This is a genomic window from Streptomyces sp. SCSIO 30461, assembly GCF_037023745.1.
Lineage (GTDB): Bacteria > Actinomycetota > Actinomycetes > Streptomycetales > Streptomycetaceae > Streptomyces.
This window is the reverse complement of the sequence record NZ_CP146101.1, coordinates 3,022,747-3,484,119: the sequence shown is the minus strand read 5'-3', so window position 1 is coordinate 3,484,119 and position 461,373 is coordinate 3,022,747. Positions and strand designations below refer to the sequence as shown.

At 70.2% G+C, this 461,373-nt stretch carries 380 protein-coding genes, 3 tRNA genes, 22 pseudogenes and 1 riboswitch (2 of these 406 cut by a window edge); of the genes and pseudogenes, 170 read left to right on the top strand and 235 right to left on the bottom strand.

Features of this window, described 5'->3' with window-relative positions:
- Positions 1 to 137 carry the 5' end (the start) of a carboxylesterase family protein gene (locus V1460_RS15335; RefSeq protein WP_338674274.1) on the bottom strand. The gene continues 1,414 nt to the left of window position 1, outside the view, so only the first 137 of its 1,551 coding nucleotides appear in the window; its start codon is at positions 135 to 137; its stop codon lies beyond the left edge, outside the window.
- Positions 138 to 785: 648 nt separating this feature from the next.
- Between V1460_RS15335 and V1460_RS15330 the strand changes: the two genes are divergently transcribed.
- Positions 786 to 1,217, top strand: a complete 432-nt coding sequence (locus V1460_RS15330) for a hypothetical protein (protein ID WP_338674273.1) — start codon at positions 786 to 788, stop codon at positions 1,215 to 1,217.
- Between the two features lie 121 nt (positions 1,218 to 1,338).
- On the opposite strand, the pseudogene V1460_RS15325 reads toward V1460_RS15330, so the two are convergent.
- A pseudogene (locus tag V1460_RS15325) lies at positions 1,339 to 1,452 on the bottom strand (carbonic anhydrase); the annotation flags it as partial.
- An 11-nt stretch (positions 1,453 to 1,463) separates the two neighbouring features.
- Here V1460_RS15325 and V1460_RS15320 point away from each other — a divergent pair.
- Together V1460_RS15320 and V1460_RS15315 are read left to right on the top strand one after the other, a co-directional pair.
- The gene (locus V1460_RS15320; protein ID WP_338674272.1) at positions 1,464 to 1,691 is read left to right on the top strand and encodes a Sua5/YciO/YrdC/YwlC family protein; all 228 of its coding nucleotides are present in this window, start codon (positions 1,464 to 1,466) and stop codon (positions 1,689 to 1,691) included.
- 588 nt (positions 1,692 to 2,279) lie between these two features.
- Complete coding sequence (locus tag V1460_RS15315; RefSeq protein WP_338674271.1) at positions 2,280 to 2,897, top strand: TetR family transcriptional regulator; 618 nt, start codon at positions 2,280 to 2,282, stop codon at positions 2,895 to 2,897.
- A 650-nt stretch (positions 2,898 to 3,547) separates the two neighbouring features.
- On the opposite strand, the gene V1460_RS15310 is transcribed toward V1460_RS15315, so the two are convergent.
- From V1460_RS15310 to V1460_RS15300, 3 genes are all read right to left on the bottom strand, one after another.
- A complete protein-coding gene (locus tag V1460_RS15310; RefSeq protein WP_338674102.1) occupies positions 3,548 to 5,131 on the bottom strand; it encodes an IS1182 family transposase in 1,584 nt (527 codons plus the stop codon).
- A 159-nt stretch (positions 5,132 to 5,290) separates the two neighbouring features.
- Complete coding sequence (locus tag V1460_RS15305) at positions 5,291 to 5,698, bottom strand: hypothetical protein (RefSeq protein WP_338674270.1); 408 nt, start codon at positions 5,696 to 5,698, stop codon at positions 5,291 to 5,293.
- A 185-nt stretch (positions 5,699 to 5,883) separates the two neighbouring features.
- On the bottom strand, positions 5,884 to 6,753 hold the full coding sequence (locus tag V1460_RS15300) for an SDR family NAD(P)-dependent oxidoreductase (RefSeq protein WP_338674269.1): 870 nt from the start codon (positions 6,751 to 6,753) through the stop codon (positions 5,884 to 5,886).
- Positions 6,754 to 6,962: 209 nt separating this feature from the next.
- Here V1460_RS15300 and V1460_RS15295 point away from each other — a divergent pair, with 209 nt between their 5' ends.
- Positions 6,963 to 7,535: a YbhB/YbcL family Raf kinase inhibitor-like protein gene (locus tag V1460_RS15295; protein ID WP_338674268.1), complete on the top strand. Its 573-nt coding sequence runs from the start codon at positions 6,963 to 6,965 to the stop codon at positions 7,533 to 7,535.
- Between the two features lie 763 nt (positions 7,536 to 8,298).
- Here V1460_RS15295 and V1460_RS15290 read toward each other — a convergent pair.
- Complete coding sequence (locus V1460_RS15290; RefSeq protein ID WP_338674267.1) at positions 8,299 to 9,186, bottom strand: hypothetical protein; 888 nt, start codon at positions 9,184 to 9,186, stop codon at positions 8,299 to 8,301.
- 474 nt (positions 9,187 to 9,660) lie between these two features.
- Positions 9,661 to 10,197 carry an SMI1/KNR4 family protein gene (locus tag V1460_RS15285; protein ID WP_338674266.1) on the bottom strand — a complete coding sequence of 179 codons (537 nt, stop codon included), beginning with the start codon at positions 10,195 to 10,197 and terminating at the stop codon, positions 9,661 to 9,663.
- A gap of 164 nt (positions 10,198 to 10,361) precedes the next feature.
- On the opposite strand from V1460_RS15285, the gene V1460_RS15280 reads away from it, so the two are divergent.
- Positions 10,362 to 10,946: a DinB family protein gene (locus tag V1460_RS15280; RefSeq protein ID WP_338674265.1), complete on the top strand. Its 585-nt coding sequence runs from the start codon at positions 10,362 to 10,364 to the stop codon at positions 10,944 to 10,946.
- Between the two features lie 34 nt (positions 10,947 to 10,980).
- Positions 10,981 to 11,496, top strand: coding sequence for an IS5 family transposase (locus tag V1460_RS15275; protein ID WP_338674264.1), 516 nt, complete (start codon positions 10,981 to 10,983; stop codon positions 11,494 to 11,496).
- Between the two features lie 129 nt (positions 11,497 to 11,625).
- On the opposite strand, the gene V1460_RS15270 is transcribed toward V1460_RS15275, so the two are convergent.
- The gene (locus V1460_RS15270) at positions 11,626 to 12,651 is read right to left on the bottom strand and encodes a serine hydrolase (protein ID WP_338674263.1); all 1,026 of its coding nucleotides are present in this window, start codon (positions 12,649 to 12,651) and stop codon (positions 11,626 to 11,628) included.
- A gap of 158 nt (positions 12,652 to 12,809) precedes the next feature.
- Entirely contained in the window at positions 12,810 to 13,640 is an 831-nt protein-coding gene (locus V1460_RS15265; protein WP_338674262.1) for a hypothetical protein, read from the bottom strand.
- A 603-nt stretch (positions 13,641 to 14,243) separates the two neighbouring features.
- Here V1460_RS15265 and V1460_RS15260 point away from each other — a divergent pair.
- The 10 genes and pseudogenes from V1460_RS15260 to V1460_RS15215 all read left to right on the top strand — a co-directional run.
- Positions 14,244 to 14,583: pseudogene (locus V1460_RS15260) on the top strand (glycosyltransferase family 2 protein); the annotation flags it as partial.
- Between the two features lie 650 nt (positions 14,584 to 15,233).
- On the top strand, positions 15,234 to 15,374 hold the full coding sequence (locus tag V1460_RS15255) for a hypothetical protein (RefSeq protein WP_338678392.1): 141 nt from the start codon (positions 15,234 to 15,236) through the stop codon (positions 15,372 to 15,374).
- 565 nt (positions 15,375 to 15,939) lie between these two features.
- Positions 15,940 to 16,437, top strand: a complete 498-nt coding sequence (locus V1460_RS15250; RefSeq protein WP_338674261.1) for a hypothetical protein — start codon at positions 15,940 to 15,942, stop codon at positions 16,435 to 16,437.
- Between the two features lie 313 nt (positions 16,438 to 16,750).
- On the top strand, positions 16,751 to 17,200 hold the full coding sequence (locus V1460_RS15245) for a hypothetical protein (protein ID WP_338674260.1): 450 nt from the start codon (positions 16,751 to 16,753) through the stop codon (positions 17,198 to 17,200).
- 58 nt (positions 17,201 to 17,258) lie between these two features.
- The gene (locus tag V1460_RS15240) at positions 17,259 to 17,897 is read left to right on the top strand and encodes an SMI1/KNR4 family protein (RefSeq protein WP_338674259.1); all 639 of its coding nucleotides are present in this window, start codon (positions 17,259 to 17,261) and stop codon (positions 17,895 to 17,897) included.
- Between the two features lie 79 nt (positions 17,898 to 17,976).
- Positions 17,977 to 18,220: pseudogene (locus tag V1460_RS15235) on the top strand (NADP-dependent oxidoreductase); the annotation flags it as partial.
- 21 nt (positions 18,221 to 18,241) lie between these two features.
- Positions 18,242 to 18,541, top strand: coding sequence for an isochorismatase family cysteine hydrolase (locus tag V1460_RS15230; RefSeq protein ID WP_338678060.1), 300 nt, complete (start codon positions 18,242 to 18,244; stop codon positions 18,539 to 18,541).
- Between the two features lie 180 nt (positions 18,542 to 18,721).
- The gene (locus V1460_RS15225; protein ID WP_338674258.1) at positions 18,722 to 18,925 is read left to right on the top strand and encodes a hypothetical protein; all 204 of its coding nucleotides are present in this window, start codon (positions 18,722 to 18,724) and stop codon (positions 18,923 to 18,925) included.
- 52 nt (positions 18,926 to 18,977) lie between these two features.
- Positions 18,978 to 19,256 carry a hypothetical protein gene (locus V1460_RS15220; protein ID WP_338674257.1) on the top strand — a complete coding sequence of 93 codons (279 nt, stop codon included), beginning with the start codon at positions 18,978 to 18,980 and terminating at the stop codon, positions 19,254 to 19,256.
- A 27-nt stretch (positions 19,257 to 19,283) separates the two neighbouring features.
- Positions 19,284 to 19,511, top strand: coding sequence for a hypothetical protein (locus V1460_RS15215; protein ID WP_338674256.1), 228 nt, complete (start codon positions 19,284 to 19,286; stop codon positions 19,509 to 19,511).
- Positions 19,512 to 19,559: 48 nt separating this feature from the next.
- On the opposite strand, the gene V1460_RS15210 is transcribed toward V1460_RS15215, so the two are convergent.
- The gene (locus V1460_RS15210; RefSeq protein WP_338674255.1) at positions 19,560 to 20,525 is read right to left on the bottom strand and encodes a pirin family protein; all 966 of its coding nucleotides are present in this window, start codon (positions 20,523 to 20,525) and stop codon (positions 19,560 to 19,562) included.
- Between the two features lie 127 nt (positions 20,526 to 20,652).
- Here V1460_RS15210 and V1460_RS15205 point away from each other — a divergent pair, with 127 nt between their 5' ends.
- Positions 20,653 to 20,964: a tetratricopeptide repeat protein gene (locus V1460_RS15205; RefSeq protein WP_338678059.1), complete on the top strand. Its 312-nt coding sequence runs from the start codon at positions 20,653 to 20,655 to the stop codon at positions 20,962 to 20,964.
- On the opposite strand, the gene V1460_RS15200 is transcribed toward V1460_RS15205, so the two are convergent.
- Positions 20,958 to 21,341, bottom strand: a complete 384-nt coding sequence (locus V1460_RS15200) for a zinc ribbon domain-containing protein (RefSeq protein ID WP_338674254.1) — start codon at positions 21,339 to 21,341, stop codon at positions 20,958 to 20,960. The genes V1460_RS15205 and V1460_RS15200 overlap by 7 nt on opposite strands.
- 132 nt (positions 21,342 to 21,473) lie before the next feature.
- Positions 21,474 to 22,160 carry a TetR family transcriptional regulator gene (locus V1460_RS15195; protein ID WP_338678058.1) on the bottom strand — a complete coding sequence of 229 codons (687 nt, stop codon included), beginning with the start codon at positions 22,158 to 22,160 and terminating at the stop codon, positions 21,474 to 21,476.
- Between the two features lie 210 nt (positions 22,161 to 22,370).
- Between V1460_RS15195 and V1460_RS15190 the strand changes: the two genes are divergently transcribed.
- Together V1460_RS15190 and V1460_RS15185 are read left to right on the top strand one after the other, a co-directional pair.
- Entirely contained in the window at positions 22,371 to 23,156 is a 786-nt protein-coding gene (locus V1460_RS15190) for an electron transfer flavoprotein subunit beta/FixA family protein (RefSeq protein WP_338674253.1), read from the top strand.
- An 85-nt stretch (positions 23,157 to 23,241) separates the two neighbouring features.
- Positions 23,242 to 24,204: an electron transfer flavoprotein subunit alpha/FixB family protein gene (locus V1460_RS15185; protein ID WP_338674252.1), complete on the top strand. Its 963-nt coding sequence runs from the start codon at positions 23,242 to 23,244 to the stop codon at positions 24,202 to 24,204.
- 8 nt (positions 24,205 to 24,212) lie between these two features.
- Here V1460_RS15185 and V1460_RS15180 read toward each other — a convergent pair whose 3' ends face one another.
- From V1460_RS15180 to V1460_RS15170, 3 genes are all read right to left on the bottom strand, one after another.
- On the bottom strand, positions 24,213 to 25,499 hold the full coding sequence (locus tag V1460_RS15180; RefSeq protein ID WP_338674251.1) for a hypothetical protein: 1,287 nt from the start codon (positions 25,497 to 25,499) through the stop codon (positions 24,213 to 24,215).
- Between the two features lie 231 nt (positions 25,500 to 25,730).
- The gene (locus V1460_RS15175; protein ID WP_338674250.1) at positions 25,731 to 27,161 is read right to left on the bottom strand and encodes an NAD(P)/FAD-dependent oxidoreductase; all 1,431 of its coding nucleotides are present in this window, start codon (positions 27,159 to 27,161) and stop codon (positions 25,731 to 25,733) included.
- Positions 27,162 to 27,397: 236 nt separating this feature from the next.
- Positions 27,398 to 28,837: a beta-propeller fold lactonase family protein gene (locus V1460_RS15170; RefSeq protein WP_338674249.1), complete on the bottom strand. Its 1,440-nt coding sequence runs from the start codon at positions 28,835 to 28,837 to the stop codon at positions 27,398 to 27,400.
- A 583-nt stretch (positions 28,838 to 29,420) separates the two neighbouring features.
- On the opposite strand from V1460_RS15170, the gene trxA reads away from it, so the two are divergent.
- The gene (gene trxA, locus V1460_RS15165; protein WP_338674248.1) at positions 29,421 to 29,816 is read left to right on the top strand and encodes a thioredoxin; all 396 of its coding nucleotides are present in this window, start codon (positions 29,421 to 29,423) and stop codon (positions 29,814 to 29,816) included.
- 61 nt (positions 29,817 to 29,877) lie between these two features.
- On the opposite strand, the gene V1460_RS15160 is transcribed toward trxA, so the two are convergent.
- The 5 genes from V1460_RS15160 to V1460_RS15140 form a co-directional block, all read right to left on the bottom strand.
- Complete coding sequence (locus V1460_RS15160; protein WP_338674247.1) at positions 29,878 to 30,159, bottom strand: hypothetical protein; 282 nt, start codon at positions 30,157 to 30,159, stop codon at positions 29,878 to 29,880.
- Between the two features lie 37 nt (positions 30,160 to 30,196).
- Positions 30,197 to 31,237: a LacI family DNA-binding transcriptional regulator gene (locus V1460_RS15155; protein ID WP_338674246.1), complete on the bottom strand. Its 1,041-nt coding sequence runs from the start codon at positions 31,235 to 31,237 to the stop codon at positions 30,197 to 30,199.
- A 205-nt stretch (positions 31,238 to 31,442) separates the two neighbouring features.
- Positions 31,443 to 32,831: an MFS transporter gene (locus V1460_RS15150; protein WP_338674245.1), complete on the bottom strand. Its 1,389-nt coding sequence runs from the start codon at positions 32,829 to 32,831 to the stop codon at positions 31,443 to 31,445.
- On the bottom strand, positions 32,828 to 33,553 hold the full coding sequence (locus V1460_RS15145; protein ID WP_338674244.1) for a helix-turn-helix domain-containing protein: 726 nt from the start codon (positions 33,551 to 33,553) through the stop codon (positions 32,828 to 32,830). Before V1460_RS15145 ends, V1460_RS15150 begins: the two co-directional genes overlap by 4 nt.
- A 101-nt stretch (positions 33,554 to 33,654) precedes the next feature.
- Positions 33,655 to 34,509, bottom strand: coding sequence for a TIGR02452 family protein (locus tag V1460_RS15140; protein WP_338674243.1), 855 nt, complete (start codon positions 34,507 to 34,509; stop codon positions 33,655 to 33,657).
- A 135-nt stretch (positions 34,510 to 34,644) separates the two neighbouring features.
- Between V1460_RS15140 and egtA the strand changes: the two genes are divergently transcribed.
- Genes egtA through egtD form a run of 4 tightly spaced genes read left to right on the top strand, consistent with a single transcriptional unit; the run spans position 34,645 to position 39,003 of the window.
- On the top strand, positions 34,645 to 35,949 hold the full coding sequence (egtA, locus tag V1460_RS15135) for an ergothioneine biosynthesis glutamate--cysteine ligase EgtA (protein WP_338674242.1): 1,305 nt from the start codon (positions 34,645 to 34,647) through the stop codon (positions 35,947 to 35,949).
- Positions 35,946 to 37,262 carry an ergothioneine biosynthesis protein EgtB gene (egtB, locus tag V1460_RS15130; RefSeq protein ID WP_338674241.1) on the top strand — a complete coding sequence of 439 codons (1,317 nt, stop codon included), beginning with the start codon at positions 35,946 to 35,948 and terminating at the stop codon, positions 37,260 to 37,262. The genes egtA and egtB overlap by 4 nt, the downstream gene beginning before the upstream one ends.
- A complete protein-coding gene (egtC, locus tag V1460_RS15125; protein WP_338674240.1) occupies positions 37,262 to 38,044 on the top strand; it encodes an ergothioneine biosynthesis protein EgtC in 783 nt (260 codons plus the stop codon). The genes egtB and egtC overlap by 1 nt, the downstream gene beginning before the upstream one ends.
- Positions 38,041 to 39,003, top strand: a complete 963-nt coding sequence (egtD, locus tag V1460_RS15120) for an L-histidine N(alpha)-methyltransferase (RefSeq protein ID WP_338674239.1) — start codon at positions 38,041 to 38,043, stop codon at positions 39,001 to 39,003. Before egtC ends, egtD begins: the two co-directional genes overlap by 4 nt.
- Here the strand turns inward: egtD and V1460_RS15115 are convergent.
- Entirely contained in the window at positions 38,898 to 39,962 is a 1,065-nt protein-coding gene (locus tag V1460_RS15115; protein ID WP_338674238.1) for a lysophospholipid acyltransferase family protein, read from the bottom strand. The genes egtD and V1460_RS15115 overlap by 106 nt on opposite strands.
- Positions 39,959 to 40,735, bottom strand: a complete 777-nt coding sequence (locus V1460_RS15110; RefSeq protein WP_338674237.1) for a GNAT family N-acyltransferase — start codon at positions 40,733 to 40,735, stop codon at positions 39,959 to 39,961. The genes V1460_RS15115 and V1460_RS15110 overlap by 4 nt, the downstream gene beginning before the upstream one ends.
- Positions 40,736 to 40,985: 250 nt before the next feature.
- On the opposite strand from V1460_RS15110, the gene V1460_RS15105 reads away from it, so the two are divergent.
- Positions 40,986 to 41,195 (top strand): dodecin, encoded by a 210-nt coding sequence (locus V1460_RS15105; RefSeq protein ID WP_338674236.1) that lies wholly within the window; start codon positions 40,986 to 40,988, stop codon positions 41,193 to 41,195.
- A gap of 230 nt (positions 41,196 to 41,425) precedes the next feature.
- Here V1460_RS15105 and V1460_RS15100 read toward each other — a convergent pair whose 3' ends face one another.
- Positions 41,426 to 41,926, bottom strand: coding sequence for a hypothetical protein (locus V1460_RS15100; RefSeq protein WP_338674235.1), 501 nt, complete (start codon positions 41,924 to 41,926; stop codon positions 41,426 to 41,428).
- An 83-nt stretch (positions 41,927 to 42,009) separates the two neighbouring features.
- Positions 42,010 to 42,839 (bottom strand): annotated as a pseudogene (locus V1460_RS15095) (tyrosinase family protein).
- A 249-nt stretch (positions 42,840 to 43,088) separates the two neighbouring features.
- Here V1460_RS15095 and V1460_RS15090 point away from each other — a divergent pair.
- Positions 43,089 to 44,306 carry an MFS transporter gene (locus tag V1460_RS15090; RefSeq protein WP_338674234.1) on the top strand — a complete coding sequence of 406 codons (1,218 nt, stop codon included), beginning with the start codon at positions 43,089 to 43,091 and terminating at the stop codon, positions 44,304 to 44,306.
- A 349-nt stretch (positions 44,307 to 44,655) separates the two neighbouring features.
- Here V1460_RS15090 and V1460_RS15085 read toward each other — a convergent pair whose 3' ends face one another.
- Positions 44,656 to 46,005 carry an IS110 family transposase gene (locus tag V1460_RS15085; protein ID WP_338671540.1) on the bottom strand — a complete coding sequence of 450 codons (1,350 nt, stop codon included), beginning with the start codon at positions 46,003 to 46,005 and terminating at the stop codon, positions 44,656 to 44,658.
- Positions 46,006 to 46,605: 600 nt separating this feature from the next.
- Between V1460_RS15085 and V1460_RS36320 the strand changes: the two genes are divergently transcribed.
- Both V1460_RS36320 and V1460_RS15075 read left to right on the top strand, forming a co-directional pair.
- Complete coding sequence (locus V1460_RS36320) at positions 46,606 to 46,878, top strand: DUF6444 domain-containing protein (RefSeq protein ID WP_407077461.1); 273 nt, start codon at positions 46,606 to 46,608, stop codon at positions 46,876 to 46,878.
- Positions 46,871 to 47,260 (top strand): transposase, encoded by a 390-nt coding sequence (locus tag V1460_RS15075; RefSeq protein ID WP_338674233.1) that lies wholly within the window; start codon positions 46,871 to 46,873, stop codon positions 47,258 to 47,260. Before V1460_RS36320 ends, V1460_RS15075 begins: the two co-directional genes overlap by 8 nt.
- A gap of 183 nt (positions 47,261 to 47,443) precedes the next feature.
- Here the strand turns inward: V1460_RS15075 and V1460_RS15070 are convergent, their stop codons facing one another.
- From V1460_RS15070 to V1460_RS15040, 7 genes are all read right to left on the bottom strand, one after another.
- Entirely contained in the window at positions 47,444 to 48,871 is a 1,428-nt protein-coding gene (locus tag V1460_RS15070) for an aminobutyraldehyde dehydrogenase (protein ID WP_338674232.1), read from the bottom strand.
- Positions 48,864 to 50,186 carry an NAD(P)/FAD-dependent oxidoreductase gene (locus tag V1460_RS15065; RefSeq protein WP_338674231.1) on the bottom strand — a complete coding sequence of 441 codons (1,323 nt, stop codon included), beginning with the start codon at positions 50,184 to 50,186 and terminating at the stop codon, positions 48,864 to 48,866. Before V1460_RS15065 ends, V1460_RS15070 begins: the two co-directional genes overlap by 8 nt.
- Positions 50,187 to 50,225: 39 nt before the next feature.
- On the bottom strand, positions 50,226 to 51,278 hold the full coding sequence (locus V1460_RS15060; RefSeq protein WP_338678057.1) for an ABC transporter ATP-binding protein: 1,053 nt from the start codon (positions 51,276 to 51,278) through the stop codon (positions 50,226 to 50,228).
- A gap of 79 nt (positions 51,279 to 51,357) precedes the next feature.
- A complete protein-coding gene (locus V1460_RS15055; RefSeq protein ID WP_338674230.1) occupies positions 51,358 to 52,263 on the bottom strand; it encodes an ABC transporter permease in 906 nt (301 codons plus the stop codon).
- Complete coding sequence (locus tag V1460_RS15050; RefSeq protein WP_338674229.1) at positions 52,260 to 53,201, bottom strand: ABC transporter permease; 942 nt, start codon at positions 53,199 to 53,201, stop codon at positions 52,260 to 52,262. Before V1460_RS15050 ends, V1460_RS15055 begins: the two co-directional genes overlap by 4 nt.
- 1 nt (position 53,202) lies before the next feature.
- The gene (locus tag V1460_RS15045) at positions 53,203 to 54,390 is read right to left on the bottom strand and encodes a spermidine/putrescine ABC transporter substrate-binding protein (RefSeq protein WP_338674228.1); all 1,188 of its coding nucleotides are present in this window, start codon (positions 54,388 to 54,390) and stop codon (positions 53,203 to 53,205) included.
- 293 nt (positions 54,391 to 54,683) lie between these two features.
- Positions 54,684 to 55,985 (bottom strand): SRPBCC family protein, encoded by a 1,302-nt coding sequence (locus V1460_RS15040; RefSeq protein ID WP_338674227.1) that lies wholly within the window; start codon positions 55,983 to 55,985, stop codon positions 54,684 to 54,686.
- Positions 55,986 to 56,414: 429 nt separating this feature from the next.
- On the opposite strand from V1460_RS15040, the gene V1460_RS15035 reads away from it, so the two are divergent.
- From V1460_RS15035 to V1460_RS15000, 8 genes are all read left to right on the top strand, one after another.
- Entirely contained in the window at positions 56,415 to 56,972 is a 558-nt protein-coding gene (locus V1460_RS15035; protein ID WP_338674226.1) for a hypothetical protein, read from the top strand.
- Positions 56,969 to 58,285, top strand: coding sequence for an NADH-ubiquinone oxidoreductase-F iron-sulfur binding region domain-containing protein (locus V1460_RS15030; RefSeq protein WP_338674225.1), 1,317 nt, complete (start codon positions 56,969 to 56,971; stop codon positions 58,283 to 58,285). Before V1460_RS15035 ends, V1460_RS15030 begins: the two co-directional genes overlap by 4 nt.
- Before the next feature lie 15 nt (positions 58,286 to 58,300).
- A complete protein-coding gene (locus V1460_RS15025) occupies positions 58,301 to 58,492 on the top strand; it encodes a ferredoxin (protein WP_338674224.1) in 192 nt (63 codons plus the stop codon).
- Between the two features lies 1 nt (position 58,493).
- The gene (locus V1460_RS15020; RefSeq protein ID WP_338674223.1) at positions 58,494 to 60,554 is read left to right on the top strand and encodes an acetate--CoA ligase family protein; all 2,061 of its coding nucleotides are present in this window, start codon (positions 58,494 to 58,496) and stop codon (positions 60,552 to 60,554) included.
- Positions 60,555 to 60,652: 98 nt separating this feature from the next.
- The gene (locus V1460_RS15015; RefSeq protein WP_338674222.1) at positions 60,653 to 61,831 is read left to right on the top strand and encodes an acyl-CoA dehydrogenase family protein; all 1,179 of its coding nucleotides are present in this window, start codon (positions 60,653 to 60,655) and stop codon (positions 61,829 to 61,831) included.
- Positions 61,832 to 61,864: 33 nt separating this feature from the next.
- Entirely contained in the window at positions 61,865 to 63,034 is a 1,170-nt protein-coding gene (locus V1460_RS15010; protein ID WP_338674221.1) for an acyl-CoA dehydrogenase family protein, read from the top strand.
- Positions 63,035 to 63,464: 430 nt separating this feature from the next.
- A complete protein-coding gene (locus V1460_RS15005) occupies positions 63,465 to 64,337 on the top strand; it encodes a 3-hydroxybutyryl-CoA dehydrogenase (protein WP_338678056.1) in 873 nt (290 codons plus the stop codon).
- Between the two features lie 118 nt (positions 64,338 to 64,455).
- Positions 64,456 to 65,061, top strand: coding sequence for a TetR/AcrR family transcriptional regulator (locus V1460_RS15000; RefSeq protein WP_338674220.1), 606 nt, complete (start codon positions 64,456 to 64,458; stop codon positions 65,059 to 65,061).
- 368 nt (positions 65,062 to 65,429) lie between these two features.
- Here the strand turns inward: V1460_RS15000 and V1460_RS14995 are convergent, their stop codons facing one another.
- The 4 genes from V1460_RS14995 to V1460_RS14980 form a co-directional block, all read right to left on the bottom strand.
- Positions 65,430 to 66,098 (bottom strand): GPP34 family phosphoprotein, encoded by a 669-nt coding sequence (locus V1460_RS14995; protein WP_338674219.1) that lies wholly within the window; start codon positions 66,096 to 66,098, stop codon positions 65,430 to 65,432.
- A 227-nt stretch (positions 66,099 to 66,325) separates the two neighbouring features.
- On the bottom strand, positions 66,326 to 67,081 hold the full coding sequence (locus V1460_RS14990) for a succinate dehydrogenase/fumarate reductase iron-sulfur subunit (protein WP_338674218.1): 756 nt from the start codon (positions 67,079 to 67,081) through the stop codon (positions 66,326 to 66,328).
- The gene (locus V1460_RS14985) at positions 67,078 to 69,069 is read right to left on the bottom strand and encodes a fumarate reductase/succinate dehydrogenase flavoprotein subunit (RefSeq protein WP_338674217.1); all 1,992 of its coding nucleotides are present in this window, start codon (positions 69,067 to 69,069) and stop codon (positions 67,078 to 67,080) included. The genes V1460_RS14990 and V1460_RS14985 overlap by 4 nt, the downstream gene beginning before the upstream one ends.
- Position 69,070: 1 nt before the next feature.
- Positions 69,071 to 69,775: a succinate dehydrogenase gene (locus tag V1460_RS14980; RefSeq protein ID WP_338674216.1), complete on the bottom strand. Its 705-nt coding sequence runs from the start codon at positions 69,773 to 69,775 to the stop codon at positions 69,071 to 69,073.
- Between the two features lie 96 nt (positions 69,776 to 69,871).
- Between V1460_RS14980 and V1460_RS14975 the strand changes: the two genes are divergently transcribed.
- Positions 69,872 to 70,783 carry a LysR substrate-binding domain-containing protein gene (locus tag V1460_RS14975; RefSeq protein ID WP_338674215.1) on the top strand — a complete coding sequence of 304 codons (912 nt, stop codon included), beginning with the start codon at positions 69,872 to 69,874 and terminating at the stop codon, positions 70,781 to 70,783.
- A gap of 75 nt (positions 70,784 to 70,858) precedes the next feature.
- Here V1460_RS14975 and V1460_RS14970 read toward each other — a convergent pair whose 3' ends face one another.
- From V1460_RS14970 to V1460_RS14960, 3 genes are all read right to left on the bottom strand, one after another.
- Positions 70,859 to 73,075 (bottom strand): EAL domain-containing protein, encoded by a 2,217-nt coding sequence (locus tag V1460_RS14970; RefSeq protein WP_338674214.1) that lies wholly within the window; start codon positions 73,073 to 73,075, stop codon positions 70,859 to 70,861.
- Positions 73,072 to 73,884, bottom strand: a complete 813-nt coding sequence (locus V1460_RS14965) for an SAM-dependent methyltransferase (RefSeq protein WP_338674213.1) — start codon at positions 73,882 to 73,884, stop codon at positions 73,072 to 73,074. The genes V1460_RS14970 and V1460_RS14965 overlap by 4 nt, the downstream gene beginning before the upstream one ends.
- Before the next feature lie 313 nt (positions 73,885 to 74,197).
- Positions 74,198 to 75,157 carry an SCO0930 family lipoprotein gene (locus tag V1460_RS14960; RefSeq protein WP_338674212.1) on the bottom strand — a complete coding sequence of 320 codons (960 nt, stop codon included), beginning with the start codon at positions 75,155 to 75,157 and terminating at the stop codon, positions 74,198 to 74,200.
- 191 nt (positions 75,158 to 75,348) lie between these two features.
- Between V1460_RS14960 and V1460_RS14955 the strand changes: the two genes are divergently transcribed.
- From V1460_RS14955 to V1460_RS14945, 3 genes are all read left to right on the top strand, one after another.
- Positions 75,349 to 75,915, top strand: coding sequence for a hypothetical protein (locus V1460_RS14955; RefSeq protein ID WP_338678391.1), 567 nt, complete (start codon positions 75,349 to 75,351; stop codon positions 75,913 to 75,915).
- Between the two features lie 13 nt (positions 75,916 to 75,928).
- Positions 75,929 to 76,693, top strand: coding sequence for a DUF4239 domain-containing protein (locus tag V1460_RS14950; RefSeq protein WP_338674211.1), 765 nt, complete (start codon positions 75,929 to 75,931; stop codon positions 76,691 to 76,693).
- 219 nt (positions 76,694 to 76,912) lie between these two features.
- Positions 76,913 to 77,473, top strand: coding sequence for a hypothetical protein (locus V1460_RS14945; protein ID WP_338674210.1), 561 nt, complete (start codon positions 76,913 to 76,915; stop codon positions 77,471 to 77,473).
- A 93-nt stretch (positions 77,474 to 77,566) separates the two neighbouring features.
- On the opposite strand, the gene V1460_RS36315 is transcribed toward V1460_RS14945, so the two are convergent.
- Positions 77,567 to 78,799 (bottom strand): hypothetical protein, encoded by a 1,233-nt coding sequence (locus V1460_RS36315; RefSeq protein WP_407077460.1) that lies wholly within the window; start codon positions 78,797 to 78,799, stop codon positions 77,567 to 77,569.
- A 308-nt stretch (positions 78,800 to 79,107) separates the two neighbouring features.
- On the opposite strand from V1460_RS36315, the gene V1460_RS14935 reads away from it, so the two are divergent.
- Positions 79,108 to 79,767, top strand: coding sequence for a class F sortase (locus V1460_RS14935; protein WP_338674209.1), 660 nt, complete (start codon positions 79,108 to 79,110; stop codon positions 79,765 to 79,767).
- Positions 79,768 to 80,095: 328 nt separating this feature from the next.
- On the opposite strand, the gene lysX is transcribed toward V1460_RS14935, so the two are convergent.
- Positions 80,096 to 83,419, bottom strand: a complete 3,324-nt coding sequence (gene lysX, locus V1460_RS14930) for a bifunctional lysylphosphatidylglycerol synthetase/lysine--tRNA ligase LysX (RefSeq protein ID WP_338674208.1) — start codon at positions 83,417 to 83,419, stop codon at positions 80,096 to 80,098.
- A gap of 243 nt (positions 83,420 to 83,662) precedes the next feature.
- Between lysX and V1460_RS14925 the strand changes: the two genes are divergently transcribed.
- Together V1460_RS14925 and V1460_RS14920 are read left to right on the top strand one after the other, a co-directional pair.
- Complete coding sequence (locus V1460_RS14925) at positions 83,663 to 84,205, top strand: sigma-70 family RNA polymerase sigma factor (RefSeq protein ID WP_338674207.1); 543 nt, start codon at positions 83,663 to 83,665, stop codon at positions 84,203 to 84,205.
- A 221-nt stretch (positions 84,206 to 84,426) separates the two neighbouring features.
- On the top strand, positions 84,427 to 84,954 hold the full coding sequence (locus V1460_RS14920; RefSeq protein ID WP_338674206.1) for a hypothetical protein: 528 nt from the start codon (positions 84,427 to 84,429) through the stop codon (positions 84,952 to 84,954).
- Positions 84,955 to 85,102: 148 nt separating this feature from the next.
- On the opposite strand, the gene V1460_RS14915 is transcribed toward V1460_RS14920, so the two are convergent.
- From V1460_RS14915 to V1460_RS14900, 4 genes are all read right to left on the bottom strand, one after another.
- Complete coding sequence (locus tag V1460_RS14915; protein ID WP_338674205.1) at positions 85,103 to 86,320, bottom strand: histidine kinase; 1,218 nt, start codon at positions 86,318 to 86,320, stop codon at positions 85,103 to 85,105.
- On the bottom strand, positions 86,317 to 88,071 hold the full coding sequence (locus V1460_RS14910; protein WP_338674204.1) for a cation acetate symporter: 1,755 nt from the start codon (positions 88,069 to 88,071) through the stop codon (positions 86,317 to 86,319). The genes V1460_RS14915 and V1460_RS14910 overlap by 4 nt, the downstream gene beginning before the upstream one ends.
- Positions 88,072 to 88,093: 22 nt before the next feature.
- Positions 88,094 to 88,501 (bottom strand): hypothetical protein, encoded by a 408-nt coding sequence (locus tag V1460_RS14905; protein WP_338674203.1) that lies wholly within the window; start codon positions 88,499 to 88,501, stop codon positions 88,094 to 88,096.
- A gap of 222 nt (positions 88,502 to 88,723) precedes the next feature.
- Positions 88,724 to 89,509, bottom strand: coding sequence for a LytTR family DNA-binding domain-containing protein (locus V1460_RS14900; RefSeq protein WP_338674202.1), 786 nt, complete (start codon positions 89,507 to 89,509; stop codon positions 88,724 to 88,726).
- A gap of 269 nt (positions 89,510 to 89,778) precedes the next feature.
- Between V1460_RS14900 and V1460_RS14895 the strand changes: the two genes are divergently transcribed.
- Positions 89,779 to 90,465, top strand: coding sequence for a zf-HC2 domain-containing protein (locus tag V1460_RS14895; protein ID WP_338674201.1), 687 nt, complete (start codon positions 89,779 to 89,781; stop codon positions 90,463 to 90,465).
- Positions 90,466 to 90,526: 61 nt separating this feature from the next.
- On the opposite strand, the gene V1460_RS14890 is transcribed toward V1460_RS14895, so the two are convergent.
- From V1460_RS14890 to V1460_RS14875, 4 genes are all read right to left on the bottom strand, one after another.
- The gene (locus V1460_RS14890) at positions 90,527 to 91,390 is read right to left on the bottom strand and encodes a DNA-formamidopyrimidine glycosylase family protein (RefSeq protein ID WP_338674200.1); all 864 of its coding nucleotides are present in this window, start codon (positions 91,388 to 91,390) and stop codon (positions 90,527 to 90,529) included.
- Between the two features lie 84 nt (positions 91,391 to 91,474).
- Positions 91,475 to 92,866, bottom strand: coding sequence for a wax ester/triacylglycerol synthase family O-acyltransferase (locus V1460_RS14885; RefSeq protein WP_338674199.1), 1,392 nt, complete (start codon positions 92,864 to 92,866; stop codon positions 91,475 to 91,477).
- Positions 92,867 to 93,052: 186 nt separating this feature from the next.
- A complete protein-coding gene (locus V1460_RS14880) occupies positions 93,053 to 95,140 on the bottom strand; it encodes a SpoIIE family protein phosphatase (protein WP_338674198.1) in 2,088 nt (695 codons plus the stop codon).
- 71 nt (positions 95,141 to 95,211) lie between these two features.
- The gene (locus V1460_RS14875) at positions 95,212 to 96,717 is read right to left on the bottom strand and encodes a DUF6777 domain-containing protein (RefSeq protein WP_338674197.1); all 1,506 of its coding nucleotides are present in this window, start codon (positions 96,715 to 96,717) and stop codon (positions 95,212 to 95,214) included.
- A gap of 314 nt (positions 96,718 to 97,031) precedes the next feature.
- Here V1460_RS14875 and V1460_RS14870 point away from each other — a divergent pair, with 314 nt between their 5' ends.
- A complete protein-coding gene (locus V1460_RS14870) occupies positions 97,032 to 98,456 on the top strand; it encodes a lipase maturation factor family protein (protein WP_338674196.1) in 1,425 nt (474 codons plus the stop codon).
- A gap of 116 nt (positions 98,457 to 98,572) precedes the next feature.
- Here the strand turns inward: V1460_RS14870 and V1460_RS14865 are convergent, their stop codons facing one another.
- The 3 genes from V1460_RS14865 to V1460_RS14855 all read right to left on the bottom strand — a co-directional run bounded on the left by V1460_RS14865 (position 98,573) and on the right by V1460_RS14855 (position 101,459).
- Positions 98,573 to 98,743 carry a hypothetical protein gene (locus tag V1460_RS14865; protein ID WP_338674195.1) on the bottom strand — a complete coding sequence of 57 codons (171 nt, stop codon included), beginning with the start codon at positions 98,741 to 98,743 and terminating at the stop codon, positions 98,573 to 98,575.
- A gap of 362 nt (positions 98,744 to 99,105) precedes the next feature.
- Positions 99,106 to 100,617, bottom strand: coding sequence for an SDR family NAD(P)-dependent oxidoreductase (locus V1460_RS14860; protein ID WP_338674194.1), 1,512 nt, complete (start codon positions 100,615 to 100,617; stop codon positions 99,106 to 99,108).
- A gap of 104 nt (positions 100,618 to 100,721) precedes the next feature.
- On the bottom strand, positions 100,722 to 101,459 hold the full coding sequence (locus V1460_RS14855) for a (2Fe-2S)-binding protein (RefSeq protein ID WP_338674193.1): 738 nt from the start codon (positions 101,457 to 101,459) through the stop codon (positions 100,722 to 100,724).
- 149 nt (positions 101,460 to 101,608) lie between these two features.
- On the opposite strand from V1460_RS14855, the gene V1460_RS14850 reads away from it, so the two are divergent.
- Positions 101,609 to 102,649, top strand: coding sequence for a DMT family transporter (locus V1460_RS14850; protein WP_338674192.1), 1,041 nt, complete (start codon positions 101,609 to 101,611; stop codon positions 102,647 to 102,649).
- Here the strand turns inward: V1460_RS14850 and V1460_RS14845 are convergent.
- On the bottom strand, positions 102,530 to 103,846 hold the full coding sequence (locus V1460_RS14845) for a transglycosylase family protein (protein WP_338674191.1): 1,317 nt from the start codon (positions 103,844 to 103,846) through the stop codon (positions 102,530 to 102,532). The genes V1460_RS14850 and V1460_RS14845 overlap by 120 nt on opposite strands.
- Positions 103,847 to 104,158: 312 nt before the next feature.
- Between V1460_RS14845 and gndA the strand changes: the two genes are divergently transcribed.
- Positions 104,159 to 105,601 carry an NADP-dependent phosphogluconate dehydrogenase gene (gndA, locus tag V1460_RS14840; RefSeq protein WP_338674190.1) on the top strand — a complete coding sequence of 481 codons (1,443 nt, stop codon included), beginning with the start codon at positions 104,159 to 104,161 and terminating at the stop codon, positions 105,599 to 105,601.
- Between the two features lie 439 nt (positions 105,602 to 106,040).
- Here gndA and panD read toward each other — a convergent pair whose 3' ends face one another.
- The 7 genes and pseudogenes from panD to V1460_RS14805 form a co-directional block, all read right to left on the bottom strand.
- Positions 106,041 to 106,484 (bottom strand): aspartate 1-decarboxylase, encoded by a 444-nt coding sequence (gene panD / locus V1460_RS14835; protein WP_338674189.1) that lies wholly within the window; start codon positions 106,482 to 106,484, stop codon positions 106,041 to 106,043.
- Positions 106,485 to 106,837: 353 nt separating this feature from the next.
- Positions 106,838 to 107,242, bottom strand: coding sequence for a hypothetical protein (locus V1460_RS14830; RefSeq protein ID WP_338674188.1), 405 nt, complete (start codon positions 107,240 to 107,242; stop codon positions 106,838 to 106,840).
- A gap of 27 nt (positions 107,243 to 107,269) precedes the next feature.
- Positions 107,270 to 107,398, bottom strand: coding sequence for a hypothetical protein (locus tag V1460_RS14825; protein WP_338678389.1), 129 nt, complete (start codon positions 107,396 to 107,398; stop codon positions 107,270 to 107,272).
- Positions 107,389 to 108,061, bottom strand: a pseudogene (locus tag V1460_RS14820) (transposase); the annotation flags it as partial. The pseudogene V1460_RS14820 and the gene V1460_RS14825, both read right to left, overlap by 10 nt.
- A gap of 277 nt (positions 108,062 to 108,338) precedes the next feature.
- The gene (locus V1460_RS14815; RefSeq protein WP_338674187.1) at positions 108,339 to 109,352 is read right to left on the bottom strand and encodes an aminotransferase class V-fold PLP-dependent enzyme; all 1,014 of its coding nucleotides are present in this window, start codon (positions 109,350 to 109,352) and stop codon (positions 108,339 to 108,341) included.
- Between the two features lie 384 nt (positions 109,353 to 109,736).
- Positions 109,737 to 110,501 (bottom strand): GH25 family lysozyme, encoded by a 765-nt coding sequence (locus tag V1460_RS14810; protein ID WP_338674186.1) that lies wholly within the window; start codon positions 110,499 to 110,501, stop codon positions 109,737 to 109,739.
- Positions 110,502 to 110,881: 380 nt separating this feature from the next.
- The gene (locus V1460_RS14805) at positions 110,882 to 112,354 is read right to left on the bottom strand and encodes a M1 family aminopeptidase (RefSeq protein ID WP_338674185.1); all 1,473 of its coding nucleotides are present in this window, start codon (positions 112,352 to 112,354) and stop codon (positions 110,882 to 110,884) included.
- Between the two features lie 1,213 nt (positions 112,355 to 113,567).
- Here V1460_RS14805 and V1460_RS36310 point away from each other — a divergent pair.
- Complete coding sequence (locus tag V1460_RS36310; protein WP_407077657.1) at positions 113,568 to 113,705, top strand: hypothetical protein; 138 nt, start codon at positions 113,568 to 113,570, stop codon at positions 113,703 to 113,705.
- Here the strand turns inward: V1460_RS36310 and V1460_RS36305 are convergent.
- The 7 genes and pseudogenes from V1460_RS36305 to V1460_RS14765 form a co-directional block, all read right to left on the bottom strand.
- Positions 113,665 to 114,339 (bottom strand): hypothetical protein, encoded by a 675-nt coding sequence (locus V1460_RS36305; protein WP_407077459.1) that lies wholly within the window; start codon positions 114,337 to 114,339, stop codon positions 113,665 to 113,667. The two genes, V1460_RS36310 and V1460_RS36305, sit on opposite strands and share 41 nt — an antisense overlap.
- 323 nt (positions 114,340 to 114,662) lie before the next feature.
- Complete coding sequence (locus V1460_RS14790; RefSeq protein WP_338674184.1) at positions 114,663 to 115,472, bottom strand: hypothetical protein; 810 nt, start codon at positions 115,470 to 115,472, stop codon at positions 114,663 to 114,665.
- Positions 115,473 to 115,758: 286 nt separating this feature from the next.
- Positions 115,759 to 116,079, bottom strand: a pseudogene (locus V1460_RS14785) (hypothetical protein); the annotation flags it as partial.
- Between the two features lie 257 nt (positions 116,080 to 116,336).
- Entirely contained in the window at positions 116,337 to 117,587 is a 1,251-nt protein-coding gene (locus V1460_RS14780; protein ID WP_338674183.1) for a TIGR02679 family protein, read from the bottom strand.
- A complete protein-coding gene (locus V1460_RS14775) occupies positions 117,584 to 121,741 on the bottom strand; it encodes a TIGR02680 family protein (RefSeq protein ID WP_338674182.1) in 4,158 nt (1,385 codons plus the stop codon). The genes V1460_RS14780 and V1460_RS14775 overlap by 4 nt, the downstream gene beginning before the upstream one ends.
- Complete coding sequence (locus tag V1460_RS14770) at positions 121,738 to 123,084, bottom strand: TIGR02678 family protein (protein ID WP_338674181.1); 1,347 nt, start codon at positions 123,082 to 123,084, stop codon at positions 121,738 to 121,740. The genes V1460_RS14775 and V1460_RS14770 overlap by 4 nt, the downstream gene beginning before the upstream one ends.
- Positions 123,081 to 124,634, bottom strand: coding sequence for a TIGR02677 family protein (locus V1460_RS14765; RefSeq protein WP_338674180.1), 1,554 nt, complete (start codon positions 124,632 to 124,634; stop codon positions 123,081 to 123,083). Before V1460_RS14765 ends, V1460_RS14770 begins: the two co-directional genes overlap by 4 nt.
- Positions 124,635 to 124,839: 205 nt before the next feature.
- Here V1460_RS14765 and V1460_RS14760 point away from each other — a divergent pair.
- Positions 124,840 to 125,040, top strand: a pseudogene (locus V1460_RS14760) (PaaI family thioesterase); the annotation flags it as partial.
- Between the two features lie 29 nt (positions 125,041 to 125,069).
- On the opposite strand, the gene V1460_RS14755 reads toward V1460_RS14760, so the two are convergent.
- A complete protein-coding gene (locus tag V1460_RS14755) occupies positions 125,070 to 125,480 on the bottom strand; it encodes a cupin domain-containing protein (RefSeq protein WP_407077458.1) in 411 nt (136 codons plus the stop codon).
- A 315-nt stretch (positions 125,481 to 125,795) separates the two neighbouring features.
- Here V1460_RS14755 and V1460_RS14750 point away from each other — a divergent pair.
- The 5 genes and pseudogenes from V1460_RS14750 to V1460_RS14730 form a co-directional block, all read left to right on the top strand.
- A pseudogene (locus V1460_RS14750) lies at positions 125,796 to 126,293 on the top strand (IS630 family transposase); the annotation flags it as partial.
- A 6-nt stretch (positions 126,294 to 126,299) separates the two neighbouring features.
- Positions 126,300 to 126,665, top strand: a pseudogene (locus V1460_RS14745) (TetR-like C-terminal domain-containing protein); the annotation flags it as partial.
- A gap of 132 nt (positions 126,666 to 126,797) precedes the next feature.
- Positions 126,798 to 127,220 carry a DUF350 domain-containing protein gene (locus V1460_RS14740; protein ID WP_338678054.1) on the top strand — a complete coding sequence of 141 codons (423 nt, stop codon included), beginning with the start codon at positions 126,798 to 126,800 and terminating at the stop codon, positions 127,218 to 127,220.
- A gap of 191 nt (positions 127,221 to 127,411) precedes the next feature.
- Positions 127,412 to 127,606, top strand: a complete 195-nt coding sequence (locus V1460_RS14735) for a hypothetical protein (protein WP_338674179.1) — start codon at positions 127,412 to 127,414, stop codon at positions 127,604 to 127,606.
- Positions 127,607 to 127,763: 157 nt separating this feature from the next.
- Positions 127,764 to 128,651, top strand: a pseudogene (locus V1460_RS14730) (SigB/SigF/SigG family RNA polymerase sigma factor); the annotation flags it as partial.
- 130 nt (positions 128,652 to 128,781) lie between these two features.
- Here V1460_RS14730 and V1460_RS14725 read toward each other — a convergent pair.
- Positions 128,782 to 129,894, bottom strand: coding sequence for a hypothetical protein (locus V1460_RS14725; protein ID WP_338674178.1), 1,113 nt, complete (start codon positions 129,892 to 129,894; stop codon positions 128,782 to 128,784).
- 169 nt (positions 129,895 to 130,063) lie between these two features.
- Entirely contained in the window at positions 130,064 to 130,489 is a 426-nt protein-coding gene (locus V1460_RS14720; RefSeq protein WP_338674177.1) for a CBS domain-containing protein, read from the bottom strand.
- 207 nt (positions 130,490 to 130,696) lie between these two features.
- Here V1460_RS14720 and V1460_RS14715 point away from each other — a divergent pair, with 207 nt between their 5' ends.
- Positions 130,697 to 130,897, top strand: coding sequence for a DUF6381 family protein (locus V1460_RS14715; RefSeq protein ID WP_338674176.1), 201 nt, complete (start codon positions 130,697 to 130,699; stop codon positions 130,895 to 130,897).
- A gap of 83 nt (positions 130,898 to 130,980) precedes the next feature.
- Positions 130,981 to 133,329, top strand: a complete 2,349-nt coding sequence (locus V1460_RS14710) for a SpoIIE family protein phosphatase (protein WP_338674175.1) — start codon at positions 130,981 to 130,983, stop codon at positions 133,327 to 133,329.
- Positions 133,330 to 133,414: 85 nt separating this feature from the next.
- On the opposite strand, the gene V1460_RS14705 is transcribed toward V1460_RS14710, so the two are convergent.
- The 3 genes from V1460_RS14705 to V1460_RS14695 form a co-directional block, all read right to left on the bottom strand.
- On the bottom strand, positions 133,415 to 136,450 hold the full coding sequence (locus V1460_RS14705; protein WP_338674174.1) for a HAMP domain-containing protein: 3,036 nt from the start codon (positions 136,448 to 136,450) through the stop codon (positions 133,415 to 133,417).
- Positions 136,451 to 136,534: 84 nt separating this feature from the next.
- Positions 136,535 to 137,137 carry an ATP-binding protein gene (locus tag V1460_RS14700; protein ID WP_338674173.1) on the bottom strand — a complete coding sequence of 201 codons (603 nt, stop codon included), beginning with the start codon at positions 137,135 to 137,137 and terminating at the stop codon, positions 136,535 to 136,537.
- Positions 137,138 to 137,149: 12 nt separating this feature from the next.
- Positions 137,150 to 137,590 (bottom strand): STAS domain-containing protein, encoded by a 441-nt coding sequence (locus V1460_RS14695; protein ID WP_338674172.1) that lies wholly within the window; start codon positions 137,588 to 137,590, stop codon positions 137,150 to 137,152.
- A 152-nt stretch (positions 137,591 to 137,742) separates the two neighbouring features.
- On the opposite strand from V1460_RS14695, the gene V1460_RS14690 reads away from it, so the two are divergent.
- Positions 137,743 to 138,186: a hypothetical protein gene (locus V1460_RS14690; RefSeq protein ID WP_338674171.1), complete on the top strand. Its 444-nt coding sequence runs from the start codon at positions 137,743 to 137,745 to the stop codon at positions 138,184 to 138,186.
- A gap of 167 nt (positions 138,187 to 138,353) precedes the next feature.
- Complete coding sequence (locus V1460_RS14685; protein WP_338674170.1) at positions 138,354 to 138,815, top strand: cyclic nucleotide-binding domain-containing protein; 462 nt, start codon at positions 138,354 to 138,356, stop codon at positions 138,813 to 138,815.
- 171 nt (positions 138,816 to 138,986) lie between these two features.
- On the opposite strand, the gene V1460_RS14680 is transcribed toward V1460_RS14685, so the two are convergent.
- The 6 genes from V1460_RS14680 to V1460_RS14655 all read right to left on the bottom strand — a co-directional run bounded on the left by V1460_RS14680 (position 138,987) and on the right by V1460_RS14655 (position 145,658).
- On the bottom strand, positions 138,987 to 139,283 hold the full coding sequence (locus V1460_RS14680; protein ID WP_338674169.1) for a dsRBD fold-containing protein: 297 nt from the start codon (positions 139,281 to 139,283) through the stop codon (positions 138,987 to 138,989).
- 154 nt (positions 139,284 to 139,437) lie between these two features.
- Positions 139,438 to 141,108 (bottom strand): acyl-CoA dehydrogenase family protein, encoded by a 1,671-nt coding sequence (locus V1460_RS14675; RefSeq protein WP_338674168.1) that lies wholly within the window; start codon positions 141,106 to 141,108, stop codon positions 139,438 to 139,440.
- A 36-nt stretch (positions 141,109 to 141,144) separates the two neighbouring features.
- Positions 141,145 to 141,771 (bottom strand): TetR/AcrR family transcriptional regulator, encoded by a 627-nt coding sequence (locus V1460_RS14670; protein WP_338674167.1) that lies wholly within the window; start codon positions 141,769 to 141,771, stop codon positions 141,145 to 141,147.
- Positions 141,772 to 141,973: 202 nt separating this feature from the next.
- Positions 141,974 to 142,300 (bottom strand): hypothetical protein, encoded by a 327-nt coding sequence (locus V1460_RS14665; protein WP_338674166.1) that lies wholly within the window; start codon positions 142,298 to 142,300, stop codon positions 141,974 to 141,976.
- Positions 142,301 to 142,430: 130 nt separating this feature from the next.
- Complete coding sequence (locus V1460_RS14660) at positions 142,431 to 144,242, bottom strand: ABC transporter ATP-binding protein (RefSeq protein WP_407077457.1); 1,812 nt, start codon at positions 144,240 to 144,242, stop codon at positions 142,431 to 142,433.
- A 375-nt stretch (positions 144,243 to 144,617) separates the two neighbouring features.
- Positions 144,618 to 145,658: a hypothetical protein gene (locus V1460_RS14655; RefSeq protein WP_338674164.1), complete on the bottom strand. Its 1,041-nt coding sequence runs from the start codon at positions 145,656 to 145,658 to the stop codon at positions 144,618 to 144,620.
- Between the two features lie 279 nt (positions 145,659 to 145,937).
- Between V1460_RS14655 and V1460_RS14650 the strand changes: the two genes are divergently transcribed.
- Positions 145,938 to 149,171: a BTAD domain-containing putative transcriptional regulator gene (locus V1460_RS14650; RefSeq protein ID WP_338674163.1), complete on the top strand. Its 3,234-nt coding sequence runs from the start codon at positions 145,938 to 145,940 to the stop codon at positions 149,169 to 149,171.
- Between the two features lie 75 nt (positions 149,172 to 149,246).
- Here V1460_RS14650 and V1460_RS14645 read toward each other — a convergent pair whose 3' ends face one another.
- From V1460_RS14645 to V1460_RS14565, 17 genes and pseudogenes are all read right to left on the bottom strand, one after another.
- Positions 149,247 to 149,468 carry a hypothetical protein gene (locus V1460_RS14645; RefSeq protein ID WP_338674162.1) on the bottom strand — a complete coding sequence of 74 codons (222 nt, stop codon included), beginning with the start codon at positions 149,466 to 149,468 and terminating at the stop codon, positions 149,247 to 149,249.
- Between the two features lie 205 nt (positions 149,469 to 149,673).
- Positions 149,674 to 150,543 (bottom strand): annotated as a pseudogene (gene ddaH, locus V1460_RS14640) (dimethylargininase); the annotation flags it as partial.
- A gap of 40 nt (positions 150,544 to 150,583) precedes the next feature.
- The gene (locus V1460_RS14635; RefSeq protein ID WP_338674160.1) at positions 150,584 to 151,888 is read right to left on the bottom strand and encodes an MFS transporter; all 1,305 of its coding nucleotides are present in this window, start codon (positions 151,886 to 151,888) and stop codon (positions 150,584 to 150,586) included.
- A gap of 6 nt (positions 151,889 to 151,894) precedes the next feature.
- On the bottom strand, positions 151,895 to 165,637 hold the full coding sequence (locus V1460_RS14630) for an amino acid adenylation domain-containing protein (protein WP_338674159.1): 13,743 nt from the start codon (positions 165,635 to 165,637) through the stop codon (positions 151,895 to 151,897).
- 37 nt (positions 165,638 to 165,674) lie between these two features.
- The gene (locus V1460_RS14625; protein WP_338674158.1) at positions 165,675 to 166,673 is read right to left on the bottom strand and encodes a TauD/TfdA family dioxygenase; all 999 of its coding nucleotides are present in this window, start codon (positions 166,671 to 166,673) and stop codon (positions 165,675 to 165,677) included.
- 8 nt (positions 166,674 to 166,681) lie between these two features.
- Complete coding sequence (locus tag V1460_RS14620) at positions 166,682 to 166,894, bottom strand: MbtH family protein (RefSeq protein WP_338674157.1); 213 nt, start codon at positions 166,892 to 166,894, stop codon at positions 166,682 to 166,684.
- A gap of 225 nt (positions 166,895 to 167,119) precedes the next feature.
- Complete coding sequence (locus tag V1460_RS14615) at positions 167,120 to 168,301, bottom strand: cytochrome P450 (RefSeq protein ID WP_338674156.1); 1,182 nt, start codon at positions 168,299 to 168,301, stop codon at positions 167,120 to 167,122.
- Positions 168,295 to 169,128, bottom strand: coding sequence for a thioesterase domain-containing protein (locus V1460_RS14610; protein ID WP_338674155.1), 834 nt, complete (start codon positions 169,126 to 169,128; stop codon positions 168,295 to 168,297). Before V1460_RS14610 ends, V1460_RS14615 begins: the two co-directional genes overlap by 7 nt.
- A complete protein-coding gene (locus tag V1460_RS14605) occupies positions 169,125 to 170,990 on the bottom strand; it encodes a non-ribosomal peptide synthetase (RefSeq protein WP_338674154.1) in 1,866 nt (621 codons plus the stop codon). Before V1460_RS14605 ends, V1460_RS14610 begins: the two co-directional genes overlap by 4 nt.
- Before the next feature lie 786 nt (positions 170,991 to 171,776).
- Complete coding sequence (locus V1460_RS14600) at positions 171,777 to 176,405, bottom strand: amino acid adenylation domain-containing protein (protein ID WP_338674153.1); 4,629 nt, start codon at positions 176,403 to 176,405, stop codon at positions 171,777 to 171,779.
- A 70-nt stretch (positions 176,406 to 176,475) separates the two neighbouring features.
- Positions 176,476 to 181,293, bottom strand: coding sequence for an amino acid adenylation domain-containing protein (locus V1460_RS14595; protein ID WP_338674152.1), 4,818 nt, complete (start codon positions 181,291 to 181,293; stop codon positions 176,476 to 176,478).
- A gap of 459 nt (positions 181,294 to 181,752) precedes the next feature.
- Positions 181,753 to 183,027 (bottom strand): glutamate synthase-related protein, encoded by a 1,275-nt coding sequence (locus tag V1460_RS14590; protein WP_338674151.1) that lies wholly within the window; start codon positions 183,025 to 183,027, stop codon positions 181,753 to 181,755.
- Positions 183,024 to 184,025, bottom strand: coding sequence for an asparagine synthetase A (locus V1460_RS14585; RefSeq protein WP_338674150.1), 1,002 nt, complete (start codon positions 184,023 to 184,025; stop codon positions 183,024 to 183,026). The genes V1460_RS14590 and V1460_RS14585 overlap by 4 nt, the downstream gene beginning before the upstream one ends.
- The gene (locus V1460_RS14580; protein WP_338678053.1) at positions 184,022 to 185,425 is read right to left on the bottom strand and encodes a methylaspartate mutase; all 1,404 of its coding nucleotides are present in this window, start codon (positions 185,423 to 185,425) and stop codon (positions 184,022 to 184,024) included. Before V1460_RS14580 ends, V1460_RS14585 begins: the two co-directional genes overlap by 4 nt.
- 80 nt (positions 185,426 to 185,505) lie before the next feature.
- Entirely contained in the window at positions 185,506 to 186,048 is a 543-nt protein-coding gene (locus V1460_RS14575) for a cobalamin-dependent protein (protein WP_338674149.1), read from the bottom strand.
- A 195-nt stretch (positions 186,049 to 186,243) separates the two neighbouring features.
- On the bottom strand, positions 186,244 to 187,497 hold the full coding sequence (locus tag V1460_RS14570; RefSeq protein WP_338674148.1) for a helix-turn-helix domain-containing protein: 1,254 nt from the start codon (positions 187,495 to 187,497) through the stop codon (positions 186,244 to 186,246).
- A 469-nt stretch (positions 187,498 to 187,966) separates the two neighbouring features.
- Positions 187,967 to 188,155: pseudogene (locus tag V1460_RS14565) on the bottom strand (MMPL family transporter); the annotation flags it as partial.
- 299 nt (positions 188,156 to 188,454) lie between these two features.
- Here V1460_RS14565 and V1460_RS14560 point away from each other — a divergent pair.
- Both V1460_RS14560 and V1460_RS14555 read left to right on the top strand, forming a co-directional pair.
- Complete coding sequence (locus V1460_RS14560; RefSeq protein WP_338674147.1) at positions 188,455 to 189,663, top strand: cytochrome P450; 1,209 nt, start codon at positions 188,455 to 188,457, stop codon at positions 189,661 to 189,663.
- Positions 189,664 to 189,700: 37 nt separating this feature from the next.
- Positions 189,701 to 190,477, top strand: coding sequence for a crotonase/enoyl-CoA hydratase family protein (locus V1460_RS14555; protein WP_338674146.1), 777 nt, complete (start codon positions 189,701 to 189,703; stop codon positions 190,475 to 190,477).
- Between the two features lie 247 nt (positions 190,478 to 190,724).
- Here the strand turns inward: V1460_RS14555 and V1460_RS14550 are convergent, their stop codons facing one another.
- Entirely contained in the window at positions 190,725 to 190,991 is a 267-nt protein-coding gene (locus tag V1460_RS14550) for a metal-sensitive transcriptional regulator (RefSeq protein ID WP_338674145.1), read from the bottom strand.
- A 342-nt stretch (positions 190,992 to 191,333) separates the two neighbouring features.
- On the opposite strand from V1460_RS14550, the pseudogene V1460_RS14545 reads away from it, so the two are divergent.
- A pseudogene (locus tag V1460_RS14545) lies at positions 191,334 to 192,368 on the top strand (rhodanese-like domain-containing protein); the annotation flags it as partial.
- Positions 192,369 to 192,502: 134 nt separating this feature from the next.
- Here the strand turns inward: V1460_RS14545 and V1460_RS14540 are convergent.
- On the bottom strand, positions 192,503 to 193,540 hold the full coding sequence (locus V1460_RS14540; protein WP_338674144.1) for an amidohydrolase family protein: 1,038 nt from the start codon (positions 193,538 to 193,540) through the stop codon (positions 192,503 to 192,505).
- 124 nt (positions 193,541 to 193,664) lie between these two features.
- Here V1460_RS14540 and V1460_RS14535 point away from each other — a divergent pair, with 124 nt between their 5' ends.
- On the top strand, positions 193,665 to 194,393 hold the full coding sequence (locus V1460_RS14535; RefSeq protein WP_338674143.1) for a TetR/AcrR family transcriptional regulator: 729 nt from the start codon (positions 193,665 to 193,667) through the stop codon (positions 194,391 to 194,393).
- Between the two features lie 18 nt (positions 194,394 to 194,411).
- On the opposite strand, the gene V1460_RS14530 is transcribed toward V1460_RS14535, so the two are convergent.
- Together V1460_RS14530 and V1460_RS14525 are read right to left on the bottom strand one after the other, a co-directional pair.
- Positions 194,412 to 194,585: a Tn3 family transposase gene (locus V1460_RS14530; protein WP_338674142.1), complete on the bottom strand. Its 174-nt coding sequence runs from the start codon at positions 194,583 to 194,585 to the stop codon at positions 194,412 to 194,414.
- Entirely contained in the window at positions 194,582 to 195,250 is a 669-nt protein-coding gene (locus V1460_RS14525) for a Tn3 family transposase (RefSeq protein WP_338674141.1), read from the bottom strand. Before V1460_RS14525 ends, V1460_RS14530 begins: the two co-directional genes overlap by 4 nt.
- Before the next feature lie 37 nt (positions 195,251 to 195,287).
- On the opposite strand from V1460_RS14525, the gene V1460_RS14520 reads away from it, so the two are divergent.
- Complete coding sequence (locus tag V1460_RS14520; protein ID WP_338674140.1) at positions 195,288 to 195,857, top strand: allene oxide cyclase barrel-like domain-containing protein; 570 nt, start codon at positions 195,288 to 195,290, stop codon at positions 195,855 to 195,857.
- A 701-nt stretch (positions 195,858 to 196,558) separates the two neighbouring features.
- On the opposite strand, the gene V1460_RS14515 is transcribed toward V1460_RS14520, so the two are convergent.
- The gene (locus tag V1460_RS14515) at positions 196,559 to 197,926 is read right to left on the bottom strand and encodes an NAD(P)-binding domain-containing protein (RefSeq protein ID WP_338674139.1); all 1,368 of its coding nucleotides are present in this window, start codon (positions 197,924 to 197,926) and stop codon (positions 196,559 to 196,561) included.
- Positions 197,927 to 198,039: 113 nt separating this feature from the next.
- Here V1460_RS14515 and V1460_RS14510 point away from each other — a divergent pair, with 113 nt between their 5' ends.
- Together V1460_RS14510 and V1460_RS14505 are read left to right on the top strand one after the other, a co-directional pair.
- Entirely contained in the window at positions 198,040 to 198,402 is a 363-nt protein-coding gene (locus tag V1460_RS14510) for a metalloregulator ArsR/SmtB family transcription factor (protein ID WP_338674138.1), read from the top strand.
- Complete coding sequence (locus V1460_RS14505) at positions 198,399 to 198,887, top strand: N-acetyltransferase family protein (protein WP_338674137.1); 489 nt, start codon at positions 198,399 to 198,401, stop codon at positions 198,885 to 198,887. Before V1460_RS14510 ends, V1460_RS14505 begins: the two co-directional genes overlap by 4 nt.
- A 116-nt stretch (positions 198,888 to 199,003) precedes the next feature.
- On the opposite strand, the gene V1460_RS14500 is transcribed toward V1460_RS14505, so the two are convergent.
- Complete coding sequence (locus tag V1460_RS14500; protein ID WP_338674136.1) at positions 199,004 to 199,789, bottom strand: MIP/aquaporin family protein; 786 nt, start codon at positions 199,787 to 199,789, stop codon at positions 199,004 to 199,006.
- A 49-nt stretch (positions 199,790 to 199,838) separates the two neighbouring features.
- Positions 199,839 to 200,153 carry a metalloregulator ArsR/SmtB family transcription factor gene (locus tag V1460_RS14495; RefSeq protein ID WP_338674135.1) on the bottom strand — a complete coding sequence of 105 codons (315 nt, stop codon included), beginning with the start codon at positions 200,151 to 200,153 and terminating at the stop codon, positions 199,839 to 199,841.
- 76 nt (positions 200,154 to 200,229) lie between these two features.
- Here V1460_RS14495 and V1460_RS14490 point away from each other — a divergent pair, with 76 nt between their 5' ends.
- The 3 genes from V1460_RS14490 (at position 200,230) to sbnA (ending at position 202,211) form a co-directional block, all read left to right on the top strand.
- Positions 200,230 to 200,430: a hypothetical protein gene (locus tag V1460_RS14490; protein ID WP_338674134.1), complete on the top strand. Its 201-nt coding sequence runs from the start codon at positions 200,230 to 200,232 to the stop codon at positions 200,428 to 200,430.
- A 44-nt stretch (positions 200,431 to 200,474) separates the two neighbouring features.
- The gene (locus V1460_RS14485) at positions 200,475 to 200,894 is read left to right on the top strand and encodes an arsenate reductase ArsC (RefSeq protein ID WP_338674133.1); all 420 of its coding nucleotides are present in this window, start codon (positions 200,475 to 200,477) and stop codon (positions 200,892 to 200,894) included.
- 330 nt (positions 200,895 to 201,224) lie between these two features.
- On the top strand, positions 201,225 to 202,211 hold the full coding sequence (sbnA, locus tag V1460_RS14480; protein WP_338674132.1) for a 2,3-diaminopropionate biosynthesis protein SbnA: 987 nt from the start codon (positions 201,225 to 201,227) through the stop codon (positions 202,209 to 202,211).
- Positions 202,212 to 202,606: 395 nt separating this feature from the next.
- On the opposite strand, the gene V1460_RS14475 is transcribed toward sbnA, so the two are convergent.
- Both V1460_RS14475 and V1460_RS14470 read right to left on the bottom strand, forming a co-directional pair.
- Positions 202,607 to 202,870 carry a hypothetical protein gene (locus tag V1460_RS14475; protein ID WP_338674131.1) on the bottom strand — a complete coding sequence of 88 codons (264 nt, stop codon included), beginning with the start codon at positions 202,868 to 202,870 and terminating at the stop codon, positions 202,607 to 202,609.
- Positions 202,871 to 202,884: 14 nt separating this feature from the next.
- Positions 202,885 to 206,718: a hypothetical protein gene (locus tag V1460_RS14470; protein ID WP_338674130.1), complete on the bottom strand. Its 3,834-nt coding sequence runs from the start codon at positions 206,716 to 206,718 to the stop codon at positions 202,885 to 202,887.
- Positions 206,719 to 207,449: 731 nt separating this feature from the next.
- Here V1460_RS14470 and V1460_RS14465 point away from each other — a divergent pair.
- Together V1460_RS14465 and V1460_RS14460 are read left to right on the top strand one after the other, a co-directional pair.
- Complete coding sequence (locus tag V1460_RS14465; protein WP_338674129.1) at positions 207,450 to 208,409, top strand: NAD-dependent epimerase/dehydratase family protein; 960 nt, start codon at positions 207,450 to 207,452, stop codon at positions 208,407 to 208,409.
- 8 nt (positions 208,410 to 208,417) lie between these two features.
- The gene (locus tag V1460_RS14460) at positions 208,418 to 208,759 is read left to right on the top strand and encodes a hypothetical protein (RefSeq protein WP_338674128.1); all 342 of its coding nucleotides are present in this window, start codon (positions 208,418 to 208,420) and stop codon (positions 208,757 to 208,759) included.
- 105 nt (positions 208,760 to 208,864) lie between these two features.
- Here the strand turns inward: V1460_RS14460 and V1460_RS14455 are convergent.
- Positions 208,865 to 208,938: transfer RNA gene (locus V1460_RS14455), tRNA-Pro, on the bottom strand.
- A 52-nt stretch (positions 208,939 to 208,990) separates the two neighbouring features.
- Positions 208,991 to 211,645 (bottom strand): AAA family ATPase, encoded by a 2,655-nt coding sequence (locus V1460_RS14450; RefSeq protein ID WP_338674127.1) that lies wholly within the window; start codon positions 211,643 to 211,645, stop codon positions 208,991 to 208,993.
- A gap of 113 nt (positions 211,646 to 211,758) precedes the next feature.
- On the opposite strand from V1460_RS14450, the gene V1460_RS14445 reads away from it, so the two are divergent.
- On the top strand, positions 211,759 to 212,253 hold the full coding sequence (locus tag V1460_RS14445) for a DUF309 domain-containing protein (RefSeq protein WP_338678052.1): 495 nt from the start codon (positions 211,759 to 211,761) through the stop codon (positions 212,251 to 212,253).
- Here V1460_RS14445 and V1460_RS14440 read toward each other — a convergent pair.
- Positions 212,243 to 212,590: pseudogene (locus V1460_RS14440) on the bottom strand (lactate utilization protein C); the annotation flags it as partial. The gene V1460_RS14445 and the pseudogene V1460_RS14440 sit on opposite strands and share 11 nt — an antisense overlap.
- Positions 212,591 to 213,353: 763 nt before the next feature.
- Between V1460_RS14440 and V1460_RS14435 the strand changes: the two are divergent.
- Positions 213,354 to 215,156, top strand: a complete 1,803-nt coding sequence (locus tag V1460_RS14435; protein WP_338674126.1) for a S8 family serine peptidase — start codon at positions 213,354 to 213,356, stop codon at positions 215,154 to 215,156.
- Positions 215,157 to 215,282: 126 nt separating this feature from the next.
- Positions 215,283 to 218,378: an AAA family ATPase gene (locus V1460_RS14430; protein ID WP_407077456.1), complete on the top strand. Its 3,096-nt coding sequence runs from the start codon at positions 215,283 to 215,285 to the stop codon at positions 218,376 to 218,378.
- A gap of 53 nt (positions 218,379 to 218,431) precedes the next feature.
- On the opposite strand, the gene V1460_RS14425 is transcribed toward V1460_RS14430, so the two are convergent.
- Positions 218,432 to 219,289 (bottom strand): SDR family oxidoreductase, encoded by an 858-nt coding sequence (locus V1460_RS14425; RefSeq protein ID WP_338674124.1) that lies wholly within the window; start codon positions 219,287 to 219,289, stop codon positions 218,432 to 218,434.
- A gap of 104 nt (positions 219,290 to 219,393) precedes the next feature.
- On the opposite strand from V1460_RS14425, the gene V1460_RS14420 reads away from it, so the two are divergent.
- From V1460_RS14420 to V1460_RS14390, 7 genes are all read left to right on the top strand, one after another.
- The gene (locus V1460_RS14420; protein ID WP_338674123.1) at positions 219,394 to 219,861 is read left to right on the top strand and encodes a MarR family transcriptional regulator; all 468 of its coding nucleotides are present in this window, start codon (positions 219,394 to 219,396) and stop codon (positions 219,859 to 219,861) included.
- 481 nt (positions 219,862 to 220,342) lie between these two features.
- Positions 220,343 to 227,548, top strand: a complete 7,206-nt coding sequence (locus V1460_RS14415; protein ID WP_338674122.1) for an SDR family NAD(P)-dependent oxidoreductase — start codon at positions 220,343 to 220,345, stop codon at positions 227,546 to 227,548.
- 1 nt (position 227,549) lies between these two features.
- A complete protein-coding gene (locus V1460_RS14410; RefSeq protein ID WP_338674121.1) occupies positions 227,550 to 232,337 on the top strand; it encodes a beta-ketoacyl synthase N-terminal-like domain-containing protein in 4,788 nt (1,595 codons plus the stop codon).
- A complete protein-coding gene (locus V1460_RS14405; protein ID WP_338674120.1) occupies positions 232,334 to 232,657 on the top strand; it encodes a phosphopantetheine-binding protein in 324 nt (107 codons plus the stop codon). Before V1460_RS14410 ends, V1460_RS14405 begins: the two co-directional genes overlap by 4 nt.
- A gap of 3 nt (positions 232,658 to 232,660) precedes the next feature.
- Entirely contained in the window at positions 232,661 to 233,503 is an 843-nt protein-coding gene (locus tag V1460_RS14400; protein ID WP_338674119.1) for an alpha/beta hydrolase, read from the top strand.
- Positions 233,500 to 234,726, top strand: coding sequence for a glycosyltransferase (locus V1460_RS14395; RefSeq protein ID WP_338674118.1), 1,227 nt, complete (start codon positions 233,500 to 233,502; stop codon positions 234,724 to 234,726). The genes V1460_RS14400 and V1460_RS14395 overlap by 4 nt, the downstream gene beginning before the upstream one ends.
- A complete protein-coding gene (locus V1460_RS14390; RefSeq protein ID WP_338674117.1) occupies positions 234,723 to 235,808 on the top strand; it encodes a class I SAM-dependent methyltransferase in 1,086 nt (361 codons plus the stop codon). Before V1460_RS14395 ends, V1460_RS14390 begins: the two co-directional genes overlap by 4 nt.
- Positions 235,809 to 235,960: 152 nt before the next feature.
- On the opposite strand, the gene V1460_RS14385 is transcribed toward V1460_RS14390, so the two are convergent.
- The 5 genes from V1460_RS14385 to V1460_RS14365 form a co-directional block, all read right to left on the bottom strand.
- Positions 235,961 to 236,037 (bottom strand) — tRNA-Pro (locus V1460_RS14385).
- 238 nt (positions 236,038 to 236,275) lie between these two features.
- On the bottom strand, positions 236,276 to 236,515 hold the full coding sequence (locus V1460_RS14380) for a chaplin (RefSeq protein ID WP_338674116.1): 240 nt from the start codon (positions 236,513 to 236,515) through the stop codon (positions 236,276 to 236,278).
- A 22-nt stretch (positions 236,516 to 236,537) separates the two neighbouring features.
- Positions 236,538 to 237,521, bottom strand: a complete 984-nt coding sequence (gene tgmB / locus V1460_RS14375) for an ATP-grasp ribosomal peptide maturase (protein WP_338674115.1) — start codon at positions 237,519 to 237,521, stop codon at positions 236,538 to 236,540.
- 17 nt (positions 237,522 to 237,538) lie between these two features.
- Complete coding sequence (gene tgmA, locus V1460_RS14370) at positions 237,539 to 237,730, bottom strand: putative ATP-grasp-modified RiPP (protein ID WP_338674114.1); 192 nt, start codon at positions 237,728 to 237,730, stop codon at positions 237,539 to 237,541.
- A 506-nt stretch (positions 237,731 to 238,236) separates the two neighbouring features.
- Positions 238,237 to 238,380, bottom strand: a complete 144-nt coding sequence (locus V1460_RS14365; RefSeq protein ID WP_338674113.1) for a hypothetical protein — start codon at positions 238,378 to 238,380, stop codon at positions 238,237 to 238,239.
- On the opposite strand from V1460_RS14365, the gene V1460_RS14360 reads away from it, so the two are divergent.
- A complete protein-coding gene (locus tag V1460_RS14360; RefSeq protein WP_338674112.1) occupies positions 238,379 to 239,575 on the top strand; it encodes an acyl-CoA dehydrogenase family protein in 1,197 nt (398 codons plus the stop codon). The genes V1460_RS14365 and V1460_RS14360 overlap by 2 nt on opposite strands.
- Before the next feature lie 179 nt (positions 239,576 to 239,754).
- Here the strand turns inward: V1460_RS14360 and V1460_RS14355 are convergent, their stop codons facing one another.
- The 6 genes from V1460_RS14355 to V1460_RS14330 form a co-directional block, all read right to left on the bottom strand.
- Positions 239,755 to 240,330, bottom strand: coding sequence for a GAF domain-containing protein (locus V1460_RS14355; protein ID WP_338674111.1), 576 nt, complete (start codon positions 240,328 to 240,330; stop codon positions 239,755 to 239,757).
- On the bottom strand, positions 240,330 to 240,965 hold the full coding sequence (locus V1460_RS14350) for an ATP/GTP-binding protein (RefSeq protein WP_338674110.1): 636 nt from the start codon (positions 240,963 to 240,965) through the stop codon (positions 240,330 to 240,332). The genes V1460_RS14355 and V1460_RS14350 overlap by 1 nt, the downstream gene beginning before the upstream one ends.
- The gene (locus V1460_RS14345; RefSeq protein ID WP_338674109.1) at positions 240,943 to 241,314 is read right to left on the bottom strand and encodes a DUF742 domain-containing protein; all 372 of its coding nucleotides are present in this window, start codon (positions 241,312 to 241,314) and stop codon (positions 240,943 to 240,945) included. The genes V1460_RS14350 and V1460_RS14345 overlap by 23 nt, the downstream gene beginning before the upstream one ends.
- Before the next feature lie 2 nt (positions 241,315 to 241,316).
- A complete protein-coding gene (locus tag V1460_RS14340) occupies positions 241,317 to 241,751 on the bottom strand; it encodes a roadblock/LC7 domain-containing protein (RefSeq protein WP_338674108.1) in 435 nt (144 codons plus the stop codon).
- 7 nt (positions 241,752 to 241,758) lie between these two features.
- On the bottom strand, positions 241,759 to 243,531 hold the full coding sequence (locus V1460_RS14335; protein WP_338674107.1) for an ATP-binding protein: 1,773 nt from the start codon (positions 243,529 to 243,531) through the stop codon (positions 241,759 to 241,761).
- A 603-nt stretch (positions 243,532 to 244,134) separates the two neighbouring features.
- Positions 244,135 to 245,376: an MBL fold metallo-hydrolase gene (locus tag V1460_RS14330; protein WP_338674106.1), complete on the bottom strand. Its 1,242-nt coding sequence runs from the start codon at positions 245,374 to 245,376 to the stop codon at positions 244,135 to 244,137.
- Positions 245,377 to 245,625: 249 nt separating this feature from the next.
- Here V1460_RS14330 and V1460_RS14325 point away from each other — a divergent pair, with 249 nt between their 5' ends.
- From V1460_RS14325 to V1460_RS14315, 3 genes and pseudogenes are all read left to right on the top strand, one after another.
- A complete protein-coding gene (locus V1460_RS14325) occupies positions 245,626 to 246,831 on the top strand; it encodes a Glu/Leu/Phe/Val dehydrogenase dimerization domain-containing protein (protein WP_338674105.1) in 1,206 nt (401 codons plus the stop codon).
- A 55-nt stretch (positions 246,832 to 246,886) separates the two neighbouring features.
- Complete coding sequence (locus tag V1460_RS14320; RefSeq protein ID WP_338674104.1) at positions 246,887 to 247,507, top strand: TetR/AcrR family transcriptional regulator; 621 nt, start codon at positions 246,887 to 246,889, stop codon at positions 247,505 to 247,507.
- Between the two features lie 123 nt (positions 247,508 to 247,630).
- A pseudogene (locus V1460_RS14315) lies at positions 247,631 to 247,750 on the top strand (radical SAM protein); the annotation flags it as partial.
- Positions 247,751 to 247,765: 15 nt separating this feature from the next.
- Here the strand turns inward: V1460_RS14315 and V1460_RS14310 are convergent.
- Complete coding sequence (locus tag V1460_RS14310) at positions 247,766 to 248,557, bottom strand: SGNH/GDSL hydrolase family protein (protein WP_338674103.1); 792 nt, start codon at positions 248,555 to 248,557, stop codon at positions 247,766 to 247,768.
- Positions 248,558 to 248,812: 255 nt separating this feature from the next.
- Here V1460_RS14310 and V1460_RS14305 point away from each other — a divergent pair, with 255 nt between their 5' ends.
- Positions 248,813 to 250,396, top strand: coding sequence for an IS1182 family transposase (locus tag V1460_RS14305; RefSeq protein WP_338674102.1), 1,584 nt, complete (start codon positions 248,813 to 248,815; stop codon positions 250,394 to 250,396).
- Positions 250,397 to 250,606: 210 nt separating this feature from the next.
- Here V1460_RS14305 and V1460_RS14300 read toward each other — a convergent pair whose 3' ends face one another.
- Positions 250,607 to 251,602: a LysM peptidoglycan-binding domain-containing M23 family metallopeptidase gene (locus V1460_RS14300; RefSeq protein ID WP_338674101.1), complete on the bottom strand. Its 996-nt coding sequence runs from the start codon at positions 251,600 to 251,602 to the stop codon at positions 250,607 to 250,609.
- Between the two features lie 4 nt (positions 251,603 to 251,606).
- A riboswitch (cyclic di-AMP (ydaO/yuaA leader) is annotated at positions 251,607 to 251,760 on the bottom strand.
- A gap of 408 nt (positions 251,761 to 252,168) precedes the next feature.
- Between V1460_RS14300 and V1460_RS14295 the strand changes: the two genes are divergently transcribed.
- On the top strand, positions 252,169 to 252,984 hold the full coding sequence (locus V1460_RS14295) for a tyrosine-protein phosphatase (RefSeq protein WP_338674100.1): 816 nt from the start codon (positions 252,169 to 252,171) through the stop codon (positions 252,982 to 252,984).
- A gap of 19 nt (positions 252,985 to 253,003) precedes the next feature.
- On the opposite strand, the gene V1460_RS14290 is transcribed toward V1460_RS14295, so the two are convergent.
- The 17 genes from V1460_RS14290 to V1460_RS14210 form a co-directional block, all read right to left on the bottom strand.
- Positions 253,004 to 253,144, bottom strand: a complete 141-nt coding sequence (locus tag V1460_RS14290; RefSeq protein WP_338674099.1) for a DUF6126 family protein — start codon at positions 253,142 to 253,144, stop codon at positions 253,004 to 253,006.
- Complete coding sequence (locus V1460_RS14285) at positions 253,144 to 253,779, bottom strand: XRE family transcriptional regulator (RefSeq protein ID WP_407077455.1); 636 nt, start codon at positions 253,777 to 253,779, stop codon at positions 253,144 to 253,146. Before V1460_RS14285 ends, V1460_RS14290 begins: the two co-directional genes overlap by 1 nt.
- Before the next feature lie 65 nt (positions 253,780 to 253,844).
- The gene (locus V1460_RS14280; RefSeq protein ID WP_338674098.1) at positions 253,845 to 255,227 is read right to left on the bottom strand and encodes an aspartate aminotransferase family protein; all 1,383 of its coding nucleotides are present in this window, start codon (positions 255,225 to 255,227) and stop codon (positions 253,845 to 253,847) included.
- Between the two features lie 26 nt (positions 255,228 to 255,253).
- Positions 255,254 to 256,273, bottom strand: a complete 1,020-nt coding sequence (gene hpnH, locus V1460_RS14275; protein WP_338674097.1) for an adenosyl-hopene transferase HpnH — start codon at positions 256,271 to 256,273, stop codon at positions 255,254 to 255,256.
- Between the two features lie 5 nt (positions 256,274 to 256,278).
- On the bottom strand, positions 256,279 to 256,911 hold the full coding sequence (locus tag V1460_RS14270; protein WP_338678050.1) for a 1-hydroxy-2-methyl-2-butenyl 4-diphosphate reductase: 633 nt from the start codon (positions 256,909 to 256,911) through the stop codon (positions 256,279 to 256,281).
- Positions 256,912 to 256,976: 65 nt separating this feature from the next.
- Positions 256,977 to 259,067 carry a squalene--hopene cyclase gene (shc, locus tag V1460_RS14265; RefSeq protein ID WP_338674096.1) on the bottom strand — a complete coding sequence of 697 codons (2,091 nt, stop codon included), beginning with the start codon at positions 259,065 to 259,067 and terminating at the stop codon, positions 256,977 to 256,979.
- A gap of 210 nt (positions 259,068 to 259,277) precedes the next feature.
- Positions 259,278 to 260,378, bottom strand: coding sequence for a polyprenyl synthetase family protein (locus V1460_RS14260; RefSeq protein WP_338674095.1), 1,101 nt, complete (start codon positions 260,376 to 260,378; stop codon positions 259,278 to 259,280).
- A complete protein-coding gene (hpnE, locus tag V1460_RS14255) occupies positions 260,375 to 261,766 on the bottom strand; it encodes a hydroxysqualene dehydroxylase HpnE (RefSeq protein WP_338674094.1) in 1,392 nt (463 codons plus the stop codon). Before hpnE ends, V1460_RS14260 begins: the two co-directional genes overlap by 4 nt.
- 295 nt (positions 261,767 to 262,061) lie before the next feature.
- Positions 262,062 to 263,012 (bottom strand): presqualene diphosphate synthase HpnD, encoded by a 951-nt coding sequence (hpnD, locus tag V1460_RS14250; protein ID WP_338674093.1) that lies wholly within the window; start codon positions 263,010 to 263,012, stop codon positions 262,062 to 262,064.
- 8 nt (positions 263,013 to 263,020) lie between these two features.
- Positions 263,021 to 263,980: a squalene synthase HpnC gene (gene hpnC, locus V1460_RS14245; protein ID WP_338674092.1), complete on the bottom strand. Its 960-nt coding sequence runs from the start codon at positions 263,978 to 263,980 to the stop codon at positions 263,021 to 263,023.
- Between the two features lie 407 nt (positions 263,981 to 264,387).
- Positions 264,388 to 265,209 (bottom strand): ABC transporter ATP-binding protein, encoded by an 822-nt coding sequence (locus V1460_RS14240; protein ID WP_338674091.1) that lies wholly within the window; start codon positions 265,207 to 265,209, stop codon positions 264,388 to 264,390.
- Positions 265,196 to 266,125, bottom strand: coding sequence for an ABC transporter permease (locus tag V1460_RS14235; RefSeq protein WP_338674090.1), 930 nt, complete (start codon positions 266,123 to 266,125; stop codon positions 265,196 to 265,198). The genes V1460_RS14240 and V1460_RS14235 overlap by 14 nt, the downstream gene beginning before the upstream one ends.
- A gap of 96 nt (positions 266,126 to 266,221) precedes the next feature.
- Complete coding sequence (locus V1460_RS14230) at positions 266,222 to 267,100, bottom strand: glycosyltransferase (RefSeq protein WP_338678049.1); 879 nt, start codon at positions 267,098 to 267,100, stop codon at positions 266,222 to 266,224.
- A 35-nt stretch (positions 267,101 to 267,135) separates the two neighbouring features.
- The gene (locus tag V1460_RS14225; RefSeq protein ID WP_338674089.1) at positions 267,136 to 267,915 is read right to left on the bottom strand and encodes a CDP-alcohol phosphatidyltransferase family protein; all 780 of its coding nucleotides are present in this window, start codon (positions 267,913 to 267,915) and stop codon (positions 267,136 to 267,138) included.
- Positions 267,893 to 268,957, bottom strand: coding sequence for an iron-containing alcohol dehydrogenase family protein (locus V1460_RS14220; RefSeq protein WP_338674088.1), 1,065 nt, complete (start codon positions 268,955 to 268,957; stop codon positions 267,893 to 267,895). Before V1460_RS14220 ends, V1460_RS14225 begins: the two co-directional genes overlap by 23 nt.
- Positions 268,945 to 269,682 (bottom strand): phosphocholine cytidylyltransferase family protein, encoded by a 738-nt coding sequence (locus V1460_RS14215; RefSeq protein ID WP_338674087.1) that lies wholly within the window; start codon positions 269,680 to 269,682, stop codon positions 268,945 to 268,947. The genes V1460_RS14220 and V1460_RS14215 overlap by 13 nt, the downstream gene beginning before the upstream one ends.
- Positions 269,679 to 271,532: a DUF5941 domain-containing protein gene (locus V1460_RS14210; RefSeq protein WP_338678048.1), complete on the bottom strand. Its 1,854-nt coding sequence runs from the start codon at positions 271,530 to 271,532 to the stop codon at positions 269,679 to 269,681. The genes V1460_RS14215 and V1460_RS14210 overlap by 4 nt, the downstream gene beginning before the upstream one ends.
- A gap of 255 nt (positions 271,533 to 271,787) precedes the next feature.
- Here V1460_RS14210 and galE point away from each other — a divergent pair, with 255 nt between their 5' ends.
- The 4 genes and pseudogenes from galE to idi all read left to right on the top strand — a co-directional run bounded on the left by galE (position 271,788) and on the right by idi (position 275,215).
- Complete coding sequence (galE, locus tag V1460_RS14205; RefSeq protein ID WP_338674086.1) at positions 271,788 to 272,771, top strand: UDP-glucose 4-epimerase GalE; 984 nt, start codon at positions 271,788 to 271,790, stop codon at positions 272,769 to 272,771.
- A 168-nt stretch (positions 272,772 to 272,939) separates the two neighbouring features.
- Positions 272,940 to 273,878: a cation diffusion facilitator family transporter gene (locus V1460_RS14200; protein WP_338674085.1), complete on the top strand. Its 939-nt coding sequence runs from the start codon at positions 272,940 to 272,942 to the stop codon at positions 273,876 to 273,878.
- A gap of 111 nt (positions 273,879 to 273,989) precedes the next feature.
- Positions 273,990 to 274,490: pseudogene (locus V1460_RS14195) on the top strand (GNAT family N-acetyltransferase); the annotation flags it as partial.
- Between the two features lie 131 nt (positions 274,491 to 274,621).
- The gene (gene idi / locus V1460_RS14190) at positions 274,622 to 275,215 is read left to right on the top strand and encodes an isopentenyl-diphosphate Delta-isomerase (RefSeq protein ID WP_338674084.1); all 594 of its coding nucleotides are present in this window, start codon (positions 274,622 to 274,624) and stop codon (positions 275,213 to 275,215) included.
- Here the strand turns inward: idi and V1460_RS14185 are convergent.
- A complete protein-coding gene (locus V1460_RS14185; protein WP_338674083.1) occupies positions 275,190 to 275,675 on the bottom strand; it encodes an ATP-binding protein in 486 nt (161 codons plus the stop codon). The genes idi and V1460_RS14185 overlap by 26 nt on opposite strands.
- Positions 275,676 to 275,894: 219 nt before the next feature.
- Between V1460_RS14185 and V1460_RS14180 the strand changes: the two genes are divergently transcribed.
- Positions 275,895 to 276,668, top strand: a complete 774-nt coding sequence (locus V1460_RS14180) for an enoyl-CoA hydratase/isomerase family protein (protein WP_338674082.1) — start codon at positions 275,895 to 275,897, stop codon at positions 276,666 to 276,668.
- 48 nt (positions 276,669 to 276,716) lie between these two features.
- On the opposite strand, the gene V1460_RS14175 is transcribed toward V1460_RS14180, so the two are convergent.
- The gene (locus tag V1460_RS14175; protein WP_338674081.1) at positions 276,717 to 277,358 is read right to left on the bottom strand and encodes a DJ-1/PfpI family protein; all 642 of its coding nucleotides are present in this window, start codon (positions 277,356 to 277,358) and stop codon (positions 276,717 to 276,719) included.
- Positions 277,359 to 277,491: 133 nt separating this feature from the next.
- Positions 277,492 to 278,526, bottom strand: coding sequence for a GlxA family transcriptional regulator (locus V1460_RS14170; protein WP_338674080.1), 1,035 nt, complete (start codon positions 278,524 to 278,526; stop codon positions 277,492 to 277,494).
- A 145-nt stretch (positions 278,527 to 278,671) separates the two neighbouring features.
- Between V1460_RS14170 and V1460_RS14165 the strand changes: the two genes are divergently transcribed.
- On the top strand, positions 278,672 to 279,535 hold the full coding sequence (locus tag V1460_RS14165) for an SCO6745 family protein (RefSeq protein ID WP_338674079.1): 864 nt from the start codon (positions 278,672 to 278,674) through the stop codon (positions 279,533 to 279,535).
- A 136-nt stretch (positions 279,536 to 279,671) separates the two neighbouring features.
- Complete coding sequence (locus V1460_RS14160) at positions 279,672 to 282,056, top strand: Tex family protein (protein ID WP_338674078.1); 2,385 nt, start codon at positions 279,672 to 279,674, stop codon at positions 282,054 to 282,056.
- Positions 282,057 to 282,158: 102 nt separating this feature from the next.
- On the opposite strand, the gene V1460_RS14155 is transcribed toward V1460_RS14160, so the two are convergent.
- The 4 genes from V1460_RS14155 to V1460_RS14140 form a co-directional block, all read right to left on the bottom strand.
- Positions 282,159 to 282,668 (bottom strand): GNAT family N-acetyltransferase, encoded by a 510-nt coding sequence (locus V1460_RS14155; protein ID WP_338674077.1) that lies wholly within the window; start codon positions 282,666 to 282,668, stop codon positions 282,159 to 282,161.
- Positions 282,669 to 282,841: 173 nt separating this feature from the next.
- Positions 282,842 to 283,297 carry a hypothetical protein gene (locus tag V1460_RS14150; RefSeq protein WP_338674076.1) on the bottom strand — a complete coding sequence of 152 codons (456 nt, stop codon included), beginning with the start codon at positions 283,295 to 283,297 and terminating at the stop codon, positions 282,842 to 282,844.
- Complete coding sequence (locus V1460_RS14145; protein ID WP_338674075.1) at positions 283,297 to 284,934, bottom strand: ABC-F family ATP-binding cassette domain-containing protein; 1,638 nt, start codon at positions 284,932 to 284,934, stop codon at positions 283,297 to 283,299. Before V1460_RS14145 ends, V1460_RS14150 begins: the two co-directional genes overlap by 1 nt.
- 110 nt (positions 284,935 to 285,044) lie before the next feature.
- Positions 285,045 to 286,364: a M14 family metallocarboxypeptidase gene (locus V1460_RS14140; protein ID WP_407077454.1), complete on the bottom strand. Its 1,320-nt coding sequence runs from the start codon at positions 286,362 to 286,364 to the stop codon at positions 285,045 to 285,047.
- A 303-nt stretch (positions 286,365 to 286,667) separates the two neighbouring features.
- Here V1460_RS14140 and V1460_RS14135 point away from each other — a divergent pair, with 303 nt between their 5' ends.
- Positions 286,668 to 288,188 carry a M1 family metallopeptidase gene (locus V1460_RS14135; protein WP_338674074.1) on the top strand — a complete coding sequence of 507 codons (1,521 nt, stop codon included), beginning with the start codon at positions 286,668 to 286,670 and terminating at the stop codon, positions 288,186 to 288,188.
- A 68-nt stretch (positions 288,189 to 288,256) separates the two neighbouring features.
- Here the strand turns inward: V1460_RS14135 and V1460_RS14130 are convergent, their stop codons facing one another.
- Positions 288,257 to 289,144, bottom strand: coding sequence for an oxygenase MpaB family protein (locus V1460_RS14130; protein ID WP_338674073.1), 888 nt, complete (start codon positions 289,142 to 289,144; stop codon positions 288,257 to 288,259).
- 276 nt (positions 289,145 to 289,420) lie between these two features.
- Here V1460_RS14130 and sph point away from each other — a divergent pair, with 276 nt between their 5' ends.
- Entirely contained in the window at positions 289,421 to 290,407 is a 987-nt protein-coding gene (sph, locus tag V1460_RS14125; protein WP_338674072.1) for a sphingomyelin phosphodiesterase, read from the top strand.
- A gap of 105 nt (positions 290,408 to 290,512) precedes the next feature.
- Here the strand turns inward: sph and V1460_RS14120 are convergent, their stop codons facing one another.
- Positions 290,513 to 290,956 (bottom strand): hypothetical protein, encoded by a 444-nt coding sequence (locus V1460_RS14120; protein ID WP_338674071.1) that lies wholly within the window; start codon positions 290,954 to 290,956, stop codon positions 290,513 to 290,515.
- Positions 290,957 to 291,430: 474 nt separating this feature from the next.
- On the opposite strand from V1460_RS14120, the gene V1460_RS14115 reads away from it, so the two are divergent.
- Both V1460_RS14115 and V1460_RS14110 read left to right on the top strand, forming a co-directional pair.
- Positions 291,431 to 292,261: a MerR family transcriptional regulator gene (locus V1460_RS14115; protein ID WP_338674070.1), complete on the top strand. Its 831-nt coding sequence runs from the start codon at positions 291,431 to 291,433 to the stop codon at positions 292,259 to 292,261.
- An 89-nt stretch (positions 292,262 to 292,350) separates the two neighbouring features.
- Entirely contained in the window at positions 292,351 to 292,617 is a 267-nt protein-coding gene (locus V1460_RS14110; RefSeq protein ID WP_338674069.1) for a hypothetical protein, read from the top strand.
- 125 nt (positions 292,618 to 292,742) lie between these two features.
- On the opposite strand, the gene V1460_RS14105 is transcribed toward V1460_RS14110, so the two are convergent.
- From V1460_RS14105 to V1460_RS14085, 5 genes and pseudogenes are all read right to left on the bottom strand, one after another.
- Positions 292,743 to 294,923 carry a 3-hydroxyacyl-CoA dehydrogenase NAD-binding domain-containing protein gene (locus tag V1460_RS14105; protein WP_338674068.1) on the bottom strand — a complete coding sequence of 727 codons (2,181 nt, stop codon included), beginning with the start codon at positions 294,921 to 294,923 and terminating at the stop codon, positions 292,743 to 292,745.
- 52 nt (positions 294,924 to 294,975) lie between these two features.
- The gene (locus V1460_RS14100) at positions 294,976 to 296,190 is read right to left on the bottom strand and encodes an acetyl-CoA C-acetyltransferase (protein ID WP_338674067.1); all 1,215 of its coding nucleotides are present in this window, start codon (positions 296,188 to 296,190) and stop codon (positions 294,976 to 294,978) included.
- A 121-nt stretch (positions 296,191 to 296,311) separates the two neighbouring features.
- Positions 296,312 to 297,454: an acyl-CoA dehydrogenase family protein gene (locus tag V1460_RS14095; protein WP_338674066.1), complete on the bottom strand. Its 1,143-nt coding sequence runs from the start codon at positions 297,452 to 297,454 to the stop codon at positions 296,312 to 296,314.
- A 73-nt stretch (positions 297,455 to 297,527) separates the two neighbouring features.
- The gene (locus V1460_RS14090) at positions 297,528 to 298,682 is read right to left on the bottom strand and encodes a CaiB/BaiF CoA-transferase family protein (protein ID WP_338674065.1); all 1,155 of its coding nucleotides are present in this window, start codon (positions 298,680 to 298,682) and stop codon (positions 297,528 to 297,530) included.
- Positions 298,683 to 298,812: 130 nt separating this feature from the next.
- Positions 298,813 to 299,199: pseudogene (locus V1460_RS14085) on the bottom strand (MmcQ/YjbR family DNA-binding protein).
- 143 nt (positions 299,200 to 299,342) lie between these two features.
- Here V1460_RS14085 and V1460_RS14080 point away from each other — a divergent pair.
- On the top strand, positions 299,343 to 300,533 hold the full coding sequence (locus tag V1460_RS14080; RefSeq protein ID WP_338674064.1) for a saccharopine dehydrogenase NADP-binding domain-containing protein: 1,191 nt from the start codon (positions 299,343 to 299,345) through the stop codon (positions 300,531 to 300,533).
- Positions 300,534 to 300,605: 72 nt separating this feature from the next.
- Complete coding sequence (locus V1460_RS14075) at positions 300,606 to 301,076, top strand: GNAT family N-acetyltransferase (protein ID WP_338674063.1); 471 nt, start codon at positions 300,606 to 300,608, stop codon at positions 301,074 to 301,076.
- Here V1460_RS14075 and V1460_RS14070 read toward each other — a convergent pair.
- The gene (locus tag V1460_RS14070) at positions 301,046 to 301,789 is read right to left on the bottom strand and encodes an endonuclease V (RefSeq protein ID WP_338674062.1); all 744 of its coding nucleotides are present in this window, start codon (positions 301,787 to 301,789) and stop codon (positions 301,046 to 301,048) included. The two genes, V1460_RS14075 and V1460_RS14070, sit on opposite strands and share 31 nt — an antisense overlap.
- A gap of 116 nt (positions 301,790 to 301,905) precedes the next feature.
- Between V1460_RS14070 and V1460_RS14065 the strand changes: the two genes are divergently transcribed.
- Positions 301,906 to 302,211, top strand: coding sequence for a YciI family protein (locus V1460_RS14065; protein ID WP_338674061.1), 306 nt, complete (start codon positions 301,906 to 301,908; stop codon positions 302,209 to 302,211).
- A gap of 268 nt (positions 302,212 to 302,479) precedes the next feature.
- The gene (locus V1460_RS14060; protein ID WP_338672703.1) at positions 302,480 to 304,063 is read left to right on the top strand and encodes an IS1182 family transposase; all 1,584 of its coding nucleotides are present in this window, start codon (positions 302,480 to 302,482) and stop codon (positions 304,061 to 304,063) included.
- A gap of 382 nt (positions 304,064 to 304,445) precedes the next feature.
- Here V1460_RS14060 and V1460_RS14055 read toward each other — a convergent pair whose 3' ends face one another.
- Positions 304,446 to 305,555 (bottom strand): oxidoreductase, encoded by a 1,110-nt coding sequence (locus V1460_RS14055; protein WP_338674060.1) that lies wholly within the window; start codon positions 305,553 to 305,555, stop codon positions 304,446 to 304,448.
- 181 nt (positions 305,556 to 305,736) lie between these two features.
- Between V1460_RS14055 and V1460_RS14050 the strand changes: the two genes are divergently transcribed.
- The 4 genes from V1460_RS14050 (at position 305,737) to V1460_RS14035 (ending at position 310,158) form a co-directional block, all read left to right on the top strand.
- Positions 305,737 to 306,156, top strand: coding sequence for an SsgA family sporulation/cell division regulator (locus tag V1460_RS14050; protein WP_338674059.1), 420 nt, complete (start codon positions 305,737 to 305,739; stop codon positions 306,154 to 306,156).
- A gap of 268 nt (positions 306,157 to 306,424) precedes the next feature.
- Positions 306,425 to 308,065 (top strand): ATP-binding cassette domain-containing protein, encoded by a 1,641-nt coding sequence (locus tag V1460_RS14045; RefSeq protein ID WP_338674058.1) that lies wholly within the window; start codon positions 306,425 to 306,427, stop codon positions 308,063 to 308,065.
- A 154-nt stretch (positions 308,066 to 308,219) separates the two neighbouring features.
- Positions 308,220 to 308,996: a dimethylargininase gene (ddaH, locus tag V1460_RS14040; RefSeq protein WP_338674057.1), complete on the top strand. Its 777-nt coding sequence runs from the start codon at positions 308,220 to 308,222 to the stop codon at positions 308,994 to 308,996.
- A 187-nt stretch (positions 308,997 to 309,183) separates the two neighbouring features.
- The gene (locus tag V1460_RS14035) at positions 309,184 to 310,158 is read left to right on the top strand and encodes an acyl-ACP desaturase (protein WP_338674056.1); all 975 of its coding nucleotides are present in this window, start codon (positions 309,184 to 309,186) and stop codon (positions 310,156 to 310,158) included.
- Between the two features lie 34 nt (positions 310,159 to 310,192).
- Here the strand turns inward: V1460_RS14035 and V1460_RS14030 are convergent, their stop codons facing one another.
- Together V1460_RS14030 and V1460_RS14025 are read right to left on the bottom strand one after the other, a co-directional pair.
- Positions 310,193 to 311,575, bottom strand: coding sequence for an SDR family NAD(P)-dependent oxidoreductase (locus V1460_RS14030; RefSeq protein WP_338674055.1), 1,383 nt, complete (start codon positions 311,573 to 311,575; stop codon positions 310,193 to 310,195).
- A gap of 123 nt (positions 311,576 to 311,698) precedes the next feature.
- Positions 311,699 to 311,986 (bottom strand): WhiB family transcriptional regulator, encoded by a 288-nt coding sequence (locus tag V1460_RS14025; protein ID WP_338674054.1) that lies wholly within the window; start codon positions 311,984 to 311,986, stop codon positions 311,699 to 311,701.
- Positions 311,987 to 312,251: 265 nt separating this feature from the next.
- Here V1460_RS14025 and V1460_RS14020 point away from each other — a divergent pair, with 265 nt between their 5' ends.
- Positions 312,252 to 312,746: a hypothetical protein gene (locus tag V1460_RS14020; RefSeq protein WP_338674053.1), complete on the top strand. Its 495-nt coding sequence runs from the start codon at positions 312,252 to 312,254 to the stop codon at positions 312,744 to 312,746.
- A 127-nt stretch (positions 312,747 to 312,873) separates the two neighbouring features.
- On the opposite strand, the gene ligD is transcribed toward V1460_RS14020, so the two are convergent.
- Complete coding sequence (ligD, locus tag V1460_RS14015) at positions 312,874 to 313,884, bottom strand: non-homologous end-joining DNA ligase (RefSeq protein ID WP_338674052.1); 1,011 nt, start codon at positions 313,882 to 313,884, stop codon at positions 312,874 to 312,876.
- Between the two features lie 61 nt (positions 313,885 to 313,945).
- Here ligD and V1460_RS14010 point away from each other — a divergent pair, with 61 nt between their 5' ends.
- Both V1460_RS14010 and V1460_RS14005 read left to right on the top strand, forming a co-directional pair.
- Positions 313,946 to 315,013 (top strand): ATP-dependent DNA ligase, encoded by a 1,068-nt coding sequence (locus tag V1460_RS14010; RefSeq protein WP_338674051.1) that lies wholly within the window; start codon positions 313,946 to 313,948, stop codon positions 315,011 to 315,013.
- A 193-nt stretch (positions 315,014 to 315,206) separates the two neighbouring features.
- Positions 315,207 to 315,464, top strand: coding sequence for a hypothetical protein (locus tag V1460_RS14005; RefSeq protein ID WP_338674050.1), 258 nt, complete (start codon positions 315,207 to 315,209; stop codon positions 315,462 to 315,464).
- A 21-nt stretch (positions 315,465 to 315,485) separates the two neighbouring features.
- Here the strand turns inward: V1460_RS14005 and V1460_RS14000 are convergent.
- A pseudogene (locus V1460_RS14000) lies at positions 315,486 to 315,624 on the bottom strand (helix-turn-helix domain-containing protein); the annotation flags it as partial.
- Here V1460_RS14000 and V1460_RS13995 point away from each other — a divergent pair.
- Positions 315,580 to 315,942, top strand: a complete 363-nt coding sequence (locus V1460_RS13995) for a hypothetical protein (RefSeq protein ID WP_338678046.1) — start codon at positions 315,580 to 315,582, stop codon at positions 315,940 to 315,942. The pseudogene V1460_RS14000 and the gene V1460_RS13995 sit on opposite strands and share 45 nt — an antisense overlap.
- A 40-nt stretch (positions 315,943 to 315,982) precedes the next feature.
- Here V1460_RS13995 and V1460_RS13990 read toward each other — a convergent pair whose 3' ends face one another.
- Positions 315,983 to 316,426 carry a YchJ family metal-binding protein gene (locus tag V1460_RS13990; RefSeq protein ID WP_338674049.1) on the bottom strand — a complete coding sequence of 148 codons (444 nt, stop codon included), beginning with the start codon at positions 316,424 to 316,426 and terminating at the stop codon, positions 315,983 to 315,985.
- 94 nt (positions 316,427 to 316,520) lie between these two features.
- Between V1460_RS13990 and V1460_RS13985 the strand changes: the two genes are divergently transcribed.
- The 4 genes from V1460_RS13985 to V1460_RS13970 all read left to right on the top strand — a co-directional run bounded on the left by V1460_RS13985 (position 316,521) and on the right by V1460_RS13970 (position 322,462).
- Positions 316,521 to 317,879, top strand: a complete 1,359-nt coding sequence (locus V1460_RS13985; RefSeq protein ID WP_338674048.1) for a 6-phospho-beta-glucosidase — start codon at positions 316,521 to 316,523, stop codon at positions 317,877 to 317,879.
- A gap of 11 nt (positions 317,880 to 317,890) precedes the next feature.
- Positions 317,891 to 321,028 (top strand): glycoside hydrolase family 38 C-terminal domain-containing protein, encoded by a 3,138-nt coding sequence (locus V1460_RS13980; RefSeq protein ID WP_338674047.1) that lies wholly within the window; start codon positions 317,891 to 317,893, stop codon positions 321,026 to 321,028.
- Positions 321,029 to 321,194: 166 nt separating this feature from the next.
- Positions 321,195 to 321,860, top strand: coding sequence for a hypothetical protein (locus V1460_RS13975; RefSeq protein ID WP_338674046.1), 666 nt, complete (start codon positions 321,195 to 321,197; stop codon positions 321,858 to 321,860).
- Between the two features lie 92 nt (positions 321,861 to 321,952).
- Positions 321,953 to 322,462 carry a mycothiol transferase gene (locus tag V1460_RS13970; RefSeq protein ID WP_338674045.1) on the top strand — a complete coding sequence of 170 codons (510 nt, stop codon included), beginning with the start codon at positions 321,953 to 321,955 and terminating at the stop codon, positions 322,460 to 322,462.
- A 76-nt stretch (positions 322,463 to 322,538) separates the two neighbouring features.
- On the opposite strand, the gene V1460_RS13965 is transcribed toward V1460_RS13970, so the two are convergent.
- The 3 genes from V1460_RS13965 to V1460_RS13955 form a co-directional block, all read right to left on the bottom strand.
- The gene (locus V1460_RS13965; RefSeq protein WP_338674044.1) at positions 322,539 to 323,348 is read right to left on the bottom strand and encodes an SAM-dependent methyltransferase; all 810 of its coding nucleotides are present in this window, start codon (positions 323,346 to 323,348) and stop codon (positions 322,539 to 322,541) included.
- A 115-nt stretch (positions 323,349 to 323,463) separates the two neighbouring features.
- The gene (locus V1460_RS13960; RefSeq protein ID WP_338674043.1) at positions 323,464 to 323,700 is read right to left on the bottom strand and encodes a DUF397 domain-containing protein; all 237 of its coding nucleotides are present in this window, start codon (positions 323,698 to 323,700) and stop codon (positions 323,464 to 323,466) included.
- The gene (locus V1460_RS13955; RefSeq protein ID WP_338674042.1) at positions 323,700 to 324,560 is read right to left on the bottom strand and encodes a helix-turn-helix transcriptional regulator; all 861 of its coding nucleotides are present in this window, start codon (positions 324,558 to 324,560) and stop codon (positions 323,700 to 323,702) included. The genes V1460_RS13960 and V1460_RS13955 overlap by 1 nt, the downstream gene beginning before the upstream one ends.
- A gap of 458 nt (positions 324,561 to 325,018) precedes the next feature.
- Here V1460_RS13955 and V1460_RS13950 point away from each other — a divergent pair, with 458 nt between their 5' ends.
- The 5 genes from V1460_RS13950 (at position 325,019) to V1460_RS13930 (ending at position 328,777) form a co-directional block, all read left to right on the top strand.
- Positions 325,019 to 325,366: a hypothetical protein gene (locus V1460_RS13950; protein WP_338678045.1), complete on the top strand. Its 348-nt coding sequence runs from the start codon at positions 325,019 to 325,021 to the stop codon at positions 325,364 to 325,366.
- Positions 325,367 to 325,478: 112 nt separating this feature from the next.
- Positions 325,479 to 326,300: a metallophosphoesterase gene (locus V1460_RS13945; protein ID WP_338674041.1), complete on the top strand. Its 822-nt coding sequence runs from the start codon at positions 325,479 to 325,481 to the stop codon at positions 326,298 to 326,300.
- Between the two features lie 35 nt (positions 326,301 to 326,335).
- On the top strand, positions 326,336 to 326,518 hold the full coding sequence (locus V1460_RS13940) for a hypothetical protein (RefSeq protein WP_338674040.1): 183 nt from the start codon (positions 326,336 to 326,338) through the stop codon (positions 326,516 to 326,518).
- Between the two features lie 10 nt (positions 326,519 to 326,528).
- Entirely contained in the window at positions 326,529 to 327,098 is a 570-nt protein-coding gene (locus V1460_RS13935) for an NUDIX domain-containing protein (RefSeq protein WP_338674039.1), read from the top strand.
- A gap of 11 nt (positions 327,099 to 327,109) precedes the next feature.
- Entirely contained in the window at positions 327,110 to 328,777 is a 1,668-nt protein-coding gene (locus V1460_RS13930; RefSeq protein ID WP_407077453.1) for a sigma-70 family RNA polymerase sigma factor, read from the top strand.
- A 67-nt stretch (positions 328,778 to 328,844) separates the two neighbouring features.
- Here the strand turns inward: V1460_RS13930 and V1460_RS13925 are convergent, their stop codons facing one another.
- Positions 328,845 to 330,050, bottom strand: coding sequence for an alpha/beta hydrolase (locus tag V1460_RS13925; protein WP_338674038.1), 1,206 nt, complete (start codon positions 330,048 to 330,050; stop codon positions 328,845 to 328,847).
- Between the two features lie 497 nt (positions 330,051 to 330,547).
- On the opposite strand from V1460_RS13925, the pseudogene V1460_RS13920 reads away from it, so the two are divergent.
- Positions 330,548 to 332,523, top strand: a pseudogene (locus V1460_RS13920) (ATP-binding cassette domain-containing protein); the annotation flags it as partial.
- Positions 332,524 to 332,787: 264 nt separating this feature from the next.
- Here the strand turns inward: V1460_RS13920 and V1460_RS13915 are convergent.
- The gene (locus V1460_RS13915) at positions 332,788 to 333,327 is read right to left on the bottom strand and encodes an ATP-binding protein (protein WP_338674037.1); all 540 of its coding nucleotides are present in this window, start codon (positions 333,325 to 333,327) and stop codon (positions 332,788 to 332,790) included.
- A gap of 138 nt (positions 333,328 to 333,465) precedes the next feature.
- Here V1460_RS13915 and V1460_RS13910 point away from each other — a divergent pair, with 138 nt between their 5' ends.
- Positions 333,466 to 334,782 carry a VWA domain-containing protein gene (locus tag V1460_RS13910; RefSeq protein ID WP_338674036.1) on the top strand — a complete coding sequence of 439 codons (1,317 nt, stop codon included), beginning with the start codon at positions 333,466 to 333,468 and terminating at the stop codon, positions 334,780 to 334,782.
- Complete coding sequence (locus tag V1460_RS13905) at positions 334,782 to 335,579, top strand: hypothetical protein (protein ID WP_338674035.1); 798 nt, start codon at positions 334,782 to 334,784, stop codon at positions 335,577 to 335,579. Before V1460_RS13910 ends, V1460_RS13905 begins: the two co-directional genes overlap by 1 nt.
- Before the next feature lie 19 nt (positions 335,580 to 335,598).
- Here V1460_RS13905 and V1460_RS13900 read toward each other — a convergent pair whose 3' ends face one another.
- Positions 335,599 to 335,727, bottom strand: coding sequence for a hypothetical protein (locus V1460_RS13900; RefSeq protein ID WP_338674034.1), 129 nt, complete (start codon positions 335,725 to 335,727; stop codon positions 335,599 to 335,601).
- Between the two features lie 238 nt (positions 335,728 to 335,965).
- On the opposite strand from V1460_RS13900, the gene V1460_RS13895 reads away from it, so the two are divergent.
- From V1460_RS13895 to V1460_RS13865, 7 genes are all read left to right on the top strand, one after another.
- On the top strand, positions 335,966 to 336,718 hold the full coding sequence (locus V1460_RS13895) for an SDR family oxidoreductase (RefSeq protein ID WP_338674033.1): 753 nt from the start codon (positions 335,966 to 335,968) through the stop codon (positions 336,716 to 336,718).
- Between the two features lie 561 nt (positions 336,719 to 337,279).
- Positions 337,280 to 337,537 carry a hypothetical protein gene (locus tag V1460_RS13890; protein ID WP_338674032.1) on the top strand — a complete coding sequence of 86 codons (258 nt, stop codon included), beginning with the start codon at positions 337,280 to 337,282 and terminating at the stop codon, positions 337,535 to 337,537.
- Positions 337,512 to 338,042 (top strand): DUF6879 family protein, encoded by a 531-nt coding sequence (locus tag V1460_RS13885; RefSeq protein ID WP_338674031.1) that lies wholly within the window; start codon positions 337,512 to 337,514, stop codon positions 338,040 to 338,042. The genes V1460_RS13890 and V1460_RS13885 overlap by 26 nt, the downstream gene beginning before the upstream one ends.
- 26 nt (positions 338,043 to 338,068) lie before the next feature.
- Complete coding sequence (locus V1460_RS13880; RefSeq protein WP_338674030.1) at positions 338,069 to 338,917, top strand: helix-turn-helix transcriptional regulator; 849 nt, start codon at positions 338,069 to 338,071, stop codon at positions 338,915 to 338,917.
- A 393-nt stretch (positions 338,918 to 339,310) separates the two neighbouring features.
- A complete protein-coding gene (locus V1460_RS13875; protein ID WP_338674029.1) occupies positions 339,311 to 339,535 on the top strand; it encodes a hypothetical protein in 225 nt (74 codons plus the stop codon).
- Between the two features lie 96 nt (positions 339,536 to 339,631).
- Entirely contained in the window at positions 339,632 to 339,856 is a 225-nt protein-coding gene (locus V1460_RS13870; protein ID WP_338674028.1) for a DUF397 domain-containing protein, read from the top strand.
- An 89-nt stretch (positions 339,857 to 339,945) separates the two neighbouring features.
- On the top strand, positions 339,946 to 340,413 hold the full coding sequence (locus tag V1460_RS13865) for a hypothetical protein (RefSeq protein WP_338674027.1): 468 nt from the start codon (positions 339,946 to 339,948) through the stop codon (positions 340,411 to 340,413).
- A 52-nt stretch (positions 340,414 to 340,465) separates the two neighbouring features.
- Here V1460_RS13865 and V1460_RS13860 read toward each other — a convergent pair whose 3' ends face one another.
- The gene (locus V1460_RS13860) at positions 340,466 to 341,629 is read right to left on the bottom strand and encodes a DUF3987 domain-containing protein (protein ID WP_338674026.1); all 1,164 of its coding nucleotides are present in this window, start codon (positions 341,627 to 341,629) and stop codon (positions 340,466 to 340,468) included.
- A 165-nt stretch (positions 341,630 to 341,794) separates the two neighbouring features.
- On the opposite strand from V1460_RS13860, the gene V1460_RS13855 reads away from it, so the two are divergent.
- Genes V1460_RS13855 through V1460_RS13845 form a run of 3 tightly spaced genes read left to right on the top strand, consistent with a single transcriptional unit; the run spans position 341,795 to position 343,639 of the window.
- On the top strand, positions 341,795 to 342,361 hold the full coding sequence (locus V1460_RS13855) for a hypothetical protein (RefSeq protein ID WP_338674025.1): 567 nt from the start codon (positions 341,795 to 341,797) through the stop codon (positions 342,359 to 342,361).
- 5 nt (positions 342,362 to 342,366) lie between these two features.
- Complete coding sequence (locus V1460_RS13850; RefSeq protein WP_338674024.1) at positions 342,367 to 343,320, top strand: hypothetical protein; 954 nt, start codon at positions 342,367 to 342,369, stop codon at positions 343,318 to 343,320.
- Positions 343,321 to 343,324: 4 nt separating this feature from the next.
- Complete coding sequence (locus V1460_RS13845) at positions 343,325 to 343,639, top strand: hypothetical protein (RefSeq protein WP_338674023.1); 315 nt, start codon at positions 343,325 to 343,327, stop codon at positions 343,637 to 343,639.
- An 88-nt stretch (positions 343,640 to 343,727) separates the two neighbouring features.
- On the opposite strand, the gene V1460_RS13840 is transcribed toward V1460_RS13845, so the two are convergent.
- The 3 genes from V1460_RS13840 to V1460_RS13830 all read right to left on the bottom strand — a co-directional run bounded on the left by V1460_RS13840 (position 343,728) and on the right by V1460_RS13830 (position 347,416).
- Positions 343,728 to 343,815 (bottom strand) — tRNA-Leu (locus tag V1460_RS13840).
- Between the two features lie 202 nt (positions 343,816 to 344,017).
- Positions 344,018 to 344,680: an HAD family acid phosphatase gene (locus V1460_RS13835; RefSeq protein WP_338674022.1), complete on the bottom strand. Its 663-nt coding sequence runs from the start codon at positions 344,678 to 344,680 to the stop codon at positions 344,018 to 344,020.
- Between the two features lie 180 nt (positions 344,681 to 344,860).
- Positions 344,861 to 347,416: a SpoIIE family protein phosphatase gene (locus V1460_RS13830; RefSeq protein WP_407077452.1), complete on the bottom strand. Its 2,556-nt coding sequence runs from the start codon at positions 347,414 to 347,416 to the stop codon at positions 344,861 to 344,863.
- Between the two features lie 130 nt (positions 347,417 to 347,546).
- Between V1460_RS13830 and fdhD the strand changes: the two genes are divergently transcribed.
- Positions 347,547 to 348,401 (top strand): formate dehydrogenase accessory sulfurtransferase FdhD, encoded by an 855-nt coding sequence (gene fdhD / locus V1460_RS13825; protein ID WP_338678041.1) that lies wholly within the window; start codon positions 347,547 to 347,549, stop codon positions 348,399 to 348,401.
- Between the two features lie 68 nt (positions 348,402 to 348,469).
- Here the strand turns inward: fdhD and V1460_RS13820 are convergent, their stop codons facing one another.
- On the bottom strand, positions 348,470 to 349,585 hold the full coding sequence (locus tag V1460_RS13820; protein ID WP_338674021.1) for a bile acid:sodium symporter family protein: 1,116 nt from the start codon (positions 349,583 to 349,585) through the stop codon (positions 348,470 to 348,472).
- Between the two features lie 167 nt (positions 349,586 to 349,752).
- Here V1460_RS13820 and V1460_RS13815 point away from each other — a divergent pair, with 167 nt between their 5' ends.
- From V1460_RS13815 to V1460_RS13790, 6 genes are all read left to right on the top strand, one after another.
- Positions 349,753 to 350,637 carry a LysR substrate-binding domain-containing protein gene (locus tag V1460_RS13815; RefSeq protein WP_407077451.1) on the top strand — a complete coding sequence of 295 codons (885 nt, stop codon included), beginning with the start codon at positions 349,753 to 349,755 and terminating at the stop codon, positions 350,635 to 350,637.
- A 279-nt stretch (positions 350,638 to 350,916) separates the two neighbouring features.
- Positions 350,917 to 352,716, top strand: coding sequence for a long-chain fatty acid--CoA ligase (locus V1460_RS13810; RefSeq protein WP_338674020.1), 1,800 nt, complete (start codon positions 350,917 to 350,919; stop codon positions 352,714 to 352,716).
- 114 nt (positions 352,717 to 352,830) lie between these two features.
- Positions 352,831 to 353,667 (top strand): aldo/keto reductase, encoded by an 837-nt coding sequence (locus V1460_RS13805; RefSeq protein ID WP_338674019.1) that lies wholly within the window; start codon positions 352,831 to 352,833, stop codon positions 353,665 to 353,667.
- A 215-nt stretch (positions 353,668 to 353,882) separates the two neighbouring features.
- Complete coding sequence (locus tag V1460_RS13800; protein WP_338674018.1) at positions 353,883 to 354,788, top strand: LysR family transcriptional regulator; 906 nt, start codon at positions 353,883 to 353,885, stop codon at positions 354,786 to 354,788.
- A 91-nt stretch (positions 354,789 to 354,879) separates the two neighbouring features.
- Positions 354,880 to 355,452: a cysteine dioxygenase family protein gene (locus V1460_RS13795; protein ID WP_338674017.1), complete on the top strand. Its 573-nt coding sequence runs from the start codon at positions 354,880 to 354,882 to the stop codon at positions 355,450 to 355,452.
- Positions 355,449 to 356,528: a YeiH family protein gene (locus V1460_RS13790; RefSeq protein ID WP_407077450.1), complete on the top strand. Its 1,080-nt coding sequence runs from the start codon at positions 355,449 to 355,451 to the stop codon at positions 356,526 to 356,528. The genes V1460_RS13795 and V1460_RS13790 overlap by 4 nt, the downstream gene beginning before the upstream one ends.
- On the opposite strand, the gene V1460_RS13785 is transcribed toward V1460_RS13790, so the two are convergent.
- Positions 356,420 to 357,427 (bottom strand): class I SAM-dependent methyltransferase, encoded by a 1,008-nt coding sequence (locus V1460_RS13785; protein WP_338674016.1) that lies wholly within the window; start codon positions 357,425 to 357,427, stop codon positions 356,420 to 356,422. The genes V1460_RS13790 and V1460_RS13785 overlap by 109 nt on opposite strands.
- A 132-nt stretch (positions 357,428 to 357,559) precedes the next feature.
- Positions 357,560 to 357,865: a 4a-hydroxytetrahydrobiopterin dehydratase gene (locus V1460_RS13780; protein WP_338674015.1), complete on the bottom strand. Its 306-nt coding sequence runs from the start codon at positions 357,863 to 357,865 to the stop codon at positions 357,560 to 357,562.
- Positions 357,866 to 357,914: 49 nt separating this feature from the next.
- On the opposite strand from V1460_RS13780, the gene V1460_RS13775 reads away from it, so the two are divergent.
- A complete protein-coding gene (locus tag V1460_RS13775; protein WP_338674014.1) occupies positions 357,915 to 358,751 on the top strand; it encodes a helix-turn-helix transcriptional regulator in 837 nt (278 codons plus the stop codon).
- 97 nt (positions 358,752 to 358,848) lie between these two features.
- Here the strand turns inward: V1460_RS13775 and V1460_RS13770 are convergent, their stop codons facing one another.
- The 4 genes from V1460_RS13770 to V1460_RS13755 form a co-directional block, all read right to left on the bottom strand.
- Complete coding sequence (locus tag V1460_RS13770; RefSeq protein ID WP_338674013.1) at positions 358,849 to 359,016, bottom strand: hypothetical protein; 168 nt, start codon at positions 359,014 to 359,016, stop codon at positions 358,849 to 358,851.
- A gap of 112 nt (positions 359,017 to 359,128) precedes the next feature.
- Complete coding sequence (locus V1460_RS13765; RefSeq protein ID WP_338674012.1) at positions 359,129 to 359,521, bottom strand: hypothetical protein; 393 nt, start codon at positions 359,519 to 359,521, stop codon at positions 359,129 to 359,131.
- A 90-nt stretch (positions 359,522 to 359,611) separates the two neighbouring features.
- Positions 359,612 to 361,759, bottom strand: coding sequence for a phage holin family protein (locus V1460_RS13760; RefSeq protein ID WP_338678038.1), 2,148 nt, complete (start codon positions 361,757 to 361,759; stop codon positions 359,612 to 359,614).
- A 179-nt stretch (positions 361,760 to 361,938) separates the two neighbouring features.
- The gene (locus V1460_RS13755) at positions 361,939 to 362,379 is read right to left on the bottom strand and encodes a hypothetical protein (protein WP_338674011.1); all 441 of its coding nucleotides are present in this window, start codon (positions 362,377 to 362,379) and stop codon (positions 361,939 to 361,941) included.
- Positions 362,380 to 362,618: 239 nt separating this feature from the next.
- Between V1460_RS13755 and V1460_RS13750 the strand changes: the two genes are divergently transcribed.
- Together V1460_RS13750 and V1460_RS13745 are read left to right on the top strand one after the other, a co-directional pair.
- Complete coding sequence (locus V1460_RS13750; protein ID WP_338674010.1) at positions 362,619 to 363,392, top strand: MBL fold metallo-hydrolase; 774 nt, start codon at positions 362,619 to 362,621, stop codon at positions 363,390 to 363,392.
- Between the two features lie 103 nt (positions 363,393 to 363,495).
- Positions 363,496 to 364,146, top strand: coding sequence for a VTT domain-containing protein (locus V1460_RS13745; RefSeq protein ID WP_338674009.1), 651 nt, complete (start codon positions 363,496 to 363,498; stop codon positions 364,144 to 364,146).
- 21 nt (positions 364,147 to 364,167) lie between these two features.
- Here V1460_RS13745 and V1460_RS13740 read toward each other — a convergent pair whose 3' ends face one another.
- The 3 genes from V1460_RS13740 to V1460_RS13730 all read right to left on the bottom strand — a co-directional run bounded on the left by V1460_RS13740 (position 364,168) and on the right by V1460_RS13730 (position 367,454).
- Positions 364,168 to 365,358 carry an MBL fold metallo-hydrolase gene (locus tag V1460_RS13740; protein ID WP_338674008.1) on the bottom strand — a complete coding sequence of 397 codons (1,191 nt, stop codon included), beginning with the start codon at positions 365,356 to 365,358 and terminating at the stop codon, positions 364,168 to 364,170.
- 76 nt (positions 365,359 to 365,434) lie between these two features.
- A complete protein-coding gene (locus V1460_RS13735) occupies positions 365,435 to 366,655 on the bottom strand; it encodes an aminotransferase class I/II-fold pyridoxal phosphate-dependent enzyme (RefSeq protein ID WP_338674007.1) in 1,221 nt (406 codons plus the stop codon).
- Between the two features lie 223 nt (positions 366,656 to 366,878).
- The gene (locus tag V1460_RS13730; protein ID WP_338674006.1) at positions 366,879 to 367,454 is read right to left on the bottom strand and encodes a TIGR03086 family metal-binding protein; all 576 of its coding nucleotides are present in this window, start codon (positions 367,452 to 367,454) and stop codon (positions 366,879 to 366,881) included.
- Positions 367,455 to 367,655: 201 nt separating this feature from the next.
- Here V1460_RS13730 and V1460_RS13725 point away from each other — a divergent pair, with 201 nt between their 5' ends.
- Both V1460_RS13725 and V1460_RS13720 read left to right on the top strand, forming a co-directional pair.
- Positions 367,656 to 368,474, top strand: a complete 819-nt coding sequence (locus V1460_RS13725) for a methyltransferase domain-containing protein (RefSeq protein WP_338674005.1) — start codon at positions 367,656 to 367,658, stop codon at positions 368,472 to 368,474.
- Between the two features lie 59 nt (positions 368,475 to 368,533).
- Complete coding sequence (locus V1460_RS13720) at positions 368,534 to 368,893, top strand: VOC family protein (protein WP_338674004.1); 360 nt, start codon at positions 368,534 to 368,536, stop codon at positions 368,891 to 368,893.
- Positions 368,894 to 369,053: 160 nt separating this feature from the next.
- Here the strand turns inward: V1460_RS13720 and V1460_RS13715 are convergent, their stop codons facing one another.
- Entirely contained in the window at positions 369,054 to 369,320 is a 267-nt protein-coding gene (locus V1460_RS13715; RefSeq protein WP_338674003.1) for a DUF1049 domain-containing protein, read from the bottom strand.
- Between the two features lie 294 nt (positions 369,321 to 369,614).
- Here V1460_RS13715 and V1460_RS13710 point away from each other — a divergent pair, with 294 nt between their 5' ends.
- Both V1460_RS13710 and V1460_RS13705 read left to right on the top strand, forming a co-directional pair.
- Complete coding sequence (locus tag V1460_RS13710) at positions 369,615 to 370,376, top strand: GntR family transcriptional regulator (protein WP_338674002.1); 762 nt, start codon at positions 369,615 to 369,617, stop codon at positions 370,374 to 370,376.
- 324 nt (positions 370,377 to 370,700) lie between these two features.
- Positions 370,701 to 371,816 (top strand): adenosine deaminase, encoded by a 1,116-nt coding sequence (locus tag V1460_RS13705; RefSeq protein ID WP_338674001.1) that lies wholly within the window; start codon positions 370,701 to 370,703, stop codon positions 371,814 to 371,816.
- A 134-nt stretch (positions 371,817 to 371,950) separates the two neighbouring features.
- On the opposite strand, the pseudogene V1460_RS13700 reads toward V1460_RS13705, so the two are convergent.
- The 4 genes and pseudogenes from V1460_RS13700 to V1460_RS13685 form a co-directional block, all read right to left on the bottom strand.
- A pseudogene (locus tag V1460_RS13700) lies at positions 371,951 to 372,188 on the bottom strand (LD-carboxypeptidase); the annotation flags it as partial.
- Positions 372,185 to 374,185, bottom strand: a complete 2,001-nt coding sequence (locus V1460_RS13695; protein ID WP_338674000.1) for a prolyl oligopeptidase family serine peptidase — start codon at positions 374,183 to 374,185, stop codon at positions 372,185 to 372,187. The pseudogene V1460_RS13700 and the gene V1460_RS13695, both read right to left, overlap by 4 nt.
- 11 nt (positions 374,186 to 374,196) lie before the next feature.
- The gene (locus tag V1460_RS13690; protein ID WP_338678037.1) at positions 374,197 to 375,552 is read right to left on the bottom strand and encodes a M20/M25/M40 family metallo-hydrolase; all 1,356 of its coding nucleotides are present in this window, start codon (positions 375,550 to 375,552) and stop codon (positions 374,197 to 374,199) included.
- Between the two features lie 31 nt (positions 375,553 to 375,583).
- On the bottom strand, positions 375,584 to 376,417 hold the full coding sequence (locus tag V1460_RS13685; protein ID WP_338678036.1) for a M55 family metallopeptidase: 834 nt from the start codon (positions 376,415 to 376,417) through the stop codon (positions 375,584 to 375,586).
- Positions 376,418 to 376,907: 490 nt separating this feature from the next.
- Between V1460_RS13685 and V1460_RS13680 the strand changes: the two are divergent.
- Positions 376,908 to 377,233: pseudogene (locus V1460_RS13680) on the top strand (LLM class flavin-dependent oxidoreductase); the annotation flags it as partial.
- Between the two features lie 28 nt (positions 377,234 to 377,261).
- On the opposite strand, the gene V1460_RS13675 reads toward V1460_RS13680, so the two are convergent.
- On the bottom strand, positions 377,262 to 379,772 hold the full coding sequence (locus V1460_RS13675) for an MFS transporter (RefSeq protein ID WP_407077449.1): 2,511 nt from the start codon (positions 379,770 to 379,772) through the stop codon (positions 377,262 to 377,264).
- Between the two features lie 292 nt (positions 379,773 to 380,064).
- The gene (locus V1460_RS13670; RefSeq protein ID WP_338673999.1) at positions 380,065 to 380,508 is read right to left on the bottom strand and encodes an SRPBCC family protein; all 444 of its coding nucleotides are present in this window, start codon (positions 380,506 to 380,508) and stop codon (positions 380,065 to 380,067) included.
- Positions 380,509 to 381,000: 492 nt separating this feature from the next.
- Here V1460_RS13670 and V1460_RS13665 point away from each other — a divergent pair, with 492 nt between their 5' ends.
- Positions 381,001 to 381,411 (top strand): RidA family protein, encoded by a 411-nt coding sequence (locus tag V1460_RS13665; RefSeq protein ID WP_338673998.1) that lies wholly within the window; start codon positions 381,001 to 381,003, stop codon positions 381,409 to 381,411.
- An 11-nt stretch (positions 381,412 to 381,422) separates the two neighbouring features.
- Here V1460_RS13665 and V1460_RS13660 read toward each other — a convergent pair whose 3' ends face one another.
- Complete coding sequence (locus tag V1460_RS13660; protein WP_338673997.1) at positions 381,423 to 382,019, bottom strand: HEAT repeat domain-containing protein; 597 nt, start codon at positions 382,017 to 382,019, stop codon at positions 381,423 to 381,425.
- Between the two features lie 396 nt (positions 382,020 to 382,415).
- On the opposite strand from V1460_RS13660, the gene V1460_RS13655 reads away from it, so the two are divergent.
- From V1460_RS13655 to pssA, 9 genes are all read left to right on the top strand, one after another.
- The gene (locus V1460_RS13655) at positions 382,416 to 384,215 is read left to right on the top strand and encodes a 3-hydroxybutyryl-CoA dehydrogenase (protein WP_338673996.1); all 1,800 of its coding nucleotides are present in this window, start codon (positions 382,416 to 382,418) and stop codon (positions 384,213 to 384,215) included.
- A 103-nt stretch (positions 384,216 to 384,318) separates the two neighbouring features.
- Positions 384,319 to 385,185: a TetR family transcriptional regulator gene (locus V1460_RS13650; RefSeq protein ID WP_338678033.1), complete on the top strand. Its 867-nt coding sequence runs from the start codon at positions 384,319 to 384,321 to the stop codon at positions 385,183 to 385,185.
- Positions 385,186 to 385,657: 472 nt separating this feature from the next.
- Positions 385,658 to 386,995 (top strand): crotonyl-CoA carboxylase/reductase, encoded by a 1,338-nt coding sequence (gene ccrA / locus V1460_RS13645; RefSeq protein WP_338673995.1) that lies wholly within the window; start codon positions 385,658 to 385,660, stop codon positions 386,993 to 386,995.
- A gap of 20 nt (positions 386,996 to 387,015) precedes the next feature.
- On the top strand, positions 387,016 to 389,049 hold the full coding sequence (locus V1460_RS13640; protein WP_338673994.1) for a protein meaA: 2,034 nt from the start codon (positions 387,016 to 387,018) through the stop codon (positions 389,047 to 389,049).
- A complete protein-coding gene (locus V1460_RS13635; RefSeq protein WP_338673993.1) occupies positions 389,046 to 390,065 on the top strand; it encodes a CoA ester lyase in 1,020 nt (339 codons plus the stop codon). Before V1460_RS13640 ends, V1460_RS13635 begins: the two co-directional genes overlap by 4 nt.
- 14 nt (positions 390,066 to 390,079) lie before the next feature.
- On the top strand, positions 390,080 to 390,604 hold the full coding sequence (locus V1460_RS13630; protein ID WP_338673992.1) for a MaoC family dehydratase: 525 nt from the start codon (positions 390,080 to 390,082) through the stop codon (positions 390,602 to 390,604).
- A 2-nt stretch (positions 390,605 to 390,606) separates the two neighbouring features.
- Positions 390,607 to 391,812, top strand: a complete 1,206-nt coding sequence (locus V1460_RS13625; protein ID WP_338673991.1) for an acyl-CoA dehydrogenase family protein — start codon at positions 390,607 to 390,609, stop codon at positions 391,810 to 391,812.
- Positions 391,813 to 391,983: 171 nt separating this feature from the next.
- On the top strand, positions 391,984 to 392,640 hold the full coding sequence (locus V1460_RS13620) for a phosphatidylserine decarboxylase (RefSeq protein ID WP_338673990.1): 657 nt from the start codon (positions 391,984 to 391,986) through the stop codon (positions 392,638 to 392,640).
- Positions 392,627 to 393,511: a CDP-diacylglycerol--serine O-phosphatidyltransferase gene (gene pssA / locus V1460_RS13615; protein ID WP_338673989.1), complete on the top strand. Its 885-nt coding sequence runs from the start codon at positions 392,627 to 392,629 to the stop codon at positions 393,509 to 393,511. Before V1460_RS13620 ends, pssA begins: the two co-directional genes overlap by 14 nt.
- A 153-nt stretch (positions 393,512 to 393,664) precedes the next feature.
- On the opposite strand, the gene V1460_RS13610 is transcribed toward pssA, so the two are convergent.
- The gene (locus V1460_RS13610) at positions 393,665 to 394,231 is read right to left on the bottom strand and encodes an ATP-binding protein (RefSeq protein ID WP_338673988.1); all 567 of its coding nucleotides are present in this window, start codon (positions 394,229 to 394,231) and stop codon (positions 393,665 to 393,667) included.
- Positions 394,232 to 394,396: 165 nt separating this feature from the next.
- Here V1460_RS13610 and V1460_RS13605 point away from each other — a divergent pair, with 165 nt between their 5' ends.
- Positions 394,397 to 394,630, top strand: coding sequence for a DUF397 domain-containing protein (locus V1460_RS13605; protein ID WP_338678032.1), 234 nt, complete (start codon positions 394,397 to 394,399; stop codon positions 394,628 to 394,630).
- A 91-nt stretch (positions 394,631 to 394,721) separates the two neighbouring features.
- Complete coding sequence (locus tag V1460_RS13600) at positions 394,722 to 395,624, top strand: helix-turn-helix transcriptional regulator (protein WP_338673987.1); 903 nt, start codon at positions 394,722 to 394,724, stop codon at positions 395,622 to 395,624.
- An 88-nt stretch (positions 395,625 to 395,712) separates the two neighbouring features.
- On the opposite strand, the gene V1460_RS13595 is transcribed toward V1460_RS13600, so the two are convergent.
- Positions 395,713 to 396,525, bottom strand: a complete 813-nt coding sequence (locus V1460_RS13595) for an SAM-dependent methyltransferase (protein WP_338673986.1) — start codon at positions 396,523 to 396,525, stop codon at positions 395,713 to 395,715.
- Positions 396,526 to 396,855: 330 nt separating this feature from the next.
- Positions 396,856 to 398,004 carry a glycerate kinase gene (locus V1460_RS13590; protein WP_338673985.1) on the bottom strand — a complete coding sequence of 383 codons (1,149 nt, stop codon included), beginning with the start codon at positions 398,002 to 398,004 and terminating at the stop codon, positions 396,856 to 396,858.
- 140 nt (positions 398,005 to 398,144) lie between these two features.
- On the opposite strand from V1460_RS13590, the gene V1460_RS13585 reads away from it, so the two are divergent.
- On the top strand, positions 398,145 to 398,879 hold the full coding sequence (locus V1460_RS13585; protein WP_338673984.1) for a Sir2 family NAD-dependent protein deacetylase: 735 nt from the start codon (positions 398,145 to 398,147) through the stop codon (positions 398,877 to 398,879).
- On the opposite strand, the gene V1460_RS13580 is transcribed toward V1460_RS13585, so the two are convergent.
- The 5 genes from V1460_RS13580 to V1460_RS13560 all read right to left on the bottom strand — a co-directional run bounded on the left by V1460_RS13580 (position 398,853) and on the right by V1460_RS13560 (position 404,032).
- Positions 398,853 to 399,368 (bottom strand): methylated-DNA--[protein]-cysteine S-methyltransferase, encoded by a 516-nt coding sequence (locus tag V1460_RS13580; RefSeq protein WP_338673983.1) that lies wholly within the window; start codon positions 399,366 to 399,368, stop codon positions 398,853 to 398,855. The genes V1460_RS13585 and V1460_RS13580 overlap by 27 nt on opposite strands.
- A gap of 17 nt (positions 399,369 to 399,385) precedes the next feature.
- On the bottom strand, positions 399,386 to 400,864 hold the full coding sequence (locus V1460_RS13575; RefSeq protein WP_338678031.1) for an AlkA N-terminal domain-containing protein: 1,479 nt from the start codon (positions 400,862 to 400,864) through the stop codon (positions 399,386 to 399,388).
- Positions 400,865 to 401,098: 234 nt separating this feature from the next.
- Positions 401,099 to 401,884 (bottom strand): VOC family protein, encoded by a 786-nt coding sequence (locus V1460_RS13570; RefSeq protein WP_338673982.1) that lies wholly within the window; start codon positions 401,882 to 401,884, stop codon positions 401,099 to 401,101.
- A gap of 206 nt (positions 401,885 to 402,090) precedes the next feature.
- Positions 402,091 to 402,609, bottom strand: a complete 519-nt coding sequence (locus V1460_RS13565; protein WP_338673981.1) for an O-acetyl-ADP-ribose deacetylase — start codon at positions 402,607 to 402,609, stop codon at positions 402,091 to 402,093.
- Positions 402,610 to 402,616: 7 nt separating this feature from the next.
- Complete coding sequence (locus V1460_RS13560; RefSeq protein ID WP_338673980.1) at positions 402,617 to 404,032, bottom strand: NAD(P)/FAD-dependent oxidoreductase; 1,416 nt, start codon at positions 404,030 to 404,032, stop codon at positions 402,617 to 402,619.
- An 86-nt stretch (positions 404,033 to 404,118) separates the two neighbouring features.
- On the opposite strand from V1460_RS13560, the gene V1460_RS13555 reads away from it, so the two are divergent.
- Entirely contained in the window at positions 404,119 to 404,922 is an 804-nt protein-coding gene (locus tag V1460_RS13555; RefSeq protein WP_338673979.1) for a nucleotidyltransferase domain-containing protein, read from the top strand.
- 33 nt (positions 404,923 to 404,955) lie between these two features.
- Here V1460_RS13555 and V1460_RS13550 read toward each other — a convergent pair whose 3' ends face one another.
- From V1460_RS13550 to V1460_RS13535, 4 genes are all read right to left on the bottom strand, one after another.
- Positions 404,956 to 405,819 carry an inositol monophosphatase family protein gene (locus V1460_RS13550; protein WP_338673978.1) on the bottom strand — a complete coding sequence of 288 codons (864 nt, stop codon included), beginning with the start codon at positions 405,817 to 405,819 and terminating at the stop codon, positions 404,956 to 404,958.
- Between the two features lie 182 nt (positions 405,820 to 406,001).
- Positions 406,002 to 407,303, bottom strand: coding sequence for a serine hydrolase domain-containing protein (locus V1460_RS13545; protein WP_338673977.1), 1,302 nt, complete (start codon positions 407,301 to 407,303; stop codon positions 406,002 to 406,004).
- Between the two features lie 197 nt (positions 407,304 to 407,500).
- Positions 407,501 to 408,088 carry a TetR family transcriptional regulator gene (locus V1460_RS13540; RefSeq protein ID WP_338673976.1) on the bottom strand — a complete coding sequence of 196 codons (588 nt, stop codon included), beginning with the start codon at positions 408,086 to 408,088 and terminating at the stop codon, positions 407,501 to 407,503.
- A gap of 5 nt (positions 408,089 to 408,093) precedes the next feature.
- Entirely contained in the window at positions 408,094 to 409,521 is a 1,428-nt protein-coding gene (locus tag V1460_RS13535; RefSeq protein ID WP_338673975.1) for an amidase, read from the bottom strand.
- A 56-nt stretch (positions 409,522 to 409,577) separates the two neighbouring features.
- On the opposite strand from V1460_RS13535, the gene V1460_RS13530 reads away from it, so the two are divergent.
- Complete coding sequence (locus V1460_RS13530) at positions 409,578 to 410,375, top strand: SDR family NAD(P)-dependent oxidoreductase (protein ID WP_338673974.1); 798 nt, start codon at positions 409,578 to 409,580, stop codon at positions 410,373 to 410,375.
- Positions 410,376 to 410,403: 28 nt separating this feature from the next.
- On the opposite strand, the gene V1460_RS13525 is transcribed toward V1460_RS13530, so the two are convergent.
- The 12 genes from V1460_RS13525 to ggt form a co-directional block, all read right to left on the bottom strand.
- Positions 410,404 to 411,993: an NCS1 family nucleobase:cation symporter-1 gene (locus tag V1460_RS13525; protein WP_338673973.1), complete on the bottom strand. Its 1,590-nt coding sequence runs from the start codon at positions 411,991 to 411,993 to the stop codon at positions 410,404 to 410,406.
- A gap of 71 nt (positions 411,994 to 412,064) precedes the next feature.
- The gene (locus tag V1460_RS13520) at positions 412,065 to 413,066 is read right to left on the bottom strand and encodes a TIGR03842 family LLM class F420-dependent oxidoreductase (protein ID WP_338673972.1); all 1,002 of its coding nucleotides are present in this window, start codon (positions 413,064 to 413,066) and stop codon (positions 412,065 to 412,067) included.
- Between the two features lie 105 nt (positions 413,067 to 413,171).
- Positions 413,172 to 414,575: a dihydropyrimidinase gene (gene hydA / locus V1460_RS13515; RefSeq protein WP_338673971.1), complete on the bottom strand. Its 1,404-nt coding sequence runs from the start codon at positions 414,573 to 414,575 to the stop codon at positions 413,172 to 413,174.
- A 139-nt stretch (positions 414,576 to 414,714) separates the two neighbouring features.
- Positions 414,715 to 415,995: an aspartate aminotransferase family protein gene (locus V1460_RS13510; RefSeq protein ID WP_338673970.1), complete on the bottom strand. Its 1,281-nt coding sequence runs from the start codon at positions 415,993 to 415,995 to the stop codon at positions 414,715 to 414,717.
- Positions 415,992 to 416,834, bottom strand: coding sequence for a nitrilase-related carbon-nitrogen hydrolase (locus tag V1460_RS13505; RefSeq protein ID WP_338673969.1), 843 nt, complete (start codon positions 416,832 to 416,834; stop codon positions 415,992 to 415,994). The genes V1460_RS13510 and V1460_RS13505 overlap by 4 nt, the downstream gene beginning before the upstream one ends.
- Before the next feature lie 168 nt (positions 416,835 to 417,002).
- Positions 417,003 to 418,529 carry a hypothetical protein gene (locus V1460_RS13500; RefSeq protein WP_338673968.1) on the bottom strand — a complete coding sequence of 509 codons (1,527 nt, stop codon included), beginning with the start codon at positions 418,527 to 418,529 and terminating at the stop codon, positions 417,003 to 417,005.
- Positions 418,530 to 418,618: 89 nt separating this feature from the next.
- Positions 418,619 to 419,008, bottom strand: a complete 390-nt coding sequence (locus V1460_RS13495; RefSeq protein ID WP_338673967.1) for a PPOX class F420-dependent oxidoreductase — start codon at positions 419,006 to 419,008, stop codon at positions 418,619 to 418,621.
- A 277-nt stretch (positions 419,009 to 419,285) separates the two neighbouring features.
- Complete coding sequence (locus V1460_RS13490) at positions 419,286 to 420,524, bottom strand: cytochrome P450 (protein ID WP_338673966.1); 1,239 nt, start codon at positions 420,522 to 420,524, stop codon at positions 419,286 to 419,288.
- 48 nt (positions 420,525 to 420,572) lie between these two features.
- A complete protein-coding gene (locus tag V1460_RS13485) occupies positions 420,573 to 421,961 on the bottom strand; it encodes an FAD-dependent oxidoreductase (RefSeq protein ID WP_338673965.1) in 1,389 nt (462 codons plus the stop codon).
- On the bottom strand, positions 421,951 to 422,193 hold the full coding sequence (locus V1460_RS13480; RefSeq protein WP_338673964.1) for a ferredoxin: 243 nt from the start codon (positions 422,191 to 422,193) through the stop codon (positions 421,951 to 421,953). The genes V1460_RS13485 and V1460_RS13480 overlap by 11 nt, the downstream gene beginning before the upstream one ends.
- A gap of 100 nt (positions 422,194 to 422,293) precedes the next feature.
- Positions 422,294 to 422,935, bottom strand: coding sequence for a hypothetical protein (locus V1460_RS13475; protein ID WP_338673963.1), 642 nt, complete (start codon positions 422,933 to 422,935; stop codon positions 422,294 to 422,296).
- A gap of 159 nt (positions 422,936 to 423,094) precedes the next feature.
- A complete protein-coding gene (gene ggt, locus V1460_RS13470) occupies positions 423,095 to 424,978 on the bottom strand; it encodes a gamma-glutamyltransferase (RefSeq protein ID WP_338673962.1) in 1,884 nt (627 codons plus the stop codon).
- A 106-nt stretch (positions 424,979 to 425,084) separates the two neighbouring features.
- Between ggt and V1460_RS13465 the strand changes: the two genes are divergently transcribed.
- A complete protein-coding gene (locus V1460_RS13465) occupies positions 425,085 to 425,828 on the top strand; it encodes a hypothetical protein (protein WP_338673961.1) in 744 nt (247 codons plus the stop codon).
- Here the strand turns inward: V1460_RS13465 and V1460_RS13460 are convergent.
- Together V1460_RS13460 and V1460_RS13455 are read right to left on the bottom strand one after the other, a co-directional pair.
- Positions 425,800 to 427,038, bottom strand: coding sequence for a cytochrome P450 (locus V1460_RS13460; protein WP_338678030.1), 1,239 nt, complete (start codon positions 427,036 to 427,038; stop codon positions 425,800 to 425,802). The genes V1460_RS13465 and V1460_RS13460 overlap by 29 nt on opposite strands.
- A gap of 101 nt (positions 427,039 to 427,139) precedes the next feature.
- Entirely contained in the window at positions 427,140 to 427,919 is a 780-nt protein-coding gene (locus V1460_RS13455) for an alpha/beta hydrolase (protein ID WP_338673960.1), read from the bottom strand.
- A gap of 296 nt (positions 427,920 to 428,215) precedes the next feature.
- Between V1460_RS13455 and V1460_RS13450 the strand changes: the two genes are divergently transcribed.
- Entirely contained in the window at positions 428,216 to 429,796 is a 1,581-nt protein-coding gene (locus tag V1460_RS13450; protein ID WP_338673959.1) for an alpha/beta fold hydrolase, read from the top strand.
- A gap of 116 nt (positions 429,797 to 429,912) precedes the next feature.
- Here the strand turns inward: V1460_RS13450 and V1460_RS13445 are convergent, their stop codons facing one another.
- The 5 genes from V1460_RS13445 to V1460_RS13425 form a co-directional block, all read right to left on the bottom strand.
- Positions 429,913 to 430,356 (bottom strand): DUF6278 family protein, encoded by a 444-nt coding sequence (locus V1460_RS13445; protein ID WP_338673958.1) that lies wholly within the window; start codon positions 430,354 to 430,356, stop codon positions 429,913 to 429,915.
- Positions 430,357 to 430,414: 58 nt separating this feature from the next.
- Positions 430,415 to 431,194: an exodeoxyribonuclease III gene (locus V1460_RS13440; protein WP_338673957.1), complete on the bottom strand. Its 780-nt coding sequence runs from the start codon at positions 431,192 to 431,194 to the stop codon at positions 430,415 to 430,417.
- 151 nt (positions 431,195 to 431,345) lie between these two features.
- Positions 431,346 to 431,978, bottom strand: coding sequence for an MBL fold metallo-hydrolase (locus V1460_RS13435; protein ID WP_338673956.1), 633 nt, complete (start codon positions 431,976 to 431,978; stop codon positions 431,346 to 431,348).
- A gap of 36 nt (positions 431,979 to 432,014) precedes the next feature.
- Positions 432,015 to 433,313: an alpha/beta fold hydrolase gene (locus V1460_RS13430; protein ID WP_338673955.1), complete on the bottom strand. Its 1,299-nt coding sequence runs from the start codon at positions 433,311 to 433,313 to the stop codon at positions 432,015 to 432,017.
- 361 nt (positions 433,314 to 433,674) lie between these two features.
- Positions 433,675 to 435,117: a hypothetical protein gene (locus tag V1460_RS13425; RefSeq protein WP_338673954.1), complete on the bottom strand. Its 1,443-nt coding sequence runs from the start codon at positions 435,115 to 435,117 to the stop codon at positions 433,675 to 433,677.
- Positions 435,118 to 435,422: 305 nt separating this feature from the next.
- Here V1460_RS13425 and V1460_RS13420 point away from each other — a divergent pair, with 305 nt between their 5' ends.
- Positions 435,423 to 436,433 carry a GlxA family transcriptional regulator gene (locus V1460_RS13420; protein ID WP_407077448.1) on the top strand — a complete coding sequence of 337 codons (1,011 nt, stop codon included), beginning with the start codon at positions 435,423 to 435,425 and terminating at the stop codon, positions 436,431 to 436,433.
- Positions 436,434 to 436,791: 358 nt separating this feature from the next.
- On the opposite strand, the gene V1460_RS13415 is transcribed toward V1460_RS13420, so the two are convergent.
- From V1460_RS13415 to V1460_RS13400, 4 genes are all read right to left on the bottom strand, one after another.
- Positions 436,792 to 437,532: a hypothetical protein gene (locus tag V1460_RS13415; protein ID WP_338673952.1), complete on the bottom strand. Its 741-nt coding sequence runs from the start codon at positions 437,530 to 437,532 to the stop codon at positions 436,792 to 436,794.
- A gap of 378 nt (positions 437,533 to 437,910) precedes the next feature.
- Positions 437,911 to 439,128 carry a DUF1015 domain-containing protein gene (locus V1460_RS13410; protein ID WP_338673951.1) on the bottom strand — a complete coding sequence of 406 codons (1,218 nt, stop codon included), beginning with the start codon at positions 439,126 to 439,128 and terminating at the stop codon, positions 437,911 to 437,913.
- An 82-nt stretch (positions 439,129 to 439,210) separates the two neighbouring features.
- Positions 439,211 to 440,518, bottom strand: coding sequence for an MFS transporter (locus V1460_RS13405; RefSeq protein WP_338673950.1), 1,308 nt, complete (start codon positions 440,516 to 440,518; stop codon positions 439,211 to 439,213).
- Positions 440,515 to 441,705: a PLP-dependent cysteine synthase family protein gene (locus V1460_RS13400; RefSeq protein WP_338673949.1), complete on the bottom strand. Its 1,191-nt coding sequence runs from the start codon at positions 441,703 to 441,705 to the stop codon at positions 440,515 to 440,517. Before V1460_RS13400 ends, V1460_RS13405 begins: the two co-directional genes overlap by 4 nt.
- 1,006 nt (positions 441,706 to 442,711) lie before the next feature.
- Here V1460_RS13400 and V1460_RS13395 point away from each other — a divergent pair.
- Both V1460_RS13395 and V1460_RS13390 read left to right on the top strand, forming a co-directional pair.
- Positions 442,712 to 442,906, top strand: a complete 195-nt coding sequence (locus V1460_RS13395) for a hypothetical protein (RefSeq protein WP_338673948.1) — start codon at positions 442,712 to 442,714, stop codon at positions 442,904 to 442,906.
- A gap of 374 nt (positions 442,907 to 443,280) precedes the next feature.
- Positions 443,281 to 443,583, top strand: coding sequence for a hypothetical protein (locus tag V1460_RS13390; RefSeq protein WP_338673947.1), 303 nt, complete (start codon positions 443,281 to 443,283; stop codon positions 443,581 to 443,583).
- A 409-nt stretch (positions 443,584 to 443,992) separates the two neighbouring features.
- On the opposite strand, the gene V1460_RS13385 is transcribed toward V1460_RS13390, so the two are convergent.
- Positions 443,993 to 444,733 (bottom strand): NIPSNAP family protein, encoded by a 741-nt coding sequence (locus tag V1460_RS13385; RefSeq protein ID WP_338673946.1) that lies wholly within the window; start codon positions 444,731 to 444,733, stop codon positions 443,993 to 443,995.
- 128 nt (positions 444,734 to 444,861) lie between these two features.
- Between V1460_RS13385 and V1460_RS13380 the strand changes: the two genes are divergently transcribed.
- Positions 444,862 to 445,899, top strand: a complete 1,038-nt coding sequence (locus V1460_RS13380; protein WP_338673945.1) for a WYL domain-containing protein — start codon at positions 444,862 to 444,864, stop codon at positions 445,897 to 445,899.
- On the opposite strand, the gene V1460_RS13375 is transcribed toward V1460_RS13380, so the two are convergent.
- From V1460_RS13375 to V1460_RS13355, 5 genes are all read right to left on the bottom strand, one after another.
- On the bottom strand, positions 445,858 to 446,082 hold the full coding sequence (locus V1460_RS13375) for an AQJ64_40280 family protein (RefSeq protein ID WP_338678029.1): 225 nt from the start codon (positions 446,080 to 446,082) through the stop codon (positions 445,858 to 445,860). The two genes, V1460_RS13380 and V1460_RS13375, sit on opposite strands and share 42 nt — an antisense overlap.
- Before the next feature lie 263 nt (positions 446,083 to 446,345).
- Positions 446,346 to 446,795, bottom strand: coding sequence for a hypothetical protein (locus tag V1460_RS13370; protein ID WP_338673944.1), 450 nt, complete (start codon positions 446,793 to 446,795; stop codon positions 446,346 to 446,348).
- A 101-nt stretch (positions 446,796 to 446,896) separates the two neighbouring features.
- Positions 446,897 to 447,499: a hypothetical protein gene (locus V1460_RS13365; protein WP_338673943.1), complete on the bottom strand. Its 603-nt coding sequence runs from the start codon at positions 447,497 to 447,499 to the stop codon at positions 446,897 to 446,899.
- Positions 447,496 to 448,743 carry an ROK family glucokinase gene (locus tag V1460_RS13360; RefSeq protein WP_338673942.1) on the bottom strand — a complete coding sequence of 416 codons (1,248 nt, stop codon included), beginning with the start codon at positions 448,741 to 448,743 and terminating at the stop codon, positions 447,496 to 447,498. The genes V1460_RS13365 and V1460_RS13360 overlap by 4 nt, the downstream gene beginning before the upstream one ends.
- Positions 448,744 to 448,763: 20 nt before the next feature.
- Positions 448,764 to 450,161 carry a DUF2254 domain-containing protein gene (locus V1460_RS13355; RefSeq protein ID WP_338673941.1) on the bottom strand — a complete coding sequence of 466 codons (1,398 nt, stop codon included), beginning with the start codon at positions 450,159 to 450,161 and terminating at the stop codon, positions 448,764 to 448,766.
- Between the two features lie 221 nt (positions 450,162 to 450,382).
- On the opposite strand from V1460_RS13355, the gene V1460_RS13350 reads away from it, so the two are divergent.
- Positions 450,383 to 452,266 carry a glycoside hydrolase family 15 protein gene (locus V1460_RS13350; protein WP_338673940.1) on the top strand — a complete coding sequence of 628 codons (1,884 nt, stop codon included), beginning with the start codon at positions 450,383 to 450,385 and terminating at the stop codon, positions 452,264 to 452,266.
- Between the two features lie 104 nt (positions 452,267 to 452,370).
- Here V1460_RS13350 and V1460_RS13345 read toward each other — a convergent pair.
- Positions 452,371 to 452,790, bottom strand: a pseudogene (locus V1460_RS13345) (MarR family transcriptional regulator); the annotation flags it as partial.
- A 179-nt stretch (positions 452,791 to 452,969) separates the two neighbouring features.
- Here V1460_RS13345 and V1460_RS13340 point away from each other — a divergent pair.
- Positions 452,970 to 454,424 (top strand): MmgE/PrpD family protein, encoded by a 1,455-nt coding sequence (locus tag V1460_RS13340; RefSeq protein ID WP_338673939.1) that lies wholly within the window; start codon positions 452,970 to 452,972, stop codon positions 454,422 to 454,424.
- A 37-nt stretch (positions 454,425 to 454,461) separates the two neighbouring features.
- Here V1460_RS13340 and V1460_RS13335 read toward each other — a convergent pair whose 3' ends face one another.
- The 5 genes from V1460_RS13335 to V1460_RS13315 form a co-directional block, all read right to left on the bottom strand.
- A complete protein-coding gene (locus V1460_RS13335; protein WP_338678028.1) occupies positions 454,462 to 456,219 on the bottom strand; it encodes a cation:proton antiporter in 1,758 nt (585 codons plus the stop codon).
- A gap of 14 nt (positions 456,220 to 456,233) precedes the next feature.
- Positions 456,234 to 457,286, bottom strand: a complete 1,053-nt coding sequence (locus tag V1460_RS13330) for a cytochrome d ubiquinol oxidase subunit II (RefSeq protein WP_338673938.1) — start codon at positions 457,284 to 457,286, stop codon at positions 456,234 to 456,236.
- Entirely contained in the window at positions 457,283 to 458,803 is a 1,521-nt protein-coding gene (locus V1460_RS13325) for a cytochrome ubiquinol oxidase subunit I (RefSeq protein WP_338673937.1), read from the bottom strand. The genes V1460_RS13330 and V1460_RS13325 overlap by 4 nt, the downstream gene beginning before the upstream one ends.
- A gap of 181 nt (positions 458,804 to 458,984) precedes the next feature.
- On the bottom strand, positions 458,985 to 459,821 hold the full coding sequence (locus tag V1460_RS13320; protein WP_338673936.1) for an SDR family oxidoreductase: 837 nt from the start codon (positions 459,819 to 459,821) through the stop codon (positions 458,985 to 458,987).
- Positions 459,822 to 459,968: 147 nt separating this feature from the next.
- Positions 459,969 to 461,373: the 3' portion of a GMC family oxidoreductase gene (locus V1460_RS13315; RefSeq protein WP_338673935.1), read on the bottom strand. 212 nt of this gene lie beyond the right edge of the window; 1,405 of the gene's 1,617 nt are visible here — the last part of the coding sequence; its start codon lies beyond the right edge, outside the window — the gene reads right to left on this strand; it ends in the stop codon at positions 459,969 to 459,971.

The following is a 461,373-nucleotide window of genomic DNA, read 5'->3' as shown; positions in this document are numbered from 1 at the left end:
ACGGGGGCGGCGAACAGGAGGTCACCGGCGGGCGCGGCGGCGTAGGGGATGCCCAGGAAGCGGACACAGCCGTCTCCGGCCAGTCCCGAGACCCTGCCGTAGGCCGTCTCGGCTTCGACCGTATTCTGCTCGGACACTTGACTCCTTGGACCGGGTTTGTGGAACGCCTAGGAGGGCCGGCCGCCCTGCACGGCGACCCTGGACCGGTGGACAGGCCAGGGCATCGCAGATGTACCGGATGCGTCACATGCAGGAACGGTTCATTGCTTAGTGTGATGTTTGGTGTCCTTTCGCCGACTGAGGCCTTGGCCGGACCAGTGCGTTTGGAGGCGTGGGCAGCATCGGTGCCCACGTCACGCATGCGCCATCCGACATCCTCGGCCGGGGATGCGTCCGAGCTTCTTGATGTCGACTGGACCAATCCTCGAGCTCGCCTCGGCCTCGCCTCGGCCTCGATCAGCTCCTGGAGCATGCGCTCCGTCATCGGCATCGACGGCCACAAGAGGACGCATACGCTGGTCGCGGTCGACCTGCTGGGACGCCGGTCGGACGAAGTGACCGTCGCCGCGACTCCGGCTGGTCACGCAAGGGGGATCAAGTGGATCGGCCAGTTCGGGCAGGTCCTGCTCGCCATCGAGGACTGCCGTCACCCTCACCCGCCGGTTCGAGGTCGACCTGCTACTGGCCGGCCACGAGGTAGTGCGGGTGCGCACTCGGCTGATGGCCGGAGCACGCCGGTCGGCACGCGAGCGGGGCAGGTCCGGCCCGATCGACGCCGAGAGACGGTGGCCCGCGTCGCGCTGCGGGAGCCCGGCCTGCCCCGTGCGTCTCTGGCAGGGCCGGCCAGAGATGTGGAGCTCCTGGCCGATCACCGCCGGCGCCTGGCACGGTCGCGCACCGCGGCGGCGAACAAATTGCGCTGGTTCCCGCACGAGATCGACCCGGAGCTTCCCGTCCCGTCCCGTCCCGGGATATCAGGCGAGTTGTGCGTGTTCGACGCGCTCACTGAAGCACTCGTCGATCACGACGGTGTGGTGGCCGAGATCGCCCGCGATCTGGTCGAGGAGTACGGTCGGCTGACCGCGCAGATCAACGCGATGGAGGCCCGGCTGCCCAAGCCGGTCGAGAAGCCGGCGCCGTCACTGCTGGAGATCCCCGGCTGTGGCGTGATCATCGCAGAGCACCGGGACCGCTTCGGCGGGGGCGAGTCGATCTGAAAACGCTCACCGAGTACGACTGCATGATCGCCCCTTCCACCTGCCAGGCCCACCAGAAGCGTCTGGCCGCCCCGTGCGCCCGTACCGTGCGGGACGCGGAACTCAAGGTGCTGATCCGGAACACTTCCGAACCGACCACGTGCCCGGCCGTGCGGACCACGGGCAGATCGCCCAGTCCCCGGTCGAAGTTGATCTCGGCGGCCGGCCGGGAATCGGAGCGACCGAACAGCACCGCGGCGATTCAGGATGCCCGCGACCGCCCGTCTGCTGACTGAACGCCTCTGGCCGGGGCCCCTCACGCTGGTCCTGCGGCGCGGCCCCCGGGGACCTCTCGAAGCGACCGGCGGCCTGAAGACGGCGGCGGTGCGCGTGCCCGACAACCCCGTCGCGCTCGTGCTGCTGTCGGCCTTCGGCCGGCGGTACCGTCGCTTCGTCCGTCAAGTGCTGCGGCTCGGTCAGCCCCACGACAGCTGACCATGTGCGGAGCTCAGCGACGCTGTCGGCTTCGTGCCGGACGGCGGACCCTGCGAGGTCGGTGTCGCGTCCCCCAGCGGCGGCGCCACGGGCGATGCGCCGAGCATCCTTCGACCGGGCGGGGTGACGCGCGAGGGCCTCGAAGCGGTGCGGGGGTGCCCGCTCGCGATCCCCTCGACCGGCCGGGTCCGGGCACCTGTCGCACTCCGCGCCGCGTGCGAGGGCCGTCCTCGTCGGGCCAGAGAGGGCCGTCGCCGAAGTCGAGCCAGGGCAGGAGCCGGGGCACCGGGTGGGCGTCTGTCTGCATGCCTCCTTCGCCGGCACTGCGGTGAAGGAGGCCGCCGAGGTGGCGGTCCCCGGTTCGTCGGCTCGATGTGTAGGCGCCCCATCCGGTCCCTGGGGACCGGCACCGCCACCGCACTGGCCCGAGCCGCCTGGTGGTCCTGCGCTGTGAGTCTCCGACGGCGGGAGAGGTTGAAGGCGAGGGCGCGGCGGGCGCCGACGCTGACGTCGGTGAGGTTCGCCTGTGAGCATTGATTTTACATTCGGCATTGGGCTCGATATATGGGACTGAGTATCGTGGAGTGGATGCCGAACGGAAGGTGGGGACGCCCGGTGAGCGGAGCGCCGCGTACGAACACGAGGGATATCGCCCGGGCGGCCGTGCGTGCCGAGTTGGCGGAGGTCGCCTTCGGCCTGTTCCGGCTGAAGGGCTTCGACAACGTCACGGTGAACGACCTGGCCGCTGCTGCGGGAGTGTCCCGCAGCACGTTCCTGCGCTACTTCGGTACCAAGGAGGACGCGGCGCTCAGTGCGTTCGACGCGCATGGCGAACGGATCGCCGCGGCCCTGCGGGCCTGCCCGGCCGACGAGGACGACTGGAGCGCGCTGCGGTCCGCGATGGACGTGGTGGTCGGACCTTACCGCCAGGATCCGGAGGGGGCGCTGGCGCTGGCCGGCCTCGTCCGGGAAACCCCTGCCCTGTGCGCGCGCCAGTTGGAGCGGCAGCGCACGTGGCACCCGCTGCTGCAGCAGGCCCTCGCCGAGAGGGCGGGTTCCTCCGGGTCCTCGGCGCTCGCGCTGTCGGTGAGAGCTGCCGCGGCGCTGGACTGCCTGAACATCGCCGTCGACCACTGGACCGCGTCGGACGGCAGTCTCGACCTCATCGCGCTGCTCGACGAAGCCTTCGCGGCCCTCTCACCGTGACCGGCATCGCCCGGCCCGGGCCTCACGGACGGCTGGGGTCCGCACCCGCGAGCCGTCGGTGCACCGGCTTCACCGACGCCACGACGCCACGAACTCCCTCGCGGCTGACCGCGACGGCCCTTCGGGTCGTCTGTGCGGCGGGTCCACTGGTGAGTCGGAGGCGGGCTCTCCGCGGTGTGCCGACCGGTTCGGCGATCAGTGAACCTCTCTCGGCAACGTCTCGTGACGGTTTCTGATCTTGGCTTAGGTCGCGCGGCCCTGCTCGAGTCGGAGCAGGACGAGGGCGAGCTAGGGCATGTTGCGAAAGTCCCTCCTGACCCGCGACGCCTGGCACACACGCTCGCTGCGTTGTCGGAGTCATCCACGTACGTCCAGTACGAGGATGATCCTCCGCCTTGCGATCGCACGCACCAGACGCCGCAGGCCCCGCCCTGCGGGCGGACGGAGCTGCTTTCGCAACACGCCCTAGGTGACTGGTGTTAAGCGGGTCGTCCTGGGCGTGCGGTGTCGCCGTTGGGGGTGTCAGGGTCGTGGTTGCTGGCTGGTGGTCGGGCGGCGTGTGGGCGGTTCGTGGCCGTCGTGGGGGCTGTTGAGGGCTTGGCACGGCCGCGTGCGGGTCGTTTGCATGGTCCAGGGCGCCCTCGGGACGGTCAGCCGGCGGCGACCGCCCACTTGTCACTGCCTGTGGACATGATTCCGAGCACGCCGAGCCGCGCGACGTTGACGGCGGCGGCCAGCAAGGAGAAGTCGGCGGCGATCTTGGCCCGGCCCCGCACCCGGGCGCGGCGTCCGCCGTGTCGCCGCCGCATCAGGTGGGCGATCTTGCGTTCGACCTTGGGGCGGGTGGCCCGGTAGGCGGCCAGCCAGACGGGGTCCGCACTGCGAGCCCGGCCCCGGGCCAGGTGTTCTTCGTGAGGGCCGATGGTGATGACGCGTCCGTTCCTGGCGGTAGTGCACTGCGCCGCAAGGGGGCAGGCGGCGCAGGCGGTCTTGAAGCAGGCCGTCCCACCGCCATCAGACTTCGGGCGGATCGCGGCGGTCACCTGGTTCGGGCAGGTGACCTGCCCTGCCTCCAGATCGATGGTGAAGGCGTCCTTGGAGAACCGCCCACCGGGCGCGTTGGCCGCCTGCACCTTGACCATCACCCGGGCGCCCGCGTCGTCCAGCTCGGCCAGCAGCGGCCCGGTCCCGTAAGCGGCGTCGCCGTAGACTTCGGCCCGCGCCTGGTCTGCCTGCTCGGCGGCAGGTGGTTGGAGAACGTCGGCGAGCAGGTCGGCGGCGGGCTCGGCATCGCCGGCGTTGCCCGCCGTGACCTCGGTCGCGGTGATGACCTCGCTGTCGGGTTCCTCGGCCACATGACCCTTGTAACCGTCGAAGGACCGGCGGACGGTCTTGTGGCCGTGCCGGGCCTCGGGATCAACCGTGGAGATGACCCGGTCCGCGGCCACCTTGCGGGCGATCTTGAAGACGCCCCCGTCCTGCTCCAGGTCCTGGCCCAGCACGGTGGCCAGCAACCGCGCGGCCTGGCCCACATCCCCGGGCACGGCCCGGCCGTCCAGCACGGTCAGCAGCGCGAACCCGTCACGGGCCCGCGAATCGATGAGGGCTTCCCGCTCGGCCGCGTCCGTCCAGTCGATGACCGGCTTGTCCGTGCTGGTGTAGGCGTCCCCGCTGGAGATCACCGCCCGCAGCTCGGCCCGCAGCACGTGATCGGCCGCCCGCAGCAGGCCGCGGATGGCCGAACGGATCAGCGTGATGGTGTCCTGCGTGGCCACCGCGTCATAGATCGGTGCCGAGTCCAGCACCCTCCTGCGGCCGACCAGTCCGGCCTGTGCAGCAACCTCTACCGTCCGCTCGAAGATCCGGTTCGGCCGGGCGGAAGCGGCAAGCCTCGCCCGCATGTCGACCAGCACGGTGTGCACGAACCCCGGATGGTCGAAGTCCAGCCCGCCGGCGGCGTACTTCCAGCGCACATCGAACGCGAACCGCTCGACCGCCTCGCGATCGGACAAACCCTCCAGACGCTGCAGGACCATCACGACCGCCACGATCATCGGCGGCACCGACCTGCGGCCGTCCTCGGCGAACAGATCGGCGAACATCTCATCGGGGAACAACGCCCGGCACTCGCGGTGCAGCACCGCGTAGATCGAGTTCGGCGCCAGCCGACCCTCGCAGAAACCCACTGTGGAGGAGAGCAACCCCGGCTGCATCGGAGTCCGGCCCACTGCCATCGCTCAACCTCTCCCCACACCCAGCGACCAACACCCCGCAGCCTGACACAGGACGAAGACCCAGCGCGAGCTCACACGATTAACACCAGTCACCTAGGGCGATCCGGATGATGGCTGCGGGGTCGAGGCTGACTCGACGCGGGGCCTTGAAGGAGACCTTCAGCAGGGCGTTGGCGCGCTCAGCGATGGCGTGGACGCCTCGGATAGCGGCGCTGAACGCCTCTGCTCGGCGAGTTCGCCGCATTCGGGCATCCTGACCGGGTGGCGGAACCCGTTTCCGATGTTCTCGTAGCCGAGGTCGGTCAGGGCGGGGATGCCCGGCGCGGCGGCGAGCCGGCTCAGGGCGTAGACGAGGCCGTGGGTGCGGCGCAGGTGCTCGCTATGCCCGCGCGGCAGCTTCGAGAGGTGCTCGACGGTCGCGCCGCGGGCATCGAGCACGGCCGTGTAGGCGATACTGGCCGATACGTGAAGCCTCTGGTTCGTACCGAACGTGATCTCGGCAGATCCGTTCTTGCCAGGGGGCCTCACTTCTGTCCGATGTGAGGTCATCGTCTCGCCGCCCTGCATGACAGCACGTTCCGCAGCCATTGCGTTGTTGCCGAGAAGACGTCAGTGGTGATCGGCCGGGAAGGGGCCGGCGGCATGCCGAAGGCGGGCGGTTGGACTGTCACCGGGATGTTGGCCGGCCGCCGGCCCGGCGTCCTCGTACGCCAGGCCGGGCTTGAGCGAGTAGTGCGTGCCTCGGACCTCCGTCACCCGAGGGCGGTGGCTGCAAGGCCGGTCAGTTCCGCCGAGCGGTCCCACAGGCGTCGGGCCAGCTCCGGGTCGGTGGCCTGTGCGTTGCGGGGCTCCTCGCGTTCGAGGCGGTCGAAGTAGGCGCCGTTGACGGCGAGGGCGTTCGGCGTGCCGGCCAGGTGCAGCAGCGGCTCGGCGCCCTGCTCGGGCGTGGCCATCATGGCCTTGACCAGGCGCGTGCCCATGAACGCCCGCATCATGGCGTTGTCCCGGGCGACGTCGCTGGCGACGGAGCCGGGGTGGAAGGACGAGGCGGTCACGCCCCTGCCCTGTGATCGGCGGGCGAGTTCTCCGGTGAAGACGACGGTGGCGAGCTTGGCGGCCGCGTACGCCTCCCGCCAGCGGTAGCGGCCGCGCATACGGTCGAGGTCATCCAGATCCAGGTGCCCCTTGCGGTACTCCACGCTGGCGGTGTTCACCACTCGGGAGCCGTTCGGTGCCTCCGCGATGCGGTCCAGCAGCAGGTTCGTCAGCAGGAACGGCGCCAGGTGGTTGACCTGGAAGGTCAGCTCGTGGCCGTCGGCGCTCGCCTTGCGGCTGGTGAAGAATCCCCCCGCGTTGTTGGCCAGGACGTCGATCCGCGGATAACGGGCAAGGAGTTCCCCGGCCAGGCGGCGCACGTCGTCCAGTCGCCCGTAGTCCACCAGGTGGGCCTCGGCGCCGATCTGTGCGGCGACGGCGCTGGTCTTCTGGTGCGATCGGCCGACGACGGCGACCGTCGCCCCGAGTGCGGCGAAGCGCCGTGCCGCCGCGGCGCCGATCCCCGAACTCGCACCGGTGACCACCACCGTGCGACCGGTGAAGTCGGTCCTCTTGCTGTCGTTCATCGTGCACTCCTACGGAACTCTTCGTGCATCGCACCAGCCGATGCAGCCACGACTCGATGTTGAATTTGCGTTTCATGGATGAAACTCGGTGTCACTCTAGATATGATGACTCACGGATGCAAGCGGTGTTCGACCGCAACCCGGGACGCACCCCCGGACCGACCCGCATCCGGCGACACACCCGCACCACCGGCGAAAGGGACGGCGGCATGCTGACTCTGGGAACGCTTCTGAAGAACAAGCGCGCAGGTGAATCGCGCCTGGCCTGGTACCACCCCAACCTGTCCGGCCCGGACACACTGGACCTGCGCAGTGCCGACTTCGCGCACGGTCAAGCGATCCCCGCCGTCCACGCCGGCCGCCGCGCAGGAGGACGGAACCTCTCCCCGGCCCTCACCTGGACCGGCACCCCACAGGAGGCAGCGCAACTCCTCCTGGTCGTCGAGGACCCCGACGCCCCCACCAGCAGACCGTTCGTCCACTGCCTGGCCCTGATCTCCCCAGCACGGCAGGAACTGGCTCCAGGCGCCCTGAGCGCGGACGCCGCGGTCGAAGGCATCCACGTGCTGCGCCCCGGCATGGGCCGTGGCTACCTTGGACCTCAGCCCCCCAAGGGACACGGCGAACACCGATACGCCTTCCAGCTCTTCGCACTGCGTACTGCCATCACCTCGGTCCCGGGCCGGGCGAACCTGGAAGCGTCCCGGCCCCGGGACGTGCTCGACGCGGTGGGCGGCCCGGCTCTCGCGCGCGGCCGCCTCGACGGCATCTACTCCCGCTGAGCACAGCGGCCCAGCACCGACGCGCGGCCCCGGGGGCGCCCACCACCCCATGAGGAGTTCCTCATACGATTCGATTCGCCCGGTTTCGTAGGGACGCCGTCTCCTTGTTCCGGGCGGGTGGCGGGCAGCGCACCTATGCGGCGGTGGCGGCTGATGTGGGCGTGACGGGAGAGACGCTGCGCAGTTGGGTGCGTCAAGGCCGACGAGCCGGCTGGCTACGATGCGGGCGGCGACCGGGGCCCGGAGACGGGCACCGAGGAGTTGGTGCGGCTGCGGACGATGGCGTCCCGCCGGGTGGTGCAGCCGATCAACGGACCGGAACTCGCAGGTCACGCCGGGCGCTTCGACCGGCTGGGGCACTCCCGGCGTCTGACCGGGTACTTTCGCGTGATGCGCTGACGGGGGAGATCGTCGCGAGTCAGGTACCGGAGGGCGGAGCGTGTGATCGCTTGCACCACCTCGCGGGACGCGACCTACGCTGACACTCGTCGCATGAAACCCGGTGTCCACTCCCCGGGATCAACCTCACCTGAGCATTGCTCCCGCAGGGCGGTCCACGTCATGCGTCGCCGATATGTGATCATGTTAACCACCCGCCACCACACGAACGACCGCAAGGTGTTGAGCGTGTGCTCGGCTGAAGAGGGACACGCCGTTTTCCTGCTTGATCCAACTTGAGCCTAGAGACCTCAAGAATCACAGGAGACGGCGTGTTTCCCGTATCAGGGCAGGTCAGGGCACCCACACATCCGGCGGGAGAGCCTCAAAAGCCCTGCTCAGCGGCGGGCGTGACCGGCAGCGGCGTGCTGCGCGCCCGCACGATTCGGCAGTACCGCTCCCCAGTGTCCTGCAGAGTCCACTCATAGCGGAGGCGAGCAGTCATGAGGTCGTCGGCCCGAGTATTGCCGTGCCAGTCGAAGTCCATGCCGATGGTGTACAGGTCGTCCTGAGCAGATACGACATGCAAGTTCTCGACGCTGTGTTGGCTCGTCCCCGTGGCCACAAGCTGGGACGATTCGCGCAGCCATTGGGCCAGCTCCCGTCTGTCGCGGACCTCCCTGAAGGCGAGTACGAGGTCGAGTTCCCCGTCGGGTGCAAGGATCTCATCGAATCCGTAGACACCATGCTCCGGCGCGTCAACCAGGTAGAGGAAGCGATGGACGACGGACAGCGCCCTGTTGGTCGGGTAGGCGTCGATGAACTCGCTGCCCTGGGTGCGCTCCGCCACTTTCATCGCCAGCCGGGTGAACAGAGGCTCGAAATCTACTGAACCGATCAGCTCGCCCTCGTACCTGATTTGCGCGCCCGTAGTTTCACCGGATGCATCGATGCGCTGGTACGTCGCCTGAGCATCCAGCTTCAGCCGGTCGGTGCCCAGTTCAGTGACCGTCACGCTGCTAACGTGGTGGGCGTGGCGCTCGGTGGGGCTATAGGAGTCGACACCATCGCGATAGGCGTCACGAGTTGTAATCGCGCGCCCGTCGGCGGCCTCGATCTCGAAACGGTCAGCGAAGATCTGTAGTTGGCGCTCTACCCGATCGACGAGGCACGACCGCTCGTGAAGTCGCTCGTATAGCTGAAACCAGCGATAGAACTGTGCCTTCGCCGCATGGGTGCGGCGCGACGAGCGGTAGAGATCCAAATTACTCACAAGGTCACTCCTGGGTGTCGATCTTGGGCGCGGTATGTTGGCTGGACCGCTACGCAGCGTAGCGTGGTCGAGCAGTAGTCACGGTAACTGGATAGGTGATCTCGCCGAGCGGTTTGGTCTTGGGCCTTGGTTCGTTGATCATCGGGGCTATGTCTGCTGCCGATCCGTTGCCCACCTATGAGGAACTGGCCTCGTTGCCCTCGATTCGTCAGCCATGACCAGGCGGCCGCTGCGGTAAGGGCCTGGGCGTAGACGGCGACTTCGTCGATCTGCCCCGGAAAGCCAACGGGACAGCCCGTAGGGATCCATATCTTCCCGATGACGGACCCCGCGCTGTCGTCGCGTATCCGGCGCCCGCCGTGTCCGTTGAAGAACGCGACGCAGCAGTAGCAGCAGCGCGGGTGTGCGAGCCTTGCCGTCCAGGATCGGCCCAGGTCAGACGGTGAAAATCCGGCTGGAATACGGACCCGACCCCTACACCCCCCGCCAACTCATGAACTCATGCCGGTCCCCCGCCGACAGCCGTTCGCTGAACGGGTTCACCTCGCCGGTCAGCACCGCCACGCAGAACGACGCCATGCCACCGTCGAACACACTCCAGCGGTTCATCCCGTAGGGCGTCTGCCTCCGAAAAACGGCCACCCGCCAGTCGTCGGGAGCGCCCGCGCGCAGCCAGAACGCGACATCGCCGCTCGCCGAGTCCGCGAAGGGCAGGAGTGGCGGCAGCGGGCCTCCCGGCAAGAGGGCGCCCAACTCTGCACGGTCCCGGTCCGAGAGGGAGGGATCTACCTTGTCCAGGAGATCCCCGTACGCCGAGCCGGGCACCGGTGGCGTGCCGATGGACAGGTACTCGTCGATCTCGCCGCCGCCGTACGACTCCACGAACTCGCGATAGTCGGCCGGGAACGCTAGGCGCGTCGTTCGCTTGGTCCTTTCCCAATCCACAGGGTCGCAGCCAGAGTCGGGCGGCGGCAGCAGCTCGCGCAGGCGGGCAACAGCGGGATGGGACATGCGAGGTTCCCTTCGCGTACCGGGGGAGGCCGCGCTCACGGCTGCCCTGACCAGCTACAAGAAGCTCAGGGCGGTGGCCACGGCCAGGCTTCGGCTCTGCCGGTCGTCGTGGTCCACGTGCGGGATCTTGAGGCCACGAGTAGCCCATGGCAGGCTCATGCCGCATGATCGATGAATTCGCGAAGAACAGCCTGCACGGGAGACTGCGGCGGGACCGCAAGGCGCTGCTCTGGAAACTCGACGGCCTGTCCGAGTACGACGCCCGCCGACCTTTGACAGTGACCGGGACCAACCTCCTCGGCCTGGTCAAACACGTGGCCAGCGTCGAGGCCAGGTACTTCGGCGAGGTCTTCGACCGGCCGTCCCCGGAACCGCTGCCCCGGTGGCAGGACCACGACGGCAGCGATCTATGGGTAGCTGAGGACGAGGCGCGCGATCAGATCATCGAGTCCTACCGGCGCACGTGGGAACACTCAGACGCGACGATCGACGAGCTTGCCCTCGACGCCCCCGGTCACGTGCCGTGGTGGCCGGAGCCTTATCCCAACACGAACCTGTTCGCCATCCTGGTCCACGTCCTCGGCGAGATCAACCGGCATGCCGGGCACGCCGACATCCTTCGTGAAGGCGTCGACGGCCGAACCGGGATGCGCCCCGAACACGAGATGCAGATCGATGAGGGCGCCCGCACCGCCTACCGCGCGAAGATCGAGCAGGCCGCCAGATCGGCCGCAACAGTCAAGGCATAGAAGGCTGTCCCACGTGACTTGATGTTCGAGCGGCATGATGCCCGCCGTGAGTGCTGATCTGTCGAAGCGTCTGGTTCCTGATGAACTCTGGGAGCTGGTTGCCCCGTTACTGCCGCCGTTCGCGGTTCGACCGCAAGGTGGCGGGACCGCTCCGCGTGACGAGCGGGCTGTGTTCACCGCAGTGGTGTACGTGCTGACCAGCGGCTGTGCCTGGCGGCATCTGCCGCCGACGTTCGGCACGTCCTCCGCCACCGCGCATCACCGCTTCAACGTATGGACCGAGGCCGGCCTGTGGCGTCGGCTACATCGGGCGGTGCTGGACGAACTCGGGGCCCGGGCGAGGTGGACTGGATCTCGGCGATCGTCGACGCGGCCTCCGTTCTCGCCGAAAGGGGGATCGCTGACCGGGCCAAACCCGGTCGACCGCGGCAAGAAGGGCAGCAAGCTGCGCGTACTGTCCGATGCCCAGGGCATCCCCCTCGCCGTCGCCGTGTCAGGTGCGAACATGCACGACAGCCTCGCCCTCAAGCCGCTCATCCTCGTTGGGTGACCCGGGGCCACCGGGCGAGCCTGACGATGGACTCGCCCGCTTCGAGGAGGATCGAGGCGTACTCCAGGCCTGCGGTGCCGCCCCTGCCGCCGGGGAGGGGAAGTCCGTGCGCAGGCGCCGGACCGCCGTTCAGCTGTCCGGGGACTCCGCCGTCCGGCGCGGGTAGGACCCGTCACCCACCTCGTCGGCCTCGAAGTCGGGCAGGTACTCCGGCACAGGCCCTCCCGTCGCCTCGTAGTAGTCGTTCAGGTCGCGATGGACGTGCCAGGCGATCCGCTGGATGGTTCCGATGCCGTACGACATCGAAGGGTCCTGGTCGGTGAGGATCGCCATCTGGTACAGCCTCTGTCCGGGTGCCTTGTCCCCGCAGGCGTGGTGGTGCGGCCCCTGGCCGGCCGGCAGGGGAACGGACCGCTCGCGGCTGGTGAAGATGCCCAGGCTGTGGACCCTCCAGGCCTCGGTAACACGCTGGAGCCATCCGTTCTTGACGTGGACGACGACTCCGGGGGGAGCGCCGAAGGGCGTGCCCCAGCGCTGTGCGGGCACCACCTCGTTCATCAGCCGGAGGCCGTAGGCCTGGTTCTTCGGCGAGAGCACCGTGTCGTTGACGGTGTACACGTCGAGTTGCTTCATCTCGTCGTGGGCGGTCACCTGAGTCAGGCCCCACTCACCGATGCCGGGGTTCAGAAACGTGTCGAACATGCCGCAGCGGCGCAGGGTGTACTGGAGGAATGGCATGCCCAGGCTGTCGTAGAGGTTGGCGGCGGCCGTGTTGTCCGACTCCGTGATCATGAGCCGGAGGTTGTACCTCTCCCACGGCGTCAGCGGGCGGCCTTCCTCTTGGGCCCTGAGCAGGGTGGCGGTCATGATGGTGACCTTCACGATGCTGGCCGAGTCGTAGTGCGCGTCGGGCCGAAAAGCGCATCTCAGGCCGGTCCCGGAGTCCCAGACGGCGAAGGACAGGGTGGATTTGCGTCCCTGGACGGCGCGAGCGATGTCCCGGTTGAGGCGGTTGGCCAGTTTCGGGTGCTCGCGTGCCGTGCAGTATCGGAGAACGTGCTTATCGGGAGGGGCTGCGTGGGTTGGTGTGGCGAGCAGCGCGGCTACGGTCGCCAGCAGCGCCGTGGCGGTGCGGGTGAGGCGGGGGGGCGGCATGCCAGTTCATCCTTCGTGGACGCGGGCGCCTCGGCCGCCGAGCGGGCCAGGGCGTGGAAGTGGCTGTCGGAGGGCGTCGGTGCGGCCCCTGAGAGACCCGCCCTTGCGGACCTTGGGTTTGGCCCGGGTCCGGAAAGGGCGGCTGGGTCCGTGGTGCGTCACTTGCCCCCGGTGGCCACTTCACGCCGGTCGGGGCCGAGGGCGAGTGAGTAGGGGGCCCACAGTCGGTTGCCAATCGTGGTCTGGGAGCCCGTGTAGGCATCGACCCGGAAGACCCGGCTCTGGTTGAAGTCCACGATGAAGACGTCGCAGGCCCGGGTGACGGCTACGCCGGTGGGGAACTGCAGGCCGGCGCCCACGGTGCTCTGGGGGCCGCCGTTGGGGGCGACTTTGTGCACCGTACCGTTGTAGGGGTCCGCCACGATCAGGCTGCCGTCCCTGCAAAGGGCCAGTCCCGCGGGATCGGCCAGTCCGTCGACCGGCACGGTCGTGAACTGTCCCCCGTGCGGCGGCACCTTGATGACGCGGTTGTTGTAGGGGTCGTTGACGAACAGCGATCCGTCGGGGGCCGGTGCGATCGCGGTGGGGCTGGTGATCCCCTGGTCGATCACCGTGGTCTGCATGCCGCCGGGGGCGACCTTGACGACGCGCTGATGACCGGTGTCGGCAATGTAGACGTTTCCGTCGTGGTCGACCGCGACCCCGTAGGGGGAGTCGAGGCCCGTGCCGACAGTGGTGCTGGAGCCCCCGTACCTCTTCACCACGCGGTCGTGGCGAGTGTCGGCAATGTAGAGCGTGCCGTGCCGGTCGACCGCCACTCCGTAGGGCAAATCCAGTCCACGACCAGCCACCGTGCGCTGCCTGTCCCCGACCGGGCGGACCTTCACCACTCGGTCGTTAAACGTGTCGGCGATGTAGACAGCGGGGTTGCGTCCGTCGCCCTCCGCGACCGGACCGGCCACCGCGTGTGGAGCGGCCACCAGCCCCATGGCCAGGGACGCTCCGGCAAGCCCGCGGACCAGATGCCCGGACCGGCGCCGGAGAGCCCGACATCGTAGGCGCCGGCTTGTGGAGTCTCGGGAGGACATCATGCGCTACCTGCCTTGGTGTGCGACGGACGACGGTTCCCGGTGCAGGGCGATCCCCGTGCCGGTCGTGAACGGACAATCGCGGAGAGACCTCTGCACACAAGCAGACCGAGTTGCGTCGCGCACCGCACCCGGCATTGCTCTGGGCGGGTGAGACCGCGGCGGCGAACGGTGTTCCTGCGCGGGTCCGTCAAGACCGTCCGGGCCTCACGCGGCGTTACCGACTTCGGCTCGCGAATCGCCCCGCCTAACCCTCGGGCTCCGAACGCGCCAAGACGGCACGACGTCAGCCGGACGCCCCCACCCGATTTTCACTCCGACGGGGTGAGCCCGAAAGGGCTTCGGATTACTAACCCAAACGAGATCGGTCGGAGCAGCCATCCTGGCTGCTCCGACCGATGCTGGGTTCGCTTCGCGGGCAGGTCTGGCACTTCTTCTGTTCAGGACGTGCAGGCGTGGGTTCAATCTGGGGTGACCTCTTTGGCTTCGCCGAGCTCAGCACGTCGCCGCAACGTCGCCTGGCGGCGGCTGCGCGCGTTCGGTGACGTGGACGTGCTCGTGGACCTGGACGACGACGGGCTGCTGATCGAGACAGGCGTGTTCCGGCGGATCGCCGACCTGTACGAGGCGGACACTCGTCTGGGCATCGTCAGTTTCCGAATCGCGGATGAGACCGGCACGACCCAGCGGCGTCACGTGCCCCGCCTGCGAGCCAAGGACCCGATGCGGCGAAGCCTGGTGACGACGTTCCTGGGCGGCGGGCAGGCGCTGTCGATGCCGATGCTGGAGCAGACCGGCGGCTGGCCGGCCGCGTTCTTCTTCACACACGAGGAGACCTCGTTCTCCATCCGGCGGATGGCCGCATACCCGCCGAGCGGGTCACCGGCAAGGCCCCGGCGAGTGCCTGGATCGTCCGGTTTGATCATGTGATGCCGTAGGGGGCGGGGACGCGGGGCGCACGGTGTGGTCTCGTCGTCCGGCCGCCGAGCCTGGGCTGGGGCCCTACGCGGGGACCGGGCACTTCGTGCACAGCACGTGGGAGTCGAGCGAACTGCCCGCCGACTGGCCCCGCAGGCTGAACCGCGCCCGCGCGGTCGTCGTACCGGCCCGCTTCGAAGTTGACGTGTGCCGCCCCAACGGCGTGACCGTTCCCCTCGGAGTGATCCCGAGGGTGTCGACCCCGAGCTGTACCCGTGGACCGGCCGCCCGGTCGGCGAGGGCGTGACGACTTCGATTGTGGGCGCGGTGCTGCCGCGAGCACGTCTCCGAGGCGATCGCCCCCTGGCAACCGGCCTTCGAGGGATACCCGGAGGCGCGACGCGTCACCAGGTCACGCTTCCAGACCGCCCGGGCGTACGGCCTGACCGTCAGTGACCCTCGGATCGGGCCGGTCGACGGTCAGGAGGTGATCCGCGGCGTCCTGCACCGGTACGAACAGGCCGGCGTCCTCCTCGCCCTGGGCAGCGAAGGGTTCGGCTCCCCCTCGTCGAGGGCATGGCCAAGGGCCTGCCCGCCCGCCATGAGGTCCGCGGCGCGTACGCACTGAAGACCTGGCGCCTCCTGCGGAAGCCGCGATGCGGCACCACCCGCGTCACCCACGTCGTTCGAGTAGTCCTCGCCCTGGCTCCGACCTGATCGAACTGAGGTCGGAGAGGGCTCACCCTCGCTTGGCGAGGTGCCTTGCTTCGTGGGACTGATGCTGGCGCAGGAACTCCCGTCATTCCAGGTCGGCGGGTGTCTCTGCTCATTCCTTCGTTCCAGGGCCGACCGTCGCACGGTGGGTGCAGGGTCAGATCCTCCTGTGTTTCTTATGGCTTTCCTGTGCCTTGTGGTCTCTCTGTTGCCTGGGACGGCCGTCCATACGTACGTTCCGGATGACGCCGGCGGCCAAGTACGGCGTGAACGAACCGAAGGGCGACCGAGCGGGGGCTCTCGGCCGCGTGACCGGCCTTCCTGCCACGCGGTCGAGGCGGCCGGCCAGTCCATGCTCCACCTACCGGTGAGGTAACTTCCGATGTATCGAATCCGTGCTGCCGTTCTGTGTCTCCTGTTCTCTTCTTCGGCTGCCGCCTGCACGGCGGGAGCCGATTCACAAGGAGTGGATCAGGCAGACGGATCGGAAACCACCTACCAAATCGAAGTCTGGGCTGACAACTGGATGGCGGTCCATGTCGATGGTTCACCGGTCGGAGAGGACTCGGTGCCGATCACGACCGAACGCTCCTTCAATTCCGAGACGTTCACGTTCACGGCCACGGCTCCGTTCACGGTCGCGATCGAGGCGAAGGACTACAAGGAGACGGATTCGGGACTCGAGTACATCGGTACGGGAAAGCAGCAGATGGGCGACGGCGGCCTGATCGCACAGATCACGAACACCGAGAACGGGGAAGTCGTCGCAGTGACGGACTCCTCCTGGTCCGCCCTGGTCGTGCAACGCGCCCCGCTCAACACCGCGTGCGAGCAGAGCAACGACCCCACCACGTGCGAGTCCGAGACCCTCGACACGCCGGAGAACTGGACGAGTGCCGACTTCGACAGCGCACCGTGGGCGTCGGCAACGGAGTGGACTGCCGACGAGGTCGGGCCGAAAGAGGGATACGCCGACGTCGACTGGGACGCCGGCGCCAAGCTGATCTGGGGTTCCGACCTCAAGGTGGACAACACAATCCTCTTCCGCAAGGAAGTCGGCGAGTGACGTGCCTCCGGCGTGCCCAGGGCTGTTCCAAAGCCCCCTCGCCGCCACACAAGCTCTCGCCGAATTCCACCGCCGCTTCCCGTTGCAGACGCCCCTACGAGGCACCAGTCGCATACGGCTCAGCACGACCATCACCGCCACATCAAGTCGATCGCCGAGCCCGAGCGGCTCGCGGCCGTCGCGCCGGACGACCGTAGTGGTGCGCCGCTTCGGCTTCTTGGTGGTGGCGCCGTTGTTCTTCCCACGGCTGTCTGCGTCGGCCGGCTGAGGAATTTGGTTGCGGCAGATTGTGCGGATGCGGTGACACTCCGGCATGAGTAGAGATGCCGAGGTCATCGTGCTTGCCCGTTGGTCGGACGAGGTCATGGAGCCGCTGACTCAGGACGACCCGGAACGCACGTGGCGAGGCCGCTTCGTCCCAATCGCGGGACACTGGGGCTATGAGTTCGGGTGGGCCCTGGAGTTCGAGAAGATGCGCGCCCGCAAGGACCTGCTCAAGCACCTGGAGTCGCTGCCGTGGCCGCATCCGCACACGGTGCAAGTGCTGCTTCGCGACCAGGACGACGACTGCTTCGGGCTGTGGATGTTCCAGGAGGACCGGCTGGTGGAAGTCACCATCCCGCGCACCGAGCGTTTCCACCAGCTGGCACCGCCCAAAAAAGACTTCGAACCCGACCCGGGCGTGCTGCTGCGCACCGACCAGGACACAGCCCTGCCCGACCAGACCCCGGCAGCACTCCGCGATGCCCGCCCACCCTGGTAGACCCCGAGCCGGACCCACTACGAGGCTTCGGGCTGCCACGGAGTGCGACAATCTGCCCGTGTCTGAGGAGCTGTCGCGCTGGTATCGAGGCCGCCTTGTCGTGGGGCCGTTCAAGTCGTTCGAGGTTGGTGAAGTGGACGGTCTCGAACGGGAGATTGGACTGCCGCTGCCGCCCGCCTATCGATCGTTCCTGGAGGCGGCGGGCGGGGAGAGCCTCACATACTCGGTCCGATTGCCGGCTTGCGCCCCGGAGCCGTTCCAGAGTTTCGACGACCTGCATCAGCTCGGCCGTGACGACGACGGCGAATACGGCTGGGGCACCCTGCTGGGCGAGTACCGACGCAGCCGTGATGGGTGGCTCGCCCAGGAGGTCTCACTGGTCGGCCTTCTCCCGATCGCCCGCAACGGCGGCAGTGACACCCTCTTCCTCGACCTGAACCCGGCCACCCATGGCCAGCTCCATGCCTTCGTGCACGGCGTCCCTCACCCGGGATACCTGCCGAAGGGGGTCTTCACCAGAGTCGCTCACGACTTCGACGCCTACCTCGACAACCTCGTCGTCGATCCGGACCTCGCCGAAGACACCTGGGCCGATGTCGTCGACAGCGACTCCACCGACCCTTGGCGGCGGACTGTCGAGGAATGGCTCGACAAGGAACTGCCGGGCTGGCGTGCTGAGCCCTGGGCGGCGGCCTGATTGCCAGGGCCCCTCCCCACTCGGGCCGGCAGGCCGAGAAAGGCGTGCTCGCAGCGCCGTCCCGGCCTCGCGACCTGGCGCCGAGTACGCGGCCGCACCGGCCCGGAACTTCGCCCGCAAGCCAAAGAGAAATAGACCACGTGCAGGCAGCGGCGCTGCCAGTGGCCGCGCTCACCGCATGGCAGGCCCTGGTGGACACGGCTGACGTCCAGCCCGGCCAGCGGGTGCTCGTCCACGCCGCCGCTGGCGGAGTGGGCCACCTCGCTGTGCAGATCGCCAAGCCCCTCGGGGCGCATGTCATCGGCACCGCCAGGGCGGCCAAACTCGCGCCCGGCGACGGCGACGTGTTCGTGGAGAAGTCCGCGCCGAGCGCCTTCTTCCCGGGCCGCTGCTCGCTCCCCGAACTCCTCGAGGAGAACAACATCGACAGCGTTCTGATCACCGGCACGGTCACCCAGGTGTGCTGCGAGTCCTCGGCCCGCGACGCCTTCACCCGCGGCTACCGGATCGTCATGGTCGCCGACGCCAACGCAACCGGCCGCGACCAGGACCACAACGCCACCCTCGCCACCATCTACCGCAGCTTCGGCGATGTGCGGTCCACGGCGGAGGTACTGACATTGATCAAGGCAACGCAGCCCTGAACGGGTCCGCCAACTCCCTCGGTGACGGACTCGGGGAACCCTCGCCTGCCTGAGACCCGCTCCTCCCTCGTCGCATCTGGTCAGGAGCTAGCTGATCATCCCGCTGACACGGCATCAGTGCCCGCGGCAGGGTGCGGTGATCGGCTCTGCGCGAGGGAGGGGGCTTCCCTGGAAGCGCGGGTGTGGAACGGACTGGTCGGCGTCGCGAAGGAGACGCACACCGCCTCGCTGGGCGAGGAAGTCGTGCCGCGCCCGCTCATGGTGCCGCCTGTGCGCGGCGAGCTGGTCGGGCTGATCTGGGTCCGCCCGCTCAACGTCGGCAAGGACGCGCTCGCCGGGATCGCCGAACCCGCGAACATCGCCGCGGCGCCCCGGTGCGGATGAGGTCGTCCTCGCTTGGGAGCTGCCGATCGTCGGCCCGGCCCCGTGCCTTAACATGGTGCTCGCCACCCCGGATGGGCACGTCCCGCACCGGTTCCCCCACACCGAGCAGCTTCTGTCCCGCAGCCCCGAGGACCGGGCGTCGTTCGCCCCCGGCTGGAGGGCGGCCCCCGCCCCGCAGCCCGGTGGCGAACTGGTCCCGCCGATCCAGGCCGCGGTGAACTTCTCCTTCACTCCCATCGAGCTGGACCACCCCGACCCGTTCGGCGTCACCGTCGTGCTGATGGAAGAGGACGGCTACCGCATCAGCCTGACCGAAGCGTTCGCCCGCTGAGCCCGCGTAGACGAGAGGACCGAAGCCGTGGCCCGCAGTCTTGACGACGATGCGTCCCGCCGGATCAGCGACGCCGATGAACACCTGGGTGCCGAACAGCGGCAGGCCGAAGCCGATGAACACTCCTCGCTGCGTGAGCTGCGGCACAGCGTGAAGCAGACGGAGCGGGTACTGCTCATTCTCGCGGCCCACGTAACGCAGCCGAAGAAGACCACCACGGGCCCCACCTCCCCACAAGCGCGGCGAGCCGCGTGACTCACCCTCAACGCGCGTCGTCCGCTGAAGGGCGCCGCCACCACGTCATCAACGCACCCTCCCTCGCGGTTTCAGCGCCACCGGCGGGAGTTCTGGAGCGGACAACCGATCCCCACCGTAGCTCTCCACGTGACCGAATCGGGTGCTACTCATCCAGTCCTCCCTGGCCTGTGCGATATCCTCATGGGACCTCCCGATGAAGTTCCACCACATCACGATCTCCTCCTCGAACGGCTCGCCGCCCAGGAGCATCAGAGCCGCGTCCGACTCGGCGCGCAGCGGAAGTTCGCGGCGTCCGCAGCCCAGGTACAGCATCGAGCCGGGCAGCACAGGCACTCCGTCGACGTGTGCTTCGCCGGACATGGAGAGGACGGCGTACTCGAAGTCGGGCTCAAGGGGGACGCTGGTCTCGGTGCCACGGGCGAGGGACAGGTCCGCGCCGACGATCGGGGAGTACGTCGTACCGGGAGATGTGATGCCGTCGAGTTCGCCGAGGATGAGTGTCGCGGTGAGACCGGAGGCGGTGACGTGGGGCAGTTCGGGGTGGTGCTCGAAGTGGGGCTCTACACGGCGATGGGAGTCGGGTAGCGCCACCCACAGTTGGGCTCCGTGCAGGAATCGGGCGTGCGGCCGGGGGCTCTCCTCGGAGTGGCTGATCGCGCTGCCGGAGGTCATCAGCCCGAGCTCGCGGGGGCGGATGGTCTGGAGGCTGCCGACGCTGTCGCGGTGCAGCACCTCTCCCTCGTGAAGCCAGCTCACCGTCTGGAGTCCCATGTGCGGGTGGGGCGGGACCTGCATGCCGGGTTCGTCGGCGATGTCGTCGGGGCCGTAGTGGTCCACGAAGCACCAAGCGCCGATCATCCGGCGGCCCAGGTTGGGGAGCAGTCGGCGGACCTCGGTGGATTCGCCGAGCGGGACACGGCGGGGGGCCAGGAGCTCTCGCACCGGCTCGGCGACGACGAAGCCGCGGCCGCCGCAGGGTGACATGGCGGCCTGACGATCTAGGTTGCTCATGGGGACCAACCTAGACCCGCGTGCCACAGGTGACGCCAAGGCGGAATTTTCACCTGGTTCAGCGGGTTGCCAGGGCGTGCACTACTACGAGTTCGGGACACCGTCGGACCGCTGGGACCGCGCCCAGATGTTCTTCGAAGCGAAGGAGTACCTCACCGCGGCCCGCATTCTCGGCGGGCTGGTGGACGAGGCGCCCTTGCACACCGCTGCGCGGCTGCTGCTGGCGCGGGCGTACTACCACTCGGCGCAGCTCGCGAAAGCCGAGAAGGAACTGCGGGCGATCCTGGAGCAGGATCCGGTGGAGCACTACGCCAGGCTGATGCTGGGCCGCGCCCTGGAGCGGCAGGGACGGGCTGGTGAAGCTGCAGCGCATCTGCGGCTGGCGGCTGCCATGTCCGGGGAGGCCTCCGGCCCAGCGGCGCCGGGCGCGGATCAGTAGCGGTCCGCGCGACCGCCCGGCTCGCAGATCTCGAACACCGCTTCCCCGGCTTCCATGTCCCAGCCGGCCGCGGGCCGCACCGGGGCTCCCACCCACACGAGATGCGGGTCGACTCCGATGACCCGGCAGCGGAACATGAAGCCCTCGGGGAAGCGGATCAGGGACTCGTTGCGCGCCACAGCGGTGTTGCGGTGGACGACGCTGGTGCGGACGACGGTGCCGAGTCCCTCGCTCTGCTCGGCGTCCAGGTCGCTTGAGGCGCAGACCGGACAGAGCAGACGCCGGAACGAGGCGGTGCCGCACCAGCGGCATCGCTGGTAGGTGAGTGCGGGCTCCTGGCGCACCGCCGTCGCTGTGCCGGATTCTTGCTTCAACACGTCTCGACTCCCTGCCGTCGGCCGGAATGTGCACCGTCGTCGCATCGGCGCGTGGGCACCGTATGGCACTGAGTGCCGCAGAGTAAAGATACCGAGTGCCTGTTTTTCCGAGCGGACTATCAAAAGCGCTGGTCAGCGGCCATCCAGCGCCTCTTCCATTCTCTGCACCACCCGCCACATCGGAGTGCCCCGACGGGTGACCAGCACAAGCACGTCCCCTTCGCCACGGCTCTCGGCGATGCCATCCCGAGCACCTTCCACACGGCCCTCCCCCCAAACGTCCATCACGAGGCGCAGCGCGTGGTCCATGGCGGTCTCGGCATCCTCCTCTCCCCCCGAACGCAACCAGGACCGCAGCGCGTTGTTGTGCGCGGCGACCACCGCGGCGGCGATCACATCGGCCCGCAGCGCACCATCCGCGGACTCCGCGCAGCGGCGGCGCAGATAACCGGCCATCGTGCGCTCATAGCGGCGGACCACGGAGAGTTCGTAGGTCCTCAGCCCGGGCACTTCCTTGGTGAGCCGGTAGCGCTGCACGGAGAACTCGGGGTCGGCCGCGTACATCCGCAGCACCAGCCTGGCCGCGTCACAGACCCTGGCCACGGGATCGCCCTCGTCCCCGGCCGCGGTGAGGAACGCGGTCACATCGGCAAGACAGCGCTCGTGGTCCGGGAAGACCGCGTCCTCCTTGGAGGGGAAGTAGCGGAAGAACGAGCGCCGCCCGACTCCGGCGCGAGCCACGATGTCGTCGACCGTGGTCTGCTCGTACCCGCGCTCCATGAACAGTTGGAACGCCGCTTCGGCCAGCGCGTCCCGCATGGGGACCTTGCCTTGCGGACCCGTGGCCGGGGCCGGGTTTCCGGCGGTTCCACCGCCTCTTTTGCGCACCTCGGTCATGCGGGGAACCTAACATCGGATCGCCATTTTGGCACTGAGTACCTTTACTGCGGGAACTGAGTGCCATAGGCTCGCCCCCGGCGACCATGCGCCACCAGCGGAACCAGTCAGCCATTCAGTAGGAGAGCCGGCGTGAGCTTGAGGATCGTTGTCTGTGTGAAGTACGTGCCCGATGCCACTGGCGACCGGCACTTCGCGGATGATCTGACCGTTGACCGTGATGATGTGGACGGCCTGCTGTCGGAGTTGGACGAGTACGCGGTCGAGCAGGCGTTGCAGATCACGGAGGGTGTGGACGGTGCGGAGATCACCGTGCTGACCGTGGGTCCTGAGGATGCGAAGGACGCGTTGCGCAAGGCGTTGTCGATGGGTGCGGACAAGGCCGTTCATGTCGAGGATGACGATCTGCACGGCAGTGATGTGATGGGTACGTCGCTGGTGCTGGCGAAGGCGGTCGAGGAGACCGGGTTCGATCTGGTGGTGTGTGGGATGGCGTCGACGGACGGGACGATGGGTGTGTTGCCGGCGGTTCTGGCGGAGCGTCTGGGTGTGCCGCAGGTGACGTTGCTGTCGGAGGTGTCCGTCGAGGGTGGTGTGGTGACGGGTCGTCGTGATGGTGACGCGGCGTCGGAGCGGTTGGAGGCGTCGCTTCCTGCGGTGGTGTCGGTGACGGATCAGTCGGGTGAGGCGCGGTATCCGTCGTTCAAGGGGATCATGGCGGCGAAGAAGAAGCCGGTTCGGTCGTTGGATCTGTCGGATCTGGGTCTGGAGGCCGGGCAGGTGGGTCTGGAGGGTGCGTGGACCGTGGTGGATTCCGCGGCTGAGCGTCCGGCTCGTAGTGCGGGCACGATCGTGAAGGACGAGGGCGAGGGTGGTAGGCGGCTCGCTGAGTTCCTCGCGGGTCAGAAGTTCATCTGAGGGCTGCTGCCCGTCGGGGTCGTTGGTTCGGCCCTTGTTCCGTTGCGTTCGCGCATTCGTCGCATAGCAGGAGAGAAGACGTCCCATGGCTGAAGTTCTCGTCTACGTCGATCACGTGGATGGTGCCGTCCGCAAGCCGACGCTGGAGTTGTTGACGCTGGCTCGCCGGATTGGTGAGCCGGTTGCGCTTGCGTTGGGTTCCGGTGCGGGGGAGACCGTGTCGGTGCTGGCCGAGCATGGTGCGGTTCGGGTGTTGACCGCGGATGCGCCGGAGTTCGGTGCGTATCTGGTGGTGCCGAAGGTGGATGCGTTGCAGGCCGCTGTGGAGGCGGTGTCGCCGGTGGCGGTGTTGGTGCCGTCGTCGGCGGAGGGTAAGGAGGTCGCGGCGCGGCTGGCGGTGCGGATCGGTTCGGGTCTGATCACCGATGCGGTGGATCTGGAGGCGGGTGAGTCGGGTCCGGTGGCCACGCAGTCGGCGTTCGCGGCGTCGTTCACGACGAAGTCGCGTGTGTCGCGGGGTGTTCCGGTGATCACGGTGAAGCCGAATTCGGCTGCGGTGGAGCCGGCTGCGGCCGCGGGTGCGGTCGAGGTGCTCGAGGTGGTCTTCGGTGAGCAGGCGACGGGTACGAAGGTGGTGTCGCGTACGGCGCGGGAGTCGACCGGGCGTCCGGAGCTGACCGAGGCCGCGATCGTGGTGTCCGGTGGGCGTGGTGTCAATGGTGCGGAGAACTTCGCGGTGATCGAGGCGCTGGCGGACTCGCTGGGTGCCGCGGTGGGTGCCTCGCGTGCCGCGGTCGACGCGGGGTGGTACCCGCACTCCAACCAGGTCGGTCAGACGGGTAAGAGTGTGTCGCCGCAGTTGTACATCGCCTCGGGTATCTCCGGCGCGATCCAGCACCGGGCGGGTATGCAGACCTCGAAGACCATCGTGGCGGTGAACAAGGACGCCGAGGCCCCGATCTTCGACCTGGTCGACTACGGCGTCGTCGGCGACCTCTTCGACGTCGTCCCCCAGCTCACCGAGGAGATCAACACCCGCAAGGGCTGATCACGCCGTCATGGGGCGGACGGAGTCCGGGACGGTTCGACCGGTCCCGATCCGTCCGCCCCGGCGTTTCCGGCGCCGTGGTCGCCGCTGTCCTGGGCGAGGAACTCCACCACCGCCATGGCCAGCAGCAACACCAGCGCGATGGCGATGACCACCCATCCTGTGGGATAGCTCCACAGAATGAACACCAGCAGCGCCAGCGCCACCAGTACCCAGGTGATCCAGGACCGGTAGCGCCGCACGAACGGACCGACCGGTCCGGTACGCATGCCCCAGTTGTCGGCGGTCGAACGTACCGCCGCGATGCCCGAGACCCACAGCTGGCGTACGAGGGTGGCGTAGCGGCCGGGACCGCTCAGCCAGGCTGCGAGCGCCACCACCACACCCAGCGCGACGGTCACCCGGACCATGGTGCGCAGATAGCGCGTCAGGGTGTCGTAGATCGTCCCGGCCGCGGGCTGCGAGACGCTGTCGGGCAGTGCGTTGAGATAGACCACGCGGAACACGGTGAGCGCGACGCCGAGAACCACCGCCGCGAAAGCGAGACCCAGCGCGCCCGCCACCAGCGCACGGCGCCGGTGCCTGGACAGCAGCACACCTCCGATGACCAACAGCACCGCGATGACCGGAAGCCAGACACCGGCGATCTGGAGCAGCCGGAAGTAGGTCTTCACCCGGCCGATGTCATCGGAACGGAGCACGGTGAAGTCGGTGTGCACCTCGGGGATCTTCGAGGCGATCGTCAGGCCGTCGTCCACGAGGCGCTGTTTGACCCTGTCGATGACCGGCCCCAGGTCGACGGTGACCGAGTTGTTGTGGATTGTCAGGGTGCTGTCCGAGCTGCCGGTGAGGGCCTTGACCAGAGCCGTGTGGGCGTCGCGGTTTGCGTCGACCCAGATCGTCCTGAAGGTGCCTGAGGCGAGGATCTCCTGGGTCTTGTCCTGGACGAAGCTGCGGACGGCGCCTTCCAGGGATTTGCCGACCCGGCCGATGAGGTTGTCCAGCAGGGGCCGGTCCGCCGGGACGGCTTCCTCCAGCAGGGCGCTCAGATCGATGTGCTCCATCACCACGTTGGTGATGCGGGTCGCCGCCGCTTGCTGGACGTCCGCGTCGGAGGCGAGCGGAGCGACGGTGGCCACGTAGCGGTCGGTGTCACCGATCTCGTCCGCCGTCCATGCGGCGACAACGCCGAACGGTGCGAGCACACAGCCGAGCACGATGAGCAGCGCGGCGAAGAAGGACCTCACGCGGTGCCGGGGAGTCCGCTTCAGCTGCTGGGACTCGAGAACCGCCACGCGCTCACGGAGGCTGTCGAGCGAGTCCGGCTCCGCGGGGCCGGGTTGCGGCTCTCCGCTGTGCGGCTCTCCGCTTCCTGGAACTCCGTTGTCCGGCACGGCAGGACCTCCCGGTACGAATGGGTGGTCTCAGCAGAACCCGGTGCGGGTGTGTGCGCGAGCGCTGCGGTCCATCCGGGTGGGGCGGCCACCCCTGCGCCCGGCGTCCTTCGCGCCGGCGATCCGGTGAGTTCAGCCCCGGTACGTCTCAAGGAGCCTCAGCCAGACCTCGCTGATGGTCGGGTAGGACGGAACGGCGTGCCACAGCCGGTCGATCGGCACCTCCCCCACGACGGCGATCGTCGCCGAGTGCAGCAGTTCGCCCACACCGGGTCCGACGAAGGTGGCGCCGAGCAGGATCTCCCGGTCCAGGTCGACGACCATACGGGCGCGGCCGCGGTAGTCGTCCAGGAAGAGCCCCGCACCGGCGACCGAGCCGAGGTCGAAGTCGACCCCTCTCACCCGGCGGCCGGACGCCTCGGCTTGAGCGAGCGTCGGTCCGACGGATGCCGCCTCGGGGTCGGTGAAGACGACCTGCGGTACGGCGTCGTGGTCGGCGGTCGCCGAGTGCGCGCCCCAGCGGTCGGTTTCGAGCAGCGGTACATGCTGAGCCCGAGCACCGATCGCTGCTCCGGCGATGCGTCCCTGGTACTTCCCCTGATGGGTCAGCAGCGCACGGTGGTTGACATCACCGACGCCGTAGAGCCAGTCGGTGCCCTCGACCCGGCAGGTGTCGTCCACCCGCAGCCAGGAGCCGGGATCGATGCCGACCGTGTCCAGGCCGATGTCCGCGGTGCGGGGAGCGCGCCCGGTCGCGAAGAGGACCTCGTCGGCGTCGATCAGTTCGCCGCCTTCGAGTACGACGGTGACCGGTCCGTCCCCTCCGTCACGCCGGACGGCGGCCACGGACACCCCGGTACGTACAGTGGCACCGGCGTCGCTGAGCGCCTTCACGATGTAGTCGCTGACGAACGGCTCCATGCGGGGCAGCACGCCGTCGCCCCGCACCAGCAGGGTGACCTGGGAGCCGAGTGCCTGCCACGCGGTGGCCATCTCCGTGCCGACCACTCCCCCGCCGACCACCACCAGGCGCCCCGGGGCGGCTTTGGCGCTGGTGGCCTCGCGGCTGGTCCATGCCCTGGCGCCGGCTACCCCGGGCAGATCGGGCAGCACCGCCCTGGTGCCCGTGCTGATGGCGACGGCGTGCCGGGCGGTGAGCACATGGTGCTCGCCCTCGGGTCCTGTGACGACGACCTGCCGGGGGCCGTGCAGCCTGCCGTGGCCGCGGTAGAGGCGGGCTCCGATCGAGTCGAGCCAGGCCACCTGGCCGTCGTCCTTCCAGTGAGAGGTGTAGTGGTCGCGGTGGGCCAGTACCGCCGCGGTGTCCAGCGGGCCCTTGACCGTCTCGCGCGCTCCCGGGACGCGCCTGGCGTCGGCGTGGGTGATCGCGGGCCTCAGCAGTGCCTTGCTCGGCATGCACGCCCAGTACGAGCACTCGCCCCCGAGCAGCTCACTCTCCACCACCGCCGTACTCAGCCCCGCGGCCCTGGTCCGCTCCGCCACGTTCTCACCCGTGGGCCCCCCGCCCAGCACCACCACGTCGTACTCCACGGCTTCCGGCATAGACACCTTCCATGGGTTCCGGGGGGTCCATCAGGGCCTGTTGGAGTCCCGGTCAGGGGCTCATGACCCGCAACTCTACGTGTGGTCTGCGGGACGTGCGTGCGACGCGGGCGGCCCCGGCGTGGTGGCGCCATCACCCGTCGCGGCCTTCCTCCAGACACTTCCGCGTCGCTGGTGCCCCGGCGCCCGGTGTTCCGGGTTGGACGGTGGGCGCCGGGGTTGTCAGGGGCTGCTGGTCACGCTCGGGGTCCGGGTCGGTGGCCGTGGTTGGGCCTGCCATGGCCGGGCTTCCCATAACCGGGCTTGCCGTGGCCGGGCTTGCCGTAGTGCGGGGGCTTGGGTTTGTCGTTGACGGTGGTGGTGTTGGTGGCGGTGCTGGTGGCGGTGGTGCCGCCGCCGGTGACGGTGGCGGTGTTGGTGACCTGCTTCGGCGCGTTGGTGGCGATCTGGACGGTGAGGGTCAGGGCCGGGTAGCTGGCGCCGGGGGCGAGGGCGTCGTCTCGGGTGCAGGACAAGGGGGTCAGCGTGCAGGTCCAACCGGTGCCGGAGAGGCTGATCGGGGTCAGACCGGTGGGGAGGGTGTCGGTGAGGGTGACCGTGGAACCGTCGGTGGGCAGGTCGCCGGTGTTGGTGACGGTCAGGGTGTAGGTGCCCTGCCCGCCCCGCACGAACTTCCCGCCGGTGGTGAGCTTGGTCAGCCGCAGTGCTGCGGGCTCCTGCACCACCGCGATCGCCACCCCGGTCGGGCTGTCGCCGACGGGGACGGTGTCGGCGACGGTGTTGTCGGAGGTCTGGATCACCGACACCGTGCCGTCGAAGGCATTGGTGACGTAGACGTAGGCGCCGTTGGGGGTGACCGCCACCCCGAACGGCGCGCTGCCGACGGTGACAGTGTCGGCGACGGTGTTGTCAGAGGTCTGGATCACCGACACCGTGCCGTCACCTGAATTGGCAACGTAGACGTAGGCACCGTTGGGGGTGACCGCCAGCCCGAACGGCCCGCTGCCGACGGTGACAGTGTCGGCGACGGTGTTGTCAGAGGTCTGGATCACCGACACCGTGCCGTCATTTGAATTGGCGACGTAGACGTAGGCACCGTTGGGGGTGACCGCCACCCCGAACGGCCCGCTGCCGACGGTGACAGTGTCGGCGACGGTGTTGTCAGAGGTCTGGATCACCGACACCGTGCCGTCATTTGAATTGGCGACGTAGACGTAGGCACCGTTGGGGGTGACCGCCACGCCGTTGGGGTTGGTGCCGACGGTGACGGTGTCGGCGACGGTGTTGTCGGAGGTCTGGATCACCGACACCGTGTTGACGCTGTTGTTGGTGACATAGACGTGAGCGCCATCCGGGGTGACCGCCACATCCTGCGGGCCGTCGCCGACGGGGATGGTGGCGACGACCGCGTCGGTGGCCGTATTGATCACCGACACCGTGTCGTCGCCGTTGTTGGCGACGTAGGCGTAGGCGCCGTCCGGGGTGACCGCCACATCCTGCGGGTCGTCGCCGACGGGGATGGTGGCGACGACCGTGTCGGTGGCCGTATTGATCACCGACACCGTGTCGTCGTCGGCGTTGGCGACGTAGGCGTAGGTGCCGGGCGGGACGGCGTGCGCGGGCTGCGCGGACATGACGGGCAGGGCCAGACCGGCCAGCAGGACGATCCCTGCCACCAGAGCACGGACACCGGCCCACCGCCACCACGGCAGCGACCGCTCCGGTGGGTGAGCAGCGGTACCGCCGGGCTCCTCAAGATGTGGGACATGACCTGAAGTCATATATTCCTCCGCAATAGGTGTTCGGAGACGATGCCCGGGCACGGCTCCCGCCTACTGGGACCTGGTACGGCACTTACCTCGGTGCCTGCGGGCACCTGACCGGTGAGACGTTTCCGGCATCGCGTCGCATTCTCGACGCTCACTACCTCACGCCCCGCGCACATACGCGCGTGCGAACAGGTGACACTCACATCCCCTGCGGTGGTGCAGCCGGACCGATTGGGCCGTTGTCGGGGTGGATCTTGTCCGTGCTGTCTTCGGGGAGGCGGCAGCGGGGGAAGGCGATCCATTCGTCGTGCATCTCGACGGGCACGGCGGTGGTACCCGACCACGGCCGACATGCGCTCGGGATTCGTCCGACGGACGAGTCCGGGGCCACGTGTGCGGCGGGGCCACATGGGCAGGCGGAATACCGCCCGCCCGGCACATGGTTGTGCTGGGCGTCCCCCCGACGGACAGCAGGAAGAGGTTGGAAGACATGAGCACCCTTGAGCTCACCAAGGAAAACTTCGATCAGGTCGTGTCAGACAATGAATTCGTCCTGATCGACTTCTGGGCTTCCTGGTGTGGGCCGTGCCGCCAGTTCGCCCCCGTCTACGAACAGGCGTCGGAGCGCCACTCAGATCTTGTGTTCGCGAAGGTGGACACGGAAGCGCAGCCGGAGCTGGCGGCGGCGTTCGAGATCCGCTCGATTCCGACGCTGATGGTCATCAGGGACAAGGTGGCCGTGTTCGCCCAGCCGGGAGCGCTGCCGGAGCCGGTGCTGGAGGATGTGATCGGCCAGGCGAGGGGGCTGGACATGGACGAGGTGCGCAAGTCCATCACGGAAGCACAGGCCCAGGAGACACAGGGCAGCGAGCAGCAGGCGCAGTAGTCACCGCCGGAGCGGGCGGATCCGGGCGGGGCTCCGCCCGGATCCGCCCGCGCTCGCCCGCTCAGGCGGTACCCGTGGTACCCGGATAGTCGGACACGAGCGCGGTCAGGCCGTAGTCCAGTTCCGAGCCGTCCACCAGCAGCGCCTCCACGGTGCGTGTCTCAGGGTCGATGTCGGCCACGACGCCGTGGCCCGAGTAGCGCGGATAGCCGGAGGCGCCGCTCTCGCCCGTGTACTCCACGGTCGCCGAGCGCACCGCGCTGTCCTCCACCGCCGCACCGGAGCGGTTCATCACATGCGACGGCACCAGCAGGACCTGGAAGTGCCGCGGAAGGATACTCATGCCTTGACGCTAGCGACGCGCCGCCCCCAGCGCACGCTCAGGTCGACTCCCGGCTGATCGCCCGTGCGCCGAGCAGATCGTGCCGCTCGGGCGCACCACCGGGATCGCGGACCACCCGGTCGACCAGCTCCGCCAGATGCTGTCCGGTGACCATGTCGATCCGGACCGTGCTGAGCCGCGGCCGCAGCAGCCGCCCCAACAGCAGGTCGTCCGCGCCGATCACCGCGGTTTCGTCGGGTATGCCGATCCCGGCGTCCTGGAGGGCGCGCATCAACAGCATGGCGTACTCGTCGTTGTACGCGTACACACCGTCCAGCCCGAGCTCACGCCAGCGCCCCGCCAGCGCGTCCGCGGCAGACTCGTCGTATCCGAGCGAAAGGGGTGTGACGGTGGCTCCGAGTGGTTCGGCGACCTGGCGCAGACCGGCCAGACGGGGTTCGCGGAAGAGTTCGAGCCCCGGCTCTTCGGGCATGATCATGCCAATCCGTCGCCGGCCCCGCTCCAGCAGGTGTTGCGCGGCCCTTGCTCCCACCTCGCGCTGGTCCATGACCAGCGAGTGGGCTCCGCGCACCTGCTGAGGGCCAAGCGTGATCACCGCCCGCGCTCCCGACCGCTTCAGCACGTCCACACCCTGCGAGGTGAGCGCGACCTCCCCGAGCGACACCACCGCGACCGGCCGGAGTTCGGCCCAGGCTCTGGCGGCGGCGTCGCCGTCCAGGCCGAGGCTGCCGTACTGCACGACGGTGTAGTCCAGGCGCCGCAGCGCCCACTGGAGTTCACCGATGAAGCGCCCGTCGAGCGGGCCGTGCGCCACATGCGCCGTGGGCAGCAGCACGATGCGTGTGTGTCCCGCGCGCAGGCTGCGGGCCGCCGCGTGCGGCACATAGCCCAGCTCCTCGGCCGCCTGGCGCACCCGCCGGCGGGTGGGCTCGCTGATGCGAACCGCCGAGGTGTTGTTGAGTACGTAGGAGACCGTGGCCCGGGAGACGCCGGCCAGCCGCGCGACGTCGGCGCTGGTCGGTACGGCCCTGCTGGCCACGAGGGAGCGTTCTGCCGGATGTCTGGGTGTCTGGGTCATCGCCCTGGGTGTCTGACTCATCGCTCTCGGAATAATTCCAGAGCGGTCAGGCCCGGAAATCGGCGTTTGGCCTGAAGTGTTCGCAGGGCATCGGCGGTCGGCAGCTACGACCGGCCGAGGCGGTTCGGCCGCCCCTCCGGACGCGCCGACCCGCCGCAGCCACGCCCATTCGCCCCGGATCCCACTGCGCGGAGCGACCGAGTGGTCACGCTCCGGCGCCAGCGCGCGTGGTCGACGCTGCCGCATCGGCGTGCGGGCTTTCGGCGCGATCGCGGCGGTAGCCGCTGCCGTCACCGCCACCGGCGGCGCCCACCCCGTCGCCGCGGTCCCGGCGTACCCACAGCAGGGCGCCCGCCACCAGGAGCAGGGCACCCGGCAGCCAGCGGAAGGGGCCCTGCGGCAGGGCTGCGGCGAGCAGTCCGATCACGGCGCCCAGCGCCTGCAACGCGAGGGACTGCACGGACAGTGCGGTCGCCCGGTGCGCGCCGCTGACACGGCCGTGCAGTAGTTCGTTCTCGTTGGGCCCGGCGGCGCCGAGGGCGAGATAGACCAGTGCATAGCCGACCACGAGGAGCACCAGCGCCCGGACTCCGGAGCAGGCGACGGAGACGGTGAGCACCAGCAGGCCCGTCGCCATCGCACCGAGACCGGCGAACACCGCACGGTCGGCGTCGCCTGCCACCCGGGCGAGGAAGGGCGCGAGATGACTACCGACGGCCGTGCAGGCGAACCCGCCGCAGGCCAGGCCCGCGAAGACCGCCGCACCGGATTCGGGAGCGCCGGTCAGCGCGGATGCCCGGCCGGGCATGAGTAGTTCGATGGTGCCCAGTGCGGCGCCGGTCGCACAGGCGGTGAGCAGCAGCCTGCGGACCAGCCGGTCTCTCGCCCCCAGTCGGAGGCCGCCGATCACCGTGGCCGGGACGCCCGCGACGACCCCGCGCAGTGTGGCGGGAGGCCGGGGCGGCTCCGGCAGTCGGGTCAGCACGAAGCCCATGAAGGCGATGACCACGGCTCCCCCGAGCAGCCCCGGCGCGGACAGCGGGAGCACGACCCCGGATGTGGCTTCGGCCAGCCACGCCCCCGGGTCAGGTCCGAGCCCGAGCAGCCAGGGCAGCGCCCCTCCGATCAGGGTGCCGGCGGCAAGCGCCGTCGCGGACGCGGTACCGGCCCGGGCGAGCCCGGTGCGCAGCTCGGCATCCCACCCTGAGTGCGCCTGCACGGTGTCGACGTACCACGCCTCGGCGGGCCCGCTGGACAGGGCACGCCCGGCACCGAGCAGGAGCATCGCCAGGGTGAGCACCCAGGCAGTGGTGCCGACGGCGAACAGCACGAGGGCGGCCAGGTTGAGCACACCCGCCGCCACGAGCACGGGGCGCCGGCCGATGACGTCACTGAGCCCGCCCGTGGGGAGCTCCAGCGCGGCCACGGTCAGCGAGTACACGGCGAAGAGTCCGGCGATGGCGGCGACGCTGAAGCCGCGCTCGGTGGGCAGCAGTACGAGCGCGGGCAGGTAGAGGCCCACGGGCAGCCAGAAGAGGAAGGTGACGACGGTGAAACGGCGGCGGGCGGTACGCGGGTCGAGATACGGGGTCACCGCACCTCCCCGGCTGTGCCCGTGGCATGCTCGTCCGCCCCATCGGAACCGTCGGCCCCGTCGGACGAGGTGGACGGAGCGGATCCGGTCGGCTCGGGGCTTGAGGAGAGAGCCGCGGAAGGGCCGGCAGGAGCGGAGACCTGACCGGCGAGCGGCAGCCCGGCCCAGAACACCGCGACCTGCTCGGCACGCGGATCGCCCTCGTCCCGCTCCGCCAACGCGCGCACCGCACGCTCGAACGACTCCCACAGCTCCGTCAGCGACTCGGGCGTGAGGCGGTACAGCAGATCGGTCATGCCTGCGGGCTCGGCCCATTCCGCCCCCAGGCGCCCGGCCGCCGCGTCGTCGTCGTACTGGGTGAAAGACCTCTCCAGGTGGACCAGTTGGGCCCGGCGGCTCGCGGAGACAAAGGCCCGCGTCTCGTCGGTCGCGGCCATGGCCTCGTTGCTCCAGGACGTCAGCTCGTGGACAGCACGCCAGCGGCGCTCGCGTCCGTCACGGTGGGCGGCCTCGGCGATGAAGGCGTACTTGGCCAGCACACGGAGGTGGTAGCTGGTCGAAGCGGATGACTCGCCGGTGCGGACACCGAGTTCGCTGGCGGTCGCGGGGCCGTACTGCCGCAGCAGCCCCAGCAGCCTGATGCGCAGAGGATGGGTCAGGGCCTTCACGGCCGCCGCGTCGCGCTCGGGATCGAGGACGCGTTCACGCTGTTCACTGGACACGGCAGCAGCGTAGGCCGATCGGAGCACTTTCCCAAATAGTTTTTGCAGAATTTCTTTGGTAAAGCTGGGCGTGGGTTCGGCCCACCGGTGCGCGAACCCCCTCAGGAGGGGGACCGGCCCGCCTCGGGACCCGGGGCACCGGAGAACGCCGCCCTGAACACGCCCAGGGTCCGCTTCCGCTCGGAGCGGTCCAGCACCGCGTACACGATCTCCTCGAAGTGCCCGGAGAACCGCCCGCCGCCGTGAAGCAGTGCGCGGAAGGCTCCCGCCACCTGCCCCGGGTCGTTGCGGAACACCCCGCATCCCCACGCCCCGAGCACCAGCCGCCGGTAGCCCGCTGCCGCGGCCGTCTCCAGCACCCGCTCGGCCCGGGACGCCAGCGCGGCCGGTATGCGGGCGGCGTCGCCGGGCGTACGACTGAGGATGACGCCGGCGTTCGGTGCGGCGGAGCTGAGGAAACCGACCATGTACGGCGTGCCCAGCAACCGGCCGCGTTCGTCGCGGAAGACGGGGACCGCGGGCGAGTGGATCACCCGGTCGGAGTAGAAGGGACTCCGATCCGCGCGATGATGGGAGTAGAAGTCCGGGACCCGCAGCAGCGTGCTGTGGAGCGCGGACGCACGGCAGAGCGCTTCCTCTTGGGCCTGCGCCCCGTTGAGGAAGCCTCCGCCCGGATTTCGGGCCGACGCGAAGCTGAGCACCGCCACCGGGCCCGGCGCCCGCGCGGTGAGGCGACGGGCAGCGTCCAGGCTGCTCTCTCCGGTGACCTCGCATACGCTGGAACGGTCCGTGTCGGGCACCACCGGCACGGGTCCGGGCCCGTACATCCGAGTTCCTTCGACAGCCGCGGACAATTCTCCGCCGATCGTCACCCACTGGCCGCCCGGCGCCCGGTAGCAACCTGCTCCGACGATCTCCTGAGTCTGTTTCGCGATCCCCCGCAGACGTGCACTCATGCCCGGAATCCTCAGTGATCCCCCAGGGCACCGGCAAACCCATTACGGCCCTCTTACCGCGCACGTGATCAGCTTCGCGTGAGCGGTCGGCCGTGCACCCTGGTGGACGAGCCCTTGTGACAGGAGGATTCAATCATGGTCGCACGTGTTGCCGATGATCCGCTGCCCGGCGAGGACGCCGCCGAAGAGCTGCTGCGCTGCATCTGCTTCAAGACCGGCCCGCCCCGGGCCGTCGGGGTCGAGCTCGAATGGCTCGTACACGACCCGCACCGGCCCGACCGGCCCGTTGCGTCATCGCGACTGGAGCAGGCGTACGCGGACGTGCGGGAGCTCCCGCTCCGCGCGGCGCTGACCTTCGAACCCGGTGGGCAGCTCGAGCTCAGCTCGCAGCCCGCCCCGTCGCTGATGGAGTGCCTCGACACCATGGCGGCCGATCTGGACTCCGTGCGCACCGCTTTGCGGGCGTACGGGCTCGCTCTCAGCGGCCACGGCCACGACCCGTGGAATCCCCCGCGCAGACTCCTTCGAGCGCCGCGCTACGACGCGATGGAGAAGTACCTCGACCGGACCGGACCCGCCGGACGCTCGATGATGTGCTCGTCCGCATCCGTGCAGGTGTGTCTGGACGCGGGCTTCGAGGAACCGGGTCCGCTGGGCCTCGGCAGGCGCTGGCAGCTGGCGCACCTCCTGGGCGCGGTCCTGGTGGCCGCGTTCGCCAACTCCCCCGCCGGGAAAGGCCGCCTGACCGGCCTGCGGTCCACCCGGCAGGCCCTGTGGGCGGATCTGGACCCGCGCAGGGTGCTCGCGCCCGAGCCCGGCGCACCGCCCCGCGGAGCGTGGGCGGCACATGTGCTGGACACACCGGTGATGTGCGTCAGGGCTCCCGAAGGACCGTGGGCGGCACCCGATGAACTGACCTTCCGTGAGTGGATTAGGACCGGGAAACCGAGACCGCCTACGCACGAAGACCTCGAATACCACATGACCACGCTGTTTCCCCCCGTGCGCCCGCGCGGCCATCTCGAACTGCGCATGATCGACGCGCAGCCGGGCGAGAACGGCTGGCAGGTCCCGGTCGCGGTCACCACCGCTCTGTTCGACGACCCCGAGGCCGCGGAGATCGCCTACCGAACGGTCAAGCCGCTCGCCGAGATCGCGGGGACCCTGCGCGCGCCGCGCAACCCCCTGTGGACCGCCGCCGCCCGTGCCGGGCTCAGCGACCCCGAACTGCACGGCGCCGCCGTCAGCTGCTTCACCGTGGCGCTGGAGGCACTGCCCAGGCTGGGGGCGTCCCCGGCCGTACAAGAAGCGGTCGCGGTGTTCTTCGACCGCTATGTGCTGCCCGGCCGCTGTCCGGCCGACGACTTCACGTTCCCCGACGACCGGCGCGGAGACGCGCACCGGAACGCCATGCTCCACGACAAGGAGATCCACTCATGAACGAGTCCCCGGTGGCGACCGACGAGGAGTTGCTCAGGCAGCGCGCCCTGGACGCGCTGACCGCCGCCCGGGCCCGCACCGTCCTCCTCACGGGCTGCGTGGACGACCACGAGCTCACCGCACAGCACTCGCCGCTGATGTCGCCGCTGGTCTGGGATCTGGCACATATCGGCAACCAGGAGGAGCAGTGGCTGCTGCGGGCCGTCGCCGGACGCGAGGCGATCCGTCCCGACATCGACCCGGTGTACGACGCCTTCGAGCACCCACGCGCCGTACGGCCCTCACTGCCGCTGCTCTCCCCCGCCGAGTCCCGTGCCTACGCCTCCGACATCCGATGCCGGGTGCTCGACGTCCTGGAAAAGCATCCGCTGCGCGGCGGACCGCTGGTGGACTCCGCTTTCGCCTTCGGCATGATCGCCCAGCACGAACAGCAGCACGACGAGACGATGCTGATCACCCATCAGCTGCGCTCCGGATCCGCCGCGCTGGAAGCACCCGATCCACCCGCCGGCGGAGTGTCCGGGCTTCCGTCCGAAGTGCTGGTCCCCGCAGGCCCGTTCGCCATGGGCACCTCCACGGAGCCCTGGGCGCTGGACAACGAGCGGCCCGCGCACTCACGCGAGCTCCCGTCGTACTACCTCGACACCGTCCCCGTCACCAACGGCGCCTTCGAGGCTTTCATCGACGCGGGCGGCTACACGGACGAGCGGTGGTGGGCGGACGAGGGCTGGGCCCAGATCCGCAAGCACGGCATCGAGGCGCCGCTGTTCTGGCGGCGCGAGGCCGGCCAGTGGCTGCGCCGCAGGTTCGGGGTGACCGAACCCGTGCCGGCCGACGAGCCCGTACTGCACGTCAGCTGGTTCGAGGCGGACGCCTACGCCCGCTGGGCGGGGCGGCGGTTGCCGACGGAGGCGGAGTGGGAGAAGGCGGCACGGCACGATCCCGTGTCCGGGCGATCCCGGCGCTATCCCTGGGGCGACACCGACCCAACGCCCGACCAGGCCAATCTCGGGCAGCGCCATCTGCGTCCCGCCCCCGCAGGCGCGTATCCGGAGGGCGCCTCACCGCTCGGTGTGCGGCAGCTCATCGGCGACGTCTGGGAATGGACGGCCAGCGACTTCCTCCCCTATCCCGGGTTCACGGCGTTCCCGTACCGGGAGTACTCGGAGGTGTTCTTCGGCGGCGACCACAAGGTACTGCGGGGCGGCTCGTTCGCCGTGGACCCGGTGGCCTGCCGCGGTACGTTCCGCAACTGGGACCTGCCGGTGCGCCGGCAGATCTTCGCCGGTTTCCGCACGGCGCGGGACGCCTGATGTGCCGCCATGTCGCCTTCGTCGGAGCCGAGACGGCGATCGGTGAGCTGCTGGTCGCTCCGCCGCACGGGCTGCTGCGGCAGTCCTGGGCGCCGCGCCGCCAGCGGTACGGGACGGTCAACGCGGACGGCTTCGGGGTCGGCTGGTACGCGCCGGGTGACCCGGTGCCGGCCCGCTACCGCCGTGCCGGACCGGTCTGGGGCGACCGGTCCTTCGCCGACCTGGCGCGGGTGGTCCGCACCGGGGCGCTCCTCGCGGCGGTCAGGGACGCCACGGAACCGGGCGCGGACGGGGAGGCCGCGGCGGCGCCTTACGCCTCCGGGCCGTGGCTGTTCAGTCACAACGGTGCTGTCACGGACTGGCCGCGTTCGGTCGCGTCCCAGGCCACGGCGCTGCCGGCGGCCGAGCTCCTCTCGATGGAGGCGCGCTGCGACTCGGCACTGCTGTGGGCGCTGGTGCTGCACCGGCTGCGCGACGGAGACGGGCTGGGCGATTCGCTGGCCTACACCGTGCCGGAGGTCGCGCGGGCGGCTCCGGGATCACGGCTCAATCTGCTGCTCACCGACGGCGTGACGATCGCGGCGACCGCCTGGGGCGACACGCTCTGGTACCTCGCGGAGCCGGGACGCCCCGGGCTCCCTCGATCCCCCAGCGGCCGGGTGGTCGTGGCGTCCGAACCGTATGACGACGATCCCCACTGGCGCGAGGTGCCCGACCGCACCCTGCTGGTCGCCACTCGCACCGATGTCCTGCTGACCCCGCTGAAGGAGCCACCTGCGTGAGCCCGTTCCAGCTGACCCGCACCCTGCCCGACGACGCGGCCGGCGCCGCTCTGCGCGCCGACGTACTGCACGGGCTGACCCACACCCCCAAGGAACTGCCGCCCAAGTGGTTCTACGACGCACGCGGCAGCGAGCTGTTCGAGGAGATCACCCGACTGCCCGAGTACTACCCCACTCGGGCCGAACGGGAGATCCTCGTCGAACGCTCGGCTGAGATCGCGGCGGTGACCGGCGCCCGCACCCTCGTGGAACTGGGCTCCGGATCCTCCGAGAAGACCCGGCATCTGCTGGACGCGCTGACCGGCCTGCGCAGCTACGTGCCCGTCGACGTGAGCGAGAGCGCACTGACAGGTGCGGCGACAGCGCTGCTCGACGAGCATCCGGATCTGGACATCCGGGCGATGACGGCCGACTTCACCCGGGCGCTGGAGCTGCCCGTCACTCCGGGGCCGCGACTGGTGGCCTTCCTCGGCGGCACTATCGGCAACCTCCTGCCGGGTGAACGCCAGGCCTTCCTGCGCGCGGTGCGGGAGATGCTGTCACCCGGGGACGCGCTGCTGCTCGGAACGGACCTGGTGAAGGAGGAGGATGTGCTGGTCGCGGCGTACGACGACGCGGCCGGGGTGACCGCCGAGTTCAACCGGAACGTCCTCGCCGTCATCGACCGCGAGCTCGGGGCCGACTTCGATCCCGACACGTTCGCCCATGTGGCTTTGTGGAACAGGGAGAAGGAGTGGATCGAGATGCGGCTGCGGGCCCGGCAGACACTCAAGGTGACGATCCGGGACCTCGACCTGGTGGTGCCCTTCGAGGCCGGCGAGGAGATACGCACCGAGGTGTCCGCCAAGTTCCGTCAGGAGGGTGTGCGCAACGAACTGGCGCATGCAGGAATGAAGTTGTCGGAGTGGTGGACGGACTCGGCCGGGAGGTTCGCGTTGTCGCTGTCGACGGCGGTGTGACCGGAGCGGCCGACGGCCTCCGCCGCGGCGGAGAAGGAACGGGCCTCGGCGCCGTCGGTGTGACCCGGCCCGGAAACCGTCCCACCGTCCGTCACGGCGGCGTGCGCCGCCCGGGCCAGTGTGCGCCGGTCGGTGTGGCGGCCCGCGGGGATCGGGGGCAGGATCCTGATCTCCGCGGTCAGCCCGCGCGCCGCGGCGACCCTCCACAACGACGCCATGAGCGGGTCGTCTCCCACGAACGCGGCGGCACCGGTGGGCCGGTAGCTGATACGCACCGGCTGTACGGCGACTCGCGCGTCCAGCGCGGACTGGAAGGCGGCGTTGCGGAAGCGCCCATGGGCACGACCGCACCAGGTCGATCCCTCGGGGAACACGACCACGCGCGCCCCGCCCCTGAGTGCGTCCGCCATGGTCGCGACCAGCCGGGGCAGTGCCCGCAGCCGGTCCCGGTCCACGAACAGAGTGCCGCCGAACCGGGCGAGCGGACCCAGCACGGGCCAGCGTCGTACCTCCTTCTTGGCGAGCATCCGCCCGGGGAGCACAGTGGCGACGAGGGGGATGTCCAGCCAGGAGACGTGGTTGGGGACGACGAGCGTGCCGGAGCGCCACGCGGGCGGGCGGGTCCCCGGCGGCGGCTCGGTGGGCGACGCGGAACGGGGTCCTGGGACCAGTCCTGACACGGCCGCGGGTGAACCGCCTGGCCCGCCGTACACGGCCGGGGCGATGACCAGGACCCGTACGCCGAAGGCTCTGAGCACCACCCGGCACCACACACGGACCAGCCGGGACCTGCGGTCCGGGCCGCACGGGATCGCCACCGGCGACACGGCGACGCCCACGAGCACGACGACGACGCCCGCCAGCAGCCGGCCGACCGCCCGGAATCGGCCGACGGTCGGCCAGCGGGGCGTGGCGCAACCGCCCGGCGTGCAGGGCGCGGTGGGCAGCCAGACGCTCATTCCACCGGCGCCAGGGAGAGGAAGTGGCGCAGGTAGCGGGGGTTGGTGCGGCGCAGTGAGAGCAGGACGTAGAGGTCGGCGACGTTGAAGTCGGGGTCGTGGGCCGGGGCGCCGCACACCCAGGCCCCGAGCCTGAGGTAGCCGCGCAGCAGCGGGGGCAGTTCGGTGCGGTCCGGCGACCGGGAGACGCCGTCGGCGCTCCAGAGTTTGTGCGGGGCGACCCAGTACTCATCGGGCGCGATGTGCTTGGCCCTGACGGTGTCCCAGGTACCGGCGGCGAGTGTGCCGCCGTCGGCGAGCGGGATGGAGCAGCAGCCGGACAGCCAGGTGTGTCCGGTGCGGGTCATGTAGCGGGCGAGTCCGGCCCAGATGAGCGCGATGACGGCGCCGCCCCGGTGCGCCGGGTGGACGCAGGAGCGGCCGACCTCGACGAGGTCTTCACGGATGGGAGCGAGCCTGGACAGGTCGAACTCGGTCTCGGCGTAGAGCCGTCCGGCGATCCTCGCCCGCTCGGGCGGTAGCACCCGGTAGGTCCCCACGACTTCGCCGGTCTCCTCGTGACGTACGAGGATGTGGTCGCAGTAGGCGTCGAAGGCGTCGCCGTCCAGCCCGGGCTCCGGGCCGTCGAGCCGGGCTCCGAGCTCTCCGGCGAACACCTGGTGCCGCAGCCGCTGGGCGGCGCGCACCTCCTCCTGGGTGCGTGCGAGGGAGACTGTGTAGCGGGGCTCGGCGGACACGGCCGGGGCGGGGACGACTGCGGGCGAAACGGGCATGGCGGCTCTCCTCTGCCGTATGGATGCGCCGGACAGCGCCTGCGGCAGCCCGGTATCCGATTAATTCCGTGACCGGCTGCATTCGACGTGACGGGGGTGCGGAGCGGGGATGTGCGCCGTCTGAATGCCGGGCGACTCCGGGCAGCCGCGCCCGGCTGTGTCCGATGGCGAGGCCCCGGGGAGCGGGCCGTCACCGACTGGGGCACCGTGGAGGGGAACGTCGCCACGGCGCAATGGAGAGGACAGACCCATGTCCCAGCACACCTATCGGGTCACCGAGATCGTCGGCACCTCGCACGAAGGGGTCGATCAGGCCATCCGCAACGGCATCTCACGGGCCAAACAGACCATCCGGGGCCTCGACTGGTTCGAGGTGACTCAGGTCCGCGGCCACATCGTGGACGGCGAGATCGAGCACTACCAGGTCGGACTGAAGGTCGGATTCCGCCTGGAGGACTGACGGATTCGGACGACCTCCACCCGTTCGGCGCAACGCCGTTGCGGGAGTGGCTTCCCGGTCACCGACCGGGAAGCCACCCCGTGTCGCGGCACCCGCGGCGTACGACGGGGCGAAGCCGTACCCGCGACCGCCGGGAGCGGACGCCGACGGCAGGCCGACGCGGCCTCGTCGCGCGGACGCCGACAGTGGTCGCGGGGCGATTCAGCCGACCCAGCCGATTCGGCAGGGGGTCAGGTGCGGCCCTGGCGCTGCTGGGCGTCCCGCATGACCGCCGACGTGCTCGCCCAGTCCGCCTGCACGGCGGTGAAGCCCGCCCTCCGTGCGGCGTCGCAGACCAGTTCGTCGTCGTCCACGAGCATCCGGATCGCACGGTTTCGTCCGAGGCGCCCCAGAATTTCCAGTTTGGTGGTGCGGGCGGGACGCCGATCGTGGTTGCGGCGCATGAAGATGCGGCCGCTCGGCAGCCCGTGCCGCTCCAGCCACTCGACGGTCGCGGTGCGGCAGCGCTCGGGGCGGCCGGTGAGATAGACGATCTCGCAGTCCGCGGCGTCCTCGGCGATCATGCGCAGGCCCTCCGCGAGCGGGGCGTCTTCGGGAGCGGCGGCGAAGAACCCGTCCCAGTCGCGCGGCCTGCGCTCCAGGAAGTGCTGGCGGTGGCCGGTTTCGGCGAGGGTGCCATCGAGGTCGAACACGGCGAGCGGCCGGGGCTGGTGCTGATTCTGCTGGCTCACCCGCCCAAGGGTAGGCGCAGACGCGGGACCGGGCCCCGGCGGGACGGGCTTCCCGCCGGGGCCTGGTGAGGGTGTGCTGCCGCCTACGCCGCCGGCGCGTCGTAGGTGTAGTGGCGCGTGTGGTCCAGCATGTCCGCGGGGGTCACGTTGTTCCAGGGGCGCATGGTGTCGTGCAGATCGACGACGTCGGGAGTGCCGGCGACCGGGAGGTAGGTCGAGCCGGGGTGGCGAGCCTGCCACTGAGACCAGAGCTTGTCGATGAACGCGTGGTGCATCCAGAACACCGGGTCGTTGGGGGAGACACCGGTGGCCATCTGGCCGCCGACCCAGACATGGACGGGGTTGTGCAGGTTCACCCCGCGCCAGCCCTCCAGGTGGTTGCGGAAGCCGTCGGAAGAGCTGTTCCACGGCGCCATGTCATAGGTGGACATGGCGAGGACGGTGTCCACCTCGGCCTTGGTGGGCAGTTGCCGGCCGCCCGCGCCGAGGCCGCGCCGCAGGAAAGTGCGGCCGTCGACGCGCACGTTGATCGCCCAGGCACCGCGCGCGGCGGAGAACGGGCCGTCCATGACCTGCCCTCCCTGGACCGGCCCGTGCCGCCCATGAAGTCGGCCGCCCATATCGAGGACGCGGCGGTGCGGTCGGCGGTCCAGTCCCAGTAGGGCAGTGCGACGCTGGGGTCGACGGACTGGAGCGCCTGCTCGAACTCGATGAGGAATCTGCGGTGCCAGGGCAGGAACGACGGTGAGCGGTGGCCTACCCGGTCTCCGCTGTCGGTGTCGCTCACGATGAGGGCGTTGTGAGTGGTGACGAAGGTGTCGTAACGGCCGTTGCGCTCGAGCGTGAGGAGCGCGTTGACGAAGCGGCGCTTCTCGTCGGAGTTCAGCTGGGCCTGGTTCATGCGTACGGTCATCGCTGGTGTGCTCCGGATCAGGAAAGGGCGAGCGGAACGAGGGCGGCGCCCCGGAGTTCCACGACGGCGGCGCGGGCCACGGCACGGGGCGTGGGGTGCGGCCGCCACCGGGGCCCTGACCTTCGGTGCCTGCGGGCAGGGCTTTCGCCGCCCCGGTTGCCGCGACGGCCGCAGCGACGCCTGCGGGATCCTTCACGGATGGCCACTTAAAGTGACACGACTTCACACCTGAGCTCAGGAGCGTGTTCCGTGCACTGGAGCCTCCCATCCGCAATGGGTCGCAACTTCCGGCTGCTCTGGTTCTCGGCGGTCGTCTCGAGCCTGGGCGACGGCATGCGCTACGTGGCCCTGCCCCTGCTCGCCTCGCACCTGACGTCGGACCCCCGCAAGATCGCCCTGGTGTTCCTGGTCGGCCAGCTCCCCTGGCCCCTGGTCATGCTGGCCGCCGGAATGACCGCGGACCGCCTCGACCGGCGCCAGATCATGGTCGCGCTGGACTCGGCACGGGTCCTGGTCGCGGGGGGCCTGGCCGTGGCCGTGGGGCTGGCGGACATCACGCTGGCCGTGATCTGCGTCGCCGTCGCGCTGCTGGACCTCGGGCAGCGGTTCTACCTAGGGGCGGCGGCCGGCATCGTCCCGATGACCGTACGACGGCTGGAGCGGGACCGGGCGAACGCCGCGCTGGCCGGGGGGGTGGTGACGGCCCAGATGCTGCTGGGCAATCCCCTGGGCGCGCTCCTGTACGACATGCATCCGGTCCTGCCGTTCGGCTTCGACGCTCTGTCGTTCCTCTGTTCCGCGGTGTTCATTTTCTCTCTCCGCGGGCGCTTCCGGGCCGAGCGCCCGCCCGAGGCCCCCGGCCCGTCACGGCGCATGGTGGTGCGGCAGTTCACCGGCGGACTCCACGCCCTGTGGAAGCAGCGTGTGCTGCGGAGGATCACGCTGCTCAGCGCGCTCTACGACATGGTCGGCATGGCGCAGGTGGCGATCGGCATCCTGTACGCCCGGAAGGAGCTCGGTCTGAGCGACACCGGCTTCGGCCTGCTGGTCGCGGCTTTCGGCTTGGGCGCGCTGGCCGGCTCCGTGTTGGTGGGACGCTGGGTGAACCGGCTGGGCAGAGGGCGCCTGCTCCTCGGGTCGCTGCTCGTCGCAGCGATGGCGTCACTGGGTCTCGGACTGGTCGACGCGTGGCTGCCGGCCGGGCTGTTGGTCATGCTCTACGGTGCGTCGGTGAACGCTTGGCGGGTCGGCACGACCACCGTGCGCCAGAACCTGGTGCCCAACCGTCTGCTGGGCCGGGTGACCATGGCCCAGAAGCTGCTGGTGCGCTGCGGAGCGATCGTGGGCACGGTCCTCGGTGGGCTGGTCGCACACGACTTCGGTCTGCGGGCGGTCTTCCACGTCGGCGCAGTGCTCCTCCTCGTGGGTGTGGTCGTGGGCGGACACCGCCTGGTGGCGCGCGGATAGCCCCCGCTTCACGACCGAAGGTCCCGGGTGAGGGCCGGTACACGCCGGACCAGTGACGCATTTCATGACTACGCGGCACCTACGGGGTCGTCCCGTCCTCCCGCGGGGCGCACGATGGCAGCCGCGCTACCCGCAGTACCCTTCGGACACACGGTGACGAGAACGCCCCGGCACTCGCCGTGCACCGCGTCTGACGCCGCGCGCCACCGGCCGTCAGGGGGACGGTGTAGGTTCCGCGATTCCGTGAGCATTCGCGCGCTCCTGACCGGAAAACTCGGGGGTTCGACGGGCATGGCGATGTGGCCCCTGGGGCTGTGCCGACGGGGTTGAGGGGCGGTGCGGTGGTGTGTCAGGCGCCTGCCGGGGTGAGGGTGACGTCGTGGCCGAGGGCGGTGAGCTGGCGGACGAGGTCGCGGGTCTTGCGGGCGGGATCGAGGTTCTTGGTGTGCCAGTCGGGGCCGAGGTCGCGGTAGCGGGCGGTGGGGTCGTTCAGGAGGTGCCAGACCGTGACCAGGATGGAGCGGGCGACGGCGACCAGTGCTTTGAGGTGGCCTCGGCGTTTGACGATGCGGCGGTAGCGGGCGCCGAGGAAGGTGTCGGTGCGGGCGGCGGAGATGGCGGCTTCGCCGAGTGCTCCGCGCAGCCAGGGGTTGCCTTTGCCGGCGGGTCCGGAGGTGTTCTTCGGGCCGGACTGGAAGGTGCGTGGGGATAGGCGGGCCCAGGAGGCCAGGTGGTCGGCGGTGGGGAACACGCTCATGTCGGTGCCGATCTCGGCGAGGATGACCTGGGCGGTGGCCGGTCCCACCCCGGGGATCTCGTCCAGGCGCTCGACGTCGGTCAGCGGCATCAGCATGCCCTGACCGGGCCGGTCGTCGTCCCTGTCACCGTCCCTGTCGTCGTGGGTCGTGGACAGCTCGGTGAGACGGGTGGTGATGCGGGCGGTGAGCTTGTCGATCTGCATGGTGAGGTAGTCGACGGTGTCCAGCAGCATCCGCAGCATGAACGCGTGGTGTTCCTCGAACCCGCCCGCCAGTGCCTCTTGAAGGGCCTGGGGGCTGGCTTTGATGGTGCCGTGTGCCAGGTCGGCCAGGGCCCTGGGGCTGCGTTCGCCCGCGATCAGCGCCTCGAGCATCGCGCGGCCGGAGACGCCGAAGATGTCGGAGATCACCGAGGACAGCTTGATCTGCGCGTCCTCCAGGAGCTTCTCCGCGCGCTGCTTGTGCCGGGTGCGCTCGTGGGTGAGGACCGCGCGGGAACGGGTCAGGTCCCGCAGCTCCCGCACCGGCTTTGGCGGCACGAACGAGGCTCTGAGCATGCCGCGTTCGGCGAGCTTGGCCAGCCACACCGCATCGAGCCTGTCGGTCTTCGGGCGGCCAGGCACGTTCTTCACGTCACGCGCGTTGACCAGCCAGCATTCAAGCCCCCGCGCCTCCAGGAGAAAGAAGAACGGCTTCCAGTACGTCGAGGTCGCTTCCATGACCACCCGGGTGACGCCCTGGCATATCAGGTGGTCCGCGAGATCCAGGATGGCGCCGCTGGTCGCGGCCACGTGCCACACACGCTGTACTCTCCGGCCGGGCTTGTCCTCGTGCGGCACCCGGGTGCACACCATCCCGGATGCCTTGGCGATATCGATCGCCGCGACCCGCTCCACCAGCTCCGGTCCCTGCTCGCTCTCCTCGGCATCCGTCTCCGCCACGGGCGCGTGCCCCTTCCCCCTCGTTCCGTTCGTACAGGCGGCGCCCGCCCCAAGGGGCCACGGGGAAGACGAAATCTGACCGGCGTGCTCTACGGCAACAAGGCAAGGCCCCGCAGCGGCCCCTGCACCAGACTGACCTACGGGCTTGGTGTCCCAACGAGCAACCGGAGTCGGCGAGCGGGCGCCGCGATCATGTTTTCACGCCGGCAAGGCGTTCCCCGACAGGGACCAGAAGGGCTGACCTGCGACGTCCGCGATGGTGAGCACTGTTGCTGGGGCAGCCTGTCGCCGGATCATGAGCAATCTGGCTTGGGAAGCGCGGACTTCATGGTCGAGTGTCGTGAAGAAGCCGCAGGTCACGAGATCCATTGCGCACCGAACCGCGGAATTGCTCGGACAGTGCTCATGATCACGCGGAATTGCTCGCGGAATCGCGGAACCTACAGACGGCCCCGGAGGCCTCAGCAATCCTGCGACAGTGCGTAGAGTTCCCTGAACCTGCCTGCGTGCAGCGCCACGAGTTTGTCGTAGGGCGACTGGTTTGGTGGTCGCGTCGGCCTGAGTTGATCTTCGGGGCCAGAGTGTTGATCATTGGGAATCGTGTCCGAGACCCAACCTCCCAGCTACGCGAAACCGCTCGCGTTCGTAGGCGAGTTGCGGAGCGAACTGACCCAGGTCCACGCGGAGCTGACGGCGGCGCGAGCCGAGATCGCCGAGCTGAGGACGGAGAACGCCGAACTCAAGCGTCGTCTCGGGATGAACTCGAAGAACTCCTCGAAGCCGCCGTCGAGTGACGGCCTGGCCAAGCCGAAGGGACCAGATCAAGGACATCCGGGCCGCACACGAGCACGCCTCCGGCTTCACCATGGATGAACTCGAGCGTACTGCGGCCCGCTACGAGGAGATCATCGCCGCCGGTCAAGCACTGCACCCGCCCCGAGCGCCCGGGGAGCCCCGCCGCAAGCGGGCGAAGGCCGCGAACCTACTCGACCGCCTCGACACCGAGCGCGACCAGGTACTCCGGTTCGCCTTCGACTGGCGGGTCCCCTTCGACAACAACACCAGTGAGCAGGCCATCCGCATGGCCAAGGTGCAGCAGAAGATCTCCGGCGGTTGGCGCACGATGCCCGGCGCCGAACGCTTCTTCGCCGTGCGCGGCTACCTGTCCACCGCCGCGAAACAGGGGAAAAACCTGATCGACGTGGTCACCCGGCTCTTCGACGGCCGAGGCGCCTGGATCCCCGTTTCAGCCTGACCACCAAACCAGTCACAGTCGATCTTGCTGTGCGAACCGCCACCGGGACAGACGGACGCAAATCCTTCACACAAGATGCCTATTGCGTGAAGGATTTGCGGCTCCGACGGCTGCGGTGTGCCAGGCCTCACAGGCGAAAACTGGCCGGAAACATGCCCATACGCGTTCCCGGAACCGACCGCCTCAGACCATCACATGCTTGACCTGCGTATAGTCCAGCAGGCCCGCCAGCGAGAGATCGCTCCCGTATCCGGAATGCTTCACTCCGCCATGCGGCATCTCCGACACCGTCGTGCCATGGGTGTTCACCCACACAATGCCGGTGTGAAGGGCTCGGGTGGCCCGCATGGCCCGGTCGTGGTCCCTGGTCCACACGCTCGCGGCGAGGCCGAACCGTACGTCGTCCGCAAGGCGCAGGGCTTCCGCCTCTTCCGTGAAGCGCTGCACGGTGACGACCGGTCCGAAGATCTCCTCCTGCACGATCTCGTCACACTGCCTCACCCCGGTGACGACGGTCGGTTCGTGGTAGTGGCCCGGCCGCTCGATACGCGAACCTCCCGCGACCACCTCGGCATGTCCGGGCAGCCGGCTCAGCAGGGCCTGCACGGAGGCGAGTTGCGCCGCGCTGTTGAGGGGGCCGAAGTCCGCCCCCGGCCGTTGTTCCGCCGCATGGGCGGCGAACGCTGCGACAAAGGCGTCGTACACCCGCTCGTGCACCAGATAGCGGCTGGGCGCGGTACAGTCCTGGCCCGCGTTGTAGTAGGCCACGGCGGCGAGTTCGGCGGCGCAGGAGTCTACGTCCACATCCTCGTACACAATCACCGGTGCATTGCCGCCGAGTTCCAGGTGGACGCGCTTGAGGTCGTCGGCAGCCGCCGTCGCTATCTCCCGCCCCGCCCTGACACTGCCCGTGACTGCGACCAGCCGGACCCGCGGATCGGTGACGAGCGCCCGGCCCGTGTCCCGGTCACCGCAGACCACGTTGAGCACCCCCGGCGGCAGCAGCGGGGCGGCGATCCGGGCAAGCAGGGCCGTGGACGACGGGGTGGTGTCGGCCGGTTTCAGCACCACGGTGTTACCGGCAGCCAGCGCCGGTGCGAGCTTCCACACCGCCATCATCAGAGGGTAGTTCCACGGGGTGATCTGCCCGCAGACCCCGACCGGTTCACGACGCAGCATCGAGGTGCGGCCCTGCGAGTACTCGGCCGCCGCCGCTCCCGGCAGAGCGCGGGCGGCTCCGGCGAAGAAGCGCACGGTGTCCACGACCGCGGGCAGTTCGTCGGTGCGGAACAGCTCCGCCGGTTTGCCGGTGTCCGCGACCTCGGCGGACACCAGGTCGTCGGCGCGGGCCTCCAGCGCGTCGGCCATGCGCAGGAGGGCCCGCTGACGGGTCATCGGAGTGGTGGCGGCCCAGCGTTCCAGGGCCTCTTCGGCGGCGGCGCAGGCCGCGCTCACATCGACGGCGGACGAACACGGTGCGCTGCCGCTCACCCTGCCGGTCGCCGGGTCCACGAGGGGCATCGACTCGCCGGATGCGCCGGGCCGGTCCGTTCCGGCGATGTGGTTGCGGACCTGCCGGAGGACCGGCGGAGTACGGGACGCGTCAGCCATGGCGCAACACCTCGTCGGCGGCGGCCCGGCCTGTGCGTACCGCCCCTTCCATGTAGCCCGCCACCCACTGGTCCGATCCGCAGACGTAGAAGGGTGGTTCGTGAGTGCCGTGCAGAGGGCCGACGGCCAGCACATCACCGGGAGTCCACTGGGTGACATACCCCTGGGTCCAGGGGTCGGTGCCCCACAGCCGGATCCAGCTGCCCAGCGGGCGGTACGCCTCGTCGCCGTAGAGCCGGGCGATGTCGCTGAGCAGCTCCGTCCCGCGCAGCGCCTGCGGCATGCCGAGCAGCACCCCGTACCGTTCCGGTGGGATGAGCGCGGAGAGGACACCCTCGTTCTGCGGCCAGGTGCTGCCTAGTACGCCTTCGCTCTCGGACAGGCCGTTCAGTCCGCCGTCGCGCCAGAAGGGTCTGTCGTACGCGGCGGCGAACTTGGCTGCGACGGCATGGCGTTGGCGGTGCAGCGAAGTGATGCGCTCAGTCGACACACCGGTGAAGGACACCGAGCGCAGCGGGCCGACCGGGAGTGCGCTGACAACGGCTCCCGCGGTGAGAGCCTCCCCCGACGCAAGCCGGACGACGCAGTGCCGGCGACCGATGTCGACCGCCTCGACGGGCGCGCCGTACCGGATGCGATCGCCGAGGACGTCGGCCATGCGCAGGGCCACGGTGGCGGAGCCTTCAGCGACTCGCAGTCCCTCCCAGTCCTCGTAGTCGTAGTGTCCTGAGGTCCCGTCGCCGGGCACCGCGGCGTGCTTGCGCAGGGCGGCCAGGAGCGAGGTGCGTTCGTAGGAGCCGTCAGCGAGTGCGAGCTGGCCGATCTCCCACAGACGTACGACAGCGGGGCTCGCCCCTTCCGAGCGCAGCCAGTCCGCAACGGACAGGCGGTCGAGCGCGTTGGCTTCCGGGTGGGTCCAGGGGTCGTCCGGGTCGACCGAGGCCGCGAGCCCGGCGAATGCCGCGCTGACACGCCGGTGCGCGGTGTCGTCTCCCGGACCGAACCAGTGCGGCGGGTCCCCCGCCGAGACGCCCTCGGGTGTGGCGCGGGCCATGGCACCGGGCTCGGCGACATAGCTGGGGACCAGGCTGAGGCCGAGCTCGGCGGCCAGCGCGAGATATGCGGTGTGGGCCCGGCCGACCACCTCACCGCCGAGTTGGACGAGTCGGCCGTCGGGCAGAGCGGTCTGCTCGACCCTCCCGCCGGGCCGGGCGCGTGCCTCGGCGACCAGCACATCGGCTCCGCCTGCGGCCAGGTCCCGTGCGGCGGCCAGACCGGCGAGTCCGGCGCCGAGCACGACGACATCGTGGTTCATGGGGCACTTTCCTTCGGGTGCGGTCGGGAGGCGGGGAGCTCAGTCGAGTACCAGGCAGTGTTCGGGCTTCCAGCCGATCTCGACGGTCTCACCGCCGCTCCAGCGGTCCTCCATGCGGGAGCGGTCGGTGTTCTGCTCCAGCACGGACACCGTGACGCCGGGCGCGAGTTCGATGAGATACGTGGTGGTGGGACCGGAGTAGACGGTCTCGCGGACGACTCCGCTGACCCGGGCCATGTCCGGCAGGAAGTCGGAGAGCCAGATCTTCTCGGGCCGGATGGACAGGCTGACCCTGGTGCCGTCGGCGATTGTGCCGCGGGCGCCCACCGGGAGCGCCGGCCCCTCGTCCATGACGACCTGGCCGGCGCGGTAGGTACCGGGGACCAGGTTGGAGGTACCCATGAAGGAGGCGACGAAGCTGCTGGCGGGGCGTTCGTAGACGTCCTCCGGGGTGCCGCACTGCTCGACGTGGCCCTCGCTCATCACGGCCAGCCGGTCCGACATGGTCAGCGCCTCGTCCTGGTCGTGCGTGACGAAGACGAAGGTGATGCCGATCTCCCGCTGGATCTGCTTGAGTTCCACCTGCATCTGGCGGCGGAGCTTGAGATCGAGCGCCGCGAGCGGCTCGTCGAGCAGCAGCACCTGGGGGCGGTTGACCAGGGCGCGGGCGAGCGCCACACGCTGGCGCTGGCCACCGGAGAGTGTGCGGGGTTTGCGGTCGGCGAGTGCGGACAGTTGGACGCGTTCCAGCATGGTGCCGACCCGTTCGCGGATCTCGCCGCGTGGCACTCCGCTGCGCTTGAGACCGAAGGCCACGTTGTCGGCGACCGAGAGATGGTCGAAGAGGGCGTAGCTCTGGAACACCGTGTTGACGTCACGCTTGTTGGGAGGCAGCCAGGTCACGTCCTCACCGCCGAGGAGGATGGTGCCTTCGGTGGGGTCGGTGAATCCGCCGATCATGCGCAGAGTGGTGGTCTTGCCGCAGCCGGACGGGCCGAGCAGCGAGAAGAACTCACCGGGGGCGAGGTCGAGCGACAGCGAGTGCACCGCAAAGGCGTCGCCGTAGCTCTTGCTGATGTCCTGGAGCCGCACCGCCGGTACGGGCGCCGTGGCCGCGGCGGTGGAGTCCGAGGGGGCCGCGGGGTTGGTGTCAGGGGTGAGCGTCACGGTGTCACTTCCCGGAGAGCAGGTCGAGGCCGCCGCGACGGCCGAAGAGACGCGGGATGAAGAGGGCGAGGACGATCAGGGCGATGGATCCGGCGAGCATCAGGGTGCCGACGGCGTTGATGGTGGGCTGCACACCGAAGCGGATCGCCGAGTAGATGCGCACGGAGAGCGGTTGCGGGTCGACGCCGGTGGTGAAGTAGGCGAGCACGAAGTCGTCGAAGACCAGGGCGAAGATCAGCACCGCCGAGGCCAGGATGCTGGGCAGCAGCGCGGGCAGGGTGACCAGCCGCAGGGCCTGCCAGCGGGTGGCTCCGAGGTCCATCGCGGCCTCTTCCGTCTCCGGGTTGAGTGCGGCGATCCGGGAGCGGAGCACGACCGTGACGTAGGAGATGGAGAAGGTGATCTCGGCGAGCATCACGGTGGTGGTGGACAGAGTGATGCCCATGCCCTTGAAGAGCAGCATCGCCGCGACCCCGGTGACGATCTCCGGAGTGATCAGCGGGATCAGCATGATCAGTCCGGCCAGGGAGCCGAGCCGACTGCGGCTGCGCACCAGGCCGAGCGCCAGTGTCACACCCAGGATGAGCGATCCGGCCATGGCCACCAGCGACACCCGCAGGCTCATGTCGAGCGACTGGAGCAGGGTGTCGTCGCGGAGGAAGGCTCCGTACCAGCGGAGACTGAAGTCCTTGAACACGGTCAGGGACTTCTGGGAGTTGAAGGAGAAGAGGACGACCACGCCGATCGGCAGATAGAGCAGCGCGAAGAACACCGCGGTCACGGCGATGGCGAGACGGGGCTTGCGGTCGGTGCCGCGGCGGGCCCTGCGCGGTGCGGTGCCGCGCCGGGGCTTGCTCCGTGCGCCGGGGTCGTCCTGGTGGGGGGTCCTGCCCGGTACGGTGAGTGTCACTGGGCCGCCTCCGCCTCGTCCTTCTCGTCCTTGCGGGTGCGGCGCAGATAGCCCAGCATCCCGAGGAACAGCACGGCCATCATCAGCATGGTCAGAGCCGAGCCCAGCGGCCAGTTCTGGCCCTGGAAGAACTTGTCCTGGATCAGGTTGCCGATCATGATCTGGTCGGGGCCTCCCATCAACTGGGCACTGACGAAGTCGCCCATGGCGGGCAGGAAGACAAGGACGCAGCCGGCTGCCGCGCCCTGCCGGGTGGCGGGCAGGGTGACGTGGAAGAAGGTTCTCAGCGGTCCCCCGTAGAGATCGCGTCCGGCTTCGATGAGGGAGACATCCATGCGTTCGAGGGCCGCGTAGAGCGGGATGATCATGAAGACGACGAAGCCGTAGACGAGCCCGGCTATCACTCCGGGACCGGTCTGGAGGATCCTGGTGTCGCCGTCGGCGATTCCGATCGAGCGCAGTGCCTTCAGCAGCGGGCCGTCGTCGGAGAGGACCACGGACCAGCCGTACATCCGCACCAGGTAGTTGGCGAAGAACGGTACGACGATGGCGGCGATCAGGAAGTTCTTGAACCGTCCGCCGTGCAGGGCGATCGCGTAGGCCACCGGATAGGCCACGGCCAGGCAGATCACCACGGTGAGCAGGGCGTAGCCGAGGGATCTGAGCATCACCGACCGGTAGGCGGGGTCGCCCAGCGCCGTGATGTTGTCGAGGTTGAAGCCGAAGCGCGGATTGCCGAGCGGGTCCGTGGTACCGAGCGCCAGAGTGGCGACCAGCACGAGCGAGGCCAGCAGGAACGCGGCCATCCAGAGGGTGCCGGGGAGCATCAGCCAGGTCCAGGTCCGGTTGGCCTTGGCGGATGGGCCCCGGCGGGGCTTGGCGGGCCCGGACGGCGGAGTGGAACCGGTGCGCGGGTCGGGAGTGGTGTGGGTGGCCATGTCATCCCGCCTTCACGTGCGTCCAGGCGGCGTCACGCGCCTGCTCGCCCTTCGCGGTGCCGTTGCGGAAGTAGAGGTCGTCCTTGAGGTCATCGGCCGAGACCAGGCACTCGGGGAAGGGTTCCACGAGCGCGGCGTAGGTGTCCTCGGTGCCGCCGACCGGCATCGGGTAGCCGATGTACTCGATGTTCTTCTTCACGTTCTCCGGGCGGAGCATGTAGTCGATGAAGAGCATCGCGGTGCCGGGGTGGCGTGCGTCGGAGGGGATGGCATAGCAGTCCGAGTTGACCGGCGAGCCCTCCTTGGCGATCTCGAAGCCGAGCGCGGATGGGTCTTCGGCCTGGGCGAGCATGGCGGCCATGTCCCCGCTCCATGCCTGGGTCATCACGGCGTTGCCGTTGAGCAGGTTGTTGTAGCTGTCGCTGGAGAAGCCGCGTAGATGCGGGCGCAGGGACCTGAGGGTCTCGGCGATCCTGCCGAGGTCGCCCTCGTCCTCCGTGGCAAGGTCGAGACCGAGCTTGAGGGCGGCGAAGCCCAGCACCTCGTCGCGGTCGTCGAGCACGAACACCCGGCCCTTGGCCTTTGCGCTCCAGAGGTCGTCCCAGGAGCCGCCGAGGTCGTCGCCGATCTTGTCCTTGCGCCAGCCGATCCCCGTCTTGTACACGATCCGTGGGACGGTGTAGTGCGAGCCGGCGTCATACCAGGGGTCGGCGAAGTACGGGTAGTGACCGAATACCGACTCGGCGTTCCTGAGCTTGCTGTGGTCGATCCGGCGCAGCCGGTGGCCGGCGGTCAGCCGCTGGGCCCATTTGGCGCTGGGGAAGATGATGTCGTAACGGTTCCCCGCGTTGAGCTTGGCGACCATGCCTTCCATCGAATCGAAGTTCGACTGGATGACCTTGACGCCGTACTCCTTCTCGAACCCGGCGAATACGGCCGGGTCGACGAAGTCGGCCCAGTTGAAGTAGACGAGATCCCCGTCGACCTTGACGTCGATGGGGGCTTCGGTGTCCCCGTACACGCTGGCGTCGGCCGGGAGGAACCCGCATCCGGAAGCGGTGAGACCGAGACCGAGACCGGCGGTGGCGGCTGCGCCGGTGCGCAGGAGGGAGCGGCGGGAGAGCGGGGCGGGCGATGGGTGCGCGGCGGCTGGGAGCGGGGATGGGGAAGGCGGTGCCTCGGGGGACATCGGTGTCCTCTCCGTGGATCTGCGCGGTGCGAGCACTGCTCAGGGGCGATCGCGGGGCTTGGGCCCTGCCTGCGGGCAGGGGCCCGGGGGCCGCGGGCGGTGTGCGGTGTGCGGTGGGGGATCACCACTGCCGGGGCCGGACAGATGCGGGTGCGGGTGGTACGGCGGAAGCGCCGGACACCCGCAATCGGGAAGGCGGGGCGGGACGGTCGGGGACTGGCGCGGGGTGAGGACGGGGTGACGGGTTGAGGACGGGGTGAGGTGAGGACGGGGTGAGGTGAGGACCGGGCGGGTCAGTGCTCCGCGCCGTCCAGGTCGGCCCGGACGCGCTCCGCGAACCAGCCGACCGCCGACTCACGCCGGGAGAGGGGGCCGGGCTCGAACCCGGGAGTGGTGAGTCCTTTCTGCACTCGGGCGACGAGTTCGGCGTCCTCGTCGTTCGTGATCCACCCGATGTGGATGTTCAGCCGTCGGGCGATACGTGTGCGCAGCCCGGTCCCACGCTTGGTGTAGAACGCGCCGGGTACGGCCACGCGGTCCACAGCCGTGGGTATGGCGGTCCAGGCAAGCACATGGTCGGGGTAGAAGTCGATGAGTGTGTTGGGATAGATCACCGCGTACCGCCAGACCTTGTGGTCCGCTTCGGTGAGCCCCGGCATGGGGGCGGTGATCCGCTGGTAGAGGCGCTCGGCCCAGTTCGACGACGGCTTGTCCCGCAGGGGCGAGGCGAAGAGCGCGTACGACTCGCCGAGCTCGCAGGTGTACCCCTGGTAGTCGAGCAGGCGCATCAGCCCGGGGTGTGCCACGGGTACGTGGTAGCCCTCCAGGTAGTTGTCGACAGCGACCTTCCAGTTGGCATGCTGCACCTCGGCACCGGCCAGGTCATGGATCCGGCTGCGGCCGATGGGCACCAGATCGGCGCCCGCGTAGTGGCCGACGGCCTCGGCGAGGCCCGCGCACTGCTCGGCGAGCGGTACGGCGTCGGGGTCGTGGTTCACGAAGACGAAACCGAGGAATGACTCGACCCGGACCGGAAAGAGACCGAGTCTCGGCTTGTCGAGGCAAGGGATCTGCCTGGCCTCGGGAGCTCCCACAAGGCGTCCGTCGAGCTTGTACGTCCAGCCGTGATACGGGCAGCGGATCGCCTTGCCCTCCGACTCCGGGGCTGTGACCAGGCGTGTTCCCCGGTGGCGGCACACATTGAGGTGGGCGGCGAGGCCGCCGTCCTCGGTTCGGACGACCAGCACCTCGCGCCCACCGGCGGTGGCCGCGAGCCGTGCACCGGGTCCGGGGAGGTCCGACTCATGGCAGACCAGCTGCCAGGACTTGGCAAACACGTGCGCCTGCTCCGCCGCGAGGCTGTCCGGGGCGGTGTAGTAGCGGGCGGAAAGGGCCTGCCCCGGGTCCGGGACGGGTTCCGGTCCGGATCCCCGGCCGGTGGTCGGAGGGCGAGCCTCGCTAGGCCGGTCATCGGGACCGGGCCGGGCGGACGGGCTCGTACCGGGCGCGATGGGCACGCTGGGGGAAGGAGCGGAGGCGGGGGCGGCACCGGTCGGCGATGCGGTCGACTCGGTTGCGGGGGCTTCGGGCTGCATCGGATGACTCCTCACTGCCGCCAAGCGCGGCGATCGGTGTTGAGGCAGGCCCTGGGGCTTGTCGGCGGGCCTGGCGGCGTAGATGCACCGAAAGCGCGCTGACTAACTGGCCAGTCAGATTGCTGGCAGGTTTCCACGGTGTCAAGACTTGTGGACTGACTAATTAATTAGTTAGCGTAGTCGGCATCGCCACCGCCGGCGATCCGGTACACAGCCGCTGCTCCGGACCGAAGGCGGCAGCGCCGGGATCCATCCCGGGACCGAGCTCCCGCACCCGCGTTTCGCCGAATTCCCCCTTCGCCGCACTCCCCCGTCGCACGGCACACCGCCCCTGGACGCCGGCCCTGCGCAGGCGCCCGGTCCGCAGCCCGCGCCGCAGCGACTCCCCTGCTCCCGTACTCCACTCCACCACTCCCACTCGGAGGCACCATGAGTGGTCGCCGGAGTCTCGCCTGGCTCGGATTGACACCCGAACCGGAGCGGGAACTTCCCTCCACCGTCGCAGCACTGCGCTCACTCGCGCCCGACGCGGACACGACAGCGCCTGAACTGACGGCAGCCGAGCGGCACCGCATGGAGCGCCTCATCCTGCACGGCAGCGAGCGCAGCTGGCTGCGCTATCTCGCCGAGGTGACGGAGCTGGTGACCGCGGTCGCAAGCGGCGCACGCCGGGGCGATCCGGCGGCGGCGCTGCTGGCAGGGGAGGTCGTACTGGACCACCACCGAATGCTGATCGGGTTGCCGGGCAGCGGCTACGGCCGCACGTCGAAGGACCGGCGCGCACTGGAAACGGCGGTCCTCGCCCTGCGCGGGACGGCGGCGGACCACGGGACGGCAGCCGCTCACACCGGCACCGACACAACGGGCCCCGGCGCCGCCGTCGACACGGCCGCCAACGACACAACGGACTCCGGCGCCGGCAGCACAACACCGGAGACACAACGACCACCACACGTACAGCAGGGACGACAAGGAGGCCAGGGATGACCGTCATCCGCTCCCTGATGCCCTACCGGGCCGGCACCATCCTCGGCGCGATGCCCCACGCCGTGGAGAGCGGTCAGGCATACGCGGCGGGCGGCGGCCATCGGGGTACGGAATCCCCCGAACGCCTGCTGGACCATGTCGCCGATGCCGGGCTGCGCGGTCGCGGCGGGGCCGCATTCCCCGTCGCCGTGAAGCTGCGGACGGTACGCGACGGCGGGGGGCGCCCCGCAGTCGTCGCGAACGGCGAAGAGGGTGAGCCGGGGTCGGTCAAGGACCGCTGGCTGCTGCGGGCCAGACCCCATCTCGTTCTGGACGGACTCGCCCGGGCAGCCTCGATCACCGGAGCCACCCGGGGCTATGTCTACGTCTCCGACCCCTACGCCGCCGCGCGGGTCCGCCAGGCAATCGCCGAGTGCCCGCCCCGCATACCGACCGAGGTGATCGAGACCGCACACACCTATGTGGCGGGCGAGGAGACCGCGGCGGTACGCCGGATCAACGGCGGGCCCGCCCTGCCCACCGCGAAGCCCCCGCGCCCTTACGAGCGGGGAGTCGGCGACCAGCCGACCCTGGTCTCCAATGTCGAGACCCTCGCCCGGATCGCCCTGATCGCCACGCACCCCGAACGCCGGCACGAGATCGCGGGCAGCACCGTGCTCACCCTGTCATCGCCCCGTGGCGGCGCGCTGCTCACGGAGGCCCCGTACGGGACCACCCTGGCCGCCCTGGCCACCGTCCAGGGCACCGCGAGACCGGTCGGCGCGCTGATGGGCGGACTCTTCGGCGGGCTGATCGGCCCCGAGGCACTCGGGCTGACGCTCGACGGCGCGGAACTCGCCGCCGCGGGTACAGCGCTGGGCTGCGGAGCCGTCCGGTTCCTCGGTCCCGGCAGCTGCCCAGTGGCGACGGCCGCCGACGCCGCCGGGCATCTGCAGGCCGGAAGCGCACGCCAGTGCGGCGTCTGCGTCTCCGGCACCGCGGCGATCGCGGACACCCTGCGGCAGCTGACCGACGGCAGCGCCCCACCGGACACCGAGGAGCGGCTGCGACGCTGGTCGTCCGGGCTGCCCGGGCGCGGCGCCTGCGGGCTGCTCGACGCCGCGGCAGGGACGGCGGGCAGCCTGCTGCGCGCCTTCCCCGGCCTCGTCCGCACACACCTCGGCGCTGGCTGCGCGGACTGCGCCGCGGCCCCGCCCACCGGCGGCCACCGCCTGGTGGTACCCGTCCCCCCGGTCATGGACCACCTCGGGCAGCGGGCCCACTCCTCCCCGGAATCCGGCCCCGAACGGGTTTCCCCGTCGGGCCCTCGCTGAGCTGAAAGGACCACCATGAAACTCCTGCTGGACTCCACCCGCTGCCAGGGCTACGGCCTGTGCCAGGAACACTCCCCCGACCTCGTGGAACTCGACGAGTGGGGCTATGCGGCGGTCATCGCGGTCCCCGTGCCGAGCGGCGGGGAGGACGCGGCCCGCGCCTGCGCCGAATCCTGCCCCAACTCCGCGCTGCGGCTGGAGAAGTGAGATGGCACGCGATCTGACGGCACTGTTCGACCCCGCGTCCGTCGCGGTGGTCGGTGCCAGCGACGACCCGGCCAAGTACGGCCATGCCGTGGCCGCGCAGGCGCTGCGCGCCCCCGGCCGACGCCCCGTCCACCTGGTCAACCGCCGCGGCGGTACGGTGCTCGGCCGGCCGGCCGCGCCCTCGCTCAGCGCGATAGGCGAAGCGGTCGACCTGGCCGTGATCTCGGTACCAGCCGGGGGCTTCGAAGCCGCCGTCGACGAGGCCCTGAGCTGCGGGGCGCGTGCGATCGTCGCCATCACGGCCGGATTCGCCGAGACGGGCGCTGCCGGGCTGGCCCGCCAGCAGTCGATAGCCGATCGGGTACGCGAGGCGGGGGCCGTCCTGGTCGGGCCCAACTGCCTGGGTATCGCCGACAACACGACAGAGCTCTATCTGGCGTCCGACACTTTCACCCCCGGCGGGATCGCGCTGCTGAGCCAGAGCGGCAATCTCGCCCTTGAGCTCCAGCTGCGCTTCGCTCCGCACGCTCTGGGCTTCTCCCGCTTCGTCTCGCTCGGCAACCAGTCGGACGTCACACTCGTCGATCTGGTCGAGGACTGCGCCCGGCACGACGGCACTTCCGCGCTGGCGGTGTACGCGGAGGATTTCGGCGACGGCCGCGCCTTCGCCCGGGCAGCCGCCACGGCCGGCAAACCCGTCGTGCTGCTGACGGCCGGACGCGGCAGGGCGTCGGCCCGCAGCGCCCAGTCCCACACCGGCGCCCTCACCACATCCGCCGACGTGGTGGCCGCGGCCTGCCGCGACGCCGGAGTCGAGCTCGTCGCCACGCCTCGGGAGATGACCGTCGTGCTGGCCGCGCTGCGCTCCGGTGGCCGCGGTTCAGGGCGGCGTACGGCGGTGTTCACCGACGGCGGCGGCCACGGTGTGATCGCCGCAGACGCCGCCGAGTCGGCGGGACTCGACGTCCCCGAGCTGGGCGAGAAGGCTCAGTCCCGGCTGCGGTCGGTGCTGTGGGAGCAGTCGGCCGTGGGAAACCCGGTCGATCTGGCCGGAATGGGCGAGCAGGACCCCCGGTCCTACGCGGAGGCCGTCGGTTCGCTGCTCGACGCCGACGAGGTCGACGCCGTGCTGATGACGGGCTACTTCGGTGGGTACTCCGCCTCCGAAGGCGGGCTCGGCGGCGGGGGTACGGCCTTGGCCGAGGGCGAGATCCGAGCCGCACGGGACATCGTGCTGCGTCGTGTGGAGCGCCCAAAGCCCCTGGTCGTCCAGTCCATGTATCCGCAGGCACCGAGCTGCCGGATTCTCGCGGACGCGGGGGTGCCGGTGTTCTCCGCCACGGAGGACGCGGCTCGTGCGCTCACCGCGCTGACGGTGGGTGAGGGCCCGGAACCGCACGGGGTCCACCCCCTGCCCGCACCCGCGGCACCGCTGGAGGACCCCGGCTACCACGGCGTTCGGGCTCTGCTCACAGCAGCGGGGGTGCCGTTCCCGGCGGCGCGCGAGATCACCGGCGAGGCCGAACTGATCGCAGCAGCAGGTGAGTTCGACGGTCCCTATGTGCTGAAGGCGCTGCATCTGCTGCACAAGTCCGACGCGGGCGGTGTCGTGCTTCGGCTCCCGGACCGGGCGGCGCTGCTGGCCGCGTACCGGGAGATGCACGCCCGGCTCGGCGCGGCCGCGTACTCGGTGGAGGCGATGGCCGATCTCAGTGACGGGGTCGAGCTGATCGTGGGCGTCAACCAGGACCCCCGCTTCGGCCCCGTCGCCATGGTCGGACTCGGCGGGGTGCTCACCGAGACGCTGCACGATGTCGCGTTCTCCCTGGCCCCCGTGCCCGCGCCGCGCGCCGAGCGGCTGCTGCGAGGACTGCGCACGGCGGGGCTCCTCGCGGGAGTACGCGGCCGGCCGGCCGTCGACATGACCGCGGCCGCCGAGGTCATCGCCCTGATCACCGAGGTCGCCGCGGCGCATCCGGAGATCGCCGAGCTGGAGATCAATCCCCTGCTCGTCCGCCCGAGCGGCGTACTGGCTCTGGACGCCCGGGCCGTACTCGCCTGAACGGCCCGCCCGCCGACCTTCCTTCCCCCGTTCCCTCTCTTTGCTCCCCTTCTCACTTTCTCCCCCGTCTCTCCCATCTCTCCCCCGAGGAGGCGTCCATGGACTTCCGCTACACCCCCGAGCAGGCCCGGCTCAAGGAGCGGGCAGCCGAGTACACCCGGTTGCTGATGCGTTACGAGAACCAGTCGGAGGAGGCGGGCGGTCCGCTGCCGGCCGACACCGTCCGGGAGCTGACCCGCGCGGCGATCGACGCCGGTGTGTACGCGATCAACATGCCCGCCGAGTGGGGCGGGGCCGGTCTCTCCCTTCTGGACCAGGTCATCGTGGAAGAGGAGTTCGGCAAGGTCACCAACTGCCTGTGGGACATCCCCTGGCGGCCCGCCAACGTTCTCGCGTACGGCACGGAGGCGCAGCGTGAGAAGTACCTGCTGCCGGTCATCCGGGGGGAGCGGTTCGACGCCTTCGCAGTGACGGAGCCGGGTGCGGGCTCGGACCCCTCGTCAGGTGTGAGCACGGCGACCAGGACCGAGGGAGGCTGGCTGCTCAACGGCGAGAAGTGGTTCGTGACCTGCGGTGACATCGCGGACTTCCTGCTCGTGCAGGCCGATGCCGGTCCGGACCGCGAGGCGACGCTGTTCTTCGTGGACAAGCGGGCCCCTGGCCTGGAGATGACCCGGGTGCCGCACTTCATGCACTCCGCGGTCAACGGGCATCCGGAGTTCGTGCTCACCGACGTGTTCGTGCCCGACGAGGATGTGCTCGGCGGTGTGGGCCGCGGCTATGAGCTGACCAAGGAGTGGTTCACGGACGAACGCCTGATGATCGCCGCCCGCACCGTGGGCGCCGCCGAGCGCGCGCTGGAGCTGGCCCGCGAGTGGGCCGTCGAACGCCGACAGTTCGGCTCCCGGATCGCGGACTTCCAGCTCATCCAGGGCATGCTCGCCGACTGCGCCGTGGACATCGCCGTCAACCGCGCCTACACCCACCAGGTCGCCTGGGAGGCCGATCAGCCGCACACGGACCGCAAGACGCTGCACGCCAAGGCGTCCACGGCGAAGCTGGCCGCCAGCGAGGCCGCCGGGCGCGTCATCGACCGCTGCCTCCAGATCTTCGGAGGCCGCGGCTACGACCGCCACTACCCGGTCGAACGGATGTACCGCGAACTGCGCGTCGACCGCATCTGGGAAGGCACCTCCGAGATCCAGCGCCTGATCATCGCCAACGAGCTCATCAAGCGCGGCACCCAGGCACTCGCACTCCCCCTGTCCGGCTCCTGACCCCCGTTGCCCCACCGATACCCGAGGACTGCCATGGACTTCCGTCTCACCGCCCGTCAGGAAGAGCTGCGGGGCTCCGCCCGCGAACTCACTCAGTTCATCATGAAGTACGAGGTCGACTGCGAGGAGAACAACGGCCTCCCGCCCGCCGCCCACACCGAGATCCGCGACGCGGTACTGGCCAGCGGACTCCAGGCGGTCAACATGCCCACCGAGTGGGGCGGTGCCGGACTCACCATCCTGGAGCAGGCGACCGTCCAGGAGGAGCTGGGGCGCCTCACCGGAGCGTTGTGGGACATGGTGTGGCGGCCGGCCAACGCGCTCCGCTTCTGCACACCCGAGCAGCGGGAGCGCTATCTCGTGCCGGTCATCCGGGGCGCGCGCCGAGACTGCTACGCGGTGACCGAGCCCGAGGCCGGATCCGACCCGCAGAACCTGAAGACGACAGCGACGCGCACCGGCGACGGCTGGTCGATCAACGGCGAGAAGTGGTTCGTCACCGTAGGGGACCACGCCGACTTCATGATCGTGCTGGCGGCGGCCGGGGAGGAGCGCGCGCCGACCCTGTTCCTGGTGGACAAGGACACCCCAGGCATCGAGATGACCAGAGTGCCGCGCTTCATGCACACCTTCGTGTACGAGCACCCCGAGTTCACCTTCAGCGATGTGCGGGTGGGCGATGACGCGGTGCTCGGCGGAATCGGCAACGGCTACGACATCACCCGCTCCTGGTTCACCGAGGAGCGCCTGATGATCGCGGCCCGCACCACAGGCGCGGCCGAGCGCGCGCTGGAGCTCGCGCGCGACTGGGCCGTCGAACGCCGACAGTTCGGCTCCCGGATCGCGGACTTCCAGCTCATCCAGGGCATGCTCGCCGACTGCGCCGTGGACATCGCCGTCAACCGCGCCTACACCCACCAGGTCGCCTGGGAAGTGGACGCGGGGCTGTCCGACCGCAAGACGCTGCACGCCAAGGCAGCCATCGCCAAGCTTTCGGCGAGTGAAGCCGCGGGCCGGGTGATCGACCGCTGTGTGCAGATCTTCGGCGGCCGCGGCTACGACCGCTCCTACCCGGTGGAGCGTCTCTACCGCGAACTGCGCGTCGACCGCATCTGGGAGGGCACCTCCGAGATCCAGCGCCTGATCATCGCGGGTGAGCTGGTCAAGCGCGGCACGGGGGTGCTGCAGTTGCCGACCGAGTGACGGCGGAGGGCGGCCACGGCTGCGGCCGGTGTGGGCTCCGGGCTCCCGGGCCCTGCCCACACCGGTTGGGACGGTGCCGCACCTGTTGGGACGGCGCCCGCACCGGGCGACCGCACGACGAGGCGGACAGTCCCAGCCCAAGGGAGCAAGGGCGAGCTAGGGCGTGTTGCGAAAGTCCCTCCTGACCCGCGACGCCTGGCACGCACGCTCGCTGCGTTGTCGGAGTCATCCAAGTACGTCCAGTACGAGGATGATCCTCCGCCTTGCGATCGCACGCACCAGACGCCGCAGGCCCCGCCCTGCGGGCGGACGGAGCTACTTTCGCAACACACCCTGGACCCCGCACTCCCGAGGGACCGCGACCACGGTCCCCACGAAGACCACGACCACGAACACCAAAGGTGCCGAGAACGGCGCGCAGGAGGAGACCATGGCCGAGACCGGGCAGCCACCCATCGAACGGGTCGGCGTCGTGGGGTGCGGGCTGATGGGGTCCGGGATCGCCGAGGTATGTGCGCGGGCGGGTCTTGACGTCGTGGTGGCCGAGTCGGGTGCCGCCGCCGAATCCGGCCGGGCGCGGATCGCGGAGTCACTGGGGCGCGCCGTGGACAAGGGCAAGCTGTCCGCCGCCGACAGGGACGCGGCACTGGCCCGGATCGCGGTCGTCGACGATGTGAGCCAGCTGGCGGACCGGGACCTGGTCGTGGAGGCCGTCGCCGAGGACGCGGACCTCAAAGTGGAGGTGTTCAGCAGGTTGGACGCGGTGGTGAAGAACCCGGACGCCGTACTGGCGACCAACACCTCGTCCATCCCGGTCATCCGGCTCGCGGCGGCCACCTCGCGGCCACAACAGGTGATCGGCCTCCACTTCTTCAACCCGGTGCCCGTATTGCCGCTGGTCGAGCTGGTGCCGACCCTGCTGACCTCCGACGAGACCGTCCTGCGTGCCGAGGCGTTCACCGAGGGCGTGCTCGGCAAGCGGGTCGTGAGAGCCAGGGACACGTCCGGGTTCATCGTCAACGCGCTGCTGGTGCCCTACCTGCTGGCGGCCGTCCGGATGGCGGAGGCCGCAACCGCCTCCGTCGAGGACATCGACCGTGCGATGACGCTGGGCTGCGCGCATCCGCTGGGCCCGCTCGCGCTGACCGACCTGATCGGTCTCGACACGACCCGGGCGATCGCGGAGTCCATGTACGAGGAGTTCCGGGAGCCGCTCTACGCTCCGCCGCCCCTGCTGTGCCGGATGGTCGAGGCGGGTCTGCTCGGCCGCAAGTCGGGCCGGGGCTTCCACACGTACCGGTAGATCTCGCCTGGCCCGGGACCGCCACCGGCGTGGATACGCGAAGATGGGAGGTGGCGTCGGCGCGGCCCGGCGCAGAGACCGCACCGCAGGACCGACCCCAGGGGGTATCCACGTGGCCATGGCCGAACGCACTCGCGAGACACGTGAGCGGATCCTGTCCGCGGCCTGCGAAGTGATCGCCGAGGTCGGCTTCGAGAAGATCCGCATGCGCATGGTCGCGGAACACGCCGGTGTCTCGACAGCACTGCTGCACTACCACTTCGAGAACCGCGAGAAGCTGTTCACCGAGGCGATGACCCATTCGTTCGCTCATACGAGCACCGAGCTCGAACGGGACGCCGGTTCCGTGCCGGCTTCGGTGATCCTGGCGCGGATCCTGCACAGTCTGCTGCCGACCGACCCGGTGCTCAGGCAGGACTGGCGGCTGTGGCAGGAGCTGTGGGTGCGGGCGCTGCGCGATGACGCCACGCAGAAGTTCGCCGTGGATCTGTACGACCAACTGCACACCTGGGTCGGCACCGCGTTGCGGCGGGGCATCGACTCGGGCGAGTTCTCGCCCTTCGATGTGGACGCGACCGCCACGCTGCTGCTGGTGATGTGCGACGGGTTCGGCATCCGGCTGATGCTGGGCGACCCACGGGTGACACTGGATTCGGCGCAGGCGGCGATCTGGGGGGCGGTGGCGCCCGCCCTCGGCGTCCCCGGGGCGTTCCCGGAGATCTGAGGACGACAGGCACCGCACGGCTACCAGGTCACCGGCAGTTCGACCGGGAAGCGCCCCGTCCTTGGCCGCGGCCGGCGCGCCGATCAGGTCGCTTCCCGGGGTGTGCCGCCGCTCCTTGACCAGCCGGTCGAAGTAGGACCGCAGTGCCGCCTTCGCTCTCGCCTAGATCTGCTGGCCGTCCTCGCCGGTGGAGAGCAGCCGGTACGCGAGGTCCTCTCACCACTCGCGGGAAATCATGCGGAAGCAGGACACGACCGGCCCGGCCATGTCCCACCCATGCGTCCATGTGCGCGCCGCATCGGTCCCGGACACCTCTCGACGCCCTGATTGCCCCTCATCGAGTACAGCGGCAAGCGGCCACCGGTCTGCTACTCGCCGCGCCAGACGTTGTCGAAGGCGGCCTGCTCGATGGCACGCCGCTGCCTCAGGGCCTCCAGTTCCGTCAGCGACCCGTACACGGCGGCGAGCACGGTGTCCACCGCGTCGTCTCCCGTGCTCGGCACATCGGCTCCGGATTCGGGCTCGGCTTGGGCATCCGCATCCGCGTCGGCACCCGCGCCCGCGTGGTCGGCGGTGCCCTCGCGCCGGATACGCACCGCCGTGGCGAGGGCGACCAGCACGGGCTCACCCGACACCCAGCGACCCAGGGCGTCGCGGAGTGCCGGCGAATCGGCGGGCTCGACACGCCGCGAGCGGAAGGTCAACCCTCGGCGGCGCGGCCTGCTGAGCAGACCGTCCGCTTCGAGCGCCGCCAGATAAGCCGTGGAGAGGCCCCGGCCCCTGCGCCACAGCCAGTCGTCCACCGACTCGTACGGTCGCTCGCGAACCACGGACTCCGCGGCCTGGTCCTGCAGGGAGTCGCCGTGGGCGGTAGGGGTGCCGGGCACGATGCGGTCGCCGTCCAGGGCCACCGCCCCGGCACGGATGAGGTCGATCACCTCCGCGCCCGCGACGGCGAGCGAGAAGTCGCCGTGTTCCACGGAGCGGCCGGGCTCCGTGTGCAAGGCGATGATCATCAGGTCCCGTGCTGTGGTCATATGAATCCGATCCGCCCTCAGGGTGCCGTGTCAGCCGGTCTCGGGCACCATCCGGAAGCGTGCGGCGCCCGAGAGCATCCTGTCGTACGCCTCACCTGCCCGGTCCAGCGGAACGACCGCGCGCACCAGTTCCCCGCCGGCCCCGTGCGCCGAGAGTCCGGCGTGCGGGACACAGCACGTCCCGCTGCCGCACCGCCGAGCGGTGCGGCAGCGGCGCTCGGCGCGCCCTACTTCCCCCGCTTGCCCTGCTTGCGCACCGCCCGCAGCCATTCCCTGTTCATCGCCGCGATCGACGGCAGCGGAATCCCCTTGGGACAGGCCGTCGCGCACTCCCCCGTCAGCGTGCAGCCGCCGAAACCCTCCTCGTCCATGGCGGCCACCATGTCGAGCACCCGGCTCTCGCGCTCGGGCGCGCCCTGCGGGAGCACATTGAGGTGGTTGACCTTCGCCGAGGTGAACAGCATCGCCGACCCGTTGGGGCAGGCCGCCACGCACGCTCCGCAACCGATGCACTCGGCGTGTTCGAAGGCGTGGTCGGCGTCGGCCTTCGGAACGGGGGTGGCATGGGCTTCGGGGACGGCGCCGGTGGGCACGGAGACATACCCGCCGGCCTGGATGACCCGGTCGAACGACGAGCGGTCCACCACCAGGTCCTTGACCACCGGGAACGCCGAGGCCCGCCAGGGCTCGATGTCGATGGTGTCGCCGTCCTCGAAGGAGCGCATATGGAGTTGGCAGGTGGTGGTGCGCTCGGGTCCGTGCGCGTCCCCGTTGATGACCAGGGAGCAGGCGCCGCAGATACCCTCGCGGCAGTCGTGGTCGAAGGCGACGGGGTCCTCACCGCGCAGGATGAGTTCCTCGTTGAGGGTGTCGAGCATCTCCAGGAACGACATGGCCGGCGAGATCCCGGCCACCTCGTAGGTGGCCATGGCGCCGGGCGCGTCCGCGTTCCGCTGGCGCCAGACGCGCAGTCTGAGCTTCATGCGTAGCTCCGCTGGGTGGGGTGGACGTACTCGAAGACGAGGTCTTCCCTGTGCAGGACGGGGGGCCTGCCGTCGCCGGTGAACTCCCAGGCGGCGGCATACGAGAACTCGTCGTCCTTGCGTGCCGCCTCAGCGTCCGGGGTCTGGGACTCCTCACGGAAGTGGCCGCCGCACGATTCGGTTCGATGGAGCGCGTCCAGACACATCAATTCCGCGAGCTCCAGGTAGTCGACGATCCGGTTGGCCTTCTCCAACGCCTGGTTGAACGCTCTTCCTCGCTTCGCCGGGGGGACCCCCACGCCACCGGGTACCTTGATACGCCGCCAGAACTCCTCGCGTATCTTCGGGATCCGGGCCAAGGCCTCGCGCAGGCCTGCTTCGGTGCGTGCCATTCCGCAGAACTCCCACATGAGTTGGCCGACTTCGCGGTGGAAGGAGTCGGGGGTGCGGTCGCCGTCGACGGCGAGCAGCAGGCGAAGCCGGTCCTCGGTCTCGGCGAGCACCTCGGCGACCACCGGGTGCGTGGCATCGACCGGGACGCTGTGCGGGTTGCGGGCGAGGTAGTCGTTGATGGTGGACGGCAGCACGAAGTAGCCGTCGGCGAGACCCTGCATCAGAGCGGAGGCGCCGAGGCGGTTGGCGCCGTGGTCGGAGAAGTTGGCCTCGCCGATGGCGAAGAGCCCTGGGATGGTGGTCTGGAGGTCGTAGTCGACCCACAGCCCGCCCATCGTGTAGTGCACGGCCGGGTAGATCCGCATCGGTACCTCGTAGGGGTTCTCCGCAGTGATCCGCTCGTACATGTCGAAGAGGTTGCCGTACTTCTCCTCGACCTTGTCCCGGCCCATTCGGCGGATCGCGTCGGCGAAGTCCAGGTATACGCCCTGACCGCCGGGGCCCACTCCCCGGCCCTCGTCGCAGACGTTCTTGGCGGCGCGTGAGGCGATGTCGCGGGGGACGAGATTGCCGAACGAGGGGTAGATCCGCTCCAGGTAGTAGTCGCGCTCCGACTCGGGGATCTCGTCGGGTCGTCGCCGGTCGCCCTGCGCCTTGGGTACCCAGATGCGCCCGTCGTTGCGCAGCGACTCACTCATCAGGGTCAGCTTGGACTGGTGGTCGCCGGTGCGCGGGATGCACGTGGGGTGGATCTGGGTGAAGCACGGGTTGGCGAAGTACGCACCGCGCCGGTGTGCCCGCCAGACCGCGGTGGCGTTGGAGTTCATGGCGTTGGTGGACAGAAAGAAGACATTGCCGTAGCCGCCGGTGGCGAGCACCACCGCGTCCGCGAAGTAGGTGTCGATACTCCCCGTGACCAGGTCGCGCGCCACGATGCCCCGCGCCCTGCCTTCGATCACGATCAGGTCCAGCATCTCGGTGCGCGGATGCATCTCGACGTTGCCGGCGGCGATCTGCCGGGACAGCGCCTGGTAGGCGCCGAGCAGCAGCTGCTGGCCGGTCTGGCCGCGGGCGTAGAAGGTACGGGACACCTGCACGCCGCCGAACGAGCGCGTGTCGAGGAGCCCTCCGTACTCACGGGCGAACGGGACACCCTGGGCGACGCACTGGTCGATGATCTCGACGGAGATCTGCGCGAGGCGGTGCACATTGGACTCGCGTGCGCGGAAGTCACCGCCCTTGACGGTGTCGTAGAACAGGCGGTGGACGGAGTCGCCGTCGTTGCGGTAGTTCTTGGCGGCGTTGATACCGCCCTGAGCGGCGATGGAATGGGCGCGGCGCGGCGAGTCCTGGTAGCAGAACTGGATCACGTGGTAGCCCTGTTCGGCGAGCGTGGCGCCGGCCGAACCGCCCGCAAGACCGGTACCGACCACGATGACGGTGTGTTTGCGGCGGTTGGCAGGGTTGACCAGTTTCGCTTCGAAGCGGCGGCGGTCCCAGCGTTCGGCGATCGGACCGTCCGGGGCCACGGTGTCGGTGATCGGCTCGCCGGTCGAGTACTCCGTGTACATGCCAGGGTCGTGTTGTTCGTTCATGTCAGTTCACCAGTCCCGTCATGACGGCGACGGGTACCGAGACGAAGCCCGCCGTCAGCACCAGAGCGAGTGCGTCGGCGGCGGTCTTGAGGGCGCGGTCGCGGGACGCCTTGCCGGCGCCGAGGGTCTGGGCGGCGCTCCAGAAGCCGTGCCGGATGTGCAGGCCGAGGGCGAGCATCGCGGTCAGATAGACGGTGTTGCCGTACCAGGTGGAGAAGCTCGCGACGACGTTCTCGTACGGGCGGCCGTGCTGTGCGTTCTCGTTGACGGTCAGCGTGGTCAGGTCCAGCAGATGCCAGACGATGAACAGCCCGAGGATGATCCCGCCCCAGCGCATGGTCCGGGTGGCATAGCTCGCCCGGGGCCGCTTGTGGACGTACTTCGCGGGCCGGGCACGGATGTCGCGCCTGCTGAGCTGGTACGCCGAGACGGCGTGCAGCACGACGGCCGCGAGCAGCACCACACGGACGCCCCACAGCGCCCACTCGTAGTACAGCAGGGGCTCCCCCAGGGTGCGCAGCCAGTGCGCGTACCCGTTGAACTCGTCCCGGCCGAAAAAGATCTTGAGATTGCCGAGCATATGGACGACCAGATACCCGAGCATGATCAGCCCCGTCACGGCCATCACCGTCTTCTTGCCGACGGTCGATCGCCAGAGCGTGCGCGTCATGTACGGGCGGTGGACCGTCCGCGTTGCCTGAGCCATGCGCACGACGCTAAGACCGATGAGCATGAGAGGTCCAAGACATGCTTCCGCTCATCTCCATAGGCAACACCTATCGTGGCGGGTATCGTGACACCGGTGCAGTTCCAGCAGCTGATGTACTTCGTGGCCGTGGCGGAGACCCGGCACTTCACCCGCGCCGCGGAGCGGACACATGTCGCGCAGCCCTCGCTGTCGCAGCAGATCCGGGCGCTCGAGAAGGAGCTGGGCGCCGAGCTGTTCAGCCGGGCCCGCGGCAACATCGCGCTCACCGACGCGGGTGAGGCGCTGCTGCCGCTGGCGCGGCGGATCCTGGCGGACGCGGACACGGCCCGCCATGAGGTGCAGGAGCTGGTGCAGCTGCGCCGCGGACGGGTCAGACTCGGGGCGACGCCGAGCGTGTGCACAGGACTGCTGCCGGATGTGCTGCGGTCCTTCCACGACCGGCACCCGGGCGTCGAGCTGCTGATCGACGAGGGCGGCTCGCACGACCTCGTACGGCAGCTGGCGCGTGGCGCGCTCGACCTGGCACTGGTGGTCATGCCGCTACCGGCCCCGGGACCGTCCCTGACGACGGTGCGGCTGCTGGAGGAGGACCTGGTGGTGGTGAGCTCGCCGCACACGGCTCCCCTGCGTCGGCCCCTGCGGATCTCCGACCTCCAGGGCGTGCCCATGGTGATGTACCGGCACGGCTACGACTTGCGGGAGCTGACCGTCGCGGCCTGCCGGGCCGCGGGCTTCGAGCCGTCGTTCACGGTGGAGGGCGGCGAGATGGACGCGGTGCTCGGGTTCGTTCGGGCCGGGCTCGGGGTGGCGGTGGTGCCGAGCATGGTCGCGGGGCGTTCCGGCCGGGATCTGCACGTGACCCCACTGGCCGCGCCGGGGCTGCGGCGCACCATCGCGCTGGCGCACCGCAGTGACGTGGCTCCGCCTCGCGCCGCGCGGGAGCTCCAGCACATGCTGCTGCGCTCACACGGACGGTCGGGCGGGGAACAGACCGCGGAAGGCTGAGCGACGGGGGCCGCGGTGGGTGTCCCGCACTCCCGGGCTGCCGTGGTACCGACACGTCCGGGCTCGTCCGATCTGTCACACGGCGTCGGCCAGCGACAGCGCGTGCAGCCGGTCCGGCGGGCCCGGGCGTGCGTAATACCAGCCCTGGGCGGTGTCGCAGCCCAGCTCCCGCAACTGCTCGGCCTGCGCACCGGTCTCGACGCCCTCGACGGTGACCGCCAGTTCCAGGCTGTGGGCCAGCGCGACGATGCCCTCCACGATCTTGATGTCGACCGGGTCGGCGGGGTGCTGCTGCATGCCCTGGGTGAAGGATCGGTCCAGCTTGAGGATGCTCACCGGGAGCCGCCGCAGGTTCGCCAGGTTCGAGTAGCCGGTGCCGAAGTCGTCGAGGGCGATGTCGACGCCCATCTCGGCCAGTTGCCGCAGCGGCTTGAGGAGGTCCTCGTCCGCGCCGATCAGTGCCGACTCGGTGACCTCCAGGCACAGGGCGCCTGGTTCCAGACCGGAGCGCTCCAGGATGTCCACGGTGTCCGCGACCAGTCCCGGATGGTGCAGCTGCGCCGGGGAGAGATTCACATTGATTCGCAGCGTCCGGTCGTCATGCCCCGCAGGGCGCTGGTCCTGCCAGAAGCGGGCCTGCCGGGCGGCTTCCTGGAGCACCCAGCGGCCGAGCGGCACGATGAGACCGGTGTGCTCGGCGAGCGGGATGAACCGGTCGGGTCCGAGCACACCGTGCTGCGGGTGGCACCAGCGCACCAGGGCCTCGGCGCCGTGCACACTGCCGTCGCCGAGGCGGACCAGAGGCTGGTACTCGATGAAGAACTCACCGCGTTCCAGCGCCGCGGGCAGCGCCGTGGTCAGCCCATGGCGGGTGATCGCACGGGCATCGGCCTCGGGATCGGCGAACTCGTAGCGGTTGCCGCCGGCGGACTTGGCCCGGTACATGGTGATGTCGGCGCTGCGCAGCACCTCCGCCGGGGTGCGTTCGCCGGCCGCTCCCTCGACGATGCCGATGCTGCCCCGGACCCTGATCTCACGTCCGTCGAGCATGACCGGTGTGGACAGTGCGCCGAGGATCCGGCCGGCCAGTTCACGGGTCTCGTGCTCGGTGTCCCGGCTTGTGTCCCGGATGGTGTCCCGGCCGGAGTCGCTGCCCGTGGTCAGCGCCACGAACTCGTCTCCACCGAGCCGGGCCACCATCTCGCCGGGCGCCGTGGCACAGCTCTGCAAGCGGTCGGCTATCTCCACGAGGAGCCGGTCCCCGGCGGAGTGGCCCAGACTGTCGTTGATGGCCTTGAAGCCGTCCAGGTCGAGGTAGCAGAGCCCGAAACTGTTCCCCTCTCCCGCGGTCAGCGCCTTCTCGAGACGCTCGAAGAACAGGGTGCGGTTGGGCAGTCCGGTGAGCGCGTCGTGCGTTGCCTCGTACCGCAGCCTGAGGTTGAGCAGCCGCCGTTCGGTGGTGTCCTCGATCAGGGCCAGCTGGTACTTGGGCCTGCCCTCCGCGTCCCGCAGCAGCGACACCGTGAGGTTGGTCCACAGCACGGTGCCGTCGTTGCGGTAGAACGGCTTCTCGATCCGGAAGTGTTCGCGCTCGCCGCGTATGAGCTCTTCGTGGAGGTCCCAGACGTTGGGCCGGTCTTCCGGGTGCACCCACTCGTTGACCTTGCGGCCGCGCACATGGTGTTCGAGGCCGCCGAACATCCGGGTGAGGGTGTCGTTGACCTCGAGTACGTTGCCCTCCAGGTCGGCGATGCCGATCCCGATCGCCGCTCCTTCGAACACGGCGCGGAAGCGGGTCTCGGTGGCGTGCAGTGCCTCCATCGCGTCGCTGCGCGCCGCGAGCGCCGAACGGGCGATGGCTTCCTGCTCGCTCAGCGTGCGCTCGCGCAGCGCTTGGGCGTAGCCGGCGGCGATGGCGTGCTGCAGCCGAGCGCAGCGGGCGCGACTGTCCTCGGCGGGCTCCTGGCCGTTGCCGCAGTACAGGACCAGATAGGCATCCACGACGCCGAGTGTGCGGCTGAGCGCGTCCGGGTCGGTGCAGTGGGCGGCGACCAGAGCCGCACCGACCGCGTGTGCGGCGGAGTTGGCGGCGGTGCCGGAGGGACGGGAGTGCAGCGCGTCGCTGAGCCTGCGGGCGAGCGGCAGCAGATGCTGTTCGAATTCGGCCCGGGTCAGCGAGGTGGCCGTGACCGGGAAGATCGCCCGGCTCCAGATGGTCGCGAAGCGCTGGAGTCTGTCCTCGAGGCAGTTCGGCTCAACCGTCGAGCCCGTCGCCTGTGACGGCAGTTTCACGCCTTGCGCCCCACCCCTGCGTAGCCGGAGAAGGCGTATGGGTCCTCCTGCTCGGCCGGGGTGTCGGGGCGCCAGTCGGCCATCGACACCAATCCGGGTTCCACGAGTTCGAAACCGTCGAAGAATCCCGCGATCTCCTCGCGGGTTCTCATGACCAGGGGGTTGCGGATGTCCTTGTAGACGTCCACCGCGGCGCCGACCCGCTCCCGCTCCACCGGGACGCCGTCGTAGGAGGCGTGGGTGACCAGGATCATGCTGCCGGGTGCGAGCGCGTCGCGGAGTCGGGCCACGGCGCGGTGCGGTTCGTCGGAGTCCTCGATGAAATGGAGGACGAACACCAGCAGCAGGGCGACGGGACGGTCCAGGTCGAGCAGGCGGGACACTTCGGGACTGTCCAGGATGTCCTGCGGCTTGCGCAGATCGGCTCCGGCGATGTCCGCGTTGTCATTGCTCTCCAGCACGGCGCGGCTGTGGGCCACGGCGACCGGATCGTGGTCCACGTACACCACGCGGGCGTCCGGGCTGGCCGCCTGGGCCACTTCGTGGACGTTGCCGAAGGTCGGAATGCCGGAACCGATGTCGAGGAACTGGGTGATTCCCTCACTCACCGCATAGCGTACGGCCCGCCGCATCACGGCCCGGTTGGCCTGCATGATCTTGGGCAGACCGGGGACGAACTCCATGGCCTTGCGCGCTGCTTCCCGATCGACTTCGAAATTGTGTGAACCGCCCAGATAGTAGTCGTAGATTCGGGACACACTCGGCACCGATATGTCGATGCCCGGTGGGGCCCAGGCGGGACGCTCCATCGATGTCTCCAACAAGTCGCCACGGGACGTACGGCCATATTGAGGCCAGTGTTCGAGCCGAGGCTACTGATCGACCGCCAAGAGAGCGAGCAGAAACGGAAATTACCGATCCGTTCTTGGTCACACATGCTCCCGGCACGTGCCGTCGACCCCACTGTGATCTGCCTGTGTTTGCCCTGCGATCACCCTGTATTCCCACTGTACTCATCGGCTCGCCCCCTCGGTGCCTGCCCCGGTCACACCGCGCGGCCCGTCGTCATACGTTGGGGCGCATGACGACGGGCCGACGGGTCGGAGCACCGCGTGGGGATGTCTACTTGGGCGCTCCGACCGGCTTGCCCTGGGGCGAGACCGCGTACCAGGTGCCGCCCACGCCCTGACCGTTGATGTCGCCCGGCTTGGAGTCGCCGGAGTAGGTGTAGATCGGCCAGCAGTCGATGGTCTGCTGCTTGATACCGTCGGGGCGGTCGAAGGTGACAAAGCCCTTCTTCAGGATGCCCTCGGTGTCGTTCTTGTCGACCGGAGCGACGACCGGCCACTTCTCCAGGCAGGAGCCCGTGCAGGCCGTCTTCATCGGCCAGGCCGAGTCCCGCATGAAGCGGTAGACCGTCATTCCGTTCTTGTCCACGACGATCTCGCCCAGCTTGGGGTCCTTGCGTACGGAGAGACCGGCGAGGTCGGCGGGCTTGCCACCCTCTCCGGCCGCGCCTGCGCCGCCCGCCGCGGCCTTCTTGCCGTCTGGGGCAGAGGCGTACCAGGTGCCGCCCACACCCTGGCCGTTGATGTCCCCGGGCTTGGTGTCCTTGGCATAGCGGTACATCGGCCAGCCGCCGATGGTGAGCTGCTTGCTGCCGTCGGCGCGGGTGACCTCGCCGATCAGTGAGGCGTCGGTACCGGGTGCGGCGGTCACATCGCCGGCGGCCACGACGGGCCAGGCTTTCGCGCAGTCGCCGTTGCAGTTGGACTTCGGCGGGGTGACGGTGTCCTTCTCGAAACGGTAGAGCGTGAAACCCTCGCTGTCGGTGAGGACTTCGCCGAGCTTCTTGCTCTCCAGGACAGCGAGCTGTCCGGCGGTCTTGGCGGCGGCTCCGCCGGGTGCGGCCGAACTGCCGGCGCCCGAGCCGTAACCGTCGGCGGGCTGCTGCTGGCCTGCGGGCTGCGCCGCGACGGCCTGACCGGGTGTTGTCGCGCCCTGCTCCTGGCCGCACGCCGTCGTCATCGCCAGTACGGCTGCCGCGCTGACCGCGAGCGAGGCGTTCCGCCAGGTATTCATGTCAACTCCCGTTAGCCCTGATCCGCTTATGGCGCCGGTGCGCCGTTCATGGCCCTAAGTACGAGCTGGGGCGGCCAAGGTGTTCAAAGAACCAGGAAAAAAGTTCCGCCACGGCAAACCCGAGCTTGCCGACAACCCCTCCATCAGGCGAATCACCACCCATAGGGGCGTGTTCCGGGCACGGGCGGATCATGCTCATCCGCGTGTACGGATCGCTCGTCGGACGGCTGCTCTCAGCCGCCGCACTCACCTGGCTGCTGATGCCTTCGCCGTTCGCCGCCGCCACGACCGCCGACAACTGCTCGTACGCGACGATCGAGCAGGGCGGCCCGTCCTCGGCCGGCCCGGTCGGCACCGGCGGCTCCTTCGACGACTTCGGCTCGTTCGGCTCGTTCGACTCCACCACATCGGCCGCCGGCAGGGGTGACTGCTGGGCGGGAGCGCCCACACCCAAGCCGCGACAGCCGAAGCCGCCCCCGCCACCACCCCAGCCGCGTATCGCGCCCGAACCCGCTCCTACTCCTCCTCCACCAACACCAACACCAACACCAACACCTCCGCCCCCGTCACCCACTCCGTCCCCGCCTCCCAAGCCCACCGTCCGGCCGAAGCCCGCGCCACCGGCCCCGGTCGCCTTGCCCGCCTACCGCAAACCGGCCCGCAAGGAGCCGCAGGGCGGCCCCTCACTGGTCACACTCACGCTCCTGGTCACCGCCCCCGCGGTGCTCGCCGCCGCCTTTCTGCGTCCCCGCTCCTGAATCGAGGTACTACGTGTCGGAATGGGCCGTACTCACCATCGCCATGGCTGCGGCCTGCGCGGTCGTACTGACCATCACCGTCATCAACCAGCGCCGCGTCGGCGACGACGACGATCCATCGGAGACCCCTGACGTCATCGAGTACATGACGATGATGATCGGCGTGGTCTATGCCATCGTGCTGGGTCTGGCCATCGCCGGTGTCTGGGAGGCCCGCGGCGCGGCCCAGGACTCCGTGCGCCATGAGGCGCAGGCACTGCACGAGGTGTACGAACGCGCCGCGGTCTACCCGGTGGAGGCACGCGACCGGATCCGCGCCGACGCCGAGGCCTACGCCACCCATGTGGTCCAGTCCGAGTGGCGGCATATGGTCGAAGAGGGTTCCCTCACCGATGAGGGCACCCGTCTGCTCGACCGGCTGCGGCGCGATGTGACGGACTATGTGCCGAAGACCGATCATGAGGGTCAGGCGTACCAGCCACTGGTCGACCAGGTCGCCGCCGTGGACGACGCCCGGGGCGCCAGGGGCAGTAGCATCGAGGCGACCATGCCCGGGGTGGTCTGGTTCGGGCTGATCACCGGCGCCGTGGTCACGGTGGGCCTGATCTTCACCCTGCAGATCCGCCGAACCTTCCGGGAACTGCTCCTCGCGGGGCTGTTCAGCGCTCTGATCGCCTTCCTGCTCTTCCTCATCTGGGACTTCGACGCACCGTTCGGACGGGGCATCGGCACCACCGCCGAACCGTTCATCGCGTACTTCCCGAAGCTCGGAGGCTGACGAACCGCCCGGGGGGCCGCCCGGAGCATGAGGCAGAGCCGGGACCACGCCGTTCCAAACCTTCCGTAGGCCACTCGGGCGACACAAATAACCCATTCGCCCGACACCGATCGCGCGTACGAACGGGTCACTCCTAGCGTTTCGGATATCGAGGTGCATTCCCTGCCTTTGTGGAAACCCGTTCCGCAACTGCTCCTCGGGGACACGGAGGAATTGACCATGCGCGCGATACCCATCGCGTCCGCCGCTCTGCTGGGAGCGGCAGCCCTCGCCCTGACCCTGCCGACCGCGACGGCCACCGGCACCGACGGTGGCGGTGCGGCGGGCTCGGCCCGCCAGCAGCCGTTCTCGTTCGCCGTCTCCCCGTCGACCGTCGCCCCCGGTGGCCAGGTCACGCTGACCGTTTCGGGCTGCAACAGCCCGGCCACGGCGTCGTCAGGGGTCTTCGACACCGTGACCATCCCCGCCGGCATGACGGGGACGGCCATGGTCGACAGTGACGCCCGGCGCGGCGCCGTGTACTCGGTGACCTTCACCTGCGGCGCGCAGTCGGGGACAACGGACCTGAACATCTCGGGTGGCGCCGCCGCGGCCACGACGAGTTCCACATCCACCTCAGCGACGACGTCGGCCTCGCCGCAGGGCGTCCGAGGTGGTCTCGGCGGCAGCGTGCGCGAGATGAACACCGGGATGATCGCGACCGGTGCGGTGCTGGTCGCCGCCGCAGCAGGCGGGCTGTTCTACGTACTGCGCCGCCGGTTGGGCAACCGGCCGCACTGAGCCGCGCATCCGCACCACCAAGCCCGTCGCCCCGAGTCCTCCTCCAGGACTCGGGGCGACGGGCGGTTCGGGCCGACCGGGAGGTTCGGCCGGTCAGACCCTTCCGCTGCTCATACGCCGGCGGCGTGCGAAGAAGAACACGCCACCCGCCGCCGCGGCAACGACGAGCCCGCCGCCCACGGCCATCTCGGCGGTGGAGGGACGGTGCGAGCCACCGATGCCGCCCTGTGCGCCGCGAGCGGACAACACGGTGAACGTGCGGGTGGCGATGCGGTTGCTGTCATTGCACCGTACGGCGAGGTTGTACTGGCCGGGCGTGGCGTTGTCGTAGATACGGGCCGTGGCATCGGCCACACCGCCGCCCACCCGGAAGTAGCGGTCGTCGAAGTTGCCGCCCCTGCCGCGGTTGTTGTTGTTGTTGCCCCGGCCTCGGTCATTAAAGTTGTTGTTACGGCCGCGGTCGTTGAAGTTGTCGCGACGGTTGTCATTGGCGTCGGCGTTGGCATTGGCGTTGGCGTTGCTGTTCTCGTTCTGGTTGAAATTGAAGTTGAAGTTCCCGTTGCCGTTGCCGTTGCCGTTCCCGTTGCCCGAACCGGTCCCGGTTCCGTTGCCCGAACCGGTCCCGTTGTTGTCCGACCCGTCGTCGCCGCTGTTGACGGACGCGTTCCCGTTGGCGTTGCCGTTCCCGGTGCCCTCTCCATCGGAGTTCGTACCGTTGCCGTTGCCGGTGCCGCGCCCGTTGGCCGCGGTGCCGTGGTCACGGGCGTCGCCGTTGCCGTTCGCGTTGGCACTCTCGTTTCCGTTGATGTTCACATTGGCGTTGGGGGTGGCACTGCCGTCGGGGACCGCGGCTGCGCTCCCGGTGCCGTTCGCGGAGGTGTCGCCGGCCGAGTTCCCCGTGGTGTTTCCGGCGGCGGTCCCGTCGGGGACCTTGTTCGCGGTCCCGCTGGGGTTGGCGGCCGTGTTCCCGGCCGCGTTGCCGTTGGGGTCGGCAGCCGTGTTGCCGTTGGGGTTCATCAGGTTGCTTCCGTTGGGCTTCGCGGCCGAGTTCCCGCCCTGGTCGCGGTTGGGGCCGTAGTACCCACCGCGGTCGCGACCGGTGGTCAGGTTCGCGGTGGGAAAGGCGTTGGACGTGACGACCCCGCCCCGGCCGCAGCCGTCGACCTGGATGTGCATGGTCCCGCCCTGGTGGACCGCCGATGGCGAAAGGGTGATGTTCCTCGGGCCGGTGCCATTGCCGTTGCTGGTGGCGGCGACCACGGGCCCCGTGAGCCCCATGGCCGCGCAAGCGGTGACGCTCACCGCGATGGCGCGTGAAGCACGCATGGTTGAACCTCCAGTGGACGGCGCCCCGGAACGGTGCTCCGGAGTTCGATGACAACGCCCTCCATGACGAACACTCACCGGAATGCACTCTCACCGCATTTCGGAACTGGTCCACCCCGGTGAGCAGACACGCCGTGCCGAGTCGCCGAGACCTGGCGGATCCGCAGGTCACAGCTATAAGGAAGGTTGTACGGCTAAATACTCGTTCGGGCTCACCCCAAGTGGCCGTACCACCCGTTCGCCTCTCCCGAGTCGCAGTCCCGTCCGGGGGTGCTTAACGTGCCTGCACACGATGAGATGGGAGAACCATGGGCCAGGACTACACCGGCTCGGAGTCGAGGAGGCGCTCACCCTGGGGCGTACTGGCTCTCGTCATGCTCACCGGCCTGGCGCTGGTGCGCAACGGCGTCGACGTGGGGATGGGGCCGCCCCAGCCGGCCGTGGCCGCCGCACTCGACAGCGGCCAGAGCAAGGTGAACTCGCTCGCCGCGAACGGAGCGGTGGTACCTCTGGCGTACGCGCCCGCGTCCCGGATCGCCATCCCCGCCATTCGGGTCGACGCGCCGATCGTCGATGTCGGCCTCGACCCGAACGGCTGGATCGAGGCACCGCCGGCGCAGGACACCAACCTCGCAGGCTGGTACCAGAACAGCATCGCCCCCGGTTCACAGGGAACCGCCGTGATCGTCGGACATGTCGACAACGCCGGCGGTCCCGCCGTCTTCTACGGTCTCGGCGCACTCCAGAAGGGCGTGCACATCGAGGTGACCCGCTACGACGGCCGGACCGCCGTCTTCGAGGTGTACGGAGTCGAGGTGTTCTCGAAGCAGAATTTCCCCGGCGCCCGCGTGTACGGGGACACCGGTAGTCCCGAACTGCGGGTGATCACCTGCGGCGGAGGCTACTCGCGGGCCGGCGGCTACGACGGCAACGTCGTCGTCTTCGCCCGCATGATCGCCTCCCGCTGAGCACCCGAAGGGATACGCCGTCGTGGCACACGGGCGGTGGTCGCCGAGGTGTCGGACTTGCCGGTGTGCGGGGCGGTCGCCGTGGCCGGGTCAGTCGTGGCCCGGCATGCCTGGCTTGCGCTTGCCGTGGTGCGCGGTGGCTTGGGCGCACCATGAGTCGCAGCGAGCACCTGGACCACCGGGAAGGGCACCGCCATCGCACCTGGTGCGCTCGCTGGACGGAGGCACGTTGATCGTCTCGAACCGCTCGGTACCGTCGGCGACCGTCTACAGGATCCGGTGGCCGAAGTACGGGATGCCCTCTCAGCGGTGGCTGTACGGGACGCACTCAGCGACGGCGTACGAGCGGGAACGGCAGCGTCTCGCGGATGGTGAGCCCGGTCAGGAACATCACCAGCCGGTCCACTCCGATGCCGAGCCCCCCGGTCGGCGGCATCGCGTACTCCAGTGCGTCCAGGAAGTCCTCGTCGAGCTCCATGGCCTCCGGGTCACCGTCGGCGGCGAGCAGTGACTGGGCGGTGAGGCGGCGGCGCTGTTCGACCGGGTCTGTGAGCTCCGAGTAGGCGGTGCCCAGCTCGGTGCCGAAGGCGACGAGGTCCCAGCGTTCGGCGAGGCGCGGGTCCCGGCGGTGCTGGCGGGTGAGCGGGGAGACATCCGTGGGGAAGTCCTTGTAGAAGGTCGGCAGCTCGGTCCTCTCCTCGACCAGCCGCTCGTACATCTCCAGCACCACATCGCCCCGGGTGTCTTCGGGTGTGTGAGGGATTCCGGCCGTGTCGCACAGCCTGCGCAGGTCGTCCTCACCGGTGTCGGCCCCGACCTCTTCGCCGAGTGCCTCCGACAGCGCCCCGTAGACCGTCTTGACGGGCCAGCTCCCGGAGATGTCGTGGGCGGCGAGCGTTCCGTCGGGTCCCGCCTTGTGTGCGACGGGCGACCCGAACGCCGCAGTGGCGGCGCCCTGGATGAGTTCGCGGGCCAGATCGAGCATCACGTCGTAGTCGGCGAAGGCCTGATACGCCTCCAGCATCGTGAACTCGGGATTGTGCTTGTAGGAGACCCCTTCGTTGCGGAAGGTGCGGCCCAGTTCGAAGACCTTCTCCAGACCGCCGACGCACAGCCGTTTGAGGTAGAGCTCCGGCGCGATACGCAGATAGAGGTCGAGGTCGTAGGCGTTGATGTGGGTGGTGAAGGGCCGGGCGTTGGCTCCGCCGTGAATCTGCTGGAGCATCGGCGTCTCGACCTCCAGGTAGCCGCGATCCAGCAGACCCTGGCGCAGCGCCTGGACCGCGGCGGACCTGGCCCGTACGACGGCGCGGGCGTCCGGCCGCACGACGAGGTCGAGGTAGCGCCGTCGGACCCGGGCCTCTGGATCGGCGAGGCCGCGGTGCTTGTCCGGAAGCGGACGAAGGCACTTGGCGGTGAGCTGCCAGGACACGGCGAAGAGGGTGAGCTCGCCGCGGTCACTTGCCCCGATCTCACCGGTGGCGGTGATGTGGTCGCCGAGGTCCGCTTCCGCACGGAACGCGTCGAGTGCCGCGGTGCCGGAGTCCTGACGGGTGAAGGCGATCTGGAGGTCGCCTGACCAGTCCCGGAGCACGGCGAAGACGATGCCCCCGAAGTCTCGTACGGCCATCACTCGCCCGGCCACGGTGGCGTGCTCCCCGGTGTGCGTCCCGGGCAACGGGGAAGGGTGCCCGGAACGGACCGCGGCGAGGGTGGCGGTGGGGCCGGCGACCCCGACGGGGTAGGGGTCGACACCCTGTTCGCGCAGCCATTCGAGTTTGCGGTGCCTGATACGGGTCTGCTCCGCCATCCGCCGCTCCCCCATCGGGCGTACGGTGTCGGGCCCGGCCAGATCCAGCGTCTCGATGGCGGGCAGCCCCTCGGTCCCGGCCACCGGTCCGCTCACCGCGTGCCGTCGCCCGTTGCCCCGGAGCCTGCGCAGACTCGGTACGGAGACGAAGCCCTCGGCGATCGCGGACGCGAGACCGATACGGGCAAGGGCGCCCGCGTCCCCGTAGCAGAGGAACCGGGGATACCACGAGGGCCGGTACTTGACGTTGGAGCGGTACAGGGCCTCCAACTGCCACCACCGCGAAAAGAACAGCAGCAGCCTGCGCCAGGCCCTCAGCACGGGTCCCGCGCCGATCCGGGCGCCTTCCTCGAAGGCGGCGCGGAACACGGCGAAGTTCAGCGAGATGCGCCGGATGCCGGACTGCGGGGCCTGCGCGCACAGCTCCGCCACCATGAACTCCATGATGCCGTTCGGGGCGCTGTCGCGGTCGCGGCGCATCACGTCGAGCGAGACGCCGTCACGTCCCCACGGTACGAAGGAGAGCAGCGCGATCAGCCTGGTCCCGGCCGCCGCGGAATCGCCGTCGAATGCCTCCACCAGCAGGCAGTCACCGTCCGCGGGATCGCCGAGCCGGTCGAGCGCCATGGAGAACCCGCGCTCAGTCTCGGTGTCCCGCCACGCGTCGGCGCGGTCGATGACCCGCCCCATCTCCTCGTCGTTCAGCGCGGAGTGCCGACGCACCCGCACCGTGGCGCCGAGCCTGCGCACCCGGTGGACGGCCTGCCGGGTGACCCGCATATCGCGGCCGTCGAGATCGAAGCGGTCCACGTAAAGGATCGCCTCGTCACCGAGTTGGATCGCACCGAGCCCTGACCGCCCGTACGCCCTGGCGCCGTCCTCGGACGCGCCCATCACGGCGGGCACCCAGGCATGGCGGCGGGCGACGTCCAGCCAGCCCTCGATCGCGGGTGTCCACGCCCCCTTGTCCCCCACCGGGTCGCCACTGGCCAGGGCCACCCCTGCCTCGACCCGGTAGGTGACGGCCGCCTTGCCGTTCGGGGCGAACACGACGGCCTTGTCGCGCCGTGTGGCGAAGTAGCCGAGCGAGTCCTGCGAACCGTAGGCGCCGAGCAGCGCGCGGATACGGGGCTCCTCGTCCCCGTGCAGTGCCGCTTCCATCCGCTGGGAACGGAAGAGCGTGGCAGCTGAGTTCAGCAGGGCGAGTGCGCCGAAGAGGCCCAGGAGGAAGTAGAGCGCTCGGGGCGGAGTGCCGTCGAACTGCCGACCGGATGCGAGTCCGCCGAGCACCCGGTCGGCGGACCAGAGCAACCGCTGTCCGGCCACGAGGGTGCCGGGGAAGACCTCGACGAGCCCCCAGCCGACCAGCACACCGGCGGCGAGCCCGACCACCAGCACGGCGACGGCGCGCCGGAGCGCCGCGCGCCGGGTCCGCGCGTAGAACTCGCGCCGGGCGGCGACCAGCAGCACGAAGGCGGCCACGCACACCAGGAGATTGGGGACCACCTCCCAGTACCGGCCGACGGCGACGGTCAGGACGTCGGCGACCGCGATCAGCACGAGGTATACGACGACCAGCCACCAGGCGACCTTCTTGCGGGCGCCGATGGCTCCGGCGAGCAGCAGCAGGAAGACGGCGTAGGCGAGGTTGGCGCTGACCGGCACGACGTTCTCGTCGAGGAACACCACCAGGGGCCGCAGCAGCCTGCGCAGTGGGGCGATCAGCGCGAGCAGCGCGCAGAACACTCCGAGCAGGGCGAAGAACATCGCGAAGCCGCCCGGCACCTTCGCCGTGAAGCCGCTCCGGGTGAAGGCCGAGCGCTCCGCCGCGCTGACACTCATGTTCCGCACTCTAGGGAGACCTGTGCCGGGGCGCCTGTCGGCGGCGAAGCACAACGGCTCCCCCTACGGTTCGGCGCGGGCGGCGCCGGGATCGGGCACTCGCCGCCCGGTCAACCGCTCAACGCGCCGTTCACCTCCCCGTACGGACCACTCGGCGCACATCGGCGTGCGTCGGCTGTCGTTCCGGCCCTCGATGCGTTCGGATACGCACCTGGACACATCGGAAACGGACCGGAGGCGACGATGGGGACGGCGACGACCGACGAGCGGGCGCTGGCGGAGCTGAAGCGCGAACACGGTCCCGCCCTGCTGCACTTCCTGCTCGGCCTGACGTGCGGGGACCGGCAGCGGGCCGAGGACCTGCTCCAGGAGACCCTGGTCCGGGCCTGGCAGCACCCCGAGGCGTTCGCCGCGCCGTACGAGTCGATGCGGCCGTGGCTGTTCACCGTCGCGCGACGGCTCGCGATCGACGCCCGCCGTTCCCGGCTGGCCCGGCCCACCGAGATCGGCGTCGCTGTGCTCGCCGGGACCCCGGACCCCGCGGATCCGACCGACCGGGCGGTCGCCGCACTGGATGTACGGGCCGCGGTGCGGTCTCTGAGCCCCGAGCACCGTGCGGTGCTGGTGCAGATCTACTTTCAGGGGCGCAGCGTGGCGGAGGCCGCCCGGGCGCTCGGCATCCCGGCCGGCACGGTCAAGTCGCGTTCCCACTACGCGCTGCGTCAGCTCGCCAGGTCGCTGCCCGGATACCACCGCGCGGCCGCCGCTCCCGCCGTCGCCGCGTAACGGCCGCCGCGTGAGGACCGTCGTACCGAACCGCCGGTGGGCGGCTCACTCCAGTCCCGGTCACCCCTTCACCGGTCTGGTCCCCCTGGTGCAACGGCCCGTGCCGACAGGATTCGGAATCCGCCGCTCGAGTTGAGCAAAGAGCGGCCCTGACGCGTGTTTCTCGGTGGAGGCTCGTCTTCGAGACCCGCGCCGAGCATGTCCGGGAGAAGGTGGAGAGAGTGCTGCCCGAGGGTACGAACGGCACCGGTGGAGACGGTCTGGCGGTCCCCATGGCCTGGCTGTGTGCCGAGTACGTGGCCGATGAGCTGCTGCGCACCGGCGGCTTGGTGGAGACCGGTACGGTCGAGTTCAGAGCGGGCCGGGCCACACTGGCTCTGACTATCTATCTGTGCGGTGGGGCCGATGAACCCGCCACCGGTGTCCGCACGGTGACCAGGCTGGACGAGTGGCTGACCCGTACGGCGTACGGGCACCCGTGGCCGCAGTGGGTGCGCGAACGTATCGGTGTGCTCGAGGCGTTCGAGTGCGATGTCACCGGTCCCGACGCGGACCTTGAGCTCGCCCGGGACACCTGGCGGTGGCTGCAGCACACCGAGGTGCTCGCCGCAGACCTGGGTGACCAGTCGGGGCTCTGGCCGCCGGCACTGCCCCAGGAGGATCCGGCCGTCGACGAGTCGGAGCAGGTGTGGACGCCCGCGTGGCGCCTCGGACTGCCGCTCGGACATCTGGCGATGCATCTGTACTGAGACGCGTGCGCGCCGGGCCCGGGGCCCGCCCGGCGCATCCGGTTCAGGACCCGCCCTCAGCCGGTCGGTCCGGACCGGCGCCGCCACGGCCGCTGTGCCCAGTCTCGGGCCCAGGAGCCGACCGCACGGCGGACACCCGGGGCGTCCTTCAGGGTGCGCCTGAGCCCATGTGCACACCCGCGTGGTACTTGGGGACCCTGGCTGTGATCTTCATGCCCGCCCCGACGCCCGTCTCGATGACCAGGCCGTAGTCGTCGCCATAGACCTGTCGGAGCCGGTCGTCCACATTGCACAGCCCGATGCCGGGCGAGCGGCCCGGCTCACCGGCGAGTATCCGGCGCAGCTCGGCCGGGTCCATGCCGACCCCGTCGTCCTCGACCACGACCACGGCCTCGGCGCCCGCGTCCCTGGCGGAGATCGAGATACGGCACTCCTGCCCCGAGTCCTCAAGGCCGTGTTTGACGGCGTTCTCGACCAGCGGCTGAAGGCACAGGAAGGGCAGGGCGACCGGTAGCACCTCGGGAGCGATCTGGAGGGTCACCTTGAGACGGTCCCCGAACCGGGCACCGGCCAGCGCCAGATACTGCTCGATACAGCGCAGTTCGTCGGCGAGCTGAGTGAAGTCCCCGTGTCTGCGGAACGAGTAGCGGGTGAAGTCGGCGAACTCCAGCAGCAGTTCACGGGCGCGCTCGGGGTCGGTACGCACGAAGGAGGCGATGGCGGCGAGCGAGTTGAAGATGAAGTGCGGTGAGATCTGCGCGCGCAGGGCTCGTATCTCCGCCTCGATCAGCCGGGTGCGCGAGCGGTCGAGCTCGGCCAGCTCCAACTGCACGGACACCCAGCGGGCGACCTCGGTTGCGGCGCGCAGCAGCACCGCGGACTCTCGGGAGCCGTAGGCGACGAGGGTGCCGAGTACCCCTTCCTCGCCGGTGAGCGGGGCGATGACGGCCCAGCGCAGCGGGCAGTCAGGGATGGCGCACCCGGTGCGCACGCTCTGGCCGCGCCCCGACTCCAGGACCTCCGCCACGCGCGCCATCGCCCACTCCTCATGGTGCTCGGCGCCCGGACCGTCCCAGGCAAGGACCCGTTCGCGGTCGGTCAGGCAGAGCACCTCGGTGCCCAGCAGCGGGCGCAGTCGCCGGGACGCCTTGCGGGCGGTGTCCTCTGTGAGCCCGGACCGCAGCGGCGGGGCGGCGAGCGACGCGGTGTACAGGGTGTGGAAGGTGGCATGTTCGACCGGTGTGCCGAGCCCGGGGTCGGGGCCGTTGCCGGTGCCCCGCCGTGCGGTGAACCGGCCGAGCCCGAAGCCTGCCACCAGCAGGACTGCCGCAGCTGCGGCCAGGGCCGCCAGCGCCATCCCGGTCATCGCCGCCTCCCTGGGATCGCTTCCACCGAATCGGCCGGCTGGGGCCGTGACGCGAGGTGCTCCGGCAGGTGGAACCGCGCGAGGATGGCGTCCGCCCCGGACGGTATGTGCCGGGGCGTCGCCAGTGACACCGACACCATGGTGAGGAAGCCCAGCGGCACCGACCAGACCGCGGGCCAGGCCATCAGCGTGTGCGCCCAGCCACCGGGGGCGAGCCCGGTGCGGGTCGCCATCACCGCGGCCAGGGCCGCGCCGCCGCCCGCGACGAGCCCCGCCGCGGCGCCCGGCGGAGTCAGCCGCCGCCACCAGATGCCGAGCACCAGCAGGGGGCAGAAGGACGAGGCGGAGACGGCGAAGGCGAGTCCGACGGCGTCGGCGACCGGCACATGGGAGGCGAAGACGCTGACGGCGAGCGGTACGGCCGTCGCCGCGACCGTGGCGAGCCGGAAGTGCCGTACCCCGCGGGCGGGCAGCACGTCCTGAGTGAGCACCCCCGCCACGGACATGGTCAGCCCGGATGCCGTGGACAGGAACGCGGCGAACGCGCCGGCCGCGAGCAGCGCACCGAGCAGGTCTCCGGCGGGCCCGCCGAGCATCCGCTCGGGGAGCACGAGCACGGCGGCGTCGGCGGCGCCGGTGAGGCTCAGCTCCGGGGCGTAGATCCGGCCGAGGGCTCCGTAGACGGGCGGCAGCAGATAGAAGACGCCGATCATCCCGAGGACGACCAGGGTGGTGCGCCGCGCGGCGCGTCCGTTGGGGCTGGTGTAGAAGCGCACGGCGACATGCGGAAGCCCCATCGTGCCGAGGAAGGTGGCGAGGATGAGTCCGTAGGTGGCGTACAGCTGGTAGCCGTCCCGCCCGCCCGCGAGCGGCTGGGACCAGCTGGACGGATCCGTGCCGCTGGTGGCCCGTTCGGGGACGGACGCGCCGCGCGGAAAGCCGATCCTGGTCCCGGTGTCGAACCGGTGCGTGCCCTCGGCGAGACCGAGCCGCTCACCGTCGTACCGGGTGCCGTCCACGGTGCCGGTGACTTCGACGGTGAGGGGCTGCTCCAGCTCGACCCGTACGGTGTCGCCGACCCGTACGACGGTGTGCTCGCGGAACACGGCTGGGGCGTCGAAGCGTGCGCGCGGCGCGTCGTCGCCCGCCCAGGCGGCGGCCAGGAACAGCGCGGGTACGAGCAGTGCGGTCAGCTTGAGCCAGTACTGGAAGGCCTGGACGAAGGTGATGGATCGCATTCCGCCCGCCGCGACCGCCCCGGTGACGACGAAGGCGACGACCAGCCCGCCCACCCAGCCGGGCGCGCCGGTGAGTATCTCCAGCGTGAGGCCTGCGCCCTGGAGCTGCGGCAGCAGGTACAGCCAGCCGATGCCGACGACGAAGAGACTGGCGAGTCTGCGCACGCTGGTCGATTCAAGCCGGGCCTCGGCGAAGTCGGAGAGCGTGTATGCGCCCGAGCGGCGCAGCGGGGCCGCGACGAGCACCAGGAGGACGAGATATCCGGCGGTGTAGCCGACCGGGTACCAGAGCATCCCCGGGCCTTGGAGCAGCACCAATCCCGCTATGCCGAGGAAGGAGGCGGCGGAGAGGTACTCGCCGCTGATGGCGGCGGCGTTGAGGCCGGGCCCGACCGTGCGTGAGGCGACGTAGAAGTCCGATGTGGTGCGGGATATCCGCAGCCCGAGTGCGCCGATGAGGACGGTCGCGAGCACGACGAAGGCGACTGCCGCCACCGCGTGGGTCTGGTTCACCGTCCGTTCTCCCCTGGTGTGCTCAGCGGCCTTCGACCAGTGCGGTGAAGTCGCGCTCGTTGCGCTCCGCGCGGCGGACGTACCAGCGGGCGATGCCCCACATCACCGGATACACGGCCAACCCGAGGGCCGCCCAGACGAACGGCTGGGGCGAGGAGAGGAACCCCAGCACTTCGGTGGGCAGCGCGAACAGCAGTGGCAGCGTGCCGACGAGCAGGGCGAGTGCGCCCAGCGCGGCGAGTGCCGCGCGACGCTGGCTGCGTATCAGGGAGCGGACGTACACCCCGCCGATGGGGGTCTGGTCGCCGCTCTGCGAGCGGGCCGGGATGTGCCCGGGCGTGCGGCGCCCCGCACGGGGTACGCCCGTGACCACTTCACGGCGAGGTGGCTGCTTCGCGGGCTCGGCGGGCTCCGCGGACTCCGCAGACATGGACGGTCCCTCCCCGCGGCGCTCGGCGATCGTTCCGACGTTCAGACAGATGTCCGAGCATCCGGATCCAGGGAGTCTACGCGGGAGCCAGTCGGGGACCCAGAGGTGTCAGGTCCGGTGGCCGGATCGCCCTGATCACGGGGACCCGAACCGACGTGGGGCCGAACTCGCACGCGAGGCGCGTCGCGGTCCGGTTCAGCGGGGTACCACCGGGAAGGTCCGTCATCCGCGTGCGTGCCGCATCAGCAGGTCGCGGAGCTGGCGGGCGTGCCTCCGGCTGACCGGGAGTTCGGCGGTACCGACCCGCACCGTGGTGGTCCCGGTGTCGAGCCGCAACTCCTCGATCCGGCTGAGGGAGACCAGATGGCTGCGGTGGATGCGGACGAATCCACGTGCGGCCCAGCGCTCCTCCAGGGTCGACAGCGGGATCCGGACCAGGTGGCTCCCCTCCACGGTGTGCAACCGGGCGTAGTCACCCTGGGCCTCGACATAGGTGATGTCGTCGATCGCCACGAAGCGTGTGACCCCGCCGAGCTCCACCGGTATCTGATCGCCGGCGGGCACCGCCCGGTTCGCGGAGGGAAGCGCGGGCGCCGCCGCCCGGGTGCCGCGTACCGGGTGCGCCGGCTCGCTCACCCGGCGCACCGCCTCCGCGAGCCGCTCCCGGCGCACGGGCTTCAGTACGTAGTCGACAGCCTCGAGGTCGAACGCCTGGACGGCGAAGCCCTCGTGCGCCGTGACGAACACGATCAGCGGCGGCCGTGCGAAGCCGGCGAGCAGCCTGGCGACGTCGAGCCCGGTGAGTCCCGCCATGTGGATGTCGAGGAAGACCACGTCGATGGCATCATCCCCGTCAGGACCCGCATCCAGGGCCCGGTTGACACGGCGCAGCGCCTCGGTGGCGTCGGTGGCACCTTCCGCGCTCAGCACCCGCGGGTCGGAACGCAGCAGGAAGAGCAGCTCTTCGAGTGCCGGTTTCTCGTCGTCCACAGCCAGTACGCGCAGCATGGAGCGGATCCTAAGGGCTGTCCCGTGATCCCCGGTCGGTCAGCGGGGATCGGCGACGCGACCGTGTGCCGCAGTCGGCGCTTCGAGCCCGTTCCGGCGATCTCGGGATGGCACTGGGACCGGTCACCAGCGCCGGGTCCACCGAGCTCGGTCGCGGTTTTACGCGTGCCAGTGAGCAGGGCGGGGCTGCCGTGCGTATTCCATGCCGACACCACGGTACGTACGACTTGTATGGACCGTTCGTAGCCGACGAGCCGAAGGATTGGTCCATGGATCTGCGGGAGCGGCACAGGGATGTGGCTGCCTATGCGCTGGGCGTCCTCGGCCCTTCGGACGCGTTCCGCTTCGAGGAGCATCTGTCGGAGTGTGTCCTGTGCGCGGTACGGCTGACGGACTTCGCTCCGGTCGCATCAACACTGGCCGAACTGGGCGTGCCCGGTGCATCGGAGCCGCCGGTGACCCGGCCGTCCGCCGCGCTGCTCGACCGACTGCTCGGCACGGTCGAGCAGGACCGCAGACGCGGCTCGCGCCGCAGGCTGCGGCTGGTGGCGGCTGCGGCGGCGCTGATCGTCGCGCTGCCGGTGGTCGTCGTCGGCCTGGTCGGGGACGGGGCCGGTACCGAGGACACGGTGCCGCGACTGGTCGCGACGGATGCGGCGACCGGGGTGTACGGGGCGATCGACCTGCACCGCAAGAAGTGGGGCACCGCGGTGGCGCTGCGGCTCGCGAAGGTGACCGGTCCTCGGACCTGCGAGTTGGTGGTGGTCGGCAAGGACGGTGCCGAGCACCCCGTCTCCACTTGGTCGGTACCGCGAGACGGCTACGGCCTGCCCGGGGCGGCAGGTACCGGCAAGCCGCTGGACATCGAGGTGGCCACGGCACTGACGCCGGACGAGATCGGCCATGTGGAGATCCGTACCGAGAGCGGTGAGCGGCTGGTGTCGCTGGACCGCTGATCCGGAGCGGACCGCACCGGGGCCGCTCGGGAGCACCCGGGCACCCGGAAGCACTCGCGCATCACTTGAGCAGGCGTGACATCCGCCGGTCGGCAAGGAGCCTGCCGCCGGTCTGGCAGCCGGGGCAGTACTGCAGCGAGGAGCCCTGGAAGGACACCTCGCGGATGGTCTCGCCGCATACCGGACACGGCAGGCCGGTGCGTCCGTGCACCCTGAGCCCGCTCTTCTTCTCGGACTTGAGATTCCCTGCGGCAAGTCCCCGTGAGCGCCGCACTGCGTCGGCCAGGGTGTCGCGCATGGCCTCGTAGAGGCCGGTGATCTCGTCCTCGCCGAGCTTCGAGGCGAGTTTGTAAGGCGACATCCGTGCCGCGTGCAGGATCTCGTCGCTGTAGGCGTTGCCGATACCCGCGATCAGACTCTGGTCCCGCAGCGCACCCTTGATCCGGCGGGGCTCGCCCGCGAGGAGTGCGGCGAAGTCCCCGCGTCCGAAGCCGTCGGCGAGCGGGTCGGGACCGAGCCGTGCGATGCCCGGGACCTCGGCCGGATCGCGCACCAGATGGACGGCGAGCCGTTTGGTGGTGCCCGCCTCTGTGAGGTCGAAGCCGTCTCCGCCGGTGAGCGCGGTGCGCAGGGCCAGCGGCCCCTTGCCCGGCCTGGGCAATCCGGAGGGCAGTACGTCCTTCCACTGGAGCCAGCCGGCCCTGGCGAGGTGGAAGACCAGATGGAGCCCGTCCGCTGTGGCGATGTCGAGGAACTTCCCGTGTCGGTGCACGGCGCTGACCTCACCGCCCTCCAGGGCGGTGAGCGGCGGGTCGTAGGTCTTGAGCACGCTGATCGCCACGGGCAACACCTTGGCGATCTCCTTACCGAGCAGGTGCTCGTCGAGGAAGTCCCGCAGCGCTTCGACCTCGGGAAGTTCCGGCATGGGACCAGCCTGCCGCATCGCCCTGCCATGCGCAGGCCTCGGCGCAGGGTTCACCGGAGCTCAGGCCGGGCTCGGCAGCGGGGTTCAGCGGACCAGTGACAGCAGTTCGGTGAGCTCGTCCGCCATGCAGCGGGCCAGCACGTCCACGTCCGGGAGCGCCTTGCCGTCGGCGACCAGTCCGATGTGCACCTTGCCTCCGTAGGTGGACATCGCGACGGCGAGCGACTGGCCTCGGGCGAGCGGCGCCAGGGGATACACCTCGCGCAGCGGACAACCGCCGAGTGACAGCGCGGACCGGGGCAGCGGCACACTCGTCACCAGCACGTCGAAGAGCATCCGGGCTGCGCTCCCCGCGATCGGCGCGCCGAAGCGGTGGGCCAGTGCAGGAAGTTGGTCGGCGAGCACGGCGACCGCGCCCGCGCCGCGCAGCGGGCCCGCCGCCTTGTTGCGGTCCATTCCGGTGCGGACCGCGTAGAGCCTGGTCCAGGGATTGGGCTCGGTCACAGGAAGCCCGAGCAGATAGGCCGAGAGTCTGTTGCCCGTACCGGGCGCGCTACCGGGCCGCCGCCGGGAAACCGGCACGAGGGCCCCGGGGTCGCTCGGCGGCAGTGTGTCGCCCCGCGAGATCACCCAACGGCGCAGCGCCCCCGCCACGATGGCGAGCAGCACGTCGTTGGCGGTGCCGCCGGCGGCTCGGCGCACCTCGTGCACCTCGTCCAGGGGCAGCACGGCCGTGGCCAGTCGCCGCGTACCACTGGAGGTCGCGCTGAACGGGGCGGCACCGCGCGGGTCGAGCCGTCCCGCACGGGCGAGGGAGGCACCGACGAGGGAGGCACCGACCCCCACGGCGCGACCGAGGTCCTCGATCCTGCCGCGGGCCAGGTCCGCCATCCGGCCGGGGCCGGGCAGCCAGGAGCGAGGACCGGCGGGGCGGTTGCCGCGCGCCGCGCCCTTCCGGGGCGGCGCACCGCGGCCCGAGCGGGCCCCGTGGGCGTCGGCGACCTGGTCGAAGATCCCGGCGCCGATGGCCACGGCACGCATCCCGTCGGCGAGAGCGTGGTGCAGTTTGACCAGCACCCCGAACGGGTCCCCGGGACCGCCGGTCAGCAGATACATCTCCCAGGGCGGCAAGCCCCGTTCCAGCGGGCGTTCCATCAGCTCCCCGGCGAGCCGCGTCGCACCGGTGGCGAAGTCCCCCGCGGGCAGCCGCACATGGCGCAGATGCCGCCGTACGTCGAAGTCCTCGTCCGCCGCCCAGGCGGCGCCGCCGACCGGCAGCAGCACATCGCGTACCCGCATCCTCAGCCGCGGGATGGCGCAGGCGCGCGCGGCGAGCAGTTCGAGGATCTCCGCGCTGTCGCGCTCACCGCCGGCGGGTGGTGAGAAGCAGGCGAGCGCACCGAGGTGCATGGGGTGGTCGGCGGTTTCGAGATGCCAGAACGCCAGGTCCAGCGGGGCCAGTAGCTCAGTACTCAAGGGGTCCTCATGTCCTAGAAGGCCGGAAACCCGGAACACGGGGAGAACCAAGTCAATCGCCCGCGATCGGTTACGGTCAAGTACCGTCAAGTTACATATGGTTACCAGTCGGTTGTGGTTCGGCACGGGTTCGACGCCTGTTCGCATCGGTTGGCACGGCAGGGCCGCGCGGTCGGTTCGCAGGAGTCAAGCGGATGTCCGCTCGACGGTGGCCGGGTCGGGCATGGCGAACTCGCACCACACGCACTTGCCGCTGCCCCGCGACTCCACACCCCAGACGTCCGCCAGCCGGTCCACCAGCATGAGCCCACGCCCCGAGACACCCGACTCCCCGGCATCCCTGCGCCGCGGCAGCGCGGTGGACCTGTCCTCCACCTCCACCCGCAGCCGCCGCCCCTCCCCAGGCAGCACCCGCGCGGTCACGGTGGCCCCGCCATCGGTATGCATCAGGGCGTTGGTGATCAGCTCGTCAGCGGCCAACTCGATCTCGTCGGCCCGCTCCGCCGCGCCCCACACTCGCACCGCGGCCCGGATCATATGGCGGGCCGAGGTGAGCGCCTCGGGGTCGTTCTGGGCGACATGCTGCTGGAGGCGACCGCCCGCGTGGGCGGCGGGCGCGCCATGGCGGCGCAGCAGCAGGAGGGCCACGTCGTCCTCGCCCGCCCGCTCCTCGGACTCCTCGCACAGCCGGTCGGCGAGCAGCTGAAGGTTGCGTGGGCCCCCGTGGATCAGCTCGACGAGCGCCCGGAGCCCGTCGTCGAGATCGGTGCCGGGGCGCTCGACGAGACCGTCGGTGTAGAGCAGCAGGGTCTCCCCCGGGTCCAGCTCGATAGTGGCCACGGGGTACTCGAGACGCCCGAACTCGGCGGAGAGACCGAGCGGCAGCCCACCACCGACGGACACCCGGCGGGTCTCGCCGTCGGCGCTCAGCCGGAGCGGATCCATATGACCGGCCCGCACCACCTGCACCACGCCGGTGGTCGGATCCGCCTCGGCGTAGACACAGGTGGCGAAACGTTCGGTGTCGAGTTCATGGAGGAAGACCGAGGCGCGGGCCATCACGGTCGCCGGGGTGTGCCCCTCGGCCGCATAGGCGCGCAGCACGATACGCAGCTGGCCCATGACGGCCGCCGCATGGGTGTCATGCCCCTGGACGTCTCCGATGACGGCACCGACCCGGCCGCCGGGCAGGGGGATGACGTCGTACCAGTCCCCCCCGATGTCACGGCCGAGACGGGCCGAGCGATAGCGGACCGCGATCTGGGCGCCGGGCACGGAGGGGATACGCCGGGGCAGCATCGCCTGCTGGAGCCCTTCGGCGAGATCGTGTTCCTGCTCGAAGAGCACCGCCCGCTGGAGACTCTGGGCGATGCTGCTGCCGAGCGCGACCAGCAGATTGCGCTCCTCCGTGGTGAAGCCGGTCTTGTCGCTGTAGAGCAGCCCGAGCGCGCCGATCGGCCGGGCCTGGGCGATGAGCGGCATGTACGCGGCCGAGGTGACACCGAGGCCGCGGACATGGGGCCACAGTCTCGGGTACGACTCGGCGAAGTCCTCCTTCGACTCGATGAAGCGCGGCGCGAGGGTGCGGATCACCTCGCTCATCGGGTACTGCTCGTCCACCCGGGTGTAGCGGGTGCCCGGCACGAACGAGCCTTCGGGCCCCTCCGCGACCAGGTGGATACGGCCCGCCTCCAGCAGCCCCATGACCATGCTGGTGGCACCGAGGCGTTCCAGGCCGTGCGAGTCCTTCAGCACCTCGATGACGTCCCCGACCGTTCTGGCATGGGCGAGCGCGGCCGTGGTGCTCTCCACCACACTGGTCTGACGGCGGCGCTCGGCGTCGAGCTCGACACGGGCGGACGAGTCGGCGAGTTCCTGGGTGGCATCGCGGACGATCCCGATGATGCGATTGGGCCGCCCTGCGGCATCACACCTGACTGCGCCCTGGGTGTGGGTCCAGCGCAGACTGCCGTCGCGGCAGCGGATCCGGAAGTACGCCCCGTAGCTGCTGCTGCCACTCCTGAGCGCCTGGGTCACCAACCCGTCCAGCCGCACCGCCTCGCTGTGCGGGACGCGGACGGCCAGTGACTGCGGGTGCCCGTCGAACTCCTCCGCCGTCACGTCGAACACGTCGAGCGCCGACTGGTCAAGGTGCAGCAGCCCGTTCTCCAGATCCCAGTCGAAGCTGCCCATACGGTTGAGGGACAGGCTGAGATCCGGATGGGCCGGCCAGTCGTCGGGGAGCGACATGGCACGCGCTGCCCGATCAGCCATGGTGACACTCTGACATCATTTGTCCGATTTTTCGAGCGAACGGATGCCGGGTCACCGGCACCCGCGCGTGCTCAGCCCCGGGGCACGGCGTCGGTGTCCGGCACCGGCCCACGCACGGCTCCGGGCACCATCGCGGCACCGCGGGCGTCCAGCGCCTCAGCCGCACCCTGCGGGCCGGGGCCGGGGGCCGCGCCCTGACTCGTCTGCCCCTGAACCGTTCCGCCCTGAACCGTTCCGCCCTGAACGGTACTGCCGTCGCTCGCGCCGCCGGCCCGGCTCTCACCGCCCGGGGCCACGCCGTTCTGAGACGCGCCTTGAGTGGCACCGCCCCGGACCGCGTCCTGCGGGGCCACGCTGCCCCGGACCGCGCCGCCCTGCGCCGCCGCGCCCCGGTCCGCGCCCTGGGTCGACCTCTTCGAGCCCGACGGCGCGGCACCCGGACCGGCAGCGGGACCGAAGAGAACCCCGGAGTCGCTCTCGAACGGGGGCTGGAGCGTGCCTCCACCCTCGGGAGCCATACCGTCCGAAGGCATGCCGTCGCTGAATCCCATGCCCGCGTCGGGCACCGGCACTCCCTGGGGCACGTCGGGCTGCGGCCGTGGCGGGTTCACGATCCGCCCCTCCGTGGCGTTCTTCGCCTTCGTGCCCTGGCTCGCACTCGGACTGGCGTCGGGCAGGATGGGCCGTGGACTGGACGTGTCCGCGGGTCCCCCGGGCCTGACGGCCGGCACCTCGGTGACATGCAGACCGGGCGCGTACGGCGGCAGCACATCCGGCTTGCGGTCCGCCTCGCCGTCGGTTCCGCTCGTCCGCGCCAGCCAGGAGTTGCCGGCGACATCGGCGATGACGAGGTTCTTGATCGCGGCCGCCGACCTGGTGATCACGACCACGCGGTCGGCATCGTATCCGGGCCACTCCCGGCCCTGCTCCTCCACCGCACCGGACTCGATCACCGGAGACGCCAGCGGGCTTCCGGACGCACAGCGCACCCTGGGCGAGCCGTGTTCGTCGACCAGTACGGCCGTGCCGCTCTGCAGCACGGCCTGGAAGCGCTGGGCGGATCCGGCGCGGTAACTGTGGCCGGTCACCCGGACGTCGGCGCGCAGCACCACGGGAGTGAGACCGCGCAGGAACTCCGGAAGGTCCTCCTGGCTGACTCCCGCACCGGAGGCGAACGCACGGCCCTTGTTGGCGTCCACGGTGAGAAAGCGGATCTGCTGCTCGACGTCGCAGCTCGCGATCGAACGCGTACCACCGTAGAGACCCGGAGTGGAGCCCAGCACGGTCCGAACGGCCCCGAACTGCGAGGCCCCGGGCGAGGGCGAGGCGGATGCGGGGGGCGCATGAGGGGTGGAAAGGGGGCCCGCGGCGCCCGCGAGAGTGGCCGTGGAGGGTGTGAAGGGGTCAGGCCCGAGGTCCGACGCGGGCTGCAAGTGGACCTGCTGCCGCGCCTCCGTTCCGCCCTGACCGGAACCGGTGAGCTTGCTGCAACCCGTGACCAGCAGTGCCGCCGACAGGACCGCCGACTGCGCGGCGAGCCTGGCGTACCGGCGATGCGTCGATGAGCACACGTACATGACCCGCCATCTCCCGCCTGTGTTGCCCTACGAAAATATGTAGTGATCACTCCTTGTCTTGCCGTATGCCGATGCCGTCCGCGACCGGACCGCCCGGCGCGGCGCAGGCGCGCCGGGACCGCCCGGCCCCGCCTCGGGCTCGCTGACCTGGACGGATGCAGCGGTGAACAGCGCCGAACGGAGGACTCCCGGATTTCGCACGCCCGGCGCGTCCGTTCCGGGGACCTCGCGGCTGCGGTCCGATACTGGACATACCGCCATGTCGGTGAGGGCAAGGTACGTCCGTGAGGTCGGCGAGGTTCGCGAGGTCCGCCATGGAGTGGTTCACGGCACCCGACTACTGGCTCAGCAGGCTGGTCTTCCAGCGGACACTGGCCGCGCTGTACCTCGTGGGCTTCGTCACCGCCGCCACGCAGTTCCGTGCCCTGATCGGGGAACGGGGAATGCTTCCGGTACCCGGCTACCTCCGCCTGGTACCCATGCGGCGGGCGCCGAGCGTCTTCCAACTGCACTACTCGGACCGGTTCTTCGCCTGCTGCGCCTGGACCGGTGCGCTGCTGGCCGCCGGGCTGGTCGCCGGAGCCGCCGACCGGCTGCCGCTATGGACCGCGATGCTGTGGTGGGCGGTGCTGTGGGCCCTCTATCTGTCCATCGTCAACGTCGGGCAGACCTGGTATGCCTTCGGCTGGGAGTCACTGCTGCTGGAGACGGGCTTCCTCGCGATCTTCCTCGGGAACGAGCGTGTCGCGCCCCCGCTGCTGGTGCTGTGGCTGCTGCGCTGGCTGCTGTTCCGCGTGGAGTTCGGAGCGGGGCTGATCAAGATCCGCGGGGACGCGTGCTGGCGCAGGCTGACCTGCCTCTACTACCACCATGAGACCCAGCCGATGCCGGGCCCGCTGAGCTGGTTCTTCCACCGCCTGCCGGGCCCGGTCCATCGCGTGGAGGCTGCGGCCAACCACCTCACCCAACTCCTCGTCCCGTTTCTGCTCTTCGCCCCGCAGCCGATCGCCGGCGTCGCGGCAGCGGTCATCGCGCTGACACAGTTCTGGCTGATCCTCTCCGGCAATTTCGCGTGGCTGAACTGGCTGACCGTCGCCCTGGCCCTGTCCGCCGTCGACGGCTCACTGTTCACCGGGCCGCATCCGCTCCCGGGTCCGCCGTTGTGGTACGCGGTCGCCGTCATCGCCGTGACCGTGCTCGTGCTGGTGCTCAGCTACCACCCGGTGCGCAATCTGCTCTCCCGACGCCAGGCGATGAACCGCTCCTTCGACCCGTTCCACCTGGTCAACACGTACGGCGCCTTCGGCACCGTGGGCCGGGTGCGCTACGAGGTCGTGGTGGAGGGCACGGACGAGCCGGCAGTGCACCCGGGCACGGTGTGGCGGGAGTACGAGTTCCACGGCAAGCCAGGTGACATCCGGCACTGGCCACGCCAGTTCGCCCCCTACCATCTGCGGCTGGACTGGCTGATGTGGTTCGCGGCACTGTCCCCCACGTATGCCGCCCCCTGGTTCGGCGCCTTCGTGGAACGCCTCCTCGACCATGACCGGGACACCCTGAGGCTACTGCGCCGCAACCCCTTCCCCGACCGGCCGCCGCACTTCATCCGCGCCCGGCTCTGCCACTACGAGTTCACCGACTGGCGGCAGCTGCGAACGACGGGAGCCTGCTGGCAGCGCCGCCATCTGCGGAACTTCCTGCCGCCGACCCGGCTGAGCACGGGGAAGGAACGAACCTGAGGGCGCGGGAAGCCGCGAAAGGGATAGAAGGCCCGTACCCCCGAGGCGGAGTTCGCCCAGGGGGTACGGATCTGTCGATCGGCTCGCCGAGGTCGACCCGGTTTTCGTCGCGGGTTCTAGTCGATGCCGGGCAGGATGTGCGGCTCTTCGAGGTCGTCCTCGTAGCCTGCGAGGCGGATGGGCGCCGAGCGCGCCCACACTTCGAGGCTGCCGAGTTCGTCACCGCGCCGTCCGACCCGCTCGCCTCGTTCGGTCGGCCGCTTGTCCTGCTTCACTTCAGTTGTCACCGCGCACTCCTCGTGTGTCGCGCAACAGGGGGACTGGGGCTCTTCGGTCGCGGTGGCGCCGTTCTCTGGCGGGATCGCGGCCGTGGATGCGGGCCTGTCCCGGGGCGGCTGTGGGGGTTTCGTGGGCCCTTGCCAGCCATCCGTGCGACCTAGCTTAACCAAATGAGCGCCCTTACGCTCGATGGGGCGCGTCACATCGGGCGTTCTGTACAGAAAACCGTATGGGTGACGGCCCATCGGGTACAGGAAACCCCCGAGCGGCTCAATGCGCCCGGGGGTGGCGGCCGAACGGGTTACGGCAGCGGCCCTCGACGGGAGTGGCGGACGGTTGACGCGAAGACCGCCACGTCACCGGTTCGGCGTCACCAGTTCGCCGGAGCGTAGTCCTTCAGGAAGCAGCCGAACAGGTCCTCGCCCGCCTCACCGCGCACGATCGGGTCATAGACCCTGGCGGCCCCGTCCACCAGGTCCAGCGGCGCGTGGAAGCCCTCGGCCGCGAGCCGGATCTTGTCCGGGTGCGGGCGCTCATCAGTGATCCAGCCGGTGTCCACGGCGGTCATCAGGATGCGGTCGGCCTCGAACATCTCCTGGGCGCTGGTGCGGGTCAGCATGTTGAGCGCCGCCTTGGCCATGTTGGTGTGCGGATGGCCCGCGCCCTTGTAGCCCCGACCGAAGACGCCCTCCATGGCCGACACGTTCACCACGTACTTGCGCTCCGCGGCAGCGGCGGCCATCGCCGGACGGAGCCGGCTGATGAGGATGAACGGCGCTGTGGAGTTGCACAGCTGGACCTCGAGCAATTCGACCGGGTCGACCTCGGATACGGTCTGGATCCAGCTGTTGGTGTCATGGAGGTCGGGGACGAGCCCGCCCGCGTCGATCGCCGTACCGGCCTCGATCCGGGCGAGCGACGCGGAACCGGACACCAGCGCGAGCTCCGTGACGTCGTCGGCGGTGAGCCCCTCCGCGCGCGGTGCGGGCAGCGCCGCCATCCTGTCGACGCCGCCGCTGCCGAAGGTGCCGATCACCTCGGCGGCGGGCAACTCACCCGCCGGCAGCGGGGCGTTCTCGGCGGCGACCAGCTCGCTGTACGCCTGCGGGGAGCGGCGTACGGTCTGCGCCGCGTTGTTGATCAGGATGTCGAGCGGGCCCTCGGCGGCGACCGAGTCGGCGAGCGCGACCACCTGGGCGGGGTCGCGCAGATCGATGCCGACGATCTTGAGGCGGTGTATCCACTCGCCGCTGTCCGGCATCGCCTTGAATCGGCGGATCGCGTCGCTGGGGAACCGCGTGGTGATGGTGGTGTGTGCGCCGTCGCGCAGCAGCCGCAGCGCGATGTACATACCGATCTTGGCCCGGCCTCCGGTGAGCAGCGCACGGCGCCCGCTGAGGTCGGTGCGGGCGTCGCGGCGGGCCCGGTTCTCGGCGGCGCACTTCTGGCAGAGCTGGTGGTAGAAGGCGTCCACCTCGATGTACCGGGTCTTGCAGACGTAGCACGAGCGGGGGCGCTGGAGGATACCGGCGATCTCGCCCAGCACGGACGAGCTCGGCAGCAGCCCTTGCGTCTCGTCGTCGATCCGCTCGGCAGACCCGGTCGCGGTGGCTTCGGTGACGGACTTGTCGTGGGCGGTCTTCGCCGCCCTGCGCTCCTGGCGGCGGCGCTGCTTGACGGTGCGGTAGATACCGGCCGTGGCGCGTCGGACCGTGATCGCGTCGGGGTGGTCCACCTCAAGTCGGTCGAGTTCATCGAGGACGCTCAGGCAGACGGCCAGCCGCTCCGGGTCGATGCCGGGCCCGTACTCCTGGACGTCCTGCTCCTGGACCTCCGGGAGCGGCCCGTGGTCCTGGCCGGGGGCGTCCTGTGTCACCGTCATCGCCGCTGCTGTTCCGTCCTGTGCGCACCCTGGGATTCCAAAAGCGGAACTTTACGTCAGTCGGGTGCACGTACGCCAAACCCGGGCCCCTCCCGGGACGCACGTCACAACCCGTGAGTCCCACCGGCAGCGGTGGGCGGACTGTCGAAGACGCAGTCGCCGCACAGCCCTCCCCCGGGGCTGCGGTAGTAGAGGCAGCAGGTCGTCCTACGCAGCGCCGGGCCGCGTACCGTCCCGGAGAGTTCCGGGTGCTCCAGCAGACCGGCGGCGAGCTCGGCGGCCCGCCGGCTCACGTCGGGGCGCTGCTGGGAACGGGACCACCGGACGAGTTCGCGCAGGGCGCCCGCGAGGGCGGATCCCGCGTTGCCCCGCAGCAGACGGGGCGAGACGCGTGCATCGGCGCGGACTGCCTCGGCGAGCGGGATGAGCTGCCCCTCCAGCACGGCCTCACGCAGGGCATCGACGGTTCCGGGCCGGGACTGCGTACCGGACCAGCACAGATCGGTCGGCGCGCCGAGCTCCGGATCCCAGTGCAGCGTGTCGGGTGCGGGATCGGGGAACTCCCCGCACAGCACGGCCGCGCCCAGCGCGGTGGACCAGAGTCGGGCAGCCAGTCCCAGATGCGCGATGGAGGCGGCGACCCGCCGCTCGGGGGTGCCGAGCCGGGACGCGACCCGGTCCACGCGGGTCGTCAGCACGGTGAGGTCGCCGCCGTAGAGGCGGCTGAGCGCGGTGTGCCCGCTGCCCGGTGCGCCTGTGTGCAGCGCGAAGAATCCTCCGATCGAGGACGGCTCGTCCAGATCCACGCGCTCCCCCGGTTCGGTCGGCTGTCCGACCTCCATCGAAGCACAGCGGCGGGTTCGGGGGGGTGCCGGTCCTGCGGACCACAACCGGGGCGGTATCCCCGTTGCCGGGTACTACGTCGGTAGTACCCGGCATTCCCTGCTCAGGAACGACGACGGGATGGTGTCCAGGGGAGATCGTGTTGCGCATGAGTAGCCTTGCGCTGTCCGCGCTGCTGTCCCTGGTCTCGGTGATGGCGTACGCGTCGGCGGCGGTCGTTCAGGAGCGAGTGGCGGCCGGTGCGCCGGGCGGGCTCACCGGCCTGCTGCGCGATATCCGCTGGTGGGCCTCCACCGGACTCAACGCGCTGGGGGCACTGCTGCATGTGGTGGCACTCGCCTACGGGCCGCTGAGCCTGGTGCAGCCGCTCGGTGCGCTGACCATTGTCTTCGCCCTGCCGCTCGCGGCAGTGCTGGGCCGTCGGCGGGTGGCGCGGACAGCCTGGCGGGGCGCACTGATGGCGGCGGCGGGGCTCGCGGGGCTACTGGCCCTGAGCGGCCCCGGACAGTCAGGCGTGCCGGATGGTGCGGCCAGGCAGGCGGCTGCCGCCACGGCGTTCGCGGCGGTCGCGCTGCTGTTCCTCGCCGGGCAGCGAGCGCGGCGGCGCCCGCTGCTGCGCGGTGTGCTGCTGGCCGCAGGTGCGGGGGTCGCCTACGGCGCAGCGTCCCTCTTCACCAAGATCGCCGCCATCTGGCCCACAGACACCGCATCAGGGCGGGCAGCCCTGCTGGTGCCCGGCCTGGCGGTGATCGCCGGTCTCGCGACGGTCGGGCTGCTGCTGTCCCAGCTGGCCTATAGCGGAGCCGGTCTGGCGGCGCCGCTGGCCACGGTGACCGTGGTCAATCCGGTGGTCGCCGCCGTGGCCGGTCTCGTGCTGTTCGGCGAGGGATTCCGGTACGGCACGGCGGGTGCCGTCGCCGCACTGGTGTGCGCGGCTGTGGCGGGGACGGGCCTGGTGCTGCTGTCCGCCCCGCGGCGAACCGGCACCCGCACCGCCACCGGGAAGATCGGCGGCGCTGTGGTGGCCGGCGCCGCCGCAACCGGCCGGGTGCGCGGTGGTGGTACCGCCTCAGACCGTGATCCCGTGCGCCCTGAGGTAGGCGAGGGGGTCGACATCGGAGCCGTACCCCGGCCCCGTACGCACTTCGAAGTGGAGATGAGGTCCGGTGCTGTTGCCGGTGGACCCTGAGCGGGCGATCCGCTGGCCCCCACCGACCTGCTGGCCCGCGCGGACGTTGAGCGCCGAGAGGTGCGCGTACTGGCTGTACTTGCCGTCGGAGTGCTGGATGACGATCTCGTAGCCGTACGCGCCCGCCCAGCCCGCGGACACCACCCGGCCGGGAGCGATGGCCTTCACCGAGGTGCCCGTGGGCACCGGGAAGTCGACACCTGTGTGATAGCCGCTGGCCCAGGCGCCGGCTTTCCGGTAAGGGGTGCCGGTGCCCGCCGTGACAGGGGCACTGAAGTGGGCCGTCCGACTCGTCCGGCTCGGCTGGGTGGTCTGGCGCTGGGAGGGCTCGGCGTGCTGGGGCCGCTGCTGCTCCCGCCGCTCGGCCGGGGCCGGCTTCGATGCGGGTTCGGGTGCCGCGGTCGAACGCGCTTGCGGCCGGGACTGCGGCTCATCCTGCGTCGCGGGGTGCTGCGTCGCGGGGCGTTGCGATGTGGGGCGTTGCGATGTGGGGCGTTGCGATGTGGGCTGCATCCGCAGCCGCTGGCCGGGGAGGATCAGATCGGGGTCATCCCCGACGACGGCGCGGTTGTCCGCGTAGAGCGCCTGCCAGCCACCTCTGACCCGGTGGTCCTGTGCGATTCCGGAGAGCGAGTCACCTGGCGCGACGGTGTACATCTCGCGCTGCCCAGGCACGGTGGTGGGGGTGGCCTGCTGCCGGCGTGGCGCCGCCCGGGCTCCGCTCTCCGCCTTGGTGGCGGCCACGGGCTCGGCCTTCGCCTCGGCGCCTGCCCTGGCCTCACCCGACCGGCGTTCCGGTGCGACTACGGGAGCCGCTCCGCCACGGGCGAGTCCCGCCCGCGTGGAGCAGGTCGGCCAGGCACCCGGACCCTGGCCTTCGAGCACCTTCTCGGCGATCGCTATCTGCTGGTCCTTGGAGGCGAGATCGGCGCGCGGCGCATAGACACGCCCCCCGTACGCCTCCCAGGTCGACTGGCTGAACTGCAGCCCGCCGTAGTAGCCGTTACCCGTGTTGATCTGCCAGTTGTTGGTGGACTCGCAGGCCGCGACCTTGTCCCACACCTCCACCGGTGCGGCGCTCGCGGCCGCCGCACCGACCAGCGGGAGCACGATCCCCGCCCCGCTCGCGGTGACGGTCAACGACGCCCGGTTGATCCGGCTGGGCTGGTAGCGGCGATGCCGCCCGCGTAAAGCCATGGGGTCCCCCCTCGAACGCATCAGCAGCCGCAAAGCTAGGCGCTGCCAACAGGGCTGACAAGGGGCGCGAACGGGCACCAGGGTCGCACCCACGTCGGCGCCGACAGCGGAATTCGGGATTCCTGCGCCGCCCGGGCGACTCGCACGCCCATGAACGCCCCGCGCTCGTGAACCGTATTCATACTGGCCAGGGGAGGGGCACGACCCACGGCCCAGGGTCGGCGGGGGTACGGACCGGCGGACCCGGGCCCGGGGGTACGGTCCCGATGACCGATGGACTCGACGCACTCTTCAGACTCCAGGAGCACACGTATGAGTGGTACCGCCCAGATCGGCGTCACCGGACTCGCGGTGATGGGCCGCAATCTCGCCCGCAACTTCGCGCGCAACGGCCTCACTGTCGCGGTGCACAACAGGACCGCGAGCAAGATGCGCGAGCTGGTCGAAGAGTTCGGCCACGAGGGTGCGTTCGTGCCCGCGGAGACCGCACAGGAGTTCGTCGCCGCGCTGGAACGCCCGCGCCGACTGGTCATCATGGTCAAGGCGGGTGACCCGACGGACGCCGTGATCGAGGAGTTCGCCCCGCTCCTGGAGCCCGGTGACGTCATCATCGACGGCGGCAACGCCCACTTCGCCGACACCCGCCGCCGCGAGCGCGAACTACGCGAGCGCGGAATCCACTTCGTGGGCGTGGGCATCTCCGGCGGCGAGGAGGGCGCGCTGCACGGACCCAGCATCATGCCCGGCGGCTCGCCCGAGTCCTACGCCTCCCTCGGGCCGTTGCTGGAGAAGATCGCGGCGAAGGCCAAGGACGGCACGCCCTGCGTGACACACGTCGGTCCCGACGGGGCGGGTCACTTCGTGAAAATGGTGCACAACGGCATCGAGTACGCGGACATGCAGCTGATCGCCGAGGCGTACCACTTGCTGCGCGAGGTCGCCGGCTACTCCCCCGCGGAGATCGCCGAGACGTTCCGGGAGTGGAACACCGGGCGGCTTGACTCCTATCTGATCGAGATCACCGCCGAGGTGCTGGCACACACGGATGCGGCAACCGGCAAGCCGTTCGTCGACATCGTGGCGGACCAGGCCGAGCAGAAGGGCACCGGCCGCTGGACCGTGCAGATCGCGCTCGACCTCGGGGTACCGGTCTCCGGCATCGCCGAGGCGGTGTTCGCCCGCTCGGTGTCCGGCCACGGCGAGCTCCGCGCGGCTTCGCAGCAGCTGCCGGGTCCGATGCCCCATCCTCTCGGCGAGCAGGACGCGGCGCGCTTCGCCGCGCAAGTCGAGCAGGCGCTGTACGCGTCGAAGATCGTGTCTTACACCCAGGGCTTCCACCAGATCCAGGCCGGGAGCGAGACCTACGACTGGGACATCGATCTGGGCGCGGTGGCCTCGATCTGGCGCGCCGGGTGCATCATCCGGGCGGCGTTCCTGGACCGGATCCGCGCCGCCTACGACGCGCAGCCGGACCTGCCCAGCCTGCTGTCGGACAAGCAGTTCGCCCAGGAGATCGGCGCGGCGCAGGACGACTGGCGCGCGGTGGTGGCCACGGCGGCGCGGCAGGGCGTGCCCACGCCCGGGTTTTCCGCGTCACTGGCTTACTACGACGCGCTACGCGCGGCACGGCTGCCCGCGGCGCTGACCCAGGGTCAGCGCGACTTCTTCGGTGCGCACACCTACCGGCGTACGGACCGCGACGGCTCGTACCACACCCTGTGGGGCGGCGACCGATCGGAAGAGCGCACGGGCTGATCCGACCGGTCGCCGCCCGCACCGCGTCCCGGCCCGGTCACCGCATCGGGCCGGGCGCCGGCTCCGGATCGGGCACCGGGTCCGGGCCCGGCGGTTTGGGAACCGGGTCGGGCGAGGGCATCGGATCCGGCGCCGGCCCGGGCGGTGGCTGCGGCGGCGGGGGTACCGGGCTGGGCGCGGGGTCCGGCATCGGGGGCACGGGGTCGGGATGCGGGTTCGGGTGGGTCATCGCTGCCTCCCTGGTGTCGCGGGATGTGTCTCCAGCTTCCACCGTTGCGGGTGCCCAAGCAGTGCGTGTCCACGCGTGTGGGCGACACAGGCGGAACCCGCCCTCGCACGGCCGCGAGGGCTCGCGAATGCGGTGCGGTGACCGTACCGGCGACGCCCGCAGCAGCGTGGATCAGCTCTCACAGCTCCGGATGGTGTTCCTCGATCTGACTCAGGCGCTCGCCTGGCGCGCCTGAGTCACCTCGACCGCGTGCGGGCTCGCCTGGGTGTCGCTGCCGGGAACCGGCCGGGAGGGGTCGACCCCCAGTTCCACGATGCGGTTGCCGGCGTCGACGTGCACGACCCGGGGCACCAGCGTCCGCGCCTCGGCATCGTCCACCTGGGCGTAGCTGATGAGGATCACCAGGTCTCCGGGGTGCACCAGGTGCGCCGCGGCACCGTTGATGCCGATGACACCGGACCCGCGCTCCCCCTCGATGACATAGGTCTCCAGCCGCGCACCGTTGGTGATGTCGACTATGTGCACCAGCTCGCCGGGGAGCAGATCAGCGGCCTCCATGAGGTCCGCGTCGATCGTCACGGAACCGACGTAGTGCAGGTCGGCCTGGGTGACAGTGGCACGGTGGATCTTGGACTTGAATAGAGTACGCAGCACTTTGGACTCCTGGAAGACAGCTCCCTGCCAGCTTTCTGCAGGTCAGGGGCGTCGTCCACTGTACATCGGCATGCCTTCAACTCGAAAGCCTTCACAACATCGTGCGCCGTGGCGAGCAGGCTTCTCACCTGCGCGATCTGCGCAAATCGTGCTGCCGCGAAGCTGACGAGCAGAAGCATGCGGAGGGCTGTCTCGGATTGATGCTGATCGGATGCCGACTTGTCTGATGGGTCATCAGGCAAGAGAGGACCTCGACCTTCTGGGGATCGCTCAGACCACTTGCCACACGTCCGCGACTTCCGAGCACCGCCGGCCCGGCCACCTCGAAGCGAACCTGTCGTCCGGAATCGGTTTCACGCCTCGTCGCGGTGTGTGAGGTGGCCGTCGGTCAGTCGCCAGTAGTGCTGGTGGTCAATCAGTTGCCAGGTCTCGTCGGCTGCGATCGCCTGGGTGATCCATTCGTGGAGTTGCGGGAGGGCCTGCGCCCGTAGAACAGCGCGGGTGGCTGCACGTTCAGTGGCATCGACGGGGTGGACGTCAACGCGGAAGCCGACCGTGTCCGGGTGGACGCCACGGCCGTAGTTGCGGGGGTTCGGAGCGACCCATGCTGCTCCCAGGACGATGGTCCCGCTGTCATGCCCGGTGAGGAACCGCAGGTCCGTGACACGGGCCGTGTAAGGGCCGAGACACTCGTTGATGTCGGTGGTGGTCAGGGGCCAGGCACGATGCCGGGGCAGCCTTCGATTTCGTGCGGACATGGCCAGCAGAATGACAGAAGGTCGCTGTCAGCTCTCGGGAGTTCGTTCGGCGGCCTGTTCCAGCAACGCCCGTGCGGAGTCCACGTAGCGCATCGCAGTCTTCTCGTCGAGCCCGAAGACCTCGGCAAGGTGGAGCGGATCAGGGCCCCTGACCATGGCCTCTTCGAGATGCCGAGGATGTCGCGGGTGCCGTCCACGGCCACCGCCATCACCACGTAAGTGGGACGGTTCGCCACCTGCCCATCCCCGATCTTCACGTTGATGGTGTCAACGAACAGCACTGGGCAGACGCGGTCGAGGCGGCGGTTCTGCCATTCGGCCATGCCCTCCATGACCCTTGTCCGTGATGGTGGAGATCGTCTGCTTGGACACCTCGGCGCCGTAGACCTCGGCCAGATGAGCCTGGACCTCGCCGGTCGTCAGGCCCTTCGCGGACAGCGAGATCACCATCTCGTCCACGCCGGACAGGCGCTTCTGCCGCTTCTTGACGAACTGCGGCTCGAATGTGCGAGCCACGTCCCTCGGCACCTTCACCTCGACCGGGCCGACGTCGGTCAGCACCGTCCTGGCGCGGGTGCCGTTGCGGCTATTGCCGTTGTTCTTCCCCGCCGGGTCGTGCTTCTCGCAGCCGACGTGGTCGGTGATCTCGCCCTCCAGGGCGGACTCCGACACCCGCTTCGTCAGCCGCTGCAACAGCCCGCCCTCGCCCGTCAGCTGCACGCCCCCGTTCCGGGCCCGATCGACCAGCATCGCGATCAACTGCTCGTCCGACGCAGCCGCATCAACCGACTCAGCCGCGGGCTCTTGCTCGATCTTCATCTCACTCACTTGGCGTCTCCATGATCAACAGATCCGCCGTTGACTGATGAGACACTCCCTTGCTTTTGGGCCGACTGGGGCACAACGAAGAAGCGATCGAAATACTTACGCCTTTGCTGGCCGACCAGCAGACGGTGCACGGAAAGCCCCACAGCGAGGCCCAGATGGAGGACGTGGCCGACCACGCGACACGGACTTTGAGCCCGCACCACCATGTCACCACAGACGTGCCCCAGATCCTGGCCTACTGGGCCGCAGACGCCGGAACGCCAGGCTGTCAGCGGGCGAACTCGGCCACGCTGGAGATCGCGGTGTCTATCTCAGCCGGTGTGTTGATGACGGCGGTGCCCAGGCGGGTGTAGGTCGACGTGGACAACGCGGACAACCGCACCCGCCGAGTGGCCGCATGGTCGATGACCTGATGGTTGGTGCGCCCAGCCACGCTGAAACATGTGATGCCGGCCGACAACTCATGACTCAGGGGGGTGTGCACCGTCACCCCCCGGATCCGCGCAAGCCCCTGTTTGGCCCGGGTCGCCAGTTCGGTGATGCGTCCGGCCACACGCGCCCGCCCCAACTCCTGGTGTATCCCAACCGCCACCGGCAGGGCGAAGGCGTGTTCGAACGCGAGGAAGCCCCCGGGGGAAAGGGGCGCTGCGCCCCCGCCCGCGATAAAACTGACGAACGTCGGGTGCAGTTGGTCGAGGATCTCCGGCCGCACCCATACCAGCCCTGTTCCCCGTGGGCCGAAAAGCCACTTGTGGGTGCCTGCGACGACCACGTCCGCACCCAGACGGGCGGCATCCTCGTCGACCGCCGCGAGCCCGTGTACCGCGTCAACCACCAGCAGGCACCGGTCAGTGGGTCTGCGGCCCTCGTTGGCCCGCCGCACCACATCGGCGACGGCGCGTACCGGCATCCGGAGCCCGGTACTGGATTGGACCCAGGTGATCCCGACGACCCGGGTGTGCGGGCGGATGGCGTTGCCCACCGCCGCGGCGATCCCCTCGGCCGTGGCCGTGGCCGGATCGGCGAACCACGAGCACGTCCTCACCCGGGCCCCGTGCTTCTCGGCCGCGAGGTCGGCCGCTACGCGCTGGGCACGATGGTCGTAGGCGGTCAACAGGAACTCCTGGCCCGGCCGCGCTCTGACCCCGTTGTAGACCACCCCGAGGCCGATGCTGGTACTCGCCGTGATCGCGATGTCCTCCGCCCGGCCGCCGATGTAGGCGGCCAGCGCCTCGCGCACGCGAGGCCAGCCGGTCGGGCCGTCGGGCAATCTCATCCCCATGGGCACCACCAGGGGGTTGGCATCGGCTTGCGCGCTCAGGTAATCTACCGCGTCCCGTACTCGCTTCGGCTGTGAGGCGAGGTAAAATAGCGCAAGATTCGCCCATCCCGGTTCCAGCCGGAACTGCGCACGCAGAGCGCCCCAGTCCGCGTGATCGGCAGGTGTCGCCGAGGCCGGACGCGCCACCTGTGCTTTCCCTGCTGCAGTGCACGATCCGGTCGCCAGGGTGGCTGCGGCAATTCCCGCCGACCTCACCAGGAGGTCACGCCGGCTCGTCGTATACACACTCAGCACTCCTTAGGACACGACCCCCCGAGGTACGACCAAAAACCTCCGACTCAACTGCCGGAGATTGCTTCACATCACGCTAACCTCGATCTTTCATTACCGCCCGTCGGCCTCCTCCGGGAGTCGTTTCGGTTGATCGGAGTGGTGACGGTCGGTAGTCGGCCCGCTGTCGCGTCGAGTGTGACGAGCAGTGGCAAATGATCGGGTGACTGCGGGCATACCGGCCAGGGCGCGCAGTTGGGCCAGTGTGCCACGGTAGAAGCTACGGTCTACCCGATCGGGAATTCCCGGAACCCGTGCCTGATCGGTGTACTGCCAGAACGTCCAGCTTTGACCAGTTCCGGGAAGTGGATGGGGTTCCGCACCCCAACTCGCGAGCCACTGCAGATATCCCCTGAACACCGTGCTGTTCCCCGCGAGACAGTCAACAACAAAGGAGTACTCGGTGTAGACGATCGGTTTGACACCGAACGCCTCCTCAACGCTCCGGAGGAAGACGGCGAGTTGACGAGCGTCGGTACCGGGCGGACATGTCGGCCTTTTGTTAACCCACCCGCTCTCCGCGTCGAGAACCGGTGGTAGTTCTCCCGGCCTGTGTCCGGTGTAACCAGCGGCGTGTGCCGTACGGACGAAGTGTGCAGCCTGAGCCTCGGCATCCTGTGAGGATTGCGCGTCGAAGAAATGGTACGGGGCGCGGGACAGGTTCGTACGAGACGCCGCCGCAAAGTCCTCTGCGAACCACGGGTCCTCGTACTGCGTACCTTGGGTGGCCTTCATGAAGACGAAGGCGTTGTGGGCCGCGACCTTCTCCCAGTCAATGGGCTCATCACCGTCTCCGTGGTTGAACTCACTGGTGTCCACCCCTCTGGGGCCCGGCGGGATCAAGGTCCCGGAATTCCCCCACGCGGCAGAATGAGGGACCATCAAGAGCACTGCGACAACCGCTCCGACGCTCACCGAGCGCCCGACGGAAGCACGACGCGGCATGATGCACTCTCCCACGGCGACGTCGGCACCGGCCACGCTCCCCCAGTCCACAATCCGGAGCCCGGAAAACACAAGACCGGAAGACCTCGATATGTCGGAATCATACGTGGGTCGTCCTGGAGACGCACTTCAGCGAATGCGGCGCGGGGGAATCGCATAGGCGTGCTCTCCACGTCGCCCCCGCACACGCGGATTCTCCATCCTCATGACGTCCACCGGTCCGCAATCCCCCCACTCCCCGTTCCGCCTCGCCCCTATGGGGGCGGGGCCGCCTCCCAGTCCGGATGGTTCGGCATAGTCGGCGTCTCGGTCCCCTTGAGCCAGGACTCGAGGAATCCCTTCACGCCCTGTCCTGGCACGATTCGATCGGCGTGTGCGATGTAGTCGTCCGTACTGGCGGACCTGTCCTTGTACGTTCTGAGGAACGACTGCTCGATTTGCCTGAACCTGGCCTCCCCGACCTTCTGCTCCAGCGCGTACAGAACCAGGGGACCCCCTCGGTAGACTTGCTCGCTGAACAGCGATTCCTTCGTCGGCCTTGCGACCGGACCGTACCGAGCACGGTAGACATCACCGCTCTCATAGAACTCCGCCATGGCCGATTCCATCGTGGAATGTCTTCCGTCGTTGGTGGTCCAGCCTTGGGCGAACCTGTACTTGAGACCGTAGTAGTTGGCGTGGCCCTCGCTGACCCAGTTGTCTGCCCAGGTCTTAGGTGTGACACTTCCGCCGAACCATGAGTGTACGAGTTCATGCATCATGTGCGGGGCGACGCTCTCGAGAGGGGCAGACGATAGATAGGAGGAATCGTAGACAGTAAGCGTGTGCGTCTCCAGGGCATGAAATCCGAACGAGACCTCACCGTCCGTGTCGAGGGGCATCAGGCCATACGCTTCGAGAGGAAACGGTCCCAGTTGTCCCTCTGCCCACCTCATCTGCTCGACGGCCATGTCGAGTTGACCGAACTTGTCGGCGGCTCCCCGCGGCAAGACGAGACTGATCGGCACCCCGTCGACCGTGCCGATCTTCTTCGTCTCGTACCGGCCGACGGCGATCTGCACCAGTTCCGGTGCCACCGGATGCACGGTCTCGTACGCGTACGTCGTGTAGACACCACGGTTCTCGGGAGTCTTCAACCGAATTCCGCTGGCAACAGCAACAGCACCACTGTCGCGTGCTACCGAGATCCGAAAGGTGAAATCCGCCTTGTCCCCGGGAACGTCGTTGCACGGAAAGACCGTGTGAGCCTTGTCGGGTTGCGGGGCGAGAGCGAAGCCATTCCCGGTGTCCACCCAGCCATTGGGTCCGGAACTACGCGGATCCACGTCGTATCGAACATTGATCCGCATCACTTGATTCGGCGCCACCAAGGAATCCGGAGAGACATGCAGTTTCCTCTTCACCATGGTGAAGCGGGCACTGTGCCCGTCCACCGACACGGACTTCACGCGCAGATCATGAGCATCCAGCGAGAACTCCTTCAGCTCTGCCGACGTGCGCGCCATGATCTCCACCTGCGCATCAACGGGTGCCCCCGGGCCTTCAGGGCGGTACAGGAGGGCAAGGTCGTACGATTCCACCTCGTAACCGGCGTTACCGAGGTCCGGAAACACCGGATCAGCCCGGACAAGAGGATCTGCCGTCGTGACACCAACCGAACCGATGAGCATGGTCGCGGTGAACGCCGCCAGGAGAGTTGTCTTGCATCCACTGCTTCGGATCATCATCGCCCTCCTGCGCCGTAGACGGTAGACCGCACCCGACGCCGTTTGCCGAAGGTGATCGGGAGGCTTTAGGCCGCCGTGCCGACCTGTGTCGAGAAGCCCGCGAATTCTCCGTTCAGGGGCCCTTATAACCCACGACGAGTGGCGCCGTGGGAGGCCTAAGGGCTGTCCCGTAATCCCCGGCGGGCGCGCTACGACAGCTACGGCACGCCCCCCCTGGCTTCGCCGGGAGGTGCGCCCACGCCGCATTGTCGAATTGCCTGAATACGCCCAGTATGAGGATGGTCCTCCGCCTTGCACCGCACCGCATCTGACGCCGCGCGCTGATCCACTGCGGATTACGGGACAGTCCTTAGACATCGCACACAGACACCTGGTTCGGCACCACTTCCAGACGGTCATCGCCTTGCTCGGCCGTCATGATCGAATAATATGACCGGGCCGAGCAAAACGCCGCGGTCACACTGAAGACCTCACAGTAGCGACATAAAATCCTATCCCTCGATCTCGACTTTCGCACCGCGGCCGATCTGCGATCCAACCTGAGGCTGATCCCTTGGAGTGGACATCCGGAAAATGGCTCTTGACGGTCCGGGGAGGAATGGCCAGTGGGTCGAGAGTCCCCCTATCGGGAGGAGTCCAGGAAGGACGCGGTCGCGCTCTATCGCGCCGCGACCAGGCCGCGCGTGACGCGCTGGCCTCCGCCTCCGCCCCACTCGGACGCGTCGAATCCAAGTGAGCGGCCTCAAACGCCAATACCGCCGTCTTCATCGTCGTACACCCCGGCCACATCGCGTGGCGTAGCCGTCGCAGATGGCCGTCTGCCCGGGTGGAGGCGGTGAAACCGTGGCGGTCGAGCGCGCTGCGATGACGGTCGGCGCGGCCGTTCCAGCTCCGAACAGCGCTGACCCTCCGGCGTCCCCAGTGCGGTGATCAGCGCCCTCGCCACCAGATCGGCCAGCACCTTGCCCGCTCCCACCGCCTGGCGATCACCCTCGCCCCCTTCGGTCCCCTGAAGCGGCCTGGGCGCGCAGCAACACCGGCGCAGCCCGCTCCCTGTCATAACCCGACGTGCCTTTTGTCCGCGACTTGAGGAGTCAAGTTGGGGGCCACTGCGGAGCAGCGGCACTACTGATTCGTCATCCGCTGCGGCCGTTCCCTTGGGCCGATGCGCGTATCCCGGCGACCTCTAGACAACTTTGACTAGAGTGCGGTCATGACGGAGAAGACCATCCCGATCCTGCCCTGCCATGCAATTCAGCCGGTGATCGACTTCTACATCTGCGGCTGCTGGTGCTGCGGGGGGACATCGCTCAGCGGCTCGGCGACGATGCCTTGGCCGCGCGGCTGCTGACGCAGGCCGCTGAGCTCCAGCTCACCGAGGAGGAGCGCGCGTCGGCCCCCGAGGCTCTGGCGCGACTCGCCGAGCTACGGTCCAGAGCTGTCCGGTGAGTCGACCACAGGGCGTAGGGGCGAATCCTGGCGACTGGTGAAGTGCCGTCTGTACGGTCAACGGCGGATCTTCGAACAGGAAGTGACACCTGATGACAGGCGTGACCGTGTCGGCTGAGGCCGTGGAAGGAGTGAAGCCTGCCGGGCCACCGGCCGCCCTGGCTGATCAGCTGATCAGCCAGCCGGTGGACCGGGCCCAGGGTTGACGGGTCAGGCTGACCGGGCAGGGCGGTCTGCTGCAGCACAGTGCACGGCGATGACGCTGTGAGGGCGCTCGTCCCCCACCACTGAAGAGGGCCGACTGAGAAAGTGCCGGTCGCGACGGTTTGTTGATGCCTGCGACCAGCACACGCACAACTGAGAATCAGCTGCCGAGGGTCAGGATGCCGGCGCCTGTAGAGCTGGTCCCTGGTGCTCTCCGGGAGCACCCGGCGCAGGACGGGTGCGGTGGAGCCGAGTGAGTGGGCGAACGCGGCGACGAGGTCGTGCGGCACGCCGGCGCTGAAGGATGCCGCCCGCAGGCCTGGGGCACGCATGCCGGGTTCTACCCATGCTTGCCATCCGGCCGGCCCTGGTCGTCCGATTGGAGGGTCAGCGCATGGGGTCGCCGTCCTGAGAGTGTGGGATGTGGCGCTCTGTCGGTCTTGTCATCGCTCGGTATGACGTTGGGGTATCGCCGCGGGTCGGGAGTTCGGGGGTTTGACTGTGACATGAGCATGCACAAGCCAAACACGGGTGATCTCGACGAGCGAGGGTCAGGATGGCTCGCTTGTGCCCCCTTCTCCTCGCTTTGACACTTCGTCTACGGTCGTCGTACGCCTTCGAGGCCGGGCGACAACGCAGGCGGGTCGCGGCGAGCCTACGCCCTCGTACGATTGCCCCGGGCGTCGCAGGGCAGAGAGCGACCCGGATGGTCCTTGGCGAAGTCCTCACCGATGTCATCGGCAGTGTCCTGCATGGCCTTGCTGGTGACGCGGATGAATCCGGAGTATGGCTGGTCGATGTCCTCGATGAGGATCAGGGAGCCGGTGAAGAGTGCGGCCAGGGTACAGAGCAGCACGATGTGCGAGGCCGTGCTTGCGCGCGGCAGCCCGAAGGCGAAGGCTCCGATGGTTGCGACAAGCGCGACGACCATGAACCAGTAGATAACGGCTGGAATCGCCGGGGATGCCTGGGACAGCCGAGTCTGGCGGGCGGCGGAACGCTCGTCGTCGGCTTCGACCAGCAGTTGGAACGTGTCGGCGTCCTTGTGGGCCAGCTCTTTGAAGTGACGACGGAAGTCCGAGGACCAGACGGAGGCCTCAGGGGCCATACGGCGGCTGTGCTCCATGTCCGGCCACTCATACGCCAGGATGGCCCGCGTATAGCAGACGGCGGCTGCCTGCAGCCCTTCGCGCTGGGGCTCCGGGCTGTAGTCGGCCTCCTCATAGAGCTGGTCGACCCGGTGGGCCTCGTCCCACGCGGCCTGGGAGGCGGTGCCGTACGACTCCGCGGCCACGACGATGACGAAGGCCACCAGGAGGACAGACAGTGTTTGCAGGGGGCTGATCAGGTCGGTGACGGATGCCTCCTCGCCGCCCGCCGGTGTTCGCCGGTGCCGTCTGCGGTTGGCGGCCAAGCCGACGGTGATTGCGGCGCTGATCGCCACGATGGTGATGATGGTCAGCATTGCTCGCGCTCCCGAAGGCCAGGTCGGGTTCGTCCTGCCGGAACCTTCCGTCGCACCCAGCCCACCACATCGAGATCACTCGGGCGAGGTGGCTCGGCGCGGTATGCTTCGTGTGGCCCTGGGCGGGTGGTCGGGGAAGTCCAGGCAAGGATGCCGCGAAAAGGGTGCCGGGCAGGGAAAGATGCCTGGCCGTGGGCATCTTGGGCCTGGTCATCGACTGCGTCGCGCTGCCCGCCTTCGCACACGAGGACACCGCCGGCATCGCACTGCCGGACGGTGTCGCCCAGCAGTGCGGCGGACCATGCGGCGAGTGGGCTGCTCGTGTCCGGGCGGGCGGAAGACTGCCGGGCGACGGGCAGGTCACCGAGGTGGAACGGAACGGCTCGTCGGAAAGAGTCCATTGGGCCCACCGGCGAGTGTCGGGACTGATGTGCACGACGGTGCTGCGCAGGACCTGCCGGTCCTCCTCCGGTTGGTCCGGCTCGTGTCGGCCGCGAATGATGGCCAGGCTGCTCCGGCCGAGGCTGGTGAGCGTGTCGGAGAGGCATCCGTCGTCACCGGCCAGGTGCCGGGGCCCGAGCCAGTACACGGGCGGAGGGCTGGCCAGGGTGGAAGGCTCGCGTGGGCGCGAAAACCCAGGTCACAAGCACAAACTGTGATCTCTACCGAACCCGGAGCGGTTCACACCTGCGCGAATCAAGCTGTCGCGGAGCCGTCGAACGGAAACATCGACGCAGGATTGCCCCGGTCCAATGCTGATTGGATGCCGACCTACCTGATGAGTCACCAGGTAGGTCGGCGGATCCAGAGCCCGTTGCTCCTGAGGTGACTGGAGTCAACGGTGGTGAGGTAGAGGATGCTTCCTCAGGCAATCGCTTCGACCAGGTCTGCCAGCAGGATGTCAGCCACCAGTTCCTCGACCACGGCGGTGCCGTGTTCGGCCATGACACTGGTCAGCTCTGGGTCCCAGGGAGCCTCGGTGAGTCGGCCGGGCTCACGTCCGTGCGGTGTGCGGGCGACCGCGGCGCGGTAGTCCGCCGCCGTCATGCGCCAGGGTCGAGCCGGCGTCTTGTCCAGAAGATAGGCGGCGATGCGGATGCCTTCGCCATCGAAGTCGCCGTGGTAGCGGAGGGTGGCACCCCGATCCGCGAGAAGGCGGAGGAGGTGGATGGCCGCGCTGTTGGGCCATCCGGATGTGCACACCAGCGGAGGGCAGTCCGGACCGAAGCGACGTACGGCCAGAGCCAGGATGCTGGGGTTCTCTACGGCGTGAACGACGGGTGCCGGATCGGAGGCGAGGGTGAACTCGCCCGGGGCCCGCAGCTGGGCGAGGGTCAGACTGGCGGCCTGACCAACGTCGGCACAAGCACGGGCAACGCTGGCGAGTGGGCCTTCGCCGGCCGGGCGTAGGCCACCGACGAGAACGGTGGCCGACAGGTCGTCGTCGGCGACGCCCGCGCGAGTCCACAGGGCGCGCCGGTCCGCCGCGGACTCCGGCGCGGCGGTGTCGTGAAGAGTCGCCAGAGCACGAAGGACGAGTGTGGACAGGCGGGTACCGTCGTCGAGAGCGTGGGAGTCACCTTTCAGGACTCGGGCAGCGAAGACGGGCAGGGGCTCGGCCTGGGCCGGGAGTTCCGCGAGCACTGTCAACGCGTCTGCGAGCAGGTTTCGGGTCAGTTCCGGTGAGCCACTGACCAAGCCGGTGGCTCGGCACGACGCAGCCCAGCCGGCTAGCGCGGGCTGGGCCCGCACAGTCGTATGGCCGTCCAACCATGCCCACAGCTCGGCACGTTCGTCTTCCTTTCGGCGTCGTTCAGTCGCGCGATCGTCGAGGGGGCCTACGAGTTCGGTGACGGTTTCACGAACCGAAAAGCCGGACAGCTCGGTGACGGCCTCTTCCAGGCGGGCCAGTGAGACGGAGGGGTGCGGATCCGGTAGGCGGTCCAGACCCAGAAGGTCGGCGAGAGCCTCGCGCTGAGCTTCGTCAAGCGGTCCGAGGCGCACCCGTGTGACGGGGCGGCCGGAGGACAGTCGGCTGTGGACCGTGTGCCAGAGCGAGCGGAGCTCGGGACGACGCAGAGTGCTTCCACCCGGGGCCGGTTCGGTGTGCGTCATCCCGCCTCCAAATCGGTGCCGTTCCAGACGAAGCGAGCGCTGGTCACAGCGTCATCGTCCCCGTCGGTGAGGAGTTGGTGGACAGCGATGCCAGGTAGTTCGCCGTAGGTGCACCACTCGTGGTCGGAGGTGACCATGAGATCAAGGTCGAGTGCGGTGAGCAGGGCGAAGACCTGTCCGCGGTTGACTGCGTCCACGCCGACGAAGACCTCGTCGAGCAGGATGGGGCGGGGTGCCAGCGGCACAGCCTCGTAGTGGGCGGCGACGGCCGCAAACAGTGGCAGGTGCAGGGCGATGGCCTTCTCTCCGCCGGAGAGTGCGCCGTGCAGCTTCTTGGTCAGCGGCTGCCAGCCGGTCCCGTTCGCCCGATCGAGGCGAACGGTGAAGCGGTGCCAGGCGGTGTAGTCGAGCACCTCGCCGAGCTGCTCCTCCCAGCTCGCGGCCGTATCACTGCCCTTGGCCTCCTCGATACGAGCGCGGAAGAAAGCGTGCAGGGCTTCCCGGTCGGTCTCGTTGACCCTGCCGGGGTCCTTGAGCAGCAGCTGACGGGCGGTGCGGGTACCCTCCGGGAGATCCGGACGGACGTCCCAGACGAGCTGGACGGCGACGTTGGAGGCGGTACGAACCCTCTCCAGATGCCCGTTCATACGGTGGACGAGTTCGCCGGCCTGGCGGATGCGGGCGGCGAGGTGACGGCGGATGTCGCCGGTGAGGATCTGGTCGAAGAGGCTTCGCTCGGCGGTGGTGATGTCGTCACGACTGCGGTCGCGCTCCTGGGTGAGCGTGGTGAGCAGGCCCGTCGCCCCCAACCGCATACCGTCCAGGGTGGCGGTGAACAGCTGGATGTCGTCGTCGGGCTCCAGATCCAGGTCGGCACGGGCGCCGAGGCGCTGGCGGGCTTCGTGGACCGCTTCGGAAAGGCGGGTCGCGGCATCGCCGAGATTGCGTGGGGCGTGCGGGATGCCTGGCCACTTCGCCGCTGTGGCACGAGCGGCCTCCAGCGTGGCCCTCGTGCCGTCTCCGGCGTCGAGTTCCGGTGTGACGCCCGCATCCTCCACGAGCCCAGCCAGACACAGATGCCGGAACCGGTGCGCCGCGCGGTCCCGGGTGGCGGCGGCTTGCTCCCGTCGTTCGGCATCCCGACCACTGGTTGCCCGCAGACCTCCGATACGGCCTTCCAGGCGCAGGAGGAGATCGGCCGCCCGACCGGCCTCCTCACGACAGCGTCGCAGTTCGTCGCGCGCCTCGGCGACGCGCGCGACGATCTGCCGGTAGTCCTCCCCGACGGTGGCCTCCACCGCCTCCAGGCGCGCCTTCAGTCCCGCCGCTTCGGCTTCGGCGGCAGCGGCGTTCTCCGACTGCTCCTCGGCAGCTCGGCGCGAGCGGTCTGCCTGCGCGGTGATCTGACGAGCCCTGTCGGCGGCGGCGGTCGCGGTGAGACGGGCGTCCACCCAGTTGTCGGCGGTGTCCCTGAACCTGTCGACGTCGGAGGAGATCTCATGCAACCGGTCGCGATCGGTGGGCAGTCCGTGTTCGGCCGCCCTGCGGCTGAGGGCGCGCAGAGCGCCTGCCACCTCAGTCTCGCACCGGGCCAGACGGTCGGCCGCATCACGCACGGCATCGTCCCGGGCGGCAACCTTCTCCTCGGCTGCGTCCCAGGCACGCCGACGAGCATCGAGTTCACGGTGGTCGGGTCGCGTAGAGCGGTCCGCCTCCAGCCGGGCGCGGCGAGTGCCGAGGCCGCGCAGTCGGTCGTCGAGCATGGCCAAGGAGGCATTCGTCTCGCTGATGCACGCGGTCAGTTCACCGATCCTGCGCTGCCGGGCACGTTGCCGCGCGAGAGCACCGATGTAAGCGGGTTCCGGCTTGCTCCACGTTCCGGTTGCGAGCGCGAGGCGCCAGGAACCGTCGGCGGAGACGGCCGCCGGGTGACCGCCGGGCAGCGAAGTGCCGTACGCGACACCGGCGAGGATGCGGGTCACGGTGTCGACCGGGACGGGGATGTCCTCCTCGGGTTTCAGCACCTCAAGCAAGCTGGGCCCCGAGGCGGGCACGGCGAGGTCCGCCTCGGCCCTGGTGTCGTGCCCCGGCAGGGCGATCCCGTCATAGGGGCTGACCCAGGCATCCAGGAGGCCCGATGCCTCGAGTGCCGCCTCCACCGCGGCCTGCACGGGAAGCGGAACACCTTGGTGGAAGGCGATCAGTCGCCACAGAGGTGCGCCCGCCGTCGCCGTGCGGACGGTGGTGCGGGTGGGAGGGGGCAATGGCGGCAGGTCGGTCTCGTCACTGAGCCGTCGGACTTCGTCCTCAAGTCGGCTCCGCTCGTCCCGCAGCTTCAGACGTGCGGCTCGCGCGGTGGCCTCCGCTGTGGCGATCTCTTGTTCCAGCGGGCGTGCGGCGGCGGCGACCAGCGCCGCCACCTCGGCCTCGTTCGCGGCTCTGGCCACCAGTTCCCCGGTGTCGGCAATGCGCAGTTCCGCGCAGTCACCGGCCCAGGCGAGCAGCCGTTCCGCCTGTACGGCAAGGGCGCCGTCCCAGGCTTCGGACGCCTCGTCCCGCCGGGCGATCGCCTCCGTGAGCCGACTGCGGGCGTCCTCCAACAGACTTTCGGCGGCGCCCCGGTCGCGTACCGCGCAGTCGTGCTCATCCCTCGCTTCGGTGATGAGGGCGACCTGCCGGTGTCGGGCAGTGACCGCACCTCGCAGCAGCCTGCGGGCCTGTCGTGCCCCGTTCTCGCCCGACGTATGTGTACCGGCCGCACCCAAGGGCCCACGGCCACCGGCTTCGTGCCCCGGACTGTCTGCGAGGTTTCGTACGGAATCCGTGTCGAGAAGCGTCTTCACCTCATGATGGATCGACTCCATACCTGCCGTCCGGGCCGACCGGTGTGCTTCCTCGGCGGCTTCGCGCGCGTGCTCGTCGAAGGTGCCGGCCTGGGCCGCCGCCGCGTCGGCGTGCTTCTGGTCATCCTCCGCGCTGTGCTGAGTGGTCTGCGCAGTGGCGCGCTGTCGCCTGGCGACGGTTGCCGCTTCTTCGGTACGACGGCGGAGCCGGTCGAGTTCCCCGCCCTGCTTGTACGCGTCGCTGTCGCGCAGCCCCTCGACCGTCTCCTCCAGGGCGTACGCGCGCAGTTCCTGTTGCTCGCGCCGGGCCTGAGCGGACTCCCTTTCCATCAGCGCCTGTTCGAGTTCCTCGGCGCTCTGGCGTGCGGCGCGGGTGAGGTCATCCATCTCCGTGGTCGCCGAGATCAGCGCGGCCGAGCCGGCACGCAGGACACGTCGTGCGTAGGCGCGCTGCCGGGATGCGACGGTTTGTGCCGCTGTTACCTCCTCGTCGAGGCGTTTGAGGTGTTCGCGCTGGCGGTCCAGCCGCTCGAAGCCTTCGGCGAGTTCGGAGATCTCGCTTTCGCCCAATGGGGGAAGGGCGCGGGACAACAGGGTGGAGAGCAGGGAGGGATCGAGCCGTTCGGACAGTTTGGGCTGGCGCAACTGGAGCAGGGCGGACAACAGCGACTCGTAACGCTGCTCCCCCATACCGGCGAACAACTCACGTCGTACGGCCGTGCGGTAGTCGGTGGCCGAGGCATGGACGTCTCCGCAGTCGCGCACGGCCTCGACCAGAGCTGCGCGTGTCAGCGGCTGTCCCGCCTCGTTGACGAGAAAGACGCCGGCGGGGTGGGCGATCCTGGAGCCGGTGGTGAAGTAGTCAGCGTGAACACCGCTTGTGTGCACGCTCGCCTGCAGACGCGCACCACAGCCGAACCACCGCTCGGCGCCATCGTCGTCGACGCGGCGGAACTCCATCCACACATATCCGACACGGGTCTTGCCGGCGGCGCCTTCGCCAAGCAGGTTCCAGTGCATGGTGCGTTCCGAACCGCCGAACGTGGACAGCCGGTTGGGACGCAGGCTGGCGTCGAAGAGGAACGGCAGCAGAAGCTCCAGCGCCTTGGACTTGCCCGATCCGTTCTGGCCGCGGAGCAGCAGGCGGCCCTGATGGAAGGTGAAGGTCTCGTCGTAATAGCGCCAGACGTTGAGGATGCCCGCGCGGTACGGCTGCCAGCGGCTGCGGGCCGCATCCACCGCCGTCGCCGGTGTCGCAGGCGCCTCGGCGGACTCGGGCCGCCGCGGGACCGGAAGCTCTGTCACACTCACTTCTGATCTCCTTCTGCCGCGGCGCGACCGGGAGCCACGGCGCCTGCCCTCTCGCGCTCGCCGACGTCCCACGCCGGTCCAAGGTCGTCGACAGGATCCGGACTGGTCGTCCCCGCCAGGCGATAGCGGTACGCGGCCGGGCATGCGACGACACGCCCCCCGGCCGCACGGACGAGCCCGACATCACGCAGGGCGCGTACCGCGTCGTCGGAAAGCCGGACCGCGCCGCCCTCGGACTGATACGCCTTGGCCCAGCGCGGGAAGCGGCGCAGCAGACCCACTCCGGCCTCAGCAAGCTGCTCGGGCAGCATTCCGGCGGGCGTGGCGCAGAGCGGCTCCAGAAGGAGCAGTGCGGCAACCCTGGCAGTGGAGGTGTCGTCGGGGAAGCGGACATCGGTGGCGATCCCATCCGGGTCCACGAGCAGGAAGCCCTCCGCGCGTTCCTCCAAGAGGAAGCCGGCCTGTTCGACCGATCGACGGAGAATCTGACGTCCAGTCAGAGACATGATATAGGCCAGCTCGTCCTCGGCGAGGTCGGCCCGGTACAGCACGGGATCGTCGAAGAGGCGCCGCAACACCGAGTGGCGCAGCCTCAGATTGCGTTGTGCATCAGTGGCGGCGCTCTCGCCGTGCGTCTGGTCGGCGGTCACGTCGACCACCGCGCCGCCGTAGCGGCGCTCCCGCACCAGGCCGGTGAGGAGTTCCTCGAACCGCGCGGGCACCTCGTCCGGGGGCACGGCGAGTCGGGAGGCGCCGACGGGCGCGGCGGGCAAACGCATCAGCAGGGTGGTGTCCACGCGGTAGAGGACTTTGGCCTCTGCGGACTCGACGTACGCCTCGGTCGTACCATCCACCGCGCGCAGCACGTCGTAGGACTCCAGCAGCTTCAGGACATCGACGAATGCCATCCGCTCCGGCTTGTGGACCGGGTCGAACGCGGCCAGCGCTCGGTCGGCCGCCGTGGCCTGGACGACGCGGTCGGCGAGCATGCCAATAGTCGTTATCGGCATCGACAGCAACTCGGCTGCGGTCACACACAGCAGCACGTATCGCAGACGGTCGAACGGGACTCGGCCGGAACGCGCCCTACGAGCCGGGCGAGAGCCGTCCGGGTTGGCGCGCACCTTGGTAAGGCGGGCGTAACCTCGGCGGGGCTCCACCACCAGGCTCCAGCCGCAGGTGTAGTCGAACCACTGGGCAAGCGACTCGCGACGGCGTCGTACCAGTTCGAAGCCAGTCGGATCGGCGGTCTCGGTAAGCAGGGGGCGGGCCAGGAGGAGACGGATGGCGCGGGCGACATCCTCCCGTTCCGCGGCGGCCAACTGGTTGGCGAGGGTACTCATCCTGCGGCCTCCCGCGGCGTGGCGCGGAGGGTCGAGGAGACGGTCGCCCCACCCGCCGCTGTGATGTGGACGACGTAGTCCGGTCCGGTCAGTGAGCCCTTCGCGGTGTGCAGTACGGCGGTGCGCTCATCGGAAGGCGGTGCCAGGGCGATCTCCACGCGGCCGTCTCCCGTCGTGGCGCGCCTCAAGCCGCTCGCGTCCGGCCGGGCCGCCAAGGCGCGGCCGAACAGGTCGAGCAGACGGTCGAAGACAGCGGGATCCAACGTGCCGAAGAAGGACAGACGAACAGGTCCCGCTGTCTCCAGCACCTGCCAGGCGCGTGCGAGCTCCGCTCGCTCCCTGCGAGCCCGCTCGGCACGCTCCGCTCTGACAGCCGCAACGTCCCGCACCTTGGCCGTGCGAGTGAACCGCTCCGTCCGTCCACTGGTCCGCAGCAGCGCCGACACTTCCACCGGTGGGGCCTCGGACCAGGAATGGGACGACGGGATCAGCTCGGGGTCCGAGTGGGCGAGATGAGCATGGCGGGCCGAACCGAGCCCGAAAGCCGCCGACCAGAGCCGGTGCAGGTCCTCTTCCGCGGGGGCCTCCGCGAACCAGCGTGCCAGCTCCCGAAAGTCCTGCACGGCGCTGGAGGAACGGCGCCTCGACTCATTGATCCGCTCCAGAACCTGCAAGAGCGAGACAATAGCCCGCCGGGCGATGTCGTGCAGCTGCTCAATCCGAGGTCGGGCACCGTCGTCAGCCAGGAACCATGCACGCAGACCCGCCCAGCGCGCCCGCCTGCTCTCCAGCCAGCCGGCCGCGGGATCCTCACCGGCCACCGGCGGGAGCTCTGCGACGCGCAGGGCCCGCTCGCGCAGTACGGCGGTCCCCCTCTCCTCCACCCGAGCCACGGCAGCGGCGACCGTCTGCCCGCGCCGGTCGAGGTTGACCAGGAACTCCTGCAGATACGCGACCGTGGCAGCTTTGACTTCGCGGAACACCTCCAGATCCGCGCCCTCGGCACGCAAGAGGCGCTGCAGTTCTCCGTTGAACGCCTTGGTGTTTTCCACCAGAGCGTCCAGATGCCCCTCCAGCTCCCGCAACGTGCTGAAGATCCGCCGGTCGGCCGACGCGGGTTCACCGGAGAGCACGCACAGCTCGTCGAGTCGGTCGGCGATCGCCTCCAGCACGGCCGTCTGTAGCGCACCCGTTGAGGCGAGAACCTCAAGCGCATGCCGCACTCCGGCAAGCGCGGCCTCGCCCCGGCGGGTCAGCGAGTATTGCAGGTTGCGCCGTTCGTATTCCTCAGCCGTGCGGTAGTTCTCCGCGTGGTTGTGCACCACATCCAGGAGCTCCCACTGCACGAGTCTCCTGAGCGCCTCATACAGATCCTCATTCTCAACCGCCGCCACCCAGCCGACTCCGCGCAGCCGCTCTCGCACCGCGTCGAGCCCCAGCGCCGTCTCCAGGTGCTCGCTGGCGACACCGAAGACGTCCAGCACTGCTCCGTACAGATCGGACCTCTCCACCGTCGTGAACCGGAACATCTCCGGTGGCACCCTGCGCACGCCTGTCGCCCCTTCCCCGCTGCCCGACGGCATCCGGATCTCCACCGTAGAGGGCGGCGCTGACATTCAGGGGCGAGTCACGGAACAGCGGTTTCGACCGGCGAGAATCGGGCGGCCTCATGGCCGATGCCCTTGCAGGCTCGGCGGCGAAGGCGGTCCGATCTTCGTCTCCTGCAGGAGCAGGGTCCAGGCCGTGCCCGTGGCACAGGTCTACAACCCCATCGGCAGCGTGCACGGCGGCGCCTACGCAACCCTGCTCGACTCGGCAGCGGGATGCGCGGTGCCGTCGACCCTCCCGGCGGGCATGGGCTACACCTCGGTCGATCTGAACGTGAAGTTCCTGCCCCTGAGCACCGTCGACACCGGCAAGATCCGCGCCGTCGGCGCGGTCCGCAACAGCTGGCGCCCCGCACCGGCATCAGCCCGAAGGGTGGCTCATTCGTCGTTCGGGAGCAGGTGGAAGTCATCGAAGTGGAACCCCGGCGAAACCACACAGCTCACCAGCACCTCTTCGTCGCCAGCCGGACTGGCGGACTGCCAGTACCCCGCAGGGACGAGACCTTGCGGGCGCTGGCCGTTCGCGAGATCAGCGCCCAGGACCATGGTCGAAGGGCTCTCGCTCGGCTCGTCGCCCGTACCCCCCAGCCGCAGATGCAGGGGACCGCCGCGGTGCCACAGCCATAGTTCCGGCGAACGCACCGTGTGCCAACGCGAGCCCTCACCCGGAGTCAGGAGGAAGTAGATGGCGGTGCAGACGGGACGGCTACCGGGGTAGCCGTCCGGATGCACAGCCGTGTCACTTCGCCAGGTCTCCTTGTACCAGCCCCCTTCCGGGTGCTTGCTCATGCCGAGCAACCGTGCCGTCTCAGGCTGACGCGGACTCACCAACGGTCGTCTCCCTTTCACCGGGCCGGGCGCGGCCTGCCTATCGTGACAGCCCGATGTCAACATGCCCGCCGCCACCGTCGCCACTCCCGCGCCGATGGCTGCCTCCGACGCTCCGGCACCCTGCCGGACGCGGCGACGTGCTCCGTGCTGGAGGCCGGCATCGGTACGGGGCGGGTGGCGATCCCTCTCGCGCGCGGTCTCGACGTCCGTGGGATCGATCTCAGCGCGCGGATGCTCGAACAGCTCAGACTGATGTTCGAGGGAAACCCCTATGTGGCCACCGGCAAGGTGATCGGATCCCTCCACCGCCGTCACCGCGCCGAGGAGTTCAAGAAGTTCCTGATCAAGCTCGACAAGCAGGTGCCCATCGGGCTGGACATCCATCTGATCTGCGACAACTGTGCCACCCACAAGACGTCGGACATCAAGAAGTGGCTGCTGGCACACCCCCGCTTCCACCTGCACTTCACCCCCACCGGGGCGTCCTGGCTGAACCTCGTCGAGCGATGGTTCGCCGAACTCACCAACAAGCAGATACGGCGAGGCGTCCACAAATCCGTCCCCGCACTGGAGAAGGACATCCGCGACTGGATCGCCGCGTGGAACACCGACCCCAAGCCCTACATCCGGACGAAGACCGCAGACGAGATCCTCGAACGCCTCGGCAGTTATCTGGAGCGGCGCGGGTACGCCCGGATGACCATCGAGCAGGTGGCATCCGACGCCAAGGTCGGCAAGGCGACCCTCTACCGGTCGTGGGCCTGCAAGGCCGCCCTGGTGCTCGATGCCGTCCGCAGTCAACTCAGGGACGTGCCCACCGCGGAGACCGGGGACACCCGCGAGGAACTGCTGAGCGTGGCGAAGGAAGCCCTGGCAGGATTCTTCGGCTCCCCTCGGGTCCGGGCCATCCTGCCCGCACTGATCGCCGACACCGCACAGGATCCTGAACTGCGGCGACGCTTGCGCGAAGAGGTACTGGAACCGCGCCGGGAACAGTCACGAACCGTGCTGGAACGGGCGATCAGCCGCGGCGACCTTCCCGAGGACACCGACATCCGGCTGGCTCTGGAGATGTGGGCGGGAGCGATGATGTTCCGCGGCGTCCTCTACGACGAGGGGTACGACGACGCGGCACTGGCCCGCATCGTGGACGCCACGCTGGCGTCCCCCCCCGCGCCTCCACACCGACGCCCACCAGCGCTCCTGAGCACTGCCTGCGATACATTTTGCCGTCGCTCCGACCCACGATTTCCGGACACGAAAGACGGCTTCCCAATGACCGACATAGTCAATGGACTGGGCCGGGCCACCGCCTACGGTGCCCTCGGTGTGGTGCTGCTCATCCTCGGCATCGTCCTGGTGGATGTGCTGACGCCCGGCAAGCTGGGCCGGCAGATCTGGGAGGAGCGCAACCGCAACGCCGCGGTACTGCTGAGCTCCGCACTGCTGGGGATCGGCGGGATCGTCTTCACCTCGATCTGGACGACATACGACGACTTCACCAAGGGACTTGTGTCGACCGCCGCGTTCGGCCTGCTGGGCCTCGTACTGATGGCCGTGGCATTCCTGATCGTGGACCTGGTCACCCCCGGCAAGCTGGGAGCGACGCTGGTGGAGAACGAGCCGCACCCCGCGGTGTGGGTCACGGCTTCCTGCAATCTGGCGGTGGCGGCGATCGTCTCGGCATCCATCGCCTGATCCAAACGAAAGGCACTGGCGCCGAGCGGGTCGGTGTGACCGCCGAACGCGGTCGCACCAGCCCGTATGTGCACCAGCCCGTATTCGCGCGCACACAGAGCGAATTCCCCCTTGCATCCGGGCTGCGTTTCGCGCCGTCCGGCGTGATGCTGGTACTCAGCCACTCACGACGGGACCCACCGGAGGCACCCATGGCAAAGGACAAGACCGAAGAGCCGGAGAGCACGAAGGCGCCGATGCGGATCTGGACCGGATCGGAGCGCCCTTTCGACCCCGAGGATCTGGTGATGGCGTCGGGGCGTGAATGCACGCCGGCGAATGTCGAACGCGCCCGCAAGGAAATTGCCGAGAAGGGCGCGGCGGCACTTGAGCGCTACCTCCCCTGACGCACGGTTGGAATTCATCACGCTGAGCATCCGCGCGGGATGCACGGGAATCGCAAGGCGTCAAAGCACAACAAATGGGTACCAAGAGGTATGGAGTTCGACTGGCGTATCGCGCCGCATCCGGCGGCGCAGGCCTTGCCCCGTCGTAGGAGCCTCGATGTCCACCTCACTTCCGACCCGACATACCGGCGTCCGTGCCGCCGGACGCGAGCGGCCGGCGGCATCGGACGCGACATGCCGCCCCGGAATGCGCGGGCTGCCCGAGATACCGGACCCCCGGACCGTCAGCACGGCTGACGCGCGAGCGCTGTCGGTGGTGCTGCTCCGGCGTCTTGGCACGCTGGAGGAGGGCACCGAGCAGTATGCATACGTACGCAACACACTGGTGGAGCTCAACCTCAGTCTGGTGAGGTTCGCGGCGGGCCGCTTCCGGGGACGTTCCGAGCCGATGGAGGACATGCTCCAGGTCGGCACCATCGGCCTGATCAAGGCGATCAACCGCTTCGACGTGGAGCGTGAGGTCGAGTTCACCTCCTTCGCCATGCCCACGATCGTCGGGGAGATCAAGCGCTTCTTCCGTGACACGAGCTGGGCCGTGCGGGTCCCCAGACGGCTTCAGGAGCTGCGGCTCGACCTGGCGAAGGCGTTCGACGCGCTGGAGCAGGAGAGCGGACGGGCCCCCACCACCGCGGAACTCGCCGACCGTCTGGAGATCAGCGAGGCGGAGGTCGTGGAGGGTGAGGTGGCCGCCAACGGATACGCGGCTCACTCACTCGAACCGCTTGACGACGACGAGACCGGCAGCCCGCTGGCCCGCAGACTGGGAGCCGACGACCCCGCACTCGATGTCGTCGAATGCCTGGAGTGCCTGAAGCCGCTGATCGCCGGGCTGTCCGAGCGGGATCGTACGATCCTGTCGCTGCGCTTCGGCGACGAGCTGACGCAGTCGGAGATCGGCACCCGGCTCGGAATTTCGCAGATGCATGTGTCCCGACTGCTCGGACGGGTGCTGGAGGAACTGCGCGCCGGACTGCTGACGGACGAGACGCTGACCGGTGACGCCCGTCCTGACTCCGGCCCGCGGACCGACGAGCACCACGCGGAGCCGCGGTCGTTATTACACGGGATCACACGGAACACGCGGGAGAACACCGTACGACGCGGGATCAACGGATCTACGCGGGGTTGCCCGGGCCCTTCCACATGGGTGGCTGCGGCAGTTGTGACGTGCCCCGCCGTGCCCTCCGCAGCCCGAGGGCGAAGGAGCCCAGTCCTGAGGCGACGATGAGCAGGGCGGTACCCGCGAACATCGTCATCGGATCGGGAAGTCTGCCAAGCCGGGCTAGCCAGGGCTCGGGTCTGCGGGGCAAGGTCAGATTCGCCGAGACCTCCTGCTTCGTCTTGCCGCTCTCCAGACCGAGCGTGACATCCCACGGTCCGTCGGGCAGCATCGGGGCGAGACCTGCCGACACCGTGCCGATGCCGCCCGGGGGCAGGGTCGTCCCGGGCTGGATGGGGAACGGACCTGCGCTCATCAGACCCGGCCCCTCGGTCAGCTCCAGAGCACCGCTCAGGTCCAGCGCACGGCCCCCGGTGTTGCGGACCTGCGCGGTGAGCACGGGAACCCCGGACTCGCTCCTGTGCACGCGGTACGCGCCCACCTCGAAGGACGAGGGCGGTTCCGCGCCCTTGCCGACATGGACGTACATCCGGACGCCCACTCGCTCGCCGTTCCCGGCGGCGGCGGACGAGGCGGGAGCGGACGCGGCCGATGGCGCATTCGACGCGGACGGCGTACCGGCAGCAGCGGGTTCCTTGCTCTGGACCCACAGCTCCGCGTAGCGCTCCCCGGTCGAAGCCGTCGCAGGCACGGCCAGCCTGACCTTCACCTTGGCCTTCTGACCGGGGGCCAGAGCGAGGGTGGACGGAGTGACGGTGACCCAGGAGGTCAGTTCGTTCGATGTCCGGCCCGGACTAAAGACGAAACGATTCCCCTTGATCTTCGCGTCCGCGGGGTACAGCTCCAGCACCCGGCGCGCCCGCGTACCGTTGGACACCTCGACCTGATGTTCGACGGCCGCCCCGGGCTTCAGGTGGTCGACCATGCTCCGCAGCGCCCGGGGGTCTCGGCCGGCCACGGGCGGGTCGGCCAGACGGACCGCGAACGGATCCTTGGAGGACTCGGGCTCCGCAGCTGAGTGCGTCGCAACCACCCGCCCACCGGGGCCCGTTGCCGCGCCACCGGGCGTCACGGCCGTCGGCACGGCCACGACCGGCGACACGGCCATCGCAGCAACCGCTCCGGACACAGCCGTTACGGAGATCGCTCTCGCGCGCATGGGTTCCCTTTGGTCGCGTTCGGCGGACGTTGGACACGTACCACGGTCCGCCGGCGCCCATCACACACCGTTCGATCCCTGCCCCATTCGGCGGCAGAACGCCACCCGAACCAGCAGGTCATGCACCGCTGTTCGGCGGCGCGGCACTGATGTCCGCGAGAGTGGAACGCGGGTCGTCGGCCCGGGCGAGATCCCCGAGGGTGACCACACCCCGCACGCGACCGTCCTCCACGACCGCGAGCCTGCGCACCATGGCCGCGCGCATCAGCCGCGCGGCCTCTTCCGTGTCCTGGTCGGGCCGGACGGTCCGGACACCGGGACTGCACACCGAACGCAGCGGCGTGCGGTACGGGTCGTGCCCCATCGCGACGGCGCGGACAGCGATATCACGGTCCGTCAGAATGCCCAGCACCCGGTGGGCCGCCACGACCAGCACATCCCCGACGTCCTTGTCCCGCATCAGCCGCGCGGCTTCGAGAAGGGTGGCGTCCGGCGACAGAGACAGGGCCCGCTTCGTCATCACGTCCCTCACGAGATGCGCCATGGCGCCCACCCTCTTCGCATCGCTGACATACGGCGTCTTCCCAGGTATGCCCGGGATACCCATCGGAGCCCGATAAGGAGCCCGGTAACCGGTAACAGGTAACCGGTCATCGCAGGCAGTGGGCGTGATCGTCACCGTGGGTCACCCGAACGGATGCGAGCGTGACCGCCGCGTGTTTGCCTGGCTGGTGGCCCGGAAGGAGAAGCCATGACCACTGCAGATGAACCGGTGAGGACGCCCGATGAACTCCGCGTGATGGCGGATGAGCTGGCTCGCGGCGCCGAGCGCTGCACCGATCCCGAGCACCGGGCGCGACTGCGGCGCAAGGCCGCGCGCCTGCGCGAGCAGTGCGATGGCCGTGGCGACGGCGGACGTGACCCGGCCGCCCCTGCGCACAGGCAGCCCTGACCGGCCTGGCGGGGCACCGACCGGAAGCGCTGCATCCGACGCGCGGGTAAAATCCGGTGCGTCCCTGGCGAGAGGACACAGCCATGCCCGACCACGGGCGGGACGCACCGGAGCCTGACCGGCTCACCACCACCGTCACGCAGCTCACCGCGGAGCTCACGCGGCTGCGGCGCGGTCTCGGACGCCGTCATCTGCTCGACGTCGCGTCAGGGGTCGTCGTCGCCCAGCTCGCAGTCTCCCCCGCCGACGCGATGGAGCACCTCGCCCGGCTCGCCGATTCCACCGGGGTCTCGGTGGAGGATCTGGCTGCCGACATCGTCAACGGCGCGTCGGGCACGATGGGCTCGCCGGGCGCGGAAACGCCGCGTCTCGCCGACGGCTCCGACAGCGCGGACAGCGACTCCGACGGCGGGCAGCGGACCGATGACCCGGCCGCTCGGACATCGGCCCGCCGGGCACGACGTACCGAGGCCGCCGCCGATGCCAACGCCACGACGGGCGGCTCCATCGACGAAGTGGCCGAGACCGTGCTGGAAGGCGGGCTGCGCCCGCTCGGAGTGCGCGGCCTGTGGCTGTTCCGGCGTACCGAGACGGACTGCCTCGAACTGGCCGGGCAAGCCGGGACAAGCCCCCTGGAGACCAGGCACTGGCAGTGGGTGCCGGCCGGGCTGAACAGTCCGCTGCACCGTGCGCTGGCCGATGCCGCGCCGGTCTGGCTCCCGAACGGCCCACCAGGGGGCGAGCACCTGCCGGGATCCGCTCCGGGGGGCGCACGCGCCCTGCTGCCGCTGCGCCGCCGCGGCACGGTGACAGGCCTCGCGGTCGTGGACTGGACCGGCCCCCGCGAGCTGGACGAGCCGACGCGGCGCACGCTCACGGGTCTCGCGGTTCCGATGGAGCGCCTCCTTGACGCGGGTGACGCGGGTGCTGCCCGTACCGCGGGCCACGCCGATCCAGCCGTGCCGGCCCCGCTGCTCGACCAGCTGACGCATCCGGGAATGGCCCTGCGCACCGAGCCGTCGACCGGTGCCCTGCACATCGAGTACCTCAACCGACCGGCGCTGGACTGGGCGGGCCGGGTGCACGGAGCCGCCGGACGACCGCTGGCGCAGGTGCTCCCCGCCGTCGAGGCCGACATCGGGCGGCTGGCCCGTCGGGCGCGCGAGACCGCTGCTCCCCAGCGTGCCGCCCGGCTTCCGGCGTCGCACCGCGCCGGTGACCCCGACCCGCTTCATGACGTACGGGTGCTGCCGATGGGCCCCGACCGAACCGTGGTGCTCTGGCACGGCGCCACCGATCCCGGTATGTCACTGACCCGTGTCCTGGGCAGGCTGGAGAACCTGGCCGCGTTCGAGGACGACCTGATCGCCGGGACTTCGCGGTGGAGCGAGCAGGCGTACCGCATCTTCGGGCTCGATCCCGGCACGCCCGCGGTACCGCTGCGCCGGCTGGCACCCCAGCTGGCCCGGGACGAGGCGGGAAAGCTGGAGGACCTGCTCACCGAGCTGACGCAGCGGCACCAGGGCGCGTACACGGTGGTGCGCGCGCTCCGCGAGGACGGCGGTCTGCGGCATGTCAGGATCGCGGCCGAGCCTCTGCTGACGGGGGGTGTACTCACCGGGATCACCGGCGTGTACCAGGACGTCTCGGCGCAGCACCACACCGAGATCGCGCTCAGTGCGACATACGACCGGTTGACCGTGACACAGCAGCAGTCGGCGGTGCGCCATCAACTGGTGCTCCAGTTGCAGCAGGCGATCGTTCCCGAAGTGCCGGTCCTGCAGCAGCTGCCCGGCCTGCAGGTCGCCGCGCGCTACCGTCCCGCAGCCGAGGACTTCCGGGTCGGCGGCGACTGGTACGACGTATTGCCGCTGCCCAACGGCCAAGTGCTGGTGGCCGTCGGAGACATCGCAGGCCACGGCATCGACTCGGTGACGGGCATGGTCTCGCTGCGCAACGCGCTGCGCGGGCTGGCGTTCACCGGCCACCCGCCGGCGCGGCTGATGGCCCTGCTGAACGAGGTCACGATGCACACCCACGGCCATCCGACGGCCACCGCGGTGTGCGCGCTCTACGATCCCGCCGACCGCTCCCTGCACTGGGCCAGTGCCGGTCATCTCCCCCTGCTCCTGCTGCGCGACGGCCATGCGCGCTTTCTCGACCCGCCGCGCAACATCCTGCTGGGCGCCATACCGTCGGCGCGGTACACCGACCGGATCACACCGCTCGCGCGGGGGGACACACTGCTGCTGTACACGGACGGGCTGGTGGAGCGCCGCCACACGGGACTCGACGAGAGCCTCGCGGGGCTGCGCCGTACGGCCGAGCGGCTCCGCTCCGGCACCCTGGACACCTTCACGGACCAACTGCTGGGATCGGTGACCGGTGACACCGACGACGACACGAGCCTCGTGGTCGTCCGGATCGCCTGAGGCCGCCCGGAGCGCCGTGCGCGATCCGCCGTAGCCGCGGCGGTCGCGCGGTCGAGCTCCGCTGGACCGCACCCACCGCGCGGACTCAACGCTGGAGCCACTTCCGGATGCGCGCGATCAGGTCGTACGCGTCGACGGGCTTGGTGATGTAGTCGTTGGCCCCTGCCGCGAGGCTCTTGGCCCGGTCCCCCGGCATCGCCTTGGCGGTGACCACGATCACCGGCACCGAGGCGAACCTCGGCAGCTTCCTGATGGCGGCGGTGGCGCTGTAGCCGTCCATCCCGGACATCATCACGTCCATCACGATCAGATCGACATCGGGGTTCGCGGTGAGCAGCTCGATACCGGAGCGACCGTCGTCAGCCGTCAGCACCCGCATGCCCTCGGCCTCGATGATCTCCGTGAGCGCGTAGACGTTGCGCACATCGTCGTCGATGATCAGCACTGTGCGCCCGGAGAGGCTCGCGCCCCGCGCGGGCTGCTGGGGTGCCCCGGCTCGTACGGGGGACGTACCGGTGCCGCGTGTGGCGAGTCCGGGTGGGGGCTCCTGGGGGACCTCCCCGCCGACGGGCACGTAGAAGGTGAACACGCTGCCTTCGCCCACCCTGCTCTCGGCGACTACCACTCCGCTCAGCAGTTGGGCGAGTTCGCGGCTGATGGACAGGCCGAGGCCGGTGCCGCCGTAGCGTCGGCCGGTGGTCACGGCTCCCTGCTGAAAGGCGCCGAATATCGAGTCCAGGTGCTCCGGGGCGATACCGACCCCGGTATCTTTGACCCGGAACGCGACCACGGGCAGGCCCCTCAGTTCGGAAGGGAGTTCGTCGGCCGACGCGTTCTCCACGCAGAGCCGGACCCCGCCGCTCTCGGTGAACTTGAGCGCGTTGGACAGCAGATTGCGCAGCACCTGCCGCAACCGCGTCTCATCGGTGGTGATGTCAGCCGGCACGTCGTCCGCGGTGCTGACGCCGAAGTCCAGGTTCCGCTCACTGGCCAGCGGACGGAACGTCACCTCCACGTACTCCAGCAGCCGGTGCAGCGGGAAGGGCTCCCGATGGACGTCCATCTTGCCCGCCTCGACCTTGGACAGATCGAGGATGTCGTTGATCAGCTGGAGCAGGTCCGAGCCCGCGGAGTGGATGACCTCCGCATAGTCGACTTGCTTCTCCGTCAGGTTCCCTTCCGGGTTCTGCGCCAGCAACTGGGCCAGGATGAGCAGGCTGTTGAGCGGAGTGCGCAGCTCATGGCTCATGTTGGCGAGGAACTCGGACTTGTACATCGAGGTACGGGAGAGCTGCTTGGCCCGCTCCTCCAGTTCCTGGCGGGCCTGCTCGATCTCCAGGTTCTTGCGCTCGATGTCGCGGTTGCGGTCGGCGAGCAGGGCGGCCTTCTCGGCGAGTTCGGCGTTGGAGCGCTGGAGCTCCTCCTGACGCGCCTGCAGCTCCTGCGACCGCGCGCGCAGTTCGGCGGTGAGCCGCTGGGACTGGTCCAGCAGCTCGTCGGTGCGCGCATGGGCGTTCAGCGAGCTGACGTTGACCCCGACCGTTTCGATGAACTGGTCGAGGAAGTCCCGGTGGATCCGGGTGAACGGGCGCAGCGAGGCGAGTTCCACGGCGCCGAGCACCTGGCCCTCGACCACCACGGGCAGCACGATCAGCGCACCGGGGGCGAGCGAGCCCAGCCCCGAGGAGATCGTGACATAGCCCGGTGGCAGCTCGTCCACGGCGATGGTGCGGCGGCTGAGCGCCGCTTGGCCGACCAGGGACTCACCGGGCCGGAAGCGTAGCGGCCGCCGAGCCTCGCCCTGCGGCCCGGCGGGGACTCCGTACGAGGCGGTCATCACCAGTTCCGTCCCGCCGCCGTCGGCTTCCTCGGCCAGGAAGAATGCTCCGTACTGGGCCGACACCAGCGGAGGCACCTCGTTCATGATGACCGCGGCGACGCTACCCAGGTCGTTGCTGGACTGCATCAGGCCTGACATCCGGGCCAGACTGGTCTTGAGCCAGTCCTGTTCCTCGTTGGCCCGGGTGGTGGCGCGCAGCGACTCGACCATCGAGTTGATGTTGTCCTTCAGGTCGCCGACCTCTCCCGGTGCCTCGACGGCGATGGAACGGGTCAGATCCCCCTCGGCGACCGCGCTGGTCACCTCGGCGATGGCACGGACCTGCCGGGTGAGGTTCCCGGCCAGTTCATTGACGTTCTCGGTGAGCCGCTTCCAGGTCCCGGAGACGCCTTCGACTTCTGCCTGGCCGCCGAGTCTGCCCTCGCTACCGACCTCTCGGGCGACCCGGGTGACCTCGGCTGCGAACGACGACAGCTGGTCGACCATGGTGTTGATGGTGGTCTTGAGCTCCAGGATCTCGCCCCGCGCGTCCACATCGATCTTCCGGGTCAGGTCCCCTCGGGCGACGGCTGTGGTGACCTGGGCGATATTGCGGACCTGGTTGGTCAGGTTGGTCGCCATGGAGTTGACGTTGTCCGTCAGGTCCTTCCAGGTGCCCGACACCCCCCGCACGGTCGCCTGGCCACCGAGATTGCCCTCGGTACCGACCTCACGGGCGACCCGAGTGACCTCCTCGGCGAACGAGGAGAGGCGCTCGACCATGGTGTTGATGGTGGTCTTGAGCTCCAGGATCTCGCCACGGGCATCGACGCGAATCTTCTGGGTGAGGTCACCGCGGGCCACGGCTGTGGCCACCTGGGCGATCGAGCGCACCTGGGACGTGAGGTTGTCGGCCATGGTGTTCACGCCGGTGGTGAGCTCCTGCCAGACTCCGCCGACGTCCCGCACCCGGGCGTGGCCGCCGAGCCGACCCTCGCCACCGACCTCACGGGCGACCCGGGTGACCTCGGCGGTGACCAGGGAGAGCTGGTCGGCCATGCCGTTGTAGACACCGGCGATCTCCCCCATGATGCCCCCGGCGTCGTCCGGCAGACGGGCCGAGAAATCGCCGTCGCGCACAGCGGTGAGGCCCGCCAGCAGCTTGCGCAGACCCTCCTCGCTCAGCTCGGCGGGCGGCCGTGTCTCCGGCGATGGGCCCACCGCCGAATGGTCCCGCAGGCCCTGCGGCGGATCCGCGGGGTGATCACCGGGGTGGCCCCGGGCGTTGCCGGATGCGTTCATCGCCGACCTCGTGTCGCTCGTTCGGCGTCATCTGTCCACTCTCGACTTTCGCACGCACTCCCCCGCCCGACACCCCGGGTGCGTTCAGCAGGTCCCCGGCGCGGTGCCGCGGGGCGGCGTGATCTCCGCCCATACCGTCTTGCCCGAGTCGCCGCGCGACACGGAACCCCAGGCGCGCGCGAGCCTGCCGAGTACGACCAGTCCGTGACCGCCGGGCTTCGCCGGATCGGCATGGGGGCGGGGGCGGGGCGCGATCGGATTGGCGTCGCTCACCTCGATACGCAACCGGTCGGCCGTGCAGTGCAGCACCAGTTCCTCGGGCCCGTCGGCGTGCAGACAGGCGTTGGTGACGAGCTCGGAGACCACCATCAGGACGTCCTCGGCCACCGCGAGGCGTTCCTCGTCCTCGTCGTAGCCGTCATGATCACCCTCGGTGTCGAGGTCGAGGTCGGTGTCGAGGTCGAGGTCGAGGTCGAAAGCGAAGGTGTCCCAGGCGCCCGGCTCGCCGTTCCCGGACGGATCGCCGCCCGGATGGCTCGGATGCGGCGCCGCCGGGCCCCGTTCCGGCAGCCACCCCCAGTCGACGAGCGCCGTGCGACTGAAGTCACGGCAGCGCCCGACCACGCCCCGCGTCCCGGAAAGTACGAGTCTGCGGGTCTGTCCTTGTGCCGGAAGGGCCGCGCTCACGGTTGCTCCCGCCTACTCCCGTCCCGGCTCTGGTGCCTGCGGCGGCCCGGAATCCGGGTCCGGCGCAGGCTCCGCGAGCGCTTCGCCGATGCTTGCGTAGCGCGGGAAGACGGCACCGGCACCGGTGATCGCGAGCATTCTCGCGACCTGCGGGCGCAGCGCCGCCAGCTCGACCCTGGCTCCGGTCTCCTTGGCCGCGAGACGCGCCCGCAGCAGCACGTTCAGCCCGGTGGAGTCGCAGAAGAGCAGCACCGAGCAGTCCACCAGGATGCGCTGTGCACCGGCCGCGATGGCTTCCTCCAGGGCCACGTGCAGTGGCTCCGCGGTGTCGTGGTCGAGCTCGCCCGCGACCGCGACCACGACGATCCCGGGCTCGGGCCACGGGCGCACCGTCACGCTGAAACGGTCGCCGTCGCCGGTGCTGCCCGGCATGCCGTCCCGTGCTGAGACCATGTCCGGCTCTCCGTCGTCTCCTCGGCTTGCGGTGACACCCCCGACTATGACACCGCCACCGACTCACCGCTTCCGGCACGGCTGGATGGCTACGCTGAATTGTCGGCATTTTCGGGCTTCTATCTCTTGAGCGGCGAAAGCGGGCATATCAGATGAATGCACACCGTGACTTCGAGCTGCTGGCCGTGACCGTCCGGGTGGACGGGCGCCCCGACGTTCCCGTCCCCCTGAACGCGCGTGACCGGGACGACGCACCCGGCCGCGCGCCGGAGCCGGTGCAGATCAGCCTCAAGGAAGGCGCCGAGTTCCGGCTCCGCCTCAAGTTCCGCGTGTCGACGAGGGATGACCTCGAAGGCCTCAAGTTCATCGACGAGCGGACCCGCCAGGGCGTGGTCGTGGTGCACACGGAGACGCATCTGGGCGACTTCCGGCAGGGCGGGCCGTACGAAGTCGTGCTGCCGCCGGTGCATCTGCCGACCGGGCATCTGGCCCGTGACCACTACGCATGCGCCGGGACCTTCGTGGACGCGGGCGGCAGGGAGCTCGGGCGGGAGACATACGACCTGGAGATCACGAAGGAGTGGCCGCCGCCTTGATGGCACCGCCCATGGGCGCCGGAGTGCCGCGCCGCCTCTTGGCCGGCCGTTGCCGAGTCCCCCGCGGGCGGACCCGGCAATCGACAACAGGGCGAATTCAGCGGCGCGGGAGGCGCCGGGCCGTGCGACGCTTGAGATGAGTCGGCGCCCGGAACGGAGGTCCCGCGATGACCACGTCTTCCCTTCGCATGACAGCCGCCTTGGCGGCCGAGCACCGCGCCCGGTTGCTGGAGATCGCCGAGGACGTCAAGTTCCCCGAGGGTTACCACGTCTTCGAGGAGGGACGGCTCGCCGACCGGTTCTGGATCATCAAGTCCGGCACGATCAGCCTGCACATGGCCGTCCCGGGGCGGCGCCCGGCGGTGATCGAGAACCTGGGCTTCGGTGAACTCGTGGGCTGGTCCTGGCTGTTCCCCCCGTTCGTATGGCAGCTCGGCGCCGAGACGATGACTCCGGTTCGCGCGCAGCAGTTCGACGCACGGACCGTTCGCATGCTGATGGACGCCGATCCGGCACTCGGCTCGGCGGTGGGCCAGTGGGTGGGGAGGGTGCTCGCCCACCGGCTCCACGCGGCACGGGTGCGGCTGCTCGACCTCTACGCGCCCTACGGCAGCGGTATCACCGACTAGCACGGCCTGGTGCGGCGCGCCGGTCTCCGATCCTGATCCCGACGCACCTGGCCTCGGCGCTGCCGACCTCGACCCTGATCCCTACGCACCTGGCATCGACGCCTGACACCCGGCAGCGGACCCGGCCATGGCCCGGTTCGGGCACTGGTGCGCCTGGTCGGGTCGGTGGTGCTACGTGGCGGCCCCGGGCCAGCCGTAGGGCGGCGCCGTCACCGTGTCGGGGCCTGCGCCGACACTTTCGAGGTCGCGGTTGGCCTCGCGCATCAGCTTGCTCGCGAGGTCCTTCATCGCCCGGCTCGCGGCCAGTTCATCTCCGATCTCCGGGATGTCCAGATCCTGGGGGTTGCACCGGGCGACCCCGTGCCCGGTGTAGGTCGTGGTACCGGTGTCGAGTACGACCCGGGCCTTCGTCGTACCGTCCTCCTCGACCAGGACCAGCCCCATCCGCCACTCCGCTGTCCGCGTCATGGTGGCGTCCACCTCCTCACCCGGGCCACGCACGGCGATGCGCCGCGCCGTGGGCTCCCTGTCCCCAGGATCCCTCGGCGCGGCACACTCCGCGCCCCGAACTCGAACAATCAAGCGAATCGGATCGGGCAGACGCCCCCTGGCCTCAGTCGGCTCAGGCCCGCGCGCCCGGGACCCGGGCGATGATCCTCGCGCGGTCCACCCCGGTCGGCAGCGTCCCGAAGGCGAGTCCGTGCCCCCCGGCCAGCCGCGAGACGCAAAACGCGTCGGCGACGGCCGGCGGCGCGTAGCGTACGAGCAGCGAACCCTGGAGGACCAGGGCCATCCGCTCGACGAGCCATCGGGCCCGGAGCTCCGCGTCATCGGACCGCGTGAGTTCGGCGCGCAACTCGCGCCATGCGGTGTCGAGCCGGGCGTCCGCACCGGCCGCGAGCGCGATCTCGTCCGCGTAGGCCTGGAGCGAGTCCGGTTCGCGAGTCAGGGCGCGCAGCACATCGAGGGCGCTGACATTGCCGGAGCCCTCCCAGATGCCGTTGAGAGGGGCGTCCCGATAGAGACGCGGCAGGTCGGAGTCCTCCACGAAGCCGTTGCCGCCGAGGCACTCCAGCGCCTCCGCCACCATGGCGGGCTGGCGTTTGCACACCCAGTACTTGGCGACGGCCGTGGCCAGCCGGAGGAAGCGCTGTTCCTGGCCGTCGCCCCGCTGCGCCCGGTCGACCGCACCCGCCACACGCAGGGCGAGTGTGGTCGCGGCCTCGGACTCGATGGCGAGGTCCGCGATGACATTGCGCATCAGCGGCTGGTCGATGAGCGTGGCTCCGAAGGCCGAGCGGTGGCGCACATGGTGTCCCGCGAGGGTGAGCGCGGTGCGCATCCCGGAGGCGGAGCTGAGGATGCAGTCGAGCCGGGTCATGGTGACCATCTCGATGATGGTGCGCACGCCGCGCCCCACCGGGCCGACGAGCCAGGACACGGTGTCGTCGAACTCGGGCTCACTGCTGGCGTTCCCGCGGTTGCCGAGCTTGTCCTTGAGGCGCTGGATGCGGAAGGTGTTGCGGCTCCCGTCGGGCAGCACGCGCGGCACGAGGAAGCAGGACAACCCCCCGTTCCCGGCACCGGCCGCGCCGGGCTCGGCCTGCGCGAGCACGAGGAACAGGTCGTTCATGGGCGCGCTGGTGAACCACTTGTGGCCGCGCAGCCGCCAGGTCCCGTCCGTCTGGGGTGTGGCGTTGGTGGTATTGGCGCGTACGTCCGAGCCGCCCTGCTTCTCGGTCATCCCCATTCCGGCGAGCAGCCCGCGCTTGCCCGCGGGTGAGCGCAGCCCCGGGTCGTACACCCTGCCGGTGAGCAACGGCTCGTACAGCGCGGCCTGCTCGGGCGCGTGCCGCAGGGCGGGGACGACGGCGTACGTCATGGACACCGGGCACAGATGGCTCTGGTCGGCGAAGCCCCACACCATCAGTCCGGCCGCACGGGCGACATGGGATCCGGGCTTGCCCTCCGCCCAGGGGGTGCCGCCCAGGCCCTCGCGGATCGCGACGTCCATGAGGGCGTGGTAGGAGGGGTGGAAGTCGACCTCGTCGACACGGTTGCCATAGCGGTCGTGGGTGCGCAGCACCGGCTCGTAGCGGTTGGCCTCGTACCCCCAGTGCCTCGCCTCCTCCGAGCCGGCGAGCCGCCCGATGCGGTGCAGGTCCTCCCCATACCATTCCGCGCCTTCGTTCCGGATGCCTTCCAGCAGCACGGGGTCGTCGGCCACGTCGTGGTCCGTGAGCGGCGGCGCCTGGTTGGTCACCTCGTGGGTGCGTACGGGGTTACTGCGCATCGGGATCCTCCGGGACTCGGGGCAACGCGTGGGTGGCTACTGCGGCTGCTGCGCGGGCACGGCGCCCGCGCAGCGCAGGGACATGGCGGCCAACTCGGCCACGAGACGGTCGGCGTCGGCCCCATCCGCGGGTCCGGAGAGCGGGTCGACCAGCACCTCGCCGATCGCGCCGGTGAGAGCGGCCGCGGTGACCTCCGGGTCCTGTTCGGGCAGCAGACCGCCGGACACACCCTCGCGGATCACCTCGGCGAACATGCCGCGGTAGCGCCTGCGGAACTCCAACCGCGCCGACTCCACAGCGGGTTCGGACGGGGCGGCCAGCAAGGCGTAGGCCACGCCCCGGCTTTCCATGGCCCGTCGCGCGAAGACGGTCACGGCGCGCGTGAGGCGTTCGACGGGGTCCCCGCTGCCGTCCCGCAGTACGGCGCCGAGCACATCGGCCTCGCGTCCGGCGGCGCGGCGGAACACCTCGACGGCGAGTGCTGCCTTCGAGGGGAAGTGCTGGTACACCGAGCCCACCGACATACCGGCCGCCGCAGCGACCGCGGTGACGGACGCCTGCGACCAGCCGACATCCGCGACGACGGCGATCGCCTCGTCCACGAGCCGCTCGCGGGCGGCGGTCAGCCGGTCCTCGACAGCGGGGGTCTTTCGGTAGGCCATGGAAGGAGTGAACCACCGTTCAGCTCTTCATGCCAGAGCGCACGCAAGGTGCGGACCCCGGCAACACCGCAAGGCTCATTTGCGGGGATCCGGAAATGCGTGCGGGCCCGGTCGCCAACCGGGCCCGCGGTCGGCCACTCACGGGCCTGACCAGTTCTGGAACTTCAACCGTCGCCGTTAAGGCAGTTCGACGGCAGCGTTCTCACCGGCCGCCGCCGTTGCCGCCGTAGCCACCATTGCCGTAGCCACCGTTGCCGTAGCCACCGTTGCCGTAGCCACCGTTGCCGTAGCCACCGTTGCCATAGCCACCGTTGCCGTAACCACCGTTGCCATAACCGTAGTTACCGTAGTCGCCGTCATAGCCGTAGCCGTTGTAGCCGTCATCGCAGTAGCCGTAGCCGTTCCAACCCCAGGACGAACAGCCGTAGTCGTTCCCGGCGTCACTGGCAAACGCCCCACTGGCAGGCACTACCGCGAGTGCGAGACCCGCAACCGCCGCAGAGGCTGCGGCAACTATCCGTCGGCGCATTCTCGACACCTCCGTGCACTCATTGAAACAGGAACATTTCCGACAATTTCCACGCTCCTCCCCCTCGGTGGTGATGTCAAACGGGCGAGGTTCCCGGGGCGGGCGACACCCGGCCCCGGGGCCTGGAAACTCAGACGGGCACCCCGGCAGGAGCCGGGCTGTCATCGATGAAGCCTCCCGACTGATGCCGCCAGAGCTTCGCGTACGCGCCGTCGGCGGTGAGCAACTCCTCGTGCGTGCCCTGTTCCACGATGCGCCCGTGATCGAGGACCACGAGCCTGTCCATGGTCGCGACCGTGCTCAACCTGTGCGCCACCACGATTGCCGTACGCCCCTCCATGAGGCGCCACAGCGCCTCCTGGACGAGGATCTCGCTCTCCGAATCCAACGCGCTGGTCGCCTCGTCGAGCAGCAGGATCGGCGCATCACGGAGTATCGCCCGGGCGAGAGCGACCCGCTGACGCTGCCCGCCGGACAGCTTCACACCCCGCTCCCCCACCAGTGTGTCGAAGCCGTCCGGCATTGCGTCGGCGAATTCCGTGACATGCGCCGCCTCAGCCGCGCTGCGGATCTCGGCTTCGCCGGCGCCCGGCCGGGCGAACGCGATGTTGTCCCGCAGCGTGCGGTGGAACATCGCCGGCTCCTGGGGCACGTAGGAGATCAGACCGCGCAGATCGGTCTGGCGCAGGCGACTGATGTCCTGCCCGCCGATCAGGATCCGGCCGCCGTCGACATCCGTCATCCTCAGCAGCAATCGGGTGAGTGTGGTCTTGCCGCCGCCGGACCGCCCCACGAGACCGATCTTCGTACCACTGGGCACGGTCAGATCGAGCCCATGGAAGAGCGGCTCCGCGCCCTGGTGCGTGTAGTCGACCCGCTCGAAGCGGACCTCGGCGCTCGCGGGTTCCAGTGGTTCGGGCGACTTCGGGTCGTGCACGGTGGAAGGCGTCAGCAGCAGTTCGGTGAACTGCGCAGCCTCCGTCATCGCTCCTTCCAACCGCCGGTAGATCTGGTTGAAGTCGAACATGATCCGCGTCGCGTTGGTGTAGTAGGTGAAGGCGACCACGATCGCCTCCACCCCGTGCCCGCCCCCGCCGAGGGTGACCGCGAGCAGCAGTCCTATGACATTGGTCGCCACGGACATGGGCGCGACCAGCGTATCGATACGCAGGTTCCCGTAGTCCCAGGAGGCGAGCGAGAGCCGCCGAGACTCCGCTACGCGGGACCGGTGCTCCGCCGCCTCGCGCTCCTCGGCGGCGAACGCCCGGACCGTCTCCATGTTCGCCAGACTGTCGGCGACATGTCCCGACACCCGGGCGATCGCCTCCTCCCGCTCTCTCACCAGCGTCTGACGGCGGCGGATGAGCGGCCGCACGCACAACGCCGTGAAGGCGATCATCGCCAACAGCCCGACGACGAAAAGCGGATCGTACTGCCACAACACCACTGACCCGAACACCAGCGGCACCAGGCTTGCCACGACCGAGAAGGTCAGCGTGTCCACGAACTGCTCGAACCGGGAGGCGAAACTGAGTACCCGCTTGGTCAGCGACCCGGCGAAGTTGTCATGGAAGAACGCGGCATCCTTGGCGAACAGTTCGTCCATCCCGATCACGTACAGGTGCTCGATCCCACGCGCGTCAAGCCGGTTGAGGCAGTGCAGCCCGATGCGCCACAGCACCTCCGAGAGGAGCAGCACACCGGCGAAACCGATGACATAGGGCATCGCCGCGCCGACGGCGACCCCGTCGCCACCGGACACCCGCCCGACGAGCTTCGCGACGACCAGCGGCGCGATGTAGTTGATTCCGATGTTGCCCACTGCCGGAAGCAGCATCGCGGGCACCGTGAGCGGCCGGAGCCGGACCAGCTCCCGCCCGTAGTAGCGAAGCGCGAGGAGCACCGAGCCCCTGCGCGGTGGAACGCGACGTGATTCAGCCATCACCATCCCAACCTCGTTTTTTCGTGCAGCGGTTCGCATGCCGACGCGGCACCGCGGAACCGTGGAATTCGAATCGGGCCCTCACTCGCCCCGGTGGCGATCGCCTCGATCGCCGCGTGCGGATACGGGAGGGCCGGGCATCGCAGTGTCCCGCGACACCTCGCACGGCGTCCAAAGATTTTTCTCAAATGGCCACATATCGCACACGTGTGCACCTCCCGGGGCGACACCCTTGTGCTCCAGACGTGCCGACGACGAAGCCCCCGGCCGGTGAAAATCCCCGCCGGGGGCTGAGCTCGTTGTCCACCAGTGCTCCCGCAGTGCTCGCGCGACTCTCTCAGCCGGGATGCCCGCAGGCGGCGACGCGTTCTGAGCTCAACAGACGGTGTCCCAGCGGTGGAGGGCCTGCAGGGCGGCCATGCGGGTGGTGGGGGCGGCCGGGGTCCGGGCCGGGGTGAGGAGGTAGTCGGCGACTGGAGTGAGGAGGAGCAGGGTCTCCGGGGTGGGAGTGAGGAGGCGAGCCTCGTCCCAGTCGTGGCGGATGACGGTGCGGCGGAGGAGGGTACCGTGTCGGTCGGGGAGGGGTGCGGCCGTGGTGGCTGTCTCGGCTCGGCGGCGGAGTTCGGGCGCGAGTTCGAGGGCGAGTTCGGCGCGGACCGCGGCGAGTGAGCCGAGCTGGACCTGCCCGGCGGCGTGGTCGAGGAGGCCCGCGGCCTCGGGGGCAAGGCGGTAGGCGGCGAGTACCGCCGCGGTCTCCGCGGGTTCGAAAGGCCGGCGGGCGAGGGCGGCCATGTCGAGGAGTGTGACGGGGCCGGGAGGCTGTGCGGACCGGTCGATACGCGACTCCGCCAGCGCGATGAGGCACTCGACATGCTGGTCGGCGACGAGGTAGGGCCGGACAGGCACGGCCGAGCCGTCACCGGGCAGGGCGGCGGTGCTGAGGTGGACGCGGTACCAGGGGTCGACCAGCGGATCTTCGGCGGGCCAGTGCACCGTGACGGCCGTGTGGTGCGGTCGTTCGCCGAGCAGTGAGACGTCGATGTGCTCCACCGGGTGGTCGGTCACCAGACGGATGACCGCTTGCCACAGGGCGGCCTCGTCGGGGGCGACGAGGTCCAGGGTGTCCAGCGGCCGGAGAAGGCCGCCCGGGTAGTAACCGGCGAGGGGAAGCCCGCGGATGGCACGAACGCCGGTGGAACGGGCCAGGCCGGCGGAGAGACGGGCGTAGTGGTCGGCCCGGTCGCGGGCACGGCGGAGTTCGGCACGGGCGGGCTCACCCATCCGGACGCCGTCGCCAACCAGGGCGGACAGCACCAGGTGGGGCAGATGGCGGCCGGCCCGGGCGCGGTGGAGGAGTTCGGCCGGCCCGGCGGCCGGGTCGACGTCGAGCAGCCGGTACAGCAGTGCGGTGTTCACGGACGTCCGCCTCCGAACATGGGGTCAGGCCCGGCGCCACCGGCGGCCGAGGGGGCGGGCGGGCGGTGCCGGACCGTCTCCGGGTGCCCGCGGCACGACGATCCTCCACGTCGAGGTTCAACCTCCGATCACCACAGGCTCAACAAGCTCTCGACATCGAGTGCGATGCTGTGGTTAAAAGGTGACACAAAATTAGACATGTGTGCCGAGCGGGGCGGCCACTGTGTTCTGGCTGGGGGGCTGGAATTGGGCGATCTCCGTTTCTCGTTACTCGGTCTGATGCGGGCTCACCGGGGCGCGACCGCGCTCAAGATCGGAAGCCCGCAGCAGCAGGCGATGCTGGCGGTCCTCCTGCTGCGGCCGGGGTACTCGGCGAGCGCCACCGACCTCATCGCCGCGCTGTGGGGCGAAGAGCCGCCGAATGCGGCGATGACCACGGTGCGTACCTACGCATGGCGATGGCGCAAGGTGCTGGACGCGGGAGGGAAGAGCGAAGAGGGGGCCGATGGGGACGGGGCCGAACGGCCCGCGCCGAGTGTGCTGGTGTCGATGGGCGACGGCTACCGGTTGGTGCTGCCGAAGCTCGCCGTGGACTCCGCGGAGGCGGAGGCTCTTGGCGCAGAGGCGGAGCGCATCGGGCGGACCGAACCGCTGCGCGCCCGCGACCTCCTCAACCAGGCGCTGGAGCTGTGGCAGGGCGAACCGCTGGCGGGAATACCCGGCCCGTTCGCCGAGCGGCACCGGCAACGTCTCGAGGAACTGCGGCTCACCTTGCTGGAGGAGCGGATAGGGCTGGATCTGACGCTCGGCCGCCACTCGCGTTGCATCCCCGAACTGACCGCGCTCACCACCGAGCACCCGCTGCATGAACAGGCGTACGGACTGCTGATGCGGGCGCTGTACCAGGCCGGGCGGCAGGCGGACGCGCTGGCTGTGTACCGCGGGGTACGGCAGCTGTTCCTCGCGGAGCTAGGGGTCGCACCCGGGTCGGAGCTTGAGCAGCTGCACCGGAGGATCCTGGAGGGGGACCCCTCGCTGGCCGCTCCGGAGCAGGGTCCGACGACAACGGCAACGACGGCTGGGAGCGCCACTGTTCGGGGGCCGAGGGCTTCGGAGGAGCCCGAGAACTCCTTGGATCCGAGCGGTGGCGCCGCCGAGGCCGACAACTCCGGGAGCGGGGCCGGTCCCTCGGCGGCCGAGCCGGTGAGCCGGCCGCCGGAGAAGGGCCGGGCGGAGACAGCCGTCCGGCCGGCGGCCGGTCCACCGCGGCCCGCCCAGCTTCCGCCGGACGCGGCCGACTTCACCGGACGGACGGCGCCGGTCCGCGTACTGGACGAGGCACTCGGCACACCATCGGCGCAGGCGCTGGTGATCGCCACCGTGGTCGGTATGGGCGGAGTCGGCAAGACGGCACTGGCGCTCCATGTGGCTCACCGGGTACGCGAGACCTACCCGGACGGGCAGCTCTACGTGGACCTGCGCGGTTCCGACCCGGTACCGGCCGATCCCGAGGCGGTGCTGAGCGGCTTCCTGGTGGCACTCGGGGTGCCGGACGACGCCGTGCCGGACGGACTGGACGCACGCTCGGCGCTGTTCCGCTCCGTGGTGGACGGGCGGCGGCTGCTGCTGGTCCTCGACAACGCCAAGGACGCGGCGCAGATCCGACCACTGCTCCCGGGGGCGGTCGGCTGCGCGGTCCTCACCACCGGGCGTACGCGGCCGGCGGGGCTGCCGGCCGGCGTGCAGGTCGACCTGGACGTGTTCCAGCCGTCCGAGGCACTGGACCTGCTGGGCCGCACCATCGGCGCGCAACGGCTGGAGTGCGAACGGAAGGCGGCGCTGGAGTTGGTGGTGGCCTGCGGCTATCTGCCGTTGGCGGTCCGCATCGTGGCCGCCCGGCTCGCGGCCCGGCCGACCTGGACCGTGGAGACGCTGAGCCGGCGACTCCAGGTGGAGCGGCGGCGGATCGACGAGCTGCGGATCGGCGATCTCGCGGTGGCGGCGGCTTTCGAACTGAGCTATCGCCAGCTGACCTCCGACCAGGCTCGCGCGTTCCGGCTGGTCGCATCGGTTGACGGTCCGGACATCGGGCTTCCGGCCGCCGCGGCGCTGCTCGACCTCGACGAGTACGAGGCCGAGGACCAGTTGGAGGCTCTGGTGGATGTGGCGATGCTGGAGTCGCCGTTCCCGGGACGGTACCGCTACCACGACCTGCTGCGGGCGTTCGCTCGGCGGCGTCCGGCGATGACCGGGGGCTCCCCTGGCACGGGAGGCGTCGCCTCGGAGACCGCTGAGGTCGTGGCGGCTCGGGACAGGTTGCTGGACCATCTGCTGGCCACGGCCTGCACCGCCTTCCAGCACGCGGTGCCGGGCGATCCTGCGGCTGGCGCGCTGGGGCCGGCCCGCTCTCCGGGGGTGGAGCTGGCGGGGTGGGATGCGGCCCGGGACTGGACGGCGGCGGAGCGTGCGGGCGCGGTGGCGCTGGCCGCCCAAGTCGCCGCTGACGCGGGAGCCGGGGCAGGCCGCATGGTGCCGCCGGACGGCGTGCGGAGCACGGCGGCGCCCGAAAGCGCACCCGGCGCGGCGTTGCCCGACGCCGCCCATGGCATGGCGCTGCGAGCCGCGATCGACCTGCTGATCGCACTCACTCCGTTCGTGCTGACCCCGCCGAGCCGTCAACTCGCCTCCACCGCTGATGCGCTGGCCGAGGCGGCTGTGCGGCACGGCGATGTCCGTGCCGCCGGACGTGCGCACTTCCTGCGCGGGAACGTCGCCTTGGCGGCGACCCGGCTGGACGCGGCCGAGGCGGCGGCGCGCCAGGCGGTGGACGCGGCGCGGCGTGCCGGTGACACCGTGATACTCCGTCAGGCACTCAACGACCTCGGGCTGATCTGCCAATTCCTCAGCCGCTTCGACGAGGCGGTGGACCACTACGACGAGGCGCTGCTGCTGGCGAACGAACTGGGGCACCGCTCCGGCGCCTTGGTGACGACCGTGAACGCGGCACTGGCACGAGTACGCAGTGGACGGGCGGTCGAGGCGGTGGAGATCTGCCACGAGGTGCTCGCCGAACTGCGGACCCGTCAGGACGACCCGGGCCGGGCGTACACCCTGTACGTACTCGGCCTTGCGCTGCACGGGCTCGGGAGGCATGAGGAAGCCGTGACCTGGTTCCGGGAGTGTCTTGCTGTGGCGACGGGGGCTGCTCTGCGGGACCGGGCGGCGCACGCGCGCTACCGATTGGCGGACAGTCTGCGGTCGCTGGGCCGGGCCGACGAGGCGCTCGACCACGCCGGGCAGGCGCTGGCGCTCTGCGAGGAGCTGGGGGCGGAACGGGACCAGGCGCAGGCGCTGGTGGTGCTGGGCCGGTCGCTGGCCGATCTCGGGCGCGGGGCCGAGTCGGTGGCGCGGTTGCGGCAGGCGTACGAGATCTTCCGGCGACTGGGGCTTCCGGAAGCCACCGAGGTGGCCGGTCTGCTGGAGGAGCCGACACCGGCGCTGGTCGATCCCTGACCCGGGTGCCGGAGCCTTGAAGCAGCATCCGACAGGGAAACGGTTCTCCTGAACCGCGCCGCGCACCGGTGCGGTTCAGGAACCGCTGCTGTTCCAGTCCTTGTCGTCGGTCGAGGTGGGGGACGGTACCGGCACGGCGTTCTGGCTGGTGCTGACGTCCCCGCCCTGCCCGGTGCCGCTGGTACCGTCGGCCATCGCCGTGCCGGCGGCGCCGACCGCGATCACCGCGCTGAGACCGAGGCCCGCGACGACCAGCCGGAACCGGGTGGCATCGAGAGTGTTCGCGCGCTTCGCCATGACTGCTCCCTTGGTCTCCTTCCCTGGTGGGAAGGGGTTTTGCCGGGCTTCCCGGACTGCTCCGGGCTGATGGGATCAGCTTGGCAGGGCACGTTCAACAGCCGATCGACGCACGAGCACCGTGCGTCGATCGGCTTCATTGATCGGCGTTGAGCGGGGCATCCGGTGTGTGGAGAAGGCCCTGGAACCAGTCATCCGGTACGGCTCAGGCGACGGCCTCGCGGATCTCCAGGGTGCAGCACTTCACACTGCCGCCTCCCTTGAACAGCTCGGAGAGGTCCATGCCGATCGGCCGGAAGCCGCGCTCGCGCAACCTCGCCGCCACTCCTGTCGCCGCTTCCGGCAGCACCACGTTCAGACCGTCGCTCATCAGATTGAGCCCGAACACCTCGGCGTCCGCCTCCTGCACCAGCACCGCGTCCGGGAAGAGCCTCCGCAGCACCGCCCTGCTGCCCGCCGAGAACGCTCCGGGGTAGTACATGACCTCGTCGGTGTCGAGAACGCTGAGCGCGGTGTCGAGGTGGTAGAAGCGCGGGTCCACGAGGTCCAGGCCGATCACCGGGCGGCCGAGGAACTCCTGTGCCTCCGCGTGTCCGGCTGACACACTGCGGAAACCGCGCCCGGCCAGCAGGTGGCTGCCCGTCAGCAGCAGGTCGCCCTCTCCCTCGTTGAGGTGGACCGGATCGTGGGTGGTGAAGCCGTTGGCACGGAACCACTCCAGGTAGGCCGGGCCCTCGGCAGCGCGCTCGGCGTTGCGGAACCGGGCGCCGAGCACCTTGCCGTCGATGACGGTGGCGCCATTCGCCGCATAGACCATGTCGGGCAGTCCGGGCAGCGGATCGATCAGGTCGACGCGGTGGCCGAGCGCGACGTACCGGTCGTGGAGCCGCTCCCACTGGGCCACCGCGAGGTCCGTATCGACCGGCTTGGCCGGGTCCATCCAGGGGTTGATCGCGTAACTGACCTCGAAGTGGGTCGGACGGCACATCAGGAAGCGGCGCGGGCGGGCGAGACGGGTCACAGGAGGCTCCGAGGCATGAGGGGGTGAGGGGGTGAGGGGTGAGGTGAGACGAAGCGCAGTGCGGAACGGGTAGCGGGAGAGCGAGGAGCGGCGCTCAGGAGTCCGCGGGGCGCTCCGGGAAACTGCGCAGGCCGCGGAGCGGGCCTGCCACCAGGACCGCACCGGCCGACAGCAGCACGCTCGCCATGATCCAGAGAGTGGTGCGGGCGCCGAGGATCTCGCCGAGCCAGCCACCGAGCAGGGCACCGACCGGGATCGCGCTGAAGTTGACCGTCGAGGCGCTGGCGCGGATCCGGCCGATCATGGCGGGCGGGCAGTACGCCTGGTAGAAGCTGGCGGCGATGACGTTTCCCGCGATCACACCGCAGACCGAGACCGACCAGGCCACCGCGCTCACCGCCAGCGGCACCCGCTCCCCCGTCATCGGGAGCAGGAGGATGAACGGTGCCCCCACCAACTGGCAGAGGAGCAGCCCGCGCGCCGTACCGAACCGGCGGGCGATCCGCCCGGCGAGCGCCGCCCCGGCGAGCCCGCCGACCGATACCACCGCGAACACCGCCCCGATGCCGGCAGGTGTCACACCCACGCTGCGTACCAGGAAGATGGTCTGCACCGCCTGGATGCCATTGAGGCCGAGATTGCCGACTGCCGCGAAGCCCGCCAGGGAGCGCAGGTACGGGTCGTGCACCAGGAACCGGACCCCCTCGCCGATCTCGCGCAGGATCCCCCGCCGTTCCGAGACCGCGGGCGGCTTCTCCTCCACCTTGATCGTGCCCACGCAGATCGCCGCCACAAGGTAGGTGACCGCGTCGGCGAGAAGTCCGCTGACCGCGCCGAACGCCTGGGCGAGCAGCCCGGCCAGGCCGGGCCCCGCGATCTCCGCCGCCGCGTCCCCGGAGCGCAACTTGACGTTGGCCTCCAGCAGATCTCGCTTGGCGACCAGCGCGGGCAGTACGGCGCTGTTCGCGGTGGACAGGAACACCTTGACGGCACCGGCCAGCAGCGCGACCACCACCAACTGGGCCATGGTCAACACGCCCAGCCAGCCGGCCACCGGCACACTGCCGAACAGCACCAGCAGAAGGAGGTCGCAGACCAGCATCACCTTCAGCCGGGGCCAGCGGTCCACCCAGGCTCCGGCCACCAGGCCGAGGAAGAGCCAGGGCACCCAGGCGGACGCGGTCAGCACGCCGACCATGAACGGCGATGCCTCCAGGGTGACGACGGCCACCAGGGCGAGCGCGACACTGCCGACGGCAGTGCCGAGGCCGCTGGTCGTCTCACCGATCCAGAGCTTGCGGAAGTTGTCCTGTGCCCAGAGGCCCCAGCGGCTCGCCCGCGGTGCTTCGGCCTCGGGGGGCGAGGGCGGGGACGGCGGTCTGACAGAGGCTGTGGTCATGGCGGTTCAGTCTCCAAGCTTCTCGGCGAGCACGGCGGCGATCCGTGCCACGGGCTCCGGCTGCGTCATGGCGCCGTGCGTGCAGGTGATGCGGTGCTCCTCGATGCGGCCGTCGATGTACGGTCGCCAGGCCGCCCCGTAGGGCCAGTCGGCAGGCTTGTCGAGCGTGGCGCCGAAGAAGAGGGCGTCGCCCTCGTAGCGGGCGGGAACGTGCTCGTCCATCAGCTTGCGGTGCTGCTCGAAGACATCAGGCAGCACACCTGCGGCTTCGCCCAGGAGAGCGGCCAGTTCGGCTTGCCCCCGTCCGTCGGCCGGGTCATAGCCGAGCGAGGCAAGCAGTTCGGCGAGGGTGTCGACCGGGTCGTCAGAGGGCGGCGGGCCGTCTGCGGCATCCCCGCCGGGATCGGCGGGGATGCCGTCGAGAAGGGCGAGCAGGGCGACCTCCTGGCCCTCCTGCTGAAGGGCGACCGCCATGGCCTGGGCCACCACTCCGCCGAAGGACCAGCCGAGCAGGTGGTAGGGCCCCTGCGGCTGTACGGCGCGGATCTGCCGCACATAGTCCTCGGCGATCTCGGCCACGCAAGACGCCGAGCCTCCGTGCAGACCGCGCGCCTGCAGTCCGTGCACCGCGCGGTCCGGGTCGAGGTGGCGCAGCAGCCCCGAGTAGACCCAGCTGATGCCCGCGGCCGGATGCACGCAGAACAGCGGTGGCTTGGTGCCGCCGGCCCGCAGTGGCAGGAGGACGTCGAGCGCATCGGTGGAGTCGAGGGAGTCGGCGGAGTCGAGGGAGTCGGCAGCTGCCGCACCGGCGCGATCCGGCTGCCGGTCGAGGCGCCGCGCCAGGGCGGCCGCGGTCGGGGCTTCGAACAGGGCTCGCATGCCGAGGTCGGCGCCCAGTGCGGTGCGGATCCTGCCGAGCAGCTTCATGGCGAGCAGCGAGTGGCCGCCGAGGTCGAAGAAGCCATCGTCCACGGATACCGGGACCTCGATGCCGAGGACCTCGGCGAAGAGGTCACAGAGCAGTTCCTCGTGCGGTGTTCGCGGCGTGCGACCGGCGGGTGAGGCGGGGAGGTCCGGGGCGGGGAGGGCGCACCGGTCGACCTTGCCGCTCGCGGTCAGGGGAAGCGCGTCGAGCGTTACGACGGCGGACGGGAGCATATAGCCGGGCAGCGACTCGCCGGCGAAGGCACGCAGTTCGGCACTGTCCAGTGGGCCTTCCGCCACCACGTAGGCGACCAGCCGGGGACCTGCGTTCCCGGCATCCCGGACGGTCACGGTGGCCGCGTGGACCCGGGGATGCCGGGTGAGTGCGTGTTCGACCTCGCCGGGTTCGATGCGGAAGCCGCGGATCTTGACCTGGTGGTCGGTACGGCCCAGGTACTCGATGTCCCCGTCACGGGTTCGACGCACCAGGTCACCGGTGCGGTACATCCTCCCGCCAGGCCCGCCAGGCCCGCCATCGGCCGACAGCGATGCCGACAGGGATGCCGACAGTGTGAACGGATCGGCGACGAAACGCTCCGCCGTCAACCCCGGACGGCCCAGGTAACCGCGCGCCAGACCCGCACCCGCGAGATACAACTCACCGGCGACACCCGACGGGACCGGGTTCAGATGCTCATCGAGCACATAGGCACGCGTACCGAGGACCGCACGCCCCAGACCCGGCCGCTCACCGGCACCCAACGACCGCACCAGCGCGTCCACCGTCGACTCGGTCGGACCGTACAGGTTGTAGGCCACCGTCGCGGGCGCCGCACACAACCGCGTCCACAACGACTGCCCGACCGCCTCACCACCCAACAGCACCACACCCGGTGAACCCGGCGAGCCCAGGGCATCCAGCAACCCCTCATCACACAACTGCTCGGCGTACGACGGAGTCACCTCCACCACATCGATCGACTCCGCCCGCACATGCCGGACCAGCGCAGCGGCATCACGACGCACCTCATCACCCACCAGATGCAACTCATGACCCGCGATCAGCCACAACAGACCGTCCCACGAAGCGTCAAAACACAACGACGCGGTCAACGCCACCCGCCGACGACCCAAACGACCCTCGACCGCACCGATCGGACCCGCCCCACTGCGATGCGACGCAAGCAACGCGGCAATCGAACCGTGACTCACCACCACACCCTTGGGACGCCCCGTCGAACCCGACGTATAGACCACATAGGCAGCGTCGGAGGCGGAGACGGCACGGAGGGCCGGGCCCGCCTCGTCCGGGCGGTGCGAGTCGTCCGGGCAGTGCGGATCGTCCGCCGCGTCCACCGGCAGGACGGGCAGACCGGTGAGGAGTTCGGGCAGCGGCCATCCTTCGCCAATGACCGCGAGCACAGGCGCGGCGTCGGCCAGCATGGCGGCGGTCCGGTCCGCCGGGTACTCCCCATCCAGCGGGAGCGAGGCGGCGCCGGCCTTCAGCACGGCGAGCAGGGCGATCACGGTCTCCGCGGAACGCGGCAGGGCGAGGGCGACCACGTCACCGGGACCCACGCCTGCGGCCACCAGACGGTGCGCAAGACGGTCGACGCCGGCATCCAACCCGGCCCAGCTGAGTCGGGTGTTCCCAGCGACCAGGGCGGTCGCGTCCGGGGTGCGGACGACCTGAGCCTCGAAGGCCTCGGATAGCAGCGGCACGTCGTCAGGCAGGTGGGCTCCGGCGGTCAGCAGTTCCGCCCTGTCCTCGGTGGAAAGCAGGTCCACCCGGCCGATCGGACGGTCGGGACGGGCGGCGACCGCCGTCAGCAGACGGCCGAGTCGGACCGCCATCGACTCGACGGTCTCCCGGTCGAACAGGTCGGTTGCGAAGTCGATCGCGCACTCAAGACCGGCCGGCGCACCGTCGGCGTCGAAGGATTCGCCCATGGCGATGGAGAGGTCGAACTTCGCCGCGTATCCGCCGACCGGTTCGACGATGGCCGACAGGCCGGCGATGTCGAGCGGTGCAGCCGGACCGCCCGCGCTGCCGGTGCGGTCGGCGCCCTGGAGCAGCAGCATCACCTGGAAGAGCGGGTGGCGGGCCAGTGAGCGTGCCGGGTTGAGTTCTTCGACCAGCCGCTCGAACGGAACGTCCTGATGCGCGTAGGCACCGAGGCCGGTCTCCCGGACCCGGCCCAGGAGTTCCGTGAAGGTCGGATCTCCCGAGGTGTCGGTGCGCAGCACCACGGTGTTGACGAAGAAGCCGACCAGGTCGTCCAGCGCCTCGTCCGAACGGCCCGCGACCACCGAGCCGATCGGCACATCGGTACCGGCGCCGAGCCTGGTGAGCAGCGCGGCCAGCCCCGCCTGCAGCGTCATGAACATCGTGACCCGATGCTCACGGCTCAACTCGACCAGCGAACGATGCAGTTCGGAACCCAGAGGGAGGACGACGCGGTCGCCGCCGTGACCGCTGCCCATCCGGCGGGGGCGGTCCACGGGGAGCGACAGTTCCTCCGGGAGGTCGGCCAGGGTGTCCCGCCAGTACGCCAGCTGGTGCGAGACCAGGCTGTCCGGGTCGTCCTCGGCACCGAGCAGCTCCCGCTGCCACAGCGCGTAGTCCGCGTACTGCACCGGCAACGGCTCCCACCCCGGCACCGAGCCCCCGCACCGGGCGGCATAGGCAGCGGCCAGATCCCGCAGCAGCGGATCCATGGACCAGCCGTCGCCGGCGATGTGGTGCAGAACGAGCACGAACAGGTGCTCGTCGGCCGTGTCCGGGAAGAGGTGTGCACGGATGGGGAGTTCGGCCGCGAGGTCGAAAGGAATCGCGGCGCACCCGGCCAGGGCGGCGGCGGGGTCCGTGGGCCGCGCGGTGTGCCGGTCGAAGCGGACCCTGGCATCGGCGGGCGGGACGATCCGCTGCCGGGGTTCGCCGTCCCGCTCGGTGATCAGCGTGCGCAGGACCTCGTGCCGATCGACCACGTCACCGAGGGCGAGTTCGAGTGCGGCCGGATCGAGCGGACCGGTGAGGCGCAGTGCGAGCGGGAGGTTGTAGAGGTCGCTGGGGCCCTCCATCCGGTCGATCAGCCACAGCCGCCGCTGGGCGAAGGAAAGCGGTAGCCGGTCCGGGCGACGGCCTGCCGTCAGCGCAAGCCGCGCCCCGGTGCCGTCCAGCCGCTGGGCCAGACCGGCCACCGTCGGCGCCTCGAAGACGTCCCGGACGCCGATCTCGGCCGCGAACACCGTACGGACCCGGCTGACCAGTTTCATGGCGAGCAGCGAGTGCCCGCCGAGCGCGAAGAAGTCGTCGTCTGCCGAGACCGGCCCTGGAGTTGCGAGGATCTCGCCGAAAAGGCCGCAGAGCAGTAGCTCGCTCGCCGAACGGGCGGATCGGCCACCGGCGAAGAGCCGGAAGTCCGGGGCGGGGAGGGCACGCCGGTCGACCTTGCCGCTGCCGGTGAGCGGCAGTGCTTCGAGGGTGACGACCGCCGCCGGGACCATATGGGCGGGCAGCGCCTGAGCTGCGAAACTACGGAGTTCGATGGACAGTTCCGTGGTGGGGGCGGTGACCGCGCAGTGGGCCACGAGGCGGCGATCGCCGTCCGGAAGCTCGTGCGGGGTGACCACGGCCTGGCGTACGGCCGGATGCCGGGTGAGTGCGTGTTCGATCTCGCCGGGTTCGATGCGGAAGCCGCGGATCTTGACCTGGTGGTCGGTACGGCCCAGGTACTCGATGTCCCCGTCACGGGTTCGACGCACCAGGTCACCGGTGCGGTACATCCTCCCGCCAGGCCCGCCAGGCCCGCCAGGCCCGCCAGGCCCGCCAGTCCCGCCATCGGCCGACAGGGATGCCGACAGTGTGAACGGATCGGCGACGAAACGCTCCGCCGTCAACCCCGGACGGCCCAGGTAACCGCGCGCCAGACCCGCACCCGCGAGATACAACTCACCGGCGACACCCGACGGGACCGGGTTCAGATGCTCATCGAGCACATAGGCACGCGTACCGAGGACCGCACGCCCCAGACCCGGCCGCTCACCGGCACCCAACGACCGCACCAGCGCGTCCACCGTCGACTCGGTCGGACCGTACAGGTTGTAGGCCACCGTCGCGGGCGCCGCACACAACCGCGTCCACAACGACTGCCCGACCGCCTCACCACCCAACAGCACCACACCCGGTGAACCCGGCGAGCCCAGGGCATCCAGCAACCCCTCATCACACAACTGCTCGGCGTACGACGGAGTCACCTCCACCACATCGATCGACTCCGCCCGCACATGCCGGACCAGCGCAGCGGCATCACGACGCACCTCATCACCCACCAGATGCAACTCATGACCCGCGATCAGCCACAACAGACCGTCCCACGAAGCGTCAAAACACAACGACGCGGTCAACGCCACCCGCCGACGACCGAAACGACCCTCGACCGCACCGATCGGACCCGCCCCACTGCGATGCGACGCAAGCAACGCGGCAATCGAACCGTGACTCACCACCACACCCTTGGGACGCCCCGTCGAACCCGACGTATAGACCACATAGGCAGCCGCGTCCGGGGTGATGCGGACGGGTGGGGCATCGGCGGGCAACCCGGCCCAGGTCCGCTCGCCGGCGTCCAGAACGGGGACGGAAAGGTCGTCCAGCACCTCGGGCAGCGGCCAGCCCTCGTCGGTGAGCACGGCCGCAGGGCGGGCGTCGGCCAGCATGGCGGCGGTCCGGTCCGCCGGGTACTCCCCATCCAGCGGGAGGAAGGCGGCGCCGGCCTTCAGCACGGCGAGCAGGGCGATCACGGTCTCCGCGGAACGCGGCAGGGCCAGGGCGACCACGTCATCGGGACCCACGCCTGCGGCCACCAGACCGTGCGCAAGACGGTTGGCACGGGCATCCAACCCGGCATAGCTCAGCCGGGTCGCCCCGCAGACCAGGGCGATATCGTCCGGCGTCGCCGCCACCTGGGCCGCGAAGGACCTCGGGATGAGGGGGACTTCGGTGGGCAGGGGACGCTGGTCGCCGATGAGCGCGGCACGCTCGGCAACCCCCAGCAGGTCGGCGCCGCTGATCCGCCGGCCGGGGCATGCCGTCATCTCCTTGAGCAGCCGCCCGAAGCGGGCGGTGATGGACGCGGCGGTCTCCCGATCGAACAGGTCGGTGGCGAAGTCGATCGCGCAGTCAAGACCGGCCGGCGCACCGTCCGGTCCGAAGAACTCCTCCAGCGTGAAATTGAGGTCGAACTTGGCGACCCCCGTGTCAGCAGGCAGGGCATCGGCACGCAGACCGGCCAGCTCAAGCTCGCCCCCGGCATTGGACTGCAGGACCATCGCCACCTGGAAGAGCGGGTGGCGGGCCAGTGAGCGTGCCGGGTTGAGTTCTTCGACCAGCCGCTCGAACGGAACGTCCTGATGCGCGTAGGCACCGAGGCCGGTCTCCCGGACCCGGCCCAGGAGTTCCGTGAAGGTCGGATCTCCCGAGGTGTCGGTGCGCAGCACCACGGTGTTGACGAAGAAGCCGACCAGGTCGTCCAGCGCCTCGTCCGAACGGCCCGCGACCACCGAGCCGATCGGCACATCGGTACCGGCGCCGAGCCTGGTGAGCAGCGCGGCCAGCCCCGCCTGCAGCGTCATGAACATCGTGACCCGATGCTCACGGCTCAACTCGACCAGCGAACGATGCAGTTCGGCATCGATCGGTAGAGCGACCCGCTCGCCTTGATGGTCGGCACGGGCTCCGCGCGGCCGGTCGGTGGGGAGCGCGAGCTCCTCCGGGAGGTCGGCCAGGGTGTCCCGCCAGTACGCCAGCTGGTGCGAGACCAGGCTGTCCGGGTCGTCCTCGGCACCGAGCAGCTCCCGCTGCCACAGCGCGTAGTCCGCGTACTGCACCGGCAACGGCTCCCACCCCGGCACCGAGCCCCCGCACCGGGCGGCATAGGCAGCGGCCAGATCCCGCAGCAGCGGGCCCATGGACCAGCCGTCGCCGACGATATGGTGCAGGGCGACGACCAGCACATGCTCTTCGGGCGCGATCCGGAGCAGGCTGAGCCTGATCGGCGGTTCGGCGGCCAGGTCGAAGGGGCGGCGGGCGGCCAGGTCGACCTCGGCGTCCACCGCGTCGGGTGCGCAGTCGCGCTGTTCGATCGTGAGCGCAGTCTCGCCCGGAGCGAGGACCGACTGGTAGGGCTCTCCGTCGTGCTCCGCGATCACGGTGCGCAGGACCTCGTGCCGGACGACCAGGTCACCGAGGGCCAGTTCGAGGGCGGCCGGATCGAGCGGACCGGTGAGGCGCAGCGCGAGTGGCATGTTGTAAAGCGCGCTGGGGCCCTCCATCCGGTCGATCAGCCACAGCCGCCGCTGGGCGAAGGAAAGCGGCAGGCGCTCGGGGCGTTCACCGGCCGTCAGCGTGAGCCGGGTTCCGGTGCCGTCCAGCCGCTGGGCCAGAGCAGCCACCGTCGGCGCCTCGAAGACGTCCCGGATGCCGATCTCGGCGCCGAGCACCGAGCGGATCCGGCTGAGCAGCCTGGTGGCCAGGAGCGAGTGCCCGCCCAGCGCGAAGAAGTCGTCGTCGGCCGAGACCGGTCCGGCCACGTCCAGCACCTCGCCGAACAGGCCGCAGAGGATCTCCTCTCGGGCCGATCTGGCCGCCCTGCCTCCGGTGGACGACGTGAAGTCGGGTTCGGGCAGCGCGGACCGGTCGAGCTTGCCGTTGACGTTGAGCGGCAGCGCCTGGAGCGTGGTGAAGGCCGCCGGGACCATGTAGTCCGGCAGGGTGGCGGACGCATGGGTGCGCAGCGACGCAGGGTCGAGCGGGCTGTCGGCCACGACGTAGGCCGCCAGCCGGGTGCCGGCTGAACCGTACTCGTACGGCAGCACCACGGCCTGGAGGACGTCGGGGTGGGCGGCCAGGACGGTTTCGATCTCGCCGAGTTCGATGCGGAAGCCGCGCACCTTGACCTGGTGGTCGGTGCGGCCCAGGTACTCGATCCGGCCGTCCGCCCGGCGCCTTGCGAGGTCGCCTGTGCGGTACATCCGCCCGCCATCGGCCGGGGAAGGCCCGGCCGATGCGAACGGATCCGCGACGAACCGCTCGGCGGTCAGTGCGGGGCGGCCGAGATAGCCGCGGGCCAGTCCGGCTCCGCTCAGGTACAGCTCACCGGGGACACCGGGCGGGACAGGCCGCAGACCGGCGTCCAGGACGTGTGCCCGGAGGTTCGACAGCGGTCGGCCGATGAGCGGGCGCGGGTCACCGGAGAGCCGCTGGTGCAGCGCGTCCACGGTGCACTCGGTGGGGCCGTACACATTGAGCACGATGGTGTCGGGTGCGGCGGAGAGCGTGGTCCAGAGGCTCTGGCCGAAGGCCTCGCCGCCGACCATCAGGAGGGCCGGTGGGCAGCGGTCGAGCAGACCTTCGTCGACCAGGCGCTCGGTGAGCCCGGGGGTGACGTCGTAGACGTCGATCCCGGTGTCCTCGGCGTAGCGGACGATCGCGGCGGCGTCGCGGCGCAGGTCGTCGTCGAGTACATGCACTTCGTGACCGGCGACCATCCAGAGCAGCGCTTCAAGGGCTGTGTCGAAGGAGAACGAGGCGGTCTGGGCGAATCTGAACCTCCTCCCCGGGTGGGCCCGCCGGGTGGTGGCGATGGTCTCGTCGCGATGGAAGGCGTACAGGTTGGCGAGGCCGTCGTGGCGGACCACGACACCTTTGGGACGGCCGGTGGAGCCGGATGTGTAGATGAGGTACGCGGCGTTGGCCGGGTGGACGCGGACGGGCGGCGGGTCCGCGGGCCGCTCGGCCCAGGTCCGCTCGCCGGCGTCCAGGACGGGGACGGAAAGGTCGTCGAGCACCTCGGGCAGCGGCCAGCCCTCGTAGGTGAGCACAGCCGCCGAGCGGGCGTCGGCCAGCATATGGGCGATACGGTCGCGGGGGTACTCGGCGTCCAGCGGCAGGAACGCCGCACCGGACTTGAGCACGGCGAGTTCGGCGATCACCGTCTGCACCGAGCGGGGCAGCGCGAGGGCGACCACGTCCTCAGGACCCACACCGGAGGCGATCAGGCCATGCGCGAGGCGGTTGGCGCGCGCTTCCAGCTCGGCGTAGCTCAGCCGGGCTTCGCCGAGTACCAGGGCCGTGAGATCAGGGGTCGCCGCCGCCTGGGCCGCGAAGGCCACCGGGAGGAGCGGCAGTTCGGTGGTCCTGGCCGTGTCGTGCCATTCGGCCAGCGCGGCCCTGCCGGACTCGCCCAGTACGTCCAGCTCGGCGACCGGCAGATGGGGGTCGTCGGCGGCCTGGGCGAGCAGGCGCAGCAGGGCGTCTGCGAGCCGTTCGGCGGTGGCCCGGTCGAACAGCTCGGTGGCGTACTCCAGACCGCCTTCGAGACCGGCCGGGCTGCCGTCCCGGTGGTGGCGCTCGGAGAGGTTGAGCGTGAGGTCGAATGCGGTGCTGGGCAGGCCGAGCGGCTCGTACGCGGCGCGGGTGCCGGGGAACTCGGGACCGCCGCCCGCCGTGTTGTCGAAGGCGATCATCACCTGGAAGAGCGGGTGCCGGGCCAGCGTGCGGAGCGGGTTGAGCTCCTCGACCAGCCGCTCGAACGGAACGTCCTGATGCGCGTAGGCGGCCAGGTCGGCCTTGCGGACCCGGTCCAGCAGCTCGGCGAAGGTGGGCCTGCCGCCGAGGTCGGTACGCAGCACCAGGGTGTTGGCGAAGAAGCCGACCAGCTCGTCGAGGGCCGGGTCGAGGCGGCCTGCCATCGGGGTGCCCATCGGCAGGTCGTCACCGGCGCCGAAACGGTGCAGCAGGGTGGCGTAGGCGGCCTGGAGCACCATGAAGAGCGTGGCGCCGTGCTCGGCGGCCAGGCCCGCGAGCCGTCTGTGCAGGTCCGCGTCCAGCGCCAGCGGGACGACATCGCCGCGATGGCCGGCGACGGCAGGGCGCGGACGGTCGAGCGGGAGCGGCAGTTCGTCCGGAAGTCCTGCCAGTGCCTCCCGCCAGTGGTCGAGTTGGCGGGACAGCTGGGACCGCGGGTCGGTGTCCGCGCCGAGCAGCCGTTGCTGCCAGAGGGTGTAGTCGGCGTACTGCACCGGCAGCGGCTCCCAGTCGGGCACCGAGCGGTCGCGGCGGGCGGTGTAGGCCTCGGCGAGGTCCCGGAAGAGCGGGCGCAGCGACCAACCGTCGCTGGCGATGTGGTGCATCACCAGCAGCAGCACATGCTCATCGGCCGACTCGCGGCGCAGATAGGCGTGCAGTGGTATGTCGACGGCCAGGTCGAAGGTGTGGCCGACCAGCTCCTGCACCGGGCGGTCGGTGACGGTCAGCAGCGGAGCCGGGGGCGCGGGCAGCACCTGCTGGTACGGGACGCCGTCGTACTCGCCGAACACCGTACGCAGCGTCTCGTGGCGGGCGGCGACATCGCCGAGTGCGCGTTCCAGGGCGTCCGCGTCAAGGGGGCCGGTGAGCCGGAGGGCGAGCGTGACGTTGTAGGTGGCGGTGGGGCCCTCGGCCTGGCCGAGGAACCACAGGCGGCGCTGGGCGAAGGAGACCGGCAGGCGCTCGGGCCTGGTTTCGGGGCGCAGCGCGGGCCGGGACGGGTCCGTGGCGAGCCGGGCTGCCAGGGCGGCGACGGTCGGGGACTGGAAGAGATCGCCGATGGCCAGCTCGGCGCCGAGTTCGGTACGCGCCCGGCCGATCAGGCGGGTGGCCAGCAGGGAGTGTCCGCCGAGTTCGAAGAAGTCGTCGTCGATGGTGATGTCGTCGATGCCCAGGATCTCGCCGAAGAGCGTGCACAGGGTGCGCTCGCGCTCGTCGCGCGGGGCGCGGCCGGTGTCGGATGCGCCCAGCTCGGGGGCGGGGAGCGCCCGCCGGTCGACCTTGCCGTTGGCGTTGAGCGGCAGGGCCGGGAGCACGACGACGGCCGAGGGGACCATGTAGCCGGGGAGGGTCTCGGCGGCGAACTGCTTGAGCTCGGCGTCCAGTCCGTGATTCTCACCGAGGGTGGGGCCGGTCACCGAGCAGTAGCCGACCAGCCGGGTGTCCCCGGGGCGGTCCTCGCGGGGGATCACGATGACCTGGCGGACGGCGGGGTGTCGGGACAGCACCGCCTCGATCTCGCCCGGCTCGATCCGGAACCCACGCACCTTGACCTGGCCGTCGACCCTGCCGAGGAACTCGATCGCGCCGTCGGCTCTGCGCCGGACCAGGTCGCCGGTCCGGTACATTCGCCCTCCTTGCCCGCCATCGGGCAGCGGGAGCCCGGCCGGCGCGAACGGGTCGGCGACGAACCGCTCGGCCGTCAGCGCCGGACGACGCCAGTAGCCGCGCGCCAGGCCGGCGCCGGCCACGTACAGCTCACCCGGCACCCCGGGTGGGACGGGCCGCAGCATGGCGTCGAGTACGTACGCGCGCATGTTGTCCAGCGGGGCGCCGATCGGCGGCCGGGGGCCGGCCAGGTCGGCGGGGGCGAGGTGGTGGTGGGTGGCGAAGGTGGTGGCTTCGGTGGGCCCGTAGACATGTGCCAGCAGCAGTTCGGGACAGTGGTCGAGGACACGCCGCATCAGGGTGCCGGAGGCGGCCTCGCCGCCGGTGCAGACGGTCCGCAGGGCACGGAATGTCTCCGGGGACTGCTCGGCGACCAGGTCGAACAGCGCCTTGGTGAGGAAGACGGCGGTGACTTCATGCCGGATGGCGGCGGTGTGCAGGGCCTCGGCGTCCATGTTGCCCGGCGGTGCGACGACCACCGTGCCACCGGACAGCAGGGGTGTCCACAGTTCGTAGGTGGCGGCGTCGAAGGCGTGCGGGGAGTGGAACAGGATCCGCCGGTGGCGGCCGTCCTGCCAGCGGCGGTCGGCGGCGAGGTCGACCACGTCGCGGTGGCGGACCGCGACGCCCTTGGGGATGCCGGTGGAGCCGGAGGTGAACATCACGTAGGCCAGCCGGTCGGGGTGCACCGGGATACCGGGGTCATGCGCCGGGGCTCCCGCCTCGTCGCCGGGCCGGACGACGACGGCGGTGTGCGCGAATCCCGGGTCGGCGCGGTCGGTGAGCAGAACGGGGGCTTCGGTGTCGGCGAGCAGCGCGGCCATCCGCTCCGGCGGCAGACTGGCGTGTATCGGGACGTAGCAGCCGCCGGCCTTCAGCACAGCCAGGGTGGCGACGACCAGATCGACCGAGCGCTCCATCTGCAGGACGACCGGGGACTCCGGGCCGACGCCGGAGGCGATCAGATGGTGCGCCATCCGGTTGGCGCGGGTGTCGAGTTCGGCGTAGCCGAGGCTGCCCCCGTCGTGGACGAGCGCGACCGCGTCCGGGGTACGGGCGGCCTGGGCTTCGAACAGCTCGGGCAGTGAGCCGCGCGGAACGGGCGCGGCGGTGGCGTTCCACTCGTCGGACAGGAGGCGGTGCTCATCAGGGGCAAGGATGTCGAGGGCGCCGATCGGCGCGTCAGGGGCGGCGGCCGCGGCGGTGAGCAGGCGGCCCAGACGCTCGAACAAGGTGGTGACGGTGCCGCGGTCGTAGAGGTCGGCCGCGTATTCGACCGACCCGGCTAGGCCGGCGGGGGCGCCGTCGGGGGTTCGGCGCTCGGTGATGCCGATGTTGAGATCGAACTTGGCGACCCTGAGGCCGAGCGGTTCGGGCTCCGCATCCAGTCCCTGGAGTCCGAGCTCGCCCTCCTCGTGGTTCTGCAGGACGAGCAGGGTCTGGAACAGCGGGTGGCGGCCGAGGGCGCGTACCGGGTTGACCTCCTCGACCAGCCGCTCGAACGGGACGTCCTGGTGGGCGAAGGCGTCGAGCTGGGACTCCCTCACCCGGCTCAGGAGTTCGGCGAAGGAGGGGTCTCCCGAGGTGTCGGTGCGCAGCACCAGGGTGTTGACGAAGAAGCCGACCAGGTCGTTCAGCGCCTCGTCGGAGCGGCCGGCCACTCCGGTGCCCAGGGGGATGTCGGTACCGGCGCCGAGCCGGGTGAACAGCGCGGCGAGTCCGGCCTGGAGGACGGAGAACAGGGTGGAGCGGTGGTGGCGCGCCAGGTCGGCGAGCGCGGTGTGCAGTTCGGGTCCGTAGCCGAACGGAACGGCGTCGGCTGCCCCGGTCGGGGCGGGCGGGCGGGGGCGGTCGACCGGCAGCTCCAGCTCCTCCGGCAGTCCGGAAAGTGCTCCCCTCCAGTAGTCGAGTTGACGGCTCATCAGACTGCCCGGGTCGACCTCGTCACCGAGCAGCTCGCGCTGCCAGAGCGTGTAGTCGGCGTACTGCACCGGCAGCGGCTCCCAGTCGGGGGCGGCTCCGTCCAGGCGGGCGGCATAGGCGGTGGCGAGGTCGCGCAGCAGCGGGCCGAGCGACCAGCCGTCGCCGGCGATGTGGTGGAGCACCACGAGCAGCACGTGCTCGGTGGAAGGGGTGACGGAGTGCGGGGTGGCCGAGGTGGCCGAGGTGGTCAGGGCAGCTGGGGTTGGCGGGGTGGCGGTGAGTGAGAAGACCGTGACCCGGATGGGCAGTTCGGCGCTCAGGTCGAAGGTGCGGGCCGCGGCCCGGTCCCGGAGGCCGGGATAGTCGCCCGGTGCGCAGTCCACCGTCTCGAAGGCGATCTCCGCCTCCGACGACGGCAGGATCCGCTGCACCGGCACTCCCCCGACCACCGGGAACACCGTGCGCAGGGCCTCGTGCCTTGCGACCACGTCCTCCGTCGCCGCGCGCAGCGCGACGACGTCGAGCGTGCCGCGCAGGCGGACCGCGAACGGCAGGTTGTAGAGCGCGGTCGGCCCTTCGATCTGGTCGACAAGCCAGAGACGCTGTTGTGCGTACGAAACCGGGATCACGGTGCTTCCTCTGCTCACGTCACGGCATGGTTGGTGTTCGGGTTGCCTGGTTGCCTCAGGCGAGGACCGCGGTGGTGGGGCGCACCGTGGGCCGACAGTCCAGGAGTTCCACGGGGTGGCCCATCGCGACGGCGATCTTCCGGTCGCCTCGGAACGGGTCACGGCCGTGCGCGCAGAGCACGTTGTCGACCAGCATCACGTCGCCGACCTGCCAGGTCTCGCGAACGGTGGCGGCTTCGTAGGCCGCGTTGAGGGCGTCCACTTCCTCCCGGGAGAGCGGCTCACCGTCGCCGAAACCGGTGTTGAACGGCAGGCCGTCCGGGCCGAACTCGTCGACCATGGCCTCCCGGATGTCCGGGTGGAGCGACCATTCGTTCCAGAAGGCCAGATGGTTGAACCAGACCTCCTCGCCCGTCTGCGGGTGGTGGATGGTGGCCGAACGCAGCTGGCCGGTGCGCAGGTTTCCGTCCGGCTGCCACTCCCAGGTGATTCCGTTCTCCCTGCAGTACCCCTCGACGTCTGCCCGCTCCTCGGTGCCGAAGGTGGTACGCCAGCCGAGCGAGACATAGTCCGAGTAGTTGCGGGTGAGGGTCCAGCCGGAGGCCCGGCCCCGCTCGGCGAGGTGCTCGGGAAGCCCGGCGAGGACCTTGCGGACGTCGGCGGTCGGGGTGGCGCCGCCCGTTTCGGGGGCGGTCAGGCAGGCGAAGAGCAGCCGCCCGGGGAAGGTCAGGGTGTAGCTGTTCTCGTTGTGCATCCGGATCGACTGAGCCGGCGGCAGGTCGGTGGACGAGAAGACGCCGTCGCCGAAGTCGCTGCGCGGGGTGGCCTTCTCCCGGTACGGGGTGGGCTCGGGGATCAGCACATCGCGGACAGCGGCGACATCCGCGGCCTGCGCCACCGGCAGCCCGCGCAGGAAGATCGTGCCGTGCTCGTGCAGGGCGGCGGTCAGTGCCGTCTCGTTCTCACGCAGCCACTCGCAGGCCTCGGCGATGCCGGCGGCAGCCGGGACATGGGTGAGGGCGGGACGGCCGGGGTTCAGCTCCCAGGTCGGCATGTCGACGCTCACCGCTGGTCGAGGGCGGCGAGCAGGCTCGCGGGGCGGATGTCGGTCCAGTTGGCCTCGATCCAGTCGAGGCACTCCTGGCGGGTGGCCTCGCCGTGGACGGTGGTCCAACCGGCCGGCACGTCGATCCAGACCGGCCAGAGCGAGTGCTGGTTCTCGTCGTTGGCCAGGACCAGGTAGGTGGCGTTGTCGTCCTCGAACGGGTTGCTCATGATGGCCTCCGTAGGTGGGTGGTGCTCCGGGGTGCGATTCGAAGGTAGGGGCGCCGTACGGCTGTGAGCGGCACAAGCTCCGGCAGGAGAGCGGCAGTTACCGTGGTGCCGCACTACCCCACGGCCCCGCGCCGAGAGCCTCGGCAGCACCGGTCCGCGTCGTGGTGCCTTCGCGTGACGGTCCGTCGGCCCGCACCGGGAGGATCAGACGGACCGGGCGGACGATCAACGAGGGGTGAGGCGGACCGGGAAGTGGTCGAGGCCGAAGTTGATGATGGAACGGTTGTACTGGACCGACCCGGTCGGCTCGATTCGGGCCGCCCTCGCCAGTGCGGCCGAGTACAGCGCGCTCAACTCCGCCTTGGCGAGTGGCGCACCGATGCAGTAGTGCGCGCCCAGGCCCAGTGCGAGGTGCTTGTTGGGCGAGCGGTCCAGCCGGATCTCCTCGGGTTGCTCGAAGGCTTCCGGGTCGCGGTTGGCGGACCACACCCACACCGCGACCCGGTCGCCGCGGCGGATCTGCCGTCCGCCCAGTTCGATGTCCCGGGTGGCGGTGCGCAGCGTGTGCAGACCCACCGAGGTCCAGCGCAGAAGTTCGTCGACGGCCGAGTCCATGGACACCTCTCCCCGCTGCAACCTCTGCCAGAGGTCGGGGCGCTGGATCAGCGTCTGCAGTCCCATCGCGGCCGTGTGCCGCACCGTCTGGACCCCGCCCACCACGATGTTGTCCAGGTTGAGCACCACGTCCTCGACCGGCAGCAGCCGCCCGCCGACCTTGTACGTGGCCATCATGGAGATCAGGTCGTCGCGCGGGTCCGAGCGGCGCAGCATCACCTGGTGCAGCAGGTAGGGAATCAATTGCTGGTGCCCGGCGCGGCGCTCCTCCGGGGTGCGGCCGAGGAAGGCCACATCGCAGACCCTGACCACCATGTCGCGGTCCTTCTCGGGGACGTCCAGCAGATCGCACATGACAGCGAGCGGAAGCGCGGAGACCACGTCGACCAGGTCCACCTCGCCCTGCTCGACGGCCCGGTCGAAGAGCTCACCGGCCCGTTCCGTGATCGAGCGCGCGGCGCCGCACACACCGCTTTTGGAGAAGAACGGGTTGGCGGGGGCGCGCAGTTCGCGGTGGCGGGGCGGATCGGTGAGGGCCATCATCCGGCCCGATCCGACCGGCACCTTGCCCTCCCCCGCGCCGAGCAGCGAGCCGGACTCCGAGCTGAACACGGCCGCGTTACGCAGGACGTCCGCCGACTCCCGGTAGGTGAGTACGGACCAGACAGGGCCGTCGTCAACGGTGTCGGTGAGATGGACGGAGGCCTCGCGGCGCAGCTCGGCGACCAGCTCCGGGGTGTCGGGCCTGGCCCACAGGTCCGGGTCGGTGAGGTCGATGGTGGTGGTCAGCATGACGGCTCCCTGCGGGCGGTGGCGGAGGAGGCGGATGCCTGACGGCCCGCCAGAAGATTGGTCAGGAGGTCGACCGGCCCGGCCTGGCCGACGGTGGCGAGCAGGTGCCCACCGGGGACGACGCGGTGGGTGAAGGCACCGCGGGTGTGAGCGGCCCATCCGGTGAGGCCGGTGGTGGCAAGCATCGGGTCGTCGGCTCCGGCGAGCGCATGGAGGGCGGAGCCGATCGGCGCGTGCGGCCGATGGCGGTAGGTGGCACAGACGGCGAGGTCGGCTCGGATGGTGCCGAGCGCGAGTTCGACCAGGTGGGGATCGGCTCGCACCAGCTCCTCCAAGCCGGTGAGTCTGAGGAGTTCGGCCGCGTCCAAATCCCTGGACTCGCGCTGGGTCCACTCGGCTGGGGATGGCGCGCCGACCGCGACCACCAGTTCGGGTCGGCGGTCGGCGGGCAGTGCGCGGGCGACCTCATAGGCGAGCAGGGCGCCCAGACTCTGTCCGTAGAACCCGAACCTGCCGCCGTCGCCGCCGGTCAGGTGCGGGGACAGAGCCTCAGCGACGGCGGCCACCAGAGCGTCGAAGTCCGGCGGCATCGGGTGCCGGCTGCGACCGCCCCGGGCCGGCGGGCGCAGCGCCCAGACCTCGGCGACGGGGGCGATGGCCCGGGCGAGCGGGGTGTAGGCAGTGGCATCCCCGCCGGCGTGCGGGAAGCAGAACAGCCGGAAGGGGCGGTGGGGTTGGGGAGCCGGGACGAGGAGCCAGTCGCCTTCGGCCCGGGGGCGGACACTGCGTGCGGCGGGGCTGTTGAGGGGGGCGGTCGATCCGGTCATCGGACGGCCTCACGGCGGGCGGTGAGGCTCGGGCGGGCGGCCGCTGGACCAGCCGCGGCGGCCCGGCGGACGGCGGCGGTGAACTCGGCCAGGTCGGCGGCATCCAGCAGGTGGCGGAGCTGGAGTTCGACGTCGAGCTTGCGGCGCAGCAGGTGGACGATGCGCAGGGCGGCGAGCGAGTGACCCCCGAGGGAGAAGAAGTCGTCGGTCGGCTCGACGCGGGAGACGCCGAGTACGGTGCGCCAGACCTCGGTGATCTGCTCGTCCAGGCCCGGTTCCGTCGCTTCCGCTGCCGCTTGCGAAGCGCCGGGCGACTCGACGTCGGCGGCGACGCCCGTCACCATGGCGGGCAGTGCGCGGTGGTCGACCTTGCCGTTCGGGGTGAGCGGAAGGGCGTCCAGCACGGTCACGGTGGACGGCACAAGGTGCCCGGGCAGCGTGCGGCGCAGCTCGGCGAGCAGTTCGGCGGGACGGACCGCCGCACCCGTCACATAGCCGGCCAGTCGCTGATCCCCCGGCGCGGCCTCGTGCACGGTGACCGCGGCGGCGGTCACCCCGGCCGCGGCGCTCAGCGCGTGCTCGACCTCGCCCAGTTCGATACGGAAGCCGCGCAGCTTGATCTGGCGGTCCACCCTGCCGACGTACTCCAGGAGGCCGTCGGCGGAGCGGCGGGCCTGGTCACCTGTGCGGTACATGCGGGCGCCGGGCTCCGACGCGAACGGGTCCGCCACGAAACGGCCCGCGGTCAGCTCCGGGCGGCCCTGGTAGCCGTGTGCCAGGCCGGGCCCGGCCAGATACAGCTCGCCGACCGCCCCGGTGGCTGTCACGGGAGCGAGCCGGTCGTCCAGCAGGTGGGCGCGGACGCCGGGCAGCGGCTCGCCGAGGTGCGGGCCGGAACCGGCGATCGGGGTGGTGATCGCGTCGACGGTGCATTCGGTGGGCCCGTACAGGTTGAGCGCGTCGAAGCCGCCGTCGGCCAGTTCGCGCCAGGTCCGCTCGGGTACCGGCTCGCCGCCCATGAACAGCCGCGGGACTCGGGTACCGGTCAGCGGCTCGCGGAGCAACTGCCAGTGCGAGGGTGTCAGGTCCAGGTCGGTGACGCCGTGTTCGGCGAGCAACCGCGCGAGGCCCACCGGTTCGGCTCTCCGGGCGTCATCGATCACCACCAGCGTGTCGCCCCGGCAGATCCGGATCCACTGCTGCACGGAGGCGTCGAAGGAGACACTGGCGTTCCAGGCGACGACGCCCGGCTCCGGCCGGTAGGCGCCGCTGAGTTCCAGGGCTGCGGCGAGGTCGGCGACGGCTCCGTGCGGGACTTCCACGCCTTTGGGGCGGCCGGTCGAACCGGAGGTGTAGATGACATAGGCGGAGTCGAGCGGGTGCGGGGTGGACTCGGCCGCGTGAACGTCGGTGCCGGGACCTGCCGGGTCGTCGGCGTCCGGGCGCAGCACCGCGACGCCGTCCGGGACGGGCGGTGCGGTTTCGGCGCTGACCACGGCGGTGAGGCGGGCGTCGGCTGCCATGAAGGCGATCCGCTCGGCCGGGTACGCCGGGTCGAGCGGGACGTACGCGGCTCCGGCACGCCAGGTGGCGAGCAGCGCGACCGGCAGGTCGGCGGTTCGTGCCAGGTGGATGCCGACCCGGTCGCCGCGCCGGACGCCGGACGCCCGCAAGGCGGCGGCCAGGGTGGCGGTGCGGCGGTCCAGGGCCGCGAAGTCGAGGCTGCCGTCGACGGCGTGCACGGCGGCCCGCCCGGGGTGGGCGGCGCAGACGGCGCGGAGGCGGGTCAGCAGGTCGGCGGCGGGGGCCGGGGCGGGTGCGGGGGTGGAGATGGTGGCGTACGGTTCGGCGAAGGTGGTCATGCGAGGACACTCCTCGGTGCTTGGCGGTCTGGATGGTCGGTTCGCTGTGGGTGGCTGTGGCATCGGAGGGGGACGGTGACCGGTGTCTGCGGCTGTACCGTCCAGGGCGGTGGTCCGGACACGTGTCTCAGCCTCGGCCGCGGTGCCGGCTGCACCGGCCTGTCGGATGGGCGGGGGTGCTGGATGGGCGGGTTCCGGTGAGCGGATTTCGGTGATCGGGTCGGGCGAGTGGAACCGGCGGCGCCGCGTGGCGGGGAACACATGGCGGGGACTACGGGGCCCGACCGGGGTGACCGGTGGTATCCGGCAGGCAGCGCCTCGACCAGCGGGCCCACCGCGTGGCCCGCGTCGAGTGGCTGCGCCGGGCGGGCGGGGCATCGGGTGGAACGAGCAGGCGGCACAGAGGCGTCAGGGCCGGCGCGACGGGCAGACCCACCCCTCCGGCACCGCCCACGAGGCGAAACGGACGGTGGATCGGACGGGAGCGGCGTACGGTCCCGAACGGCCCCGCCTCGGCCGGAAGCACGAGCAGCCAGGGCGAGCGGTGGGCGTCCGGCCGTGCCGGGGCGACGGCTGTTGTCCCCCGGACCCGATCGGGCTGCCGGGCTCGGCGCGCGTCGGAGGGATCGGCCGGAACCGGGCCTCCGGCGCGTGGCCGGCGTATGGGACCGCCGGTGCCTGGCTGTCGAGGAACCGGCCCTCCGGCGCGCTGCCTGTCCGTCGGGCACCGACGAAATGCGCCGGTGCCACGTGCCACGTGCCCGATGCCACGTGCCCGATGGCACGTCAGACCTCGGCGGCCAGTCGCGCCAGCGCGTCCTCGTAGGCGTCGATGAACTCCTCAGCCGTGGTGTCGTCCACCAGCGCGCGCTGGTGGTCCACGGCGAGCAGCACGCGCTGCGAGACCGGGTCCTGGATCAGCGAGGCGCCGAAGGCGAAGCTGTTGGGCTCGTGCCGCAGGGTGGGCTCACAGCCGATCCTGCTGTCCTCGATCCGGGCCGCGCTGAGTCGGCCCAGCGCGTGGAACCGCAGATAGCCGAACTGGCTGTCGAGCGCGGTGTCGGCCATCATCCTGGCCAGCCGGGCGAAGGGCACCCGGCGGTGCGGCATCATGTCCAGCTCCTCCCGGTGCACGTGCCGTACCAGGGTGATCAGGTCCTCGTCGGGCTCGGCGACCAGCGGGACCGTGTTCAGGAACAGGCCGTACACCTCGGTACCGCCGAACCGCTCCAGTCGGCCGTTCATCGCCAGCCCCGTGGTGACCTGGCGGCGCCCGGTGATCCGGGCGAGGGCGTGCAGATGGGCGGCGAGCGCGACCGACTTGACCGGGACGGCGAGTGCGTCGGCGACCGCGCGCAGCCGACCCGGGGCCTCGGGCAGCACCCGTTCGACCGTGCGCGGCAGTTCGTGGACGTGCTCGCTGCCGGGCCAGAGCTGCCCGGTGGCTCCGTCGAGCCGCCGTTGCCAGTACGCCAGTGACTCCTGGTCGGCGGCGGCGGCTCGCTCCACGGCGACGAAGTCCCGGAAGGCGGTGCGCAGTGGCGGGTTGGGGGCGGAGACCGGATCGGCGGCGATGGCGGTGTGGCGTTCGAGGATCTCGGTGAGCAGGGAGGTGAAGCTCCAGCCGTCGAGGATGGCGTGGTGCTCGGAGATGGTCAGCTGGAAGGCGTCGTCGGCCAGCCGCTGCACGGTGATCCGGAACAACGGCGGTTCGGCGAGGTCGAAGGGCCGGTCGCGGTGGCTCTCGAAGACATCGCGTATCCGCTCGTCCTGCGCATCCACCGGCAGCGTACGCAGGTCCGCGAACTCGACCGGGGCGGGCAGTGTGCCGTGCACCAGCTGGAGCGGTTCGCCGTATCCGGAGAGGTCGAGGCCGGTGCGCAGGACTGCGTGCCGGGCCATTGCGTCGCCGACCGAACGGCGGAACGCGGTGGTGTCGAGAGTGCCGGTGATCCGATACGAGTTGACGTTGTGGTAGCTGTCGGTGCCCCCGGCGACCTCCATGTGGAAGACCATCGAGAGCTGCATCGAGACCATCGGGTAGGCGTCGCTGATCCCGGGCGGCAGCTCATCCCGGTCCTCGTCGGCGATCAGCGCGAACGGCCGGTCCGCACCGGGGTGGACATCCACCGGACGGGACAGCGGCAGCAGTTCGGCGACGGTCGGCGCGTTGAAGACATCCCGCAGTGTGACCTGCCAGCCGCGGTCGTGCAGTGCCCCGGCCAGCTGGACGGCTCGGATGGAGTCCCCGCCGAGTTGGAAGAAGTCGTCATGGACACCGATCCCGGCGACGCCGAGCACCTCGGTCCAGACCGCGGTGAACAGTTCCTCCTCCGGTGTGCGCGGCTCGACATGACCGCCGCCGGAAGTGGGTACGGCTCGGTCGGGGTCGGGCAGCGCGGACCGATCCACCTTGCCGTTGACGGTGAGCGGCAACGCGTCGAGCGGGGTGAAGCTCGCCGGGATCATGTAGTCGGGCAGTGAGCGCCCGAGGAAGTCCCGCAGGTTCTCCGGCCCGGCGGCCGAGCGTCCGGTGATGTACGCGGCCAGCCGGTCCTCGTGCACGGTGACCACGCATGCGTCCACCTCCGGGTGGGCGGCGACGGCGTTCTCGATCTCGCCGAGCTCGATCCGGAATCCGCGCAGCTTCACCTGGAAGTCCGCCCGGCCGACGTACTCGAGACCGCCGTCCGGCAGCCGTCTGGCCACGTCACCGGTCCGGTAGAGCCGAGCGCCGGGCGGGCCGTACGGGTCGGCGACGAACCGGCCCGCCGTGAGACCGGGGCGGTCCCAGTAGCCGTGTGCGAGGCTGCCGCCGCCGATGTACAACTCGCCGGGGACACCGGGCGGGCAGGGGCGCAGCCAGTCGTCAAGGACGAGCGCGGTGAGGTGCGGCATGGGTCCGCCGACCAGGCTGCGTTCGAAGCCCGCCCCGCCCGCGGCGACATCGTGGACGGTGACGTGGACAGTGGTCTCGGTGATGCCGTAGAGGTTGCAGAGCCGCGCCGGCGGCAGCGGGGCGAGTTCATGCCAGCGCTGCACCACACCCGGGTCGAGCGCCTCGCCGCCGAGCATGATCCACCGAAGCTCGGGCAGGGCACGCGGATGACGGCGCAGCGCGGGTTCGAGCTGCCGTAGCGCGGATGGGGTGAGGCAGAGGTGGGTGACCCGCTCCGCTTCGAGCAGACCGGCGAACTCGTCGGGCGAGCGGCTTGTGAGGTGGGGCACGACGACCAGGCGGGACCCGTGCAGCAGGGCGCCCCAGAGCTCCCACACCGTCCAGTCGAAGGCGTAGCTGTGGAACAGGGTCCAGACCGTGTCCGGGCCGAAGCCGAAGTGGTCCCGGCCCGAGTCGAGCAGACGGCTGACGTGTTCGTGGGCGACGGCGACGCCCTTGGGGCGGCCGGTGGAGCCTGAGGTGAAGATGAGGTAGGCGATATCACCGGGGCGCCCGGTGCGGGAGGGCCGGTTGGGCGACTGGGCGGCGATCTCCCCTGCCCGGGCAGTGAGGTCGAGGGTTCCCCAGGGCCCGTCCGGGGCGCGCTCGGGCCGGTCGGTGATGACCAGGCTGACGGCGGTGTCGCCGAAGACCAGGGCGGCCCGGTCGGCCGGTGCGGCGAGGTCGACCGGCACATAGGCGGCGCCGGTCTTGAGCACGGCCAGGATGGCGACCGGCACGGCGGCGGTGCGCTCGAGCAGCAGGCCGACCCGGTCTCCGGGGCGCACCCCGCAGGCGAGCAGGGTGTGTGCCAACCGGTTCGCACGGCTGTCGAGTTCGGCATAGTCGAGGGTGCCGTCGTGGTCGCTCACGGCGGGCCGCTCGGGGTACACGTCGGCGGCACGTTCGAAGAGGTGGTGCAGGCAGTCGCCCGGAGCGAGCCGGGCAGGGCGGTGCGGCGGTCCGGCGGAGGTGAGTCGGAGCACCGTGGCGTCCGGGTCGGCGAGGGCGGCGTCCAGCAGGGCGGCGTATTCGGCGGCGAGCCGGCGCACGGTGCCGGGGTCGAACAGATCGCTGCTGTATTCGGCCTCGCCGCGCAGCTCACCGCCGCCGCTGCCTTCGAAGACGGACCAGGTGAGATCGAACTTGCTGGTGCCGTTGGAGCGGACGGTGCGCACGGCGGTGGCGTCGCCGAGCGCGAGCGGCGCCCGGTCCTCGGTGTGGGCACCGAACACGACCTGGACCAGGGGCGGGTGCTGCGGGGTACGGGTGGTGCCGAGCATGTCGACCAACTGGTCGAAGGGGACGTCCAGATAGCCGAATGCGTCGAAGGCGCTGTCCTGGATGTCGGCGAGCAACGCGCGGAAGGTGGCGCCCGGGGCGAGCCGTACGCGTATCGGCAGCAGATTGACGAAGTAGCCGAGCAGATCGGCGAGTTCCGGGCGGCCGCGAGTGGTGACCGGGGCACCGACGAGCAGATCGTCGGCTCCGGTCCAGCGGCCCATCAGCAGCGCGAAGGCGCCGAGTTGAACGGTGAAGGGCGTGACACCCTCCGCCTCGGCGAGCACCCTGACCCGGGCCGCCGCGCCAGGGGCGAGGTCGAACGGCTCCGTGGCGCCGGCCTGGCTGCGCTCGGCGGGCCGCGGCCGGTCGCCGGGCAGTTCCAGCAGGGTCGGGGCTCCGTCGAGGCTCTGCTTCCAGTGGGCCAGGTGCTCCTCGTAGGAGGTGTGCTGCTCCTCCTGCGCCCAGTCGGCGTACTGGGTCCGCAACGGTTCCAGGACGGGTGCGCGCTGCTCACTCAACGCGGCGTACATCTCGCCGAGTTCGGTGTCGAAGAGCTCGGCCGACCAGCCGTCCCAGATGATGTGGTGGACCACGAACAGCAACGTGGTGCGCTCGTCCGCGAGCCGGAACGCCTCGGCGCGCAGCAGCGGTCCCGTACCGAGGTCGAACGGTTCAGCGGACCGTTCGGCGATCAACTGCTCCAGGCGGTCGTCCCGTCGGGTCTCGGGCAGCCCGCGGAGGTCGGTGACGGCGAGTGGCACGGTGAGTCCGGCGTGGACACGCTGGCGGGGGCCGTCGGGGTACAGGGCGAAGGTGGTGCGCAGCGTCTCGTGCCGCGCGGCCACGCCGTCCAGTGCCCGCCGGAGCAGCGTGAGATCGAGCGGGCCGGTGATGTCGTACGTCCAGGGGGTGGTGTAGGTGGCGGTCTGCGGATTCCAGCGGTCGAGGAACCACAGGCCGCGCTGGAGGCCTGAGACCGGCGCGGTGCGGGCCGTGCCCGGTTCGTCGGACGCCGAGGTCTCCGGGTCGACGGACCGGGCGGCGGCAGCGACCGGGGCGGCCGACAGGGCGACGGGGGGAGCGGCCGCAGGCGCTGTCGGCATGCCGGCCGACGGCCCGTCGGGCAGTTCGCCCGAAGGGGAGGCCTGGGTGGTGGTCGGCGGCGCGGCAGGCAGGTCGGCGGATGGGCTCACGGCCTTGTTCCCTTCGGTCGGGTGGGTCGGCTGACGGTCGGACGGGCTTGCGGCTGCACCGGAGGCGGCTTCATCGCGCGGCCAGACGTTCGGCGATGGCGCCGATCGTCCGGCCGCGGAACACCGCCTGCGGTGGGACCCGGGTGCCGGTCTCCCGGGAGAGCCGCATGGCGACCCGCACGGCGGCCAGCGAGTCGCCGCCGACCCGGAAGAAGTCGGCGTCGGGACCGAGCGCGTCGGTCAGTTTCAGCACAGCCCGGACGGCTTCGGCCACCAGTCGCTGCTCCGGGGTCAGGACGTCGGCCGGGGCCGCCTCCGGGCGCTCGGCGGGGGCGGGCAGGGCCCTGCGGTCGGCCTTGCCGTTGGAGTTGAGCGGCAGCGCGTCCAGTACGTCACAGGTGGCGGGCACCATGTGCTCGGGCAGGAGCCGCGCCAGATGGTCGAGCAGCGCGTCCTGGACCGGCACCGGCGCTCCGGCGGTCGCGGTCACGTATGCGGCGAGCCTGCGGTCTCCCGGGGTGGGCTCGTGGATGGTGACGACGGCCTCCCGTACGGACGGGTGGCGGGTGAGCGCGTCCTCGATCTCCCCGGGCTCGACCCGGAAACCGCGGATCTTCATCTGGTCGTCGATCCGGCCGGTGATGTCCAGCACCCCGTCCGCAGTGCGGTGGCCGAGGTCGCCGGTGCGGTAGAGCCGCTCGCCCGGCGCACCGAACGGGGAGGCGACGAACCGCTCCGCGGTCAGCCCGGGTCGGCCGACGTACCCGAGGGCGAGACCGCCACCGGACGCGTACAGCTCACCGGTGGTGCCGTCAGGGACGGGGCGCAGCCGCTCGTCGAGTACGTGGATCGCCTTGCCGTGCAGCGGGTGCCCGATCGGGATGGCGGCACCGGAAGCGTCCTCCCCGGTGGCACGGTGGCAGGTGGTGAAGCCGAGGCTTTCGACCGGGCCGTAGCCGTTGGCGACGGCCAGGTCGGGCCACTGTTCGAGTGCCTTGCCGACATGGGTGACGGAGGCTCGCTCACCAGCGGTGAACGCCACCCTGAGGTCGTCGTAGGTCTCCGGGAACTCTTCCAGAAGGAAGTTGAACAGGCTCGCGGAGAGCTGGAGTTGGGTGACGCCGTGCCGACGGGTGAGTTCGCTGACCGCCTGCGGTTCGGGCCGCTGGCCGGGCTGGAGCACGCACATCCCGCCAAAGGCGAGTGCCCCGTACAGCTCCAGGGCGAAGGCGTCCCAGGAGACCGGGGAGCACTGGAGCCACACCTCGTCGGGGCCGAAGCGGGCGTAGTCCTGGCCCAGGTACGTGGTGGTGAGGGCGCGGTGCGGGACGGCCACGCCCTTGGGGCGGCCGGTGGAGCCGGAGGTGAACATCACGCAGGCGAGGTCGGCACCGGTGACCGTCAGACCGGGGTCATGGCCGGGGCAGGCTTCGACGGCTGCGGCTTCGGCGTCCAGGTCGAGGTGGTGGGCGACCGGGAACGGCGGGCTCGCGTCCCGGTGGGTGACCAGCAGGGCGGCGCCGCTGTCCGCACAGGCACCGGCCAGGCGTTCGGCCGGGAAGTCCGGGTCGAGCAGGGTGTAGCCGGCGCCGGTCTTCAGCGCCGCGAGCAGGGCGACGACCAGGTCGGGTCCGCGCTCGACCAGGATGGCGACGGTGTCGCCGCGACCGATGCCCAGGCCGCCACCGAGGTGGTGGGCGAGACGGTTGGCGCGCTCGTTCAGCGTGCCGTAGTCGAGGCTCTCCGCACCGGAGACCAGGGCGACTGCGTGCGGCTGCCGGGCCGCCCGGTCCTCGAACAGCGTGTGCACGGGCGTTTCGACAGCGGCGGCAAGGGTGCCGAGCCAGGCTTCGCACAGCGCGGCCATGGTGGCGGGGTCGAACAGGTCGGAGTCGTATTCGAAGCGGCCGGTGAAGTCGGTGCCCCGGTCGTCGACGGAGATCGACAAGTCGAAGCGGGAGACCGGGTTGGAGTGCAGCTCGCGGGTGACCTCGGTGCCGCCGATGGCCAGCGGGCGGGTGTCCAAGGGGTGCAGCTCCAGCAGCACCTGGCAGAGCGGGTTGCGGTCATCGGTGCGGTCGTCGGGACGCTGCTCCATCACGGCGCCCGCGATGGCGTCGAACGGCGCCTCCTGGTGGCGGTACCCGCCGATCGCCACCTCGCGGACGTGCCGGACCAGCTCACGGAAGTCCATGCCCTCGTCCAGTCGTACCCGCAGGGGCAGCAGGTTGACGAAGTAGCCGATCAGTGCGTCGAGTTCGGCTCTTCCGCGGACGCTCACCGGGGAACCGAGCACCATGTCGCGCCGACCGGTGCGGCGGTGCAGGGTGAGCGCGAGTCCGGCGAGCAGCACCATGTACGGTGTCGCGTCCTCGCTGCGGGCTAGTGCCCGGACGGCTTCGGCGACCGCGCGCGGCATCGCGAAGCGGTGGAAGGCGCCTCGGAAGGCCTGCGCTTCGGGACGGGGCCGGTCGGCGGGGAGCACGGGCTCCGTCGGCGCCTCGCACAACTGCTCGCGCCAGTAGTCAAGCTGCCGTTCGGCGGTTCCGTCGTGCTGCTGCCAGCTGCTGTAGTCGGCGTACTGTACAGGGAGTTCGGGCAATCCGGCGGGACAGCCGGTGGACAGGGACTCGTACAGGGCGGCCACTTCGGCTTCCAGGACCGGTAGCGAACCCTCGTCCCAGACGATGTGGTGGCAGAGCAGCAGCAGGGTGGATGTGTCGCCGGTGCGATAGAGACAGGCGCGGACCAGCGGGCCGGTCTCCAGGTCGAACGGCACCAGCGCGGCCTCGGAGAGCAGGCCGTCCACGGCGTCGGCATCGGTCTCCACGACGGTGAACGGCAGTTCCACCGAAGCGTGGACCACCTGCCGGGGGCCGTCTTCGCCCAGTTCGAAGGTCGTGCGCAGTGCTTCGTGGCGGTCGATCACGCCCGCCAGGGACCGGCGGAGCAGCTCCGGGTCGACCGGTCCGGCGAAGCGGAACACCCAGGGCACGTTGTAGGTCGGCGCGCCCGGATTCCACTGGTCGAGGAACCAGAGACCGCGCTGGAAGTGCGCGAGCGGCGCCTCGGTGGCGCCCGTCCGGGTCAGCTCCTGGCGTTCGCCGCCGTCCGATGCCGCGGTCACCGCGGCGGCGAACTCGGCGAGGGTCGGGGCGTCGAAGATGGTGTACGGCGAGATCATGCCGAAGGCGTCGAAGACCCGCCCGACGACACGCACTGCGGTGAGCGAATCCCCGCCCAGATGGAAGAAGTTGTCATCGGCGCTGACTTCGGTCACTCCGAGCACGTCGGCCCAGACGGCGGCGATCAACTGCTCGGCGGGGGTGCGCGGCGGGCGCCGGCCCACGACCGGGGCGGCAGGCGGGGCCTGGGGCTCGGGAAGCGCCGCGCGGTCCACCTTGCCCCCGGCAGTCAGCGGGAAGGCGTCCAGCGGGGTCACGGTCGCCGGGACCATGTGCTCGGGCAGCCGCTCGGACAGGTAGGCGCGCAGCGCGGCGGGATCGGATGCGCTGCCGGTCGTGTACGCGGCGAGTCGGCCCTCGTGCGCCACGACGACCGCTGCGGCGATGTCCGGGTGCGCGGCGAGCACCTGCTCGATCTCGCCGGGCTCGACGCGGAATCCTCGGACCTTCACCTGGTGGTCCACGCGGCCGATGAACTCCAGCGCGCGTTCATCACCGGCATCGGTTCCCGCATCGGTACCGGTGTGCGCATCGCTACCCGTATGCGCATCGGACCGGATACCGGACCGCCGGACCATGTCACCGGTGCGGTACATCCGGGCGCCCGGCTCCGCCACGAACGGGTCCGCGACGAACCGGGCGGCTGTCGATCCCGGACTGCCCTGGTAGCCGGAGGCCAGCAGCGGCCCGCCGATGTACAGCTCGCCGGACGTACCGGGCGCCACCGGCCGCAGCCGGTCGTCCAGCACATAGGCCCGGCGGTCGCCGAGCGGGCGGCCGATAGGGACGGAGTCGTACTCCCCCGCGGTCGGCTGCGCCAGTTCGTGGACGGTGGCGGTGACGACGGTCTCGGTGGGCCCGTAGGCGTTGAGCAGCGGCACACCGGTGGCGGCCCACCAGCCGGAGGCGGCGTCGGGGTGGAGCCGGTCGCTGCCGGAGATCATCAGGCGGAGGGCACCCGGCGGACGGCTGTTCTGGCGCAGCGCGGCCACCACCTCCTGGAAGTAGCCGGCGGCGAGGTTCGCCACGGTGACACCCTCGACGTCCAGCAGCTCCAGCAGGGCGGCGGGGGCGAGCAGTTGCTGCTCGGGGACGAGGACGCAGGCGCCGACCGAGAGTGCGGTGAGCACCTGTTCGAGAGCCACGTCCACGGTCGGGCGAGCGAAGTGGAGCACCACGTCGTCCTCGGTGAGGCCGAAACGCTCGACGGCGGCGGCCAGATGGCCGGCCAGCACGGCGAGCGGCACATGGACGCCCTTGGGGCGACCGGTGGTGCCGGAGGTGTAGATCAGGTAGCCCGCAGCGGAGTCACGGGCACAGCTGCCCGGGTCCGGTCCGTTCACGGGTCCGGCGGGGTCCCGGACGGCCGTCGGCTCATCTGACGCGAGCAGTTCGCCGTCGGTGTAGGAGAGGGTCGCTCCGGCGTTCTCGCGGATCCAGCGGTTGCGCTCCTCGGGTGCCTCCCGCTCAAGTGGCAGGTAGGTGGCACCGGCGCGCAGGGCGGCGAGCAGACCGACCACGTGGTCGAGCCGGTCCCGGCCGGTGACGGCCACCGTCCGTCCGGGGGCGATCCGGGCGGCGAGGGCTCCGCTCAGCTCGTCCAGCTCCCGGTAGGCGACGGTCCGGGAACCGAGCCGTAGGGCTGGGCGGTCCGGGAACCGGTGTGCGACGGATATGAAAGGGAGATCGCGAGATTCCATCATCCAACCCCGATGAATTGACGACGCTGCGGGTGGTCGTCTCGAAAATATGGCGGTGTATCGGCGCCGATCGGCAGAAAGCCCGGAAGACCGTCGGCAGTTTCAACTGCCGGTCCAACGGCGCAAGTCACGGAAAGCGGTACAGCCCGCCGGGATGTGCTCGAACGCCCCGGCGGGCTCAAGGGCCAAGGGCCAAGGGAGACCCCATCCATCTGACGCCGCACGCCGATCCACCGGGATTGCGGACAGCCCTTAGGGAACCGGCTTAGGACGTGTTGCGAAAGTAGCTCCGTCCGCCCCGCAGGGCGGGGCCTGCGGCGTCTGGTGCGTGCGATCGCAAGGCGGAGGATCATCCTCGTACTGGACGTACTTGGATGACTCCGACAACGCAGCGAGCGTGCGTGCCAGGCGTCGCGGGTCAGGAGGGACTTTCGCAACACGCCCTGGGCCGGTAGTGCCTTGTCAGCCGGTCACGGTTATTCCGGGAAAGTCAGGGGACCATATGTCGTCCCGGTCCAATGCGGTCGGTGCGTATTTCCCGAGCGCACTGATCAGCAAGCGGAGTTCGAGCGCGAGGCACTCCGCGAAGCGGATCAGCCCGGCCTGCGGGTCCTCGGCCGCGGCGAGCAGTGCAGCTCTGCCCAGCCCCACGGCGCGGGCGCCGAGCGCCAGGCTCTTCACCGCACGGCCGCCCTCCCAGATCCGTCCGGAGACCAACAGGCAGGGCAGCGACCCCGCCGCCGCCAGCCGACGCAGGCACTCTGCCACCGGCAGCCCGACCTGGTCGGGGAAGATCCCCGGCGCCCAGCCGGTGCCCCCTTCGGCGCCGTCCACCGTCACTGCGTCCGCTCCGGCCTCGGTGGCCACCCGAGCGGCATCGGCGACGTCCCGGCCGGGGTGCAGCTTCACCCAGATCCGGGCGCGGGGGAAGTTGTTGCGCATCAACCGGATCTGCTGGCGCAGGATCTCCGCCGTGAAGGTGCCGGGAGTGCTGGAGCGCAGCACCCTGCCGTCACCGAAGACGTTGTCAAGACCGTATCTGTCACCGAGCCGTCCGGCTGCCTCCGCGTCCAGCACGGTCATCCCGCCGAGACCCGGCTTGGCCCCTTGGCCGAGCTTCAACTCGAAAGCCAGACGCCCTGATTCGAGCAGCGGCAGAGCGGCCGGGTCGCTGTAGACGAGATTCCACACCTCGGCGTCGGCGTCCTCGGTCGACTGCTGTACGGCCACACCGCCCCGTCCGTCCGGCAACTCCTCCCCATAGGCGCGAAGACGGCCGAGCAGCGCCCGGTCCGCAGCTTCGCCGAGTCGGCCGTAGCCGTTGACCGGGACGATGTTCTCCCCGATCACCATGGGGACTCCGAGTGCGCCCGCCTGTCGGCTGAGCGCGAGACCGAGGTCGCCACCGGCCGCCCGGGTGGAGCCGAGCGCGGACACGTACAGCGGCAGGGAGGAGGTGAACCCACCTATTTCGGTGCCGAGTTCGACGTCCCGGTAGTCCGGTTCGCGGCCGAGGTCGATCAGCCGGGCGAGCCGCTGCGGCATGAACACCGGCGGCGTGATCCGTGCCGCGTCGAGCGCGTCCCGCTCGCCGTCAGGGCGCCGGGCCTCCCGGTGCTCCGCGCCGAACAGGACCCTGCCGTAGTCGCCGGGCGGTGGGAAGGCCGCCGCCGTACCGACCCGGGCACGCCACCGGACCTCCTCCTCCGGGAAGCCCGGCGCCGACAGATCGCTCATGGCGACACCACCCCGGCCACCTTCGGGAAGGCACTGGCCTGCCAGACCGCTTCCAGTCCGGCGACGTAGCGGGTCAGCCGTTCGACTCCGATGCCGAAGCCCGCGCTGCCGGGTACACCTTCACGGACCAGGTCCAGATACCAGCGGTACTTCTGCGGGTTCTCGCCGGTCTCCCGCATCCGGGTGACGATCTCCGCGTAGTCGTTGGTGCGCTGGCTGCCGCTGCACAACTCGCCGTAGCCCTCAGCCGCGATCAGGTCGAAGTTCTTCAGCAGGCCCGGCTGCTCGGGATCCTCCCGGTCGTAGAATCCGCGCGAGCCCTTCGGGTAGTCGGTGACGAAGAACGGGCGGTCCCGCTGGGCGGAGAGCAGTGCCTCACCGGCCCAGTCGAGTTCGGCGTCCGGGCTCTGCGGATGCCCGAGTCCCTGTAGTTCGGCGACGGCCTCGGCGTGCCGCATCCGGCCGAACGAGCCCTTCAGCAGCTCGGCGAACGCGTCCACGTCACGCCCGAGTTCGGCGAATTCCTTGGGCAGTTCACGTATCGCGCTGTCGACCATACGCACGACCAGGCATTCGACCAGGCGAACGGCGTCATCCCGGGTCGCACCCGCCATCTCCACGTCGAGCTGATGGAACTCGGCCAGGTGGCGGCTGGTGCCGGCGGTCTCCAGCGGCTCCAGCCGGACGTTGGGGGCGATGCAGAAGATCTTGTCGAAGGCCAGCAGGGATGCCTGCTTGTAGAGGATCGCGCTTGTCATCAGCTTGTAGCGGTGACCGTAGAAGTCGACGTCGACCTGCTTGGAGCCGCGCGAGCCGGGGTCGGTGACCGGTCCGATGATCGGTGGAAGCAACTCGGTGAATCCCTGCTCGTGCAGGAACTCACGTGCAGCAGACAGAAGTTGGTGCTGGATCCGGAGCGCGCTTCGGGTGGCGGGCGCCGTCAGGTGGCGACCGGGGTCCGGGAGGGGTACGGAGGCAGTGAGCCTGTCGGTGGTCATGGTGTGGTAAGTCCCAACTCTCGTCGTGGCGTGGTCGTCGCGCGGGGCGGTACGGGCGGAGGCAGCAGGCCGGGGGCCGCGCCGAAGGCCGGCTGTGCGGCGGCGCGGGCGTCGTAGGCCCGCTGGACGTGGGAGAGCGCCGAGAGCAGCCCGGCGGAGCCGAGGATCGGGGGGCGCGGGCCTCCGTCCGAGCGGACGGCCAACGGCATCGACCCGACGCTCGACCAGCGCAGCCTGCCGTCGGACGCGATCGAGGTGCGGGACCGTCCGGCGTTGTCCGGGTGCAGGCAGTAGGGGACGTCCAGGTAGCCCGCCGCGAAGGCCTTGACCAGCGCGCGGCCCACGTCCGCGTCCAGCTCCAGCACAGCACCGATCAGGGCACGTGCCTCCGCCTCGATGCCGGTGTCCTCGATGCCGGTGCCCCCGGCATGCGTGCCCGACAGGGCGGCCCGCGGTGACCCGGCGCGCTCGGCGGCCGCGGCGGCCGCGGCAGTCTCCAGCGCCAGGACGTTCTCGCCCACCGTCGGGATGCGGTGCGCCTCGGCCGTGGTCTTGACGATCAACCGGTCGGCGCCCGCCCGCACCGCCAGCCGGGCCGCGTCTTCCAGTAGCAGCCGGGCGCCGCCGGGAGAGCGCGGGAAGACGCCCATGTAGGCGTAGAGCACGACGTGGTGGTCGACATCCGGCAGCAGTTCGGCGGCCAGCCTTCCGAGAACGGTGAGCGCCTCCTCGTCCTGGCGCGGGTCGGCCTGCTGGGCGTAGCTGAGGGAAAGGGAACGCAATCCGTGCTGTCGGAAGAACAACGCCTCCAGCACACTGACCGCGATCAGCAGGCTCGGTGGACAGAGTTGGCCCATCAGGCAGCCGCCGAATGTCTCCAGGTGCGGTTCGGCACCGAACTGCGCGGCAGAGGAAAGCAGTTCGCAGCAACGCTGCCAGTTGGCGACCGCCTCACGCAGCGGCGTGCGGCTGTACGGCAGGCAGTACGAGACCGGGCCGCCCTCGGTGGCGTCCAGGCCGACCGCCAGCAGCGCGCGGACGATGTGCTCCGGCATCGCGGAGCCGTGCCGGACCTGTACCGGGAACCGCGCGTCCGTGATGCCCCGCAGCACGGCACGTGTGGTGTCCGGGGGGTGGGTGGCGATCGGGTAGCCATTCAGGCCGACTCCCTCGGCGAGGGCGCGCCGCGCGGCCCCGAGGTCGCCGGTGCGGGTGTAGCTGTCGAGCGTGATGGTGCCCACGGTGACGGCGTCCGCGTTCCGGGTGGCGAGCAGGCCGTCGCGCATCAGCAGCGGGGCGGCCATGCCCATCCTGGGCTGGACGACGAGGGTGCCGGCCGCCCGGGCTCGGGCGACGAAGGCACCGAAGCCGGACTCCGGAACGGCGGGGGCGGACGCCAGGACGGTGGGGGTGGACGCCAGGACGGTGGGCGCGTTACGGCGGCCGGTGAGCGCCTCGCTCGTGCCACCGCCGAAACCGATCACAGCAGCACCCCCGACTCCGCGGTCAGCGCCTCAGGGCCGTCGGGCAGGCAGCCCGACCCGGGCGGCAGCGCCTTGGCCGCGGGAGACAGCGAGTCGACGAAGGACGTGAACTCCATTACCGATCCGCCCTCTTCGAAGACCCCGTCGAAACCTGCCGTCAGCAGCTTCCGCTGCCGTTCCGAGACACCGGAGCCGGAGCCGGAGCCCGCGATTCCGAGCTTCCCGCCGATCACGGTCGGGGTGCGGATCAGCTCAGGGCAGGCACGCAGCGCGGCGACCACGCGCAGACCGTCGTGGAATCCGTGCCCGTTGACACTGCTCAGCACGATCAGGTCCGGTTCGATCCGGCGGCACTCGGCGACCAGCAGTTCGTCCGGTACACACGCGCCCAGGTTCGTGACCCGGTGTCCGAGCTCTTCCAGCAGCAACTGGAGGAAGACCAGATTCCAGGTGTGCGAGTCCGAGGCCATGGTCGTCACGACGATGTCCAGACCGGCCGGCTCGGCCTTTCCGTACTGCTCCACGGCATGCTGCTCCACGGCGCAAACCCTCTGTGTCGGTAGATGGTGGGGAGTCCCGGGGAGTGGGGGGACTCCGGGTGTCCGGGGCGAAGGGGTGTCCGGTTCGCCCGGCCGTGGACAGAACGCTAGGGAGCATCCGGGCGCCGGACCGGCAGCTCACCCGGCAGGATTCGGGCAGTATCGGCAGCCCGGGACCGAGCCTCCGGCAGGGGCTCAGCTCGCCGCCGCGAGTTCCGGGTACGCACCCCCGCACAGGCGCCGGCAGAGGTTCAGCACGGTGAAACGGACACCGTCGCGGGCAGGGACGCTGCGGATCAGCCCGCTCGCCAGCAGCTCGTGCACCGCCGCGAGACCCTCCTGCGGCGGTCGTCCACTCAGCTCGACGGCATCCTCCCCCGACCAGTCCCCCGGCCTGGCCGCGAGCCTCTCCAGCAGATCCCGCTGATCGAGCGTCAGCCGGTCCAGCGCGGCCCCCAGGGCCGCACCCACGTCCGCCCCGCCGCCGTATCCGGCAGGCGGCGGTGCCAGCTGGAACGGACCGTCCGCCAGCTGCGCCACCAACTGGCGCGGGGACAGCACCGTCGACCAGCCCGCCGCGAATTCCAGTGCCCCTGGCAGACCGTCGAGCTGGCGGCAGAGCGCGGCGATGGCGGGCGCCTCGTCGGGCTCCATCCGGTAGCCGGGGCGAAGCCGTCTCAGGTGCGAGAGCAGCAATCGCACGGCCCCCACCTCGGCCAGTGCCACCGGGTCGTGGTCGAGTTCAGGACCAGGCGTCGGTAGCGGAGCGAGCGGGATCACCTGGCCGCCGGGCAGCGGCTGCGGGAGTCTGGCCGTGATCACCACCCGCAAGCCGGGACAACGGTGGAACAGATCGTCCAGCAGGACCGTGTCCACTCCGGCGTCGGCGCCGTCCAGCACCAGCAGGGTGGGCCGCTCCCCGATCGCACGGGCGAACTCCGCGCGGCGTTCGAGTCCGGCGGCCGGCTGCCGGACGCAGTCGATCCAACGTACCGACCACCGGGACGCGTGATGCAGCCGTCGTGCGACCTCCAGCACCAGTCGGGTCTTGCCGGCCCCGCCCAGTCCGGCCACCGTGACCAGCCGGTCGCCGTGCACGGCGAGTGCGTCGGTCAGGACCTCGGCCTCCAGCTCCCGGCCGACGATCGCACCCCGGGCGGCAGGCGGTGCGGTCGGTTCGTCGGGCGACTCCTCGACGAACGTCTGCCGGCGTGCGGCCGCCTCGAAGTTCGACCGGATGCCGCCCTCGAGCCGCAGCGCGTCGGCCAGCAGCCGGACCGTCTCCTGCCGGGGGCGCTGCACCCGCCCGCTCTCCATGTCCCGGATCGCGCGGACGCTGAGGGTCGCGTGATCGGCGAGCACCTGCTGGGTCAGACCGACCCGTTCACGCCGGATCCTGAGCAGCTCTCCGAAGCCCGCCGTCGACCGCAGCGGCTGAAAACCGTCCATGCCTCGTCCACCTTCCATGCGTTGGCCAATGCACTGGGGACCCGGGGCCCGGGCGGCGTACGGCACGCCGAGGGCGGCGGCGACCGGCGATGACCGTCGAGCCGTGTTCCCCTTGGCTGCGATGGTCCACGGCACGGCTCTACGGCCGATCAACGGCCGATCACCGCACGTTCACGCACCCACGCCGCACGCCGGCTGCCCGAGGGGGCGGTGAGCGCACGGGCAGGGCGGGGACACGGAAACGTGCCAGGCCGGAGACCGAGCGCACTGTGTCTCCGCGGTGCTCGCGGCCCTGGCCCTCCCTCCTGTCCCTCCTGCCTCTCTGCCCCTCTGGGCCCGCGCCCCACCGGCCTGGGCCGATCAGGGGCGGCGAACCGTTCGGAGCGGGCTGAGCAGCGTGCCGAAGCAGGGCGCGGGCGACTTCACCGCCATGGCCAGGCCGACGAAGCGGACCGTGCCGACGAGCCGTTCAAGACCGTGGAGGGCGACTGAGCGGTCCGGGCCGCCAGGCGCGCCGGCCCAGGTCGCGGACGAGCGCGGGCACCAGGAGGGACCGTACGACCAGGGTGTCGAGGAGGACGCCGAACGCGACGATGAACGCGATCTGGACCATGAAGGCCAGGGGGATCACTCCGAGCGCCGCGAAGGTCGCGGCGACGCGTGTACGGACGACGGATCCAGCGGCGGATCCCGAGAGGTGGCCCGGTCCATCGCAGGGCCGACGGCGAGCCCTGCCGCCCGGCTGAAGACACATGCCACGGGTGCGTCCCGCCCGGCAGGTTCGCTCTCGGCCCGTGGGCGCGGGAGCGCTCGGGAACGCGGCTGTACGCGCTGGGAGCACCGGTGTCCGTCCGGTTGCGGGTGTGTGCGCCGGGTGGGCCGGCGTGCTGCCGTATCCGCCGGTGGGGGGCTTCGTTGGTGAGGTGTTCACATCGACCAGTCCGAGTCGGAGAAGCCGTGTCCGCCCCTACTTCCGCAGATCAGCCGGCCGCATTGTCGGCGGCCCGGTGGTGTGATCCCTACCCGTACTTCGCCTGGCTGAGGCGGCACGCACCAGCCCACGTCGTGCGGCGCCCCGGCCAGCCCGCCGTCTGGCAGGTCTCCCGTTACGAGGACGTACGGGCGCTGCTGACCGATACGCGGTTGAGCAAGGACCCGGCTCGGGTTCCCGGGTACGTCCCTGGGCCGGCCGGCCTCAACCGTCACCTGGTCCATGCCGACCCGCCTGATCACACGCGACTGCGGACACTGGTGAACTCCGCGTTCGTGCCGCGCCGGATCGCGCTGCTCGAACCCCTGATCGCCGAGGTGGCACACCGTCTGCTGGACCGTGTCGAGCACAGCCTGCACATCGATCTGATCGCGGAGTTCGCAGCCCCGCTGACATTCCGGATGATCTGCGCGATCCTCGGTGTCCCCGAGCACCTCGACACGGTGGCCACCCGGGAGACGCTGATGGCGACCATCAGCCCCGGCGTGCCCGTGGACCCGGCTGGTGCCGAGACGGACCTGCACCGTCTGCTCGACGACCTCGTCGCCGCGAAACGGGCCGGAAGCGAAGTGGCCGGGGTCGACCTGCTGGGCGCTCTGGTGCGCGCGGGTGACGCGAGCGGAGTGATGAGCGAAGAGGAACTGCGCTCGACGGCCTATCTGCTCCTGCTGGTCGGGCACGACACCACCATGAACCTGATCGGGAACGGGATGCTCGCCCTCCTCGGCCACCCCGACGAAGCCCAGCGCCTGGCCTCAGACGATCAGGGCCCGCGCCTGGTCACCACCGCGGTCGAGGAACTGCTGCGCTATGACTCGCCCGTGCGCGACGCGACATTCCGTTGCGCGGCGGCACCCATCGAGCTGCACGGGCACACGATCAGTGCCGGCGACATCGTGAGCCTGCTCATCGGGTCGGCCAACCGGGACGAGGAGCGGTTCAAGGATCCCGACCGCCTCGACCTGGGGCGAACACCGAACGAGCACCTCGCGTTCGGGTACGGGCCGCACTTCTGCATCGGTGCTGCCCTCGCCCGACTCGAAGGGGCGATCGCCTTCCCTCTGCTGCTGCAACGCCTCGGTCCGGTAAGGCCGGCCAAGCCCGCCGCCGAACTGCCCTGGAGACCGGCCCGCGTCATGCGCGGCCTGGCCGCCCTGCCCCTGATCCGCCGATAGCCCGCCGCCGGCCGGCACACCGCACCGGAAGGACACCATGAGCAACCCCTCCGCTGATCCGATGGTGATGACTTCGCGACGCGACGGCGTCCTCGTCATCACCCTCAACCGGCCCCATGTCCGCAACGCCATCGACCAGGGCCTCGCCGACGCCGTCGACACCGCGCTGACGACACTGGACAACGACCCGGGACTCGAAGTCGGCATCCTGACCGGAACGGGCGGCCACTTCTGCTCCGGTATGGACCTCAAAGCATTTCCCACCGAAGGAGTTCCCCGTGTCGCCGACAGGGGCCTGGCCGGGCTGACCCGCGCCCACCGGGCCAAACCCCTGATCGCCGCTGTCGAAGGCGCCGCGGTCGCCGGCGGCTTCGAACTCGCCCTCGCCTGCGACCTCATCACCGCCGCCGACACCGCCTTCTTCGCCCTGCCCGAAGTCACCCGCGGGCTCGTCGCCTCCGAGGGAGGCGCCATCCGCCTGCCCCGCCGCCTCCCGCACCATCTGGCCATGGAAATGCTCCTGACAGCCTCGCCGCTCCCGGCCTCCGACGCCGCCTGCCACGGACTGGTCAACCAGCTCACCGGCGAAGGCAAAGCCCTCGACGCCGCATTCGCCCTCGCCGCCCGGGTCCAAGCCAACTCCCCGCACGCGATCCGGGCCACCCGGCAGGTCGTCAACGCCACCCGCGGCCTCGACGACGACGCTGCCTTCACCGTCCAGGACCCGATCACCGCTCCCGTCTTCGGCACCGCCATCGCCACCGAAGGTGTCCGGGCATTCTGCGAGAAGCGCACCCCCGACTGGACGGCATGACCTGGTCTGGTCTGTCGGCGATCTTCGGTACCGAACTGCCGGATTGCCCCACCCGGGGCGGGCGTCGGCGCACGGTGCCGTTGCAACGGCACCGCATCGCAGGCCCCGGGCGAGCCGAAGGATCCAAGGGCCTACGAGCAGGCCGTCGCCGTCCTGCCCGGGCGAGGTCCGATGGGGCCCGGGTCGCGGACGGAACGACCGCGGCCCGGCCCCCGGAAAGGGGCCGGGCCGTCTTGGCTGGGGAATGTCAGGCGAGGGCGAGGAAGAGCTTTTCGAGTTCTTCCTCGGTCATGGGGGCCTGGTTCTCGTCGGCGTTGGCCATGCACTGGCGCATGCCGCTGGCCACGATCTTGAAGCCGGCACGGTCCAGGGCCCTGGAGACGGCGGCGAGCTGGGTGACGACGTCCTTGCAGTCGCGTCCGGCTTCGATCATGGCGATGACGCCCGCGAGCTGCCCCTGGGCGCGACGTAGGCGGTTGAGGACTGCGCTGACTGCGTCGTCGTCGACCTTCACCGGTGCCTCCTGAATGTGTGCGCTGCCTTCCAATGGTACCCCAGGGGGTATCTGACCGACAGGGGGCGCCCGCGACGCGGAAACGAGCGTGCCGCAGGTCACACTGGCGCCGCACTCAGGTGAAGGAAATACCCATGGGGGCATTTGACAGGACACGAAGGCACCCTGCCGTCAAGAGATATAATACCCCTGGGGGTATCTGGATTCGATGATGTCGGATGCCCTTCGGGATCGGCTCGCCCGTGCAGCCCCGCGCCCTCCGGGGAGTTCCGGCTTCTCTCCTCGCCAGACGCCGGCCCGGTCCGCCATGCGCCGTCCTGCATACCCGGCTGAAGGTCTCTCGTGTTCTTCGCCCAGTACTACCTCGAATGCCTCTCCCAGGCGTCCTACATGATCGCGGACGAGTCGTCGGGCCACGCCGTGGTCGTGGACCCGCGCCGGGACGTATCGGAGTACCTCGCCGACGCCGAGGCCCGCGGGTTCCGCGTTGTCAGCGTCATCAACACCCACTTCCGCGCCGACTTCGTCGCGGGCCACCTGGAGATGGCGGCGCGTACCGGGGCATGGATCGGTTACGGCCGACGGGCCGAGACCGACTACGAGATCCGCAAGTTCACCGATGGCGAGACGATCAGCCTGCGCGGTACGAGCCTGGAGATCATGGAGACGCCGGGGCGCACTCCGGAGTCGATCAGCGTGCTGGTGTACGAGATGGACGGGGACCGCGTTCCGTACGGGGTACTGACCGGGGACGCGCTGTTCATCGGAGACGCGGGTCGGCCCGACCTGCTCGCCTCGGTCGGTGTGGCGGCCGACGAGCTCGGCGCGATGCTGCACGACAGCGTGCAGCACAAGCTGATGAGCCTGCCTGATGAGGTGAGGGTCTTTCCCGCGCACGGCGCGGGTTCTGCCTGCGGCAAGAACCTCTCCGCGGAGAGGCGGTCCACGATCGGCGAACAGCGGGCCACGAACTACGTCTGTGCGCCGATGAGCGAGGCCGAGTTCGTCGCCCTGGTCACCGCCGGACAGTCCACAGCCCCCGGCTGCTTCGCCTAAGATGCCGACCTCAACCGGCGTGAGCACGGCCTGTACGACCCGGCGGCGGCGCCCCGCCCGCTGACCGCGGCTGAGTTCGCCGAGCGCCGTGAGGCCGGCGCGGTCGTCGTCGACGCCCGCGACCCGCAGGAGTTCGCGGCCGGGCATCTGCGCGGCTCGGTGAACGTGCCCGCCGACGGCCGGTTCGCCGAGCAGGCCGGCACCGTGCTGGACCCCGCAACGGAGCTGCTGGCCCTCGCCCCGCAGAACCGTGAGGAGGAGGCCGTCACCCGTCTGGCACGCATCGATTGCCGACCGGCGGGGGCCCTGCCCCAGAGCGCAGGAAGCCGCCAGGCGGGGATGGTGAGGACCGCGTTCGCCGCGGATCCGGCGTGCGCCGAGGTCCGCCCCGGTGGGGCTGTGAGGGCCGGCCAGAGCGCGCGGTGGTGCTCCGGCCGGCCACTGCGGGTGGCGCTTCAGACCGTCAGGCGCTTGGCGCGGGCGGTGAGGCGTTCCCAGTTGCGGTGGCCGATGTCGGCCTTCTGCTCGTCGGTGAAGGGCGAGTTCTCCAGGAAGGAGCGGGCTTCACCGTTGCTGGTGTCGACGTAGGGGAAACCGCCGGGGCGGAAGCCGTAGGTGAAGGGGTAGTCGGTGGAGTACAGCATCCGGTCGGTTCCCATCACTTCGGCGGTCCAGCGCAAGTAACGGGGGCTGTTGGTGCCACTGCCGGCAACCCAGAAGTTCTGCTTGAAGTAGTCCGCCAGGGGCTGCCGCAGACCGCCTGCCTCAGCGAAGAAGCCGGTGTGGTCGAGGTAGAACAGCGCGACCTCGCCCCAGTGCCCGGCGATCACCTGCAGGTCGGGGAACCGGTCGAAGACCCCCGAGAAGATCATGCGCAGGTACTGGACACCGAGGTCGTAGTACCAGCCGAGCCCGGCGCCGGCCAGAACGGGGCCCATGGGCTCGGGGAGGTCGGAGTAGTAGGCGTCGATGACTGGCTGGACCGGTGTCTGCGGGTGGAAGTGCAGCGGCACGGACAGACGCTCGGCCATCGCGTACAGCTCATCGTTGTCCGGGTGGTCGGCCAACTTGTCCCCGGTACGCCCGTACAGCATGGCGCCGGGAAAGCCCAGCTCGACCACCGCGCGCTCCAGCTCGGCCGCGGCCGCGGCCGGCGACTGGGTGGGAATCGCAGCGAACGCCTGGAAACGAGCGGGCTGGGAAGCAACGACGTCGGCCAGCTGGTCATTGGCCTCGCGCGCCACCGTCACGGCGTCGGCCTCGGGCAGGTCCTGCACGCCCGGAGACGACAGGGACAGCACGGCGACGTCGATGCCCTGGTCGTCCATGTGGGCCAGCCGCTGCTCGCTGACCTCGTGCAAGTTCTTCGCGATCGGGCTGCCCCCGAAGCCACGCGAGAAGATCTGCGGCGATCCGGCCCTCTGGTACGCCTCGTAGACGGCCGGTACGACGACGGTCTCTTCCACCCCGATGATCCGCAAACGGTCAGACATGGCGGTTCTCCTCGTACTGATGTTTCCAATGAAACCCACAAACGGCACCAGCGATACTATCGATGTAAACGTGAAACGGATAACGGCGATACCAGTGCTGTCCCGATGGCGCTATCGTTGATCCATGCCTGTTGAACCGACCCTCACTCGGCGCGCCGCGGAACCCGGCACCGCCGCGCGGGAGCAGACGCGCCGCCGGATCATCGGGGCCGCGATCGGCCTGCTGGAGAGCGGGGGTCGCGACGCGGTCACCACCCGGGCGGTCGCCGACGCCGCCGGACTGCAGCCGCCGGCTCTCTACCGGCTGTTCGGTGACAAGAAGGGGCTGCTGGACGCGGTGGCCGAACACGGCTTCACCCGGTTCCTGGCAGCCAAGCAGCAGATCGAACCCACACCGCAGGACCCGGTCAAAGAACTGCGCGACGGCTGGGACACCGTGGTCGAGTTCGGACTGACCAACCCCGCGCTGTACGCACTGATGTACGGCGAACCCGCCCGGTCCACGACCGTGTTCCGGATCGGCCTCGAACACCTCATGGGCCGCATTCGCCGCATCGCCGGCGCGGGGCTCCTGCGCGTGGAAGAGGGACTCGCGGCCCAGATCGTCCACGCCACCGCCAGCGGCGCCGTCCTGACCTGGCAGTCCATCCCCGAGCCTGAGCGAGACCCCGCGCTCCTTGTCGCCCTACGCGAATCGATGATCACCACCATCACCACCCAGGAACCGGCTGTTGAGGAACCAGGACCGAGCGGTGCTGCCCGTGCCCTGCACGCAGCACTGCCCGGCCAGAAGGCCCTCAGCCAGGCCGAACAGCAACTTCTGACGGAATGGCTCCAGCGACTGTCCGCGTAACCAGCCCCATGCCCGGCGTCAAGTCCATTTCTCCTGCTCGATGGGGTCGTTGTCGGCGAGGACGCCCTGGTTGCCGAAGCCGACCCACTGGGAGAACCGGTTGAACGACTCGACCTTGTTCGTCGCCGCGGTCACCCGCCGGCGCAGCGGTGCGTCCGAGAGGTAGCGCAGCAGCTGCACCGTGCGGATCACCCGGCCGACCTCGCGGAACGCGGTGTAGGTGGCGTTCTTGTGCGAGCCCTCTCGTACGGAGACCTCGCGATGTAGGTGTCGGAGATATGGTGGTAGGCGATCCCGCCCGCCTTGCCGTAGCGCACGCTCGTCTCGGCGAGCAGGTTGTTGAGGTAGGTGTCCATGGGGGTGCCGTCGGCTGCCACGGCGGCGCCGTCGCCCCACGCCTGCGAGATGTCGAGCCGGGCGTGCGCGTTGACCAGGTCGGCGACGGCCTCGTTCAGCAGCGTGATGGAGAAGTGCCGGTTGGCCACGTACGACAGCTCATGCCCGGACACTCCGGGGATGTGTTTCGCGGCCTCGTACGGGCCCATGTTGGTGCCCTTGACGAACGTGGTCAGCACGTACCGGCCGAACGGGTCCTTCAGCTTCGGGTCGTTGCCCGAGGGCGGCCCGAAGCGGCGCCACCACTCCACCCAGTACGCGGTCCGGGCCACGATCCCCATCAGCGTGCGCTCCGGCATCCGCGCCTTGACCTCCTGCTCCAGCCGCTTCGCCGAGGGCCGCTGCCCCTCGGGCCGATGCGCTACCCCTGTGCGCACCCCGCTCACTTTCCGGGTGGGTGACGGGGCCACCCATTCGGCCATGCCCAGCAGGAAGAACGGCCCGTTCCCGCGTTGGATCACCTACGGAAGGACTTCCTCCCACAGAACGGACACACTCATGAAGACCTCACTCGCGCTGCCGCTGTGCGCACTGGCCCTCATCCCCGCGGCGCTCATCGCGCCCCTGGCCCATGCAGACACCGGCCACGACAAGAGCACCAGCTACGACAAGAGCACCAGCTACGACAAGAACAACGGCCGCGACAAGAACAACGGCTACGACAAGAACACCGACTATGACAAGAACAACGGCTACGACAGGAACCGGGTGAAGAAGTTCACCCTCACCACCACCGACTCACAGGGGGAGTTCCCCAACGTCACCGCCGACCTGCTGAACCAGCAGGACAGGAAAGTCGGCTTCGTCACGACCAACTGTGTCACGGTCGACTCCACCCCGGACGAGACCACCACCTGCTGGGGGTCCTACGTCCTCGAGGACGGCGAGATCACCTGGCAGAACGCCACACGCGATCCGAGCACCCCCTACCTCATCGCCATCACCGGAGGCACCGGCAAGTACTGCGAGGCCAGTGGTCAGATTCGCGTGGTCAGAACCGAGAATGACCCGGATGGCGGCCTCTACGAGCTGGAAGTGATCACCGGCCGCAAGTGCTCCACCTCCTGACCCGGCCCGTCTTCCCACCAGACACCCCACCTCTTCGTACGGCTATCGCGTACAAAGCGGTGTCGGCTCCGGGAAATGGCTTGCCCACAGGGTGTGACCTGCATAAACGCTCATGATCGCGGGCAGGGGGTTCGCGCCTCCGTTAGTACCTCCGGGGCAACTCCGGGTCCGCCCATGCAGACAACTGTGCAGACAACCGTCGGCGCAACCGTTACCCGGTGCCGGCGGGGCGGTCCGCCATGGAGGCTTGCCCGGGGCAGAGGCCACTACGGACACCGGCCAACGGGTCCGGCTTCGCTCAAGACGCCCTCCGACGGGGAGTGGTCGGCGGGACCGGACCCCTTGACCCAGCCTGTGACGTGCAGTGACGTGCAGGATTCCGCGTGAGGCCGCAGCATGGGGGCACGTCGCAGGGCAACGTGTGCGGCAGGTTGCCGGGCAAGCCTCGTCGCGGCAGGCTTACCCAGCCCCTGGGGGCTTGCCCGCCTTGACCGGCACCTCAAGGTCCAAATGCAGCGGCGTTGGTGATTGTCTGTCACGGGGGGACTTCGGCGCGGGTGAGGACGTTGACCTCCCCCGTCGCCATCCAGTCCAACTGGACCCCAGAAGTCGCCGGTCGACGGACGCACAGACGAAGCGCGGGGCGTGACCGGACCCCGGACCCGATCACGCCCGCGCACCTTGTCGACCGTACCGTCCGGTCAGCAGCCAGCCGAGGAGGCCGCCGGACCGCCGATGGCCAGCGTGGCGGGGGCCGCGCAGCAGGCTCCGCCGGTCTCCTCCGCGGCGGTGGGCTCGTCGAAGAGGCCGGCGCCACCGCAGACTCCGGTCTCCGGCAGGGTCAGCTCGACGCGCTCGGCGGCTTCCCGGTCGCCAGCGAGGGCTGCGGCGATGGAGCGGACCTGCTCGTAGCCGGTCATGGCAAGGAAGGTCGGGGCGCGGCCGTAGGACTTCATACCGACCAGGTAGAGGTCCTTCTCCGGGTGGGACAGTTCGCCCGCGCCGTGCGGGTAGACCGTGCCGCAGGAGTGCTGGTTGGGGTCGATCAGCGGCGCGAGGGCGGTCGGGGCCTGGAGGCGTTCGTCGAGGCCGAGGCGGAGCTCGTCGAGGAAGGCGAGGTCGGGGCGCAGGCCGGTGAGCGCGACGACCTCGTCGACCGGGTCGAGGCGGCGGCCGTCGTCACCGACGAGGACCAGGCGGCCGTCGGTGTCGCGTTCGGCGGTGTCGATGCGGAAGCCGGTGACGGCGTCGGCGTAGCCGTCGTCGACGGCCGCCTTCGCGGCGAGGCCGAGGGCGCCGCGGGCGGGGAGCTGGTCGGCTTCGCCGCCGCCGAAGGTGGAGCCGGAGATCCCGCGGCGCAGGATCCACGTGGTGTGGGTGCCAGCTCCGTCGTCGGACTTGGCCAGGTCGGCGAGGTAGGCGAGCGCGGTGAAGGCGGAGGCGCCCGAGCCGACGACTGCGATGCGCTTGCCCGCGTACCGGGCGCGGACGGTCGGCTCTTTCAGGTCCGGGATCCGGTAGGAGATCCGGTCGGCCGCCGACTTCTCGCCGAGGGCGGGCAGACCGCTGCCCCCGGCCGGGCTGGGAGCGGACCAAGTGCCCGAGGCGTCGATGACCGCGCGGGCGTGGATCCGCTCCTCGGTGCCGTCGGGGCCGGTGTAGTGGATGACGAAGGGCTGGGCCTCCCGGTCGGCGTCGACGATGCGGTCGCGGCCGCTGCGGGAGACCCCGGTGACGCGGGCTCCGTACCGGACCCGGGCGCCCAGGAGGTCTGCCAGCGGCTGGAGGTAGAGGGTGGCCCAGTCTCCGCCGGACGGGTAGGCGGCGCCGTCGGGGCGGACCCAGCCGGTGGGGGCCAGGAGCTTCTCGGCGGCCGGGTCGACGACCTCGGACCAGGGAGAGAACAGCCGCACGTGCGACCACTCCCGTACCGCCGTCGCCGCGGCGGGCCCGGCCTCCAGCACCAGGGGCTCGATGTTCCGCTCGATGAGGCGGGCGGCGGCTGCCAGGCCGATGGGACCGGCGCCGATCACGACAACGGGCAGGTCTGCGGCGGTGGATGCGTTCACGACGAGGCTCCCCAGTTGATTCGACAGTTGTCGATGTCCTGGGTTCCAGCGTGCACCGCATATCGATATTCGTCAACATAGACATTCATCGAAGTTACAGGGATGATGGGGTCATGACGATGAAGGTGTTGCCGTCGCCGGAGCCGGAAACCGTGGCACCGTGCTGCCCGCCGCTGTCAGAACGACCGCTGACGGTCGAGGAGGCGGAGCGGACCGCGGTCATGTTCAAGGCCCTCGGCGACCCGGTACGGCTGCGCCTGTTCTCCCTGGTCGCCTCCCACGAGGGCGGGGAGGCGTGCGTATGCGACATCTCCGACGTCGGCGTCTCCCAGCCCACCGTCTCCCACCACCTGAAAAAGCTCCGCGAAGCCGGACTGCTGTCCTCCGAACGGCGCGGCACCTGGGTGTATTACCGCGTCGAGCCGTCCGTGCTCGCCGCCATGGGCCGGCTCCTGACCCGCGCGGCCGGCGCATGACCATCCGCATCACTGGTCTGACCGGGGCGTACGCGGACGAGGTCCTGGCGATCTACCAGGCCGGGATCGACGAAGGCAACGCCACCTTCGAGACCGCCGCCCCGACCTGGGCCGAGTTCGACGCGGCGAAGTTGCCCGAGCACCGGTTCGCTGCCGTCGACGCCGACGGGAAGTTGCTGGGCTGGATCGCGGCCACTCGCGTTTCCGACCGGTGCGCGTACGCAGGGGTCGTGGAGCACTCCGTGTATGTCCACCCCGCCGCCCGCGGTCGCGGTGTCGCCGGGCGGCTCCTGGCAGCCTTGACGGAGTCGACCGAGGCGGCGGGGATCTGGACGATCCAGTCCGGGGTCTTCCCCGAGAACGCCGCCAGCCTGGCCGTCCACGCGCGGGCCGGGTTCCGGGTGATCGGCACCCGCGAGCGCATCGGCCGACACCACGGCGTGTGGCGCGATGTCGTGCTGCTGGAGCGCCGCAGCCCACCCTGAACATCGGGCAGGGTCCGGCTTGCCGAAAGGGGGTCAGGTGAGCAGGTCGCGGATTTGCCGGGCGGCGTCGCGGGCGAGTCGGCCGACACCGATCACCACCACGTCCGCGCTCCGGCTCATGCCGAGGTCGTTCCGGCATCGGTCTTGCCGCGCATGAAGATCACGGCGACCAGGGCCAGGCCCATCACGGCGCCGATCAACTGCATGGCGATGAAGCCGGGCACCGAGGCCGGGGCGATTCCCGCGAACGTGTCGGTGAACGCGCGGCCGATGGTGACCGCAGGGTTGGCGAAGCTGGTGGAGGAGGTGAACCAGTAGGCGGCGCCGATGTAGGAGGCGACCGCGACGGGGGCGAAGCGAAGGCGGTCGGTGCGCGCGAGGCCGAAGATCATCAGGATCAGGCCCGCGGTCGCCACGACCTCGCCGAGCAGGAGGTTGCCGGTGGAGCGGTCGTGGGTGGACCACTTCACCAGCGGCTCGCCGAACATCGCGTCGGCCAGGATCGCGCCGCCGATGGCACCGACGATCTGCGAGGGCACATAGACGGCTAGCTCACGGACGGTCACCCCGGCGCCGCCGCGGCGGGCGGACCACCACTCGGCGAGGGTGACGGCGGGGTTGAAATGGGCGCCGGAGACCGGGCCGAATAGGGCGATCAGGACGCCGAGGCCGAAGACGGTGGCGGTGGAGTTCGCCAGCAGCTGCAGGGCGACGTCGTCGGTGAGCTTGGTGGCCTGGATGCCCGAACCGACCACGATCGCGACCAGGGCAGCGGTGCCGACCAGTTCGGCGGCCGCGCGGGCGATGAGCGGGGTGCGAGGCGGCGTCGCGCCGGGAGCGGGCTGCGGCACCGTGTCCGCGGGGGCCATGGCGTCGCTCGCGGCGGGCTCGGTGGCGGTCAAGGCAGGTTCTCCTCGGACGGGTGAGGCAGGCGGACAAGACCGCGAGGGCCTACGGGCACGACCGCTTGAGGTTCGCTTCGGCCGTGGCTCGCGCGGTCCGGGCGAGGTCGGCGAACTGCCCGGCGAGGGCTTCGATGACTTCCGGACGCAGGCGGTAGTAGATGAACCGTCCACAGGGCTCCGTCTCCACGACCCCGGCCTCGCGCAGCACCTTCATGTGGTTGGAGAGGTTCGTCTGCTTCGCTCCGGTCTCCTCGACCAGATGCGTGGTGCAGAGCGTTTCCTCGGCGAGGAGGGTCACGATCTTGAGCCTGAGCGGGTCGGCCAGAACCCGGATCAGATCAGTGTCGACTGACGTCATCATGGACTGATACTGTCACATCAGCTGGGGCTGACACCAGGTCGAGCCGTTCTTCGCGCAGGCCCTGACCGAGGCCGGGGTGGACCCGGGCGGCGCCCACCCCAAGCCGCCGACCGCCGAGGCCGCCGACGTCGTCATCACGATGGGCTGCGGCGGCGCCTGCCCGGTCGTTCCGGGCCGCCGCTACCTCGACTGGCCCGCGCCCGACCCCGACGGCGTCCCGATCGCACCGGTACGCGACACCCGCATCACCGAACTCCTCACCGAACTCGGCACCTGACCCTACCGCCCGACCCGCAGCGCCCTGACCCTCAAGGAAGAACGATGCCCTCCACGCCCGCCGCGTCCGTCTTGTTCGTCTGCATCCACAACGCCGGCCGCTCCCAGATGGCCGCAGGGTTCCTGCGCCATCTCGCCGGGGACCGCGTCGAGGTCCGCTCCGCCGGCTCCATGCCCGGCGACCAGATCAACCCCTCCGCGGTGGCCGCCATGGCCGAGCTGGGCATCGACATCTCCGACCAGACCCCGAAGGTGCTGACGCCCGAGGCCGCCCGGGCATCGGACTACATCATCACCATGGGCTGCGGCGACGCCTGCCCGTACTTCCCCGGCAAGACCTACCTCGACTGGCAGCTCGAGGACCCGGCCGGCCAGGGCGTCGAAGCCGTCCGCCCCATCCGCGACGAGATCAAGGCCCTCATCGAGGGCCTGATCGCCGAGATCGACGCCAAGAAGCAGGGCTGACACCGCGACCGACACGACCACCAACGACGGCATACGCGACGTCATCATCATCGGCTCCGAAGACCGTCGCCGCGGTGTGGAGCGCGGTCAGCGTCGCCCAAGGGCTGCTGTCCCCCACCGCCACGGCTTCGACAGCCGACGTGCGCGTGCCCCGTACGAGCTCAGGACTCTTACGGGGCACGCGCGTACGAAATGGCGGGACCCGTGCAGTCAACCCGGTCCGACTTCCCCGTCACAGCACCTGCCCGATGTCAAGTCCCGAATCCCTGTGACATGACGGCGGCACCCCCGAGCGGGCCTGCTGGACATGCCACTCAGGAGGAGGCGACCATGCCCGTCATATCCGTTCCGCAGGAGTTCAACGAGGAAGAGCTCTACGTCGGCCTCGAAGGGATCTTCGGCCACCCTCTGTTTCTCAAGTGCGAGGGATTCAATTTCGCCGGCTCGATCAAACTCAAAGCCGCCACCGAAATGGTCGAAGCTGCCGAGCGTGACGGTCTGCTCACGGCGGATTCGGTCATCGTCGAGTCCTCGTCCGGGAATCTCGGCGTGGCGCTGAGCATGATCGCGGCCGGCAAGGGATACCGGTTCGTCTGCGTGACGGACTCCCGCTGCAATCCGTCCACGCGGCTTCTCATGGAAGCGCTGGGCAGCGAGGTCCATGTGATCTCGAAGCCCGCCGACGTGGGTGGTCTGCTCGGTGCGCGCATCGCCCGTGTACGCGCGCTTTGTGCGTCGGACGACCGCTGCGTGTGGCTCAACCAGTACGCCAATCCCCACAACGGGATCGCGCACTACCGCAGGACCGCACCCGCCATCGCACAGCAGTTCCCGGATCTGGATGTGCTGTTCGTCGGAGCCGGTACCACCGGCACCCTCATGGGCTGCGCCCGCTACTTCCGGCAGTGGCACCGTCCGGTACGCGTGGTGGCGGTCGACACCGCCGGCTCGGTGACCTTCGGTGGCCGCCCGGGCCGGCGGATGATCCCCGGTCTCGGCACCAGCATGCGGCCGCCCCTGTTGGACGAATCCCTGGTGGACGACGTGGTGAGCGTCAAAGAAGCCGACACCATTCGCGCCTGCCACCGGCTTGCCCGCCGCGGATTCCTGTTCGGCGGCTCGACCGGCACCGTGGTGAGCGGTGCCGTCAGCTGGCTCGAACGGCACGGCCACCAGGATCTGACAGCGGTGGCCATCGCCCCCGACCTGGGCGAGCGGTATCTGGAGACGATCTACCAGACCAACTGGGTGCACGACCTCTACGGAGACGATGTGCCGGCTTCGGAGCACGCGACCGCCGCACTCCGGGCAGCCTGAGAACGGCGCTCCCTCCTTTCGCGTCCCCTCCGCCGCTGGTGATCCGCACCCCCGAGAAATCACCGATCGGGGCCGCAGCACCGCGGGTGCTGCGGCCCCGATCCTGGCGACTGGATCAGTGCGAATGACACAACAGGTCGACCACCACCACTGACCCGGGCGTCACGGTCGTCGACCGCCTGGGGTGGCGACCGTGACACCACCGGGAGGCGGCGAACGCCGGCTGCCGCGGCACTAGCGCGTCGGTCAAGGTTTGCCCGTCAAGGAACGGCACTCGGTGCGGCGCATCGCAAGGCGCCGGATCGGCCTCGTAGTGGATCTACTCGGTCGATTCGGCAACGCCGCGAGGTGTCGCGCCGGGCGTCGCGACGGGGTAAACGCCGGCTGATGCGGCACTAGCTGCCGGCGGCTTCCCTGAGAGAGCGGGCGATGGCGCGATCATCGTCCAGGGCACTCATCCGAACGGGGCTGCGCTCGTCGTCCAGGACCACGGCGCGGAGCACCGTTCCGACGGCCGCTTCCTGGTCATTGTCCGGCCAGCGGGGGTCCTTCGTGTTGTCGATCAGCCCCGCGGTGCCGTCAGGGAGCACCACATCCAGTCCCCAGGGGCGTACCGCGACGACCCGGACGTCGTATTCGCGATGGAGTGTCGAAGGCATGTCGTTCGGCCTCCTCACGGCTTGAGTATCCAGGTTCGGTCAACTGTCAGGGAGTTGAACTCGGCCAGCCTGCTGTAGTCGATCTCCCACTCGATTCTGGGGGTTCCATTCGGCCCCTTCCAGTCGTAGCGCTTGGCAGCCTTGGCGAACTGCACCAGGAACTTCATGTCCATGTCGTACCTCAGCATGCCGTTGGCGTACGTGCCACGTCCCCAGTACTCGGCGGCGACGCTCTGTTCGCCGAAGTACACCTTGCCGTTGCTGCCGTCCTCCGCCGCCCGGGCCGGGTTCGGGCCGTGGGCCTTCTCGTAGGCCACGTCCACGGTCTTCGGGGTCCGGTAGATGGGGAACGTGCAGTCCGTGTCCGGCTTCGGCTTGTCGCCGGAGGCCGCGGCTGACCGCTGGACTGCCGACGCCTTCGACTGCCGGCCAGGCTTGGTGCCGCCGGAGTCCCGGTCACAGCTGAGGCCGAGTCGGTCCAGTTGCTTCTTGGCGTCCTCAGCCTTCTCGGTGACGGCGTCGACGTTCTTGCGGGCCTTGTCGACCTTCTCCAGGAACCCCTTGATGCCCCAGATGGCCTTGCCGATTCTCGGCAGCTTGCTCCCGATCTTCGCCAGCTTGACCGGGCCCGCGTTCTGGACGATGGCCCAGATGCAGATCCCGATGTCGGGGTCGTCGATGCACTCCTTGATGTCCTCTGCGAACAACTCCACCAGGATCTCGGCGCCGTTGTCCTTCAGGTAGTCCAGGAGATCCTGGCCGGAGAGCTCCCGGGCCAGCGCCAGTTCCTCCTGGCTCAGCCCGGCCTGCTCCAGGGCGTACTCGGTGGCCATCCGCAGGACCAGTGCGTCCAGGGCCTCCGCGCCGCTGCCGGGTTCTCCGCCGCCGGGTTGCGGATCGGTGTACTTCGAGTTCTTCTTGGCGGCCTCGGCCAGTTCCTTGCGCTGCCTCTCGCGCTCGGCCTCCTCGGCGCGTTCGGCGGCCTGGTCGGCCTCCTTCGCTGAGGCATCGGCGTTCCGTGCCGCGTCCTCGGCCGCGATCGCGTACCCTTCCGAGCGGTCGGCGCTGTGTCGGGCAGTGGTGGCGTCGCTCTCCGCCGACGCGGCGGCACTGCGTGCACTGCCCGCGTCCCGTTCGGCGTCCGTGGCCTCGCTGTCGGCAGCGGCGGATTCGCTTTCGGCGGCGCTTGCGGCGGAGTCGGCCGCGAAGGCGTCCTCACCTGCCTGCCTGCTCCACTCGGCGGCTCTGGCGTCGGCCTTCTTTGCGGCCTCGGCCGCTTTCGCCGCCTCGGCGGCGGAGGCCTTGGCCCGTTTGACCGCTTCGGCCGCGCGTGCGGCATCCGCGGCTGCCGCGGCTGCGGCCAGAGTGGCCGCCTTCGCACTTGCGGTGGCCTTGTCGGCCAGCGCCTTGGCGTCAGCAGCGGCCTTCGTCGCCTCCTTGGCCTTGGCTTCGGCAGCGGCGGCCTGCTGTTCGGCGAGCGTCTTGGACGCCTGGCCGACGAGTACGGCGAACGCGGCGGAAACATCGCTTTCGCGATAGGGGCTACCGAGGGCGATGGCCTTGTCCGCAGAGATCGTCACCTGCTTTGCCGCATCCCGGGCAGCGACCGCGAACTGGGCGGTGGCCATGGCGTGGCCTGCTGTGACGGCTGCCCACGCGCGAGTCTTACGCGCCTCATCCCTGGCCTCGGCAGCCCGAGTCTGGGCTGTGACGGCGGCCACGGCCGCCTTCTTGGCCTCGGCCTCGGCATTTCTCACGTTCCGCGCGGCGGCGGCAGAGGCATCGATCGCCTCGGCTGCGGCAGCGTGCGCATTGGCCGCGGCGGCACTTGTGGCCAATGCTGCGGACCAGGCTCCGTCTGCGGCGGCACGTGACCTGCTTGCCGCTGCCTTCGCACGCGTCGCCGCTGCACGAGCCGCGACAGCGGCGCTGCCGGCCTCGTTGGCTGCGGTACGTGCAGCCTTTGCCGCGACAGTGGCCTCTCCGGCCGCGGTCCGGGCCTCAGCCGCCGCTTGCCGGGTTTCGGCAGCGGCGTCGGATCCGTCCACGGCGGCAGCAGCGGCCTCGAAGGCCGCAGCACGCGCGGCTGCGGCTCGCTCCTCACGCTCCGCCCGGACCGCCTCATCGCGTGCCTGAGCGGCACGCGCCTCCGCGTCCTTCGCGGCCGCGTGCTTCGTCGCGGCCGTGGATTCGGCGGATGTGGCAGTCAACATCGCTGTCGAGGCATTCACCCGCTCCGCCTGGGCGCGCGCCTCCGCGGCCTGCGCCTTCCCACGCTCCCGCGCAGCGTCCTTGCGCGCCGCCGCGGCCTTGTCCCGCTCGGCCTCGGCGACTCCACGCAACTCCCTGGCCTTGCCGGCCTGGGTGCGGGCGGTGGCTTCCTCCTTCTCCGCGGTCGCCTGCGCGTTCTTCGCCTTGATGGCGTTGTCCGCGGCTTCCTTGGCCTGCATGTCCGCCGCGTCAGCCGCAGCCTTGGCCTGTGCCGCCGCCTCCTGCGCGGCAGCCTTGCGGAACTCGGTCTGCAGTGCGTGCGACTGCGTCTTGGCGAGCGCCAGCAGCGCCTGGCTGTCGCCGGCGGTCGCCTTCGCGGCGTTCGACGCGGTGAGGGCGGTCTTCGACGCTGCCTGGGCGGCCGCATACGAAGCCTTGGCCACCTGCACCGACTGCTGGGCGTACACCAGGCCACGGCCGCGCGGCGTCTTGGCCGCGTCCGCGATGGCCCACGCGGCGTTCCGTGCAGCGACGGCCTTCTCAGATGCCGCCTTGGCAGCCGCGACGGCCTTGTCCGCGATCGGAACCTGAGCCGCCGCTGCCTTGCGCGCCGCGTCGAGGTCCTTCGCGGCCCGGGTGAACACGGCGGGCTTCGGCTTGAGGATGCTGTCCTTCTGGCCCGCCCAATACTTCTGGAAGAACAGGATCTGGTCGGCCTGCCATGCCTGCCGGATCGCCTCCACCATGGCTTCGGTGGCGGTGCGCACCTCCTTGGACGCGGCAGTCTCGGCAGCGACGATGTCCTTGCGCTGCTTGCTCTGCGAGGCGTACTCCGCCTCCCACTCGGTGTGCGCATCGACCACGGCGCCGGTCAGCGCGCGGTAGTGGTCGATCGGGTTGTCGCTGTCGCAGCTCGCCCAGGCCGCCTTCAGCGCCTCGACCTCGGTGCGGTGCTCCATCGAGTCCGGCGCCGGTGCCTTTGTCGCGAAGCCCCCGAAGCGCAGGAAGGTCGCCACGTCATTGGCCGAGCCAGGCGGACTGTTCTGGCCGTTGTTCATGCCGACCAAGGCGTCCGCGGCGAAGGGCTTGTACGCGGTGGCCCACGCGTCGCCGGTCGTGTCGAGAGCGGCGAGGATCTCCTTCGCCTTGTCCAGCGCTGCCTTGCCGGGCTTGGGTGCCGGGTCGCCACTGACCTTGAACGAGAACTCGCGTTCAGCCCGAGCGAAGGCGACGATGTCCGCGCCGAACTCCGGTGCGTGGTAGTCCCGCCCACCGGTGGAATTCGTCGAGGCGTAGGGCTTGTTGGTCGCGTTCAGCTTCTCCTGGCGAGCCTTCCAGGCATCGCTGCGGGCGCTCTGGGCGGCTTCGTCGCGCTTCTGCGCCTCGCCCAGCGGTCCGTAGCCCCAGTACCAGTCCTTCCAGGCTGCCGCTACATCGGTGTCCGCACCGGCCAACGCGGTATTGGCGACGGCCTTCATCTCGGGGCCGCCGTAGGGCACGGCCTGCGCCACCTGACAGCGGTCCTTGCGCGCCTGGGCGCCCAGACTGATCCGCAAGGTCCTCAGATACGGATCGGTCGGATTGTCGCCTGGCTCGTCAGCCTGTGCCGGGACCGCGTACACCAGTCCCGCCAACAAGGTCGACGCAGTCGTCAGCGCGGTTGCCGCGACCCCCCCTGTCAAAGCCGCGCGTCTCGCACGCGGCTCCTTTCGCAGAAAAGCTCTCAAGGCCACTCAGTCCGATTCTTCTAGGAACAGTTCACGCCCCGGGAAGAAGCAGATGGTGATGACGGCACGACACATCGCGCGCCCAGGAAGTCATCTGATGGTCAGTCAGGCAACTAAGAGATGAAGAATCGCCTCTCGGCGCACCAGTCGAGCGCGCCGCCCCCGCCTCCCCCAAGGCGTGAAGATCTTCGCACATCGATCGCGCCGGCGGGAGGCCCTGCGAGCACGAAACGTCATGGTGCCTCCGGAATTGGACGTGGAGTGACCCCGGATCGCCGACCGCCCCATGGAGCGGACTCAGGTGCATGCGCCGGATGCCGCAGCGCACCGACTCCGTCCGGCCGCCGCCGGCGGTCTGGTAGGTGCGGGCAAGTCCACGCACGTACGCACGTGTGATGGATCGCACTACAGGCGTGCCCACTGCCGGGCAGCGGCAACCGGCTCGCCTGAACAGCATGGGCACTCCCTTGACCGCCTGTGCTGAAAGGACGGCGCCCGGTGGCTACGCCGCTGCACGCAGAGCACTTGGATGAACGATCAGTTACTCCTGAGCATTGGCGAGGCGCGGGATTCGTGCGCCGACGAGGGGTCGCTGTGATAATCGGGCCGTACGACGCTGTGGAGACATCGAGGAGGCAGTGGTGCGGCAGGTACTGGTCACCGGAGCAACCGGAACCGTGGGGGGACCGCTGGTACGTCTGCTGGCCGCCTCCGGCCACCGCGTGATCGCGTTGCTGCGCTCGCCCGAACGGGACAGCCAGGCGCTGCCCGCGGGAGTGGTCCCGGTACGCGGCGACCTCACCGATCCCGACTCACTGAGCGCGGCTCTCGAAGGATGCGACACGGTGTTCCACACCGGCGGGCTCGCCGAACAGTGGCTGGCCGACCCGTCGGTCTTCGAGCGAGTCAACGTCGGGGGCACTCGGCACCTGGTGGACGCGGCCCTTGCCGTCGGCGTGGAGTGCTTCGTGCACACCAGCACCATCGATGTCTTCGAGCGCATTCCGGGCCGTCCGTTCGACGAGACACGGCTGGCGAGCCGGGCGCTCGGTACCGCCTATGAGCGCACCAAGCAGGATGCCGACCGCCTGGTCGCCGCCGCCGTGGCCGAGCGCGGCCTGCCCGCGCGGTTCGTCCACCCCTCCGCGGTGTACGGGCCCGGGCGCGCCGACGCGACGCTGAACCTCGCCTTGGCTCACCTGGCCCGCAACAAGGTGCCGATGCTGCCGCCGGGCGGTATGCCGGTCGTCTTCGCCGACGACGTGGCCAAGGGGCAGGTCCTGGCGGCGAACGCGCCGGTCGGCTCTCGATGGATCCTGTCCGACACCTATCTGACGATGCGCGAGATCGCCCAGGCCGTGGCAGCCGCCGCCCCCGGGGCCAAAGTCCCGCCGAGCATGCCCGCGCCGATCGCCCTGGCGGTGGCCGCGCTGGGCGAAGGGGTGTCCCGGATCACCCGGCGCCCGCCGCTGCTGTCGTTCGGCGAACTGCACTTCCTGCGCTCGCACTCGGTGCCCGACGCCAGCGCCGCGCGCACCCACCTGGGATGGACCACCACGCCGTTCGCCACGGGGCTGGAGGCGACCCTCGCCGCGGGCTGACGCCCCGCGTGGCAGGCCGGCAATGGCTCTACAAGCACGCAGAGGACGAGCTTCTCGACCCGCGCACGCCGGCACTTCCCGACCGGGAGGCACTCGTCGAGCCGGCCGACGCCCTTGTATGCGCTTCCCACGACGGGTATCAGTGTGGGGGCGAGGTCGCCCTCTCCGCCGCGTGCACGTCCGCGCGCATCGGCGAGGTTTCCGGCTGCAGAATCGGGGACAGCGACACCACCAACTGGATCCGGACCGTCCGGCGCCAGACCACATCGGCTCCCGGCGGCCTCGTCGACAAGGCCACAAAGGGCAAGCGAGCTCGCCGGATGCCGATCCCGTTCGTGGCAGTGCGTTGAGCCGGTCGACGCGAATCGGTCCCCAACCGGTCCCCAAAATGATCAAGGGGCCGTTTTTTCAGTCTCGCTCTGAAAAAACGGCCCCTGACCTGCGACTTCGCAAAGTCGGGACGACAGGATTTGAACCTGCGACCCCTTGACCCCCAGTCAAGTGCGCTACCAAGCTGCGCCACGTCCCGATGCGCCTTCGTCGGGGCTGGGCCCCGGCTGTGCGCGCGGAACAAGGTTACCTCACTCCATGGCCAGGATGGTCACGCACGCCTCCCGGGCGCGTGCCGCGAGAGTGGTGGCGCCGCAGGTGGCGGCCAGATCGGCGGCACGAGTGAGCTCGTGCGAGGAGCGGAGGGCGAGACCGTACTCATAGCGGGCCCGTGCGTGCTCATACCCGGAGGGGGACGCCTCCAAGTGGCGTACCGCCCGGGCGAGCAGTGGGACCGCTTCGGGTTCGGGGGCGAGTGCGGCGGCACAGCGAAGGGCTTCCCCGATGGCCGTGCCCGTGCCGAAGCGCTCGGCATGAGCACGGGCACGGGTGGTCAGCTGGGCGGCGCGAGCCGGGGATTCGGCGGCGATGGCTCGAGCCAGGTCGACGGACCACGGAGCCCAGACGCCGTTGTGGCGTCCACGGACCTCCAAGTCGCCCCCGCCTGCCTCAAGTTCGGCCACCCCTTCCTTGGTGTGACCGGTGGCCAGCAGCAGCCTTCCACGTACGCTCGGGCCGTCGGGAATGACGATGGCGTTGGGATAGGGCGGCCGGAAGGCATAGCGCTCCGCCACCGTCTCGGCCTCGGACGTGTCGCCGCGCGCCAGCAGTGTGTCGATGAGCAGGCCCACCGAGATCCAGTGCACGGGCAGGCCGCTCCCTATGCGATCGGCGAGCCGCAGTCCTTCGCGCAGGAACGACTCGGCCTCGGGGAGATTGCCCCTGCGGCGGTGGACAAGGCCGAGCAGAGTGTGTGCGAAGGCCAGGTGGGCACCGCTCCAGCCGGAGATCTCGTACGCCCGGACCGCCTCGGTGAAGAGCTCCTCCGCGTGGTCGAGCCGGTCGGTGAACGCGTAGCTGATCCCGGCGAGTGCGGGTGGTTCGAAGCCCCACTCGGTGTCGGTCCAGCCGAGACCGGGCGCCGGGCGCCCGTCGACCAGGGCCCGGTCGCACAGCTCGACGACGAGTTCGGCGTCCTCACCACGCAGCATCGCGTCGAAGGCCCTGATGGTGAGCAGGGCCCGCTCGGCGTTGTCGCGGCCCGGCAGCCGGTCGGCGAGTTCCGCGAGCCGGCGTGAGCGCGCCGGCCCGTCGTTCTCCCTGGCCTGGGTGCCCTCCCACAGGAACTGAGCGGCCTGGAGCCGCATCCGGGCCGGGCCGGGCGGGGTGTCGCCGGCCTCGGTTGCGAGGGCCACGGCCGCTTCGCTGAGCTGGTCGTTGTGGGCGAGCGCCTGTGCCAGGCGATAGGTGGCGTCGACGCGGAGTCCTCGGTCGAGTCCGGGCAGGTCGAGGGCCTGGCGCAGATGCCGGATGGTGGTCGGCGGCGAGGTCAGCAGCGTGGCGCAGCCGAGTTCGTACAGCACCTGCGCGCGGACGCCGCTGCGCGGCGGCTCCTGGAGCGCCCGCTCGAGACAGCGGCAGGCCGCCTCCGGCGCACCGACCGCCAGATGGTCCCTGGCCGCCTCCCTCAGCTGCCGGACGACCTCCTGGTCGTCGTCTGGGTGCACTTCGAGCAGATGGCGGGATGCCGCGGCGGAGCCGAGTCCGGCTTCGGTGACGGCCCAGGCCGCACGACCGTGCATGGCGGTGCACAGGGCCGGTGGAATGGCCCGGTAGACGGCGGTGGCGATGAGGGGGTGGACGAATTCGAGCGGGTCGGGCCCGGTGACGATACGCGCCTCACGCAGCCGCTCCGCGCAGGCGGCGGCCTTGGCCGGGGGCATTCCGGCGAGGGAGGCGGCGAGTCCGAGGGAGATGTCCGTGCCGAGTACGGCGGCGGCCCAGGCGAATCTGGTGGCGTCGGGCCCCAGCCCTTCGAGCCGGGAGACCAGCCCGCTGCCGCGCGCGGTGGCGCCCAGGGCTCGCAGCTCACGGGTGCGGGGCCCGACGGGTTCGAGGCTGTGGTCCTGCACCTTGGCGATGAGCTCGACCGCCTCGTACGGGTTGCCGTGGGTGACGGTCCACACTTCGCGGCAGAACGCGTCGTCGGCCCCCTCGCCGACGGTGGCCCGGACGAGCTCCGACACGGCCTCGGCGGTCAGCTCGCGCAGCGGGATGCGCAGGCGCGCAGCGGTCCCCGCGGTGTTCAGGAGGGCGGACGACGTGTCCGACGCGTCTTCCGGGCGGTGGGCGATGACGATGAGGAGCGGGAGCGTACTGAGCCGGGTGGCGAAGGAAACGAGCCAGCCGAGCGACTCTCCGTCCGACCAGTGGGCGTCGTCGACGAGTACCACGAGAGGGCGCTTGCGGAGACGTTCGGACAGGGCGGTGACGACTCGGTCGAGGCCGTCGCGTACGCCTTGGGGGTCGGCGGGCGGGCCGGACGGCGCCGCGATGCCGAGTGCGGGCGCGGTGATGTCGTACCAGTCGCCGAACAGCTCTCGCGCCTCGTCCGGTGCCATGCCGCCGAGCGCCGGCTGGAGCAGTTGCCGCACGACGTGGAAGGGTACGGAGGTCGCGGTCTCGCTGCCGCGCGCGGTGCGGACGGTGCAACCGCGGGCCGTGGCGATGCCGCTCACCTCCGCGAGGAGGGAGGTCTTTCCGAGGCCCGCCTCGCCGCTGTAGATCAGCAGGCCGCCGGTGGCGCGTTCCGAACGCAGTGCCTCGACGGCGCGCGCGGCCGCGGCGACTTCCGGTTCGCGCTCCAAGAGCGCAATACGTTCATGGTGTTGCGCCCGGTACGGCATGGGCGACCTCCCCTCCCCACGAGGTGTCAGATGGCTGAGAGTAGTCCTGTCGCGGCGATGGCGGACACGGTTCCGGCAGGCCCCGCCGCGCGAGTGACAATCGAGGCGTGGACATGACGCCGAGAGACCGCGATCCCGAGGGCCGGGCACGCAACGCGCGCCCGCGTGACGGGCTCGGGCGCCCCTTGCCCTACGGGGCGGAGGGAGTGCCCCGGCAACCGGAGGGGCTGGTGCGCGCACCGCGGGAGACGCTGGGCGAGGCCCAGCGTCTGCTGGACGCGGGGATGCCTTTCCACGCCCATGAGGTGCTGGAGGACGCCTGGAAGTCCGGGCCCGATGAGGAGCGGGCGTTGTGGCGGGGGCTTGCGCAGCTCGCGGTCGGGCTGACGCACGCCGCCCGCGGCAACACGAGGGGCGGCGCGGCGCTGCTGACCCGTGGAGCGGAGTCGGTGGCGTCCTACGCGGCTTCCGCTCCGCCCGCGGGCCTGTATGGCGTCGATGTGACAGGGCTCGTCGGCTGGGCAGGCGAACTGGCGCGGGAGCTGCGCCGGGACGGAGCCGCCGTCCCGGCGGCGGAGCGTGCTCCGCGGCTGCGGCTCAGCCGGTGACGATCACGACTTCCAGGGTCCGTGGGCCGTGCACACCCTCGACCCGGTCGAGTTCGATGCCGCTGGTGGCCGATGGTCCGGAGATCCATGTCATCGGGCGGACCGGGTCCGGCCGGGGCAGCGCCTGGGGCACGGCCGCGACGACCTGCTCGGGGGCTCGTACCACGCAGATGTGATGGTCGGGGATGAGGCTGATCCGCCGTCGGCCCTGGTCGGGGCCGCCGTCCAGCACGATGGTGCCGGTTTCGGCGATGGCGAGCGCGCAGCCCGTGACGACACTGTCGACCGCGTCGGGTTCCTCCGGCGTGGCGTCCGCGCGGTCGGCAAGGCGGGGCGCTACGCCACACCAGGCACACCGGCTCCGGGCGAGCCCAACCGCACCGGACTGCCCCGAACCGGACTCCCGCGAGCCGGTCTCCGCTTGGGCAGAGGACGCCGACGGCGAGTCCGTTGAAGGTCGTCGCCGGGATATGTGCCGTGGTGTTCAGGAGACACGGGGGGTGAACTCGGGCGTCCGGAAAAGCCGTCGGGTGGTGCGCTCCGCCGAGCCTGCGTGTCGCTACTCGGCGGCGGCCACTCGTTTCGCCGCGGGCGAGCGCGGGTGACGGCGGGCACCCGCACCCCGGTCCGACCGGCACCGGGGTATCCGCTGTGACCTCCGGCGACGGCACCCCCGGCGGGATTCCGGTTGACCGGCCTCCACGGGACCGGGCCGCACCGGCGACCGGGGTGTCGCGAAGGCTCACCCGCTCCGACACTGCGGGCCCTCTCGGGAGCCCCCGCTGTGAGCCCCCTACGAGGCAAGGGTTTTCCCCGTATCGGGTTCATCTCGCCTTTCCCTACTGTCTGCCGAACCGGCGATTCACTGCCCCTGAGTGCACATGTCAGGTTCATGTAAACATCATGTGAACGCGGCGTTTCGTCCGGTGGCGGCTCTTGACCAGGAGCCGTCGTGCCGGCGGCGGCGCAGCGGGCGAAGGAGCCCGGGAACCACGGGTCGCACCCCCACAGCGAACCGCGGTTCCGCGCCGTTCGTCCGATCCCCAGTTTCTCGGAAAGGGAACACCTTGAACGGTTCCGGACGGAGACTCATATCCGTCGTGGCCGCGACCGCCACCATCGTCGGTGTCGCCGCCACTTCCGCCGTGGCGTTTGCCGCCGCCCCGGCGAACTCGTCACCGCAGGCCGCACCTGCCGCGCAGTCGCTGCCGCAGCTGCCGACCGCGCCGGTCGAGAAGGTCATCGTGACCTACAAGGCGCAGGCCACAGAGGCGAGTTCGAACACCGCCGCCAAGACCGACGCCGCCACGAAGGCCACCGAGACCGGTGAGAAGCTCGTCTTCGAGCGCCGCCTCGCCGGCGGTGCCGCGCTGGTGGACCTGGGTGGCGCCGCATCCAAGCAGGACCTCGGCGAGGTCATGGCCGCCTTCCGCGCCGACCCCTCGGTCGCCTCGGTGGAGCCGGACATCCGCGCCTACCCGATGGCGATCACGCCCAACGACACCCAGTACGCCGCCCAGTGGGACCTCTTCGAGAGCACCGGCGGCATGAATGTGCCGACCGCCTGGGACAAGACCACCGGCAGCGGTGTCACGGTCGCCGTCATCGACACCGGCTACGCCACCCACTCGGACCTGGCCGCGAACATCGTCTCCGGTTACGACTTCATCTCCGACTCGGCCGACGCTCGCGACGGCAGCGGACGGGACAGCAACCCCAAGGACGAGGGCGACTGGAACGCCACCGACGGCGAGTGCGGCCTCGGCTCGACGGCCGGTGACTCCTCCTGGCACGGCACGCATGTCGCGGGCACCATCGCCGCGGCGGCCGGCAACAACAAGGGCATCGCGGGTATCGCGTACAACGCGAAGATCCAGCCCGTGCGTGTGCTCGGCAAGTGCGGCGGCTCGTCGTCCGACATCGCCGACGCGATCACCTGGGCCTCCGGCGGCAGCGTCCCGGGGGTCGCCGCGAACCCGACCCCGGCGAAGGTGCTGAACCTCAGCCTCGGCGGCTCCAGCTCCACCTGCCCGAGCGTCTACAGGAACGCGATCAACGGCGCCGTCTCCCGCGGCACGACGGTCGTGGTCGCGGCGGGCAACGAGAACTCCAGCGCCTCCAGCTCCACCCCGGCGAACTGCCCCAACGTCATCACCGTGGCGTCCACCAGCCGTGAGGGCAACCGCTCGTTCTACTCCAACTACGGCAGCGCGGTCGACGTCTCGGCGCCCGGTGGCGAGACCCGTCGCTCGACCGACACCCCCGGCACCATCACCACGCCCGAGAACGGCATCCTCTCGACGCTGAACTCCGGTGACACCACCCAGTCTGCCGAGAACTACGAGCCGTACCAGGGCACGTCGATGGCCGCCCCGCACATCGCCGGCCTCGCGGCGCTGCTGAAGTCCGCGAAGTCCTCGCTGACCCCGGCCGAGATCGAAGCCGCCATCAAGGCGAACGCCCGCACGCTTCCCGGCACCTGCTCCGGTGGCTGCGGCTCCGGCATCGCGGATGCGGCCAAGACCGTCAACGCCGTCCTCGGCACCGACACCGGTTCCGGCGCGACCTTCACCAACAGCACCAATGTGACGATCAACGACAACGCCACCGTGTCGTCGTCGATCACCGTCACCGGCCGCACCGGCAACGCACCCTCCGCCCTCAAGGTCGCCGTGGACATCAAGCACACCTGGCGAGGGGACCTGATCATCGACCTGATCGCCCCGGACGGCACGGTGCGCGGCCTCAAGACCTTCTCGGGCTCCGACAGCGCCGACAACGTCCTCACGACGTACACGGTCGACGCGTCCAGCGAAGTCGCCAACGGCACCTGGAAGCTCCAGGTCCGCGATGCCGCCTCGGGTGACACCGGCTACATCGACAGCTGGAGCCTCACCTTCTGAGACAGCCTCTTTGAGGTCATAATCGCAGGTCAGGGGCGCGTTCGTGGGCTTGGGCCACGGGCGCGCCCCGCCGCTTTCCGGGTACAGTCCTGTCCGCATGCCGGACAACGGGCATGGACTGGGACGATGGGCTTCGTATCCTCACTGCACACGCGCACGGACGGGCAGGGGGCTCGCAGGCCGGAAGGGGGTGGTGGGTGCGTGTCGTCCGCTCAGAAGCGCACTGCGCCCGTCGGCCGGGCAGAAGTCATCGAACGCCTCGAAAGGGTGCTGCAAGCGCGCGGGCGCGCCCTGCTCACCGGTTCGGCGGGGGTCGGCAAGACCGAGGTCGCCCTGGCCATCTCCGCCCGCGCCCAGGCGCGCGGCGAGACCGTGCTGTGGCTCGCGACCCTCCCCGGTGACCACGCCATCCCCGGTGCCACCGCCGCCGCGCTCGTCGCCTCCGTGTCCGCGACCCTGTCCCCGGCCGGGCAGCTCGGGCCGAACGGCGCCGAAGGAGCCACCGGCGTCGACGCCCTCGTGCGCGCCGCGGCCGATGTGACCCGGCCCGCCGACGCCCCGTCCGCCGGACCCTCGGGGTCGGCGGGTCCGCCCGGCGCGTCCGGCCTGCCCGGCGCGGCCACCGCGCCGAGCGCGCCGTACGACGTCCGCGAAGGGCTGCCGGGCCCCCAGCGGGACGCCGTCGCCATGCTCTGCCGCGAGGCCCCGGCTCCCGAGGGCGGCTGGGACCCCATCGCCCTGCGGCTGGCCCTGGCGCAGATCCTTCGTTCCCTGGCCGGGCACCGGCCGGTGCTGCTCGTGGTCGACGGCGTACAGCGGATCGACCCGGACAGCGCCGATCTGCTGCGCTTCGCCCTCCATCTGGCACCGCCGACGCTGCGGGTGATCGCGATCGAGACCCCGGAGGCGCACGACCCGGACGCCGGCACCACCGGGCCCGAGCAGCTCTGGGTGCCCTCCGAGGCCGATGTACTGCTCGTGCCGCCGCTTCACGCCGACGACATCGCCGAGCTCCTCATCCACCACCGGCTTCCGTCCCGGATGGCCGGGCGCATCCACAAGGCCAGCGGCGGCAATCCGCGGCTGGCGCTCGCCGTCGGCCGCTCGCTCGCGGACGCGCGCACACCGGTGCACCACGCTGAGGCGCTGTCGCTCTCCGGGCGGGCGCGCGATCTGTCGCGGCAGCTGCTGGGGCTGGTCTCGCCCGCGGTCCGGGACACCCTGCTCCTCGCGGCCCTCGCCCTGCGCCCCACCGCATCGCTCATCCGCCGCGCGGGCCGACCCACGGCCGAGGCCGACCTGGCGGCTGCCGAACGGGCCGGTCTCGTGCTGCTCACCGAGGACGGGACGGTGGCCTTCCGGGCCGGCATCCTCCCTTCGACCCTGGTCCACGACGCCTGCTGGACCGACCGCAGCGAGGGGCACGCGGCGCTCGCCCGGGTCGTGGACGACCCTGTCGAGGAGGTCAGGCACCGGGCACTGGCCACCGACATCCCGGACGAGGAGCTGGCCGCCGAGGTCGCGGCTGCCGCTGACAGCGCCCGGCGGCGCGGCAACACCGCTCTGGCTGCCGAACTCGCCCTTCTCGCCGCCGAGTCCACGCCCGGACGCAACGGCACCCAGCGCATCGCCCGCCTCGTGGACGCGGCGGAGGAGGCAGCCCGCGCGGCCCGCGCCGATCTGGCGATGCGCGCGGCGACGGACCTGCTGGCACGTGACGCATCGCCCGGCGAGCGGGTACGGGCCAGGCTCGCGGTGCTGGACACGGCCGGTCAGGGACTGACCGGTCTGGACGAGATCTACGCCCACGCGATGGAGGACTCGGAGGGCGACACGGCGCTGCGGGCCGCCGTACAACTGCGCCTGGCGGTGAAGTACGTCCTGGCCGACGGCGACCCGGTCCGCTCCCGGGCGGCCGCGATCGACTCGGCGGCTCTCGCCGCTTCGGTCGGCGACCGTATGACCGCGGCGAAGGCGCTGACGGTCCAGGCCCGGATGGAACGCGTACTCGGCTCACCGGACGAGGAGCGGGTGCTCCAGGAGGCGCGGGAGCTGGAGATGGTCGACCGGCCGCTCGGCATCCGCAACGCCGCGCAGATCCTCACCATCCGCCACGCGCTGTTCGATGACCGGCTCCTGGACGCGCGCGACGAGATGAACGCGCTGCTGCCGCTGGTCGAACGGCGCGGTTCGGTCGAGGACGCCATCGAGCTGTTCCGTACGCTGGCCGAGGTCGAGGCCCGGCAGGGCCAGTGCGCTGCAGCGCTGTCCCACGCCGGGCGGTCGCTCGCGCTGACCCTGGAGGCGGGACTGTCCCCCGGCCCCGCCTGGTACGCCCTGGCGCTCGCCGAGACGGCGGGCGGCAGCTTCGCCCGCGCGGCGAGCTACGCGCGTCGAAGCGCCCAGGCGTCGGACGAGGAGGGCGACAACGTCTTCCTCTCCCGGAGCCTGTACGCGCTCGGCCGCGTCCAGCTGATCATGGGTGATGTCAGCAACTCCCTGGAGACGCTGCGCCGGGTGCAGGCCGGTGAGCGGGCTCAGGCGGCCGTCGATCCGTCCATGCTGCGCTGGCACGAAGAGCTGGCGGAGGCGCTCGTCGCGAGCGACTCCCTCGATGAGGCGTCCGCCCTGCTCGCCGATGTGCGACCGGTCGCGGAGCGCCTCGGCCGCCGCTCGGTGCTGCTGGGATGCGATCGCGCCGAAGCGCTTTTGTTGGCCGCGGGCGGTAAGCCTGACGAGGCTGCCGCCCTGCTGACCCGTACGGCGGAGCGCTTCGCGACGGCCGGGCTACCTCTCGAACAGGGCCGGGCGCTGGTGGCGCTGTCCCGCGTGGAACGGCGCAGGCGGCGGCGTTCGGCCGCACAGCACGCACTGCACACCGCGGCCTCGGTCTTCGAGCGGGCGGGCGCGGCGCCCTGGCTGGCGCTCGCGAAGGAGACACCGGCAGGCGCCCCCGAGCCGGCCCCGGCCTCTCGCGGCGGTGCGCTGTCGTCCTTGACGGAGGCGGAGCTGCGGCTTGCGCAGATGGTGGGACAGGGTGCCAGCAACCAGGAGGCGGCTGCCCGGCTGTATCTGAGTGTGAAGACGGTCGAGGCACGGCTGACGCGGATCTACCAGAAGCTGGATGTCAGGTCCCGTGCCCAGCTCGCCACCGCGCTGGGCGCGTGGGCGGGTGGTCGCGCCGGCTCCCTGCCGACGGACGCCGGACCGGCGCCCACCTGACGAGATCGTGAGCGGTCGGCCCGGCGTCGTACCGCGAGTAGACGGCGGATCGGTCAGGCGACCCAGGTACTGGTGAGTCCGAGCACCGCGGAACCGTCCAGGTCGGCGATCTTGGTGCCGGTGAAGCCGCGGGCCCAGTCGGAGGTCTGGATGCGGAACGCGGGGCTCTCGGCGGTGAGCGCCTCCATGACCGACTCGGCGACCTGGGCCGGGGTCTGGGCACCGTTGAGGAACTGCCCGACGGTGCGGTTGATGTACGCCTGGAGGGCCGGGGCGTACACACCGGCCTCGGCGACCACTCCTTCGAGGTCCACCCCGATGTTGCTGACGAACTCGGTGGCCACGGCTCCCGGTTCGATGACCGACACCTTCACACCGAGGGTGGCCGCCACCGGGGCCAGGCTCTCCATGTAGCCCTCGACGGCGAACTTGGCAGCGCAGTAGGCCTCGTTGAAGGGCTGGCCGATGATTCCGCCGACACTGGTGACGGTGATCAGCCGACCGCCCGAAGCACGCAGATGGGGCAGGGCGGCCTTGGAAGCGGCCAGCACGCCGAAGAAGTTGACCTCCATGACCTTGCGGACGTCATCGACGGTCTCGTTCTCCAGGGTGCCGAGGTGGCCGGCCCCGGCATTGTTGACCAGAGCATCAAGTCGGCCGTGGTCCGCCACCACACTGTCGATCGCAGCGGTGACGGACGCGGCGTCGGTGACGTCGAGCTGCCGGATGTCGAGCTCCACCCCCGCTTCCGCTGCGGCCTCGCGCAGCGCGTCGGAGCGACTGGTGTCGCGCAGGGTCGCCACGGTGCGCCAGCCGGCCTGCGCCGCGGCGACCGCGGCGGCGAGGCCGATCCCGGATGAGGTGCCGGTGATCAGGACGACGGGTGAGGACTCAACAGACTGAGAGGACATGGCGAGGCCTTTCGATGGCAAAGCGGCAAACACGACGCACATCTGTGCGTGTACACACACCATAACCATTATGTGTGCGCACACACAACCCGTAGACTCAGGCTATGCCGAAAAGGAAGCTCACGCAGGCCGAGATGCCCGTCGCCGACCACGCCTTCTACGGCCTCGTCTGGGCCGGCACCGTGCTCACGGAGCGCGTCGACCGAGCGCTCGGCAAGGCCCACGACCTCCCCGTCTCATGGTTCGAGGTGATGCTGTGGCTGGCATCCAACCCCGAGCCGGTGCCCGCTTCGGTGCTCGGCAACAGCACGATGCTCAGTCGCAGCCAGGTGTCCCGGGTCATCGATGCGCTCCAGGCGCGAGGCCTGGTCACCCGCACCCCGTCGACGCGGGACGCGCGATCCGTGGAGGTGGCGCTCACACCGGAAGGCCACCGACTGTTCGCGGAAGCGGACGACACGCGACGGGCCAGCCTCGCCCCGGTCTTCACCGACCTGCTCGACCAGGAGGACCTGGAGGCCCTGAGCTCCGTATGGCGGAAACTCAAAGCCGCCAAGGAGGGTCAGGGCTGAGGGCCTCTCCCGGATCCCGGAGACGGACGACACGGAATCCCCCGGTTCATTGATCGCTCAATCAATGACCGCCAGTTGACTGATGAACCGTCAGATGACCTCCGGCGACCTTGTTGACAGTCCACCGCCAACGCGAAACGATGACTGGCCGCGCCGCCGGAATCCCCCACCTCTTCCCCTCGCGCCTTCCCCTACACCCTTTCTTCGCTCAATTCCTTGGCGGTCATGGGCCGGGAGTTCTCACACTCGCCGCCCGATTCCGCCATGCCCGTTTACCGCACCGCCTCCCAACCTGCTGATGAACAAGGTCATTTGGCCATCCTGCGATGGTTGACCGTTGAGTAACCCGACGCTATCTTCAAGCCGTTCCGCAGAAGGCCCGAATTTCATTCCTCCGGGCCATGCAAGACCCTGTACGTCTTGAGCTTCTGATTGACCGAAATTTAACCTCCGGGCAACGCCAACGCTTATTCGGAGAATTATGACGTCGGCAGAGCACATCGTGGACCTGGTCATCGGAATCACCCCCTTCGGTGAGCCGGACGCCCGACTCGCCGCAGCGGTCAGCCGCTCCGGCGGGCTCGGAGTGCTCGACCTGGGGACCGGCGACCGAAGAGCCCGGGATGCCCTTGCGGCACTGCGTCGCTGGGCTCCCGGCCACTACGGAATCCGGGTCGGCCCACGGTGCCGGCTCGGCCCGGACGAGCTCGGGCCCGATCGGGCCCGCAGCGCCGAAACCGGCTCCGTGCGGGCCCGCCCATCCCGACCCGGCACCGTGGTGCTGGCCCCCGGATCCACCTGGGCGCCTGGGGACGTACCGCCCGGCCACCGCGTGCTGGTCGAGGTCACCGACCTCGACTCGGCACGCGCCGCCGCACGGTCGCGGGCCGACGGGCTGATCGCCCGCGGCAATGAGTGCGGCGGCCCGGTCGGTGAGCTCAGTACCTTTGTCCTCCTCCAACAGCTCCTCAGTGCCGGGGAGCTATCGGGTATCCCGGTGTGGGCCTGTGGAGGGATCGCACCGGGGACCGCGGCGGCGGCTGTCGTCGGTGGCGCTACCGGAGTGGTGCTGGACACCCAACTGGCGCTGCTGGCCGAGTCGGAGACGCCCGAACACATCGCGGCGGTGCTCCGGACGATGGACGGCTCGGAGACTCGTGTAGTGGCCGGCCTGCGGACCCTGCGTCGCCTCGGATCGCCGCAGCACGGCGCGGCGGTTGAACCACTGCCGGTCGGTCAGGACGGGTTCCTCGCGGCCCGGTTCGCCGAACGTTGGGGAGACACCGGCCGTGCGCTACGTGCCGTCAGCGATGCCGTACACGCCGCCGTCCGCGAGGACACCGCCGAGCGAAGCCTCACAGTGGGCTCCGCGATGAGCGGGGCGCTGGGCACCCGCCTGCCGATCGCCCAGGGGCCGATGACCCGGGTCAGCGACCGTGCGGACTTCGCCGAAGCCGTCGCCGCCGAAGGCGCCCTCCCCTTCATCGCCCTGGCGCTCGCCGGAGCCGAGCAGTCACGGACGATGCTCGCGGAGGTACGGGACGCCCTCGCCGAAAGGCCGTGGGGGGTCGGAATCCTCGGATTCGCTCCGGAGGAGACCCGGTCCGCCCAGTTGGAGGCGGTGATCGACGCCCGCCCGACGCACGCCATCGTCGCCGGGGGGCGGCCCTCGCAGGCACACGTCCTGGAGGAGGCAGGGATCAAGGCCTTCCTGCATGTGCCGTCGCCCGGTCTGCTGCGGCAGTTCCTGGACGCGGGTGCGCGCCGGTTCGTCTTCGAGGGTGCCGAATGCGGTGGGCATGTCGGGCCGCGCAACAGCTTCCCGTTGTGGGAGGCCCAACTCGGCGTTCTGCAGGATTTCCTGGACGGCAGGCACGGCCGACACGGGCCGGACGGCGCGGGGGATCGCACGGGCGAGACCGGACCCGAGGCGCAGCGGAACACCGCACGGATCGAGGTGCTGCTCGCCGGCGGTATCCATGACGAACGGTCCGCCGCGATGGCCGCCGCGCTCGCCGCCCCGCTCACCGCACGCGGCTGCGCCGTCGGGGTGCTCATGGGCACGGCGTATCTGTTCACCGAGGAAGCCGTGACATGCGGCGCGGTCCGGCCGCTCTTCCAGCGTCGGGTCGTGGCGGCGGAACGCACGGCACTCCTGGAGACCGCGCCCGGCCATGCCACCCGCTGTGTGCCGAGCCCGTTCAGCGAGGCCTTCCGGGCGCTGGGCGACGACCTGCGTCGCGAGGGGCTCGGTGATCGCGAGGTCTGGGAGCGGCTCGAACGGCTCAACGTCGGACGCCTCCGGATGGCCGCCAAGGGTCTGGAGCGCTCCGACGGCGGGGCACTCTCCGCCGTGGACGAGGAACGGCAGCTGACCGAGGGCATGTTCATGGCCGGCGAGGTCGCCGTACTGCGGTCCGCCACCACCACGGTGGCGGAACTGCACACCGCGGTCAGCGACGCCGCCGCACGCTACATCGGCGAGCGCAGGGCCGCGCTGCGGACACGCCCCGGGCTCGGCCCCGACCGGGAGGCTGGCACGGAACCCCAAGCACCGCGGCCGCTGGACGTGGCCGTGGTCGGGATGGCATGCATGTTCCCGGGAGCACCCGACCTCGCCTCCTTCTGGGCAAACGTCCTGGACGGGGTGGACTCCGTCGGCGAGGTCCCGCCCGAACGCTGGGACCCCGCTGTGCACGGTCCCGATGCGAGTGGTGCGTCCGCATCGCGCTGGGGCGGCTTCCTGGCGCCCGTACCATTCGACCCGCTGCGCTACGGCATACCGCCCGCCTCACTCGGCAGCATCGAACCCGTGCAGCTGCTGGCGCTGGAGGCGGCTCGGCGGGCACTTGAGGACGCCGGAATCGGCTCGGGGGGAAGGGACTTCGACCGGACGCGCACAGGTGTGGTGTTCGGCGCCGAGCCGGGCAGCGACCTGTCGAACGCGGCGACGCTGCGCGCGGTGCTGCCCTCGTACTACGGCGCTGTGCCCGAAGGTCTGAACGGGCAGCTGCCTGCGCTGACCGAGGACTCGTTCCCCGGGATGCTCTCCAACGTGATCTCCGGGCGGATCGCCAACCGCCTCGACCTCGGCGGCCCCAACTTCACCGTCGACGCCGCCTGCGCGTCGTCGCTCGCCGCCGTCGACGTGGCCTGCAAGGAGCTTGTCGCAGGCACCAGCGACATCATGCTGTGCGGCGGCGCCGACCTGCACAACGGGATCAACGACTACGTGCTGTTCTCGTCGGTGCATGCGCTCTCGCCCACGGGCAGATCGCGAGCCTTCGACAGCGGTGCCGACGGAATCGCGCTCGGCGAGGGCGTGGCCTGTGTGGTGCTCAAGCGGCTTGCCGACGCCGAACGCGACGGGGACCGCGTCTACGGAGTGATCAAGGGTGTCGGCAGCTCGAGCGACGGCCGTTCGCTCGGACTGACGGCTCCCCGGCCGGAAGGACAACGCAGGGCGCTCGAACGGGCACACCGCAATGCCGGGACCTCACCCGCCGACATCGGTCTGGTGGAGGCGCACGGCACCGGCACGGTGGTCGGCGACCGCACCGAACTGGAAGTCCTCACCGAGGTGTTCGAAGCCGCCGGTGCGGACAGGGGGAGCTGCGTCCTGGGCTCGGTCAAGTCGCAGATCGGGCACACCAAGTGCGCGGCGGGACTGGCCGGTCTGATCAAGACCGCGCTGGCCCTGCACACGGGAGTGCGACCGCCGACACTGCATCTGGAACGACCCAACCGCGCCTGGCAGGAGGGCCGGAGTCCGTTCGTGTTCCACCGCGAGGCGCTGCCGTGGACCGCTTCGCCCCGGCGGCGGCTGGCCGGACTGAGCGCGTTCGGCTTCGGCGGCACGAACTTCCACGTGGTACTGAGCGCCCACGACCACGGCGCACCGCCGGCCGCGCACGGACGTGACGCCTGGCCGGCCGAGCTGTTCCTGTTTCGCGGCGCGGACGCCGAAGCAGCGCGCAGGGCGGTCGAAGAGCTGCTGGCCCTGGAGTCGGCCGACGCGGAAGGACCCGGCCGGTGGCGGCTGCGGGATCTGGCTCTGGCCGCCTCCCGGCGCGCTGACAAGGGACGCGGCCCGGTGCGGTTCGCCGTCGTGGCGAAGGACCGGGCGGAACTGCGCGAGCGGCTGCGTCGCGTGCTGGCCGGGGAGCACTCGCCTCAGGCAGGCGTCCATGTCGACGACCGCCCCGAGGCGGGGGCCGGATCCGACGCACTCACCGGGGCCGAGCGCGGCAAGGTGGCGTTCCTCTTTCCTGGGCAGGGCAGCCAGCGCCCTGGGATGTTCGCTGAGGTGTTCACCTCCTTCCCCGGACTGCATCACCTGCTGGCCTGCGACAGCGGCACCGCCGCGACGCTGCTCCCACCCGCCGCCTTCGCCGACGGTGCGCGCGAGCGGCTGCGCACCGACCTCATGGACACCAGGGCCGCCCAGCCGGCACTCGGGATGGTGGACCTCGCCGCGCACACTCTGCTCACCCAGGCCGGTGTCGAACCGGACATGGCAGCGGGCCACAGCTACGGGGAGCTGGTGGCCCTGTGCGCGGCGGGCTCCTTCGACTCAGAAACGCTGTTGGAGCTGAGCCGGGAGCGTGCCGCGGTGATCCTGGCGGCAGCCGGAGGCGACCCGGGTGCCATGGCCGCGGTGTCCGCATCAGCGGCGGAGATCGAACAGGCCGTCGGCCCGGCGCGCGAGGCGGGTGGAGTGACGGGCCTGGTCATCGCCAACCACAACGCACCGCGCCAGACGGTGGTGTCGGGACCGACCGCGGCCGTCGAGGCCGCCGTACGGCTGCTGCGAGAGGCGGGGCACGGCGCGAAGCGGCTCCCGGTGGCCTGTGCCTTCCACAGTCCGCTGGTGGCGGGCGCCGCCGACAGCTTCGCCCGGGCGCTGGCCGAACACGGCCTTCGAGAACCGGAGTTCGCCGTGTGGTCCAATCGCACGGCGCGACCGTACGAGGACGGGCCGGATGCCGTCCGCGCGGAGCTGGCGGCGCAGATCGGCGCTCCGGTGCGGTTCGCCGCACAGATCGAGGCGATGTACGAGGCCGGTGCCCGGATCTTCGTCGAGGCGGGTCCGGGGCGGGTGCTGACCCGGTTGGTCGCCGAGATACTCGGCGACCGGCCGCACCTCGCCGTCGCCTGCGAACCCCGACCGGACAGCGGACTGTCAGGGCTGCTGGACGCGCTCGCCCGGCTGGCGGTGGCCGGGCTGCCGGTCCGCACCGGCTGGATGTTCCGGGGGCGGGACGCCGTCGACCCGGGCCGCGCCGCCGTCGTCGAACGGCGGCCGGGTTGGACGGTCGACGGACATCTGGTGCGCACCGCATCCGGTGAGCTGCTGCCCGGTGCGCTGGCACCGGCCCGACGTGTCGTGGAGACGACTGTGACGACGAATCACCCCGTGGGCGCGCAAGAGGCCGAGGGGGCGGCGGCCCGCCAGGACGCACTGATCGCCGAATTCCTGCGGACCAGCCGGGACATGGTGGCGGCGCAACGCGATGTCCTGCTCACCTACTTCGGCGGCGCTCCGGCCGTCGACGGCACGAGCCCGGTCGCGGCGCCGCCGCATGTGGTTCCCGCGGCGACCCGCTCGCACGCGCTGCCCGATCCGGTTCCGGTTCCTGGTCCGGCTTCGGTTCCTGGTCCGCCGGACGCCGTGGTGGAAGGCGCCGTGGCGGGCCACGGGCCCGTCGTGCTGTCCGACGCGGATGTCCTGCGCATGGTGGTCGAGATCATCAGCGAACGCACCGGATATCCGGCGGACATGGTCGAGCCGGGTCTCGACCTCGAGGCCGACCTCAGCATCGACTCGATCAAACGCACCGAGATCGTCGGTGAGTCGGCGGGGAGACTGGTCGCCGCCGGAGCGGTGTCGGCAGACGCCGCGACCCTGGATGACGCCGCCATGGAGGAACTGGCCAAAGCCAGGACCGCGGAGGCACTGGCTGCCCGGATCGCCGCACTCGCGACCGGAGGATCCGCCGACGCGCCCCCGGTGTCGCTCCCGCCGTCTACTACAACGGCGTCCGAGACGACGGAGACCGGGACCACCGGGACAGGTGCCGACCGTACCGATACCGACGGGATCGAGGCCGACGGGACACCGGACGCCGCCCCTCTTGCGATCGCCGCGCCCAAACGGTTCTTCCTGCGTCCCGCGCCCCTGCCGAAGACCACCGCAGCCGATGAGCGCCTCACCGGGCGACGATTCGCGCTCATCGGCGACGGTGACGGTGAACACGCCGGTGCCGCTTCGGCGTTGACGGAACTGCTGGCCGGCACCGGCGCCACGGCGGTCCGCTTCCCCGCAGGGAGGCTGCTCACCGACGAGGACGGGCCGCTCGACGGAGTCATCCTCCTTGACTCCCTTGCGGCCTCGGGACCGCCCGTGCTCCCCGGCTCGTTCCCCGTCGTCAAGGCCGCACTGCGGATCCGCCCACGGACGCTTATCGCGGTACGCCCAACGGAGGACGGTCGTGTGGGCGAGCGGGCGGCGGGGCTGGGCGGTCTGTTCCGCAGCATCGCCCGCGAGTACCCGGACACGGCGGCTACGGTGATCGATCTACTGCCGGACGCGGCATCCGGGCCGTACGGAGCCGACGGACCGGACGGATCGGATGGACTCGGCGGAACGGACCGACCGGCCGCGGTCGCCGCCGCCGTACTCGATGAACTGACCGCGCCCGGCGGCGCCCCAGCCGTGCTGCGCGGGCGCGAAGGCCGTAACGTTCGAGCGCTGGCCGAGGCACCGTTCGGGCCGATCGCGCTGACCGGCGCGGGCCCTGCGGGCGAAGGAGCGGCCGAAGCCGAGGCCATCGGGCTCGGCCGGGACGCCGTGGTGCTGCTGACGGGCGGAGCCCGCGGCATCACGGCCGCCTGCGCCGTCGCACTCGCCAGGGCATGCGGTTGCCGCATCGAGCTGCTGGGGAGGACCCCCGCGCCCGCCGGTCCCGAAGACCCGGCGACGGCGGTGGCCGAGGACGAGGCCGCTCTGCGGGCGGTGCTCGCGACGCGGGGACGCTACACCTCGCCGGCCGAGATCGCCCGTGCCGCCGGGCTCATTCTCGCCCAGCGCGAGATCACCGCCACGCTCGCGGCTCTGGAATCCGCGGGCAGCGAAGCACGCTATCGCAGTGTCGATTGCCGTGACTCCGCAGCCGTGCTCCAAGCGGTCAAGGAGATCCATGCCGAGCACGGACGGCTCGACGGAGTGGTCCACGCCGCCGGTGTGATCGAGGACCGCCTGATCGAGGAGAAGTCGGCCGAATCCTTCGAGCGTGTCTACGGCACCAAGGTGGCGGGCGCCGCATCCTTGCTGTCCGCGCTCGACGAACTGCCCGACGGCCCTTCGTTCACCGTGCTGTTCGGAAGTATCTCCGCTGTGCTCGGCAACCGCGGTCAGGCGGACTACGCCGCGGCGAACGACGCGCTGGAGAGCCTCGGCGAGCACTGGCGTGCACGCACCGGACGCCGGGTGCTGACCGTTCACTGGGGGCCCTGGGCGCCCTCCGGTATCCACTCGGGCATGGTCGGCCCCGAGCTGGCCAGGTCCTATTCGCGGCGCGGGATCACCCTGATCGACCCGGAAGAGGGCTCGCTCGCCCTGCTGCGGGAGCTGGCATGGGGCGACGGGACGGCCGGGGCCGTCGTCCACACCGCCTCGGAGTGGTGAGATGTCGCGTCCCGACTTCCGCAGCACGCCCGTCGCCATCACCGGGATGGCCGTACTGCTGCCGGGTGCACCGGACCTGGCGGCGTACTGGCGCAATCTCCTGACCGGATTCGATGCCATCAGCGAGGTACCCGAAGGGCGTTGGGACGCGGCCTACTACCGGCCGGATTCCGCATCAGGTCCCGCTGCCGCGGACCGGGTGTACTGCCGCAGGGGCGGTTTCGTGGACACACTGACCGACGTCGATGTGACGCGGTACGGCATCATGCCCAGCTCCGTGTCCGGTACCGAGCCCGACCAGCTGATCGCCCTGCACGTGGCGGCCGCGGCGCTCGCCGACGCGGGCGGCGAGGAACGGTTGCCGGTGCGGGAGCGGGTCGGGGTCGTGCTGGGACGCGGCGGCTATCTGACCCCCGGCCTGGTCCGGCTGGACCAGCGGGTACGCACGGCAGGCCAGCTCGTGCGCACACTCGGCGAACTGCTGCCGGAGCTCGGTGAATCCCAACTCAACAGGGTGCGCGCTGCGTTCACCGAGCGGCTCGGCCCCGACCGGCCCGAGAACGCGATCGGCCTGGTGCCCAACCTCGCCGCCTCGCGTATGGCCAACCGGCTGGATCTGCGCGGACCCGCCTACACCGTGGACGCCGCGTGCGCCTCCTCGCTCGTGGCGGTGGACCAGGCGGTGGGCGAGCTGGCTTCCGGACGCTGCGACGTGATGCTGGCGGGCGGTGTGCACCACTGCCATGACATCACCCTCTGGAGTGTGTTCTCGCAGCTGCGGGCACTGTCGCCGAGCCAGCGTGTCCGCCCGTTCCATCGGGACGCGGACGGCATCCTTATCGGCGAGGGCACTGGGGTGGTGGTACTCAAACGGCTGGCGGACGCCGAGCGGGACGGCGATCGCGTCTACGCGGTGATCCGGGGCACGGGGGTGAGCAGCGACGGCCGTACGGCCGGTCTGGTCAACCCCGATCCGGGGGGACAGATCAGGGCGGTGCGGCAGGCCTGGCAGGCTGCCGGCATCGATCCCGCCGACCCGGGGTCCATCGGTCTGCTGGAGGCGCACGGCACCGCGACACCAGCCGGTGACGCGGCCGAACTACGCACCCTGGCAGAGGTGTTCGGGCCGTACGGCGGACAGAGCGGTGACCGTCCCGGGAACGGCCGTCCGGTCATCGGTTCCGTGAAGTCCATGATCGGCCACGCCATGCCCGCGGCGGGAGTGGCCGGTCTCGTCAAGGCGGCACTGGCCGTCCATCACGGGATGCTGCTGCCGACCCTGCACTGCGAAGTCCCGCACCCAGCCCTCGCGGACACCCGGTTCCGTCCGCTGACCGCTCCGGTTCCCTGGGAGACGGCCTGCGGCAGCGGGCGCCGCGCGGCGGTGAACGCCTTCGGCTTCGGCGGGATCAACGCCCATGTGATCCTCGAACAGGCCCCGGCACCACACCAGTCGGCCAGGCCTTCGGGGGCGACGCGGTCGACTGACGGGGCGCAGCGGTCGCTGTCCATCACCGAGCCCGAACGGACGCTGCTGCTCGCGGCCGACAGCCCGGAGCGGCTGACCGCCCTGCTGGACGCCGACGACCACACCGTACTGGCCATGGGCATCGCACCTTCCGCTGCCGCGGAGCCGGCGAGCCGGATCCGGCTCGGCATCGTCGCGCCCACCCCGAAACGGCTGGCGCTGGCCCGGCGCGCCTTCGCCAAGGGCCAGGCCTGGCGCGGTCGCAACGACGTCTGGTTCGCTCATGAGCCGCTGCTCGGGGGTGCCAGTCCCGGTCGTGTGGCCTTTGTCTTCCCGGGGCTCGAAGGCGACTTCGCACCGCGGGTGGAGGGAGTGGCCGAGCACTTCGGCCTGGCTTCGGCCACTGGTGCGGGCAGTGGCACGGCGGCTGCCGAGGTGGACGACATCGGCCGACACGGTCTCGGTGTGGTCGCGGTGGGGCGGCTGCTGGACGCGGCGCTGCGCCGGATGGGCGTCGTGGCGGAGGCGGTGGCCGGGCACAGCATCGGTGAGTGGACGGCGATGGCGGCGGCCGGAGTGTACGCCGAGCACGCCGTCGACGAATTCATGGCCTCGCTCGACCCCGACACGGTCACGGTGCCCGACCTCGCCTTCGCCGCGGTCGGCAGGTCCGCGCTGCAGGTGTCGGAGGCTCTGCGGCACTCCGGTCTTCCGGTGAGTCTGTCGCATGACAACGCACCACACCAGTCGATGGTGTGCGGGCCACCGGACGCCGTCGAGGAGTTCGTCGGCGCGTTGCGGTCCGACGGGGTGCTCTGCAGAGTGCTGCCGTTCCGGTCCGGATTCCACACTCCGATGCTGGAGCCCAGCCTCGGACCGTTCCGGGCGGCGGCCGAACGGTTCTCCCTGCACCGGCCGTCGGTGCCGGTCTGGTCGGGTACGACGGCGGCCCCGTTCCCCGACGACGAGGCGGGTGTCCGCGCGCTGTTCGTACGCCATCTGCTGGAGCCGGTCCGGTTCCGGCAACTGACCGAAGCTCTGTACGCGTCCGGCTTCCGGGCGTTCATCCAGGTCGGCACGGGGCAGTTGGGCTCGCTGATCGACGACACTCTGGCGGGCCGGGAGCATCTGGTGGTGGCCGCCAACTCACCCCATCGCTCCGGTCTCGCACAGCTGCGGCGGGTCGCGGTCGCATTGTGGGCCGAGGGCGCTCTGGTGCGGCCCGACGCGGTCGACCGCCCCCCCGCAGTCACCATCACAGCCACCACCGCAGCCACAGCAGCGGCCACGGGCGTCGCCGGCACAGAGCCGAAGGCGCCGCCGCCGGTGCGGCTCGATCTGAGCGGCGCCCTTGTCTCGCTGGACCGCGGCACCGCCGCCGCGCTGCGCTCCTCGCTGCTCCCGGCACCTCCCCGGCACGCGACGGCCCGGTCCCTGCCGTCCGCGTCGGCCCCGGTCACCACCGGCGCGGCAGCCGCGCGATTCCCCGTACTCGCCGAACTCGACGCGCTGATGCAGGACACCGCTGCCGTCGCGGCCGAACTGATCTCCGCGACCGCCCGCACCGCACCGCCGCCGCCCAGGATGCCGACGGCTCGTGCGATGCCCACACCGGCTCCGGCCCGTCCGACCGACCCGGCGCCCGCCGGATCCGCGTTCACGGTCCGTGTGGGGCCGGACTCCATGCCCTATCTGCTCGACCACTGCTTCTTCCGGCAGCGTCCGGACTGGCCCGACGTCGCGGACCGGTGGCCGGTGGTCCCCGCCACCACGATCGTCCACCACATGATGGACGCGGCGGAAGGAGGCGCCCCCGGCCTGCGGGCGATCGCCGTGCACGAAGCCCGGTTCGACCGCTGGCTGACGGCGGCCGAGCCGATGGACGTCACCGTCACCGTCACCCCGTCGGGACCGGGGCTCGCCGATGTGTCCTTCGGCCCGCACGCCCGTGCCACGGTCGAGCTCGCCGAACGCCATGGCCCTCCCCCACCGGTCTGGGACCGCGGCACGTTCGGCGACGAGCGCCGACCGGCACACCGGGCGGCCCAGTTGTACGACGAGCGCTGGATGTTCCACGGCCCCGCCTACCAGGGTGTGACCGAGCTGACCGGAATCGGCGACCGTCATGCACGCGCCGTGCTGACCGTGCCGCCCGCACCCGGTGCGCTGCTGGACAACGTCGGGCAGGTGCTCGGCTACTGGATCATGGCGACCGCCACCGAACGGACCGTGGTGTTCCCCGTCAGGATGCGGCGAATGCGGTTCTTCGGCCCGCCACCCCCGCCCGGCACCGCGCTGGAGTGCCTCATCCGCGTCACCGCGCTGACCGGTTCCCTCCTCGAAGCCGACGCGCTGCTGCTCATCGGGGGAACGGTGTGGGCCGAGCTGTCCGGCTGGCAGGACCGCCGGTTCGACAACGACCCGAAGACCCGGCCGGTCGAGCGCTTCCCCGAGCACAACACCCTGTCCGAGAGCCGTGCGGGTGGTTGGTCGCTGGTCCATGAGCGCTGGCCAGACCTGGCATCGCGTGACCTGATCATGCGCAACATGCTGGGCAGCGCCGAGCGCCGGGCCTACGAACGGCAGCCACCGCGCGGGCGTCGGCAGTGGCTGCTGGGCCGGATCGCCGCCAAGGACGCGGTGCGCGGCGTTCTCTGGCGGCAGGGTGAGGGCCCGGTCTTCCCCGCCGAGCTGTGCGTGGACAACGAAGCGGACGGCCGGCCCGTGGTGAGCGGACGGCACGGCCGGACACTGCCGCCCCTGTCCGTTTCGATCGCCCACCGGGCCGAGGCGGCCGTCGCCCTCGTGACCCCCCGGGCCACCGCACAGGCAGCAGGCGGTGGTGCCGGTCCGGGAATCGACATCGAGGAGATCACCGAGCGCCCCGAGACCACGCTGACCGCTGCCCTGGGCCCGGATGAGCGTGCGCTGCTGACCACCTGCCGAGAAGCCACCGGTGAGTCCGAGGCACTGTGGTTCACCCGCTTCTGGGCGGCGAAGGAGGCAGCCGCCAAGGCGGAGGGCACGGGATTCGCAGGCCGCCCCAGGGACTTCGCGGTGGTGGCCGCGGCACACGACCGGCTGACCGTCGAGGTGCGTACCGCATCAGGTGAACCGCCGCGTACCCATCGGGTCGCCTGCGAGCAGGTGAGCAATCCCCCGGGGCTGCCGGAGCGCTCCTACGTCGTCGCGTGGACCGGAGGCCCGGCCGCCCCCACCGGCCCGGGCAGCCCGAGTGAACCGAACCGCCCGAATGACCCGAACAGCGCGAACGGCCCGGAACGGTCCGGAACAGCGAGCGACGAGGAGGACGGGAAGTGACCACGACACAGCCTGCGGGGCCGTTACGGGCGGACCAGGACGAGATCCTCGCCGATATCAGAGCCATGATCGGACTTGTCCTGGAGGACTACGGACTCGACGACACCGAGATCGGGATGGAGACCCGGTTCAGCCGGGATCTGGAGTTCGAGAGCATCGACCTGGTCACCCTGGCCGGTCATCTGGAGGACCGGTACGGGCGGACGGTCAACTTCGCCGAGTTCGTGGCGTCCATGGAGCTCGACGACATCATCGAGCTCACCGTCGGCCGGCTCGTGGAACACGTCGCGCACTGCCTCAAGAGCGCGGGAGCGGGCTGACCGATGGCGATCATCGATGCCGGCGGTGTCCGGCTGCACGTCCAGCGGCTCGGTCCCGGCGACGGGCGCCCGGCCAGGGCCACCGTCGTCCTGCTGCACGGTCTGCTGACCGACAGTCTGGCGAGCTACTACTTCACCGTCGCACCGGCTTTCGCCGCGGCCGGACTCGATGTGGTGATGTACGACCAGCGGGGGCACGGCCGGAGTGAGCGCCCGGCCACGGGGTACAGCCTCGACGCGTTCACGGGCGATCTCGGGGCGCTCCTCGCACGCCTGGAGATCCACGGTCCTGTGCATCTGGTCGGGAACTCCTTCGGCGGCACGGTGTCCTTCGGCTACGCCCTGCGGCACCCCGAGCGGGTGGCGAGCATCGCGGTCATCGAGTCCGAACCGGCCACGCCTTCCTGGGCGCGCAAGATCTTCGGCCTGCTGGACCGGGTGCGGCACGAGATGACGGCCAACGAGCGCGACGCTCTCGACTGGATCGCCGCGCACCGCGGCGGCCACACGGCACGGCTGGCGAAGGCGGCGGGACGGCTGGTGCGGGACACCGCGATCGCAGCCGAGGTCACCGCCTGCGAGGTGGTCGGCGAACAGCAGCTCCGTTCTCTGCACTGCCCGGTGCTGGCGGTGTACGGCGAGGACTCCGACCTCGCCGAGCAGGCTCCGTGGCTTCGCGCCCTGCTCCCCCGGTGCAGGACCGTACTGCTGCCGGGTCATGAGCACTCGGTGCTGGTGGAGGCGCCGGGCCAGGTGCGCGACCTCGTACTGGACTGGATCGGGCGCCATCCGCACCGTTACGGCAGTCCGCTGCCGGCCGCGCCCATGGAGGTGAACATACTGTGAGCCGCTTCCTGTTCGTCGTCCCGCCGCTCGTCGGGCACATCAATCCGCTGGTCGGCGTGGCGGCGGCGCTGACCGGACGTGGACACCAGGTGGCCTGGGCAGGGCTGCCCGACGCGGTGCACCGCCTCGCCGGACAGGACGCGCGGGTGTTCCCGTCCCCGGCAACCTGGACGGACGGTCCGGAACGGCCCGCGGACATCCGGGGCCCTGAAGCGCTGCGATTCCTCTGGGAGCGCTTTCTGGTGCCGCTCGCCGACGCGATGGCGGAGGGCGTACGGGACGCGGTGGAGGTGTTCCGTCCCGATGTGCTGGTCGCGGACCAGCAGGCCGCTGCGGGCGGACTCGTCGCCGAGCGGCTGCGGGTGAGGTGGGCGACGTCGGCGACGACATCGGCGGAGTTCGCCGATGTCCTTGCGTCGATGCCGAAGGTCGCGGCCTGGAACGAGGCCCTGCTGCAGGAGCTGCGCGGGCGTATCGGCGCCCCGGACGGAACGGCGGATCCGCGGTTCTCACCCCATCTGGTGCTGGCCTTCACCACCCAGGAGCTGGCCGGTCCGCCCGCCCGCGGCGGGGACCGGATCCGCTGGGTGGGCCCGTCGCTGGCCGCGCGACCCAGCCCGGCCGGCTTTCCCTGGGAGTGGTTCGACCCGGAACGGGCGAAGGTCCTCGTCACCCTCGGCACCGCGAACACCGACGTGGGTGAGCGCTTCCTCACCGAGTGCGCCCGGGCGCTGCGGGCGCGTGCCGACCGGATGCAGGCCGTCATCGTGGACCCCGAGGGCGTCGTGGACGCCGGTTCCGCGCACGGGGACCAGGACAAGGATCTGCTGTGCGTCCCCCTGGTGCCGCAACTGGCGCTGCTCAGGCACGTCGACGCGGTGGTCTGCCACGCGGGTCACAACACGGTGTGCGAGTCGCTGTGGCACGGCGTACCCCTTGTCGTGGCACCGATCAGGGACGACCAGCCGGTGATCGCCGCGCAGGTCGCCGACGCGGGTGCCGGGGTACGGGTCCGCTTCGGACGCGCGACCGAGGCCAGGATCGGTGCGGCCGTCGACGCCGTGCTGTACACGCCCGGCTACCGGGCCGCAGCGCGGGAGATCGGTTCCGCCTTCCGTGCCGCGGGCGGCGCCGAGGCCGCCGCCACCCATCTGGAACTGCTTGCCCGCGATGACGACACCTACACCGCAAGCACCCGGGCCCCCGAGGAGAACGCCGTATGACCGCCCGCTCCCAGCGCTCCCGTCCCCAGCAGTCACGGCATGAACTGGTGGCCGCGCTGCGACCCGCCTACCGGAACGAGCTCGCCGACGGGCCGCAGGTCTTCTTCGAACCGATGCGGCACACCTGCCCATGGTGCGGATCGGCGCGGATCGGCGGGCAGCTGCGCACAGCCGACCTTCTCCAGCACAAGCCCGGCACGTTCCGGATCGACCGCTGCCACTCCTGCCGGCACCTGTTCCAGAACCCCCGGCTCAACGCCAGGGGGCTCGACTTCTACTACCGGGACTTCTATGACGGCCTCGGCGAGCGGCAGCTCGACGGGATGTTCAGCGGGCGCACCGCCTCGTACCGCCGCCGTGCCGAGTCGGTGCTCCCCTATGTCGGCGAGGCAAAGCGGTGGCTGGATGTGGGTACGGGCCACGGCCACTTCTGCGAGGTCGCCCGGGAGGTGCTGCCGGACGTGGTCTTCGATGGGCTCGACCGCTCCGACGGCGCCGAGCTCGCCGCCCGCGAGGGGCGGGTCGAGCGTGGTCACCGCGGTGGCTTCACGGAGCTCGCGCCCGGTATGACCGGCGAATACGACGTGGTGAGCATGTTCCACTACCTGGAGCACAGCACCGAGCCCGTGCGGGAGCTGGAGGCGGCACGTGCGGCACTGCGCCCCGGTGGGCATCTGGTGATCGAAGTGCCGGACCCGGACAGTCGCTATGCCCGGCTGCTCGGGCGCTGGTGGCTCCCCTGGCTCCAGCCGCAGCATCTGCATCTGGTGCCGGTGGCCAACCTGCGCCGGGCGCTGGCGGGACACGGTTTCACCATGGTGGCGCAGCAGCACGGATCGGCGCACGAGGCGGTCGATCTGGTGGCGGCGGTCTGGCTGGGGCTGGACGAGGCGGCGCCGCGGGACGATCTCCCCTGGCTGCCCGCCAGACCCGGCGCCGCGAGACGCGCGCTACGCACCTCGGTACTGCTGGCAGGGCTGCCGGCCCTGCTGGCGGCAACGCTGACGGACCGTGCTCTCGCGCCGTTCGCGGAGCGCCTCGGACTCGCGAACGCCTACCGGCTGGTGGCGCGGCGGGACTGAGCTTCACATCCGGAGCCCCCGATGCAGACCTGGAGCACCATCCCCGTAGTCCGGCGTTTCCGGCACGACACATGCAGTGCGACAGATAGGGGAGAACGAAAAAGGCCGTCTCCTCTTGTTACGAGGAAACGGCCTCCGACCGGCGGATTCGCTGGTCGGGACGACAGGATTTGAACCTGCGACCCCTTGACCCCCAGTCAAGTGCGCTACCAAGCTGCGCCACGTCCCGGTGCCCGTCTGACCTGGGGTTTCCCCCGGCCGATCGCGCACGAGAACCATACCGCACTTCCCAGGGTGGTCACGAACCGTTTCCCGGTCGGCCGTCAGACGGCTCGACGAGCACGATGTGTAACGGCTCGGGCACGGTCGGGCCCGGTGGTCCTACGCCACGTTCCCCCGTTCAGAATCCACCGGGCCCAGGCGTCAGGGCGTCCCGCCGCCTGTTGCCGTACCGTCCCGCCCGACGACTACGCGAGGCAGTAGACACCCATCGCCGGATTGAGGAACCCGATGACGGTGAAGCTGTTGCCGCAGAAGGTGAACGGCATGTACACCGGCATCTGGATCACGTTGCCCGACAGCACGCCCGGCGAACCCGACACCACACCGATGGCGGTGGGGCCGTCGTGGGCCGCGGCGGCACCGGCGCCGCCGAGGACCGCGGCGGTGGCCAGCGCGGCCGATGCCACCAGAGTGCGCATACGCATGGTCTCTCCTTGGGGGAGGTGGTCATAGAACACGATGACCATCCCCCGCGGACGCTCTCGGCATAACGCGGCTCGACCCGTTCGGCGCAGCGGCGAGCCAACCGGCGACCGCGTCCGCGATGGGCTGGCCTGTCTCCAGTTCGATGAACCCGAACTGCCCGCCCTGGTTGCACTCCAGGAACCACCACACCCCCTCCTCGTCCTCCGCGAAGTCGAAGGCGGCATACGCGAGGCCCGCCTCGCCCGCGTAGTCGCGGACGGCCCGGGCGATCCGATGGGGCACCTCCACACCTTCCCAGCTGTGGCCGGTGCTGCCGTAGCGCCCGTCGACCTGGTCGGACGCGGCGAGCTTGCGCGCCGCGAACAGCCTGCCGCCCACCGCGGTGAGCCGGATGTCGGCACGCTTGGCGATGTACTGCTGGAGCAAAGTCGGGGCGGCGGCGACCGAGGAGAAGTCGGCGTCCTGGTTGATCCGGGTGGTGGGCAGGGCGACCGGCGGATCACCGACCGGCGGCCCGGAAGCCGATTTCACGACGATGTCCCGGTACTGGGCGGCGAACTGCCGCGCCACCCGCGGGAAGGTGGTGATGACGGTGGGTGGCACGGCGAAACCGCTGCGGTGCGCGAGGCTCAGCTGCCAGGGCTTGCATCGGGCCTGGGCGGACATGGCGGGATGGTTCATCCACCGCGCGGTGGCGGAGTACAGCATCCCGTAGAGCGCCTGTTCGGTTTCGGCGGTGAGCCACTTCGACGGCGCCGGGGCGTGGGCCGCGGGTTCCCCCGGTCTGCGCACCCATATCGAGCGCAGGGCGCCCATACTGAGCAGGCGCCCCTCGGTGGACAGATGGCCGTAGAAGTCGCCTTGCACGTATTCGGCGGACATGGCGGCCTCGCCGGGAACGTCGGCGGGATCAAGGCGCACCAGGGGCACGCCTCGTTCATGCAGCTTGGCGACCACCATGTCGGCGGTCACGTCCTGCCGACAGGTCAGGATGAGCACGGTCATTTCTCGCGCCGGTCTGTTCAGTCGTCGAAGTGGGTCTTGGAACCGGCCGTGGATGTGGTCGTCCCGGTCGCCAGCAGCACCGCCCTGTCATCGACGGCGGGACGCCCGTCCGCCAGCACGTTCAGCTGGAGGGCGGGGTCGTAGCTGTAGGAAATCGTGACCGCTGGACTCTCGGCCGGAAGTACGAAGTTCAGTACGAACGGTCGCATGAGTCTCCTTCGTCGACTGTCTGCACACGCGTAACTGTACGTGCTGAAGTCGTAGGCAACTCATCACCATGCGTTACCGCAGGCCGGGATGGTGGTGAATGTCATCACAATATGTTCGCTCAACCTTTCGACCCCTGACTCTCGTCTTCCAGAAACGCGGGTCGGCGCCGAAGTGACTGCGCGCTGATGGCCCCCAACTCCCTGTAGACATAACCCAGTTCTCGCCGAGTCGGGAGCTGTCTGACATCCAGTGAGCGAATACTTTCCACCCCGGTCGAGCCCGAAACGCGGGGTGCCGCCGCCGACGCGGCAACACTGCAGCGCCCGGAGCGGACCGGGGCGCGGGACGGCACAACCACGCGCCCGGCGCTTCCGCAAAACCTTTGCCCTTGGCATGTGGCAAGGAGCGGCCGGGAGGGAATGCCCTTCGGGAGGACCGGCGGGCCGCTACCACCCAACGCACAGCTTCAATCAAACGTCAACGGTCCGGGTTTCAGCCATAGTTGTCAGTCTGCCTGGATGCCGTTGGCGGTGATCAACACCATGGGGTGCCACATGGTGGCCGGCCCGTACGGCACGGGACCGCGCCGATGCACCACCAGTTCGCACACCCGCGCGAGCAGGCGTTTTCGCAGAGGAGGGCTCGCCATGGACGGGTACTTCACCAGCCGACCGCACCATCAGCTCAGGGAGAGCGTCAGGCGTTTCGCCGAGAACGAAGTCCGCCCCCGGGTTGCCGCGATGGAGTCGGCCCGGACGGTGCACCACGAGTTGTCGCGGCTGATCGCACGTCGGGGCTGGCTCGGGGCGACGATCGACAAGGCGTACGGCGGCATGGGAGCCGGGCACCTCGCCAAGACCATCATCATCGAGGAGCTGTCCCGGGTCAGCGCCGCCATGGGGGCCATGGTCCAGGCCTCCCAGCTGGGCGCCGCGAAGGTGGTCCACTTCGGCAGCGAAGAGCAGAAGAAGACCTGGCTTCCGGCGATCGCCGCCGGGGAGTGCCTGCCCACGATCGCGGTCACCGAGCCCGAGTCGGGCGGTCATGTGCTGGGCATGACCGCCACCGCCGTACGTGACGGCGACGAGTATGTCGTCAATGGCCGAAAGGTGTACGTCGGCAACAGCCATGTCGGCGATCTGCACGGCGTCGTGGTCCGCACGGGTCCGGGATCAGGGGGCCTGACCGCCCTCCTGGTCGAATCGGGCCGGCCCGGCTTTCGCACGGGTGAACAGAAGCCGACCATGGGCCTGCACGGTTTCAGCTTCGGAGAGCTGTTCTTCGACAACTGCCGGGTACCGGTGACGAACCGGCTCGGCGCGGAGGGAGACGGCCTCGCCGTCGCCTATTCCTCCAGCGTGCTGTACGGACGGGCGAACCTCACCGCGGTCGCGCTCGGCATCCACGAGGCGATCCTGGAGGAGAGCACGCGCTTCTGCTCGGAACGCCGACGTTACGGCGCGCCTCTGCATGAACTCCCCTCCATCAAGATGAAGTTGGGGCAGCTACAGTCACGTCTGATGACTGCGCGGCTTGCCGCCTACCACGCGGTTCATCTGCTGGACCAGGGGATTCCCTGCGACGCGGAGCTGATGAACGCGAAGCTGGTCAATGTCGAATCGGCCCTGGACTCGGCGCGGAACGCGATGGAGATCCATGCGGCGGCCGGACTCTTCACCGACCGCCCCATCGAGCGCTATCTGCGAGACGCCCACCACATCTTCGCGCCCGCCGGCACCTCGGACGTCCAACTGCTACGGCTCGGTGAGGTGGCGTTGGGCACCGCCAAGGGGCAGTGGTCGCAGACCCTTTCGGAGGTCACCCGGCTGACTCCCGCCCTGTGACGGGGTGGGGCCGACCGGCCGACGAAGCGTCTTCGGCGCGGTCATCGTTCGGTGTCCCGGCCCTCCGTCCCACACGCCTGCGGCATCCCGCGTCACTGCCCACCCTCGGTGCCGACGCGGCATTCCATCACCACATCACACCGTGCGCTCCGCCGTCGCCCCGGTGTCACGACACACCATCAGATTCCGACGTCCTCACGGCGGTGGATCTGCTCCGCCAGTTCGGCGGCCAGTGCCTTGATCGTCTCGAGCCCGGCCCGGCCCCAGGGGCGCGGCTCCGTGTCCACCACGCAGATCGTGCCGAGCGCGATCCCCGTACGGTCGATCAACGGCGCCCCGAGATAGGACCGGATACCGATCTCGTCGACGACCGGATTCCCGGCGAATCGCGGGTAGTCGCACACGTCCTCCAGGACGAGTGCCTTGCGCCGCACCACCACATGGGGGCAGTAGCCGTGGTCGCGTGCCATGAAGCGGCTCACGTCGGCGCCCGTCGCCGCGGTCGCCGCGTCGAGCTGCTCTCCGGAGTGGCTGCCCGTCGGAGTGTGCAGCCCGGCGAAGAACTGCTGGTTCTCATCGATGAAGTTGACCATCGAGTACGGGGCTCGGGTCACTTCGGCAAGGCGGTGCGCGAAGTCGTCGAAGGCCGGCTCCGCCCGCTCCCCCAGCCCTAGTTGGCGCAGCCTGCCCACCCGTATCGGCGCGTCGCGGTCGATGGGGGTGAGCAGCAGGTGCCCGGTGGGGTCGTACGTCATCAGTGTGCTCCGTAGCTCGGCACCGCCGCGGGTGCCGGTGTGGTGGTCAGCAGATACTGGACGAGGGTGACCAGGGTCCGTATCCCGGAACTGCCGATACGGGCGTCGCACAGCACGACGGGTATCTCCGGTTTGAGGTCGATGGCGGCCCGCACCTCATCCGGCTCATATCGGTGGGCACCGTCGAACTCGTTGACGGCGACGACGAACCCGATACCCCGCCGTTCGAAGAAGTCGACAGCGGCGAAGGACTCCTCCAGGCGGCGGGTGTCGGCCAGCACGACGGCACCCAGTGCTCCTTCGGAGAGTTCGTCCCACATGAACCAGAAGCGCTCCTGGCCCGGCGTGCCGAAGAGGTACAGCACATGGTGTTCGTCGAGGGTGATACGGCCGAAGTCCATGGCGACGGTCGTGGTGGTCTTGGACTCGACCCCGTCGAGCCGGTCCGTCGCCTCACCGACCGTGGTCAGCAGTTCCTCCGTGCTCAGCGGCTCGATCTCGCTCACCGCTCCGACGAAGGTCGTCTTGCCGACCCCGAATCCCCCCGCGACCAGGATCTTCAACGCGGAGGGGAAGCGGTCAGCGGCCGAACGTCCCGGGAGGCTGCGGATTTCAGAGCCGTCGTCGTAGGCCATCGAGCACTGCCTCCAGCAGAGAGCGGTCGGTAGGGGCCTCCTGGAAGCGGGGCGCCCGCGCGGTGACGGCGCCGCACTCCACGAGATCGGACAGGAGCACTTTGGTGACGACCGCCGGGAGCCGCAGATGCGCGGAGATCTCCGCCACCGATGTGGGTCCGTCACACAGCCCGAGCGCCAGGGTGTGCTCGGGGCCCAGATGGGACTGCGGCGCCGAGCCGGTCGCCATCACCAGCGAGAGCAGGTCGAGTGCGGCCGTCGGACGGGTCCTGCCGCCGCTCACCGTGTACGGACGGATGAGGCGCCCGGCCGCGTCGTCGAGCCAGGGCCCGTCCTGCGGGGCGGGCACGGTCAGTGGCCCGTGATGGTGGGCGCTCCGGCCGGCTGTCTCGCCGGGGTGACCAGATAGGGCCGCACGCTCTTGACGAGCATCGCCATCTCGTATCCGAGGACCGCGGCGTCCGCCTCGCGCCCGGCGAGCACGGCCAGGCAGGTGCCCGAACCCGCGGTGGACACGAAGAGCAGGGTCGAGTCGAGTTCGACCACGACCTGGCGGACCTCGCCGCCGTCACCGAACCGGGCACCTGCGCTGCGGCCGAGTGAGTACAGCCCGGATGCCAACGCGGCCATGTGGTCGGCGCTGTCGGCGTCGAGGCCGTGCACGGACTTCACCAGGCCGTCACAGGAAAGCAGCACCGCGTTGTGGGTGTACGGCACTCTCTGGACCAGTCCGCTGAGCAGCCAGTCGAGATCCGATGAATGACCGGTCGGCGTATCGCTCGCCATGGTGCATCTACTCCTTGTGGGTGTCGCCCCGAAGGTGCGGTTCGTGGGGGGCGGTCGGGGGACTCTGGTTCTGTGCGAGGCCGATACCGCGCTGGAAGGCGGCTATCAGGCCCGGGTCGTGGATCGCCTGCTCCTCTGCGGGCCGCGGGACCGGATCGTGGCGCAGTTGCGGCGCCAGGTGTTCCTGGGCGCGGCGCTTGGGGAGCGTGGGGCGCGGGCCGGTCGCACCGGGTGTCGGGAGCGGGCTGTGGGCGGTGGCGTCCGGTCGCTGCGCCGGCCGCGGGGGATGAGCCGGTCGCTGAGGTGGCTGGTGCGGGATGCCGGGACCCGTGGTGACGTAGGTGAGTGAGCGCTGCGGGCCGCCGACCGGGGTGGTCGTGGGCGGCGGGTCGGTGACGGGTGCGGAAGCCGTGGCGGGTGCGGGGGCGTTGTGCACCGGAGGCGGCACGACGGAGTTCGGGCCGATCCGGTCGGGCTCGTACACCGGAGTCTGTCCCGTCTGCGGGGCGGCGTCGGCCTCCTCACCGAGCAGGCCCTTCGGCAGTACGAGTACGGCCTGGATGCCACCGTAGATATTGGACTGGAGGCGCACCGCGACACCGTGCCGACGCGCGAGAGCGGACACCACGAACAGCCCGATGCGGCCGTCCTGCAGCATCTTGGCCACGTTGGCCTGGTCGGGGTCGGCGAGCAGGGAGTTCATCCGGTGCTGCTCATCGGCGGACATGCCGAGGCCCCGGTCCTCCACCTCGACGGCGAGGCCGGCCGTGACATGGGAGGCACGCAGCAGGACCTGGGTGTGCGGGGCTGAGAACAGCGTGGCGTTCTCGACCAGTTCGGCGAGCAGATGGATGACATCGGCCACGGCGTGGCCGCGTAGGGTGCCGTCGATCGGCGGCACGAGTTTCACTCGCGGGTACTGTTCGACCTCGGCGATCGAGGAACGAAGCACTTCGGTCATCGTGACCGGATTCGACCACTGACGGCGGGAGATGGCACCACCGAGCACGGCGAGGTTCTCCGCGTGGCGGCGAATCCGGGTGGCGAGGTGGTCGACATGGAAGAGGCCCTTGAGCAGCTCGGGGTCCTCGACCTCGTTCTCCAGCTCGTCGAGCAGCTGGATCTCACGATGGACAAGGGACTGCAGTCTGCGAGCCAGGTTGACGAAGACCTCTACCCTCTGATCGCTGCCGGCGCCGGCGAGCCGGGATGCCTGGACCACCGCGGCGACGGCGGCGTCATGGGACCGGTTGAGCTCATGGGCGAGCAGCTCGAATTCGTCAGCTTCTCCGTCGGGGACCGCTATATCGCAGCGGGGCCCCGGGCGCTCACCTCGGCGCAGTCCCTCCATGACCGTGCGGAGCTCCGCCTGGCTGCGGGCGGTCGAGCGGCGCAGCCTGTCGCAGCGGTCGGCGACGGACCTCGCGGTCCGGTTCGCGCTGAGGACCGCGGCAACCACGGCCGCGATGGCCAGGGCTGCTGAGCCCAGCAGGGCGAGCCAGAGGGCGATCGATGGCCGCAGTGCGGTCGACCGGATGGTGAAGAGCACCGCGGCGGCGCCGCTGAGCGTGGCGACCACGGCGGGGATGACCGCGCTGCGCAGCAGTCGGGGACGTATCCGGGACTCCGGTGCCGATGCCGGTCTGGGCTGCTGCCTGCCTGAGGGAGGAGTGCGGGGGGAACGGGGGCCTGCGGCGGGGGTGCGTGAGCCCGACCGACCGTGGCGTCCGCCGCCCTCGCGGCGCTCCGGCCGCGCGGCGGGTGCGCGAAGTTGAGACATCAGCGTCCTTGGTACGTGGCCGTACTACGGGTGTTCAGCTGCGGCTCAGCGGACGGGCACCACAAGACGACGTGAGCCCACCGTTGATCACCGGACACACACGGTAGTCGTCAACCGTTCATCTGCGGTGGGCAGTTGACAAACTTGCCCGGGAAGGGTCCGTCTCTGGTATGAGCCTTCGTACGGCAGAACGAAATCCCACCGCGCTCAAACAGGGACCTCTCCCTTCCGTCGCTGACGACGGTGACGCGGCCACGGGCGCCTGGACGACCAGCACCTGCGGGGAGCGAGCCGGGTACGCGCTTGACGGGAGGCCCTTCCCCCTCCCCGCCAAGCCCGCACCGGGTCACATTCCCCAGGCGTCACGCCCTCCATGACTCACCGAGGCGTCGGACCCGGCGAGCCCGGGAGATGCCGCGCCGCCCCTCGCCAACTCCTGGACGCCGCGGCGGCGCTCTTCGCCGCACACCCGCACGACGACGTGACGATGGAACTCAGCCGTGCCGGGGCACCTCCCAGGCCAGGCTCAGGGAAGGCGCGAGCCGGTGAGGACCCATCAGGTCACGGCAGGATGAACCCCATTCGCTCGCAGTGGTACGCGTCTCAGCCCGCCGGGGCAGCCTCGGGAGCCTCCGCGTCGGTGCCGCTCGCACCGGCTCCGGGGCTCCGCGGCGCGGAACCCCCCGGCGCCGGGGCGGTGGCCGTTGCCGGCGCAGCCGAGGGGGACGCTGAGATCGGGCGCCACCAGGGCGTGGCGGGGACACCGGGCGCGGTGGGCTCGAAGGGCTGCCCCGGCAGCGGCAGAGCGAGCTGCGCTCCGCTCGCCGCCGCGGCGCTGACACAGCCCTCGCCGGGCTCGTCCCACGGATGCGGCGCGAGGTTGAACGTCGCCCAGTGGATCGGCAGCATCACCCCGGTCGGCCGGCCGCCCTGGAGGTCCCGGTGGGCCTGCAGGCCTTCGGCCGGGGTCATGTGTATGTCTGGCCAGTACTCGCTGTAGGCACCGATCTGGATCATGGTCGCCTCGAACGGGCCGTGTTCGGCGCCGATCTCCTTGAAGCCCGGGAAGTAGCCGGTGTCACCGCTGTGGAAGAGGCGGTGGCCGCCGGACAGCCCGAGCACCGCCCAGGAGGCCCAGAGCGTGTGCTGCTGGTTGCGCAACCCGCGCCCGCAGAAGTGGCGGGCCGGGGTGGCGGTCAGCCGCAGCCCCGCGATCTCAGCCGACTCGCCCCAGTCGAGCTCACGCAGCCGGGTCTCGGACACACCCCAGCGCTCCAGGTGCGCGCCCACGCCGAGAGGTGCCACGAACACGCTGTCCGTGGACGCCAGGGCGCGGATCGTGGGCATGTCCAGATGGTCGTAGTGGTCGTGCGAGATCACCACGACGTCCACCGGACCGAGTGCGGTGAGCGGTACGGGCACGGGATGCAACCGCTTGGGGCCGGCGAACGCGAACGGCGAGCAGCGCGAGCCCCACACCGGGTCGAAGAGCACCCGGCGGCCGTCGATCTCGGCCAGGACGCTCGAATGACCCGTCCAGGTGAGCCGGAGTCCCGTGGCGGGCGGCGCCGCCAGATCCGCGAGGGCGTCGAGGTACAGCGGAATGGGCGCGGCGGGCGTACGCAGCCGGCGGGCCTCCCGCTCGAAGTAGATCTTCGCGAACTCGAACGTGGAGCCGGACGGCCTGGTCCTGGCATCCACCGGGTTCCGGAAGACCCCGTCCGCGAAGTTGGGCGAGCGGCGGATCCGCTCCATCCGCTCCCCGTCCGGGTCGGCCCCGAACGCGGCTGGGCGCAGGGACCGCAGCCTGGAGCGCAGGGAACTCGGGGTTGCGGCGCCGGCCACTGGGCCTCCTGGGGTCCGGAAGTCTTCCTTGCGGGACTTCCATTATGTGCGGGGGTACGACAGTGCGGGAACGCGCCCGTGGGGCGGCTGATTCCCGACGATGAGGCATGTCACATCAGGTCGGCGGGTGCCATGGCGTACGGACCGGCCGTGTTGCTGCCTCCGGCCTGCGCGGATATCGCGTTGACACGAGTCCGCGGTCTCCAGATACTGACCGACGGTTCAGTCCGTCACCCCGCTGGAGGCTCCATGTCCGCCGTGGACACCACCGCCGCTCCGCTCATCTCGCTCACCTGGACCGACCAGGTGACGGGGCGACAGGGCCATCTGGTGGTCGACCGTCTCGTACGCGGGGTGGCCAGCGGCGGACTGCGGATGCGCGCGGGATGCACCCTGGACGAGGTCGCCGGGCTGGCGCGCGGTATGACCATGAAGGAGGCCCTGCACTTCCACGCGGACGACCCGACCGCTCGCTATGTACCGCTCGGTGGCGCGAAGGGCGGGATCGACTGCGACCCGCGGGACCCGGAGGCCTACGGCGTACTCGTCCGCTATCTGCGCGCGATGCGTCCCTACATCGAGAGTTGCTGGACCACAGGGGAGGACCTGGGGCTCAGTCAGGACCTGGTCGACCGGGCAGCCGCGGAGGCGGGACTCGTCTCGTCCGTGCAGGCTGTGTTCCGACTGCTCGACGACGAGTCGGCGGCACGGAGGCGGCTCGCGGACGCCTTCGCCATCGAGGTCGACGGCATCGGCCTCGACGAGTTGGTCGGCGGCTGCGGTGTCGCCGAGTCGGTGCTCACCGCTCTCGACCGCGCCGGCACCGTCCGGGCCGGAGCCCGGGTCTCCGTGCAGGGGTTCGGCACGATGGGTGGAGCCACCGCGCGGTTCCTGTCCCGGGCAGGCCTGCGTATCGTCGCCGTGGCGGATGTCAAGGGCACCATCGCCAACCCCGACGGCCTGGACGTGGAGTCCCTCCTCGCCGCGCGGGACGCGTACGGCACGGTGGATCGCAGCGCGCTGCGGTCGCACGACACCGAACTGCCGGGTGAAGCCTGGCTCTCGGCCGACGCGGATGTGCTGGTCCCCGCCGCCGTCTCCTATGCCGTCGACCCGGCCAACCAGGCCGGGGTGCGGGCCCGCTGGATCGTCGAGGCGGCCAATATGCCGGTGCTTCCCGACGCCGAACGCCTCCTCGCCGCCCGCGGGGTGACGGTGCTGCCTGATGTGGTCGTGAACTCGGGCACCAACGCCTGGTGGTGGTGGACCCTCTTCGGCGACATCGCCGCCGACGCGGACGAGGCCTTCGCCCACACCCGCCGTTCCATGCGCGCCCTGGTCGACCAGATGCTCGCCCGCGCCGAGGCGGACGCCACCACCCCCCGTGCCGCCGCGCACGCGATCGCCGCCGAACGACTGCCGGTGATCACGGAACGCTATGGCTGGTACGGCTGAGGGCATCCGTGGCGAAGCCCCGTCCGGCTCGTACACGCGTGTGTAGGGTGACCGCGTGGCGAGAGTCCGGTTGAGCGTGGCCGAACGGCGCGAGGAACTGCTGCGCGCCGCCGTGGCACAGATCGAGGCCCGCGGTGTGACGGCCGTACGCGTCGCCGATGTCGCCGCGTCGCTCGGAGTCAGCAACGCGCTGGTCCTGTACCACTTCGAGACCAAGGAAAAGCTGGTCGCCGCCGCCTTCGCGCACGCCGCCGACGCTGACCTGTCCCGTCTCCGCCGCATTCTGGGCCGCCGTACCTCCGCGCTGCGCCGACTGCGCGCCGCTGTTCGCTGGTACGCCCCCACGGGCAAGGCCAAGGGCTGGCGGCTGTGGATCGAAGGCTGGGCGTCTTCGCTGCGCGACCCCGCGCTGCGCGTGGTCGCGCGCGACCTCGACCAGCAGTGGAAGGCCGCGATGACCGCGGTCATCGCCGAAGGCACGGCAGCGGGCGAGTTCCACTGCTCCGACCCCGCCTCCGCCGCCTGGCGGCTCACGGCCCTGCTGGACGGCCTGGCCGTACAGATGACCGCTTATGGCGGCACGCTCACCCGGGCCGCGATGCTGGCCTGGACGGACGAGGCACTGGCCCGCGAGCTGGATCTCGAACGCGGGGCGCTCACCCGGCAGACCCCGTAGGCACGGCGGTCCGGGAAACCCTGGGGGACGTCCGGTGCGGTTCACCGCGGCGGCCTTCGGTGGGGGCATCCCGACCTTCCTCACCGCCGCCGAGCTGACCAGGCTGGTGCCGCACGGGCGAGTGCTGTCTGCGACTGCCGTGTCGGCCGTATCCATCTGGAGTCGCTGCCGCTGTACGACGTGTTCGCGGGCGGGGTCCTGGAGCGGATCCCCGCCCGCGAACACACCGAGCGGTCCCCGTAGGGCGCGGTGCACGCCTCAGAGAGGCAGCAGATCGGGACGCTTCGGCTCCACATGGTCGCCCGAGGACTCACCTCGCAACCGCCTGCCGATCCACGGGACCAAGTACTCCCTGGCCCAGTTGATGTCGTCGCGGCGGACATCCAGCGTGTTGCGGGGCGGCAGCGGGGGCCACTCCTGGTCCGGGTCGGCGGGGACCTCGATGCCGAGCACCTGGGCGGCACGCAGGGCGACGCGGGTGTGGCCTTCCGGTGAGAGGTGGAGCCGGTCGTCGTCCCAGGCGCGGCGGTCCTGGACGGACCTGAGCGACCAGAGATCGAGCACCGGGCAGCCATGGCGGTCGGCGATGGCCCGTACGTGCGCGGTGTACGTGGCGATCTTGCCGCGCAGATGGCGGAGTACGGGCACGCCACGGGTGTCGAACCCGGTGGTCACCATGACGGTGCCGACGGATGCGCGGAGGTCGGCCACGGCGCGCTCGAAGCGCTCGGCGACGTCGTCGGGGTCGGTGCCGGGCCGGATGATGTCGTTGCCCCCCGCGCAGAAGGTCACCAGGTCGGGGGCGAGTTCCTTCGCTCGGGGGACCTGCTCCGCCACGATCTGGTCGAGAAGCCTGCCGCGCACGGCGAGGTTGGCGTAACGGAAGGTGTGCTCCGGTACACGGTCGTCGAGCAGCACGGCGAGGCGGTCTGCCCAGCCGACGAACTGCTCGTCGGGCCCCGGATCCCCCACGCCCTCGGTGAAGCTGTCACCGATCGCCGCGTACGACCCGAATGCCGTGTCTGTTGTCGATCTCGAATCGTCTGCCACGTCACGACATCATTCACGGCCGGAAGTGACCTACGCCACCGTAGGAGGGGTTGACGGGGCGTGACATAGACCACCGAGCCGGCTCCCGGCGGACGGGAATAGCGGCACCGCACATGCGTCCGCCGCTCCCCCCGTCAGGTGGGGAGCGGCGGAGGTCTCTAGGTGACTGGTGTTAATCGTGTGAGCTCGCGCTGGGTCTTCGTCCTGTGTCAGGCTGCGGGGTGTTGGTCGCTGGGTGTGGGGAGAGGTTGAGCGATGGCAGTGGGCCGGACTCCGATGCAGCCGGGGTTGCTCTCCTCCACAGTGGGTTTCTGCGAGGGTCGGCTGGCGCCGAACTCGATCTACGCGGTGCTGCACCGCGAGTGCCGGGCGTTGTTCCCCGATGAGATGTTCGCCGATCTGTTCGCCGAGGACGGCCGCAGGTCGGTGCCGCCGATGATCGTGGCGGTCGTGATGGTCCTGCAGCGTCTGGAGGGTTTGTCCGATCGCGAGGCGGTCGAGCGGTTCGCGTTCGATGTGCGCTGGAAGTACGCCGCCGGCGGGCTGGACTTCGACCATCCGGGGTTCGTGCACACCGTGCTGGTCGACATGCGGGCGAGGCTTGCCGCTTCCGCCCGGCCGAACCGGATCTTCGAGCGGACGGTAGAGGTTGCTGCACAAGCCGGACTGGTCGGCCGCAGGAGGGTGCTGGACTCGGCACCGATCTATGACGCGGTGGCCACGCAGGACACCATCACGCTGATCCGTTCGGCCATCCGCGGCCTGCTGCGGGCGGCCGATCACGTGCTGCGGGCCGAGCTGCGGGCGGTGATCTCCAGCGGGGACGCCTACACCAGCACGGACAAGCCGGTCATCGACTGGACGGACGCGGCCGAGCGGGAAGCCCTCATCGATTCGCGGGCCCGTGACGGGTTCGCGCTGCTGACCGTGCTGGACGGCCGGGCCGTGCCCGGGGATGTGGGCCAGGCCGCGCGGTTGCTGGCCACCGTGCTGGGCCAGGACCTGGAGCAGGACGGGGGCGTCTTCAAGATCGCCCGCAAGGTGGCCGCGGACCGGGTCATCTCCACGGTTGATCCCGAGGCCCGGCACGGCCACAAGACCGTCCGCCGGTCCTTCGACGGTTACAAGGGTCATGTGGCCGAGGAACCCGACAGCGAGGTCATCACCGCGACCGAGGTCACGGCGGGCAACGCCGGCGATGCCGAGCCCGCCGCCGACCTGCTCGCCGACGTTCTCCAACCACCTGCCGCCGAGCAGGCAGACCAGGCGCGGGCCGAAGTCTACGGCGACGCCGCTTACGGGACCGGGCCGCTGCTGGCCGAGCTGGACGACGCGGGCGCCCGGGTGATGGTCAAGGTGCAGGCGGCCAACGCGCCCGGTGGGCGGTTCTCCAAGGACGCCTTCACCATCGATCTGGAGGCAGGGCAGGTCACCTGCCCGAACCAGGTGACCGCCGCGATCCGCCCGAAGTCTGATGGCGGTGGGACGGCCTGCTTCAAGACCGCCTGCGCCGCCTGCCCCCTTGCGGCGCAGTGCACTACCGCCAGGAACGGACGCGTCATCACCATCGGCCCTCACGAAGAACACCTGGCCCGGGGCCGGGCTCGCAGTGCGGACCCCGTCTGGCTGGCCGCCTACCGGGCCACCCGCCCCAAGGTCGAACGCAAGATCGCCCACCTGATGCGGCGGCGACACGGCGGACGCCGCGCCCGGGTGCGGGGCCGGGCCAAGATCGCCGCCGACTTCTCCTTGCTGGCCGCCGCCGTCAACGTCGCGCGGCTCGGCGTGCTCGGAATCATGTCCACAGGCAGTGACAAGTGGGCGGTCGCCGCCGGCTGACCGTCCCGAGGGCGCCCTGGACCATGCAAACGACCCGCACGCGGCCGTGCCAAGCCCTCAACAGCCCCCACGACGGCCACGAACCGCCCACACGCCGCCCGACCACCAGCCAGCAACCACGACCCTGACACCCCCAACGGCGACACCGCACGCCCAGGACGACCCGCTTAACACCAGTCACCTAGACGTCGCCTCAGTCGGAGAGGTGGTTCAGAGGCGGACGCCGTGCTTCCGGAGGTAGGCCAGCGGATCTATGTCGGAGCCGTAGCCGGGTGCGGTGCGGATCTCGAAGTGGAGGTGCGGACCCGTGGAGTTGCCGGTGGAGCCGGAGAGGCCGATCTGCTGTCCGCCGCTCACGTCCTGTCCGGCCGAGACGGACAGGACGGAGAGGTGAGCGTACTGGGCGTAGGTGCCGTCGGTGTGCCGGATGACGACCTGGTTCCCATACGCTCCCGCCCAACCGGCCGAGACGACAGAGCCGGGACCGACGGACTTGACCGAGGTGCCCGTGGAGGCGATGAAGTCGAGACCGGTGTGGTAGCCGCTGGACCACAGGGCACCCGGGGTGCGGTACGCGGTGCTGACACCTCCGGTGACCGGGGCGGAGTAGAAGGACGCCTTGTCCTGCGGGGCCGGGACCTCGGGAGCCGCGGCAGCCTCGACCTTGGCCTTGACCGCGGACTCACCCTTGGCCTTGGCCTCGGACTTGATCTGCGGGGCGGTCGGGGCCGTCTTGGGGGCGTCGGCGGTACGGTCGGCCGAGCGCGAGGCCCGGTCCGGCCGCGCCGGCGCCTGGGCGGGGCGCTCCGCCGGGGCCGCGGCCCTCGCCGGGGCGCCGAGGGCGAGCTTGAGGCCCGGGTGGATCAGCGAGGGATTCTCACCGACAGCCTCGCGGTTGTCGGCGTACAGCTTCTGCCAGCCGCCACGAACCCGCTGTTCGACGGCGATCTTGGAGAGGTGGTCGCCGGGCGCGACCGTGTAGGTCTTGGGCGACTTCGGTGCGGCGACGGCCTGTGGGACTGCGGCCTGGCGGATGGCGGCGGTGCGTTCGGCGGTGACCGTGGGAGCGGACTGCCCCGTGGCGTGCGCCGCACCCGCGGCGCCGATGAGCGGTAGTGCGATGGCGGCGCCACCCGTACCCGCGGCAACGAATCCGCGGGCGAGCGGGCTGGTCTTCGGTCGGCGGTGCTTACCCCGTCCGGGCATGGCGAATTCCTCTCCGGCGCCTGCGAGGTGAGCTGTCGGATTCGGGCTGGAGCTGCCCGGCCGCGCGAAGGCGCGACTACACCCCTAGCCGTCCGGAATCCCGGGACGGCGGCTTACCTGGGTCCCCCGCTCCTGCCACGCGTGGGTGTGTGCGGAATTCCGGTCGGCGGCAGGATTCGGCGGTCCGACCGGATTGCGGTGACCGTAGGCGAGTCGGACGAGCCGTACAAGCAGTGCTATTCAGTCGGCATTCGCCCGCGCGATATCAACGGGGATTTTACGGTCACTCTGCGTGGATTACGGATCTTTGATCGCCTTATAGGCAAAGGGTTTTGATGGGGAGACACGGCGACGGACCGTCACGAATATGATCCCGCTCACGACGGGAATACCATCCCATTACCAATGGGTGCACTCTGCCTTAATCAACTAAAACGGACACAAGCCGCATTCAACCCAGAGAGGAGCGCATCGGGCGGGGTGATTTTTTGGGGAATCCATGTCGTATGGTCGGGTGCACACCGCCGTCGGCGTGCGACACCCACCGCAGACACGGAGGAGCCCCCGTGACACAGCAGCTGCCCCAGGCCCCCTCGACCGAGCCCGAACTCTCGGGCGTGCGCAACTTCCGGGACGTGGGTGGACTGCCGACCGTGGACGGGCGCCGGGTGCGACACGGCAGGCTGTTCCGCAGCGGGCACCTCGCCCATGCCACCGCCGACGACGCAGCGTTCCTGACTTCCCTCGCACTCCACACGATCTTCGACTTCCGCAACTCCGCCGACCACAGGCTGGAGGGGCCCGATGTCGAGCTGCCCGGGGTGCGGAACGTGAACATCCCGCTCAGCGACCCCGCCGACGGCGCCGAGTTCTGGAGGATGGTGCATGACGGCGATCTGGAGCAGCTGCGCTCGATCCTCTCCGAGGGCAAGGCCGCCGACCGGATGTCCGATTCGTACCGGAAGATGGTCCGCGAACGGACGGACGAGCACAGCCGGGTCCTGCACTCCCTGGCCGAGGACAGCGTCCCCGCACTGATGCACTGTGCTGCGGGCAAGGACCGCGCGGGCCTGTCGATCGCGATCTCACTGCTCGCGGTCGGCGTCGAGCGGGACGCCATCGAGGCCGACTATCTGAAGTCGAACGACCCCCACCGCCGCTACAGGGTGCGCCGCAGCGACACATCACCGGCCGGAATGTCCCCTGAGGTCATGGAGCTGCTGCGACCGCTCTTCGACGCGCGTGCGGAGTACCTGGCGGCCGCCTTCGACACCATCGAGGAGACCTGGGGCGGCACTGAGCGCTATCTGACCGAGGGACTCGGCCTCACCTCCGCAACCCGGGAGCGGCTGCGCGACCGCCTGCTGGACGGATCGGTCTGAGCACCTGCCCGCTCGGGACTCACTGCCCGCCGACGGTGAACAGCAGATAGAGGAACGCCGCGAACAGGTGCCCCGCGACGAGATAGGCGAAAAGACGGACAGCCAGTCCGAGCGGGAACCTCTGATCGCTCGATCGCGACTTTCCACGCTTTTCAGTCATCACGCTTCTCCTCGGGTGTGCGGGCGGGCATGCGGATCGGGGCTCTGCAGCAGGGTGTGGACGAACATCAGTTCCACGCCGCCTGGCGTGGCTGCGGCGATACGGTGCGGTGTGAGCGAGTCGAAATGGGCGCTGTCCCCCGGGTCGAGTTCGTGCACGGTGTCGCCGAGGCCGAGCCGCAGTCGTCCCTCCAGTACGTGCAGCCACTCCTCGCCCGGGTGGACCCGCACGAGATCGCCCTGGGCTCCGTAAGGCACCCGCACCCTGAGGGCCTGCATGGCGCGCCCCCGCCCGCCGGCCTGCCGGTAGCTCCAGCCGTCGGCTTCCGCGGGACCCATCCTGCCGCCGCGGATGACGGAGTCGCGTTCCGGTGGGTGCTCGCCGAGCAGTTCGGCGACGGTCGTGCCGTAGACCCTCGCGAGGGTGAGCAGCATCGGCAGCGAAGGCTGCCGCCGACCGGTCTCCAGCCGGGACAGATGCGCGGGCGACAGGCCCGCCCGCTGGGCGGCGGCCTCCAGGGTGAGGCCGCGACGGCGGCGCAGGGCCCGCAGGCGGGGGGCCATGTCGGGCAGGTCGTCCGACGGCCGGCCCGGGTGCTCCGACTGCTCTGCGGGGCCTGAGGCGGAAAGGCTCATGCGTCCATTGCGCCAGGGTCTTTCCCCAGAGGCAAACTCTTTGCCTCTGGGGCAAATCAGCAAGCCTATCGCTGGGCCACGGCCTGCTTCACCAGAGTCCTGCCGAAGTCCCACATCAGCCCGCCGCCGTGCGCCTCGTCCATCACAGCGGTGAACGCGGCGACGAACCGGTCGACCTCCGCCGCCCCGATGACCAGCGGGGGAATCAACTTGATCACCTCCATGTGGTCCCCCGAGACCTGAGTGAGGATGCGGTGCTTCTCAAGCAACGGCGACACCACCATCTGCGCGAAAAGCCCCTTGCGAGCGGCTTGCAACATGGTCCACCGGCCGCGCAGTCTCAGCGATGACGGCCTGCCGAACTCGATGCCGATCATCAGGCCCCGGCCCCGGACCTCTTTCAGCAGCTCATAGCGGTCCACGAGCGCCGCGAGCCGGGACTTCAGCAGTTCGCCGGTGGTTCGCGCGTTGGCGACGAGCCGCTCGTCCTCCAGGACCGCCAGCACCGCGAGCCCGGCGGCCATCGCCTGCGCGTTCGCTCCGAAGCTCGCCGAGTGCACCAGCACCCGGTCCATGGACGAGTACACCTTCTTGAAGATCCAATCCCGGCAGAGCGTCGCACTGACCGGGACGTAGCCGCCCGAGAGAGCCTTGGCGACGCACACCAGGTCGGGCTCCACCCCCTCCTCGTGCTGGTAGGCGTAGAAGTCACCGGTCCTGCCGAGGCCGGTCTGCACCTCGTCGGCGATCAGCAGGGCGCCGTTGCGGCGCAGCAGTTCCTGCGCCGCGCCCAGGAACCCGGGCGGAGCCTCGTGCACGCCCTTGCCCTGGATGGGTTCCACGACGAAGGCCGCAACGTCTCCGCGCCCCAGCTCACGTTCCAGGGCCGCCAGATCTCCGAGCTCGACGGCCGTGTCGGGAAGCAGCGGGGCGAAGCCGTCACGGAAGCCCGCCTCTCCGTTGATCGAGAGCGAGCCGGTGGTCAGCCCGTGGAAGGCGTGCGCGCAATAGAGCACCCTGGGCCTGCCGGTGGCGTACCTGGCGAACTTCAGGGCCGCCTCGACGGCCTCCGTACCGCTGTTGCCGAAGTACACCCGGTCCAGGTGCGGACTGTGGGTCAGCAGCCTCTCGGCCAGCAGCCCGGGCAGTGGCGAGCAGTCGAAGCGGGTGAGGTCGGCGAGTGAGGCGTCGAGGACGTCGTGCAGCGCCCTGCGCACGACCGGATGGTGCCGACCGAGGCCCATGACACCGAATCCGGCGAGCATGTCCAGGTAGTCGGCTCCGTCCGTGTCCCAGAAGTACGCGCCCTCACCGCGCTCGTACACTTTGTCGAACCCGATGGTGTGCAGCATGCGCGGCAGCTGGTGGTTGAGGTACCGGCTGTGCAGCTCATAGCGCTCGCCGCCGCGCTCCCTCAGCAGCCGTCCGAGGTCGAAACCCTCGCTCATCGCCCGCGCCCCTCGCTCTCTCCCAGTCAGCGGTTGCCGGACATGGTCTCCCGGGCAGCCCTCAGCGACTCCTTGAGAGAGCCCATGGTGGCGAGTACCGCGGTGGGCTCATAGCCGCAGTGCGCCATGCAGTTGGCGCAGCGCGGATCCTTGCCCCGGCCGTACTTGCTCCAGTCGGTCTCTTCGACCAGTTGACGGTACGTCGGTACGTAGCCGTCGCTCATCAGATAGCACGGCCGCTGCCAGCCGAAGAGCGAGTAGTTCGGGATGGCCCACGCCGTGCACGGGAAGTCGACCCGGCCTTCCAGGAAGTCCAGGAAGAGGGGTGAGTGGTTCAGCCGCCAGCGCTTTCGGTTGCCTCCCGCGAAGGCTTTCCGGAAGAGCTCCCGGGTCTGCTCGACTCCGAGGAAATGCTCCTGGTCGGGCGCCTTCTCATAGGCGTAGGCGGGCGAGATCATCATCTCGTCCACCTCGAGCTCGTCGTTGAGGTAGTTCAGCACCTCGATAATGGTCTGGGGTGTGTCGGTGTTGAAGAAGGTGGAATTGGTGGTGACCCGGAAGCCGCGCTGCTTGGCCTCCTTGATGGCCGCCACCGCCTCGTCGAAGACGCCCTCTTTCGCGACGGACTCGTCATGCCGTTCGCGCAGGCCGTCGATATGGACGGCGAAGGCGAAGTACGGCGACGGGGTGAAGGCGTCCATCTTCTTGCGCAGCAGCATCGCGTTGGTGCACAGGAAGACGTACTTCTTCCGGTCCACCAACTGCTTCACGATCTCGTCGATCTGAGGGTGCATCAATGGCTCGCCACCGGCGATGGACACCATCGGCGCCCCGGACTCCAGCACAGCTCCGACCGCCTGGGCGACGGGCATGCGCTGCTTGAGCACGCCTGCCGGATGCTGGATCTTCCCGCAGCCCTCGCACTTCAGATTGCACGCGAACAGCGGCTCCAGCTCCACGATCAGCGGAAACTTCTCCCGCTTGCGGAGCTTCTGTTCGAAGAGGTAGGTCCCGACCCTGATGGATTGGCGAAGCGGCATGGCCATCTGGCTCACCTCCTGGGGAGCAGCGAAGAACGGTGCCATTCATGGAAAGCAGGAAGGACGGCACGCAGGACACGGATTGCCGATATTCCACCGCGGACCGTGCCAATGCGGACCAGTTCATGCTCTGGAGCGTCCACGACCACCCGGACGGCCGCAACGGGGCGCACACCGGCGCTCAGAGCGCTGTGGAGCGTGGCGGCGGACTCCATGTCCGCCGCGATCGCGCCGGTGGCGCCGAGCGCCGTCCGTTCCTGGCCGCGCACCACATGGTCGGTCCCGGCGAGCGGGCCGCAGTGGACTGTGTGTCCGGGCGGCAGGACGCGGGCCAGTTCCCGGACGAGCAGCGGGGCATCGTCGCAGGGAGTGGCGCCCCAGGGGCCGCGGGTCTCGACGGCTACGACCAGGTCGCCGGGATGCATTCCCGGGACCAGCCCGGCGCAGAAGCCCGATGCCAGGACAGCGGCGTCACGCAGCCGAGGGGCGAGGAGCGCGCGATCGACGGCGCGCCGCGCGTTCGCCGGGCCCATCCCCGTGCGGAGCACGGTCACCGGCCCCGGCGCGTCGGCATGGCCCCTGCGCCCGCCGCGCAGGGCGAGCCGCTCGATGCCGAGGGCACAGGCGATCAGCAACTCGGGCATCCCACCATCGGACCGCGCGGTGGGTGCGTCGGAGTCCGGGGTGCCGGAATCCCGGGCGTCCACGCTCAGATCCTGTTCCGGCGGGCGGAGGGCTCGCCGTGCACATAGCGGCCGAGCGCCGTGAGCGGGAAGACCTGCCGGTAGAGGTGGTAGTTGATGGAGAAGTCCCAGGGAAAGCCGGTGCCGGTGAAGTACGGCTCGTCCCAGGAACCGTCCGGGAGCTGCGTTTCACCGAGGAAGGCGATGCCCCGCTCGACCGCCTTTCCGTCCCGTTCCCCCGCTGCCAGCAGGGCGAGCAGAGCCCAGGCGGTCTGCGACGCGGTGGAGACGCCCTTGCCGACGGACCCGGTGTCCCGGTAGGAACGCAGATCCTCGCCCCAGCCGCCGTCGCCGTTCTGCACGGAGTCGAGCCAGCGGACGGCCCGCCGGATGGCCGGGTGCCCGGCGGGCAGCCCCGCTGCGGTGAGGGCGGGCACCACCGAGCCTGTTCCATAGAGGTAGTTGACACCCCAACGCCCGAACCAGGCACCGTTCGGCTCCTGTTCGCTGAGGAGCCACTCGACGGCCGCTCGGGTACGGGGGTGGTGGGCCCGGCCTTCGTACGCGAGCATCTCCACGACATGCGCCGTGACATCCGCGGACGGCGGGTCGATGACCTCGCCGAAGTCGCAGAACGGCAGCCGGTTGGGCAGCGGGCTGGTGTTGTCGGCGTCGAACGCGGCCCAGGCGCCGTTCTTCGACTGCATCCCGAGCGTCCAGTTGCCCGCCCGGGCGATCGCCCCTTCGATCCGTTCCGGATCGGGGTGTCCGACCCTGCGCAGGGCCAGGATGACCTCGGCGGTGTCGTCGATGTCGGGGTAGTTGTCGTTGTGGAACTCGAAGGCCCAGCCACCGGGGGCGAGCCGGGGTCTGCGTACGGCCCAGTCCCCGCGTTTGACGACCTCTTCGGCGAGCATCCAGTCGGCGGCCTTCACCAGCGCCGGATGGTCCCCCGGCAGTCCGGCGTCGGCGAGCGCGATGGTGGCGAGGCAGGTGTCCCAGACCGGGGACTGGCATGCCTCGATCATGCGCACCGGACCACCGGTGTGCCCGCCGTCCCGTTCCGTCGCCTCGTCCCGCCAGACGGCGAAGCGGTCGAGCGACTCGAGGCCCGAACGCATCACCGGGTGCCGGAGGTCGTATCCGAGCAGGTGGAGCGCGATCAGCGAGTAGACGGCGGGCGGTTGGATGCCGCCCCAGCAGCCGTCGTTCTCCTGCCGCTCGACGATCCAGCGGGCAGCGGCGTTCATCGCCGCACGGCGCAGCGGGCGCGGCGCGATCCTGCGGTAACCGTGCAGGGCCTTGTCGAGACGCTGGAAGAGCCCGTCCCAACTCGCTGCCGGTGCCAGTGGTCGTGCAGGGCAGGGACGGTGCCGGTCGGTGTGCAACTCGTCGAGCGGGAATGGCGCGGGGCGTACGGGTCGCTTGGCGGAGACGATGGTGAGCGGGACGATGGTCTGACGGGCCCAGCAGCCGAAGTCGTAGATGTTCAGCGGGAACCACGAGGGCAGGAAGATCAGTTCGGGCGGCAGCTCGGGCAGGTCCTCCCACTTCCACCAGCCGAAGAGCGCCAGCCAGATGCGGGTGAACACCCGGCTCGCCGCGATCCCTCCCTGCCCGCGGATCCAGGCCGCGGCCAGGTCCATGTGCGGGTCGCCGGGCCGGTCACCTGCGAGGCGCAGCGCCACATAGGCCTCGACGGTGGCGGAGAGCTCCCCAGGACCGCCGTGGAAGGTGGCCCAGGCGCCGTCGCCGCGCTGCAGGCCGCGGATGAAGCGGGCAGCGGCCAGCGTGGTCTTCTCGTCCTGGATGCCGAGGAACTGGCGGAGCATCAGGTCTTCGGCGTCCATCGTGACGTTGGTCTCGAGGTCGCCCTTCCACCAGCCTGCGGAGTCCTGCAGGCCGAGCAGATACTCGGCGGACCGCTGCGCCGCGCGTTCGGCGGCGAAGAGCACCTCACCCGTCGGACCGGACTCGGTCGGCTCCGATGGGGCTGCGGCCGCGCCGGGAGGTGGACCGGCCGGTGGAGCCGGGTCGGCGGTTGCGTCGATCGGTTCGCCGGCCACGGCTGCGCGGGGTCCTGGAGTCCCGGAGCTTCCGTCGGTCGTCGCTGTCATGGCTTCCCCTTCATGCAGTCGGAATCTCTGCTGCTGCGGGTCTGCCGTCGGCCGGTACCGTCAGAGGTACCGGCCGGCGACTGCGAGCTCATATGCGGTTGGGCGTGATCATCTCTCGCGCGGTCTTCCCTCTCGCCTGATCGACTCCGCGACCGGCCGTGTCGTCGGCTCCGCGACCGACCGCGCGCCCGGCGCTCCGTACCGCCACGGTCATCTCTCGCGTACGACCACGAAGTCGGCGAGCGCGACGAGCTGGGCCCTCACCCGGTCGGGCATCTCGATCCGGTCCAGCGCGTCCACGGCGATCGCGTGCTGCCGACGGGCCTCGTCGGCGGTCCACTGCCGACCGCCGGCCTCCTCGATCAGCGCTGCCCGGGTGGCGAACTCCTCCTCGGAGAAGCTGTCGAAGTCGCTGCTCTTCGCATCCGCGGCGAGCAGCTCACCGAGCCGCTCGGAGGCGGAGCCGCCGGCCGCGAGCGCGGCGACGACCGGAAGCGACTTCTTGCGCTGGCGCAGGTCGCTCCAGGTCTGCTTGCCGGTCGACACGGGATCACCCCAGATGCCGAGCAGATCGTCCACGGCCTGGAAGGCGAGACCGAGGTGGTAGCCGTAGGCCTCCAGGGTGTCCGCGGTGCGGTCGTCGGCGCCGCCGAGTACCGCACCGATGGACACGGCGCAGGCGAGCAGCGCGCCGGTCTTGTTGCCCTCCATCTCCAGGCATTCCTCGACGGTGACCCGCTCGCGGTGCTCGAAGGAGATGTCCTGGGCCTGGCCGTCGATGAGCTTGCGGGTGGCGGCGGTCAGCCTGCGGGTGGCGCGGCCGGCCTCGGCCGTGCCGAGTTCCAGCAGGACCTCGTTGGCCAGGGCGAAGAGCGCGTCCCCGACCAGAATGGCCTGGGCGGGGCCGTGCACCTTCCACACCGTGTCGCGGTGGCGGCGCTGCTCGTCACCGTCCATCAGATCGTCGTGGAGCAGCGAGAAGTTGTGCACCAGTTCGACGGCGACGGCGCCGGGAACACCTACTTCGGGGGCTGCCCCGGCGACCTCGGCGGACAGCACGGTCAGGGCGGGCCGTACCGCCTTGCCGCCGTCGCCGTCGGCGGGACGCCCGTGGGCGTCGATCCAGCCGAAGTGGTAGGCGGCGACGGTGTCCATGGGCGGCGCGAGCCGGTCCACGGCGGCACGCAGCACCGGGGTGGACAGCGTCCGCCCGCGCTCGAGCAGCGCGGTGACGTCCACGGTGTCAACAGCCGGGTTCGCCGAGGGCGCAGTCGGCACTTTCTCTCCTCTGGTTCCACTGCTCGGTGTCATGCCGCCTCCTTGAGCGGATGTTCATGGGGGCGGCCGAGATCGGTCAGCGCGGCGGCAGCGGCGCTGATACCGCTGCGCACGGCGCCCTCCATGGTCGCGGGCCAGCCGGTGGCGGTCCACGAGCCGGCCAGATAGAGGCCGGACGCAAGAGTGCGAGCGGCAGGCCGGAGCCTGCCCACGCCTGGGGTGGGGGCGAAGGTGGCGGTGCGCTCCCGGGTGACGAAGAAGTCGCGCACCTCCGCACCGTGCGCGGCCGGCAGCAGCCGCTCGAGCTCGGGGAGATAGCGTTCACGCAGTACGGTGACCGAGGTGTCGATCTCGTCGTGAGCGGCGGACTGGGACAGGGCCAGGTACTGCCCTTCGGTGAGCCCGGAGGCGTCCGTGCGGTCGAACACCCACTGGACGGGGCTGCCCAGCGCGGCGAAGAACGGCTTTCGCAGCACCTTGCGGTCGTAGACCACATGGATGTTGAGAATGGGCGCGGTGCCGATGCCCAGCAGCCGGTCCGGCTGGTCGAGCGCGCCTTCCGGCAGCAGGGCGTGGGTCTCGCGCTGGGGGACGGCCAGGACGACGGTGTCCGCGTCGAGGCGCAGTGTGCCTGCTGTGACGTTCCAGCGGCCGTCGTCGGTGCGGGTGACCGCACTGGCACGTGTCCGTAGTTCGGTGCGGACCCCGGCGCAGTCGAGAGCCTTGCGGGCCAGCGTGTCGTGGAGGTCGCCGAGCGGGACACGGGCCCAGCCGATGTCGGCGGCACCGGGCGTGGAGAGCAGCCCGGTCTTGAACACCATCGCGGCCAGGCCCAGTGACGCCTGGTCAGCCGTGGCATTGAGGGTCGCCACCCCCACGAGGTCCCAGAGCGCCTCGATGGCGCGCCGGGACTGGCCGTGCCGACCGAGCCAGCCTGCGAAGTCCACGGCGTCCAGGGCGGGGTCGGCGAGGTCGAGGCGCGCGAGTGCCAGCGCGGCACGCCCCACGGCCGCCCGCTCGGCGAGCGACAGATGCGGATACCCGGCCAGGGTACCGGCGAGGTGCAGCGGCACCGGCAGCGCGGCTCGGCGCAGATGCCCGAGCCGCGGGCGGCGCGGGTCGGCGACATCGAGCACGGGGACGTCCAGCCGGTCCTGGAGCGGGGCCAGCCGCGTACCCTCGACGCGGTCGAGGAACCAGCGGTAGGCGGTACAGCAGCGCAGATACACGTGCTGACCGTTGTCGACGCTCAGCTCACCGCGTCGGAACGAGAAGGCGAGACCGCCGAGACGCGGCCGGTTCTCGACCAGGGTGACACGCAGTCCGGAATCGGCGAGGCGCATGGCCGCGGTGACACCGGCGAGTCCCCCACCGACGACCACCGCGTGCGGCTGCGCCCTTGTGGCGCCGTGTGCCGTCATGGACCCTCCCCGGCCTCGAAGCACGGCAGGTACGCCGGCGCCGCACTGGCTTGCGTGTCCCCCGCGCTACCGCCCTCCGCCATGGTCACAGACGCGGCGATGTCGCGGAGGGTTGCACACCGGTTACGGATGCCCGGAGGACACGGTACACAACGGGCGACACCGTGAACACTCAGAGCACGGCAGTCACAGCGATCACATCGGGCACGGCGGGGACGACTCTCGGGAGTACGGAGCGTACGGGACCTTTCGGCAGCGGGGGACGAACGGGAGGAGCAGGTGGTACCGAACCGCATCAGGTGCGCCTCCTGACGGCCTGCGGGATGACATGCCGGGAGACATGCCGGGCGTCGAACCCCGACAGACCGCGCATGGCGACATAGGCCTTCTCATGGCCCGGCAGCGAGACCCGGCCGCGCAGCACAGCGCCGGGGTCGCGCTCGATGCGGTCGAGCAGCCGCCGGTAGATCCCGGCCATGGCCGCGACACAGGCACCGCTTCGCCGGTCGAGCATGGGAAGCAGCCGGTAGCCCTCCACGAACAAGCCCCGGGCACGCCGCACTTCGAAGTGGACGAGGCCGTCGAAGTCCGCGCCCTCGGGCAGCACCGGGTCGGTGAGACCCGTGGAGCAGCCGAACTTGGCGAGGTCGTCGGACGGCAGATAGGTGCGACCGCCCGCCGCGTCCTCGCGGATGTCGCGGAGGATGTTGGTGAGCTGGAGGGCGAGCCCCAGGGTGTCGGCGTACTCGGAGGCACGGTCGGCGCCCCGCGCACCGTGCTGCGTACCGAACACTCCGAGCGAGAGCCGGCCGATGGCGCCCGCGACACACCGGCAGTAGACCTTCAGGTCGTCCCAGGTCTCGTACGTCTCGCCGCGGACGTCCATGAGGACACCGTCGATCAGCTCGTCGAGTCCACCGAGCGGGATCGGGAAGCGTCGCGCGGCGTCGGCGAGCGCCACGGCCACGGGATCGGTGTCGTCCTCGTCGACCTTGTCGCCGCGGATCCGGCTGAGCAGTTCACGGGTCGATTCGAGCCGCTCGCGCTTGGCCGACGCGCCGAGACCACCGTCACCGATGTCGTCGACCCTGCGGGAGAACGCGTACAGCGCGGACATGGCCTGCCGCTTGTCCGTCGGCAGCAGCCGGATCCCGTACGCGAAGTTGCGCGCCTGCTGCCCGGTGACCGCCTCGCAGTAGCTGTAAGCGGCCCGCACCGGCGCGGACACGGGCGAGTGCCCCTGCATACCGCGACTCACCCCTCTCTACCGGCTCTACGCAAGACAACTCCCACTTCGCGCATCAGTCCCGCCCTGGTCGGTCTGGGTGGTCCGGGGAGTACGTCATACCCGGCGGCCTCGATCGCCGCGATGGCGGCGCGCCCACCCGCCACGAAACCGGCGAGCAGCAGCCTGAGCCTGCCGTGCACGCTGCCCACGAGAGGAAGACCGTCACCGAGCAGCCGTCCCGCACGGTCCGCCTCGAAGGCGACCAGCGCGCGCACCTGAGCGTCGGCGGTCGGGGCGGCGAGATCCGCCTCGGTCACCCGGAAGCGTTCCATGTCCTCGGCGGGGAGGTAGATCCGGTCGGCCGCCAGGTCCTCCGCGACATCCTGGAGGTGCTCGATGATCTGGAGCGCGGTGCATACGGAGTCCGACAGGCGCACCCGCTCGGGACTGGTGCTGCCGGTGACGGCGAGCACGAGCCGGCCCACGGGATCGGCGGACAACGCGCAGTAGGCGACGAGGTCCCCGTAGGTCTCGTAGCGGCTGACGAGCTGGTCCTGGCGGTTGGCCTCGATCAGCCCGATGAACGGCTCGGGGGTGAGCGAGTGACGGCGCACCGTGGACGCCAGGGCGCGGAGCAGCGGATGGTGCGGGGTGCTCTCCTCGCCCGGGTGCCCGTCCACGCGGCCGTCGGCGTCCGCGGCCGGGTCGGGGAAGACCCGCCGCAGATCGGCCTCGAACGCGTCGAGCATCACCAACCGGTCCGCGGCCTGGGCGGGGTCAAGCCCGAAGTGGACGGCGTCCGCGCCACCGGATGCGAGGTCACCGTCGCCGATGTCGTCGACGAGCCGGGCGTACCCGTACACCGCCATCAGGTCGTCGCGCCAGGACCTCGGCAGGAAGAAGGGGGCCACGGGAAAGTTCTCGTCCGCAGCCTTGTCCAGTGTGGTGCGCGGGGAGGCGTCGGGGCGCACCTGCCGGGTTCCCATCACGTCGGGCTGCCCGCTGCGGGGACGGCACCGCGCGCGCGGAGCTGGAGATCTTCCGTCATAGCCGTCACATCTCCCGTTCTACACTGCCGACCCAATACATCCTATTTCGGACACGCCGCCGTGAATCAGCACCGGCACAGCTTACGTTGTACAGCCCCGAGGTCCATGGCGGGGTACTGCGAGCGTCACAAGAGCACTGCGATCCGTGACCAACCACCTCAGGTGGCACAGGGATTGACGACCGATCGACATACCTGCGCGCTGCACCCGTCCGCCGCACCGCAGCCGCACCCCCAGCGGGGCCCGACCGCACCCGGCGGCGGGCCCGACCGGTCGCTCCGGTGGGCCCCAGCCGCCGCAATCGCCTGCCGCCGGGACCGGGACGCCTACTTCCCGGTCTCCCGCTACTTCCCGGTCTCCCGCTCGTACGCCTTGAGCACCTCGGCGGTCGGTCCGTCCATCAGCAGCTCGCCCTTCTCCAGCCAGAGCACCCGGTCGCAGGTGTCCCGGATGGAGCCCAGGCTGTGGCTCACCAGGAACACCGTGCCCGCGTGCTTGCGCAGCTCGCGGATGCGCTCTTCCGAGCGGATCTGGAACTTCCGGTCGCCCGTGGCCAGCGCCTCGTCGATCATGAGGACGTCGTGGTCCTTGGCGGCGGCGATGGCGAACCGCAGCCGAGCACCCATACCGGACGAGTACGTGCGCATCGGCAGCGTGATGAAGTCGCCCTTCTCGTTGATGCCGGAGAAGTCGACGATGCCCTGGTACCGCTCGCGGATCTCCTCCTTCGACATACCCATGGCGAAACCGCCGAGGATGACGTTGCGCTCACCAGTCAAATCGCCCATCAGCGCGGCGTTCACTCCCAGCAGCGAGGGCTGACCGTCGGTGTAGACCTTGCCGCTCTCGGTGGGCAGCAGTCCTGCGATGGCACGCAGCAGGGTCGACTTGCCGGAACCGTTGGTACCGATGAGGCCGATTGCCTCGCCGCGGTAGGCGGTGAAGGTGACACCGCGCACGGCGTGCACCTTGCGGACCCCGCGTACCTCTTCGCCGCGGTCGCGCTTGAGGATCCGGCTCAGGGCGGCGGTGGCGCTGCCTTTGCCGCTGCTCGCCCCGTTGACGCGGTACACGACATGGACATCGTCGGCGATGACGGTGGGCACACGAGCGTCACTCCGCGTCCCGATGTCGCCGATGTCCCTGATGTCGTCAGCCACGGCCATAACGCTCCTCCGCCTTCCAGAAGTACACGAAGCCGACCACGCCCAGTAGGACCGCCCAGGCCAGGGCAGCGAACCAGACATGCGTGGGCAGGTTCGACCTGTCGTACCCGTCGATCAGGGCGAAGCGGATGAGGTCCATGTAGACGGCCGCCGGGTTGTACATCAGGACCTCGGCGATCCAGGCCGGCTTGTCCGCGAGCATTTCCTTGATCGAGAACATCACGCCGGAGCCGTACATCCATGTGCGCATGATGAACGGCATCAGCTGGGCCAGGTCGGGGGTGCTGCTGCCCCAGCGCGCCATGATCAGCGCGAGTCCGGCGTTGAACACGAACTGGAGCGCCAGCGCCGGGACGACCAGCAGCCAGCTGAGCGAGGGGTAGCTGCCGAACCCGACCGCGACGAGCACCAGCACGATCATCGAGAACAGCAGCTGCTGGAGCTGCTGGAGCGCGAACGAGATCGGCAGCGAGGCGCGCGGGAAGTGCAGGGCCCGCACCAGGCCCAGGTTGCCGGAGATGGCCCGCACCCCGGCGGTCACCGAGGTCTGGGTGAAGGCGAACACGAACACACCCGTCACCAGGAACGGGATGTAGACCTCCTTGGACATCCCGCGACCCGCGCCGAGGATGAGCCCGAAGATCAGGTAGTAGACGAACGCGTTCAGCAGTGGCGTCGCCACCTGCCACAGCTGACCGAGTTTGGCCTGGCTGTACTGGGCCGTGACCTTCGCCGACGAGAACGCGAGGATGAAGTTCCGGCGGCCCCAGAGCTGCCCGACGTACTCGAAGAGCCCCGGTCGGGCACCGCTCACCGAGAGGCCGTACTTGGCGGCCAGCTCCGCCGGCTTCAGCCCGGCGTCGGGAGATGGCAGAGCGGTCGTCACGATCGCTCCGTCATGGGTTGTGTCACTCACAAGTTGAAACTTTCGTGTTCAAGATGCGCGTCAGTTTGGGCGCTCAGGTGGCGGCCAGGACCCGGATTACGCCCGATGCTCTCAGACCACGGCCGGTCATACGACCGGTGGTCGGCCCAGCCTTGTCAGCCGCCACACCGTACGCCACTTCATGGGCCTACGGGGTCCGCACGGAGTCGTCCAGCCTTCCTTGAATCCACCGAACCACGCCTTGAGCGCCGACGTCGAAGGACGCCTGGCGAGTGTGAGAAGAATCCACACGCCGAGATACAGCGGCACCAGGGGCGCAGGCAGATTGCGACGAGCCAGCCACACTCGGTTGCGAGCCACCATGCGGTGGTAGACCGCATGCCGCGACGGCGGGGTGGTGGGGTGGTGCAGCACCATGTCGGAGCGGTAGTCGATCATCCAGCCGGCGTCCAGCGCCCGCCAGGCGAGATCGGTCTCCTCGTGGGCGTAGAAGAAGTCGTCCGGGAGCCCGCCGACCTGCGCGATGACCTCGGTGCGGACGGCGTTGGCGCCGCCCAGGAAGGTCGTCACACGCGAGGAGCGCATCGGGTCGGACGCCCTCAGCCGCGGCACATGGCGGCGCTGGGTGGCACCGGTCTCCGGGTCGGCGATCCGGAAGCTGACGATGCCCAGGCTCGGATCGTCGGCGAAGGCCCGGCGCACCCGTTCCGCGGTGTCGTTGTCGGGCAGCAGACCGTCGTCGTCGAGGAACAGCAGCGCGTCGACTTGCGTACCGGCGGGCCCGAATGCCTCGATGCCGACGTTGCGCCCGCCCGGGATCCCCAGGTTCTCGGGCAGATCGACGGTCCGTACGAACGGGAAGCCGTCCACACCGGTCACGGGGGCGCCGTTGCCGACCACGACCACCTCGACCGGCTCGCCCTCCTGCTTGGTGACGGAGTCGAGCAGGGCGCGCAGATCGTCGGGGCGGTTGCCCATCGTGATGATGACGGCACCGAGCTTCATGCCGTCGGTCGTGCTGTCACTGGTCATGGCCCCGCTCACCTCAGCCTGCTGGAGACGAGGATCGACACGAGGTGCAGCACGGTCTGGAGCAGCGCGATACCCGCGAGCACGGCGACGCCGAGGCGGGTGAAGAACAGGTCGCCCCGGATCTGGTCGGCGATGGCGAGCACCAGGATGAGCAGCGACGCCTCGATGCCGAGCACCAGCCGGTGGAACTTCAGCGCGGCCGCGGCCCGCCTGGCGAGCGCCATCCCGGAGGAGCGCGGCTCCGCCGCAGCTTCCTTCACCGGTTCCATCCCGGCCTGGTGGCGGGCAACACCGACCAGGTCGGTCTCGGCCTTGATCAGGATGGCACCGAGCGCGGCCAGGGTGCCGAGGAAGGCCCACAGCCAGTCGATCTGCCCACCTCCCCACAGGTCGGCCGCGCGCAGCCCGAAGCCGGTCAGCACCGCGGCGTCGCACAGATACGCGCCGACCCGGTCCAGGTACACGCCGGACAGGGAGTACTGCTTCTTCCAGCGGGCGACCTCGCCGTCCACGCAGTCCAGCAGCAGGTAGAGCTGGACCATCACGACGCCGAGCACGGCGCCCCAGATGCCCGGCACCAGCAGGGCGGGCAGGGCCAGCACACCGGCCAGGGTCATCAGGTAGGTCAGCTGGTTGGGCGTGACCTTGGTGGTGACCAGGACACGGGTGATGCGCAGCGAGATCTCCCGCATGTAGAGGCGGCCGCCCCAGTGCTCACCGCTGCGCCGGTCCTTCACACCCGCCGGGTGCACCACCGGGCGGAGTTCAGCTACGGATGGTCTTGGCATAGTCGGCGTACGCGTCCCTGATCTGGTCGGTGGACAGGTCGAGGTGTTCGAGGATGGTGAAGCGCCCTGGCCGGGTCCGCGGCGCGTACTCGACGGCGCGGACGAACTCCTCGGGAGAGAAGCCCATCTCTTCGGGCAGCACCGGCAGCCCGTGCCTGCGGAGCACCTCGGCGAACAGCGCGGACTGCTCGTGGGCGCCGCGCAGATGCATCGCGAAGGCGGCACCGAGGCCGACCTGCTCGCCGTGGCTGGCGGCCCGCCTGGGGTGGAGCAGGTCGAAAGCGTGGCTGATCTCATGGCAGGCGCCGGACGAAGGCCGGGAGTCACCGCTGATCGACATGGCGATTCCGGAGAGCACCAGCGCCTCCGCCAGCACCGTGAGGAACTCGTCGTCGCCGACACCGCCGGGGTGGCGGAGCACCGCCTCGCCCGCGGTGCGGGCCATGGCGGCGGCAAGGCCGTCCACGGCCTCCCCGGTGACCTTGTGGGACAGCTCCCAGTCGGCGATCGCCGAGATGTTGGAGATCACGTCGCCGATGCCCGAGCGGACGAATCTGACCGGGGCGGCGCGCACCACGTCGAGGTCGATCACCATGGCGATCGGCGAGGGGACACCGTACGAGCCGCGCCCGTTGTCGTTGTCCAGGATGGAGATCGGGGAGCACAGGCCGTCGTGGGCCAGGTTGGTGGCGACGGCCACCAAGGGCAGGCCGACCCGCGCAGCGGCGTACTTCGCCACGTCGATGATCTTGCCGCCGCCGAGGCCGACGACCGCGTCGTAGCGCCGCTTGCCCTTGACCGCGTCGGCCAGCCTGACCGCCGAGTCGATGGTGCCGTCGGCGACCTCATACCAGTCGGCGCCCGGCAGCACCGGGGCGAGCCGCTCGCGCAACGCCTGGCCCGAGCCGCCGCTGATCGCGAACGCCAGCTCGCCGGACGCGGAGATCCTCTGGTCGGCCAGCAGGCCGGCCAGATCGTCCATCGCCCCGCGGCCGATGTCGACGACGACCGGCGACGGGATGAGCCGGGTCAGTACTGGCACGCGATCTCACGGCCCTTCGCGAGGTCGTCGTGGTTGTCGATCTCGACCCACTTGACGTCGCCGATCGGTGCCACGTCGATGGTGAAGCCGCGGTCGACCAGCTCCTGGTAGCCGTCCTCGTAGTAGAGGTCGGGGTCGCGCTCGAAAGTGGTCTTCAGCGCGTCGGCGAGCTCTACGGCGGCCTCCGGCTCGATCAGGGTGACGCCGATGTACTCGCCGGTGGCGGTGGCCGGGTCCATCAGCTTGGTGATCCTCCGCACGCCCTCGCCGTCGGCGGTGATCACCTTCATCTCCTCGTCGGCGAGCTGCTTCACCGAGTCGAGGGCAAGGATGATCTTCTGGCCGCCACCGCGTGCGGCGAGCAGGGTCCGCTCCACGGACACCGGGTGCACGGTGTCGCCGTTGGCGAGGATCACGCCCCGCTTGAGCACCTCACGGGCGCACCACAGGGAGTAGGCGTTGTTCCACTCCTCAGCCTTGTCGTTGTCGATCAGGGTGAGCTTCAGGCCGTACGCGGCCTCCAGCTCGTCCTTGCGCGCGTACACGGCCTCCTTGCGGTAGCCGACGACGACGGCGGCCTCGGTGAGACCGACCTCCCGGAAGTTCTTCAGCGTGAGGTCGAGGACCGACAGGTCCCCGTTCACGGGCACGAGGGCCTTCGGAAGCGTGTCGGTGTACGGACGCAGACGCCGTCCGGCACCGGCTGCCAATACGAGGCCGATCATGCAGGTTCTCCTTCGTCATGTACGGCGGGTGCTCCTGCGGAGACCCAGAAGCGGATGGACTCCACGAGCACCACCACGGCCACGGCCACCGCGAGCGCGGTGATCGCGACGGTGAATCCCGAGCCGTGGGCCACCAGTACGGCGGCGAGTACCGCCACCGCGAGCGTGCGGCCCTCGTGGCCGCCGATCGCGCGCACCAGCCAGGCGGGCGGCGCGCCGGTGCCACCGCGGATGCGGTAGACCGTGTCGTAGTGATGGTAGGCGACTGCCGCGACCAGCCCGAAAGCCGCGGGCAGGGCCCCCTCCACACCCGACCGGGCGGCGAGCAGCAGGATCACGCCGTACTCGGTGGCGCGGAAGACCGGGGGGACGAGCCAGTCGAGCGCGCCCTTCAGCGGCCGGGCGACGGCGAAACCGGACGTCGCGACATACAGCGCGGCTGCGGCGACCGGCCACCAGCTGCCGGGGGCGGTGAAGGCGGCCGCGCTCACCACCACGGCCCCTCCGGCCGCCGCGGCCAGCAGGGGTGCGATCGCGGGCAGGCGCCGGACGACTGCGGCGAAGGCCACCGCGAAGCTGTCGGCGAGCAGACCCGAATCCGTGAGGTCGGCGAGTGCCTGGGCGGCGCGGTCGGTCCGGTGCGCCTTGCGGGTCACCGAACGCAGCACACGGCCGGCCGTGGTGTACAGGGCCGCGAAGGAACAGCCGACGAGCAGGGCGTAGAACACGATCCGGGGCGTGGTGAGCGCCGTCAGCACGGCGATCATGGCCCAGCGCTCGCCGATCGGCAGCACGATCATGCGGCGTACCCAGACCGTCCAGCCGACGCTGTCGAGCCGGTCGGAGAGCGCCGCGGTGGGGCTGGTGTTGGCGGTCGCGTCGTGATTGGCCTCGTTGAACGAGAAGTCCACGACATGCCGGCAGGTCTGGAGCACCATCGCGCCGAGGGCCAGGGCCCAGACGTCGTCGCCGTTCCCAGCCGCGCCCAGGGCGAGGCCGGCGTAGAAGGCGTACTCCTTGACCCGGTCGAAAGTGGCGTCGAGCCAGGCGCCCATCGTGGAGTACTTCAGGGCGTAGCGGGCGAGCTGCCCGTCGGCGCAGTCCAGCACGAAGGAGAAGAGGAGCAGGGCACCCGCGGCGACATAGCCGCCACGGGTACCCGTGGCGGCGGCTCCCGCCGCTATCAGCGCGGTGAGCAGCGAAGCGGTGGTGACATGGTTCGGAGTCAGTCCGCGGCGGGCGCACCAGCGGGCGATGTAGCGCGAGTACGGGCTGATACAGAAGGTGGTGAAGAAGCCGTCACGGGACTTCACGGCGGAGCGAAGCCGTACGGCTTCGTCGTCCACGGCTTCGACGGCCTGCCGGGCCTCGTCGCGGGCGCGCGGGTCACGTGGCACGGTCGCCACGAGCGAGCCGAGTTCGGGGCGGTGCGGCGCGGCGCCCTCCGCGGCGAGCGCGTCGGCGACCCGGTCTGCAAGGGGCGCGGCGGCCTGCCCCGGCGTGGCGACACACTCACCGGCGGTTCCAGCGCGGTCGGCGGCGGGCGCTCCCCCGGCCACTGCGCGTAGGGCGTCCAGGAGCACCGTGCGCGCCTCGGGCTGAGCCATCACCGCGCCCGGCACGGCAGCTGTCGGGAAGCGGGGGTCGGTCAGCCCGAGGCGCAGGGCGTGCACATGACCGACGAGCCGCGGGTCCACGACGGCGACGCGTTCGCCTGCCGGGGCCGCGGCGACGAGCGCGGCGGTCTCGTCAGCATCGGTGGCCGTGCGAAGGTCGAAGCCCAGCGACCTCAGATCGCCTTCGAGCGGCGATCCGGGTACCGGCGGACCGGTGAGGATGGCGGTCGACAGACGGACTCACTCCTTGGCGCTGGTGGGTGTCTTGCACGGCGGCCCGACCCGGGCACCCGGGCGGCGGCATGTCGGTTGAGGCTATCGGATGACCGGAATCCCGGGCTCACCGAGGTTCGGGTGCTGTGGGGTCGCCTCGGCCCCCCCACCCAGCTAGATCATCAACGATCGGCACCCCGACCGACAAACCGCGTGCGAACCGCGTGCCAACCGCGCGGGGAAGGCCCGCCTGCTGCGCCCCGTAGGGTGGCGGCTATGACGTGGCTGATTACAGGCGGTGCGGGCTACATCGGCGCCCATGTGGCGGGAGTCATGGCCGAGGCCGGGGAGCGGGTCGTCGTGCTCGACGATGTCTCGACCGGGGTCCCGGGACGGCTCCCCGAAGGCGTGCCCCTGGTTCGGGCCTCGGTGCTCGACCGGGAGGTGCTGGACCGGGCGCTCGCCGAGCACGCGGTCACGGGTGTGGTGCATCTCGCGGCGAAGAAGCAGGTCGGCGAGTCCGTGGAGCATCCGCTGCGCTACTACGACACCAATGTGCACGGACTGACGGTCCTGCTCGACGCCGTGGTCGCCGCGGGTGTCCGCCGTTTCCTGTTCTCCTCGTCCGCCGCCGTGTACGGCGTGCCCGACGTGGAACTGATCACGGAGGACACCCCCGCCGTTCCGATCAACCCGTACGGCGAGACCAAGCTCGCCGGAGAGTGGCTGGTCAGGGCAGCAGGTCAGGCGTACGGAATCGCGACAGCCTGCCTGCGGTACTTCAACGTGGCCGGCGCGGCACACCCCGATCTCGCCGACACCGGGGTGTTCAACGTCATTCCGATGTTCTTCGACCGGATGACCCAGGGTGAGGCCCCGCGGATCTTCGGCGATGACTACCCGACCCCCGACGGCACCTGTGTCCGCGACTACATCCACGTCGCTGACCTGGCCGACGCCCATCTGACCGTGGCCCGGCGGCTGGCCACTCAGCACAACACCGGCGATCTCACCCTGAACGTGGGTCGCGGCGAGGGCGTCTCGGTCCGCGAGCTCGCCCGGCTGGTCGCTGAGGTGACGGGGCACGGCACCCCTGCGGTCGTGGCGCCGCGGCGGCCGGGCGACGCCGCGCGAGCCGTCGCCTCGGTCGAGCGGATCGGCAAGGAGTTGGGCTGGACGGCCACGCGCGGGGTGCGCGAGATGATCGAGTCGGCCTGGGAGGGATGGCTGTTGCGGCATCCGGAGGCCGCCGCCCGCTGAGGGCCGCCCCTGCGCTGACCTGCGGACATAATCGCAGGTCAGCGCATATGACAACGGTGTTCAGCTTCGTGTTGCCCGATACCCCCCACCCGTAGTTCACTGGCCATGATCGGCCAATCGGACAGATCGATGACCGACCCGTCCGACGACAATCCGGGAGGCAGGCACATGGGGGCTGGGCACGACCACGGCCATTCGCACGGCGCACCGCCGACAGGCACTACGACTGCCGCCTTCAAGGGGCGGCTCCGGGTGGCGCTGGCGATCACGCTGAGTGTGATGGTCCTCGAGATCGTGGGCGGCATCCTGGCCGACTCGCTGGCGCTGATCGCCGATGCGGCACACATGGCCACGGACGGTCTGGGCCTGGCCATGGCACTGATGGCGATCCATTTCGCCGCCCGCCCGGCGGACGCCCGCCGGACCTACGGCTTCGCCCGCGCCGAGATCCTCGCCGCCCTGGCCAACTGCCTGCTGCTGCTCGGCGTGGGCGGGTTCCTGCTGTACGAGTCGGTGCAGCGGTTCATCACACCGGCCGAGACCAAGGGCGGGCTGGCCATCGCCTTCGCCCTGGTCGGCCTGATCGCCAACATCGTGTCGCTGTCCCTGCTGGTGCGGGGGCAGCGCGAGAGCCTCAATGTGCGCGGCGCCTATCTGGAGGTGCTCGCGGACGCGCTGGGCTCGGTGACGGTGCTGGTCTCGGCGGGCATCATCCTTGCCACCGGGTGGCAGGCGGCGGACCCGATCGCCTCGCTGGTGATCGGGCTGATGATCGTGCCGCGCACGGTCAAGCTGCTCAGGGAGACACTGGACGTCCTGCTGGAAGCCGCGCCCAAGAACGTGGACATGGCGGAGGTGCGCGAGCACATCACGGCTCTGCCGGGTGTGGAGGACGTCCATGACCTGCACGCCTGGACCATCACCTCGGGGATGCCGGTGCTCTCGGCCCATGTGGTGGTGGCACAGGAAGTGCTGGACACGGTCGGCCACGAGAAGATGCTGCACGACCTCCAGGGTTGCCTGGGGACCCATTTCGACGTCGAGCACTGCACGTTCCAACTCGAACCTGGCGGCCACGCCGAGCACGAGGCAAGGCTGTGCCACTGAGCTGAGCCGTGCCACTGAACGGCCGGACGGACGGGCGGCTGCGAACCGCGGCGGCCTCCCGCGAAGGTGGATGCCATGACGCGACGCAGTGACCTCGAAGCCGGCGCCGACTGGCGGACCCGGCCTGAGACGACCAGCGACCGGGCGGCGGTCCACTCGCTGAACACGGCGGCGTTTCCGACCCGCCACGAAGCCGACCTCGTGGACGCGCTCCGCGAGGACGAGGCGGCATGGCTGCCCGGCCTGTCGTACGTGGCGGAGGCGCCGGACGGCTCGATCGCGGCCCACGCGCTGCTGACCCGCTGCCGGGTCGGCGGCGCGCCCGCGCTCGCGCTGGCGCCGTGTGCCACCGCGCCGCGATTCCAGCGGCGAGGTGCGGGCACCGCGGTGATCCACGCCCTGCTGGAGGCGGCACGGGAGCGCGGCGAGCAGGTGGTCGTGGTGCTCGGGCATCCGGAGTTCTATCCGCGCTTCGGCTTCGCCCCGGCCTCGCGACTGGGAATCGCGCCGGGGTTCGACGTACCCGACGAGGCGATGATGGCACTGGTCCTCGAAGGTTCCACGGACGTACCGCGGGGCATGATCACGTACCCCGAAGCCTTCGGGGTCTGACCCGCGGTCCGCGCCTTTGTGCCGCGCACACAGGCGCGGACATGCCCCAAGAGCGGCGAATGACGAACAAGACGCCTTTTTGCGGCAGACTGAGTCAGCCCCAGTGCCGTGGAACGAAGCGAAGGATGGCTATGCCGACCACACCCGCCACCGCGGCGAACAACTCGCCGAACGGCACGATGCAGCCGATCTTGCTCGAACTCGTCGACGAGAGCGGCCGGACCATCGGCACCGCCGAGAAGCTCGCCGCCCATCAGGCACCCGGTCAACTGCACCGGGCCTTCTCGGTGTTCCTCTTCGACGAGCAAGGACGGCTGCTGATCCAGCGCCGTGCCCTGGGGAAGTACCACTCCCCCGGTGTCTGGTCGAACACCTGCTGCGGGCACCCGTACCCGGGCGAGGCGCCGTTCACCGCCGCCGCCCGCCGCGTGCACGAGGAGCTCGGTGTGTCGCCGTCCCTGATGGCGGAGGCGGGCACCGTCCGCTACAACCACCCGGACCCGGCCTCCGGCCTGGTCGAGCAGGAGTACAACCACCTCTTCGTGGGCATGGTGCAGGGTTCGCTGCGGCCCGACCCCGAGGAGATCGACGACACCGCGTTCGTCACGGCAGTCGAGCTGACCGAGCGGCACGCCGGTGACACGTTCTCCGCATGGTTCATGACGGTGCTGGACGCCGCCCGCCCCGCGATCAAGGAACTCACAGGTTCGGCCAGCGGCTGGTAGCCCACCGGTCGGGGGCCTCAAGGGGAAGTGCGGCCCAGATGATCTTGCCGCCTGTGGTGGTCTGCTCCACGTCGCAGCTGCCGCCCGCCTCCCTGGTGACCTCCCTGACCAGGAGCAGACCGCGCCCTCCGGTCTGCTCGTAGTCGGTCTCCAGCGCCCCGGGTCGGTACGGGTGGTTGTCCTCGACGGCCACCCGGATCCAGCCGGCGCCGATCGCCACTTCCACGGCGAGCTCGGGTGAGAGCAGGGCCGCGTGCCGTACTGCGTTGGTCACCAGCTCGGAGACGATCAGCAGCAGCCCCTGGAGCAGTTCGTCCCGCACGGGCACGCCCTGGCGCAGGATCAGATCACGGACGGCGTGCCGCGCCCGGGGCACCGAGACCTCGACCGCCGGTGTGATGAACCGCCAGACGCCTTCGTACGACAGCGACCGCGCCGGGACGCTCCCGGGGCTCTCCATAGGCCCGCACCCACCTTCGTGGATCGTGGTCGGGAAGCCTGGCCTGATGCGGTCAGGCGACCTGTTGACCAGGTGTCCGACCGAGTGTTGGGCCGGCCTGGTCCACACCGGGCCGGCGACCGTAAAGAGACATATATCGACGATTCGCGATCGCACAGGCCCCGATCCTGCCGGGAGCCCGACCGGTTCCGCTCGGGCAGCGCCCGATAGCATCCGGTCATGGACCGAACGGAGCCGAAGCAGGGGCAGATCTCCTCGGTGGTGGCGGACTCGGTCGCCACCGTCGTCATCGGCAATCCCGGCAAGCGCAACGCGATGACCGCCGCGATGTGGACCGCACTGCCGACCGTACTCGAAGGACTCGCACAGGACCCCGCCGTCCGCGTGCTGGTGCTGACCGGCGCGGGGAGCACTTTCTGCGCAGGCGCCGACATCTCCTCGTTGCGAGCCCACACGCCCGGAGCGGACGAGGACCCGCAGAGTCTCGCCGTACGGGCCGAGGAGGCGCTCGCCGCGTTCCCCAAGCCGACCATCGCCGCGGTGCGCGGCTATTGCGTGGGCGGGGGCTGCCAGCTGGCCGCCGCCTGTGATCTGCGGTTCACCGAGGAAGGCGCCTCCTTCGGCATCACCCCGGCCAAGCTGGGCATCGTCTACCCGGCATCCTCCACCCGGCGGCTGGTGGGACTGGTCGGGCCCGCGACGGCGAAGTACCTGCTGTTCTCGGGAGAGCTGATCGGGTCCGCGCGAGCGCTGCGCACCGGTCTCGTGGACGAGGTGCTGCCGGAGAACGAACTGGGCAAGCGGGTCGCCGAGTTTACGCGGGTACTGGTGAGCCGGTCACAACTGACCCAGGCGGCGGCGAAGGAGTTCGCGGCGGGACGCACCGACCGGGACGCCCACTGGACGGCCCAGGCACGCTCCAGCGGCGACTCCGCCGAAGGGATCGCGGCCTTCCTGGAACGCAGGGCCCCGCGGTTCACCTGGACGGGGTGAGGCGCGCGGCCGGTTCCGCCCGCCCGGCGCTTCGGTCCCGCCGAGCCGTCAGCCGGCCTCGACCACCGTCCGACCGAGGCCGCGCCAGTGGGCGACGATCTCCGTCGGCGCCTTCTCGGGTGAGCCCGCGTCGTAGGGCGGCTGCGGGTCGTACTCGGTGAGCAACTGCACGCTCTGGGCGACCCGGTCACCCGCGATCCGGCCGAGCAGATGAAGCGCCATGTCGATCCCGGAGGACACACCGGCGGCGGTGACGTACTTGCCGTCGAAGACGACGCGCTCCCCCGTCGGCTCCACGCCCAGATCCCGCAGTGCGTCGAGTGCCAGCCAGTGGCTGGTGGCCCGGCGCCCTTCGAGCAGTCCGGCACCCGCCAGCACGAGGGACCCGGTGCACACGGATGTGGTCCAGGTGCTGGTGGCGTCCACGGCGCGCAGCCAGTCCAGCAGCACCGGATCCTTCATCGCGTCACGCGATCCGGGGCCACCGGGCACGAGGACGATGTCCGCGGCGGTCACATCGGCGAAGCTCCGTTCGGCGTGCAGGATGAGGTTGTCCTGGTCGTTGTGCACCGGTCCGGCGCTCGCGGCCACGAAGAAGGTCTGCGCACCGGGCATCCGGCTGAGCATCTCGAACGGACCCACGGCGTCGAGTGCGGTGAAGCGGTCGTAGAGCATTATGGCGATCTGCATGATGCGGAACTCCTCTGCGTCGGTGCTGTCTTCGGTCGGAACGGTGAGCGAGCGGTGGTCAGGACGGCCGGTGGTGGCCGGTGCGCTCAGCTGTGGTCAGGAGGGTCAGCGGCGGCCAGGGCGGCCAGGACGGTCAGCGGTGGGACCCCGCCGAGGCAGGCGGGGCGCTGAAGCGGCGGCGGTACTCGGCGGGCGCCGTGCCGACGGCCTTGACGAAGGCGCGCCGCATCGCCTCCGCCGTGCCGTAGCCGCAGGCGCGTGAGATCTGCTCGATGCCGTCGTCCGTGTCCTCCAGGAGCCGCCGGGCGTGCTCCAGCCGCACTCGGTCGACGTAGCGGCCAGGCGTGGTTCCGGTCTCCGAGCGGAAGGCGCGGGCGAACTGGCGGGGTGAGAGCCGGGCGCGGGCGGCCAGGGCGTCGACCGAAAGGTCGCCGCCGGGATGCTCGGTGATCCACTGCTGTACGTCGCGCAGCGGCTCACGGCGGGCGGTCTGCGCGGAGAGCTGCGCGCTGAACTGCGCCTGGTTGCCCGGGCGGCGCAGGAACACCACCAGGTGGCGGGCCACATTCAAGGCGATGTCCCGGCCCAGGTCCTCCTCGACCAGTGCGAGCGCCAGGTCGATCCCCGCGGTGACACCGGCCGATGTGGCGATCCTGCCGTCCCGTACGAAGATCGGATCCGGATCGACCGCCACCTCCGGATGGTTGCGGGCGAGACGGTCGCAGAGGGACCAGTGCGTCGTCGCCCGGTGCCCGTCCAGCAGACCTGCCTCGGCCAGCAACAGGGCGCCGCTGCACACCGAGACGAGGCGCTGCGCACCCGGGGCATGGGCCACCAGCCACTCGATGAGCTGGGCGTCGGAGTGCCTGGTGCCCTCACCGCCCGGGACGATCAGGGTGTGCGGCGGTCCGCAGTCGCCGAGTGCGCGGTCGGGCACCAGGGTGAGCCCGCTGGAAGTGCGGACGGATGCCCCGTCGAGTGAGGCGGTACGGATGCGGTACGCGAACGGCGCCCCGGGCGCCTTGCCGGCGCCGGCGAAGACTTCCAGGGGGCCGGTGACATCGAGGCTCTGCACTCCGTCGAAGAGCACGACCAGCACGGTTCGCTCGGCCTGCCTGGTCCGATCGTCCTTCGGGCTGCGCCGCACTTGCTCGGGCTGTTCGGGCATGTCTCCATGATCAGCGCCATCCCTTATGGCTGCAATGACAAGAAACCCACCTTTCCTGCCATGAGTCCGGTGCTCACGAGGACGCCCCGGCCCCCTGCGGTCGCCCGGACTTCCGGACGTACCAACCAGTCGGTAACGTGCGGCCATGAGCTCTCTTCCCCCGCGCACGGCACGCCGCTGCGCCAGCGCCCTCAACTCGACACACGCCCTCGTGTACTTCTCGCCGGACCTCCCCGCGGCCTTCGCCGGGATCGGGGTCGAGGACCGCACCGCCGCCGCGCTCTCCGGGCGGGCCGCCGCGCTGGGCGCAGTCGGTCCGGGCACGGTCGCGGCGGCGTTCTCGAACTACAACCACGAGCTGCTCTCCCGCCACTTCCCCTCGGTGTGGGAGACAGCGTCCCCCTCAGCCGTGCTGACCGCCCGACTGCGAGCCGTCGACGCGACACTGCGCAGGCTCCTCGGCGAGGAGGCGGTCGAGTCCGATGCGATGGCAGAGGCCGCGGGGCTGGCACTGCGCGCGGCGGAGGCGTGCACCCGCCACGCCCGGCCGCTCTACTCGGCACACGCGGATCTGCCGGTGCCCGACGAACCGCACCTGGCCTACTGGCACGCCGCGACCCTGCTGCGCGAACACCGCGGTGACGGCCACCTCGCCGTGCTGCTGTCGGCCGGGCTCGACCCACTGGAGGCGATGGCCAGCCACACCGCCAGCGGCAAGGGAATGTCACCCCGCTGGGCACTCGCCAGCCGCGGCTGGCGGCGCGGCGACTGGGACGCGGCGCGCGAGCGGCTGCGCGGGCGAGGACTGCTCGGCGCCGACGGCGAACTGACCGCGGAGGGCAGGGCATTGCGCGAGGACCTGGAGGACGGGACCGACCGCGTCGACGCCGCACCCTACGAGCACCTCGGTCAGGCGTCCGTCGAACGCCTCACCGAACTCGCCTACGGCTTCCTGGGCACGGCGGTCGCTTCCGGCGCGTTCCCCGCCGATCTGATCGGCAAGGACTGACCCCTGTCACCGCGCGCCGGAGGGGGCACGCGACACGACACCCGGCCACCCGGCAGAATGCAGGCAAAGGGGCCGCGCGGACCAGACCTCGCGGGCCCCCAGGCACAGCCAGCATCAGAAGGCGAGTCGGGAAACCGTGACGACGTCCATCGAAGGCAGGATCGCCGAGGAGCTCGGCGTACGCGAGCGACAGGTGAAGGCGGCCGTCGAGCTGCTCGACGGCGGGTCCACCGTGCCGTTCATCGCGCGCTACCGCAAGGAAGCCACCGAGATGCTCGACGACGCGCAGCTGCGCACGCTCGAGGAGCGCCTGCGGTATCTGCGGGAGCTCGAGGAGCGGCGCACCGCGGTCCTGGAGTCCGTACGCGAGCAGGGCAAACTCACGGACGAGCTTGCGGCGCAGATCCGGGCGGCCGACACCAAGGCCCGTCTCGAGGACATCTATCTGCCGTTCAAGCCCAAGCGGCGCACCAAGGCGCAGATCGCCCGCGAGGCCGGTCTCGAACCGCTCGCCGACGGACTGCTCGGCGACCCCTCCGTCGAGCCGCTCGCCGCGGCCGCGGCCTTCGTGAACGCGGACAAGGGCGTGGCCGATCCGGCGGCGGCCCTGGACGGTGCCCGGGCGATCCTGACCGAGCGCTTCTCCGAGGACGCGGACCTCATCGGCGAGCTGCGTGAGCGGATGTGGACACGCGGGCGGCTCGCCGCGAAGGTACGCGAAGGCAAGGAGGAGGCGGGCGCCAAGTTCGCCGACTACTTCGACTTCGCCGAGCCGTTCACCGCGCTGCCATCGCACCGGGTGCTGGCGATGCTGCGCGGCGAGAAGGAAGAAGTCCTCGATCTGGTGCTGGAGCCCGAGGAGCCGTCGGAAGAGCCCGGTCCTTCGACATACGAGGGAATGGTCGCGCGTCGCTTCGACGTGGCCGACCGGGGCCGGCCGGCCGACAAGTGGCTCGGGGACACCGTGCGCTGGGCTTGGCGCACCAGGATCCTCGTGCATCTCGGAATCGATCTGAGGACGCGGCTGCGGACCGCGGCGGAGGACGAGGCGGTGCGGGTCTTCGCGGCCAACCTGCGGGACCTGCTGCTCGCCGCCCCGGCCGGCACCCGGGCGACCCTGGGTCTCGACCCCGGTTTCCGTACCGGTGTGAAGGTCGCCGTCGTGGACGCGACCGGCAAGGTCGTCGCCACGGACACGATCTATCCGCACGTCCCGGCGAACAAGTGGGACGAATCACTGGCGAAGCTGGCGCGACTGGCCAAGCAGCACTCCGTCGAACTGGTGGCGATCGGTAACGGCACCGCGTCCCGCGAGACGGACAAGCTCGCCACCGAGCTGATCGCCAAGCACCCCGAACTGCAGCTGACCAAGGTGATGGTGTCCGAGGCGGGCGCGTCCGTGTACTCGGCCTCCGCGTTCGCCTCCCAGGAGCTGCCGGGACTCGACGTCTCGCTGCGCGGAGCGGTGTCGATCGCGCGTCGACTCCAGGACCCGCTGGCCGAGCTGGTGAAGATCGACCCCAAGTCGATCGGTGTCGGCCAGTACCAGCACGACCTGTCCGAGGTGAAGCTGTCCCGTTCGCTGGACGCGGTGGTCGAGGACTGTGTGAACGGTGTCGGCGTCGACGTCAACACGGCGTCCGCCCCGCTGCTTTCGCGGGTGTCCGGCATCGGGACCGGACTGGCCGAGAACATCGTGTCGCACCGCGACGCCAACGGCCCGTTCCGCTCCCGGAAGGAGCTGAAGAACGTTGCCCGGCTGGGCCCCAAGGCGTACGAGCAGTGCGCGGGCTTCCTGCGGATCCGCGGTGGCGACGACCCGCTGGACACGTCCAGCGTGCACCCCGAGGCGTACCCGGTGGTGCGCCGGATGGTGAAGGACACGGGCAGCGACGTGGCCGGGCTGATCGGCAACACGGCGGTGCTGCGCTCGCTGCGCCCGGATGACTTCGTGGACGAGAAGTTCGGTCTGCCGACGATCGGCGACATCCTGCGGGAGTTGGAGAAGCCGGGCCGCGACCCGCGGCCGGCTTTCAAGACCGCGACCTTCAAGGAAGGCGTCGAGAAGCTCGCGGACCTGGCGCCGGGGATGGTGCTGGAGGGTGTCGTCACCAATGTGGCCGCGTTCGGCGCGTTCGTGGACATCGGCGTCCACCAGGACGGTCTGGTGCATGTGTCGGCGATGTCCCGGACTTTCGTCAAGGACCCGCGGGACGTGGTGAAGCCGGGCGACGTGGTGAAGGTGAAGGTCCTCGACATCGACATCCCGCGCAAGCGGATCTCGCTGACGCTGCGGCTGGAGGACGAGGCGGCTCAGAAGACCCCGGGTGGCGGTGGCGGCGCGGGCGGCCAGCGCCGTGAGCGCGGCCAGGGCGGTCGCCCGCCCCAGCAGCGCCAGGGCGGTACGGGGCGCAGCGGCGGTGGCGGCAACAGCGGCCACCCGGCACCGGCGAACAGCGCAATGGCGGACGCCCTGCGCAAGGCGGGTCTGCTCGGGCCGAACAAGGGCCGCGGCAAGTAGGCAGCGGCTCGACAGCCCGGGGTGCGGCACGGCTTACCGCCGCACCCCGGGGTCCCACCCGACAGGCTGCGGGATCCCCCGGCACCGGCAGGCTCCGCGGTGTCACAGCGTCCGGCGCATGCAGACCCGCGGCCACCGGTCCAGTCCGTGCTCCGACTCGCGCTCACGGATCGTCCGCAGACCAGGGGTGAGCCTGTCGTCGTCCAGGAGCTGGAAACCGCAGCGCAGGTAGTACGGGGCGTTCCACGGAACATCGGCGAACGTGGTGAGCGTCAGGGCACGGGCGTCCTCGCTCGTGGCATGGGCCGCCAGGTGGTCCAGCAGCGACCGGCCGACACCGCGGCGCGCACTGTCCGGGTGCACCGAGAGCTGCTCGACATGGAGGTTGCCGTCGACGCGGTCGGCGATCAGGTAAGCGACCGGGGTGTCGGAGCCGCCGGCCGACACCACCCAGGCCAGGCCGGCGTGGTGGTAGCCGGCGAGCTCGGCGAGCGTGAGCGGCTCGTCCTCGGCGATCTCCGGCATGCCGATGTCGCGGAAGCACTGCCCGGCGGCCCTCTCGATGTCCTGGAGAACAGGCAGTTCGTCGAGGCGTACGGCTCGGATGCGCATGAACGCATTCTCCACCGAACGCCGCACGGCGCCACCCGATGGCCTTCGGTCCGGTGACGGCGGCCCACCGCGGCGGCCGTGTACGCAGGTCCGCGCCGACGAGCCCGCGCGGTACCCACAGGGATGCGGCACGCATGGGGGCGGCAACCGACCAGCGTGCGGACCTCAGTTGATCAGGGGGCGAACCTCAGCGCCCATTCCGCGCGGTCGCGTACGGCGGGGTCGTCGTCCTTCGTCAGCGGCTCCAGCAGGGCGCGGGCCGCGGGCGGGTCGGCATGGACGAGGTCCACGATCTCCGCCGCGAGCCCGTCCTGGTCGTCGCCGAGGTCCACGGCGGACGCGCGCAGCAGCACCGGCAGGGCGGGTACGCCTCCGATCGCCGCGATGACCCCGCCGAGCAGCTCGCGGGCGTAGGAGTTCCGTTCGCCGACACCACGGTCGAGCCGCGCCTCCAGGCGCGGCAGCAGAGCCGCGTCACCGGACGCCGCGATCTCGTCGGCCAGGTCGATGGTCTCGTCGACATCGGCGTCGAGGTCGTCCACGAGCGCGAACAGCCGGGACAGCACGTCGTCCCGGTCGGCCCCGTCCGGCATGTCCGCCATACCCGCCGTACCTTCCTCGCCGGTCATCAGGATTCGGTCACCTTTCCGTCCGCGACCTCGACGCGGCGCGTCGTACGGACCGCGTCCAACATCCGCCGGTCGTGCGTGACCAGCAGCAGCGTGCCGCCGTACGAGTCCAGCGCGGACTCCAACTGCTCGATGGCCGGCAGGTCCAGGTGGTTGGTGGGCTCGTCGAGGACGAGGAGGTTGACTCCGCGGCCCTGGAGCAGGGCGAGGGCCGCCCGGGTGCGCTCCCCAGGAGACAGGCTCACCGCGGGGCGCAGCACATGGGCGGCTTTGAGCCCGAACTTGGCGAGCAGCGTACGCACATCGGCGGGTTCTGTGTCGGGAACCGCCGCGCAGAAGGCGTCCAGCAGCGACTGCGTGCCATGGAACAGCTTCCGCGCCTGGTCGACCTCCCCGACGACGACCCCGGAACCCAGCGCAGCGTGTCCCGCGTCCAGCGGCAGCCGGCCGAGCAGGGTCGCGAGCAGGGTCGTTTTACCAGCGCCGTTGGCGCCGGTGATGGCGACCCGGTCGGCCCAGTCGATCCGGAGGGAGACCGGCCCGAAGTGGAAGTCGCCCCGCCGCAACTCGGCGTCGCGCAGGGTGGCGACCACGGACCCGGAGCGGGGTGCGGTGGCGATCTCCATCCGAAGCTCCCACTCCTTGCGGGGCTCCTCCACCACGTCGAGGCGTTCGATCATCCGCTGGGTCTGGCGCGCCTTGGCGGCCTGCTTCTCGCTGGACTCGCTGCGGAACTTGCGCCCGATCTTGTCGTTGTCGCCCGCCTTGCGGCGGGCGTTCTTGACGCCCTTGTCCATCCAGGAGCGCTGGGTCTGGGCACGGTCCTCCAGCGCGGCCCGCTTGTCGGCGTACTCCTCGTACTCCTCGCGGGCGTGGCGACGTGCCGTGTCGCGTTCCTCCAGGTACGCCTCGTATCCACCGCCGTAGAGGGCGATCTGCTGCTGGGCGAGGTCCAGTTCGAGGACCTTGGTGACGGTGCGGGCGAGGAACTCGCGGTCATGGCTGATGACCACGGTGCCGGCGCGCAGGCTCCGGACGAACTTCTCCAGCCGCTCCAGACCGTCCAGGTCCAGGTCGTTGGTGGGCTCGTCGAGGAGGAACACGTCATAGCGGGACAGCAGCAGTGAGGCGAGGCCGGCGCGTGCGGCCTGGCCTCCGGACAGGGAGGTCATGGGCTGGTCGAGCCCGACGGACAGCCCGAGCGAGTCGGCGACCTCGTCGGCACGCTCGTCGAGGTCGGCTCCGCCGAGCGCGAGCCAGCGCTCCAGGCTCGCCGCGTACGCGTCGTCCGCACCGGGCGTGCCGTCGACCAGGCCCTGGGTCGCCTCGTCCATCGCGGACTGGGCGGCGGCGACACCGGTGCGCCGGGCGAGGAAGTCCCGGACGGTCTCGCCGTCGCGCCGCTCCGGTTCCTGGGGGAGGTGGCCGACGGAGGCGGTGGGCGGCGACAGACGCAGGGTGCCCTGTTCGGGCTTCTCGATCCCGGCGAGCAGCTTGAGGAGCGTGGACTTTCCGGCGCCGTTGACACCGACGAGACCGATCACGTCACCAGGTGCGACCACGAGGTCGAGTCCGGAGAACAGTGATCGTTCGCCGTGCCCGGCGGAGAGGTCCTTGGCGACGAGGGTTGCACTCATGAGGAGGCCGATTCTATGGGGTCCCAGCGGACCCCGGTGCGCCGACGCCCACTCGCTCGACACGCTGTGGGTGTCGCGTCACGCACCGTGCCGCAGCGCCGGGCCCGGTGTCAGCACCGCGTGCGCGGCTGCCCCTCGGTGAGGTGGTAGGCGGCCCGTCCGTCGAGCAGCAGCGCGACGAGCTGACGCTGGGACTGCCGCAGGGGCACATACGCTCCGTCCAGGCCCCTCGGCCCCAGCGGCAGGGACACGACTCCGTGCAGAGCCAGCTCGTCCCGTACGTCCGCGTACTGCGCCGCGGACAACCGGTAGCCGCAGGGCGGGTCGGCCAATGTCTGGTCGGGCGTCGCCGGATCGTTGTCGGCTCCGCCGAGATACACCGGTCCCCGGTCGGTGAAGCCCGCGAGCCGGGCACGTCCCGTGGCGGCCTCGACGCGGGTGCGCCGCTCGGCCACGAAGCGGAAGGCGCCGTCCAGTGCTGTGAGCTGGCTGTCCACCCGGCGCCTGCTGTTCAGGGCCGGATCCTGCTCCTCGGCGTCGGTGCGGGCGTCCACCCGGGTCTCCACGAGTAGGCCGATGGAGTGCTTGATGCCCGCGGCGTTGCGCAGGATGCGTTCCTGCCCGTCTCCGGCGACCTGCTTCACCGGCTCGCCGGTGACGGGATCGGTCCAGATCCCGTAGGTGCCGCTGCTGTACCCCTCCTCGTGGGCCGCGGGGCGCACATAGGTCTCGGAGAGGGTGCGCGCCTCACCGTGGACCGCCGAGTCGGTGTTGAGGTTGCGCGGCCACAGGGCGAGCAGGTCCTTGTCGTAGTACCGCGGGGTCGCCCCGTACTCGTGCAGGTCGTAGACGACATCCGGCTGCTCGTCCCGGATGACGGCGGCCATGGCCCGTCCTTCGGCGGTTCCGAGGGCGATGTGGTCCCGGTTGATGTCGACGCCGTCGGCGTTGCCCCGGGTGTCGGCGGCGCGGCCGTCCGGGTTGGCCGTGGGGATGACGAGCACGGTGGTGCGATCCAGGAATCGCCGGGTGGCGCTGTCGCCGGCCATGGCGAGGTCGCGGATGGTGATGAGGCAGGCTTCGCGTCCGGACGGCTCGTCGCCGTGCTGACTGCAGATCAGCAGCATCGTGTTCGCGGTGGGATGGCCGCTCCCGATCCGCACCAGCCGGAGCGGGCGCCCTTGCCCGGTGGTACCGACGGTACGCATCGACAGCCGCCCGCCGACCCGGTCGACGCCCGCGAGGAAGGCCGCCTCCTCCGCCTGGCTGGTCCAGCGCGCTCCCTGGGACTCCTCGAAACCTGTACGCGGTTGCGCCGTCCGGGCGATGGGTGCCGCGTGGGCGGTGGGACCCACCATGGGTGCGGCGAGCCCGGCGCAGAGGGCCAGGACGGCGGGCAGGACGCGGCTGTACCGGGCGGGTATCGGCATGGGCGCACGGTACGCCGGGCAACTCCTGCGCGACAGGGTGCGATTGGGCAGCACGGCGGTTCCCGGCCGGACTGGGACGGACCCTGCGTGCCGGACCGGCTGGAAGCCGCCGGGACCCGGCCTGGGCGTACCGGGACGGTCCGGGACCCGCCGGTCGCCCGAACCGCCCGAACCGGGATGAGGATGTCGGCCGGATGGCATTCGTGTGACATCAGGGGCCATGGACACGACTGCGCCCGCACCGCGTGAATAGGGTCCGAGGCATCCGAAGAGATCACCGGCCCCGACGACTTGGAGCACTTCGTGCAGCGCAGAATCCTCCTCCCGAGCGCACTCGCCGCCACCCTGGTGCTGGCTGTCCCGGCATCGGCGGCCGATTCGGCACCCGGGGCGCCGGGAATGGGAGACCCCTACTACCCGGCCAGCGGCAATGGCGGGTACGACGTCTCGCACTACGATCTGCGGCTGAAGTACCAGCCGCAGACGGACCTGTTGGAGGGCACGGCCACCCTGCTCGCCACGGCGCGGCAGGATCTGTCCCGGTTCAATCTGGACTTCGGCCTAAAGGTCGGCGAGGTCAGGGTCAACGGGAAGAAGGCAACCTTCGCCGCCACCGGCGCGCACGAGCTGGAGGTCACCCCTGCCGCACCGCTCGCGAAGGGCGCCCCCCTCTCGGTGGTGGTGAAGTACGCGGGGAAGCCGTCGGAGCTGAAGATCGACGGCTACACCGCGTGGCTGCGCACCCCCGACGGCGGTGTCGCCGCGGGTGAGCCGGAGTCGGCCGTGTGGTGGTTCCCCTCCAACGACCACCCGCTGGACAAGGCGACGTACGACATCTCCGTGTCCGTACCGGACGGGACGCAGGCCATCAGCAACGGCGTTCTGCTGTCCCGGTCCTCACGGCTGGGCTGGACCCGCTTCAACTGGCGCTCGAACAAGCCACAGGCGACGTATCTGGCCACACTCGCCGTCGGCAAGTTCGACATCACGACCGACAAGACCGCGAAGGGCCTTCCGGTCCTCAACGCCTACAGCCTCGACCTCGGCGACACCGCGGGAGCGGCCCGCGCGAGTATCGAGCGCACGATCGAGGCGGCGGAGTGGCTGGAGGAGGTCTTCGGCCCTTACCCGTTCAACGCCCTCGGCGGCTATGTGCCGAACGTGCCCACCGGATACGCCCTGGAGACCCAGACCCGCCCCTTCTACAGCCCGCGCCAGTTCGCGAACGGCGCGAACGTCTCGGTGGTGGTGCACGAGCTGGCACACCAGTGGTACGGGGACAGTGTGTCGGTCAAGGGATGGAAGGACATCTGGGTCAACGAGGGCTTCGCGCGCTACAGCCAGTGGCTGTGGTCGGAGAAGGAGGGCGAGGGCACTGCTCAGGAGCTGGCGGACTACGTCTACGCCCAGCACCCGGCGGACGACCCGTTCTGGAAGGTGAAGCCGGGCGACCCGGGTCCCGACAAGCAGTTCGACCTCGCCGTGTACGACCGCGGCGCGGCGGCCCTCCAGGCCCTGCGGGTCGAGATCGGCGACGAGGACTTCTTCGCCCTTCTCAAGAGCTGGCCCGCGGCCAGGGCGGACGGGAACGCCGAGGTCGGCGACTTCGTGGAGTACGCCGAAGAGATCTCGGGGAAGCCGCTCGCCGCGCTCTTCGACACCTGGTTGTTCCAGCCGTCCAAGCCCGCCCAGCCGACAGGCGGCACCACCTCGGCACGAGCGGCCCGTACGGACGCGGGCGCGGTGCGCGAGCCCAGGTCATGGAAGCAGATCGCCCGGACCGACACGGTCCACGAGCATGCAGGCGAGCAGCGCGGCCGCTGATCGGGGCACTCAGCCGCTGTCGGCCCGGTCCGGGCCGACAGCATCGGCCACGGGACCGGGGCCTCCCTTCACGGCACCCTGTGCCCGTGCGGGTGCACCGGTCCCGGTGGCTTGCGAGCCGCAGCGCGTGCCGCGCGGGCAAGCGGGAGATACCTCAGCCGCTCGGGGAGCAGGGGGACCACGGCCCGTACGACGCGACCGAGTCGGCGCAGGCGCCGCTCCTGCCGGTTCGTCCACGGCAGCCCTATCGCCGTACGAGCGTCGGGCGGCATCAGCCCGATGGTGACGAAGCGCCGGAAGCGTACGAACAACGGCATCAGCACCGGCCAGCACCACTTCAGCAGCAGCCGAAGCGGGAGCGGTCCCCGGTCAGGTTCCGGAACGGGCAGGTCGACGGACACGAGGTCCCGGACCACGGCGGTGGCTTCGAGCTCGTCGGCAAGGATTTGGCGGTAGTACGGCCAGAACTCTTCGATGGTGCCCGGCATGTCCCGGTCGTGGATTCCGAGGATCCGGCCCACCTGGAGCCACTCCGCGTAGAGCTGCCGCTCCTGCCGGCTGGTGAGCGGGCGGTACAGGTAGCGGCAGGCGTACTGGTAGACGGGGAAGCCGGTGGCGTGGACCCACGCGTAGTTCTCCGGAGCGAGCGCGTGGTAACGGCGGCCTCGGCTGTCGGTGCCCTGAATGTTCCGGTGCAGCGCGCGCAGCCGCCGGCCCTCGTCGACCGCCGCCGAACCGCCGTACACCCACAGCTGGAGTGAGCGCAGGGAGCGCTCTCCACGCCCCCACGGGTCGGTACGGAAGACGGAGTGCTCGTCGACTCCGGCGCCCACGGCGGGGTGGGCGACCTGCATGGTCAGGGCCGCCGGCAGCATCAGCAGACCGCGGATGTCCCCCGTGAGGCTCCACAGCATCCCGCCGACGGGCGGTGGCACCGGGTCGTCCGCTCCGCGCATCCCGGCCTCCCTGAGTCGCTGTCGTCGCTGTCGTCGCTGTCGTCGCTGTCGTCGGGCAGGCTCGAGGCCCCTGCCTTCCGATCCCAGTATGCGATCACAAGATGCGGGCAGCCGCCGCTGAGGACTGTCCGCGGACGTCAGGACGAAGTTCGCCCGATGGAGATGCTTCCGCAAGGAAAGCGGCGTCTGGAGGCTACCCCGAAGTAACCGCCGCTGCTTTGATGTGCCCGCTGGCCTGATTCCAGCCGAGAACCCACCCCACAACCGGGAGTTCATGTGGCGCATTCCTCGCTTCGCCGTGCCTGCGGCGCTGCTCTCTCCACGGCTCTCACGGCCGTCGCACTGGCCGCGGCAACCCCCTCCGCCGAAGCCGCCGCCGACGCGACGCCTGCCATGAAGGTGCTGACGTACAACGCCTTCCTGTTCAGCAAGACCCTGTACCCGAACTGGGGCCAGGACCACCGTGCCAAGGCGATACCCGCGGCGTCCTTCTTCCGGGGCCACGATGTCGTCGTCCTCCAGGAGGCGTTCGACAACTCCTCCTCCGAGGCTCTGATGCGGAACGCGGCGGCGCAGTACCCGTACCAGACCCCGGTGCTGGGCCGTTCCAAGAGCGGCTGGGACGCGACCGGCGGTTCGTACTCGTCCGTGACGCCGGAGGACGGCGGTGTCACGATCCTGAGCAAGTGGCCGATCCTGCGCAAGGAGCAATACGTCTACAAGGACGCGTGCGGTGCCGACTGGTGGTCCAACAAGGGCTTCGTCTACGTCGTCCTGAACGTCAACGGCGCGAAGGTGCACGTGGTCGGCACGCACGCGCAGTCCACCGACCCGGGCTGCTCGTCCGGCGAGGCGGCCACGATGCGCAGCCGTCAGTTCAAGGCGATGGACGCCTTCCTCGACGGCAAGAACATACCGGCGTCCGAGCAGGTCATCGTGGCCGGTGACTTCAACGTGGACTTCCGCACCCCCGAGTACGGCACCATGCTCGGCGACGCCGGGCTGACCACCGCCGATGCCCGCACCGGCCACCCGTACTCCTTCGACACCCGGGACAACTCCATCGCGGCCGACCGCTACCCGGACGACCCGCGAGAGGACCTGGACTACGTGCTGCACCGAGCGGGCCATGCCAAGCCGTCCGGCTGGAAGAACGACGTCGTCAAGGAGCAGACCACGCCCTGGACGGTCACCAGCTGGGGCAAGGACTACACGTACAGCAACCTGTCGGACCACTACCCGGTGACCGGGTCCGCCTCGTAGTCCGTCGATGACCGCCCGGAACGCCATCGGCACGCCGGGCGAAATCGCCTCTCCCGCGCGGGCGCGGGAGAGGCGATCGCCGGTTGCGGGACCGGGCGGGCGCAGCTACCGGTAGGCCTGCGCCACGCTGTACACGTAGTACCCGACAGCGGCGAAGACACATCCCAGAACCACCCAGCAGCCGATGCTGGTGTGTCGTCGACGGCTCCGGTTCCTGATGCGTGCGGGCCGCTTGCCGAGCGGCAGTGGAGGCACGGCTTCAGGCGCCGCTTCGGCCAGCAGCCTGCGGCATACCGCGGCCAGCTCGGCCGTCCCCGCAGCGCGACTGGCGACCGCTTCCGAACGCGCGGGCGCGGTGGTGCCACCGTCCAGGATCCGTCCGGCGCGCAGGAGTATCTCGTCGCGTCCGCCGCTTGGCGCCAGGCTGATCCAGCGCTGGACGTGGTCCCCCCGGATGACCACACCCCCCGCCCGGTCCCTGTACACCGTGTGCTCCCGCCACAGCACGTCGGCCAACTCCGACGCGGTCTCTCTCAGATGCGCGCTCAATTGCCGTCTCCCCCTTCGCGCCCGTTCGAACAAGCACCGCACTCTAGCGCTGTGACCGGACAGGTTCACCGGCTCACGACGTCCGGCCGCAGCAGTAGCGGCACTCGAGCCTCGCGGTCGTGGAGGGTCACGGCGATGTCCCGTGCCAGGAGGCGCCGCTCGATGATCGGCTCCACCTCGCCCATGAACCACCCGCGAGCCCGCGGCCGAATCGGGGGCCTTGGGTTCAGAACCGGCCGACCGCGCCCGGCGGCGCCGGACCGGGCGAGGTCTACCGGCCGGGAGCGGCGCCCCCGCTCGGGACCGAGACCCACTCGGGGATTGGCGTAGCCATGACAAGATCTGCTCGTTCCCCGCACTTTCACAAGACTGGTGAGACAGCAATACTGTTCCACTGCGGTTCGCTGCGATCCACCGCGTCCACCACGCGTCGCCGCCTGCCCGCATCGGAACGTGCACGGAACGAGGGAGACCATGGCGACCGAGCCCGACGAGCCGACGCTCACCGTCGACGAACTGGCCGCCCGCGCCGGGGTCACCGTACGCACCATCCGGTTCTACAGCACCCGCGGGCTGCTGCAGCCGCCGGTGATCGGTGCACGCCGCGTCGGTCACTACGGGTCCACCCATCTCTCCCGGCTGGCCCTGATCGAGGAGCTCCAGCACCAGGGGATGACGCTCGCGGCGATCGAACGCTACGTCGAGCAGCTGCCGTCCGATCTGAGTGCGCGTGATCTGGCCATCCACCGGGCGCTGGTGGCGTCCTGGGGGCCGGAGTCCGCCGATGAAGTGCGCCGGGGGGATCTGGAAGAGCGCGCCGGGCGGGCCCTGTCGAGCCAGGACATCGGCCGGCTGGCGGCGATGGGGGTGCTGGACCGGACGCCGGATCCCGAGGTGTACCGGCTGGACGGCGGGCTACTGAGGCTCGGGATCGAGCTGCTGGACGTACCCATCCCCCATGAGACGCTGCTGGCCGCCCGTGCGGCGCTGCTCGAACACGCCCGCGCCGCCGCGCACGAGATGAGCCGCATCTTCCAGGACGAGGTGTGGAGCCCATACCGGGAGCGGGAGTCGGACCCCGGCCACGATCATGTCGCCGCGATGAAATCGCTGTCGGCGCATATGCAGCCGATGGTGGTCCAGGCCCTGGTGACTGCCTTCCAGCGCACGCTGCGACAGGAACTGCGCGAGGTGTTCGACGCCGAACCGGACCGCTCGGATGGGGCCGGGCCCGCTGACGGAACAGCTTGTGGACAGCCCAGCAGGGCGTCAGTCAGTGGCAGGGCCACGACCACCGGAACCTGAGTATCAGCATCGATGTCAGGGGTGGCGTCCAGCGTTGTGAGCGACGGCCGCCGACCGAGGCGGCACCAGGTCGGTCCAGGGGGAGCATCATGCGGTTCGCTCAGCTGAGGCCCGGTGGGCTCATGCGGACGTACCGTCCGGACTGGGAACTGACCCTGATCCGGATCGGTTCGTCCCGGTGTCTGTGGCGGTGGAACCAGCAGCTGTGGTCCTACGAGGTGGCCGATGACGCCCGCAGGGCGGACCCCGAGCGGCGCGTCGGCTATCTCGGCGTGGTGCCGCCCGCCGCCCCCGGCGGGCAGCGTCACGCCCACCGACGTGCATCGCGCGGCGCTCCGACTGGATGTCCTCGCTGAACTCCTGGAGCGCATACCGGATGCGGATCCCGGTCCCGCTCCCTGAGGCACGTTCCGTCTACGGGGCGAGGGACGGGCCCCGGTGCAGCCGGGCCCGTCCCTCGTGACGCATCGCGTCAGCGTTGTCAGGCGTCGGCGAAGGTCTCGCCCTTCTCCGCCTTCTCCACCAGCAGCGCAGGCGGTTCGAAGCGCTCGCCGTACGTGGCCGCGAGCTCGCGGGCCCGGGCGACGAAGCCCGGCAGACCGCCCTCGTAGCCGTTGATGTACTGGAGCACTCCGCCCGTCCATGCCGGGAAGCCGATGCCCATGATCGAGCCGATGTTGGCGTCGGCGACCGTGATCAGCACGCCTTCCTCCAGGCAGCGGACGGTGTCCAGCGCCTCGGAGAAGAGCATCCGCTCCTTCATGTCCTCGAACGGGACATCCGCCCCCGGCTTGCCGAAGTGCTCACGCAGCCCGGGCCACAGCCCGGCGCGCTTGCCTTCGACGTAGTCGTAGAACCCCGCCCCGCCGCTGCGGCCGGTGCGGCCGAACTCGTCGACCAGGCGGTCGATCACGGCGTCCGCGGGATGACCGGTCCAGGTGCCCCCGGCCTCCTCGACGGCCCGCTTCGACTCGTTGCGGATCTTGCGCGGCAGCGTCAGCGTCAGCTCGTCCATCAGCGACAGCACCTTGGCCGGGTATCCGGCCTGCGCTGCGGCCTGCTCGATCGACGCGGGCTCGACGCCCTCGCCGACCATCGCCACGCCCTCGTTGATGAACTGGCCGATGACCCGCGAGGTGAAGAAGCCGCGTGAGTCGTTGACGACGATAGGGGTCTTGTTGATCTGACGCACCAGGTCGAAGGCGCGGGCCAGTGCCTCGTCGCCGGTCCGCTCACCCTTGATGATCTCGACCAGCGGCATCTTGTCGACGGGCGAGAAGAAGTGCAGCCCGATGAAGTCGACCGGGCGGTCCACACCTTCCGCGAGCAGAGTGATCGGCAGCGTGGAGGTGTTGGAGCAGAGCAGGGCGTCCGGCTCCACGACGTCCTGGATCTCCTGGAACACCTTGTGCTTGAGCGCCGAGTCCTCGAAGACCGCCTCGATCACGGCGTCGCAGCCCGCGAGGTGGGCAGGGTCGCCGGTCGGGGTGATCCGGGCGAGCAAAGCGTCGCGCTTGGCCTCGGTGGTGCGTCCCCGGCTCAGCGCCTTGTCGAGCAACTTCACCGAGTAGTCCTTGCCGCGCTGCGCGGCCTCGACACTCACGTCCTTGAGGACGACCTCGATCCCGGCCCTGGCACAGGAGTACGCAATGCCCGCGCCCATCATCCCGGCGCCGAGCACGGCCACCTTGCGGACCTTGCGCGACTCGATGCCCTTGGGACGGCTGGCACCTGAGTTGACGGCCTGGAGGTCGAAGAAGAACGCCTGGATCATGTTCTTCGCGGTCTGCCCGGTGAGCAGTTCGGTGAAGTAGCGCGCCTCGATGACCTGGGCGTTCTCGAAGTCGACCTGGGAGCCCTCGACCGCGGCGGCGAGGATGTTGCGCGGGGCCGGGTAGGGGGCGCCGTTCAGCTGCTTCTTCAGGTTGGCCGGGAAGGCGGGCAGATTGGCGGCGAACTTCGGGTTCGACGGCGTACCGCCGGGGATCTTGTAGCCCTTGACGTCCCAGGGCTGCTGCGACTCGGGGTGGGTGTCGATGAAGGCGTGTGCCTTGGCCAGCATCTCTTCGGGTGTGGCGGCGACCTCGTGGACGAGGCCGTTCTCCAGGGCGCGCGCGGGGTTGTACTGGGTGCCCTGGAGGAGCACCTTGAGCAGCGCGTCGGCGATGCCCATGAGACGCACGGTGCGGGTGACGCCACCGCCGGCCGGAAGCAGTCCGAGGGTGACCTCGGGCAGGCCGATCTTGGATCCGGGCGCGTCGAGCGCGATGCGGTGGTGGCAGGCGAGGGCGATCTCGTAACCGCCACCCAGCGCGCTGCCGTTGATGGCGGCGACGACCGGCTTACCCAGGGTCTCGATACGGCGCAGGGCGTGCTTGATGCCCATACCGCGGTCGAAAGTCTCCTGCGCGTGCTCGGGACCGACCTGGATCATGTCCTTGAGGTCGCCGCCCGCGAAGAAGGTCTTCTTGGCGGAGGTGACGATGATGCCGCGGATCGAGTCCTGCTCGGCCTCCGCGCGGTCGGCGATGGCCGCGATGGATTCCTGGAAGGCCCGGTTCATGGTGTTGGCGGACTGGTTGGGGTCGTCGAGCACGAGGGTGACGACACCGGTCTCGTCCTGCTCCCAGCGGATGGTGGAGCTCGTCGGCGTTGCGGTCATTGCTGCTTCTCCGTATGCGGGAACGGTCAGGTGACGGAAGGGGGCGGGGCGCTCAGAGGCGCTCGACGATGGTGGCGATGCCCATACCGCCGCCGACGCACAGCGTGGCCAGGCCGTAGCGCTTGTCCTGGCGCTCCAGCTCGTCGATGAGCGTGCCGAGGATCATCGCCCCGGTGGCGCCCAGGGGGTGGCCGAGAGCGATCGCTCCGCCGTTGACGTTGACCTTGTCGAGGGAGAGCCCCATGTCCTCGACAAAGCGCAGGACGACGGCGGCGAACGCCTCGTTGATCTCGACCAGGTCGATGTCGTCGATGGTCAGCCCGGCCTTCGCCAGGGCCTTGCGGGTGGCGGGCGCCGGCCCGGTGAGCATGATGGTCGGCTCGGAACCGGAGACCGCTGCGGACACGATCCGGGCGCGGGGCCGGAGCCCGTAGCGCTCTCCGACCGCCTTGGAGCCGATCGCGACGAGCGAGGCGCCGTCCACGATGCCGGAGGAGTTGCCGGCGTGGTGGACATGGTCGATCTTCTCGACCCAGTGGTACTCCTGCAGCGCGACGGCGTCGAAGCCGCCCATCTCTCCGATCGCCGCGAACGACGGCTTGAGCGAGGCCAGGGAGTCCGCCGTGGTGCCGGGGCGCATGTGCTCGTCGTGGTCGAGGACGACCAGCCCGTTGCGGTCCTTGACCGGGACGACCGAGCGGTCGAAGCGGCCGTCCTTCCAGGCGGCGGCGGCCCGCTCCTGGGAGAGCGCGGCGTACTCGTCCACGGCACGGCGGGTGAAACCGCCGATCGTGGCGATCAGGTCGGCGCCGATGCCCTGCGGGGCGAAGTTGGTGTCGAAGTTGGTCATCGGGTCGGCGAACCAGGCTCCGCCGTCCGAGCCCATAGGAACGCGGGACATCGACTCGACTCCGCCTGCGAGCACCAGGTCCTCCCAGCCGGAGCGGACCTTCATCGCCGCCATGTTGACGGCCTCCAGGCCCGAGGCACAGAAGCGGTTCTCCTGGACGCCGGCGACGGTGTCGGGCAGTCCGGCGGCGATGGCGGCGATCCGGGCGATGACGGATCCCTGGTCGCCGACCGGGCCGACGACACCGAGCACGATGTCGTCGATGGCGGCGGGGTCCAACGACGGGAAGCGGTCCTGGATCTCGTGGATCAGGCCGACGACGAGGTCGATCGGCTTGGTGCCGTGCAGGGCGCCGTTGGCCTTGCCGCGTCCACGCGGGGTGCGGATCGCGTCGTACACAAACGCTTCGGTACTCAAGACAGAGCCTTTCGCATCACGAGTGCGGGGTGCGCAGTCGGGGCGGTCGAGGGTGGAGAAGTGGAGAGGCTGGGGTGATCGGTCTTCGGGGAGTGCGGGGGTGCCGGTCGCGACACCGCGGTCAGGCGAGCAGGGAACGGCCGATGATCTCCTTCATGATCTCGGTGGTCCCGCCGTAGATGGTCTGGATACGGCCGTCCGTGAACGCCTTCGCCACGCGGTACTCGGTCATATAGCCGTATCCGCCGTGCAGCTGGAGGCAGCGGTCGGCGACCCGCTTCTGCAGCTCGCTGGCCCACCACTTGGCCATCGACGCGTGCACCGCGTCGAGTTCCCCGTTGGAGTGGTCCACGATGCAGCGGTCCAGGAACGCCCGGGTGACGGCACACTCCGTCGCCATCTCGGCGATCTCGAAACGGATGTGCTGGAGTTTGGCCAGCGGCCGCCCGAAGGCCTCGCGCTCCCGCACGTACTGCTTGGTGATCTCCAGCAGGTTCTCGGCCGCGGCGATCCCGGCGACGCCGATGTTCAGCCGCTCCTGGGCGAGATTGGTCATCAGGTGCCCGAACGCGCCGTCGAGGTCGCCGAGCAGGTTCTCCTTGGGCACCCGCACGTCGTTGAAGAACAGCTCGGCGGTGTCCTGCGCCTTCTGGCCGATCTTGTCGAGGTTGCGTCCCCGTTCGAATCCCTCCGTACCGCGCTCCACGACCAGCAGGGACAACCCCTTGGCACCGCCCTCGGGGGTGGTCTTCGCCACGACGATCACGAGGTCGGCCAGGATGCCGTTGGAGATGAAGGTCTTGGAGCCGTTCAGCAGCCAGTGGTCACCGCAGTCGTCGGCGGTGGTGCGGATGCCCTGGAGGTCGGAGCCCGCGCCCGGCTCGGTCATGGCGATGGCCGTGATGATCTCGCCGGTGCAGAAGCCGGGGAGCCAGCGCCGCTTCTGCTCATCGGTGGCGAGCGAGGTGAGATACGGCCCGATGATGTCGTTGTGCAGGCCCACGGCCAGTCCCGAGACCCCGGCCCGGGTGAACTCCTCACCGAGTACCGCGCTGTAGCGGTAGTCCGGGTTCCCCCCGCCTCCGTACTCCTCGGGAACGGCCAGACCGAGCAGTCCCTGCCTGCCCGCGGCCAGCCATGCGGCGCGCGAGACGATGCCGTCCTGCTCCCACTGCTCGTAGTGGGGCAGCACCTCCTTGGCGAGGAAGGTGCGGACCGTCTCCCGGAACGCCTCGTGCTCGGTGCCGAAGATCTCCCGCTTCATTGCACTGCCCCCAGTTCCACCATGTCGTCCGTCGGTTGTGTGAGTGTCATCGGTCGGGCCGTCGGCTCGGGCGTCAACCGGCCTCGTCCTCACTCTTGTGCAGGACGCTCGGTACGCCCCAGTCGCGTGCGACCTCGTCGGCGTCCGCGCCGGGCTGGGCCGGGCCGCGGCGCACCTCGCCGGGCGTGGCGGAGAACCGGGGTGCCGGGGCCGGCTGGGTGATGCCCCCGTGTTCGGTGAAGGTGCCGCGGGCCGCGAGATGCGGGTGCCCCGGTGCCTCGCGCAGCGAGAGCACGGGCGCCACACAGGCGTCCGAACCCTCGAAGACCGCGGTCCACTCCTCGCGGGTCCTGGTGCGGAAGCGGGCGGCGACGGCCGCGCGCAGCTCGCCCCAGCTGTCGAAGTCCTTACGGGCCGGCGTCCGTCCTGTGAGCCCGAGCAGCTCGATGAACTGGTCGTAGAACTGCTGCTCAAGGGCTCCGACGGCCATGTACTGCCCGTCGGCGGTCCGGTAGTTCCCGTAGAAGGGGCAGCCACCGTCGAGGAGGTTGCTGCCGCGCCGGTCCTGCCAGCCTCCCGCCGCGATCATCCCGTGGATCATGGTGGAGAGATGGGCGGCACCGTCGACGATGGCGGCGTCCACCACTTGTCCCGAGCCGCCGGGTGTACCGGCGTGCTGGAGCGCGGCCAGTACGCCGATGACGAGGTAGAGCGAACCACCGGCGTAGTCGCCCAGCAGGTTGGCGGGCACGGCGGGCGGTTCGTCCGGTCTACCGATCATGCCGAGTGCGCCGGTGATGGCGATATACGAGATGTCATGGCCGGCGCGCTGGGCGAGCGGCCCGTCCTGTCCCCAGCCGGTCATCCGGCCGTACACCAGTCTGGGGTTGCGCGCGTGGCACTCGTCGGGGCCGACGCCGAGACGCTCGGCGACGCCCGGGCGGTAGCCCTCGATCAGCACATCGGCGCGCTCGGCCAGATCGAGCACCCGCTCGGCGCCGTCGCCCGACTTGAGGTCGATCAGCACGGACCTCTTGTTGCGGTTCGTGAGGTCGTACGCCGGGTCGATGGAGATTCCGGCGCCACCAGGGCGGTCGACGCGTACGACGTCGGCGCCGAGATCGGCGAGGAGCATCGCCGCGAACGGGCCTGGCCCGATACCGGCCAGTTCGACCACGCGCACTCCCGCGAGCGGACCGCCCCGCGGGCCGTTCCCTGTGGCTGCCATCAAGCCCCCAGCGCTATGACACAACTGATGTAACATCGGTGATGTTAAGAACGTGTTCCACTTCGCACAAGCCCTACGAGCGAGCAAGCGCTTGGTTCTTCCGCTGCGCCGAGGTCTCGGCCCCGGAGGTTCAGCCCACCGCGTCGAGCCGTGCGATCAGCTTCTCCGGGGCGCCAGCCCGGTAGCTCTCGTTCACCCAGTCGCACTGCGCATCGGCCGGCGGAGCGCTCTTCCCCGCCGGCGGGATCTGCACCCGGCCCGCCTTCCCGAGGCCGTAACCGGACGGCTGCGCGCCGGGGGCACGACAGAGCGTGCGCGTGCATCGCCTCATCCTTCACCTTCACTCCGACGCCAACGGATGGGTTCCGTCGGTCACACCCATGAAGACGAACACCTTCTTGTCGCCCTTCGCCACGGTCTCGGCCCAGGGAAACTCCTCGGCGGCTTCGGGCAGGCCCAGGGCAAAGGACCGCGCCTTCTCCCATTTCGCCAAGGCCGCCTTCGGCGGTGCCGCCATCTGGTCCTCCCGATCGCACGGATGTGCACGACTCACGCTAGCCTCGCCCATCGGCATCGGCGCGGGGCCACGGTCCCGTGTCCGGTCGGTCAGCCCGCCGGATCAACCGGACGGGGCCCGGAGCAGGAGCTGAAGGGGTCAGCGTGAACAGGCAGAACGGGCCGGACCGGCCGTATGACATCGTGCTCTTCGGAGCCACCGGCTTCGTCGGCACGCTGACCGCTGAGTATCTCGCCGCACATGCGCCGCAGGGCTGCCGCTGGGCCGTCGCCGGGCGCAGCCGCGCCAGACTGGAGCGACTGCGGGAGCGGCTCGCGGCCGACCACCCCGGCTGCGCGGACCTGCCGCTGATCGTCGCCGACGCGTCCGATCCGACGGCGCTGCGCGAACTCGCCGAGTCCACACGGGTGGTGGCCACGACGGTGGGTCCCTACGTCTGGTACGGCGAGCCGCTGGTGGCCGCCTGCGCAGAAGCGGGCACGGACTACGCGGATCTCACGGGCGAGCCCGAATTCGTGGACACGATGTTCGTGCGGCACGACGCCAGGGCCCGCGAGACAGGAGCCCGGATCGTCCATGCGTGTGGTTTCGACTCGGTGCCACACGATCTGGGGGTGTACTTCACGGTTCAGCAGCTGCCCGAGGACGTGCCCTTGCGAGTGGACGGCTTCGTACGTGCGGGAGGGCTGATCTCCGGCGGCACCCTCGCCTCGGCCGTCACCGCTGCGGGTCGCCAGCGCCACGCCCTGCGCGCCGCGCGGGAGCGGCGACTGCACGAGCCCCGGCTGGTGGGCCGCAAGGCCCGGGCCCCGTTCGCCATGCCTCGATTCAGCAAGGAGACCGGCACCTGGGCGTTGCCGCTGCCCACCCTGGACCCGCAGATCGTGACCCGCTCGGCACGGCGGCTCCCCCGGTACGGTCCCGACTTCCAGTACCGGCACTACGCCTCCGTCAAGACGCTGCCCGTGGCGCTCGGGGCCCCTGCCGCACTCGGTGCCGTCGCCGCCCTGGCTCAGCTGCCGGCCGCCCGCACCTGGCTGATGCACCGCTACGAGCCGGGGCGCGGGCCGAGCGCGGAGCGGCGTGATCAGAGCTGGTTCCAGCTCCGCTTCGTCGGCGAAGGCGGCGGGCGGCGTGTCCTCACCGAGGTCTCGGGCGGCGATCCGGGCTACGGGGAGACGGCGAAGATCCTCGCCGAGTCCGTGCTCAGCCTCGCGTTCGACGAACTGCCGCAGACCGCGGGCCAGGTCACCACCGCCGTCGCGTTGGGAGACGCACTGCTGGAACGGCTGCGCGCGGCGGGAATCGTGTTCCGGGTCGCCGATCCGCGCTGACCGCCGTCGTAGACGGGAGGCGGACGACGCGCTGGGCGGGAAGCCACTGATCCCGCCGTCTACTGTGGGGAGATGACGACAGGACTCCGACTGGAGAAGATCACCGCGGCCAATATCGACACCGCTCTTGGTGTCCGGGTGCGCCAGGACCAGGAGCACCGGGTCGCGCCGGTGGTGAAGTCGCTCGCCGAGGCCTATGCGCACCCGGAGACCGCCTGGCCCCGGCTGATCCTCGACGGCGACCGTGCGGTCGGGTTCCTGATGGCCTTCTTCGACATCGACTGGGCCGGTGACGGAGCGGGCTCCGACATCCGCTCGGGTCTCTGGCGGCTGAACATCGCGGCCGGTGAACAGGGCCGCGGATACGGGCGCTTCGCGGTCGAGTCCGTCGCTGCCGAGATCCGCCGACGCGGTGGCGCCCGCCTCACCACGACCTGGCATCCCGGCGATGACGGCCCCGAGGCGTTCTATCTGAGGCTCGGATTCCGGCCGACCGGCGAAGAGAGCGGCGGTCAGACCGTCGGCGAACTCGGTTTGGCCTGAGTCCCGCGGTCACCCGGCCGGGATGCGGACGTTCCGTCCGTCGCCTCGCGCAGGGCGCGGCGGCACAGGGCGTCGGCCCGCCTCGTCGACTCGGGGAGTCGGAAGTCCCTTGCCAGGGCCAGCGTATGGGCGCAGGCGTTGTCGAGGGAGACACGGTGCCCGACGGACACATAGACCGGTTTGACCCCGTCCTGGGTACGCAGCGCCCGCCCGAGCTCCTCACCATCGTCCGCAAGCAGCGGCGAGCTGTCACCGCGCAGTGGTCCCGGTGCGGCGGCGGCGAACGTGAACGGGTTCTTGGCGACGCCGATCACGGGCAGGCCCGTCAGCACGCCCAGATGGCTGGCCAGTCCGAAGCGGCGCGGGTGGGCGCGGCCGTAGCCGTCGCACACGACGAGTCCGGGGGCGCTCTCCAGCGACTCCAGGACGGCCAGCACGGTCGGCACCTCGCGGAAGGCCAGCAACCCCGGCACGTAGGGGAAGTCGACCCGCCCGGTCGCGGTGCCCTCCTCGACGACCTCAAGGCTCCGTGCGTCGAGCACCACGGCGGCGGCGACGACGATATCGCGCTCGTCGTCATAGGCCACGTCCACTCCGGTGACCAGCCCGCTGCCGGGCGGCGGGCCGAGCTCATCGAGCACGACACGGGCACGCAACTCGTCCTGGACGGCGCGGGCCTCGATCTCGTCGGACGGTGTCCTCAGGCTGGTCATGATCCCCAAGCCTAGTTGCCTCGGAACCGGCACCGTCCGCCCGAAGGGCCCGGCTCGCACCCGACACCGGCTCCCCCGCCGCACAGGATGAAGACCGAGTCAGTAGTCTGCCGATCATGTTCGTACTGGAACTGACCTATACCGCGCCCATCGAGCAGGTGGACGAGTTGCTCGGCGCTCATGTGGAGTGGCTTGAGGCCCTGTACCGGGACGGTGTCGTCATCGCCTCCGGTCGCAAGAACCCCCGTGACGGCGGAGTGCTGCTGGCCGTCGGGGATGACCGCGCCCGGGTCGAGGAGCTGCTCAAGACCGACCCCTTCATCAGCGGCGGGGTGGGCGGCTACCGCGTCACGGAGTTCTATGCGACGAAGACCGTTCCGGAGCTCGCACCGTACCGGCAGCAGCTCCCGGGAACAGCCTGAGCATCGGCAGCCGTCCGGACTGACGCGGGTGGCCGCCGGGCCGCGGGTTCCGCGAGGCGGCGGTGCCGGACTCCGACGCCGTTCGACGACACCGCGAACCGGGCGACCGAAGCCACCAGGCGCGCCACTGCGCTCGGCCGCCTTTCGCACCGGAATCCGGCGCGAAAGGCCCTAGGTGACTGGTGTTAATCGTGTGAGCTCGCGCTGGGTCTTCGTCCTGTGTCAGGCTGCGGGGTGTTGGTCGCTGGGTGTGGGGAGAGGTTGAGCGATGGCAGTGGGCCGGACTCCGATGCAGCCGGGGTTGCTCTCCTCCACAGTGGGTTTCTGCGAGGGTCGGCTGGCGCCGAACTCGATCTACGCGGTGCTGCACCGCGAGTGCCGGGCGTTGTTCCCCGATGAGATGTTCGCCGATCTGTTCGCCGAGGACGGCCGCAGGTCGGTGCCGCCGATGATCGTGGCGGTCGTGATGGTCCTGCAGCGTCTGGAGGGTTTGTCCGATCGCGAGGCGGTCGAGCGGTTCGCGTTCGATGTGCGCTGGAAGTACGCCGCCGGCGGGCTGGACTTCGACCATCCGGGGTTCGTGCACACCGTGCTGGTCGACATGCGGGCGAGGCTTGCCGCTTCCGCCCGGCCGAACCGGATCTTCGAGCGGACGGTAGAGGTTGCTGCACAGGCCGGACTGGTCGGCCGCAGGAGGGTGCTGGACTCGGCACCGATCTATGACGCGGTGGCCACGCAGGACACCATCACGCTGATCCGTTCGGCCATCCGCGGCCTGCTGCGGGCGGCCGATCACGTGCTGCGGGCCGAGCTGCGGGCGGTGATCTCCAGCGGGGACGCCTACACCAGCACGGACAAGCCGGTCATCGACTGGACGGACGCGGCCGAGCGGGAAGCCCTCATCGATTCGCGGGCCCGTGACGGGTTCGCGCTGCTGACCGTGCTGGACGGCCGGGCCGTGCCCGGGGATGTGGGCCAGGCCGCGCGGTTGCTGGCCACCGTGCTGGGCCAGGACCTGGAGCAGGACGGGGGCGTCTTCAAGATCGCCCGCAAGGTGGCCGCGGACCGGGTCATCTCCACGGTTGATCCCGAGGCCCGGCACGGCCACAAGACCGTCCGCCGGTCCTTCGACGGTTACAAGGGTCATGTGGCCGAGGAACCCGACAGCGAGGTCATCACCGCGACCGAGGTCACGGCGGGCAACGCCGGCGATGCCGAGCCCGCCGCCGACCTGCTCGCCGACGTTCTCCAACCACCTGCCGCCGAGCAGGCAGACCAGGCGCGGGCCGAAGTCTACGGCGACGCCGCTTACGGGACCGGGCCGCTGCTGGCCGAGCTGGACGACGCGGGCGCCCGGGTGATGGTCAAGGTGCAGGCGGCCAACGCGCCCGGTGGGCGGTTCTCCAAGGACGCCTTCACCATCGATCTGGAGGCAGGGCAGGTCACCTGCCCGAACCAGGTGACCGCCGCGATCCGCCCGAAGTCTGATGGCGGTGGGGCGGCCTGCTTCAAGACCGCCTGCGCCGCCTGCCCCCTTGCGGCGCAGTGCACTACCGCCAGGAACGGACGCGTCATCACCATCGGCCCTCACGAAGAACACCTGGCCCGGGGCCGGGCTCGCAGTGCGGACCCCGTCTGGCTGGCCGCCTACCGGGCCACCCGCCCCAAGGTCGAACGCAAGATCGCCCACCTGATGCGGCGGCGACACGGCGGACGCCGCGCCCGGGTGCGGGGCCGGGCCAAGATCGCCGCCGACTTCTCCTTGCTGGCCGCCGCCGTCAACGTCGCGCGGCTCGGCGTGCTCGGAATCATGTCCACAGGCAGTGACAAGTGGGCGGTCGCCGCCGGCTGACCGTCCCGAGGGCGCCCTGGACCATGCAAACGACCCGCACGCGGCCGTGCCAAGCCCTCAACAGCCCCCACGACGGCCACGAACCGCCCACACGCCGCCCGACCACCAGCCAGCAACCACGACCCTGACACCCCCAACGGCGACACCGCACGCCCAGGACGACCCGCTTAACACCAGTCACCTAGGGCGTGTTGCGAAAGTCCCTCCTGACCCGCGACGCCTGGCACGCACGCTCGCCGCGTTGTCGGAGTCATCCAAGTACGTCCAGTACGAGGATGATCCTCCGCCTTGCGATCGCACGCACCAGACGCCACAGGCCCCGCCCTGCGGGCGGACGGAGCTACTTTCGCAACACGCCCTAGAAGAATCATGAAGATCTTACTCAGGGGCCGTCGGCGGCCTTCGGACTCCCGGGTTCCAGCCTGGCGACCCTGCCCTGCTCACCCGACGCCCAGCAGCCGAAGTCCGGCGTGCAGTCGACCGTGTCGAAGGAGCCGGTGTCTACGGTGCGCCAGGTGCGGCCGCCGTCGGTCGTCAGGTCCGTGCCCGTGGGGCCGACCGCGAGGGCCGCGGAGCGGCTGTGCGGGAGCCAGGCGACGCCCGAACGGTAGGCGGCGGGGGGTGTGGAAGCCTGCCGCCAGCTACGGCCGCCGTCCACGGTCGTCGCGCCCGCCTGCGGCGATGCCTGGCCGGTGCGGTAGTCCCCACCGACCGCGAGCCCGTGCACGCGGTCGCGGAACGCCAGGGCGAAGACCCCGCGTGCCGGGTCCCCGGCCGGGATCGTGGACTCGGCGACGGTCCAGTGCAGTCCGCGGTCGGCGGAATGGAGCACGCGCGCGGTGACCCCGCCTCCGGTGGCGAGCCAGACGTCCCTCGGTCCCGAGCTCACCAGACACTGGCCGCCGGCTGCGAATCCCGCCTCGCCCGGCTGGGCGGTCGGCATCCCTGCGCTCGGCAGCACCTTCCATGACTTCCCGCCGTCGCCGGTCGACAGGATCCGGTACTTGCCGTCGACAGGGTCGCTCATGGCGAGACCGTTGCGGTGGTCGAAGAAGGTGAGGCAGTCGTAGAACGCCTTGGGGTCGGTGTTGCGGAACGATTCGGTCCAGGTGGCGCCCCCGTCGCTGGTGCGCAGGACCCGGGATGCCTCTCCCTCACCGATGGCCAGCACCACCGCCCGTCTGCCGTCGAAGGCCTCGACGTCCCGGAACTCCAGCCCGCCCGCGCCGGGCGGAGAGACGTTCCGCCAGCTACGGCCGCCGTCAGTGGTGCGCAATACCGTGCCCTTGGACCCCGCCGCCCACGCGATGTTCCGGCTGACCGCGGCGAGTCCCCTGAACCGTGCGTCCGTACCGGTCTGCCCCAGCTCCCAGTGCGCCGGGGCGGGACCTGCCGCCGCCTGCGCCGGTGAAGGTACGGCGAGGACGGCCACCAGCGCCGCACCGCAGAGTCCCGTGGAAATCGTGCGTCGCGTCTTCCCCTGTGAGGTCATGGCGCGCGAACGTAGTCCACCGGAGGCGGCGGGTCCAGACCGCCTCGGCGACCGGGGTTCCGGGGCGGTGACGCAGCTCACGCGCCCGACCTCCACGGCCGATGCACGGATTTCGGCCGGTCGTCGTCTTCCTGAGCGCGAAGAGGCGTCGCCGCGCCGCAATGACGAGAGGAAGCAGGACTTGTCCAGCATCATCGAGCAGGCCGTGCAGGCCCGCCTGGTCGCGTCGGCCCCGAAGATGGAGTCCGTGCCCGCCACTCTTCGCTACGACCGGGCGGATCCGTTCGCCGTCAGCATGGAGTTCCCCGCCCCGGCGACCCTGGAGGGCACCGACGTTTCCTGGGCCTTCTCGCGTGAGCTGCTCGCCGCGGGCATGGAGGAGTCGGCCGGTGTGGGCGATGTGCGCGTGCGGCCGTACGGCTACGACCGGACCGTGGTGGAGTTCCACGCACCCGAGGGCACCGCGATCGTGCACATCCGCACCTCCGAGCTGCGCGTCTTCCTGGAGCGGATCGACGGGATGGTCCCGCAGGGCCATGAGCACCTGTTCCTCGACCTCGACGGGGACCTCGCGGAACTGCTGGGTGGCAGCGCCACTTGACTCGCCGGCCCGGCCGGCAATTCGCTTGCCCGACCGCCCTGCTGGGCCTAACTTCTCCCCTGTCCCTGTTGTCGCTGATCGGAGAAGGACATTGCTCGTCTGAGGTCCTGAGACACCGTGCGACGCGGCCTTTCCGGCCGGCGTGCCGTGTGTGACCTCGGCGTTACGAGCGTATCGTCCCGAATCCTCCGGACCAGGGTTTCGCGTTGCCCCGACCGGTGTCTCACCCGTTGCCCACCCGCATTTCCACCGCAACAGGGAGACCCGTATGTCTACTTCCTTCACGTCCGTCACCTGCACCGCGCTGTCCTTCGCCTGGCCGGACGGCACCCCCGTGTTCGATGACTTCCATCTCACCACCGGCCCCGGCAGGAGCGGGCTGGTCGGGCTCAACGGCTCGGGCAAGTCGACGCTGCTGCGGCTGATCGCGGGTGAGCTCACTCCCACCGGCGGCTCGGTGCGGGTGGCCGGCGAGATCGGCCATCTGCCGCAGAACCTGGTGCTCGACGCGGCGCTGCCCGTGGACGAAGCGCTCGGGATCGCCGCCACCCGGGCCGCACTGCACTCCATCGAGTCCGGCGATGCCCGCGAGGAGCACTTCACCACCGTCGGCGACGACTGGGACGTGGAGGAGCGGGCACGCGCCACGCTCGGCCGGCTCGGGCTCGGCCATGTCGGTCTCGACAGCACCGTCGGCGAGCTGTCCGGTGGCGAGGGCGTCATGCTGCGACTGGCGGCCCTGTTGCTGGCCCGTCCGGCCGTGCTGCTGCTGGACGAGCCCACGAACAACCTGGACCTGCACGCGCGCGCCCGGCTCTACGAGGCGGTGGATACCTGGTCCGGGGTGATGATCGTGGTCAGCCATGATCGCGAACTCCTCGAACGGGTCGACCAGATCGCCGACCTGTGCGAGGGCGAGGTCACCTGGTACGGCGGCGGCTACTCGGACTACGAGCGGGCCCTGGCCGTGGCACAGCAGGCCGCCGAGCGCATGGTAAGGGTCGCGGAGGCCGATGTGCAGCGCCAGAAGCGGGAGCTGGCGGACGCCCACGTCAAGCTCGCCCGCCGCAAGCGCTACGGCCAGAAGATGGACGACAACAAACGCGAACCCAAGGTCGTGATGGGCGAGCGGAAGCGGCAGGCCCAGGTGTCGGCGGGCAAGCACCGCATCATGCACGCCGAGAGGCTCGACGAGGCGAAGGCGCGGCTCGCCGACGCGGTGGACGCGGTGCGCGACGACGACGAGATCCGTATCGAGCTGCCGTACACCAAGGTGCCCCCGGGCCGTGAGGTGCTGCGGCTGAGCGATGTGCGACTCGCGTACGGTGCCCGCGTCTCGGGTGGGTTCGAGCTGCGCGGCCCGGAGCGCATCGCCCTCGTGGGCGGCAACGGCGCGGGAAAGACGACCCTGCTGCGCACCATCGCGGGGGAACTCGCCCCGGTCTCGGGCGAGGTGGAGACGCACGTCCCGTGGCGCTTCCTCCCGCAACGGCTTGATGTGCTCGACGACGGTCTGAGCGTGGCCGGGAACGTGGCCCGCTTCGCCCCCGCGGCGACGGACAACGCGATCCGGGCGCGGCTCGCGCGCTTCCTGTTCAAGGGCGCGCGGGCGGACTGCGCCGTGGGGACGCTGTCCGGCGGTGAGCGCTTCCGGGCCACCCTGGCCGCACTGCTGCTCGCGGATCCCGCACCGCAGCTGCTGATGCTGGACGAACCGACGAACAACCTGGACATGGCAAGTGTCAGGAGCCTGGCAGTAGCCCTGGAGGCGTACGCGGGGGCGCTGATCGTGGCCAGCCATGATGTGCGGTTCCTGGACTCCGTCGGGATCACTCGCTGGCTGCTGCTCGATGGCGAGCTGCGGTCCACGACTCGGGAGGAGGTGCGGACGGCCCTGGAGGCGCGATAGGCGCCGTGGCGGCGGAACAGCAGGCAGCGCGACGGGCACCCGTGCGTAGCGCCGGGTGGCCCGCACACACGGGGAACGGCTCTCTACCCGGGTGGGCGGCCGCGGGTGATGATGGGCGCGCATCACCCGTACCCGAGCCTCCCGGGAGATTCCGTTGCCAAGCCGCAAAGCCCTGATCCGACGCCCTGATCCGCGCCTGGCCGAAGGGCTGGTCACTCACATCGAGCGCCGTCCCGTCGACGCGGCGGCGGCGCTCGCCCAGTGGGAGGCCTATGCGGAGGCACTGCGCCGGCACGGCTGGGAGACCGTCGAGACCGAAGCCACGGACGACTGCCCCGACTCGGTCTTCGTCGAGGACACCGTGGTGATGTTCCGGAACGTGGCACTGATCGCCCGCTCCGGGGCCGAGACCCGCAGGGCCGAGACGGCAGCGGTCGAGGAGACGCTGACGCGTCTCGGCTGCTCGGTGAACCGGGTGCGGGAGCCCGGCACCCTCGACGGTGGCGATGTGCTCAAGATCGGCGACACGGTCTACGTGGGCCGCGGCGGGCGCACCAACGCCGCCGGAGTCCAGCAGCTGCGCGCCGCGTTCGAACCGCTCGGCGCGCACGTGGTCGCCGTGCCCATCTCGAAGGTGCTCCATCTGAAGTCGGCCGTCACGGCGCTGCCGGACGGCACCGTGATCGGCTACGAGCCGCTGGTGGACCAGCCCGCGCTGTTCCCTCGGTTCTTGCCGGTGCCCGAGGAGCCCGGGTCCCATGTGGTGCTGCTCGGCGGTGGCCGGCTGCTGATGGCAGCGAGCGCTCCGAAGACGGCGGAACTGTTCACGGACCTCGGCTACGAACCGGTCCTCGTGGACATCAGCGAGTTCGAGAAGCTCGAAGGCTGCGTGACCTGCCTCTCCGTTCGCCTCCGTGACCTGCACTCCTGACCTGCTGTAACGGCATATAACGGACGCGGGCTTGGCCGTCGGCCGACCGTGTGCTTAACCTACGGTTTCGTAACCTACGAGGCCGTAGGTAGCCACCCACGCCCCCACGCGATGGATCGCCTGCGGCCGCCCGCCCTGCTCACTCCCCGAGCGGTTTCGAGCACTCTCCGCGTCCCCAGGAGCACCCGTGACGATCACTTCTCCCCACCTCGGCAGTTCGGAAGCCTGGACGGACGCCCGGCTGCTGTACGCCCTGGAAGAAGTGGTGGAGAAGGAGCTCAACCGGCACCTGAAGGCCACCAAGGACTGGATGCCGCACGAGTACGTCCCGTGGGGCGACGGGCGGAACTTCCCCGGCTTCTTCGAGGACGGCGAGCCCTGGGACCCGAGCCAGTCCAAGGTCACCGACATCGGCAGGGTCGCCCTGGTGGTGAACCTGCTCACCGAGGACAACCTGCCGAGCTACCACCACGAGATCGCCTCGCTCTTCGGCCGGGACGGCGCCTGGGGCACCTGGGTGCACCGCTGGACCGCCGAGGAGGGCCGGCACGGCATCGTCATGCGCGACTATCTGCTCGCGTCGCGCGCGGTCGACCCGGACAAGCTGGAGCAGTTCCGGATGGCCCACATGTCCGAGGGCTTCGAGTCCGACAACCGGCACTCGATGCTGCACTCCGTCGCGTATGTCTCCTTCCAGGAGCTGGCGACACGGATCTCGCACCGCAATACCGGCCATCAGTCGGGCGACCCGGTGTGCGACCGGATGCTGGCAAGGATCGCCACCGACGAGAACCTGCACATGGTCTTCTACCGGAACCTGCTGAGCGCCGCCTTCGAGATCGCCCCCGATCTGACGATGCAGGCCGTGCGTGACGTCGTGGTCGGCTTCCGGATGCCCGGACACGGAATGCCGGGCTTCGAGCGGGCCGCGGCGCAGATGGCGATCGGCGAGATCTACAACCTGCGCATCCACCACGACGACGTGCTGCAGCCGGTGCTGCGCTTCCTCAAGGTGATGGAGATCGACGGTCTCGGTCCCGAGGGCCGGAAGGCGCAGGAGGAGCTGGGCTTCTACATGGGCGGTCTCGACGCGGAAGCCCGCAAGTTCGACGAGAAGCTCGCGGCGCGCAAGGCGCGGCTGGCGGCCCGTGCGGCGGGCTGAGCCGCCGCACGAACCAGCACCGGGCCGCCTGGGCTCACCAGGCGGCCTCGCGGTAGTCCTTGAGGAACACCCCCGACACCGGGTCCCCCGCCTCGCCCCGCACGATCGGGTCGTACACCCGCGCTGCACCGTCGACGATGTCCAGCGGCGTACGCGTACCGACCGCGGCGATACGCGCCTTTCGCGGCGCCGGGTTCTCGTCCGTGATCCAGCCCGTGTCCACGCTGCACATATGGACGCCCCGGGCGGCGAGTTCGGCGGCGCTGGTGCGGGTGAGCATGTTGAGTGCGGCCTTGGCCATGTTGGTGTGCGGATGCCCACCGGTCTTGTTGCGCACGGCGAAACGGCCCTCGACCGCCGAGACGTTGACGATGTACCGGCGCGGATGCGGTGAAGCCAGCAGCAGCGGCAGCAACCGGTCGCAGAGCAGCGTCGGCGCGATGGCGTTGACCAGCTGTGCCTCCAGTATCTCGGCCGGGTCGAGTTCGCCGATACGGGCGGACCACGAATTGACCGGGGACGGGTCGGGCAGCAGCCCGGCCTCGTCCGTACCCGCCGTTTCCGCCGTCCCCACCGTCTCCAGCGCGCCATCGGCACCTCGACCGGCGAGCACCGGTCCGAGGGAGCCGGACGGCGTGCCTGTCACCGCCGCCACGGCGTATCCGGGCGCGGCAAGCGCACCTGCCGGCGGTGAACTCCCCTCACCCGCGGCGAGCAGGGCGTAGGACTCGGGCGGTCTGCGTATCGTCTGAGCCGCGTTGTTGACCAGGATGTCCAGCGGCCTGCCGTCGGCGTGGAGCAGCTCGCACAGTCCGAGCACCTGGCGCGGATCACGCAGGTCGACGGCGGCGACGGTGAGCCGGCCGAGCCACCGCTCGCTGCCTCCGACGGCCTGGAAGCGGCGCAGAGCGTCCTGCGGGAAGCGGCTGGTGACGATCACTTCGGCACCGTCGCGGAGCATCATGAGCGCCAGCTGGAATCCGATCTTCACCCGCCCGCCGGTGAGCAGCACCCGGCGGCCGCTCAGGTCCGTGCGCATGGTGCGCCGGGCCGCATTGTCCCCGGCGCAGGAGGGGCACAGGCGGTGGTAGAAGGCATCGGCCCGGCGGTAGGACTTCTTGCACACGTAGCAGTGCCGTGGCTTCAGGAACTCGCCCGGGCTGCCCACACGGATCGCCAGCGCGGTGTCCTCACGCCGGTCGAGCGCACCGGTCGCGGTGGCGGCGCTGAGCACGGCGTCGGCGTCGGCGCGTGCCTGCCGGACGGCCTTGCGCCGCTTGTTGCGACTCTCCCTGGCGAAGCTCGCGGCGAGCGCCTCACCGCGCATGCGCTGAGGGTCGTCCAGGGGCAGTGTTCGCAGTCGTCCGACGACGCCGGCGAATACCGCCAGCTCCTCGTCCGTGATCCGGTCCGTCATGCACGTCGATCGTAATGAAGCGCTCAGGCCTTCGGCATCCCGATTTCCCGCCCCCGGTGCCCGGTTGTGGATTCCGGCACACTTCGGCTGCTTCCTGGTACGACCCGATCCGAACGACAGCCCTCAGCCGCGCTGCCGGCTCTCCGCCCGGCGCAGCCTTCCCCGCTCCTTCTCCGACAGACCGCCCCACACACCGAACCGCTCGTCGTTCGCCAGCGCGTACTCCAGGCACGCGACCCGCCCTTCGCAGGCCCCGCAGAGCTGCTTGGCCTCGCTGGTGGAGGAACCGGGGGCGGGGAAGAACAGCTCGGGGCCCACCTGGGCGCACAAGGCCGTCTCCTGCCAGGCGAGTTCGTCCTCGGCATGGGTGATGGTGGCGGTCATCGTCGTAGTCGCGGTGTTGATCGGCATGCCCAACACATTGCCGGACCGCGATAAACAAGACATCAATGAACCCTCAACGAGCTGTCGGCCATCACACACCCCGACCACCAACGGAAACCTAGCGCCCGGGTGTTCGGCCTCGCGAGGCTTTCGCAGCCACGGCGCGCCGCGGGCTTCCGACGCCTGGGCCGGACGGCACATGTTGTGGCGGGCACCCTGTCCGGTCACCCGTCACAGTGGTGCTGCCGGGTGCCGCCACCGCGCCCGGGCCCGTCTACGGCAGGCTGGAGCCATGCGCCTGCGGATCATTCCCGTCACCTTCGCCGCCCTCCTCTCCGCCACCGGCTGTGTCTCCGTGTCCGGTGCTCCGCACTCCCCCGTGCCGAGCAGCGCCGCCGACCCGGTGCCCGCCGACGCACAAGCGCCAGCGGCACCCGTGCCGGTACGCCCATCGGCGCACGAGGAGCTCGCGAGCACCGCACCGGAGGAGCAGCCGCCATCGGGCCGGGACGGCGGCGCGGACGCCAAGGCCAGGGGCGCGACGACCGGGGGCGCGACGACCGGGGGCGACAGTGCCCGGCGCCCCGACCGGCTGCCGGCACGCAAGGCGGCGCAGCCCACCCCGCCCCGGCGCAGCCCGGCCAAGGCACGCCCTCCTCGGGGCGGTACCTCGGACGGCGCCGGAGGTCCGCAGCCCGGGTACGGAATGCCCAATCTGTGCGAGGAATCCGACGGGGTCACGGACCCGGCTCTGACGGCCCTGTGCCGCCAGACCTACGGCCGCTGACGGGCTGGAGCGGACACGGCGTCGGCGAACGTGGGCCAGGGTCGCCGGGGAATGCAGACCGGCCGCGCCGACCCGGCACCGGCACCGGCACCGGACGGTTCGGCGGAGTCCGGGGCGGACGGAGCGCTCAGCTCTCGCGTCTGGCCCGGCTCGGCTGCACCCGCTTCGGCTCACCCGGCATCTTGGGGTATTCCGGCGGATAGGGGAGGTCGCCGAGTCCATGGTCGGCCTCGTCACGGCGGGCCAGTTCCAGCAAGGTGTCCAGGGTGAAGCGGTGGTCGTCCATGTCGGCGTGTACGTCGCCGAGTTCGGCGTACCGCGCGAGCATGGTCCTGATGTCGAAGTCCTCGGGTACGGCTGTGTCGGTCTCCTCCCAGCGCAGCGGTGCGGAGACTGCGGCGTTCGGTCGGGGGCGCACGGAGTAGGCGGAGGCGATGGTGCGGTCGCGGGCGGTCTGGTTGTAGTCCACGAAGACCCGCTCGCCGCGCTCCTCCTTCCACCACTTGATCGTCACCCGGTCCGGCATCCGGCGCTCCAGCTCGCGCCCGCAGGCGATCGCGGCCCGCCGCACCTGGGTGAAGGTCCAACGCGGTTCGATCGGGACGAAGACGTGCAGCCCCCGACCGCCCGAGGTCTTGGGCCAGCCGCGCAGCCCGGCCTCGTCCAGGACCGCGCGCAGCTCGTGAGCGGCGCGGACGGCGTCGGCGTAGTCGGTGCCCGGCTGGGGATCGAGGTCGATGCGCAGTTCGTCGGGGTGGTCGGTGTCGTCGCGGCGTACCGGCCAGGGGTGGAAGGTGACGGCTCCGAGGTTGGCTGCCCAGATCACCGCAGCCGGCTCGGTCGGACACAGTTCGTCGGCTGAGCGCCCGCTGGGGAAGGTGATGTGGGCGGTGGGAATCCAGTCCGGGAGGTACTTGGGAGCGCGCTTCTGGAAGAAGGACTCGCCCGTCACTCCGTCGGGGTAGCGCTCCAGCGTGGTGGGGCGGTCGCGAAGGGCCCGGGTGATGCCCTCGCCGACGGCGAGGTAGTACTCGACCATGTCGAGCTTGGTGTAGCCGCGCTCCGGGAAGTAGACCTTGTCCGGACTGGACACACGGACGGTCCGGTCCCCTACTTCCAGTTCCACCGCTGCGCCCATGTCGGCCAGCCTAGGTCGCGCCGACTTCCATCGCATACCAGACATACCGGATAATCACCCTATGGATCTGCCGGTGATGCCGCCCGTGAAGCCCATGCTCGCCAAGTCCGTGGCCGGGATTCCGGCCGGGATGCAGTACGAGGCCAAGTGGGACGGCTTCCGTGCGATCGTCCATCGTGACGACGAGGAGATCGTGATCGGCAGTCGTACAGGCAAGCCGCTCACGCGCTACTTTCCCGAGTTGGTGCTCGCGCTGCGCGCCAATCTGCCCAGGCGCTGCGTCATGGACGGCGAGATCGTGATCGCGTACGAGGGCAGGCTGGACTTCGACCGGCTGACCGAGCGCATCCACCCGGCCGACTCCCGCGTGCGGATGCTGGCCGAGACGACCCCGGCCAGCTTCGTCGCCTTCGATCTGCTCGCACTCGGCGACCGCGCCCTGCTCGACACTCCACTGACAGAGCGCCGCTCCCTGCTCACCGAGGCGCTGTCCGGTGCCCGCGAGCCGGTGCATCTGGCTCCCGCCACCACGGACCCAAAGGTCGCGGCGGAGTGGTTCGAGCGCTACGAGGGAGCGGGACTCGACGGCGTGATCGCCAAACCGCTCGATCTCCCCTACCGTCCGGACGCGCGTCTGATGTACAAGATCAAACACGAACGCACCGCGGATGTCGTCCTCGCGGGCTACCGCCCTCACAAGAGCGGTCCGGTCGTCGGCTCGCTGCTGCTCGGTCTGCACGACGCCGACGGCGCGCTCCGGCACGTGGGGGTGTGCGCCGCGTTCTCGATGAAGCGCCGTGCGGAACTGGTCGCGGAGCTGGAGCCGTTGCGGATGGACGACGCGTCCGGGCATCCCTGGGCGCGCTGGTCGGACGAGTCGGCGCACGAGTCGGCCAGACTCCCCGGCACGCCTAGCCGCTGGTCGGGGAAGAAGGACCTGTCGTGGGTGGCGCTTCGGCCGGAGCGGGTGCTGGAGGTCGCGTACGACCACATGGAGGGCGACCGTTTCCGTCACACCGCCCAGTACCGGCGGTGGCGGCCGGATCGCACTCCGGACAGCTGTACGTACGCCCAGTTGGAGGAGCCCGTACGCTACGACCTGTCCGAGGTTCTGTCCGGTACGGATTGACCGGCCGCTCTTCCCCGCCGCGGGTGAGGCGGGCGCCGCGGGCGCTCTTTAGCAGCAATCAAGGGGCGGCGGCAAACAGTTGCAGCAATAAGACATCCCGGCCGGCAAACCGTGAACCCCGTCCGGTACGTATAGAGGGCGACAACACCGCGCCCGGCGAACCCGGCGCACCTCTCAGCAAAGGACCCCCCACGTGACCGCGTCGAACCTCGTCCCCGTCCCCATCCCCGACGGGGTCGCAGCCCTGATCGGGTCCTGCATGCCGCTCGGTGTACTCCAGGCGGAGATCGAGGCCGAATGCGCGGCCCGCGAAGCACGCCGGTTCCGCGCCCCGTTCTGCGCCGAGGACCAGGCAGACCGTGAGCACGCCCTCGCTTCGCTGGCCAGGGCCAACAAGGTACTCGCCGCCTACAACCCGGGGCTGGTGCTCAGGCCGGGCCGGGGCTTCTGACCCTCCCCCGGGTGTCGGCGCGCTGCCGCGGAAGGCACGGCGGTACGCCTGCGGGCTGGTGCCCACCTGGCGCTTGAAGCGGTCCCGGAAGGCGGTCGGTGGAACCGAAGCCGACCTGTGCAGCGATCCTGTCGACCGAGTGCGCAGTGGTCTCCAGGAGCTCGGTCGGGCCGTACTGCGCAACCTGCACCGCGTCTGCCGGGTGTACGCGATGGCGGGAGTCGTCGTTCCCGTCTTCGGCATCGCCACCGCGAGCAGCCTCGGAGTGCCCGGGGAGTCGTGGCTCATCGTGTCGATGCTGCTGACCGCCGGCGCCACGGCCGTGCTGGTGCTGCCGCGACAGCACACGATCCCGGCCCGGCCCGCACAGATCGCCGACACCAAGCGGCTGGCCATGTACACCGGGGTGTTCAACCTTCCGTGGGCCACGGTCACCGTCCTGATGATCGTGCGGCCCGGGTCGACGACCAGCGTCTGACCGGTGGAGACCGGCCACCGGGACCAGGCCCACCGGGTGCTCAGACCGCGGAGTCCTCGAAGGTGCCGTTCACGTACACCCAGCCGCCGCCACAGCGCTCGAACCGGCTGCGCTCGCGCAGTGCTCCCGGCGCGTCGCCGTGCGTGTAGTGGGCGGCGAAGGTGACCGTTCCCGTGTCGTGGAAGACACTGCCGTCGGCCGTCTCGAGGATCTCCAGACCGCTCCAGCGCATCTCCCGGTCGAATTCCACGGAAGCCGGGCGGGTGCCGGGATGCCAGGTCCGCAGCAGATAGGCGCCGTCGCGTACGACGAAGGCGCTGTAGCGCGAGCGCATCAGCAGTTCGGCCGTCGGAGCCGTGGCCTGACCGCTGTGGAAGCGCCCGCAGCAGACACCGTACGAGGCCGCGAGGCCGCAGGGGCACGGCGAGTCGGCCGTGCGGGAGGTACGTGCGGGGCGAGCGGGTCGGCTGGTGCGTCGGGCCATACACCCATTGTGCCGTGTGTGCCAGTCACGGAAGTGACAGCGCCGCGAAACGGGGAACGGTAAAGGGAGGCCTACGGCAGAGGGCGGTCGCGGTATGAGGCTGACGATTCTGGGCGGTGGCGGCTTCCGGGTGCCGCTGGTGTACGCGGCGCTGCTCGGCGACAACGGAGGCGAAGGCGGCGGCGGCGACCGGAGCCGGGGCAGCCGGATCACCCGGGTCACCCTTCACGATCCGGACGCTGCCCGGCTCGCCGCCATCGCGGGTGTGCTGGCCGAGCAGGCGTCCGGGGTCAGGGGCGCCCCGGACGTCACCGTCAGCAGCGACCCTGACGCCGCCCTGCGCGGCGCCGACTTCGTCTTCTCCGCGATCAGGGTGGGCGGCCTGGAGGGCAGGGCCGTCGACGAGCGGGTGGCGCTCGCCGAGGGGGTGCTGGGCCAGGAGACCGCCGGGGCGGGCGGCATCGCTTACGGCTTGCGGACCCTGCCCGTGGCGATGGACTACGCGCGGCGGATCGCGGCGCTCGCGCCGGACGCCTGGGTCATCAACTTCACCAACCCGGCGGGACTGGTCACGGAGGCCATGTCCCGCGTGCTGGGCGACCGGGTCATCGGGATCTGCGACTCCCCCGTGGGGCTCGGCCGGCGGGTCGCCCGGGCGGTCGGCGCCGATCCGGGGAAGGCATGGTTCGACTACGTCGGCCTCAACCACCTCGGCTGGCTGCGCGGGTTGCGGGTGGCCGGTGAGGACCGGCTCCCCGATCTGCTGGCCGACACCGAGGCACTGGGCTCCTTCGAGGAAGGCCGGCTGTTCGGTGCCGACTGGCTGCGTGCGCTGGGAGCGGTCCCCAACGAGTATCTGCACTACTACTACTTCAACCGGGAGACGGTGCGGGCATACCGCTCGGCCGCGCGTACCCGCGGCGCCTTCCTGCTCGACCAGCAGGCCGCCTTCTACGCGGCTCCCTCCCTCAAGAGTTGGGAGGCGACCCGGTCCGAGCGGGAGGCCACATACATGGCGGGCAGCCGCGAAGTGGCGGGGGCGGGCGAGCGGGCCGCGGCTGATCTCGGCTCCGGCGGCTACGAGCAGGTGGCCCTGGCCCTGATGCGCGCCATCGCCCATGACGAACGCGCCACGCTCATCCTCAACGTCCGCAACAGGGGCACCCTTTCGGAGCTGGACGCGGACGCCGTGATCGAGGTGCCCTGCCTGGTCGACGCGAACGGCGCACACCCTTGCGCGGTCGTCCCGCTACCCGCACACGCGGTCGGACTCGTCACCACGGTCAAGGCCGCCGAGCGCGAGGTGCTCACAGCGGCGGACAGCGGCTCACGCGCCGCCGCGGTGAAGGCCTTCGCCCTGCATCCGCTGGTCGACTCGGTCGCCGTCGCCCGCCGTCTGGTCGACGGCTACGCCCGGCGGCATCCGGGTCTCGCCTATCTCAACCGGAAGTAGGTGTCCGCCCGATGCACGACGAACGCGCGAGGATCGAGCAGCGCGTGGCACGCGTACTGGAGCAGCGGATCCGGCCCCTGATCCACTCGGCCGCCGTGCCGCTCACCGTCGAGTCCTGGCAGGTGCCGGACGAACCGGTGCCGTTCGAACAGGTGCGGGAGGCGGTGGGGAACGAGGAGTTCACGCCCCTCGCCATGGGCACGCCCTGGGGTCCGCCCTGGGGCACCACCTGGTTCCGGGTACGGGGCGAGGTGCCCGCCGACTGGGCGGGGCGCAGGGTGGAGGCGTGGTTCGACCTGGGCTTCGTCAGCAGCTGGCCGGGCAACCAGGCGGAGGCGCTGGTACACCTGCCGGACGGCACCCCGCTCAAGGCGGTCAACCCGCAGAACCAGTATGTCCCCGTCGGCTCGCCCGCGAGCGGTGGCGAGCGGGTCGCGTACCTCATCGAGGCCGCGTCCAACCCGGACATCCTCGCCGACCGCTTCCGCCGCCCGACCCCGATGGGCGACAAGCGCACCGCGGGCCGGGATCCGCTCTACACCTTCGCCCGCGCCGATCTCGCCGTACTCGACGAGGAGGTCTGGCACCTGTCCCTGGACACACAGGTGCTGTACGAGCTGATGCTGGAGCTCGCCGAGCACGATCCCCGGCGACACGAGATCCTGCACACCCTGGACCGGGCACTCGACCGGCTCGACCTGGACGACATCCCCGGCACCGCCGCCGCCGTCCGGGCCGTACTCGCACCCGCCCTCGCGTCACCGGCGCACGCCGGTGCGCACACCCTGTCGGCCGTCGGGCACGCACACATCGACAGCGCCTGGCTGTGGCCGATCCGCGAGACCAAACGGAAGGCGGCCAGGACCTTCGCGAACGCCACAGCCCTGGCGCTGGAGTACCCGGAGTTCGTCTTCGCCTGCTCACAGGCCCAGCAGTACGCCTGGGTACGCGAGAACCACCCGCAGGTGTGGGCACGGATCGAGGACGCGGTGAAGCGCGGCCAGTGGGCGCCGGTCGGCGGGATGTGGGTGGAGGCGGACGGCAACCTGCCCGGTGGCGAAGCCCTGGCCCGCCAGTTCGTGCACGGCAAGCGCTTCTTCCTCGACGCCTTCGGGATCGAGGCGGAAGGGGTGTGGCTGCCCGACTCCTTCGGATACACGGCCGCGTTCCCGCAGCTCGCCAGGCTGGCCGGGATGAAGTGGTTCCTCACCCAGAAGCTCTCCTGGAACCAGAGCAACAAACTGCCCCACCACACCTTCTGGTGGGAGGGCATCGACGGCTCCCGGATCTTCACCCACTTCCCGCCGGTCGACACCTACAACGCCGTCTTCTCGGGAGGTGAGTTGGCCCATGCGGTCCGCAACTACCAGGAGAAGGGCCGGGGTACGCGCTCACTCGCTCCGTTCGGACACGGCGACGGCGGAGGCGGCCCGAACCGGGACATGCTGGAGCGGGCTCGGCGGCTGGCCGATCTGGAGGGCTCGGCGAAGGTCGTGATCGAGCATCCGAACGCCTTCTTCGCTGCGGCCCAGGCTGAGTACCCGGACGCCCCGGTCTGGTCGGGCGAGCTCTATCTGGAACTGCACCGGGCCACCTACACCACCCAGGCGCGCACCAAACAGGGCAACCGCCGCAGTGAACACGCCTTGCGGGAAGCCGAACTGTGGGCAACGGCGGCGGCACTGCGGGTGCCCGGGTACACGTATCCGCACGCCGAACTCGACCGGCTGTGGAAGACGGTGCTGCTGCACCAGTTCCATGACATCCTGCCGGGCTCGTCGATCAACTGGGTGCACCGGGAGGCCGAGGCGGAGTACGCCCGGGTCGCGGCGGAGCTCGACGCGCTGACCGCGCAGGCGCTGGAGGCGGTGGGCGGGGCCGGCCCGCTGGAGGTGTGGGCCTACAACGCCGGTCCCCGGCCGCGCTCGGAGGTGGTACGCGTGCCGTCGGCGCTGGCCGGTGCGCTCGACCCCGGGCTGCCACGCCTGTCCGACGGCGCGGTCGCGGCGTTCGTGGATGTGCCCGCGTCGGGCTGCGCACCGGTGGCGGCGGGCACACGCCCCGCCCGGCCACCGGTCAGGGTGATCGGGCACCAGATCCTGGACAACGGTCTGGTGCGGGTCGAGCTGGCGGACGACGGCACCGTCTCCTCCGTCCGCGATCTGCCGGCGGACCGCGAGGTGCTCGCGCCGGGCGGCAGGGGCAATCTGCTGCGGCTGCACACGGATCTTCCCAACTACTGGGATGCCTGGGACATCGACAAGCACTATCTGGGGCAGTGGAAGGATCTGCTGGACGACCCGGTCGTCACCGTGGCCGAGAGCGATCCGCTGCTCGGCGCACTGCGGGTGGAGCGCGCGTTCGGCCGGGGCTCGCGGATCACGCAGACCGTGACCGTACGCGCCGGGAGCCGGCGGATCGACATCGCCACCGACATCGACTGGCATGAGCGGGAGAAGATCCTCAAGGCGGCATTCCCGCTCGATGTGCGGGCCGACCGAACCACCGCGGAGATCCAGTTCGGCCATGTGCACCGGCCCACGCACACCAACACCAGCTGGGAGGCGGCCCGTTTCGAGGTATCCGGACACCGCTGGGTGCACGTCGGCGAGTCCGGCTACGGTGTCGCGTTGCTCAACGACGCGACATACGGCCACGACGTATCGCGTGCGACCCGGGAAGAGGACGGTGGGACGACCACCACCGTGCGGCTCAGTCTGGTGCGTGCCCCCCGTGTTCCGGACCCGGACGCCGACCAGGGCCTGCACCGTTTCACGTACTCCCTGTTGCCGGGCGCGACGATCGAGGACGCGATCGCCGAGGGCTACGCCCTCAACCTTCCGCTCAGGATCGGCCCCGGCGGTGCGGCGGTTCCCCCCGTCGTCACCACGGACGGGCCGTCTGCCGTCATCGAGGCGGTGAAGCTCGCCGACGACGGGTCGGGGGATGTCGTGGTGCGGCTCTACGAGTCGCTGGGCGGGCGAACCGCGACCACGCTCCGCACCGGATTCCACGCGGCACGCGCGGTGGTCACCGATCTGCTGGAGCGCCCGCTGCACGAACACCCACCGCTCCCCGTCGAGGGCGACGCCGTGGCGGTGTCAATGCGCCCCTTCCAGATCCTGACACTGCGGCTGGTGCGGGACTGAGGCCAGGGGCCGACGCGTGCGCCGTGCGCCCTGCGCCGCCAGAGGCTAGGGGTGAGATCAAGGGGGTGGACAAGGGCCCTCACAGCGTGTGGCGGCCCCGCCGCACGGGCAGGCAGTGAGCGGGTACGGCGCCGAGGGGGGCCGCGTTCCGCGGAGGGGGAAGCGCATGAGCGGGCAAGTGGGCTGGATCGTGGTGATCGCTGTGCTGGCACTGCCGATCGTGCTGGGCCTGACACGCGAGGTCCGCGTTCTGCGGCGTGTCACCAGAGCGGATCGCGCGATGCGGGCACTCGCGGCCACATCCGGGTGGGAGCTGGAAGCACCCGCGGCGTCCATCCTGCGGGACAGGTACCTCTACCACTTCCCATGGGTGGTCGACGCCCCGATCGTCAGGGTGCTGAACGGTTCACACGACGGCCATGAGGTCATCGTGGGCCGTGCCCGGATACTTGAGCAGCGCCGCGGCCTGCACTGGTTCTCGGTGTCCTTCCGGCTCCCCCGCGAGTACCCGATCCTGCGCCTGGAACGGGGCTGGAGCGGGCCCAAGATGGGGATCACCGTGCCCGGCGGCGCCCTGTACGCGCCCATCGCCTCCGACGTCCACGCCATCACGGGGCCCGTGGAGTCGGCAAGGATTCCGGAAAGGCTCCTGGCGGTGGGGGCGCCTGCCGTGTCGCTCGTCGGCGACGGAATCATGTTCCTCTACCACCCGATGCCCGACGTCCCGGATCTGCCGGACCTCATCGACAGGCTGGGTACGCTGCTGCCCGATGTGCTGGCGGTGGCCGAGTTGCTGCGAAAGGACCCGGCGGCTCCCGAGGACGCGTCCTGACCCGAGGGCTGTCGCGGGGCCTCGCAGGTGTCCATGCGTCCGTCCCGTGGTGTCGGCACCGGCCGCATGCCCATTCGCGGTTCACTCGCCGCATGAACACATCGGAAGTGCTGACGGACGCCTTCGGGCGCATCCACGAAGCGGTGCACGACGCGGTCGATGGACTCACCCCGGACGGCCTTCATGACCGGCTCGACCCCGGCGCGAACAGCATCGCCTGGCTCGTGTGGCATCTCGGCCGGATCCAGGACGACCACGTCGCCGACGCCGCCGGACGGGAACAGGTGTGGCTGGCCGATGGCTGGTCCGAGCGGTTCGGACTGCCGTTTGACACGAACGAGACCGGCTACGGTCAGACGAGCAGCCAGGTCGCCCAGGTCCGGGTGGGATCCGCCGAGATGCTGCTCGGCTACTTCGACGCCGTGCACACGCGGACTCTGGAGTATGTCGGCGGTCTGAACGGCCCCGCCCTGAACCGGGTCGTGGACGAGTCGTGGGCGCCGCCCGTGACCCTCGGCGTCCGGCTGGTGAGCGTGATCGCCGACAGCCTCCAGCACGCCGGACAGGCGGCGTTCATCCGGGGTGCGCTCGTACGCCGCTGACTGCCCGAAACCACACTGCCGGGCCCGAGCCGGCGGACGGGGCCGCGCCGTCCGCCGGCTCACCCTGGTGTGGACGTCAGCCGATGCGGGCCACTCCGGCGTAGCCCGGGATCGGATCATCTCCCTGGACCTCCACGACCTCACCGAGCTGCGGCTGCCAGTCGGCGGTCAGCGAGACGCCGGGGTCGACCAGTTCGAGTCCATCGAAGAAACGGGTGAACTCCGCGCGTGAGCGCAGCCGCAGGGTGAGTCCGCGCGCCGTGTACATGGCGCGGGCCTGGGCCGCCTTCTCGGGGTCGAAGTCCCCTGTGGTGTGCGACAGCACCAGGTAGCTGCCGGGCGCGAGCCTGGCGGTCAGCCGGTCGACCAGTGCGTACGCCCCGTCTTCGTCGTCCACGAAGTGCAGCAGCGCGAGCATCGACAGGGCGATGGGCCGGGAGAAGTCGAGGACCTTCCCCGCCGCCGCCAAAATGATCTCGGGGTCGCGGGCGTCGGCCTGGATGTACTCGGTGACGCCCTCCGGGGTGCTGCGCAGCAGCGCCTCGGCGTGGGCCAGCACGATCGGGTCGTTGTCGCAGTAGACGACGCGGGACTCCGGTGCGGCCTGCTGGGCTATCTGGTGCAGATTGGGCTCGGTGGGGATGCCGGTGCCGATGTCCAGGTACTGGCGGATGCCGTTGCCGCCGAGCCAGCGCGTGGCGCGGTGCATGAAGGCGCGGTTGACCCGCGCCATCTCCCGTCCCCGCGGTTCGAGCGCGAGGAGCTGTCCGGCCATCTCCTCGTCCACCGGGTAGTTGTCCTTGCCGCCGAGGAACCAGTCGTACATCCGTGCGGGGTGCGGCTTGCTGGTGTCGATCCGTACGGCTGCGGGGTCTTGCCCGGTCATCTGGCGTCTCCAGGAGTAGCGGGACATATGACATTGAGACGAAGGGAACTGTACGCAATCGAGGGTAGGTTGAGTGAGTGCCAGTCGACGTCACGTAACATGACGAGACGTCAGGTCAAGTCAGCAGGAAGTCCGCCTGGCCGGACTTCGCCCCCTGGACGAACGCGGCGATCTCACCCGGCGTGTAGATGAGCGCGGGACCGTCCGGATCGGCGGACTGGCGCACGGCCACCCTGCCGTCGGCCAGCTTCATGGCCTCCAGGCAGTTGCCGCCGTTGCCGCCGCTCCACGGCTTGTGCCAGCCCTCCGAGCCGAGTTCCCGAGCGGGCATGCCGTTGTATATGCGATCCATCACAGCTCCTTGCGAACAGCCCTGAGGATGTCCTTCGTGCGTTGTGCGGTGGCGGCCTGCGCCGCCATGCGGTCCATGACCTCCAGGTGGGACGCCACCTCGGGACGCGCGTCGAGATAGACCGCGCCGGTCAGATACTCGCTGTAGACCATGTCAGGCAGCTCCGGCATCGCGAACCTGAACAGAACGAAGGGGCCGTAGGTGCCGGGGTGCGGCCCGGACGCGAACTCGGCCAACTGAATCGTGACGTTGGGAAGTTCGGTGGCGGCAAGGAGCCGGTCCAGTTGATCGCGCATCACTCGGGCACCGCCCACGGGTCTTCGCAGCACCGTCTCATCCATGATCACCCAGAATCTGGGCGCCTCGGGTCTGGTGAGCAGGTCCTGCCGTGCCATGCGGAGCGTGACATGCCGCTCGATGTCCTCGGCACTGGTGGTGCCGAGAGCTCCGCCGGCCATGACACCGCGGGCGTACTCGCGCGTCTGGAGCAGTCCGGGTACGAAGTGGGGTTCATAGGCCCGGATCAGGCCCGCGGCTCCCTCCAGACTGACGTACATGCTGAACCAGTTCGGCAGGACATCGTGGAAACGCTGCCACCAGCCGGGCTTGTTGGCGTCCTCGACGAGCCGGGCGAACTTCCCGGTCTCCTCCTCGCCGACCCCGTAGGCCCTCAGCAGCAGTTGTACGTACGGGATCTTCAGCGCGACCTCGGCCAGTTCCATCCGGCGGATGGTTGCGGGGGCGACATGGAGCAGCCTGGCCGCCTCCTCGCGCCTCAGCCCCGCTCGCTGCCGCAGCTCCTGGAGCCGCTTGCCGAGTACGACCTGCCCCACGGTGGGGGCGGACCGCGGCTCGCTCACGTCGACCTCCCCAGCGCCCTGTCCTCGATGCGACGAGTGTGCCATGACACTGTGTCCCAGAAACCGGCACTCTGCAATTTTCAGAGTGCCTCTTGCCAAGTGTCATCTCCCGGAGGAGAGTGGCTCGCTGAACCAGTTCACGAGGCTGCCGCGCCCTGCCCGGGGAGAGGCGTGACCGGCGGCACCGCTTTCCCCACCGTGAAGGATTGGTCGTGGCACCTGGCAACGCGCTCGGCCCGCAGCTCGCCGCCCCCCTCGCTCCGCCGACGGTCGTCCGACGCTTCGGCCGCTCCGGGTTCGAGGCTCCGGCGCCCCTCAGCGGGCACGGGTCCACCTCCCGCGAAACCCGCGAGCTCCGTGAAGCCCGCGACGCGCGCAGATCCCGCGAGTCGCGCCGAACCCGCGGCAGGCGCAGAAGCCTTGACGGGGCCGACGGCGCACGCGAGGGACGACTCGACATCCCCGCCGAACTGCCGACCTCGCTCGGCTGCGACGCGGTCGGAGTGCCCGCGCGGCACGGGCTGGGGCTGCTCACCCGCCTGCCGCACCCGGGGTGTGTGTTCTCGGACGCCGACTGGTGGTGGTGGATCGTGCCCGAGGGCTCCGACCTGGAGCTCGCCTGGCCACTCCCGTCGTACTACTCGCGTGGGGCCTGTGTGCCGACGGCGTCCGCCCGGCTGATCCACTGGCCGGATGACGCCAGCCCCTACACCCCGCCGATCCCGCTCTATCTGATGGTCTGCCAGATCACGGGAACAGCGCCCTCGTGGGCGCGCTACGAACCCAGCCGCGCGCAGGAGGCCTGAACCCGGTCCCGCCCGGCTTCACGGCAACCGGGTGACGGACAAGGACAGTTGCCCTCGCGGGTGGAAGGATCGCCGGGATGTCCCGGCAATCCGTCTACCCACGGGGGTCGCGTTGTCCCTGCTCGCCATCAGTGACCTGCATGTCAATCACCCGGAGAACCGCAAGCACGTCGACAGCCTGCACCCGGAGTCCGACGACGACTGGCTCCTGGTGGCCGGTGACGTCGCCGACCTGGTGTCGGACGTGGAGTGGGCGCTCGCGCTGCTGCGCGGGCGGTTCGCCGAGGTCGTCTGGGCGCCCGGCAACCACGAGCTGTGGACCGTTCCCGCCGACCCGGTCCAGGCCCGCGGCGTGGAACGCTACGAGCTGCTCGTGGAACTGTGCCGCGGGCTCGGCGTACACACGCCCGAGGACCCGTACCCGGTGTGGACCGGACGCGACGGACGCTCCATCGCCGTCGCACCGCTGTTCCTGCTGTACGACTACACCTTCCGCCCGGACGGCACGAGCACCCGGGACGAGGCCCTGGACCGGGCGCGTCAGGCGCATGTCGTCTGCACCGACGAGCGCTTCCTGCACCCCGACCCCTACCCCAGCCGTGACGCATGGTGCCGGGCCAGACTGGAACTGACCCGGTCGCGACTGGCGGAGATCCCACCGGAACTGCGAACCGTGCTGGTCAACCACTATCCCCTGGTACGGGAGCCGACCCTGGTGCTGCGCTATCCCGAGTTCGCGCTGTGGTGCGGTACGGAGCAGACAGCCGACTGGCACCTCGCGTACCGGGCACAGGCGATGGTGTACGGGCATCTGCACATCCCGCGCACCACCGAGCACGACGGGGTGCCATTCCATGAGGTGTCGGTGGGCTATCCCCGTGAGTGGCGACCACGGGGCGTCGGCCCGGCACAGCCGACGCGTGTGCTCGGCTGACATCGCGCCCACGACGGCACCGGCGCCGTGACGGAGTGCGCGCCGGGACTCTCGTCGGCGCCGCTCGGACGGTGCGCCGCCGTGAGGACGAGAGCACACGCCGACGACGCTCCATCGCCGGCGGCGCCGACGATGCCATCCGCGTCACAGCGGCCGCCGCCGGCTCCCCGTACGATCAGGCACCGCCGCGCCGACCGGACATGGGGCGGTACGCCTGAAAGGTTTGAGATGCCCGATTCACTCAATGGCCCCCATTCGTTCGCGGGTCCGGACGGGACACAGCGCCCCGCCCGGGCCAACCCCGCCCCCAACGGGATGACCGGGATCGGCGTGATCGCGGTGGATCAGGCCGGCCGGATCCTGCTCGGCCTCGGGCGCGACGGCCGCTGGGAACTCCCGGGCGGCAAGGTCGACCCGGGGGAGAACTTCGAGCAGGCGGGCGCGCGCGAACTGGCGGAGGAGACCGCGCTCCGGGTCCGCGCGGAGGACATCTCGGTGGTGGCACTGGTACTGGACAGCGAACGAGGCATCCCCCGGATCTCGGCCGCGGGCCTGGTCATGGACGTCAGGGGCGAGCCCCGGGTCACCGAACCGGACAAGATCACGCGGTGGCAGTGGCACGCAACCGAGGACATTCCAGGCGAACTGTTCGTACCGTCCGCCGGAGTGCTGCGGGCTTGGCGTCCCGATCTAACACTTCCGAAGGTTCATACGTATTCCTATCCGATTTCTGTTATCGGAGCGGAGGCAGGGCGTCTCCCCTGTGACGGACGAAACAGGCCCGAGCCCAGGAAGTGAGTGGACACAGCGTGAGCAGCGAACGCGAAGCCCAGATGGTCGAGGCAGCACAGGCCGGAAACCAGGAGGCGCAGGACCGGCTCGTCGCCGAGTACCTTCCGCTGGTCTACAACATCACCGGCCGTGCACTGAACGGTCACGCGGACGTGGACGACGTGGTGCAGGAGACCATGATCCGCATGCTCGGCAGCCTGGACGGGCTACGCGGCCCGGAGAGCTTCCGCAGCTGGCTGATCGCCATCACCATGAACCAGATACGCGGCCACTGGCGGGATCGCCGCTCGGAGGCGATACCCGGCGGCGACGGTCTGGGCGATGCCTACGACGTCGTCGACCCGGGGGCGGACTTCGTCGACCTCACCATTCTCCGGCTCGGGTTGTCCGGCCAGCGCCAGGAGACCGCCGAAGCCACCCGCTGGCTGGACGAGGACGATCGCGCCCTGCTGTCACTCTGGTGGCTGGAGGCCGCGGGAGAGCTGTCGCGTGCCGAGGTCGCCGACGCCATGGAGCTGACGCCCCAGCACACCGCGGTACGCGTACAGCGGATGAAGGCACAGCTTGAGGCGGCGCGCGTGGTGGTCCGCGCGCTCGAAGCCAATCCGCGCTGTGTGCTGCTCGAACCGATCGTGGCTCCCTGGGACGGCATACCCTCGGCCCTCTGGCGCAAGCGGATCGCCCGTCACGCCCGCGACTGCACGATCTGCGCGGGCCACTGGTCGAACCTGGTGCCCGCCGAGGGCCTTCTGGTGGGCCTCGCCCTGGTCCCGGTCGCGGCGGCACTCACCGGCAAGCTCACCGCACCGGGCTTCGCAGCCGCGGCCTCCACACACGCCGCCGACACGATCGCCGCGCCCCACCTGGCGAGCGCGGCCTCCCGGCACGCGGCACGGTCCCGGGCAGCCGGCCGGCGGGGCGACGGCTCGGGCACCGACTCCGCCACCTCCGCCAGGGCCCAGGCCAGGTTGGAACGCGCGAGCCGTCGGCGCCGTACCACGGTCCTCGCTACCGCAGGTGTCGCCGTACTGGTCGTCGGTGGTGGCGCGGTCAGCATGCTGAACAGCCCCGACCGGAAGGTGGCCGAGCCCGCCGCGGCCGCGGCGCCGGCCGCAAAGCCGCTCCCCTCGGCCTCCGCGAGTCCGTCCCCTTCTCCGACGCCGTCGGCCTCGGCCTCCCCGAGCCCCAAGCCGAGCCCGAGCAAGTCCTCGGCCAAACCGTCGCCGAAGCCGAGTCCTGTGAAGCCCAAGTCCCAGCCGAAGCCCGAGCCGCAGGCGCCGGACCCGGAACCGGCCACCGGGGGCAGCACCGCGGAGCAGGTCATCGCCCTGGTCAACGCCGAGCGCTCCAAGGCGGGCTGCGGGCCGGTGAGCGACAACAGCCGACTGGCGGACGCCGCCACGAACCACTCCGACGACATGGCCGCCCGCGGCTTCTTCGAGCACACCAACCCGGACGGTGAGGACCCCGGCGACCGGATCACCGACGCCGGTTACCGCTGGAGCACCTACGGCGAGAACATCGCACGCGGCCAGCAGAGCCCCGAGTCGGTGATGGACTCCTGGATGAACAGCTCAGGGCACCGAGCCAACATACTCAACTGCTCCTTCAAGGAACTGGGCGTGGGCATCCACAGCGGGTCCGGGGGTCCCTGGTGGACGCAGGCGTTCGGCTCCCAGCTCTGATCCGTGACCGTGGTCCGGTGATCCACGATCATGACGAGTCGGGCACGGCGGGACGGGCAGTCGGCGCTCAACCCTCCCCGTGCCGACCGACCCGCAGGGTGGCATCGAGCCAGTCGAACGCCCGCTGGTCGAACAGCGAGCGGTTCCATGCCTGGCAGTGCCCCTTGGCCCCGTCCTCGGCCCGGAAGCGCACCAACGTCCGGGGGCCGCCCAGCGCGTCGAGCAGCAGCTCCGCCTGGGCGGCCAGCGGGTCGTCGTCGTTCGCGACGACAAGCGTCGGGCAGGTGATCCGCCCGGCCGCACCGGAGAGCCGGTAGCGGTCCATCTCGATGACGTACGCGCCGAGCGAGTCGAGACCGTGCACCCACAACGCCCGCTGCACCAGCCGCCAGCGCATTACGGGATCGTCGGCCACGGGGGCCAGATAGGCGTCCAGGACCTCGGGGTCGATGTCGGGCAGTTGCTCCTTCAGCTCTGGCGGCAGGGGCAGCACATCGACGGGGTCGAAGAGTCCGGGGTCGGCGATCAGCGCGGCGACACGCTGGTCGCCCGACACCCCGCGCGGAGCGAGATAGCCCCCGAAGCTCCACCCCATGACGGCGATGCGTTCGGCGTCGATCTCCGGCCTGCCGCTCGCGTAGTCGATGACCGGGCGCAGCACGGTCTCCCAGTCCGGCCGCATCCGCAGTCCCTGCTGCACCAGGGCCCGCCCCTGGCCGGGGCCGTCCACGAGCAGGCAGGCATAGCCGCGGCGTACCGCGGGCAGGGCGTGGGCCCAGTACATCTCATGGATGTTGGAGTCGTAACCGTTCACCCCGACCAGCGTCGGGCGGGCGTGACCCCGGGCGCTGTCGGGAAGACAGAGGCAGCCGGGGAGCGTCGCGCCTTCGAACGGGACTTCGACCAACTCCACGGGGTGCGGCGCCAACGCGGCGTAACGGCCGAAGCAGTCGCGCTCCCTTTTGAAGGCGGCCTCGAGCCGGGGGTCGACGGGTGAGCCGAACAGCGGTTGGTAGGACATGCGGTTGTATGTGGTGGCCCGCCAGAACCCGTCAGCCGCGCTCACCCGGTGCCCTTGCGCCGCGCTCTGCTCGGCGGCGGCGGCCACCCGGGACGCAGTGGCCGACCAGGCCCGGTACCAGGAGTCCCGGTCTCCGGCGCGGATATGCCCGGCCGTCGTCACGCACTCGCCGTACTCGGCGCCGCCGCGCCCGATCAGCGTCAGCGCCCGCTCGGCGTGCATCTGGAACAGCGGGTCGTCGAAGAGGTGCATGCAGATCCTCGGATGGGAGCGAAGGCCGGGGCCGGGGCCCAGTCGATCCTTCACCGGCCGAGGACCGCATGCCCGAGGCGCGCCGTGCGCGGGGCCAACCGGGTCACACCGCGCGGCGCACGGGCCCGGCAGCACGCCGCCGGCCCGCCGACCGGCTCCCGCTGACACACATGGGGCTCGCCCACCACACGAGCGGATCCGGACTCGGACTCAGGCCGGAACGGCATCTTCCGGAAACCTGCACATTGAACACTCAACCAATATGCGACCGCTGAACGGCCCCCGGTGACCGCGGCCAGCTTGGCGCCTTGACTGACCATTGAGGCGGAAGTGTCCGGTTCGGCGCGCCACTCCCCTTCGCCCTGGAAGGAATTCATCCTGTGAAGCTTGTGCAGAAGTCGCCACCGATAGGTGGACGCGCCTGCACGCGGATTCAATTCCATGCCCGAGCAGGAGCCCAAGACCCGTCCCCGGATTGGCTGCACGGTGACTCCGGAATGCGCACCCTGTCGCCGGAGGGTCCGCAGGTGCTGTGGCTCGTGGTGGACGGCGCGCTGGACCTCTTCGCGGTCGATGCCGCCCAGCACGGCCACTGGCACTTCCTGGGCCGGCTGGAGCGGGGTTCCCTGCTGCCAGGGCCCGTCGAAGGCCCCCGCACACACTGGTGGGCAGACCGTCACCCGGCTGCGCGCTGCGCCGGATCCCGCTGCTGGAGCTGTACCAGCCGCAGGCGCATCCGGAGCCGGGAGCGTACGGCGGGTACGAGCAGCGGTACCCCGGCCACAGCCAGTACGACAGCCAGGACGGCACTCTCAGTCTGCTGGAGCACACCTTCGCACTCGGTACCGGCCGGGGCCAGCGGGTGCTGTTCGAGGCGCCACTCGACGGGCAGACCGCGAACGGCGAGTCGCCCGCCGGTGACGAGAACGTGCTGTGGCTGCCGGTGTTCCCCGGCAGCGTGCGGTACGCGGCCGAATACGGCGCTGGCTCCGCCGCCGGCCTGCTGGTGGACGGGGCGCTGTGGCAGCAGATGGTCAACCAGCAGTATCGGCTGCTGTCCGCCCTGGACGGCTGGATCGAGCGGCTGGAGCAGGCTCACGAGGACCGGGCCACCGCAGGCCTGAAGGCGGGCGAGGCCGCGCGGCAGGGCGCCGACCGGGTGCTGCTGGTATCCATCGGCCGCGCCCGCGGTCCGTCGGCGGAGCTTACGGTGAAGGGGGGTTCCGACGACGCCGCCGTCGCGGTGTGCCGAATGGTCGCCGTGGCGGCGGGCATCACCCTGCCCGAAGCCGGCCCGTCCGCCGCAGGCGGCGTCCCTGCGTCCGACCACGTCGGTCCCGTCGAGCACTTCGCGCTCACCTCCCGGATCCGCACCCGCGCGGTCCGGCTCGACGGCCGCTGGTGGCGGGAGAACCGCGGCCCCCTCGTGGGTCATCGGGCCAAATCCGGCGCACCGGTCGCCCTGCTCTGGCGCCGAGGCCGCTATCGCGCTGTCAACCCGGTGACGGGCAGCCGGATGCGTATCGGCGAGGACAGCGCGCGGGAGTTCGAAGCACGTGCCGTCATGTTCTACCGGCCGCTTCCCGAACTGCCCGCCGGTCTCTGGCGGCTGCTGCGTTTCAGCCTGCGCGGCACCCGCCCTGACCTGGGCGCACTGGCCGCAGCCGGTCTGGTGGCCGTCGCCCTGGGCGCACTGGTGCCGATAGCCACCGGGAAGGTGCTCGGCGAGCACGTGCCGAAAGCCGAGACCGGTCTGGTCGTGCAGGTCTCGGTGGCCGTGATGGCGGCGGGCCTGGTGTCGGCCGCGTTCATGCTGCTCCAGAACCTCACGATCCTGCGGATGGAGGGCCGTATCGAGAGCACCCTCCAGCCCGCCGTATGGGACCGGTTGCTGCGGCTGCCGACCCGGTTCTTCGCCGAGCGCTCCACCGGGGAGCTCGCCGGCGCGGCACTCGGCATCAGTGCGATCCGGCGGCTGCCGTCCGGGGTCGGGGCGATCGAGGCACGCGATCTGTCCTTCCGCTACGGCGACGACGGCCCACTCGTGCTCGACGGTGTCTCACTGACGGTCCACCCCGGTGAGTTCGTCGCGATCGTCGGCCTCAGCGGTTGCGGAAAGTCCACCTTGCTGCGGCTGCTCATCGGCTTCGACAAGCCCGAGTCGGGCAGCGTCCTCTACGACGGCCAGGATCTCGCCTCGCTCGACCAAACGGCAGTGCGCCGCCAGTGTGGTGTGGTGCTCCAGAACTCCCAGCCGTTCACCGGCTCGATCATGGACTGCATCTGCGGTGCGGAACCCTTCACTCAGGAAGAGGCCTGGGAGGCGGCCGAGATGGCGGGGCTCGCCGATGACATCCGGCGCATGCCCATGGGCATGCAGACCATGATCGCGGGCTCGGGTGCCGTATCCGTTGGCCAGCGCCAGCGGCTGATGATCGCCCAGGCACTGATCCGGCGCCCGCGCGTCCTCTACTTCGACGAGGCGACCAGCGCGTTGGACAACGCGACCCAGCGCGTCGTCACCGAGAGCACCAGCGCCCTGCACGCCACCCGCGTCGTGATCGCGCACCGCCTCTCCACGGTGCTGGACGCCGACCGCGTCATCGTGATGTCGGAGGGACGCGTGGTCCAGGAGGGCCCGCCTTCGGCCCTGCTGGCGGACACGGGCGGACGGCTGCACGAGCTGGTGCGGCGGCAGTTGGTGTGACGCGGTGGCCCGCGAGCCCACCCCGCACGCTCAGCGCGGGCCGCCCGGCAGTTCGGCACCTCGGGCCTTCGGCGCCGTGGCACCCGCCTTCTTCGGAGCGGGGGGATCGGCCACCGGCGGCGGACCGGGTGGCTGCTCCGGTCCGCGCCCCACGTCGATGTCCGCCCACACCGTCTTCCCGGAGGGCGGACGCGGCCGAACGCCCCACGCGGCGGCGAGCCCGGCGACGATGACCAGCCCGTACCCCCCGCCGACCTCGGCGGCATCGGAGAATCCGGCGGCGCCTGGAGCGTCCCGCACCACATCGGCGGCGAGGGAGCGCTCCCCGCGCGCGTCCGTCACCTCCACTCTCAGCCGCCCCGGCTCCCACAGCAGACTGAGCCGGAAACCACGGCCGGAAAGCCGGGCGTGTCTCACCGCGTTCGCGGCCAGCTCGGCGACGACCAGCGCCGCCGTCTCGGTACGCTCACCGCCCCTGGCCCAACCCCATGCGACAAGCTGCTCCACGGCGAGCAGTCGGGCCAACCGGGCACCACGCCGCGTCGAGCTCAGCAGCTGGGTGAACTCCATGACCGGTGAACCTGATTGCGGCATACCGATCCATACGGATCCACGCACCGTGGGATTCAGCCGGGGCGACGGCGCGGCCGAAGCGGCGCACGCCAGGCCGAATTGGGCGCGACCACCCAGCCTCACTATGATCCGCCGATGATCACAAGAAAGCGACTGGCAGCCGCGCTCTGCGGCACGCTGCTGGTCACCCTGACCGGCGGCTTGCTCCCTGCCGCCGCCATCGCCGACTCCGGCGGGCCTGGTGGCCGACAGGCGAAGGAGCCGCCGAAGGTCGAGCTGGTACTCGATGTGAGCGGTTCGATGCGGGCCCGGGACATCGACGGGCAGTCCCGGATGTCCGCCGCCAAGCAGGCGTTCAACGAGGTGCTGGACGCGGTACCGGAGGATGTGCTGCTCGGGATACGCACCCTCGGCGCCGACTATCCGGGCAACGACCGCAAGGAGGGCTGCAAGGACACCCGCACCCTCTACCCGGTCGGCGAACTGGACCGGACCGAGGCCAAGACGGCGGTGGCGACCCTGGCACCGACAGGGTGGACGCCGATCGGGCCCGCGCTGCTGGGAGCCGCCGACGACCTCGCGGGCGGGAACACCACGCGTCGGATCGTGCTCATCACGGACGGCGAGGACACCTGCGCCCCGCTGGACCCCTGCGAGGTGGCTCGCGAGATCGCGGCCAAGGGCATCAACATCACCATCGACACCCTCGGGCTGGTGCCCAACGCCAAGATGCGCGCGCAACTGATGTGCATCGCGGAGGCGACCGGTGGTACGTACTCCTCGGTGCAGCACAAGGAGGAATTGTCCGACCGGGTCAGCCAGCTGGTCGACCGCGCGGCCGAGTCGGTGGTCACCCCGGTGGCGACTCAGGGCACGGACCGCTGCGAGGGGGCGCCGCAGCTCAAGACGGGGCTCTACGGCGACCGTGAGGCCTTCGGCCAGCACCGGTGGTACCGGGTGGATCTGCTGCCCGGTCAGGAGCTGCGGGCATCGGTGAGCATCGCCGCCGACCGCGACGTCAACCGTGACTACGGCGTGCTGCTGCGAGCGTCAACCGTGCACGGCCGTGAGATCGTACGCGGCGAGGCGGCGGGGGACGGACGCACCGACGTGATCTCGACCGGACTGCGCTACCCGAAGCCGGCGATTGACGACGCCGATGCCGAATCGGACTCCGATGACAACGGCGCGGCCAAGCCGGCCTCGGAGACGGTGTGCCTGCGGGTGAGCAACTCCTTCTCCGCGTCGGCCACCGTCAAGACCGCTCCCGGTCTGCCCGTCGAGCTGGCCATCGATGTGGTCGAAGGCCCCGACGACGCGGGTGACGTGGCCTACTTCGGCCTCGGCCGCGGCTGGTGGCTGCTCGGTCTGCTGGCGCTGACCGGGTTCCTCGCCGGTCTGCTCTGGGGCTGGACCTCGCGCTGGCGTGTCGCGGTCTGGAGGACCAACTGATGCGTGCTCGTACCCGTACCCGAGGCCTGCGCGCTCTCGCGGGCGTGCTCGCGGCCTTCGCCGCGCTGTCCGCGCTCCCCGGGACCGCCGTGGCCGACACACCGTCCCCGACCGCGTCCGAGGTCGGGGAAGAAGCCCCGGCGCCGACCGAGGCCGGTACGTCGTTCCGCACCGCCACGGTCGTCCGCCCCGGGCAGCGGGCCACGGCCCGGGGGGCGACCGGTGACTACCTGTACTGGCAGTTCCCCGCCGACGCCGGGGACCGCCCCACGGTCAGGGCCACGGTGAAACTGCCGGATACCCAGGCCCGGCATGGAGCCCACACCTGGCGGCTCGACGTGTACGACGGTCTGCGGCGCCGTCAGGCCTGCCGCTACGGCAGCGACACCAAGAGGGCGTCAGCCGACACCGCTTCGGTGGAGTTGTCGTGTGCGCTGCGTACGGTCAGGGCCTGGGCCGAACCCGCGGCGAACGATCCGCTGCCCGGCGCCTACTACGTGCGCCTGACCGTCGTCGCCGCCCCCGCCGATGACCTCGGCGAGTCCGTGGACACCTCGCTCGAAGTGACCACGGCGGACGCCGGAGCCGCCGCCGACGTGGACGGCTCCCTGGGAGCGCCACTGGTGCCCGTGTCCGGCCCGCGGGTCGAACCGGACGGCGGCTGGGCCTCAGGTTGGTGGTCCACCCGGCTGCTGTGGACGGCGGCCGGCGCGGTACTGGCGGCCCTCGCGGGCATCTGGGGCTACCGCCTCACCCGCGGCAACGGGCGCCCGGCGCACGTACCACCGGGAGCCTGAGCATTCGTGCCGCCCGCCCTCATCGACGGGTGGGCGGCACCGCGGCCTCCTGGATGACGGTGACTGCCGTCTTCCATGCCTCGGAGCGCTGCTCTCGCCGCTGCCCCGGCTGGTGCGAAGGACCCACCGCCGACTCGTCGTTCGCCATCGCGCCACCTCCGGCACGGGGGAGACGGACCTCGTTCACCTTCGTACGCCAGGCTGCCCCGCCTCCGCGCGGCCCACCTTTCGTCGACCGTCGCCGCTTTCACCGCGCCCGATGACCTCGGCATTCCGCGCTGCGGACGTCGGGAAGTGAGGCGTACCGTGGTCGGAGAGGTGTTTCCGACCCCACCGTCACCGAGATCCGGGGCCGCCGCAGAAGGCCGCCGTGAGGGGTGCGCTCCATGAAGTTCACAGTCCTCGGGGGGAAGGGCCTGATCGGCTCCCAGGTGGTCGACTTGCTCTCGGCGGCCGGACACGAGGTGGTCGCGGCGTCGCTGTCGACCGGAGTCGACGTGGTCAGCGGCAAGGGGCTTGACGAGGCCTTCGCAGGCGCCGATGTGGCGGTCAACCTGACGAACTCCCCCACCTTCGACGCGTCCTCCATCGAGTTCTTCGAGACGTCGGCGGCCGCCATCGGGGCCGCTGCTGACGCGGCCGGGATACGGCACCAGGTGATTCTCTCGATCGTCGGCGTGGACCAGGTGCCCGGACTCGACTACTACCGGGCCAAGGCAGCCCAGGAGAACGCGCTTGTGAACGGGCCGACCCCCTATTCGATCGTACGGGCCACCCAGTTCTACGAGTTCGTCGACGCCATCATGTCCTGGACGAGCGACGGAGACATCGTCCGGCTGCCACCGACCCCTGTGCAGCCCATGGCGGCGGCGGATGTCGCAGCCGCGGTAGCGGGCACCGCATCCGGTCCACCGCTGCAGGGCATCCGCAACGTGGGCGGCCCCGAGGTGTTCTCCCTGGACGAACTGGGCCGGATCACCCTGGGCGCCCGTCCCGACGGCCGTCGTGTGGTGACCGACGACCAGGCGGGCATGTTCGCCGCGGTGCCCGGTGATGTGCTCACCGCTCCGGACGGCGCCGACCTGGGTCCCACCTACTACAGGGACTGGCTCGAAGGCGAGAAGCAGCAACACCCCTGACCTCTGTGGCGCTACCTCCGCCGACCGATCACACTGCTCGTGCACAGAGGCTCATGACAGGCGCCGCATCCTGGTCGGAGCGTCCGCGTCCTGCACCGGCGGAAAAGGGAAGGGCGACTTTCGCCCTCTCACGCGTACCGGGGAAATCAGGCACAGGGCGAATGAGCGAATCCGAGATGAATCACCGAAAGCACCGGACGGATCCGTGAAGACAGAAAGACCCCTGATCAACAGGGGGTCTCTGCTGGTTGCTGGTGTCCGAGGGGGGACTTGAACTCTCCACTCGGGCACCAGCCCCCTAGCTGGCTGACCTGCGCAAATATACCCTCTGCTGCCTCTTGGAGCCTGTGCGGGTTGGTCATGCTCACCTGCTGTTTCTGCCCCTTCCTGGCCGCTGTTGGTCATGCGTTGGTCACGTAGCCAACCCTCGGGCCCGAGTCTTCCGGTTGGCCGAGAACCGACCACGTAGGGCCTGCGAGTGGCCGTCAGCCTTGACGCTCAGACGCCGCCGCAACGAAGCTCGTGCAAGTTGGCGTAAGCCACTCGACACCGGAGGCAGTCATGGCACTACGGTTCATCGGGATTGATCCAGACACAGGGCAGCAGGGTTCCCCCACCGTATGGGTGGACGAGGAGAAGGGGGAGCTGGTGCTTCAAGGCTGGAGGCCAGACGAGAAGCTAGAGGCGGAGTGCGCCGCGTTCGAGGTTCCCGGGCATGCGCCCGGCATTCCGCCACACGAAGCAGTGATCCGGGTTCCGGCCCGCATGGTGCCGATGCTGAGGAAGGCGTGCGATGTCGCAGAAGGAACCGGGCTTTAACGAGCTGCTGGCGGCGGCTCGGCACTCGGCGGTGCATCTGGAGATGCGCGACTCGTACGGGGTGGGCGACGAGGCCGAGGACTTCGAGAATTGGCAGCGCACAGGCCAACGCGACGTGGACCCTGCCTCTGCCTACTGGGCGCCTTGGGTTGATTTGATTCGCGGCACCGTGGCCCGGGGAGTCGTCGTCCGCCGGGCCCGTGTGGTGTCGGAGCCTGTCACGGAGTACATCCGGTACGAGCACGCAGGCACCGTGGTGAACCTCCACGCTGGGGAACAAGTGCGCTGGCTTCCCCGCCGTCAGGCTTCCGACATCGCACTTCCAGGGAACGACTGCTGGGTGTTCGACGGGAAGATCGTGCTCTTCAACCACTTCACCGGGGAGGGGAGCTGGTCCGAGCCTGGTTGGGAGGTACGGTCCGAACCGGACGTTGCCGCACTGGCCTCCGCAGCCTTCGAGACGGTGTGGGAGCGCGGTATCCCGCACGAGAAGTACTCGGTCTGACCTGACGAATCGCGAAGAGCCAACTCATGTCTGCATCCCCCTCGTCCAGTGCCCAGGCTGCCCGTGAAGCCATCGCCACCCGTCTTGGGGGCCTGCGCAGAGACGCGGAGCTAACCGGGCATGAGCTGGCCCTTCGCTGTGGCTGGAGTCCGGCCAAGTCGTCACGCATCGAGCGGGCCAAGACACCCGCGTCTGACGCCGACATCCGCGCCTGGTGCAAGGCGTGCGGAGCCGAGGGCCAGGTTGAAGACCTGATCGCGGCGAATCGGCAAGCCGATCAGATGTACGTGCACTGGCAGAAGCTCCACCGGCACGGTATGCGCCGGGCACAGGAGGAAGTCGTTCCCCTGTATGAGCAAACGCGCCACTTCCGCGTGTACTGCTCGAACGTGGTCCCCGGGATGCTTCAAACCGAGGCATACGCCGCCGCCTTGCTCTCGACCATCGCGGCCTTCCAAGGAACCCCAGACGATTCAGAGACGGCCGCCGCCTCCCGGATCGAGCGCTCGCGCGTTCTCCACGAGGGTGACCACCGGTTCGCTCTGCTCCTGGAAGAAACGGTGCTTCGCTACCGGATCGGCGACGAAGCCACCATGGCTGGCCAGCTCGGGTATCTCCTGGCGGTCATGGCTCTGCCGAACGTGAGCCTGGGAGTGATTCCCTTCACGGCTCCGCGCCGTGTCTGGCCCTTGGAAGCGTTCTACTTGTTCGACAGTCGTCAGGCGAGCGTCGAACTGCTCACAGCGGCCGTGAACGTCACCGCGCCCAGCGAGGTTGCCACGTACGCGAAAGCGTTCGCGGAGCTGTCCAAGATTGCGGTTCACGGCGCCCCTGCGCGAGCGCTGATCTCGGAAGCGATCACCTCTCTCGGTTAGTTCGCGTGCAAGCTGGTGCAAGAACGTAGCTGCCTGAATCCGCCCTTTCCTAGGGTCGTTCTATCGACCTCGGAAGCGATCGGGAGGGCACAGCGCGATGACCGACAGCAGGGCGCAGGGCATCGAATCAGCTGATCATCTGGGCAGCAGTGAGGCCCGGCAGTTCCTCTCCCGTCTCTCCGAAGCGTTCGGCGTAGACGGCGTGCTCATGGTGCAGAAGAGCGACCCTGGCCCCGAGGGCGCCGACCTGGCGCCTGGCTCGGTTTTGCGTTGGCCCCGGTGTGAGTGCGGGAGCCCGAAGTGTCCTGACTACACGGCCCCGCCCATTGGGCCGACAGAGGGACTGAGTAGCCGAGTCGCTGAAGCCAACGCGCGGAGCCGCAGGAGTGGGCTGTGAGCATCAAAACAGCCATGCGGTACGTGATGCACCGAATCACCGAGCATCCCGACACGGACGTGACCTTTGAGGCTGAGTGCCTGCACTGCAAGTGGAAGGCGACCCCTTCCACCGAGTCGGCGTCCGTCGATGTGGAGTGCATGAACCACACGGATCGTTCCGGTCACGCCGGATTCCGGCGCGTCCGGACCTCGTTCGCGATGGTGGTTCGCGCCGAGTAGAGACCCCGCCTCGGCGGTGGAATCCCTGAACTCCCGCCCGGTATGGGCGGCGGCGGTCAGTCATGGCCGCGATCAGTTGAGCAGGAAGGTGCAGTCATGCTGAACGGAAGTGAGCTGTACGCGCTCGACATCAACGGGGCCTCGTTCGTGAAGGCGTGCGGCGGCCCCTGCACCGAGGGGTGCGTGACCCTGGCCCAGATCGGTGAGGACGCCTGGGCCCTCGGTGACAGCAAGCGGCCGGACGCGCAGCCGCTGCGGTTCACCACGGAGGAACTGGACGCGGCCGGGATCGACCCGGCGCGGTTCGGCCTCAACGTCTGATCCTCCCCCTCCGTCAGCCGGGCCGGGTCCATCCCCCGTCCCTGGGCCCGTGCCCGGCCGGCTGGCACTCCTCGAAACGGGAACGACTCGTGCACCACCATGGATATCTGTGGACCGGTCCGAAGCAACGCTTCGATCAGGAAGCCCTACGACGGCCCCCGCATCCCCATCCGCCCCCAGCAGGGAGCGCGCCGGACCTGATCCAGAGGCATCGTGAGGCGGTCGCGGAGTTCCCCACTTCTGATCTGCCGCCCATCGAAACGGCGTACTGGCTCATCAAGCCGCGCTCCTTGGTTCGTGGCACCTGGGATGAGGCCAAGGAAGCGGCGGCCTGGCTCGGCGAGAGGCTGGCCGAGTACGCGCACCGGTTCGCCGCCGAGAGAGACCGCGACACCACCCGTCTGTCCACGCTGGTCAACTCCGTTGCTGAGCGAATGGAATCAGGGGCGGACGTGTCGTTGGGCTTCTACCTCGAACGACCCTCGTTCCTGTCTCTGGCACTGGTGACCTGTTCCCCGAATCGCGCCGCTCCCGAACTGCGTTGCCCAGTTGGATAGTCGAACCAACAAAGAAGCCCCGGCCAGTGGCCGGGGCTCTCCTGTGGGTTGGTTAGAGCAGAGCACGGAAGGGGTTGGAATCGATGATCGGTTCGGGCCGCTTCACCGGCTCCGGGGCTTCCTTCGGCTCCGGCCGATAGGCGTCCAGGTGGACGACCTTGATTCCCGCCCTATCCACCACGGACCGCTCAGCCGGCGCTGACTCCTCGCCCTGGGAAGCGTCCCCTCGAAGGGTGAAAACGGTGGCCGGTCGGCCCGTCTTCCCCGACCGGTCCACGGTGACGACGATTTCGGGGAGTGCCTTCACCTCACTGGCAGACGCTCCCACGTAGGGGAGCACTTGAGAGGAGGTGGCCCGACCGCCGTGCAGCTCGATGCGGGCGCGCACCTTGTCCGCGAGGCTGAGTGGCTGTCGCTGCTTCTTCGGGGAGGTAGCTCCCTTGGTGACGCGTACGGCGTCTTGGACGGATCGGCGTACGAGCATGAACGCGGCCGACAGCATCTCTTCCGTGATGATCTCGGAACACTCGGAAGCGGCCAGGCAAGCCGCAACCCTCAGAGTCTGCTCTGCGGTCCGCTCGATGAACACCGCCTGACCCTCCGGCAGGGTCTCACCCAGGATGCGTGCGTAGCGTCGGACGATCCGCCACAAGGGACGGGCGTCTTCCCCAAGAGTGATCACACGGGGCCGTGCGGTAGCCCAGCCGTACGCGTCCGACAGCTCCGAACCGTCCACGTCGGGCAGGCTCACCCGGTCGTCATCGAGCATGGGAACGGAGCCCAGCAGGAAGGGGAGGATGCGGTTGTACGAGCCTCCGGCCGCTTCCGACTCACCCACGTACCGGGCCCAGTCGGGCGGAGTGATGTGCGCGTGCAGAACCATGGCGGGATCGCGGACTTCCTGCGCCTCCTCCTTGGTGGTGTTGCGCAGCGTCGCCCCGTCCCAGGCAGCACGGAGTTTGGTGGTGAACGAGGGGTCACGCTTGACCCTCTTCAGCACTTCAGTCCACTCCTCCTCACACACAAAGGCCCGAACGTCTCTGCCCTGTTCGGTCTCCGTGGTCGCTTCCTGCTGCTCCCACAGGTGATTGACCATGCTCGCGCCGGACGTGATCCCGGACGGGATGGCTCTCCGCCTGTGGTTGGAGTAGACCCACGACTTGGGCACTCCCAGGTACTCCGCAACCTCTTCGACGGTCATCAGCTTGGGCTCCATCGTCCTCCTCTAGTCCTGGCCGGTGGGCGGCTGCTTCCGCCCGTTGCTGTGCGGCCTACTCCAGGATGACCATGGCCGAACTGGTTGCGTCAAGTTCAATATCGCTAGTCGGATCCATGCATTGAACCTGCTGCATCTGGTTCGGCATGGGCTATGGTGGGTCACGTGAACACAGAGGAAGTAGACGCAGCCAACGAGTGGCGCCGCGAAGGCAATGACCTGGTGTGGCGCCGCTGCTACGGCCCATGGGAGGTCTCCGCACGCGCTGACATCAATGCCCCCTTCACGGGGCCGATCGAACTAAAGATCCGGCTCAGCATCGGAGGGCCTGACGTAGACGAGATCGACCGGTTGATGTCCGACGCCCTTGAGACGGACGGCATCCCGGCCAGCCTCTTGCGACAGATCCCCTTCGCCCAGATCAAGGCGGAGTTCCGGGCGGCGTTGGAGCCCGAGCAGCATCAAGTCATGGGCGAACCGTGGCCCGTGCCCGAGCGTTGCCGCACCGAGTTGGACTACGCCCTACTGGTGGCCGAATTGGCCCGGCTGCGGGCCACGGACACCACGGCACCGCAAGGGGAGTTGGCGGCCCGTCTGGGCGTCGGCAAGGCCACCCTGTCCGAGCGCGTCAAGCGCGCGAAGGAACTGGACCTGTGGGACGGCAAGCGACTCACGGACAAGGCAACAGCCATCCTCAACGACTGGCTGAGCAGTGACAGGAAGGAGCAGTAACCCACGTGGCGAAGCGCGGTAACGGGCTCGGGGGGACTCCGGTGGAGATCCCGCGCAAGGGCAGACCGAACACCTGGGGTGTGCGCACGCCCCTTCACTTCAACAAGGCGACGGGGAGGCAGGAGCGCTACTGGATCGGACGGGACTACGCGACCAAGACGACAGCGGAAAGGGCGCTGCGTCAGTGGATCACGGATCACGAGGCGGGCAAGGTAGCGGCCCGCTCGGACATGAAGCTGGGTGACTGGCTGGACAAGTGGCTGGCGAATCACAGGAAGGAGGGAACCACCGTGGCCGGGTACGAGACGAAGATCCGTCTACACGTCAAGCCGCACATCGGCGGCGTGAAGCTGTGTGAAGTCACCGATGACACCCTGGATGACCTGTATCGGCTGCTGGAGTCCGCCCCGTGCCCGACCAACAAGGGCGAGCCGCTGGGGGCGAAGAGTGTCAGGCACGTCCACAACATCCTGTCCGGCGCTCTCGGCGCGGCCGTGCCCAAGTTGATACCCGCCAACCCGGCAGCGACTGCGCACCCGTCCACTGCCCGGCAGATACGGGCGCAGGAGAGCAAGTTCCCCACCCTGGACGATGACGGCACCGGACGGTTCCTGTCCTCGGTGTGGGAGCCGTGCGGGAACCGGGCCTGTGACGGCGGTCTGTCTCACCACTGCCTGAGGGACGCTCCCCTGTGGACCGTCTACGCCGCTACTGGCGTCCGGCGCAGTGCGGCCCTGGGCATGAAGTGGTCCCTTGTGAAGTGGGATGAGGGGGCCATTGAACTGGGCTGGGTCGTGGTCGAAGAGGGCAACGCCTACCGCCTGCGGAAGCTCACCAAGGACGGTGACGACAACGCTCTGAATCTATGTGGATCAGTCCGTGATGAACGTCCTGAAGTGGCAGAAGGAGCGCCAGGACGCGGAGCGGAAGCGTCTGGGCTCCGCCTGGACGGATCATGATCTGGTGTTCGCCAGGGACGGTTTCAAGCTGTACCGGGGCGAGGCTGGTGGACCGCAGGACCCCGAGAAGGTGTCTGCCCGGTGGCGCACCATGCGCACCCGGTTGAAGCTGCCCGAGGAGTTCCGTATCCACGACTGGAGGCACAGCAAGGTCACGAACGATCTGGAGGCCGGGGAGAACCCCGTGGAGGTCTCTGCCAACGTCCGGCACCACTCGCCGGGCTACACCATGGCTCGGTACGGCCACTCACGTAAGGACGGAGCGCGCCGACTGGCTGCCTCCGGTGCGGGCCGACTCGGCCTGTCATCCCTGGTCTGACCTGGGGAATCTCTGGGCCGTTGGTCACGTGGTTGGTCACGCCACTGCCCGGAAAAGCAGAAAAACCCTGATCAACAGGGGTCCTTGCTGGTGTCCGAGGGGGGACTTGAACCCCCACGCCCGATAAAGGGCACTAGCACCTCAAGCTAGCGCGTCTGCCATTCCGCCACCCGGACCAGGTGATTTGCCTCTCGCGGGTGCTCCCCGCAGCGACATGGACAACTCTACCAGGGGTTCGGGGTGCCCCCGAACCGCATTTCGGGTGGTCAGTGGCTCACCCTGAAGGTGTCATGACGTAGTGCGGCGAAACAACCACGCAGGGTGCCCGCAGCCTTCCGGGAGCGGTCCGCCGAGGGCACCCAGGCGGTCAATCGGAGGTCAGGACAGGGCGCCGTCGTAGTCAGGCAGCTTGAACGTACGCTCGGCGTGGCCGCCGACGAGGTCGGTGTCCCGGTTGCCGATGTTGGCGATGATCGTGTAGCCCTTCGCCTCGATCTCGGAACGCTTGCGCGTCTTGTAGGCGCTGACTTCGTCGAAGAGGTCGGGCAGGTCACGCACGTACAGCCCGTCGACCGGGTAGCCGGCCTTCCTCAGGTTGTAGTCCGTGATGGAGTAGATGATGCCCGGACGCGCGGTGACGAAGAAGATGTCCACACCTCGCGAGTCGGCGAACCGGACGAGGTCCCGCACCTGCTTGATGGCGGGGGTCGGCCACTCCCAGAACGGATGGAAGTCCGTCTCCAGCGACGAGTTGTCGATGTCGAGGACGATCGCCTGCTTCTTGCCGGAGGGCTGCGATGTGCGCTGCTCGATGTAGGGGCGGGCCACAGCGATGACAGCGTCGATGTCGCGCTGCCAGGTCGCGTAGTCGATGCCTGCGGCTCCCGCGGCGGTGAGCGCGGCCTTGTGCTTCGCAGCGGACTGCGCCGGGGCGGCGGTCGCCGCCGCGGGGGCGGCGGCCGTCGCCGTCGGGGCGGATACGGCGAGGGCAGCGGCGGCGACGACCGCGGCTGCGCCGGACTTCCATCTGCGTACATGCATGTGGGGACTCCTGGGGATGGGAATGCGGCTCGAAGCATGCTCGTGGGCCGTTCAGACGAACGAGCGTTGGCATGCTCGCGCCTCATGATGTACGGAATGGAACATTCCATCTACTGGTCAGTAGCAACAAAATTCAGGGAGTTGACGGCATGTGACCGCGCGCCGGAGATGCTGTGCAGATCAACTGTCGACTGAACGGCCGAGCATCCGCTCCGTCGCCGGGCCGGCCCAACGGGCGGTGAGCAGCAGTGCGATGTCGTCGGGGCGGTCGGTGGAGCGCCGTGCGTCCCGGATGAGGCGGTCGGCGACATCGGCCACGGTGGCCGGGCCCGACCGGGCGAGAGTGGAACGCAGTTGCTCGATGCCGATGTCGATGTCCCTGCCCGGGCGTTCGATCAGACCGTCGGTGAACAGGGCGAGCACCTCGCCTGGCTTGATGCTCAGCTCGTTGACGGGATACGCCTCCGCGGGGTCGACACCGAGGATGAGGCCGCCCGCCAGGTCGAGCACCTCGGTGGCGCCGTCGGGCCGGCGTATCAGCGGCTGCGGGTGCCCGGCGCGTACGGCTTGGGCGTCGCCGGTGGCGGGGTCGAGCCGGACATAGCAGCAGGTGGCGAAGTGGGCGGGATCGAGGTCGCTGAGGAGCCGGTTGGTGCCGCTGACCACGTCCGCAGGTTCGAGACCGGCGAGCGCGAAGGCGTGTACCGCGCTGCGCAGCTGGCCCATGATCGCGGCCGCGGAGACACCGTGGCCCTGGACATCGCCGATGACCAGGTCGAGACCGCGGTCGGTCTCGATGACGTCGTACCAGTCGCCACCGACATCCATGCCCTGGGTGCCCGGCAGATAGCGGCCGACCGTCTCCACGTTCTCGATCGCGGGCAGCCGGTGCGGCAGGAGCGCGTCCTGGAGGCCGCGTGCCAGGGCCGCTTCGGTGTCGTAGCGCCGGGCACGTTCGAGTGCCTGGGCGATGAGCCCGGCGAGGGCGGTGAGCACCGTTCGTTCCTCGGGGGCGAATCCGCGCGGCTGGTCGAAACCGAGGATGCAGGAGCCCACGGGCCGCCCGGAGGCGATCAGAGGGAGGAACGCACGCGCGCCGACCGCGGCGTCCAGCGGGATGCCCGGGTAGGCGGAGGCCAGCAGCTCCATGGATTCGAAGAAGATCGGGCGTCCGGTGGTGAGGGTCTCCACCCCGGGTAGCCGGGCGTCGAGCCCCACCCCTTCGAAGGACTCGAGGAATCCGGCCGGGAAGCCGGTCTCCCAGGCGAGGTAGAGATGCCGCTCGTGGAGCACGTAGATGGCCAGTTGGCGTCCGCCGAACGCGGGCAGCAGTTCCTCGGTGACGACCGCCGACACCTGCCTCGCCGTGACGGCCTCCGTCAGCGCGATGGCGAGGGCGACCGGACGGTACAGGGCGGTGGCGCGGTCGCCGGGTGCGGCGAAGGCGAGACCGGAGCCGGGACGGCTGATGGAAGTGGCCCCGTAGTCCGGGCGGTCCGCGGCCGCGATGGTCCCGGTGAGCCCGTGGTGGCCGGGGTAGAGCGACACCGAGACCCAGTCCTGCCGACCTCGGTTCACCTGGAAGCGCACGGGGTCGTCGGAGAGCAGCGCGGCCCGGTAGAAGTCCTCGTAGGCGGGCCGGTCGAGCCAGGGTACGGCCTCCCACAGCACCCGGCCGACCAGATCGGCCCGGCTGCGTCCGAGCAGCGTCTCCGCGGTGCGGTTGACGTAGGTGATCCGTGCGGACCGGTCGAGTGAGAAGAGCCCGTCGGGCAGCCGGTCGGCGACCGCCTCGCCGGCGATGGCTCCCGAGCCGAGATCGATCAGCGAGCCGGCGAGGCGGCGCGCGCCGATCCCGCCGTCCGGAGCATGGACCGGGCGGCCCGCGAGCTCCAGCAAGGACGGCGGCCCGTCGGCGCGCCGCAACCGCAGCCTGCGGACCACCGGTCGGCCCTCCTGGGCGGCCTCCCTGCCGACGACCCAGAGCTGGTATACGTCTTCGGGGACCACCCGCGCGGTGAGCGCCTCGATCCGGCCCGGGAACTCGTCCGGGCTGATCCCTAGGATGGCGCAGAACTCCTCGTCGGCCGCCAGGTCCCCGGTGCTCAGATCCCAGTCGAATGTGCCGATCCGCAGCGGCCGGCAGGCTGCCTCGGGGGTCTGGACGACCAGGGGCTCACCACTCCAGTTCACGGGTACGCCGTCCCGCTCCAGCTGGGCCAGTGCGGCGCCGAGCCGTTGACCGGCCTGACTCATCCGACGCTGGTCGGACTGCTCGACGGGATGGCCCGGGGTGGCGGGGCGCAGGGCCACCAGCACCCCGAACTTCTCGTCGGCGCTCTGCGCGGGCACGTAGAGGGAGCCGAAGGGGAACGGCAGACCGGCCATGAGCTGCGGGAAGCGGCGCATGGCCTCTTCGCTGTCGGCGAGGTGGACGGGCTCGGACGTCCGGTAGCACTCGGCCACGGGGAAGGGGCGGTTCACATGCATACGCCACCAGGGACGCATCAGCTCGCCCGGGAGCCCGACGAGGACGGCCAGGCGGAGCAGGCCTTCGGTGTCCGAGCGGAGGTATACCCCACCGGCGTATCCGCCCACCGCGCCGGTGGCTTTGACCGCGGCCTCGGCGAGCACGAGTCCGAGCTCGTCCGCACCGGTGACAGCGCCGACACTCGTCCCGTGATGCTGCCCGCGCCCGCTGCGCGGGTCATGCCTCGCCGCGCCGTACCAGGTCACACAGCAAGGATGCGTCAGGGCCGTGCGGGACCGCACCTCAGGCCACGGCGGTGGGCGGTCCGCAGCTCACGGCTCCGGGGACAATGGGACCGCCGAGACCACCGCACGCACAGAACCGGGACTGATCACCATGGGACGGGTCACCGAGCGCCGCCGTACGATCCGGATCAGGGACGGAGCGGTGTCCGTCCGGCCGGACACCCTGGTCGCCGAGGAGCCCATGGAGATCCGGCTGAACGGCCGTCCGCTGGCCATCACGATGCGTACACCGGGTGACGACTTCGCGCTCGCGGTGGGCTTCCTGGTCAGCGAGGGTGTGATCGGCGCCCCTGAGGACATCAGGTCGGTCGTGTACTGCGCCGGCGCGGAGCCCGGCGGTGGCGCGAACACCTACAACGTCGTCGACGTGCAGCTCGCGCCCGGTGTCCCGGTGCCGGATATCGCGCTGGAGCGCAACGTCTACACCACGTCCTCCTGCGGTCTGTGCGGGAAGGCCAGCCTCGACGCCGTACGCACCGCCACCCGCTTCCCGAGCACCGGCACGTCCCCGTCGGCTCCGGCGCTGCGGGTCGAACCCGCGCTGCTGGCCCGGTTCCCCGACCGGCTGCGGGCGGCGCAGCGGGTCTTCGACAAGACCGGCGGGCTTCATGCCGCCGCGCTGTTCTCGGCGGACGGGGAGATGCTGGACGTCCGCGAGGACGTGGGGCGGCACAACGCCGTTGACAAGCTGGTCGGCAGAGCGCTGCAGGAGGGCCTGCTGCCCCTGTCGCGGGTGATCCTGCTGGTCTCCGGGCGGGCGTCGTTCGAGCTGGCGCAGAAAGCGGTGATGGCCGGGATCCCGGTGCTGGCGGCCGTTTCCGCGCCGTCGTCGCTGGCCGTGGACCTGGCCCTGGAGTCCGGTCTCACCCTCGTCGGCTTCCTGCGCGGGCCCGACATGAACGTGTACGCGGGTGAGGAGCGCATCGCGCTGCCCTCGCGAGTGTGAGCGACCGCTCCTCAGCGGGCGACGCGCGGGCGGGCGGCCGGGGGTTCGGATGCGGGCATGGCCGCACGCTACCGCTCCTGGTGCGGAGTGTGCGCCACGGGCTGTTCACGCCGGTTCCGGTTCGCTGCCGGTCCTGCCGCACGCTTCGTCCGCCCTCCGGCGCCGACCGGTCCGCCGTGGCGGTGCGGGCCCGGGGGTGAGAGCCGGGAGCGCCGTTTCGCAATCGCCGCGCAGACCATCAACTGCAGCTGGTGGAACAGCATCAGCGGCAGCACGGCGAGGCCCGCGTGCGCGCCGAAGAGCACACCGGCCATCGGAAGCCCCGCGGCGAGACTCTTCTTGGAGCCGGCGAACTGGATCGCGATGAGGTCGGCGCGGTCGAAGCCGAGCCGCTTCGGGACATACCAGGTCAGCACCAGCATCACGGCGAGCAACGCTGCCTCCACGAGCAGCAGTGCCCCGATCCGCAGCGGGGTGACCTGGTGCCAGACACCCGCGACCATGCCCTCGCTGAAGGCGACGTACACCACCAGCAGAATCGAACCGCGGTCCACCACGCGGCACATCCCGCTGTGCCGCGCCACGAAGCACGCCGTCCAGCGGCGCGTCAGCTGACCGGCGAGGAACGGCAGCAGCAGTTGCCACACGATTCTGAGCACCGCGTCCGTGGAGAAGCCGCCCGCCTGTTGGGCGAGCAGCAGCGCGACGAGCAGCGGGGTGAGGAGGATCCCGGCAAGGCTGGAGAACGAGCCCGCGCAGATCGCGGCGGGCACGTTGCCGCGAGCGATCGACGTGAACGCGATCGAGGACTGGACGGTAGACGGGACCAGGCAGAGGAACAGCAGCCCGGTGTAGAGCTGCGGGGCGAGCAGCCACGGGACCAGGCCCCGCGCCGCGAGCCCGAGCAGCGGGAAGAGCAGGAACGTCGCGGCCAGTACGGTCAGATGCAGGCGCCAGTGCCGCAGCCCGTCCCATGCCTCCCGGGCGGACAACCGCACCCCGTAGAGGAAGAACAGCAGGCCGATGGCGCCCGTGGCGACGCCGTCGACGACGGTGGCCGCCGTACCGGAGGCCGGCAGCAGCACGGCGAGCAGCACGGTGGCGGACAGTGCCGTCAGGAACGGGTCGAACGGCGGACGAAACAGCGCACCGGGCCGCAGGCGCGGCGGAACGAGGCGGCTCATGCTCAATGCGCTTCCTGTGCTCTGTGCTGTGCTCTCATGCGGCTGCTGCGGACCCCGCGCGGCCGACGAGGCATGCCCTCATCCTCACCGGTCGAAGGGCCATCGGGAATCCCGTACTCCGGACTGACAGTCATCACGACTCGCGATGGACGCGTAACCTGGGAGGCGTGTACGAGCCGGTTCACCTGCGTACTTTCCTCGCGGTCGCCCAGACGCTGAGCTTCACCGGGGCCGCCCGCAGGCTCGGAGTGCGTCAGTCGACGGTGAGCCAGCATGTGCGCAGACTGGAGAGCGCCACGGGGCGGCGGCTGTTCACCCGGGACACACACAGTGTGCGGCTCACCGAGGACGGCGAGGCGATGCTGGGTTTCGCCCGCTCGATCCTGGACGCGCAGGAACGAGCCGCCGTCTTCTTCTCCGGGCACCGGCCTCGCGGGCGGCTGCGATTCGGCGCTTCGGAGGACTTCGTCCTCACCCGGCTGCCCGAGATCCTCAGGACGTTCCGCAGCGAGCACCCCGAGGTCGATCTGGAGCTCACGGTCGCGCTGTCCGGCACGCTCCACCGGCGGCTCGAAGCGGGCGGGCTCGATCTGGTGCTCGCCAAGCGGGCCGCGAGCGACGGGCCGGGCGAACTGGTCTGGCGGGACACCCTGGGCTGGATCGGCGCGCCCCGGCTCAGTCCGGCTCCGGACCGCCCCGTGCCCCTGATCGTCTTCCCTCCGCCGGGCATCACCCGCGCCAAGGCGCTGGAGGCACTCCAGTCGCACAACCGGGCCTGGCGCATCGTGTGCACGAGCACCAGTCTCAGCGCGCTGATCGCCGCGGCGCGGGCGGAACTCGGGGTGATGGCCCATACCCGCGGACTGGTGCCGCCCGGCCTGGCCCCGGTGCCTGCCTCGGCGGGGCTGCCTGCGCTGGGCGACGTGGACTTCGTGCTGCTCCACGGCCACCGGCCCGGCGCGTCCCACGGCACCCGGGAGGCGGCCGACGCGCTCGCCGCCTCGATCCTCGCGGGCGGCGACCGGCTGCACCGTGGCGGGGCGCCGCTGTGAGAGGTCGGGCCTTCCCGTTGAGCCGCGTGGTCGCGTAGAGCGGGGGTGTCCGCCCCGTACAGATTCGGTGCAGATTACCGGCATCCTGATGTGCTCTTTGGGCAGAGCCTTGCCCAACGGCCCCTCATATGGCCGGATATGAACGGCTGACCAGCAGCGATGCGAAATGTGGCGACTTGCTGAAGCCCCTCCCCAGCGAGCCCGCTGTGGGGTACCGTCACCGGCGCTGTGCGGAGCGCCACGAGGAGCAGGTCATTGCGTGAGTTCACGGTTCCACCCTTGGCGACGGCCCCACCTGTCGGCGGCCTGGCGGATGCCGTGTTCGACCACGCCCGATCGGATCCTGATCATGTCGCCCTGAGCCGCAAGGACCAGCTGGGCGAGTGGCGTGATGTGACCGCCGGCGATTTCCGCGACGAGGTGCTGGCCATCGCGAAGGGGCTGCTCGCGGAGGGCGTGCGGTTCGGCGACCGGGTCGCGATCATGTGCCGCACGCGATACGAGTGGACACTCTTCGACTTCGCGCTGTGGACCGTCGGTGCGCAGAGCGTGCCCGTCTACCCGACGTCGTCCGCGGAGCAGGTCTTCTGGATGCTGCACGACGCCGAGGTGTCCGCCTGCGTGGTCGAGCACGAGGACCACGCCATGACCATGGGCTCGGTCATCGACCGGCTTCCGGGACTGCAGCGGTTGTGGCAGCTGGACAAGTCGGCCGTGGCCGAGCTGGTCGCTGCGGGCGAGCACATCGAGGATGAGGTGGTGCACCGGCACCGCAGGGCGGTGACTCCCGAGTCGGTGGCGACGATCATCTACACCTCGGGAACGACGGGCCGCCCCAAGGGCTGTGTGATCACCCACGCCAATTTCATGTACGAGACCGACACTCTGATCGAGCGCTGGGAGCCGGTCTTCCACTCCAAGCCGGGCGATGAGCCGGCTACGCTGCTCTTCCTGCCACTGGCGCACGTCTTCGGCCGCATGGTGCAGGTCGCGGCGATCCGCGGCCGAGTCAGGATGGGTCATCAGCCGGTGCTGCAGGCCAGTGCGCTGCTGCCCGACCTCGTCTCGTTCCGGCCGACGTTCATCCTGGCCGTCCCCTACATCTTCGAGAAGGTCTTCAACGCAGCGCGGCGCAGGGCGGAGGCGGGCGGGAAGGCGGGGCCTTTCGACAAGGCCGCTGATGTCGCGGTGCGCTATGCCGAGGCGTTGGAGCACCGGGCCTTCGGGCTCGGACCCGGGCCTTCGGCGGCGCTGAGGGTGCAGCACCAGTTCTTCGAGAAGGTCGTCTACCAGAAGGTCCGCGACGCGATGGGCGGCCGGGTGCGGCACGCCATGTCCGGTGGCTCCGGTATGGACCGGCGGCTCGGCCTGTTCTTCGAAGGCGCCGGGGTGACCGTGTTCGAGGGCTACGGACTCACCGAGTCGACCGCCGCAGCGACCGCGAACCCCCCGGAGCGCACCAAGTACGGCACGGTGGGCCAGCCCATCCCCGGTACGACCGTCCACATCGCCGAGGACGGTGAGGTGTGGATACGCGGCGGACAGGTCTTCACCGGCTACCTCAACGATCCCAAGTCGACCGACGCGGTGCTGAACGACGGCTGGCTCGCCACCGGGGATCTCGGCGCGCTGGACGAGGACGGCTATCTGACGATCACCGGGCGGAAGAAGGAGATCCTGGTGACCTCCGGCGGCAAGAGCGTGTCGCCGGTGGGCCTCGAGGAGCGGGTCAGGGCGCACCCGCTGGTGGCCCAGTGCATCGTGGTCGGCAATGACCGGCCCTTCATCGCGGCGCTGGTCACCGTGGACCAGGAGGCCGTCGACCATTGGCTGGCCATGCACAACAGGGCCCCTCTGCCACCCGCCGAACTCGTGCGCGACCCCGATCTGGAGATGGAGATCCGGCGTGCGGTGGTGGCCGCCAACACCTTGGTTTCGCAGGCGGAGTCCATCAGGACGTTCCGGATACTGGCGCATCCGTTCAGTGAGGAGCACGGTCTGCTCACCCCCTCGCTGAAACTGAAGCGCAAGGCGATCGAGGTCGCCTACGCGGAAGAGGTGGACGCTCTCTACCGCTGAGACCGGGCACCTGGGAAGCCGCCGGCACCACCGATTCCATGGAGTCGGAATGCCACCGTCCGGTTGTTCGTTGTGCCTGCATCAGGCAGAGACGAAGGTAAGGATCGACTGCTCGTGAACAACGTCCCCTCCCTCACCCTGAACAACGGCGTGCGGATGCCGCAGCTCGGCTTCGGCGTCTGGCAGATCCCTGACGACGAGGCGACCAAGAGCGTCGCCACGGCCCTGGACGCGGGCTACCGAAGCATCGACACGGCAGCCGTCTACGAGAACGAGAAGGGCACCGGCCGAGCACTCGCCGACTCGGGGATCCCCCGCGAAGAACTCTTCATCACCACGAAACTCTGGAACAGCGACCAGGGCTACGACGCGACCCTCCGTGCTTTCGACGCCTCCTTGGAACGGTTGGGCCTCGACTACATCGACCTGTATCTGATCCACTGGCCGGTACCGGCCAGGGATGAGTATGTGGACACCTACAAAGCCTTCGAAACGCTCCTCGCGGAGGGGCGCACCAAGGCGATCGGGGTGTCCAACTTCCTCCCCGGGCATCTGGAGCGGCTCCTTGACGAGACTTCGGTCGTGCCTGCCGTCAACCAGATCGAGCTGCATCCCCAGCTCCAGCAGGAGGAGTCCCGCGCCCTGCACTCCCGGCACGGCATCGCCACCGAAGCATGGTCCCCGCTGGGGCAGGGACGCGGCCTGCTCGAGGTGCCCACGGTTGTCGCGATCGCCCGCAAGCACGGGCGCTCCCCCGCTCAGGCCGTACTGCGCTGGCACCTCCAGACGGGCAATGTGGTGATCCCCAAGTCCGTGACGCCATCCCGGATCCGGGAGAACATCGACGTCTTCGACTTCGAGCTGGATGCGGACGACCTCGCCGCCTTCGCGGCGCTCGGTGAGGACCGCCGGCTGGGCCCCGACCCGGCCACCTTCAACCTCGGAGCCTGACGCGCGAGCCCCCGTGGAGACTGTGGACGGGGACGTGGCGCACCTCGCCGCAGCCCGCTCCTCGGCGGTGGTCACCGGTGCTGCTCACCGGCACGTCCACTTCCGGGGAGCCGGGCCCCGCGCCCGGTGAGACCCACCGGTTTCGGCCGCAGGAGCGGCGCAAACGGCAGACACCGCCTTCTTTGGGCACCCCAATTTCCGCTTATGCTTTCATCGTGTTCGACTCCCGGTACATCAAGACCTTCCACGAGGTGGTGAGGAGCGGCTCCTATTCGGCGGCTGCGCGTGCGCTCGGCTACACCCAGCCGGCCGTCAGCCAGCAGATGAAGGCGCTCGAACGGGATGTCGGCACCCCCCTGTTCACCCGGGTCGGAAGGGGCCTCAGGCTAACCGAGGCAGGGGAGGCGCTGAGACGGCACGCAGGAACGATACTCGGCAGCCTCTCGGCGGCCCAGCAGCAGATAGACGCCATCGCAAGGCTACGGTCCGGGCGGGTGACGGTTTGCGCCTTCCCCAGCGCGGGCGCGACCGTCCTTCCGGAGGTCATGGCCCGGCTGACCGCCGAACACCCGGGGATACGGGTGGAACTGGTGGAGAACGAACCACCCGAGTCGCTCCGGTTGGTGGCTCAGGGTGAGTGCGACATCAGTCTGGCCTTCAGCTATCCGGGCCAGCCGGCCGAGATCCCGGAGGAACTCGCCGAAATCCCGCTTCTCGAGGACCCCCTCACCGTCCTTCTGCCCACGGGGCACCCGCTCGCCCGGCGCCGGAACGTGCGGCTGTCCGATCTGGCGCATGAGCGTTGGATCGCGGGATGCCTGCGCTGCCGCGCGCATTTCCTGCAGTCCTGCGCCGAGGAAGGGTTCACCCCGGACATCGCCTGCACCACGGATGACAACCTGGTGTTGCAGAGTCTGGTGGCCGCCGGGGTGGGCATCGCGGTGGTCCCCGCGCTGGTGCTGTCGTTCCTCTGCCACGAGAAGGTCACCGGGCGGATCGTGGAGCCCCACACCCGTCGTCAGATCTCCGCCTACGTGCTCCGGGACCATATGCGGATCCCCGCCACAGCCCTGGTGCTCGACCAGCTCAAGGCCGTGTCGGAGGCAAGGACCGGCTGCTGAACGACCAACGCCGCATCCATAAGCGATTCCTTGGGACACGGCAATCAACTCTCCTTGGACGTGAGAGGCGCGCCAGGCGGACGCTGCGTCCATGACCCCTGCGAACACGGCCGCCGTCACAGCTCCACCATCCCGGATCACCGAGCCCCTGCGCGAGCTCGTGGCAGGAATACGCCAAACCGTCCAGCGGGGGCTGGCACCCGAGCACACCGCGCAACTCGTGGCCCAGCGGCTGGCGCCCTGTCTGGGTCGGCCCGATCTGCTCCTCCCCGAACACCACGAGGGGTATCCGGACCGCTATCGGCAGCATGTGCTGCACGCCGAGCATGACGGCAGCTTCTCGCTGGTGGCCCTGGTCTGGCTGCCCGGCCAGAGCACCCCGATCCACGACCATGTCTCCTGGGGCGTCACCGGTGTTCACCAGGGCGAGGAGTCCGAGCGCCGTTACCGCCTGGTCCCGGGCGACACCACGGCGCGGCTGGTCGCCACCGAGGATGTGGTCGGCCCGCAGGGCGCGGTCGCCGCTTTCACCCCGCCCGGCGACATCCACCTCGTCCGCAACTCCGGCACGTGCAAGGCGATTTCCTTGCATGTCTACGGAGCCGACGTCTCCCGCCTGGGCAGCAGCGTCCGGCGTGTGTACGACCTCCCGGCAGACCGGTGACGGCCGTCACGGAGCCCGCCCAAGGACGGGGGGCCGCTCCGCGGTCCGTCGCGCGGACGGCATGGGGATCCGTCCCAGGATCCGTCCGCAGGCTCGCCCCAGGACTCGGGCTGGCAGCCGCCGGCGTGTGCGCGGCCTGGCTCGTCCACCTCGCGCTGCCTGCCGTGCCGATGCTCACCGCCGCGGTCGTGCTGGGCATCGCCGCGGCGCACACCCCGTGGATACGCACCGGCGTCACGGGCCTGTGCCGTCCGGGACTCACCCTGGCAGCCAAGCGGCTGATGCGGATCGGGATCGTCCTGCTCGGTCTGAAGCTGGCTCTGGGTGATGTGCTGGCACTGGGCTGGGCGACGGTCGGCATGGTGTTCGCCGTCGTCGGCGCCACCTTCTGGGGCACCTGGTGGCTGGGCCGCCGGTTCGGACTGCCCGGCGACCAGCCGCTGCTGATCGCCACCGGATACTCCATCTGCGGTGCGTCCGCGATCGGCGCGGTGAGCGCGGCGAACGACAGCGACGAGGAGGACGTGGTCACCTCGGTCGCTCTGGTGACGTTGTGCGGCACCCTGGCCATAGCCGTACTGCCTTTGCTCCATGCCCCGTTGGGCCTGACCGACGCCGAGTTCGGCCGCTGGGTGGGCGCGGGTGTCCACGACGTGGGCCAGGTGGTCGCCACCGCCCAGACGGCCGGTGCGGACGCGCTGGGCGAGGCCGTTCTGGTCAAGCTGATGCGTGTGGCTCTGCTGGCCCCCCTGGTGGCAGCGGTGGTGGTCGCCGCGCGCCGCCGCGGCCGGGCCACCACCACCGCTGCCACGGCGAGGCCTCCGCTGGTGCCACTGTTCATCCTGGGCTTCCTCGCCATGGTGGGGCTGCGCACGACGGGACTGCTGCCCGCGGACGCGCTGACAGCCGCGAGCACGGCCCAGGAACTGCTCCTGGCCGCCGCCCTGTTCGGGCTGGGCAGCGCCGTTCATCTGCCGTCGCTGACCCGGACCGGGTTGCGGATCGCCGGGGTGGGGCTGATCGCCTGGGTGCTGATCGCGGCCGCTGCGTACGCGGGTGTGCTGCTGACGGCGTAGGTTTTTGCCGAGTGCTGGTGCCTGGCCGTGTGCACCGTGCGGGCGGCGAGCAGGAAGGAGTCCGGACGGTGCATGAAGCCCTGCTCGTCGTCCGGGTCCAGCAACCGGTCGAGGACCGCCAGGTCCTCTTCGTCCATCCGCCCCTCCACGACGGAGCGCAGCCACGAGAACGCCGAAACCAGTTGCTCGCGTTGGTCCGCAGTGAGTGGCGCCGGGATGTCCAGCAGGAACGAGCGGCTGCGGGCGTCCGACAGACCCGCGGCGGCCAGCAGCGCGGGCCAGTGCTCCACCACGGCCGTGTAGCCGGGCAGTGCCGCTCGCATCTCCTCGAACCAGACGCTGCTCGCGCCGTCGATACGGGACTCGAGGCCGGGCCGTCCGATGCCGATGTCACGTGGCAGATGCCGGGCCTGGAGCCCGCCTTCGAGTACCGCGATCAGCCCGCCGGGGCGCAGCCGCTCCGCGAATGCCCCGAGGGCGAGACGCTGATCGCCCATGTGGTGGACCGAGTTTCCGGCCCAGATGAGGTCGGCGGTACCCAGCTCCTCCAACCCGTCGGGCGCTTCGGCGGCATGGACCCGCACGCGGTCGCCGAAGCCGCTGCGAGCGGCCCGGGCGAGGGCCCTGTCCAGGAGCTGGGGCGTGGCGTCCACCGCCACCACTTCCGCGTGCGGGAACGTCTCGGCGAGCAGACAGGTCAGTACCCCGGGGCCGCTGCCGATGTCGAAGACACGGCGCACATCGTCGGCCGGCAGTTGTTCGGCGACCCAGGCCGCGGCCTGGGCGGAGAGAGGACGGTGCATCTCCGCACCGCTTTCGAGCACCGGGGCGAGTGCGTCCCAGTCGATGTCGGCGTGCTGCTGGTGCTGATGTGAGTGCCGGTGCTGGTGAGAGCTCATGCGATCAGAGTGCGGCTTGTACCGGGCTCCCGGCGAGCATCTTTGCGGTTACCGCAAAGAAGTCGCCGCGATGGCGGCGCGAGGGCCGGGGCACCACTGCGCCACCCCGGCCCCGGCCTTACGACACCCGGGTCAGCTTGCTCCATGGCCCGGAGCGACCGCCTCGACGCGCTGGGCGAGTTCGAAGTCGCGCTCGGTGACGGCGCCGCCCGCGTCATGTGTGTTCACGGTGAGATTGACGGTGTTGTAGCCGAGCGTGAGATCCGAGTGGTGGTTGAGCTCGTCCTGGATCCGCGCCACGTGCACGACGAGCGCTGTGGCCGCGAAATGGTTGCCGAGCCGGTACGTACGGGCGATCCGGTCGCCTTCCTGGGACCAGCCGGGCAGTTCGCGCAGCCTGTCCTCGATCTCCTTCTGCGACAACGGTTCTGTGGGCATGGGTCCGATCTCCCTCCGGTGTGTCCGATAGCGAAGCTAACGTTGGCGGATGACAACTGTGCTGCCTGACACGGGAGTGGGGCCACTACTGCGCGCGTGGCGCGAGCGCCGAAAGGTGAGCCAACTGGAGCTCGCACTGCGTGCCGGCGCCTCCGCGCGGCACATCAGTTTCATCGAGACGGGGCGGTCGCGACCCAGCGAGGACATGGTTCTCAAGCTCGCCGAGCACCTGGACGTGCCTGTCCGCGACCGCAACGCCCTGCTGCTCGCAGCCGGTTACGCCCCCAGGTACGCGCGCACCCCGCTGGACGATCCGACGCTCGGCTCCCTGCGCGCCGGCCTGGAGCATCTGCTCTCGGGCTACGAGCCGTATCCAGCGCTCGTCGTCGACGCGACGTACAGCGTGGTGGCGGCCAACCGGGGGATCACCCTGCTGCTCGACGGCCTCCCCGAGCAACTCCTCACCGCCCCGCTGAACGCCATGCGCATCACCCTCCACCCGAAGGGCCTCGCGCCGCGGATCCGCAACCTGCGCACGTGGCGCGGGCACCTGCTCGACCAGCTGGAACGGCGGCTGGCGCTTGCACCCTCTGCGGCACTGCGCGACTTGTACGAGGAGGTCGCGGCGTATCCGCTGCCGGACCCGTACGACGCCGCGGAGGAGGCGGAGGAACCGGAGAGGCAACAGGCCCATGCGGGTGACGAGCTCGCGCCGCTTTTCGCGCTGCCGCTGCGGATCGAGCACGGTGGCAGGGTGCTGTCGTTCGTCTCCTCGATCGCCACGTTCAACACACCTCTGGATGTGACCGTGGCCGAGCTGGCCATCGAAACCCTGCTTCCCGCCGATCCGGCGACGGCGGCGCACCTGCGGTCACTGGTGGGATGACTCCTGCCACGAGTCCGCGCCCGCCCGGGGCGAGCCGGGCGGGCGCGGCGCGGGGGCGCCGGAGCCGACGAGGGAACCGGGACCGTGGCGGGGCCGCTCAGCCGGGCGAACCGTTCGCCGCGGGCCGTACCTCCCCGTTCGTGGTGGCGGTGGCCGGGGCCTGTTCGGGTTCGGCCGGGTCCTCGCACGGATGCTCCGACAGATCCGTACGCGCCACCTCGGCGCGGACCATGGCGTTCAGGGCTGCGAAGGCGTCGATGGGCATGGCTGTGCTCCCTGCGGATGCTGAGAAGTGGTGACGGTGTGCTGATGTGCCGGGAGCGGGCCATGACGGCGGCACACGGGTGCCGATCCCGTCCGGGCCCGCTCCGGGCCCATCAGCAGCGCAGGACCAGCGTTCTCGACGCTCCGGGCGAAGGCCGTGCGCCGGCAGGGGTTGCCTCACCGTACGGGTCGGTCTGCGCCGGGGCCGCGGTCACCGGCCCGGCATGGGGCTGAATGCCGCGCCTCTCGGTACGGCGCAGCGGCCTCGGCAGGTCCTCCGACTCGGCGGTGTCCTGTGCCACCTCCCCCGGGACTTCCGCCGGGAGTGACGAGGCCGGGGCCGGTGCGCTCTGGCCCGGCACGGCCGCGGTGGCGACGGTCTCCGGTGCGCAGAGCAGTGCGACGATCGCCGTCAGGGCGACGATCGCGGCACGAACGGCGGCCTGGGAAGCGGCGCGCACGACGGCACGGACAGCGGCATCGGCACAGCACGTGGCACGGTTCACGGGCACAACCTCCTGCACCTGCCACATGTGCCCGCAGGACGGCCCCGGCTCAGCGCCCAGACGACCGTTGCACCCCCATGGGGTATCGCGTTAGACCGAGTGCGCCCCGTCGTCCGTCGGGTCCGTCGGATGCGCCCCGTCATCCACCGCACGCGCTCGGTCGGTCTCGCGGGCTTCGGCGAGCGGCGCCTGGGCCCTGTGGGTACCGCCCATGGCCTCCCCGAGCCAGCGCCGGAGCACGAGGTGCACCTGCTCGGCACCCACCAGTTCCACGCCGTCCACGACCGGCTCGGACAGCTCGTACGGCGACAGCAGGAAGGGGTACGACTGCTCGCCGCCGAGCCCGCCGTGCGAACCGATCTGCTCTTCGAAGGCGTGCACCCGGCCCGCCACGGGGTCGTAGCTGGAGTTCACCATGATGTCCGCGACGTGGGGGAAGGTGTCGGTGCGCCGGATCGCATCGGCCGCCCCCGGGCCGAAGGCGGCCAGGGGTCCGGTGCCGTCGAGCGTGCTCACGGGGAGCTCCACACCACCCGGCCCCAGCACCAAGGATCCGGCGCGCTCACCGTGCACCAGCAGGAATCCGATGCCGGGGTGGTTGGCGAGGGTACGCAGCAGAGCCGGGTGGCGGCGGTCGATCTGCTCCCGGCTGAGCCGCCCCGGTACATCGGGGAAGGAGATGAGACCGAGATTGCCCGAGGCGAGCACCACGGGCTCGGACACCCCGTCGCCAGGCCGCCGCCCCCCGGCCGCCTGCTCACCCGCGCCCGGGGTGTCGGGGCTGCCCGAGACGTCCGCCCCGTGCTCCACGGATCGGAGCAGCACACCGCGCAATGCGTCCCGGGCGGCGTCCCGGGCCTCCGCGCCGCTCGGGGTGCGTCCGGCGCGGCGCGGGACCGGCAGCCCGCAGCCGGCTCTGACCAGGTCCTTGAGCGTGAGGCCGTAAGCGCGGGCGAAGCTCTCACCCGAGCTCTGGCCGTGGTCGGAGAGCAGCACGATCCGGTACACCCGGGGGGCGTGCGCCGCGGCCTTGGCGATCAGCGCGATGGAGCGGTCGATCCGGCTCAGTACCTTCGCGGCGTCCCGGCTGTGGGGTCCCGAGTGGTGGGCGACCTCGTCGTAGGCGACGAGGTCCGCGTAGACGGCGGTACGGCCGGCCAGCATGTCGCCGATCACCGCGGCGACCACGACGTCCCGTTCGACGACGGTCGCGAAGGCCCGGATGAGCGGGTAGAGCCCGCCGCGGCCGACTCGTGGCCGGTCACCGCGCAGCCGGGAGCGGACGGACTGGACGACCTCGCGCACGGCCTCGGCAACGAAGGCGACCGCGGTGCGGACCGCGTTGGCGGGGTCCGAGAAGTAGGCGAAGTATCCGGCCCGGGACCGGTTGGCGCGGCCGCGGCGGGCGGCCACGGACAGCACCAGCGCCAGCTGGTCGGCGCCGCCGCTGAACAGGTTGCCGCGGCTCGCGCCGTCCACGCTGAGCAGCCCCGGATCCCGGGTGCGGGCGACCGCCCTGCGCTGGAGTTCCGCCGCGCTCGCGGGACGGTTGCTCACCATGGTCCGGCCCGTGTCCTTCTCGTACCAGCGGAAACCGGGGATGTCGTGGTTCGAGCCGTGCAGGATGCCGAGCTGGCTTGCGCCGGTCTGACTGGACCAGTCGGTACGCCAGGGTGTCACGCGGTGCGTGGTGTCGAGCCAGTCGGCGACGGTGGGCATCAGCCCGTCATCGACGGCGGCGCGCAGCACGGTGTGCCCTACACCGTCGAGTTGCAGGAACACGGTGCCTGCCGGGGCTTCGCCGCCGAGTCCCCGGTCACCGCGGCGCCGCCGTCTTCGCTGGGCGAGGCGGGAGAGGCGGCGGCGGTAGGCGTTGTCGTCCCCTACGGTGAGTGCGGTGGAGGTGGCGGAGGCCACGGCGGACATGACGGCGGCGACCACCACGGCGGTCTCGGGATCGGCGGAACCGCGGTCGTCGGGGATCAGCCAGAGTGCGAACAGCAGCAGCGAGCCGTTGAGGAAGAACACCAGCAGTCCGAGCACAAGCGCCGGAACGAGCAACAAGGCGCGCACGGCCAGTGGCCACGCCAGAGCGCTGAGCAGCCCGAATGCGCCCGCGCCCAGAGCGGCGGTGATCGCGGTCCGGGTGATGCTGTCCCCTGCGGACGCCTGGAGCCGGAAGTCCGGGAGGATTCCGGCGAGTACGAGCAGGGTGAGGGTGGACACCGCCCACACCACGATCACCCGGACCAGGGCCTTGCCCACCGCTCGCCAGGACCGCTCGCTGTCACCACGCCGATGGCCGCCACTCCGGCCGCCCGCGCGCCGGTCGCCGGTGCGCCCCTCGTCCACGTGCTCATCGCCCACGCGCCGTCACTGCCTCTCGCGTCGCCTGCGATCCAGCGTCGCAAAAAAGGTCAGCAGCCGTCGTAGCCGGCGGTCGGCATGGACATCCTGCGGTGCACCGTTGCCTTCATCGCGGCGTCGTAGACCGGTTCGTCCAGCCCCGCGGTCTCCAGGCGCACCCCGCGCCGCTCGCACTCCGCCGAGAAGTCCGGAACCGAGGTGACCGCCCGGGCCAGCACACGATCGTTGGGGGCGACGAAGAGGTCGACCAAGCCCGCGTCGACGTCGGCCCACAGCACGCCGTGGTCGGGACGCAGCCCGTACAACAGCAGTTCGCGGGTGACGACGTAGCCCTTGTCCGCAGCCCAGTATGCGCACATGGCATGCTGGCTGCGGGTGTCCACGAGGAAGGGCTCGCCGTCCAGTTCCTCCAGCGGGGTGAGGCTGGCGATCGATGCCGCACGCAGACGGTGTCTTCCGGAGTCCGGTGAGCCGCCGGGCGCGTGCTCCATGGAGCGATCCCCCTGTCCCCTGGTGAATTGTCGAGGGTGACCCTACTGCGGAGTCGACGGCGCAGGGGAGGCGCACACCGGCGCTCTCGACGGCACCGGACTCCCCCGTGCGCAACCGAGCGCCACAGACCGCCGTCGAACGACTCCGACGACCTCGCACGCCGCCGAGCGCCTACGCTCGTAGAGGACTTGCGAAGGCCACGGATGCGGGACCGCGAGACAAGCCGAGGAGGCGGTACGTGCCGATGGAGGTGACCTGGTGGGGTCATGCCACCTGTACCGTCGAGGACTCAGGTGTCCGCGTGCTCACCGACCCGCTCTTCGTGAACCGACTCGCGCATCTAAGGCGCCGGCGCGGAGCCGTGCCGCCCGCCGAAGCCGCGGTGGCCGACGCCGTCCTGGTCTCGCACCTGCACGCGGACCATCTGCATCTGCCATCGCTGGCCCTGCTCGCGCCCGGGACCCGGCTGATCGTGCCCCGCGGCGCTCCCCGGTCGGTGCCCGGTCTTCGGCGCCTGGCAGGACTTCACGTCACGGAGGTGCGTCCCGGTGACGAGGTGGTGGTGGGCGAGCTGCGGGTACGGGCCGTCCCAGCGCTGCACGACGGCCGGCGGCTGCCCCTGGGGCCCCATCGCTCCCCCGCACTCGGCTATGTGATCGAGGGCGACGCCCAGACGTACTTCGCGGGTGACACCGGGCTGTTCGACGGGATGGCGGACGCGGTCGGCGCGATCGATGTGGCTCTGCTCCCGGTGGGCGGCTGGGGACCGTTCCTGGGACACGGCCATCTCGACGCGGACCGGGCGGCGCGAGCGCTCGCCGCGCTCGCGCCGCGCGCGGCGGTGCCGGTGCACTACGGCACGTACTGGCCCATCGGCATGGACGCGGTCCGGCCCCATGAGTTCCACTCACCCGGCGACGAGTTCGCCAGGAAGGCGGCGCGGCTGGCACCACGCGTGGCGGTGCACCGATTGGGGCACGGTGAGAGCGTCCGGCCGGAAGTCGGCCGATGACAGCGGCCCGGGAGAGAGGCGGGCCGACGGCGGAGGTCCGGTCAGGGGGGCCTGACGGCGACAGAACCGGGCCGATGACCGGGCTGATGGCGGAGGGGGGCCGGTGACCTTCCAGGAGGCGATCGGACAACTGCCTCTCGAGTCGACTCAGCACGCGGTCGGCTTTCCCTCGCTGTTCCTGTTGATCGCACTGGGCTCGCTGGTGCCGGTGATTCCGACCGGGGCCGTCGTGAGCTCGGTCGCGGTGGTAGCGCTCCACCAGCCGTTGCCGTACGCCGTACCGGCTGTGTTCCTGGTGTCAGCACTCGCGGCCTTCACCGGGGACATCACGCTGTACTGGCTGGGGCGGCGCGGACTGAGCTTCCGCGGCGGTTCCCGGTGGCTGGCGGCACTGCGTGAGCGGGTGACTGCCGAGCGGCTGGCGCAAGCGGAGCGTGGGCTCGAAAGGCGCCGGGTCACGATGCTGGTGGTGTCACGGCTGCTGCCCGCCGGGCGAATCCCGGTGATGCTGGCTTGTCTGCTGACGAGGATGCCGCTGCGCCGATTCGCCGAGGCCGACGCGCCGGCGTGCCTCGCGTGGGCGGCGGCGTACGGGCTGATCGGGATCCTCGGCGGCTCGCTGTTCCCCGAGCCGTGGCAGGGCGTGCTCGCGGTGGTGGCGCTGACCCTGCTGATCAGCGGCGCCCCAGCGCTGTGGGGCAGGCTGCGACGAGGGGGGCCGCGCAGAGGGGCTCCCGGTGGTGGGCCGCCCTGAGCCGCTCCGCTGCCCTCACCGTCATGCGGTCGCGAGCAGCCGCGAGCCGCCGACCGGCAGGTCCCAGAGCCGTTCGCGCGGCAGACCCGTGTGGTCCCAAGCGGCGAGCAGGCGCCGGAGCGGCTCCAGCACGGGTTCCGCTGACAGCACGAAGGTCGCCCAGTGCATCGGTGCCATGTTCCGGGCGCCCAGGTCGGTGAACGCCTGCACGGCCTCCTCCGGGTCGGTGTGCACGGTGCTGAGCCACCACCTCGGCGCATATGCCCCGATCGGCAGCAGTGCCAGATCGATGTCCGGATGGTGGTGGCCGATCTCCTTGAACCAATGGCCATATCCGGTGTCGCCCGCGAAGTACACCCGGCGGCTCCGCTGATCGGTGAGTACCCAGCCGCCCCAGAGCGAACGACAGGTGTCCGTGAGCGTGCGTTTGGACCAGTGGTGCGCCGGTACGAAGTCGAAACGCACCGCTCCCCCGTCCGGCGACGGGAGCTCGGCGGCCTCCCACCAGTCGAGTTCGGTCACCCGGCTGAACCTGCGCCGCCGGAACCAGCGGCCGAGCCCGGCCGGGACGAAGACCGGAGTGCGCCTGGGCAGGCGGGCGATGGTAGGGGCGTCCAGGTGGTCGTAGTGGTTGTGGCTGATGACCACCGCGTCGACGGACGGCAGATCCTCCCAGCGGACGCCGACCGGGGTGAGCCGGGCCGGGGTGCCGAGGATGCGCCGGGACCACACGGGGTCGGTGAGCACGGTGAGGCCGCCGATGGCGATCACCCAGCTGGCGTGCCCTGCCCAGGTGACGGCAACGGTCCCCGGGTCGGCGGCGGGTAGTGGATCCGGGGCGAAGGGGAGTTGGGGGACATCGGCGAGCCCCGCGGCGGCGGGTCTCAACGCGCCTTCCCTGGCCAGCCTGGCGAGAGCCCGTACGCCGGGGAGTGGGGCGGTCAGCCGGTTCGTGAAGGAGCGGGGCCAGCGACGGGTGGATCCGAGTGCCCGAACCCGGCTTGCCGTTCCGGGGGCGGGCGCGGGTGGCGGGGTGTGCGCCGGAGCATCGTATTCGGGTACGGGCAGGGGCTGCCCGGGGTCGGGTCCGGTGCCCGTTCCGGTGTGCGAGGGCGCGGGCGGCGATACCGCAGTGCTCCGCGCACCGCGATGCCCATCCGGCTGGTCGGGGTCGTTCGCGGGGTCGGGCGGGGGCTCCGGGTGGTCGCTCATCTCGGGTCTCCGTTCGGCGCGTGTGGGGCTCGCGGTTCGCGGCGGTGTTCAGCGGAGTTCGTGCATCTGCGTTCCTTCAGCGGAGTTCGTCGAAGGCCGATCGGAAGCGGGACAACGCCTCTGCCACATGGGGCAGTTCCAGTGGCCGTTCCGCGGTCAGCGCGCTGATCCGCTCCTCGGCGGTCGCGCCGAGCAGCGGCCCCGTGCCCAGTCGTACGCGGAGGGCACCGAGTTCGTCGCCGAAGCGGTGGCCGCCGGGTGACAGGGCACCGAGACGGGCGCTCAGATGGTCCTCGAGTTCCATCGAGTCCGTGACCCCGCGGGCGGCCAGACGGGCGCGCAGGGGTCCGAGGTCGGCATAGAGGTGCCGACCGGCCTGCGGGGGACGCGAGAGGGCACCGGACATGAGTACCGCGTGGTGGGCCGCCGCCGCGAGCCGGGCATGGAGGGCGGCCGCACGCGCGGCGCGGGTGGCGACGGGCTCGGGCTCACCGAGTGCGTGCGCGGCGGCAGCGGCCACCGGGCCGGCGACGAAGGCCCCCAGCGCGGTGAGGATGTCGAGAACCCTCGCCCGCTGCGCGGCCCCGCGCCCGGTGGACGGGAATCGGGCGACCGCGACCGGCCAGGCCGCCGGGGCGAGCGCACCCGACAGGTCGCTGACCACGGTCGCGTCGTCCGGGCACATCTCGGCGGGGCTCAGCAGTACCCGCTCGTGGGGCCGGTGCAGTGTGTCCCGCCAGGTCTCGTCGCTGATGATGTGCATCCCCTGGTCGACCGCGGCCTCACAGGCCTCGCGCACCAGCTCGGGCGGGGCGACCGTGGCGGTCGGGTCGTCGGCGACCGACAGCAGCAGGAGGTTCGGGCTGCCGCCCTCGGCCCGCACCCTGCGCACCGTCTCCAGCAGGGCGTACGGATCCGGCACGCCCCCGCACTCGGCGGGCGTCGGCACATGGAACGCGGGCCGTCCCAGCAACCGGACCTGTGGTGTCCACCAGGCCGGGCACGGCCGGGGCATCAGCACATCCCCCCCGTGCGCGGCCAGCAGGGCGAGCAGCAGGGGCTGTGCACCGGGCGCGGCGGCGACGTCCTCCGGACGGCTGCGCAGCCCGCGCCGCCACCAGTATCCGACGGCCGCCTCGCGCAGCACCGGTCCCCCGCCGGTCGGCTCGGGCGTGGAGGTGTCCCCGGCCGCCGCCGCGAGCACTTCGGCGAGCTCGGGCAGCACGGGCAGGCCGGGTTCCGGCGCGTGCGGGCCGTACCGGACCGGTCCGTGGTCTTCCGGGGCCGTCCGCCGCATGGGCCCACCTCCCGTGCTCGCGCCCGGGAACACCGCCCGGCTCACGTGTCGACAAAGGCCATGAGCCCTTTATACGAAGGTTCCGCCCGCGCCGCCGCTCCGGTCGGCCCATTCACGTGACCGGGGATGGGCCGACCGGGGCTGATTCGAACGGAGTGGTCCGAACCGGGCTGGTCCGATCGGGGCTCACCCATCGGGGCGTCCGGCCGGAGGGCCGATTCGGTCAGGGCTCCCGCCCGAGCAGGCAGAGCAACTCGGTCTGGGCGTCCGCGCCCGGCGGTGGCTCGACCGCAGTCGCGAACAGGCCGCTCCGGGCCGGCCCGGCGGCATACGGGGCGACCTCCCGGGCGGTGAACTCGACCAGCGCTTCCGGGAGGGCTTCGTCCGCGCCGATGGCCCGGGACAGATCCCAGGTGTGCACAGTCGCGTCGGCCACCATCTGCGCGCAGTAGTCGGCAGCGGTGCGCTCGCCGTACGACAGCTCCACGGTCCTGTCCAGTGCACCCGGCATGTTGAAGGCAGCTTTCGCACCGGAGGCGGCCCGGTCCCAGGTGACGGCGGGGTGCGCGCCGAGCACATCGCCGTCGAAGGCGTCGCCTGCCTCCGCGGTGCCGCGACCGGCTCCGACGAGCAATGGCACCCACAGCTGCTCAGCCGTCAGATGGTTCACCAGGTCACGGACGGTCCACTCGGCGCACGGAGTCGCCCTGTCCCACTGGTCGGGCCGAACGGCGTGCACCCGTTCGGTGAAGAGCGCGAGCGCCTCGGAGTGCCGGTCCAGAAGAGCGACGGTGTCCATGGCCCCCACTCTGCGCCTCCACCGGGCCGGACGCGAACGGCCGGGGCCGCTCCTACGTCCGTCCGAATAGTAAGACGCATATCTCATGATTCGACTTGAAGGGCGTACGGTGGTGGTGCGGCCGCTTTCCCGGGTCCATGCCGCGATCCGCGTGAAGTCTGCCCGTCCGCAACCGACTTGAGGGAACGGAGTGCGAGGACCATGACCAAGGGAACCGCTGCCACCGCCGTTTACACCCATGGGCACCACGAATCGGTACTGCGCTCGCACCGCAGCCGTACTGCCGCGAACTCCGCCGGCTATCTGGTGCCGGAGCTCAGGCCGGGACTCGACGTACTGGACGTGGGCTGCGGGCCCGGCACCATCACGGCCGATCTGGCTCTGCTGGTCGCACCGGGCGCGGTCACGGCCGTCGACAGCGAGCCGGGGGTCCTGGACGCGGCCCGTGCGGTGGCGTCGGAGCGCGGCCAGGACAACATCGCCTTCGCCGCCTCAGATGTCCACGCCCTGGACTTCCCGGACGACTCCTTCGACGTCGTGCACGCGCATCAGGTGCTCCAGCACGTCGGCGACCCGGTACTCGCCCTGACCGAGATGCGACGGGTCTGCCGGCCCGGCGGACTCGTCGCGGTCCGCGACAGCGACTACGGCTCGTTCAGCTGGTATCCGGAGGTGCCGGGCCTGGACCGCTGGCTGGAGCTGTACCAGCAGGTGGCCCGTGCGAACGGCGGGGCACCGGACGCCGGGCGCCGGCTGTACACCTGGGCCCGAGCGGCGGGCTTCACCGACATCACCGCGACCGCATCCGCCTGGTGCTTCGTCACACCGGAGGAACGCGCCTGGTGGAGTGGGCTCTGGGCGGACCGTACGACCCAGTCGGACTACGCTCGGCTGGCTGTCGGCGGAGGCCACGCGAGCGCCGCCGAGCTGGCGGCCGTCGCCGAGGCCTGGCGGGAGTGGGGGCGCCGGGAAGGAGCGTGGTTCGGCGTTCCGCACGGCGAGCTGCTCTGCCGCGCGTAGCCGCGGTCCGTCCGGGGATCGATCAGCATCGCATCGATCGCCCAACTACCCTGCTGCGCATGCAGATCATCGGAAGCACACTACGCATCTACGTCGCCGACCTGGACGCCGCGGCCGACTTCTACGAGCGCCTGACCGGGGCCACCGCGCTGCGCTTCGCGCGCGGTGGCGTATCCGTCGCCGCGGTGAGCTGCTTCCTCCTGATGAGCGGCCCTGAGGAGGAGATCGACGTGCTCCGCAAAGTCGCGGCCACCATCGCGGTGGAAGACGTGGACGAGGCACGTGCCGCCCTGACCGCGGCCGGTGCGGCCGTCATCGCCGGTCCGGTGGCCACGCCGGTGGGCCGCAATCTCATCGCCGCACACCCGGATGGCTCGGTGTTCGAGTACGTCGATCAGAAGGCCGCGGCCGCCGGATAGCCGCCCGCGGCGGTCCACGTCCTGTCGCGCCGCATCGCGCGGTCACGGCCTGCCGGAACTCCGGGCCTCCAAGGCCGCAGGGCCGACGGTCGTGCCGGCGTTGGCGTGGAGTCCGGATCGGCGGGCATGAGGCAGGGGCGGCCCCGGGCGTCCCGCCCCGTCATCTGCCTCGGCGACCGAGGTAGAGCGCCGCGCAGAGCGCGCCCAGGACCGCCGCGGCGAGCAGGGCCAGATAGAGCGGCATGACCACTTCGGGGATCAGCAGTCTGACCGTGACCTTGCGGGTGTTCTCGAAGATGAAGACCAGCGTGAGCGCCGCAATCACCAGGAAGAGGATCCTGCGGGGCGTGAAGCGGCCGTGGGTGCCGCCCGCGCCCGCCGGATGGCCCGTTCCCTTGCCGCTCCTCGATCCGCCCTTGGGACTCATGGGACCAGGATGGACGGATCCTGGCCCCATGAGGCTGCTGGGCGGGCCGAACGGGTGAAACGCTCCTCCAGGAGCCGCCGAAACCGCCTGAGTCCTGTCCGAGGGCGGCCCGCCGAGTATCATCGCCCACCCTTGTCAGACAAGAAAGAAAGCGGCACCAGACTGACATCTACCTGCGTAGACCCGCAAGGCCCTGCTGACCGTGAACTACGGTGGGTTTCTCGACGGCGGAGGTGTCGGCGACAAGCCGCCACGCCCCAGCAGTGAGCAGACAAGCAAGCCCGGGGAGTCACAGTGGTAGTCAGCGGACCGGCGAGCGAGCGGCAGCGCAGGCCGGTGGTCATCCTGTACGAACGCATCGCAGACGCCATCCACGAGGGCACCTATCCGCCGGGATCCACGCTGCCGTCCGAGCCCCGGCTCGCTGCGGAGCTCGGCGTCAGTCGGCCCGCGCTGCGTGAAGCGCTGCTGCTGCTCCAGGAGGACGGGCTGCTCACGGTGCGCAGGGGTGTGGGAAGAACAGTCAACGACCAGCAGCCGCGACGCGGGTTCGAACAGATCCAGCCACTGGAGGAGCAGCTCGCACCGGGTGGTGCGCCGCTGCGGGTGAGAGCGCTGCTGCGGACCGTCGAGGAACCCACCGACTTCACCACCCAGCATCTGCACGCACCGGCCCGTGCGGAGCTGCGCTTCTGGGAGTCCCTGCTGACGGGTGACGGTGCGGCGGCGGCTCTCAGCCAGGAGTGGGCCGCGGCGGACGAGGTGCTGGCACGGGCGCACCCGGCGTTCGCCGACGCGCTACGCGCGACCGAGACCGAGCGGACCTCGATGCTGGCGGTGCTGGCGGGGGCCTCCCGGGGGCTTGCGCTGACCGCCCACGCGGGGGTGACGGCGACCTCGCTCGGACAGCGGCGCGGCGCTCAGCTCGACCGGCCCGCGGACACCCCCGCCGTACTCGTCACCCAGGTCGTACGGGCGGGAGACATCCCGATCATGGCCGCCAAGCACATGCTGCCGACCGGTGCGCCCGCGCTGTCCGTGGTGCAGTCGAGCTGACGCCGCTCGGCCCGCGACACGTGGCTCGGTCGAGCCGGACCCAGGGCCGCGGGCCGCACAGGTCCGAGCCGTAGGCCGAACGGGTCCGAGTCGTGGATCCGGCTCACCCGCGAGCGCCCACAGCCGGGCGGACGTCGCGCCGCTCGGATGCGGGACCGACGGATGACCTGCCCCGGCCGGTGCGGCCTCCACCCAGGCCCGTGCGGTCCATGCGCTCGGACCGGCCACCGCTGTGCCCACCCGGCAGCGGGGCGCGGGCCGAGCCGCCCCGCCCTACGGACCGTGTAGGGCGCCGGGAGCCTGGGTGCCGTACACTCCCGCTGCATGCACTTGTCTGACAACTCGGCGGCCGACCCCGCCACCCGCCTCGCCTCTGTCGCCGACTGGATCGTCCGCGCTCCCAAGGCCGTCCTGCACGACCACCTCGACGGTGGTCTGCGTCCCGCCACGATCATCGAGCTGGCTCGCGAGTGCGGCTACGGCGACCTCCCGTCCGAGGACCCCGATGCCCTCGCCGTCTGGTTCCGCGACGCCGCGGACTCCGGTTCGCTGGAGCGCTATCTGGAGACCTTCGCCCACACCTGCGCGGTCATGCAGACCCGCGAAGCGCTGTTCCGGATCGCCGCCGAATGCGCCGAGGACCTGGCAGCCGACGGAGTCGTCTACGCCGAAGTGCGCTACGCCCCGGAGCAGCACCAGGAGCGCGGACTGAGCCTGGACGAGGTCGTCGACGCGGTCAACGAGGGCTTCCGCGAGGGCGAGCGCCGTACGGGTGGCAGGATCACCGTCCGCGCGCTGCTGACCGGTATGCGTCACACCCAGCGCTCCTTGGAGATAGCCGAGCTCACGGTGGCCCACCGGGACCGCGGGGTGGCGGGCTTCGACATCGCCGGCGGCGAGATCGGCAACCCCCCGGCCAACCACCTTGCCGCCTTCCAGCACCTGAAGCGGCACAACTGCCACTTCACCATCCACGCGGGTGAGGCCGTAGGCGCCGAGTCCATCCACGAGGCGGTCCAGGTCTGCGGCGCCGAGCGGATCGGCCACGGTGTCCGGATCACGGACGACATCCAGGTGGCCGACGACGGCACGGCCGTCCTCGGCCACCTCGCGGCGTACGTCCGCGACAACGGGATCACGCTTGAGGTCTGCCCGACCTCGAACCTCCAGACCGGTGCCGCGAAGGACTACGCCACGCACCCGATCGACCTGCTTCGCCGGCTCGGCTTCCGGGTCACGCTCAACACGGACAACCGCCTGGTCTCAGGTACCACGATGAGCCGCGAATTCCAGCACATGGCGGACGCGTTCGGCTACGGTCCTGAGGTCTTCGAGCAGTTCACGGTCGCCGCCGTCGAGTCGGCCTTCCTGCCGCTCCCGGAGCGCCGCCGCATCATCGAATCGGTGATCCGGCCCGGTTACGCCGCGCTGAGTCGCTGACCCGGTGAGCCGGACCGCCGAGCTGCTCGGCCGAGCGCTCGGTACCGCTGTCACGTCACCCCCCATGCGGGCGCCGGCCCGAGGCCGGCGCCACGGTGGCGGGACCGGGACGATGGGTATGGCTCCTCCCCGGTGTCCCGGGCCCGCGCCGCGTCGTCACCCGCGAGGTACCGCAACCGCTGGTGCACGTCGAGGACGTGCGGCAGTACGACCGGTTCCAGGTCCCGGCCGCGCAGGATCGTGAAGGCCCTTGTCCAGCCGATCCGCCGGTACGGGGCCGCTGGGAGCGGCGATGGCGACCCGGTCGCCCGGGCGCAGCCGCGTGGGCCTGGCGAGGGCCCGTGTCGCCGCGCCCGCACGCTCCTCGTTCACTTCTCCAGCCCGAGCACCGGGACGTCCCCACGCGGGGTGCCGAAGGTCTGCGCGTACAGGGACAGCTCTGCCTCAAGGGCGCGGATGAGCGTCTGCGCTCGCCGGAAGCCGTGGCTCTCGCCCTCGAAGGCGAGATAGGCATGGGGTGTTCCCCTCGCCGCGAGCAGGGCGATGAAGCGCTCGCTCTGCGCGGGCGGGCAGATGGGGTCGTCCAAGCCTTGGAGCAGCAGCAGGGGTACGTCGATGCGGTCGATGTGTTCCAGCGGAGACCGTTCACGGTAGCGGCCTGGCATCTCGTCGAGCGGCCCGATCAGCGAATCCAGGTAGCGGGACTCGAAGTCGTGCGTGCCGTCACCGGCCCATCCGAGCAGGTCCAGTACCGGGTAGCGGATGGCTCCGCAGGCGTAGACGCCTGTGCTGGTGAGGGAAACCGCGGCGGTCCAGCCGCCCGCGCTGCCGCCCCGGATCGCCAGCCGGTCCGGGTCGGCCGTGCCCTCGGCGGCCAGCGCTTCGGCGACCGCGGCGCAGTCCTCGACGTCGACCACGCCCCACTGTTCGCGCAACCGCTCGCGGTATTCGCGGCCGTAGCCGGTGGAGCCTCCGTAGTTGACCTCGGCGACGCCGATGCCCCGTGAGGTGAAGTAGGCGATCTCCAGGTCGAGGACGAGCGGGGACCGCCCCGTCGGTCCGCCGTGCGCCCATACCACGTACGGCGGGAGTTCGTCGTCGGGCGCGACACGGTCCGGGCTGTGGGGCGGATAGACATGGGCGTGGATCTCGCGGTTCTCGGGCCCGGTGAAGACCCGGATCTGCGGCTCGGGGTAGTAGGCGGGGTCCACCCGGTCGTCATGTGCCGCGCCGATGACGCGTGCCCGGCCGGTGCGGATGTCGAGCTCCACGATCTCGTAGCCGCTGCGCGGGCTCGCCGCGACGCCGACCACGCGGGTGCCGTGTGTGGCGAGCGTCGGCGTCCACTCGGTCCAGGGGCCCGCGGTGTCGACGAGTTGGCCGGTCTCGGGATCGAGTATGCCCAGCGAGGTCGCGCCCTTGCCGTGGATCGCGGCGACGAGCCCGTTCTCCAGCGGCTGGAACCAGCTGAGGCCGAGCTTCCACAGCGGCCCGCCGAACTCCTCGCCGCGGCCTGGGCACAGTGCCGTGGCGACGGCGCCGCGTCCGTCGAGGTCCCCGGCCCGGATGGCGTACGGCTCCCACCAGCCGCCCGCGTCCGACACATAGAGCAGTGAGCCGTCCCTGCTCCAGTCGACCTGGGCGACCGACTCGTCAGCACCGCCGGCGACCTGGCGAACCGCGCGGAAGGGGTCTGTGCCCGCGACCTCGCCGAGCATCACCTGGGTGCCTTCCCAGGGCATCCGCGGGTGGTCCCACGCGATCCAGGCGACGCGCCGCCCGTCGGGTGACAGCCGGGGTCCGGTGACGAAGCGGTGCCGGTCGTCCGTCAGCTCCCGTACGGCGGTTCGGTCATCCGCCGCCGAACCGTCGAGCGGTACGGCGGTGATCACCCGGCGTACATCGGTGGGGGCCTCGCCCGTGAACTCCTCAAGCACGCACCAGACTTCACCGCGATCGGAGTGGATCACGGGATCGGCCCAGCGCAGCCCGTCGCCCACGTCCGACACCGGGGTGAGCGGTCGCGGCCGTGTGCCCGCGTCGGGCTCGTAGGCGTAGAGGCGCTGGTCGTCGTGGTGGACGAACACGACGAGGGGGCCGCCATCCGCACTTGGCACCCCGGCCCAGGGCATGCCACCGTACTCCATCACCCGGCTGCGTACGTTCCACGGAACGGGAAGGACCGTTTCCTCGGTGCCGTCGGGTCTGCGTCTCACCAGGGTACGGCGGCCGTCCTCGGTGGGCCGCGGCGCCGTCCACCACACCTCGTCCCCCACCGCGCCGACGAATTCGGGCCGCCCGTCGTTCGAGGCGGCGAGCGCGGCGTCGATCGGCGACGGCCAGGTCCCGTAGGCCCCCGTGGGTACCATTCCCCATCCCCCTAAGCGGACTTGAGATAGCGGTCGAGTACGCGAACACCGAAGTGCAGTGCGTCGACGGGGACACGCTCGTCGACACCGTGGAACATCGCACCGTAGTCGTAACCTTCGGGCAGTCTCAGCGGCGAGAAGCCGTAGCCGGTGATGCCGAGCCGGGAGAACTGCTTGGCGTCGGTGCCGCCGGAGGTGCAGTACGGCACGACGTGCGCGCCGGGGTCGAACGCCTTGATCGCGGAGCGCAGCCGGGCGAAGGTCGGAGAGTCGACAGGCGCTTGGATTGCCACCTCCCGGTGGATGTACTCCCAGTCCACACAGGGGCCCGTGAGACGGTCGAGCGTCTCACGGAACTCGTCCTCGGTGCCGGCCAGCACACGCCCGTCGACATAGGCGACGGCTTGTCCCGGGATCACGTTGACCTTGTAACCGGCTTCCAGCATGGTCGGGTTGGTGCTGTTGCGGATGACCGGTTCGACGAGCTGGGCCGCCCTGCCGAGCTTGGCCAGCAACGCGTCCACCTCGGGATCGGCGGCGTCCAGGTCCGGGGCGATCCCGTGCACGGCGGCGAGCTCGGACAGGGCCGCACGCACCGTGGGAGTGAGCCGCACCGGCCACTCGTACTCCCCGATCCGGGTGATGGCCGAGGCAAGCCTGGTCACCGCGTTGGTCCGGTTGACCTTGGAGCCGTGGCCCGCCCTGCCTTGGGCGGTCAGCTTCAACCAGGCGGTGCCACGCTCGCCCGCCCCGATGGGGTAGAGCATCACACCTGGTGAGGCGTGGAAGCTGAAAGCCCCTGTCTCGCTGATGCCTTCGGTACAGCCTTCGAACAGCTCGGGGTGGTGGTCGGCGAGGAAGCCCGCGCCGTCCTCGGCACTCGCCTCCTCGTCCGCCGTGTACGCGATGACGATGTCGCGGCGCGGCCGGGCGCCCGTGCGACGCCAGGCACGAACCACCGCGAGGACCATGGCGTCCATGTTCTTCATGTCGACGGCGCCGCGCCCCCACACGACACCGTCGCGGACCTCACCGGAGAAGGGGTGCACGGTCCACTCCGCGGGATCGGCGGGTACGACGTCGAGATGACCGTGCACCAGCAGCGCGTCCGCTGACGGGTCCGTGCCCTCGATCCGCGCCACCACGTTCGTCCGGCCGGCCGTACGCTCCAGCAGCAGCGGTTCCAGGCCCGCGCCGGCGAGCCGCTCGGCGACGTACTCGGCGGCGGGACGCTCGCGGCAGTCCCCGCCGCCGCGGTTGCTGGTGTCGATGGGGATCAGTTCCGAGGTGAAGGCGACCACCTCATCGAGCGCGAGATCGTCGACACCACTGCTGACATCGCCGCTTTCGTATCCGCCGGTGCTCATGTGCGCGATTCCCGGCTCCTGGGGTCTCACATCAGCCATACTGCTCCTCCACCGCGGCCGAGACGATCGTCGTGACCGCCTTGAACGTGCGAATGGCTTCATACATCGTCACGCTTGTATACGTGATGCGGCGCTCACCGCTCAGCGCCACCGATGGCACGACCGTCGCGGCACCCGCGAGATGCTCGGCGTCGAACTCGACTTCCACGGTGAACGGCCCGCCCCGCACAGGCTCGTGGCGCACGGCGAGCGCGGTGGCCGCCTTGGCCGCGGCGCGGATCTCGGCGGCGGTTCGGGAGGGTGTACGGCATACGGCGGCGTAGCGCGAGACATGGTCCTTGACGGCGACCGCCTGCGCCTCGGGTGCGTACCCGAGCGCGTCCTCGCAGGTCAGGTCGTCGCCGGTGACGAGAACGACCGGCACGCCGTATTCGGCGGCGACACGGGCGTTGAGCAGTCCCTCACCGGCGCGGTCGCCGTTCAGCCAGACACCTGTGATCGAGTTGGCGAGGTAGGTGTGGGCCAAGACGCCCTGGGTGCCCGCTCCCGTGTGATAGCCGACGAAGGCGACACCGTCGACGTCGCCGTGCTGCACACCTTCCACCATCGACAGCGTCTTGTGTCGCCCGGTCAGCAACTCCGCCCGTTCGTCCAGCAGTTCCAGCAGAAGATTGCGCATGCTCCAGTGCGCCTCGTTGATGACCACCTGGTCGGCGCCGCCGTCGAGGAAGCCGAGCACGGCGGCGTTCACATCGGAGGTGAACAGCGGACGGCAGCGCTCCCACTGGGGGGTGCCGGGCAGTACGTCACCGGGCCAGGTGACACCCGTGGCGCCCTCCATGTCGGCGCTGATCAGGATCTTCACTGGCATCTCCGCTCCACGGCTCCGCCGCTCCATCGTTCGTGCCGTTCTCCCGCGCATTGTCGCCCGGCACCGGCCGTTCACCCGTACCGCCACTGCCTACCCGGCGCGTCGCAGCCTCAGCCATCCCGCAGGGGTGGTTCGTACTCGCGTTCACTCCCCATCCGCTCCAGGGGTCACAGTCCTTGGCCAGTGCACCCCCCGTAATCGGGCCGCACCCCATGCGGAGTCCGCCCCCCGCGCCCGATCCGCCGCCCGCAGAACCGTAGGACTGGGCGAGGACGGCGCCCACGGACCCCCTGCCGCACCTCGCACGGACACCGACGGTGCGGCTGATTCCGGTGAGGTGCTCCCGCTGTTTCCGGCCATGACCGGGGTATCGCGTCGGCATGAATTCGCCGGTAGCCGCGCGACCGGCGCTGCCGGTGCCGGTCCGCTCTCCGCTCCGTCCGGCTCCATCCGGCTCCATCCGGCTCCATCCGGTCGGAGGCTGTCCAGGCTCACCCGCTACGGCCGGAGCAGGGAGGATCTCAGGATCCTGCCGGGCACCTGCCCCGTGATCGGCTCGACAGAGGCGGAGGCTCGCGCGCCCGAAGCGGAGCTGACCGAGCTCCAGGTGCCGGAGTACGGACTGGCCCAGCTCAACATCATGCCGCCCCACCTGCCGGGCGGGCTGGACGACTTCGTCGACCATGTGGTGCCGGAACTCCAGCGCCGGGGCTGTTCCGCACCGCATACACGGGCAGGACCCTGCGCGAGCACTACGGCTTGCCCCGGCCGGCACCCCGTACGGACCCGGCGGCCGCCCGCTCGGCGTGACCGGCGTCGGACCGGCGAGCGGGAACCGTCAGTCCTCGTGGCCCAGTTGCAGATCGCGCTCGGTGCGCCCGCCGCCCGCGACCTGGAGCACCGTCGCCACCGGCGGATAGCCGGCCGCGATCACCGTGTACTCGCCCGATGACAGGTCCACGAAACGGAAGGTTCCGTCGGGGCCGGTGGTGAGGGTGTCGACGACATTGGCGGCGGCATCCAGCAGGGTCACCCGCGCGTCCTCGACGGACCTGCCGTCGCCGGCCCGCACCGTACCCCGCAGCACGGCGCCTCCGGCGAGTTCGATGTCCTGGCGGGTCTCACGGGATGCCTGGACGCTGACAGGGAGCGCGGCGGGACGGAAGGCCGGAGCGCTGGCCGCGAGGGTGTACTCGCCCGCCACCAACTCGGCGATGACATATCCGCCTTCCCGTCCGCTGCGGGTGCCGGCGACCACTTCACCGCGTACATCGGTGAGGGTCACGGCGGCATCGCGCACCGGGGTGCCGTCGGCGGTGACGACCGTGCCCGCAAGCCGGCCCGCACCTCCGAGGACGACATCGAGTTCGACCGGCCGTTCGCCGACCGTGACCGCCATGGCCTGGGGCTGGTGGCCTCCGGCGGCGGCGATGAGCACATACGAGCCGGATCCGGGCACGCTCAGCGCGTACCGTCCGTCCTCGCCGCTGCCACCACGCCCGATCTGCCTGCCGTGCACATCGATGAGGGTGAGTGCGGCACGTGGGACTGTGCTGCCGTCGTGGTGCTGGACGGTGCCGCACACCGGGACTCCCGCGGAGCAGGCCGGCGCGGCCGGGCCGGACCCGGCGGGACGGTGTGTACCGCGGGCGTGCGGTACGGACATCGGCTCGGTGGCGGTAGGGGCGTTGTGGGACACCAGCGGTTGCTCCTTGAGGAAGAAGGCGAGGACGAGGCCGAGGACGAGCACCGGCACGAGATAGAGGAAGATCCGCGGCATCGCGTCCGCGTAGGCCTGGACGTAGCCCTCGCGCACGGCGGCGGGCATCGCGTGGACGAGCTGCGGTGTGATCGAATCCGGGTCGGGCAGTCCGGCGCCGCCCGCAGCCCCGGTTCCCGCCGCCGTCCCGGCCGGGAACCGCTCGGCCAGCGCGTCGGCGAGCCGATCGGCGAACAGGGTGCCGAAGACGGCGGCGCCCACACTTCCGCCGATCTGTCGGAAGTAGTTGCTGGCGCTGGTCGCGGTGCCGAGATCGGCCGGCGGCACGGCATTCTGCACGGCCACGATCAGCACCGGCAGGACCAGACCGATCCCGATGCCGAGCACGGCCTGCCACACGGAGTGTTCGAGTCGGGGAGTATCCACGTCCAGTCGCGACAGCAGCCACATCCCGACGGCCGAGACCGCGCTGCCAAGCACGGGGAAGACCTTGTAGCGCCCGGTACGGCTGATGAGCTGTCCGGACACCACGGACGCCACGACGATGCCGCCCATCATCGGGAGCATCAGCAGCCCGGACTCGGTGGCGCTCGCGCCGTCCACCATCTGGAGGAATGTGGGCAGATAGCTGGCGGCGCCGAACAGCGCCACGCCGACGACCGCCCCGGCCAAGCTGGTGACGGCGAACACGGGATCGCGGAACAGCCGCAGCGGGATGAGCGGTTCGGGTGCGAAACGTTCGGCGACAAGGAAGAGCAGGGCGCTCGCGACCGCACCGGCGGCGAGGCCCGCGATGACCCGTGAGCCCCAGGCGTACTCGGTCCCACCCCAACTGGTCAGCAGTACGAGACAGGTGGAGGCGCAGGTGAGCATGAGCGTGCCGAGCACGTCGAAGCGGGCCCGAGCCGCCGGTTTCGGCAGCTTCAGCACCATGGCGACAACAGCGAGTGTGACCAGCCCGAAGGGCACGTTGATGTAGAAGCACCAGCGCCATGAGACGTGGTCGGTGAAGAAGCCGCCGAGCAACGGGCCGGCCACGGAGGCGATACCGAAGGCGGCGCCGATCAGCCCCATGTAGCGCCCGCGGTCCCTGGCCGGGACGATGTCGGCGATGATCGCCTGCACGCCGATCATCAGGCCGCCGGCCCCGATTCCCTGGACCGCGCGGAAGGCGATGAGCTGATCCATGGTGCGCGACCAGCCGGCGAGCGCCGAGCCGATGACGAAGACCAGGATGGCGAACTGGAACACGCCCTTGCGGCCGTAGAGGTCGCCGAGCTTGCCGTAGACCGGCAGCCCGACGGTGGCGGTGAGCAGATACGCGGTGATCGACCAGGACATCCGGTCGAGGCCCTGGAGTTCCCCTACGATCTTCGGCAGGGCTGTGGCGACGATCATCTGCTCAAGCGCGGCGAGCAGCAGCGCGAGCATCAGACCGAAGAACACCAGCCGGATCCGGCGGGGGCTGAGGCCCGCGGTGGCCGTGTCCCGCGGATCGCCGCCGGCCGGATCCCCCGGTGCGCCATGGGCACGTTCCGGCAGCGGCTGCGGACCGGAGATCGGGTGGTTCAGGACTTCGCCCGCCGCCTCTCCGCTCCGGCCGCCCGTCACCAGCGTGATCCCACCCACTACTGCTCCCCTCGTCGCGCTGCGCGGCGCCATTCTTCGCATCGCGCGCGAAGTCGGGGCAAGCCGGGAAAGCCGGGGTAGTGGGGCGTCAAGGGCGGCCGGGACCGGCGCGCAAGGGCGCACGGACGGCGCTCATCAGGCGCTTTCCCTGGCAGCCGGTGCGCCGGACGCCAGGGAGGGCGGCGGGGAGAACCACCCGAAGCGGTGACGCTCAAGCACGGCAGACGGACCGGTAACTTCATTGTGGCGCCTGCTACTTGCGGCCGCTTCGGACGGTTCCGCTACTTCGTGGCTACTTCTCGAGCTCGGTGGCGAGGTTGGCGAGGAGCTCGTCGTAGATCCGGGCAAGCCCCTTCGGCGCGAACGTCCGCTCGAAGAATCCGCCGATGCCGCCCGCACCGTTCCAGACGGTCGTCACGACTGCCTTGGCCCGACCCTCACCGGCCGGGGTGACCGTCCAGGTGGTGACCATGGAGGAATTTCGGTCCTTCTCGACCAGCTGCCCCTCGCTCGGCTCGGTCACCTCCAGCAGGCAGTCACGGACACGCTTGCTGGTGGCCTGGAGCTTCCAGTGCACGAGGGTGCCCGCCCCGTCACCGCCCTCGCGCACCTGGTACTCGCTGAAATGCCCGGGCAGGAGCTTCGCGCGGGTGTCCTTGTAGTCGGCCAGCGCGCCGAACACGGCCTCCGCGTCCGCCGCGATGATCCGCTCCGTCGTGGCCTCTACCTGCGCCATGCCTCTTCCTCCAGCACTCGGTTCCGTCAGGTGGGCCAAGCCAATCACCTCCCGTACGGCCCTCCAAATCCGAGGCCGAAGCGATCAAGGGCCTGCCGTGCTGCTCGATGCGACCCGCCACCGACGACCGTGATCCCTGCCGCGGCCGTCCACGAACTGATCACCGCGACCGCCCCCGGCGCCGACCGCGATACGGTCGCCGGTGCCCTCCGCTGGTCGGCGCCCCACCGTCCCCCCTCGCTCTCGCCCGCGCCATCGACATCGCCGCCGGAATGGCAGCGAGCCGCCGGGGCCTGGGGCGCCTACGCGGCCGGGGTCAGCCGCTGCCATGACATCCGAATCCACAGGCACACAACGGCGGAGGGGGCCGCCGCGGCGGATCCCTCCGGGACGGATGTGGCGAGCCGTGCGTTGCACGGTCTGCTCGGTCCGGGAATCCCGGGGCCGGGTACTTGACGCGTGGCTCGTCGGGGCGTGCGCCAGGATGGGGTGATGGAGAGCCGACTGACTCATGTACCCGCCCCTGAAGGGGTGTTCCCCGCCACCGCCTATACGCACGTGGTCGCCGGGACGGGCCGCTTCGTGGCCGTGTCCGGCCAGATCGCCCTGGACGAGAAGGGGGAACTGGTCGGTGAGGGGGACCCGGCCGCCCAGGCCCGGCAGGTGTTCGGGAATCTGCGCCGCTGTCTCGCCTCGGTCGGCGCCGGATTCGAGCACGTGGTCAAGCTGACGTACTTCCTGACCGACACGGCGTACCTACCCGCGGTACGCGAAGCCCGGGACCTGCATCTCGATCCCGATCGGCTCCCGGCGAGCTCAGCCGTGCAGGTCGCCTCGCTGGTCGATCCCCGGTTGCTGATGGAGATCGAGGCTTTCGCGATCGTCCCGGACTCCGCTCGGTAGCCGCGTACGGTTCAGGGAAGCCGCCCGAGTGCCGCCGCTGCGGCAGCGGACAGCCGCGGGTGGGCGCGGGCGGCTTCAAGCACCGGCCTGGCGCGCTCGTCCGCGAGCGCGCCCAGGCCCTCGATGCAGGCGAGCGCCACCCGCCAGTGCGGGTCGCGGGGGGTCAGCCTCCGGCTCAGCACGGTGATCAGCGCCGGAACGGACTCGGGTGCCCGCAGCGCGGCGAGCAGGCGTACGGGTACGAGGGCGTAGGCGACGCGCAGTTCGTTGGTGGCGAGCGCGGCGGCGGCCGAGGCGGTACGCGGGTCACCCAGCCGTTTCAGGGCGTGGGCCGAGCACACGCAGCGCTCCGGGTCCCGGTGGTTGAGCAGCAGGACGAGTGACTCGAAGGCCCGTCGGTCGCCTGCGCAGCCGAGGCGGTAGGCCGCGATCTCGCGGGCCCATAACGGGTGTCGCGGCTCGGTCAGCACGACGGCCAGCGCGTCGGGGTCGTCGGTGGCGTCGGCGGCGGTCAGCAGCAGATGCAGTTCCTCGTCCGCCGGTCCGGACAGTTCTGCCCGGGTGCGCAGCGCCAGGTCTGCGAGGTCGGCGTCGTCAGCGGCGTCCATGCGCAGCAGCGTAGGCCCGCGGGGAAGATCGCCGAGCGGGAACGCGTACGGTCGGGGCGTACCCTCCGCTCGCCCGCGGCGGCGCAGATCACATCGCTTGCCCCATTCGGGGACTGGCGCGCTCGTTACCCGCCAGTTAAGCTCAGCTGAGCGGGTACCCCCCGTTCCACTCCCGGTGGCCTGGTGACGCAGCCACCGTGAGGTATCCCGCGCCGGACGGCGTGGGGAGTTGTCGGTTCGGCAGTACGGCGTGACCCCGGGACAGGGTCCGTCTCCTTCCACCGCGCCCGTCGCGGTGGCACCACGACACGCATCGCCGCGCGTTCGGGCACGCCTCTCGCAATTCCCGCACACACGCGCTCTCCCTCAGTCGTCACTCATTTCTGGAGTCCCGTGATGGACACCCCTCTCTCTTCTCCCGCATACCTTTCGACCATCGCCGTCGTCGGTCTCGGCACCATGGGCACCGGCATCGCCGAGGTGCTGGCCCGCTCGGGCCGCGAGGTCATCGGCATCGACATCAGCGACGCAGCCGCCCGCCACGCGGTCGCCGCACTCGAAGCCTCCACGGCCCGAGCGGTGGAACGCGGGCGGCTCACCGAGGAGGAGCGCCGCGACGTCCTCGCGCGCTTCCGTACCTTCTCGGACCTCCAGGCGGCTGCCGAAGCGGATCTCGTGATCGAGGTCGTCAACGAGGACTACGAGACCAAGCAGCAGGTGTTCCGCGAGCTGGACGGCATCGTCCGTCCGGAGACCATCCTCGCCACCGGCACCAACGCCCTGTCCGTCACCCGGCTCGCCGCCGACTCGGCCCGCCCCGAGCGGGTGCTCGGCCTGCACTTCTTCAACCCGGCCCCGGCGATGAAGCTGGTCGAGGTGGTCTCATCGGTGCTGACCGCCCCGAAGGCCGTCGATACGGTCACCGCGCTCGCTCGCGACCTGGGCAAGGAGCCTGTCGCCGTCGGCGACCGGCCCGGCTTCGTCGCCGACGGACTGCTCTTCGGCTACCTCAACCAGGCCGCCGCCATGTACGAGGCGAACTACGCCTCCCGCGAGGACATCGACGCCGCCATGAAGCTCGGCTGCGGCCTTCCGATGGGCCCGTTGGCGCTGCTCGACCTGATCGGCATCGACACGGCCCGTACCGTCCTGGACGCGATGTACGCCGAGTCCCACGACCGGCTGCACGCCCCGGCGCCCATCCTCAAGCAGCTCAGCGAGGCGGGCCTGACCGGCCGCAAGTCGGGCCGCGGCTTCTACACCTACGAGGCGCCGGACAGCGCCACGGTGGTGCGGGACGCACTCACACCGCCGGAGGCGGCGGAGACCGGCGCGGGGCGCCCGGTGGGCTCGGTCGGCGTGGCCGGCTCCGGCACCATGGCCAGCGGTATCGCCGAGGTGTTCGCCAAGGCGGGCTACGACGTGGTGCTGGCCGCCCGCAGCCTGGAGAAGGCCGAGACCGCCAAGGCGCGTATCGCCAAGTCGCTTTCGCGCTCCGTCGACAAGGGCCGGATGACGGCCGAGGTGCGGGACGAGACGCTGGCCCGGATCACCCCGGCGGGTTCGCTGGACGCCTTCGCCGAGGTCGATCTGGCCCTGGAGGCGGTCGCCGAGGACCTGGAGATCAAGCAGCAGTTGTTCGCCACCCTCGACAAGATCTGCAAGCCGGGCGCGGTGCTGGCCACCACCACCTCATCGCTGCCGGTCGTGTCCTGTGCGCGCGCGACCTCGCGTCCGCAGGATGTCGTGGGCATGCACTTCTTCAACCCGGCTCCGGCGATGAAGCTGGTCGAGATCGTCCGCACAGTGCTGACCGCGGACGACGTGCACGCCACCGTGCGCGAGGTCACCGCGAGGATCAGGAAGCACCCGGTGGACTGCGGTGACCGTGCGGGGTTCATCGTCAACGCACTGCTGTTCCCGTACCTCAACAACGCGATCAAGATGGTGCAGGAGCACTACGCGACCCTGGACGACATCGACACCGCGATGAAGCTCGGCGGCGGCTACCCGATGGGCCCCTTCGAGCTGCTCGATGTGGTCGGTCTCGATGTCTCGCTCGCCATCGAGAAGGTGCTGCACCGCGAGTTCCGCGACCCGGGTCTGGCGCCCGCTCCGCTGCTGGAGCACCTGGTGGCCGCGGGCTGCCTGGGCCGCAAGACGGGTCGCGGCTTCCGCGAATATGCCCGGCGCTGATTCCGGCCGGGCACAGGGGGCGGGCTGGGGCGGGCTGCTCGACGGCACGGGCGGCTCGTCCCCGCAGGAGCGGCCCCCCGAGCGGATGCAGTACGTTCAGATCATGTCCCAGCCCGCTGACGCCCCCCGACGGCCTTCCAGGTCCGCCGCCTCCGCACCCGACGCCCCGGAAAGCGCCGCCGGCAGCCGCGCCGCCGCCCAGCGCCTCAAGATGCGGCGGGAACTGGCCGCGGCGGCCATGGAATTGTTCGCCACGAAGGGGTACGAGGCGACGACGGTCGACGAGATCGCCGCGACGGCCGGGGTCGCGCGGCGGACCTTCTTCCGGCACTTCCGCTCCAAGGAAGAGGCGATCTTCCCGGATCATGACGACACCCTGGTGCGCGCGGAGGCGGTGCTCAATGCCGCACCACCGCACGAGCATCCGCTGGACACCGTGTGCCGCGGCATCAAGGAAGTCATGAAGATGTACGCCTCCTCGCCTGCGGTCTCCGTGGAGCGCTACCGCCTCACGCGGGAGGTGCCCACCCTCCGGGAGCGTGAGATCGCCTCGGTGGCCCGCTACGAGCGCCTGTTCACCCGGTACCTGCTAGGGCACTTCGACGAGCGGGACCATCACACGGGCAATGACGACCCGCTGCTGGCCGAGGTGGCCGCGTCCGCCGTCGTGACGGCGCACAACCACGTGCTGCGCCGCTGGCTGCGGGCGGGCGGTCAGGGCGATGTGGAAGCACAGCTGGACCACGCCTTCGACATCGTCCGCGAGACCTTCGGTTCGGGTATCGGAGCGGGTCGCACGAGCACGGGCATCGGCACGGGCACAGGCACGGGCACCGAATCCGATCGGGCGCCCACGGCAGCGGCCCAGGTGCAGGCTGCGGGTGGCGAGGTGCTGGTGGCGGTGGCGCGCACGGACGCCCCGCTGTCCGAGGTGATGCGCACCATCGAGCAGGCGCTCAAGAAGCGCTGAGGCAGGTCCGCGAAAGACACGAAACGCGGGACACCGAGAGGTTCACCACACGAGTTTTCACGAATGCACACGGTGACGGCTGCCCTTCGGGGCGGCCGTTTTCCCTGTTCAGGGCCCCGATTCGATCGATCATCGCTCATATGTAATCGCCGGATTGCATCTGAGTGAAATTCTTGGCACGCAGTGTCTTGCGGCCTGGCACGGGGTGCCATACGTTGATGTTGTCCGGGCGGCCGGCGTACAGACAACTGTCGTACGTCGGCTGTCCCCGCAAGCCACCCGGCTCGCGCGCCCGGACGCCTGCGTCACAGGCACCTCACGCGCCCACAAGCGCCGCCGAGCACCACACCCGCCGAACCGACGGCACACCTCCACAGCAGCAAGCCCCGACGTTCCCCCTCAGCGTTCTCAGCGTTCGCCTGAGCGTTCCTCCCCCGGACTCCCGCCGGGCGGACCCCCTGGAGGCATCACCGTGAAGGAAATCCTGGACGCGATCCAGTCGCAGGACACCACGTCCGCCGACTTCGCCGCACTCCCGCTCCCCGAGTCGTACCGAGCGGTGACCGTGCACAAGGACGAGGCCGAGATGTTCGCGGGCCTCACCACACGCGAGAAGGACCCGCGCAAGTCCCTGCACCTGGACGAGGTCCCGCTTCCCGAGCTCGGCCCCGGTGAAGCACTCGTCGCCGTGATGGCCAGCTCCGTCAACTACAACTCGGTGTGGACCTCGATCTTCGAGCCGGTTTCGACCTTCAACTTCCTGGAGCGCTACGGACGCCTCTCGGAGCTCACCAAGCGACACGACCTGCCGTACCACGTCATCGGCTCCGACCTCGCGGGCGTCGTGCTGCGCACCGGCCCCGGCGTGAACGCCTGGAACGCCGGCGACGAGGTCGTCGCGCACTGCCTCTCCGTCGAGTTGGAGTCCTCGGACGGCCACAACGACACGATGCTCGACCCCGAGCAGCGAATCTGGGGCTTCGAGACCAACTTCGGCGGCCTCGCCGAGATCGCCCTGGTGAAGTCCAACCAGCTGATGCCCAAGCCCAAGCACCTGAGCTGGGAGGAGGCGGCGGCGCCCGGCCTGGTGAACTCCACCGCCTACCGCCAGCTCGTCTCGCAGAACGGCGCGGGCATGAAGCAGGGCGACAATGTGCTGATCTGGGGCGCCAGCGGCGGCCTGGGCTCCTACGCCACCCAGTTCGCGCTGGCCGGCGGCGCCAACCCGATCTGCGTCGTCTCCAGCGAGCAGAAGGCGGACATCTGCCGCTCGATGGGCGCCGAGGCGATCATCGACCGCAACGCCGAGGACTACAAGTTCTGGAAGGACGAGCGCACTCAGGACCCGAAGGAATGGAAGCGCTTCGGCAAGCGCATCCGTGAGTTCACCGGCGGCGAGGACATCGACATCGTCTTCGAGCACCCGGGCCGCGAGACCTTCGGCGCCTCCGTGTACGTCACCCGCAAGGGCGGCACCATCACCACCTGCGCCTCGACCTCGGGCTACATGCACGAGTACGACAACCGCTACCTGTGGATGTCGCTGAAGCGCATCATCGGCTCGCACTTCGCGAACTACCGCGAGGCGTGGGAGGCCAACCGCCTGATCTCCAAGGGCAAGATCCACCCCACCCTCTCGAAGACCTACCGCCTCGAAGAGACCGGCCAGGCCGCCCACGACGTGCACCGCAACGTGCACCAGGGCAAGGTCGGCGTGCTGTGCCTGGCCCCCGAGGAGGGCCTGGGCGTGCGCGACGAGGAGATGCGCGCCAAGCACATCGACGCCATCAACCGCTTCCGGAACATCTGAGCGAGCCAGAGGTCCATCAGATGACAGAGCGTCAGATCGCCAACGGGCGGCAGCCGAAGGACCGGCCGTGGCTCATGCGGACGTACGCCGGCCACTCCACGGCCGAGGCGTCCAACGAGCTGTACCGGCGCAACCTGGCCAAGGGCCAGACCGGTCTGTCGGTCGCGTTCGACCTGCCGACCCAGACCGGCTACGACCCCGACCACATCCTCGCCCGCGGCGAGGTCGGCCGGGTCGGGGTCCCGGTCTCGCACCTCGGTGACATGCGGAGGCTGTTCCAGGACATCCCCCTGGAGCAGATGAACACCTCGATGACCATCAACGCCACCGCCATGTGGCTGCTGGCGCTCTACCAGGTGGTCGCCGAGGAGCAGGGCGCCGACATCACCAAGCTCCAGGGGACGACGCAGAACGACATCGTCAAGGAGTACCTGTCGCGCGGGACACATGTCTTCCCGCCCGGGCCCTCGCTGCGTCTCACCACCGACATGATCACCTACACGGTGGCGAACATCCCCAAGTGGAACCCGATCAACATCTGCAGCTACCACCTCCAGGAGGCGGGAGCCACCCCTGTCCAGGAGATCGCGTACGCGATGTCCACCGCGATAGCCGTGCTGGACGCGGTGCGCGACTCAGGACAGGTGCCGCAGGAGAAGTTCGGTGATGTCGTCGCCCGTATCTCCTTCTTCGTGAACGCGGGAGTCCGCTTCATCGAGGAGATGTGCAAGATGCGCGCCTTCGGGCGCATCTGGGAGAAGGTCACCAGCGAGCGCTACGGAATCGAGAATCCGAAGCAGCGCCGCTTCCGCTACGGCGTCCAGGTCAACTCGCTCGGGCTGACCGAGGCGCAGCCGGAGAACAACGTCCAGCGCATCGTGCTGGAGATGCTGGCGGTGACCCTCTCCAAGGACGCCCGTGCCCGCGCCGTGCAGCTTCCGGCCTGGAACGAGGCCCTGGGCCTGCCCAGGCCCTGGGACCAGCAGTGGTCGCTGCGCATCCAGCAGGTACTCGCGCACGAGAGCGACCTGCTGGAGTACGAGGACATCTTCGCGGGCTCGCATGTCATCGAGGCCAAGGTGGACACCCTGGTCGCGGAGTCGCTCGCGGAGATCGACCGCATCCAGGAGATGGGCGGCGCGATGGCTGCCGTCGAGTCCGGCTACCTCAAGTCACAGCTGGTGTCCTCGCACGCCGAGCGGCGAGCCAGGATCGAGGGCGGCGAGGAGAAGATCGTCGGGGTCAACATCTTCGAGACCACCGAGCCCAACCCGCTGACCTCGGACCTCGACACCGCGATCATGACGGTGGACCCGGCGAACGAGGCGCGGGTCGTCGCCAAGCTCCACGAGTGGCGCGACGACCGCGACGAGAACCGCGCTCAGGAGGCCCTAGCAGGGCTGAAGGCGGCGGCCGCCGGTGACACCAACCTGATGGCCGCCACCGTGGAGTGCGCCCGCGCGGGCGTCACCACCGGCGAGTGGGCCTGGGCGCTGCGGGACGTCTTCGGCGAGTTCCGCGCCCCGACGGGCGTCTCGTCCGCACCGGTCGCGGTGACCGCCGAGGAGGGCACCCCACTGGCCGTCGTCCGCGAGAAGGTGTCCCGCACCGCCGACGAGATGGGCGCGGGACGGCTGCGGCTGCTGGTCGGGAAACCGGGACTGGACGGCCACTCCAACGGTGCCGAGCAGATCGCCGTGCGCGCGCGTGACGCGGGCTTCGAGGTGGTCTACCAGGGCATCCGGCTGACCCCCGAGCAGATCGTCGACGCCGCGCTGGCGGAGGACGTGCACTGCGTGGGTCTGTCGATCCTTTCCGGCTCGCACGCCGAGCTGGTGCCCGACGTACTGCGGCGCCTGCGCGAGGCCGGCGCGTCCGACATCCCGGTGATCGTGGGCGGGATCATCCCGAACAGCGACGCCGAGGATCTGAAGCGCGCGGGTGTGGCCGCCGTCTTCACACCGAAGGACTTCGGTATCACCGAGATCATCGGACGTATCGTCGACGAGATCCGGAAAGCGAACAAGCTCGACCCCCTGGAGGTCCCCGCATGACCGCCCACCCGTCTCCCACCACCGCCCTTGCGGGGAGCGGCTCCGCCGCGCAGCTCCCGACGGTCGACCGGCTCCGTCCGCGACGCTCCTGCCTCGCGGTCCCCGGTTCGAACCCGCGCTTCCTGGAGAAGGCCCAGGGGCTGCCGGCCGACCAGGTCTTCCTGGACCTGGAGGACGCCTGCGCGCCGCTGGCCAAGCCCGAGGCCCGGCACACCATCGTGAAGTTCCTGAACGAGGGTGACTGGACCGGCAAGACGCGTGTCGTACGGGTGAACGACTGGACTACCCACTGGACGTACCGCGATGTCATGACGGTCGTCGAGGGCGCGGGGCAGAACCTCGACTGCATCATGCTGCCGAAGGTCCAGAGCGCCGAGCAGGTCGTCGCCCTGGACCTGCTGCTGACGCAGATCGAGAAGACCATGGGCTTCGAGGTCGGCAAGATCGGCATCGAGGCGCAGATCGAGAACGCCCAGGGCCTCAACAACGTGAACGCGATCGCCCAGGCCTCGCCGCGGGTGGAGACCATCATCTTCGGCCCGGCCGACTTCATGGCGTCCATCAACATGAAGTCCCTGGTCGTGGGTGAGCAGCCGCCCGGCTACCCGGCGGACGCGTACCACTACATCCTGATGAAGATCCTGATGGCCGCCCGCGCCAACAACCTCCAGGCGATCGACGGGCCCTACCTCCAGATCCGCAACATCGACGGCTACCGCGCGGTCGCCCAGCGCGCCGCCGCCCTCGGCTTCGACGGCAAGTGGGTGCTGCACCCGGGCCAGGTCGAGGCGTCCAACGAGATCTTCTCGCCCTCCCAGGAGGACTACGACCACGCCGAGCTGATCCTGGACGCGTACGACTACTACACGTCCGAGGCGGGCGGCAAGAAGGGCTCCGCGATGCTCGGCGACGAGATGATCGACGAAGCCAGTCGCAAGATGGCCCTGGTCATCTCGGGCAAGGGCCGGGCAGCCGGTATGCAGCGCACCACCAAGTTCGAGACCCCCGTCGAGTAGGAGCCCTGAGCGGCATGCAGTTCGGACGCACATACGAGGAGTTCGAGGTCGGTGCCATCTACAAGCACTGGCCCGGGAAGACCGTCACCGAATACGACGACCATCTCTTCTGTCTTCTCACCATGAACCACCACCCCCTCCACATGGACACCAACTATGCGGAGAAGACGACGGACTTCGGCAAGAACGTCGTGGTGGGCAACTACATCTACTCGCTGCTGCTCGGCATGTCCGTGCCGGACATCTCGGGCAAGGCGATCGCCAACCTGGAGATCGAGTCACTGAAGCATGTGGCACCGACCTTCCACGGCGACACGATCTACGGCGAGACCACGGTGCTGGACAAGTGGCCGTCGAAGTCCAAGGACGACCGCGGCATCGTCTACGTGGAGACCAAGGGCTACAAGCAGGACGGCACCATGGTGTGCGTGTTCCGCCGCAAGGTGATGGTCCCCACCGAGACGTACACCAAGGAGCGCGGCGGCGAGCAGCCCGGCCGCCCCGAGCTGATCGAGCCCACGAAGAAGGCGGAGAAGTAGTCATGGCCCGACTCGCCCAGACCGCCGGTCTGACCGATGTCCAGCAGGAGATCCTGAGCACCGTCAGGGACTTTGTCGACAAGGAGATCATTCCGGTCGCGACCGAGCTGGAGCACCGGGACGAGTACCCGCAGGAGATCGTCGACGGGCTCAAGGAGCTCGGACTCTTCGGACTGATGATCCCGGAGGAGTACGGGGGCCTGGGCGAGTCCCTGCTCACGTACGCGCTCTGCGTCGAGGAGATCGCCCGCGGCTGGATGTCCGTCTCGGGCATCATCAACACCCACTTCATCGTGGCGTACATGCTCAAGCAGCACGGCACCCAGGAGCAGAAGGACCACTTCCTGCCCCGTATGGCGGCCGGCGAGGTGCGCGGCGCGTTCTCGATGTCCGAGCCGGGCCTCGGCTCGGACGTGTCCGCGATCACGTCCAAGGCGGTGAAGGACGGCGACGAGTACGTACTGAACGGCCAGAAGATGTGGCTGACGAACGGCGGCTCGTCCACACTGGTGGCCGTTCTGGTCCGGAGTGACGAAGGACACCCCGAAGGCAGCGCCCCGCACAAGTCGATGACGACCTTCCTGGTCGAGAAGGAGCCGGGCTTCGGCGAGGTCCGCCCCGGCCTCACCATCCCCGGGAAGATCGACAAGATGGGCTACAAGGGTGTCGACACCACCGAGCTCATCATGGACGGCTTGCGCATTCCAGCCAATCGGGTACTCGGCGGCACGACCGGTCGCGGCTTTTACCAAATGATGGACGGCGTCGAGGTCGGCCGGGTCAATGTCGCGGCACGTGGCTGCGGTGTCGCCCAGCGCGCCTTCGAGCTGGGCGTCTCCTACGCCCAGCAGCGCAACACCTTCGGCAAGCCGATCGCCCAGCACCAGGCCATCCAGTTCAAGCTGGCCGAGATGGCTACCAAGGTCGAGGCGGCCCATGCCATGATGGTCAACGCGGCACGCAAAAAGGACTCCGGGGAACGAAACGACCTGGAGGCAGGGATGGCGAAGTACCTCGCCTCCGAGTACTGCAAGGAAGTCGTCGAGGACGCCTTCCGGATCCACGGCGGCTACGGCTTCTCCAAGGAGTACGAGATCGAGCGCCTCTACCGCGAGGCCCCGATGCTGCTGATCGGCGAAGGTACCGCCGAGATCCAGAAAATGATCATTGGTCGTCGGCTTCTCGAGGAGTACCGACTCCAGGGCTGAATGTCGCTTCTGAGTCGGTTCGGCCGCGAAGAAGATCACACCGAGTCATCTTCTTCCGGCCGCCGACTCAAGTTGCGGCTTGCCCAGTTGCGGTGCGCAACCGATACCATCTTCGGAAAGCCGCCGTCCCCCGTGTTGCCAGCGCGGCATCATCCGCTACGAAGGTCATCCATGCCCCACAGCCAAACCTCTGCACCTCGCGACAGCCGCTTCGGCGTACGCATTGCACGCGGAGCATCGCCGTGGCTTCTGCCGACCGTCGCGACCGCGGCCCTGAGCCTGGTGCGCGCGCGCCGGTCGAAGCGCGCCGCGGCCATCGCCGTGCCCACCACCGCTCTGGCGGCGGGCATGCTGTGGTTCTTCCGCGACCCCGAGCGCGAGATCACCCAGGGCCGGGTCATCTCCCCTGCCGACGGTGTGGTGCAGAGCATCATGCCGTGGAAGGACGGACGGACCCGCGTCGCCATCTTCATGAGCCCGCTGAATGTCCATGTCAACCGCGCCCCGCTCGCGGGGACGGTCACGTCCGTCGAGCATGTGCCGGGTGGATTCGTTCCCGCCTTCAACAAGGAGAGCGAGAACAACGAGCGGGTGATCTGGCACTTCGACACCGAGCTCGGTGACATCGAGATGGTGCAGATCGCCGGCGCCGTGGCGCGCCGTATCGTCCCGTACCTCCCTCAGGGCACCAAGGTCGAGCAGGGGGACCGCATCGGCCTGATCCGCTTCGGCTCCCGTGTCGACATCTACCTCCCGGAAGGTGTCGAGGTCGGGGTCGAGGTCGGCCAGGTCACTACCGCGGGGGTGACTCGCATTGACCGTGATTGATCCCGACACACAGGCGGGCTGGGTCCCGGAGGCGGACGACTTCGAGACCGACTCTGGCTCAGGGGCCGCGGACGAAGCGGAGGAGATGCCGCTCTCACTGCGACTCTCGATAGCGGACACCCTCACGCTCGGTAACGCGACCTGCGGATTCATGGCGGTGTACTTCACCACCACCGGAATCCTCATCCCGCACCTCGTCGGCAGCGGCGAGAGCGGTATGGCGCGGCATTCCGCCGCGACGGCCGTGATCCTGATGCTGTGCGCCGCGGTCTTCGACCTCTTCGACGGGATCGTGGCACGCAAGCTGCGCAGCTCGCCGATGGGTGCCGAGCTGGACAACCTGTCCGACCTGATCAGCTTCGGGCTGGCGCCGGCGTACTTCGTGCTGGTCTACGGCATGGTCGCCGACGACGCCCACCAGAAGGTCTCGGCACTGGCCGCGATCGTGGTGTTGCTGGCGGTGGTGCTGCGGCTGGCGCGCTTCTCGTGCGTCACACTGAAGGACGGCATGTTCCAGGGCATGCCGAGCCCCTTCGGCGCGCTGACCGTGGTGTCGATCGTGCTGCTGGAGCTGCCCTTCATCCCGACCCTGCTGGCGATCATCGGCACGGCGTGGCTGATGGTCAGCCGGGTCGAGTACCCGAAGCCGCGGGGCAAGCTGGCGGTCGCGATGCTCAGCTGGATCGTGGGAGCCATGGGGCTGCTGGCGGCGTGGGCGTTCGACGCTCCGGGTGGTCAGCTGCTGCTCCAGACCGGCTGTGCACTTCAGATCGTGCTGGCCGCGACGATCCCGCTGTTCGCCACGGCGCGGAGGGTGAACACCTTCCGCGACAACCGCCGCGAGGCGCGGGCCACGGCGCAGCTGCCGTAGCCCTATTCCGAGCAGGACCGGGAAGGCCCCGGGTGCGAGTGGATCGCACCCGGGGCCTTCGTCATGACCACGGGGTCGGGATCGTGGCGTTCTTGCAGACTCGGATGCCGCGAACTCCAGGGGGACGGTGACCGGCGCGAGGTCGACCGGGATTCAGTTCGCCCGGCCTGGGAGCGCCAGGCTCGCCCACACGGCCTTGCCCAGGGGCGGGGTGAGGGACCAGGACCAGCTGTCGCTGAGCGCCTCCACGAGAGCCAGCCCCCTGCCCCCCGAAGCCCAGGGGGCAGGGATCCGGAGCGAGGGCTGCGGGCGCGGCGGGACCGGGCTCGGGTCGGTGAGGGTGCAGACGATCTGACCGGGCCGGCGGTAGAGACCCAGCCAGAGCGGATAGGCGTCCTGTGCCGGACGCCCGGGTTCGAGCGCGTGCCGGACTGCGTTGGTCACCAGCTCGCCGGCCACCAGCGCCATGTCGGGGACGAGCGCGGCCACTCCCCAACCGCGCAGGGTGACATCGACGAAGCGCCTCGCCTGAAGCGCGTTCCGCGGTTGCCCGTCGAGGCCGCAGGCGGCGAAGTTGTCCGCTCCGAAGCCGTGCTCCAGGTGGAGGTCGGGACCCGACGGTGATCGTTCATACGTCGGATTCGCGCCGAGTTCCACGGGTGAGTGCCAGTCGGCACGGTCGGAAACGGTGCTCGCGCTGGCTGACATGTAGATCGTCACTGGTCATGTCCCCCTGAAACCTTCGGAGTTCGACGCTGCGGCGGCCGATGCCGAACGAGTATTGTCGAGCGCACACCGAAAATGCAATTGCATCTGAGATTGCATTGGCTGGTTCCGAGGCGACCCTACACAACTGCACAAACCGACGAAGAGGGGTTGAAGGACATGGAGTTCTCCAATGGGATGCGAGCGGACGCATTGACGTCAGCCACCTGGATCAAGAGCAGTCACAGCAACGCCACCGGCAACTGCGTGGAGCTGGCCGCACTCCCCGACGGCGGCGTCGCGATGCGCAACTCCCGCGATCCGCACGGGCCGGCGCTGATCTATACGCGCGACGAAGTCGCCGCCTTCGTCGCGGGGGCCCGGGATGGCGACTTCGACGCCATGATTGTCTGAATCCCGACGGGACGCGGTCCGCAGACCCGTGGCTCAGGCCCGTGCGTGCGGGATAGTGTCAGCGTCTTCCCCTCGTCCGCAGGAGCATGCGATGGCCGCAGCAGAACCGAGCACGCCGTTGTTCATGAGTCCGCTGGGAGCGGTCGAGGGCAACCCGACCGCTCTGAAGCTGATCCTGGGCGGAAAGCTACGCGAACTCCGCGTCAACGCGAAGCTCGACCCCTCTGCTGTCGACACCCGTCTCGGCTTCTCACGCTCCAAGACCAGCCGCCTGGAACTCGGACGCCACGGCTGCAAGCCCCCCGACGCGCTCGCCCTGTTGAACCTCTACGGGGTGCGCGACGAGGTCCGTGTCGCCGAGTTCCTGCGCCTGGTGGAGCAGTCACGTAGGCCGGACTGGTGGCACTCCTTCAGCGACGTCCTGTCCGACTTCTTCACGCCCCTGGTCGCGCTGGAGGGGGCGGCATCGACGATCCGTACCTACGAGCCCTTCTACGTACCGGGACTCCTCCAGACCGAGGAGTACGCACAGGCGGTGATCCAGTCCGGCCCATCCAGGCTGTACGCGCACGAGGTGGGTCGCCGGGTCGATCTGCGCCGGGAACGCCAGCGGCAGCTGGCACAGCCGGACGGCCCACGACTGTGGGCGGTGATCGACGAGTCCGTGCTGATGCGCACGGTCGGCGGACCTGAGGTCATGCGGGATCAGCTCAACCACCTGATAGAGATGACGGAGCAGCCCCGGATCACCTTGCAGGTGGCCCCGCTGGCGGTCACGGCGTCGGTCGGCGTGGGCACGGGGCTGACGTATCTGCGTTTCGCCTTGCGGGACTTGAAGGACGCCGTCTATATCGAGCACCTGACGGACAGCACCTTCAGCCAGAAACCGCAGGTCGTGGAGCAGTACCGCGACATGATGGACCGACTCGGAGCATGCGCGCTCACCCCCAGGGAGACGCGGGCGCTCGTCGAGGAGCGGCTCGACGCCCTGTGATCACCGCGGCGGATCGCCGAGACCGCCTGTCGTCCCCTGCCGTACAGCCGGGGGACGACAGGCGGTCTCGGCGATCCGCCCGCACGGTCTACACGAGTCGGCCGACGCCGCCCCACTCGATCCACTCGTCCGTCTGCTGCACCGGGGCGAGATCGTTGTCCGGACGCCAGGTGGACACCTCGACCAGCCCGGGCTTCAGGATCTCCAGACCGTCGAAGTACGCCGTGACCTCGTGCTCCTCACGCACTCTGCCCCAGTGCCCGCCTGTCGCCTCGGCCATGAAGTCGGTCACGAACTTGCGGATCTCGGGCCGTTCACTGACGAGCTGACACACCACCAGGAAGCTTCCGGGTAGCAGCCGTTCAGCGACCCCGCGCACCAGGGCGGCCGGATCGGACTCGTCCGGAATGCAGTGCATCACCGAGACGAACAGGGCGGCGACCGGCTGGCTGAAGTCTATGAGCCGGGTCGTCTCCTCATGGCCGAAGATTTCCTCGGTGTCCCGCATGTCGGCCTGGATGACGGCGGTTCGGTCGTTCTCCTCAAGCAGTGCACGGCCGTGCGCCAGAACGATCGGATCGTTGTCGACGTAGACCACACGCGACTGCGGGTCGACGGCCTGGGCGACCTGGTGCACGTTGTCCTGGGTCGGCAGTCCTGAACCGTGGTCGATGAACTGCCGCACGCCGTAGTCGGTGGCCAGCGTCCTCACGACGCGCCGGAGGAATCGGCGGTTGTTGACGGCGAGCACCTTGGTGCTGGGGACCTGTTTGAGCAGTTCGACACAAGCGTCCCGGTCGGACTGGTAGTTGTCGTCACCTCCCAGGAGGTAGTCGTACATCCGTGCCACGCTCGGCACGTTGGTGTCGATGGCGTCCGGGCGCCACGACTCGCGTTGCATCCAGTCCTCATTCACGTCAGTGGGATTCGGAATCGGAACCTGAGAGATGCACATGCTAGGGAGGCACGGGGAGCCGGTACAGGCCGTTCTCGAGGCGGCGAAAGGCGAGCGACGCCTTTCGGCCACCGCGGGCACGTACGGCCACGAGCACGGGACGGCCGGTGACACATGGCGGTGTACCCGCTCTGTCCTCACGCCTCGGCACGGCCTCAAGTCCAGTCGCGAGTCGTGCCGTCGGGGGTCGCGGTGGGCGGGGTGCCTCTCCGGAGCGACGACGTGGCGCCGACTGCACGAGTGGTCAGGCACAGGAGTCCGTGGCCCTCAAAGGGATCAGGTCGGCCCTTCGCCCGCCGGCAGGAAGTCCCGCGCGATGTTCTCGGCCGCGCGTTCCAGCAGGGGGCCCGCCTGCGCCATGCAGAGCGCCGGGTCGGGCTCCAGGTCCAGCAGCGGATAGGCACGGGCGATACCGGCCGCGCTCAGTGCCTCCTGGGTGAGCGCCAGTCGGCCGCAGACCGCGACGACGTCCTTGCCCGCGGCGCGCGCCGCCGCCGCCACGCCGGCCGGGGCCTTGCCGTGGAGGGTCTGCTCGTCCAGGGAGCCTTCGCCGGTGATCACCAGAGTCGCCCTGTCCAGGGCGCTGCCGAAGCCCAGGATGTCGAGCATCACCTCGATGCCGGGCCGAAACCCCGCACCGAGTGCCACCAGAGCCCCGTATCCGATTCCCCCGGCCGCTCCCGCGCCCGGCGCTTCCGCCGCCTCGGGTCCGAGCACCGACGCGTAGTGGGCCAGCGCCTCGTCGAGTGCGGCGACATCCCCCGGGGTCGCGCCCTTCTGCGGGCCGAAGACCGCGGGCGCGCCCTTCGGCCCGGTCAGCGGGTTGTCCACATCGCTGGCGAGAACGAGCTCGACGTCCCCGAAGCGGGCGTCGAGACCGGACAGATCCGCGGTCACCAGATCACCCAGGGCACCGCCGCCCGGCCCGATCGGCCTGCCGTCGGCGTCCAGGAATCGAGCGCCCAGAGCGGCGAGCATCCCGGCCCCGCCGTCCGTCGTGGCGCTGCCGCCTACCCCGAAGACGATCGTCCGTGCCCCGGCGTCGAGCACCGCGCGGAGCAGCTCGCCCGATCCGTAGGTCGTCGCGGTGAGCGGCGCGAAAACGCCGTCGGGCAGATGTTGGAGCCCGGACGCCTCCGCCATCTCGACCACCGCTGTGGTGCCGCGCAGGGCGTACGCCGCCGTCAGCGGCTCGCCGAGCGGACCGGTCACCGCCACTTCTCGGCGCTCGAAGCCCGCCGCGACCGCGGCCGCCACAGTGCCGTCGCCGCCGTCGGCGACCGGGAGGGTCTCCACCACGAGCCCGGGAACCACCCGCCGTAGCCCCGCGGTCACCCGCTCGGCGACCTGCACGGCCGTGAGTGAGCCTTTGAACTTGTCCGCCGCGACGAGAACGCGCGCGGCGGTAACTGCTCCGTTCGTCACCTTGCATCCCTTGCTTTCGAACAGGCAGTCGCGCCGCCCCGACCCTATCCGCAGCCCCTGACGGCCGCCACCCCTCATTGATTCCTTGATCCACGGAAAATCGACTCGCGGCCCTACCACGGGGTACATACGCTCGCCACATGACGCTCGTGGCGATCCTCAGCGGTGCCGGTATCTCGACGGACTCCGGCATTCCCGACTACCGCGGGCCGAACGGGCTGTGGCGGCGCGACCCGGAAGCCGAGAAGCTGGTCACCTACGACTACTACATGGCCGATCCGGAGATCCGGCGCCGCTCCTGGCGCATGCGCCTCGACGGTCCGGTGCTGCATGCCGAGCCGAACATCGCCCACCGCGCCATCGCCGAGTTCGAGCGCGGTGGGAGCCCGGTCCGAGTGATCACCCAGAACGTCGACGGGCTGCACCAGTTGGCCGGGGTGTCCGCCCGCAAGGTCTTCGAACTGCACGGCACCGCCCGGACGGTGGTGTGCACCCGCTGCCATGCCCGTTCGCCGATGGCGGACGCCCTGGAGCGGGTGCGGGCGGGCGAGGCCGATCCGCCCTGCACGGCATGCGGCGGAATCCTCAAGTCCGCGACAGTGATGTTCGGTCAGCCGCTCGATCCGGTGGTGCTGGGCGAGGCGATGGGAATCGCCAAGGCGTGCGAGGTCTTCATCGCCGTGGGCACGAGCCTTCAGGTGCAGCCCGCCGCGTCACTCGCGGGGATCGCGGTCGAGCACGGGGGCCGACTGATCGTGATGAACGCCGACCCCACCCCGTACGACGAGCTCGCCGACGAAATCGTCCGCGAGCCCATCGGCACGGCGTTGCCTTCGCTGCTGGAGCGGCTACGCGCCTCCTCCGGCACGGCCTAGGGGCGTGTTGTCCGGAGCTCCGCGTTCGAAGGCCAGCAGCCGCTGCTTGCGGTCGAGTCCGCCGCCGTAGCCGGTGAGGCTGCCCGATGCCCCGATCACGCGGTGACAGGGCACGATGATGCCGATCGGGTTCCTGCCGTTGGCGAGCCCGACGGCGCGCGATGCCCCGGGGTTGCCGAGAGCGTCGGCGAGGTCGCCGTAGGAGCGGGTCTCGCCGTAAGGGATGGCGCGGAGCTGGGCCCAGACGCTGAGCTGGAACGGGGTGCCGGACAGGTGCAGTGGCAGATCGAAGTGCGTCAGCTCGCCCGCGAAGTAGGCGTCGAGCTGGCGCACGACCTCGCCGAAGGGACCGGAGTCCGGCTGTCCGAAGGTCTCATCGGCGGGGCGGTGCCGCTGGCCGGTCATATAGAGGCCGCTCAACACGGAATCCGTGGCGACGAGCATGAGCGGGCCGTACGGGCTGTCGACCAGGGTGTGGGTGCGGGTCATGATGGCGGCTCCGGAAGTCAGCGGACGGGCAGACGGTTGACCGGGTGGTCGCCGGTCGCCCACAGGTACTGGACGGCGTAGGCACGCCAGGGGCGCCAGGCGGTGGCGCGCGCGGTCAGGGCCGCCGGGGACGACGGGAGGCCGCGCTCCGCGGCGGCGCGGCGGATTCCGAGGTCGGTCGGGAGGAAGGCGTCGGGGTCACCGAGCGCGCGCATCGCGATGACTTCGACGGTCCAGGGGCCAAAGCCGGGCAGCTCGCCGAGCCGGGCGCGGGCTTCGTTCCAGTCGCTGTCGACCCCGAGGCTCAGGGTGCTGTCGGCGAGCACGCCGATCAGTGTGGCGAGGCTGGTGCGGCGGCTGCGTGGGAAGCTCAGGGCCTCGGGGTCGAGGCCGGCGAGGGCCCGAGGCTCGGGGAACAGGTGGGTGAGCCCGCCTTCGGGGTCGTCCACGGGAGTGCCGTGGGCTGCGACCAGCCGTGCGGCGTGCGTCCGTGCGGCGGCGGTGGAGACCTGCTGCCCCAGCACGGCCCGTACGGCGAACTCCGCCGCGTCGACGGTACGCGGTACCCGCCTGCCGGGCGCCTTGTCGACCAGCGGTGCCATCAGCGGATCGGCGCGCAACTGCTCGTCCACGGCGACCGGGTCGGCGTCGAGGTCGAGGAGGCGGCGGCAGCGGCTGATGGCGAGGGTGAGGTCGCGTGGGTCGGTCAGGGACAGCCGGCATGCGATGTGGTCCGGGCGCGGGGCCAGGGAGACGATGCCGTGCCCGTGCGGCAGCGTGAGCGTGCGGCGGTACGCGCCGTCCCGCCACTCCTCCACTCCCGGCACCCCGGTGGCGGCGAGGTGCCCGAACAGGTTGTCCGGGTTCAGCGGAGCACGGAACGGCAGACGCAGGGCGAGCACACCCGGGGTCGCGGCGGGTGCCGCGCCACGTCGGGCGGCCCGGGTGCGCAGCTCGCTCGGAGAGAGCGCGAAGACCTCGCGGACGGTGTCGTTGAAGCTGCGGATCGAGGAGAAGCCGGCCGAGAAGGCGACTTCGGCCATGGGGAGCGCGGTGGTCTCGATGAGCAGCCGCGCGGTCTGGGCACGCTGCGCCCTCGCCAGTGCGAGTGGGCCCGCACCGACCTCGGCGAGCAGCTGCCGCTCGATCTGCCGGGTCGAGTATCCGAGACGGGCAGCGAGTCCGGGGACGCCCTCGCGGTCGACCACTCCGTCCTGGATCAGCCGCATGGCCCGGGCGACGGTGTCGGCACGTGCGTTCCACTCGGGTGATCCCGGGCTGGTGTCGGGCCGGCACCGCTTGCAGGCCCGGAAGCCTGCCTGCTGGCAGGCGGCGGCGCTGGGGTGGAACACCATGTTCGCGGGCTTGGGCGGAACAGCCGGGCAGCTGGGCCGGCAGTAGATCCCGGTGGTCAGGACGGCGGTGAAGAACCAGCCGTCGAATCTGGCGTCCTTGGACTGTACGGCCCGTACGCAGCGCTCGGTGTCGGTGTGCATGGCGGGATGCATGGTTCAAGCATCGGCCACGGACCACCCGCCGGCTGGCGGAAATACGACATCACCGTTCCGCTGCCAGGGGCGTCCCGGATTTGCCTGTTCCGCGGGTACAGCCCATTCGGCCCATGACACGGACCGGCTCCGACCAACGGTCGCCGTCGGTCGGAGCCGGTCGCAGAAGGTTCATGCGCGAGACCTCAGCCGTCCCACATCATGCCCCTCGTCCCTCGTTTCTCAGTGCGATTCGCCCCCGGCGGCAGGGCCCATCAGCGCGAACCGGGCCCCCTGGTCGTCCACCACGTGGGCGGACCGGCCGAACGGGCTGTCCGACGGCTCGCGGGTCACTGTGCCGCCCAGCTCCCGGACCTTGGCCACCGCGGCGTCCGTGTCCGCGACCTTGAAGTAGACCAGCGCGTGGGCCGGAAGCTCCGGCGGGTAGTACTCGTTCATCTGCAGGCGCCCGGCGACCGGGTACTGCTGCCCCGGCAGCGTCCAGAGCTTGAAGTCGAACTCGGCACCCTCGGCGACCTGCTGCCCCGCGTACCCGAAGACGGTCTCGTAGAACGGATCGACCCTCTCCTTGTCGCGGGTGTAGATCTCGGGCCAGAAGAACGAGCCGGGCTCGCCCTGCACGGCGAAGCCTGCCCGGGCGCCCTCCTGCCACGCCCCGACGACAGCACCTCCCGGGTCGGTGAACAGCAGCTGGGTGCCCGCGTCGCCGACCTTGGTGGGGCCGTCGACCAGTTTTCCGCCCGCCGCCGCCACCCGGTCGGCGAGGCTCGCGACATCGGGAGCCGCGAAATGCAGGTTCCAGGCGGCGACGGGCTCCTGGCCGGACGGAACCGGGAACATCCCGGCCGCGCTCCTACCCTCGAGCCGCGCCTCGTGGTACGAGCCGAACTCCTCCCCGGAGTCTTCGAACGTCCAGCCGAACAGCCCGCCGTAGAAGCGCCGCCCCGCCTCCAGATCCGGAAGCATCGCATCCACCCAGCAGGGTGCGCCCTCAACGAAACCGGCCATCAAACTTCTCCCTTGCACCGTCCGTACCGAGCACCACACGCTAGGCGGACCGCCTCGATGCGCACTCGCGCATCGCTGGCGCCGGGCCTCGGCCGAGGTCCCGGGCGCCATGGGGTGCCGGGTTCGGAGCTTCCGTGTGCTGCCCGGCCCGCGCTTGTGCGCGGTCCTGACGGGGTGGTGAGGGCACCGGGCTGCGAACCGCCGGGTCAGCCGGCGTACAGCTCGAACGCCGCGTACGCCTGGCGGTCGAAGAGCACGAAGCGGACCTCCTCGACGGATGTCGGCGTGCCGCGCACCGTCTCCACCGCGATTCTGGCGCCGTCCTCCATCGGCCAGCCGTAGATGCCGGTGGAGACGGCGGGGAAGGCGACGGTCCGCGCCCCGAGCTCATCGGCGACCCGCAGGGACTCGCGGTAGCAGGAGGCGAGCAACTCGGAGCGGTCCTCGCTACGGCTGTGCACCGGCCCCACGGTGTGGACCACCCAGCGCGCGGGCAACCGACCCGCGGTGGTGGAGACCGCCTGCCCGGTCGGCAGGCCCTTGCCGTAGTGCGAGGCGCGCAGCTTTCGGCACTCCGCCAGGATCTCGGGACCTCCGCGCCGGTGGATGGCGCCGTCGACCCCGCCACCCCCGAGGAGCGAGGAGTTCGCGGCGTTGACGATGACGTCGGCTTGCTGCTCGGTGATGTCGCCCTGGACGAGGGTGATCACGGGTGCGGTACTCATACCGCCATCATCGTGCGCGCAGCCGCCGCCACACCGCCTTGGCGGCATTGTGGCCGGACATCCCGTGGACGCCCGGCCCCGGCGGGGTCGCCGACGAGCACAGGAACACGGCGGGATGCGGCGTCGAGTACGGGAAGAGGGAGAGCTTGGGGCGCAGCATCAACTGGAGCCCGCGGGCGGCTCCGCAGGCGATGTCGCCGCCCACGTAGTTCGCATTGCGTGCGGCCATCTCGGGCGGCCCCGCGGTGGCCCTGGCGAGTACGCGGTCACGGAAACCTGGCGCGAATCGCTCGATCTGTCGTTCGATCGCGTCGGTGAGGTCGCCCTCCCAGCCGTTCGGGGCGTGGCCGTACACCCAGAAGACGTGCTTGCCCTCAGGAGCACGCGACGGGTCCACCAGGCTGGGCTGCGCGGTGATCAGGAAGGGTGTGTGGGGGGCACGGCCGCCCGATGCCTGGTCCAGGGCGGTGGCGATGTCCCGGCTGGCTGGACCGATCTGCACCGTCCCGGCTCTCCGGGGATCATCGGCGGTCCAGGGCACGGGGCCGTCGAGTGCGTAATCGATCTTGAAGACGCTCGCACCGTACCGGTAGGCGTCGTAGTAGCGGCCCAGGCCCGCGATCCGGGCGAGCGCGGTCGGTGAGGTGTCGAAGACATAGGCACGTGCGGGGGGTAGGTCATCGAGACGCTTGATCTCGGTGCCGGTGTGCACGGTCCCCCCGAGATCGCGTACATAGACGGCGAGGGCGTCCGCGATGGACTGCGAGCCACCGCGCGGCAGCGGCCAGCCGCCTGCATGGGCGGCGAGGGCGAAGACCAGCCCGACGGCGCCGGTGGCGATGCCGCCCAGCGGGGCGATCACATGCCCGACGAGACCGGCGAAGAGGGCCCGGGCGCGGTCGTCGCGGAACCTCCGCATCAGCCAGGTGGCCGGTGGCAGTCCGTCGACACCGAAGCGCGCCAGCGTGAGCGGGTCGCGGGGCAGCGCGGTCAGCGGCAGTGCCATGAAGTCCCGCGCGAGGCTGTCCCACTTCCCCAGATAGGGGGCGACCATGCGGCGGTACGTCCCGGCGTCCCGCGGCCCGAAGGAGGCGGCGGTCTCGGCGACCGACCGGGACAGCACCGCTGCCGTGCCGTCGTCGAACGGATGGGCCATGGGGAGCGGAGGATGCAGCCACTCCAGCCCGTAGCGCGCCAGCGGCATGGCTTTGAAAGCCGGGGAACCGATGCCCAGCGGGTGCACGGCAGAGCACGGGTCATGGCGGAATCCGGGCAGGGTGAGCTCTTCGGTCCTGGCTCCCCCACCCACCGTGTCCCGGGCCTCGAACACCGCGACCGAGCACCCGCGGCGGGCCAACTCGGCGGCGGCGGTAAGCCCGTTGGGCCCCGCGCCCACGACGACGGTATCGAGCATCGACGGCACCTTCGGTCTCCTTCGTCCACCGGTGACCAGGGGACCCAGCATATTCGCAGCCGCCGACACCGCGGCCGGGGGTAGCGTACGCAGCGATGACGAACCAGCTCGATGGCATGGCGGACATGGCGGCACGGCTCACCGGAGTGCGGGGCATTCACGCCGTCGCCCTCGGCGGCAGCCGGGCGCGCGGCGCGCACCGGCCGGACTCCGACTGGGATCTGGGTCTCTACTACAGGGGCACACCGGATACGGCGGCGTTGGCAGCGCTGGCCGCCACCTTCACCGGTGGCCCGGTGGAGGTGGCGGGCCCCGGCGGTTGGGGACCGTGGGTGGACGGCGGCGTGTGGCTCACGGCGGACGGCGCTCGAGTGGACTGGATCCTGCGGGATCTCGACCGAGTGGAGTCCGTCTGGGCGGACTGCCGTGTGGGCCGCTACGAGGTGGGCGTGCAGGCAGGGCACCCGCTGGGCTTCTGGTCACCGGCGTACGCGGGCGAGGTCGCGCTCTGCCGGGTACTCGCAGATCCCTCAGGTGAGTTGACCGCCCTTCGGACGGAGACGGCGGTGTATCCGGAGCCGCTGCGGCAGGCTCTGGTCGAAGCCGCCTGGGAGGCGGACTTCTCAGTGGCTGCGGCGGCCAAGTCGGTCCGTGGTGGGGACGCCTTGCATGTGTCGCTGTGCCTCTCCCGCGCCTTCGGCGTACTCACCCAGTCGATGCACGCGGCTCACCGCACCTGGCTGCTCAACGAGAAGGGCGCGCTGGCGAGCGCGTCCCGGCTACCGAACGCCCCCGCGGACTTCGGAGACCGGGCGGCAGCCGCACTGCGCGCCCTGGACGCGACGGCGGTCGCCGACGCGGCACGGCTGGTGCGGGATACCAGGGAGCTGCTCGGCTGAGGGTGCCGGGCAAGGCGCGGCCCTGCCGAGCTTTCACACGGTGCGTCCGGGTGCTGCCAGCAATGCGTGGATCCGGCTGACCGTCGTCTCGTCCCGAGCCGCCGTGAACGGCAGCGCGTTGCCGCCGGTGACGCGGAAGCGCTCTCCGGTGAGGGTCAGGTCCGTGCCGCCCGCCTCGGCGACCAGGAGTAGCCCCGCCGCGTGATCCCATGGATTTTCCCAAGAGAAGACTATGGCTGACAGCTCACCGCGGGCCACAGCGAGGTACTCGAGACCCGCGGAACCGCATGGTCGGGTGGCTATGCCGTCGACGCGCAGGGCGAGCAGGGCGCGCTTCTGCTCGTCCGTGGTGAAGTCCGGGTGGGAGGTGGCCACTTCGAGAACCGCTCCGGGTGCGGGCGAGCCCGAGCTGATCGGCCTGCCGTCCACCCGCGCGCCGTGTCCGCGCACCGCCACCGCCATCTCGTCCAGCGCCGGGGCGTAGGTCCAGGAAGCCAGCACCTCACCATGCCGGGCGAGCGCGACCAGCGTGCAGAAGCCGGGGTCACCGTGGACGAACTGGCGAGTGCCGTCGACCGGGTCCACGATCCAGACCGGAGCGTCGCCGTCGAGCGCGCCGCATATCGCCGAATCGGCGTGGACCGCCTCCTCGCCCACCACGACCGAACCCGGCAGCAGCGCGGACAGTGAGGCGGTGAGGTGCTCCTCGGCGCTGCGGTCGGCCACGGTCACCAGATCATGCGGACCGTTCTTCTCGAGGATCTCGTGCTCGGCGAGCTGGCGGAAACGCGGCATGATCTCGACGGCGGCCGCCTTGCGGACCGCCTCCTCGACCAGGGCAAGGGTGACGGACTCCCAGGGATTGCCTGTCGTCCCGGACAGAAACTCTTCGGTCATGCGTCCAGCAAAGCACGCCGCGCTGACATCCCAGCCGACTCGGGGCGACGAACCGATGGACACCAGGGACATCCACGGCAAACCCCGGGTGAACACGAAGCGTCTCGCGGCGGCCGCACCGAGTCCCGGCGAGCCTGCGCGGCCTTGGCCGCCCAGGCTCGCCGGTCTGGCAGGGGCAGCGGTCAGCCTGCGGACTCCTCAGCGGAGCCGGAAGCCCCCGAGGACGCGGCGGACGCTGTCGGCTGTGCCGATGACGCGGGCGCGGGCGGCAGGCTGTACACGTTCTCCGGCGTCACGATTCCCGTGATGGCCTTGGCGAACACCGTGCTGTTCTCGCTGCCCTGGTACGGGTTGTCGGTGTTGGTGAGGATCACCATCGTGGCCTTGGTCTCGGGCAGGTACACGGTCACGCTCTGGTAGCCGGGCAGCGAGCCGTTGTGACCGATCCAGCCGTGGTTCTCGAAGATGCCCAGACCGTAGCCCGTCCCTGGGAAGCCGGTGGGCAGCATGCGCAGCCGCTGAGCCTGGGTCGCCGGCTTGAGCAGTGTGCCGGTGGCCACGATGCGTGCCCATTCCCGCAGGTCCTGCAGGTCGGAGATCATCGCCCCGGCCGCCCAGGCCCAGGACGGGTCCCAGTCGGTGGCGTTCGCCTCCTCGCCGTCCGGCGTCTGGTCGGTGTACCCCTGTGCGTGCGGCTCGGGGAATTCGGCGCCTTCGGGGAACAGCGTGTCGTCGAGGCCGGCCGGGCCGAGGACACTGCGGTCCAGGTCCTCCCGCAGACTCCGGCCGCTCGCCTTCTCGATGACCAGACCGAGCAGGATCGTGTTGGTGTTGGAGTACTGGAACTTCTCGCCCGGCTGGAAGCCCACCGGGTGGTCGAAGGCGTAGTCGAGCAGCTGCTGGGGGGTGAACACCCGGTCAGGGTCGGCCATGAGGGCCTTGTCGAAGGCCGGGTCGTCCGTGTATGAGTACAGTCCGCTGCGCATCTCGGCCAGCTGACGCAGCGTGATGTTCTCGCCGTTCGGCACTCCGTCCACGTAGTCGGAGATGGGGTCGTCGAGACCGACCTTGCCCTCGTCCACCAGCCTGAGCAGGGCCGTCACGGTGAACGTCTTGGTCTCGCTGCCGATCCGCATCCGCAGATCCTGGGACATGGCCTTGCCGCTGCTCTTGTCGGCGACGCCGAAAGCCCGGATGTAGTCACCCTTCCCCGGCTGCCACACTCCGACGATCACACCGGGGACCCCGGTCTGGCGCAGCACCTGGGTGATGGCCTTGTCGAGCCGCTGCGACACCGCCGGGTCCAGGCTGCGGGCAGAGGGCTCCGACGTTGCGGTGGGGTGAGCCGCAGGCGATCCGGATGACGTGAGCCCGGTGCAGGCCGCTGCGGCGAGCAGCCCAGCGGCGGCCAGCGTGACGGCGGCGGCCCTGCCATACCGGGTCCTGCCGTATCCGGTCCTGTGCCATGTGTGCGTGCGCGACATCCCGGGCGCCCCTTTCGGCCAGGCTCGGCCATGCGGCCGGTGCGGTGGCGCATGGTCAGACCAACCTAAGCCACACACACGCCCATACCGGCATAACCCGGCCCGCACTGACCCGTTCGGCAGGCCTGGTCGGCCGCGGACCGGCACACGCCCTGAGCCGCTCGGGACGCATCCCGAGCGGCTCAGGGCAGGCGTACTCAGACCCGACCGCCCACCAGCAGCAGCAGCGCGTCCGCCAGGTCCTCCGCGGGCGAACCGGTGGCCAGCCGCCGGAGCTGGAGCCCGGCGATCAGGGCGACCGTGGTCGAGGCCAGCCGCTCGGCGTCGGGGACACCAAGGGCGGTGAGGATCTGTGTGGCGAGGCGGTCGTACGCGGTGAAGCATTCGGCCGCCGCCTCCCTCAGCCGTTCGTCCCGCCCCGCCTGGATGTACAGCTCGAAGGGAGCGATGTGCTCACTGTCGAAGACGGTGCCGTCCGCGACCTGTCCCGCGAGCGACGCGGCGGCGTCGAGACCGAGGCCCGCCGCCTCACCCTCGTCGGCGAGCTCGGTCAGCCGCCGGGTCTCCTCGTGCACGAAGTGCAGCATGGACTCCCGCAGCATCTCGTGCTGACTGGTGAAGTGGTAGGTGACGGACCCGAGCGAGACGCCCGCCTCCTTCGCGATCCGCCGGTTGGTGACCCCGGCGATGCCGTCCTCTCCGATGACGCGCAGGACGGCACCGATGATGCGTTGCTTCGTCGGGAGTATGGGCTGGGCGGTGGCCGGGACGTGCTCGCTGGACATGGTGGTCATTGTTCCACCGGCGCGCTCCGCACGGTCGGCGGGGAGGGGTGGTGCTCGTACCAGCGCAGGGCGTCCTCCAACTGGGCGGCCAGCGAGATCAGACGCTCCTCGCCACCTGCGGGGCCCAGCAGTTGTGCACCCACCGGCAGACCGCCGGAGGTGAACCCGGCGGGCACGTTCACCCCGGGCCAGCCGAGTACGTTCCACGGCCAGGCGTAGGGGCAGGCCGCGGCCATGATGGAGTTGGTACGCCAGGCGCCGAGCCCGTCGAAGGTGCCGATCGCGGGCGGCGGCACGGCCGTGGTGGGGGTCAGCACGACGTCGTAGGTGTCGAAGATGGCGCCGATGCGCTGGTGCTGGCGTACCTCACGGGCGCGCGCCGCGCGCACGATACGGCCGCCGAGCAGCTTGCCGTTGCGCATCGCGGTACGGGTGCGCGGGTCGAGCAGCGCGGGCTCGGGGTGCAGCGCCGCGATCTCGGAGACACCGGTCGTCCCGCGCGGGACGAAACCGAGCCCGATGAGCCCGTAGCGCGGCCTGGCCTCCTCGACGTCGTGCCCGAGCCGGGCGAGGGCATCGGCGACCTCGGAGACGGCACGGCGGACCTCGGGGTGCGGCTTGGCGCCGGTGAGGGTGAGCGGCGGGCGCCAGGCGAGGGCGATGCGCAGCCGGCCAGGTTCGCGGCGGGCGGCGGCGGACGCGTCGACGGCTTCGGGCCGGTGCAGGTCCTCCGGGTGCGGCCCCTGGACAGCGTCGAGCAGCAGGGCCGCGTCGGCGACCGTACGGGCCAGCGGGCCGTTGACGGCGAGGCCCTGGAACGCATCGATGTGCGGATGGACGGAAACCCTGCCGCGCTGCGGCTTGATCCCCACGAGATGGGTCCAGGCGGCCGGGATCCGGATGGAGCCGGCGCCGTCCGAACCGAGCGCGGCCGGTACGAGTCCGGCGGCGACGGCCGCCGCCGATCCACCGGACGAGCCGCCGGGGGTGTGTCCATGCGACCAGGGGTTGCGAGTGGCACCGAAGGCGGGGCCCTCGGTGAACGCCCACTGGCCGAGTTCACAGGAGTTGGTCTTGCCGACGATGACGGCGCCCGCCTCGCGCAGCCTGCGTACCGGCTCGCCGTCGACTGATGCCGGTGCGACCTCGCCCTGGCAGCCGAACAGAGTCGGCAGGCCGGCCACATCGGTGTCGTCCTTGACCGCCATGGGCACACCGAGCAGCGGTAGCCGCTCCCCCGAAGCGAGTCGACGGTCGGCGTCATCCGCGTCGGCGAGCGCGGCCTCGGCCCGCACATGCCGGAAGGCGTTGAGTACGGGCTGGCTGGCCTCGATCCGTTCCAGCGCGTCCACGACGAGTTCACGCGAGGTGACCTCGCCCTCGCGCAACCTTCTCGCCTGTTCGGTAAGTCCTGTGTAGTCCCCTGTGGACATGACCACCCTGCCCTCCTTATCGTTCGTTCGAACGAACGGAACTGGAGGGTAACCAGATGCGCATCACCGGATCAACTGTTCTGCTCACCGGTGTCACCGGCGGTATCGGCGCCGCGCTCGCCGCGGAACTCAACGCACGCGGCGCGCGGTTGATCCTGACCGGGCGCCGGCCCGAGGCGTTGGAGCCGCTGGTGGAGCGTTACGGGGCGCGGGGCGTGGTCGCCGACCTCGCGGACCCTGACGACATCGAGCGGCTGGCGCACGAGGCGGCCGGCATCGACATCCTGATCGCCAACGCCGCTCTGCCGTCCAGTGGCGAGCTGCTGGACTACACCCCCGAGCAGCTCGACCGCGCCCTCGCCGTCAACCTCAGGTCCCCCGCCATGCTGGCCCGGCTGCTGGCACCCGCGATGGTGAAGGCGCGCCACGGCCATCTCGCCTTCGTCGGTTCGATGTCCGGCAAGACGGCCACCAAGCACTCGGCTCTCTACAACGCCACCAAGTTCGGCCTGCGCGGTTTCGCGCTCGGTCTGCGCCAGGACCTGCACGAGCACGGGGTGGGCGTCTCCGTGATCCAGCCCGGTTTCGTCCGGGACGCGGGCATGTTCGCGGACACGGGGGCCGAGGCGCCCGCGGGCCTGGGCACGGTGTCGCCGCGCCAGGTCGTCGCGGGTGTGGTCCGTGCCATCGAGCAGGACCGCGCCGAGGTGAACGTGGCGCCCGCGATGATGAAGGTGCTCACCGCGATCGGAGGCCAGTTCCCGGGGTTCTCGGAGCGGGTGCAGCGTCGTGCGGGAGGGGCAGCCGACCGTACGATGCGCCGGGTCGTGGAAGCCCAGCGCGAACGCCGCTGAAGCCGACCGCCGAAGGCGGCGCCGTGCCTCACCGCGGGGACCCGGCGGGTGGGATGCCGTGGAGAGTCCCGTCGGACTCCCCGGAGGATACACGGCGCCGCAGCGGCAGCATCAGCAGTGTGTAGAGCGCCATCGACGCGGCGAGGCCCACCGCCCAGCCGTAGTCGGCGAGCGGCTTGAGCACGGGGATCAGCCCTTCCTCGGGGAACGGGCCCTTGCCCGGGGCCGAATGGGACCCGCCGATCGCCAGGATGCCGCCCACGACGAAAGCGACCACACCCCTCCAGTTCCAGCCGCCGGAGTACCAGTAGTCGCCCTCGTGCCGGTAGAGGTCGGCCAGCCGAAGGCGGGTGCGGCGGATGATCCAGTAGTCCGCGATGAGGATGCCCGCCACCGTGCCGAGTAGCCCGCCGACCAGCCCCAGCCAGGTGTAGATGTAGAGTTCGGGGGTCTCGGTCAGCTTCCACGGCATGATCAGCACACCGACGACACCGGTGATCAGCGCACCCCTGCGGAAGTTGATGAACCTCGGCGCGAGATTGGCCAGGTCGTACGCGGGCGACACCACGTTCGCGGCGATGTTCACGGAGATCGTCGCGACCAGCACCGTGATCAGGGCGTAGAGCAGGCCGAAGACGTTGTCGGTCTTTCCGGCCAGTTCCACCGGGTCCCAGATCGGAACGCCGTACACCGCCTGGGACCCGGAGGTCACGAACACCGAGAGCAGGGCGAACAGCGTCATGGTCGTCGGCAGTCCCAGCGTCTGGCCCCAGATCTGGGCACGCTGCCCTGCGCCGAAGCGGGTGAAGTCCGGGATGTTCAGGGACAGTGTGGACCAGAAGGCGATCATCGCCATGAGGGAGGGGAAGAACACCGTCCAGAACTCCGACCCCCAGCCGAGCTCGGACGGCTGGTCGAGCAGCGGACCGAAGCCACCCGCCTTCATGGCGATCCACACCAGCAGCACCAGCGCCCCGACGATGACGAAGGGAGCCGCCCAGTTCTCGAACCTGCGCAGGGTCTCCATACCCCGGTAGATAATGGCCAGTTCGAGTGCCCAGAAGGCCACGAAGCACAACCACAGAGTCCAGGGCTGCCCGGCGATCTCGCCGGCCTTGGTCCAGCCGCCGAAGATGTTGCCGAGCAGGATGAAGATGCCCTGCCCGCCGATCCAGGTCTGGATGCCGAACCAGGCGCAGGCGACCGCGGCTCTGATGAGGGCGGGCAGGTTGGCACCGCGCATGCCGAACGAGGCACGCGCGAGGACCGGGAAGGGGATGCCGTATTTGGGCCCGGCGTGCCCGGTGAGCAGCATCGGCGCCAGCACGATCACATTGGCGAGCGCGATGGTGAGCACCGCCTGCTTCCAGTCCATGCCGAGTGCGACAAGGCCGGACGCGAGCAGCCAGGACGGGATGTTGTGGGCCATCCCGACCCAGAGCGCGGCGAAGTTGTACGTCGTCCAGTGCCGTTTGGCCACCGGTACGGGGAGCAGGTCCCGGTTGACGAAGCGGCCCTCGCCCGAGACCGCTCCGGGCACGAGTTCCACCCGGCCCTGGTCGTCGGTCACCTGAGCCGGGTCGCGGGACGGAGGGGCCGGGGGAACTGGCGCGGTCATGGGCTTGACCCTTCAGCGGGGGGCGGGTGCCCGGTCAGCGGTGGGCGTTCAGCGGCACCGCGGTGGGCGGATCAGCGGTTGATGGCCGGGATGATCTCCGCGCCGTAGGCGTCGATCGTCAGCTCCTTGGCGTCGTGCATGTTGTAGACCGCGAACTGGTCCACGCCCAGATCACGCAACGCCTGGAGCTTCTCGATGTGTGCCTGCGGGGGGCCGAGCAGGCAGAAGCGGTCCACGATCTCGTCGGGCACGAAGTCCGTCGACGGGTTCCCGGCCCGTCCGTGGTGGCTGTAGTCGTAACCGTGCCGCTCCTTGATGTACGCGGTCAGCTCCTCGGGCACCATGTCCGAGTGCTCGCCGTAGCGGCTGACGAGATCGGCGACATGGTTGCCGACCATCCCGCCGAACCAGCGGCACTGATCGCGGGCGTGGGCCAGGTCGTCGCCGACGTACGCGGGTGCGGCGACGCAAATCGTGACCGCGTCCGGATCGCGACCCGCCTCCGCAGCCGCGTCCCGTACCGCCTTCACCATCCATTCGGTCAGATAGGGGTCGGCGAGTTGGAGGATGAAGCCGTCGGCCTTCTGCCCGGCGAGTGCCAGGGCCTTGGGGCCGTACGCCGCCATCCACACCGGCAGTTTTCCGCCCTGCACCCAGGGCAGCCGCAGCGGCTGGCCGTCGATCAGGGCCTCCCGCCCTTCGGCGAGGTCGCGGATGGCGTCGATCGCCTCGCCGAGGCGGGCCAGCGTGTTGGGCTTGCGGCCGGCCACCCGCATGGCCGAGTCGCCGCGTCCGATACCGCAGACGGTGCGGTTGCCGTACATCTCGTTGAGCGTGGCGAAGGTGGAGGCGGTGACCTCCCAGGTCCTGGTGCCCGGATTGGTGACCATGGGTCCGACGTGCAGGGTCTGGGTGTGCTCCAGGATACGGCTGTAGATGACGAACGGCTCCTGCCAGAGCACGGCCGAATCGAATGTCCAGCCGTAGCGGAAGCCGTTGCGCTCCGCGCGCCGCATCAGACCGACGACCCCCGATGCTGGCGGGTCGGTCTGGAGGACGAGTCCGAAGTCCACAGGGGGACCTCCCTGTTCAGTTCGTTGCGTTGCTCGTTACCCGGTACTAGATGCGCGTCGCGCGCTTCTCGTTGCTCACTGCCGCCGCCGACCGCCGGACGGGGCTCAGCTGAGGTACTGGCAGGTGGATCGCGGTACGTAGACACCGTGCCCGGCCCGACCGGTGAACTCCCGCCGGTCGATCACGGTTTCACCGCGGGACAGTACGGTCTCGACCTGCCCGGTGACCCGTTTGCCCTCGTACGCCGAGTAGTCGACGTTCATGTGGTGGGTCTCGGCGGAGATGACCTGGGTGGCCGTCGGGTCGTAGATCACGACGTCGGCATCGGCGCCTGGCGCGATGGTGCCCTTCTTCGGGTAGAGCCCGAACATACGGGCCGGGGTGGCGCAGGCGACCTCGATCCAGCGGCGGCGGCTCATGTGGCCGTCCACGACCGCCTGATGGAGCAGGTCCATCCGGTTCTCCACACCCGGCAGACCGTTGGGGATCTTGGAGAAGTCGCCCCGGCCCAGCTCCTTCTGGCCGGTGAAGCAGAAGGGGCAGTGGTCGGTGGACACGACCTGGAGGTCGTTGGTCCGCAACCCGCGCCACAGCGCAGCCTGGTGCTCCTTGGGCCTGAGCGGCGTACTGCACACGTACTTGGCACCCTCGAAGTCGGGCTCCGCAAGGTTGTCGGTGGACAGGAACAGATACTGCGGGCAGGTCTCGCCGAAGACGTTGAGGCCCTTGCCCCTGGCCTGGGCGATCTCGGCGACGGCCTCTTCCGCCGACACGTGCACGACATAGAGCGGCGCGCCCGCGACCCGGGCGAGCTGGATGGCGCGGTGCGTCGCCTCCGCCTCCAGGAGCACCTTGCGCACCTCGCCGTGGTAGCGGGGGTCGGTCTCACCGCGGGCGAGAGCCTGTTCGACCAGCACATCGATCGCGATGCCGTTCTCGGCGTGCATCATGATCAGCCCGCCGTTGGCGGTGCCGCGCTGCATCGCCCTCAGGATCTGCCCGTCATCGCTGTAGAAGACCCCCGGATAGGCCATGAAGAGCTTGAAGGAGGTGACGCCCTCCTCCACCAGCAGGTCCATCTCCTTGAGCGAGGACTCGTCGACGTCCGCGAGGATCATGTGGAAGCCGTAGTCGATGGCGCAGTTGCCGTCGGCCTTGGCGTACCAGGCGTCGAGTCCTTCGCGCAGTCCCTGTCCGACGGACTGCACGGCGAAGTCCACGATGGTGGTGGTGCCGCCCCAGGCGGCGGCGCGGGTACCGGTCTCGAAGGTGTCGGATGCGAAGGTGCCGCCGAACGGCAGCTCCATATGGGTGTGGGCGTCGACGCCGCCCGGGATGACGTACTTCCCGCCGGCGTCGATGGTGCGCTCGGCGGTCCAGCTCTCGGCGGCGCCGGAGCCCGTCGTCGCCAGGGCGGCGATACGGCCGTCCTCGATCAGTACGTCGGCGTGGGTCTCTTCCGCGGCGGTGATGACGAGTCCGCCGCGGATCAGTGTGCGGTTGCTCATGGTTCTTCCCGGTCTCTGAAGGGATGGACTGGGCGGTTTCCGGAGGCTGCGCGGGGTGTGCGGGGCTGCGCGGCTGCCCGGGGGCCGTACGGCTGCCACCCGGAGGCCCGCGCGGATGTCCGGAGGGAGCGCATGGTCTCTAGAGGCTGCGCAGCGCCCGTTCGAGGATGGCCGCGCCCTCTTCCGCCTCTGCCACGGTGAGCGTCAGCGGTGGGGCGATCCGCAGCACGCTGGTGTTGTGCGCGCCGCCCTTGCCGATGAGCAGACCGTTCTCGCGAGCCGTTTCGAGCACCGCGGCGGCGGCTTCGGGATGCGCCTGGTCCGTCCCGGGCTTCACGAGTTCCACCCCTGCCATGAGCCCCCGGCCGCGCACCTCGCGCACCTCGGGGACCGCCGCGCCGATGGCGCGCAGCCGTTCGAGCAGCATTCCTCCGACGCGCCTGGCGTTGCCCTGGAGATCGTGCTCCAGGAGATACGAGAGGTTCGCCAGACCCGCCGCCATGGTGATCGGCGAGCCGCCGAAGGTCGAGATGGAGTTGGCGTCGATGCAGTTCATGACCTCGGCACGGGCGACCACACCGCCGATCGACATACCGTTGCCGATGCCCTTGGCGAAGGTGAGGAGGTCGGGCGGTCCGTTCCGGCCGTGGGCCTGCCAGCCCCAGAAGTTGTCGCCGGTCCTGCCCCAGCCGGTCTGCACCTCGTCGGAGATCCAGAGGATGCCGTGCCGGTCGAGCACTTCACGGAACGCCGCGTACAGCCCGTCGGGCGGCGAGGTGAAACCGCCGACGCCCTGGATCGGTTCGGCGATCAGTGCGGCGACATCGCGAGTCTGCCCGAGCAAGTCCTCCAGGTCGGCGACGCAGGCCTCGATGAACCGCGCGTCGGAGAGGTCCGCGTACGGTCCCCGGCCACGGACGCCGCCGTGCACGTAGAGGGTCTGCAGCGGGGAGAGTCCGGTGGGGCTCCAGGCTCGGTTGCCGGTGATGGAGACCGCGGAGAAGGAGCGGCCGTGGTAGCTGTTTCGCATCGCCAGGATCGTTCCCGACCTGCGGTACGCGGTGGACAGCAGCAGAGCCGTGTCATTGGCCTCGGTGCCGGAGGTGGTGAAGAAGACCCGGGCGTCGGGGATTCCGGAGAGTGCCGCGACGCGCTCGGCCAACTCGACCATGGGGCGGTTGAGGTAGAGGGTGGAGGAGTGGATGATCCGTCCCGCCTGCTCGCTCACCGCCTTGGTGACCTCGGGGAGCGCATGTGCGGTCATGGTGGTGAGGATGCCGCCGAAGAAGTCCAGGTAGCGGTTGCCGTCCGCGTCCCAGACGTGCCGTCCCTCGCCGTGGGTGATCTCGATGGGCTGCTGGTAGTACAGCGCGACCCAGTCGGGGATGACGGCGCGGTGCCGTTCGTACAGGTCGCTCACGGCTGCACCAGCCCCTCGTAGGCGTCGGGCCGGCGGTCGCGGTAGAAGGCCCACTGCTGCCTGACCTCTTCGATCAGAGCGAAGTCCAGGTCCCTGACGACCAGTTCCTCGGCCTTGTCACTGGCGGTCTCGCCGACGAACTGTCCTCGCGGGTCGACGAAGTAGCTGGTGCCGTAGAAGTCGTTGTCGCCGTACTCCTCCTGGCCGACCCGGTTGATGGCGGCGATGAAGTACTCGTTGGCGACCGCGGCTGCGGGCTGTTCGAGCTGCCAGAGATAGGCGGAGAGACCGCGTGAGGTGGCCGACGGGTTGTAGACCAACTGGGCACCGTTGAGGCCGAGTTGGCGCCAGCCCTCAGGGAAGTGCCGGTCGTAGCAGATATAGACCCCGACCCTGCCGACGGCGGTGTCGAAGACCGGCCAGCCCATGTTGCCGGGCTTGAAGTAGTACTTCTCCCAGAAGCCCTTGACTTGGGGGATGTGGTGCTTGCGGTACTTGCCCAGATAGGTGCCGTCGGCGTCGATGACGGCCGCGGTGTTGTAGTAGAAGCCGGTGCCCTCCACCTCGAACACCGGGACCACGATCACCATGCCGGTCTCCCGGGCGAGATCGCGCATCCGCAGCACGGTCGGGCCGTCCGGCACCGGTTCGGCCCAGCGGTAGTGCTCGGGCTCCTGGACCTGGCAGAAGTACGGCGCGTTGAAGACCTCCTGGAATCCGATGATCTTCGCGCCCTGGCGCGCGGCCTCACGGGCGTGCTCTTCGTGCTTGGCGATCATCGACTCGGCATCGCCGGTCCAGCTCGCCTGGACGAGTGCGGCGCGTACGACATTGGTCATGAGCTGCTCCTTCGACAAGACGTCAGAGAGCCTCTACGCACGTAGATGCAATACTTAGGAGGAGAACGTAAGCCCCGTCACACACTGGGGCAAGACCATCGTCGCCACCCACGGTGTCGATCGTGATTCGCACCTCAGCGGTCGGCATACAGCCTTTACCGTACTTTTTCACGTACTGAGGAGTCCGGCGACGCGCAGAGCGTGCACGAGATCCCGCTCCCGCTCCGGCGACACGGTCCGGGCGGCGGACAGGAGCGCCGGTACGAGGACACGCGGGTCTGACTCGGCGAGCCGCGCCGTGTCCTCTGCGGTACGGCCTCGCACGAACGCGATGAGCAGCGCGTGGGCCTCGTCCCCGCCCTCGGTGACACCGAGCGCGAGCACGGCTTCGGCGATCTCGTCGGGCGGACGCGCGACGACCTGGCGCAGGAGCCGGGCACAGTCGTCGGCGCTGCCGGCGGCGGCCAGCGCCCGCGCGGCGGCGGCGAGCGGACCTGGCGGCAAAGACGCCGCTTCCCAGAGGAGAGTCGCCCAGTCGGCTCCGAGCCCGGCCCGGAGCAGTTCGCCGCCGAGCGCCGGCAGCCAGGCGGCGGGGCGGGTAGCCGCCTCGCAGAGCACGGCATGGGCCTCGCCGCCGCGCCCTTCGGCGCGCAGCATGCCGAGCACCTCCACGGTCTCGGCGGCGGCTCGCCGGGCCGGCTCATCCGACGGGTCGACAGCGGCCTGCGGTTGCGGACCCGCCGCCGGCTGGGCGCCGACGGGACCGCCGAAACTCCCGAACCGCGCTCCGCGAGGCCGCGTTCCGGTCTCGGGCGACAGGGTCACGGGAACGGCGGCCACCTCCCCCGGCACCGGGTCCGCCTGGTCCGCTCCGTCCAGAGGCGCATAGCGGGCACCGCGCGAGCGCCGCCTCGCGGGACCGCTCCAGCCTCGCCGCCGGCGCTCGCCACCGGATGACGACTCCGGCTGCGGCAAGTCCACGGGATTCCTGCCCGCTTGGTCCGAGTCGGCGTGAACCGGCACGGGTCCGGAGTCCACGTGAACCGGCGCAGGGCCCGACACCGGGCCGGAGTCCACACGAACGGTGGACGCTTGGTCCGGGTGCGGCGTCCTGATCCGGCCGCCTCTCGGATGGAACCAGGAACCAGCACCGGCGCCCGGGGTCGACTCCACCCCGCCGCCGGGGGGATCCGGCCGCAACGCGGCCAGCCTCTCGGTGAGTTCCGCACAGCGGGCCACCGCACGCGTGTGGTCGTCGTGCACCCAGGCCAGCTCATGGGCGAGGGCCTGGTGGTCCGGGGAGTCCGCGGTGAGCAGGGCGAGCCGCCGCCGCAATTCCCGGCCGCGCTCCGCCGCACGGACTTGCTCCCGGCCCATCAGCTCCAGACGCTCCCGCAGGGCCTCGCGCCCGCCCGCACGCAGATCGTGCGCGGCGGCGGCGGCCGAGTGCAGCACACGGGCGCTCTCGCTTTCGGTCCGACCCGCTCCGAGATCCTGGAGCAGGGACTCCACGACGTCCCACGGTGGGATCTCGGCACCCTGGAGGCACGCGGCCAGCCCCTCGGGGTCACGCCGTCGGAAGACCCCGTACCAGCCCGCGTCCCGGTCGAGCCACCCGGTCAGTTCTCCGAGGTAGCGCCTGAACACCGCCATATCCATCGGGAGTTGCTCCATGGGGTGCTGGTCCACTGTCATCGCCCGCCCTCCGTCACCGGCCGCTGGCATTGCATCCCAGTCGCGTTACGGGACGGCTACGGGCGGTTTTCGCGCACGGTGCGGATCGCTCAACGTGTCCGCAGCGTCACCGCGATGCCCGTGTGGGGTCGCTTGCCGAACCGCACGAGGGCGGCGGGCCAGTCGACGAGCCAGAACTGCCAGGTGTACTTGCGGGCGAGCAGCCGCCGCACCTTCTTCAGGTCCGCGTCATCCAGCAGCCGCGCGGTCCCCTCCGCCACCGGCGCGCCGTCCGCGACCCGGCCGCGCACATCGCAGGGGGACACGGTGACCCGGCCGTTGCGGCGCAGCCGCTTCACCTTCCATGAATCGGAGCGGGTCCAGACATAGACGTCACCGCCGTCGACGGCGAACCACACCGGCGTGGCGACACCGGTTCCGTCCTTGCGGAAGGTGGTGAGGCTGAGGTACTTGGCGCGGTCGAGCTTCTTGAGGTCCACGGTCGGGAGACTACGCCGCGAACGGCCGGGCGGCGCTGGGCGCGACCGCGGGGACGGGGACGGTCGCGGGGACGGGGAGGGGCGCACAGTGCGCGGCCGGTCTCGATCTTGCGCAGGGTCTCCGCCGAGAGCCCGGCCGCCGCCGCGACCTCCACGTCGAGCAGACGGTGGGCATCACGGACGCGGGCCCGCGCATCCTCACCGCTCCGTGAGTACCGGGTCCGGACAGGACCCGGTGGGACACCGCACCGTCAGCGCCGGAGGTCGTCGCGGGCCGTCAGGGCCGGATGTCGTTGCAGGCGATGGGCAGATGGCGGGGCCCGCGCAGCACCGCGTTCCGCCGGTACTCGGGCGGGTCCTCCAGCAGCCGGGGGTTGACCAGCCTGCGCGCGAGCTCACTCAGCGCCAACTGGGCCTCCAGCCGGGCCAGCGGGGCGCCGAAGCAGGAGTGGATGCCACTGCCGAAGCCCAGGTGCTGGATGTCGCCCCGGTCCGGGTCGAACCGGTCCGGGTGCGCGAACCGCTTCGGGTCGCGGTTGCCCGCGGCCGCGACCAGCCAGAGGGACGCGCCCTTGGGGATGGTGACGCCGCGGATGTCGATGTCCGCGAGGGTGGTGCGGTTGGGCACCAGTTGCACAGGGGGTTCGAAGCGCAGCAGCTCCTCCACCATGGGGACCACCGACTTCGGGTCCTCGCGCAGCCGCTGGAGCTGGTCGGGATTGCGCAGCAGTGTGAGCATCCCGTTGGTGATCAGGTTGACCGTGGTCTCATGGCCGGCGATCAGCAGCAGCGCCGACGTGCTCAGCAGCTCCATGGTCGTCATGACCCCGTCCGGCCCATGGCGGGTCGCCAATTCGGAGAGCATGTCGTGCTTGGGGTCCTTGCGGCGCTCATCGATGAGTCCGGCCAGATACATGCCGAGCTCCGTGCGAGCCTTCTCAGCGATCTTGTTCCGCTCGGTCGGGTCCTCTCCGGGCATCGGGTCCAGACTCGCCGCCAAGGTGTCGGCCCAGCCGTGGAAGCGCGGCTCGTCCTCACGCGGCACGCCGAGCAGCCGGCAGATCGCGGTCACCGGGAAGGGGTACGAGAACTGCTCGACGAGGTCGATCCGGTCCGTGTTCCCGATCCCGTCGATGAGACCGGACACCACCTTGCCCAGGTCGCCGCGCATCTCGTCGATGCGGCGCGGGGTGTGCGGCGGGCCGAAGGACGCGTTGGTCATCCGACGGAGCCGGTCGTGCTCCGGGGGGTCCTGCCGGATGAAGCTGGGCGGCAGGCCGGGCTCCTCCTGCTGGCCGAGCTCAGGCCCCCCGGGCGCGGTCATGTTGCGCGGGTCGGAACTGACCCGCGGGTCGTGCAGCAGGCTCAGGACCTCGTCGTACGTGCTCACGACATAGGCGCCGTCGCCCTCGCTGAGGACCGGGGTCTTGCGCAGCTCCGCATACAGCGGGTATGGGTTGTGTCGATTGCTGTAGTCAAGGATCTGCCGCAGCAGACTGCCTTCGGCTTGGGTCATGACCAGTCCTTGGGGTGGCTCACAGGGCTCCGGCGGCCTCGTACGGCGTTACCTGCCGGGAGTGAAGGTCATCCGCCGGTCCGCCGGCGAGTACCCGCTGAGGGTGACGGTCGGCCCGTGGGTGGGCACCGAGGGGTCGGGGAACTCCGCCGACATCGGGCGTAGCCCCTCGGGGCGACGGTCCACGGTCTCGAACTTCGGGGGGAAGGGCGCGGTCGTCTCGATCAGGTGCTGGTAGAACGGCAGCCAGTGCGCATGGTCGAAAGTGACGGCGCCGATGACCCGCCCCTGGTAGCCGTACACACCGACGAACCGGCGCTCGGCGAGCGAGCCCTGCGCGATGATGATCTCCGTGCCCATCGATGGGACGCCGACCGATTTGATGTTCACCCCGAACTGGGCGGACCAGAAGCCCGGCACCCACATGTGGGGGCGGCGTTCGACGCTGTCGCAGAGCATGTTGTGCGCGGCGGTCTCGGCCTGGGAGACCGCGTTGCCCCAGTGCTCCAGGGACAGGAACTGGTAGCCGAAGAGCGGGTGCGGGGACCGTGCCACGTCTCCGGCGACGAAGATGTCGTCGGTGACGATGCCCCGGATGTCGAACGCCCGGCATCCGGCGTCGCAGGCGATGCCACGGGGCCCTGCGCCGAGACCGGATCCGGCGAGCCATTCGGTGTTGCGGGTCGCGCCGAGGCAGACGACCACGACGTCCGTTTCCACACTGGTGCCGTCGGAGAGGTGGGCGGCACGCACCCGGCCCGCCGTGTCGCCTTCCAGACCGGTGACCATCACCTCGCAGCGAAGGTCCACGCCGTTCTCGCGGTGGAGTTGGGCGGCGACCTGTCCGACCACCCCGCCGAGCGCCCCGACCAGTGGAGACGAACCGCGTTCCGCGAGGGTGACCTCGATCTCCCGCTCCCGGCAGGCTGACGCGATCTCCGAGCCGGTGAACCCCGCGCCGATCACCAGAACCCTGCGGGGGCCGGCCGACAGACGCTTCTGGAGCGCGGTGGCGTCGTCCCTGCCGCGCAGTACGAACACTCCGTCGAGTTCGGCTTCGGTCTCGTGCGGCCAGGAGCGCGCCCGTACACCGGTGGCGATCAGCAGCCGGTCGTACGGCACCTCTTCCCCGTCGGCCAGTTGCACCTTCCGGCCTGCCATGTCGAGTCCGGTCGCCGGCACACCGAGGCGCCAGTCGGCGTCCACCTCTCGGCGCCGGGGCAGCTCCGTACGGTCCGGGGCGGCCCGCCCCAGCAGGACGGCCTTGGAGAGCGGGGGGCGGTCGTAGGGCTCGTACGGTTCGTCGCCGATCATCGTCAGTGAACCGGCGAACCCTTCGCCCCGGAGGGTCTCGGCGGCTCGCAGACCGGCCAGCGAGGCACCGACGATGACGATGCGCCCTTCGCGCTTCAGCCAGTCGAGGAATTCACCGGGCATCGTGGGCCCCCTGCGCACCGGCGGTGGCAGCGGCTTCCTCGCCCACCCCGTCGACAAGAATCGCCTGCACCGGACAGGCTGCCGCCGCCCTGACCACAGCATCACGCTGCGCCTTGTCGGCGTGCGGGTTGTACAGCAGCGCTTCATCGCCGTGCATTTCGAAGACGTCCGGTGCGAGGAACGCGCACTGCGCGTAACCCTGGCATCGGTTGAGATCGACGACAACTCTCACCCGGATCAGTCCTTCCCGTGACGAGTCACTCTCCGATTCAGCATGGGCTCACCGGCGGTGCTCCGCCCGTCGAGTGCGCCGGAGGAGTGAACTGCCGGGGTCACACCGGCCCGGTGGCGGTGGGCACATCGGTCCGAGACCCCAGGCGAAGCCTGATCAGATAGGCGCTGATGAGCACCGCCCAGGCCGGGAACACCAGCTCGGACCAGGGAAAGCCCGGCCCTGCGAACAGCAGGATCAGGCCTGCCACCACCCCGATGATCGTGTAGGGGCGCGGCAGCAGCCCGAGCCGGTGGCCGATGTGCGAGGTGGTGAAGATGAAGACCGCGGCCATCCGCATGGAGTACGTCGTCAGCAGCGTGTACGCGAAGTTGCGGCCGAAGTCCGACGGCTGCTGGTCGGCAAGGATGCTGCCGGCCGCCGCGGCGGCGCCGAACAGCGTGGCAACGAAGACCAGTCCGCTGCCCAGGAAGACGGTGGCGACGAACTTGTCCTCCGCCTCCCCGACCTGCGCCCGGAGGGCACCCATGAACCACAGGAAGAAGATCCCGGCGAAGGGCACGAGTTCGAGTGCCGCGCGCACGGCCCGCTTTCGGTCGGGGCTGATCCCGCCGGTCGTGGCGGCGCCCTCGGGAATCGCGGTCCGCATCAGCACGATCGCAGCCGCCAGCAGCAGGGCGAACACGATCCCGGCAAGACCTGCCGCTCGCGGGGTCCGCAGCCGCTGCCTGTCCGCTTCCATGGGCCACTCGCTCTCTGCTCGCCTGTCCGCGTTCCGCACTTAACAGCAAGCAGCCCCCGGGCCCGGTACGCCACCGGGGCCACCCTCATGGGTGACCCCGGTGACGTGCGGTCGCGCGTGTGCCCGCGCAGGTCCTTTCCGGGTCGGACAGGACAGGACCTACGGCGTGCCGCTGGGCCGTACGGCCATGGCCGAGCCCCCGCCGCGCCGTACCTTCTCGGCGGCGGCGAGCCAGCGCCCGTCCGGCAGCCGCTGGATCGCCGTAGCGGCGCCGATCTCCGGGTTCTGCCGGAAGGAGTGACCGATCGCCTCCAGCTCAGCCTTCAGCGGGCTGTTCCAGAGAGCGGGTTCCACTTCGGTCGTGGACTGGTTGCGCTGGCTCGCGCGCGGGGCAGCGATGGCGTCGACCAGCGGAAGTCCGCGGTCCACCACACCGGTCAGGGTCTGGAGCACTGTGGTGATGATGGTGGCGCCGCCAGGGGAGCCGAGGGCCAGCACCGGCCGGTCGCGCTGGTCGAGCACGATCGTGGGGGACATGGAGGAGCGGGGGCGCTTGCGCGGTCCTGGCAGGTTGGGGTCGGGCACGGACGGGCTCGCCGGGGCGAAGGAGAAGTCGGTGAGCTCGTTGTTGAGCAGGAAGCCCCGCCCGGGCACGGTGATCGCGCTGCCGCCGGTGGACTCGATGGTCAAGGTGTAGGCGACGACGTTGCCCCACCGGTCGGCGACCGTGAGATGCGTGGTGTTGTCGCCCTCGTAGGTCGCCGGGACCGCCACACCGGCCGCGGTGCACGCGGTGGGCTTGCGGGGGTCTCCCGGTGCCAGCGGGCTCTTGAGTACGGCGTCGTCGCGGATCAGGCACGCCCGCGAGTTCGCGTAGCGCTGGGACAGCAGTTCCCTCACGGGTACGTCCACGAACGCCGGGTCGCCCACCCAGCGTCCGCGGTCGGCGAAGGCGATCCGGCTCGCTTCGATGAACCGGTGCAGATAGCCGGCCTCCGACTCATCCGAGAGGTCGGTGCTCTCCAGGATGTTGAGCGCCTCGCCGACGGTCGTACCACCGGATGACACGGGTCTCATGCCGTACACGTCCAGGCCCCGGTAGGTCATCACGGTCGGTCGCCGCCACTCGGTCTCGTAGGCCGCCAGGTCCCGCATCGTCAGGTCACCCGGCCGCACCACCCGCGTCGCGCCCTCACTGAGCTGCGGGTCGCGCACGGCGTCCACGATGTCCCGTGCGATGGGACCTCGGTAGAGCGCTCCGGTGCCCTTGCGTCCGAGCTCCGCGTAGGTACGCGCCAGATCCGGGTTGCGGAAGACCGAGCCGACCACCGGCAGCCGCCCGCCCGGCAGGAAGAGCTCGGATGTGGCCGGGAAGTCCCGGAAGCGGGCCTCGTTCGCCTGGGTCTGGGCGCGGAAGGTGGCGTCCACGACGAAGCCGTCCCTGGCGAGCTTCTGAGCCGGCTTCAGCAGGGTGCGCAGGGACCTGCTGCCCCATTCGTCCAGCGCCGCGTCCCAGGTGTCCGGGGTGCCGGGGGTACCGACGCCGAGGCCGCTGGTGACTCCTTCCTCGAACGGGATGGGTTTGCCGTTCTCCAGGAAGAGCGACGCGTCCGCGCTGCGCGGCGCGGTCTCACGACCGTCGACGGTATGGACCGTTCGGGTGGCGGCGTCGTAGTAGACGAAGAAGCCGCCACCACCGATGCCCGCGGAGTACGGCTCGGTGACCCCGAGTGCCGCGGCCGTGGCGACGGCGGCGTCCACCGCGTTGCCGCCGCCGCGCAGGACCTCGATGCCGACCGCCGAGGCGTCCGGGTCGACGCTTGAGACCACCCCGCCGTACCCGACGGCGACGGGCACCTTCTTCCGGGCCGTGAGAGCCTTGCCGTTGACGGTCTTGCCGTTGACGGTCTCGGCTTCGGCAGCCCGTCCGGCTGCCGGTGCCGCGGGAACCGCCGACGGCCCCGCGGCCCCCGCCGTGAACACGGCGATGACCAGCGCGGGAACGGCGACAAGACGATTGGTTGTCCTGGTAGTACGACGCATGTGTACCTCCAGCCGACGAGAGTCGGCCGCAGCGTAACGTCACCCGGGTCTGCCCGTCAGGACCGCCTCGAACACCTCTCCGTGCGGCCCGCTACCATGCGCGCCCATGAACGCAGACCTGCGCGACCTTGTGCTCGGTGTCGTGGCCGCCGGCACCAGCGCCTCACTCGGCTGGCTGGCACGCACCTGCCTCTGGCGTCGGCGGCTCCACCGTAAGCAGGCTTTCTTCGGTCTGCCACAGGACTCCGAGTGCCTGCTCGTCGTCAACCGCGAGCCCGCGAGCGAGGGTGCGGTCCACCGCTTCGACGTGTTCACCCTGCTGGAGCTCTCCGCGCTGATCAAGGACTGCGGGGCGCATGCCCAGATCGTCCAGCACGACACCGCGCGGCAGGGCTTCGGTGACCGCACGGAGTTCTGCGTGGGAGGCCCCGGGAGCAATCGCCGGATGTCCGCTCATCTGTCCTCGCTGCTGCCCGGGGTGCGGATAGACACCGGCGTCGAGCCGGGTCCCGACCGGCTGGCGTTCCGGATAGGCACCGAGCACTACCGGCTGGACAAGGGCGCCACCGAGTATGTGCTGCTCGCCCGGCTCACCGCCGGCGAGGGCGGCAGACCGGTGTTCCTCTTCTGCGGCCAGCGGGCGATCACCAACCAGGCCGCGGCCCGCTATCTCGCCCGGCACCACGAGCGGCTGTCCCGGAGGTACGGCGGCAGGTCCTTCGTCCTACTGCTGAAGGTGCTCAACACCGAGGCGTACGGACCCGATGTCGTGGAACTCGTCGCCGATGTGACACGGGCGGCGCAGTCGCCGCTGCCGGATGTCAGCCCAGAACCAGCGGCAGGGACTTGATCCCGTTGATGAAGTTGGACACGAGGCGCCTCGGCGGGCTCCCCAGCGTCATGGGCGGAAGTAGGTCGCGTGCCTCTGCGTGCAGTACGCGCAACTGGAGCCGGGCGAAGTGGGCGCCGAGGCAGACATGCGGGCCGTCGCCGAACGAGACGTGGGGGTTCGGGTCCCTGGACAGGTCCAGCCGGTGCGGATCCCGGAACACCCGCTCGTCGTAGTTGGCCGCCGCGTGGAACACCACGACCTTGTCGCCCGCCCGTATCCGCCGACCGTGGACGAGCGTGTCACGGGTGGCTGTGCGGCGGAACGAGAGCACCGGGGGGTGCCAGCGCAGCAGCTCTTCCACCGCTGTGCCGAGCGGGACGTCTCCGTCGCGTAGCCTGCGCTGTTCGTCCGGGTGCTCGGCGAGCGCGAGCAGACCGCCGGGCGCGGCGCTGCGCACCGTGTCATTGCCCGCCACGGTGAGCAGGAAGAAGAACATCTCCAGCTCCGCGTCCGTCAGCGCGGATGTGGCGAGTGACGTCATCACATCATCGGCGGGCACGCGTCGTTTGTAGGCGGCGAGTTCCTGGGCGTAGTCGAACATCTCCCGGAGCATGGCGGGCGAACGGGGGTTCACCGGCCGGCCGGCCTCGTCCAGCAGGGGCGGCTCGTCCGGGTCCTGGTAGGCGATGACGCGCTCGGTCCAGCCGAGCAGCAGGCCCCGGTCACTCTCCGGTACACCCAGCAGGTCGGCGAGGTTCAGCAGGGCGTAGTCGTCGGTGACGGCGGAGACCAGGTCCACCACCGGCCCCGAGTCCCTGGCGGCGCCCAGCAGTTCGCGGGCACGAGTCCGGGCGGCGTCGGTGAACCGGTCCACGCGCGCGGGCGTGAAGGCCCGGCTGACCAGTCGCCGCAGTCGCCCGTGGTCCGAGCCGGGCCCTCCGGCCGCACTGCCGGATGAAGGGTCCTGGTTGAGCATCATCCGGCGGATGAACGGAAGATCGGCCGGGTCCGGGTCCCGGATCTGGGTCGCTCCCAGCCAGGACGAGAAGGCGCCCGAGTCCTTGAGCACCCGCACGACGTCGGCATGGCGGGTGACGGCCCAGAAGCCTGGTCCTGCGGGCCAGCCCAGCACCTCGTACTCCTCCTGCCAAGCCGCGGGGTGATGGGCGCGCAGGACACGGAAGGCGTCATGCGCCGGCCCCCGGGCGTGGACCCTCGGATCGTACACATCAGGCACGGGTGGGGTGGCGCCGTCCGGGCGCGGTGCGGCTTCGGGCGACGCCGGACCGCCGGGGACGGCTGGATTCGTGTCCTGGTCGCGCGAACCACTCACGCGTCCGCCCGCAGGAAGTCCTCCACGGTCCTGATCAACTGGAGCGGGGTCTCGTCCATGGCGTAGTGCCCGGCCGCGGGCAGTTCGGCCAGCTCGCCCCTGGCGTACCAGCGCAGCCAGGTCTCGCGCATCAGCGAGGCGCCGAGGGCAGGATCGAGACCACCGGCGATGGCGAGGGCAGGGATGGTGGAGCCCTCGATCTCGCTGTGGAAGTCCTCCGTCGCCCAGGAGTCGAGCCATGCCCGGAACGCCTTGGGGTCACTTCTGCGCAGCGACCGCTGGGTCATCCGGTCCAACCAGGCGCCGGGGCGCACCGAGCCGGTGGTGATGTCCATGATGGCGCGGCGGTTCGCCGGGATGTCGGCCGCGTCGGCGAACAGCCGCCACTGGTCGGGGGGCATCGGCAGGCCGCCGGCGGGCACCGGGGAGATCCCGACCAGCCGGCGCACCTGCTGCGGTGCGCGCGCCACGACCCGCTGGACCACGGAGCCGCCCATGGAGTGGCCGATGAGCGAGAAGCGGTCCCAGCCGATCTCCTTGGCGAGCGCCAGCACGTCCGCGGCGCCTTCGCCGGTGGTGTACGCGCCGGTCGCCCGCATCGCCTCGCCGTATCCCCGCAGGTCCACGAAGGCATAGCTGAAAGAGGTCGTGTCGAGGTCGGCGAACAGTGGCGCGTAGGTGTCGCGGTCACCGAACCAGCCGTGCACGGCGATGACACGGTGCGGGCCTTCACCGATGAGCGTATGAGGGAGCACGAAACGTCGGTTGTCGGTCATGGTCACGACCTCTCCGTTCGGCGGGCGGCCGGGGCGGCCGCGGTGTACGGCACCACGGTGAACCGTGGACCCCGCGATCACCAGGGTGCGGAACCGGCGCACGGGTGGACTTCCCCCTTGCGGGAGAACCGGAGAAGCCGACTTGACGGCACGTCAACCCGCGATCAGAACCACGCTCGTGCGACGACACGTCAAAAAATCGTTACTTGCACGTAACTTACCAAGTAGTTACCTCCGGTAAGAGGCAACCGTTACCGTCGGGTCACTTTGGTACTTGCACGAGTCAGGAGTGACCGATGGGACACCCCCACAAGGCCTTGCGGACGGCGACGACCGGTACCGTCTCGGCCGCTCTCCTCGCCGGTACGGTCTTCGCGCTGAGCCCAGCCGCTCCGGCCGCCGCCGGCACCCACCCGGGCGTTCGCTTCGTCGACATCCACGGCGACGGCGGCACCGTCCTCAAGGCCAACGTCGCCACCCCGGCGGACGCCGACGGAACCCGCAGATATCCCGTGATCGTGCTGCCCACGAGCTGGGCCACACCGCAGATCCAGTACCTCGCCCAGGCCGCCAAGCTCGCGGACTCGGGCTATGTGGTCGTCAGTTACAACGTGCGAGGCTTCTGGCAGTCCGGCGGTCACATCGAGGTGGCCGGGCCACCGGACATCGCCGACGCGTCCCGGGTCATCGACTGGGCACTCGCCCACACCCCCGCCGACCCGTCCAAGGTCGGAATGGCCGGGATGTCGTACGGCGCCGGCATCAGCCTGCTCGCCGCGGCGCACGACAGTCGGATCAAGGCCGTCGCCGCCCTCAGCGGCTGGGCCGACATCCCCGCCTCCATCTACGGCGGACGTACCGAGCACCTCCAGGCCGCCGCGCTCCTCGGCGGCACCGGCTATGCCACCGGCAGCCCGAGTCCCGAGCTCAAACAGTTCATGAAGGACTTCCTCGGCGGCGTCGACCCGGCCAAGGAAGACGACATGATCGCCTGGGGGAGGAAGCGCTCCCCCGCCGCCTACGTGGACCGGATCAACCGGAACGGTGCGGCCATCATGCTCGGCAACGCCTGGGGCGACACCATCTTCCCGCCCAACCAGTACGCCTCGTTCTACGAGCGCCTCACCGGGCCGAAGCGGCTGGAGTTCCGCCCCGGCGACCACGCCACCGCCGAGATGACCGGACTGCTGGGCCTACCCAACGACACCTGGACCAGTGCCCGCCGCTGGATGGACCACCACCTCAAGGGCGAAGACAACGGCGTGGACCGCGAGGCGCCGGTGCGGATCAAGTCACGCTCGGAAGGTGGCTACGAGTCGTACCCGGACTGGAAGTCGGTGGGCGCGGACACCCGGAAGTTCGAGCTGGGCGGCACCAAGAAGATCCGGGCCAACGTGGACTCAGGAGCCAACGGCGGGGTCACCGTGCTCTCCAACGCCCTGGACCAGTTCCTGAAGGTGCCGCCGATGGCGTCGATCCCGCTGCTGCCGCGCTGGTTCGCAGCGGTCTGGCAGTCCGAGCGCTACGGCTCCGAGCAGCGCGTCAGGGGCACGGCGAAGCTGCACACGACGGTCACCAGCACCAAGGAGAGCGGCACCCTCGTCGCATACCTCTACGACGTGGGACCGCTCGGCCTCGGCAAGCTGATCAGCAACGCGCCCTACACCTTCCACGGCCAGACCCCCGGCCGCCCCTTCACCGTGGATATGGAGCTGTACTCCACGGCCTACGATGTGCCGGCGGGCCACCGTCTCGCCCTGGTCGTCGACACCGTCGACCCGCTCTACATCGAGCACAACCCGTCCGGGGCGAAGCTGACCTTCTCCTCACCAGCGGACGACCCCTCATATGTGTCGGTCCCCCTACGTGAGAAGTGATCTCCGGCTGGCCTCCGGTCCGGGTCCGGCCAGCGCAAACTATCCACCGGGACGGCGGGCTTCACACCCAACACGCACCGAATGGGCATAAATACGGCATAAGCGGTAGAAAAACGTCAGGCTTCTGCCGCTTCGGCGTACACCTGGGACAGCTCGGGCGACCCCTGAGTCGCCCAGTCCAAGCCCGCCTCCACCACGTTGATCTCCCGCCCGGAGGCCAGCCTGATCACCGGCTGCCCTCCGGGCCAGACATGCCAGGTGGCGCCCCGCACCGTACGGACGATCACCGTGCCCAGATACAGGCCGGCGTCATTGCCCACCCAGGGCAGCTCCTCCGGGTCGTCGCGCCAGCGCGGTGGAAGCTGGTCGAGCGCCTCCAAGGAACGCGGGGTGTCATCCAGTTCGAGCCCCTGCTGTCCTGCCCGGACACGCAGCAGCTCGCACTCGCCGAGCAGCGCGGCTACGCCATCCGGGTCGCCCCCGATCGCGGATGCCAGCACCTGTCCGCCTCGCTCGGCACTATGCTTTTTACGCCAGTTGTCCAAGAAAGGGATGTTCATACCGATCAGCCTTGCACTCCCGTGGACGGCGCACCACAGGGCGCGCGGAGCGCTGACCTCAGAGATCGAGGTCGACTACGACCGGGGCGTGGTCCGACGCCCCCTTGCCCTTGCGCTCCTCACGGTCGACATAGCTGTCCTTGACCGCCTTGGCGAACGGCTCGTTGCCGTACACCAGATCGATGCGCATACCCCTGTTCTTGGGGAAGCACAGCTGACGGTAGTCCCAGTAGGTATAAGGATGGGCGTACTTGAGCGGACGCGGCACCACGTCGGACAGACCGATCTCCCGCAGCCCCGCCAGCGCGGCGCGCTCCGGCTCGGTCACATGGGTCATGTCCTCGAAGAAGGACCGGTCCCACACATCGTCGTCGGTGGGTGCGATGTTGTAGTCGCCCAGCACCGCGAACGGACGACCGCCCGCCGCGTCCTCGGTGACGGCCTGCTTCAGCGCCTCGAGCCAGGCCAGTTTGTAGGCATAGTGCTCATGGGCGACCTCCCGGCCGTTGGGCACGTACACCGACCAGACCCGGACCGGACCGCAGGTGGCGCTCACCGCTCGCGGCTCCTGGGCCCCGCCGTACGCGGGGCCGCCGGTCAGCCCCATGACGACGTCGTCGAGCCCGACCCGGGAGAGCAGCGCCACACCGTTCCACCGGCCGTCGGCGTTCACCGCCGACTCATAGCCGAGCTCCTTCAGCGCGTCTGCCGGGAACTGCTCGGCGGTGCACTTGGTCTCCTGGATGCACAGCACGTCGGTGCCGCTGCTCTCCAGCCAGGCGAGCAGCCGCGGCAACCGGGCCGTGATCGAATTGACGTTGAACGTGGCGATGCGCATGTCTGCAAGCGTAACCGCGGGGTGTGACAACCGGGGCCGCCGAGAACAGCCCGGGATGCCGGAGCCGCGCCGTAGCGGGGGCGGGACGGCCCGAGCCGGGGTGAGGTCGGGCGGACCGGGGGCGTACCGGCTCGGTACGCCCGCGACCGGATCAGAGCTGCGTCGAGTCCCCCGGCGCGAGCCTGCTGTGCTCGGCGCCGCCGAGATTGCCGATGTGGGTGTCGTAGATCGGACGCGCCAGCTCGGTCAGCAGCGCGTCGTGGACATCGATCGCCCGGCGCGGCCCGACCTCGCGCACATAGTCGATGACCTCGGAGACCTTGCTCCACGGGGCCATCACCGGGAGCATCAGCGTATCTACGGACTGTTCGGGCACCGTCAGCGCGTCCCCCGGGTGGAAGACCGAACCGTCCACCAGGAAGCCGACGTTGGTGACCCGCGGTAGGTCCGGGTGGATGACCGCGTGCAGCTCGCCGTACACCTGGACGTCGAAGCCCGCGGCGGAGAACGCGTCGCCGCTGCCCACCGTGTGCACCCGGCCGGGGAAAGCGGCGGAGAGCTTCTCGGCGACACTGCGCAGCGTCCAGATCCCGGCGGCCGGGTTGGCGTCCAGCGCAGCGCGCAGCCGTGCCTCGTCGAAGTGGTCGGCGTGCTCATGGGTGATGAGCACGGCGTCGGCTCCTACGGCCGCGTCCGCCTCGCTGAAGGCACCGGGGTCGATGACGAGTGTCCGCCCGCCCTTCTCCAGCCGGATGCAGGCGTGCGACTTCTTCGTGAGCTTCACCGGGGCGACCTCTCTCTCGCGGCAGTGCGGCGCATCCTATGTGTGCGGGGTGGTCTCCTCGCGGATCACCCCCTGGGCCACGCGGAAGGCGGCATCGGCGGCGGGCACCCCGCAGTAGACCGCCGACTGCATCAGGACTTCGCGGATCTCCACAGGAGTGAGCCCGTTGCGGAGTGCGGCACGGACGTGGACGGCCAGATCGTCGAGATGACCGCCGGCGACCAGCGCGGTGAGCGCGACCGCGCTGCGGGTGCGCCGGTCCAGGCCGCCGCGGCTCCACGCCTCGCCCCAGGTGTAGCGGGTGATCAGCTCCTGGAAGTCGGCGGTGAAGTCGTCCGCGGTCTCCAGCACACGGTCCACATGGGCATCCCCCAGCACCTCCCTGCGAACCTTGAGCCCTGCGTCGTAGGGGTCCGGGCGGCCGACGCGGCCGACCCCCTGCTGTTCGGCGGGGGCGGCCGACACTCCGGGGGCACCCGCGAACTCAGCGGACGGGTTGCCTCGTGCGGCGAACCCGGGCAGCACGGGGGGCGCGGGTATCGCGGCCAGGGTGTCCTGCCAGGCCAGGGAGAAGTGGCGGATCAGCAGATCGGTGACGGCCGCCGGCTGCTCCACCGGCGCGAGGTGGGAGGCGCCGGGCACGAGGGCGAGCCGGGCGTCCGGGATGCCCGCCACGAGCGTCCGGGCCTCGGCCGGCCCGGTGAGCTGGTCGTCGGACCCGACCAGGACGAGCGTGGGCACGCCGATGCGCCCCAGGTCTTGGCGCACGTCGAAGGCCGCGAGCGCCTCGCACGCCCCGATGTAGCAGCCGGGATCGGTGGTACGCACCATCTGGACGGCCCACTCCACGATCGCGGGCTGCGCGGCGGCGAACTCGGGTGTGAACCAGCCGTCGGGTGCGCTGCGGGCCATCGGTTCGAGCCCGTTGGTGCGGACGATCACCCCGCGTCTGCGGAAGTCGTCGGCCGTCCCGAACCGAGGCGAGGCCGCGATCACCGCGAGGGTGGCCACCCGGTGCGGCAGCCGCAGCGCGAGGTCGATACCGACGGCGGCGCCGATGGAACAACCCGCGTACCCGAAGCGCTGTACGCCGAGCAGGTCGAGGACGGCGACGAGGCGGTCCGCGATTTCGCTGACCGAGTCGGCGGGGTGGGCCGGGGCGCCGCCGTGGCCGGGGAGATCGAAGCGGATGACCCGCCATCGTTCGGACAGCTCCGGTATCTGGCGGTCCCACATATGCCATGTAGTACCCAGTGAGGGGCCCAGGACCAGGACCGGAGCGTCTTCTGGCCCGTCAGAGCGGTATTGCAGGGTGTTCGGTGGTGTCTCGCTCACCCGTCAGACCCTCTCACGTATCACGGTATCTCACGCGGCTGGGGGAACCCGACGGCCGCCCTGCTCCAGGTCAGCGAGTTCGCCGACGGCCACGGCATACGCCGCTACCGAGGACGACCGAAAGCCCATCTTCAACATGTATTCACGGATATTGCCGTCAATATCGAACGCCTCAGCAGCAGAAGGGCGCGACGCCGGACACTCTGCGGCGTAACCCCGGCCGTCGCTGCAGAGTGTCCAACGTGCCTATGTCAGCGCCGTCCGGCCTGGCCGGCGAACGAACTGGGAGTACCGCATCAGATTGCCTCAGCCCCGCGGCTGGGTGGTACGACGGGTCGGGACTTCGAATTCCCGGACGGCCTCAAGAGCACGAGGTGCTTTCAGACGCGGTCATGGGGCGAGAACGGGCGACGACGGAACCGTTCCCGGTCGGTGCCGTGAACGCAGCGTTGGTGATCATGAAGTCCCGGTGGCCGTACAGGCGATTTCCCTTGGCGAAATGCACATGAATGTCCCCTGTGGCAGTGTCCATCTCCGCAGAACGGGCCAGCCACCCCACGCTGCAACCTGAAACTGGCAGGCTTTCGGTCTGCGAAACGGTACTCGACTTACTCAAAGTCTTACTGTAAGTCGCGCTCACTCCTACTTCAGCCACTTCCCAGATGGTGGCTTTCGTGGATGCGCTCACCTCGAGTGTGTCTGATCTCCCCACGGTATCCGACCAGGTCAGGGTGTGAGTCACGGTTTGCGCAGTGTAATTGAAGACCCTGTCTCCGACAGGGCGTTCTTCCCCTGGAAAGGTCTGATAGCTCTGGGGTGAGTAGGTCATGGTGCAGATAATCCCCGGGAACACTTCACCCGCGCATACCTCGAGAGCTTCTTTGCCTTCGTCGCTGTCGGCGGAGTAAGTGGTCCAGCCGACCGCCGTGTTGACGGCGGCGCAGGGCACGATCTGGTCGGCTGTTCCGGGCCCGCTGATCTGCGTCCAGGACGTACCACCGTTCCAGCGGTAGACACCGTCGGGTGACCGCCCGAAGACGGCATTGTCCGTGACCACCCACTGGGAGCCCGGGCCGGCGGTACCGATCCGCTGCCAGTTCTGCCCGGACCCCTGATAGCGGTAGACACCACTGCCGTCCGGAGCGGCCCGGAGAAGACCCGCCCCGCCTCCGTAGATCTGGTCGGCTGTTCCGGGCCCGCTGATCTGCGTCCAGGACGTACCACCATTCCAGCGGTAGACACCGTCGGGTGACCGCCCGAAGACGGCATTGTCCGTGACCACCCACTGGGAGCCCGGGCCGGCGGTACCGATCCGCTGCCAGTTCTGCCCGGACCCCTGATAGCGGTAGACACCACTGCCGTCCGGAGCGGCCCGGAGAAGACCCGCCCCGCCTCCGTAGATCTGGTCGGCTGTTCCGGGCCCGCTGATCTGCGTCCAGGACGTACCACCATCCCAGCGGTAGACACCGTCGGGTGACCGCCCGAAGACGGCATTGTCCGTGACCACCCACTGGGAGCCCGGGCCGGCGGTACCGATCCGCTGCCAGTTCTGCCCGGACCCCTGATAGCGGTAGACACCACTGCCGTCCGGAGCGGCCCGGAGAAGACCCGCCCCGCCTCCGTAGATCTGGTCGGCTGTTCCGGGCCCGCTGATCTGCGTCCAGGACGTACCACCATCCCAGCGGTAGACACCGTCCGCCGACCGCAAACAGACCGTACTACCGGTCGTCGCTGCGGCAGCCGGCTGTGCCGTGAGCAGCGGCGTCACGACCGCACTCGGCAGGGTGACCAAGAGTGCGGTCAACCGTACCCGCCATCGTCGCCCCAACGGCACGGAGCCCCTTACGCTCCTCGTTTCCTCCCGCGCACCCGGCACGGTTCCTCTCACCACGGAAGTACGCCAAGAAAACAGGCGCATTGCGCATACTCCTCTCACCGAAACCCATACAGGTTTGGACGGCAGGGGCATGCCGTCCATGGACGCGCAGGCCCACCGCCGCTCACCAGGCCTCATCCTTCGACACCGGCATCGCCGGGTGTGAGTGGTAGAAGTGGCGTATGACGCAAGAATCCTTCCACGACGCTTCCCGAGGGCTCCAGCCACACCAGATGACAGTCATCGTGGAAGAGGACACCAACCCCTTCGAACTCGGCTGCGCCACCGAACTGTTCGGGCTGCCCCGACCCGAGCTCGGCCGTGACCTCTACAACTTCACGCTCTGCACACCCCAGGACCGCACGGTCATGCGCGACCGCTTCTTCACTCTGACCGAAGCAGCGTGCCTCGAAGCCGCCGACGCCGCCGACACCCTGATCCTCCCGAGCAGGCCTGACGTCAGCCAGCCGCGCCATCCCGCCGTACTGGACGCCATACGCCGCGCCCATCAGCGGGGCGCCCGGCTGGTCTCCTTCTGCACCGGCGCGTTCGCCCTGGCCCAGGCCGGCGTGCTCGACGGCCGCCGGGCCACCACGCACTGGCAGTGCACGGACCTCCTGCGCGCCCACTACCCCGCAGTCCGCGTCGAACCCGACGTCCTCTTCGTCGACGACGGCACCATCCTCACCTCCGCGGGCAGCGCCGCCGCACTCGACCTCGGCCTGCACATCATCCGCCGCGACCACGGCGCGGAGACCGCCAACTCCATCAGCCGCCGACTCGTCTTCCCCGCCCACCGCGACGGCGGACAGAAGCAGTTCATCGAACGCCCCTTACCCGACCTGCCCGACGAATCCCTCGCCCCCCTGCTGGCCTGGGCGCAGGAGCGACTCGACACCCCCCTCACCATCGCGGACCTCGCAACCGAGGCGGCCGTCAGTACCACCACCCTGCACCGCCGCTTCCGCACCCAACTCGGCACCACACCCCTCGCATGGCTGACCGCGCAACGCGTCACCCTCGCCCGCCGCCTCCTCGAACGCGGAGACACCCGTATCGACGCCGTCGCCCGCAACGCCGGACTCGGCACCCCCGCCAACCTCCGAACACTCCTACGCCGAGAAACGGGACTCACCCCCTCGGCCTACCGGCAACGCTTCGGCCCGGAAACTCACTTCACCCGGGACACCACCGCGCTATCCGCAGGGAGAGACATCCAGGACCAGCTACCGCAGACACGCTGAACGGGGAGAAAGGCACCGTCACTTCACAACCGGCACCCCCTCACCCGCCACCACTGCGGTCCGTGGGCGGGACGCGTTCGCTGCACCCCCCCCACAAGCCAGTGCCTTGCTCCCACTGCCGCACTGGATGGACCCTGAGGCATCCGACGGCCCGAGCCGGACCTGGGCGCGTCCGCCGACACCTGCTCCACCGCTGCCCCGAACCGGATCTGATCTCCAAGGCTCTGCTCGTCCTGACCAACCGCGAAACCAACGCCGACCAATGATCTCCGTCGTGGACGACCGCCTACGACCAGCACGAGCACCCCGAAAACCAGTCAGGCCAGCCTTTTACCAACAACTTCAAGTTGACGGAGGCTCAGTGAGCGTGACCCTCGCCGTGGCCGGATCCCTTGACCGCACCGCTGCCCCTGGGAGGGGTTCCGGGCTGGGATGCGGGGGCCGCGGGGGCCGGTTCGTGCCGCTGCTCCTGCCCCGCTTCCTCTTGCTCCGCGCTTCCGTGGCTGTGTCCGCCGCCTTCCGCCGGTTCGTCCATGCCGGCAGCCACGTAGCGCAGACCGGCGAAGCTGATCAGCGCGGTCAGCAGGACCGCCAGGCCCACGGGACTGAAGATGCGCCGCCAGGAGGTCTGGGCGTCCTTCGCCGCATAGGCGATGAAAGAGACCGTAATCCCCAGGGGTACGAGCACGGCGCCACGTGCGGGGAAGTCCTCGAAGTGCTGGAGGCCGCCACTGAGCATGCCGATGCCGAACGAGAGCAGCAGTGAGGCGCCGATGACCAGCAGCATCCTTGACAGGCCAGGCTTGTCGCGTGCGAGGAAGAACTCGTTGAGCACGGTGGCAGCGAGGAAGACCAGAACGCCGCACGCGGCGATCCGCGTGTAGCGGGCCGGGTCCAGCGGGTGGTGAACCACCGCGCCGCTGATGAGTCCGGCGCCGACGAAGTAGCCGACGTAACCAACGTATCGCGCCAGCAGAGAGGTCTTCTGGGCCCTGCGGGTGCGCGCTCTCCGGATGGCGGCACGGCCTGGTCCGGGGGCGTTGGGCGCAGGCTGACCATCGGAGCCTGCGGGGCGGTCGGCGAGCTGGGAATGGGACAACGGAAACTGCTCCTTACCGGAAATGGATGACGGTGAGTGTGGTGTGGTCGGCTAAGGGCTGTCCCGTAATCCCCGGCGGGCGCGCGACGACAGCTACGGCACTCCCCCCGGCTTCGCCGGGAGGTGCCCCCACGCTGCGTTGCCGAATCACCCGAATACACCCAGTATGAGGGCGACCCTCCGCCTTGCGTTGCGTCCCCTCGGCCCCAAGGGCCGGGGGAGACCCCATACCCCTCGGCCCCAAGGGCCGGCGGGAGACTTCATACACCTCGGCCCCAAGGGCCGGGGGAGACCCCATACCCCTCGGCCCCAGGGGCTGGCGGAGACCCCATACACCTGACGCCGCGCTCTGATCCACCGCGGATCACGGGACAGCCCTTATGGCGCGTCGATGACGCGCAATACCAGCCCGGCGGCTGGTTTGGGACCGAACGAGGTCGTCTTGCGGGGCAGCCGCACTCCTGCGCCGACCATGTCCCACACCGTGTTCTCGGTGACCGCGGGCAACAGGACGGCAGTTCCACTGCCCGGTGAGGCAACAGCAGCCACAGCCTGTTCTGCATCGTGCACATGACGTATGGCACCCGACAGGTCGGGAACCGACCAGGCACGGCCCAGCAGAAGGTGGTCGGTGACCGCCGCTGCCAGTTGATGCCATTGCGGCGGGCGGCCGGTCAGAGCCTCCCGCAGCGCCTCCGGCTCGGGGTCGGAGATGGCCCACGCCCGGCCGGCTCCGGCGAGCACCAGTTCCCCGGGGCCCGGAAGGCGCGGCCCGGACAGTTGCCGCACGTGCGCCACGTCAGCGGCGGCCACCGCGGCCTTCGCAGGCTCCAGGCCGGGCATCACCCGGTGGATCGCCGACAACCGCAGAGGATGGGTGGTGGCGTCGACCAGCAGGGCGAGGCTGCCCTGCCAAGGACTTGCGTCCTCTCCTTCACTCAGTTGCAGGCCGGCGGCGTGGCGGTGGTGCCCGTCGGCGATGAGGGCCCGGTACCGGGACAAGCCGGCCGTGATGAGGAGTTGTTCGTCCGGGGCAGTGCTGGCCCACAGCATGTGGGTGATCGTGCCGGCGCGGGCGACAGCCACCGGTGGGCGCCGGGTGACGTGTTCGACGATCTGCGCCGTCATCGATTCTGTGGACCGGTAGGTCAGCAGCAGTGGTTCCAGCTGGGCGCGCAGAGCGGACATGAGTCCGGCGCGCTGCCTGACCACGTGGGGTTGTACGTCCTCGTGGGGAAGCACAGGGGTGGCGGGACCGCGGTCCAGATGCAGTTCACCGATCAGTCCCCGTTGCAGGATCCGGGCGCCGCGCTGCTGTTGGTAGACGTAGAGAGCGGGTCGGGTGTCGCGGACCAGTACGCCACGCTGCTGCCAGCGGTCCAGCTGACCGGCGGCCGTCTGCGGGTCGGTGGCGTGAAGCAACCGCGCGATGTGGTGGGGCTTTACGCGCAGGGAGCGTGCGCGGGCCGGGCCGATGTCGTCGTACGGCGGGCAGATCACGTGGGACAGGTCACCGGCCTGGGCCGGGTCGTAGCGCACGGCCTGGAAGGGTCGCAACTGCAGGCCGGTTGGGGTCGGCAGAGCAGGGGTCGGCATCGATCGCTCCTGGAGGTGGGCACGGTCGGCTGGAGGGGCGGACGAGAGGCAACTCGCCCGCCCTCCAGCGCGGAGTTGTTGGTCAGGCTGTGACGGGCTCGGGCTGCGCCCCGCGCACGGGGGGCGGCGCCAGGCGACCGGTGCGGTGCAGCCTGTACAGAGCGGCGGCGCAGACCAGGCCGAGCGCGAGGAGCGCGATCCACGGGAGCGCGGAGACGCCCGCCGCACGGGCGGCGTCGAGAGCCGCGCCGGTGAGCAGGTTTCCGAGGGTGATACCGACGCCGCAGATGGTGTTGTACAGCCCGTAGTGGGTGGCGACGAGGCGGTCACCGGAGAGCCGGACGATGGTGTCCATTTCGAATGGATAGGCGATCATCGTCCCCAGCGCGAGGAGCAGTGCGGAGAGCGCAGGTGGCACGGCCGCGAGCAGCCACAGTCCCACTCCGCCGTCCGGCACGGGGACCGCCGTGGCCGCAAGCAGGGGTACGAACGCCACGCCCATGGTGAGCAGCCCCCAGGTGAGCGCCCGGCCCGGTTCCATACGGGCCTTGCACCAGGCGGTGACCTTCGTCTGGAAGAGGATCGTGCTCAGTCCGGAGACGGCGAAGAGCACCGCGACCGCAGCTGTGCCGAACTGTCCTTCCCCGCCAAGGCGTCGCACCTCCAGCGGGAGCGCGAGATAGACCTGGAAGGACATGACATACGAGCCGACCATGGCCACGGAGAAGAGCAGGAACGCCCGGTTGGCGATGATGCCGCGCCACTCGGCGAGTACGCTCTCGCGCCGACCGTCCTTCTGCTCCTGCGTGTCGTCGGCCCGGCGGGCGGGCAGGGCCCGGATCTGCACGATGCTCAGCACGGCGAAGATTCCGGCTGCGGTCAGGCAGGTGACGCGGAAGTCGACGCCGGTCAGCACCATGCCCACCAGCGGGCCCAGCAGGATGCCCGCCTGGTAGAAGACGTTGAACAGCGCGAACGCCTCGACCCGGCGGTCGCCGGCGTCCAAGGCCAGGTAGGCCCGGGAGGCCGGGTTGAACAGCGCACCGGCCAAGCCTGTCGCGGCCGACGCTGCGAGCAGGGCGGGTACGGAGTCGACGAGCCCGAGGGTCGCGAAGCCGACGATACGCAGCACAAGCCCCGCGATGATCATCGGCTTGTAGCCGAGCCGGTCGGCCAGAGTGCCGCCGACCAGGAACATGCCCTGCTGGCTGAAGTTGCGTACGCCGAGGATGAGCCCGACGAGCCAGCCCGCGAGACCAAGGGGGCCAGCCAGGTGTGCTGCCAGATAGGGCATCAGCATGTAGAAACCGAGGTTGATGGTGAACTGGTTCACCATCAACAGCTGGACACTGCGCTCGTAGGAGCGCACCTGGGCGAGGGTCCCCTTCACCGGTCCTCCTCCAGCAGGTCGGATTCGATGTCCTCGGTCCCGAACGACACGTCAGGTTCCGCGTCGGATTCGGCGAGCGGATCGACCACCTTGGTGTCCTGCGCCGGGTCGTTCAGGGTGAGCGGGTCGACGACAGTGGTGCACCGGGTCCAGCGGGTGACCTCCTTCTCGCCCAGGCTGCCGATCACCTCCGGTTCCGGTGCGGGTGGGGAGTCGAGCAGTCCGTGGGCGGCGCAGTAGTCGTCGTCGTAGACCGTGCTCAGGTAACGCTGCGGGCCGTCCGGGAAGATCGCCGCGATCTTTGTGTCCGCGGGCAGGGTGCGAGCCAGCCACCCAGCGACCAGGGCGACTGCGCCGACGCTCCACCCGCCGGTGGCGTAGTGGCATGCGGCGAGTTGGCGGCAGGTCCACACGGCCTCGTGGGGGGCGACCCAGTGGACCTCGCTGAAGTTGTCGTAGGCGACGTTGCGGGGGTAGATGCTTGAGCCCAGGCCGCGCATCAACCGGGTACGGGCGGGCTGGCCGAAGATGGTCGAGCCGGTGGTGTCGACGCCGACGAGCTGCATCTCCGGGTAGAGGTGCTGCAGGACGCGGGATACGCCCGCGGAGTGCCCCCCGGTGCCTACGCTGCACACCAGTACGTCGATGGGGCCCAGTTCGGAGGCCAGCTCCAGCGCGAGCGGAGTGTAGGCAGTGGTGTTGTCGGGGTTGTTGTACTGGTCCGGGCACCACGAGCCGGGGTGCTGCGCCATGAGCTGGGCCACGCGGTCGCGCCGTGCCTGCTGCCAGCCCCCGGTGGGGTGGGGTTCGGAGACCACATTGACCTGCGCGCCATGTGCGGTCAGCAGCTGCGTCATGGACCGCTCGAGCCCTGGGTCGGTGACCAGGGTGACCGGGTGGCCGTAAACCATCCCCGCCAGGGCAAGGCCGAGGCCGAGGGTGCCGCTGGTGGACTCGATGATTCGGTCACCAGGGCGAAGGTCGCCGCGGGCACGGGCCTGCTCGACCATGTGGAGGCCAGGGCGGTCCTTGATGCCGCCGGGGTTGAAGCCCTCCAGTTTTGCCCAGAATCCGCGATCAGCCGGGGAGAGAGGCTCGGAAATCCGGAGGACAGGGGTGTTGCCGACGAGCCCGGAAAGGGCGGAGCGGGTGGGGGGTGTGATGTCAGTGGTGGTGTGCGGGTGCATCTTCCGCTCTCATTCAGTGGTGGCGTGACGGGTGCTCATCTCGCGTGCGCTCCCGCCAGGACGAGGCGTGCGCCTTTGGTCCTGGCGCAGCACGCGGCAGCCACGGTCGAGGCTGCGAAAGCACCTGGTCTAGATCCGCCACCGACAGACGACGGAGAGTCCGGCCCGGCCCGAAAGCCGTATCCGGGATCTACCGCCGTCGCGCCGCGCCGCCTGGAGCGAGACAGCCACGGCAGCAGTCACTCCAGCCGCTACCGCGGCGAAGGCAGCCAAGGCCACCCCGCCCGTGACCAGATGCCCGGCTTTCGGCAGCACCTGGCCGACCACGTACGGCGCGCAGGCAGAGCCGGGGTGTGGATGCGGCCCGTGGGCCATCTCCCGCTCCACAGCTTCTGCCGCCTGCGGGAGATGGCCGGACGACGCTGGCGTCCCTCCGTGCGCACGGCTGCCGCTGTCATGCATGACAGAGCAGGCGGATGCGCCCATCAGCAGCCCAACCAGGACGAAGGAAATCAGACGGAACAGCCATGAGGAATGGGCAGCACGGCGGCTGCCGTGAAGGTGAGGAAGAGGATGGAACGGCATGGTTCCTCCGGGGACCAGCCTCTTCTCACGGTCACGCGGAGAGGAGGCGGAAAGAGATCAGCAGGGATTGCAGGCAGGCACGAGGGGTACCCCTCAGCGCACGGAGGTGCGGTGTACGGGCGCCTGAGTGCCGGGAACCGGCCGCACTGGCACAACCCACCCGGCAGGGCCGGGGGCTGATGATTCTCGGGAGGCGGCGACCAGTCGAGGGCGCCGAAATCTAGACCTGCTGAACTACCGAGTCCGTGGGACCCGCCGATGGAGGAATGGGCGACTCGGGCCGGGGCGGGACTGAGGACTTCCCGCCTGCGTAGGCACGCTTGGGCGCCACCCGACTCAGTGGGTGCAGACAGGGAGCGGCCAGATCCAGGCCCTGCTGGGGCTGGCCGGAGACGCACGCCTGAGCCGGATGTGAAGAGCCGTGACCGTCATGGCGGTCTTCGGCGGCCACGGCTTCGGGCGAGGAGTGCGCGGCATCGTCACCGTGCCCGGCCCCGCCCACGTGACCATCGTCAATCCCGGCGGATGCATGCATGTGCGTGGTCACACCGGCCACCCCATGGCTCGCCGAGCTCTCCGCCGTCGCGCCATGCGTGAACAGGATGCCGAGCAGTAGCGCGGCCAGCCACAGCAGACGCAGCGGCCCCGCTGAAGAGCGGACCCGCAGCACGCTGGAGAAAGACCAGGCCGTAACCATGCCGTGATGCTAACGGCTGACAGGCGGTCGCGGCACGACGCCCCCTGGAACACCGGGTAGCACGCCGCACACAGATCCCGCACACATCGGCGGGCGCGATGCCATCGATCTCTTTGCAGAAAGGGCGAGATCACAGGTCATCCGACCCCTCGTCCCCGAAGCCGGTTCACCGCGACGCCATATGGCCGGCGGGTCGTGATCCTCCTCACAACCATGCCGCGGGTCTGGGACGTCGTGGTGGCGCCCTGCGTCACCCGGCTTCACGGACGCGGAACGTGCGAGCATGAGCCCATGTGGTCACGACTGCCATTCGGAGACGCACTGCGGTCCGAGCTGGGCTCGCCTCGTCGGGCTCGCCGCCGGGGAAGCAGCCCGCGATCTCGCGTAGGCGGGCCGAGCTGTCCGGCACACCCGTGGTGGTCAAGCAGCTCATCGACGCTCCGGAGGCGGCCGAGAGGTACGCCCGCGAAGTGGCGGCGCTGAAGCTCGCGTCCCGGGTCGACCCGCCCGTGGTGCCGATGCTCGTCGGCACCGATCCGGGCGAACGTGTCCTGGTCCTTGAGTACGTGGACCACCAGCCGCCCCGCGAGGGCTGAGTGGTCGACTACGCCGCCGCACCGGCCCGGCTCCATGCGGCCACCAGCGGCGACGACGAAGGCACACTCCCCACCTGGTCCGGTCCGGCCCAAGGCGACATCGACTCCTTCCTCGGACTTGCCGGGACGCTCGGCGTCGCGGTTTCGGCCGGAGTCCGAACCGAGCTGGACGACCTGGTGGACCACCTGGCCGGCCCGCACCACTCGGCCGCTGCCGGCGATCAAGTCCCGCACACACGCGTCCACTCAGGCAGGTGCGGGCCGGGGCGGCGCCGCCGGGTGCCGGGCGCCTCCGCTGCGGCGCGTACATCGGCACGCACGGCCTCGGCGTCGCGGAGCCGCTGGAACAACTCGCCACGCTCCTGCTCTCCCGAGCAGCGCCTTCATCGACCACGGCAGACGAGCCCGGTCAGGAGACGAGCGAACGGCCGGTGGGCGCCAGCCGCAGCGTCAGGGGGGCCGCTGTCTGTTCCCGCGCGATGCCCGGGAGGATCTCGTCCCGCACGAGGGGATGGGCCTGTACTCGGGCGAGATGATGCCGGTGGTGGCTCTCGTCGGAGTACGCGGTGAAGATCGCGGCGACGTTCTCCGCGGTACGAATCGGCAGCCTGGGGAATGTGTTGTGCGCTGTCTCGGTGGTGAGGACGGCGAGCGGGGTGGGGCCTGTATCCCGGAGCACGGGGAGGAGGCCGTCCCTGATCAGTGCGATGCCGTCGTGCCGCCCCGGAGGGAATGACCACACAGTGGCGGACACGAATCGCTGCGGTGCCCGAGCGCCGAAGCGAGGCCGCTGGGACGGCAGGACGGCGAACCCGCTCGCGTCCGAGAGGGGACGAAGAAGGAGCACATCGTCGGAGTCGACCATGGTGGCGTTGGCCTGAGGGCCGTGCTCGGCCCAGACGGAGCCGCCGTAGAAGGCTGTCAGCGCGCGTTGGCGTACCTCCATGTCCCGAAACCCGCGAAGCCAGACGAAGCGGTCCGGGTCGTCGAGGTCCCGGAACTGGCCGATGACGACCATCCCCGCGCCTTCCTGGGTCTCGACGAACTCCTTGTCGAACAGCTCGATGAGCTCGTCGCGCCGACCGGAGCGCAAGGTGTACTGGCGCAGCTCGATGACGGCGGGGCGTGCGAAAGGCTCGGCGGTGGGCATGGCAGCTCCTGTTCGGTCCTCTTCTGCGGACGCGTCGTCCCGGCTCGTTCGGCGGGGTGCCGGGTGCGAGCCGACGGTAGGCGAGCCATGTGTCAGGTGCTGTCAGGGTTTCCTGGGAGAATGCGCCCATGTCTGCCGGTCGACTGCTGTCGGTGCTGCTGTTGCTGCAATCCCGGGGCCGCATGTCCGCGCAAGGGCTCGCTGACGAGCTCGGCGTGTCCGTGCGCACCGCTTATCGCGATTTGGCGCGTCTGCAGGACGTCGGGGTGCCGGTCTACGCGGAACCGGGCCGCGGAGGCGGATACCAGCTGGTCGACGGCTATCACACTCGCCTGACCGGGATGAGCGAGGGCGAGGCACGGGCGCTGTTCTTCGCCGGGCTGCCGGGCCCCGCCGCCGACCTGGGGCTCGCGGCTGAGGTGACAGCGGCACGACTGAAGCTGTTGGCGGCTCTGCCGACGGGGCTGCGCGACGAGGCCGCGCGGACCGCGGCGGTGTTCCACCTGGACGCTCCAGGTTGGTATCGCGAACACGAACAGACGCCGTGTCTGCCCGTGTTGGTCGACGCGGTGCTCACCCGGCGTGCGGTGGACGTGCGCTACCGCCGCTGGCGCGCGCCGCAGGAAGTGCACCGCCGCCTTCGGCCCTACGGCCTGGTGCTCAAGTCCGGTATCTGGTACCTCGTCGCCGCCGTGAAGCAGCGGATCGCGACCTATCGGGTCACCCAGGTCCTCGATGCGGCGCTGAGCGACGAGCGGTTCGACCGGCCGCGGGACTTCGACCTGGCCGCCCATTGGGGCACCTACCTCGACGATTTCCACGCACGCCGCCACACCGGTACAGCCACCATCCGCCTGTCACCGAGGGGACGCCGACGCCTGCCCGACAACGTCCCCCCGGATGTGGTGAGAGCCGCCGCATCCACCGCGACCGCCGCCGACGACGAGGGATGGGTCGAGGCGGTCATCCCGATCGAGAGCACCGAACACGCCTGCGGGGAGTTGCTACGGCTCGGTGTCGACGTAGAGGTCGTCGCGCCGGCCGAACTGCGCCAGGCCATGGCCGCCGTGGTGCGCGTACTCGCCAAAGCCTACGGATCCGACTGCGCGGTACGGGAGATCGGCTCAGGCGAGGCGACGAGCGTCCCATGCATTCCGGAGAGCTGACGGCACGTCTTCTCCGAGTACGACGTGGGTGGTACCGCCTGGAAGGGTGGGCAGCTCGGCCCAGTGGGTCACGGTTTCCGCATCGCCACGGCCGTAGGGAAGACGGACGATCCCATCGGAGTCGACGAAGCAGTCCCGGTGTTCTGCCCCGTCCTCGCTGAAGTGCAGCGTGGTGAAACACATCGGCCTCACCAGCCAGAACTCCTCCCCCCAACGCGCCACGGGACTGATCGGCGCCGCCAGCCGGGTACCGGCCCGTGATCGCCGCCGCCACCGGCGCACCGCTCCGAGGCAGCCTCTCGCGTGCGTCCACCCACGTCACGATGGTGTTCGGATTCGTCATCGTCATCCTCGCTCAGGCACTCAGCGGTGCCTCGGCATCCGGCAAGACCGCCCGGTGCCTGCGAAGGTTGCTCAAGCGGCGATGGGCGCGGCGGAGTCGGCACTCAGACGCTGACGTCCTGGACCGGGTCCGCCGCCTCGTCGGCGAAGGCCAGGATTCCGTGCACCGAGCGAAGGAGACCGGCACCGGCTTCGCGGTTCCCCAGACTGTCGAGCATGCCATAGCCCAGGCACAACTCGGCCTCATGCCCCCCGTAGGACTCCAGGTTGAGCACAGCGGCCTCAAGCGAACCCAGCTCGCTCACGAGCAGGGGGATCCGATCGCTCTCCCTCCCGGCGGCGAAACCGGCTCGCGCGTACAGGGCCGGGATCAGATGGGAACCGCTGGCCTTCGCGACGGTGTGGTCGTCGGCATCGCTCCGCATGGCGATCTGCGCATGGGCGTACTCGAAGGTCTCCACGAGCGCCACCACTTCCCGAAGGGTGATCGCGATCGCGTTCGAGGCATCTGGCGGTGCCGATGGTTCTCCGGACTGGTCACGGCGTCTTCGCATGCCGTGACCGTAGAGCTCGGGAGAAGTCGCAGGCAAGGCCGATCCCGCGGCGTGGCTCCGACGTTGGCCCCGGTCGGGAGACCGTGGCCGGGGTCGCGGGTTCAGGGAGTGGTGGTCGAGACGACGAAGACCCTGGGTGATGACGGATCGGTCAGATCGACCGTGATGTCCTGGGTGGGCCGGGGGTCCGGCTGCGAGTGGGTGGTGCCCGACCAGTAGGTCTCCGGACCGAAGGTCCAGCCCGCCGTGGCAGCGTCGCGCTCGTTGATCGTGACTTCGCCGGTCGTCAGTTCGGACCGGGTGGTGCCGACCCGGTTGAGGAAGCGGTCGAGGCCCACTGCGGTGGTCCGGAAGGTGACGAAGAGCCGGCTCGACTTCCAGTTGGAGGTCTCGTAGTAGGCGACCTCGGTGGACTTCGCTGGGATGGGCACCTCGAAGACCCGGCGCTTCATCTTGGACGGCCAACTCTCCCGCAGACCGGTCGCGGACGACTCGCGCTCCTTGTCCCGGCCGCTGTCCCGGCTCTGTTCGGCGGAGATCACCAGATATCCGGCCGGGATGCCGATGAGCAGCACGATGACCAGCAGTGTCAGACAGCGGCGCAGGATCATGTGCCGCCGAACCTCCGGCGGACGCACGGCGTTTCCGGCGTCGTCCGGGTGCGCGCTCTCCGGGTGCTGTGCGGACTGTCGGGGCAGGGTCATGAGGAGGGTTCCTGAGGGGTGGTGCGAGGGGTACCGCTGTCGGCGGCGCCGTCCGTGCGGCCGATGTCGCCGCTCGCGCCCCCGTAGCTGTTGCTGTTGCCGTTGCTCGCGCCGGGGTTGCGCAGTGCCTGGGCGTAGCGCTCGTACCGCTCATGCCGTTCGACGCGGCGCCGGTTGGCGCGCCGGAAGCGGCGGGCGATCAGTCGGGCGAGGTCGGCGGCGCCGACCATCCCGGCGTCCGGGCCGAGCTGGGCCTTGGCGATCCGTGCTTCGGGCCGGTAGCCGCGGCCGGTGAGATGACGTCGGAAGGCGTCCCGGGCGGGGCCGATCAGCAGATCGTCGGCCGCGCTGACACCGCCGCCGATGACGAAGCAGGAGGGATCGAGCGCCGCCGCGAGATTGGCGATGCCGACGCCGAGCCACTGACCGATGTCCTGGAGCAGCTCGACGCACATGGCGTCGCCCTCTCGGGCGAGCTCGGTGATCAGCGGTCCGGTGATGTCGGGGACGCTGCCCTTGACCCGCTCGATGATGTTGTAGGCGACCGGGGAGTCGGCCGCGGCCAGTTCGCGGGCCTCGCGCACGAGCGCGTTGCCGGAGCTGTACTGCTCCCAGCAACCGCGGTTGCCGCAGGGGCAGCGGTGCCCGCCGGGTACGACCTGCATATGGCCGAACTCCCCGGCGACCCCGTACTTGCCCCGTTTGACCTGCCCGCCCTCCAGGATCGCCCCTCCGATACCGGTACCGAGCGTGATCATGACCAGATGGTCCTCGCCTCGGCCGGCGCCGAAGCGCCACTCCGCCCAGGCGGCGGTGTTGGCGTCGTTGTCCACCATGACGGGGACGACGAGGCGCTTCTCCAGGGAGTCGCGCAGGGGTTCGTTGCGCCAGGCGAGGTGGGGCGCGAAGAGCACCCTGGAACGGTCGGCGTCCACCCAGCCCGCCGCTCCGATGCCGACGGCGTGCACGTCGTGGCGGTCGGAGAGGTCGAGTACCAGCTCGACGATGACGTCCTCGACCACCTTGGGGCTCTTGGACTTGTCAGGGGTCTCGGTACGCACCTTCTCCAGGATGACGCCGTCGGCGTCGACGACACCGGCCATCACCTTCGTACCGCCGATGTCGATCCCCACGGTGGGAACGCGCGGTGCGGTGAGGTGCGAGCGCCGCTCCCGTGTGCCGGCGGTCCGCAGGGCGGTGGCCCTGGCGGCGCCCCTGTGGGCGAAGTCACGGTACGTGCTCACGGCTTCCCTGTGAGTGGTCGTTATGGTCCGGTCGGCGGAGGCGGACGGTGCCCGCCGTGCCCGATTGTGCCATCCGCGACCACACCGGACCCGGCGCGCCTGCCGGTTCCCGGCGCATCGGAGCCGAGCCCTCCCGCTCCGCCTCCGATGCCCTGACGGTCGGGAGTGAGCGCCATGGCCTGCCGTATCGGATCGGGGAAGGCCTGCCGCACCGCGCGGTCGAGCAGACCCAGCTCTGTGCGCACTGTCACGCCGCGGTCCTCGGGCAGGACGGTGAGCAGACCGTGCAGTACGGCCCGCAGCCGCCGGCAGACCTGGATGGAGGAGGAGCCGTATTCGCGGATCTCGGTCACCGCCAGCTGGAAGAAGTCCTCCCAGGACCGCCCTGGCACCACGAGTCGGGGCAGCCCCCGGCTGTCATGGACGACGTAGTCGGGAGCCAGCTCCATCCTGCCCGCAGTGTGCAGGAAGGCCTCGATGTGGTTCAGCACCTGGACGGCGGTCGTGGGGTCGTTGACGGCGGGTGACAGTGCCCTGATGGCGATGTCCACCAGGATACGCAGGGCGAAGGCGGGATCCTGTTCGATCGTACGTTCGACACCTAGGGCGATGTAGCCGCTCAGAACACGTGAATCGGGCCGCGTCCCCCCGTGGATCTCGATCAGCGTGGCGCCCGGCGGCACGAAGTCGCCGATCCTCATCGGCAGCACGAGCACGCAGTCGTGGCGCTCGGCCTCGGCCTTCAGCCGGGCCGCCTGGAGACCCTGGACCGTGCCGCCCCGTTCGGTGACGACCGGGGTCACCGGTCCCGCCGCCGCGCCGGGGAGCGGCTCGCCCCCCGGCGCGGCGGGCTGCAGCGCCCCGCTCCGCGCCAGCGCGGTCCCCCCGTCGAGCACCCGCTGCCCGGACCGCACCACCAGGGAGGCGATGGCGACCGGCCTGAGGTTGTGGATGAACCGGTTGAGGTAGACCAGCAACAGCACCAGGCTCACGGCGACGGCGGCACCCGCCAGCGTCACCCCGATGTCGGGCACGAAGTCGGCCTCGACGTTGCGCAGCAGGGAGAAGGAGAAGGAGAACGTCCCGGTGAAGGTCGCGAGCACGACCTTCTGCAGGCGGTCGCGGTACCACAGGCGCATATAGCGGGGGGACAGGGTGCCCGTGGCCTGCTGGACCACGAGGACACCGATGGTGACGACGAATCCGAGCAGAGCGATCATCGCCCCGACAATGGAGCTGAGCACACTGCTCGCGGTGGTCGCGGAGTACTCCCAGCCAGGAGGGACGTCGACGTTGCTGTCGACCCATACCGCGACGTCGGCGAGCAGCGCGCCGAGAACGACCCCGAGCAACGGCACGATCCACAGGCTCGCCTTGGTGTACTGCCTCAACTGGAAGACCGTGGCCCAGGACATCATGGGCGTCGCACCCCCGGGATCACCTGACGCGGCTGCTCAGCGCGCTCTTCGTGCCCTGCACGCCGTCCCTCTGCACGCTTCTCCTCGCGCTCCTCCACGGTAGTGCCGCATCCGGAGAAGCACTAATCGCCCCGAAAAGCCCTCAATGCCCTGATTGTCTAAGCTGATGGAGTGGCTAGAGGCGGCGTCCGCCTCCGGCCCGGGGCGAAAGGGGCTCAAGGATGGGCGACTACCCCCTGATCGAGGACCACGGTCTGATCGGTGACCTCCAGACGGCAGCACTGGTCACCACCAACGGAACCATCGACTGGTACTGCACTCCGCGGTTCGATTCGCCCAGCATCTTCGGGGCACTGCTGGACAACGAGAAGGGCGGGCACTTCAAGGTCACCCCGACCGACACGACGTACTCCACAAAGCAGCTGTACCTGCCGGACACCGCGATCCTCGTCACCCGCTTCATGACCGAGGGCGGCGCGGGCGAGGTCATCGACTTCATGCCCGTGACCGGGACGTCGGCCACCGACCGGCACCGCCTCGTACGCCTGCTGCGCTGCGTACGGGGGAGCCTCACTTTCGACGTGGACATCGCCCCCCGCTTCGACTACGGCCGCAAGCCGCACAAGCTGCACTTCACCGAGAAGGGCGCCGTGTTCGCGGCCGAGGGGATGGAACTGACGGTGCACGCGGTGCGTGAGCCCGAGGACGTACGACTGGTGCCCGTCTTCATCGGCGACGACCAGGACCTGCACTTCAAACTGACCCTCCAGGCGGGGCAGGAGCGGGGCGTGGTCATCGAGACCTTCGCCGACGGGCCGCCACGGCACATCACCCACAACGAGTTCGTGGACCTGTTCGAGGACACCGTCCAGTTCTGGCGCACCTGGCTGCGCCAGTCCCGCTACTCCGGCCGCTGGCGGGAGGCGGTGGAACGCTCGGCCGTGACACTGAAGCTCATGACCTACGCCCCGAGCGGCGCCCTGGTGGCGGCCCCCACCGCCGGGCTGCCCGAGCAGTTGGGCGGGGAGCGAAACTGGGACTACCGCTTCACCTGGATCCGCGACGCCTCTTTCTCCGTCTACGCCCTGCTGGGTCTGGGTTTCACAGAGGAGGCCGCGGCGTTCATCGGCTGGCTGCGCGACCGCGTGCACGAACAGGCGGTACGACCTGACTCCTCGGACCCGTTGAACATCATGTACCGGGTCGACGGATCCTCCGACCTGGTCGAGGAGACACTCGACCACTGGGAGGGCTACGCGGGATCCAATCCGGTGCGTATCGGCAACGGGGCGGCCACCCAGCTCCAGCTCGACATCTACGGCGAGGCGCTGGACAGCATCTTCTTCGCCCATGAGCGGGGCATCCAACTCGACCACCGCGGCTGGACCTCCCTGCGCACCCTCGTCGACTGGCTCAGCGACAACTGGGACCAGCCCGAGGAGGGCATGTGGGAGACCAGGGGCGGACGCAAGGACTTCACCTACGGGCGTGTGATGTCCTGGGTCGCCTTCGACCGGGCCCTTCGACTCGCGGTCGCGAGCGGACGTCCGGCCTCGCTGGCACGCTGGAGCACGGAGCGCGACAAACTCTACGAGCAGGTCATGGCCCGGGGCTGGGATCCCGGACGCGGAGCGTTCGTCCAGCAGTACGGCAGCGATGTCCTCGACTCGTCACTGCTGCGGATGTCCACGGTCGGGTTCATCACCCCGGACGATCCGATGTGGACCTCCACACTCGACGCCATGGATCGCGAACTCGTCAACGACAGCCTGGTCTACCGCTACAACCCGGAGGCATCACCCGACGGACTGAGCGGCTCCGAAGGCACCTTCTCGCTCTGCACGTTCACCTATGTGGACGCGCTGGCGCGGGCGGGTCGGCTGAACCAGTCCAGGCTCGTGCTGGAGAAGATGCTGACGTACGCGAACCACCTGGGACTGTACTCCGAGGAGATCGACCTGACGGGTCGGCAACTCGGCAATTTCCCGCAGGCGTTCACGCATCTGGCGTTCATCGACACAGCGCTGACCCTGGACAAGGAGCTCAACCGCAGGGAGGCGGACGGGGTGCCGATCTCGGGTAAAGGCGCGGGGTCGTTCCTCTGAGGAGCTGCTCGTGGCCGCCGACGGGCGGGCGGAGCGGTGATTCGGGAGCGCATCAGCACCCCGTCACAGCGCTCCCCGTCCCCGTCGGACCGCCTCACGTCCGGAGCCGGCTCCGGCTTGGCATAGAGGAGTTCGCGAGCTTGCTCCGTCGCGCGGGTGATGCTCTCGGTGACGAAGTCCGGGAAGCGGGCGACGTTCTCCAGACGGACCGCGGCGGGGGTGTCGCCACCGAGTACGCCGGCGCGCTGGCGCGCGATCTCCACGAGTCGCGCGTTGGCGCGGGCACTGGCGAGCATCGACTGGTACCAGACGTCGTCGTCGACGATGTAGCGCTCGCGGCGACGTTGGTCGCGTTCACGGCGTACGAGGCTCTGGCTTTCGAGGAACGCGATCGCCTTGGAGATCGACGCCGGGCTGACCCGGAGCCGCTCGACGAGCTCGGACGCGGTGAGACTGCCCTCGTCGGTGGTGTAGGGACAGACCAGCATCCTGGCCATCATCCTGTTCGACAGGCCGCTGGCCATGTTCGACCACGACCCGAAGTAGGCCCCGTGACAGCGCGGGGTACCTCCCGCGGCCGGCCTCGTCCCAGGGCGGGGTACGCCGGAACCCGTCGGCGTACCCCGCCCTCCGGCGTCCGTTCGGGTGATCGTGTCGAGCGTGCCGCGCCACCGCCGTCGAGCGCCTGGACCGACAATGGGACATGCACGCCACCACACCTCACCCCGGCCGGGGTTCCGCCGCAAGTGATCCCACCGGCCCGACCGGACGGCTGGCGACATGGCTTGCCACCACCACGCTGGACGAGGTGCCCGAGCCGGTGCGGGAGCGGGCCAGGCATCTGCTGCTTGACGGGGTCGGCTGCGCGCTGGTGGGTGCGCGGCTGCCGACTTCGAAAGTCGCTGTCGAGGCGCTCACCGCCCTGGACGGCACGGGTGACGCCGCGATCATCGGCTGGGGCGGCCTCACCGCCGGTCCGTTGACGGCGACGATGCTCAACTCCGGCTTCATCCAGGGGTTCGAACTCGACGACTACCATCCGTTCGGCCCCCTGCACAGCAACGCCCTGATCCTGCCGCCGCTGCTGGCCACCGCGGCCCGACACCCGGACCTGACCGGCGCACGGTTCCTGCTCGCGGCGATCCTGGGCTACGAGGTCGGCCCGCGGGTGGGAATGGCCCTGCACGGATCGGACATCATGATCCGCGGCTGGCACTCGGGCACGGTCTTCGGGGGGCCGGCGGCAGCCGCCGCGGTCGGCTGCCTTTACGAACTGGACGCCGCCGCGTTCGAGGACGCACTCGGAATGGCCTGCACCCAGGCCGGCGGCCTCATGTCGGTGCAGTTCGAGTCCATGGTCAAGCGCATGCACCACGGCTTCACGGCCCGCAACGGACTGGTCGCCGCCGCCCTGGCCGCGCAGGGCTACATCGGCATCAAGCGGGTCTTCGAACGCGACTACGGCGGCTTCCTCTCCACCTTCGGCCAGGGCCAGGACCCCGCGCCCGACCCCGCATGCCTCACCGCTGATCTGGGCGACGTCTGGGAGACGACCCGTATCGCAGTCAAGCCGTACGCCGCCTGCGGCGGTATGCACGCCGCGATGGACGCCGCGCTTCGCCTGCGCGACGAGCACCGCATCGACCCGTCCGAGATCAACGGGATCAGGATCGACCTCGCTCAGGGCATGTACGAGAAATGCGGCTGGACGGCGAGCCGCCCTCTGGAGCCGATCGGTGCCCAGATGAACCTCGCTTATGGAGTGGCCGTGGTGCTGCTCGACGGGGCCGGTCTGCCGGAGCAGTTCACCGCCGAGAGAGCCTCCCGCGACGATGTGTGGCGGCTGATGGCGCGGACGGGGACCCATCACGACCCCGCCTACGACAAGGGGCTGGACCGACAACTCGCCACCCGGGTGAGGATCACCCTGGACGACGGCACCGTCCACGAGGCCGAGGTGGTCCACCCTCGTGGCGTCGGTGAGAACCAGCTGACCAACGCCGAGATCGTCGACAAGTACCGCGCCCTGACCCGACCGGTGATCGACCCGGCGCGCGCCGCGGCGCTGGAGGAGACGGTACTCGGCCTCGACGGCCTGCCCGGTGTCACTCCGCTGATCGAACTGCTCCGGCCGGGTGTGGCCGAAGCCGGACTCTGACCTTCCGCAGGACGCTCGGAGGCTCGGCGCCGATGCCTCAAGGGCCGGGGCTCAGCAGCACCGTCCTGTCAAACGGGCCCGGGCGCACCGGATGTGTCGCGGTGGCCGGGTCCAGTCGGCCGTTGGCACGGACCACGAACAGCAGGTCGTGGTCCGCGGGCACCTCGCCGCCCGGCCCGGCCAGCACGAAGCGCCCGCCTCGCTCGTAGCGTTCGGCGACGGTGCGGCGCATGAGCCGGGGTCCGAAGAGGACGTCGCGGTCGGTATACGGGGCCACAGCGCCGGTGCTGTCGTCCGGTGGACCGACGCGGTGCACCGTCTCCTCCACGCTGTCCTGGACCAGGACCGAGACCAGGGCGTTGAAGTCGTCGTCGTCGGTCAGCAGGAACACCGCGCTGATGCCCTCCAGTCGGGATCCTGGTGCCGTGGCGGTGGCCAGCAGTTCGCCCGCGGCGAGGGCGAGCCCGGCGCTGCGGATGCGCTCCCGCTGCTCTTCGGGGCCCGCCCACATCAGTACGTCGAGCCCGGCCGACCGCAGACAGCTGCCCAGCGCGACCGCCCAGGATTCGCCACCCACCAGCAGCGGGCGGGTTCTGGCGGACCGCGAGACACCGAGTCGGCCGGCCACGGGCACCGCGGTGAACGCGTACACCAGGACGGTGCCGACGATCACCAGGAATGTGACGGGGAGGATCACATCCGAGCCGTGCAGTCCCGCCTCGTCCAGGCTGCCGGCGAAGGCCGATGCCGTTGAGGCGGCGACGATTCCGCGTGGTGCCATCCAGCCGATGAACGCCCGTTCACCACCGGCCAGCCCGACCCGTGAGGTGGACAGGAACGCGACGAGCGGGCGTACCACCAGTACCAGCAGTGCGACCAGGCAGAGGGCGGGCAGCAGCACCGGCCGTACTGAAGCCGGTGTGACGGACGCCGAGATGGAGATGAACAGCAGGCCGATGATCAGCTGGACCAGCGTCTCGAAGAAGGGGCGCCGGGCGGGCATGTCGAGCCCGCGGAGGTTGGCGACCGCGAGCCCGGCCACGATGGCGGCGATCAGTCCCGTGTCGTCCCGCAGCACGTCGCAGACCGCCGACACCCCTACCACGACCGCCAGTTGGACCAGTGTGCCAAGAGTCTCGCCGAGTCGCAGGGTCCCGAGCGCGAACCAGAGCAGCGCTGCCCCGACCGCTCCTCCGACCAGTCCGACGAGAGTACTGAGGAAGAACTCTCCGATATGGAAGCCTCTTCCGACCCGGAAGCCACCGACCAGGATCGAGTGGAACACCAGCGCCCCGAGGATGCCTCCGACCGGGTCGACGAGGGTACCTTCCCAAACGAGGACACGGCGCACCCGCTCGGATGGCCGGACGTATTCGAGCAGGGGCCCCACCACCGTGGGTCCCGAGACCACGAGGATGACGCCGAGCATCAGGGCGACGGCCGCCGGGACACCGAACAGCGCCGGGCCCACCGCCAGCACCGCCGCCCAGGTGATCAGCACCCCGAGCACCAGCAGCCGGATCACCACCGAGCGGGTGCGGCCCTTCAGATGGCGCATCTCCAGCCCGAGGCCGGCGTCGTAGAGGATCACCGCGACCGACAGCGAGACGATGGACGGGAATTGCTGCGGGGCCAGTCGGTCGGGATGGACGACGTCGGTGAGCGCTCCCGCCGTGAACCCGGCCGGGAGCAGCAGGATGAGCGCCGGGATACGGAGCCGCTTCGCCACGATCTGGCAGCCGGCGGCGAGCACCACGGTCAGTGCGATTCCGAGCAGGAACTCGTCGGGGCTCAGCACCGCGTGCCCCGTCAGACCCCGTCGGCGGAGCTCCCGGCTCCGCCCTGCCGTAGGTCCTTGTCGCTGAGCGATTCCAGCTCGCCATGGGTGTCCAGCCAGTACAGCAGGACGACGGCGGGACAGACCAGAAGCACGGCGACAAGGGTGACGAAGGCAAGCCAGACCATGGTGGTGGGGTCACCGGCCGCATCCCGTACGGTCAGTGAGGTGGGAATCAGATAGGGGCGCTGGGCGAGTCCCCAGGCGATGACGCCCGACGCGACCACACCGACCGCCGCCGGACGGGTCCAGCGGGTGGCGCCCCGCGCCAGTTCCACGGCGGTGGCGACCGCGCACGCCGCGGCGAGCACCACGAAGACCAGGCCCGCGCCGTGGGTGAGGCCATGCCAGACATGCGGTGCGTCATTGCGGGTGACGGCGAACGCGGCCACCCCGAGCAGCACCACGACGGCCAGGCTGCCGCAGGCCCTGAGTCTGAAGTAGCCCATCAGCCCGGGTTCGTCGAAGCGCTTCGCGTCCGAAAGCAGGAACACCGCGCCCAGGAAAGCGGTGGCGGCGATGGTGAGCAGCCCGAAGAACACGGAGGTGGGGTTGGACCAGGCGTCGGCGGATGCCTCGGTGCCCGGTGCCACCCGCCCCGAGGCGATGCCGCCGACGGCCGCGCCGAGGAAGAACGGGGTGAGGAGCGAGGAGATCGCGAAAACCGCCCCGTACAGGCGCCGCCGGGACAGCCGGCGCACGGGCTTGCGCAGGGCGAATCCTGCGCCGCGCAGTACGAGTCCGACGGCGGCGAGCGCCAGCGGCAGCCACATCGCCGAGAACACGGTCTGGAACAGCACCGGGAATCCGGTCCACATGATGACCAGGATGAAGATCAGCCAAACGTTGTTGACTTCCCAGACAGGGGCCATGGCGTGGTCGATCAGCGAACGGGGCCGTTTGCCACGCTCCGCTCCCCCGGCGACCAGGTCCCAGAATCCGGCGCCGTAGTCGGTTCCGCCCGCGCAGGCGTAGGCGGCGACCGCGAGCAGCAGCGCGGCGGCGATGAGGTCGGCGATCGTCATGGGGTGCCGCCTCGTCCTGAGTCGGCGCCGGCGCCCGGACCGGCACCGCGTCCTGCCGTGGCCTCATGGGAGCGCGCTTCGGGACGGGGGCCGTAGGGGGTGAAGTCCTCGGGCCGCTCACGATCCGGTAGCGGCGGTCCTGTCGCTCCCGCGTCCGCCTGGCGCCAGCGAGTGCGCATCGCGAGCAGCAGGGCAAGGAACGAGCCGAAGATGAAGACGTACACGACGATCACCAGACCGAACATGATCCAGAGGTTGGTGGACCTGGTCGCGGTGACCGCTTCGGCCACTCTCATGTTCTGGTAGACGATCCAGGGCTGCCGGCCCACCTCGGTGGCGACCCAGCCGCACTCGACCGCGACGACGGAGGCGACCCCGGCGCACGCCGCACCGCGGTAGAACCAACGCGAGGCAGGCAGCCGCCGCTTGCGGTACCAGATCCAGGCATACCAGAGGGCCAGCAGGAGAAGCAGCGAACCGATGACCACCATGAGGTCGAACGCCCAGTGGACGATGGTGGCCTGGGTGGCGTTGGGCCGGTCGGACACCGGGACCGACGACAGGCCGGTGACCTTGGTGTCGGGGCTGAACCCGGCGAGGATGGAGTCGAGTTGGGGGATCTTGATGCCCCCCGAGACCGTGCCGTCGGGGTGCAGCCGACCGAAAATGTACTCCGGCACATGGGTGTCCGTCTCCCAGACGATCTCCATGGCGGCGAACTTCACCGGCTGCTTCTGGAACACCGCGCGGGCGATGGCGTCGCCGAGCACGAACTGCACGGGGGTGAACAGCGCGGCGACCGTGAAGGGCACGGTGAAGCCCAGGCGGTGGTAGCGGTCCCTGCGCCCGCGTAGCCAGCCGACGGCGTACACACCGGCGACGACATAGCCGGCGGTGACAAGCATCGCCACCACGAAGTGCCAGTACTGGGGCCCGAACATGGGGGTGAAGATGGCCTCCCAGACATCGACGTCGACCGGGTTGCCCTCGGCGTCGAGTGTGAAGCCCTGGGGGGTGTTCATCCATGAGTTGGCCGCGATGATGCCGAACGCCCCGAGCAGTGCGGTCAGCGGCAGTGGCAGACCGAGCAGGAAGTGGGTGCGGGCGGGCAGCCGCCGCCAGCCGTACAGGTAGATGGCGATGAGGACTGCTTCGAGGAAGAACGCCCAGGCCTCCACGCCGAATCCGATGCCGAAGACATCGCCCCAACGGCCCATCAGCCCGGGCCAGAGCAGCCCGAACTCGAAGGACAGCACGGTCCCGGTGACCACGCCGACGGCGAACTGGATGGCCATCACGGCCGACCAGCGACGGGCGAGCAGCAGCGCGACGGCGTCGCCGGTGCGCAGCCCCCGGTAGTGCATGATCAGTGTGATCAGGGGAAACGCGACCCCCATCGGCACCAGGATGATGTGGGAGGCCAGGGTGAACGCCATCAGCTCCCTGGCGGGGAGCAGTTGCGCGGGCGCGTCGGCCAGCAGCCGGGCGTCCGCCAGCAGGTGGACCGCGTGATGCATATGTGCCTCAGGGCCTTTCGTTCGGATCAGGCCGGAAGGGGAGCGGGGTCTGGTGCATGGGGCCTCCCCCGGCCCCCGGGACCGAGGCATGGGGTCTCCCCGGCGGAGCCAGGGGGAGCGGTGCCAGGACACACAAGCCCGATCTGACCCGAACGAAAGGCCTCAGGGAGTCGGGCACACGTCATCCGCCCGTGGCGAATCCGGGGAAGAGGGTCATGCCCCCGTCCACGTAGAGAGTGGCGCCCACCACGTAGTCCAGGAGGTCGGATGCGAGGGCGACGGCCGCGTGAGCGATATCCTCTGGTTCGCCGACCCGTCCGTACGGGATGAGCTTCAACAGGTCCTGCTCGGCCGCGGGGGTGTCCCAGGCGTCGGTGTTGATCGGTGTCCTGATCGCGCCGGGGGCGACCGCGTTGACCCGGATCTTCTTCGATGCCAGCTCCTGGGCCAGGGTCTCCATCATCATCAGCACGCCACCCTTGGACGAGGCGTAGTTGACGTGCCCTGCCCAGGGGATGATCTGGTGCACCGAGCTCATGCAGATGATCTTCCCGGCGGAACGTGAAACCTCGGGCACCACTCCGCGCCGCAGGAACTCCTTGGTGGCCTCACGCGCGCACAGGAACTGACCGGTCAGATTGACGTCGATCACCTTCTGCCACTGCGCGAGCGTCATCTCGGTGAAGGCGGCGTCGCGCTGGAGTCCGGCATTGGCGACCAGGATGTCGATGGTGCCGAACTCCTCGACCATCCGGTCCACCATGGCCGTGACCTGGTCCTCCCGGGAGACGTCGGCCTCGTAGGCGGCGGCGCGCGAGCCCTGCGCAGTGATCTGGGCGACCACCTCTTCGGCCGCTTCCCGACCCGCCACATAGTTCACGACCACATCGGCGCCCGCACGTCCCAGGGCAAGGGCGGTGGCCTTGCCGATGCCCGAGTTCGCTCCGGTGACCAGCGCCTTCTGCCCTTTCAGCAGAGGTGCGACCGTCTGCGGTCCCGCACTGGCATGGGAATCCACGCTGCCTCCCTGATAGGTCCCTCCGGTCCCGCCGTCCGCCGCGCGGCGCGGGCAAGCGTCACGTCACGGAAGCACCGGGGCACCCGTCAGGGGACAGGGGCGCACTGCCCGTTGCGCCGTTGGATGGCCGATCTTCCCCCGGGCGGCTCAACCGCGCAGGCGCTCGATGATGTGGTCACCGACCCGGAGGGCATTGGCCATGGCCGTCAGGGACGGGTTGACGGCGCCGATGCTCGGGAAGAAGCTCGTGTCCACGACGTAGAGGTTGTCCAGGTCGTGTGCCTTGCAGTTGGTGTCCAGGGCGGAGTCGGCGGGATCACGGCCGAAACGCACCGTGCCGGCCTGATGGGCGGTCGCGCCGATGGGCATGCCCTTGTACAGGTAGATGCTGTGCGGCAGCAGATGGTCTTCGTGCATGCCGAGGTGGCTCAGCATGCCCCGAAGTTTGTGCCGCAGCCGATTCAGGCCCTCGATGTTGTTCTTCTCGTCCAACGCCAGGTGGATCCCGCCGTCCCGGTCCAGGGTGACCCGGTTGTCCGGGGCCGGCAGGTCCTCACCGCACAGCCAGAAGTCGACGGCGTGGTGGGCCAGCACCTCGAAGGGCATGTCCGGCGACACCGCGCCGGCCCAGCGGGGTGCCTCGCCGTGGATCTGTTCGGCGTCGGACTTGCCGAGCATCTGCATACCGCCGAGCGGATAGTCCCAGTCGTCGGCGCCCAGGTACCAGTCGTGCAGGGCCAGGGTCTTCTGGAACCGGGTGTCGTTGGGTTCCTTGGACACCGCCATCAGCGCCATGTTGTTGTGCCGCATGTAGTGGCGGCCCACGGTGTCCGAGCTGTTGGCAAGGCCACCCGGGTGGTTGTCGTCGGCGGAGGCGAGCAGCAGTACGGCCGAGTTGACCGCGCCGCAGGAGACCACGACGACGTCGGCGGACAGCCGCGCGGTCGAGCCGTCACCGAGGGTGGCGACCACGTTGGAGACACTGCGCCCGGTCGGGTCTGTCTCCAGGCGCGTCACATGGGCATGGGTGACCAGTTCGACATTGGGGTGTTCCAGGGCCGGTTCCACACAGATCACCTGTGCGTCGGATTTGCCGCGTACCAGGCAGGGGAAGCCGTCGACCCTGTCGCAGCGGATGCACACGCTGGAGTGGGTGGCCAGGCCGTGCTCGTCCTGGAGCAGGTTGACGCCGATCGGCAGATGGAAGGGGTGCAGTCCGCACTTCTCCAGGTCGTCGCTCAACTGCTGGATACGGGGCTCGTGTTCGACGGGCGGATATGCGTACTGCTTGCTCGCCGCGCCCTCCGTCGGGTCCTCGCCGTGCCTGCCGTGGACCAGGTAGAGGTGCTCCGCCTGGGTGTAGTACGGCTCCAGGTCCGCGTAGCGGATCGGCCAGGCCGGGGAGATGCCGCCGTGGTGGCGCAGCTCGCCGAAGTCCTCGGGGCGCAGCCGGAACAGTGCGGCGCCGTAGAACTTGGTGTTGCCGCCGACGTAGTAGTTGACCTCGGGTGGGAACGTCCGGCCATCCCTGTCGTACCAGAACTCGGGAGCG

Excerpts from the sequence above, each read along its gene's own strand:
- V1460_RS13695 (WP_338674000.1), bottom strand. The coding sequence starts at position 374,185 with ATGGTACCCACGGGGGCCTACGGGACCTGGCCGTCGCCGATCGACGCC.
- V1460_RS14780 (WP_338674183.1), bottom strand. The coding sequence starts at position 117,587 with ATGACGCACACCGAACCGGCCCCGGGTGGAAGCACTCTGCGTCGTCCC.
- V1460_RS14595 (WP_338674152.1), bottom strand. The coding sequence starts at position 181,293 with ATGATGGAATCTCGCGATCTCCCTTTCATATCCGTCGCACACCGGTTC.
- V1460_RS13900 (WP_338674034.1), bottom strand. The coding sequence starts at position 335,727 with ATGGCGAACGACGAGTCGGCGGTGGGTCCTTCGCACCAGCCGGGGCAG.
- V1460_RS13730 (WP_338674006.1), bottom strand. The coding sequence starts at position 367,454 with ATGGACACCGTCGCTCTTCTGGACCGGCACTCCGAGGCGCTCGCGCTC.
- V1460_RS14360 (WP_338674112.1), top strand. The coding sequence starts at position 238,379 with ATGGACGGGTACTTCACCAGCCGACCGCACCATCAGCTCAGGGAGAGC.
- V1460_RS15295 (WP_338674268.1), top strand. The coding sequence starts at position 6,963 with ATGCTGACTCTGGGAACGCTTCTGAAGAACAAGCGCGCAGGTGAATCG.
- V1460_RS15185 (WP_338674252.1), top strand. The coding sequence starts at position 23,242 with ATGGCTGAAGTTCTCGTCTACGTCGATCACGTGGATGGTGCCGTCCGC.
- V1460_RS13585 (WP_338673984.1), top strand. The coding sequence starts at position 398,145 with ATGACGCTCGTGGCGATCCTCAGCGGTGCCGGTATCTCGACGGACTCC.
- V1460_RS14605 (WP_338674154.1), bottom strand. The coding sequence starts at position 170,990 with ATGACCACCTTCGCCGAACCGTACGCCACCATCTCCACCCCCGCACCC.
- V1460_RS13420 (WP_407077448.1), top strand. The coding sequence starts at position 435,423 with ATGACAGTCATCGTGGAAGAGGACACCAACCCCTTCGAACTCGGCTGC.
- V1460_RS13565 (WP_338673981.1), bottom strand. The coding sequence starts at position 402,609 with ATGAGTACCGCACCCGTGATCACCCTCGTCCAGGGCGACATCACCGAG.
- V1460_RS14510 (WP_338674138.1), top strand. The coding sequence starts at position 198,040 with ATGACGATGAAGGTGTTGCCGTCGCCGGAGCCGGAAACCGTGGCACCG.
- V1460_RS15205 (WP_338678059.1), top strand. The coding sequence starts at position 20,653 with ATGTTCTTCGAAGCGAAGGAGTACCTCACCGCGGCCCGCATTCTCGGC.
- ligD (WP_338674052.1), bottom strand. The coding sequence starts at position 313,884 with ATGGGCGCAGCGGTGGAACTGGAAGTAGGGGACCGGACCGTCCGTGTG.
- V1460_RS13795 (WP_338674017.1), top strand. The coding sequence starts at position 354,880 with ATGACCCCTGCGAACACGGCCGCCGTCACAGCTCCACCATCCCGGATC.
- V1460_RS14175 (WP_338674081.1), bottom strand. The coding sequence starts at position 277,358 with ATGCAGATCGCCATAATGCTCTACGACCGCTTCACCGCACTCGACGCC.
- V1460_RS14325 (WP_338674105.1), top strand. The coding sequence starts at position 245,626 with ATGTCCGCCGTGGACACCACCGCCGCTCCGCTCATCTCGCTCACCTGG.
- V1460_RS13715 (WP_338674003.1), bottom strand. The coding sequence starts at position 369,320 with ATGAGTCCCAAGGGCGGATCGAGGAGCGGCAAGGGAACGGGCCATCCG.
- V1460_RS14010 (WP_338674051.1), top strand. The coding sequence starts at position 313,946 with ATGGATCTGCCGGTGATGCCGCCCGTGAAGCCCATGCTCGCCAAGTCC.
- V1460_RS13690 (WP_338678037.1), bottom strand. The coding sequence starts at position 375,552 with ATGAGCACCGGCGGATACGAAAGCGGCGATGTCAGCAGTGGTGTCGAC.
- V1460_RS14690 (WP_338674171.1), top strand. The coding sequence starts at position 137,743 with ATGAATGCACACCGTGACTTCGAGCTGCTGGCCGTGACCGTCCGGGTG.
- V1460_RS13885 (WP_338674031.1), top strand. The coding sequence starts at position 337,512 with ATGTCGCAGAAGGAACCGGGCTTTAACGAGCTGCTGGCGGCGGCTCGG.
- V1460_RS14290 (WP_338674099.1), bottom strand. The coding sequence starts at position 253,144 with ATGACTGAAAAGCGTGGAAAGTCGCGATCGAGCGATCAGAGGTTCCCG.
- V1460_RS14665 (WP_338674166.1), bottom strand. The coding sequence starts at position 142,300 with ATGCGCCGACGGATAGTTGCCGCAGCCTCTGCGGCGGTTGCGGGTCTC.
- V1460_RS15115 (WP_338674238.1), bottom strand. The coding sequence starts at position 39,962 with ATGAGCGTCTGGCTGCCCACCGCGCCCTGCACGCCGGGCGGTTGCGCC.
- V1460_RS14225 (WP_338674089.1), bottom strand. The coding sequence starts at position 267,915 with ATGCCAAGACCATCCGTAGCTGAACTCCGCCCGGTGGTGCACCCGGCG.
- V1460_RS15050 (WP_338674229.1), bottom strand. The coding sequence starts at position 53,201 with ATGGCCACCCACACCACTCCCGACCCGCGCACCGGTTCCACTCCGCCG.
- V1460_RS14850 (WP_338674192.1), top strand. The coding sequence starts at position 101,609 with ATGAGTAGCCTTGCGCTGTCCGCGCTGCTGTCCCTGGTCTCGGTGATG.
- V1460_RS15280 (WP_338674265.1), top strand. The coding sequence starts at position 10,362 with ATGATCGATGAATTCGCGAAGAACAGCCTGCACGGGAGACTGCGGCGG.
- V1460_RS13705 (WP_338674001.1), top strand. The coding sequence starts at position 370,701 with ATGCACTTGTCTGACAACTCGGCGGCCGACCCCGCCACCCGCCTCGCC.
- V1460_RS13485 (WP_338673965.1), bottom strand. The coding sequence starts at position 421,961 with ATGCCCGGTGAATTCCTCGACTGGCTGAAGCGCGAAGGGCGCATCGTC.
- V1460_RS13725 (WP_338674005.1), top strand. The coding sequence starts at position 367,656 with ATGACCAAGGGAACCGCTGCCACCGCCGTTTACACCCATGGGCACCAC.
- V1460_RS13450 (WP_338673959.1), top strand. The coding sequence starts at position 428,216 with ATGGGACACCCCCACAAGGCCTTGCGGACGGCGACGACCGGTACCGTC.
- fdhD (WP_338678041.1), top strand. The coding sequence starts at position 347,547 with ATGGGACGGGTCACCGAGCGCCGCCGTACGATCCGGATCAGGGACGGA.
- V1460_RS13630 (WP_338673992.1), top strand. The coding sequence starts at position 390,080 with ATGCAGTTCGGACGCACATACGAGGAGTTCGAGGTCGGTGCCATCTAC.
- V1460_RS14090 (WP_338674065.1), bottom strand. The coding sequence starts at position 298,682 with ATGGCAGCCACAGGGAACGGCCCGCGGGGCGGTCCGCTCGCGGGAGTG.
- V1460_RS14720 (WP_338674177.1), bottom strand. The coding sequence starts at position 130,489 with ATGGCGCATCTCGTGAGGGACGTGATGACGAAGCGGGCCCTGTCTCTG.
- V1460_RS14635 (WP_338674160.1), bottom strand. The coding sequence starts at position 151,888 with ATGACCACAGCCTCTGTCAGACCGCCGTCCCCGCCCTCGCCCCCCGAG.
- V1460_RS15285 (WP_338674266.1), bottom strand. The coding sequence starts at position 10,197 with ATGTCCCATCCCGCTGTTGCCCGCCTGCGCGAGCTGCTGCCGCCGCCC.
- V1460_RS13550 (WP_338673978.1), bottom strand. The coding sequence starts at position 405,819 with ATGACCGAAGAGTTTCTGTCCGGGACGACAGGCAATCCCTGGGAGTCC.
- V1460_RS14115 (WP_338674070.1), top strand. The coding sequence starts at position 291,431 with ATGGCGACCGAGCCCGACGAGCCGACGCTCACCGTCGACGAACTGGCC.
- V1460_RS14990 (WP_338674218.1), bottom strand. The coding sequence starts at position 67,081 with ATGAAGCTCAGACTGCGCGTCTGGCGCCAGCGGAACGCGGACGCGCCC.
- sbnA (WP_338674132.1), top strand. The coding sequence starts at position 201,225 with ATGCCCGTCATATCCGTTCCGCAGGAGTTCAACGAGGAAGAGCTCTAC.
- V1460_RS13545 (WP_338673977.1), bottom strand. The coding sequence starts at position 407,303 with ATGTCGCGCACGCACACATGGCACAGGACCGGATACGGCAGGACCCGG.
- V1460_RS36305 (WP_407077459.1), bottom strand. The coding sequence starts at position 114,339 with ATGCGTGCCCCAGGCCTGCGGGCGGCATCCTTCAGCGCCGGCGTGCCG.
- V1460_RS14105 (WP_338674068.1), bottom strand. The coding sequence starts at position 294,923 with ATGACCGCAACGCCGACGAGCTCCACCATCCGCTGGGAGCAGGACGAG.
- V1460_RS14770 (WP_338674181.1), bottom strand. The coding sequence starts at position 123,084 with ATGAGTACCCTCGCCAACCAGTTGGCCGCCGCGGAACGGGAGGATGTC.
- V1460_RS15245 (WP_338674260.1), top strand. The coding sequence starts at position 16,751 with ATGAGTAGAGATGCCGAGGTCATCGTGCTTGCCCGTTGGTCGGACGAG.
- V1460_RS14390 (WP_338674117.1), top strand. The coding sequence starts at position 234,723 with ATGACCGCCCGCTCCCAGCGCTCCCGTCCCCAGCAGTCACGGCATGAA.
- V1460_RS13860 (WP_338674026.1), bottom strand. The coding sequence starts at position 341,629 with ATGGAGCCCAAGCTGATGACCGTCGAAGAGGTTGCGGAGTACCTGGGA.
- V1460_RS13880 (WP_338674030.1), top strand. The coding sequence starts at position 338,069 with ATGTCTGCATCCCCCTCGTCCAGTGCCCAGGCTGCCCGTGAAGCCATC.
- V1460_RS13775 (WP_338674014.1), top strand. The coding sequence starts at position 357,915 with ATGACAACTGTGCTGCCTGACACGGGAGTGGGGCCACTACTGCGCGCG.
- V1460_RS14825 (WP_338678389.1), bottom strand. The coding sequence starts at position 107,398 with ATGGTCAGGGGCCCTGATCCGCTCCACCTTGCCGAGGTCTTCGGGCTC.
- V1460_RS13935 (WP_338674039.1), top strand. The coding sequence starts at position 326,529 with ATGCCCGATTCACTCAATGGCCCCCATTCGTTCGCGGGTCCGGACGGG.
- V1460_RS14585 (WP_338674150.1), bottom strand. The coding sequence starts at position 184,025 with ATGACCACCGACAGGCTCACTGCCTCCGTACCCCTCCCGGACCCCGGT.
- V1460_RS14060 (WP_338672703.1), top strand. The coding sequence starts at position 302,480 with ATGGCAGTGGGCCGGACTCCGATGCAGCCGGGGTTGCTCTCCTCCACA.
- V1460_RS14045 (WP_338674058.1), top strand. The coding sequence starts at position 306,425 with ATGTCTACTTCCTTCACGTCCGTCACCTGCACCGCGCTGTCCTTCGCC.
- V1460_RS13965 (WP_338674044.1), bottom strand. The coding sequence starts at position 323,348 with ATGACCGGGCAAGACCCCGCAGCCGTACGGATCGACACCAGCAAGCCG.
- V1460_RS14215 (WP_338674087.1), bottom strand. The coding sequence starts at position 269,682 with ATGATCGGCCTCGTATTGGCAGCCGGTGCCGGACGGCGTCTGCGTCCG.
- V1460_RS14890 (WP_338674200.1), bottom strand. The coding sequence starts at position 91,390 with ATGCCGGAACTTCCCGAGGTCGAAGCGCTGCGGGACTTCCTCGACGAG.
- V1460_RS13350 (WP_338673940.1), top strand. The coding sequence starts at position 450,383 with ATGGGCGACTACCCCCTGATCGAGGACCACGGTCTGATCGGTGACCTC.
- V1460_RS15015 (WP_338674222.1), top strand. The coding sequence starts at position 60,653 with ATGGACTTCCGCTACACCCCCGAGCAGGCCCGGCTCAAGGAGCGGGCA.
- hpnC (WP_338674092.1), bottom strand. The coding sequence starts at position 263,980 with ATGGGAACCCGGCAGGTGCGCCCCGACGCCTCCCCGCGCACCACACTG.
- V1460_RS15070 (WP_338674232.1), bottom strand. The coding sequence starts at position 48,871 with ATGGCTGACGCGTCCCGTACTCCGCCGGTCCTCCGGCAGGTCCGCAAC.
- V1460_RS13625 (WP_338673991.1), top strand. The coding sequence starts at position 390,607 with ATGGCCCGACTCGCCCAGACCGCCGGTCTGACCGATGTCCAGCAGGAG.
- V1460_RS15315 (WP_338674271.1), top strand. The coding sequence starts at position 2,280 with ATGCCGAACGGAAGGTGGGGACGCCCGGTGAGCGGAGCGCCGCGTACG.
- V1460_RS14300 (WP_338674101.1), bottom strand. The coding sequence starts at position 251,602 with ATGCCCGGACGGGGTAAGCACCGCCGACCGAAGACCAGCCCGCTCGCC.
- V1460_RS13735 (WP_338674007.1), bottom strand. The coding sequence starts at position 366,655 with ATGCGGCGGACGGCCCCGGAAGACCACGGACCGGTCCGGTACGGCCCG.
- egtA (WP_338674242.1), top strand. The coding sequence starts at position 34,645 with ATGGTCGCACGTGTTGCCGATGATCCGCTGCCCGGCGAGGACGCCGCC.
- V1460_RS14495 (WP_338674135.1), bottom strand. The coding sequence starts at position 200,153 with ATGATGACGTCAGTCGACACTGATCTGATCCGGGTTCTGGCCGACCCG.
- V1460_RS14845 (WP_338674191.1), bottom strand. The coding sequence starts at position 103,846 with ATGGCTTTACGCGGGCGGCATCGCCGCTACCAGCCCAGCCGGATCAAC.
- V1460_RS14985 (WP_338674217.1), bottom strand. The coding sequence starts at position 69,069 with ATGAACGAACAACACGACCCTGGCATGTACACGGAGTACTCGACCGGC.
- V1460_RS14860 (WP_338674194.1), bottom strand. The coding sequence starts at position 100,617 with ATGACGGTGACACAGGACGCCCCCGGCCAGGACCACGGGCCGCTCCCG.
- V1460_RS13890 (WP_338674032.1), top strand. The coding sequence starts at position 337,280 with ATGGCACTACGGTTCATCGGGATTGATCCAGACACAGGGCAGCAGGGT.
- V1460_RS15105 (WP_338674236.1), top strand. The coding sequence starts at position 40,986 with ATGTCCCAGCACACCTATCGGGTCACCGAGATCGTCGGCACCTCGCAC.
- V1460_RS15110 (WP_338674237.1), bottom strand. The coding sequence starts at position 40,735 with ATGCCCGTTTCGCCCGCAGTCGTCCCCGCCCCGGCCGTGTCCGCCGAG.
- egtC (WP_338674240.1), top strand. The coding sequence starts at position 37,262 with ATGTGCCGCCATGTCGCCTTCGTCGGAGCCGAGACGGCGATCGGTGAG.
- V1460_RS13990 (WP_338674049.1), bottom strand. The coding sequence starts at position 316,426 with ATGGCCCGACGCACCAGCCGACCCGCTCGCCCCGCACGTACCTCCCGC.
- V1460_RS14280 (WP_338674098.1), bottom strand. The coding sequence starts at position 255,227 with ATGAGCGAGGGTTTCGACCTCGGACGGCTGCTGAGGGAGCGCGGCGGC.
- shc (WP_338674096.1), bottom strand. The coding sequence starts at position 259,067 with ATGACAGCGACGACCGACGGAAGCTCCGGGACTCCAGGACCCCGCGCA.
- V1460_RS13410 (WP_338673951.1), bottom strand. The coding sequence starts at position 439,128 with ATGCCGACCCCTGCTCTGCCGACCCCAACCGGCCTGCAGTTGCGACCC.
- V1460_RS14485 (WP_338674133.1), top strand. The coding sequence starts at position 200,475 with ATGCCCTCCACGCCCGCCGCGTCCGTCTTGTTCGTCTGCATCCACAAC.
- hpnH (WP_338674097.1), bottom strand. The coding sequence starts at position 256,273 with ATGGCCATGCCGCTTCGCCAATCCATCAGGGTCGGGACCTACCTCTTC.
- V1460_RS13960 (WP_338674043.1), bottom strand. The coding sequence starts at position 323,700 with ATGGATCGCATATACAACGGCATGCCCGCTCGGGAACTCGGCTCGGAG.
- trxA (WP_338674248.1), top strand. The coding sequence starts at position 29,421 with ATGAGCACCCTTGAGCTCACCAAGGAAAACTTCGATCAGGTCGTGTCA.
- V1460_RS14520 (WP_338674140.1), top strand. The coding sequence starts at position 195,288 with ATGAAGACCTCACTCGCGCTGCCGCTGTGCGCACTGGCCCTCATCCCC.
- V1460_RS15045 (WP_338674228.1), bottom strand. The coding sequence starts at position 54,390 with ATGTCCCCCGAGGCACCGCCTTCCCCATCCCCGCTCCCAGCCGCCGCG.
- V1460_RS13340 (WP_338673939.1), top strand. The coding sequence starts at position 452,970 with ATGCACGCCACCACACCTCACCCCGGCCGGGGTTCCGCCGCAAGTGAT.
- hpnE (WP_338674094.1), bottom strand. The coding sequence starts at position 261,766 with ATGACGGCACACGGCGCCACAAGGGCGCAGCCGCACGCGGTGGTCGTC.
- V1460_RS15265 (WP_338674262.1), bottom strand. The coding sequence starts at position 13,640 with ATGGGGCTGGTGGCCGCTCCACACGCGGTGGCCGGTCCGGTCGCGGAG.
- V1460_RS14790 (WP_338674184.1), bottom strand. The coding sequence starts at position 115,472 with ATGCTGACCATCATCACCATCGTGGCGATCAGCGCCGCAATCACCGTC.
- V1460_RS13720 (WP_338674004.1), top strand. The coding sequence starts at position 368,534 with ATGCAGATCATCGGAAGCACACTACGCATCTACGTCGCCGACCTGGAC.
- V1460_RS14805 (WP_338674185.1), bottom strand. The coding sequence starts at position 112,354 with ATGATGATCCGAAGCAGTGGATGCAAGACAACTCTCCTGGCGGCGTTC.
- V1460_RS13365 (WP_338673943.1), bottom strand. The coding sequence starts at position 447,499 with ATGACCCTGCCCCGACAGTCCGCACAGCACCCGGAGAGCGCGCACCCG.
- V1460_RS15155 (WP_338674246.1), bottom strand. The coding sequence starts at position 31,237 with ATGACCCAGACACCCAGACATCCGGCAGAACGCTCCCTCGTGGCCAGC.
- V1460_RS13905 (WP_338674035.1), top strand. The coding sequence starts at position 334,782 with ATGCGTGCTCGTACCCGTACCCGAGGCCTGCGCGCTCTCGCGGGCGTG.
- V1460_RS13440 (WP_338673957.1), bottom strand. The coding sequence starts at position 431,194 with ATGCGCATCGCCACGTTCAACGTCAATTCGATCACGGCCCGGTTGCCG.
- V1460_RS13650 (WP_338678033.1), top strand. The coding sequence starts at position 384,319 with ATGTCCCAGCCCGCTGACGCCCCCCGACGGCCTTCCAGGTCCGCCGCC.
- V1460_RS13820 (WP_338674021.1), bottom strand. The coding sequence starts at position 349,585 with ATGAGCCGCCTCGTTCCGCCGCGCCTGCGGCCCGGTGCGCTGTTTCGT.
- V1460_RS14965 (WP_338674213.1), bottom strand. The coding sequence starts at position 73,884 with ATGGAGCGTCCCGCCTGGGCCCCACCGGGCATCGACATATCGGTGCCG.
- V1460_RS14710 (WP_338674175.1), top strand. The coding sequence starts at position 130,981 with ATGCCCGACCACGGGCGGGACGCACCGGAGCCTGACCGGCTCACCACC.
- V1460_RS14660 (WP_407077457.1), bottom strand. The coding sequence starts at position 144,242 with ATGGCTGAATCACGTCGCGTTCCACCGCGCAGGGGCTCGGTGCTCCTC.
- V1460_RS13665 (WP_338673998.1), top strand. The coding sequence starts at position 381,001 with ATGGAGAGCCGACTGACTCATGTACCCGCCCCTGAAGGGGTGTTCCCC.
- V1460_RS15300 (WP_338674269.1), bottom strand. The coding sequence starts at position 6,753 with ATGAACGACAGCAAGAGGACCGACTTCACCGGTCGCACGGTGGTGGTC.
- V1460_RS14670 (WP_338674167.1), bottom strand. The coding sequence starts at position 141,771 with ATGGCCTACCGAAAGACCCCCGCTGTCGAGGACCGGCTGACCGCCGCC.
- V1460_RS14145 (WP_338674075.1), bottom strand. The coding sequence starts at position 284,934 with ATGAGTGCAACCCTCGTCGCCAAGGACCTCTCCGCCGGGCACGGCGAA.
- V1460_RS13385 (WP_338673946.1), bottom strand. The coding sequence starts at position 444,733 with ATGCCCACCGCCGAGCCTTTCGCACGCCCCGCCGTCATCGAGCTGCGC.
- V1460_RS14650 (WP_338674163.1), top strand. The coding sequence starts at position 145,938 with ATGCGGGCTCACCGGGGCGCGACCGCGCTCAAGATCGGAAGCCCGCAG.
- V1460_RS36310 (WP_407077657.1), top strand. The coding sequence starts at position 113,568 with ATGACGGAGAAGACCATCCCGATCCTGCCCTGCCATGCAATTCAGCCG.
- V1460_RS14355 (WP_338674111.1), bottom strand. The coding sequence starts at position 240,330 with ATGACGTACGACCCCACCGGGCACCTGCTGCTCACCCCCATCGACCGC.
- V1460_RS14410 (WP_338674121.1), top strand. The coding sequence starts at position 227,550 with ATGTCGCGTCCCGACTTCCGCAGCACGCCCGTCGCCATCACCGGGATG.
- V1460_RS13570 (WP_338673982.1), bottom strand. The coding sequence starts at position 401,884 with ATGGCCGGTTTCGTTGAGGGCGCACCCTGCTGGGTGGATGCGATGCTT.
- V1460_RS14685 (WP_338674170.1), top strand. The coding sequence starts at position 138,354 with ATGACCACGTCTTCCCTTCGCATGACAGCCGCCTTGGCGGCCGAGCAC.
- V1460_RS15140 (WP_338674243.1), bottom strand. The coding sequence starts at position 34,509 with ATGAGTGCACGTCTGCGGGGGATCGCGAAACAGACTCAGGAGATCGTC.
- V1460_RS15275 (WP_338674264.1), top strand. The coding sequence starts at position 10,981 with ATGATGCCCGCCGTGAGTGCTGATCTGTCGAAGCGTCTGGTTCCTGAT.
- V1460_RS15310 (WP_338674102.1), bottom strand. The coding sequence starts at position 5,131 with ATGGCAGTGGGCCGGACTCCGATGCAGCCGGGGTTGCTCTCCTCCACA.
- V1460_RS14895 (WP_338674201.1), top strand. The coding sequence starts at position 89,779 with ATGGATCTGCGGGAGCGGCACAGGGATGTGGCTGCCTATGCGCTGGGC.
- V1460_RS13575 (WP_338678031.1), bottom strand. The coding sequence starts at position 400,864 with ATGCACACCGACACCGAGCGCTGCGTACGGGCCGTACAGTCCAAGGAC.
- V1460_RS13785 (WP_338674016.1), bottom strand. The coding sequence starts at position 357,427 with ATGAGCTCTCACCAGCACCGGCACTCACATCAGCACCAGCAGCACGCC.
- tgmB (WP_338674115.1), bottom strand. The coding sequence starts at position 237,521 with ATGACCGTGCTCATCCTGACCTGTCGGCAGGACGTGACCGCCGACATG.
- V1460_RS14715 (WP_338674176.1), top strand. The coding sequence starts at position 130,697 with ATGACCACTGCAGATGAACCGGTGAGGACGCCCGATGAACTCCGCGTG.
- V1460_RS13595 (WP_338673986.1), bottom strand. The coding sequence starts at position 396,525 with ATGCAACGCGAGTCGTGGCGCCCGGACGCCATCGACACCAACGTGCCG.
- V1460_RS14065 (WP_338674061.1), top strand. The coding sequence starts at position 301,906 with ATGTTCGTACTGGAACTGACCTATACCGCGCCCATCGAGCAGGTGGAC.
- V1460_RS14535 (WP_338674143.1), top strand. The coding sequence starts at position 193,665 with ATGCCTGTTGAACCGACCCTCACTCGGCGCGCCGCGGAACCCGGCACC.
- V1460_RS15035 (WP_338674226.1), top strand. The coding sequence starts at position 56,415 with ATGAGTGGTCGCCGGAGTCTCGCCTGGCTCGGATTGACACCCGAACCG.
- V1460_RS15020 (WP_338674223.1), top strand. The coding sequence starts at position 58,494 with ATGGCACGCGATCTGACGGCACTGTTCGACCCCGCGTCCGTCGCGGTG.
- V1460_RS14450 (WP_338674127.1), bottom strand. The coding sequence starts at position 211,645 with ATGCCGTACCGGGCGCAACACCATGAACGTATTGCGCTCTTGGAGCGC.
- V1460_RS13985 (WP_338674048.1), top strand. The coding sequence starts at position 316,521 with ATGAGGCTGACGATTCTGGGCGGTGGCGGCTTCCGGGTGCCGCTGGTG.
- V1460_RS13505 (WP_338673969.1), bottom strand. The coding sequence starts at position 416,834 with ATGACCAATGTCGTACGCGCCGCACTCGTCCAGGCGAGCTGGACCGGC.
- V1460_RS15010 (WP_338674221.1), top strand. The coding sequence starts at position 61,865 with ATGGACTTCCGTCTCACCGCCCGTCAGGAAGAGCTGCGGGGCTCCGCC.
- V1460_RS14900 (WP_338674202.1), bottom strand. The coding sequence starts at position 89,509 with ATGCTGCGCGTACTGGCTGTGGACGACGAGAAACCGGCACTCGAAGAG.
- V1460_RS14400 (WP_338674119.1), top strand. The coding sequence starts at position 232,661 with ATGGCGATCATCGATGCCGGCGGTGTCCGGCTGCACGTCCAGCGGCTC.
- V1460_RS14130 (WP_338674073.1), bottom strand. The coding sequence starts at position 289,144 with ATGCGCGGAGCGGACGACCCGGTGCCACCGCCCGTCGGCGGGATGCTG.
- V1460_RS13380 (WP_338673945.1), top strand. The coding sequence starts at position 444,862 with ATGTCTGCCGGTCGACTGCTGTCGGTGCTGCTGTTGCTGCAATCCCGG.
- V1460_RS14915 (WP_338674205.1), bottom strand. The coding sequence starts at position 86,320 with ATGACCGGGATGGCGCTGGCGGCCCTGGCCGCAGCTGCGGCAGTCCTG.
- V1460_RS14815 (WP_338674187.1), bottom strand. The coding sequence starts at position 109,352 with ATGGGGATGAGATTGCCCGACGGCCCGACCGGCTGGCCTCGCGTGCGC.
- V1460_RS14880 (WP_338674198.1), bottom strand. The coding sequence starts at position 95,140 with ATGGCTGATCGGGCAGCGCGTGCCATGTCGCTCCCCGACGACTGGCCG.
- V1460_RS14570 (WP_338674148.1), bottom strand. The coding sequence starts at position 187,497 with ATGGACGGTTTTCAGCCGCTGCGGTCGACGGCGGGCTTCGGAGAGCTG.
- V1460_RS13660 (WP_338673997.1), bottom strand. The coding sequence starts at position 382,019 with ATGGACGCCGCTGACGACGCCGACCTCGCAGACCTGGCGCTGCGCACC.
- V1460_RS13500 (WP_338673968.1), bottom strand. The coding sequence starts at position 418,529 with ATGACAGTGGACCAGCACCCCATGGAGCAACTCCCGATGGATATGGCG.
- V1460_RS13915 (WP_338674037.1), bottom strand. The coding sequence starts at position 333,327 with ATGGAGTTCACCCAGCTGCTGAGCTCGACGCGGCGTGGTGCCCGGTTG.
- V1460_RS14165 (WP_338674079.1), top strand. The coding sequence starts at position 278,672 with ATGAGCTCTCTTCCCCCGCGCACGGCACGCCGCTGCGCCAGCGCCCTC.
- V1460_RS15005 (WP_338678056.1), top strand. The coding sequence starts at position 63,465 with ATGGCCGAGACCGGGCAGCCACCCATCGAACGGGTCGGCGTCGTGGGG.
- V1460_RS13580 (WP_338673983.1), bottom strand. The coding sequence starts at position 399,368 with ATGACCCGCACCCACACCCTGGTCGACAGCCCGTACGGCCCGCTCATG.
- V1460_RS13910 (WP_338674036.1), top strand. The coding sequence starts at position 333,466 with ATGATCACAAGAAAGCGACTGGCAGCCGCGCTCTGCGGCACGCTGCTG.
- V1460_RS14140 (WP_407077454.1), bottom strand. The coding sequence starts at position 286,364 with ATGCCGATACCCGCCCGGTACAGCCGCGTCCTGCCCGCCGTCCTGGCC.
- V1460_RS13525 (WP_338673973.1), bottom strand. The coding sequence starts at position 411,993 with ATGACCGCGCCAGTTCCCCCGGCCCCTCCGTCCCGCGACCCGGCTCAG.
- V1460_RS13540 (WP_338673976.1), bottom strand. The coding sequence starts at position 408,088 with ATGTCCAGCGAGCACGTCCCGGCCACCGCCCAGCCCATACTCCCGACG.
- V1460_RS15195 (WP_338678058.1), bottom strand. The coding sequence starts at position 22,160 with ATGCGGGACGCGCTGGCCGAAGCGGCGTTCCAACTGTTCATGGAGCGC.
- V1460_RS13535 (WP_338673975.1), bottom strand. The coding sequence starts at position 409,521 with ATGTCCACAGGGGACTACACAGGACTTACCGAACAGGCGAGAAGGTTG.
- V1460_RS36315 (WP_407077460.1), bottom strand. The coding sequence starts at position 78,799 with ATGCGTGCTTCACGCGCCATCGCGGTGAGCGTCACCGCTTGCGCGGCC.
- V1460_RS14610 (WP_338674155.1), bottom strand. The coding sequence starts at position 169,128 with ATGACCGGATCGACCGCCCCCCTCAACAGCCCCGCCGCACGCAGTGTC.
- V1460_RS14680 (WP_338674169.1), bottom strand. The coding sequence starts at position 139,283 with ATGACGCGGACAGCGGAGTGGCGGATGGGGCTGGTCCTGGTCGAGGAG.
- V1460_RS13555 (WP_338673979.1), top strand. The coding sequence starts at position 404,119 with ATGACGAACCAGCTCGATGGCATGGCGGACATGGCGGCACGGCTCACC.
- V1460_RS14855 (WP_338674193.1), bottom strand. The coding sequence starts at position 101,459 with ATGGAGGTCGGACAGCCGACCGAACCGGGGGAGCGCGTGGATCTGGAC.
- V1460_RS14875 (WP_338674197.1), bottom strand. The coding sequence starts at position 96,717 with ATGTACGTGTGCTCATCGACGCATCGCCGGTACGCCAGGCTCGCCGCG.
- V1460_RS15305 (WP_338674270.1), bottom strand. The coding sequence starts at position 5,698 with ATGCAGGGCGGCGAGACGATGACCTCACATCGGACAGAAGTGAGGCCC.
- V1460_RS14380 (WP_338674116.1), bottom strand. The coding sequence starts at position 236,515 with ATGCGTATGCGCACTCTGGTGGCATCGGCCGCGCTGGCCACCGCCGCG.
- V1460_RS14025 (WP_338674054.1), bottom strand. The coding sequence starts at position 311,986 with ATGCCGATCAACACCGCGACTACGACGATGACCGCCACCATCACCCAT.
- V1460_RS15220 (WP_338674257.1), top strand. The coding sequence starts at position 18,978 with ATGGTGCTCGCCACCCCGGATGGGCACGTCCCGCACCGGTTCCCCCAC.
- V1460_RS14180 (WP_338674082.1), top strand. The coding sequence starts at position 275,895 with ATGGACCGAACGGAGCCGAAGCAGGGGCAGATCTCCTCGGTGGTGGCG.
- V1460_RS14055 (WP_338674060.1), bottom strand. The coding sequence starts at position 305,555 with ATGACCTCACAGGGGAAGACGCGACGCACGATTTCCACGGGACTCTGC.
- V1460_RS13530 (WP_338673974.1), top strand. The coding sequence starts at position 409,578 with ATGCGCATCACCGGATCAACTGTTCTGCTCACCGGTGTCACCGGCGGT.
- V1460_RS15065 (WP_338674231.1), bottom strand. The coding sequence starts at position 50,186 with ATGAACCACGATGTCGTCGTGCTCGGCGCCGGACTCGCCGGTCTGGCC.
- V1460_RS14285 (WP_407077455.1), bottom strand. The coding sequence starts at position 253,779 with ATGAGCCTTTCCGCCTCAGGCCCCGCAGAGCAGTCGGAGCACCCGGGC.
- V1460_RS14425 (WP_338674124.1), bottom strand. The coding sequence starts at position 219,289 with ATGTCCTCTCAGTCTGTTGAGTCCTCACCCGTCGTCCTGATCACCGGC.
- V1460_RS13980 (WP_338674047.1), top strand. The coding sequence starts at position 317,891 with ATGCACGACGAACGCGCGAGGATCGAGCAGCGCGTGGCACGCGTACTG.
- V1460_RS15270 (WP_338674263.1), bottom strand. The coding sequence starts at position 12,651 with ATGCCGCCCCCCCGCCTCACCCGCACCGCCACGGCGCTGCTGGCGACC.
- V1460_RS13635 (WP_338673993.1), top strand. The coding sequence starts at position 389,046 with ATGACCGCCCACCCGTCTCCCACCACCGCCCTTGCGGGGAGCGGCTCC.
- V1460_RS14935 (WP_338674209.1), top strand. The coding sequence starts at position 79,108 with ATGGGCCAGGACTACACCGGCTCGGAGTCGAGGAGGCGCTCACCCTGG.
- V1460_RS14150 (WP_338674076.1), bottom strand. The coding sequence starts at position 283,297 with ATGACCGGCGAGGAAGGTACGGCGGGTATGGCGGACATGCCGGACGGG.
- V1460_RS14155 (WP_338674077.1), bottom strand. The coding sequence starts at position 282,668 with ATGCGCATCCGAGCCGTACGCCTCGACGAACTGCCTGTTCTCCAGGAC.
- V1460_RS13330 (WP_338673938.1), bottom strand. The coding sequence starts at position 457,286 with ATGACGATCGCCGACCTCATCGCCGCCGCGCTGCTGCTCGCGGTCGCC.
- V1460_RS14740 (WP_338678054.1), top strand. The coding sequence starts at position 126,798 with ATGACCGACATAGTCAATGGACTGGGCCGGGCCACCGCCTACGGTGCC.
- V1460_RS13370 (WP_338673944.1), bottom strand. The coding sequence starts at position 446,795 with ATGCGAAGACGCCGTGACCAGTCCGGAGAACCATCGGCACCGCCAGAT.
- V1460_RS15160 (WP_338674247.1), bottom strand. The coding sequence starts at position 30,159 with ATGAGTATCCTTCCGCGGCACTTCCAGGTCCTGCTGGTGCCGTCGCAT.
- V1460_RS14240 (WP_338674091.1), bottom strand. The coding sequence starts at position 265,209 with ATGGCCGTGGCTGACGACATCAGGGACATCGGCGACATCGGGACGCGG.
- V1460_RS15075 (WP_338674233.1), top strand. The coding sequence starts at position 46,871 with ATGGATGAACTCGAGCGTACTGCGGCCCGCTACGAGGAGATCATCGCC.
- V1460_RS14475 (WP_338674131.1), bottom strand. The coding sequence starts at position 202,870 with ATGCCTTCGACACTCCATCGCGAATACGACGTCCGGGTCGTCGCGGTA.
- V1460_RS14995 (WP_338674219.1), bottom strand. The coding sequence starts at position 66,098 with ATGACCACAGCACGGGACCTGATGATCATCGCCTTGCACACGGAGCCC.
- V1460_RS13490 (WP_338673966.1), bottom strand. The coding sequence starts at position 420,524 with ATGACCCAAGCCGAAGGCAGTCTGCTGCGGCAGATCCTTGACTACAGC.
- V1460_RS13620 (WP_338673990.1), top strand. The coding sequence starts at position 391,984 with ATGCCCCACAGCCAAACCTCTGCACCTCGCGACAGCCGCTTCGGCGTA.
- V1460_RS14445 (WP_338678052.1), top strand. The coding sequence starts at position 211,759 with ATGACGCCGAGAGACCGCGATCCCGAGGGCCGGGCACGCAACGCGCGC.
- V1460_RS13445 (WP_338673958.1), bottom strand. The coding sequence starts at position 430,356 with ATGAACATCCCTTTCTTGGACAACTGGCGTAAAAAGCATAGTGCCGAG.
- V1460_RS14980 (WP_338674216.1), bottom strand. The coding sequence starts at position 69,775 with ATGGCTCAGGCAACGCGGACGGTCCACCGCCCGTACATGACGCGCACG.
- V1460_RS13455 (WP_338673960.1), bottom strand. The coding sequence starts at position 427,919 with ATGACCGACAACCGACGTTTCGTGCTCCCTCATACGCTCATCGGTGAA.
- V1460_RS14305 (WP_338674102.1), top strand. The coding sequence starts at position 248,813 with ATGGCAGTGGGCCGGACTCCGATGCAGCCGGGGTTGCTCTCCTCCACA.
- gndA (WP_338674190.1), top strand. The coding sequence starts at position 104,159 with ATGAGTGGTACCGCCCAGATCGGCGTCACCGGACTCGCGGTGATGGGC.
- lysX (WP_338674208.1), bottom strand. The coding sequence starts at position 83,419 with ATGAGTGTCAGCGCGGCGGAGCGCTCGGCCTTCACCCGGAGCGGCTTC.
- V1460_RS14705 (WP_338674174.1), bottom strand. The coding sequence starts at position 136,450 with ATGAACGCATCCGGCAACGCCCGGGGCCACCCCGGTGATCACCCCGCG.
- hpnD (WP_338674093.1), bottom strand. The coding sequence starts at position 263,012 with ATGCAGGGGCACTCGCCCGTGTCCGCGCCGGTGCGGGCCGCTTACAGC.
- V1460_RS15255 (WP_338678392.1), top strand. The coding sequence starts at position 15,234 with ATGGCCAAGGGCCTGCCCGCCCGCCATGAGGTCCGCGGCGCGTACGCA.
- V1460_RS14905 (WP_338674203.1), bottom strand. The coding sequence starts at position 88,501 with ATGTCTGCGGAGTCCGCGGAGCCCGCCGAGCCCGCGAAGCAGCCACCT.
- V1460_RS14955 (WP_338678391.1), top strand. The coding sequence starts at position 75,349 with ATGCTCATCCGCGTGTACGGATCGCTCGTCGGACGGCTGCTCTCAGCC.
- tgmA (WP_338674114.1), bottom strand. The coding sequence starts at position 237,730 with ATGCGACCGTTCGTACTGAACTTCGTACTTCCGGCCGAGAGTCCAGCG.
- V1460_RS13835 (WP_338674022.1), bottom strand. The coding sequence starts at position 344,680 with ATGCATGTACGCAGATGGAAGTCCGGCGCAGCCGCGGTCGTCGCCGCC.
- hydA (WP_338673971.1), bottom strand. The coding sequence starts at position 414,575 with ATGAGCAACCGCACACTGATCCGCGGCGGACTCGTCATCACCGCCGCG.
- V1460_RS15040 (WP_338674227.1), bottom strand. The coding sequence starts at position 55,985 with ATGCAGCCCGAAGCCCCCGCAACCGAGTCGACCGCATCGCCGACCGGT.
- V1460_RS13325 (WP_338673937.1), bottom strand. The coding sequence starts at position 458,803 with ATGCATCACGCGGTCCACCTGCTGGCGGACGCCCGGCTGCTGGCCGAC.
- V1460_RS14430 (WP_407077456.1), top strand. The coding sequence starts at position 215,283 with ATGGGCTTCGTATCCTCACTGCACACGCGCACGGACGGGCAGGGGGCT.
- V1460_RS13605 (WP_338678032.1), top strand. The coding sequence starts at position 394,397 with ATGGAGTTCTCCAATGGGATGCGAGCGGACGCATTGACGTCAGCCACC.
- V1460_RS13740 (WP_338674008.1), bottom strand. The coding sequence starts at position 365,358 with ATGAGCGACCACCCGGAGCCCCCGCCCGACCCCGCGAACGACCCCGAC.
- V1460_RS14415 (WP_338674122.1), top strand. The coding sequence starts at position 220,343 with ATGACGTCGGCAGAGCACATCGTGGACCTGGTCATCGGAATCACCCCC.
- V1460_RS14170 (WP_338674080.1), bottom strand. The coding sequence starts at position 278,526 with ATGCCCGAACAGCCCGAGCAAGTGCGGCGCAGCCCGAAGGACGATCGG.
- V1460_RS13925 (WP_338674038.1), bottom strand. The coding sequence starts at position 330,050 with ATGCACCTCTTCGACGACCCGCTGTTCCAGATGCACGCCGAGCGGGCG.
- V1460_RS13375 (WP_338678029.1), bottom strand. The coding sequence starts at position 446,082 with ATGTGTTTCACCACGCTGCACTTCAGCGAGGACGGGGCAGAACACCGG.
- V1460_RS14625 (WP_338674158.1), bottom strand. The coding sequence starts at position 166,673 with ATGCCGACCTGGGAGCTGAACCCCGGCCGTCCCGCCCTCACCCATGTC.
- V1460_RS14260 (WP_338674095.1), bottom strand. The coding sequence starts at position 260,378 with ATGACACCGAGCAGTGGAACCAGAGGAGAGAAAGTGCCGACTGCGCCC.
- V1460_RS13400 (WP_338673949.1), bottom strand. The coding sequence starts at position 441,705 with ATGCACCCGCACACCACCACTGACATCACACCCCCCACCCGCTCCGCC.
- V1460_RS14945 (WP_338674210.1), top strand. The coding sequence starts at position 76,913 with ATGCGCGCGATACCCATCGCGTCCGCCGCTCTGCTGGGAGCGGCAGCC.
- V1460_RS15175 (WP_338674250.1), bottom strand. The coding sequence starts at position 27,161 with ATGCCGGAAGCCGTGGAGTACGACGTGGTGGTGCTGGGCGGGGGGCCC.
- V1460_RS14620 (WP_338674157.1), bottom strand. The coding sequence starts at position 166,894 with ATGAGCAACCCGTTCGAGGACGACAACGCCACCTACCTGGTCCTGGCC.
- galE (WP_338674086.1), top strand. The coding sequence starts at position 271,788 with ATGACGTGGCTGATTACAGGCGGTGCGGGCTACATCGGCGCCCATGTG.
- V1460_RS14555 (WP_338674146.1), top strand. The coding sequence starts at position 189,701 with ATGAGCAACCCCTCCGCTGATCCGATGGTGATGACTTCGCGACGCGAC.
- V1460_RS14755 (WP_407077458.1), bottom strand. The coding sequence starts at position 125,480 with ATGAGCAAGCACCCGGAAGGGGGCTGGTACAAGGAGACCTGGCGAAGT.
- V1460_RS15030 (WP_338674225.1), top strand. The coding sequence starts at position 56,969 with ATGACCGTCATCCGCTCCCTGATGCCCTACCGGGCCGGCACCATCCTC.
- V1460_RS14830 (WP_338674188.1), bottom strand. The coding sequence starts at position 107,242 with ATGTCCGCACGAAATCGAAGGCTGCCCCGGCATCGTGCCTGGCCCCTG.
- ggt (WP_338673962.1), bottom strand. The coding sequence starts at position 424,978 with ATGCGTCGTACTACCAGGACAACCAATCGTCTTGTCGCCGTTCCCGCG.
- V1460_RS14350 (WP_338674110.1), bottom strand. The coding sequence starts at position 240,965 with ATGGCCTACGACGACGGCTCTGAAATCCGCAGCCTCCCGGGACGTTCG.
- V1460_RS14645 (WP_338674162.1), bottom strand. The coding sequence starts at position 149,468 with ATGGCGAAGCGCGCGAACACTCTCGATGCCACCCGGTTCCGGCTGGTC.
- V1460_RS14230 (WP_338678049.1), bottom strand. The coding sequence starts at position 267,100 with ATGAAGCTCGGTGCCGTCATCATCACGATGGGCAACCGCCCCGACGAT.
- V1460_RS13475 (WP_338673963.1), bottom strand. The coding sequence starts at position 422,935 with ATGGAAGCGGACAGGCAGCGGCTGCGGACCCCGCGAGCGGCAGGTCTT.
- idi (WP_338674084.1), top strand. The coding sequence starts at position 274,622 with ATGCCGACCACACCCGCCACCGCGGCGAACAACTCGCCGAACGGCACG.
- V1460_RS14070 (WP_338674062.1), bottom strand. The coding sequence starts at position 301,789 with ATGACCAGCCTGAGGACACCGTCCGACGAGATCGAGGCCCGCGCCGTC.
- V1460_RS14185 (WP_338674083.1), bottom strand. The coding sequence starts at position 275,675 with ATGGAGAGCCCCGGGAGCGTCCCGGCGCGGTCGCTGTCGTACGAAGGC.
- V1460_RS14270 (WP_338678050.1), bottom strand. The coding sequence starts at position 256,911 with ATGCCCGAGTTGCTGATCGCCTGTGCCCTCGGCATCGAGCGGCTCGCC.
- V1460_RS13770 (WP_338674013.1), bottom strand. The coding sequence starts at position 359,016 with ATGCCCATCGACGCCTTCGCAGCCCTGAACGCCATGGTCCGCGCCGAG.
- V1460_RS14110 (WP_338674069.1), top strand. The coding sequence starts at position 292,351 with ATGCGGTTCGCTCAGCTGAGGCCCGGTGGGCTCATGCGGACGTACCGT.
- V1460_RS13355 (WP_338673941.1), bottom strand. The coding sequence starts at position 450,161 with ATGATGTCCTGGGCCACGGTCTTCCAGTTGAGGCAGTACACCAAGGCG.
- V1460_RS13780 (WP_338674015.1), bottom strand. The coding sequence starts at position 357,865 with ATGCCCACAGAACCGTTGTCGCAGAAGGAGATCGAGGACAGGCTGCGC.
- V1460_RS14335 (WP_338674107.1), bottom strand. The coding sequence starts at position 243,531 with ATGTCTCAACTTCGCGCACCCGCCGCGCGGCCGGAGCGCCGCGAGGGC.
- V1460_RS15000 (WP_338674220.1), top strand. The coding sequence starts at position 64,456 with ATGGCCGAACGCACTCGCGAGACACGTGAGCGGATCCTGTCCGCGGCC.
- V1460_RS13870 (WP_338674028.1), top strand. The coding sequence starts at position 339,632 with ATGCTGAACGGAAGTGAGCTGTACGCGCTCGACATCAACGGGGCCTCG.
- V1460_RS15320 (WP_338674272.1), top strand. The coding sequence starts at position 1,464 with ATGCCCGCGACCGCCCGTCTGCTGACTGAACGCCTCTGGCCGGGGCCC.
- V1460_RS14925 (WP_338674207.1), top strand. The coding sequence starts at position 83,663 with ATGGGGACGGCGACGACCGACGAGCGGGCGCTGGCGGAGCTGAAGCGC.
- V1460_RS14960 (WP_338674212.1), bottom strand. The coding sequence starts at position 75,157 with ATGAATACCTGGCGGAACGCCTCGCTCGCGGTCAGCGCGGCAGCCGTA.
- V1460_RS13600 (WP_338673987.1), top strand. The coding sequence starts at position 394,722 with ATGGCCGCAGCAGAACCGAGCACGCCGTTGTTCATGAGTCCGCTGGGA.
- V1460_RS13670 (WP_338673999.1), bottom strand. The coding sequence starts at position 380,508 with ATGGCGCAGGTAGAGGCCACGACGGAGCGGATCATCGCGGCGGACGCG.
- V1460_RS14365 (WP_338674113.1), bottom strand. The coding sequence starts at position 238,380 with ATGGCGAGCCCTCCTCTGCGAAAACGCCTGCTCGCGCGGGTGTGCGAA.
- V1460_RS14505 (WP_338674137.1), top strand. The coding sequence starts at position 198,399 with ATGACCATCCGCATCACTGGTCTGACCGGGGCGTACGCGGACGAGGTC.
- V1460_RS14870 (WP_338674196.1), top strand. The coding sequence starts at position 97,032 with ATGGAGTGGTTCACGGCACCCGACTACTGGCTCAGCAGGCTGGTCTTC.
- V1460_RS13640 (WP_338673994.1), top strand. The coding sequence starts at position 387,016 with ATGACAGAGCGTCAGATCGCCAACGGGCGGCAGCCGAAGGACCGGCCG.
- V1460_RS13895 (WP_338674033.1), top strand. The coding sequence starts at position 335,966 with ATGAAGTTCACAGTCCTCGGGGGGAAGGGCCTGATCGGCTCCCAGGTG.
- V1460_RS14420 (WP_338674123.1), top strand. The coding sequence starts at position 219,394 with ATGCCGAAAAGGAAGCTCACGCAGGCCGAGATGCCCGTCGCCGACCAC.
- V1460_RS14615 (WP_338674156.1), bottom strand. The coding sequence starts at position 168,301 with ATGCTGACCACCACCATCGACCTCACCGACCCGGACCTGTGGGCCAGG.
- V1460_RS14200 (WP_338674085.1), top strand. The coding sequence starts at position 272,940 with ATGGGGGCTGGGCACGACCACGGCCATTCGCACGGCGCACCGCCGACA.
- V1460_RS14540 (WP_338674144.1), bottom strand. The coding sequence starts at position 193,540 with ATGTCTGACCGTTTGCGGATCATCGGGGTGGAAGAGACCGTCGTCGTA.
- V1460_RS14675 (WP_338674168.1), bottom strand. The coding sequence starts at position 141,108 with ATGCGCAGTAACCCCGTACGCACCCACGAGGTGACCAACCAGGCGCCG.
- V1460_RS13975 (WP_338674046.1), top strand. The coding sequence starts at position 321,195 with ATGAGCGGGCAAGTGGGCTGGATCGTGGTGATCGCTGTGCTGGCACTG.
- V1460_RS13970 (WP_338674045.1), top strand. The coding sequence starts at position 321,953 with ATGAACACATCGGAAGTGCTGACGGACGCCTTCGGGCGCATCCACGAA.
- V1460_RS14030 (WP_338674055.1), bottom strand. The coding sequence starts at position 311,575 with ATGACGGACCGGATCACGGACGAGGAGCTGGCGGTATTCGCCGGCGTC.
- egtB (WP_338674241.1), top strand. The coding sequence starts at position 35,946 with ATGAACGAGTCCCCGGTGGCGACCGACGAGGAGTTGCTCAGGCAGCGC.
- V1460_RS14735 (WP_338674179.1), top strand. The coding sequence starts at position 127,412 with ATGGCAAAGGACAAGACCGAAGAGCCGGAGAGCACGAAGGCGCCGATG.
- V1460_RS14020 (WP_338674053.1), top strand. The coding sequence starts at position 312,252 with ATGCGCCTGCGGATCATTCCCGTCACCTTCGCCGCCCTCCTCTCCGCC.
- V1460_RS14695 (WP_338674172.1), bottom strand. The coding sequence starts at position 137,590 with ATGGTCTCAGCACGGGACGGCATGCCGGGCAGCACCGGCGACGGCGAC.
- V1460_RS15210 (WP_338674255.1), bottom strand. The coding sequence starts at position 20,525 with ATGAGCAACCTAGATCGTCAGGCCGCCATGTCACCCTGCGGCGGCCGC.
- V1460_RS13755 (WP_338674011.1), bottom strand. The coding sequence starts at position 362,379 with ATGGAGCACGCGCCCGGCGGCTCACCGGACTCCGGAAGACACCGTCTG.
- V1460_RS14340 (WP_338674108.1), bottom strand. The coding sequence starts at position 241,751 with ATGGCGAGCGATACGCCGACCGGTCATTCATCGGATCTCGACTGGCTG.
- V1460_RS14095 (WP_338674066.1), bottom strand. The coding sequence starts at position 297,454 with ATGAAGCGGGAGATCTTCGGCACCGAGCACGAGGCGTTCCGGGAGACG.
- V1460_RS13465 (WP_338673961.1), top strand. The coding sequence starts at position 425,085 with ATGAACGCAGACCTGCGCGACCTTGTGCTCGGTGTCGTGGCCGCCGGC.
- V1460_RS14725 (WP_338674178.1), bottom strand. The coding sequence starts at position 129,894 with ATGGCCGTGTCGCCGGTCGTGGCCGTGCCGACGGCCGTGACGCCCGGT.
- V1460_RS13655 (WP_338673996.1), top strand. The coding sequence starts at position 382,416 with ATGGACACCCCTCTCTCTTCTCCCGCATACCTTTCGACCATCGCCGTC.
- V1460_RS14075 (WP_338674063.1), top strand. The coding sequence starts at position 300,606 with ATGACGACAGGACTCCGACTGGAGAAGATCACCGCGGCCAATATCGAC.
- V1460_RS15025 (WP_338674224.1), top strand. The coding sequence starts at position 58,301 with ATGAAACTCCTGCTGGACTCCACCCGCTGCCAGGGCTACGGCCTGTGC.
- V1460_RS14590 (WP_338674151.1), bottom strand. The coding sequence starts at position 183,027 with ATGAGCGATCTGTCGGCGCCGGGCTTCCCGGAGGAGGAGGTCCGGTGG.